Below are 332,127 nucleotides of genomic sequence, written 5' to 3' on the forward strand. Positions count from 1 at the left end.
AGCTCGAATCCGGCAGGCATCGCTCCACGATGATGTGGTACATGCGACTCTACGGCATTATGATCTGCCAGCACATGGACGCTTGGTATGTGAGCCAAAAAGATGAATGGGACAAAATGAAATCCACGATTCTCCCTTCAGCAGCCTAATTTTAAAAAAGCCCGGTTGGAAAATTGGTGGAGTCTGGCCTTTTTTGAAACTGGTTTTCATCTTCCATATTTTCCAGCGCCATTTCATAACTATTCTGGCATCACCACTGGAATCCCCCATCTAATTCCGAGAGGCTATGAAGATAGTATATTCTATGGCTGGAGTCTATTATTCGTAACGGTTATGCGCTCATTCTTTAATAAATAGATACTAATCTAGTACCACTGCAATACGGTATACATATAAATATATTACATAACGTATCTCATGATAGATGCTATGAATGAAGGTTAGGAGGGGTGAGCAGCGATACAAATATGATGTTGGTGACAAGGTCAACACGTCGTTTTTGAAGGAATGCTTGAAACTACTAAAAATGAAATTATCGGAGGGATTTTTTTATGAGTTATAGTTGTAACTATCAATTCGTTGCTGGCGCTAGTGATCGTAATAGAAACAAGAGCTGCGATAGCAAAAGTCAAGATTTTTTACGCAGTTTGGTAGGCAAAGTTGTGAAAATCAACCGCGGAGGACCGAACTCACTGCTAGGCAAACTGCTTGCCGTAAAAAGCGACTATCTTGTATTAAAAACTAGAGAAGGCATCGTATATATTGCTACCAGCCATGTAAAAAGCATTACTGAATTCGGCGGCGACAAAAGCGGTGGTAATAAAAGTGGCGGCAACAAAAGCGGCGGAAACAAAAGCGGGAAAAACTGCAGCCGCGGTCACCGTGAGCCGACATTAGTCGATGCAAACAACTTCAACGATGTCATTTGCGCTTTCAATCAACAATTCGTTCAAATCAACTCGGGCGGACCGGAGAAAGTAGAAGGCTTTATCGCCCAAGTAAATAAAGATTCGATTTTATTGGTATCTGGCAACGAAGCTATTCAAATTCAGAAGGATCATATTAAAACGATTAAAGCTGCAGGCAGTAAATCAGGCGGCAACAAAAATGACAACAAAAACGACAACAAAAACGACAACAAAAACGACAACAAAAATGACAATAAAAACGACAACAGAACCGGCGGCAACAAAAGCAACAAAAACAACAAAAGCAGATCGCAAGGCAACCGCAGCGGCGGCAGAAACCGTGCAAATGCGGCTTCTGTAAAAGCTGCTCCAAAAACAGCTCGCCGTTCCGTGAAATAAGACTGCTGATTTGCCAGGCAAAGGTCTTGACCTTTGCCTGGTTCCACTATCTACCGGATGAAAGGAGGTTGATCGCATGAAAAACCGTCATCCGCTGCTGGATCGGCAGGTCGAATTAGAGATTTCAGGAAAAGCGGCACCAATACGAGGGAAGTTGATCGAGTTTGGTCAAGATATTTTAGTGCTGCACAACGGAACTCAATTTTTGTATATTCCGCTTATCCACTTACAGCAGCTTCGCGTCTCTACGCGGGAAGAAGAAGAAAATATTGAAATACCTGAACTGCCATTTGAGCCTTATAACGAGCCAATCTCTTATCGCAAAATACTAATGAATGCCAAGGGCATGTTCTCTGAAATTTATATTACCGGGAATCAGTCCATACACGGTTATTTAACTACCATTATGAATGACTTTTTTGTCTTCTATTCACCTGTCTATCATACCGTCATCGTATCTCTTCACCATATGAAGTATTTGATTCCCTATAATCCGAACGTAACACCGTATACGTTAACGCCAGAGCAATTTCCTCTTAGACCCTCCCCGATAACATTAGCAAGAACCCTCGATCAACAGCTGCGCAAACTAGTCGGTGAATTCGTCGTGCTTGATTTAGGCGAAAATTCAAATAAGATCGGTGTATTGAAAAGCGTCGATCAGAGTATGATCGAGCTTGCGAATGCAAGCGGAAACGCTGTTTTCTTACACTTTGACCATGTGAAAACCGTGCATATCCCCTAATTCAATCAGACTGTGCTTTCAGCCATAAAGGCTTGAGCATAGTTTTTTTTTACAAAATTTTGTCGAAAAAAAGAATCTTCCATGCATTTTGATGATCAGTTCTGGAAATATTAATTTGCAAGGTAACAATGTGAGTGGTATGAAAGTGATGTGATTGGCATGAAAGTGAAACCTTTTGGTATTTTGGCATCTTTTATGATAATTGTTTTGTCAGTCGGGCTTGTAAATCATGTCCTGATTGTCCCTATGTTGTTTTTTGCCGCAAAGCGCGATGCATGGATATGTGTGATTATCGGGCTTATGCTTGTGCTCCCATGGGCATTAATTCCACTATGCGGCATATTAAACCGGATGAATGGAATGCCTCTTGATAAGTGGCTGATGGGGCGATTTCCACGATTTTTGTCATGGTTTCTTATGGGCGTTTTTTTGCTTATGCAGTTGGCCCTTGCTTTTGAAACGCTAATTACGATGGTCTCTTGGACGGCCACAACCTATTTGCCCAATACCCCTTCGCTTGTGGTTTGCGTTGTATTTCTAGGTCTATGCCTATTTGCATCAGTCTCAGGCCTCCGCACGATTGCATACGTGAGCTGCATCCTGCTGCCGATCGTTGTGCTGTTAGGCGATTTTGTCATGTCTGCGAACATGCCGCACAAAGATTATCATTTTTTATTGCCGATACTCGAGAATGGACCTGCTCCTTTGGTTACAGGAGTGTTATATACGCTTACCTCTTCCAGCGAGTTGTTTGTATTTATGCTTATTCAGCATCATATAAAAGGAAAAATCAAGCGCTGGCCTCTCTTTTGGCTTGTGTTGCTTTTGTCAATGCTGACAATAGGGCCGGTTATGGGAGCGATAGCAGAATTTGGACCTGTCGAAGCAGAGAAGATGCGTTATCCAGCATTTTCGCAATGGCGGCTGGTGTCCATCGGAAAATATTTCGAGCATGTTGATTTTTTTGCGATCTTCCAATGGATGTCAGGCGCGCTTATCCGGCTAGCGCTTTGCATTCACATTTTATCTGAATTTGGACCCTTGCGACAATTGAAAAGAAAATGGATTTCACCGACACTGCTTGGCGTGATCATTCTCGTTGTTTCTTACGTTGGCGTTAACCATATGCTTGAGTTTAGACATTATATGGTCGCCTTTTTTACGTATACAGGAATAATCATAATGTCCCTTACCAGTATGATTTGGATTGTGACCCTATTTCAGAAGAAGCAAGGGAATAAAAGTAGAACAGCAATTATCGGCTCCGAGGAGGCAGAACAGTAATGATTCATGAGGAACGGAATGAGCAGCATGGTAAAAATGATTGGAATGACATACCGATAGATCAGCTCAGGAACGAATTGCAGGAGTGTAATGATGTCATTGAATATAGGCTTACACTTGATGTTCATGGGCCGATGGAAGTCATTATGTTTTATTGTGAAGGGCTGATCGACAACCAACAGATGCAGCTCGGATTGCTGCCGCAGCTCGAGAAATGGGCGGAACAGCTTCGTTTGCTTCCAGGAGCCGAAGAAGGTGACGTACATAAGCCAAGCATGTTATTCAGCAGAGTGCAATGTGGACATAATGGCAGTAATTTATATGCTAGACTGTTTGCGGGCAGCGTCATCTTATCGTTAGAAAATCTTAATGGTTTATTTGAATTCGATATTTCCAGCCAACCTGGAAGGACTCCGGAAGAGTCGACGATGGAGGTCTCGATCAGAGGTCCGCGCGACGGCTTTGTCGAGAATTTGTCAACGAATGTAGCTTTAGTTCGCAAGCGTCTCAGAACGCCTGATTTGCATGTGCAATATTTTAGGATCGGCAGAGAATCCCAGACAGAAGTTGCTCTTATGTATATGAAGGGACTAGCGAAGCACGAGCTTGTATTGGAAGCGAAAAGACGCCTCGATAATATTGATATTCCTGCTGTAGTTGGAGGTAGTCAATTAGAAGAGCTATTATCCGACCGTCGGCTAGCTTTGTTTCCGCTAGTTGAATATGTCGGGCGGCCTGATTATGTCGTGCAATCGCTGCTGCAAGGAAAGGTTGCGATCCTGCTTGATGATTCTCCATCAGCCATTATTGCTCCAGGCAGTTTATTGCTGCTGATCAAATCGCCAGAGGATGCTCATTTACCGTATTATTATGTTTCGCTGGAACGTTTGTTAAGGCTGATCGGACTTGTTTGTGCAATCAGCCTGCCGGGTTTATGGATTGCACTGTCGGCCTTCAACACAGATCAAATTCCGTTTACACTGCTTGCCACTGTAACTATATCTCGAATTGGCCTGCCATTGTCGTCTACGATGGAGATGTTTATTATGCTGACGATGTTCGAGCTCTTCCGCGAAGCGGGAGTCAGGCTTCCAAGGGCAGTCGGGCAAACCGTATCGGTAGTAGGCGGGTTAATCGTAGGCGATGCGGCTATCCGTGCGGGCTTGACTTCTCCGACTATGCTCGTCATTGCTGCGGTGACAGCGGTATCCACCTTTACTCTGGTCAATCAGTCATTAAGCGGCTCGGTTAGCGTCATTCGCTACCTGGTGCTTATTTTATCGTCGATTCTAGGAATATTTGGTTTCTTTGTCGGAATGTTTGCCGTTCTCATCTACCTGTGCACGCTAGAATCATTTGGACATCCTTATTTAGAGCCGTTAGCGCCGCTGCGCTTCAAGAAGCTGATACCAGCGCTTATGCAAAAGCCATGGAAGCTTAAGAGCAACAGGGGGAACAAATGAGATATAAAGCTGCGCAGGTTAACATTTGGAGAAAAAGGGCTGCATTGATTTGCATTTTATTTGGGTCCATGCTGCTTCAAGGCTGCTGGGATGAAATCAATTTACAGGATACTAGCTACATCTCCGCTCTCGGTATCGACTATAAAGATGGGAAGTATGAAATCTATGCACAAACGATGAAATTTGGGCTCATAGCGAAGACAGAATCGCAGCAGCGTGACCCTAATCCAGTATGGATCGGCAAAGGCAAGGGCGATTCTATTTTGCTGGCGATAAACAATATTACGAAATCCAGCCAATCCATTTTAAGCTTGGACCATCTAAAAACGGTCGTTGTGCACGCCAGAGCGCTGGAAAGGATGGATGACATCATGGACGGCTTGAATCGCCAACGGGCTTCGCGGTATACGTCTTTGATATATGGGACTAGAGCACCGATCCAGAAGATTTTTACGACAGATACCTTTTATGACCAATCTCCTCTTAATAGTGTCATGTATTTGCCGCAGCCTCTTGATGGCCAAAGGAGTTTTATTCGTCCTTCCTCTCTGCAGACGGCGGTGCAGTCATTGAAGGAGCCAGCGATGGTGACTACGATCGCCGCATTGACGGCCAATGACCATTATTGGAAACGAAAGAAAATACCGCTGAAAATTCAAATAATTGAGGGATTATTCGCATTTAAGGAGCTTAACTATGTTGGCTATCTCTCGGAAAAAGAAGCTGCCGGCTTGCGATGGGTCAATCCCGAATTCAAGCATTTCATAATGAAAGCAGAAGGTAAGCATGGGAACGCGGCGATTTCCGTCAGCTCCTCAAAAAGCCAATTGCGTACGAGCTTCAAAGAGGGTTCGCCAAGCTTTGTTTTAAAGGTAAAGTTGTCAGGGGCGGTAGCAGAAATTTTGAAAAGCATAAATGAGGAGGAGATTGTTGCTTCAATAGAAGCGAGGGTCAAGCTTCAGCTTGAGAATACGTATCGTAAGGGATTAACGAAGGGAATGGATTTGTTTAAGTTGGAGCATCAATTGTATCGTTACCATCAGGCGTACTGGAAGGAAGCGTGCAAAGGAAAGGAATGGCATCCTACGCCCGATCAGCTGAAAATTGAGGTTACATTTAATTTGATTCATTCCGGTAATTTCACGTTGAATGAAGACACATAAATAAAGGAAAATTAGCTCATAATACGTTTGGCACGAAAAAAATGGAATAGCATGTGCTTACGAACCTAGTTTAGAGGAGGAAGACCTAAGATGCAGCCAATTACGGCAAAAGAGCTTGAGTACATCGCTGACTCAATGTCTAACGAGGATCTATTGATTAAACAATGCGCAGCAGTAATCGCTACGGGCACTACACCGGGGATTGTAAACCTATGCACGCAAATGCTGCATACCCACCAACAGCATTACGACTCATTATTGCATGCTATTTCGCATCATCAGCAAATAGCTCCAACACAGCCGCAGCAATAAACGCCAATCGCAACGACAATAATGATTAGGAGGTAAGTCGCTATGTATCAGCAGCAAAAGCAATCGATTTTGACCGAGGAAGATTTGGCAGGTACGATTCTAAGTGATTTAAAAAGAGTTGTGCGTGAGTACGCGACAGCGGCAACGGAGTCAACCTGTCCGGATATTCGTCAATTGTTCACGAAATTAACGGACAGCACCTTGGCCCTGCAAGGCCAGCTGTTCGAGGCGATGAAGCAAGCGAATATGTACAATACATCGTCGCCGGCGCTTCGCCAAGAGCTGGACAAGCAAATGAAGGAGTATCAGCAAACGAAGCAAAAGACGGCTCAGTTTTTGCAGCAAACGCTAGGCCAGCAGCAAACACAATCGATGTATACGCCGAATGCGCAACAGCAATCCGGCCAGCATCAGCAAAGCAATCAACAATATTACATGTAAAGACCCTTCGGGGTCTTTTTTTATAAGGAAATTGGAGGATTTGCCTTTCAGGCTTTGATTGCACGGGATTCAAAAAAGTTGTAAAATATTCTTTATAATCGCACTCGTACTGGAAGGAGTTATACAATGACCGAATTACAGTTGAAAGTGCTGGAGCTGCTGAAGGAAGACGCGCGAAGGAATGCGGAGCTGATCGCCACGATGCTTGCCGCACCAATAGAGGATGTAAAGCAAGCGATAGCGAGGCTTGAGGATGACCATATTATCGTAAAGTATGCGACAGTCGTGAACTCGAGCAAGCTTGACGATGAGAAGGTAACGGCACTTATCGAAGTACAAATTACACCAGAGCGCGGTCGCGGATTCGAAGGAATCGCCGAGCGCATTTATTTATATCCAGAGGTAAAATCCGTCTACCTGATGTCGGGAGCATATGATCTATTGGTCGAGGTTGAAGGCAAAAACTTAAAAGAGGTTGCCTCTTTTGTATCGAACACCTTATCGCCGATCGACAAGGTATTATCGACCAAAACCAATTTTATTTTGAAAAAATACAAACAAGACGGCATTATCTTCGAGGAGCGCGAAGGTGATCATCGGTTGATGGTTTCGCCGTGAAAAAAGGGTGACGGCAATGATTAAAGATGAACGTAAACAACCCTCCACAGCTGTGCAGAATCAATCGATGGCTGATTATTTGTCCCCGCTCGTGCGCGGCATTAAACCGTCGGGAATCCGTCGGTTTTTTGATTTGGTCAGTACGCGCAAGGATGTTATTACGCTTGGCGTAGGCGAACCCGACTTTGTTACGCCATGGCATGTTCGGGAAGCAGCGGTACACGCGATTGAGATAGGCAAGACGCAGTATACGTCCAATGCCGGCATGCCGGAGCTGCGCGAAGCGATCGGCCAATATTTGAATGACCAATTTGCTGTGCAGTATGATCCCGCGAATGAAATTTTGGTGACGGTCGGCGGAAGTGAAGCGATCGACCTTGCGCTTCGCGCATTGATTGCGCCAGGGGATGAAATATTGATTCCGGAGCCTTGTTATATTTCTTATTCTCCGATTACGGCGCTTACCGGCGGCAAGCCGGTTGGCATCGAGACATACGCGAAGGATGCTTTCAAGCTGAAGGCGGAGTCGCTTCAAGCTGTCATCACGCCGCGGTCCAAAGTACTTATTCTTTGTTATCCAAGCAATCCGACTGGCGGTACGATGAGCTATGAGGATTGGCTGCCTATTACGAAACTTGTGGAAGAGCACGATCTCATCGTCATTTCGGATGAAATTTATGCAGAGCTTTCTTACGGCGAGAAGCATGTCAGCTTTGCGGCAATGCCCGGCATGAAGGATCGAACGATACTCGTTAGCGGCTTTTCGAAGGCATTCGCGATGACAGGCTGGCGGATGGGGTATGCCTGCGGTCATCCCGATCTTATGGAAGCGATGCTGAAAATTCACCAATATACCGTCATGTGCGCGCCGATTATGGCGCAGTATGCCGCTCTTGAAGCGCTTCGGCACGGATTGGAAGAGAAGGACCGTATGGTTGAGGCTTACAATCAGCGGCGCCGCCTCGTTGTGAAGGGATTCCGCGACATCGGTCTCGAATGCCATGAGCCGCAGGGCGCATTCTATGCTTTTCCATCGATCGTATCGACAGGCCTTACGAGCGAGCAATTCGCGCAGCGGCTGCTGGATGAAGCGAATGTTGCGGCGGTGCCTGGCGACGTATTTGGTCTTGGCGGCGAAGGACATCTTCGCTGTTCTTATGCGACCTCTGTTACGAACCTGACCGAAGCGTTAGATCGAATAGGGAATTTTGTCCACCGCTTGAAGCAAGGGTAAGTAAGTACACTTTAACGATCAGCAGGTCAGGAGTATATCCGGCCTGCTGTTTGCATGAATAAGAGCATCAGGTGGAAGAGGAGGCCGAAGAGGATGAAGTTATATACGAGAACAGGTGATAGCGGTCAGACGTCCTTGATTGGGGGACGCGTGCGCAAGGATGACGTTCGCGTTGAGGCGTACGGAACGATTGATGAATTAAACGGCTTCGTCGGGTATGCGGCCGCAGAGGCGGCTAAGCATGAGGAGCTGGCGGAAATGGCCGGCTGGCTGATCGATATCATGCAGGAGCTATTTGACTGCGGCTCAGATCTAGCCTATGCCGTAGAGGGAGCGCCGCTCAAAATAGGATCGGAGCCTGCTGCCAGACTGGAAGGCTGGATCGATCAATATACGGCGGAGGCGCCGGAAATTACGCGATTTATTTTGCCGGGGGGCAGCTCCGTGTCTGCGCTGCTGCATATATGCAGAACGGTATGCCGCCGTGCGGAGCGCCGCGTCGTCACACTGGCTGCAGAGCATGCCATTAATGCTGAGGTGCAAACCTATTTAAACCGTCTGTCCGACTTCTTCTTCGCTGCTGCTAGAGCAGCAAATGCGAAACTTGGCGTGCCGGATACCGAATATGTACGAAGCGCGGAAGTGTTTCGAAAGCCCAAAAAATGATGGGAACGCTAGAAAAGCTCTATTATCCGCCACTGGTGGCCATCGTTAGTGAAGCGGAGCATGGAAAGCAGGTACGAACGGTGCTGGAGCGGCAGCTCGGCGTATCCCGCAAGCTGCTGTCGCAAGTAAAGCTGACGGAGCATGGGCTTACCGTTAACGAAGTACGTGCTTATACGACGGCACCGGTCGCGGCAGGCGATATTATTCGCGTACGGATGGAGCGGGAAGTATCCGAGGATATTTTGCCGCAGCCTATTTCGATACAAATCGTATTTGAGGATAACGATCTGCTTATTATCAACAAGCCGGCAGGCATGATCGTTCATCCGACGCATGGTCATTACACGGGTACGCTGGCCAACGGCGTCGTTTATCATTGGCAGCAGAAGGGAGAGCGGGTGCGCTTTCGTCCCGTACACCGTCTGGATGAAGAAACATCAGGCTTAGTCGCCGTCGCAAAAACGTCTTACGTGCATCAGCAGCTGTCCGAGCAGATGCAGGCGAACGGCTTCCTGAAGCTATATCGCGCTTATGTGTACGGGAGCCCGGCACCAGCCAAAGGAACTGTTGACGCTCCGATTGACCGGGACCCAGACCAGCCCCATATCCGTATCGTAACGCCGGAGGGGTATCCGTCCGTTACGCATTACGAGACGATATCGAGCTTCGGTTCTGCAGAGGGCAGCATACGAGCGACTGCCGTGCGCCTAAAGCTGGAAACGGGGCGAACGCATCAAATTCGCGTGCACATGAAGCATCTCGGCTGTCCATTAATCGGAGATAAGATGTATGGACCCGAGATTGGCGCAGTAGAGGATTGGGAGACGGCAGCCAGCCGTCAAGCGCTGCATGCCGAAATACTCGGCTTCACTCATCCGATCACGAAGCAGTGGGTGGAATGGCAGGCAGCATTGCCTCCGGAGCTTGTGCGCTTGGAGCAGGCGCTATCTGAATAAACAAGAAATGGTATAAGCACATTGGAGGATTTCATGGTATGGTGAAACAAAACGTATTAACGATTATTCAATATCCTAAATGCAGCACCTGCAAGGCTGCGGTTAAGTCGCTCCAAAGCAAAGGGAATGTCGTTCAATCCCGTGATATTGTTGAACAAACGCCTACTGCCGAGGAGTTGAAGGTGCTTGTGGCGAATAGCGGCTTAGAGCTGAAAAAGTTTTTTAACACATCAGGTGACGTATATAGAGAGCTTGGCTTGAAGGACAAGCTGGCCGGCATGTCTGAGGATGAGAAATATGCGCTGCTAGCGTCGAGCGGAATGCTGATCAAGCGTCCGATCGTAACGGATGGCAAGAAGGTAACGGTAGGCTATAAGGAAGAGCAGTACGCTGAGGCTTGGAACAACTAAAAAAGGGTGAATGGACTTATGTCGCAAACCAAATGGCGATCAGATAGGCTCTCGAAGCTTGGCTCTTCCATCTTTGCTGAAGTGGCGGCATGGAAGCTGGCTGCGGTGGAAAGCGGCCTCGATATCATTGATCTGGGCATCGGCAGTCCGGATCAGCCGCCGACGCCTGCCGTACGACTTGCGCTTAGCGATGCAGCGCTGCGCTCCGATATGTATGCTTATCCAGCAACGAGAAGCGGACTGCCCTTTCGTCAGCATGCCGCTGCTTGGATGAAGCATCGCTTTAATGTTGAGCTGGATGCGGCGAGCGAGATCGTGACGCTGCTAGGATCACAGGACGGGCTTGCTCATCTTGCAATGGCGCTTTGCGATCCTGGCGACATGGCGTTGCTGCCTAATCCCGGTTATCCGATATACGCCGCATCCTTGGCGCTTGCGGGCGTGGAATCTAAGCTAATGCCGCTCCGTGAGGAGAATGGATATATGCCAGATCTCGAAGCTATTCCGGATGCGGATTGGGATCGCGCAACATTTATTTTACTGAATTATCCTAATAATCCGATATCAACTGTAGCTGATTTAGCGTTTTTCGAGCGGCTGCTGGATAAAGCACGCCGGCATGGCGTACTGGTCGTGCATGATTTGGCTTACTCCGAAATGGGGTTTGACGGCTGCGAGCCGCCAAGCATTTTGGAGGTGCCGGGCGCAATCGAGCAAGCTGTTGAATTCCACTCCTTATCCAAAAGCTTTAATATGGCTGGGTGCAGAATCGGCTTTCTGGCTGGGAATAAGACGGCGGTTGGTGCTCTCCGCGAGCTAAAGGCAAACATCGACTATGGCGTATTTGATCCTATTCAAGAGGCGGGCATAATAGCGCTGCAAGAGGCGATATCAAATACGGAGATGCCTAAAGCAGGCAAGCTTTATGAGAAGCGAAGGAACATATTCCTGGATGCGCTTCGGACAGAGGGCTGGGACGTTGCAGCTCCGAAAGCGACCATGTTCGTATGGGCGCAGCTTCCTCCCATGCAGTGGACGATGGACGAGCCATGGACTTCAAGGCGAATTTCCCAGGAAATGCTTAAGGCGACCGGCGTGGTCGTCGTTCCGGGCGAAGCGTTCGGCTCCGAGGGCGAAGGTTATGTGCGAATCGCGCTCGTTGAAAGCGAGGAGCGATTGCAGGAAGCGGCTGAACGTATTGGAAGGTTCATTCGCGGGCAATAACGATAGAAATGAGATTAATAGTTTAGAGAGGAGTTTTAATTGATGAGTGAACAACGCTTGCTATTGGTAGACGGTATGGCGATATTGTTTCGTGCTTATTTTGCTACTTCGTTCGGAGGCAGCGTACGCAAAACGAGCGCTGGCGTACCCGTAAATGCTGTACATGGCTTTGTACGATATTTCATGGATGCGATCAATACGTTTAATCCGACGCATGTTGTTTGCTGCTGGGATATGGGCAGCACAACTTTTCGCACGGAGCAGTATGACGGCTACAAATCGAATCGTCCGGCCGCACCGGAAGATCTGATTCCACAGTTCGATTTGGTGAAGGAGGTTGTCGCCAGCTTCGACGTGCCGAATATTGGCATTGCGGGCTATGAGGCGGATGACTGCATCGGAACGCTTGCTGCTGCGCTTAAGGATCAAGCGCAAATTTTTGTCGTGACAGGCGATCATGATATGCTTCAGCTGGTGGACGACCGGGTTTCGGTTGCCATCATGAAGAAGGGGATCGGGAACTATATGGTGTATACGCCAGAGACGTTGATGGAGGAACGCCAGCTTACCCCCGTTCAAATTATTGACATCAAAGGTCTGATGGGTGATACAGCGGACAATTACCCGGGCGTAAAAGGAATTGGCGAGAAAACGGCTCATAAGCTTATTCAAGAGCATGGCTCCATCGATGGTTTGCTTGCTAACTTAGAGGCGGTGTCCAAATCGATAAGGGTAAAAATCGAAGCCGATCTTGATATGCTTCATCTTTCCCGCGATTTGGCAACGATTCGCTGCGATGTGCCGGTGTCGGCCGAGCTGGATGGCTGCTGCTGGGCGTATAAGCGCGAAAGCGTATTGGTGAAGTTTGAAGAGCTGGAATTTAAAAGCTTGATATCGCTTATTGGATAAGCGAGAGTGATCTCCTTATGCGGTAAAATGCCGGAATAGGGAGATCTTTTTATGATTACAATTAATATCAAATGAGCTTACAGCTCATGGTCATTTATTTTGTTACAATAATGGTTTTTGGAGTAGGTTTTGGAAATGAATGAAACGGTATTTAGCGCCCTTGCCGAGCCAAACCGGCTTCAAATTGTCGAGCTTTTGCGCAGCGGCACTTTCACTGTTGGGGAAATTGCCGATCGACTCGGGCTTAATCAGCCGCAAACATCGAAGCATCTTCGCGTCCTGCATGAATCGGGGCTTGTTGAGGTGCAGCCAAGCGCCAATCGGCGATATTACAAGCTGCGGCATCAGCCGCTCATTGAATTGGATGACTGGCTTGAATCATTCCGCCGCATCTGGAACGAGAGGTTCGATAATCTGGACGATTATTTGCGAAAGCTGCAAGGGCAGGAACAGGAATAGGAAGACAACAACTAATGACGCAGAATGACGGTTCTCACGATGCGCATGAAAAACACCGATATCCGGTGTTTTTTATTTTTTCTGTAAAGGATTTTTAAGGAAAAAAACTGGAATTGTATTGACCTGTTCTTTTTAAAGAACTACAATAGCTATATTGTCTGTTATAACGCCTTACATTTTGGTTGAAGTTCTAAGCTTATCGTTAGGATCTAAACTGGCCGAAGGAGAATCTTATGATTGGGGAACGGATTAAAAGTCTACGGGAAAAAAAGGGCTATTCGATAACGAAGCTTGCCGACCTAGCAGGCGTATCCAAGTCCTACTTAAGCTACATTGAACGCAATATGCAGAATAACCCATCTCTTCAGGTAATGGCAAAAATAGCAGCTCCTTTGGATTCTAACATTGAATATTTGCTTGGAGAAGAGCATTTACCAAAAATTCATGAGGCTGAAATGCTGGATGAGGAATGGCGTTCCATTATTAAAGACGCGGTTGATGAGGGCATGAGCAAAGGTGATTTCCAAGCTTTAAAGGATTTAATCCGATCGAACATGTGGAAGGAAAGCATTGCGGAGACGAGTGTATACTCGAGCGAGAAAAAGAAAACATCAAATATTATCATTCTTCATATCGATAACTGAAGGCGAACGAAAAAAAGGAAAACGTGTATTGACATGTTCTATATAAAGAACTAATATTGTGTTATCGTTCTTTATAACAAACATATTAAGCAGGTGTGCGAATGGATGGAAAGCGGTTAGAGGATCAACCAGCATTGCGAAACGAGAATGACAGAGTAAAGGTCAAAGAGATCAATCTTAAAGCTTTATTCTCTACGGTTAGAAAGCGTTTATGGATGGTTGTACTAATCACGGTGATCGTTACCGTACTCGCAGGGCTTTATAACTCTAGACCGGAAACGCCTATGTATACCGCATCCGCGAGAGTCATTGTTTCTGCTTCGCCAGAAATGATGGGTACGGCAAAGGTGATGTTTCGCGAGCCTATCGTCCTGAACAAGGTCATAGAAAAGCTAGAGCTTAATCGTTCTGTCTCGCAGTTAAGAAGTCAAATCAGAGTGGATAGTGTGGAAGGCTCGCTTTTAACGCTCATATCGGTTGTGGACAGCGATTCAAAGCTTGCGGCTGAAATTGCCAATGCCAGCGTTGAAGCATACCGGCAAGTAGCAGCAGCTACGCTGGGCATATCGAACATCCAGCTGTTAACGATGGCGGAAGAAAATCCTTACTCTATTAATGTGAAGAGCAACACGCTGCTGATCGCAGGATTTATATTAGGTCTTGTTTTCAGCATTGGCTTAGTCTTTCTGCTTGATTCTCTTGATGATTCTATCAAGTCGGAACGAGAGATTGAAGAGCTGCTCGGCTTAACGATGCTAGGTCAAGTAACCAAAATGAAGCGAAAAGATTATGCCAGACATTTGAAGAAACAAAAAAGCATTGTTGCGCGGGGTGAGACCATTGGTTCGTGAACGGCAAAAGGCGTCAAAGTCTTATGTAAATAGAAGCTTGCTTGCTTATATTAATCCTCATGGCTCTATTTCAGAGCAGTATCGAACCATACGGAACAATATTCACTATGCTTCAAACGGCAGCAAGATTCAATCGCTGCTTGTCACTTCCCCCTCAGAGGGAGAAGGAAAATCGACTACGACCGTCAACCTCGCTGTATGCATGGCGCAGCGCGGCGACCGCGTGCTCATTATCGACGCGAATTTCAGAAATCCGATCATCAACAAAATTTTTAATGTACAAACTTCTCCAGGGCTGTCGAACGTCTTGGGCCAGCAGCTCGAAATTCGCGAGGCCATCTACAATACCGAGGTAGAAGGATTGGATATTTTGCCGAGCGGCCAGCGCCTCTATAATTCGACAGAGCTGCTGGATTCTCATCTTATGATCGATGTGATGCAATACGCATCCGAGCAATACGATATGGTGCTGCTCGATTGTCCGCCTGTCCTCGGTGTACCGGATACGAACGCGCTTGTAGGCAAATGCGATGGGGTGCTCTTGCTGCTTCAGAGCGGTAAAACACAGCAAGAGCATGCCATTGAAGCAAAACGTGCTTTGATGTTCGCAAAAGCGAATATTCTAGGCGTCATACTTAACAAAAAGAGCGTTTGATGATCGCAATCGGATAGCGCTTTTTTTACGGGACGACTGTTCTTTATAAAGCACAGTGTTGTTTTCATAAGGACAGTCACACTCGGTAATGTCTCCTCACCGTTATCAATGGAGGCACTCGGCCATGCTGTGGGTTACGAAAACCTTAGACGCGAGTCGTCAAGAGTGTGGTGTGAGGAGGGGTTGAATGCCCTGGATTCTGCATTAGAGTATTCAACTAAACGGTTTTGTACAAAGCCTTTTAGTTAAACACTCTAAAGGAGTGTCACAGCAACTTTCTCGAATATTGGCGAGAGCTAACGATTATTAGCATCAACTTTATTTGATGTATGACAGGAAAGGGTGAAATGGCTTTGACGTACCGACAAAGATTGTCATTATTGATTTTAATCGACTCCATGATCGTGTTTACCGCCATCTTTTTTAGCCGATTTTTACTTAGCGCTTCGCTTGATGTGGTAACGACACCGATTGTGATCAGCTCGATCACGCTCTTATTGAGTCATCATTTCTTCTCCTTCTATTACAAGCTGTATAAGAAGGCATGGGAATATGCAAGCGTCGGGGAGCTGCTGATCATTTCGAAGTCGGTCTCCTTCTCCATTCTTGCAGCGGCCGTCATTCAGCAGCTGGTGATGGGGGATGTGTTTATGCGTCTGCTCGCCGTTACTTGGATGATTCATATGATGCTGATCGGAGGCTCAAGGCTCTGCTGGCGAATCTTTCGAGGCAGCTACAATAAGCATGCCGGCCTGCGAAAGCGCACATTGATCGTTGGAGCAGGCTCAGCGGGTACGATGCTTGCTCGGCAGCTGCTAAGCAACAGCGACACGGAGCTCATCCCGATGGGTTTCATAGACGACGATGTCAACAAGCATAATCTCGATATTATGGGATTGCCTGTGCTAGGCGGCGTTGCGAGCATTGCCAAGATAGCGACCTTGCATGACATCAACAATATAGTAATTGCGATCCCGTCACTAAGCAAAAAACAGCTTAACACGATCTTTAGCGAATGCGCGAAAACGAAAGCAAAGACGCAAATTATACCGATGCTTGAGGATTTGGCTACGGGGAGAATATCGGTCAGCCAATTTCGTGATGTACAGGTCGAGGATTTATTAGGCCGCGAGCCTGTAGAGCTGGATATCGAAAGTATCTCGGGTTATGTCACCCAGAAGGTCGTGATGGTAACGGGAGCGGGCGGATCGATTGGCTCGGAGGTATGCAGGCAGATTTCTAGGTTTCTGCCAGAGAAGCTTATTTTGCTTGGACACGGGGAGAACAGCATCTATTCCATTGAGATGGAGCTGAGGGAGCTCTACGGGCACACCAACATCGAATTTGTGACCGAAATCGCAGACCTGCAGGATGCGAATAAAATGATGGCGGTCATGCAGGCTCATCGTCCTCAGGTCGTTTATCATGCGGCTGCACATAAGCATGTGCCGTTAATGGAGAGAAATCCAGAGGAAGCGTTCAAAAATAACGTGATGGGCACATTGAATGCAGCAAGAGCGGCCAGCCAGGCTCGCGTCGATACGTTTGTCATGATTTCTACCGATAAGGCGGTCAATCCGACAAGCGTTATGGGGGCGACGAAAAGAATTGCGGAAATGGTCATACAGCATTTGGACCGGTTCAGCACGACCAAATTTGTAGCGGTTCGCTTCGGCAACGTTTTGGGCAGCCGAGGCAGCGTTATTCCGCTGTTTAAGAAGCAAATCGAGAAGGGCGGGCCCGTAACGGTCACGCATCCTGACATGGTTCGCTATTTTATGACGATACCGGAGGCATCGCGATTGGTTATCCAAGCCGGCGCGCTGGCTAGGGGCGGCGAAATATTCGTTCTCGACATGGGAGATCCGGTCAAAATAACCGATCTTGCGCAAAATGTCATTCGAATGTCGGGGTACACGGTCGAGGAGATCGGCATTCAGTACACGGGCATTAGACCGGGAGAGAAGCTCTTTGAGGAAATGCTCAAGGACAATGAAATGAACGAGAAGCAGGTATATCCGAAAATTTATATTGGCAAATCGTTTGAGATTTATTTTGAGCAAATTGAAGAAATGATTGCGATTCACGACAGTATGAGCAAAGCGGAACTACGGGTTAGACTGCTCGATCTTGCGAACAACATCGTAGAGCTTCCAGAATTTGCTTCAGTAACAGGCTAAAATGACGAAGGAGTTGCTAAATGCTATGAAGGTTAGAAAAGCCATTATTCCAGCCGCGGGACTCGGAACTAGATTTCTCCCTGCAACTAAAGCAATGCCGAAGGAAATGCTGCCGATTGTCGATAAGCCTACCATTCAGTACATCGTCGAGGAAGCGATCGAATCGGGCATTGAAGATATTATTATCGTGACCGGCAAAGGAAAACGAGCGATTGAGGATCATTTTGACAATTCGATTGAGCTTGAGCAAATTTTAGAGGCTAAGCATAAATACGAATTGCTGAGCGAGGTTCGCAAGTCGGCTGATATGGTGGATATTCATTATATTCGCCAGAAGGAGCCAAAGGGTCTAGGGCATGCCATCTGGTGCGCTCGCAAGTTCATCGGAGATGAGCCGTTTGCCGTGCTGCTGGGCGATGATATCATCTCGGCGGAGAAGCCTTGCATCAAGCAGATGATTGAGAAATATGAGCAATATCGCACCTCGATCATCGGCGTTCAACGTGTAGCGGAAGAGGCGGTTTCCCGTTACGGGATCGTTGATGGAGCACGGATGGAGGATTCCTTCCACCGAGTTAGGCATTTGGTTGAGAAGCCTGCCAGAGAAGCGGCGCCATCGAATATGGCGATTATGGGACGATACATATTAAGCCCTGCGATTTTTGACATTTTGGGCAATCAAACCCCTGGCGCGGGCGGCGAAATACAGTTGACTGATGCGATTGCGGCTTTAAATTTATCCGAAGCGGTTTATGCCTACGAGTTCGAAGGCAAGCGTTATGATGTTGGCGAGAAAATGGGCTTTATCCAGACGACGATCGAATTCGCGCTTCAACGTGAGGATCTGCGCTACGAGCTGTTAAACTATCTGTCTCAAATGGTTGAACAAGAAGCTGCTAGAAAATAATTCTAGTATAGGATGGTAAACTTATGCCGAATAAAATATTATTTTGCGCTACCGTTGATTATCACTTTAAGGCTTTTCACCTGCCTATTATGGAATGGTTCAAGCAGCAGGGATGGGAGGTTCATGTCGCCGCAAAGGGCGAGCTGAACCTCCCTTTTGTTGACAAGAAGTTTAATTTGGCGATTGAGCGATCTCCCTTGCGATTGAACAATATCAAGGCTCATCAAGAGCTGAAGGCCATTATTAAGCAGCAGAATTATAAAATGATTCATTGTCATACGCCGATGGGCGGCGTGCTTGCTAGGCTTGCTGCATCGAGTGTTAGAAAACAAGGCACAAAAATCATTTATACGGCGCATGGTTTCCATTTCTGCAAAGGAGCCTCGCTCCTGAACTGGATGCTCTATTATCCGATTGAGAAGAGTTTGTCTCGTTTAACGGACTGTCTCATTACGATTAATAATGAGGATTATGCGCTTGCCGTCTCCAAGGGCTTCAAAGCGAAGCAAATTGCGAAGGTTCATGGCGTCGGCGTAAATACAATTCAATATAAGCCTATTCAAAAAATCGATAAATGGCGGCTAAGGCAGGAGCTTGATTTTCGCACGGATGATTTTCTTCTCTTCTATGCAGCTGAATTCAACAAAAATAAAAACCATCAGCTATTGATCCATGCGCTTGCTGCGATCAAAGAGCAGATGCCTCATACGAGGCTGCTGCTTGCTGGAACGGGGCAGCTGCTTGAAACGTGCAAAGAGCTGGCGCATCGGCTTGGCGTTGGCTCCATGGTGCATTTTCTAGGCTATCGGAGCGATATCGAAAGTCTGCTGCCGATGTGCGATGCCGCTGTTGCATCCAGCCTGCGCGAAGGGCTGCCGGTCAATATTATGGAGGCGATGGCTTGCGGGCTGCCGATTGTGGCAACGGCGAATAGAGGTCACTCTGAGCTTGTTCGCGATGGCGAGAACGGGTATGTGGTTGCGCCTCATGACACGGAACTATTTGCAAAAAGGCTGAAGCAGCTAAGCGAGTCGATTGAGCTAAGGCAGTTAATGGGCATGCAGAGCATGCATCTTGTGCAGAAGTACAGCTTAATCCAGGTCAAGCAGGAGCTAAGCGAAATTTACAAGTCGTTTATGGTGGGGGAACAAAATGAATCCCAAAGTCAGTATCGTCGTGCCTATATATAATATGGAAGACTATTTGGACCGATGCCTTCAAAGCTTGCTCAGACAAAGTCTGAGAGAGATCGAGATCATTGCGGTTAATGACGGTTCACGCGATTACAGCTTGGAGCTGTTGTACAAATACGCCCGCCAAGATTCGCGAATTACGATCATTGATAAAGCGAACGGCGGCGTATCCGCAGCTAGAAACGATGGCGTATTGGCGGCAAGAGGACAGTACATCGGTTTTGTTGATCCTGACGATTGGGTTCACGAGAGTATGTATGAGCAGCTGTACCTTGCGGCTGCCCAGGAAGACAGCGATATCGCGATGTGCACTTATGTCCGTGAGTTTGAGACGCATTCGAAGGAAAAACGATTCGATATGCTAGACAAGCAAACATATCGCTCTGATGAGGTTCAAGCGAAGATGCTTAGGCGTCTTGTCGGTCCACTGAAAGGAGAATTAGCTAGTCCTGAAAATTTGGATGCATGGGGTACGGTCTGGTCCAAGCTTTACCGGGCTGAACTGCTTAAGGATCATGGGCTGAAGTTTATGGATCTCGATATCATCGGCAGCAATGAGGATACGTTGTTTAACATTCATGCCTTTTATTATGCCCAATCGTTCGTTTTCCTTAATCGGCCGCTCTACCATTATTGGCGTTCGAATACAGAGTCGATTACATCCACGTATAATCCTGCTCTGCCCTATAAATTCGATCGGCTCTATGCCGCTATTCAATCGTTTATAACAGAAAAGCAGCTGGACGAGGAGTATAGAACAGCATTCAACAATCGGATTTGCATGAATGTATTAGGGCTCGGTCTTAATATTATGAGTGAGGGAAAGGCCGCTTCCTTTGGGAAGAAGCTTAAGGCACTGCGTAAGCTGCTGCATGGCGATAAGATCAATCAGTCTTTTAAACAGTTCGATACAAGCTACAGTCCTTTCATATGGAAGGCTTTTTTTGTATGCGCAAAAATAAAATTTTCGCTCGCCATTTACTTCATGCTGACTGCGATCAATTGGATGCGAAAAAGGAATACGGGGAGGATTGCAGTTGAAACCGGTTCGAATCTTGCAAGTGGCAACGGTCATGAATCGCGGCGGATTAGAAACCATGCTGATGAATTACTACCGTCAAATGGATCGAAGCAAAATTCAGTTTGATTTTATCGTTCATCGCGCGGAGGAAGGTCATTATGATCAAGAAATTATCGCATTAGGCGGGAAAATTTATCGTTTGCCGCAAATTAAGCCAGGGAATTACTCGCCTTATTTTAAGCAGCTGGACTTATTTTTTAAAGAGCATCCTTATTATCAGGTAGTGCATGCCCATATTAATGAAAACAGCAGCTTCATCCTAAAGGCTGCCAAGAAAGCAGGCGTTCCTTGCCGAATTATGCATAGCCATTTAAGCGATCTCGGGCTCGACATCAAGCTGCCCTTCCGCATGTATGCAAGGCTTGCGATAAAGGATAATCCGAGCAGCTACTTTGCCTGTTCGAAAAGCGCAGGCAAATGGCTGTTCGGCAAGCGTATATCAGATTCCGGCCAAGTGATTGTGCTTAATAATGCGGTTGATGTAAAGCAGTTCTCTTTTAATTCGAGCACTCGTGATGCCATTAGAGCCGAGCTCTCCGCAGGAGATCGCTTGGTCATCGGCCACATTGGACGATTTAATGAACAGAAAAACCATGATTTTTTGATCGATATTTTTAAAGCTGTTCATGACAGGGAGCCGAACGCGATGCTGGTCCTTGCAGGGGAAGGACATCTTCGGCCATTGATTGAGAAGAAAATAGAAAGATTAGGGTTATCAGAACATGTAAAGCTGCTTGGCGTTCGAAATGATGTAGCGGATCTGCTGCAAGGAATCGATATTTTTCTGTTTCCTTCCTTATTTGAAGGCTTGCCGGTTGTACTGATTGAAGCTCAGGCAGCCGGTCTTAGATGCGTCATTTCCGATACGATTACGAAGGAGACCGACGTTACTGGCAGGCTTCACTTCAATAGCTTAAAGCAATCTGCCGAACATTGGGCCGAGCAAATTTTGAGTACGTCCCGCGAGCATGCCGATACAGCAGAGCTATTAAGAAAGAACGGATACGATACGTCCACTATGGCGAAATGGCTGTCTGACTATTATATGAATCACATGTCCAAATCCGCTTTTGGGTAAAGGGGGGAATAATATGTTGAAGCCGATGTTGACTGTGTTTACACCTACCTATAACCGGGCCTACACGCTTCATCTTTGCTATGAGAGCCTGAAACGTCAAAGCAACAAGAGCTTTGTATGGCTCATCATTGACGATGGCTCTACGGATCAAACGAGGGAGCTTGTCGCAAGCTGGATAGCGGAGAATCTTATATCCATCCGCTATCATTATCAAGAAAATCAGGGGATGCATGGCGCGCATAATGCTGCTTATGAACGAATCGAAACGGAGCTTAATGTTTGCATCGATTCGGATGATTACATGGCAGACGACGCCGTAGAGAAAATAACGAGGTTTTGGCAAACGGCAGGAAATGACCGTTTTGCAGGCATTGTCGGGCTGGACGTGAACCAGAATTACGAGGTTATCGGCACCAGAATGCCTGAGCGATTGGAATCTTCAACGCTGACGGATCTATACGCCCTGCATCATGTGAAAGGCGACAAAAAGCTCGTTTACCGTTCAGAAATAACGAGAAAATATCCGCCGTATCCGATATTTTCCGGTGAGAAGTACTGTCCGTTATCCTACAAATACATCCTTATCGATCAGGATTATCCGCTGCTTATTATGAATGAGGTGCTGTGCATCGTTGAATATCGGCAGGATGGATCAAGCTTGAATATGATTAATCAGTACAAAAAAAATCCGCGCGGCTTCTCCTTCTTTCGCAAAGCGGCGATGGCTTATGCGCCGTCATGGAAAGGCAGAATCCGCGAGGCCATTCATTATGTTTCCAGCAGCTTGATCATTCGCAACAAACACTTTTTGAGGGAATCGCCTCGCAAATGGGTGACGCTGCTCGCCATTCCGTTTGGCGTTTTGCTTTACTTTTACATTCAGAACACGAATAAAGCGACGGTAGTGAAGCAAAATCATTGAGGCGGCAGTTTCAAAATGATCTTATAGGAAGGGACGAATAAAATGTCGATACTGTGGATGACGCTGGTTTTCGTATTCTCAGTCTCTCTAGCGGCCAGATACTTTTCAGTACCAGCAGGGATCGCCCCTTCGCCGATCATACCGAACAGATTTCTCGCTATTGTAGCTGCACTTACGCTCGCATTGGTATCCGGGCTGCGATCGAATATTGGAGATACCTATCTGTATATGCACAGCTATACATTAGAAGATTTCACTTGGGAGTCTATCAAGGGCAGCAATGATATCGGCTTTAATATTTTGCAAATGCTGTTGAAGCAGATTTCGAATGATCCGCAAATTCTGATACTAACGACAGGCATTGTGACCAATCTGCTTATCGTTATGGTGCTGTTTAAATATACGAGATTGTTTGAGCTTAGCATCTTCTTATACATAACAACGGGTACGTACACCATTTCAATGAACGGCATGAGGCAGTTTCTGGCAGCTGCAATCGTAATGACGGCGACAAAGTTTCTATTAGAGGGCAAGTGGAAGCCATACATACTCATCGTTGTACTCGCTTCATTCATTCATCAAAGCTCGTTGATTATGATTCCGATTTACTTTATCGTGCGCCGAAAAGCATGGACGAGATCGACCGCTATGCTCCTTGGACTTGCCGTTCTTATTGTCGTGGGCTTTAACGAATTTTCCGAGCTGCTATTCACAGCGATTAAGGATACCCAGTACAGCAATTATGCATCGTTTGATGAAGGCGGGGCCAACATCCTTAGAGCAATCGTCTGGATTATTCCGATTGTGATCGCCTATTTTGGCAGAGAAAAATTGAGAAGCCTATTTCCGAAGTCCGATATTATCGTGAATGTCTCGCTGGTAGGCGTTGTGTTGATGATAATCGCTACGCAAAATTGGATTTTCGCAAGAATGGCTATTTATTTCAATTTATATCAGCTTATTTTAATCGCATGGTTGATCAAAGTGTTTCGCGAGAAGGATCAGAAGCTTATCTATATCGTGATTTTAGTGTTTTATTTCTTATTTTATTTCTATGAAAGCGTCATTGCCCTCGGACTGGATTACAAAAGTGATTATATTAAATGGCCGTTTTAGGAGTGATGTAAATGAATGCTTCAAGTAAAATCCCTCGTATCGTTCATTATTGCTGGTTCGGACGGGGCGAGAAGCCAAGGAAGATTGAAAAGTGCATGCGCAGCTGGCAAAAGCATTTAGGCGATTACGAAGTGATGGAGTGGAACGAGGACAGCTTCGATATTTTGTCCAATCGCTATGTGAAGGAGGCCTATGAGGCAAAAAAATATGCTTTCGTCAGCGATTATGTTCGTTTATATGCGCTTTACAAGCATGGAGGCATTTATTTGGATACGGATGTTGAGGTCATTAAGCCGCTGAGTCCGCTCCTTCAGCATGAAGCGTTCTCTGGCTTTGAGGATCAGACCTTTCTGCAATCCGGAACGATGGGAGCGGAAAAGGGGCATCCGTGGATTAAAGAGCTGCTTGATGATTACGGCAGCCGCAACTTCCTGCGTCCGGACGGCTCGCTTGATATGACGACCAATACGGCGGTCATTACCGAAATTTGCAGCCGGCATGGCCTCAAGCTGAATGGTGAATATCAAGTGCTGCGCAATGGCGTTACCTTCTATCCACGAACATATTTTAGCCCTTATGACTATATTAACGGAGGAAATTACATCACGAATGACAGCTATAGCATTCATCACTTTGCCCAGTCTTGGCTTCCTGCCCATGTTCGCCTTAGAGGAGACGTAAAGAGAGTTGTAAGCCGGGTTGTCGGTCCCAAGATGATCTCAAGGATGAGACAGCTGCTGTCATCGAACGAATAAGCTCATAGTTTGAAATTAGGAGTCCATACCGATGATAAAACGATTGTTTGATCTAATTGTTTCTAGTATTTTGCTGCTGGTGTTGTCTCCTGTCATTGCTGCGACCGCAATATTGGTTAGGATTAAGCTTGGCTCGCCAATCGTATTTAAGCAGCAGCGTCCTGGCAAGCACGGCGTTCCCTTTTATGTTTATAAATTTCGAACGATGACGTCGGAGAAGGATAGCCTGGGGCAGCTGCTGCCCGATCACCTCAGGCTTACTGCCTTCGGAAGCCTCATGCGCAAATTCAGCCTGGATGAGCTTCTTCAGCTGATTAACGTCATCAAAGGCGAGTTGAGCCTCATTGGCCCCCGCCCGCTGCTTATGGAGTATTTGCCGCTTTACAATGAAGAGCAAGCGAAGCGGCATCTGGTCAAGCCGGGCATAACGGGCTGGGCGCAGATTCACGGCAGAAACGATGTCTCGTGGGAAGAACGATTTGAGCGTGACGTATGGTATGTGGAAAATCAAAGCTTGGCGCTGGATTTAAAGATTCTGCTGCTGACGGTGAAGAAGGTTATTCGGTCCGAGGGCGTATCGAATGCCAATCATGTGACGATGCCTATGTTTCAAGGAACGACAAGCCATAGTGAAGGATAAAGCCATTTCTCAAGCAGCGAATCTGCTTGGGGGGTGGCTTTTTATTTTCAAAAAAAGGATAAAGGATGTGTAGCATAGTGTCGGCAAATGAAATGAAAAAAATATATTTATCCCCTCCTCATATGAGCGGGAAGGAGAGAAATTATATCGATGAAGCGTTTGAATCCAACTGGATAGCTCCGCTTGGTCCGAATATAGACGCTTTCGAGAAGCAGCTGGCAGACTATGTCGGCACTGCGGATGCGGTAGCGGTCAGCTCTGGAACGGCAGCTATCCATCTATCGCTGCAGCTGCTTGGCGCAGGTGCAGGGGATACCGTATTTTGCTCAAGCTTTACGTTTGTGGCGAGCGCGAATCCAATTCGTTATTGCGGGGCAGAGCCCGTCTTCATTGATTCCGAGCCGGATACGTGGAATATGTCGCCAGAGGCGCTCCAGCAAGCCCTTGAGGATGCGAATCGACAGGGGAAGCTGCCCAAAGCAGTAATCGTCGTTCATCTGTACGGGCAAGTATCGAAGATGGACGAAATAAGGAGTCTTTGCGAGCAATATGAGGTGCCTGTCGTTGAGGATGCTGCGGAATCGCTGGGGTCCACCTATAAGGGCAAGCAAAGCGGCTCCTTTGGCAAGTTTGGCATCTACTCGTTTAACGGGAACAAAATCATTACGACCTCGGGCGGCGGGATGCTCGTATCAGATGATGTAGAGCTTCTGCGCAAGGCGCGCTTTCTTGCGACGCAAGCCCGGGATGCGGCCGCACATTATCAGCACAGCAGCATGGGCTTCAATTATCGGATGAGCAATCTGCTAGCCGGTGTTGGCAGAGCGCAATTAGAGGTTTTGGATGAACGGGTAGCCGCAAGAAGAGCGGTATATGAAAACTATGCTGGAGCGTTCTCGAATCGCGCGGGCATCAGCTTTATGCCTGAGTTAGCCGGTACAAACTCCAATCGATGGTTGACAGCGATCGTCATCGACGAGCATGAGATGGATACGACGACCTTGGAGCTGCTGGATGCCTTGACGGCTGCCAACATTGAGGCCCGTCCGCTATGGAAGCCGCTGCATTTGCAGCCGCTCTTTGAAGGCTGCAGGTTCTACGCCCACGAAGGCGGCGAGTCCGTATGCGAGCGTTTGTTCCAAAGCGGCATTTGTTTGCCGTCAGGTTCGAGCATGACTTCCTTGGATCAGGTAAGAGTCGTGGATTGCATGAATAGCGTCTTCGATCGAGCAGCGGTGAAAACCGTTCAATCGGCATAGACGCCCAGGGCTACAGGTAACGCTCGCCCTTCTCTCTTGCACGAATGACTTTCGCTGGCGTGCCGTATGCGACCTGATAAGACGGAATATCGGTTAAGACGGTAGAGCCCGCGCCAATAACGGTATGCTCGCCAATCGTTTTGCCGTGAATAATATTCGCGCCAATCGAAATAACGGAATGGTCGCCAATGCTGACGCCGCCTCCTGTACCTGCCTTTGGAGCCAGCGTGACGAAGCTGCCGAGCGAGGAATCATGATCGACCGTTGCTTGGGAATAGAGAACGCAGTGCTCGCCAATCGTTGTATCGCTATTTACGACGCAGCCTGCCATAATGACGGATCCAGTTCCGATCTGAGCGCCCCTTGCAATAGAGGCTGAAGGGTGGATGGCTGTAATAAAGGCAAAGCGCGGATGGATGTCAGAGATCATTGCAGCTAGTCTAGATCGAAACCAGTTATCTCCGATTGCAACGATGCCGCCGCTTACGGAATCCAGGTTAGCTGCAAGCCAGCCTTTATCGCCTAAAACCTCGTAGCCATAAATGATAGTACCTGCCGGTCGATTGTCATCCAGCAAGCCTGCGATTCGATATAAGCCCGTTTTCTCAATCGTATCAATGACGGCCTTCGCATGACCGCCAGCACCATATACAATAATGTTTTGCATCAGCTTTCATCCTCCTAATTCTTTAAATCATGGCAATGGACTCTTCCATTCTATCAGATGCATATCCTTTTTTGTAAAAGTATAGTGAACATATGCAATGATGATTGACAGAAATTAGGGAAGGTGATAATCTGTACTTGTGTTCGTTTTATAGAACAAAATAAGTATTTTGTTCGTTATTGGCTAATTAGTATGAAGGAGATATTCATGAATAACAACGTCACTCTCCATAATGAAGATCTCTCTGGCGAATTGCGATTAATGCTTGCCTTTCTCTCGTCAGACGATGAGGCTGATCTGTCCTTTGATTATCAGGAGCTGCTGCAAAACGCGGATTGGGACCGATTTATCGAGCTAGCTAGGCATCATCGGGTATTTCCTACTGTCAATCGCAAGCTTCAGGAGCTGAAATCAGCGGATGTCCCGATATTTGTCACCCAAATGTTTCAACGTGACTATTATCGCAATACGCTGCAGATGCTTACGCTCAGTGGAGAGATGGAGCAGCTCGCCAAGGAATTTTCTGAGCGCGGATTGCGTTCGCTGTTTTTGAAGGGACCGGTCATAGCTGCCGATTTGTATGGAGATGTATCGCTGCGCACTTCTTGTGACCTCGATCTCCTCATTCCGCTCAAGGAGCTGGAGCATGCAGAAGCGCTACTAGTATCCCTTGGGTACGTGAAGGATGAATATATCGTTTCGGTACTGAATGATTGGAAGTGGAGACATCATCATACGACCTTTGTGCATCCGAAAAAAGGAATTAAGGTTGAGCTTCACTGGCGTTTGAATCCAGCTCCGTCAAAGGAGCCAAGCTTTAATGATCTTTGGAGCCGCAAGCGCAAGAGCGCATTGATCAACCGTCCGATTTATTACCTGGGAAGAGAAGATTTGTTTATGTTCCTGGTATCCCACGGAGCTCGGCACGGCTGGTCAAGGCTTCGCTGGCTGCTTGACATCAAGCAGCTCGTTAATCAGAAGCTGGATTGGCCGAAGCTTGTTAAGCTGCTTCGGAAGCATAGCTATTCCCATATTGGCGGGCAGGCACTGCTGCTCGCAGCACGCTTGTTGTCGCTGCCGCTTCGCAATGAGATGAAGCCGCTGCTTGCGGGCAGGAAAGCGCACTGGCTCGCGGAGGATGCCATGTTCTATATTTATCGGCTGGTCAATTTGCACTCCCCGCCGATACCGGAAGAAGTAAGCCGCTACCATAAACGGTATCTCTTCACCCTGCTGACGGTACTGCAAAAAATACAGTTTATAGCAAGCTTTATGTTCCCTTATCCGGAGGATGCGGAGACTCTTCCGCTTCCTAAGGCGCTGCATGTCTTGTATTTTCCGCTTCGTCCGTTGTTATGGGGATGGAGGAAGATGAAAACCAATGCTGCAGCTTCCAAAGATTGATTTTTTAAGTAAGGAGAAAACGATGAAAAAATGGCTTATTGCTTCCTATGATATGGAGGTCGGAGGTGTCGAGCGAAGCCTTGCTGGCATGCTGGATGAGCTCCATTATGATTCTTGTCATGTCGAATTAATGCTGTATCGGCATAAGGGAGATTTCATGACGCTTCTAAATGATAAGGCGAGGCTTCTCGATGAGATTCCGCAATATGCCAGTTTCAGAAAGGGCATTGGAAGCCTATTGCTATCGAAGCAGCTGCATTTAGGCATTGCTCGCCTGTTATCTAAAATTCATGCGCGTATCATAGGCCGTATGAAGGAAGTACAAGAATCGGGTTATATTCAGCAGCAGCTCATGTGGAAGTATGCTCTGCCTTTCCTTCCGAAGTCAACGGCTGAATATGATGTGGCGATCAGCTATCTATGGCCTCATTATTTTGTAGCAGACAAAGTGAAAGCCAACAAGAAATGTGCATGGATACATACTGATTTTTCTACAGTACATACCCTTCGTATGATGGACTTAAAGATGTGGAATAAATTTGACCATATTATCGCTGTTTCCGATGCGTGCAGAGAATCATTTTTAGACAAGTATCCTACTTTAAGAAATAAGACGATCGTAATCGAGAACATGATGTCGCCCGAGTTCATTAGAACGATGGCATCCGAGAAGCTGGCTGTTAACCCAATGGATTCGGATACGCGCTTTAAGCTGCTCACAGTAGGCAGACTGTCTCATGCGAAAGGAATCGATAATGCCGTTAAAGCGCTCAAGCTGCTTGTCGATCAAGGCTATGACGATATCGTCTGGTACGTTGTTGGCTACGGCGGAGATGAAGCGATGATTCAAAGCCTGATTGCGGAATATAAACTGGAGGATCGTTTTATTCTGCTTGGCAAGCAAATCAATCCGTATCCCTATATTGAAGCTTGCGATGTATATGTGCAGCCTTCCAGATACGAAGGGAAAGCAGTGACGGTTACGGAAGCAAAAATATTAGGAAAGCCAATTGTCATAACGAATTATTCGACTGCCAGCAGCCAAGTCCTTAATGAGATTGACGGTGTTATTTCCGAATTATCCGTTGAGGGGATTGCGGAGGGGATAGCAAGGCTCTATCAAGATCCGGAGCTTAGGGAGCGGCTATCCAGAAACTGCGCAGAAGTCGATTATGGAAATGGCCATGAGCTCGATAAGCTTTATAGCCTGTTTCAGCCCTTTGAGAGGAGCATCGCAAAGTGAGTATGAAGCTAAGTGTGATTATTCCAGTCTACAATGCTGAGCCTTATATTAAACGTTGCATAGACTCTCTCTTGAAGCAGACTATAGAAGATTGCGAGCTTATTTTTGTAAACGACGGCTCGACAGACAATAGCAAGGAAATCATTGAAGGCTATCGGAAAAATATTGCCCGGATCATTCTCATTAATCAAGACAACAAGGGAGTCAGCCTGGCTAGAAATGCTGGCTTGGCGGCCGCTGCTGGAGAGTATGTCGGCTTCGTTGACGCAGACGATGATATTGAGCCGGATATGTATGAAAGGCTCTACGCTGCGGCTAAATCTGGAGATTGCGATGTTGTGATCTCAAACTTTGAAAGTGAGCTTAATGGGCATCATCTGATTACGAAATATCCATTCCCCGTTGATGCCGTTCTTGGCGCTGCCGATATTCAAAAACAAATATTGCCCTTCTTCTTGAAGAGCGAGCAATTAAACACTGCCTGCAACAAAATATACCGGAACGCACTCATTCAAGAGCATGAAATTGTATTTCCAGCAAAGGTTGCGCTTGGCGAGGATGGGATATTTAATATTTATTTCTTTAGCCATGCAAGGAAGCTGATATATATCGATTACACCGGCTACCATTACCGCGAGACAGCCGAGAGTGCGACTAGAAATGCTGCAGCGAAAGATTATTTCGGTCGTGCGGTCGAGGTATACGCGGCAGAGCTTCCATCCTGTTACTTGAACGTCATGAACGGAGCAAGCATCCAGCAATTGAAAGCGATAAAGCTGATTCACAGCGTAATGGCCTACATCCATATTTATCTGGAGCCTTCATCTAATATGCGATTCGCAGACAAGATTCATTATGTGAAACGAATGGTTTTGCATCAGGATGTAAGGGAAGCTTTGCCTGTCTACGTTAACGAAATGAATGGAGAATTAGGTCATTACCAAAAAACATTATTATTTCTGATTGCTCAAAAATCATGGCTGGGCATTTATTTATTGACAGCATACAGCAGATTCAGAAATAGAAAAGCGCGGGGGATAATGATATGAAAATAATGATGTTTGCTCATAATGGCAGCTTGAATAGAGGCTGTGAAGCGATCGTTCGCTCTTCCACAGCGATTCTAAAGGAGCGGATAAAGGACGCCAAGGTGTATCTAGCATCTGATCAGCCGGAAACCGATCAAGTGATCGGCAAGCTGGACGGCATATACGATGGATCTAAACTAGAAATAAAAAAATATTCGTATGACTGGTTCCTCTCTTCATTAAAGGTAAAGCTGTACCAGGATGAATCCTATGCGCTTGGGAAGATTCACCACAATATTATAAAAAATATTAAAGATATGGATGTTTGTTTATCGATCGGCGGAGACAACTATTGCTATGGCGAGCAGCCAGGCTGGTATGAAATTGATAGGCGAGTAAAGGAGCAGGGCAAGAAGCTTGTCTTGTGGGGCTGCTCCATCGGGGAAGAAGATATGTCGGAGAGAAAGCTGGAGGATTTAAAGCTCTTTGATCTCATTTTATCCCGTGAATCGCTGACCTACAATATGCTTGTTGGAAGGGGACTCAAGAACGTCAAGCTATGTGCTGACCCCGCATTCACGATGGAAAAAGAAGAGCTGGATTTGCCAAAGGGCTGGCAGGAGGGGAATACAGTAGGACTTAACTTCAGTCCGCTTGTGTGGAAACGAAATAAACAGTCACAGGCTGCGATTGATGAGCTGATTCGGCATATTTTGGAGAAAACCGATATGACGATTGCTTTAACTCCACACGTTATTATAGATGGAAACAATGATTATGAAGTGTTGAAAAGCTATTACGAGACATATAAGCATACGGGAAGAGTTATCCTATTACCGGATCATTTAACAGCGATTCAGTATAAAGGCTATATCGCGAGGATGAGGTTCTTTATTGGCGCTCGTACGCACGCTACCATTGCCGCATACTCGAACTACGTACCGACTATGGTGCTTGGGTACAGCGTGAAGTCCAAGGGAATAGCAAAAGATATTTTTGGCGAAGAAAAGCTGGTGCTTGGTATCGAGCAAATATCGAACAGCGTCCTCTTGACCCAGAAGTTCGACGAAATGGTTCGAGAAGAGGAAGCGCTCATTAAGAAGCTCAAGCAGGAAATTCCAGGCATTCAGAAGATGTCTTATAAAGCGGTCGATTATTTATGCGGTCTGGCCTGAGGTGAGCATGAAAAAAAACTTATTATTTGTTATTCCAAGTCTTTCAGCTGGCGGTGCAGAGCGAAGCTTGATCAATTTGATTACCCAAATTGACTTTAATCGCTACAATGTTGACCTGTTTATGTTTAGCCACAAAGGCATATTTATGGACTTGGTGCCTGAGCATGTTCGGATTTTGCCATTATCTGAAAGCTATCATCGTTTTATTAAGCCTCTTTTGCCTTCGGTATCACAGTTTCTGCGCAAGCGAAATACGAGACTTGCCTTTAGCCGTATCATGTTCAGCTACAAAAGCAGGCTGTCAAAAAGCGTTAGTGTCAATGAGCAGGAAGGGTGGAAGTATATCGCTCGTTCCATGGACGTCATTGATAAGAAATACGACGTGGCTATCGGTTTTTTGGAAAAAACGTCGATATACTTTTGCGCGGAGAAGGTCGATGCCGTCAAAAAGATAGGGTGGGTTCATAACGATTATGACAAGCTGGGCATGAATCCTTATTTCGATCAGGCGTATTTTGCAAAGATGGATCATATTGTTACGGTCTCTGAGGAATGCGGTCATATTTTAAAACAAAGATTTCCTAATCAACAAACGAAAGTTGAAGTCATTCATAATATTGTATCGCCAAAGCTGATCAATCAGCTCGCAGATCTGGTTCAGGAAGATGTCTATGACCGCAAGAGCGGCGAAATCGTTATTTTGTCGATTGGCCGTTTGCATACGCAGAAAGGATTTGAGCTGTCGATAAAAGCCTGCAAAATTTTGCTGGACAGAGGCTTCAACTTTCAGTGGAATATTATTGGCGAAGGGGAAGAAAGGGAGAATCTAACACAGCTGATTGCAATGGAAGGGCTGGAACAAAATATTAAGCTGCTTGGTTTGAAAGCAAATCCGTACCCCTATCTTAAACAGGCGGACATCTATGTGCAAACGTCTTGGTTTGAAGGAAAAGCGATTGCGATTGACGAGGCCAAAATATTATCGAAGCCTATTGTCATTACCAATTTCAGCACAGCAAAGGACCAAATTAAGGATGGAGTCGAGGGACTAATCGTTGATTTGAATGTCGACGCCATTGCAGCAGGCATTTCGAAGCTGATCGAAGACGAAGAAGCGCGTTCAAGGTTGACGCAATATTTATCCGGTCTCCATCTAGGTACGGAAGAAGAGATTCATAAGGTGTATAAAATTTTTGGATAGGTGGAAATGCCTTGAAAATGAAACTGCTGTTTGTCATGAATAATCTAAACTGCGGCGGTGCCGAGAAGTCGCTTCTCTCGCTATTGCAAACGATCGATTACGCTAGATTTGAAGTGGATCTCTATTTGTTCAAGCACGAAGGGATTTTTTTGAGCAAAGTTCCGAGCGCTGTAAACCTGCTGGAAGAGCCCGTTCATTACCGCTATTTCGATATGTCTATGAAATTGGCGATTATGGATTGCTTAAAAAAGGGGAAAATCGACTTAGCCTTGGCAAGGCTGAGAGCGGGATACATCTTTTTTACAGAAAAGAATCCAGCAAGATGCGAGCAAAGAGTGTGGAAATATTTATCTAAAACGTTGCCGATGCTTCATAAAAGATATGATGCGGCAATTGGGTTTCTGGAGAAAAATCCGGTCTATTTCAGCATCGAGAAGGCAAACGCAGCCAAAAAAATCGGGTTTATCCACAATGATTACGACAAGCTGCGGATGGATCCATATTTGGATGCTCCTTACTTTGCGCAGCTGGATCATCTCGTCACAGTCTCGGACGGCTGCGGAGAAGTATTAATACAAAGGTTCCCACAGCATAGTGGAAAGGTAAAAGTTATCCACAACATTGTTTCGCCTGCCATGATTCATGATATGTCAGAAGAGGATACGGATTTTGCACCGATTAATGGGATTAAAATCGTTTCTATCGGGCGTTTGAATTATCAGAAAGGCTTTGAGATGGCTATAGAGGCTTGCAAGGTTTTGGTGGATAAAGGGTATAACGTGAAATGGTATGTCATAGGCGAAGGGGAAGATCGGAGTAAGCTGGAGCAGCTCATTGTGCAGCATCAGCTCGCTAGTCACTTTCACTTGTTGGGAATCAAGGAAAATCCATACCCCTATATGAAAGAGGCGGATCTTTATGTTCAATCCTCGCGCTTTGAGGGGAAATCCATCGCTATTGATGAAGCGAAGATTTTGAATAAACCGATTATCGTTACGAATTTCAGTACGGCAAAGGATCAAATCGTACATAACCAAAACGGATTAATCGTTGACATGAACGCAGAAGCACTAGCTGACGGAATAAAGCTGTTGATCGATGACGAGAAGCTGAGAGATTCTTTGGTGAGACAGCTCTCCAAGGAACACTATGGAACCGAGATGGAAATTGAAAAGCTGTATGCATTGATCTAAAGGTTTATGAAGGAGTGAATACGTTGTTAGAGATTGCAGCAGCTATTTTTTTGGCGATAACCGTTATTATTATTTGTATTGATATTATGCCGATCAGCAGAGATTGGGTGAGTAGAATTCACATCGGAAGATACAGAAACAAACAAGAATGGAATCAATCCATTACGCATATCGGCGCTAATTGGCTTAATCATACACCCAAAGTTAAAGTAACGGATAATGTGAGATTGGTAGCCATCGACATGCTGAAAGGCAATTATTCGAAAAGCGTGATTCAGCATTGGCAGGAGGCTTCCCTTTTACTCGGACTGAGCGAGTGTTTGAAGAACGGTTCGGATAAAGGAATGACAAGCAAGATCGAACGGTTTCTCCATACAAAATTTGATGCAAATGGTCAATGGAGAGAGCAGCCTGCTTATATTGATTCCGGCATACTTGCCTACGGCGTGATGAAGCTGGAAGGGATAGACATCGAGAAATATAAGCCGGCCCTCGACAGCACATGGGCGCTCATTCAGGCGCATATTGGAGAGGACGGAACGGTTCAGTATCGCAAATTTATGAAAAATTACCGCTATGTCGATACGATTGGCTTTATATGTCCATTCCTCGTTGCTTATGGATTAAAGTATAACAAGCCGGAATGCGTGCAGTTAGCTGTCAAGCAGCTGGAGCAATATGAGAAGCACGGCATGTTAGGTGACCATTGCATACCAAGCCATGCTTATCACATGGAGAATACTTTGCCGTTAGGCTTATTCGGCTGGGGGCGAGGGCTGGGCTGGCTGGCAATCGGGCTTAGCGATGCTTGGCGCGAACTGCCGGATTCGCATGAATCGAAGCCGAAGCTGGAGCGCTTTATGAAAAAATTCGCGCGAGCGATTCTAAATTTTCAAAGGCCTGAAGGCAATTGGAACTGGACCGTAACTCGAAATGAGACAAGAGCGGATTCTTCTACAACAGCTACGTTAGGCTGGTTTTTGCTGCAAGCCTCCCAGATCGATGAGCTGGCTGAAGAATGCGCCGAAGGGGCGGACCGTGCGGTCCAATATCTCATGAAGGTGACCAGAAGAAACGGTGCAGTCGATTTCTCACAAGGGGATACCAAGGATATAGGCGTATATTCCATGTTATTTAATATTCTTCCTTTTACACAGGGATTCTGTATTCGTATTGCCAATCATTCAAAGGTATTAGGAAGGTAATAGGATGTGTGTCGATGCTGAACAAACTAATATCATTTACAAGAGCAAGAATACGCAAATGGATAACAGAGGAAATATGGATTCAAGATTATGTGAAAATGGGCATGAAGATTGGTCGAAATTGCTCAATCCAGCCTGGAGTTATTTTTGATTACTCTCATTGCTGGTTGATTAGTATAGGTAATAATGTGACAATAGCTCCTCATGCCTATATATTAGCTCATGATGCTAGCAGCAAGCCGTTCACGGGCTATACGAAAATTGGCTGTGTCAACATAGAGGACGATGTGTTTATTGGTGCAAGAGCAATTATTATGCCAGGCGTTTCAATTGGCAGTGGTTCCATTATTGCAGCAGGAAGCGTTGTTACTAAATCTGTTCCCAAAGGTGTTATTGTTGGAGGCAATCCTGCCAAAGAGATTTGCAGCATTGAGGAGTATATGGAGAAAGCTCGAGCGTTGCTCGAAGAGCATCACAAGTATGACGAAAGCTATACCATAAATGGCAATATTACTGAGAAGCAAAAAAATGAGATGTCCAAAGATTTGCTTGGAACAATGGGATTTGTCAGATAGGGGATTCGCATGAGGGTAAAAAGTTCACTATTGAATATTACTGTCGGACTAGGGAATCAGCTCGTCATTACCATTTTAAGCTTCGTATCGAGGACCGTATTTATCAATAGCTTAGGTATGGAGTATTTAGGTATTAATGGGCTATTCACCAGCATTCTAGCCATGCTTACGCTAGCAGAGGCCGGAATTGGCTCCAGCATCATTTATAACCTCTATAAGCCTGTCGCTGATAATGATCGTCCTAAAATATTTGCTTTAATGGAGCTGTACAAAAAAGCTTATCTCGTTATAGCTGGAGTCGTGCTTCTTCTCGGCTTAGCGCTTATGCCTTTCTTGCATTTCTTCATTAAGGAAACAAGTGTAGAAAATCTTAATTTGATTTATATGCTTTTTCTTATTAATACAGCGGCTCCTTATTTGTTTGTTTACAAGCATTCCTTTTTGAATGTAAACCAGAAAAATTACATCGTAACCGCCGTATTTTCCATATCGGCCATCGTCTCGACCTGCATGAAAATTGCGATTTTATATTACACGGAAAATTATATATTATATCTTGTGGTAGAAAGCGCACTCTCCATCCTAACATCCATTATTTTAGTCTTAATAGTAGATAAGCTGTATCCATACTTAAAGCAGAAGGTTAAAGCCAATCTGGACCCCGAAACCAAAGCCAATTTTATTAAAAATATGAAAGCGATCATTCTTCAAAATGTCGGCAATTACTTTATTTTTGGTGTGGACAGCATCCTTATCTCTTCATTTGTAAGCATCACGGCCGTCGGCCTCTATTCCAATTACAAAATGCTGATCGATATATGCCGAACGCTGCTGAACCAGGTGTTCTCGAACATGTATCACAGCTTAGGAAATTTGGTGGCCAAGGAAAGCTCCGATGCCGTTTATCGAATATTCAAAGTGACTTACCTGATGAACTTTTGGTTATATTCGCTTCTCTCCATTGGCCTTTATTTATTGATTGAGCCGCTCATAACGATTTGGATTGGCCCAGCATATATGATGACCAATGCCGTGCTGCTGGTGCTGGTTCTATCCTTCTATGAAAGAGGAATGCGAAATTCATTAAGCGCGGTAAAAACAACAGCCGGGATCTTTCATGAGGATCGTTATGCGCCGTTATTCCAAGCTGTCGTCAATATCGGAGTATCACTGCTTCTTGTCCATTATATGGGAATAGCCGGTATATTCATTGGCACATTAGTTAGCGCATTAGCGGTTCCTTTCTGGTATACGCCGCTGCTTGTGTATCGTAAAGTGTTTCATCAGCCTTTAAGGCATTATTATACGGCTTACATCCTATACACCGCTCTTGGAATTATCGCTTGTAGTGTTGTGGCCGCTGTTAATCAGTTCCTGCCTTCAACCCATTTATTATGGCTTTCACTTAAAGGCATCATTTGTCTCGTACTCGTAAATGGGATATATATTTTGGTTTTCCATCGAACGGAGCAATTCAAATATTTGCTAGGAATTGTGCTAAATCTATTAAACAAACTGCCAAGCGCAGGAACAATCCTAAGGAAGACTATGAAACGCCGTCATAGACTGGAGGCTGGCCGCAACGAGTAACCTTTTACTGACAAGCTACATACGATGAAGTAAAAGGATGGTGAAGGCTATGAATCTACATGGGTCTTACCGAATAGAACTAGCTCGATTCAATATTAGCAACACGGGCATGAATGCAGCAGAGACGACCAAAGGAATTAATGATGCTATCGATTGGGCAAAATCTGAAGGCTTTATCCATGTCATACTACCAGCGGGGAGCTATACGGTCGGACTCGATCCAAGTTCTCTCGTAGCTATCAACATGAAGAGCGGCATTCATTTGGAGCTGGAGCAGGGCTGCGTCATTAAGCTGGAGGGTAATTCCTCCCCGAATTACACCATTATTGAAATGAGAGGGATCAATAATGCAAAAGTATCAGGAGGCAAGCTGGTAGGCGACAAAAAGGAGCATATATACGAGATTGAGGTGAAGTTTGTCAGAGGCGGCGTAAATGCTGACGGTACGCTGAATAATAACCCGAACTGGATACGCAGCGAGGTCATTGATCGTTATGCAAACCCAGGTCTTCTTGCAAGCTTCAGACTATGGAGCATTCCGGGGGTGGGTGCAGCTGGCTATCAATTCTATCAATATAAAGATACTATTTCAAATGCTGCGCTAGTTGGATCTCGGACGAACGGCGTTTTTGCACCTGCCGGCGCAGGTGGAAGAGGATGGTTCCTTAATGAAAATAAGGATTTGAGTAAAAACAATAAAATGATATTTGCTATACAGCTAACATCGCCTTTAACCGATAGTCAAATTGCTGATATTCGGGCCAAGGTAGATAGTTCATTTTATACGCATGAAAGCGGTTATGGAATTGGATCGTTTGGTTCCAATCAAATCGAAATCGGACAAATGGAAATTTCGGATTGTACAGGAGATGGAATTTTAACCGGTTATGAGAAGTATTTGCTTGATCCCGCCTTATATACACAGGACCAAATGGGTCAAAATGTTCTTATTCATGATTGTCATATCCATCATTGCAGAAGACAAGGCATTTCCATCTGCGCGTCAAACGATACCCATATTTTCAGAAATAAAATTCATCATATCGGGTATGCAGACGACGGAGTCACGACGAATTTTAGAAACGGTACGCCGCCTATGTTCGGCATCGATATCGAATCCATGTATAGTGAGACCAATATTCCGTACAAAAGAGCGGATCGTCCTAACGGGCTGGAGCTGAACTACCGCATTCATATTGAAGATAATTATATTTATAATAACGTGCGCGGCCATTTCGTTAATGCAGACGGCACCAATGTCTTATTGGACGGAAATACCTTTGAAGGCTCTAACATTGGCGGAGTGAGCTCGAATCCGAATTTTCCGAATGTCAAATATGTTAATAATTCATTTCATGGATGCGAGCTATGGGTACAAGGCGATAACTTCGTGAACGGGGCCGTTATTCGAAATGGGAATTTAAAGCTGCTGGATGTAAGGGGAGCAGTCGTTCGGGATTGTCAGGTCAAGGATGGCTCGGTATATGGCTCAAGCATTTATGGCTATTTTGGATCGCCTGCCGTAAATGTTGCTGCTGGCACCTTCACGTTTAAAACGGCGCATGGCGCGGGCAATGGAGCACAAGTATCGTTTGAGCAATGGATCGGTAAGGTTCCGACTGGAATCAGCGTCGATAAGATGTATTACACCGTAAACGTTACTTCACTCGGCTTTCAGGTTTCCGAGACGCTGGGAGGCGCGCCGGCAATCATTGCAGATGCAGGGACACCAGGATTTAATGTCAGCCGATATAATTACGGAAGATGCTATTTGGCAGATATAACAGTAGAGCGGGATTGGCGCCCGAATAACACGCTCGCACCGAACTTTAATCTGCTCGCTGCAGGTGCTGTATTAGAAAATATAACGGTAAAAAACTACGATCTGTCGATATTGGTTCCACAAGATTATGCAGGCCGCCCGACCATTGTAAATGGATTGACGATCATTGAAGGCTCCGCTAGATTTGAAGGCAGTCATGTTAGCAATAGTGAGTTTATACGGGCTAAAACTCCGCTTTTGGGCAATACCGATATTCAGCTTGGCTCAAATGATGCGAAGTATTCGAGGCAGGTTACTTTGCGCAACGGGCTGTTTCATAATCTAGGAATCGTAATGGACGGGAATTCACTTGTAACGGGATCTACCTTTATAAATGCCTCTGTTGGAAAAGCTGACAATACGAAAAAGGCAATTATCTCGAGCTCCTACTTTGAAAATAGTAAACTCAACTTCAACTGGCTGCGTCATAATCAATCGGCAATCGTCGCGAAGTCTGTATTTAGAGGAGTAACCGTAACCGGAACGGCACCATATATCCGGTTAGAGGATAATACGGATTTAGGGAGCGCCTAATTCTAGAAGCTGAAGAAGAAAATACTTCCCTGCAGTTTGTTCGTCTTGCAGGGAATTTATTTGATAGCATGTTCTTAATAAAGAATTGTACGTTCCTTATAATGAATATTTGGAGGAGATAATGAAATGGCAATTTTAATTACTGGCGGTGCAGGTTATATCGGAAGTCATACATGCATAGAGCTTCTTGAAGCGGGATATGAGGTCGTTATCGTCGATAATCTGTCCAACAGCAGCCACATCTCATTAAACAGAGTCGCAGAAATAACGAACAAAACGTTCACGTTTTACAAAATGGACCTCATGGATCGCGGCGGGCTGGAGGGTGTATTCGCCAGGCATTCGATAGAAGCGGTCATTCACTTTGCAGGTCTTAAGGCTGTTGGCGAATCGGTTCAATTGCCATTGTCCTATTACCATACAAATATTACAAGCACCTTAATCCTATGTGAAGTCATGAAAAAATTCGGGGTGCATAAACTAGTATTTAGCTCCTCTGCAACGGTGTACGGCTTGCCGGAGCAGGTTCCTATTGCAGAAGCCTCGCCGCTAGGTGCGACGAATCCTTACGGCAGAACAAAGCTTATGCTGGAGCAAATTTTACAAGATTTAGCAGTGTCGAATGAGGAATGGGGCATTTCGATCCTGCGGTACTTTAATCCGGTGGGCGCCCACATTAGCGGAAGGATTGGTGAGAATCCGAATGGCACTCCAAACAATCTGATGCCTTACATCACGCAGGTAGCAGTTGGGAAGCTTGCGCAAGTGAACGTTTTTGGAAGTGATTATCCTACTGTAGACGGCACTGGCGTAAGGGATTATATCCATGTCGTCGATTTGGCGCTGGGACATGTGCAGGCACTGAAAAAAATGATGACTAAATCAGGCGTAGATATTTTCAATCTTGGCACCGGCCGCGGCTATAGCGTGCTGGAGATGATTGCTGCATTCGAGAAGGTATCCGGGCGCAGCATTCCGTATACAATTGTAGACCGCAGACCAGGCGATATTGCGATTTGCTATGCGGATACGCATAAGGCAAACGAGGAACTGGATTGGGCTGCTATTCGCGGCATTGAAGAGATGTGCAGAGATTCTTGGCGGTGGCAATATGCGAATCCGAACGGTTTTGAAGTAGAGCCTTATTTGATGTCTGAGCTGGCAGCGGCTTCGTACATAGAAGCGGCGCAATAGGGAAAATTGCCATTTTCAAAGCTAGCTGATCAAACCTAGCTGATCAAACCTAGCTGATCAAACCTAGCGGAGTATAGTACATAAATTCTATGTCATTTTACATTGCTTGAAAACATTCGACAAAAAATGTATTTATCTATCATTTTAGTAAGACATGAAGCGACAGCATGCGCATAATTGGTGATTTATAATACAGCTATAAGTGAATGACAAGCATAGGGAGACGTTGAAATGCGTTTAGTATCTGGGCACCTTAAACGCATGGAGTCAGTGGTGCAACCGTCCCAAAATGAATGGGGGACATGGGGAAATGGTACTTATAAATTCCGATGACAATCAGGACTTGGATATGGAGTGGGTAGCATTAATCATGAGTGCACGTTCTTTGGGGTTCAGTAAGGAAGATGTGAGGAAGGTGCTGCTAGCCCTAGAGGAAAGCAAGAAGGATGATATTCAGGAAACAGCTGTATAAAAGCGGAAAAAGCGCTATTCGCGCTTAATTTTCCATTTATTAAATTCTAGAAACTCTTTAAACTGATCCTTGCTTACGCCAGAGGCCATTGCCTCTCTAACTAAGTCAGCCCATTCATTGTCAAGGTGATCGGGGGTGCGATCCGTTTTTTCGTTGTTATTGAGAAATTCTTCAACGGTTACGTTTAAAACCGCGCCTACCTTTTCAAGAAATTGAATCGAAGGATTTTGCTGGAGCCCTCGTTCAATGGAGCTTAAGTAAGATTTTGCGACGCCCGCCCGTTGAGATAACTCTGTTAGGGAAAGGCCTTTTCTCTTGCGCAGCATCTGAATACGTTCTCCGATCATAAGAAACTCCTCCGTTATCACATCGTTGTAGACAATTACTATTATAACGAAAAAATGTTAGTAGCGATAGCTAGTAACCTTTAACATGATTTATTTTTTATTTCCTATTATATTATCCACTTATTATCATGAATAAGTGGATATTTTTGGTTGAATAACAGCTTGATTTAGTTCTATAACAAGTAGTGTTGGACGTAAAATGATGGCGAAGCGATAAATCGACAAGTTGTTTTCAATAGAGAACAAAACCTTGCGATTATTTGCAATATATCGTTGAAATATTGGTTGACAAAGGTAAATATCAGGTGTAATATGCAGTTATGTTCTTTATTAAGAACTTTAAATTCAACAAATGATTTTCGAAAATCGTTCTTTATATCGAACAATTTTGATATCTAGCCGGAGGAATCGATGAGCGCCATCGCAGCCATATTTCTAACTGATCAAGGAAGTCATGCATGGAGGCAAGGCGGCTCCTTAATGGAAGCTTTATCTCAGTATCCTTGCGATTCGGCTCAGGCCTGGCATGAGGATCATATATTTCTAGGCTGCCATAACCAGTGGATTACTCCTGAGTCGGTGGGCGAGCGCAATCCATATGTTGATTCCGAAAGAGGGCTGGTCATAACCGCGGATGCGATCATTGACAATCGGGGAGAGCTGTTTGGCCTGCTGCAGGTAGAACAGCATCGACGGAGCCGGATGTCGGATAGCGAGCTGATTTTGCTTGCTTACGACAAATGGGGCGAACATGCGCCTGCATACTTGGCTGGCGACTTTGCATTTATGATTTGGGATCGCCGCAATCACAAGCTGTTTGGCGCTAGAGATTTCTCGGGCGGCCGCACCTTGTATTATCACAGGAATGCGGAACGGTTCGCCTTTTGCACAACGATTGAGCCGCTGCTTGCGCTGTCTGGAACGGAGCACTTGCTGAATGAAGATTGGCTAGCCGAGTTTCTAGCTATCGTGGGCATGGTAGACGCGGCAGATGCTTCCACAACAATCTACCGCAATATCGAGCAGCTTCCGCCTTCTCATAGTATTACGATCAAGGATGAGCGGATAGTCCTAGCAAGATATTATCAGTTTAGACCTTGTGAGCGCGTTCGATTCAAAACGGATGATCAATATGTAGAGGCGTTCCAAGAGGTGTTCGAGCAAGCCGTTACGTCAAGGCTGAGGACGCATCGCCAAGTAGGCGCACAACTCAGCGGCGGACTAGATTCCGGCTCGATCGTAAGCTTCGCTTCAAGGGCGCTGCGCAAGCAAGATAAAAGGCTGCATACGTTCAGCTATGTTCCGACTTCCGATTTTATCGATTACACAGCCGAATATATGATGCCGAATGAAAGGCCGCTTATTGAATCAACTGTCGAGCATGTCGGAGGGATTGAGGATCACTACCTCGATTTCCAAGGGAGAGATTCCTACTCCGAGATCGACGGATTTCTAAATATTATGGAAATGCCTTATAAGTTTTTTGAGAATTCCTTCTGGATGAGAGGCATGTTCGAGCAGGCAGAGAAGCAGGGAGTAGGCGTGCTTCTAAATGGAGGCAGAGGCAATTTATCGATCTCATGGGGATCGGCCATTCCTTATTACGCAACGCTGCTCAAAAAAATGAAATGGATCAGGCTGCTGCGGGAAATGCGTCAGTACAGCCTTAATATCGGCTCTGGCCGAGCGCATGTATTCTCTAACGTCAGCCGAGCGGCATTTCCGCTTATTGAACAGCTGCGGCCTTCCCAGGATACGTACCATTATCCAATGGTGATCAATCCCGAATTTGCGAGGAGGACCGATGTATTTAATCGGCTTGGCGAGCATGGCATCGATCAATCCGGATGGTTTGCGGCCAAGGATGTGTACGAGGAAAGAAAAATCCATTTCGATGAAGTATTTCACTGGAACGCAGGCAATACGCTCTCAACGAAGCTGTCGCTTAGACATGGTCTCTGGAAGCGCGACCCGACAAATGATGCAAGGGTCATTCGGTTTTGCTTGTCTCTGCCGGAGAGCCAGTACGTCCAGAATGGGATGGATCGCGCTCTAATCAGGCGTGCTACCGATAAGCTGCTGCCTGATCAGGTGAGGCTTAATCAGCGCACGCATGGAGTACAAGGAGCAGATTGGGTTCATCGCATGCTTCCCAGATGGCAAGCCTTTAAGGATGAGCTGCGGCAAATGAGCGAAGATCGCTTATTTATGGAGTTTGTTGATGGCAAGGTAATCCGATCGGCATTGTCGAGGCTTGAGGAAGGCGCACAGCCGAGGCATGCGGTTGATCCGAATTATAGATTATTAATGCGCAGCCTTATCGTATTTCGCTTTTTGAAAAAATTCGATTGAAGGGAGGTGACAAGATATGCAAACGAAAAAACAATGGAATAAACCTGAGCTAGAGGTCCTTCATGTACATATGACTGCGGCTTCCACGACAAATGGTCCATTCACAGACGAGGCTTACGTACCTGGCCAAAATTCTGAAAAGCCGCGTTTTACTAGCTAAGGCATTATGGATTCGATTGGTGAAGGAAGCCCTTATACATAAGGTGTATAAGGGCTTTCTAGCTTTTATCAACAGATTAATGGAGTGAGGACATTGGCGGCAACGAAGACGAAAATGGCATACAGCGCATTTGGGCTTGCGATTGAAAGCGAGCTGCCATTGCCTGAGCTAACCCCAATCAACAACATCGTTGAGCATTTCGATTTGGAGATTATTATCGATAGCTGTTTGAAAGATATCGTTCCACTCGAGCCTTACGACTTTGTGGTGGAGGAACGCAACGTTACGGTTTATATGCCGGAAGCAGCGTTATTTCGGATAGAAGATGGCAATCGGATCACCATTTCTCCTGCTGAGGGAGCCGATGAGGATCTGATCCGGTTATACGTGCTTGGCACCTGTATAGGTGCAGTACTTCTGCAGCGCGGCATTTATCCTTTGCATGGGAGTGCTATCGCGATTAATGGCAAAGCTTATGCATTTGTAGGCCATTCAGGCGCGGGCAAATCAACGTTAGCGTCGGCGCTCATAAACCGCGGCTACCCTCTGCTTAGCGATGATGTTATTGCGGTGTCACCTTTCTCTTCGGAACAAGCTCCGCACGTAATACCGGCATACCCCCAGCAGAAGCTTTGGCAGCAAAGCCTAGACGCCTTCGGCGTAAATAATGAGGAGCTTCGTGCCATTTACGGCAGGGAAAATAAATATTGTATCCCGGTTGAGGCAGACTTCTGCAGCAGCCCTATGCCGCTGGGAGGCGTGTTCGAGCTTGTGAAGTCGGAATCGGATGCAGATGCAGATGCAGATGAGGTTGGCATTCATCCTATTCAGAAGCTAGAGCGTCTGGATATTTTGTTCCAGCATACCTATCGGCAGTTTTTGGTGCAGCGGATGGGACTTACGCGGTGGCATTTTACACATTCAGCCTCGCTCGCTTCTCAACTGCCAGTCTATCGTTTAGAAAGACCAGCTGCAGGCTTTACGGCACCACAGCTCGTAGAGCTCATATTAAAAACGATACAATCGGAGGAATAACCTATGACAAAAAGCCAAGCCATTACGATTCAAGCTATATTGATGGAACAACTTGTCGTTCAAGATCATAACAATATTGTAAGCGATATGGGCGGAGAGAAGGTCATCTTGAGCATTGAGAATGGAAAATACTATAATCTTGGCGTTATGGGAAGCCAGATTTGGGATTTGATTAAGCAGCCTGTTATGATATCGCAGGTAATAGAGGGGCTCCTTCAGCAATTTGATGTGGAGAAGGAAATGTGCGAGGAGCAGGTGCTGTCCTTTCTTACCCATCTGTTAGAAGAGCGGCTTATTCTTATTAATGAATAGTAGGCGGTGAGCCTATGGGAAAAATGTTGAGATTGAAAGCTTTGCTTTCTTTGGATTTCAAAACCGTCCTTCTATTAATTGAAGCAACCCTGCTCCTCGGCTGGGCTAGAATTCGAATTATCCACCAGCCATTCTCGAAGATTGCGCCAACGCTGGGGCAATATATGAAAGAAACGGAGAGCGAGACTTCTGCAGAGCGCAGACGATCTCTTGTCCATATACGCCACGCCATTCAAATTGCAAGCAGCCATACGCCTTGGGACAGCAAATGCTTGGCTCGTGCGCTAGCCGGCATGAAGATGCTGGAGAGACGAGGCATCAGCAGTACGTTATATCTCGGAACGGCGAAGGACGAGGCGGGGAAGCTGATTGCGCACGCCTGGCTGCGAAGCGGCTCCTTGTACGTTACAGGCGCGGAAGAGATGGATCGATTTGCGGTAACCGGCATTTTTGCCAAAGTAGTCCATTATTAAATACGGAAAGTGATGAAGCGATGAATCATCTATTATATTTCTCAAGAAAGCTGCATGCCTACGGCGGGAAGGTGCTCTATATCAATCTCACCTTGATGATGCTCGTTGGTCTTCTGGATGGCGCAGGCATTCTATTACTAGCTCCGCTGCTTGGTGTAATTGGCATTGTAGATATTCCGCTGGCTTCAATCCCCGGTCTTCATTTGTTATCAACGCTGCAAGAGCTTCCTAAAGAAAGAGCGCTATTTATTATTTTAGCCCTATTCATTCTGCTTGTTGCCGCGCAAGGCATAATTGGACGCAATTTAAGCTTAAGGGAAATTAGAATCCATACGGGCTTTGTGAATCAAATACGATTAGAAGTTTATAAGGCGCTGCTGCAAGTGAATTGGGGCTTCTTTATGAAGAGAAGGAAGACGGATCTCATTAATTCGTTAACCGGCGAGCTTGCTCGCGTCACAAACGGAGCCTTTCTTTTTTTGCAGCTGATCGCCTCTGTTGCCTTTACGATCATTCAAATCGGATTAGCGTTATTTTTATCGGTCAAAATGACCTTGTTCGTCTTATGCTGCGGACTCGCTGTAGCATTCCTCTCAAGAAGATATATTAAGCAATCCAGAGTAATAGGCACAGCCACGACTGAGCTGGCGCAAAGCTATTTATCCGGCATTACCGATCACTTTAACGGCATGAAGGATATAAAAAGCAATTTGCTTGAATCGTCCCGCTATCGCTGGCTGCTGGATTGGTCCGAGAAGATCGCGCATGAACGGTATGAAAATTCGAAGGTGCGAAGTAATTCGCAGCTCCTTTACAAGCTGTTTTCAGCTATAATGATCGCTGTTTTTGTTTTTGGTTCAGTGATGCTCTTTAAGAACCAAGGCGGCTATTTGCTGCTTATAATGGTTATTTTCTCACGGCTTTGGCCACGCTTTACAGGAATACAAGCGAATATGGAGCAAGTTGCTTCATCGCTGCCGGCCTTCAAAGCGTTAATGGAGCTCCAGGAGGATTGCAATGCGGCTAAGGAATTAATGGACGTGGATGAGCTGGGCGGAGAGCATATTTTACCGCTTAAGCTTAAGGAGCAGCTGGAATGCCGGCAGGTCTATTTCCGTTATGATCAGCAGCAGCCTGACTTTACGCTCGAAGCGATTAATTTGCAGATTGCTGCGGGCAGCATGACCGCGATTGTAGGCCAATCAGGCGCTGGCAAAAGCACGCTGATCGATTTGATGATGGGACTTATGAAGCCGGAGCTCGGCCAAGTGCTCATTGACGGCAAGGCATTATCGGGTGCAGAGCTATTGTCGCTAAGAAGATCGATCAGCTATGTTCCGCAGGAGCCGTTTCTCTTTCATGGAACGATTAGAGATAATTTGCTCATGATTGATCCGCTTGCAAGCGAAGCGCAAATGTGGGAAGCGATGGAGTTCTCCTCAGCCGCTGAATTTACTCGCAAGCTCCCGCAAGGCTTGGATACGGTCATCGGTGATCGTGGCATACGATTGTCAGGCGGTGAGCGGCAAAGGCTCGTTTTGGCTAGAGCGATTTTAAGAAAGCCGTCCATTCTTATTCTCGATGAAGCGACCAGCGCGCTGGACAGCTTAAACGAGGCCAAGATTCAAGAGGCAATCGAGCGGTTGAAAGGCAGGATGACGGTCATTGTCATTGCCCACCGGCTGACAACCATTCGGAATGCGGATCAGGTTATCGTACTGGACAATGGGAAAATCGTGCAGGCAGGTCATTTCCTCATGCTTTCCGAGGACAAGAAGGGACTGTTCAGCAGCCTGCTGGGCAATCAGCTCCAAGTAGCTTTATAGCAGCATCTTTTATATACTTAGTATTGCAGCGCAAAAATATCACTACTTAAAGTAAGTAGAATGACCGATCAGGAGGGCGCATTTGGCTATTATACTAACATTGGCAGCATTCGTGCTTCTCTTATATCTGCTCCTTATCTTCCCAACTCAGTGGCTCAAAGTCGAAAAGGTCACCCATTCCATCGGTATCAACAAACGCATATTGCAAATTAGTGATTTGCATGTAGACCGGCTTCGCATAAGCGCGAAGCGCATTCGGGAAGAGATTGAGGCGGCTAAGCCGGACTTTGTATTTCTCACTGGCGATTATACCTCCAAAGAACGTTACCTCCCGCGCGTGGGCTATTATCTTAAAGTGATTGCGGGAAGCGGCATCCCTGTTTATGCGGTGCTTGGCAATCATGATTATGAGCTCCCGCGCCTAAAGCGGCTGCTTGATCTGTTTGAGGCGCATGGCATTCTCGTACTCCGGAATGAAAACATTGTGCTTGATGATTTTCAGCTTGTCGGCATTGATGATGATTGCACGCATCACAGCCGCATCCGTCCTTCCTTCAAGGGGATCGACAGAAGCAAGCCAACTATTGTTATCACGCATGACCCGAATGTGCTGCTTATTATTAAGCGTCCCTACGATTATTTAATGGCCGGTCATCTGCATGGCAAGCAGCTGAACGTGCCGTTCTTTTTTGCGTTAAAGCCCAAAGGCCCGCTTTCCGTTAAAGGGATATATAAAGGGCTGCATACCGATCAGAACGGAGCCTATTATATTTCAAAAGGCATCGGGCAAGCTGGCATTAATGCCCGCTTTATGGTTCGAAGCGAAATCACGATTCATGATCTGTGAGCAGGAATGACCAGCTATTCGAGGCTGCTGCTGCGGCTAGCCACCCGGAAAGCGGCCGGTGGAATGCCCTTGGCTTCGGCAAACGCTCTGGAGAAATAATGAACCGACGAGTAGCCGCATTGCTCAGCAATGGTTTTGATTGGAATAGCCGTTTGCGACAGAAGCTGCTCAGCAGCGCGTATTCGCTCATGTCTAACGAGCATGGAGAACGATTCATGCACGCTTTGGGAGAACAGCCTGGACAAATGCCGCTCCGAAACGTTGATATAGCGGGCAACCTCTGACAAAGTAAGAGCGCCTCCTAGATTATCGCGTATATACAGCTTGGCTCGGCTTATGAGAATAGCTGCATTGGAAGCGGGCAAAATGGTTTCTGAGCTGCGGTTCTTTCCGCCTACGATCGTAGGAAACGTAAGAATTAAGACGTGTGCCAGCTGCTGAAGCACCGCAATCGGCACGGCGAAGCATTCGTCGCTTGGAACGAGCAAAGAGCGCCAAATTTCCGCAGTCGGGGAATGCTGCTGGTTCTCCATCCAAATTGGCCCGGTGTTTAAGGCGTGATTATAAAAGTCGAATTCATCCGGCTTCGACAGCTTCTCATCAAGCTCAAAGGCTGCATACAATAAATCCAATTGGTCTACATTCCGAATTTGATGGCGTATATTAGGACGCGAGCAAAAAAGAACACCTTCATGCAAAGGATAAGCGATTTGCCCCTCCTCATAAATCCCCGTTCCGCCAGCCACGTAACAAACCTCAAAAAAGGAATGCTTATGTACAGCGTTTGCGGCTAGATTCTGCACCGACCCCCAGTAATAGACATGAATGGTTAAGCTCTCGCCCTGCAGCAAGCGAGCGTAGCGATTAAGTCGTACTTCGCTTTTAGGCCAATTGTACATATGAAACATCAGCTCCTATGGCGTAATTGTGCAAAAAGTTGTCGTCGGCAGGCAAATACGAAATCACTATATCCTATCTATAATTAAACCATATTCAAACTAATTATAGGATAAGGAGAATGAGCATGATCGTCAACGATGACGTGAAATTTTACAAAGAAAATGGTTACCTGCTTGTAAGAGGCGTATTTAATGAGCAAGAGGTGCTGGAAATGAGAGCGGCAGTCGAGCGGATCATCCAGCGAGCGGCAGCTGCCCAAGGCGAACAAAACCATGCATGGCAAGGCGATTTCCTGCCGCCTGAGCAGCTTAAGAAGCTTGTGCTGAAAGGATTCCATGATGTGCATTACCATGATGCTGCCTTCACACGTGCCGTCATACATCCGAATATGGTAGCAGCGCTGAATGGAATCATCGGCCCCAATGTACAGCTCCACCACTCCAAAATGCTTGTAAAACCGCCAGCGAATGGCGCAGCATTCCCGATGCATCAGGATTACCCTTACTTTCCGCATCGCGATCATTCTATGCTGGCCGCAAGCGTTCATCTTGATGATGCGGACGAGCAGAACGGCTGCTTAGCTGTCATTCCTGGCTCACATCTGCAGGGGCCGCTGCCGCATGTGGGCAAGCATTACCTAAATCATAAGGAGCATCCGATCTCCTCAGGAACACCATGTCCGGCTAAAGCAGGAGATGTATTGTTCTTCAACTATTTGACCATTCATGGCTCGGATGTGAACCGAAGCGAAAGAACGCGCAGAAATATTTTGTTCCAATACCGTGATGCAGCTGATATTCCGACGGAGAATACCCATTTCGATTGGGGCATGGGCCTCATGGTGAGCGGCGAGAACAAAGATTTCAATAACGTAAAGCCGAATTATAAAATAGTGGAAGCTTAAAAGTGGAATTGGAATGAGCATGCGCTTGTTGTTCCCTGCCTTTTTGAGATTAATAAATATTAATAGAGACGCCTATCAACCAGCTATTGCTGGAGTGGTAGGGCGTCTTTTTTTGATGTGCTGGCCATAGCAATGAATAGATCAATTTTATCGGAGTATATTGTAGTATCTCGAAGTAATTCAAATAATAGGAATATTCCAATGATTGTTTTGAAAAAAATGATATTGACACGAATTAATTAACGATGATATATTGTTCCAAGTAAAGCGCAGTAATTTTATCGGAATTATTTATTATTAATTTCAAAGTTCATATGTGCTGTACAATTATAAGATTAGACAGAGAGGACGGTTGTTTTATAATGGAAAATAATTTATTGACAGCGTTTGAAACAAACTGGATTACGCTGGTTGTTTCGGCTGTGCTGCTTGGGGGACTTTACTTCTTGGCCAAGAAACGGGTTGGGTTCGGAACAAGGGTGCTAATTGCGCTTGGACTTGGCCTTGTAGCTGGTATTATTTTTAACAACTTCAAGCTGGACACTGAGGGCGTAGGCACAATCGGTTCCATTTATATCAATCTAATTCGCATGATCGTAATTCCACTCGTGTTTGTTCTCGTTATCAACAGCATCATCTCCATTACGAATATTGAGTTTTTACGCAAGCTTAGCGTAAAGACGATCGGCTGGTTTTTAGCGACAACAGGGGTAGCGGCCATTATCGGACTTCTTGTGGCATCGGCCATTAACCCAGGAGCAGGATTTGAATTAACAAAGCCTGAGAATTTTGAGGCTCGCGAGGTTCCAAGCTTCTTCAAAGTTATTTTAGATCAAGTGCCATCCAATCCAATTAGCGATGCTGCGGACGGTAAAGTAGTACCTATACTTATTTTTGCCCTATTTATTGCCATTGCCATTGTTAAGGTTGGAGCGAAAAATCCAGATTCGGTGCAGCCGTTCAAAGCATTCATTCAATCGGCGACAGTCATTATGCACCAAGTTGTTAAATTTGTTCTTCGCTTCACGCCATATGGCGTATACGCGTTGATTGCGGTTATGGCTGCAAGATACGGCTGGGAAACGCTTGAGCCGCTTGCGATGCTTATTGCAGTAAGCTATATTGCGCTAATTATTCATTTTATATTCGTATTCGGCGGCTTGGTATCGTTCGTTGCGAAGGTTAATCCATTGAAATTTTTTAGAAAAGCTTATCCAACCGTAGCGGTAGCCTTTACGACGCGGAGCAGCTTTGCTACGCTGCCAATCAACCTTGAGGTCATTACGAAACGACTTCGCGTGTCTCCAAAAATCGCCAGCTTCGTAGCTCCGCTAGGCGCGACGATGAACTTTAACGGCTGCGGCGGCGTATGGCCGGCTGTCGTATCGGTATTCGTATCTCAAGTATATGGCATTTCGCTCTCTGCAACGGATTATGTCCTTATCGTTCTCGTGAGTGTCATCTCCTCGATCGGTGTTGCAGGCGTGCCTGGTCCGGCGTCGATCTCTACGACTGTTGTCTTGACTGCAGTAGGACTTCCGCTTGAAGGTATTGCGCTTGTTGTAGCTGTAGAATCCTTGATCGATATGGGCCGTACAGCTGTTAACGCAACAGGAACTACTGTTACGGCGCTCCTTGTAGCGAACTCCGAAGGAGAATTCGATCGTGAAGCGTTTAATCGCGACGAAGAGGATGACCTGGAGCTTAACCCAGCATCATAAAAGAATGATATGTGGGATGGAGCAGTGTGCGATAATTGCTTATTCCAATCAAGCTTTGCAATGAAAAAAAAGCCCTTGGCTTTGCATGCATAATGCATGCAAAGCCAAGGGCTTAGCTTGTTGTGTTTACGGTTCGTCATGCACCTCAGGAAAAGTGTGGCCATACTCGTCCTCTCCTGGATAGTCACGCGGCAAATCAGCATGAAGCTCTCGATTCTCATAGTCGAAGCGGTTTGGCGGCCGCTGGTCAATACGCCATGGGGTGCTCTTGCCTAAAGATTCCATCCGCAGGTCAGAGCCATAAGGACCATCCGGGAATTCCTCCGGTATTAGATCGTTACGCTGCGATTCTACTGTTGATACATCTGTATACGGCTGGCGATTCTCATGAATAAACCGATCCATCAGTAAACTCCTCCTGAAATGGTATTGTATTACCATTTCAGTGTACCCTGATTAATCGGTAAAATGCACCGTTCCGACAACAAAGTATAAGAATTGAGCGAGCTCAGCAGCTTCTTCCTCCGTCAGCTTAAACGTATATTCAAGATAGCCCTCTTCTTCCAAGTCATCAGGGCCGATTATGGCTGTTTTACCGAATTGCAAATCGGTAACCAGCTTTTTGCCGTAGAAACGGCTGGTAGATGTGATGGCAAGATCAAAGCGTTTCAAGCTTGGTCCGATAAATGTCACATATCTTGTAGATGTTTCTTCAGTTGAATCGGACATAAAATCAAAATCTGGCAACAGCATGTTGTATAGCCTCCACTCCGTTATTACAATCATTATACAACAACAAAATACTTGTAATAAAGAAATCATTATGATAGCATGAAAGCAATCGAATCATTGAACGTGAGAGGAAAGCACCTCCTTTGCCATAGGCAGAGGAGGTGCTTTTTTTTGTTTTCTGGCACTCCTCGGCCGTTCAATACATTCGCAATTTATCTACTTTATTGGAGGATTGAGGCAAACATGCAAATCGTTTTTATGAACACGTTCGAGAAGCCTGGCAATGATCATCATATCGTGAGTGCGCAGCTTTCTATATGCGAGCGTCAAGGCATATGGGCAGTATTATGGGTGGAGGGAGAAGAGGCCAGCGGCAACCCGCAAACCTGGTTTGAAGGCATATCGTGGGAGGAAATGATCATAGCCTTTCGGCATGGCATCGCAAGGGTTATGGGTGAAGGGTATACACCGCTCATAGACGGCATGCTGGATGATCGCCGCGCTTCGTCAGGAAGCTTCGGAATGATGCTGCAATGCTATGGCGAGCTGCATGCCAATCAAGAGCTCTTTCAAGCGCTTCGCGAATGGCGCCGTTCCAAAGCGGCGGCAGAGAAACGGTCTGCTTATCTTGTTGCAACCAATCGAATATTGTGGATGATCAGTGCTTTTGTACCGAAGACTGCGGAGGAGCTCGCACAAATACCTGGCTGGGGAAGCTCCAAGCACGCCTCCTATAGTCTAGAAGTGCTTGAGATCACGAATGAAGCTAATCGCGAAACGGAATTTCCACTGCAATGGGTGGAGGAGAAGCTGGATTACTCGGCGTACACGCAGTGGCTTTACAAACAAAAGGAAACCAAATATAAAGCTCAGATGGACCGGCAGCAAGCCAAAAAACATATTCTGACAACCGCCCAGGATGGCGGTACACTTGAGCAGTTGGGCGCAGAGCTGGAGCTGTCAAGGCGCGAGCTGATGGACCGGATTGAGCAGCTCGAGCTGGAGGGCTATAATCTTGACTCGTTAATTACGAGGGCGCTTATTGAGGTGCCGGAAGATGAGCAGCAGCTCGTTTGGGAGGCGCTTACGCAAGTAGGTGATAAGTACTTGAAGCCGGTGCTGCAGCAGGTATACGGATCATCGGAAGCTTCTCAGCTTAATAAGCCAGTCGATGTTTTGTATGAACGGCTGCGGTTGATCAGACTTCGTTATCGCAGAAGCCAGACAAGTAAAGCCGTATAAGTTGGAAAAAGGAATAGGAGGCTCCTTTATGCAACTAAGGAGCCTTCGTAATGCCGGGCTGATCAGCCCAAACCGTATCCGCATAGCCGATCGCGGCACCTGAATCGCAAGCTAAGCCAGTCTCATAGGAGCGGTTGCCGATTAAAGCGATAGCTTCCTCACGCAGCTGCCGGACATGGATGCGATCTTCCTTCGTATGCTGAGGTCTCTCATGAGCCCTTAACCATATAAGGATGGCGCTTATGACTTCAAGCGCTTCGGACATGGCATTATCCCATAGCGTCCATACACTCATATGGTGATAGGTGCTGCCATCTACCGGATCAAGCCAAGGCTGCTCCCCTTCATTTAGTACATCAAAAGGCTGCGCGCCTCTTTTGTACACGAATGGCTCAATTTGACCGAAGGTCAGCCTTTGTCGAATGCCTGTCGGATCATGGAACAATCGCTGCGCCGCCGTAAAATCACGGTTGGCTTGGTTCCAATCCTCGCGGCGAATATGCGGAGCCAGCTCCGCGTAATAGGCTGCGGCAACGGATTCGAAGGCGTCTACAATCGGCGGGGGAAAGGCACCCTTCGTATCGATATGCTTCCATACAGCGTTTTTCCACGTATCAACGCCCCATAGCTTCTTTGCGATTACGGTATCCATCATAATTTCAAATCGCTGATGATCCCATTTGCGAAAGCCTGATTTGCTGAATACGTAAGGATGCAGGTTCCGGTCTAGAATGTGATGCAGGGCAAAGCCAAGCATGTATAGGATGGAGGAATCAGGATGTTTAGGGCAGGCTGTTCGGCCATTGACACAATCCAACATTTCTACGAGCACAGGGCCGCAATTTTGATTATGCATTTCTGTTCCGAGGCGATTAAGAGCTAAGCTGCGCTGCCACGGGAAAAAACGATGGTAAAATAAAAAATCAGGACCTTGGCAGCCCATATTAAATATGTTTTTTTGCTCAACGGCTTGCAGAAGCTCGCTTTCGCCAAGCTTTTCTAGTACTAGCTGTCCAAATATAAAATGAGCCCATACGTTAGGCATAGAAGAGCCACCTCCATTCCTACCATCATTCTACAATTTTCAATAAAAAAATATAGTTCTTTAGATGTATATTGTTTATTTATAGTATACTTGTCCTAGTTAATTAAGTATAATGAAAATTAAATTAGACAAAGCGCGAATTTTGTCGAAAAGGAGCGTATCTTCATTATGAAGGCAGAGTACATAAATCCGTTTCTTGAATCTGCAAAAATCGTGATAGAGCAAGTCGTTCAAATACGTCCTGCGACCGGAGAACTAGGCCTCAAGGATATCAAGTTTGTAGAGAACTATATTTGGATTCAAATTGGACTCAACGGACAGATGAACGGAGACATTGTATTCGGGCTTAGCGAAGAGGTAGCGATGAAAATGGTTTCTGCGATGATGGGCGGATACGTTATTTCTGAAATCGACGAAATCGTGAAGAGTGCTATTTCTGAGCTTGGCAACATGATCAGCGGAAATGCGAGTACGATGCTGTTTAATCAAGGGGTGAGAGTCGATATTACGCCTCCTAAGGTTATCCAGTCTGCTCAATCAGCGGGCTTTTCCGCGCAGAAGGCGCTAACGATTCCGCTTATTATGGAAGGCATCGGAGAGCTTGACATCCAAGTATTAATCGCATCTTAAGCACAGAAATGGCTCCTTAGGGAGCTTTTTTTGCGTCTGTAGTACCAATCAAGTAAAATTGTAAATGGGTGATGTTGGATGTTAAAGGACAAAGTGATTTTTGTTTCAGGTGCTTCAAGCGGAATCGGAGCGTTAACCGCAATAAGGCTGGCTGAACGCGGGGCGATCCCTGTGCTGACGGGACGCAACGCCCAGAAGCTTAAAGAGATTTCCAGCGCAATTAAGGGCAAGCATTCCTGCTATCAGATGGATGTGACCGATAATGAGCAGGTCATGAAGACGGTAGAAGCCGTCATTGCGGAATACGGAAAAATAGATGTACTGCTGAACAATGCGGGTTACGGCCAATTCGAGTATTTTATGGACATGAATGTGGAAAGCTTTGAGAAAATGATGGATACGAACTACATGGGAATCGTTCGCTGTACAAAGGCTGTCATTCCACATATGGTGAAGCAAGGCAGTGGACAAATTGTAAATATAGCTTCCTTGGCTGGGAAAATAGGCACCGCTAAGTCGACCAGCTATACCGCTACGAAGCATGCCGTGCTCGGCTTTACGAATTCGCTTCGGATGGAGCTGCGGGAGCATGGGATTCAGGTGTCGGCAGTTAATCCGGGGCCGATCGATACGCCTTTTTTCTCGCTGGCTGATCCTTCCGGCTCTTACTTAAAAAATGTAAATTGGTTTATGATGAAGCCAGAATATGTCGTCAAACGAATTGTTCGTCTGATTGAGCGGAGGAAGGCTGAGCTGGACCTCCCCAAAACGGCTGCTGTCGGTATAAAGCTTTATCAATTGCTGCCCCGAACAATCGACCTGCTATTCGGCGGCTTGATCAATCGAAAATAAAGGCTTGAATGAGAGAGGATTAAAGAATGAGCAAGTATACTTGGAATGAGATAGGCATTAATGAGCTGCTGGCGAATAAGCTTGCGGCAAACGGAATAGTTGAGCCAACCGATGTACAGGCGGAGACGATACCGATTCTGCTTGGAGGCAGCAATGTTTCTGCAAGATCGCAGACGGGCACCGGCAAGACTCTTGCTTACTTGCTGCCGCTGCTTCAGAAGCTGAATTCGCATTCGAACGCGATACAGGCGGTTATTTTGGCGCCGACGCAAGAGCTGGCCATGCAAATCGTCCGCGTAGCTGAAGCGTATGCCGAGCCGATCAACATACGCGTTCAGCAGTTGATTGGGGGAGCGGCGCTGAAACGTCAGGTAGAGAAGCTGAAGCTTCGCCCTCAGCTTGTTATCGGAACGCCCGGACGCATACATGAGCTTCTTAAGCTGCGCAAGCTTAGGCTGAATGACGTCAATAACGTCGTTATTGACGAAGCGGATCAGGTGTTCCAGCTCGGCTCGACGAAAGAGGTCGAAATTATTTTGCACAGCGTGGGGAAAGATCGGCAAATCGCATTTTTCTCCGCGACGTATCCGGAGCAAATGGCCCGCTTCGAAGGACGCTGGATGAAAAACCCGGAACGCATCCAAATTACGCCGGAGCACCGCGTTTCGCAGACGATCGACAATTATTATATCGTCAGCGATAAACGGGACAAGACCGATACGGCAAGGCGTCTTATACGTTTGCTGAACCCGGCATCCGCGCTGCTCTTCCTCAATGATACCGACAACATTTCGAACTGGGAATCGAAGCTTAGCTATGAGGGCTTCACCGTTGAAGCGTTGTATGGCGATGCCGATAAGCAGCGCCGCGCAGCAACGCTGGCACGCTTTCGCGATGGGCGCTGCCAGCTTCTGCTTGCGACGGATGTTGCGGCCCGCGGCCTTGATATCGAAGGGCTGACGCTCGTTATTCATCTTGATCCGGCGGCAGATGCAGACCATTATGTGCACCGTGCGGGTCGTACCGGCCGGATGGGACGAGCTGGTACGGTCGTGTCGATCGTGACGCCGCAGGAGCTGTTTATTATGGAGAAATTCCGGAAGCAGCTCGGCATAGAATTGTCGGAGAGGACGATGTTTAGAGGAAAGCTTCTGACTGAGGAAGAGCTTAGAGAGGCTACGCGCCCATTTGCGGCTCGTCATGAAGCGAAGCTGGCCGAACGCTCGGAAGTACAGCAGGCGAAACGATCGAGCGAGCGCAAGGAGGCTCCTTCTGCAGTGCAGGAAGCGAAGCCTGAAGCGGCAATTAAAGGCATCGCCGCCGCTCCAAAGCCAAAGCCAGCAGCTAAGCCCGTTCCCAAGAAGGTGGAGCGCAAGCGCGAAGGCAAAAACAAAGGCGCGCCAAAATGGTTGAAAGCGAAACGAGAAGCAGAGAAGGAACAATAAAATAATTTATTTTTGACAGCCACCCTCTTAAATCGATTAGCCTTACCCGAAACATATGGGCGAAGGTAAAAAATGCGGCAAAACCCGCAATCGAAAAAAGGAGTGTGGCTTTCTTAATGAAACAAACAATGTGGAAAAAGACAGCAATTTCCTCGCTTGCGCTGCTAATGCTTGCAGGCGGAGCAACATCAGCTTTTGCAGATGGCGGCAAAGGTAAGGGGCATGGCGGAGATCGTGATGATGATAAAGGCCGTCATGAGGACAAGCATGATAAGAATGATAAGAAAGATAAGAAAGATAAGAAAGATAAAGATGATGATATTAAAGTAACATGGAAGTTCGAAGATGAAGATGACCTGAAATGGGCACTGGAATACATTATGCGACTGGCATCGAAGGGTGTATTTACAGGCTATGAGGATGGCACGTTTAAGCCGAATCAAAAAATCAGCCGCATTGAAACATTGACTGCAGCTGTAAGATTGATGGGTCTTCGCGCTCAAGCCGAGTCGGCAGAGGAAATGAATTCGGACCTGCAATTCAAGGACGCCGACAAAATTGAAAGAAAATATCCTTGGGCTGTCGGTTATGTAGCTGTCGCTCTGGAGAATGATTTGTTCTCGGAAACGGAAACGGAAGTAAAACCGGAGGCAAACGCAACAAGATTGTGGTCGACGATTCTTCTAGTTAAAGCGCTTAAATTGGAGGATGAAGCGAAGGCTCTCAATAATACGAAGCTGGACTTCAAGGATGCGAAAGAAATTCCTGCAGGTTCCGTCGGTTATGTAGCCCTTGCTCTTAAGAAAGGGATCATTACCGGCTACGAGGACAAGCATGGCAAAACATTCCGTCCAAACCAACCGGTTTCCCGTGCAGAGCTGGCAGCGCTGCTTGATCGAACGGATACGGAAATGCCGGATCATGACGCGCAGGCGATTACAGGCAAGCTGAAGGCAGCTCCTGCGAATGGCAGCCTGACGGTAGTAAAAGCCGACAATACGGAAACGGCTCTTGCAATTGATTCGAATGTATTCATTTTCCGCGATGACAAGAAGGCGCCCCTCAGCACATTGCGCGCAGGCGATGAAGTGCTGGTACGCACGTACCTTAATAAAGTGGTCTTCATTGAGGTTACGAAATCGGCTCCTGTCGATACATCCTTCTCTGAGCTTGGATATATTAATACACTAACGTTCAACCCGCAAGCGAAGCTTGCGACGATCTCGATCTCCCGCGTCGAAAACTCACAAACCTTTACTCTCATTTATAACGTTGATGCTAACGTTGAGCTTATCGGTGAAGCTTCGCTGCTGAAGGCTGGTCAGTATGTACAGGTGAAGGGCGATAATAACATTGCTAAATCGATTGAATTCAAATAATTACGAGATGAAAGAGGCATCACCACTTACGGTGATGTCTTTTTTTTGATATTAAGCGAATTATTCGGTATGCTGTTTACTAGCAAAAACTAAATTGTAATGTTGAAGGTGATAGGATGGAACCTATTTTACAGGTAAATGGTTTAACTGGCGGCTATAGCCCCAAAAGACCTGTGCTGCACGATATCTCCTTTGAGGTGAAGGCTGGAGAAATGGTAGGCCTTATCGGTCTGAACGGCGCAGGCAAAAGTACGACGATCAAGCATATCCTTGGCTTAATGAAGCCGCAGATCGGCGAGGTAAAGGTTGATGGCGTTACGCTGGAGCAAGAAACGGACCGTTATCGCGGCGCATTTGCTTACGTGCCGGAGACGCCGGTGCTGTTCGATGAGTTGACGGTAGAGGAGCATTTGCGCCTAACCGGTATGGCATATAGTGTACAGGATGATCAGTATGAAGCACGGGAAGATGAGCTGCTGAAGCAGTTTCAAATGATGCCTAAGCGCAAAGCATTTGCCTCACACTTATCCAAAGGCATGAAGCAGAAGGTTATGATTATGAATGCGCTGCTTGCGGAGCCGCCTCTATACATCATTGATGAGCCGTTTCTAGGGCTTGACCCGCTTGGCATTCGCTCCCTTCTTGAGCGTCTAGTCGAAGTAAAGCGAAAGGGCGCTGCCATTCTTATGAGCTCGCATATTTTATCCACAGTCGAAACGTATTGCGACCGGTTTATCGTCATGCATCACGGTAAAATAGTTGCTTTAGGCACGCTGGAGGACGTCAGGCAAGCTGCTGGGATGGATCTGCGCGGCGGTTCCTTGGAGGATGCCTTCTACAAGCTTGTCACTGGAGGCCAAGCCTAATGACCTCTGATCCTAAGCTTGAGAAGATGTGGCAGCAAAGGGCAAAAGCGTTCCGCGAGGAAACGCTGCCTTATTTTCGCTATATGGGGCAGAGCGGCTTCCCGGCTTTTATGTCCTTGCTCGTCATCTCATCTGCTATTGGCTACATAAACTTGATTCGCCATATGCCGGCGAACTTTCCCTTTGCCGCCGTCGGCGTTATTGCTTTAACGCTTGTTTTATGCTGGAGTCCGCTTCGCACTTGGCTTGCATTAGGCGATACCGTATTTCTAATGCCGCGCGAAGCGCAGATGGGAGACTACTTACGACGCTCGTTCCGCTATACTACAAGGGCGTGTTTCGTACTCGCAGCACTCGTGTTCCTTCTTTACATGCCGATTTATAATCAAGGTCCTGCCATAAGCGGAGGCTGGCTGCTTGCCGTTATTGCAGCAGCGCTGAAGTTTGGCAATGTGTGGGGGGCATGGAAAGAGCGGCAAATGACTTGGCCAAGCATGAGACGACTTATGCGCGCGCTGCGCTGGATTGCGACAGCCATCCTGCTTACGGCATGGCTCACTTGTCCCGTATGGCAAGCCGCACTATTTACTTTGCTCGTTGTCGCTCTTTACCGCTTGCTTTATCGTCTGCCCAGCAAACATCGTTTTCCTTGGGAGAGGCTGATTGATGAGGAAGCAAGGACGCGCAAGCGCTATTATGTTTTTTTTGGACTATTCATTGACGTACCGACCCTTCCGTCGAGTATTTCAAAAAGATCCTATTTGACATGGATACTTCGCCTAATACGCTATTCGAATCGAAATACGTTTGTTTATCTCTATACGGCATCCATGTTTCGGACGGAGATGGGCGGAATTATTTTGCGTCTACTCTTTCTCGGCTGCTTGATCACGTATTGGTTTGCCGAGGCTGTATCGCTTTCCGGCTACGGCAGTGTTATCACTTTTATTATTTTTATGGGCTTGATCGCCGTTCAGCTTGGCGGTCTGCGCCATATCCATCGCCATTCGGTTTGGAAGCATGTATATCCACTGCCGGAGAAGCAGCGAACCCTGCAATATTTAAAGGTTGACCGTATGGCTATGCTAATTTGTACGGCGGTGCTTTGGGTATTTGTTGCTTTGCCGCTAGTCATCTCGGGCGTTTATGTGCCGGCGCTCGCAGCGGCGGGTTTGGCGATTGGGTATTTGGCTATTCGGCCATCTCGATTGCGCAAGAAGCTCAGCATGGACGAAGACGAGGATTAAAGATAGAAAAACCCCCTACGGCAGCATCGTCCGAGAGACAAGCTGCTTTAGGGGGTTTTTGAGTTTGAAGGAAGCTATGAGATTGTCGCCGGAGGACGGCGCCAGCCTGTTATCCCTTTTGAGCGATCACTTCATTAACAGATTTGAAAATCGTATCGAAAAGCTCTTCGAGGTTCTCTTCCTCGATGCAGGAGAAGGCAACGCGCAGGTCAGTTTCGCCTAGCGCAATCGTACCGATGCCATACTGGTTCAGCAAATGAACGCGTACCGCCTCAGCAGTCACATCGCTCAGCTTCAGGCACATGAAGTAGCCGGAATTGAACGGATAGTAGCCCCATACATCGCCATAACGGCCGCTGTCGAGCAAAGATTTGACGCGGTTAGCGCGACGCTTCATAATATCGTACTTCTCTGCTTTTTGAGCTTCGAACTCAGGCGAAGTCAATGCGCGCAGTACGAATGTTTGCGATGGATGAGGACCGCTGGAAATCGTCGCGCGAATAATGCCAGTCGTTTTTTGCTCAAGCGCAGTCAAAACGGATGCCGATGCTGAAGCGTATGTGATAAAGCCGACGCGGAAGCCCCATACGTACTCTTCCTTCGTTGCGCCGTCCACCTTCACGGCAAGAACGCGCGGGTGAAGGTCGGCAAGCTTGGAGAATAGAGATTCCTGCAAGGAATCCTCGAAGAACAAGCCAAAATAAGCGTCGTCGGTTACCACGACAACATTGATTCCGGCTTCTGCCGCATCGCGAATCGCAGCGATAATTTCATCGCCCTCCTGCGGTCCTGGCGTATAGCCTGTCGGGTTGTTCGGGAAGTTCAGCACGACGATCGCTTTCCCTTTTTCCTTCTGAGCGAGCAATGCCTCGCGCAGGCCAGCGCTGTTGAAGCGAGTTTGGTCATTATAGAGCGGGTATTCTACAATTTCCGCTCCGCGGCGGATACCGAAAGTAAGCTCGTAGTTTTCCCAGTTTTTGTTTGGAATAATGACAGCATCGCCTGCATCTGCGAACAAATCGGCAACGATGCTAAGGCCATGCGTCAGTGCGTTAGTAACAACGGGATTGCCGAAGCTCTTGGAGGCAAGGGAAGGGTTATCCTTAATCATCTTCGTACGCCAAGCAGCACGAAGCTCGGGCTTGCCGCCAGGCGGCGCATATTCATATATATCTTTCGGATTGTAGGCAGAGAGCGTATCCTGGATGACCTTAAGGTGCATCGGCTGTCCGCCTTCTGTTGCAATACCGATAGTAGCATTAAATTTGGTTGCTTTTGTTTTCGCTTCGGCGGACTGACTGAGTATGCCCTCTTTTGGGAAATAAATCGCTTTGCCTAAGGCTGACAACATCGCATAGACGTTTGGACTCTCCGATTTCAACGTCTCGTTTAACTGCTGAGCAAGTGGGTTCATGGACTTTATTCCATCCTTCCGAAATCATTCATTTAAAATGAGTATAATTAGGCGTTAGCCGTTTACGCTTGTCGGGTGCTATTATAACATTTTTTTTAAGCTGCAAACCAATCTCAAAGCAAATTTTTTCGTAATTTTAGGGCAGCTTGTACAAAAGTTTGGTGCTGTTGTATGATAACGGCATAGATTAGCACAGGAGGTTGCCCTATGCTGCACATTTCGCCTGATTCGTTCATCCTGTTACCTGCGTTTGCCAAAATCGTATGCGAGCCGGGCTGGAGATGGGCGAGACGCGAGAAGCCGATGGCCAATTTTGATTTATTTTACGTATGGAGCGGTGAGGGGGAAGTTGAAGTCAATGGCACCCTTTATCAGGTTGGACCGGGGAGCTGCTTCCTGTTCCGACCAAACGATTACACAAGCGCTACACATAACCCGCAGAAGCCGCTCGTATTATCCTATATTCATTTTGCCATCAACGAAGCGATCGATGCGGTACCGAATCGTTATAGACAATTTAGCGATACTGTCGATTTTGAATATATGCTTTCGCGCTATGTGAGGCTGTTCCTTGTACAGACTTATGCGGCGGAGGAGGAAGCGCAGCTTGTTCTAAAGCAGCTGATGATTCATTTGCTGAGAGAGGATAAGCAGCTGCCGGTGGAGAAGAAGGTAAGCAATCAACTGACCGAGGCCATTCACGAGGTAGCCAACTTTGTTCGGCAAAACCCGAGTATTGCGCATCGGGTAGAGGATTTGGCGATGCGAGCACAGCTCTCGCCCCGTTATTTTTCGATGAAGTTCAAGGAGCTGATCGGGATGTCGGTGCAAACGTATATGATTCGTACGAGAATTGAGCGAGCGCAGCATTTGCTCATGCATGCAGGCATGAACGTAACGGAAGTAGCGGACGCGCTCGGCTATCGCGATATTTTTTTCTTCAGCCGGCAATTCAAGCAGTATACGGGCCGCAGCCCGTCAGAGATTCGGTAGGCATATTTGCAAAGGAAAAACGGCATGGCGTTGCAGGAAGTTCACTCCTGCAGCGCCATTTTTTCATGATAAGTCTATTTTCTAGATCTATAACCGATGGCGTAGCGTTGTAATCGCTCTGCTGCTCATTCTAATCGTCTTGAAGGGAGCCAAGTCGTTCGCCCATTCGCACTTTCATGCCCAGCAGGCCATTTTCGCGAGGCGTAAACGTTCCATCCTCCAGCAGCAGCACGACAGTCGAGCCGAATTCGAAGTAGGCGAGCTCCTCGCCTTTTGCCATATCGGGCTTCAGCGGCTGTACGTATTGAATGCTGCTCACATTCATCGCGCCGACTTTAACGACAGCTGTTTCCCCTGCGGAATGCTGCATATAGGTAATCAGCCGCTCGTTGCGGCTAAGCACTCTGCGCATATGGCGCAGGCCAAAGTCGTTTACGGGATAAACTCTGCCAAGAACATGCTCGCGTTCCACAATCCGTCCGCTAATTGGCGTATGTATGCGATGATAATCCGTTGGACTTAAATACAGGACGATATAATAGCCGTTCATATAGTTAGCCGTTCGCGGAGAACGGTTGAGCAGTTCGTCTATCGTGTAGTCCTGACCTTTTACATTGACGATCGTGCCGCTGCTTATCGGTCCGGCACCGGTGATAAGCGCATCTACGGGGCTTATGAGAGAATCTGCTCCTGCGTGCACCTCCCGAAGCCCGGGCTTCAGCCGACGAGTGAAAAATTCATTCAATGTCATATATTGGGAAAGAGGCTTCTCTGCTTCCTCGATCTTAATGCCGTATGTCTTGGCGAAACGGGAAATAAAAGGGCGGCTGGCAGCCGATTGCGCGAATTTTCCGGTTATGCTGGATATCCATTTGCGCGAGCTTAATTCTGTCATCGAACGAAGCAGCCATTTTGTCATACGTGAACCGTCACGTCCTTTCCTGCAAGGGGCAATTAGTCCTGATACCCACCACACAGTGTGACATATTCGGTTCTAATTTTCAATATGCAGCCGAATTCCTTTTGTAGGCTTGTATCCAAATAACGACGGCTGCAACCGCCAAGACGGCCGCGCCGATCAGTGCTGTGAGCGCAACCTCAGACTGCTGGCCCTGCTTCACGGCAATCGCAATAAATGACCAGATAAATACGAGAAGGATCGCAGCATCTCGATATTTAAAGCCGATAGCGAGGGCGAGCAGGCTTGCAACCGCCAGCATGACAACCGTCCAAACGATGTCGGAAAGCGAGAAGCCGTTCCACTTAACGGCATATAAAGCAACAGAGATGTTCACAATAGTTGCCGTGCAAATCCAGCCAAGGTATATGCTGAATGGAAGCCGCACAAAAAAGCGTTCGCCCCGGGCAGGTGCAGACTTATCTCTCCCAACTGCGGTATAAATGGCAATTAGCGATAGGAGCAGGCCAAGCATGACGAACACGCTTGCCGTCAGTTTCTCATAGTGCCAGACGAAAATCCAAGCGATATTAAGAATACAGCTGATTAGAAACCACGGACCTATGCTTTGCATAGCTTTGCTGTTAGCCGATTGCGGCCTGAACGGATAGACGATGAATCCGATTAGAAGCAAATAAATAATCGACCAAATCGAGAACGCATAAGGCGCAGGCGTGATCAGCACCGGATACTTGGCAGACAGCTCTCCTGTCGTTATGCCGTTAATTGGGAGCCACTGCGCAAGACCATTCACCGCAAGGACGGCGGCGAGGCCAATGACGTTCAACCATCTAAAGCTATTTTTCATAAGACACCACTCCATCCATCATTTAAATAGATTCCATCTGTTATTATATGTAAACAAGTTGCTCGCTATTTATTCACATCTGCTGTTTTTCATAAGCTGAGATTAGGTTTAAGCCGTCAGAAAATGACCGAACCTAACAATAGAGGTGAAGGTGTGTGATGATAATGATTGGAGCAGCGCTGGCAATAGGAGCAGCCTTAATTGCAGGGGTAAGCCGAATGAGTGGAGCAGCGAGCCGAATTATAGACGGAATAGCAGTCGTCGCCGCTTTTTTATTTTTTGTTATTGCAGCAGATGCTGTGATGGAGACGCTTGCGCATGGCACTGTATTTATGACAGAGGTGCATCGCGTGCTTGAGAACCCAGCATTTCTGGCAAGCGGTGCTTATCTCGGACCTTATGCGATCGGGAGAATAGCCATGCTGCCGGCTTATCTGTTTAGCCGAAGCTAATCTCGGGAATGCGTGTATGAGAAAAAAAGGCTTGCAGCCGCAAGCCTTGTAACGTATTTTAGCTGTTCCATTCTCGCAAACGCTGCAGCAGCAAGCCATCGGAGCTATCATTGGTGCCTCGAACGAACGGTTTCATAAAGTAAGATATATAGTCGCCATATGCTTTTATCCCATCGTCCGAAAGCTCATCTACCCAGTGGGCGCCTTTTGGCACCTCTCCGAGCAGCAAGGAACAAATGCCGCCATAGAGGCCGCATGCAACTTGAAAATACGTTGCGTTCGTTCCATACGCCTCAAAAATCTCTTTATTTTCCATTACGTTAAATAAATAGCGCTCGTGATCATCGTAAACCAGCAGCACGCCAACCAAGTCCGAGCCTTCCAGCTCCGCGTCCCTTGGATCAAGCAACTGATGCTTCCAATCCCACAGCTCATCCGCATCGTTCAAGTGACTATGCAAAATATCGGTCGTCACTTCATTGACCTTGTAAATGAATCCAAGCTCGAATGGGAAGCGCTCGCCAAGCGACAGCACCTCTTCATGCGGCATAAGACAGCCCTCGAAGCTCGTGAGACCTAGTCTTACAAGGAAGGTTTGCTCATAGACTTGCCTGTACAGAAATAAAGGCATGTGGTTGGTGACATACATCGGATAGTTTAAAATCGCTTCATCTAAATAACATTCGGGCGACCAAGTGCTGTAAACCGTATTAGGCTGCAGCATCGTCCGATCGGCATAAAAGCTGTTGTCTGTTTCTACAATGTAGCAAGCGAGCGGAAGCTTGTCAGGCTGCTCCTGCATGAGCGAAATCGCAAACCATTGAACGACCCCCGGATTCATGCCTGACCCTATGATCGCTTTGAGGCTGGTGAAGCTGCTTCTGCTTTCTTTGAATCTTGCATAACGCTCGATGAGCGTGAATCCTTCGAGCTCGTTGCGGCGATCCACCTCCGCGCTCTCAAGCGCGGTGTTCACATATGCAATAGCAAGCTCATTGCAGCATTCCAGCATGGCTATCGTATCTGCCCAAGAAGCGTCAATGACGAGAACAGAAGCAGTATCTGCCAAATGCTGCTTGAATCTTTCCGTATCCTGCAAATCGAATTGATGGAGCACGAGATGACTAGCCAGCTGCGGACAATAGGTGATGTAATCGGTATCCAGCTGCAGAGGCTTTGCGTCGATACAATGGATCTTGCTGCTCGCAAGAGCTGAGTGAAGCGGAGCATTCGTATCTTGAAGCACCTGCTCCAAAAGAGCCAGAACTGCTTTGCCGACCCCTCCGCCGCTTCCAAGCAGTGTTATAACCAAACGTTCATTTGTCATTTATCTATCATCTCCTTTCCGTTAATGTCAGCTTACGCAGATCAGAGCTTGTTTGTTTGTAGCATTTATTCCGTGCGAAACGTCCAAGCTATTTGCACCGCCGCAAGGATAGATGTCTATATGCGAATGTCCAGAGAGATTCGTTTATCAGCACATTGCCACTCTTCAAGCTTGCGATGCTTTCCCTTATTCCAGTATGATAAGAGCAGACTTTGAAGGGGGATTGCAATGATGAGCGAGCTTAAGCTTCGAGTGCCTGAGGCTGTAATATTTGATATGGATGGAACGTTGTTTGAAACGGATACGCTGCTTGTGCCGGTTCATCACCGCGTGTTCGAGACGCTTCGGGAGGAACGGCTTTATGAGCATGAGACACCGCCCGTCGAGCGCTTGCTTAGCTGCTTAGGCATGCTGCTGGAGGACATATGGCGCCAGGTTATGCCGGATAGTACGGAAGCTGCGCGGAAGCGCGCCGATGAATTGCTGCTTCAATACGAGCTTGAGGGCTTGGAGCGTGGTGAAGGCGAGCTCTACCCCTACGTCGAGCAGACGCTGCGCGGGCTGAAGGATCGCGGGGTGAAGCTGTTCGTTGCAAGCAACGGGCTGGAGGAATATGTGAAGGGTGTGGCACGTCATAGAGGTATTGCCGAGCTGTTTGACGGTTTGTACAGCGCGGGAGAATACGCAACGGCAAGCAAGGTTGATCTAGTGGCGCGACTGCTGAAGGATCATGGCGTTAAAACGGCTTGGATGGTCGGTGACCGCTCATCGGATGTCGAGGCTGGAAAGGGCAACGGGCTGCAAACGATCGGTTGCGCATATGCGACGTACGGACGCAAAGCAGAGCTTGACGAAGCAGATGTGCTGATTGCCGATTTCCGTGAGCTCACTCGTTTGCTGGATCAATAGAGGAAAGGACTTCCGTTTTCAAAGCGATCTGATTGAGCGATAATCATCGGAATTTGCTGCTTAGAGCGGAAGACAGAGGAGAGTATTCGTGAATCAAACGTTATGGAATACCGATCTTATTGTATCTCCCGATCAATTGAAGGAGCTTGTCGGAGAGCCTCACGAAGCGGTTGTCAAAAAATCCGTTTCGCAAATGGAGGAGCATGTCCGTCACTTCTTATCCTTATCCCCCTTGTTTTTCTTATCCTCGTCGGATGCCGCAGGTCGCTGCGATACGTCGCCTCGCGGCGGCGATGCCGGATTTGTGAAGCCGCTCGACGATTTTCGTCTAATCTATCCAGAGCGGCCGGGCAATCGGAGAATCGACTCCTTGCTGAATATGCTGGAAAATCCGCAAGTCGGCATGCTCTTTGTCATTTCCGGGATGCAGGAGGTGCTGCGCATCAACGGGCGCACAACGCTAACGACAAATGCCGAGCTTATCGACCAGATGGAATGGAGCGGCAAAACGCCTGCGCTCGCAGTCGTTGTAGAAGTACAGGAATGCTTCATCCATTGTCCGCGGGCTCTCAAAGAGTCAAGCGTATGGGACACTGAAAAATGGCCCAAAGCGGAGGAGCTGCCTTCTACAAGCGACATGTTCAAGGCTCATTTGCGCATGAACGGCTACGAATCAAAGTAACGGGCATTAAGCTGCCGCATTCGGGTTCTAATGAGAGAAAGAAAAAAAACCTGCAAGGCTGCACGCGCGAGTGCGCTGCTCCTTTGGCAGGTGAATGCATGCATATCATTGCTTTTCCTTCGATCCATCTTGCATTGCTGTAATTGCTATAAATGGACTAGGCGCGGCTTCTGTATTATGGTCGTTGTTTCTTACGAATCGGAGCGTCGGTTTGCCTGTAGGTCCTCTGTGCATGGATACCGCAGACATGCCAAGGCGGAAGCAGAGCGCCATGCTGGCTGTATTGTCAGTTGCTACGTTGCAGGTAAGCTTGCCGAGGCGCGCAATCATCGCTTTTACGATAGCGCTCCCGATTCCAAGGCTCCTTGCTTCGGGATGAACGACGACCATGCAGGCTCCCTCGCCGCCGTTTTCTGCAAAGCCAAAGCCGGCGATGCGGCTGCTGTGCTTAACGACCACAGCAACTGCACCAAACGTCCCATCGTGAGTTTCTCTAAGCAGGGAACTGTCCAGCTTGCGAAGCGCATGAATAGTAGAGACAGCCAGCCGCTTATCCCCGAAACGAATGGCAAAGCCGATAAGTCGTTTTTGCTCCATTAACCAAACGTCTGGTGTAAGCAGCTCCAGCTCCAATTTACGCGCCTCCCGCTTTTTCCGTTTTCATTCTAGCCAGATAAGCTCCGTAATGAAAAATGCGCTCCAACGATTTTTGACGAATATGGGGTTCATCGAATTTCATTGGTTTTGAATTTGCTTCAAAAAACCACATATTTCCTAGGCTGTCTATACCTAAATCCATCGACATCTCACCCAAGAGCTGCCCTGAGGCGCGCTCGATTTGTTTAGCAATAAGCACAGCGGTGTTTTTTGCTTTTATTAACAGCTTACGCGCCTGCTCCTCATTAAATGAATGGACAAGCAGCTTCTCAGGGTCCTCGATCATGCCGCCTCTTGGCACATGGGTAGTAATGCTTGAGACGCCGGCTATCCGTGCGCCAATTCCTGTAATATCCCACTGTCCGCGCTGGTTTTTTTGCACGAGCGCGCGAAGGTCAAATCTTCGTTCGTTGAAGGAAGCCAAGTCAATGCCCTGCTGGGCAATGTAGGCTTCCCCTCCGCTTTGCTTCTGGATACGGCTCCACAGCTTATTGATCGATGAGCATTGATAGGTGGCGCTCTTTTTGTTTTCTTGTATTTTTAAGAGATAGGGCTGCGTGGTTTCGGCTTCTACATTAATCGTCATGATGCCCTTGCCGGCTTTCCCGCTCTCAGGCTTTAAATAAAGATAAGAATGCTTGCGCATCATTCGGCCAAGACCCGTTACCGTAATCAGCTTGCGAGTCGTCGGAATATAGGGTTTGGTCGATTTAGAGAGCCGCAGCCATTCGAAGAGATCCCATTTGTTGAAGAAGGACGGATTAAAGAGCTTCACATGCGGATGCTTATGGCATGCATCGATCTTTTGCCTGACGGCAGGCAGCTCTTCATCTTCCCTCTGCGGGATCCGATTATAAATAATGTCGGGGAAAGGAAGCAGACGCTGCTGCCAGCTGTCATTTTCTGCATTGAATACGAAGCCTTTTAAGCTGTTTCTTGTCAGCAGCAGATTCTTTACCGTCAATACATAGACAATAAACCCCATGGATTGACCGGTTCGAATCAAATCGGCGAAGTTGCTGCGGTTGCCTCGGAAGAGCTGAACATCATCATCTATCGTTAAAATAGCCAATACTGTCCTGCCAGCTCGCATTCCTCTTATTTCATATTCTTCTGAATGCTTGCTGTCCATCAGCTGTTACCTCCTTCGCCATGAAAACGGCTAAGGTACATGCAGTGCTCAAAAATGTAAGATATCGATGCCCGACCCTCCGAGCGAAGCGCAGGATGCTTGAAAATCGACCGGCCTGGCTTAGCATTGGCTTCAAACATCCATATTTCCCCATCTTTATCGATACCAATATCGAGTCCCAGCTCGCCTAATCGATGCGGATAATTCCGTTCGATAGCCTCTGATAGCTTAATGGCCGTTTGTTTCGCTTTTTCAAGGACGACACCCGACTGATCGCCGAACGTTTTCTCAAGCGCCTGCTCCGGCGTCATAAGCGAGCCGCCGTTTTTCACATGCGTCGTTACGCTCCCGCGGCCTGCTTTCTTTGCGCCAATGCCGGCTGGTACCCATTCATTTTTGCCGTTCTTATGCATATGAAAGCGGAAATCGAGCGGACAGCCATCGATTTCCACGAGCCTGATCCCCTGTTGGACGACATAGTGGCTTAAGTTATGGCCATGCTTCGTTTGCAGCATTCGCATCAAGCTGTTGAAGGTCGAGAAGCGAAGCAGCACGTTTTGGCCGCCTTTGCGGTAGCGTGCGAAATAACCGCGCTTTGGATGATAGGTCAGCCTATATATCCCTATTCCAAGGCTGCCTGCGGTTGGTTTGAAATAAATAAACTGATGCTGTTCGAGCATTTCCTTTATTTGTTCCATGGTTGGGCCGGAAGCGGAATCCGGCAGATGAACGAGCGCTTCAGGATCTTTATCCAGAAGCTTGTAAACGTCGGCCTTATTGAAAAAGCTCCAGTTGAAAAAAGGGATTTTCCGGCGTACGAAGCGCTCGCGGAGCGCATTAATCGATGCGGAGGTTTCAGTCTTGCGGTTCGGAAGCCGGTTGTATACGACATCCGGAAGCGGTACGATCTTGCGGTACCAGCTGCCCTGCGAATCAAGGAAATAGCCGTTGACGGTATCCTGCTGCCAATTGATATCATGCGGAGTGAAGCCGAAAAGGTAGGCTTTGTGCTCCCCTGTGCGGATAATCTGCTTAATGAAATTGGTTCGCCCGCCAAACGGATTGCTCTCCGAGCGAACGCCATTATCGCTTAGTATGCCGACAAGCGGTCCAAGTTGAACCTCATTGTCGCCGGTGTTAAGCACATATACATTTCCGGATTTCGGCACTTTAATCGATTGCCGTATTCCTGACGACAAGTACAAATGATTGCCTGGCCGGTTCAGCTGCTTGATTTCAGCTGTAATCACTTCTTTGCCCAGCTTGAGGTGTACCGACTTTTTGCCTGAAAGCTTCAGATGCTTTAGCAGAGGGCTGGACAAATATACGATATTATTAGACTGCTGTGAGAAATGTACGTTACAAGTTGTCAAACTCATCGATGAACCTCCTGAACGTTGAAAGGCCGTATTTGGTTGTCTGATCTTTTTAATCGGTGACGGCCGTTTGTGGATTCATTGGCTGCAAAGAACGGAGACAGGCGCTTAGACAGCAAGCGTGCATACAAGAGCGGCCTTTCGATAGACAGCCGCGCTGCCTCTAGATCATTGGTGATTCGAAAGGAAGATCGGCCTGGCTTCGAGTTTGCTTCAATCAGCCAAATGCGGCCGCTAGGCTCAATGCCGTAATCTAATCCAAGCTCGGCAAATCTGCCAAATTTGCTTTCAAGACATTCCGCTGTTTGCTTGCTTATTGTATGGATCTGCTCTAGCAAACGTTCGGCTTTTTGCTGGCCAAATTTGGCAGTAATCAGCTGAGCAGCCGGGAGGGCGTCGCCGCCGCCGTGCAGATTGGATGTCAGAGATCCCGCTTGCCCGGTACGGACGACGACTCCGGTCAGCGACCATTTTCCTGTGTGATCCTTCTGCATAAGTGTTCTTACGTCAAAAGGCTTGCCGTCCTCATCGCTAAGCGCAAGATAAGGCTGGATTAAATAGGGCGAGCGGTTAATAAAGCGGGCTATCCATTGCTCTAATTCACTGTCATTTGTAAATGTCATTGAAAAAGATCGGTTTTGGCGGGTTCGCCCTTTCACCTTCGCTGCTTGCCCGTATGGGCTGCGCCTAATATGCAAAATACCTCTGCCCTGCATGCCAGCCGATGGCTTTAGTACAATGCCGCCTGGATGACGATCCGTCATCATTTTAACCTGCTCCGCGGATCGATAGGGGGCAGTTGCAGGCAAATGCTTCGCCAGCAAAGGATCTGCCTTAAGCGCGTCATGGACGTCAAGCTTTGCTGGGAGGGTTCCGTTAAGCATCAGACAGGGCTTCTTCCGCGATATGAAATTCAGCAATCTTTGGCAGCGGGTCCGCTGGTTGGCTTCGGTGAAGAAGCATCGATCATAGATGATGTCCGGTAATGGAACCAGCTGCCTCACCCACCGATTTTGCTCATAGCTATAGCCGTAAAGCAGCTCCGTTTGCGGCTGCAAGCCTTCTTCCGAGAATACATAGACATGAATGCCATGCGGCTTGCCTGCCATGCTGAGCGCTCGGTAGAAGCGGGACTCCGGCAGCACCGGTTCCGATTCATCATCCAAGGGCTGACGGTTGATCGATGCGACGACGATTCCGAGGGTAACCATTCGAGCCTGCATAGGCGCCTCCGTTAAAAGCCCGATAAAAATCGGGAATATTGGATCATCATACGTACGGATGGACGGATTTTGTTCTCATGAAGCGGCGTGTTGTCGTTTTTGGACGGCTTTGAATTCACTTCTAGAAGCCATACGCGGCCGCTTGTATCAAGCGCCAAATCAATGCCAAGCTCGCCAAAATGCGCTGGAATTTGTGCGTCAACACCTCGCGCGATATTTAGCGCCGCCTGCTGGAGCCGGTGCACGGCTTCATTCCTGCTCATACCGGATTGCAAATTCGATTTGGCAACAGCCTCTAGCGCTGTGCTGAGCGTTCCGCCGCGGGCAAGGTTGGAAACGAAATGATCGCTGCCAGCTGTGCGGGCGACAATGGATGTAAGGGTCCATTTGCCGCTTGCATTTTTTTGGACGAGGGCGCGAAAGTCAACGGGCCGCTTCTGGATTTCGATAAGCTGCAGCCCTTGCTGCACTTGATATTTAACGGTTTTCATTTTTGCTGAAATGCTCGCGAAAAGCTTAACCAAGCTCGTGTGCTGCTGCCTGCGCGTGCCGCCTGCGGTTGCGAACATCGCTTGATAATTGTTCGTATCCAGGCGAGTTATGCGGATGATCCCTTTGCCTAAGCTTCCGCGTACCGGTTTTAGAAAAACGCTGCTGTAGCGTGAGCACATGGACTTTAGCATCGTATAGTTGCGGAGCAAATGTGATTCGGGCAAATACCGCGCGAGCGATTCATCATTTTTCAGCGCATCAAAAACCTCGACCTTATCCAAAAACTTTTCGTTGAAAACGGTCGTATCATGCTGTAGTTTTACTTCTTTCATAAAATGTTGTACGCTGGGTCTGTTCTCAAGCTTTCTAGACGTCAAGCGGTTATTGACGACGTCGGGAATAGGCATTTTGACCCGCTGCCAACCATCTGAATAGATCCAGCCGTCAACGGTATCAAGACTCGTGCCGATCTGGCTAGGGGTGAAGAAATAAACGAATACGCCTTGCGCCGTACTGGCTTCAACGAGCTCCTTGCAAAACATGGTAATGGACCCAAAGGGCTTATCGGGCGTATGCGGATAATCGCGGCTGACAAGCACACCGATTAGCGGCCCGAGCACAAGCGTGGAGGTGCCGACCTTGTATTGCAGCCTGATGGGCGTCCCATTTGCAATTCCCATTTGTCTCGCTAAGCTTTGGCTGATTCTCATGCCATCGTATTTTGCGACAGGAATAACCTTCACATGATGCCGGAAGGCACCGAATTTTAATTGGATGTGCTGGCCATGTGGAATCTTCCATTGCTTTACATAGGTTTCGCCAAGCATGAGCGTATCTTCCGGAAGCATGCCGGAGCTGATCACCTGTACGGCTACTTTAGATTTGAGCATCATAAATCTCCTTCCAAGCAGGAGGATGACTTTAAGAGGTCGGCAACTAGGTTTTTTACACGAATTACTTCATCATATGAGGACATCTACCCCTTTGTGAATCACAAAAGGATATGTGGCTTGTGTAGTTTTCATGAGCTTTTCCATCAGGGGCTTGGCTCATGCATTATTTACGCGTTATGATTAGTCAAAACTTACACCATCACAATTAATGAATGGAGAGAGATTGATGAATATTTATGACAAGGCATATGAATTAGCGAAGGCGTTGAAGGAAAGCGAGGAAGCGATGCTGCTGAAGGCGGCGAAGGAGGTCGCTGAGGCAGATCCTGCCGCAAAGGAGATGCTTGATGATTTTCGCGAGCGTCAAAACTTTTTGCAGCAAAAAATGATGGCTGGCGAAGAGCCGTCTGCTGAGGATATGGAGAAAATGAATAAGCTCTACGAGGTGATCACGCTTAACCCGTTGATCGGCAAGCTGCTTGAGGCGGAGCGCCGCTTTGCGGTTGTGTTCGAGGATGTCAATCGAATCATGTCCGATGTGCTGAAATCTATCGTAGATTAATAAGAGACATATCCCCTGTCCACTTCTCATAGAATGGTAATGCGGACAAGATATTGAGCCGCTTACGACCCTATGGAGGAGCTGAATGGAATGTTTTCCGGAAAAGGCCGTCATGTGCTGTATTTGCTTATAGCGCTTGCAATGCTCGTATATGCGCTTCCGCGTCTTGAGCTGAGCGCGCCGTGGAGCTTGATGAGTGTATTTGGACTCGTATGGATTTTGTTTGCGTTAGTCATCGTAACGGCGCATGTCAATGCGCTGGTGATGAATGACGAGAAGCGCAGGGAGCTGGCCCGCATTAAGAAGGCGAAGGCGCTGCTGTGGGAGCAGAAGCTGCTGCAAAAGGCCACAAGAAAAGCGCGTGGTTAGCTTTTTGGACAGTCAATTGCCCTGTTCTCCAGATGAAGAAGATCCGCCGATATCTATATCGGCGGATCTTCTTTGTGTATATAAATCGCTAATTACATATCCTTAAATTGCACAAGCTGCTTGACAAATTTATATACAGCTTCCTGCTCCTTTAAGGTAAGGCCGTTTATTTGATGGACAATTTTGGTCGCATAGCCTTCGTCAGCAGGCTCTTCCGCGGCGTCTGGAATAGAAATGACATTCACAATCTTCTCAAGCGGTGTTTGCAGCGCAAGCGCGATTTTGCTGAGCACATCAATTGTCGGATTTTTTTCCCCGCGTTCAACTTGTCCCATATAGGAAGCATTAATATCAGCGCGGAAAGCAAGCTGCTCTTGGCTTAGCCCTCTTTTTTTGCGCAGCAGACGAATGTTTTCTCCTACTAGCCCTGCAATCTCACTCATACCGTCACCTCAGCCTAACGATAAAACTTTACTTGCCTATCAACAACACTCTATAGAGTATATTAGGAATAGTGACTATAATCATTGACGAATAGATGGGCTTTTTACTATAATTGTGTAAAAAAGTATCATTCTATCGACATGATTGCCTATAAAGGATCAATTTACCAATTCCATTAAAAATGATAGGATATAAATGGGAAGAAACGTTACGCGAGGAGGATTGCAAGTGGTTGATGAATTCGAGTTTTTCAGAAAAGTTCGCGCTTATTATAATAACGTTCCCTTCCTTGTTCGATTCACTTTTCGCTTGTCTCAACGAGTTAAAAAGGCAATAACTGCCCGCGGTTCATTCAGCTGTCGCGTAAATCCGCATACACAGATCGTTGAATACGTGCTTGAGCTAAAATCAGATTCTATTTCTAGACCATACAGCGAGCATAGCTCGTTTTTGTTTTCTAGCATTTATGAAGAGATTCCAGCGCAAGTCATTGAACTCAATCAATTCCTCATTTTGGCGCTTCGTTATCCGATTCCGATTGATTATGATTGGCAGGCATTTATTATGTCTGGCGCAGAGGATGCCATTAACTTGCAAACGATACAGCACTTATTCAAGAAATGGAAGCTGAAGGGGAAAACGGGACAATTCATAGACGCCAAGCTGAAGGTAGAGCAGGTGCTGCTGCAATGGCAGCTATGAGGTGAAGTGAATCGGGACGAGCATGACTTGTTCTTCACTTTCTCCTATAATAGGGAGAAAGGATTGCAAGTTGGACGGAGGTTGCAGAGTGGCTCCAATCGGACCGGGAAATGAAACAAGCACGAAGCATGAACAGATTTTGAATTATATTCAAAGCCTTAAGATTGGAACGAAAATTTCGGTACGCGCTATTGCGAAATCGCTTGGCGTCAGCGAGGGTACGGCCTATAAAGCTTTTAAGGAAGCGGAAAGCTCGGGGCTTGTCAGCACGAGGGAGCGGATCGGTACGGTTCGAATCGACCGCAAGCGCAGGGAAGCGCTTGACCAGCTCACCTTCGGCGAGGTTGCCGAAATCGTGGAAGGAAAGCTGTTTGGAGGGGCGGCAGGTCTCGATAAAACGCTGCATAAATTCGTTATTGGCGCGATGGAGCTCGACGCGATGCTTCGTTATATCGACGAAGGCAGCCTGTTGATCGTAGGCAACCGAATCGACGCGTATCGCTGTGCGCTGGAGGAGGGAGCCGGCGTTCTTATTACCGGCGGCTTCGAGCCGGGCGCGGAAGTGATCAGGCTCGCTGATGAGCGTGTTCTGCCGATTATTACCTCCAGGCATGATACGTTTACGGTAGCCTCGATGATCAACCGTGCCATGTACGATCGGCTGATTAAACGGAAAATTATGCTGATCGAAGATATCGTCACATTCAGTCGACCGGCCGACGTTCTGCGAATCGGGCATACTATTTCCGATTTCCATAAGCTGTCTCTCGCTACCGGCTATTCACGTTTTCCCGTTGTGGATGAGAGAAGCAAGGTTGTCGGCATGATGACTGCTAAGGATGCGATCGGAACGCCAGTGGATAGCGAAGTAGATAAAGTAATGACCAAGCAGCCGATTACGGCGGCACCGAACATTACGGTCACTTCGGCCGCTCATACGATGGCCGCGGAAGGCATTGATTTGCTGCCTATCGTTGATAGGCACCGCAAGCTGCTAGGTGTCGTAACGAGGCAGGAAGTGCTTGATGCTATGCGATTTGCCGGCAAGCAGCCGGAATCGGGAGAAACGTTTGAGGACTTGATGTGGACGGGCTTTATGGCTACAGCAAACGTCAATGGAGTTGGTCCTGATGAGCTGGGCATAGCCTACAAGGGGAGGATAACGCCGCAAATGTCAGGTGCGCTCGGGATGGTATCAGAGGGGCTTCTCGCCACGCTTATGACACAAGCAGCGCGAAAAATGATTCGAGAGACCGCTAAGCGCGATTACTTGCTGGAGAGTATGACGATTTATTATGTTCGGCCCGTTCAAATAGATAGTGAGATAACGATCATACCGAAGGCGCTGGAGATGAGCCGGAAGTTTACGAAGCTGGAAATCGAGGTTAAGGATACGAAAGGATTGGCCGCCAAGGCGATGCTGACGGCCCAGATGATTGACCCGTATTAAACGGTTGACTTAGCTTCTTGGCGAGCTGTAGATGCTGAGATTGCGAAGGCCGGCGAACAGATTGAATACGCCAAGCACTAGGAATATGGCGCCAATGACGATGCGAAGCGTGGATTCGCCGGACAGAAACAGCTGAACCAACGCGATGAACAGCAGCATGATACCCATGCTAATATTCATTCTTGCTGAGAAGATTGCCCGTGTTCTTGTATCGGAGGAACGGCGGGATTTAAAGCTGAACACGACCGAGAACACTAGTGAAATAAGGATGCCCGGCATGAGCAGCCATTGCAGAAGTTGATCCATGAGAAAGTAGCTCCTTTAAGTTATGTAGTTGCAGCATCGATTTCGCAAATAGACAGGCTCTATTGTACCACGAAATGAGGCTGCGTGCTTAGGAAGGAGGCTTCGTGTAGTCTCGAACCTTGATCCATACATGAAGGACATTTTCGACGACGAGGATCGTCTTCACCTCAATGGTGTAATCTTTGTTGAACACATCCATATAGACTTTCTTATCAAGGAGCTTTCGGGCAAATTTGGCATCGGAATCGATGACAAAAATACTCTGGCCGAGGAATCCCTGAAGATCTTTCTTTATACGTTTAAGAAGCTCGGCTTCTGTCACTTGGTCGAGAGCAGGCCTGCCGGAATTTTGTCCGGCTTCTTTCTCGATGCGCGGCAGTATGCTTTTAATAACGGTATGCTGATTTTTGAATTCTTTTAAAAGTCGAATATCCTGCTCATACTGCTCCAGCTTCACCTCAAGCTCGCTCTTCAAAATAATTAGTGACTGGAACTCCGCCAAATAAAGAGAATTATAGACGATAGCTCCGATTATCATCCCAAGTATCAACACTCCAACCATTTGCATGCCTCTCACAAAACGCCCAAACGGCGGTACGCGCATCGCTTAAACGGCTCCCTTGCATATGAGACGGACCAGCTCCGTACCTAAGTGGGCGCCAAGAAAAGCGATGAGAATAAAGCTGATTTGCTGCGCCGCCGGATTCAAGTACCCCTCCATAATGTTGCTTTCTATGACGCGAACGGGGTCGATCGATCCGCCGACAGCGGCTACAATTGCCCATATTTTCAGTCTTGCTGCCGTATCCAGCATCGTAGTCGCCGGTGGCAGCAGCATGAATACAGATCCCACTCCCGCGAGCGTCGAGCCCCCAAGGACGACGCCAAGTGCAATAAAGAAATCAAGTCCCGCTTTGGACAAATAGTAGCTCATACGCTTACCTCCTAAAAATATAGTGAAGCGAAGAAGCATCCGAGAGCTTGTGATGAAGGTTGACGGATGCAAGGCTGGTTATGCTTTCGCTTGTACGCTCTGCTACCATTCTATGGGCGTGTCCTGTGCGATTATGATAAAATAGACGTAACTTATTTGGTCTACGCGGAAAGGAACGGTTGCGATGAGCGGACATAACGAACAATCTTTCGTGCATTTGCACGTCCATAGCGAATATAGCCTGCTTGACGGCGCCGCTAGAATCCGTGACCTTACGGCAAGAGCCTCTGAGCTTGGCATGAAGGCGCTTGCGCTGACCGATCATGGCGTCATGTACGGAGCTATCCCTTTTTACCGGGCATGCAAAGCCCAAGGCATTAAGCCGATTATCGGCTGCGAGCTATATATGACGAGCGGATCACGTTTTGAGAAAGGGACGCGCAAGGAAAATCCGATTTATCATTTGATCGTGCTCGCCAAAAACGAGACCGGATATCGGAACCTGATGAAGCTTAGCTCTATCGCTCATTTGGAAGGCTTTCATTACAAGCCGCGGGTCGATATGGAGGTGCTGAGCGACCATTCAGAGGGATTAATCTGCTTAAGCGCTTGCCTCGGCGGCGAAGTGTCCCAGCATTTGCTGCATGATAGATTCGATGATGCAGAAGCTAGCGCTTTGCGTTACAAAGCGATTTTCGGAGACGATTTTTATTTGGAGCTGCAGGATCATGGTTTGCTGGACCAGAAGAAGGCAGCGGCCGAAATGATAAAGCTCGCCAGCAAGACGGGCATTAAGCTTGCGGCAACAAATGACGTGCATTACCTTCGCGCGGAGGATGCTGCCGTTCAAGATGTGCTGCTGTGCATCGGAACGGGCAAAACGACTGAGGATACCGATCGGCTGCGGATGCTGACGGATCAGATGTATTTGAAGAGCGCAGACGAGATGGCGCTTTTGTATCGGCATGTACCGGAAGCGCTGGCGAATACGAGTGAAATTGCGGACAAATGCGAACTGGAGCTGACGCTTGGCCGCGCCGCGCTGCCCATTTTCAGGCCGGTACCGGCTGGTATGAGCTCTTCAGATTATTTAATGACGCTGTGCCGTGACGGCCTGACTGCAAGATACGCCGGACTTCCCGAATGGGCGGCCGATGCCGAATACAAGCAGAAGGCAGAGCAGCGGCTCGAGTATGAGCTTTCCGTTATCGATAAAATGAGGTTCAGCGATTACTTTTTGATCGTTTGGGATTTTGTTCGCTTCGCCCATGAGCGCGGCATACGCACAGGTCCCGGAAGGGGTTCATCCGCGGGAAGCTTGGTTGCGTACACGCTTCGTATAACAGATGTTGATCCGCTCAAATACAAGCTTTTGTTCGAGCGTTTCCTTAACCCGGAGCGGATCTCTATGCCCGATATCGATATTGACTTCAATGACGAGCGCCGCGATGAGGTTATCGCTTACGTTGCCGCCAAATACGGCGATGAGCATGTCGCGCAAATCATTACATTCGGGACGATGGCAGCCAAGGCTGCCGTACGGGATGTCGGTCGGGCGATGAACGTACCGTTTCAAGATGTGGACCGTGCTGCGAAGCTTATTCCGAATCAGCTGGGCATTACGCTCGAGGAAGCGCTTCGCATCAGCAGCGAGCTGCGCGAGGCAAGCGATCGCCAGCCGAAAACGGCGGAAATGCTCAAGATGGCATTGAAGGTAGAAGGCATGCCGCGTCATGCCTCCACGCATGCTGCGGGGGTCGTTATTTCGCAAGAACCGCTGACCCACTATACACCCATACAGGCCGGCAGCGAACGGATTCCGCTAACGCAATACTCCATGGAGCATCTAGAAGCGATTGGGCTGCTCAAAATGGATTTTCTCGGCTTGCGGACGCTTTCGATATTAGAGCGGGCACTGAAGGCTGTGAAGGAGCAACATGGCAAATCGATTGATTTTCATACGATTCGCGACGATGATCCGGCAACCTACACGATGCTCAGCCGGGGCGATACGACCGGCATATTCCAGCTTGAATCCGCCGGCGTACGGCGCGTCCTGAAGGATTTGAAGCCAACGGAATTCGAGGATATCGTGTCGGTGCTGGCATTATATCGTCCAGGCCCGATGGAGTTTATTCCGAAATATATTCAAGGCAAGCATGGGGACGTTACCGTTGAATATCCGCATCCATCTCTGGAGCCAATTTTGTCGGATACGTACGGCATCATCGTCTATCAGGAGCAAATTATGCAAATCGCTTCTCTTATGGCGGGCTTCTCGCTAGGCGAAGCGGACCTGCTGCGGCGCGCTGTATCTAAGAAGAAGCGCGAGGTGCTAGATGAGGAGCGGACGCATTTTGTGAAGGGGAGCCTTGAGCAAGGTTATTCCGATACGGATGCGAATCATGTTTACGATATGATCGTGCGGTTTGCCGATTACGGCTTCCCGCGGGCGCATGCGGCGGCCTATGGCGTGCTTGCGTTCCAGACGGCCTGGCTAAAGGCAAACTATCCGGTAGAGTTTATGGCTTCGATGCTCGCCTCCGTGACTGGCAACCAGCGGAAGACGGCTGAATACGTGGATGAATGCCGCCGTATGGGCATTGCCGTGCTGCCGCCAGACGTGAATGAAAGCGGGGTGTCATTCACGCCAGTTGGCAAAGCCGTGCGCTTCGGGCTTGCGGCGATCAAAAACGTCGGCACGCAGGCGATTGAAGCGCTCCAGAAGGAGAGAGGAGAACAGCCATTTGAGAGCCTGCTCGATCTATGCAGACGCGTAGATTTGCGAGTCGTGAACAAGCGGGTATTGGAGTCGCTGATACAAGCGGGAGCTTTGGATTCCTTGCCCGGTCATCGCGCTCAGCTGCTAGGCGCCCTTGAGGAATCCGTTGAGGCAGCTGTCAAATGGCGCAAGGAGCGCGAGGAGCTGCAAATCGAAATGTTCGGCCTCGACGAGGTACAAAACTGGGATGTCGAGCTTCCGGATATTCGTCCTTACACGACGAGTCAACAGCTGGATTTTGAACGTGATCTGCTGGGACTTTATTTATCTGGACATCCGCTCGATGCGGTTGACCAGCAGCTTGAAACGCTTGGGCTGGACCGCTTGGTCGAGCTGAGCGATGCAAAGGATGGGACGATCGCCATCGTAGGCGTCATGATCGTGTCGCTTAAGCCCTTCACGAATAAAAAGGGGCTTTCGATGGGTTTCTTGGAGCTTGAGGATCGTATTATGCGCGTGGAAGCCGTAGTGTTTCCGACGATATGGAAACGAATCGGAAGCAAGCTTGAGAAGGGCGGCTTAGCGATCATACAGGCAACCGTTCAACAGCAGGATGATGATTATAAGCTGCTTGTCGAGGACTGCGTGCCGATAGGCGATGCGGACGTGGATCTTGCGGAGCAGGTAAGACGGCTGCAAAAGCAGGCGCAAGCCCGCGCTGCACGCACGAATGGCGGCAGCACGGGTGCAGGCGGGGGAGCTGCCCAAAATCGCACTCAGACAGGCCAACGATATCAGGCCCAGCGGCCGACTGAGGCTGTACGCCAACAAGCCTATCAGAAAAAGGCGCCTTCACAAAAAATCGCGGTTAGCTCGGACAGGCCGCGCGAAAATGATGAGGCCCGTTCGGCGCAAGCTGATCGCAAGCCGCAGCGCGTTTATATCAAAATCACATCAGCGAATGAAGAGCCCGCGGTGCTTGAGAAGCTCAAAGGGCTGCTTGCAGCACATTCCGGTCAGCTCGCTACCGTTCTGTTCTATGTACAAGGCCAGAAATCGATCGCGCTGAGCGACAGCTATCGCGTCAAGCCTTCACCGAAGCTCATAGCATCTGTCGAGCAGTTGCTGGGGGAAGGCGCGATCGTGGTGAGATAGCGAAATGATTCAAAAGAAGGCCAACTGCTCTATGCTTGCAAATATGCAAGAGATAAAAGCGATATAAGCGTTTTTAATAGGAAAAATAATGATTGATGCAGTGAGATTCTGCAAAATATTCATAGGTAAGATGCTGGTTCTTTCTCTTAAATTAAACAGCTTTATGACTAGGAACTTCTCTCCTCCCGTAAAATCTCGCAAACAAATGTACTTCGTATGCACGTCAAGGCTTGTACGCGCATATGTTTAGAGATACAAGTGACGATGGCAAAGAAGCTCGCAGTTTAGCGAGCTTTGGCTTAGGACAATGCCATCTGCTCACGCAAATGTTTCCAAGATTTACGTACAAGCAGTTACGGGAGGGATGGGTCCTATGACAGGAATTGAGAATTGGCTCTTAAAACGCGGGGTATCGATCGACGACGTAACCGAAATCGTATATACGCTGCAGCGTCCCTATAACGGTGATTTGACGATGGAAGAATGTGAGGAAAGCGTAAGGGCGGTGCTCGCTAAACGCGAGGTGCAATATGTCATGTATACCGGCATTGCGCTCGATGAATTAGCCGAGCGCAGATTGCTTCCGGAACCGCTGCAATCGATCATGGAAACCGATGAGTCGCTCTACGGTGTCGACGAGACGCTGGCGCTAGGCATAACGAATGTTTACGGCATGATTGGATTGACGAGCTTCGGATATTTAGATAAAGTAAAACCCGGCATTATTCGTCAATTGAATATAAAAGGCGAACGCATTCATGTGTTTCTGGATGACTTGGTAGCTGGTTTGGCCGCTGCAGCATCGGCACGAATTGCGCATCAGGACCCGAAAGCGATCCGATATGATTTGCCGGATTCCCCATGACTATGGTATCATTGTGACATCATATGGCCTGTTACCGGGATAGCTATGCTTAGTAAGTGAACTTTGCGGTAGCAAAGTTTTCAGGAGGTACCATGATGTGGACGGTCATTTATATCGCACCAACAGCAAAAATCGCAGATAACATCAAGAAGCGGCTAACGGAGGAAGGGTTTTTGGTGAAAATCCGCTCTGTCAATCTGTCCAAACAGCAATACGAGATACTAGTTCCGTCTGGCGAGTTGGAGGAAGTTCAAGAAGTCTTCAACTCCATTATGCGGCCATTATGATGGACTGCTCTATACTATTGCGCCTTGAGAGGTGTCACACGTGCAAATAAAGGACTTATTTACGAAGAAGAAATATGCGACTATACCTTCGGAACCCCGCAAGCGGGAAGTTCCGGAGGGCTTGATGAATAAGTGCTCCAAATGCGGCACGATTCAGTACAGCAAAGAGCTCGAAAAGAATTTAAAAGTATGCTCTTCCTGCGGCCATCATCATCGGCTAAGCGCATGGGAGCGTATAGCATTGACGCTGGATGAAGGACATTTGTTAGAATACGATGCGAATATGGAATCCGTCGATCCGCTAACCTTCCCTGGTTATGCCAGCAAGCTTGAGCAGCAGAGGAGCAAGTCGAGCCTTCGCGAAGCTGTTGTAACGGGAGAAGGAACGATCGGCGGTTTTCCGGTTGTCGTTGCTGTGATGAGCTTTGATTTCTTCACCGGCAGTATGGGATCCGTTGTTGGAGAGAAGATTACTAGAGCAATCGAAGCGGCTCATGCGAAGCAGCTGCCGCTTCTTATTTTCTCTACTTCTGGCGGCGCCCGGATGCAGGAAAGTATTTTAAGCTTGATGCAAATGGCCAAAACGAGCGCAGCGCTTTCGAAATTTCAAGGCGCAGGCGGTTTGTTTATTTCGATTTTCACCGATCCTACTACAGGCGGGGTTTCGGCAAGCTTTGCGAGCTTGGGCGATTACAATTTGGCCGAGCCTGGCGCGTTGATCGGCTTTGCCGGTCGGATTGTCATCGAACAAACGATTCGCCAGAAGCTGCCGGATGACTTCCAGACAGCCGAGTTTAATTTGCAGCACGGCCAGTTGGATAAAGTCGTACACCGCAAAGATATGAAGCCTACGTTAGCAAAGCTGCTCGATATGCATTGCGTAAGGGAGGAAACATCCTATGGCGGGTGAGCTGCCTTTTGAAAAACCGCTGAACGATTTGCGGCAGAAGGTTACCGAGCTGAAGACCTTGAGCGTGGAGAAGGGAATTGACTTCTCCGAGGAAATTTTGGGACTGGAGCAAAAATGCAAACAGCTTGAAGAAGAGCTGTACAGCGAGCTGTCTCCGGCTCAAAAAATGCATATGGCGCGCCACCATCAGCGTCCGACTTCGCTTGACTACATTCAAACCGTATTTACAGATTATATGGAGCTTCACGGGGATCGTCTGTTTGCGGACGATCTTGCCATTGTTGGAGGACTTGCCAAGCTTAACGGCGTTCCAGTTACTGTAATCGGACATCAGCGGGGCAAGGATACACGCGAGAACATCGCTCGCTTCTTTGGAAGCCCTCATCCTGAAGGCTTCCGCAAAGCTTTGCGGCTTATGGTGCAAGCGAACAAGTTCAAACGGCCTATTATTACCTTTATTGATACGAAGGGTGCTTATCCGGGCAAAACTGCTGAGGAGCGTGGACAATCGGAAGCGATTGCGCGCAATCTGCGGGAAATGGCCGGCTTCGGCGTGCCTATCATTTGTATCGTTATCGGTGAAGGCGGAAGCGGCGGTGCATTGGCATTAGGCGTCGGCAACCGTGTACTTATGTTGGAAAATGCAATTTATAGCGCCATTTCGCCAAACGGAGCAGCATCGATATTGTGGAAGGATGCCTCTAGGGCGGATCAAGCTGCTGAAGCTATGAAAATTACGGCTAAAGATTTGCTTGAATTTGGCGTAATCGAAGACATCGTTGCTGAACCGCAGGGAGGCGCTCATAAGGATTGGGCGTTCCAAGCGGAGCAAATCAAGGAAAAGCTATGGCTGCATCTACAAGAGCTAATGCAAATGAGCGCTGAGCAGCTGATTGAGGATCGCTATAATAAATTCCGTAAGGTCGGCAAGTTCAAAATGGTTGAGGAACCGCTCGAAGCGCCTAGTGCGCCAGTTGACTCCAAAATTGGAGAAGCAGCCGATGCAGCGGATCAATCTCGCGAGCAAACGCCGGAAGCGACTTCGACGATTCAGTAAATTATATGTAAAATTGATTTTTTCACTGTACAAGCAGTGGGGTGTCATGTCAGTATAGTATAGAATTCAGGCAATATACGGAGGAAACTTACATGCGTAAAACTAAAATCGTTTGTACCATCGGTCCATCCAGCGAATCGTTGGAAAACACAAAGAAACTAATTAAAGCAGGCATGAACGTTGCCCGTCTTAACTTCTCTCACGGAGATTTCGAAGAGCATGGCAATCGTATCAAAAATATCCGCATTGCGAATGCCGAGCTTGGCACTTCAGTAGCGGTTCTGCTTGATACGAAAGGTCCAGAGATTCGTCTTGGCAAGCTGAAGGAAGAGCCTATTGAATTGAATCAAGGCGATACCATTACGCTTACGACGGAAGACATTTTGGGTGATCGCAATCGTGTTCCAATTACGTACAACAACCTTCCAAACGATGTAACAATCGGTTCGACTATTTTGATCGACGACGGCTTGATCGGATTGACGGTAGAAGAGGTTCATGGAACTGAAATCGTATGCCGTATCGTAAATAGCGGTCCAATTAAAAGCAAAAAAGGCGTTAACGTGCCAGGCGTAAAAATTTCGCTTCCTGGTATTACAGAGAAGGATGCGAATGATATCGTATTCGGTATCGAGATGGGCGTAGATTTCATAGCAGCTTCTTTCGTGCGTAAAGCAAGCGACGTGCTTGAAATCCGTGAGCTTCTTGAGCGCCACAATGCGGGTCATATCCAAATCATCTCCAAAATCGAAAACCAAGAAGGCGTAGACAACCTTGATGAAATTCTTGAGGTTTCTGACGGCCTAATGGTAGCGCGTGGCGATCTCGGCGTTGAAATTCCAGCTGAAGAGGTTCCGCTCGTACAAAAAAACATGATTAAAAAAGGCAACCGCGTAGGCAAGCCAGTTATTACGGCTACACAAATGTTGGATTCCATGCAGCGCAACCCGCGTCCGACTCGTGCAGAAGCGAGTGACGTTGCAAATGCAATTTTCGACGGTACGGATGCAATCATGCTATCCGGCGAAACGGCTGCAGGAAGATACCCAACGGAATCGGTACAAACGATGGCACGTATCGCAGAGCGCGCGGAAGCGGCTTTGGAATACCGTGAAATTTTCACTAAACAAGCCAATGCACAACAAACTTCGGTTACAGAAGCGATCAGCCAAGCTGTTGCCAACTCTGCTCTTGATCTAGGTGCAAAAGCGATTATTACTTCCACACAAAGCGGCTTTACAGCGCGCATGGTATCGAAGTACAAGCCTAAGGCTCCAATCATCGCGGTAACGACAGATGAGAAGGTGTTGCGTCGTCTATCTCTCATTTGGGGTGTATTCGCCGTGCTTGGTCCTGATGCGGATACAACGGATGAAATGTTCGAAAACGCGGTAAAAGGCGGCATGAGCACAGGCTTCCTAAGCCTTGGCGATACAGTTGTCATTACAGCAGGCGTTCCTGTAGGCCGCGCCGGCACAACAAACCTAATCAAAATTCATCATATTGGTGAGCTTTTGGCACAAGGACAAGGCATCGGCAGCCAAACGGCTATCGGCAAAATCGTTGTCGCTCGTACACCAGAGGAAGCTATCGCGAAAACGACCGAAGGCTCTATCTTGGTTACGATCTCCACCGACAAAGAATATATGCCTGCATTTGAGAAGGCTGCTGCCGTTATTACGGAGCAAGGCGGCATTACCAGCCATGCTGCAGTAGTAGGCCTTAACCTTGGAATTCCTGTTATTCTTGGAATTGCAAATGCAACAGATTTGCTTGAGGATGGCATGGAAGTAACCATCTATGGCGAAACTGGCGTTATCTATCACGGCCAATCGAAAGTACTGTAATTAGAGCAGCTGCTTTCTCAATAACTATAGGGTACGAAAGCTGAAGCGAGGGTGTTTGCACCCTCGCTTTTTGCTAATTACATATGTTTTATGTAAGCTTATTGTAAATGGGTTAGGGAGGTTCAGTTATGCTTTCAGCTTCCGGTTGGTTCATGCACCCCATACGCGTTCGTTATCAGGAAACCGATCAAATGGGTGTTGTTTTTCATGGGAATTATGTTACATGGTTTGAAATTGGACGTACAGAATGGATAAGAAATGCTGGCTACAGCTACAAAGCGATAGAGGAACGCGGCCTGCTGCTGCCTGTTGTGGATTTGCAATGCCGCTATGTGCTGCCTGCTCGTTATGATGATATGGTTCTCGTATGTACACGAGTAGCAGACTACTCGCCTGTACGGCTTTCCTTTGAGTCTCAAATTAGAAGGGTAGCGGCTTCCGACTTTCATGCCTCTGAATTTGAAGCAGGCAAACCATTGCCCGGAGAGCTATTAGTCGAAGGCGGCACCAAACATGTATGGGTTAATGCAGATTGGCAGCCGGCACGCTTAAACAAGGTGATGCCAGAGCTCTACGAGCTGCTGCTTACGAAGTAAGTTTGCTTCGCAAACAAGGCGTATGCTTACGAAGTAAGTTTGCTTCGCAAACAAGGCGTATGCTTACGAAGTAAGTTTGCTTCACAAACAAGGCGTATGCTTACGAAGTAAGTTTGCTTCGCAAACTTTTAGGAGGTCAAAATCATGTATAAATGGCTATTGGCTGTCTTTATCATTGTACCGATCGTTGAGCTTTTAGGAATTTTTCAAGTAGGCAGCTGGATTGGCGGCTGGTATACCTTTTTTATACTGATTATTATGGGACTGGCAGGTGCTTATTTAGCTCGTGCAGAAGGGCGAAAAGTATGGGGAGAGGCTCAGCGTCAAATGCAGGCGGGGCAAATTCCCGGACAGTCGCTCTTGGACGGTTTATGCGTGCTGGCAGGGGGATTATTGCTGCTTATGCCAGGATTTATTTCCGACATCTTGGGCGTTACGCTGCTTATTCCGGCAACACGTTCCTTTTACAGGCAAATGATGCTGCACTGGATTGAAAAAAGATTAAGAAACGGCAATTTTAAGATCGGAAAATTCTAATATTTACGTTACCTTTACAAAAGGTTAACATGGCAATAATAGTCATGCTTCATAATAAAATAGATATTTGTCGTTTCTTGTCACTTTTTTTATAGAGTGATCAGCGCTGTCGCGTATTAATCTTACAAAGCAGTATTGATCTGCAAACAGAAGCGTACACATTAGAAGCGTGATTATTTCGCATAATTACTCAGGGGGCGTGAGAAATGACCAAGCTTTTGTCAAACTATGTAAACCGTGACTTAAGTTGGATCGAATTCAACCGAAGAGTTCTTCAAGAGGCTCAGGATCTCAACAATCCATTGCTTGAAAGGGTTAAGTTCTTGGCGATTGTATCCAGCAATCTGGATGAATTCATGAGTGTGCGGGTTGCGGGCATACAAATGCAGATGAGAGCCGGCCTGTCGAAAATCGATTTTACAGGTTATACGCCGTCCGGTCTGTGGAAAAGGCTGATAAAGCGAGCAACGCAAATGGTTCACGATCAGTACCGCACCTACAGGGAAGTATTTCGTTCCTTAAGCCGTGAAGGGATCTTTATTCGTTCGATCGATGAGCTGAATGTAACACAGACCAAGGCGGTCTCGGACTATTTTCACGAAATTGTATTTCCTGTACTTACGCCTATGGCTGTCGATCAGAGTAGACCATTTCCGCTCGTGCACACGAAAGAATTGTATTTAGCCGTGCTGCTTAGACAAGAGGAGGACCCGTCTGAGGAGGAGCCTTTTTTTGCAATTGTGCAGGTGCCGTCCATTTTGCCAAGATTTGTTCCCGTTCCAGGAAGAATCAACAGCAAGAAGACGGAATTTGTTCTTCTTGAGGATTTGATCGAAAAATTCATTGATACATTATTTAATGGCTATATCCCATTCTCTGTAAATCCGTTCCGGTTGACACGCGATGCCGATATAACGCTAAACGAGGAGGATGCAGATGATCTGCTCGAGGAAATCGAGAAGGAGCTGCGCCGCCGTCGTTGGGGTATTCCCGTAAGGCTTGAGGTGGCAAAGGGCATGCATCCTTATGCGCTCGAAATGCTGACGGAAGAGCTGGAGATTGAAGATAATTTATTTGAAATTGACGGACCGCTTGATCTAAGCTTTCTAATGAAATTTGCAGGTGCCGTACCTGGAAATGACAATTTGCGATATGAGAAGCTGGAGCCCGTTTACCCAAGAGAATTTGATGAAACAGATGATATGTTCGAGGTTATCCGTCAACGCGACGTGTTGATGTACCATCCGTACGAATCATTTGATGCTGTTAATGATTTTGTGTTGCAGGCGGCTTACGATCCAGACGTGCTGGCTATCAAAATGACGTTATACCGCGTCAGCGGCCAATCTGCGCTCGTCCAAGCGCTGGCTAAGGCAGGAGAAGCAGGCAAGCAGGTAACGGTCGTTGTGGAGCTTAAGGCTCGGTTTGACGAGGAGAGGAATATCGCTTGGGCGCGCCAGCTGGAGAAGGCGGGTTGCCATGTTGTTTATGGCTTGGTCGGCTTAAAGACGCATGCCAAAATTTTGCTCGTCGTTCGGCGAGAGCAAGGGACGCTTCACCGCTATGTACATGTCGGTACGGGCAACTACAACGACAGTACAGCTACCTTGTATACGGATATTGGACTGTTCACGTCACATCCTATAATCGGTGGGGACGCATCGGCTTTGTTCAACGAAGTAACGGGATACTCAACGCCTTATGAGTGGAAGGCCTTTGGCGTTGCTCCATCGGATTTGAAGGAGAAGCTGTACCGTCTCATTGACCGGGAGAGAGAGAATGCGTTAGCAGGGAAGCCGGCGCGCATTATCGCCAAAATGAACTCCTTATCGAATCAGGAAATGATCGATAAGCTGTACGATGCATCTCAAGCCGGCGTGAAGATTGTGCTTATCGTCCGCGGAGTATGCTGCTTGCGGCCAGGTGTTCCGGGACGCAGTGAAAATATTCAGGTCATCAGCATCGTTGACCGCTTCCTCGAGCATTCGAGAATTATGTATTTTTATAATGACGGGGAAGAGGAAGTTTACTTGTCGAGCGCAGACTGGATGACTCGCAATTTAACGCGGCGGATCGAGCTGATATGTCCTGTATTTGATGAGACGCTCAGACAAATTCTTATCAAGATGCTGGAGCTTAATATCAATGACAATGTAAAGGCTCGCGAACTGCAGTCGAACGGTACTTATGAACACATTTCCAGTGAAGATAAGCAGCCGTTCCGCAGTCAATTCGAGGCAAAGGTTATATCGTTGTGGAAGGGACATGCATAGCTGTATAGTCAAGTACTGGCAATACGCTCCACAGCTTCTTGAATTCAGAGCTCAGCTCCTCGACCTCGCGGCGCTCGACATCCAGCATGCCTCGAGGTTGAATGGGCCGCAGCAGCAGCTGGCTGCCGGATAATTGGACGTTCAGCTGCGCGATTGCCTGCGTCTCCGTTCGATCGAGTGCTGTAGAGAGCTGAAGCAATGCACCAAGCTTATAAATAATATCAAGGTCGGTCTCGTTAAGCAGCTCCTTATATTCGGATATGTGCTGACGAGCCCGGCCTTTGCTTTTGTAAGAAGCGATAGCTGCTGTCATAATCATCTCCCTGTGGCTAAGCCCATTCAGCTGGGAGTTGATGATGAGGTAGAAGGAGTGTCTCGCATATTCGTAATAATCGATGGAGGCACCGATACGAAACAGCTGCGACGCCGTATCAAGCAGCACCCTCGTTTGCGGCGGCAGAGGATGTACATAATTCAGCACATCGAAGAGCTCTAGCGATATCCGGTTGACCTGCTGCACATGCTGCTTCGGCGCTGCCGGATGCAGAGCGCTCAAATTTTTAAGACTAAAATTAAGCACATCATCTTGCTTGGGATGATTCGGGAAGCGTGTCGCATGGAATAATCCATCACGCAGACCTGCCCCGCAAATTCGGTAATATGCCGACTTAGTTGCCCGAAACAAAACGCGCAAAATAGCAACGCCAGGCACTACGACATCAGCGCGGTCTTTGGACAAGCCTGGCAGCTTGCGCCTTTTGTCTAGCGGCAGCTTGCGCATTTGATGAAACAGTTCATCGACCTGATCGCTTGTTGCCGGATAGTTATGCGTTTGCGGGAACGGGTATTTATAAGCGAATTGATGCATTTTGCCGAGTGCGCGCACGGTACCGCCTACTCCGACAAGAGGCAGTCCAGCTGTTTCCCCAATCCAAGGCTCATTACGAACAGCTTCTGATACAAGCAGCTCAAGCGCCTTCAATTCCTCATCCTGAAGCAGCCCTTTTGATCCGAAGCGCTTGTTAAGGCTTACGCAGCCAAAAGGAAAGGATACGGAACGAACGAGCGCGCGATTGCGAAACAAAGAAAGCTCCGTGCTTCCGCCGCCGATATCGATTAAAAAACCGTCCCGAATATTAATCGAATTAATCATGCCGAGAAAGCCGTAGGAAGCCTCGTCCTCTCCGGATAGCAATTCGATGGTTAGACCCGTTGCTGTTTTTATGCGATCGAGTATTGCTGTGCGGTTTTTGGCGTTTCGAATAGCAGCTGTTGCGACCGCGCGAATGTGGCTTGTATGATTATGTGTGCAAATCATGGTAAAATGATTAAGTGTGTCGATTAGCTCCTCGATTGCTGTCCCCGGCAGATCGCCGTTTTCATCAATTTGTTCGCTTAGTCTGGCAGGCCGTTTACTGCTATCAGCAACTCGATGAGCACCATTTGCAGTCCTTTCGTATACGACGAGCCGGACGGAGTTGGAGCCTATGTCGATAATTCCAATGCGTTGTTCTGTCATGTAGCGCCTCCAATGCGGCAAATTTTGCTCAGAAAGTTCTCTTTGTGACATTTTACCACTATATTCGTTTCTGTTAAAATAGTTTATGCTGCGGCTAAAAATAGAGCGAATAGGGAAAAATGCAGCTGGAGCATACGATACGATGTGGTGAGAGACTAATCGAAAAAAATATTAATGATGTCGATAAAGCATTTTTATGTCTCTATTTGTTCACTTCACCGCCGAAATCATTTATGATTAAAGGCGATGGTACAAATAACGAACCCTTTTTATTGTTAACAAACGATATCCAAGTTAAAGGAGAGAGAACGATGACAGCAACTAAAGGTCTGGAAGGAATTGTTGCCGCGGCGTCGTCCATCAGCTCAATTATTGATGGCGTACTGACATACCGAGGTATCGATATTGACGATCTCGCAGAAAACGCTACCTTTGAAGAGGTCGCATATCTTCTATGGTACGGTAAATTACCTAATCGTTCCGAGCTTGATGGACTGCAAAAGCAGTTGGATCAATATGCAGCCGTTCCTCAAGGCGTGCTTGATCAAATTAAACTATATCCAAACGACACAAACTCGATGGCTGCACTGCGCACAGCGGTATCAAGCCTGGCATTGTACGACAGCTCCGCTAACGATATGACTCCTGAAGCGAATCAACTGAAAGCAATCAAATTGCAGGCGCAGCTGCCTACGATTATTGCTGCTTTTGCACGTATTCGTCAAGGGAAAGAACCGGTAGCGCCAAAGCAAGGCGTATCAATCGCTTATAATTTCCTATACATGCTTACAGGGAACGAGCCTGCTGAAGTAGCTGTTAAAGCACTTGATCAAGCGCTCGTTCTTCATGCTGACCACGAATTGAATGCATCGACTTTTGCTGCACGCGTTACGGTAGCTACATTGTCTGACATTTATTCGGGCGTAACTTCCGCGATCGGCGCTTTGAAAGGTCCACTTCACGGCGGCGCTAACGAAGCGGTTATGGTTATGCTGGAAGAAATCGGTTCAGCAGCTAACGTTGAGAGCTTCATTAACAACGCTCTTGCGAACAAAGTTAAGATCATGGGCTTTGGTCACCGCGTTTACAAAAACGGCGATCCACGCGCAAAACATTTGCAAAAAATGTCACGCGAGCTCGGCAAGCTGACAGGCAATATGGAGCTTTACGAAATGTCTGTCAAAATCGAAGAATTGGTAACGGGACAAAAGGGCTTGAAGCCAAATGTTGACTTCTACTCCGCATCCGTATACACGACGCTTGAAATTCCACGCGACCTGTTTACGCCAATTTTTGCGATCAGCCGTGTATCAGGTTGGAGCGCGCATATCCTTGAGCAATACCAAGATAACCGCTTGATTCGTCCGCGTGCAGATTATGTAGGTCCAGTTAACGCGAAATACATTCCGATTGAACAGCGTTAATCGCTAAATTAAGTTACAATGGATGGAGAGGGCAGACGCGAACGGGCTGTTCGCTCTTCTCCTTCATTGTGAAATATAACTAATACATACCTGCACAACGGTAGGTACCATTCTAAGGAGGATTTTATTCATGGCTCAGTTCGAAAAATTCGCGCTTCCAACAGAAGGCGAGCAAATCACAATAGACAACGGTGTACTAAACGTACCTAACAATCCTATCATTCCTTTCATCGAAGGCGACGGCACAGGCCGCGACATCTGGAAAGCTTCGAAACGCGCACTTGATGCAGCGGTAGAGAAAGCTTACAACGGCGAGAAAAAAATTGCTTGGTACGAAGTATTTGCCGGCGAGAAAGCATTCAACGAATACGGCGAGTGGCTGCCTGCTGATACACTTACAGCAATTCGTGAGTATATCGTTGCAATTAAAGGTCCTTTGACGACGCCTATCGGCGGCGGTATCCGTTCTTTGAACGTTGCTCTTCGTCAAGAGCTTGATCTATACACTTGCCTGCGTCCAGTTCGTTACTTCACTGGCGTTCCATCCCCTGTAAAACGTCCTGAGCTTGTTGACATGGTTATCTTCCGTGAAAACACAGAGGACATCTACGCGGGTATTGAGTACCAAGAAGGTTCCGCAGAAGTGAAAAAAGTAATCGAGTTCCTTCAAAATGAAATGGGAGCCAACAAAATCCGCTTCCCAGAAACTTCCGGTATCGGCATCAAGCCAGTATCCAAAGAAGGCTCGCAACGTCTTGTTCGCGCAGCGATCGAGTATGCAATCAAGCACGGCAAGAAATCCGTTACGCTTGTACACAAAGGCAACATCATGAAATACACAGAAGGCGCGTTCAAAAACTGGGGCTACGAAGTGGCAGAGCAAGAATTCGCTAACGAGACTTTCACATGGGGCGAATACGATCGCATTAAAGAAGCTCAAGGCACTGACGCTGCTAACCAAGCACAAAAAGATGCAGAAGCTGCTGGCAAGCTGATCATTAAAGACGCAATCGCAGACATCGCTTTGCAACAAGTTCTTACACGTCCAACTGACTTCGATGTTATCGCAACATTGAACTTGAACGGTGACTACTTGTCCGATGCACTAGCTGCACAAGTTGGCGGTATCGGTATCGCTCCAGGCGCTAACATCAACTACTTGACTGGTCATGCAATCTTCGAAGCAACACACGGTACAGCTCCTAAATACGCTGACCTTGATGTAGTAAACCCGGGTTCCGTAATCCTTTCCGGCGTAATGCTTCTTGAGCACCTAGGCTGGCAAGAAGCGGCAGACCTTATCTATAAAGGTATGGAAGCTTCCATTAACAACAAAACCGTTACTTATGACTTCGCACGCTTGATGGAAGGCGCAACAGAAGTAAAATGTTCCGCTTTCGCAGACGAAATCATTAAAAATATGTAGTCTTATCTTCCATTGTATAAGGGAACCGTTTGATCCCCATAATCTTAGTATGGTTTGCGTTTTATCTATTTCTGGTTTGTGTGTAAGGTTTGGGTGGAATGGCGTCCCGCAGGTCTTGGAATCACGTCCCGCAGGGGCAGATTCCCCTCCACGCACAATCGTAAAGCGTGTCCAGCAGGGACGAAAGCGATCCATGCTCCAAAGTAGCACAAACGCACCGGTTTTTCTCTTACTTTAGTCCAATTAGCGGGTGTCCAGAGGCGCAGCGCCTTGGGGTCCTCCCTTGGACGGGAGGATTTAGGTGGGTTCGAAAACGCACTTTGGAGTGTTGGCTCCCTAAAAAAAAGGGGGTCAAAGGGGTCTCCCCTTAAATTAAGCAATGTGACGGGAGGATTTACACAAGATGGCTATTAAACGCAAAAAAATTACAGTCGTTGGAGCCGGTTTTACAGGCGCTACTACAGCGCTTATGCTTGCTCAAAAAGAGCTAGGCGATGTTGTTCTTGTTGATATTGCACCTCTTGAAAACCCAACTAAAGGTAAAGCGCTCGATATGCTTGAAGCAACTCCAGTACTTGGAGTGGACGCTAACATCATCGGTACTTCAAACTATGAAGATACAATAGAATCCGATGTTGTCATCATCACAGCTGGTATCGCTCGTAAACCGGGCATGAGCCGCGACGACCTTGTCAGCACAAACGCTGGCATCGTAAAATCCGTTTGCGAAAACATCAAAGCGACTAGCCCTAACGCTTATGTCATCATCCTGAGCAACCCGGTTGATGCTATGACTTACGCGGCATTCCAGACGCTTGGTTTCCCTAAAAACCGCGTAATCGGCCAATCCGGCGTTCTTGATACAGCTCGCTACTGCACTTTTATTGCACAAGAGCTTAACGTATCTGTTGAAGACGTTCGCGGCTTCGTGCTTGGCGGACATGGCGACGATATGGTTCCACTCGTTCGTTACTCGAACGTTGGAGGCATTCCAATCGAGAAGCTTATCTCTGCTGAACGCATTGAAGCAATCGTACAACGCGCTCGCGTTGGCGGCGGCGAAATCGTTAACCTGCTTGGCAACGGCAGCGCGTACTATGCGCCTGCAGCTTCTCTCGTGCAAATGACTGAAGCGATCCTTAAAGACAAAAAACGGATCATTCCGGTTATCGCTTTGCTTGAAGGCGAATACGGCTATGACAACCTGTTCATGGGCGTTCCAACAATCATTGGCGGCGATGGCATCGAGAAAGTGCTTGAGCTTGATTTGACAGCTGAAGAGAAGGCTGCTCTTGATAAATCTGCTCAATCCGTTCGCAACGTCATTCAAGTAGTAACAGGCCAATAAGCGAGCTTACTCGCTGATTATAAAAGAATGCGTTTGGGAGGACCCTGACAGAATGCTGCCAGGGTCCTCTTGTTTATTTTTACAGAGGAGGGACGAAGATTGATCGAACAAGCGAGGCAAGCTTTAAAACGAGTATACGGCTATGACTCCTTTCGCAAAGGACAAGAGGATATTATAGCGGGAATATTGAACGGACGAGACACGCTGGCTATTTTGCCGACAGGCGGAGGGAAGTCGATCTGTTATCAAATCCCTTCAATGCTGCTGCCAGGTACGTCGCTTGTTATATCCCCGCTCATCTCGCTCATGAAGGATCAGGTTGATGCACTGAGGCGTGTAGGGGTGTCGGCAGCGTTTCTGAACAGCTCGCTTGGTGCAGCCGAATACCGGGAAGTTATGCGCAGTAGCATGCAGGGTGAGTATAAGCTGCTTTACGTTGCGCCTGAGCGGCTGGATGCGCCGATGTTTCAATCATTATCCGAGCAGCTGCAAATTCCGCTCATCGCTATAGACGAGGCCCACTGCGTATCCCAGTGGGGACATGACTTTAGGCCAAGCTATCGCCAGCTTGCTGGCTGGATAGCAAGAATGAAGGATCGGCCGCTTGTTGCAGCCTTTACGGCTACGGCAACGAATGAGGTAGCGCTCGACATTTCAGAAATGCTCAAGCTTCGAGATCCTAGCGTTTTTGTAACCGGCTTTGCAAGGCCAAATCTATCGCTTTCCGTCGTTACGGGCGTGGATAAGAAGAAATTTCTTGAGAGCTATGTGGCTGAGCGCAAGGAGCAATCGGGCATTATATATGCTGCTACTAGAAAAGAAGTCGAGAACGTATATGAGCAGCTTACCCGCAGAGGCATTTTGGCGGGTAAATATCACGGCGGACTCTCCGATACGGAGCGCGCCGATACGCAGGAGAAGTTTAGATTTGATGAGATTCGCGTCATGGTTGCGACGAACGCTTTTGGCATGGGCATCGATAAGCCCAACGTCCGGTACGTGCTGCATTGGCAAATGACCAGCGATATTGAATCGTATTACCAAGAGGCGGGCCGTGCCGGAAGGGATGGAGAGGAAAGCGAGTGTATCCTCTTGTTCGAGCCAGCCGATATGCAGGTTCAGCGCTTCCTGATTGAGCAGGGCACTGGCGATACGGATCGCAAATCGATTCAGCTATCCAAGCTGCATACGATGATGAATTATAGCCGAACGCAGCGCTGCCTGCAGCAGTTTATCGTTGATTATTTTGGAGAAACTGGCGTAGAGGCTTGCGGCAAATGCAGCAGCTGCCTCGATAAGAGCGAGCCGGTTAACCGGACGGAGGAAGCGAAGATGGCGCTCTCCTGCGTCGGACGAATGAAAGGCCGCTTCGGCGTAACGATGGCAGCCAAGGTGCTGAAGGGCTCTCGCGACAAGCGTTTGCTTGAATTCGGTCTGGACCGCTTGTCCACGTACGGACTTATGCGGCATTTGCCCGAGAAGGAAATTGTGGATTGGCTTTATTGGCTCGTATCGGAAGGCTATTTGAAGCTTAGCGAGGGACAATATCCAGTCGTCTCTTTAACGGCGAGCGCGCTTCCGGTTCTTGAAGGCCGCGAATCGATTATGCAAAGAGTTCGAGCGACTGTCCGGCAAGCGGCGTCAGCCGATTACGCGAACGCTTCCCCGCTATTCGATGCGCTTAAGCAATGGCGCAAAGAGAAAGCAGCCGTGGAAGGCGTGCCGCCGTTCATGTTATTTTTTGACGCGACGCTTCGGGAAATTGCGAATGTACAGCCGCAGACGGTAGATCAGCTGCTAGGCGTGAAGGGGATTGGATCAGCGAAGGCTGAGAAATACGGAGAGGACTTGCTCTCCATAATTCAATCGTTTGGAGGCGAGGGTGCCTCGTCTGGAACGAGCTCTGCAGCTCCTAAAGCTGCGCCTAAAGCGACGGTCTCTTCTACTAAAAGAGCGGCGGGAGACGAGGAGCCGAGCTATTTGACTACGCTTGCGCGGTTTCAAGCCGGCATGGAGCCGGATGATATTGCGAAGGAGCGCGGTTTAAGCAGAGTAACGGTTGAGGGGCATTTAATTCGCTGCGCCGACGAGGGCGAGGAGATCGATTGGAGCCGCATCATACCTGCTGAATACGAGCAGCTGATCGTTGATGCGATTGGAGAGCTTGGGAATGAGAAGCTTCGGCCGATTAAAGACGCTTTGCCTGAGGAAGTCACTTATTTCGCCATTCATGGCGTGATGAGCAAATATGGATTTAAGGCTTAAGCTATAAACCAACGTATTGATAGCGTAGTCATTTGAAAAAAATCTCGTTTCTGATAAACTATTTGTTAGATACAATTTTGGCAATAGCGGGTCGTTGATTACGCTTTACCAAAACAGGAGGAGTTAATAATGTTTAAAGTAATGTTGTTTTTGCATGTGCTAGGGGCAGCAGGGATGGGATTTTATATCGTGCTCCCAATCATGGTTGGAAGAGCATCCAAGCTAGCCGGAGTTGGACAAGGCGGTCTAGCGGACGGTTTGCTGTCAGCTAATCGCATCGCCCAGTATTTCCTGATGCTGCAGCTGTTGACAGGCGGTTACTTGATGTCGCAGGCTGACTATACCGTAACATGGATGGTTATTATTATCGTTCTATTCCTGGCAATTGCCGCACTTGGCGGGATTATTTCCAAACCGCTTAAGCTCGTCGTTGCTTCCATTAATGACGGCAAAAGCGCAACGGCGCATATTAACAAAGCACGCGTTATGAGCATCATCGTGTTGTTGCTTTATATCGCTATCATTTACTTCATGAAATTTCCGATGTATGATGGCCAATAAAAAATCGTAGATTATATTTCGCTGTAGGGGGATTGCAACGTGCATGAAACATCGCCGCAAATTGTAACGTTTGGCGAATCAATGGCTCTGTTTATGCCGCAGGAGCATAAGTCTATCGAACGTGCTGCGACGCTTGAACAGAGCTTCGGCGGAGCGGAAAGCAATGTCGCAATTGGACTTGCGCGACTTGGTTCCTCTGTAGGCTGGTTTGGAGCACTAGGCGATGATCCGTTCGGCAAAATTATTTTGAAAACGCTGCGCGGCGAAGGCGTGGACGTATCCCGGGCTCAGCTTAGCGCAGATGCGCCGACGGGCATGATGTTCCGCGAGCATGTAGCGGGCAGATTAGCCGTCCATTACTTCAGAAAGCATTCGGCTGCCAGTCGCATGATTCCTGAGCAGCTTGACGAAAATTACATTCGCGGAGCAAAGCTGCTTCATGTCACTGGCATTACTGCAGCGCTCAGCGAGGATTGCCGCAGGACGCTTCGCCGTGCAGTCGACATCGCAAAAGACGCTGGCGTGCTCGTCAGCTTTGATCCAAATTTGCGCCTAAAGCTGTGGTCCATCGAGGAAGCACGAGAAACGCTTTTGCCGCTTGCAGCGGATGCGGATTATTTTTTGCCGGGCTGGGATGAGCTTAAGCTATTGTACGATACAGATGACTATGAGCATGTCAAAGGCGAGCTTTCGAAATTGAAGGCAGTCTCCATTATTAAAGGCAGAGGCGATACAACAGTTGTATTGAACAACGGCCAAGAGGAAAGCTTGCCATTCTATCCGGCTGAGCAGGTTGTGGATACGGTTGGTGCGGGAGATGGTTTCTGTGCGGGCTTTTTGGCTGGCATCATGAAAGGATTGTCTCCTGTTGAAGCAGTCCGTCTTGCCAGCATCAACGGATCGCTGGTTGTACAAATGAGAGGCGACTGGGAAGCATTGCCGGAGTGGGATGTCGTCGAGCAGCGGATGTCCGCTAAAGTGTGGGTGGAGCGCTGACAATGGCTGATTTGAACGGGTCCAAAGGGCAGCGCCGCCGAGAGGCAGTACTGCAGCTGCTGAAGCAGCAGGGACGAGTAACGATAACGGAGATGGTCGAGCGCTTCGGCTGCTCTGAAGCGACTGCGCGTCGCGATTTGGAGCAAATGGAGGCTGATTATCCGGTAATTCGCACCATTGGCGGAGCGATGTACGATGGGATGAATTCCGTTCGAGATCTGCCTTTTGCCGAGAAGGAAGGGCTGTCGATTTTGGAGAAGGAGCGAATCGCCGAGCTAGCTGCTTCATTAATCTACGAAGGCGATGTCATCGCGCTCTCCGGCGGTACAACTAACTTCTTAATCGCGAAGCTCTTAAAATCCCGCAAAGGCATAACGGTCGTAACCAATGCGGTTAACATTGCGATGGAGCTGGCGGGTAGCGATATTCAGGTTGTCGTAACCGGAGGCATTATGCGCCATAACAGCTTTGAGCTATGCGGACCGCTGGGCGAGGGCATGGTTGCCCATTTGCATATTGGGAAAATGTTCATCGGCGTTGATGGTATTTCAGCCTCAGGCGGCATCACGACCTACTCAGAGCAAGAGGCGCAAATCGCCAAAGCACTCATAAAACGTTCGCAGGCAGCGTATGCCGTATTCGATCATACGAAGACAGGCCGTACCTCGCTCTTCTCCATCGCTTCCTTAACGGAGCTTCGCGGCGTCATTACCGATGTTCCCCTTACAGATGAGCTTGAAGCTGCGGTTGAACTGCACGGCATTTCCGTTCATGTGACGGGATAGCGCGAATTATAAAAGGCAGGACTATTTCATAAGAGTTACGTTTTATGGGCGGATCCCCAATTAAAATGCGAAAGAGCCTCCAAAACCACTGAACAAGTGGGGTTGGAGGCTTTTTTATAGGATGGTTCATGCTTGGGAGTGGGGGGATATGCTTAAAAATTTTAAAGAGACTTTTTAGGATCGCTCTCTGGATTATTCGTATCAGAAACAACCTAAAGTCAGCTTTAAGCACGCATTTGCGCTTACGGCCAACAAATCCAGACTAGTAGTAGAAGGATTGCGAATGAAAAAAATACCCTGGCGGCCATTTAATGACCTCCAAGGTATACGTTAAGCTGCAGTATTACTGCGCTTCATAAACGGAGCGGCCCTGCACCCAGGTCTGCTTGACGTTCAGATTCGCATCGGTCCATACAAGGTCTGCTTGCTTGCCGCTTGCTATGGAGCCTGTACGGTCGCTGATGCCGAGCTGCTTCGCTGCATTGCCGCTGGCAAGTCGGCTGACCTCTGCGATCGTTAAGCTGGAGTTTTCAAGAATAAAGCGAACAGCGCCGATCATCGTGAGGCAGCTCCCTGCGAGAGCGTTGCCTTCAAGCAAGCGCGCTTCGCCGTCCTTCACGATTACGGCTAAACCGCCCAAACTGTATTCACCGTCTGACATGCCGGCTGCAGCCATCGCATCGGTGATGAGGATGACCTTATCCTGTGGCTTCGCTGCAAGAACGAGCCGGATCGCTGCCGGATGCACATGAATGCCGTCAGCGATGAGCTCGGCTGCAATCCGGTCATCGGTAAGTACGGCGCCAAGCGTTCCGGGCTCGCGATGATGAAGGCCGCGCATCGCATTAAACGTATGAACCGCCTGTGATAGACCGGCATTCGCTGCAGCAATTACTTCATCATAGACAGCATCGGTATGACCGCATGCTGTATTGATGCCTTGCTCAGCCAGCCAAGCTATCGTCTCGATAGCGCCGTTTTTCTCTGGTGCTAGCGTAAGCTGACGGATGAGCTCGGGCCATTTTGCATGCCATTGCTTCATCCATTCAAGCTGAGGATCTTTAATGAAGATTGGATTTTGCGCACCAGGCCATTTTTCACTAATGAAGGGACCTTCCAAATGAACGCCGTACAAAGCTGCATAAGGCATTTCGCTGCTGCTGTAGTCCGAAACAGCTTGCAATACATCCTCTATTGCGTCCTTTGCTGCGGTCATTGTTGTAGCCAGCATGCCCGTCGTTCCTTGCGAGGCATGAAATTTAGTAATCGTGTTAAAGCTTTCGCGGCTCGCGTCCATAAAATCAGCGCCGAAGCCGCCGTGTACGTGAACGTCAATAAAGCCTGGCAGCAGAAAGCCGCCTTGACCATCTATTGTAGGAAGCTCTTTTTTCACTGCTCCTGCTGATTCCTTGTCGTCCTCCGAAATGACCTGAGCTATTTTACCATCTTGAACGACGACGCTTCCGGTAATGACTCGGTCCTCTAGTACGATATTCACATTGTGAATGAGCCAGTTAGCAGAGCTTGCTGTCATTTAATCCAACATCCTTCCAGCCTCGCGATCGAGCAGTACGATTACGCGTGCATGTGTTTGCAGCAATGAGGCTGGCACGTTTGTGGTGATTGGTCCAGTCAATGCTTCTTTAACGATACTTGCTTTGTCCGCCCCGCGAACAGCCAAAACGATTGTGTTTGCTTTCAATATCGAGCCTACGCCCATTGTAATTGCATATTTAGGCACTTCGTCCATAGAAGCGAAGAAGCGCGCATTCGCTTCAAGAGTTTCCTGCTTCAGCTGCACAGCGTGAGTGCCGCCCGATAGATTGACATCAGGCTCGTTAAAGCCGATATGTCCGTTATGGCCAAGACCAAGCAGTTGGATATCTACCGGCTGTGCCTCAAGCATAGCATCATAACGAGCAGTTTCCGCATCAAGTTTCTCTGCCATGCCGTTAGGCAAATGGGTTTGATCCGCAGGGATATCGATATGAGCAAATAAATGCTTATTCATATAATAAGCATAGCTTTGATCGTTTTCAGCCGTCAGGCCGACATACTCATCCAGATTGAACGTCGTTACATCCTTGAAGCTAACCTTTTTTTGATTGTATGCCTCTACTATTTTGTCATAAATTCCGATAGGTGTCGATCCTGTTGCTAGACCAAGCACTGCGTTAGGCTTCTCGTTTACGATGTTGATGAAAAGACTTGCTGCGTAAGCATCCAATTCCTGTTGTGAATCAAATTTTATAATTTCCATTTGACTGCCTCCTTGATGGATTCGTTACTTTTATTTTATATGAGTTTCGATCGTTTAACAATATAAAATGATTGTAAAAATCAAATTTATGATTGCAAAAATCATTAATTTGAGGGATAGAGCATTGCAGAATGGCTAAGGATAGTTGAGAGAAATATGACCTTCTTTATAATGCCACACTTGCCGAAGGTACTATTTTATTCCGATGTCCGAGAGATGACAGAATTTAGGAAGGCAAATGAAAACACTTTATTCATAAATATAAAAATTCCATTTTAAGGATAAGGTGTATATTTATGAGCGTTATGTATCAAAGTCGTGGAGCAAGGAGCATGAATCAGAAAATTATGCTATGCTAGTAGGTAGTCGTTTTACACCATTGCACGGAGCTAAGGCACATAATAATTGATGAAGATAGAGAAGCGGAACGTGAGCTGCGCTGCCATAAAAGGCGCTAGCCGTTAGCGCTTGGGAGGAACAAGCATGACAGTAGATCAGCAAGCCGCAACCGCGAAGCGCAAAGGGGAGCATATACGCATTTGCTTGCAGGAGCAAGTAAACAGCGTTGGCATTGAAACGGGCTTGGAGCAATATCGCTTTAAGCATAATGCGCTGCCCGAAGTTTCCTTCAGCGAGGTGAGGCTGGATACGGAATGGTTTGGCAAAAAACTCGGTGCTCCGCTGCTCGTCAGCTCCATGACGGGGGGAACGGATGAAGCGGGCGCAATCAATCGACGTTTGGCTGTGGTGGCGGAGGCAAGAGGCTGGGCAATCGGTCTTGGCTCGATGCGCGCCGCAATTGAAAATGAGCAGCTTGCTGCTTCTTTCTCCATACGCAAGGATGCCCCTACCGTACCTGTTATCGCCAATATTGGCGCGGTTCAGCTTAATTATGGGTTCGGAATTGATTCCTGCCGCAAAGCGGTTGAAATTGCGGAAGCGGACGCGCTCGTCCTGCATCTTAATTGCATGCAGGAGGTGTTCCAGCCTGAGGGAGATACGGATTTTCGCAATCTGCTTCAATCGATTGAGCAGGTTTGCCAATCATTGCATGTGCCGGTTGGCGTAAAAGAGGTCGGTTGGGGGATCGATGCCGATACTGCAGAAGCGCTCGCTGGGGCAGGGGTTGCGTTCATTGATGCAGCTGGAGCTGGAGGCACCTCTTGGAGTCAGGTCGAGAAGTTTCGCTCGCAAGACGAGCTGAGAAGGCAGGCAGCCGAGGCGTTCACGGATTGGGGAATACCAACAGCCGAGAGTGTCATGGAGATTCGCATGCGGCTGCCGCATGCGAATATTATTGCTAGCGGCGGCCTACGGACCGGTGTTGACGCAGCGAAGGCGATAGCGCTTGGCGCTGATCTGGCCGGATTTGGGCGAGTGCTGCTTCCGCAAGCGGCAAACGGCACGAATCAGGTGTCGCAGGAGCAACTGCTTCAGCAATTCGAGCGTATTGAGTTTGAACTCCGGACGGCGATGTTCGGCATTGGGGCAGGCTCGATCAACGAGCTGCGCCAAACGAATCGACTGGTTCGCAAATAGAACAAGAGAGGGGTATCTTCAAGGTCCAATAGGACCTCGGAGATACCCCTTTGCCATGTGCATGCCTTCTTCACAGCTTTATTTGATAAGCCCTGTGCCTTCTATTTTAATATTCGTTCGAACGTTGAATTTAGCATTCGGATAAATCGATTTCCATTCCTCCCAAGCTCCCTTTCCGGGATGGGTAGCGCGATACCGAAGGCCAAACCCCATAGGATCAACGCCAGCCTTTTGAATTTTTCGCAAGAGGGCAACGCAGGTTTTGGCATATTCCTGATTCAGATGTTTTTCGATTGGCGCCCATTGTTCCTCATAGAGGTCCTTAGGCGCTTCCTCGAACACAACCTTCATTTTGACATCCATCGTAATCGTATCCTCGCCGTCGTGGTTGCCAATATGAAAATTGGAATGAATTTCAGTGAGGGCAACAACAAGATCCATTCCTTCAAACATGCCATGCATGGAAGACTTGGTGAAATTGCTGGAAAGCTGATTGTAAAGCTGTGACTCCTTGGGAGAGAGTATAAGCTTGATCCTTTTCTTATTAAGAAGAGCCGTACGATTGATAACAAAGCTTTCACTTTTATCTTTGGCGATAACAGGCATCAGTGGGTCAAGTCCTTCCTCAGTGGCACGCCTAGAAAAGTCTGATAAAGATTCTACATAAGTGTAGGAAGATTCTGTTCCGTCAGCTCCAAAGCTCAGAAATAACGTATTTCCTGGATAGCGCTCGGAGACCGGCTCCACATTAAGCAGGCTCTCAGCATCCGGCTTGCCAATGGCGATGTCGGCTACGCTTTGTATATCTCTCCTTCTCGTCATCCACTCCAGAAGGTTTTGATAGTCTTTACGTGCCAGCTTCTCGCCGATTAGAAATACTTTGCAATGCCCGAAATCGATCTCTTTGTCGACATAGGCTTTCAGCATCCGCACACCCTCAGCAATGCTTTCGGTATCAATCGTTTCGATTTGCGTTTTGGAAGCGCCTGGCTCGATTTTTGGAGAGGGCACAGCTAGCTGAAGCGTAAGGCGATAAGGTTTTTTTTCATTATCGGATAGGTCGATGCCGAGCGCAACGACAAAGAAGCGTTTGTCGATGTCTTTAAAGCCGCAGCCGCTAAAGAGCAAAGCAAAAATACCGATAATCAGAAAGGTTCGTGGCCATTTGTTCATGCTGTTTTTGACCTCCTGCTCAGCACGAATATCCATAGTACAGTCAGGATTTCAGCAATCATACGAATAATGAGCCAATACGTTGTAAGGAACAGGTTCATTTTTTCGTTCGTCAATACAAGATAGAGTATAGAAAGCACCGCAAAAATGCTGATAATTACATAGTTGGATGTTGGTGTTTTGGGACTGTCGATTTCCGGTTTGTTGTTTTTGAAGCAGACTTTAATAAATTCCATCGCTTGATGCCAGCCGGCCATTGTATAGACAAGCGTCAAATTCAAAAAAACAATTAAGAAAAGAAACAACACACGCTCAATAAACCCATACTGCATAAGCATAGAGTCGGCGGTAATGCTCCAGATATAAATATATTGGTTTACGCCTTCCGTACCGTGAAAACCGATCGGGACAAAAAAAGTAATAAGCAAAATCAGAGTACCGAAGAGCGGATAAACCCAGCGGAATTTAAAGCGGAAATTTGGCGGAAAGAGCCTATTAAATAAGGATAGATTAATATATCCGGTGAAAATATAAGTTGCTGCTGCAACTGACGTCAAGGTGGGCATTTCGGTTACATAATTGGCTACGACTCGAATCGCATCCCAGTTTAATTGCGGACTCCTTACTGCTTTGAACAAAATAAATATAATAATCGGAGCATTGACGATTAAGCCAATCTCCATGACAAACATGACGGAGAGCGTCGAGCGAGTGGCCGCGTAGCCGCATGCAAGGATCAGCATCACCAAAATGACAATCGTATTCGCGTCAGGGTTGAAAAAACGATTGATAAGGATGGCGTAAGCGACGACAACGATTGTTGACCCCATCCACCACATCATCGCAAAAAAAACCATTGAGATGACGACGAGCCAATGCGGGCAATGCAGCTTTAATATATCAGGCAAGCCCTTGCCGGGATACCTTGCCATAGCGCTCGTGTACATATAGACCAGTATCGTGCCAATAACAATGCCTACAAGAATGGAAGATACAGCGCCGTTATAACGGGCCTTAATTAAAATATGCGGAACGAACAGCATTAAGTTGATGAAGCTGACTAGTGTGAAGTTGTAAAAGACATACCGATTCACTTTAATCCCACCTGCCCGACATCGCCTTCTAACGGCCTTAATTTTCCGAATATACGCATATACGGTTTTCCGAAGCTTCTAAGATTGCAAAGATAAGTGAGATAGACAAACATGCCGACAGCGACTCCTGAAATGCCAAAAAAAATGGAGACGAGTATTAACGGATATTTTAAAAAACGGACTGCAAACGACAGTGAATTAACAGGAATAACGAAATTGGATATCGCAACGAACGACGTCACGATGATCATGATGCTGCTTACAAGTCCAGCTTGCTGTGCAGCTTGTCCGAGAATAAGCCCGCCAACAGTGGTGGCTGTAGAGCCAATGTAACGCGGCAAGCGGATACTGGCCTCAATAAGCGTCTCGATCATGAAGAGCATAATAAACACTTCAACAAACGAGGGGTAAGGAACGGCAGAGCGGCTGCCTGCAATCGAGAAGGCTAACTGAACGCGAAACAGCTCCGGGTTGTAGGATACGACCGAAATATAGAGAGCGGGAAGCGTGATCGTAAGTACAATGGAGGCGTACCTTAGAAATATAAGAAAACGAGTCATCCAATAAGCATCGTAGTCATCCTCCATCGCATGCATGAAATCGAAGAAGGTCGCGGGTAAAATGATCGCGAACATATTTCCTTTTAGAAGAATCACAATTTTGCCTTTGGATAACGCTTTTGTTATACGGTCAGGCCGTTCTGTGATTAGAAGAGTCGGAAACAAATGCTTCCGTTTGCCGACGAGAAGCTTCTCCAAATCCCCGGCAGCTTGAAGCATTTCAACATTAATCGTCGTTAATTTCGAACGGACATTTTCAAGCACAGTAGGATCGACACGGCGCTGATCATACAAGGCAAACACGGGCGTTTTGGACAAAGATCCGATCGTATACTCCTCCACGGACAGTTCCGGAGAAGGATACATGCTGCGCACGAGGTTAAGGGAAATATTTATATTTTCGCTGAGCGCAAGCTGCGGTCCTTGAATGGCGCTCTCTACCTGTGTTTGCGGGTTCTCAATGCTGATGATACGGACGACTTCCAACGAGTAAATGGCTTGATTTGCCTCGATCAAGACGTTTCCGCGCAGCAGAAGATCCTGCCATTTGGCGACATCCTCGATCTGCAGGTAATCGGGGTTCGTGTCCAACTGTTTTTGGAAAGAGTAGCTTTCTCTTGTAAAAGGGACGATGATAAAATCGTTAACTTTCTTTTCTTCGCATAGAGGGGCGATATAAGCGATTTCGATGGTCATTTCGCTATTTTGTAACGTTTCGAGCTTGATATCGACTGCTTCGGCGAACAATAAGCGAATACGTTCAATCATGCCGATTCCCCCTTCGTTAAGCTGACAATGCATGGACTAAGCAATTGGATAAGCTTCCATAGTTTGTGCAAAAATCCAAAAACCATGCTTGGCGGGAACTGTTTTGCGGGCTGGGTGGAATTCAAGTACAATTAATCCATTATAAGCATGGGATTAGCGTGCTCATTACGAAGGAGAACAAGACATGAAACCATGGTATGAACAAAGCTTTGGCTCCGATTATATGCTCGTTTACAAACATCGAAACTACGAAAACGCGAATAAAGAGGTTCGAAAAATGATTGCATGGCTGAAGCTGCAGGAGGGTGCTGACGTACTGGACATTGGCTGTGGAACGGGCCGGCATGCACTAGCGCTAGCTGACTTTGGTTACACAGTAACAGGCGTGGATCTATCTCCTACTTTGCTGGAAGAGGCTGATCGTCACGATGAGAATAGCATGGTTAAGTGGGTGCAGGGAGATATGCGCGAACTGCCGTTCGAGGAAAGCTGCTTCGATGCAACGGTCAATTTATTTACTTCCTTCGGTTATTTCAGTGCTGAAGAGGACAATATCAACGTGCTGCGGCATATTCGGCGAGTGCTGCGTCAAGATGGCTCGTTTCTAATTGATTTTCTCAATCCTACTTACGTGGAGAAAACGTTAGTGCCCCAATCTGAACGGGTAGACGAGGAGTGCGGCTTGCATATTCAGGAGATTCGCTCCATTCGTGATGGGTGGGTGCAGAAAGAGATTACGATATTCGATCCGCAGTCGAAGGAGGAGCCGCGTCAGTATTTGGAGAGAGTAAGGCTGTACGATCTCAGTTGGTTCGATCAGCATCTTGCGGCTTGCGGCCTCGCGCTAGAACAGCTTTACGGGAATTACAATGGCTCGACCTACGATCAGGCAGCCTCACCGCGCATAATTATGGCAGGAAGGGCGAGATGACGATGGCAGAGCGAAATGGCGAGTTGACGATGGCAGAGCGAAATGGCGAGTTGACGATGACAGGGCGAAATGGCAGGACAAGCTTAACGGACCGATCCGTACATACGGCAATGTGGCATGAGGGCTGGCTGCAGGTCAAGGTGCCGGTCCCCTTTTCGCTGAAATGGGTGAATAGCTATCTAATTCCTGAAGAACAAGGCTACACGCTTGTTGACCCTGGCCTGCGAACGAATGAAGCCATCGAGGTGTGGACCGATGTCATGGAGCAATATGGCCTGCAGTGGCAAAATATTACGCGCATTGTGCTGACGCATCAGCATCCCGATCATTACGGGTTGGCTGGTTATGTGCAAGAAAGAAGCGGGGCGCCCGTATTCATGACGCGCGAGGCTCATAGCTACGCGAGAAGGCTATGGGGTGAGAACTGCGATTTTTCCGAGCATCTGCTATCACTGTATGCGGAGCACGGAATGCCGGCTGAACTAAGGGCGGCTATTGCGGAAAATCTTGATACATTCGTGAGCATGGTATCGCCGCAGCCGAAGGTAACTTATTTCGAGTCTGGAAGCCAGATGATGATCGGCGGCTTAAGCTGGCTTTTAATCGATGCGCCTGGACATGCGAGGGGGCAGGTCTGCTTCTATCAGAAGGAACGGCAGTGGATGCTGTGCGGCGATCAGGTGCTGCCGCATATTACCCCGAATGTAAGCGTTGTGCCGGGAGAGGAAGGCGATCCTTTAGCGGATTTTTTGAATAGCTTGCAAGAGCTGGGGACGTTTGAGGTCAAACTCGCTTTTCCCGGGCATCGTGATCCTTTTACCGATTTTAAAGGCAGAATTGCAGAACTGCAGCAGCATCACACACGCAGGCTAGACAAGATGGCGGCTATGCTGGAAGAAGAGCCCCTCACCGCCTATGGCATGTGCGAAGCTCTATTCGGCAGCAGGCTCAGCGGCAATGCCCATCAATTGCGATTCGCGATGTCGGAGACGCTAGCTCATTTGGTTTATTTGGAGCGAAAGGCTAGAATCGTTTCAACGGTCATCGATGGCGTTTATCGTTATTCCGCGCTCACGACGTAACGATCGCGGAAGATTGGGTCGAAGTCGAGATTTATGAATAGCCGATCCTTTTCCTATATGTGATAAGTATCGTTATAAAAGAGCATACTCTTACAGGACAACTCTGTGAGATGTGCTCTTTTCTTGTCCTATAGGGCAAATTGGGTAAACATAATGGGTCATGTTATCATATTAATGATGATTTAATGAAGATATCGAAATATATATTGCGACATAAATAAATATATGTTACATATTAAATAACGGAAATGACTTGAACATGTATGCTAATGAACTATTCCGTCATATGAGACCAAAGGGAGATTGGATTATGGAGAGAGAATTGGCATTAGAGCTGGTAAGGGTAACGGAATTGGCGGCGCTAGCTTCTGCTCCATGGATGGGAAGAGGCGATAAGAATAGTGCGGATGGAGCAGCAACGTCGGCGATGCGATATATGTTTGATTCAGTGTCCATTCGGGGAACGGTTGTCATTGGCGAAGGCGAAATGGATGAAGCGCCAATGCTCTACATTGGAGAAGAGGTAGGCAGCTTGAACGGTCCAGAGGTTGACGTTGCGGTTGATCCGCTTGAGGGAACGGAAATTGTTGCAAAAGGATTAAACAATGCAATGTCGGTACTCGCGGTCGCAGGGAAAGGACAACTGCTGCATGCTCCGGATATGTACATGGAGAAGCTGGCATTTGGTCCTGCATTAGTTGGCAAGCTGTCGATTACGGACCCAATGGACGTGACGCTTCGCAAGGCGGCAGATGCCTTAAATAAGAAGGTGTCGGATTTGACCGTTATGATTTTGGATCGCACGCGACATGAGTCAATCGTAAAGGTGCTGCGCAAGGTGGGCGTTCGCATTAAGTTTTTGTCGGATGGGGACGTTGCGGGCGCGATGGCGCCAGCCTTTCCCGAGGCGGGCATCGATCTATACGTAGGCTCGGGCGGAGCACCTGAGGGTGTGATTGCTGCGGCTGCGTTAAAATGTCTTGGCGGAGAACTGCAGGGGCGATTGATGCCGGCAGACGGCAACGAATACAATCGCTGCGTCCAAATGGGAATAGACGATCCGTACCGCGTGCTGACGATGGAGGATATGATCGGAACAGGCGATGTTTATTTTGCGGCAACGGGCGTAACGCCAGGCGAGTTTTTGGGCGGGGTGCAGTATTTTCCGGATCAAAGGGCCGAGACGCATTCCATCGTCATGCGGGCAAAGACCAAAACGATACGCTTCGTCCGCGCGCTGCATTATTTGCCGAACAAGACGTTTCTGAATACTACTAAATAAAAAAAGGGGAGCTGCTCCTTGAGGCTGAAAATCAATAAGGAGCAGCGCCCTTTCGTTCATATGCTCAACATTCTAATTGCTAGCTCTTGAAATCTTTTGCGATTGTGAGACTAGCATAGGGAGTAACAGGAATTTCTCCTGTTAAATTCTCTATAATGGAGCTAATTTACTGTTTAACAGGAAAATCTCCCGTTAATCTGAGCACATTCACCATAATTGGTTGAAATGTGGAGAATTAACGGGAGATTTTCCATCTAAATGGGGATAAACACTGTATGCAGTAAAATTAGCTGGAGGTTTTCCAGCAAAACCAACAAAACCAGCAAAACCTGGAAAACCTGGAAAACCTGGAAAACCTGCTGAAGAGCGCTGGCGCAAACTGTTATGTTATAAAAAGTCAGAGTGTATCTCCATTGCGTTTCAAGAACATACAGCAGCTAGTTGCCGCCTGGTATGAACTTTTTCAGCCAGGTTCCGAAGCTTGCCGGATTGCGGGACTGGATCAGGACAACGCCTTCACCACGGAAGCGGCATACAAGTCCTTCGCCGCTCGTAATGCTTGACAGCCAGCCCTTCGATGCCTTCTCAATCTTATAATTCATGTAGCCAGGCCAAGCGACCAAGTGGCCGTTATCGACAATGACCTCTTCGCCTGCGCTCAGGTTTAGTGCATGGATCGCGCCATATGAGGAGAGAAACACGGTGCCTCTGCCGCTGATTTCTACGATAAAGAAGCCCTCGCCAGACAAGAGCCCCTTGCCTAGATTTTGCATTTTTGTGTTGACCTCTATTCCGCTGGTGCCAGCCAAGAAGCCGTCCTTCTGAACATATAGCTTATAAGAGCCATCGAGCTCGATCGCTTCTATATCGCCTAGTGAAGGCGGAGCCAAATGAACTTCACCTTGCCCACGATTCGCCGTCATCTCTTGAAAAAAGAACGTTTCCCCGCTCAGCATTCTTCCGAGACCGCGCATGAAACCACCGTCAGTAGTACCCTTTAGGTCGATGCTTGGCGACATGGAAACCATTGCACCCATTTCGGCTTTAACGCTCTCGCCCGGATTCAGCTTCACTCGCAACATGGCAAAGGAGCCTTTATAAAAAATATCGTAATTCATAAGTTATCCTCCTAAAGGTTTTGCGTTAGCAAAATCCTGCATCGCAAGAGTAGACCTAAAGGTTTTGCGTTAGCAAAATCCTGCATCGTAAGAGTAGACCTAAAGGTTTTGCGTAAGCATAAACCAAGTTCGTAATTGGCACTAAAGTGCTGCATCAGCAAAACTCTACATCGTAAAGGTACACGTAAAAGTTTTGCATGAGCAAAATCTGCTTCCAAGTCTATTTCTAAAATTATCATAAGACTATAAATATCCTAGTTCATAAGTGGATCTAGGGTTTACGTAAGCAAAACCCTAGATCCAGGTACTACTAAAGGTTTTGCGCTGGCAAAACCCTTCTCCAAATAATGCTATGTTTTGTTTTTGTCCTAATCGAGCGGAGGCTGGGTAACGCCTTCTCTCTCCGCTTGTCTGCGATGAGCCATTCGGCTGGCTGCAGAGGCAGCAATAGCGCCGACGATATCGTCGAGGAACGTATGTATCTCGCCGCTGGTCTTGTCATTCAGCCTAACCAGAATGCCAGGCTTTAGCTTATCGACGTAACCGAAATTCGTAAAGCCGATGCTTCCATAAACATTGACAATCGACAGCGCCAAAATTTCATCACAGCCATAAAGGCTCTCGTCATGCTTGATCATATCCTGCAGCGGTGCCATCAGCTTGCCTTCCTCGGCGAGGATATCGAGCTGAATGCCGGTCAATACAGCATTTTGCACCTCGCGCTTTGACAGGACGGCATCTACGTGAACAATGCAATCCTCAGGCGTCAAACCGGGGAAATAGTCCTTTTGCAGAAAATGCACAAGCTCGGCGATTGCGAGCTTTGTTACTCCGCGCTTAATGAGCCATTCGTCTGTAGCATCAGCCACTTTGCGGCTATTGAGGCTATAAATTTCGGGATTGGACATGTTTTTGTTCCCCCTTAGGATTTTATGGACAAAACTGGTCTAAATCAGGGAAGGGCTCGTATACATAGTACTACAAATAAGGTGTTGTACAAAGCCGCCAGGCAAAACTTGATTAGGGAGGAAAGGTCAATATGATTCAAAAAAGATGGATTAGGGGTGCTGTACTTTCTGGAGTTTTGGTTCTGCCCATACTAACTGCAGGCTGCGGCCTGTTCCCGCAAGAGACAAGCAAGTCAATCGATCCGCCGCAGATCGATGTGAAGGATGGGGTAGAGGGCGCAGAAACTGGACAGGCAGTAGGTGTTGGCGAAGAATCGCAAATGACTGTTTATCTCGAAGACCGCAATGGCTATCTGGCGCCAATCTCTCTCCAAACAACGATTGGAGCCAATGAGGCAGCGGGACAGAAAGCGCTTGAAATGATGGTGGAGAACGGCGCCTACGCGAACCAGCTGCCAGAGGATTTCCGAGCGGTTATTCCGCAAGGCACGCAAATTAAGTCCTACAAAATCGATAAAGAACAAAAGCTTGCTATCGTCGACTTTTCCGAGCCTTTCACAGGCTACAACCCGCAAGACGAGCGGACAATCGTAGAGGCCATCACATGGACGCTGACAGCTATGCCTGGAATCGAAGGGGTTGAAATCTGGTATGAAGGCGCGAAGCTGCCGGAAATGCCAGGCGACGGCTACCCGCTTGACGATACGCTGACGCGGGCAGTTGGCATCAATATCGAGGCTGCTGAAGGCGTGAACTACGCGCAATCCACACCGGTTACGCTGTACTTCTCGGCTCAAACCTTAAACGAAGAACAATATTACGTACCGGTAACCCGCTTGGTTGCTCGCTCTGCGTCTCCTACGCAAGCAGCGCTTGAGCAGCTTATCTCAGGTCCGCTTGACAAAAAAGAGCTGACCAGCGTTATTTTGCCCGATGTTCAAGTGAAGAACGTTGTTCTTGAGGGCGATGTCGCCACTGTAGATTTGCAGGATGAGGCGTATCAGGAAGGGCAGAAGCTTCCGACTGAAATGCTTCAAGCGCTTGTCCTGTCCGTCACCGAAAATTCGAAAGCTACAACCGTCCAAATCAAAGTGAACGGCGAATCCAACGTCGTGGACATGGCTGACAAATCCTACAGCGAGCCAGTAGGCAGACCGCATCATGTCAATGCCATTAAATCTTAATCAATCATCGGCTTGTACGAAGAGGCTGCGCCAAAGGAAATTCCTTTGAGCAGCCTCTTTTTTCTTTTTCAAGCCTAGCGGATGCAATTCGTTGCCCACTTTGTTAAAATAAGAAGGATTGTAGGAAGGATCAATTGGCTGCAACGAACATAAGTTTTTTTAAGCGAAACATACAACGCATCACTCAGGAGGAAATTAGCATGAGAAACGACGGTCGGCAACCGAACCAGCTTCGGCCGGTAACCATAACGACAGGTGTCAATAAATACGCTGAGGGCTCGGTCCTTATCGAGGTAGGAGATACGAAGGTCATTTGTACGGCAAGCCTCGAGGATCGTGTTCCTCCTTTCATGAAAGGGCAGGGCAAGGGCTGGATCACAGCCGAATACGCGATGCTTCCGCGAGCTACCCATTCGCGCAATATTCGCGAAGCGGCAAAGGGCAAATTAACCGGACGGACGATGGAAATTCAACGGTTGATTGGCCGTGCCTTGCGCTCGGTCGTTGATTTACAGGCGCTCGGCGAGCGGACGATTACGCTTGATTGCGACGTTATTCAAGCTGATGGCGGTACGCGTACGACGTCGATTACCGGGGCGTTCATCGCGCTTGCGATTGCGATCAATAAGCTGTCCGAGAGAGTGCAGTTCGCCAAATACCCGATCACTGATTTTCTGGCATCGGTAAGCGTAGGCGTCATTCAGGAGCGGGCTTTGCTCGACCTGAACTATGAAGAGGATTCCAAGGCAAAGGTTGATATGAACGTTGTTATGACGGGCAGCGGCAAATTTGTTGAGGTGCAGGGCACGGGCGAGGAAGCGCCTTTTTCAAGGGAAGAGCTTAATCAGTTGCTGGCATTAGGGGAAGAGGGCATCGCGGAGCTGATCAGCAAGCAGCGTGATGTGCTTGGACCTTTGGCGGCTCGAATCGGAGGCTAACGGGCATGACGAAGCATTCGATTTTATCCCATGAGGTTATTGTCGTTGCAACCAAAAATGCAGGCAAAGTGAAGGAGTTCGCGCACGCGCTCCAGAAGCTAGGCAAGGAGACGGCAAGCCTGCTGGACTATCCGCAAATTCCAGATATCGTTGAAGACGGCGAGACGTTCGCTGCGAATGCGAGGATCAAAGCGAAGACGACGGGCGATGCGCTGGGCGTTCCCGTGCTGGCTGATGATTCTGGACTACGCGTCTTCGCGCTTGGCGGAGATCCGGGCGTCTATTCGGCTCGCTACGCGGGTGAAGATGCGACGGACAGCGACAACAATGCGAAGCTGATTCAGGAGCTGGCACGCTTGCAGCAAAATAACGAGCTAACGGATTTAGGCAAGCTGCCCGATGGCTCGCAGCTGCTGAGCAAGGCGCAATTCGTTTGCGCATTATCGCTGTACGATCCGGCAACCGGCGAGTTTGTGGAAGCAGAAGGTACCGTAGACGGCGTGATTACGGATATTCCACATGGCTCCGGCGGCTTTGGGTATGATCCGTTATTTTGGCTTCCAAGCTTAAACCGCGGAATGGCTGAGCTGACGAAGGAAGAGAAGCAGCAGATCAGTCATCGCGGCGAAGCGCTCAGGCAGCTGCTTCCGCTGATTGCGCAAGGTAACCTTTAAGCAAAATAAAGCAACCCCATCTATAGCGAGCCGATTTCGGCGCTAGCAGATGGGGTTGTTTTTTTACCTTATATCAGCCAATTACGATTTTGTACTGCTTCAACCATAAATTCACTTGATACAAATAAGCGAACAGCTGCGGACCGGACATAAGCTGGCCGAACCAAGGAATGTTCGATTTTGCTGAATCCGACTCTGCAAGCTCCCTGACTTTTTTCACATTGATCAGAGGAAGAAGCGGTGAGGTTGGATCGTTCAGCACATCTAGCAGCAGCCCTTTGACGGCAGCTAAATAATTCGGGTTATGCGTTTTGGGATAGGGGCTTTTTTTGCGAGTCAGCACATCATCGGGAAGAACGCCGCGCAGCGCTTTGCGTAAAATGCCTTTTTCCCGGTCGCCGGATGTTTTGATCTCCCATGGAATGTTCCACACATACTCCACAAGGCGATGATCGCAGAAGGGGACTCGAACCTCCAGCCCGGCTGCCATGCTCATCCGATCCTTGCGGTCAAGCAGCGTAGGCATGAAGCGCGTAATGTTCAAATAAGACATTTGCCGCATTTTGCGGAGCTGCTCGGACTCGCCATCAAGATGGGGTACTTCGGCTATGGCCTGCGCATAACGGTCGCCAATGTAATCAAGCGGCTTGATCCAAGCGGCTACGTCGGGGGCAAGCAGATCGGCGCGCATGGCGGAAGCAAGCGACCATGGGAACGTATTTGCATTCAGCGCCTCCTCGCGATGGAACCAAGGATAGCCGCCAAAAATTTCATCGGCCGCTTCGCCTGAGATGGCTACGGTAGCGTCCTTCTTGATTTCATGGCAGAACAGCAGCAAGGACGCATCGACATCAGCCATGCCGGGCAGATCGCGGGCGAAGGTAGCTGCTCTCAAAGCGCCAACGAGCTCCGGCGTATCGAACTGTATCGGATGATGGATCGTGCCAAGATGCGTCGTCATTCTCTCAATCCACGGAGCATCGCTGTTAGGCTGGAAGGCATGCGCCTTAAAATGCTTGTCGTTGTCGGTATAATCGACGGAGTACGTATGGACATTGCCCTGCCCGTTGTCATTGTAATAATTGACGGCAAGCGTCGTCAGTGCGCTGGAATCGAGTCCGCCGGAGAGCAGGGTGCATACCGGAACGTCAGATACGAGCTGGCGCTCAACCGTATCCTTGAGCAGCTCTCCCACATGCTCTGCGGTTGCTGTGACATCATGCTCATGGGGACTGCTTTCAAGCTGCCAGTACGTAACCGTCTTAATGCCAGCGTGATTGACCGTCATGCAGCGGCCTGGCCTGAGCTCGCTAATTTGCTTATATACGCCTTGACCAGGCGTGCGTGCCGGTCCAAGGATGAAAATTTCCGCAAGTCCCTCTGCGCCGACCTCCGGCTTCACCGCCGGGTGGGCCAAAATACATTTTTGCTCCGATCCAAAAATAAATAAACCGTCCTGCGTGCTGTAGAAGAGCGGCTTAACGCCAAGCCGGTCACGAGCGAGGAACAGCTCCTGTTCTGCTGCATTCCATATCGCAAATGCGAATATTCCATTAAACCTCTCCACACAAGCCTTGCCCCACTCCATATAAGCGACCAGCAGCACTTCCGTGTCGCAGCTTGTCGTAAACGTTCTGCCTCTGCTTTCCAATTCCTTGCGGAGCTCAAGCGCATTATACAATTCGCCGTTATAGACGACGACATATTTGTCATCACCGGTATGGCGGATCATCGGCTGTGCGCCGTTCTCCGGGTCAATAACGGATAAACGCCGATGGCCTAAAGCGCAATGCGCTGATATCCACGTGCCGGAAGCGTCGGGACCGCGCGGTGCAAGGGTGTCGGTCATCTTCTCTAAGCTTTCACTTTGCTTAGTCAGATCACGGTTCCAATCGATCCAGCCGGTAATTCCACACATCGATCTCATTCCTCTCTTTTGCTGGTCTCAAAGTAGCGATAATATCAGTTATATGCGGAAAAAGGGATAAAATGTCTGTCCGGCGGGGGATGCTAGAGGTGGCTGTAAAAGTTAATGAGGCAGGAAGGAGCATGCGATTAATGGCTGACAATGAAGCAAGGAGCGAGGAGCGCAAGCCATATTACGTTTCGGTTCAAGCGGGTCAAATATTAGAGGACCCGGAGGCTGCAGCATATGAGCTTGAGATTATAGTGAACGAGGAAGAGCATACGCGGCTAAGAGAGCTGATGGACGAGCTGTCCAGCATGGATGAAGCGGAGATGTTTCATTTCACCCGTCATCCTTTCGGTACGGCGAGCAACAGTGAAATTAACGAAGGTTATGACGCATTGATTCAACGCATTTATAAGCAGTTGTACGAGTATGGTACGGATGCGACGAAAAGGCATATCGAGTCGATGCAACTGCTATAAGTTTGATCACCGAAAGATAAGGGTGCCTAGAGCGAGGCTGCTGCTGGGCATCCTTTTTTTGCTGTCCTCCAAAGGCAATAGGCCTTGGGGGGGAGTCCCCTCTTTAGTATAGTCTTAATATGGTCTTAATATAGGAGAATATTCTATTAAATTGTCGGAATAAATGATATACTTCTACAAAAAATAGTGGAGGGTTTTCGTTTTGCAAAAGTTGGTTTTTTTCGTCGGCGTAGCAGGAACAGGCAAAACAACAGTAGCTAGAAAGCTAGCGGATCGCATTCCAGCAGCTTTTCTAGATCGCGATACAATAGGCGGTAGATTTGTAGAGGCGATTTTGGAGCAGAATGGTCTTGATAAGAGAGATCGGGATTCCGATTATTATAAAAAACATTTGCGCAATTTGGAATACGATACGGCGAAGGATGTCTGCATTGAGAACCTTGCAGCAGGGCAAAACGTATTTATGATTTCTCCTTTTACGGCCGAGCTGAAAAACAAGCAATGGATCGAGGATGTGCTCGCAGCAGCCGGGCTCACGAAGCTGGACGTGGACGTGAAAGTCGTTGTCGTCACGCTGCTCGACATGGAGCTGCAAAAGAACCGCATCGTAGGCCGTCAAACCGAGCGCGACCTGTGGAAGCTCAACAATTGGAGCGACTTTGAGAAGCGGATTGAATTTGTGCCTCAGATTAACTGGGACATTCCAAGCTCCTCGGTTCTCGTATATGATAACAGCGATGAGCTTACGGATGAGAAAGCAGAGCAATTATTCCATTTTGTAAATGAGAAGCAGGCGACCTTATCGGTTTAATGCTTTCCTAATAAAAATAGCAGAGCGGCTTCATGCGGTTAATTACCGGTGAAGCCGCCTTTTTTGTGCATACCAATCGCGATCAATTAGCTTCAAAATAAGCTTTTAAGTGCTGGATGAGAGCCCTTGCAGCCGCTTTGGGCTCGCGTGATTTGTGAGTAATGAAGCCATGCGTAAGCGTTAATTCCCGCTCATAGGGCAGTGAAAGAAGCGTGCCTGCGTCGACCTCCTTGGCGATATTGGATTCGGGCACGAAGGCAATTCCCATGCCGCAGCCGACGGTTTGCTTGATCAGCTCGACGCTCGGAAAGAACAATTGGTCGGAAAGCTCCACATCGACGCCTCGCAGCACATCGCGGCCGTATGAGTGGTAGATGCACTGCTCTCCAAAGCTGATAAAAGCGGAGTCGTACAGCGACCGCCAGCCTTGCTGCTCGAACCGCTCGCGAACGGAAGGGGCGCAGACCAGTGCCAGCTTCTCTTCAAGGAGGGGCGTAAATAGCAGGTCATCTCGTTCCGGTGCCATTGGGACGATTCCGAGGTCGGCGCGATGGCTCGCTACCTGATCGGTTACATCATGCATAAGACCTGGCGTCAAATGCAGCTTGATCTTCGTAAATTGCTTGAGGAAGCCAGTTAGAAAAAGCGGCATATGCGACACCGCAAACGACTCAAGGGCGCCTAACCGCACGATGCCGGTGGGACTGTCCGATTCCACGAGCGCATCCTGCAGCGACTGCCCCAGCTGGATGAATTGGTAGGCAAAGGGCGCGAGCTGCAACCCGGTCTCCGTCGGCTCGACGCCGCGCGGCAATCGGTGAAACAGCTTTTTCCCGCTAGTCAGCTCCAAATGCCGAATATGCGAGGTTACCGTCGATTGCACATAACCAAGACGATCCGCTGCCCGGCTGAAGCTTTTTTCCTCCAGCACAGCGGTAAACGTAATGAAAAAACGTCCTTCCCATGATTCAAGCATATCGCCAGCCTCCTTAGATATCGAAAAATGAAATACATATCATCGAAAACATTCAATATTCAAATAGATAGCGCTATGATAGCATAATATTTAACAAAACGAAACGAGGTGTAGGAATGCTGAGGAAAATAAGCTGGAAGCCTTTGGCTGCTGCTATAGGAGGAACGGCTGCGATAGCATTATTGCTGCTAATGGGCGATGCGGCTTCTGTAACGCTGCTGATGGCACCATTTGGCGCAAGCTGCGTTATTGCTTTCGTATTGCCGGAGAGTCCACTTGCGAAGCCCAAGAGCATTGTAGGAGGACATCTCATTAGCACGGGAGTAGGTCTAGCCATGCTTCAATTATTTGGGACGTCCACTTGGTCTCTCGCGCTCTCCGTAGGTCTTTCCATCCTTCTGATGCAATATACGAGAACGGTTCATCCACCCGCTGGCGCTGATCCGCTTGTCGTTATGCTGAGCGGTGCAAGCTGGTCGTTTTTGGTCACGCCGGTCTTGCTGGGAGCGGTCATCATCGCAATAGCCGCCTATGTTTACCGCAGGATGCTGGCATCCAAGCCTGCCGCGGCAAGGCAATGAAAAGAAGGCTGCTCCAATCGGTTTATACCGGGAGCAGCCTTGTATGGTTTAAACCTAATTCTTTGCAGCAAAAAACCCTTTTTATTTATATTATTATTTGAAGAGGTATTTATAATATGCTGGGAATTCTCGTATTATTGAGTAAATATCTCTAAACTCAAAGATTTTGGCATGTGCTGAATACACTTCTTTAATATCCATTTTTCTAAACACTAATTTTGTCCTAGATACATGAAAATATTGAGTAATAACCATAACGGAGTCTAATTCTAATTCATTTATAATCTTGCTGGTATTTTGGGCGGTCATATATGAGTTGTACCCATTATTATCCTCTATAATTTTATCTTCCGGTATCCCTTTATCTATTAAGTAAGATTTCATAACCTTTGCCTCATCGAAACCTTCCTTACCAATACCACCACTTACAATGATAAAAGTAAAATAGCTCCCATCATAAAGTTCTACGGACTTATCTAGTCTTGCTTTTAACCGCTCAGAAGGCTGTCCATTAGCTTCTACTTTATTTCCTAATACTACAGCTACGTCAACAGGTTTTAATTCATCTTTCAACCCATCTATTATTACGAAAGTAGTGTGAATGATAAACCAGATGAAAAGACTTGCTGCTAATATTAAAAATCGTTTAATGAAAACAAAGTTCAATCTGTCACCTGCATTCTCTCATTTTTTATTCATAATCCTTCCTAAATATTATCACACTTGGGCACATGAACATTCCACGCAGACATACCATTACTCTCCTTAAAATTGGAATCAATCGCTAAATTCATCCGATATCCTTTAATTCCTATGACGTTGAGTGGTTGAGATATCCTACCCGTTCAATAAGAATTACAAGTAATATGTGTACTAAATAAAGTAAAATTGACAATGGAAAGTTCCATTATAGTTTGATACCCTAAGCCTTCATATACGCGAACAGCATTACGCCTAGATAGACATCTGGTGAAAGTTTTTTACCGAGGTGTGTCAATTCACTTGTCAGGAGCTTAGCTAATCCTCTTCCTCTGTAATCTAACCTGGTAACGATGTTCCCAAGCTCTACAAGCTGAGAGTCATAAAAATGGTAGCCGCCCACAGCTATGAAATCTTCCCCTTCCTTAATTCCAAGAAAAGGACAATTCTCTAACTCACTCCTAGTAAAAAACTTCATTTCACCACTATGTAAAAAATCAATCAACTCGGAATATTCGTTTTCACTAATTTTTTTTGCAATGTGAGATTCAAGGAGCTTCGATTCATTCTGATGCTTCATAGTTAAAAAACGCTGAGGAATCCCTTTGATGAGACCGAAGGATTGAAAAAGTTTAAGGTCCCGTTGACAGAGTATCGTGCCACAAACAGCATTTTCGTCAAGTTTGATAGTTTCTCTTGTAAAAGCAATTAGTTCTGGAAAAAAGATGTCCAGCTCTTCAACTCGGAAGAAAGAAAAGGCAGGAAAGGAAAGTTCGCCAAGATAAGCTAATACGGCTGTAAGTTGGCTATTAATAAATTGACAAATATATAGAGCCTTCTCCTTGCGTTGAGTTAAATAACTATAAAAAAGCAAATTCTGGTCTGCATTAATGTGGGGCAATAACTCAAAAATTGTATCGTGAGTAAGCAATCGATGGGAAAACAATTTAGACACCTCTCAATCTATATATTTCTATTTTAATGAATAAGGTGAATAGACTTAAAGGGTATTTATACGATATTTTACATTTTCTTATTGAACTGCCCGTTAGCTCAACGCGGCTGCCCATTCATGCCGGCAGCCGCGTAGTTTTTTGATATATTAAAAAGTGACGGGAACCTCCACCAAATCTTGAATGCTGCCGTCGCGGGCGCTGCGTGTGTACACCATTATTGTACCGTTTTGTGTAGTGGGAGATTGATCAAACTGGAGCTGTACGTCGAATACTCCAAAGGCTGGAGCGCCTTGTGCAGCCGTTGCAGCCCGTTCTTCCGTAATGATACGCCCCATCGCGTCGCGAATTTGGTAATTTATCGTCGCTTCGAACGCTCTAGCGCTACCCGTCAAATGCTGTCCGGGAGCAATCCTCGTTCCGGGCAAAGGCTCTAACACTACGATATTCGTCGAGGACGGAAGCGGGACGACCAAACGGAAACCGGGATAAATGACATCAAGTGATAAACCCTGGCGGTTTCGATTGGCTCGAATTAATTCGCTCATCGGTGTTCCGAAACGGCGGGAGATCCTGTACAGAGTGTCTCCCTGCTCTACTTCGTATACGAAGGCAGCAATATAAAGCAGCTGTGCGACTCGGAGAATGTCCGGATGCTCTATTTGGTTGAGTCCGGCCAACATATCAACGCCTACAGAGAAACGTTCGGCGATCCTAAATAGTGTATCTCCCTGCTGAACCTGATATAAAACAGAGCTTTGCTCCGCCATACCTGGCAATCTCGCTACCAGCACTTGACCGGGAAAGATTCGGTCGGGGTCTGTAATAGGTGGATATAACGCATTAATCTGCACTAGCGACTGTACGTTGGTGCCCAATTGTTCAGCAATCGTATACAAGGTGTCACCCGGACGAACAGTATACAGCAAGTGGGTCCCTGATGAAATCGGCATGGGAACGCAGCTCCTCTTCAAGTAGGTTTATACCCATCATATGCCGTATTCGTCTGCTAACGTGATTATTGTTGAAGCTATAGCAGCACCGAAAGCAAAATCAACAATATGTACAGTACATTCGGGGTTCAAACCGTTGCGCAACAAGAAGAGTTAGGACTGATATTAACTGTGTGGAATTGGGATCATCCAGTACAAGGTAGAGTAACGAAGATGGACTGGGGAATAAATCCGCTTGTGTGTAAAATAAGTGTGAAAAAAATCAAAACCTATCGTATTCACTCGAACCTCATCACAAAAGAAAAAACCGAAATCACCCTGAAATATCAAGGTAGCATCGGTTAATGTATATTATTTAATTGATATAAGTTGATCTTAATGGCGTCCCGGAAGAGATTCGAACTCCCGACCGACGCCTTAGAAGGGCGTTGCTCTATCCAGCTGAGCTACCGGGACACAAGCAATAATATACCACAGGCATTGATATTATTGCAAGCACATTTTTAATATCATCGGTAATTTATTCTAATATTTGCTTTATGCATCGCCTTGATGCTACATTTGTTTTTTCTTTTGTTCGTACATGGTATAATCGTACGCAAGATTGAACGAATGAACAAACGGTATGACCATAAGGCGGTGTTATCATTACAACTCCCAATGACACACAAGGCGATAACAAGGATAACGTTTATTTGTTCCCTAGCATGCTGGACCATTATCAGGTACAGTTAACCCGTATGCTGGAAGCGGAACAATACGGGGAGGCCAAGGAGTTGCTGCGCTTTTTGCTGCAATGCCAGGGCGAGGATGCGCGCCATTATGAAGAGTGGGACAGTCTTCTGACATGGCTCGACATGGCTTTTCCTGAAGACGGAATCGGTGACGCAGGCACAGGCTACGTGATGGCCAATCGGGAAAAGGAAGAGGACGAGGCGACCATGCGTGAGCAGCTTCTGAACCCTCCCGACCAGGATGAGGCTTATGTAAACCAAGTGCTTTACATCATGCAAAATCATCCGATGATCGATCAGCAGATACTTGCCCTTGAACGCGCCGCCTATATTCAATCCCCGGACATGGACGAATCTATCAAGAAATGGCTGGCAACCGAGCAGGTGCACCCGGTCGTTCAATTTAAGGCCCTTCAATGCTTGCGCAAGCGAGGAGCGAGCGGATTGCTTACTTTGGATAGATTGGGAGAAGCTGTGGAGTTCGAACTTGAGGTTACGCCACTCTCCATGGACGATTTTCCGTCGCCGGTAATTCGGATTTTAGAGCGGACGGAGCAGGTAGCCGAGGTTGATGATCCAACTTTGCCGCATTTTGCCAGAGAGCTTTGGAAGGAAAGTTTGCAATTTTTGTATGGTACGGCTGCTTATCATTGGATGCTGAGAGAAGACGAGGATACGGTCGATTATTTCGCAGCTGCGCTGCATTTGACACTGCTCCTTACCGTATACGGCTCGGCGAACGATGACGATATTCGTGATACATACGGCATTACCGAAGGATTAAGATTCCGTTATGAGCAAGCGTGCAAGGCGTTGCGGCAGGTAGCAGTGCTTCAGCAATCCGGGGAAGATGAACCAGAGTCTTGATAATCTGGCCCAGCTTGTTTATAATAGAATGGTTTATGAAACGTGACTACTACTGATGCATGAGCATTTTCGGAGGGGAAGGCATAAAATGAAAGCAACTTGGGAAAAAATAGACAAGAACATCGTATCGATCGACGTGGAGGTTGAAGCGGAGAAGGTATCTGATGCTCTTGATCAAGCGTTCAAAAAAGTGGTTCAAAAAGTAAACGTACCTGGATTCCGTAAAGGTAAAGTGCCGCGCGGCATTTTCGAATCCCGCTTTGGAATTGAAAGCCTGTACCAGGATGCAATTGACATCCTGCTGCCAGATGCTTATTCTGATGCAGTAAAAGAACATAATCTTGAGCCGGTTGACCGTCCTGAGATCGATGTTGAGCAATTCGCAAAAGGAGATACATTCAAATTCAAAGCAAAAGTTATCGTTAAGCCTGAAGTTACGCTTGGCGAATACAAAGGCTTGGAAGTTGAAGCGGTAGCTTCTGAAGTTGCGGAAGAGGAAGTTGCAGCTGAGCTTGAGCGTTTGCAACAGCGTCATGCTGAGCTTTCTGTTGTTGAAGAAGGCGCTGCAGAGAACGGTGACATCACGGTACTTGACTTCGACGGTTATGTAGACGGCGAAGCATTCGAAGGCGGAGCAGGCGAGCGTTATTCGCTTGAGCTTGGTTCTAATTCCTTCATTCCTGGCTTCGAAGATCAAGTTGTCGGCATGCAAATCGGCGACTTCAAGGACGTTGAAGTAACGTTCCCTGAGAGCTACCACGCTGAGCACCTTGCAGGCAAGCCTGCTGTGTTCAAAGTGAAATTGCATGAAATCAAACGCAAAAGCCTTCCAGCTCTTGACGATGAGTTTGCTAAAGACGTCAGCGAGTTTGATACTCTTGAAGAGTACAAGCAGGACCTGGTAGGCAAACTGAAAGAGCGTAAAGACCAAGAAGCCGAGCAAGCTCGTGAAACGGCTGTTATTGAGAAAGCTACAGCAGCGGCGGACGTTGAAATTCCTGAGCCGATGATTGTTACTGAAACAGATTACATGATTAGGGATTTCGAAAACCGACTTAAAGCGCAAGGAATGGACATGGAGCTTTACTTCCAGTTCTCCGGCCAAAGCGAATCCGTTCTTCGTGATCAAATGAAAAGCGATGCTGAGAAGCGCGTTCGCAACAACCTTGTACTCGATGCTATCGCTAAAGCAGAAGGTATTGCTGCAAACGAAGAGGACTTGAACGAAGAGTTGGAAAAGCTGTCCAAAGCATATAACCGTCCTTCCGAGGAGCTACGCACAATTTTCACGCAAAACGGTAATATTAACAGCCTTCAAGAAGACATCTCGCTGCGTAAAACGATCAAGTTCTTGCTTGAAAACAGCAAAGCGGTTTAATTTATCACATAAGCTAAACTAAATAACGGTTTGTCTCAGGATAAGGCACGTCATTGGTACGTGCCTTATTTTGACCCTACATATGAAAATGTGCTTGCCCTGGAGGCTAATCTCCGTACATATCGAACGGCCGTCGTCGTATACTGTATAGTATTGGAAAAATGACATCAATACGATGACGTGTTACAATAAGTAAGTAACCAAAGTCATAAACGAAAAGAGGTTGGTCGCATGAATCTAGTACCGATCGTAGTCGAACAAACAAATCGCGGGGAACGTTCTTACGATATTTACTCCCGTTTGCTGAAGGACCGTATTATTTTCCTTGGGAGCGCAATCGATGATGATGTAGCAAACTCCATCATTGCACAGCTGCTGTTTCTGGCGGCCGACGATCCAGAGAAAGACATTCATCTGTACATTAACTCTCCCGGCGGCTCAGTGACTGCGGGTATGGGTATATTTGATACGATGCAATATATTAAGCCTGAGGTGTCCACGATTTGCATGGGCATGGCAGCAAGCATGGGCTCGCTTCTTCTGACAGCGGGCGCGAAGGGCAAGCGTTTTGCGCTTCCTAACGCAGAGGTAATGATTCACCAGCCGCTTGGCGGCGTTCGCGGTCAAGCTTCTGATATCAAAATCCATGCGGATTGGATTTTGAAAACAAAGCAAAAGCTGAATCAAATTTATGTAGATCGCACCGGACAGCCTTATGAGAAAATCGACCGCGATACCGACCGTGACAATTTCATGAGCGCGGAAGAGGCTCTTGCCTACGGTTTGATTGACAAGGTGATTACAGCACCGGTATCGACGATTTAATCAAAGGGGTGATTACATGTTTAAATTCAACGACGAAAAAGGCCAGTTGAAATGTTCATTCTGCGGCAAATCGCAGGATCAAGTACGTAAATTGGTTGCCGGTCCCGGCGTCTATATATGCGATGAGTGTATCGAGCTGTGTACCGAAATTGTTGAGGAAGAACTCGGCAATGAGGAAGAGCTTGATCTTAAGGATATTCCGAAACCGAAAGACATCCGGGCTATTCTGGATTCTTATGTCATCGGTCAAGAGTTTGCCAAAAAATCGTTGTCTGTAGCGGTATACAACCATTACAAACGGATCAATTCCGGCAGTAAAATCGAAGACGTAGAATTGCAGAAGAGTAACATTTTGCTGCTGGGTCCTACGGGCTCCGGTAAAACGCTGCTTGCTCAAACGATGGCGAAAATTTTGAACGTTCCTTTTGCGATTGCTGATGCAACCTCGCTTACTGAAGCAGGTTATGTTGGTGAGGACGTTGAGAACATTTTGCTCAAGCTCATACAGGCTGCAGACTATGATGTGGAAAAAGCGGAACGCGGAATCATTTATATCGATGAGATCGATAAAGTGGCTCGCAAATCGGAAAACCCATCGATTACGCGCGACGTGTCGGGCGAAGGCGTTCAACAAGCGCTTCTTAAAATATTGGAGGGTACGGTTGCATCCGTTCCGCCGCAGGGTGGACGCAAGCATCCGCATCAAGAGTTTATTCAAATCGATACGACAAACATTTTGTTCATTTGCGGCGGCGCGTTCGACGGGCTGGAGTCTTTGATCAAACGTCGTATCGGCAAAAAGGTTATCGGCTTCAGTTCCACTGGCGAATTGCAGAAGGATCTTAAAGCTGGCGAATACTTAACGATGGTATTGCCGGAGGATCTGCTCAAATTCGGACTTATTCCGGAGTTTGTTGGCCGTCTGCCAATCATCTCAACGCTTGAGCCGCTTGATGAGCCGGCACTCGTTCGGATTTTGTCCGAACCGAAGAACGCGCTTGTGAAGCAGTATCAGAAGCTGCTTGAGATGGACAACGTGAAGCTCGATTTCGAGCCGGCTGCACTTGATGCCATCGCGAAGGAAGCGATCAAGCGCAACACAGGCGCTCGCGGCTTGCGGGCGATTATCGAGAGCATTATGCTTGAAGTCATGTACGAGGTGCCATCACGCGATGACCTAAGTACTTGCCTCATCACGGAACAAACCGTTCAAGAAAAAATTATGCCGGAGCTTACGGCTAAGAAGACCAAGAAGAAAGAAGAGAGCGCGTAATCAAGCGTTCGAATAGAAGAAGCTAAGTTTACACTTATAGCTTAGCTTATATTTCACCGCGAAACGAGCTTTAGCCGCCGATTGACGGCTAAAGTCGTTTACGCTCGACTACCGACATTGTTTCCACCCAGCCGCGCGGTTTTTTGCCGCCAGTCAAAGGGTGGACTTTGCCGTTCATGGGAGAGATAAGCTTATGTACTTACGTCAAGATACGGTACCGGTTAAAGTCGGCAATCTAACGATTGGCGGCAGCAACGAGGTTATTATTCAGAGCATGTGTACCACTAAGACTGCTGACGTAGAAGCGACTGTTGCTGAAATATTGGGGCTTGAGGAAGCTGGGTGCCAGCTTGTCCGGGTTACCGTCAATAACAAGGAAGCTGCAGAAGCGATCAAAGAAATTAAGAAACGCATTCATATCCCGCTTGTTGCGGACATTCATTTTGATTATCGTTTGGCACTGCTTGCTATCGAGAACGGCATCGACAAGGTTCGGATTAATCCGGGCAACATCGGTCGCCGGGAACGGATTGAGGCGGTTGTTAAGGCATGTAAGGAAAAAGGTATTCCGATTCGGATAGGCGTTAATGCGGGTTCCCTGGAAAATCATTTGCTTGAGAAGTACGGTTATCCGACTCCGGAAGCGATGGTTGAGAGCGCCCTTTTCCATATCGGCATTTTGGAGGAGCTTGATTTCCACGATATTATCGTGTCGCTCAAGGCGTCCGATGTACCGATGGCGATTGCTGCTTACTCCATGGCCGCTAAAGTGATCAAATATCCGCTTCACCTTGGCATTACGGAAGCTGGCACACTGCATACGGGCACGATTAAGAGCTCGGCAGGTATCGGTGCACTGCTTGCGCTCGGTATTGGCAATACGCTAAGGATCAGCCTCAGCGCCGATACGGTAGAAGAGGTTAAGGTCGCTCGCGAGCTGCTCAAAACCTTTGGACTTATTACGAATGCTGCTACTCTTGTATCCTGCCCGACCTGCGGCCGATTGGATATTGATCTATTCTCAATCGCCAATGAAGTAGAGGACTATATTTCAAAAATTAAAGTACCGATAAAGGTGTCTGTGCTGGGCTGTGCGGTTAATGGCCCTGGAGAGGCTCGAGAAGCGGATATTGGCATCGCAGGAGCTAGAGGCGAAGGCATGCTTTTCCGTTATGGAGAGCTGATTCGCAAGGTGCCTGAAGCTGAGCTGCTCAGCGAGTTAAAGAAGGAAATCGACGAAATCGTACGCGTGTTTGAAGCTACTGGCGAAATTCCAGGCCGGAAGCATCATGCGCCGGCATAACTCTGATCAAGAGGCTTATTTACGTCATTTATTGACGTGAATAAGCCTCTTTTTTTTGTTCAAAGGCCAGCTGCTTTCTTCCCTTGCTAATAAAGATGCATATTTTACGGGAAATAAGGAAAAATATTGGTTACAGCTTGCGAGGAGCAAAGGAGGGGGGGACGGACTTGGAGCGTATTACGCTGAATCAGCTAGGGTCCATGATCGTAATGTTTTTAATCGGCAGCTCCTCTTTGTTCTTTCTGGCTAATGCTAATCGAAAACGCCGGTGCTGGATGAAGGCATCACGAAGGTTTGGGATGAAGCCTTCCCAGAGCTGATTTCCTTTCCTTTTGGTGAAATGGTTTTATTTTTGATGTTTTGGAGATATACGGAAAATAAAAATGACATGGTAAGCATGACGATTAAATGCAATCTATTTTCAGGCTTGTTTATTACGCTGACGAACTTGCTCATTTTTTCTGTATCAGGCAATCTTGCCGGAAAGTTAGCCGTTCCTCTCATGCAGGTGACCAACCTTATTGAATTTGTCCAATTTTTGGAGCGAATTGACCCTTTTGTAGCTTTGCTGCTCTTTACAGGCGTATTTATCAAGTTGACCGCCTATTATTTCGGAGCTGTGCTGGCTTTGTCATATTTGATAAAGCTGCACAGGATATACGTTATTCTTTCTGTCGGAGCAGTCATTTTTTTTTGGCTCTTTTGTATTCCGAAACTATATGGAGCATATATGGTTTGGCTTTGGGTGATTTTATTTTGTTTCGAATGAGCGACGTATTCGTATGTACGGCATCAAGTAAACCCTTCCTTAGGCCCGCGAACAACGGTTTGCGTGCTCGGTTTCCTCAAGCAGCGATCGGTGCGGTACTTATCGCCGCGTTGTGGCTAGGCATTAAGCCGCTACTGAAAAAAGGAATGCACCGAGAATATATGCTGTATGCGTCGATGGTTGTTTGGACGGTCTATTTATTTGCATCTGAGCATGATGGTTGGCAGCCAATGACGCTCGTTGCGCTAATAGCCTTTCTGTTATCGCCTATCGACCGTTTTCTAAACATAATGAGTTGGCTGAGCTAATAATGAGTATCGCGAAAAATAACTGCATTAACGGTTATTACCACTTCGTAGGGGCAATACTATCAAATACGCATGCTTATTACGGATAGGTTGCTTATTTGAATATAAGCTTACAACTAAGACGGCATCAGCCGTTTGCGCTTGAGAGGAGCGGATTGCTAATGAGTTTAAGTGTTGTATTGATGTTGATTCAAGTGTTTTTTGCGGTCGTAATTGGCTTGTATTTCTGGAACTTGCTGCGCAATCAGAAGACGAACCGCTCGGCCGTTGACCGAGAATCGCGCAAGGAGATGGACAAGCTGCGGAAGCTAAGGAGCGTTTCCCTTACGAAGCCTCTAGCTGAGAAGACAAGGCCGCAAGCGATGCAGGATATCGTAGGGCAGCGTGACGGCCTGCGTGCCTTAAAGGCGGCGCTGTGCAGCGCTAACCCGCAGCATGTCATTATATATGGACCGCCGGGTGTCGGGAAGACAGCTGCGGCCCGCGTCGTGCTGGAGGAAGCGAAAAAAAATCCTTCCTCGCCGTTTTTGCCGGAGGCGAAATTTACAGAGATCGATGCGACGACCGCTCGTTTTGACGAGCGTGGAATAGCCGATCCGCTCATTGGCTCCGTGCATGACCCGATTTACCAAGGGGCAGGTGCGATGGGGGTTGCCGGCATTCCACAGCCTAAGCCAGGTGCTGTGACGAAGGCGCATGGCGGAATTTTGTTTATTGACGAAATAGGTGAATTGCATCCGGTTCAAATGAATAAATTGTTAAAAGTGCTGGAAGACCGTAAAGTATTTCTGGAGAGCGCTTATTATAATTCGGAGGATTCGAATATACCGGTGTATATTCATGATATTTTTCAAAATGGACTGCCTGCCGATTTCCGTCTAGTCGGCGCGACAACGCGCTCGCCGCAGGAGATTCCACCTGCTATCCGTTCCCGCTGCATGGAAGTGTTTTTCCGTCCGCTGCTTGCCGATGAAATTGCTTTGGTAGCCGAAAACGCGGTCAAAAAAATCGGCTTCCCGCCTTGTCCTGAAGCGATTGATGTCGTGAAGCGGTACGCGACAAACGGACGCGAAGCGGTTAATGTTATTCAGCTTGCTGCGGGTGTCGCTTTATCTGAGAAGCGAGACAGTATTTCTGCGGGTGATATTGAATGGGTCGTCAATAGCAGCCAAATTCCGCCGCGTCCTGACCGCAAGGTGCCTGAGGCGCCGCAAATCGGCTTCGTAAACGGTCTTGCCGTGTATGGACCGAACATGGGAACGCTGCTTGAAATCGAAGTTAGCGCGATCCCTGCGGCTGCCGGCAAGGGGCAGTTCACGATTACCGGTGTCGTTGATGAGGAGGAGCTTGGCGGCGGCTCGCGGACGCTTAGAAGAAAAAGCATGGCAAAAGGCTCAGTGGAAAATGTCATTACCGTATTGCGCCGAATCGGCTTGAATCCGCAGGATTTTGACCTGCATATCAACTTTCCCGGCGGCACGCCAATTGACGGACCTTCTGCCGGAATTGCAATGGCAACGGCCATTACGTCAGCGATTAAAGGCATTCCGATCGATAACAAGCTGGCGATGACCGGCGAGGTTGGCATCCATGGCAACGTGAAGCCTGTTGGCGGCGTGTTGGCTAAGGTTGAGGCTGCTTTCCAAGCAGGTGCAAAAACAGTTATTATCCCAAGGGAGAACTGGCAGGCGATTTTTGCTGATTTGGAAGGGCTTAAGGTCATTCCGGTTGAAAAGGTGGAAGAAGTGTTTAAGTATGTATTCCCGGATGTCGAGGTGTCCCCTGCTCGGGTGGATGCTCCGCTCGGAACAGATCTTTTTATCGCTTCTTCCGTTCCTTATTTGCAGGCTGATTCCGTAGAATGATAAACTAGGTTAGACGTTAACATTTGGAGGTGCTGGTGTGGGACCTAGTAAATCGAAAGGTCGTCGGCTGCCCTTGCTTCCGCTAAGAGGGCTACTCGTTTATCCCAGCATGGTGCTGCACCTTGATGTGGGAAGGGACAAATCGGTTCGTGCGTTAGAATGCGCGATGGTCGAAGATCATATGATATTGCTTTGTTCACAGTCTGAAGTGAACATTGAGGAGCCGACGGAGGAAGATATTTATAAAGTCGGCACCATCGCGAAGGTAAGGCAGATGCTTAAGCTGCCCAACGGGACCATTCGCGTGCTCGTGGAAGGCGTTACGCGCGCGGAAATTTTGGACTATTTGCCGAATGACGAGTTTTATGAGGTATCGGTTCGAGAATTGCCGGAGCAGGAAACGGATGATCCAGAAGTGGATGCCCTTATGCGCTCCGTATTAAATCAATTCGAGCACTATATTTCGTTGTCGAAGAAGGTTACGCCAGAGACGTACGCGGCCGTATCCGACATCGATGATCCTGGCCGGCTTGCAGATGTCATTACAAGCCATTTATCGCTTAAGATCAAGGATAAGCAGGACATTCTTGAAACGGTCGATGTTGGCGAGCGCCTCGAAAGGCTGCTTGATATTTTGAACAACGAGCGCGAGGTGCTTGAGCTCGAGCGCAAAATAAACCAACGCGTCAAGAAGCAAATGGAGAAGACGCAGAAGGAATATTATTTGCGCGAGCAGATGAAGGCGATCCAGAAGGAGCTTGGCGAGAAGGAAGGCCGTGCAGGCGAGGTAGAGGAGCTGCGGTCGCAGCTGGCTGAATCTGGCGTGCCGGAGCTGGTGAAGGAGAAGATCGAGAAGGAAATCGATCGGCTCGAGAAGATGCCGTCTACCTCTGCGGAAGGCGGCGTTATCCGCAATTATATCGATTGGCTGCTTTCCTTGCCTTGGAATAAGACGACGGATGATGATCTAAGCCTTAGCAAAGCAGAAGCTATTCTGAATGATGACCATTACGGTCTAGAGAAGCCAAAGGAGCGGGTGCTCGAGTATTTGGCGGTGCAGCAGCTTGTTAAGCAATTGAAGGGTCCAATCCTTTGCTTAGTTGGTCCTCCAGGCGTTGGTAAAACTTCGCTTGCCCGTTCCATCGCCAAGTCGCTTGGACGCAAATTCGTACGCATCTCGCTCGGCGGCGTGCGTGATGAAGCGGAGATTCGCGGTCATCGCCGTACTTATGTAGGCGCGATGCCGGGAAGAATCATTCAAGGCATGAAGACGGCAGGCTCGCTTAATCCTGTATTCCTGCTCGATGAAATTGACAAGATGGCGATGGACTTCCGCGGCGATCCGGCTTCTGCGCTTCTAGAGGTGCTTGATCCGGAGCAAAACAATACGTTCAGCGACCACTTTGTCGAGGTTCCGTTCAATCTGTCCAATGTCATGTTCGTGACAACGGCCAATGCGATGCACAACATTCCCCGTCCGCTGCTGGATCGGATGGAAGTGTTGTACATTCCGGGTTATACGGAGCTTGAGAAGCTGCAGATCGGGAATCGTTATTTGCTGCCGAAGCAGAAGAAGGAGCATGGCCTAACCGAGGAGCAGCTAGTTATCTCGGAAGAAGTGCTGCTGCAGCTTGTACGGGAGTATACGCGGGAATCCGGCGTTCGGAATTTGGAGCAGCAAATCGCGGCGGTATGCCGGAAGGCAGCGAAGCATTTTGTATCCAAGGAGCAGGAGGAAACGCCTGAGCCGCTTGAAGTTACGAGCGATCTGCTTAAGGAGTGGCTTGGACCTGCCAAATTCCGTTATGGCCTCGCCGAGAGCGAGAACCAGATCGGTGCGGTTACGGGTCTGGCGTGGACAGAGGTTGGCGGAGATACGCTTGTCATCGAGGTTACGGTAATGCCGGGTAGCGGAAAGCTAACGTTAACTGGTAAACTAGGTGATGTCATGAAAGAATCCGCGCAAGCCGCGTTCAGCTATACGCGCTCGAAAGCGATCGAGCTGGGCATAGACCCAAGCTTCCATGAGAAAAACGATATTCATATCCATATCCCAGAGGGAGCCATTCCTAAGGATGGTCCATCTGCGGGCATTACCATTGCAACAGCGCTTATTTCGGCTCTTACGAATCGTTATGTGAACAAGGAAGTAGCGATGACAGGCGAAATAACGCTCAGAGGCCGTGTGCTTCCGATTGGCGGTTTGAAAGAAAAATCGCTTGCCGCGCATCGTGCAGGCATTCGCAAGGTGCTGTTGCCGAAAGAAAATGAACGGGATCTACGGGATATTCCCGATAGCGTGCGCAATGATATGCAATTTTTTCCTGTCAGTCATATGGATGAAGTGCTGCAGCATGCGTTGCTTCCGATTCAAACGGAGGAGAAGGCAGGTACATCGATTTTATGAAAATTACACAAGCTCAGTTCGTCATCAGTGCAGTAAAACCCCATCAATACCCAGAGGACGCCTTGCCAGAGATTGCTCTGGCAGGGCGTTCGAATGTCGGAAAATCATCATTGATCAACAAGCTGATTTTACGCAAAAACTTAGCCCGTACGAGCTCGCAGCCGGGCAAGACGCAGCAGCTCAACTACTACCGGGTCAATGATCTGATCTATTTGGTCGATTTTCCGGGCTATGGCTATGCAAAGGTATCTAAGACACAGCGCGTGCAATTTGGCGAAATGATCGAACGCTATATTCGCGATCGCGAGCCGCTTAAGCTGCAGCTGCTCGTCATCGATATCCGTCACGAGCCTTCGCAGCAGGATCAGCAAATGTACAAATGGCTGAAGCATTATGAGATTCCAACCTGCATCGTTGCAACGAAGGCGGATAAAATTCCAAAGTCAAAATGGGACAAGCATATCAAGATGATCAAAAAGACGCTGGAAGCAGATCCGCGCGATTCCATCGTCTTATTTTCCTCAGAATTAGGCCTTGGACGCGAGCAGCTTTGGGATATTATTAACGAAGCGATTGCAACATAAGGTAGCAAGTGCAGCAAGTTATGATATAAAGCAGAGGATACAGTGAAAAAGTCGGCATTCCTCGTGAATTCTACCGTTATTTTGTGGAATATGCGAGAATATCGGGGATGGACCGCAGGAATAAAATATTTGGATCACGTATAATATACTTAAGCAACAAGAGCAGAGTACAAAGACCAAACCGTGCAAGTTCAAAGAATTGAGGAGATTTTTATGGCTAAGCGGCTAGCCACAGAGTATGTTAATGCCAAACTGCAATTGACGAATGAAGAGATGGCTGAGTTTATCCGTTTATTTGAAGAGCAGCAAATTCGCCTTCAGGTGCTAGTGCTCGATAATGGAAATCAGGAACTCGTTCTCGAAGATGTAGCAGGGAGGGAAGAAGTCCGACTGACATTTGAACGTCAACAAGACTATTATGTATGCGTACTATCTTGCCGTCTTGTTCAACCGAGGCTGACCAATGCCATGCGAAAAGCAGTATCTGCTTTCCGCGGGAACGCGATCGTCAACCGAATCTACAGTCATTATACGATGATCTATCATTATAAGAATGGTTCCGTTCACCAAATTGTCGAAAGCTCTAAGACCGGCGACCGTGTCGTATTCGAATTTAAGGATACGCTAGGTCAATTAGAGCGGGTGTTCCGCAGTCGTCTGATTGAACGTGAGATTGGCCTTCTGGGCAGCGCAGTCAATGAGTTGCTTGATCTTCGCAACCAAACGATGGACGCGAATGAAATTAGCAAGATCGATGAGCGATTGACCGAGTTGACTCGCAAGCTCTTCGCGTTAGAAGCATAATGGAGCAATTTAAGAAGGAATAGGGGAGCCGCTGCTGCGGCTTCTCTTTTTTTTTCCTAATATTACACGAGTGTAGAGAGCAACATTTTTCACTCTTTTGCAGTTTGTAACAGGGTATAGCGATTTGGAGGACACTAAGATACTAGACATAAAGAGGAGATGAACCATGTTAAACCAAACGAAACGATTCAAACAATTCGCAGTCGGCTTTTCCTTTGCGATTGCCTTATCATTGACAGCTTGCAGCAATAATGAATCGAACAGTGATCCCACTCCGCCTCCAGCAACGTTGGCTCCTGTCGAACAGCCAAGTACAGAGCCAAGCATAGAACCTATTGCTGAACCAAGTACAAAGCCGTCCCAGCAGCCAAGTGAATCGGCAGGAACGGAGAATGGCGAAGCAGACAGCGGGACACAAACCGGTGTGCTGATCGGTTCGATATATGATCTGGCCAAGGAAGGGAAGGTCGCAGGCAGCGACTACGCTGCGCACGTCGCGCTTTATGATGATATTGAGAAGAAGTGGGGCAAGGCTGACGTAAGTGACTCTGCTGGGAAAGGCATGTATGCGACTTATGAGGACAAAGGCATTACCTTTGGCTACAACAAGGGCATGATTGTTTTTGATGTAAGATCATATGCGGACGAGCTTCATGTGATTACGTTAAAGGACCTTGAGATTGCTCTTGGCAGTGCGGATGAGACGGCGGTTAACGGTGCGGATGAAATTTACACATATCAAGTGAATAAGCAGTATCAGCTAAAATTTATAATTGCGAAAGAAACAGGAAAGGTAGATCATATCTCCGTACTGAGTCCTAAGGATGCTAAAAATAATATGGCGGGGTAATTGGAGCTGTTGTAGCGGGATAAGCTTACCTGTCATACATTGAAAACGGGGCTGGGGTATATGCTTTTCCAGAACGCAAAAAAAAAAGTATTGCAATTATTTCGGATAGATGTTATTTTTATTCTCGTTGAAAAGATTTATTGAAGATAATAATAGGAACCAGGATTCACTCAGGACATAGTTATGTTGCGAGAGATTTATCCCTCGAGAAGTGAATGACGTAGGTCCTAGCGGATGAAATTTTTCAAACATTTTATTCCTAGGAAGGGGGAACCGGAAGATGGAATACTCAACTTTCGGAAGACACGTTGCTGTTGATACTTGGGGTGTAGACTTTGATCTACTGAACAGCGCTGAATTTTTGCAATCACACATGGTAGAGGCTGCTGAAGCATGTGGTGCTACTGTATTGTCAGTTCAAGCAAAACAATTCGATCCTCAAGGCGCAACTGTACTCGTGATGCTGTCGGAGAGTCACCTCTCGATTCATACGTATCCAGAGAGAGGCTTTGCCGCGCTAGACTGTTATACCTGTGGTGAAACTGTAGATCCTCAGCTTGCGATCGATTACATGCTCGCTGTGTTGAAGCCAAAAGCGACTTATGCGAAGAAGCTTGTACGCGGTATGGGCGAACTGCAAGTGGAAGAACCGAAAATGAAACAAACTGAGCTCGTCTAAGAGCTTTAAAACTTATCGATCATAGTGAAATAACCATGGATGGAATCCATGGTTATTTCTTTGCATGAAAAGGGAATAATGAGGGTGTACTTTTCAAATATTATTCATAAATGAACATTATCTGAATGTCCAACTATGCTATAATTATCGTTAACATCAAGGCAAAGACGCACTAGAGAAGGAGGCAGGTGACCGCGCATGCACATTATCGCAGTAGGACTGAATTATCGAACGGCTCCCGTAGAAGTAAGAGAACAGTTTGCTTTCGCGGAACGGGATTTGCCGGAGGCATTGATACAGCTCATTCAGACACAAAGCATAATGGAATGTGTCATAGTAGCGACCTGCAATCGTACGGAGCTATACGCAGTTGTAGATAGGCACCATCTATGTGGACATTACATTCGCAGCTTTATGGAAAAGTGGTTTAAATTGCCTAGACAGCAATTTACGAACCATTTATATATGTATGAGGACGAGAAAGCGATCGATCATTTGTTCCGGGTTACAAGCGGGCTGGATTCGATGGTTATTGGCGAAACTCAAATATTGGGACAAGTGAAAAACGCATTTATGCTTGCACAGCAGCAGAAAACGACAGGTACCGTATTCAACATGCTGTTTAAGCAAGCCGTTACAATGGCCAAGCGTGCTCATTCCGAGACGACGATTGGCGAATCGGCTGTTTCCGTCAGCTACGCTGCGGTGGAGCTGGGAAAACGGATTTTTGGCCAATTTAACAAAAAAACGGTAATGGTTATCGGCGCTGGCGAGACGAGCGAGCTTACGGCTAAGCACTTATATGCAAATGGCGCTGACCGCGTTGTGGTGGTGAACCGGACTTATGAGCGGGCAGCAAAGCTGGCGGATAAGTTTAACGGCTCCGCATGGTCAATGGAAGAGGCGGCCGATAAGCTGCATGAAGCGGACATTATCATTAGCTCGACAGGATCGGACGGGTATGTGCTGACACGTCAGCAGGTTGCTTCAGCGATGCAGCGTCGCAAGGCAAAGCCGCTGTTCATGATCGATATTGCGGTTCCGCGTGATTTGGACCCATCGATTGCGGCGGTCGAGAACGTGTTCTTGTACGATATTGATGACTTGGAGGGCATTGTGGAAAGTAATCTGGAGCATCGCCGCCAAGAAGCAGCCAAAATCGAAGCTATGATCGCTGAAGAGATCGACCTGTTTGAGCAATGGTATAAAACGCTTGGCGTCGTTCCGCTTATTAGATCGCTGCAAACGAAAGCAGCGGGCATTCATGAGGAAACGATGAACAGCTTGACGAATAAACTGCCTGATCTTGGCGAGCATGAGCTCAAAGTAATCCGCAAGCTAACGAAGAGCATCGTTAACCAGATGATGCAGGACCCGATTTTGCGTATCAAAGAAATGGCCGGCGAGAAACGAGCAGATGAAGCGATGGATATGTTCGTCAAGCTGTTCGCGCTCGAGGATGAGCTTACCAAAACGCGTCAAGCTGAGCTTGAAGCAGCAACAGCTGCTGTCGCTGCAGAAAAAAAGAAAATCGTTCAACCCCATGCAGCCGCGGCGGTATTAGCACCTATTACAAGATAGATGGCCGCAATGTGGAGGAACTATGGTGACGCAAAACTTTTTATTTGATGCGATACTTTATATTTACGCCCTGAGCCTCCTGTTTTATTTCTCCGACTTCATTAACGCAAGTCGGAGAGCGAAACGGATGGGTACAGGGCTGCTTATTTTTGTTTGGGTATTGCAGACTGGTTATTTGGTTGCTCGCATCATGTCCCATTTGCAAATGACCGATATATCGACGTTTGAATATTGGCTATGTTTTTCATGGTTGCTCGTCACCATATCGTTAGTCATCAACCGATTTATAAAGATTGATTTTGTCGTATTTTTCGTAAATGTAATTGGCTTTGCTGTTTTAGCGCTCAATCTCTATAGCAGCCCTGGAAACGGTGAATCGCTAGAGGTTTGGAAAACGACAAGAGAGCTATTATATATTCATATTAGTCTTATACTGTGCGCTTATGCGGCGCTGACGCTTGGTGCTTTGTTCGCTGGCATGTATATGTTCTTGCATAATCAATTGAAACGAAAAAGGTGGACGAACTTCGTCCGCAGACTGCCGAGCTTAGATACGATTGAGCGGTATGGAGATCGAGCCGTTATTATCGGCGTTCCGCTGCTTGCGATGTCGCTTGCCATTGCGGTTACTTCGTTGCTTGTCGAAGGACGACCTGGGCTGCTGCTGGATTGGAAAGTGCTGTCTTCATTTGGAACATTGATTATGTATGTGATTTATGTGTATCAGAGAGCGATGCTGAGAAGGCCTGGGCTGCAATTAGCCCGTTTGTATATATTTTCGTTTGGCTTGCTGCTTTTGAATTTATTTTCTAATTACTTTTCTTCCTTTCACTAGTGAAGGAACGAGGCAGCAGGGAGGAAAAGCCTAAATGAATGGATATTATCCGGTCGTCTTGCAGCTAAAAGGCAAACGCTGCGTTGTAATTGGAGGCGGGAGCATCGCGCAGCGTAAGCTGCTTGGGCTTCTGGAAGCGGGAGCGGACGAGGTGTGGGTCATTAGCCCATCGTTCACTCCGAGAATCGAAAGCCTAGCCGCAGAAGGGAAGATCGTCACCTTTCAGCGCGAGTACAGCGAAGCTGACCTGCGGGGGGCATGGCTTGTTTTTGCGGCAACCAATGACAGCCTTGTGAATGCAGAGGTAGCAGCTGCCGGGGAGCAGCTCGGCGTTCTCGTAAATGCAGCGGATGAATCAAGGAGCAGCTCATTTATCTCTCCCTCAGTTGTGAGAAGAGGCGATTTATTGCTGGCTGTTACGGCTTCGGGCGCAAGTCCCGCATTATCGCAGCAGATCAAGCAGGAGCTGGAAGCGCAGTTTGGGCCGCAGTATGAAGAAATAACGATCCGGCTTCGGCGTTTGCGGGAGCTTGTGCGAAGCAGGATATTGGATGAGCAGGACAGGCAGACCGTTTTGAAGCTTGCAGCCGAGGAGGCTGTGCAGCAAAGGAGAAACAGCATTGACATCGATGAATGGCTGGAGAGCTTGCTTCATCGGATAGACAGGGGGCTTACATAATGGCAGCGGAAAATGCAGGAAAACGAGTCATCGTTGTAGGAACAAGGCAAAGCGCACTCGCTTTAACGCAGACGGGTCAAGTGATCGAGGAGCTGAAGCGCATCAGCGAGAAGCATGGCTTCAATTATACGTTTGAAGTGAAAAAAATAGTGACAAAGGGCGACCGTATTCTGGATGTCACATTGTCCAAGGTAGGCGGCAAGGGACTATTCGTAAAAGAAATTGAGCAAGCGCTCGTTGACGGCGTTATCGACATGGCTGTTCATAGCATGAAGGATATGCCTTACTCGCTTCCGGAAGGTCTGATTAACGGCGCTATTCCGAAGCGTATAGATCCAAGGGATTGCCTCGTCATGCGTGAAGGAGGCAGCTTGGATGATTTGCCTCTTGGCGCCCGAGTGGGTACTAGCAGCCTGCGCCGCTCCAGCCAGCTCAAAAATGCGAGACCGGATCTTCAGCTCGAATCCATTCGCGGCAACATCGATTCCCGAATTCGCAAATTGGAAACGGAAGGCTTTGACGCTGTTGTGCTTGCTGCTGCAGGCCTTACGCGCATGGGCTGGCAGGATCGCATTTCCTCGAATATTCCTGTGGATGTGTGTCTGCCTGCTGTAGGACAAGGAGCGCTAGGCATCGAATGCCGCGAGGATGACGAGCAAATACGGGAATTGCTGTCTCTGATCAATGACAATGAGACGGAGCTGACCGTACGCGCGGAGCGCAGCTTTTTGGGTACACTGAACGGAGGCTGCCAAGTGCCAATTGGCGCTTATTGCGTACTCGGCGAAGAAGACGGCGGCCAAAACGGCAAGCGCCAGCTCGTTATGACGGGAATGGTCGGTTCGCCAGACGGCACAACACTGCTGAAGGAAATGAAGCAGGGGACGGACCCCGAGCAGCTTGGACGGGATGTAGCAGCTGCACTCATCGAACGGGGTGCAGACCGCATTTTAGCTGAAATTGGGGAGTGACAGACTTGGACAAGGGGAAGGTTTATTTGGTTGGCGCCGGACCGGGAGATCCGAAGCTGATTACTGTACGTGGACTGGAATGCTTAGAGGAATGTGACGTTGTCGTTTACGATCGTTTGGCCAGCCCGAGACTTCTTCGGCATTTGAAGCCGGGGACAGAGAGAATATACGTCGGCAAGCTGCCGGACCGCCATACGATGAAGCAGGAGGAAATCAATCAGCTGCTTGTTGATTTGGCGCTGCAAGGCAAGACGGTTACGCGTCTGAAGGGCGGCGATCCTACGATTTTTGGACGTGTTGGCGAAGAGGCGGAGCTGCTCTATGACAACGGAATAGAGTTCGAAATCATACCCGGCATTACTTCGGCCATTGCCGTACCTGCTTATGCAGGCATTCCAGTCACGCACCGTGATTTAGCCTCATCTTTATCCATCATTACGGGTCATGAAAGTCCGGACAAGCTTGATCGCTCCATTCATTGGGATAAAGTAACGAATGCAACGGGCACCCTTATTTTTCTTATGGGCGTTGCCAAGATTGGATATATAGCCGATCAGCTTATCAAGCACGGCAAACCGCCTGAAACGCCGGTTGCGCTCATTCGATGGGGGACGAGAGTCGAGCAGCGTACCGTCGTCGGCACGCTCGAGACGATCGAGAAGATCGTTAAAGAGGCGAACTTCCAGCCTCCGGCCGTAATCGTCGTCGGCGAGGTGGTGCTGCAGCGCGAGAAGCTGAAATGGTACGAGAATAAGCCGCTGTTCGGCATGCGGGTGCTTGTTACGCGAGCTAGATCCCAAGCAAGCGAGCTTGCGGATCAGATTGAATTGCTAGGCGGAGAGCCTTGCGAATTTCCTGTCATTGAGACGATTGAGCCTTCCGAGACGGCTGCTATTGATAAGCTGCGCGAGCAGCTTGAGCAAGCGGAGCAGTATCAATGGCTTATGTTTACAAGCGTAAATGGGGTAGAATATTTTTTTGGCTGGCTTCGTAAATTCCGAATTGATATGAGAAGATTTTTTGGCGCCAAAATCGCAGCGGTCGGTCCTAAGACGGCAGAGGCGCTCGTAAAGCGAGGCTTAGTGGTAGAGGAGCTGCCTGCGAAGTTCCATGCGGAAGGACTGCTGGAGCAGCTCTCTCCGCAGCTAATAGCTGGCGAGCGCGTGCTGCTGCCGCGAGGCGATCTTGCGCGGGAAGTACTGCCGCGCGAGCTGAAGGCTATGGGGCTGCTGCCAACGGAAATAGATGTGTACGAGACGGTGCTTGCGGATCAGCAGGACGAGCTGACGCTTGAATGGATTCGCGAGAAGGAGATTCATTTGATCACGTTCACGAGCTCGTCAACCGTGACGAACCTGCTGGAAGTATTAAGGCGCAAAGGTGTGCCAAATCCAGTGGAACTGCTGTCGGATATTCCGATTGCGAGCATTGGTCCGATTACAACGAAGACGGCAATTGATGCGGGCTTGAAGGTCGCCATTGAGCCGGAGGATTCGACGCTGGCCGGCTTGCTTCAGGCCATTGCCGATTATAAGCAAAGCAACAAGCAACCACAGTGAGGAAGGAATGATTAGCTATGATTTTTCCACAAGTTAGAAATCGCAGATTGCGCAGAACGGCCGCTCTTCGGAGCATGGTAAGGGAAACGGTTCTAAGCGTAAATGATTTTATATATCCGATCTTCGTTACACATGGCCAAAATGTAAGAAATGAAATTCCGTCGATGCCGGGTATCTATCATTTATCCATGGATCTTCTGGAGCAAGAAATTCGCGAGGTCGTTTCGCTGGGCATCAAGTCGGTGCTTTTATTCGGAATTCCTGAGACTAAGGATGCGATCGGTACTTCGGCATATGACGCGAACGGTATCGTACAGCAGGCAATTCGAGCCGTTAAGGAATGGGCGCCAGAGCTTGTTGTCATTGCAGATACCTGCCTATGCCAATTCACCGATCACGGTCATTGCGGCGTCGTGCATGTCCATGAGGGTACAGGCGTTTCAGAGATCGATAACGATTCCTCCTTGGATTTGCTTGTACAAACGGCTGTGTCGCAAGCGGAGGCAGGAGCAGACGTTATCGCGCCGTCAAATATGATGGACGGCTTCGTCCTTGCCATTCGCGAAGGGCTGGACGATGCTGGCTATAGCGATATTCCTATCCTTTCGTACTCCGTGAAATTTGCCTCTGCCTATTACGGCCCATTCCGTGATGCGGTTCATTCCGCGCCGCAATTCGGTGACCGGAAGACTTATCAAATGGACCCTGCAAATGTACGCGAGGCGCTGCGCGAAGCGGAATCGGACATTGCCGAGGGCGCTGATATGCTTATGGTGAAGCCAGCGCTTGCTTATCTAGACATTCTCCGCTTGCTGAAGGATAAGTACAACCTGCCGGTAGCTGCGTATAACGTAAGCGCCGAATACTCGATGGTGAAGGCTGCTGCTGCCAATGGTTGGATTAATGAGCAAGCGATCGTGCTTGAAACCTTAACGGGAATGAAGCGCGCAGGCGCTGATCTTATTATCACGTACCACGCAAAGGATGCGGCTCGTTGGTTAAGAGGAGAGGGGTAAGCAGATGAGTGATCAGTCGAACGTTAGAAATGACGCACGCTCGGTAGCTGCTTTCGCGAGAGCAAAGCAGGTCATACCAGGCGGAGTGAACAGTCCGGTTAGAGCGTTCAAATCGGTTGGCTTAAATCCTGTATATATGGAGCGGGGAGAAGGCAGCCGCATTTATGATATCGACGGCAACAGCTATATTGATTACGTAGCTTCATGGGGCCCGCTCATTATGGGACATGCCCATCCCGAGGTCATTGAGGCGATTAAGCGGACGGCGGAGAAAGGGACGAGCTTTGGCGCCCCAACCGAGCTGGAAACGTTGATGGCGGAGCTTGTCTGCGAGCGCGTTCCTTCGGTTGATATCGTCCGCATGGTGAACTCCGGTACGGAAGCGACGATGAGCGCCTTGCGCCTTGCACGGGGATACACGAAGCGCAACAAAATTTTGAAATTCGAGGGCTCGTACCATGGCCATGCCGACAGCTTGCTGATCAAAGCAGGCTCTGGCGTAGCTACGCTTGGCTTGCCTGACAGCCCAGGCGTGCCTGAGCATGTGGCCACACACACCATTACGGTGCCTTATAACGATATTGAATCCGTGAAGCTTGCGTTCGAGAAGTTCGGCGAGGAAATCGCATGCGTCATCGTTGAGCCGGTTGCCGGCAATATGGGTGTCGTACCGCCGCTTCCAGGGTTTTTGCAAGGACTTCGCGATGTGACGACGCAGTACGGCACTGTCCTTATTTTTGACGAGGTGATGACGGGCTTCCGCGTGGGCTACAGCTGTGCGCAGGGGCTTTATGACATCAAGCCGGATCTTACATGCTTCGGCAAAGTCATCGGCGGCGGACTGCCAGTTGGCGCATATGGCGGCAAGCGAGAGCTCATGGAGCTGATTGCGCCAAGCGGACCGATTTATCAAGCTGGAACGCTGTCAGGCAATCCGCTTGCAATGGCCGCAGGCTACACGACACTGAAGCTGCTTACGCCGGAGGTTTATGAGCAGCTCGAGCGCCAAGCTGTCAGACTGCAGCTGGGCTTTGAAGCGAATGCCCGCAAACACGGTATCGCAAGCACGATCAACCGGGTAGGGTCAATGGTTTGTCCTTTCTTTACAGATAACTTTGTCATTAACTACGAAACCGCCAAAACATCCGATCTGGAACGGTTCAAGAAATATTTTGCGTCGATGCTTGATTTAGGAGTAAGTGTGGCACCTTCCCAGTTTGAGGGAATGTTCGTCTCCGCGGTTCATACGAATGAGGATATTGACGCAACAATCGAAGCGCATGATATTGCGTTTAGCCGTCTGTAGGAGGAAAATATGATGATCAATGGGCAAGTAAAGCGGAACGGGCAGTGGCTGGAGCTGGATTGGCAAGCTTTAGGCGTTGGGTCCGCTTCCGCAGCCGTTGATCCCGATTCGGAAAAAGATCCGGCCAATACGCCGGAGCTTGCACAGCCGCGGGCTGGCAGCCATCCGCATGTCGTGCGGCAGTGGCTGCTGGCCCGTTCTTTTTTTCCGCAGAAGTGGATCAACAGGCTATTTTCAATTGGCGGCATCCAGTGGAACGGGGATAAGCTTCAGCTGTTGGCTTTTCCGGCTATTGACCCGAAGGAGGATTCGCTTTATCGCAAAGCTACTATGCCGTCCCATTTGGAGGCGCCTGCCGTTATTTACGAGGATGATTTTTGCTTGGTGCTCCACAAGCCTGCGGGAATGGCCGTGCATGAAGCGTTTGCTGGGCAAACCGGCACGCTTGATGAGGCAGCGGCTAGACATTTACTGAGCCAGGGTGATCCGCTCACCGTCCGGCACATCCATAGACTCGATGATGATACTTCGGGTCCTGTGCTTTATGCCAAAAATGATTTGGCTCAGTGGGAGCTGGATGAGGCTATGCGCGCCAAGGCGATAGACAGGCATTATATTGCAGTTGTGCATGGACGATTGGCCAAGCCGTCCGGAACGATCAATCTTCCAATTGGGAAGGACCGCCACACCAAAGCGAAACGGCGCGTATCAGTGAGCGGCGAGCAAGCGATTACACACTACGAGACGATTGATGCAAGCTCGCAGCTGTCGCTTCTTCGTGTGAAGCTGGAGACTGGCAGAACCCATCAAATACGCGTTCATCTGAGCTATATCGGCCATTCGCTCGTAGGGGACGGCTTGTACGGAGGCGATGCGCGTATGCTTGGGCATCAAGCGCTTCATGGGGAAAAGCTAGTTTTTCCTCATCCTTGGACCGATTCGCCCGTTGAAGCGGTCGCCCCTTGGCCGCAGTGGCTCGTACAGCTTTCGGAAAACATACATTCCCGTTCAAAAAGATAGTCATGCTCCTGCCTAACATCCCATATAGATAAGTAGTGAATGTAACGTTAGCCCAAGCATTCAGTATGAGAGGGGAGGACTTAGGCGTGTCGGATCAAACGAACGGATTACGCTTTGACGTGTATGAGCGCGTCCATTTGCCCGATGATGTAGCGGCAATTGACGAGCTGGAGGAGATTGAGCTTGTTCCCCGTATCCAGGTCATCGATCAGGGGGATCACGCCGTACTTCGAGGGCAGCTGCTTCTGAGCGGAATTTATAGGAGTCAAAATGATTCCGAAAATTCGTTGACGCTTGAGCACTGGATACCCGTCGAAATAACGCTGCCGATGAATCGCATATCTCGGCTGGACGATATTTCGATTGAAATCGATAATTTTGATGTCGACTTATTGTCTGCCCGCACATTAAACATTACAGGTGTCCTTTCTCTAAGAGGCATTTCCGCTCAGCCTGTACAGGAGCAAGAGGAACTCTGGCGGGAAGAGCCGTTCACGGTTGTCCATCAGAGGGAAGCTTTCGAGGAACGCGCCATTGAGTTTTTAAACAGCCAATATCCTGCAAACGAGCAGCCGTACATACCGGAGCAAAATGATTTTGCTGCGCAAGAGGAGTTCTCATTCCAGCAGCGGCCGGAAGTGTCGGATGGATCGGATGACTCGATTGCATCGAATGAAACGAATGAATCGGAGCCTGCGGTTTTGATCTCATCGGCATCGTATGATACCGGATGGTCGTCCTCGCAGCTGTTCCCAAGCTCAGCGCAGCAAGCAGAAGTACCGGAGGAATTCCAAGAGGACGAGCGGGAAATCACGTTATCCTCCCAGCAAACGAGTCATGAGGGCTGGCTCGCGAATTCCGAATCATATGCGAATTTCCCAACTAGCGCTGAGCAGGAGCAATCGCCGTTCCTGAGCGCGCAGCCTGCTTTAGAGCAGGAACGCAGTGAGTTTGAAGCACAGGAGCCGCCTTTTATCATTCCAGATGCACTGCCGCAGCAGAGGCAAGATCCCGAGCAGGAAAAACCGGAGCTGCGCATCGCGGTCGGAGGCAAGCAGCCACAGCCTCAGGATGGAAGCGGATCGCCGCCTGATGTGGGCATTCTTACGCTGCTTCAGACTAGCAGGCGAGAGCAAGCAGCCCGTCAGGCAGCTGAGGAGGTTGTCGCTCAGCAGCGAGCGGATGAGGTTGCAAGAGTACAAGCGTCGGGCGATGAGATCGAATGGAAAAACTTATTTCTCGGCAAACGTTCGGAGGATACGGAGTTCCGTAAGATTCGGATGTGCATCGTGCAGAGGGATGAGACGCTTGAGGTTATTGCCTCGCGTTACAGCTTGAACCCAAGAGAAATTATCATTTATAACCGCTTGGATGATTCCAGCGTGACCGAAGGACAACTAATCTACATTCCATGATGGTTAATTATTACACAAAAGCCCCTATTGCTCATTATTTTGAGCAACAGGGGCTTTTGTTATGCGAGTTTGGTTGACTCAGAGGTACAACAAAGGTATGATTAAACATATATGCGTTATAACGACGTTGAAGGGGAATAGTACGCAGCAAAGCCTTCAGAGAGTGGAACCGTTACGCTGAGAGGTTCTGCAGGAAGTGACTGCTACGAGTCGCCCCGGAGTTGCCTGAGTCAAGCTAGAGCAACCTGTGCTCTACCGAAGTCAGGCCGGCCGCAGCCGTTATCTGTTTGAGTGTCATGCGGATTTTGTTCGCATGGAACAAAGGTGGTACCACGGAAGCTAAACCTTTCGTCCTTTATGATAAGGGCGGAAGGTTTTTTTGTTTTTGTAGATCGATTTATGGAGGATGGAACGAATGTCAGAAAATCAAACGACAACTGCAATGCCGACAACCTATGATCCGAAGGCAGCCGAGCAGAAATGGTACGATTACTGGATGCAGGGCCAATTTTTCGAGGCAGGCAAACGCCCGGACGCAAAGCCGTATACAATTGTTATCCCGCCTCCAAACGTGACTGGAATGCTTCATATCGGGCATGCGTTGGATTTTACGCTGCAGGATATTTTGATCAGAACGAAACGTATGCAGGGCTACGATGCGCTTTGGCTCCCAGGGTCGGACCATGCGGGTATTGCAACTCAGACAAGAGTAGAGCAAAAGCTGCGCGAGCAAGGGATCTCCCGCTACGACCTGGGACGGGAAGCTTTCCTCGAGAAGGTATGGGAGTGGAAGGAAGAGTATGCGAATACCATTCGCGAGCAATGGGCGAAAATGGGTCTTTCTCTTGATTATTCGAGAGAGCGGTTCACGCTCGATGAAGGGCTATCCAAAGCTGTTCGCGAAGTATTTGTCCGTCTCTATGAGAAGGGGCTTATCTACCGCGGCAAAAAAATCATTAACTGGGATCCAGCCGCACGCACAGCGCTATCCGATATCGAGGTAGAGCATAAAGAAGTTAACGGTCATTTGTACCATTTGCAATATCCGCTCAAGGACGGCTCCGGCTTCATAACGGTAGCAACGACTCGTCCAGAGACGATGCTGGGCGATTCAGCGGTAGCTGTTCATCCCGAGGATGATCGCTATAAGCATCTGATCGGTCAACTGATTGTGCTTCCGATTGTCGGCCGCGAAATTCCGATCATTGCGGATGAATACGTGGATAAGGAGTTTGGGTCAGGCGCTGTGAAAATAACGCCGGCGCATGATCCGAACGACTTCGAGGTTGGCGAGCGTCACAGCCTGCCGCAAATTATCGTCATGGACGAGACAGGCACGATGAATGCTGAAGCAGGTCCTTATCAAGGCCTCGATCGCTTCGACTGCCGCAAACAGCTAGTGAAGGATTTGCAAGAGCAAGGCGTTTGCATTCAAATAGAGGATCATGTTCATCAAGTAGGGCATAGCGAGCGCAGCGGCGCTGTTGTAGAGCCATACCTGTCTACGCAATGGTTCGTTGCGATGAAGCCGCTTGCTGAAGCGGCAATTGCTGCGCAGAAGGCAGGCAAAGGCGTTAACTTCGTGCCGGAGCGGTTCGAGAAAATTTATTTGCATTGGATCGAGAACATACGCGACTGGTGTATTTCCAGACAGCTTTGGTGGGGCCACCGGATTCCGGCATGGTATGACGAGGCGACAGGCGAGATGCATGTATCCCGCGAGGATATGGCGGGAGACAACCTGAGCCAAGACAACGATGTTCTCGATACTTGGTTCAGCTCCGCGCTATGGCCGTTCTCAACGCTCGGCTGGCCGGATCAAACCGAGGACCTGAAGCGTTTTTATCCGACGGACGTGCTCGTTACGGGCTACGATATCATTTACTTCTGGGTTGCGCGGATGATCTTTACGGCGCTTGAGTTTACGGAGCAGTCACCATTTAAGGATGTACTGATCCATGGCCTTGTTCGCGACTCCGAAGGACAAAAAATGTCCAAGTCGAAGGGCAACGGTGTCGATCCGCTTGAAGTGATTGAGAAATACGGCGCAGATGCTATGCGTTATATGATCTCTACTAGCAGCACGCCTGGACAGGATTTGCGCTTCCGCTTTGAGAAGGTAGAGCAGGCACGCAACTTCGCGAACAAAATTTGGAATGCATCGCGCTTTGCGCTTATGAATTTGGAAGGCGTGGAAGCGAAGGACATCGATATTACCGTTAGCTTGGGTACGGCGGATCGCTGGATTTTGCACCGCTTAAATGAAACGGTTCGCGATGTAACCCGTCTAATCGACAGCTACGAGTTCGGTGAAACCGGACGTTTATTAAATAACTTCATTTGGGATGATCTATGCGACTGGTACATCGAGTTCGCAAAGCTTAGCCTATACAATACGGATGAAGCAGCGAAAAAGGCTACGCAATCCGTACTGGCTTATGTGCTGGACCGGACGCAGCGTCTGATCCACCCATTCATGCCATATATCAGCGAAGAGATCTGGCAGCATTTGCCGCATGAGGGCGAGACGATTACTCTTGCCGATTGGCCGGTATATGACACAGCGCTTGAAGCGCCTGAAGCTGTCAAAGAGATGGAGCTGCTCATGGAAATGATTCGTGCGGTACGCAATATCCGTGCGGAAGTAAACGTGCCGATGAGCAAAAAGATCGAAATGCTGATCAAGCCGTCAGGCGAGGCGGAAGCAGCGATCTTATCGCGCAACGAAGAATTCATCAAACGATTCTGCGGCACGTCCATGCTTGAAACGGGCTTGCATATCAGCGCGCCTGACAAAGCAATGACGGCTATCATAACCGGAGCTGAGCTTTATTTGCCGCTTGCTGGCTTGATCGATATCGCGCAGGAAATTGCAAGGCTGGAGAAAGAACATCAGCATTTAACTACCGAGGTGGAGCGGGTTGAGAAGAAGCTCGGCAATGAGGGCTTCGTAGCGAAAGCGCCAGCTAAGGTTATTGACGAGGAACGCGCTAAAATGAACGATTATGCAGACAAACGCGATAAGGTGCTGGCTAGAATTGCGGAATTGCGCGGATAACGCTGCAAAAACGGAAGAAGGTTCGAATAGAATGACAGAGCATAATGTTGAGCAGCGGCGCGGAGAGCCGCTGCAATCCTATATAGAAGCGGTAGACTGGATTACAGGGCTCATTCCATTCGGCATTCGCCCCGGTCTTGACCGAGTCGAGAAGCTGATGGAGATGCTGGACAATCCGCATCGCAGATTGAAGTTTATTCATATTGCCGGAACGAATGGCAAAGGGTCAACTTCCGCTTATTTAACAAGCGTATTGCTTCGCGCCGGATATGATATAGGAACCTTTACATCGCCGTATATAACGAAATTTACGAATCGGTTTCAATATAACGGCGTCGATATCGAAGAAGAGACGCTTCTAAAGCTGGCAAATGATCTCAAGCCTCATGTCGAAGCAATCGCAGAGACAGAGCTTGGATCGCCGACGATGTTTGAGGTATCTACAGCGCTTGCCATTCTTTTTTACGCAAAGGTTACTTATCCCGATTATGTCGTTTGGGAGACCGGGCTTGGCGGAAGGCTTGACGTAACGAATATCGTACATCCGGTCGTTTCTGTCATTACGAATATCGGCCATGATCATATGGACCGTCTTGGCGACACGATCGCTGCCGTCGCAAGCGAGAAGGCAGGCATTATTAAAGCAGGCATTCCGGTTGTCAGTGCGGTAACGCAGCCTGAAGCGATTGAAGTTATTAAAAGAGTTGCGGCTGAGAAGCAGAGCACACTTTACTTACTCGGTGAGCAATTCCACGAAACGGCACTTTCGGTTCGCGAGGATGAGCAATCCTTCTCCTTTACGAATTTGTTCCGGAGCATCGAACCACTTACGATCACGCTTAATGGGGCACATCAACGCACGAATGCGGCTGTCGCGGTCATGACGCTTGAGGTGCTGCGCCAATACAATGCACTTGTGGTCGAGGACGACGTTTTGGCGGAAGGGCTGCGGGCTGCAGCTTGGCCGGGACGTCTGGAGATGGTTTCACAGGAGCCACGGATTTTAATTGATGGCGCACACAATCCGGAAGGCGCGGAGTCGCTTGCAGATGCATTAAAAACCATCTATAAGTATGATCGTTTACATCTTATGATGGGTATGCTGGAGAATAAGAATCATCAGGATGTTCTTAAGCATATACTACCAATAGTGGATACGATTATTGTGACCGAGCCTGATTTTCGGATGAAAAAAGAAGCTCCCGCTTTGGCTGAATTAGTACAAGAAATGCGGGAACAACAGCCTGATAAGTATTCTTTCGAGCTGGTAGTCGAACAGAATTGGCAACATGCATTACAAAAACTACAACAGTTAACCGGGGAAACAGACCTTGGGGTCGTGACAGGTACGCTTTATTTAATAGCTGACGTTCGCTCCCGCATCTTGTATAACTCGGATTCTGAAAAAGGTTGGTGAACCGTCTTTGAATACGGCAGAACACGTTCATTTCATCGGAATCGGCGGTTACGGAATGAGTGCCATTGCCCGCGTCATGCTGGAAATGGGCTATAAGGTGACTGGATCCGATGTCGCGCGTCAAGAATTAACAGAGAAGCTTGCTGCAAATGGTGCCAGCATTTATATCGGTCATCAGCCGGAGAATGTAAAGGGAGCGGATCTGGTCGTTTACTCGACGGCGCTTTCTAAGGATAATGTGGAACGGAAGGCAGCAGAGGAGCTGAACATTCCGGTTTTGCATCGTTCGCAAATGTTGGCAAGATTGATGAACGCAGGCAAAGGAATTGCAGTCGCCGGCGCTCATGGCAAGACGACGACCTCTTCCATGATCGCGCTTGTTATGGAAAATTGCGACGCGGACCCTACCTATATTATCGGCGGCGAGATCGTTAATGTAGGCACCAACGCCAAAGCGGGTAAAGGCGAGTATGTCGTTGCGGAAGCGGATGAGAGTGACGGGTCGTTCCTGCACTATCACCCAACGCTAGCTATCGTAACGAATATCGAGCCGGATCATCTTGAAAACTATGACGGCGATTTCGGCAAGCTGAAGGCTGCCTACGTACAATTTTTGCAGCAGGTGAAAGACGGCGGGAAGGCAATTGTTTGCGCGGATGACGAGACGGTTAACGAACTGATACCGCAGGTGTATAAGGGCAATATCGATTCATCGCAGCTTGTCACCTATGGCATTGACGGCGAGGCAGACTATAAAGCTCATAATATCGTGCTTGGAGACCGCAAGGTATCCTTCACGATGACGCATAACGGAGAAGCGCTTGGAAATGTGGAGCTTTCTGTTCCTGGGCTTCATAATGTTTATAACGCTATGGCAACCGTCATTACTTGCCTTGAAGCGGGCTTGTCCTTCGACAAAATCGCGGTAGCGATTCAATCCTTTAGAGGCGCTAAACGTCGCTTCCAAGTGCTTGGTGAAGTCAATGATATATTGGTTATCGACGACTATGCCCATCATCCTACGGAGATCAGAGCGACGATCAGCGCAGCCAAAGCGACGGGCAAACGCATTATTGCGGTATTCCAGCCGCAGCGCTACACGCGGACGTTTTTCTTGTTCGAGCAGTTTAGCCGCGCGTTTCCCGAGGCTGACCAGGTGATTATAACTGATATCTATTCACCAGCTGGCGAGCTTGAAATCGAGGGAGTAAACTCGCATAAGCTGGTTGAGTTGATCAAGAGCAACAGCAACGCGAACACCAAGTATTTTCCAACGAAAGAGGAAGTGCTTGAATACTTGACGGCAAGGGTTGCCCCAGGCGATCTTGTCATAACGATGGGTGCAGGCGACATTTGGAAGGTAGCGGATTCGCTGGCCAAATCGTTGAAAGCAGCCCACTAGGCGCAAATGCCCGTTGGTTCCATATTTGGAATCAACGGGCATTTTGTATTTTTGCGTATGGTGTGCGAAACGCAGCTCACAAACGCCATCCCACTAACCGAGTTAGTCGCGAAAAATGGTCCGAGAAGTTTACAAACGATCTGCGTGCTCTGCAAGGTCACAGACAGTGCTCCAACACAAACGCATCCTCAATCGTTATGTTAATTAGCTCGGTCCGCCGAGCCAACAAACAACGAATAGACGAGTCGACTTCTACACTATTTTTGAACGCGGATGCTCCTGTTAGATTTTGTTCCTCGTATAGAGCTAGTGCCCAAATTTCTATTGCATTTTGTGCAATGTAAGATCCTATTAATGCCTATTCGCATTGCTACGTTGCAGTTTCAGCAGCAGAATCCGGAAATATCCCTCGATACTCCATCCAGGAAGCTATTTCTGCTGTATTTACTGCAGCGTAGCATTGTATTCCAGCTATCATGTCAGGATTCTATTGCACAAAGTGCAATGTACGAAAGTGCAACTGTGTTGTAGAGCTAAAGCGCTTATATAAAGTGTATAGATGTAAGTTGTTTCACTCTTCGTGTCCCGCAGGGACGAAAGCGATCCACAACAAACCCAGTTATTAAGCGTCCCTCAAGCTCCCACGTTAGTCCAATTGCGGGTGTCAAGGGGATGCTACCCTTGGGGTCCTCCCTTGGAAGGGAGGGTTTGGGTAGGTTCGAAAAGCTACAGCCCCGGTCTAAATCTCTTAAAAGTCTCATAGATTATTACTAGAAGAACGGGACAAGGAGTGGATGATATGAATCAAAAAAACCGAATCACCTATCGTTTTGACCGCAATGGACAGTCTATTAACAATGAAAAGCGCAGCACTGACGAGCACTATGAGGCTCCATCGAATAGCGCTTCCTCCCAAACGAACGATTATCATGCCAATAAACCGGCTAAAAAGAACGTTATACCGCTTTATCCGTACACGGAGCAGCAAGCCAGCAGCGAGATCAACCCTTGGAACAACCCGTTCCAAGAAGATATAAGCGCTTTGGAGCAGCTAATAAGAGATTCGGATACGAAGCCTGTTCCAACTGCACCTACACAAGTGCCCTCCTTGAAGAAGGAAAAGCCAAAAGCGTCAAAGCCGGTTGTCGTGATGGCTCCAATACAGGAGGACGACAATGATGTTGACATGGAGGAGAGCCATTTTAAAACGGAGACTGTTCACGAGGCTATTCATCCTTACGAGGACGAGCTCGTATATGACGAGCCTAGAAGAAATAAGCAGCAATATACGCGATTGAAACGCAAGGAAGGAACGCCATCTTGGTTTAATGTGTTTTTGTCGGTTGCGGCAGCGCTCGCTACGGGAGCGTTGTTCGGTTATTTGCTGTTGTCATTGTTTACAGGAGTAAGCATTTGGCCTGGAGGATCAGACGAAGCCCCGCAAACGCTGCCAGTAACCGGCAATGAGATAACCGGCGATGCAAGCGGAGGCAAAGCAGGGAATGCAACCAATAAAGGGGAAGGCACACTGCCGTCAACCGACAATAACTCGGCTGCTAAACCAGATCCGAATGCGGCGATGGTTAGCCTTGAAGGTCTGGATCAAACGTATTTTATGCTGCAGTTTGGCGTTTTCAGCAATACGGAGGGCAAGGACGCTGCACTGGCTCAGCTGACGGAGAAGGGACTTGCTGGCGCGGCGCTGACAAGCGCTGCTGATTACCGCGTATATGCTGGAATGGGCGGTGATCGAGTCAAGGCACAGACGATCCGCGGGCAGATGGCTGACCTGGATCTGTACATCAAGGAAGTAAGTTTAACGGCTCCTAGTAAATTGCCTTTTAAAGGTGAGCAAGCTGCCGCGCAAACTTTCTTCACGAAGACGGGAGAAATCGTCCAAATGCTGGATGAATTGACAATAGCGCAGCTGGAGCAGCCTTCATTGTCTCCGCTTAGCGAAGCTGCGGCAGCATCCTGGCAGACCGAGCATCAAAAATGGACTAAAAATGCAGCAACGATGCGAATAGGTATAGAGGATGCGGCAGGGAAAACCTACCTCGATAAGGTCATTCAAGCGATCAATACGGCGGCAAAATCGATGGTTGAGTACGATAAAAAGCCTTCTCGCGCCTATTTATGGTCGACGCAAACGCAGCTTATGAAGGCGATCATTTCCCAAAAAGAATGGTTTGAGTCCATCAGCGCATTGTAAACGAATAGGTTCATGCGTATAATGGACGTAGATGTCATTTCATGGCGAGAGGCGTTGAAAGATGAAGAAAAACGGCTGGTTTCTTCTCATTTTTATCATAATTGGCTTGCTAGCCGGCGCGTTGGTGTCGAGGTGGCTGGCACCAGTCTCAGGCATCTCTTTTTTGACGAAACCGATTGAAGCAACATGGTCTCCAGCTATCGATCTATATGTGCTTAGCTTCAACCTATCGCTGCATCTTCAAATTAGTATGTTCAGTTTGATTGGAGCTGCTCTCGCGATTTGGCTGTACCGCAAAATGTAGATCGAGGAAGCAAGTATTAAGGAGACAAGTACGAAGGAGCGCAGCAATTATTTTATGGAATCTAAACTATCACGCAACGAAGCGATAAGCCAGCTTGTGCTGGCCTCTTCGTCACCGCGCCGGAAGGAACTGGTCGCATCGCTGGACCTTTCTTTGCCGGTTTATATTTTGTCTACAGATACGGATGAAACGATTGAGGCCAGCTGGTCGCCGGAGCAAGTTGTAGAACAGCTCAGCCTGCGCAAAGCGAATGCTGCTTTGAACCTGCTGCAACAAAAGCAAGCAGTCGAGGCGTCTCTAATTATTGGCGCTGACACCATTGTTGTCCTTGAAGGCGATGTGCTGGGCAAGCCAGTTGACGATGATGAGGCGAAGGCTATGCTGAGAAGGCTCCAGGGGCGTGCCCATGAGGTTTATACAGGCATCGCCTGCGTGCTCTCGTCGAGTGGGGAAGCGCAGATTGCACACCGTATGACCAAAGTGAAGATGAAGCCGCTGAGCGAGGAGCAGATTGCAAGGTACGTCGCTACCGGCGAGCCGCGAGACAAAGCAGGCTCTTACGGCATTCAAGGCTTAGGATCAACGCTTGTTGACGAAATCGAGGGCTGTTACTTCAATGTTGTCGGTTTACCGCTGTCTCTGCTATCGGACATGCTGGCTTCTTATGACATTGCTGTTTTTTAAGCATGGTCGCAAAATATTCGATCGGATTATTTTTCAAAAATTAGGCAGGATATGATTGAACCTTATTTTTTAAAAAAAGGCGGGTTTGGGACATGGAATCGCAGCAATCTATGATTTTGCGTGAAATCCCCCATGAGGAACGTCCAAGAGAGCGCATGATGAAATATGGGGCAGAAGCACTTAGCCATGCTGAATTGCTTGCTATACTGCTGCGAACAGGCACACAGCGGCAATCCGCTGTGCATCTGGCGGGCACAATACTCAAGCAATGCGGCAGTTTGCGTAATTTAATGGACATGAGCATGGAAGAGTTGACGGCTATTCGAGGAATAGGCCCCGCCAAAGCGCTGCAGCTTCGCGCAGGCATCGAGCTAGGGCGACGAATTACTCGCAGCAGGCTCGGCGATATTGTTACCGTTCAGAGGCCGCAGGATGCCGCGGACTATGTGATGGAGGAGCTCCGGTATTTGAAGAAGGAGCACTTCGTATGTTTGTTTTTGAACACCAAAAATCATATTATTGCCCGCGAAACTTTATCGGTAGGAACACTTAACGCGTCGCTGGTACATCCTCGCGAAGTATTTCGTGCAGCCATTCAGCGCAGCAGCGCATCTATTATCTGTGTTCATAATCACCCTAGCGGCGATCCCACCCCAAGCCCAGAGGACATTGCATTAACGAAGCGTTTGGCAGAAGCCGGACAGCTAGTCGGAATAGAATTGCTGGACCATTTAGTTATCGGAGACGGACGGTTCGTTAGTTTGAAGGAACAAGGCTATATGTAATATAATAAAGTGATCGGCAATTAGAAGGGAGCAACAACATGTTTGGTGGTTTTTCGAAAGATTTGGGTATTGACTTGGGAACAGCGAATACGCTTGTATTCGTCAAAGGAAAAGGGATTGTAGTAAGGGAGCCGTCTGTGGTGGCCCTTCGTACGGATACAAAAACAATCGAAGCAGTTGGCGAGCAAGCCAAAAAAATGATCGGTAGAACGCCAGGCAACATTCGTGCTGTTCGTCCCATGAAGGATGGCGTTATCGCCGATTTCGAAACGACGGCAACGATGATCAAATATTTTATTCGCCAAGCGCAAAAGCAGCGCTCGTTATTCCCGCGCCATCCTAATGTTATGGTTTGCGTGCCTTCTGGCATTACAGCGGTTGAGAAACGCGCGGTAGAGGATGCGACAAAGCAAGCAGGAGCTCGCGAAGCTTATACGATTGAAGAACCGTTTGCAGCGGCTATTGGCGCTGATTTGCCCGTTTGGGAGCCAACAGGCAGCATGGTTGTGGATATCGGCGGCGGAACGACGGAGGTTGCAGTCATCTCGCTGGGCGGCATCGTTACCGCGCGCTCTATTCGAGTAGCTGGCGATGAAATGGACGAAGCGGTTATCCAGTATATAAAGCGTCAATATAATCTCATGATTGGCGAGCGGACAGCGGAGCAGCTGAAGATGGAAATCGGATCAGCGCTTCCTTTTGATAAACCAGAAACGATTGAAATTCGCGGACGCGATCTTGTATCGGGCTTGCCTAAGACGCTTGCGATCACTTCTGACGAAATTACGGAAGCATTAGCTGACACGGTTAATGCGATTGTTGACGCCGTTAAAGTAACGCTGGAGAAATGCCCGCCGGAGCTTTCTGCCGATATTATGGATCGGGGAATCGTCCTCACAGGCGGCGGCGCATTGCTTCGCAACTTGGACAAGCTGCTGCAGCGCGAGACTGGCATGCCGGTCATTGTTGCGGATAACCCGCTTGATTGCGTGGCGATCGGCACAGGCCGCTCATTGGACAATATTCATTTGTTCAAAGCAAGAAGTTCATCTCGTTCAAGACGCTAGAAATCGTTTATTGGGAAAACGGATATGAAATGGGCAGGTGATCGAGCTGTTAAAGCTGATGCGAAATAAGCGTATGTTTATGCTTATGATCGGGTTTATTTTGTTTATAGCGGTCATCGGCTTTTCACTGAGTGATCGCAAGGAATTGTCTTGGCCGGAGAAGTTTCTAAAGGATACAACAGCATACGTGCAGCAATGGTTTTACAAGCCCGCTGGTTCTATAGCGGGCTTCTTTGAGGATATTAGCAATCTTCGCACGATCTATGAGGAGAATGAGCAGCTCCGCATTACAGCGGCTGCTTATGCTCGGGATAAGATCAAATACAACTTTATCGAGAATGAAAATAAAAGGTATAAGGAAGAGCTTAAGTTCACGCAGCAGCAGAAGGAAATGTATAATTATAATTATTTAATCGCTCAGGTTATATCCGTCAGCAATGATGCCAACAATCGGACGCTAACGATTAATTTGGGATCCAAAAGCGGCATTAAGCCGAATATGGCAGTAACGACCGTAGATGGTCTGGTTGGACTTGTAAGCTCGGTGACGCCTTACACGGCAGCAGTAACGCCGATTACAGAGCTGGATGAGGCATCGCCAACCTTCAATTCCATCGCCGTTACGATAATGGGGCGAGAGGATGACTCATTCGGTATTTTAAGCAGTTACAACAAAGAAACGTCCAGAGCGGTCATGTCGAAAATCGCGGAGACCGATAAGATGGAATTTCAGGATACGGTCATTACATCTGGAAATGGCAATGTTTATCCAAGAGGACTCGTAGTCGGTACGGTAGAATCGAAGCAGCTTGGCGATTTTGGGCTTACCTATACGGCATCGGTTGAGCTCTCAGCCAAATTCGACCATTTGACTGAGGTGTTTGTCGTTCAAGTTCCTGAATTGGAGGATGCCAAGCAATGAGCATGAACCGAATCATCCTGCTTATGGTTCTTCTGTTCATCTTGGAGGGAGCCCTAATGCCATGGATCATTCCTGCTGGCTTCGGCCATCGGATCATTCCTCACTTCGTATTTGTAATCGTCATCTATTCAGGACTCTACAGCAGACGACATTTAGCGCTCTTGCTCGGAGCAAGCTTTGGCATGCTGCAGGATGTTGTCTATTTTGGCCATTTGCTTGGTATAAATGCTTTCGTTATGGGGTTGATGGGTTATTTTACGGGCGTTCTGCTGGAACGCCGCCGTTCAACGATCATGATGGCGATATCAGTTATCGGCTTTGCGTGCATCTTATATGACAGCGTCATTTATTTTATTTATAAAGTGTTTCGAATTACGAACGAGAGCTACGCATGGGCACTTATCGATCACATCCTTCCTAGTTTATTTCTTCAGCTGGTGTTTGCCCTCGCATGCTACGTGCCTGCCAGAAAGCTGTTTGAAGGCCAGTCTAAAGTGAAATCGGAAAAGGATGAGGAATAAAATAATGGCACAGGCAGGAATTTGTTAGGGGGAGCAAGAATCCATTAGGTTGGGGAGGGACGAACTTGACCGATAAGCAGCATATTATAATTAAGGGCGTAAAAGAAGGTCTCGTGTTCCTTCTCGACGATAAATGTGAATTTGCGACGCTGCTGGATGAACTGCAGTACAAGCTGGAAAAAACGCATCAGCAGCTGCTCGCAGGACCGCTTGTTCACGTTCAGGTGAAGCTGGGCTCGAGGCAAGTAACGGATGACGACAAGGATCGTATCAAAAATGTCATAAGGTCGCAGGGGAACTTAATGGTACAGTCCGTTGAATCCGAAGCGCCTAAGATCGATTCACAGCAAGGGCAGCAGCCTAACATGCAAGTGCTCACGTCAATTATTCGTTCAGGTCAAACCTATGAGCATGATGGCGATTTACTTTTAATCGGCGATTTGAATCCAGGCGGTACTTTATTATGCACGGGCGATATATATGTGCTTGGAGCTTTGCGCGGGACAGCACATGCGGGAATAGGCGGGCGGACCGATGTAATCATTGCGACTTCGCTCATGCGGCCTACACAGCTTCGCATTGCTGATGTGATCAGCAGACCGCCAGAGGAATGGATGACCGGCGATGCATCAATGGAATTCGCCTTCTTAAGCGAAGGCCGAATGCAAATCGATAAGCTAGCGCAATTATTCCGCATACGGCATAATCCTATAATGTTTAAAGGAGTGTAGAACATGGGAGAAGCGATTGTTGTGACATCAGGTAAAGGGGGCGTCGGTAAGACGACCACCTCGGCGAACCTGGGTACCGCGCTAGCTTTGCTTGGCAAGAAGGTATGCATGGTTGATACAGATATTGGACTACGCAATCTAGACGTGGTCATGGGATTGGAAAATCGGATCATTTATGATTTGGTAGACGTTGCCGAAGGGCGCTGCCGTTTGAATCAAGCGCTCGTGAAGGACAAGCGCTTCGATGAGCTGTATATGCTCCCTGCTGCACAGACGAAGGATAAGGATTCCGTTACGCCTGAGCAGGTTCGCAATATGATTTTGGAACTCAAGAAAGAGCATGACTACGTTATTATAGACTGCCCTGCAGGAATCGAGCATGGCTTTCGCAACGCGATTGCGGGCGCTGACCGAGCTATCGTCATTACGACACCGGAGAATGCGGCTGTGCGTGATGCTGACCGTGTCATTGGTTTGCTTGAGCAGGAGAAAATCCCAAGCAAGCTTATCATAAATCGCATTCGTCAAAATATGATGAAAAATGGCGAGATGCTCGATATCGACGAAATTTGCCAAGTTCTAGCTGTTGATCTCGTTGGGATCGTGCCTGATGATGAAAAAGTAATTTCTGCTGCAAACAGCGGAGAGCCGACGGTTATGAATCCGGCTTCGCGCGCCGCTATCGCCTACCGAAACATTGCGCGCCGCATTCTCGGCGACATGGTTCCGCTCATGCTTCTCGATGAGAAGGCGGGAGCATTCAAGCGTTTCCGCAAGTTCCTTGGAATAGGATGATTACAACTTGCTTAACAAATTAAAAAAGCTGGACTGGGGAATTTTAATTATTCTAGTATTCCTCATGATTATCAGCACAATTGTTATCCATAGCGCTACTGCAAATTTTCCGAAGTACGCTGGGTCTGATACGAAACAGCTCATCTATTACGGTCTTGGTTTCTTTATCGCTATCGCAGCTACCTTGTTCGATTATAGAATTGTGCTGAAAAGCTGGTATGTACTATACGGCATAGGCGTTGCGATGCTGATTCTCGTTTATTTTTTTGGCGCGGTCATCAATGGCGCGAGAGGCTGGTTCCAGTTAGGAAGCAACATGTCGTTTCAACCGGCTGAAATCGTCAAAATCATACTCATCATCGGAATCGCCCATTTAATGGGACGACGCCAAGGGGATCGGTTGACGCTTACGCAAGATTTGCTTCCTATTGCCGCATTCGCTTTTTTGCCTTTCATGCTCGTTATGATTCAGCCTGATCTGGGAAATGCAATTATTTACCTTGTTATCGTGCTAGGCATGCTGTGGATCGGGAATGTGAAGTACACTCATGTCGTTACTGGACTTGGAGTTGTTGTTCTAGGATTGGTTTTGTTCGTTTCATTATTCAATACATTCAATCAGGAAATCTATGATTACTTGAAAGATCATGAAATGGGACACTGGCACAAGCGGATCAATACGTTTATCAACCCGGAGGAAGCAACGGCAAATGATAGGCATCAATCGGAAAATGCGCAAATTGCCATTGGCTCCGGCGGCTTAAACGGCGATGGATATATGCAAGGCGATATGAAAAATCGCGGCTTTATCCCATATCCTTACTCTGACTCGATTTTTGTCGTCATAGGCGAGGAGTTTGGCTTCCAAGGAGCGGCCATCCTGCTGCTGCTGTATTTCCTGCTCATCTATCGCATGATCATCATAGCCTTCAAATGCTATGATTTGCGAGCCTCATTTATCGTAATCGGAATTGTGTCCATGTATGTGTTCCAGGTGTTCCAAAACATCGGAATGATGATTGGAATTATGCCAATAACAGGAATTACGCTTCCATTTATCAGCTATGGAGGAACGTCTCTCCTGCTCAATATGCTGTCTATCGGACTCGTATTCAGCATTAAAGCGCATCAAGAAAAATATGAGCTGGCCGATTAAAGGCAAAGCGAGCGATAAGCTGCTTCTAGGACGAAAGTCATCCGAATGAGGGTGGCTTTTTTTTTGGTGAAAATCATCCTCGCATACTTGTCTCATCCTCCACATATTCATGTATAAAAGAACAAGCTGTCGCAGCGACGATGGAAGCGGGGGAGGAGCAGGAGATGCAAATGAAGGATAAGGAAAAGCAGGTCAAACAGCAGAAGACGAAAAGCTTGCTAAATCGGCAATCGACGGCAGATTCAATTAATGACAGTGATCACGCAGCGCATGTCCCTTATAACCATGAATATTTTTATCATGACGATAGGGAGGAAATAGAGCTTGATCCTGAGGTCGTGTGGAAAACCAATCCAAACCCTTGGGCAGGCTGGAATGAGGACAAGGGCTTTGGCAATAAGAGAAGCTATGTCAAAGGACCTGGTCTTACCGATAAAATAGATCCGCGGTACGTACGGAACAGGCATCCTTTTCGCAGAGAGCTGAAATGGAAGTTTGTCATCGCTTTATTGTTGTTTGGGACGATATGGGCGATGTTCCGATATGATACGGAGTATACCCTTAAGGGACAAGCATTGGTGAAGCAGGCGCTTACCGATGAGATCGATTTTGCCGCTGCCGCCGCTTGGTATAAGGAAACTTTCGCTGGCGCTCCTTCTTTTATCCCTATATTTGAGGACAAGACATCAGATGCAATCGGCGCGGACGGCACCGTCAAGCTGCCCGTCGTGGCGCCTCTGCAAGGAGGCTCGCTAGTGCGTACCTTTGCAGAGCTGCTGAACGGCATAGAGCTGGCTGGGAAATCAGAAGAGCAGGTCGTAGCTGCGGAGACGGGCAGAGTACTGCTGTTAACGGATCAGAACGAGAAAGGCTCGACGGTCATCATACAGCATGCGAATAAGCGCGTGACGATCTATGGGCTGCTTGGGAAGACAGACGTGCAGGTGAATGACTGGGTTGAAGCGGGTGATCCGATTGGCAATCTGCTGAAGGCGGAAGGCACTCAGCCGAGCTTGCTTTATTTTGCGGTGAAGCAGAACGAGCTGTACATCGATCCTGTGGGTGTGATACCGATTGATTAAATGGAAGGGCATTGTATGGTCGATCCATCCGCTCTTTGTCATCATCATGCTTGGGTCGGTCATGACGGGCTATTTTGCCGAACTGTTTACTTTGTTTTTGCTCGTGCTGGTGCATGAGATCGGCCATGTTGTCATGGCGCTTAGCTTCGGCTGGACCGTTCGAGAAGTTAAGCTGCTTCCCTTTGGCGGGGTAGTGGAGGTAGAGGAAGCCGGCGGCGTTCCTGCAAAAGAGGAAGCTGTCGTAGCTATAGCGGGTCCTTTGCAAAATGTATGGATGGGGCTTGCTGCATGGGGCTGCGGACAGCTTGGACTATGGGACCAAGGGTGGGCGGAGTATGTGTGGAAGGCGAATCTGATGATCGGTTTATTCAACCTTTTGCCTATTCATCCGCTTGACGGCGGCAAGCTGCTGCAGGCCGCTTTAAGCTATACCGTCAATTACTACAAAATGCTCGTCTGGTCAGCCCGCATCAGCTTGTTATTTAGCGTAATCATGCTCATTGGCTCCCTGCTTCCTTTGCTTGTCTATAAGGACGGCATTCAGCTCAATCTCCTTATCGTCGGCTTATTTCTCTTGATGACCAATTGGACGTACTATCGAAACGTTCCCTTTTTATTTTATCGCTTTCTGATGTATCGCGACCGTATATCGGTGCAAGCGATGACGAGGGGGCATATTGCGAGTCCGATTATCGTCAATGGAAGGCAGTCGATTCTCTCCGTTGCCAGACTGTTCCGAAGGGAGCGATACCATCTCATTTATATGGTAGAGGCATCCAGCAATGAGGTTAAAGTGCTGCCGGAGCAGAAAATTGTCGAAGGCTGCTTGTCGGAAAATAATCCCAATCGTGCAGTGTCGGAACTTTTCAGTTAAAATAGATGAAAAGCGTACTGGCAGGTGATTATTCAGGAATGAAGCAAATGCTGATGCACGTAGACGGTGAGATGTTGCAAACAGCCGTGCTGGAGGATGGCCGCTTAGTTGAATTTTTTATGGAGAAAACAAAAGCAAGCAGTTTGGTTGGCAATGTCTATAAAGGTCGTGTCGTGAATGTTCTGCCTGGTATGCAGGCGGCATTCATTGATGTCGGACTATCCAAAAATGCTTTTTTGTATATTGATGAGCTGCTTCATCCTCATTTGGAAAAACAGCCCGCACAAAAGCCGCAAATTCAGGAGCTGATCAAACCGGGTCAGGAGCTTCTCGTTCAGGTGATGAAGGAGCCGCTTGGGGGCAAGGGCGCCCGCGTGACGACACACTTTACGCTGCCTGGCCGCTGGCTCGTCTATATGCCGAATGCCGATTATGTCGGCGTTTCCAAAAAAATCGGCACGGAGGGCGAGCGTATGCGCTTGCGCGGCATCGGCGAAAAGCTGAGGGAGCAGGAGGAAGGCATTATTTTGCGCACCGCGGCTGGAGGGGAAAGCGAGTGTTCCTTATGTGCCGACGCGGCGCAGCTGCGCGAAATTTGGCATGGCATTAAAGAACGGAGCATAGAGGCTCATGCGCCGTACGAGCTGCACCGAGAGGCTGGACTTATGAGGCGTGCCATTCGCGACACGCTGACGATAGACATGGATGAAATATGGATCGATGACGAAGCTAGGTTTGAGGAAGTATCAGCGCTGCTTGAGGAGATGACCCCTCAGCTTCGCGAGCGTTTGAAGCCGTATAAGCAGAAGAAAGGGCAATCTCTATTCGATGCTTACCTTGTGTCAGAGCAAGTAACGCGTGCATTCGAGCGCAAGATCCTGCTTGTCAGCGGAGGTTATCTCATTTGGGAAGAGACGGAGGCGCTCACGGTCATCGATGTGAACACGGGTAAGTTTACGGGAACCTCCGGTTTAGAAGATACCGTATTTCGCACGAATATGGAAGCGGCTGACGAGATTGCGAGATTGCTTAGAGTAAGAGATGTCGGCGGCATTATTATTATTGATTTTATCGATATGGAGCAGGAAGAGCATCGCGAGCATGTCATGCAAAGACTGACAGAGAAATGCCGCAACGATCAAACGAAATGTACGATCCTGGGCTGGACTAAGCTAGGGTTGATTGAGATGACACGAAAAAAAGCGCGTGAGAACGCCGTCCGCCAACTAACGGAGCGCTGCGAGAGCTGCGGAGCGCATAACAAACGGAGCGAAACACTGAAATAGTTTATTTTTTCTTCGTAGAGGAATTGATATAGCTTGCATAGTGTGGTACACTCTTTGGGTGTGTGTCTCGTACCTCGTGAGGAATGAGACGTACAAGTACCGCTCCGATTGGGTACATAAGCGTTTGCGGCGCAAGCTGCAGGCCACCTGAATTAGGCGAGTCTTCGAAAATAAGGAGGTGCACCAACAATGTTTGCAATCATCGTAACAGGCGGAAAGCAATACAAAGTTCAGGAAGGCGATGTTATCTACATCGAAAAACTGGATTCTGAAGCAGGCGAGAGCGTAACGTTTGATCGTGTTTTGGCGGTTTCTAAAGGTGACGGTCTTGTAACTGGAACTCCGGTTGTTTCCGGCGCTACAGTAACAGGCAAAGTCGAGAAACAAGGCAAAGGCCAAAAAATCATCGTTTACAAATACAAAGCCAAAAAGAACTATCGTCGTAAGCAAGGTCATCGTCAACCGTTCACAAAAGTAACAATCGAGAAAATCCAAGCGTAAGAGGAATTTCTATGATAACCGTTACATTTGTACGGAGAGCCGCTGACAGACGTATCGTATCATTTGCAGTCGAAGGACATGCTAAATATGCGAAGCCCGGCAAAGATATCGTTTGCGCGGGCGTATCGGCCATTTCGGTCGGTACCGTCAACGCGATCGAAGCTTTAGCAGGAGAAGAGCTCCCCGCTAAGATGAAGAACGGCTGGCTGTCGTCGGACATTCCGACGCTTGCAGACGAGGCTTCAGACGGCCGGATGCAGCTGCTGCTGGAATCGATGGCGGTTATGCTTGACACTATCGCAAAATCATACGGCAAGCATGTCGTTATTCATGAACTTCTTAATGCGTAGCCTTTCGAAGTGGGTTTGCTTAAAACCCTTAATGTTCATGCTTCCAAGTAGGTTTGCTTCACAAACCTTTGAGAAGGAGGGAATAACTATGTTGAAACTGAATCTTCAGCTTTTCGCTTCGAAGAAAGGTGTTGGTTCCACAAAGAACGGACGTGACTCGCAGTCGAAGCGCCTTGGCGCTAAACGTGCTGACGGTCAAACCGTATCCGCTGGAAGCATTTTGTTTCGCCAACGCGGAACAAAAATTCACCCAGGTACTAACGTAGGCATCGGGAAAGACGATACGCTTTATGCAAAAGTAGAAGGCGTAGTGAAGTTCGAACGTTGGGGACGCGATCGCAAAAAAGTGAGCGTATATCCAGCTGTTCAAGCTCCGGTAGCTGCAGCAGTAGAAGCTTAATACAACCTTATATATGCACCAAGACCCGGCCTGCATCGCTTGGCCGGGTCTTTTTTATGTCAAAGCTGGTGACCGTAGGACGGTGCGTGCTATACTGGATAAGCTAGGAAATACGAAGAAAGTAGGTTTAATCGATGGGACGCTTAACAATGGCGAAATATTACGCGGCGGCAACGATTTTATTGCCGAGTGCCGCAGTACTTATTTGGCCCGCTAAAGTGTGGTTAACTGCTGTCTTTCTCGTTTGGCTTATAGCTGTTGCGACTTACTTTGTACGAACGGAACGGAAAGAGCATGCGGAGCGGACTGCGCGAACGATTCAATCGCTGCAAAATTCTGCTATACGGACACTCAATCATCACCGTCATGACTGGATGAACGATTTGCAAGTCGTGTTTGGCTACATTCGGCTAAAAAAGCTGGATAAAGCGGCTGAGTATGTGGAGAAAATAAGTGAGCGGATGATTATGGAGAGCAGCATATCCAAGCTGGGCGTACCATCCTTGATTAGTTATATTCAATCGTTTCGTACGATATCCAACTCGCTGGAGCTGCAAATCGTTATTAAAGGCGATATTCACTTAAACGAAATTACGGCGGATGCCGATCAAATAGCCGAAACGCTCATTCATACGATAAACGCATATCGGTTTGCGGCGAAGCCTGGCTATGGTCATGCAGCCGTTCTTACGCTGGAGCTGTCAAGGGATGAGGAAGCGCTCTATGCAGCCTTTTATTATGATGGCGAGCTAATGAACGAGCAGCAATGGAAGCAAAAAATACAACAGCAGTTGGAAGGCGCGCCAATGCAGCCGATCAACTTCGAGCAGCCGTATGCAAAGGTGCTGCTGAGGGCGGAAATGCGCGCATGAACGGGGGCACAACATGTTTGTCGACAAAGCGAAAATATTTGTAAAAGGCGGCGACGGAGGCGATGGTATCGTTTCGTTTCGCCGTGAGAAATACGTAGAGCAAGGCGGTCCAGCAGGCGGCGACGGCGGACGCGGCGGCGACTTGATTTTCCAAGTGGACGAAGGGCTCCGCACATTGATGGATTTCCGCTATCAGAAGCATTTCAAGGCTAATCGCGGAGAGCGTGGAAAAGTAAAGAGCATGCACGGAGCGGGTGCGGAGGATACGATCGTACGCATTCCGCCGGGCACGGTAATCGTTGATGATGATACACAGGAAATCATTGCAGATATGACGCGCCACGGACAGCAGATTGTCATCGCAAAAGGCGGCAGAGGCGGCAGAGGCAACATCCGCTTCGCAACGCAGAACAACCCTGCTCCGTACATTTCGGAGAACGGCGAGGAAGGGCAAGAGCGCTGGGTTGTGCTTGAGCTTAAAGTTATGGCGGATATTGGGCTAGTAGGCTTTCCTAGCGTAGGTAAGTCGACCTTGCTTTCTGTCGTTTCAGGAGCTAAGCCCAAAATTGGCGCTTATCACTTCACGACGATTACGCCAAATCTCGGCGTTGTAGACGTTGGGGATGGCCGAAGCTTCGTAATGGCCGATTTGCCGGGCTTGATTGAAGGCGCGCATGAGGGTGTTGGGCTTGGGCATGAGTTTCTTCGCCACGTTGAACGGACACGGGTTATTATCCATGTTATCGATATGTCCGCTTCCGAAGGACGCGATCCTTTTGAAGACTGGGTGAAGATCAACGAAGAGCTGGTACTCTACAATGAGAAGCTTGCCGATCGTCCACAAATCATCGCTGCAAACAAAATGGACATGCCGGATTCCGAGGAGCAGCTTGAGCTGTTCAAGCAGCAGCTTGCAGAAGTGAGCGGTGACCGCAATTACGAAATTTTACCTATTTCCTCGCTCACGAAGCAGGGAATACAGGAGCTTCTGTACAAGGCGGCCGATGTGCTTGATACGGTATCCGAGCAGGTTGAGATCGAAGACGTGAAGGACGTAGCTGAGCGTAAGGTTTACACTTATGAGAAACGGGAAGAGACGACCTTCACCATCCATAAGGAAGATGAAGTTTACGTGATCGTCAGCGAAGGAATCGATAAATATATGAAGCGGATGAATTTGACCTCCTACGATGCGGTTATGCGCTTTGCACGTACGATGCGCAAAATGGGAGTCGATGCCGAGCTTCGTAAAATGGGCGCAAAAGATGGCGATATGGTACAAATCGGCGACTTCGCGTTTGAATTCTTCGAGGGCAGCGATTACAATCCAAACGGCTAGATCACAAATGCAGGAATGAAGACGGCGAAAGCCGTCTTTTCTTATTTTGCCTATTGCCCCAAACGGTATATTTCGTTATAATGTCCACTATAGGTGAACAATTGTCTTTTTGAGGAGGACGAATAGTGAGTAAACGCTATTATGTCGTTCGGGAGGACATTTTACCGGAAGCGATAATGAAGACGATACAAGTAAAAGAGATGCTTAACCGAGGCGAAGCGGCGACCGTTCATGAAGCGGTTGAGCGCGCTGGGCTTAGTCGAAGCGCTTTTTATAAGTATAAAGATGGCGTATATGCACTCAATGAGCTGGAGCGTGAACGCATAGCGACGATCGCCATGGATTTGGAGCATCGCTCGGGCGTGCTCTCGAACGTGCTCAGCACGGTGGCAGGCTTGGAAGGCAATGTTCTGACCATGAATCAGACCATTCCGCTTCAAGGGTTGGCTAACGTCGTCATCTCAGTCGATATTTCGCAGCTTTCCGGGGAACTGTCATCGCTGGTCGAAATACTTCGCAGCCTGCCTGGCGTGCGCAAAGCGTCGGTCATCGGACAAGGATAACAGAATAGATAATGGAGGGTATATATGAAGCCGATTAGAGTTGGATTATTAGGTCTTGGAACAGTAGGTACAGGTGTCGTTCGCATCGTTGAAGGGCATCAGGAGGATTTGGCAAGCCAAGTTGGATCTCCAATCGTCATTGAAAAGGTGCTCGTTCAGAACAAGAGCAAAGTACGCAATATTTCAATCGATCCAGATAAGCTTACAGAGAATGCCTGGGATATTATCCGTCATCCCAACATTGACGTGATCGTTGAGGTTATGGGCGGAATCGGGTTAACGAAGGAATATATTTTGGAGGCGCTATCCCTTGGCAAGCATGTCGTAACGGCCAATAAGGATTTGATGGCGCTGCATGGTCCTGAAATATTGGCGAAAGCGCAAGAGAACCGCTGCGATGTGATGTATGAAGCAAGCGTTGCAGGCGGTATCCCGATTATCCGTACGCTCGTTGAAGGCTTCTCCTCCGACCGTATCAATAAAATTATGGGTATCGTGAACGGAACAACAAACTTTATTTTGACAAAAATGAGCCAAGAGGGCGCTTCTTACCTAGATGTGCTGAAGGAAGCTCAGGAGCTTGGCTATGCGGAATCCGATCCGACATCGGATGTCGAGGGTCTTGATGCGGCTCGCAAAATGACGATTCTTGCTACAATCGGCTTCCGCGCCAACGTAGCGCTTGAGGATGTTACGGTTCAAGGAATCTCTTCGATAACCAAAGAGGATATATTATATGCGAAGCGTCTTGGCTATATAGTGAAGCTGCTTGGCATCGCAGAGCGTCAGGATGATCTTATCAGCATTAGCGTACAGCCAACGATGGTAAAGCATACGCATCCGATTGCGTCGGTTAACGGCGTATTTAACGCGGTATATGTTTACGGCGAAGCGGTTGGCGAAACAATGTTTTATGGTGCAGGCGCAGGCGAGCTTCCGACAGCGACCTCTATCGTATCCGATTTAGTTGCCGTAGTGAAGAACCTGAAGCTTGGCGTTAACGGCATGCAGGGAAGCCTTGCTTACAAAGAGAAGAAGCTGAAGACTGACGAGCAAATCTCTTCTAAATATTTCTTGCTGCTTAAAGTAGCGGATCGCGCTGGCGTACTTGCGCGCATTACGCAAGTATTCGCAGACTTTGAAGTGAGCTTGGAGTCTGTGCTGCAGCAGCCGACTCCGTCGAAGCCGGAAGTTGAAATTATTATCATTACACATGATGCGAATAAAGCAGCTATGCAGAGAGTACTTGAAACATTCGAGACGCTGGATGTCGTTCACGAAGTGAAGAGCGTCTACCGCGTAGAAGGGTAATCTAAGATGAATAATCGTAGAGTCATAGTCAAAATACCGGCAAGCACGGCCAATTTAGGACCAGGCTTCGATACGCTCGGAATGGCGCTCTCCCTGTATGCATGGGTTGAGATGAGTATCTCGAATCAAACGGAATTTCAATTTTACGGCGATCAGATGAAGGGTTTGCCGAAAGATAAATCAAATTTGGTTTATAAGGTTGCTCAGCTAGTATTCAAGGAGGCGGGCGCCCACGTACCGGAGCTCTCGATCTCGATGCACAGCAATATCCCGCTTACGCGCGGACTCGGCAGCAGCGCGTCGGCTATTGTAGGCGCGCTGGTTGCCGCTAATGCTTTGATCGGCAGTCCGCTCACAAACGACAAGCTGTTCCAAATGGCTACGGCATTGGAGGGGCATCCTGACAATGTGGGCGCATCATTGTTCGGAGGCATCATCGCTTCCGCTTGGGATGGCGAGCGGGCTGATTACATACGCATTGAGCCGCATGAGAGCCTCTCTACGCTCGTTGCGATACCGGCCTTTCAGCTTTCGACGGAGAAAGCGCGTCATGCGCTGCCTTCGCAGGTCAGCATGGCTGACGCTGTGTTCAACGTCGGCCGCAGCTCGCTGCTCGTCGCGGCGCTTGCCAGCGGGGAGCTTGGCATGATCCGTCATGCCATGAAGGATCGGCTGCACCAGCCTTACCGTGCAGCGCTCATTCCCGGCATGACGACGATTTTGGAGCGCGCGGTTGAACATGGCGCGCTTGGCGTTGCGCTGAGCGGGGCAGGACCGACGCTCATTGCCTTTGTTGACGAGAAGGCGAATAGCGAGCCGCTCGAGCAATTTTTGCTTGAAACGTTAAAGCAGGAGGGCATTGAGGCGAAGACGCTTAGGCTGCCGCCATGCGTGCAAGGTCCGCAAGTTACGGTTGAGGATATTTCGAAGCAGCCTGCTATCCCTCTTCCTGATAGAATCAAAGGAGAAATGTAGCTATGAAGACGATAGCCGTTTTACCAGCCGGCTCCGTATCGGATGAGGCAGCTAGACATTTTTTTCATGAGGAAGAAATTAATTGGAAGCATCACCGGCTTATTTCCGATGTGTTCTTATCTACGGTTAATGGCATAAGCGATTACAGCATCATTCCGATCGAGAATACCATTGAAGGCTCCGTGAGCTTGCATATGGATTGGCTCGTGCATGAGGTAGATATTCCGATTCAAGCGGAGTGGGTATACCCCTCTATTCAAAATTTGATCGGACGAGAGTCGGAGCTGCTGGGCGATAACGGAGAAATAGATTACTCGCGTATTACGAAGGTTATCAGCCACCCCGTTGCGATTGCACAGTGTTTGCAGTTTTTGCGCACGCATTTGCCGCATGCCGTTACAGAGCATGTAAGCAGTACAGCTGAAGGCGTAAGAATCGTGCAAAATAACCCGAATGCCGGATGGGCGGCTATCGGCACCAAGACAGCGGCTGCAAATGAGAAGCTGGATGTGCTCGAGAGCGAGATTACCGACCACGATAACAATTACACTCGTTTTTTGCTGGTTGGATCGGAGCCATACACGGCTCGCCAATCCGATCAGATCAAAACGAGCATTTTAATTACGCTTCCTGAAGACTATCCGGGTGCGCTCCACCAGGTGCTTTCCGCTTTTGCATGGCGCAAAATCAACTTATCCCGCATCGAGTCGCGTCCGACGAAGAAAAAGCTCGGCAATTACTATTTCTTTATTGATATCGAAATGGCGCTTGATACGGTGCTGCTGCCTTCAGCCATTCAAGAAATCGAGGCTATCGGCTGTCAGGTACGTGTTCTGGGAAGCTATCCTAGCTTTTCGGAATTTAAGAAATGATCAGCGAAGCGTAATACACGGAAAAGGGAACCATTAAGGCGCATTTGCCTCTGAGTTATAGAAAAAGCGTCTCTGTTGTCGGCATAAAAGTGCTCGATTAATCGATGGCGTTCAAGCAAGCCGAATTCACTCTTAGGGTGGGCTCGGCTTTTTTACTATTTTTTTTGTGAAAGAGGAGACACCTGCCCATGTTCTGCATAGGATGTAAGGATTGATAATAGGCATTAGTGTGCCATGTTATTCAGAACGTGACAGGAGGTTAACAGCGAGTGAAAATCCATATTGTGAAAAAGGGCGAATCCTTATACTTTATCGGCCAAAAGTATAACGTATCGCTGGAAGAGATTTTGAAGCTTAATCCGGGCATTTCGAATCCGGACGCCATTGATGTAGGCATGAAGCTGAAAATTCCGTCAAGCCATGCAGGAGGACCAGGAGGCGGAATGGACATTATGCACCAGCATATCGTAAAGCAAGGAGATACGCTTTGGAAGCTGTCAAAAGCTTGGGGAGTGCCGCTTGCAGACATGATTAAAGCGAATCCACAGCTTAAAAATCCGAATGTGCTGCTTACTGGTGAAATTGTAAACATACCTAAGGTAGGCCATTCGACGCAGGAAGTCCCTGGTCATAGCGGAGGACACGTAGCAGCGCAAAATACCGGCGGCATGAATGCTCTTCATCCAACCTCTATCATGCAGGGCGTTCAAGGCTGGGTAGGTAAGCTATCGACGGCTCCTATTTTAGGGAAAACGCCTACAGGTCCAATCACGGGCAAGACGCCGACCGCTCCTATTGCACCGGTTGCTCCAGTCGCGCCGGCACCAGCAGCACCAGCACCAGCACCAGTGGCACCTGTTCAAGAGAAAAAGCCTACGGCACCTATCGTGAAGCCGGTAGCGCCAGCGCCTCTTCCTGCTCCTAAAGCGGCAGCAGTTGAACCGGCGAAAAAGGCACTCCCGATCGAGAAGCCTGTAGAGAAAAAGCTGAAACCGATCCACTCCGAATATAAGCCTAATGTTGACTTGTTCAAGCAATATGGCATTCCGGCAACTGAAGCATTGTCCTTGTATGATCTGCCTAAAGCGCCTGAGATGGTATCCCCTGCTGCGCAGCAGCCTCAATTTGGCGGTTACGGCTATAGCCAGCCAATGGTTAATCCGGCGCAAATGGGGCATGGCTACGGTCACCCAATGGTTAGTCCTGCACAGATGGGTCACGGTTACGGTCAACCAATGGTGATGGGAGAACAAACCGGACACGGCCATGGCTACGGCAACTGGCAGCAGCCTGTCCCATTTGAAAATACGGTAAGTCCGCTAAGTGAAGGCAACGATGCGCCATTTGATTGTCCACCAGGAACCGTATTTGTCGGAAGCTATCCATCGCCTTCAACGCTGCCGATGAGCGGAGGACCAGGATGGGGTTACGGTCAACCGATGGTAAGCCCTCTTCAAGAGGGTAAACATGAAAATAGCCAGATGCTCGCAGGAACTTCAGCGTCTCCAAACCAAGGCTTTGTAGCTCCGATGGCGGTTCAGCCGAACCAAGGGATAATGCCATTATCGGCACATCCGAACCAAGGAGTATCGCCTTTATCGGCACAGCCGAATCAAGGAATAATGCCATTGTCGGCACAGCCGAACCAAGGGATTATGCCATTAGCGGCGCTGCCGAACCAAGGAATAATGCCGATGTCGGCGCAGCCGAACCAAGGGATAATGCCGTTGTCGGCACAGCCGAATCAAGGAATAATGCCGTTGTCGGCGCAGCCGAACCAAGGAATAATGCCGTTTTCGGCACAGCCGAACCAAGGGATAATGCCGTTGTCGGCACAGCCGAACCAAGGTTGGGTTTCGCCGTTAGCCTCTCAACCAAATCAAGGCTGGGTATCTCCAGCCAGCATGCAGCCGGAGTATGGCTACGGTTATGGTCATGGCGCAGTGTCGCCAGCGAATATGCAGCCTGACTACGGATATGGCTATGGAAATGCTGCGCCATATATGCAATACCCAAATTGGCCGCAAACAGCCGGTGTTGGCAATGTGAATCAAGGTGACTGCGGCTGCAAGGGAGATCGGTCAGATCAACATGCAGCAAAGCAAGCGGATACTGAAGCACCAAAAGCAGTAAAAGCAGCTGTGCCGCGGAAAAACAGCAAAAAGGCGGTTATCCGGACAGTAGCGTCTCGCCCAAATAAAAATAAACGTGGCAATCAGCCATGGATCAATCGTTAAGATTTAGAAATGAAATTAAGCGCACCAGAAGCCGTTAGGCTTTGGTGCGCTTTTTGCTTTTTTTGACTCAGGAGGTGGGATAGAAGGATACTTTGAATATTTAAGTAACATTGGCGCATACTATCAAAAAATATAATGAAGGGGTCTTCCCCATGATAGAATTCAGCCTTTGGAAAAACTTGAAGAAGCGTCTTCGCAACAAGCGCCGTCCGATGTGGTCGCTAGGCGCAATCCTGTTTAGTTTATTTGCAGGTTCACTTGCCTTAGATACCGAAAACGCATTAGCAGCGCCAAAACTAGCTGAGCATCAAAGCAGCATCGTTAATACACTTAAGAGTCAAGATGGGCCGATTTCTGTCAAGCTGCACCAGATTTATGTGTGCGGTGAGGAGTCGAAGCCGCTTGGCCGGATGATGAGCAAGCAAATCATAGAGCTCTTGCAGGCTCATCCGGAATGGAAAGCTGTGCTCGATAAGGAGCAAAGCACGGTTTATTTTGAACAAACTATCGAGGACATGTCTGAGTATTGCAAGGCCAACGCTTATATGGGAGTAGATAAGAAGGGCAATCTTACGCTCTTTGACGGTGTTCCCAAAAAGGAAAAAGTCGTTCGTACCTTCTTTCAGCTGGATGTTCGTTATATGGAAAGCAGTCTGCCGCAGGATAAGCTGGATCAGCTTGCGAAGGGGATTCGGATCAGCGACATGGATGAATACAACAGCGTTTTGTCCACCTATAGCGACTTTGCAATTGAGCAAAATCAAAAAGTTATGAAGCCTGCTTATTAGCAGGTTGGCCGTAAAAAGAGATCGCACGCTATTGTGCGATCTCTTTTCGATTTAAGCCTATCAGTTGAAATATCAAACGCGCGTTCTCATTCAGGCCAACTTTTGCTATAATGGATGAAGCAACTTTCAGAGAGTATGCTGATAGCAAGTTTTGCCTGCAAAACTTTTAGCTTATGCTTACGATGCAAGTTTTGCTTCACAAAACTTTAAGCTTAGGCTTACGATGCAAGTTTTACCCTGTAAAACTTTAAGCTTATGCTTACGATGCAAGTTTTGCCTTGCAAAACTTTAGGTTTATGCTTACGATGCAAGTTTTACTTCACAAAACTTTTTAGGAGATGGCCGTTTGCGCGTTCTTGGAATTGACCCTGGTTATGCAATCGTTGGATTTGGCTTCATAGATAAGATCGGACACAAGCTTACGCCCGTGCAATACGGAGCAATTCAGACGGAAGCCCATACGCCCCCCGAGCAGCGATTGCTGCAGGTTTACGAGTCCGCGGGTGCATTGATGGATAAATATAAACCAGATACCGTTGGCGTTGAGAAGTTGTTTTTTAACCGGAACGTAACGACGGCTTTTGATGTGGCGCAGGCTAGAGGCGCTATTATTTTGGCGGCTGCGCAGCGGGGATTGCCAATTGGCGAATATACACCGCTTCAGGTGAAGCAGGCTGTCGTCGGGTACGGGAAAGCGGAGAAGAAGCAGGTGCAGGAAATGGTCAAAATGTTTCTGAAGCTCTCGGCGGTGCCCAAGCCGGATGACGTCGCCGATGCGCTTGCAGTAGCCATCTGCCATGCTCATTCCGTCGTACTGACCCAGAAAATTAATGAGGTGAATCGTTCGTGATCGATTTTTTAAGAGGCATTGTCGTCCATTTGGACTCCGAGTATATCGTTCTGGACGTAAGAGATACAGGCTACCGCGTATTCACACCTAATCCTTATGCATTTGCCAAAAAGGAAGAGCCAGTCACCGTTTATATTCACCATAACGTCCGCGAGGACGCTATTTTGTTGTTCGGCTTCGAGACGAGGGAGGAGCAGACCTTGTTCCGCAAGCTGCTCGAAGTATCGGGGATAGGCCCGCGCGTCGCTTTAGGCATTTTGTCGGGCGGCAGGCCGGATGCGGTCATTGCCGCGATACAGCAGGAAAATATAGCGTTCCTTATCAAGCTTCCCGGCATTGGGAAGAAAACCGCGCAGCGGATGATTCTTGATTTGAAGGACAAGCTGATCGGCGCCGGACTCGACGGCGGTTTATTGACGGCAGCAGGCGTAGCGCTGGATCTTACGTCGAGCAGACATTCGGGACAAGGTGCAGGCACCGCTTGGCAGGAGGCGCGTGAAGGCCTTGCCGCGCTCGGCTACACGGCTGCGGAGCTGGATATAGCATGGAATGGGCTTCAAAACAGCGTAACGGCGGAGGAAACGGTCGATTCCTTGATGAAGCGGGCTTTGCAGCAGTTGTTTAAAGGCTAACGGAGGGAGATGAACACAAATGGATGATAGAATCATTTCCGCCAACCTAATGATGGAAGATCAAGCGGTGGAGCTTAGTTTGCGTCCCCGCTATTTGGCCGAGTATATCGGGCAATCGAAAGCCAAGGAAAACCTGAAAATTTATATTGAAGCGGCAAAATTGCGCAAGGAATCACTTGACCACGTTCTTCTGTATGGACCGCCTGGGCTTGGCAAGACGACGCTTTCGAATATTATCGCCAACGAGCTGGGAGTCAGTCTTCGCACGACATCCGGGCCGGCAATTGAACGGCCGGGGGATTTGGCTGCGCTGCTGACGAACCTGCAGGAGGGCGACGTTCTTTTCATTGATGAGATTCATCGTCTGCATCGCACGGTAGAGGAAGTATTGTATCCGGCGATGGAAGACTTTGCGCTTGATATAATGATCGGCAAAGGTCCAAGCGCACGTTCGGTAAGACTGGATTTGCCGCCGTTCACTTTAATAGGCGCAACGACTAGAGCAGGCTTATTGTCTGCGCCGCTTCGCGATCGCTTCGGCGTTGTCAGCCGATTAGAGTTTTACACGGTGGATGAGCTTGCTTTTATCGTCGGTAGAACAGCGGAGATTTTGAATGTCAGCATCGTAGGGGAAGCTGCTTCGGAGATTGCGATGCGTTCACGCGGAACTCCGCGTATTGCCAACCGGCTGCTCAAGCGGGTGCGTGATTTTGCTCAGGTTCGCGGTGATGGCGTCATTACGTATGACATCGCACAATCTGCTCTTGAGCTGCTGCAGGTCGATCCGATGGGCCTCGACAATATCGATTTCAAAATGCTGCAAGCCATGATGACCACTTTTGCCGGCAGGCCAGTCGGACTTGATACCATTGCAGCGACAATCGGTGAAGAAAGCCAAACGATAGAAGACGTGTACGAGCCTTATCTCATGCAAATCGGCTTTTTGCAGCGCACGCCGCGCGGACGGATTGCTACCGATAATGCTTATCGGCATTTAGGGCTTCCAATCCCCGGGAGGTAGATGTCTATGAGCCTCACCGAAAATGGCGCGCCAGATAGGCTATATGTTATTTATGACGGACAGTGCAACCTTTGCCTCGCTTCCGTTGCGAAGCTGAAGGAGCTGAATGCTAGGGCGGATCTGCATTATGTGCAGATTCAGCAATTGGAAGCAGAAGGACAGGCGCAGCAGCTTATCCCCCATATTGGTCCGCTCAAGTATGCGGAGCTGTACGAAAAAATACATGTTGCTGATGAGCAAGGCCAGCTGTTCGCTGGTGCGGACGGAGTCGTTCGTATTTTGAGAACGGTTAAGGGCTTGCGCTGGCTGTCTGCTTTTTATCGAATACCCGGAATGAAACGAGCGGCTGATCGAATTTATCGATTTATTGCAAGTAGAAGATATGAATGGTTTGGCAAAACAGAGCAAAGCTGTACGATTAATGGGTGCGAGTTACCGCAAAGCAGAGGGGGAGAATAACAAGCATGACGATTAAATCATCCTTCAAGCGTTACATCATTATGGCTGTTGCGGTTCTTTTGCTCGCTTCAGCTTGGACGGGATCACCTTCACAGGCGGCGGTGCCGAAGCTGGATAATATCCGCGTAGCCTTATTTATGCAATTGCCTGGGAAATATGTCGATACGACTGCAGCAGCGACTTTCTCGTCGGTTGGCGGTATGAGCATTGGCGTAAGACAGCCGGATGGCATTCATGATTGGTTCAATGTCGATGGGACTGCTTCGGCTCAGTTTACAGCTGACAGCTTTAAAGTAAAAGTATTTGAATCATCAAATTTTGGCTCAGCGCTAGCCGTGCACAAAAGGCTGAAAGCTTTAAAGGGAGCAGCCTTCCTGACATCGCTATCCAAGAACGGAGCTATCGTCTATCAAGTAATCGAAGGTACATATAAGACTGTGTCAGAGGCAACAACGGCACAAACGAAATGGAATGGCGACGGCGAGCTTTCTAAGCTGACTAACGGCTTTAAGACGATTCTGCAAGGTCCGCTTCATCTGGAAACCGGACCGCTAGCCAGCAAGGAGGCTGCACAGGCTGCTGCAAGCGGCTTTGGGGCAGTAGGCTTGGATGCGTTCGTAGCCGTTCGCTCGGCGCAGGCTGGCGCGGCAAAATACTCGGTAATGGTAGGAGCTGCCTTGAGCGATGCGGAACTGCAAATCGTAAAGGCTGCTGCTGCAAAGGCAGCAGGCGGAGGAGCATTGAAGCAAGCAGATTCAAAGGCTGCTTATTTGCTGGTAAGAAATGATCATTCCGTCAGCGCTCTAGCTCAGAGCAGCTCAGAGCTATATATGTTTGCAGGAAGCGATGCGAAAATATCGGTATCTCCAGCTGGCTCTGACCCGATCAAGCTGACGGAGAGAAGCAATCGCAGCTATCGAGGCATGTTTGAGCTCAGCATCCTTAATGGAAGCATGGCTGTTATAAACGAGCTGCCCTTCGAGCAATATTTATATTCGGTTGTTGGCGTTGAAATGTACCCTACTTGGCCAGCCGAAGCTTTAAAGGCGCAAGCTGTGGCAGCACGCTCATTTGCATTAAATAAAGGCTTTGGCTTTCAAATCGCACATGTCGTAGATACGACCTTAAGCCAAGCTTACTATGGCGTAGGCTCAGAGCGTCCAACAACTATAGCAGCCGTTGATGAGACGGCAGGCGAAGTCGCGTTGTACAATGGGAAGGTCATCGAAGCATTGTTCTCAGCGAATGGCGGAGGAATGACGGCAGATGCCAAAGAAATATGGAACAATGCGGTCCCTTACCTGCAAGCAGCGAAGAGCCCGGATACTTCGTCAGAAGCTGGCTTATATAACTGGTATAGAGTTGTGCTCCTAAGCGGAGCAATTGGCTATATTCGTGAGGATTTGCTTGATGTGACCGGACAATCGACTGCTGCCGGCAGCCTCATCATGCAAGTAAATACGAATGGCACAAAGGTGCGCAAGCATCCGCTCATTCAAGACAGCATACCTGTCATTGCACAGGCTGACAGCGGAACACAGGTTGTCGTCCTGGACAAAAGCGTAGAATCCAATTCAATGACATGGGTACGCGGTCCTTACACCGCTCAAGAAATGCTGACGGTTATTAATGCGAAGGCGAAAGGCGCTGTTTCCGGTCCGCTAAAAACGTTGGAAGTGAGCCAGCGCGGCGCTTCAGGACGTGCAACGGAAGTTTTGGCAAATGGACAAAAGGTCGCTGTAACCTATCCCATTGATTTCCGGGGCGCGTTAGGCGTGCAAGGCTCGCTGCCAAGTACGCTATTCCAAATCGAGGAAACGGCTAAAGTAACTTTGCTCGGAGCAAGCTCTGCAACGCGCAATAAACCTGCGGATACTGCGCCAATCTATGCAATCAGCGCCGGCGGAAAGATGTCAGAAGCGGCAGATGCCAATTTGTTTATTCTTGATGGAAGCGGGCATATGCGGGCAGCAACGAAGGAGCCTTCCTTCCGGTTTGTAGGGTCTGGCAACGGTCATGGCGTCGGTTTATCGCAGTACGGCGCTTTAAGCCTAGCGCAGCAAGGGTATGACTATCAATATATTTTGAAATACTATTACAAAGATGTAACCATCGCTAAGGAATGATTGAATCGATATGAACGTAGAATGGTTTGATTTTGAATTGCCGGAGCGCTTAATTGCGCAGACGCCTCTATTGGACAGAACGGCCTCGAGACTGCTTGCCCTTAATAAGCAGACAGGGGAGATCACGCACAACAAATTTACCGATTTGGAAAATTATGTCCAAGCGGGAGATGTGCTCGTATTAAATGATACTAGAGTTATTCCGGCACGCTTGACAGGCATAAAGAGTGACACGGGAGCTAAGATTGAGCTGCTGCTGCTGAAGCAGCTCGAAGGCGATAGCTGGGAGGCTCTTGGCAAGCCGGCTAAACGCTTAAAGGTAGGTACTGCGCTTTCCTTCGGAGACGATGGAGAAGGCAATTCGCTGCTGCGTGCTGTTATCGAGCAGGAAGGCGAGATGGGCGGAAGAACGATACGGTTCGAGTACGAAGGCATCTTCCAAGAGCTGCTGGACCGTCTGGGCGAAATGCCCTTGCCGCCTTATATTAAGGAACGGCTTGAGGAAAGAGAACGATATCAGACCGTTTACTCGAAGCATGCCGGCTCTGCTGCTGCGCCGACTGCTGGTTTGCATTTTACGGATGAATTTCTTGAGAAGCTTCAAGCTAAGGGAGTTAAGTTAGCGTATGTTACACTTCACGTAGGACTTGGCACTTTCCGTCCGATGTCTGTAGAGCTTGTTGAGGATCACGAGATGCATGCGGAGTATTATGAGCTAAATGAGCAAAATGCCGCAATAATTAATGAAGCCAAACAGCGCGGAGCACGTATTATTGCGGTAGGAACAACCTCTTCGAGAACACTCGAGACGGTAGCGGCTCGTTTTGAGGGACATCCTATTGAAGCTTGCAGCGGTTGGACGTCGATTTTTATTTTTCCGGGCTATGAGTTTAAGCTTGTTAATGCACTTCTCACCAATTTTCATTTGCCGAAGTCAACGCTTGTTATGCTCGTAAGCGCACTGGCTGGACGTGATGCTGTTATGAAAGCCTATGAGGAAGCGATAGCGCATGATTATCGTTTTTTCAGCTTTGGCGATGCTATGTTTATTTACTAATTAGGAATAGGAAGCGTGAATTGTGGCTGTAAAATATGAATTAATCAAACAATGCAAGCAATCAGGCGCTCGGCTTGGGCGGGTCCATACTCCCCATGGCATCATCGAGACGCCAACCTTTATGCCGGTAGGCACGCAAGCTACCGTCAAAACAATGAGCCCGGAAGAGCTTAAAGTGATGGATGCTCATATTATTTTGAGCAATACGTATCATTTGTTCCTGAGACCAGGTCATGAGATCGTTCGGAATGCGGGCGGACTTCATAAATTTATGAACTGGGATCGTCCAATTCTAACCGATAGCGGCGGATTTCAGGTGTTCAGCCTAAGCGAAATGCGCAAAATTACGGAAGAGGGCGTTCATTTCCGCTCCCATCTGAACGGCGACAAGAAGTTTCTCTCGCCTGAGGTGGCAATGGAGATTCAAAACGCGCTCGGATCGGATATTATGATGGCATTTGATGAATGCCCGCCTTTCCCAGCTGAGCATGAATATGTGAAGAAGTCGCTAGAGCGGACGACAAGATGGGCAGAGCGCTGCCTCAAAGCGCATGCAAGACCTCATGATCAAGGGCTGTTCGCAATTGTTCAAGGGGGGATGTACAAAGATTTGCGCATTCAAAGCGCTAACGATTTGACTTCCATGGATTTCCCGGGGTATGCTATTGGTGGACTGAGTGTAGGCGAGCCTAAGCATCTTATGTATGATGTACTCGATTATACGGTTCCCATTTTGCCAGCGAATAAACCACGTTATCTAATGGGAGTCGGCTCACCGGACGCACTAATTGAAGGCGCTATCCGCGGCATCGATATGTTCGATTGCGTTCTGCCTACTCGAATTGCCCGGAATGGGACAACGATGACGAGCCAAGGCAGACTTGTGATTAGAAATGCGAAATACGCCGAAGATTTTGGTCCATTAGATCCCGAGTGCTCCTGCTATACATGCACGAACTACTCGCGGGCTTATATCCGGCATTTAATTAAAGCCGATGAGACCTTCGGCATGAGGCTGACCACGTATCACAATTTGCATTTCTTGCTACAACTCATGCGGGACGTTCGGCAAGCGATTATGGAAGACCGGCTGCTTGATTTCCGGGATTCCTTCTTCACGAGCTATGGCCTGTTCGATAATGAGAAAGGGTTTTGAAAGGGGGGATTTCGATGGTAGCAGCAGATGCAGCAGGTTCAAGTAATATTCTAGGAATGATTTGGCCGTTTGTGCTTATGTTTGCGGTGTTTTATTTCTTACTTATCCGTCCGCAGCAGAAGAAACAGAAGCAACGTACTTCCATGCTTAACCAATTGAAAAAAGGCGATAAAATTTCAACAATTGGTGGTTTGCACGGTACGGTTGTGGAGCTCAGCGATGATACGGTTGTACTTCGTGTAAACGATACAACAAAAATGACGTTTGAGCGCAGCGCAATCAACACGATCATTAACTCAGCACCAGCAGTAACGGAGTAATATACTTCACCAAAGAACGGCTGACATGCATGCATGTCAGCCGTTCTTTGTATTATTTTCGTAAACAAGCGTTGTTCCCTATTTCTTCATATTAACTCCGATCATACCGCCAAAAGCGCCTGCTAGGAGAGTTGCCCCTAAGAGAAGTGCGCTATGGAGCGACAACGAAGCATTTGAGGCAAGAAAACTAACAATGATGACGATAGCGCCGTACAATAAGCCAAGCAATGCGCCGTTGTACCAGCCCTTGCTCTCAGATCGCCGGCCAGAGGTAAAGCCGCCCGCAAGCGATGCAAAGCCATGAACAATTAATGCATTTGTAGGCAAGCTGCTTTCTTTCAAACCGGTAAAATGCAAAAGCAGCGAGAGCAGCAAAGCGCCAACTGCTAACCAAATAATGGAGAAAAGCACTCCGGCGAGTAAAGGTGAAGCAATTAATGGCGGTTTAGGAGCTTGTTTAACCGAACTCATCAAAATCCCCCCAACAAAAGGTACGTATTACTTAACCATATGGTCAAGCTTAGTGGAATAGTACAACTAATACGCGGACTTATAACTATTTATCGGGAATGGGCTAGCCATTGCCATATATTCGTGTAAGCTGACTCAGTATGATGTCTATAGGCGTAGGTCAGAATAGCTGTACGGACAAACGCAGCTGACATCAGCTCGTATGACAAAATCGAGGAGGCGGTTTCCGGTGGAATTTTGGAGCCTGTTGATCCGGACGGTGATCATCTATTTCGTCGTGTTTTTGATCATGCGGTTTATGGGAAAACGAGAAATCGGAAAGCTATCGGTATTCGATCTGGTTATTTCAGTTATGATCGCGGAAATTGCCGTCCTCGTAATCGAGGATATGGAACGTTCGATGTGGAGCGGCATTATGCCAATGGTTGTCTTGATGCTCATTCAAGTGATCAGTGCATTTATGACGATGAAAAGCAGAAAGCTTAGGCTGTTGTTTGATGGCAAGCCAAGCGTCATTATTGACAAGGGCAAATTAAATAGCGACGTTATGCGAAAGCAGCGCTACAATCTGGATGATCTAATGCTTCAACTGAGGGAGAACAAAATCAGTGCTGTATCGGATGTCGAATTCGCCATCTTGGAAACAAGCGGCAAGCTGTCTGTCATTCCGAGAGAAAATTCCGATGCTTCTGAAAACAATAATAATGACGATCATGATGAAGATAAATGGGATCAAAAGCTGGTAAGTTTCAATCAAAAGAGCATCATTCCACCGAAATATCGATTCGAAATTTTGCCCGTGCCGCTAATTATGGATGGCAAAGTACAAGACGGAAATTTAGAAAAGCTGGAGAAAACAAGATTTTGGCTGAAAAATGTTCTGCAGGAGAAAGGCGTTACCGATTTCAAGGACGTATTCTTTTGCACGATTGACCATAAGGGGAAGTTGTTTGTCGATAGGTATGATCAAAAAAAGCGCTAAAGAGAGGGCTGCCCTTTCTTTAACGCTTTTTTCAGCATAACCTTGCTTATTTAAACCAATCTCCGAATAAAGGAATACGCTTCATGTCATGGCGATCAATGATTTTCATCAATACCATAAGCAGCAAATACACAATTACGCTTGCTGCGCATGCAAGAATCAGATTGATCCACTCTGCTGGCAGCGGCTGCCGATTCATCGTAAACCGTGCTGCTGCCCCCATGATGACCATCGCTGCGCCTACCTTTACAAAATCTATAATTTTCATGTGAAAGCCGATAAATCGTAGAACGCTAATGCCATGCAAAACCGTGACGAGCACGATGTTCACATTTATGGCGATTAACGCTCCGTATATGCCGAAGTCGGGATCTGATGCTAGCTGCACGATAAGAACCAGCTTGACGACGGCACCGATCAACGTGTTGATTAAGGCAGTACCTGGTTTGTTGAGCGCTTGAAGCGCGGCTTGGAGGGGCGCTTGTAAATAAATAAATATGCCGACTGGAGCTATGAGCTGAAGCATCGGCGCAATTTCCGTGTGATTGTAAAGAATGCGGCAGATCGGCTCAGCGAATAATGTCATGATGACAACGAAGGGAGCGCCCGAAACAAGGGCAAGCCTCAACGATTGGTGAAGCCTCTTGTGAATCAAAGCGTTATCGCCATTTGCTGCAGCTTCCGAAAGAGAAGGGACCAGCGATACGGCAAGGGAATAAGTTAAAGCAGTCGGCAAAAGCAGGAGCGGTACGATCATCCCCTGTAGAGCGCCGTATTGCGCGGTGGCGATGCCTGTAGCGATACCGGCAGCTGCCAAGCTTCGCGCGGTAAGAATAGATTCAAGCAAATAGGAGAAGGAGCCAACCATACGGCTTCCCGTTACCGGAATCGACAAGCCAAGCAGCCTGCGCAGTACGGGCTCTTTTTTGGCTGTGGATGGATTAAGGTGGTTTGAAGCTTCATTCATTCGTGATTTGTCGCGGTAATATTTCCAGAGAAGCACGGCTAAGCCGCCGATCTCTCCGACAACAGCGCCCAGCATAGCGCCCGCAGCCGCCCATTCGAGTCCAAGAGGAAGCAGCATATAAGCAAAAGAGAGCGATGCGATGATGCGAAGGATCGTTTCAACCGTTTGGGATACCGCGGTAGGTATCATGTTTTGTTTGCCTTGAAAGTATCCACGGTAAACCGAGGAAATGCCTATAATAAGCAGAAGAGGAGTCATAACCATATATGTACGGTATACGCGTGCATCCGGCAGTACATGCTTCATGATCCACGGGGCGCATAGCAGCATTACGGCTGTCATCAAAATACCAAGCGTGGTAACAAGTGCCATCGCCGTTCGGAAAATGTATTTTACGCGTGCGGAGTCGCCCTGTGATTCGGCTTCCGCAATCCATTTCGCAACGGCTAGCGGTATGCCGCCCGTAATGATTGTGAGCATAACGGTCAGAAACGGATAGCTGAGCTGGTATAAGCCGACGCCTTCTGCTCCAATTATGCGTGGAAGCGCGATGCGCGGCACGAAGCCAAGCAGGCGGTTAATAATGCCAGCGGCAAGCAAAATCATGGCTCCCTTAATAAAGGTTTGTTTGGTTTGCTTCGTCATAATAAGATTACCCTCTTCTCTATCGTGGAATAGCTGGTTAGCTTCTGCCTCGGCTTAAGACGAAGCTATGAGACAGGCCGGTACTATCATCTTTATGCGCGGCATGTCCGATTCGATGTCATTCATTTTGCCAATTACGATATATTCGGGCAGGAATATGGCAAAGACGCATCGAATAAATGGGTTAGACAAGCTTTTAGGAGGCGCAGCATGGCAGACGAAGAGTTAAGCCGTATGATCGAGGAGCTATGCAACAGCAAGGCGGAGGAATTTCAATTGATTGGCTATGAGCATGTGACAGGCCAAGAGGTTTGGGAATGCGTCAGCGAGAAATATAATAAAACGGGACAACCCGAGCTTCACGAATTAGTGAATGATATTTTATCTCTTAAGGTTATGAAATTCATGAATTTCATGACGATAAGCGCATACAAAGGGACCCAATTTTAAAACATGGGTTTCTTTTTTTTTTGACTCGATTTTGCCGCGTCTGTATAATAGGCATATTGAGATCATAAGGGGGATTTAGACGTATGTTCGGGAAGAGAATTATTGCCTTCCTTGCGATCGTAGTCATTATGTTTGGCGTTATCGCTTGGACAAGCCCATCGCTAGTAAAAGACGTAAGGCTAGGCCTTGATTTAAAAGGCGGATTTGAGGTTTTGTACGAAGCTTCGCCACTTGAAGGCGGACAGGCGGTTACGCCTGAGTCACTGAAAGAAACAGCAAGAAGTCTGGAAAAAAGGATTGACGAGCTTGGTATTGTCGAGCCTGAAATTACGACTGAAGGTTCCAACCGCATTCGTCTGAGACTAGCAGGAGTTGAGAATGAAAGCGAAGTAAGAGATATTCTTGCTAAGCCTATCAACCTGACGTTCCGTGGTCCTGACAACAAAATCGAGCTTGATGGCAGTGATTTTAAGCCAAACGGCGCGGGGATCGGTTACGATAACTTAAGCAAGCCGTTCGTTACGATCGAGCTTAAGGATGCCCAAAAATTCGAAGAAATTACGACTCGCTTGTCGGGCCAATATTTAGCTATTTACCTCGATGACAAAGAGCTGTCCAGACCGAACGTTAATTTTCCGATTTCCGGCGGATCTGCTCAGATCTCTGGTGATTACACGATAGATGAAGCAAATGAGCTTGCTGATATGATCAACCTGGGCTCATTGCCGCTCAAGCTAACTGAAAAATATACCCAATCCGTAGGCGCTAAGCTTGGCCTTGCGTCCTTGAAGGATACAGTTGTAGCGGGCATTATCGGTACGGTCATTATTTTGGTATTCCTAATCATCCTGTTCCGTATTCCAGGCGTTGTTGCCGGCATTACGGTCATTACGTATACGTGGCTCTTGATCGTTGTATTCAATCTAATGAATGCTACCTTGACCTTGCCTGGTATAGCGGCCTTTGTACTTGGTATCGGTATGGCGGTCGATGCGAATATCATTATGTACGAACGGATAAAAGAAGAGATTCGCAGCGGCAAAAGCTTGCTGTCCTCGCTTAAGTCAGGCTCGAAAAGCTCGTTCCGTACGATTATGGATGCCAACATTACGAATATTATCGCGAGTGCTGTCCTTTACTTCATCGGCAATGGCGCGATTCGCGGCTTTGCTCTGACGATGATCTTCAGTATTCTAGTAAGTATGCTCACGAATATTTTCTTGTCGAGATTGTTGATTATGCTGCTCATTAAGAGCAATCTGTTTACAAAACCAAGCTATTACGGCGTGAAGGAGGCAGAAATCCGTGAACTTTAATACAAAAATACGTTATGACTTTATTGGGAACCGCAACAAGTTCTTTCTGTTCTCAATCACGTTAACGGTGCTAGGCATTTTGTCATTGCTTTTCTTTAGTCTCAATTTCGGCGTTGATTTCAAGGCTGGAACGAATATGGATATATTGGTAGGCAAGGAAATTACGCAGCAGGATGCCAAAGAAATTATTGTGAAAGCAGGAATCGAGGGCATTACGCCTACGGTTGGCGGTACAGGGAACGAACGTGTTTCCGCTCGTTTTGATGAAGTGCTTACACAAGCCAAAATCGTTGAAATTCAAGAAGGCTTTAAAGCGAAATACGGCGACCAAGTATCAGCAGAGGTTAACGTCGTATCGCCAGATATGGCACAGGAGCTTGGAATCAAAACGATTTGGGCGATTCTTATCGCAAGCGTAGCGATCATGATCTATGTCATGTTCCGCTTTGAATGGCGGTTTGCCCTGGCTGCGAACATCGCGATTTTGTATGATGCGTTTGTCGTAGTCGCACTATTTTCGATTTTCCGACTGGAAGTGGATCTTCCGTTTATCGCGGCGGTGCTGACGACGATCGGTTACTCCATCAATGATAAAATCGTTATTTTTGACCGGATTCGCGAAAATCTTCGCTTCGGTCAGTTCAAAAACCGCGATCAGCTTGCAGAGATGGTTAACGCAAGTATTTGGCAAACGATGGCGCGTAATATTTATACGGTATTAGCGGTGCTGGTCGTTGCGGTTTGCTTGTTCATTTTCGGAAGCGAATCAATCAAGCTGTTCGCGCTTGCGAAAATTATCGGTCTTACAAGCGGAGCATACTCATCGATTTGTATCGCGAGCCCGCTGTGGCTTCTTCTTAAAGGGAAGCAAAAGCCGAAGGTCGCTGTTAAACCGACAGTGTAATAGGAGAGCATTCCATGCTTACGAAGTGGTTTTGCTAACGCAAAACCTAAGCACATGCTTACGAAGTAGGTTTTGCTAACGCAAAACCTAAGCACACGCTTACGAAGTGGTTTTGCTAACGCAAAACCTAAGCACACGCTTACGAAGTGGTTTTGCTAACGCAAAACCTTTAGGAGGTACAAATGTCAACCACACAGCGATATGCAAAAGCAGAGTCCGCAAGCTGGGCCAGCTTATGGGGAAACATGCTGCTGGCACTATTTAAAGGCGTAATAGGTTGGTTGTCAGGAAGCAAGGCACTGCTTGCGGATGCATTTCGAACGGCAGCCGAGGTTGCCGCGGGTGTTATTGCAATATCAGGTTTACGAGCAAGCCGGCAGCGCAAAATGGAAAAGCCAAATGCGCCATCGGAAGCTGAGGATACGAGGGGAGAAGCCGCGACTACGATTTTGCTGTCAGTCGTGCTGCTCATCATTGGGCTCGAAATCGGTATATCCGCAATCCGGGATATTTCCAATGGCGTGACAAGCGCGCCTCACTGGGGCGCGGTCGGGGCGATTGCTCTGTCTTTAATTGTTCAGCAGCTGTTTTTCCCTCCAAAGGAGCGCTTGACCGGCCTTTATTGCTCGGCGGCTGCTTTGGTAGGAACAAGCGGTGCCATCATCGGCAAAATGCTGTCGATTCCGGTTCTATACTATTTTGATCCAGCTGCTGCGATCGTCATTGCTGTCATCGTCTTAATCAACGGTTATAGAATGGCTACCGTCTTCATTCGCAAGGACGGCAATGGCAGCGTCTCGGATGAAAATCCTGATGAGCTGATGCAGCTGGTCCAGCGCGTTGAAGGAGTCGTCACCGTTCAATCGATGCGAGCGAGAGAACATGGACATTATGTCATAGCAGAAATGGTCATAAGCGTTAATCCGCGTATTTCTGTTCTTGAGGGTCATGAGATTGCGAAACGGGTAAAGCAGCTCGTTATGAAACGTTTTATACATGTAACGGATGTTTCGATTTATGTTGAGCCTTATGATCCTGGTTATCCGTACAAGTCCAATCATGATCCGAATCAGGAGCAGATGCCGACACTGCTGCAATAAGAACTGCCAACAGCAGGAGAGGGGAAGCAACATGATTCAAAGGAAAACAAGATGGGCTGTAGCGCCATGGTCTTTAACCGATGAGGATAAAGCGAAAAGTTTAGCTTCTAGTCTTCGCGTGCCGCCGCTTGTTGCAAGGCTGCTCGTGCAGCGCGGCTACGAAGACGTCGAAGCAGCGGAACGTTTTTTGCGAGGCGGGCTGGAGCATTTCCATGATCCTTATTTATTGCTAGGAATGAAGGCTGCTGTCGAACGGATTAAAAGGGCTGCTGTGAGCAATGAGAAAATTCGGATTTATGGCGATTATGATGCGGACGGCGTCTCAAGCACTTCATTACTGGTACATTTATTTCGCTCTCTGCAATATAATTTTGACTACTATATTCCTCATCGTGCGTTGGAAGGTTATGGACTGAACAAAAAAGCGATCGAGCTTGCGGCTGAGGAAGGAATCGGTTTAATCGTTACGGTCGATACAGGCATAAGCGCTGTTCAAGAAATTGAATATGCGAAGCAGCTTGGCATCGACGTCGTCGTAACCGATCACCATGAGCCTCCAGAGGAAATCCCGCAAGCGAGCGCAGTCGTTAATCCGAAGCAGGAGGGATGCGGTTACCCGTTTAAAGGGCTTGCAGGCGTTGGCGTCGCATTCAAATTGGCGCATGCCTTGCTTGAGCGGCCGCCGCTGGAGTGGGCTGACATCGTCTGCCTCGGAACGATTGCCGATTTAATGCCGCTTAAGGACGAGAATCGAATTCTAGTGAGGTATGGTCTTGAGAGGCTGCGCAGCCATACAAGCGTAGGCTTCCGGGCTTTAGCGGAGGCAGGCGGCATCGAGCTGGAAGGTCTAACCGCAACAAGCGTAGCTTTCGGAATGGCGCCTCGCGTCAATGCCGCCGGCAGGCTGGATCATGCGAAGCGGGCGGTTGAGCTGCTCACGACCGAGGATTACGACAATGCGATCTTGGCTGCAATCGGGCTGGACAGCTTAAATAAGGAACGACAGCGCGTTGTAGAGAGTATCGTGAAGGAAGCGGAGCAGCAGTGGCAGACAAAGGTTGCGGAGGCTGAAGCGGCTGGGGCTGATTCGCCGTCCGTTATCGTGCTGGCAGGCGAAGGCTGGAATGTGGGCGTCATCGGTATCGTAGCATCGAAGCTGCTTGAACGAAATTATAAGCCGGTTATTATTCTTGGCATAGATGAGCAGACAGGGATGTGTAAAGGCTCTGCGCGTTCTATAGAGGGCTATGACCTTCATGCGGCGCTTACAGCCTGCGACGAGCTGCTCGATCATTACGGCGGTCATCAGGCTGCTGCGGGCATGAGCCTCCATCGCGATCGATTGGCTGCGCTCGAAGAACGGCTTGGCGCACTCGCTTCCGAATGGCTAAGCGCTGATGATTGGATTCCAAAAACATCGGTTGATCTCGTATGCTCGGTAAACGAAGCAACGCTTGAGACGATTACTGAGCTTTCGCAGCTGGAGCCTTTCGGGATGGGCAATCCTTCCCCTAGGCTGTTATTCCATCGGACTGAGCTTGCAGATCGGCGTACAATCGGCAAGGAATCGAAGCACTTGAAGCTGTCGCTAGGCAGCGGACGCCGCGCATTGGATGGTATTGGCTTCAGCATGGGCATGCTGGCGGATCAATTAAAGCCGGGCAGCAAGATCGATGTGGTCGGCGAGCTGTCCGTCAACGTTTGGAATGGACAGCGCAAGCCGCAGCTTCAACTGCATGATGTCCACTTTGATCCGGCAGCGGCGGATTTCCCGGAGCGCGAGCATTTCGGGAAAGTCTACCAGCTGCTAAAGAAGCTTGGGCAGGCGCCGCTGGAAGGATTAAACGCTCGCTTATCGGAGCAATGCGGTTTATCCTTAGAGACGGTGGAGCTCATTCTGGGTGTGTTCGAGGAGCTGCAGTTCATTGAACGCGAGAATGGACAAATGATTGCAGCCGCGTCGCCGCAAAAACGAGATTTATCAGCTTCAGCCAGGTATAGAGAGGCTAAACAGCAATTTGAAGCTTCACAACTATCTGTATAGCGTATAAAATTTAAAACAAATTAGTTGAAATGGAAAGGGTTGACCTCTTGTGTCCAACACGCAATATAACTTCAAAGATTACATCCGGGTAATTCCAGATTTCCCGCTTCCAGGAATCCGATTCAAAGATATTACAACGCTTCTGAAAGACGGCGGAGCTTACCGCGCTGCCATTGAAGAAATGCGCGTCGCTGTTCAGGACATGAAAATCGACATCATTGCTGGACCTGAAGCGCGCGGCTTTGTAGTTGGCGCTCCGCTGGCATTAGCGCTTGGCGTAGGCTTTGCTCCAATCCGCAAGAGCGGCAAGCTTCCAGGCGAGACGATTACGGCTGCTTACGATTTGGAATATGGCAAGGATCAGCTCGCAATGCATAAGGATGCTATAACGCCAGGCCAACGCGTATTGATTGCTGATGATTTGCTGGCAACTGGCGGTACGATTGCTACTTCGATTAATTTGATTCGCCAGCTTGGCGGCGAAGTGGTTGGTGCGGCATTCCTAATCGAGCTTTCGTATCTTACGGGTCGCGAGAAGCTAGAGGGAATCGACGTATTCTCGCTAATGACTTACTAAGAAAATGAAGCGGTAAAAACCATCTCTAAATACGCCGCCTGTTCCCTCAATCGCGAGGGCAGGCGGTTTTATTTTATTACAGAAACTCTCCAGTAGTTGACGTGGTGCTGCTATAACAGGCATAATATTATAAAAACTCGGAAAACGCATGAATGGGATCCGCCAGGAGTGTAAACAGAAAGGGACGTTTCATGGGCATTGAGCATTTACTCGAGAAGGCATCCGCCTATATGAAAGAGCAGGACCTTATACGCATCCAGGAAGCCTATGACTTTGCGGAACAAGCCCATCACGGACAAGTGAGGAAATCGGGAGAGCCGTATATCCTGCACCCCGTAGCGGTTGCAGATATACTTGTTGATATGCAAATGGACGTGCTGTCGATTATTGCGGCATTGCTTCATGATGTCGTTGAGGATACGACAGTGGATTTGCAGACGGTGCGCGCGAAATTTGGCGAAACCTGTGCGATGCTGGTAGACGGTCTGACAAAGCTCGAAAAAATTCAATTTCGTTCCAAAGAAGAGCAGCAAAACGAAAATTACCGTAAAATGTTTGTCGCGATGGCTCAGGACATTCGAGTTATTCTCATTAAATTAGCGGATCGCCTGCATAATATGCGCACGCTCAAGTTTCAATCGGAAGAAGCGCAGCGGCGTATCGCATACGAGACATTGGAAATATTTTGCCCCATTGCGCATCGTCTTGGTATATCGGCGATCAAGTGGGAAATGGAAGATATAGCGCTTCGTTTTTTGAATCCTCAGCAATATTATCGCATTGCCAATCTGATGAAGAAGAAGCGCGCGGAACGCGAGCAATTTATTGATGATGTCATCTCCCGTATAACGGAGAAGCTTGATGAAATGGGCATCGAAGGAGATATTTCCGGACGCCCTAAGCATTTGTACAGCATTTACAAAAAAATGACCGACAGGAACAAGCAATTTACGGAAATTTATGATCTGCTTGCGATTCGTATTATCGTCGACAACATCAAAGATTGCTATGCGACGCTGGGCATTATTCATACGCTATGGAAACCGATGCCAGGTCGTTTTAAAGACTATATCGCGATGCCGAAGGCGAACATGTATCAATCGCTGCATACGACCGTTATAGGGCCGAATGGAGAGCCTACCGAGGTGCAGATTCGAACTTGGGAAATGCACCGGACGTCGGAATACGGAATCGCGGCTCATTGGGCCTACAAAGAAGGGTCACTTGTACCTGGAGGCAACTTTGAGGACAAAATGTCATGGTTCCGCGAAATATTGGAGCTTCAGCATGAAGCGCGCGACGCATCTGAATTTATGGAATCGCTCAAAATGGACTTTTTTGCCGATCTCGTATTTGTATTTACGCCTAGCGGTGAAGTGATTGAGCTGCCTGCCGGCTCCGTGCCGCTTGATTTTGCATATCGCATTCACACGGAGGTCGGAAACCGGACGATTGGCGCAAAGCTGAACGGGCGGATCGTTCCGCTTGACCATAAGCTGAAGACCGGAGACATCGTCGAGATTTTAACGTCAAAGCATTCGTATGGGCCAAGTCAGGATTGGGTGAAAATCGCACAGTCCTCGCATGCCCGCAGCAAGATCAGGCAATGGTTCAAGAAGGAGCGGCGCGAGGAAAATGTAGCGAAGGGCAAGGATTTGCTTGAGCGCGAGCTGAAGCGGCTTGGCCTTGAGCCGTCTGCTTGGCTGCAGGACGATAAGCTGCAGGAGGCTGCGGCGAAGTTTGCTTTTAACGATATTGAAGATATGATGTCGGCCATCGGCTTTGGCGGCATTACAGCAGCGCAAATTTGCACGAAGCTTACCGAGAAGATGCGCAAGGAGGCCGAGCTGGCAAGCCAGCTGGAGCTGACGAGCGAAGTGAAGGAGATTAAGTCTCCGGGCAATCGGAAGTCTAGGCCTAACCAAGGCGTGACGGTAAGAGGGATCGACAATTTGCTTGTCAGGTTCGCTCGCTGCTGCAATCCTGTTCCAGGCGATCCGATTATTGGCTACATTACGCGCGGCCGCGGAGTCTCCGTCCACCGGATGGATTGTCAGAACATTCCGTTCGGTGATCAAGGCGAAGAGGGAGATCGCGTCATAGAGGTCGAGTGGGAAGAATCCATTGAGGCCAATTACAGCGTTGATATCGAGATTACCGGCAGCGATCGCAGAGGGCTACTGAATGAAGTGCTGCAGGCGGTGTCGGAGAGCAAAACGAACATTTCAGCCGTAACCGGTCGGACGGTTAAAAATAAAATGGCGCTTATTCATATAACGGTGCTTATCCGCAACATTGAGCATCTCAATGCCGTCGTAGAGAAAATAAAACGCGTTCAGGAGATCTATTCTGTTCAGCGTATTATGCAATAGACGTTTGGCCCATGCTGTGAATGGGTGAAGCAAATATCGGAGGTTTAAGCGGTGAAGGTTGTTTTACAGCGCAGCAAGCAGGCAAAGGTCGTCATTGAGGGCGAAGCAGTCGGCGCAATTGATTTTGGCCTCGTTCTGCTAATCGGCTTGACGCATGAGGACACGGAGGCAGACGTCAAGTGGATGGCGGACAAGGTTGCTAATCTTCGTATTTTCGAGGACGAGTCAGGCAAAATGAACCATTCGGTTACGGATATCGGCGGACAGGTGCTGTCGGTTTCGCAGTTTACGCTTTATGGCGATTGCCGCAAAGGCAGGCGGCCGAACTTTATGGCGGCAGCAAGGCCTGAGCAAGCGGAACAGCTGTACGATGCGTTCAACGAAAACCTGCGTTCTTTGGGCCTCGTCGTTGCGACAGGCCGCTTCGGTGCGATGATGGACGTGGAGCTTGTCAACTCAGGTCCTGTTACGATTATTTTGGAGAGCGGCGCTTAAGAATTCAATCGTGGGAAACAATAGACATGAGGCTTTGCGGAAGGAGCAATTCAACCCATCGCGAGCAGAATGCCCTATTGGAGGAATCCCACTTATGCATCAATCACGCAAGGAGCAAGGCATCGAGAGAATCTCCCGGAGGCTCCTGCATCCGGACCGAAGAGAAGCCAAGGTGTTTGCCGAGCTAGAGGATGATATTGAAGCGGCAGAAGAATGGGCTGGCTTCCCGCAGCAGCCGCGCCGCGATCATTCGGGCCTTTTATAGATGGATTAGATAGCCGTCCGAGCTAACTGCTAGGGCGGTTTTCTATGCTGACCGTAAAAACGCTTTCGAAATTGTAATATTTCTGTAATCAATCTCTAACTTCTTTTTAACATCATTAACCTATACTAGAACTCGACCCCCTTTTTAAAAATATATTTTACTTTTGGACCTACAAACACGTTTTGTAGGTTTTTTTCTGCCCATTTGTATTTGGGCTGCGTTCGATAGAGATCGATCTTGACTTTAATCGCTCTCAGAGGTAATATTAATTTTTAGTATGACTAGCATGAACGGCTGAATCCATCCGAACAGGATGTGCACGTTTAGCGGTTGAACATAACGATTCAAGGATGGGACAAAGTAATTCTACGCGCTATACCCAGAGAGGGATGTCACTTGGCTGCAAGCATCCTTATAACGGCAGAATGAACAGACTTCCCGGAGAACAGACGGTGAACGGCAGATAGGAGCAGGCAATGGCCTGTGACAGAAGCAAAGTAGCTGGCCTGCGGATGACGGACGTTAACCGTCTTGGAGCGAGCCGAACGCATGTGATGCAGGCTCGAAATGTGGGTGGTACCACGGGAGATTCACTCTCGTCCCTTTTGGCGCAAGCTATGAGGAACGGGAGTTTTTTTGTGTTTTCCGAACTTTAAACGGCTGTATAAGCGGGCAGGAGGGGTTATTCAATGGCATTTCAGAAAATGCCGGGCACGCAGGATATTTTGCCTGGCGCAGTAGAGAGATGGCAGTATGTCGAGCAGAAAGCGCGCGATATTTGCCAGCGTTACAACTTTCGCGAAATTCGCACGCCGATCTTTGAATCGACGGAGCTGTTTCAGCGCGGTGTAGGTGAAACGACCGATATCGTGGAGAAAGAGATGTACACCTTCACAGACCGCGGCAACCGCAGCCTAACGCTGCGCCCGGAAGGGACCGCAGGCGTTGTAAGGTCGTATGTGGAAAACAAGCTGTACGGCGAGCCAGATGTGTCTAAGCTGTATTACATCGGTCCGATGTTCCGGTATGAGCGTCCGCAGGCAGGTCGCTATCGCCAGCTGCACCAATTTGGCGTAGAGGCAATCGGCTCGGTTGATCCTGCTATCGACGCAGAGGTTATCGCGCTTGGTTATACGTTCTACACGGAGGTAGGCCTGAAGGGCGTACGCGTTGAGATCAATTCGGTTGGTACGCCAGCTGTCCGCGCGGTATTCCGCGAGCGGCTGCTTGGTTTCCTTGAGCCGAAGCGCGAGCTGCTATGCAAGGATTGCCAATCGCGCATGGACCGCAATCCGCTGCGCGTGCTTGACTGCAAGGTTGATCAGGAGCATTTTACTGACGCGCCGTCGATTTTGGACAGCTTGGATGAGGAATGCCAGATTCATTTTGACAAAGTTAAAATGTATTTAAGCGATATGGGCATCCCATATGAGCTCAATCACAGGCTCGTTCGCGGACTCGACTACTATACCCATACGGCCTTCGAATACAAGGCTGAGGGCATCGGTACGATCGATACCGTCGGCGGCGGCGGCAGGTATAACGGTCTTGTATCGGATATCGGCGGACCGGATCAGCCGGGAGTCGGTCTTGGCCTTGGCCTTGAGAGAACGATCCTGCTGCTTCAGCACCAGGAAACGGAGCTTCCGGCTATCAATCAGGTCGATGTTTATGTCGTTGCGCTTGGCGAAGCGGCAGAGCGTGAGGTGACGAAGCTTGTTTACCAGCTTAGACAGCGCGGCATTCGTGCAGAACGCGATTATCTAGGCCGCAAGATGAAGGCGCAGATGAAGTCGGCAGATCGCCTTCAGGCGCGTTACACAGCTATTCTCGGCGATGATGAGCTTGAGCGCAGAGAAATTTCACTTAAAGATATGGCCAAAGGCGAGCAGCGAGTCGTAGCATTAGATAAGCTAGCTGATGAAATTAGCGGTTAAGCTTCACCAAATAACAATCTAACTAAATGAGGAGCATGATTATTATGTTGTTAAAAACACATCACTGCGGCCGTTTAACGAAAGCGGACGTTGGTCAAACTGTCATTCTGAACGGCTGGGTACAGCGTCGTCGCGACCTTGGCGGCGTACTATTTATCGATTTGCGCGACCGTTCGGGCATCGTTCAAACGGTTTTCAATCCGGATTTCTCTGGCGATGCATTGGCGATTGCTGACCGTGCCCGCAACGAATTCGTTCTTGCGATTCAAGGTACAGTCGTTGAGCGCGATGCAGAAACGTACAACGCGAACCTTGCAACTGGTGAAATTGAAGTGCGCGTTACCAAAATCGAAGTGATGAACGCTGCAAAAACGCCTCCATTCCCAATTGAAGACGGCGTAGAAGTAGATGAGTCGCTTCGTTTGAAATATCGTTACCTGGATCTGCGTCGTCCAGAAATGCAAAAAACATTGTTCCTGCGCTCGAAAGCGGCTAAAGTTTTCCGCGACTTCCTAGACGGAGAAGGCTTCATCGATGTAGAAACGCCGATTCTTACAAAAAGCACGCCGGAAGGCGCGCGTGATTACTTGGTGCCGAGCCGCGTACACGAAGGCGAGTTTTTTGCCTTGCCGCAATCGCCGCAAATTTTCAAGCAGCTCTTGATGGTTGGCGGTATCGAGCGTTACTACCAAATCGCACGCTGCTTCCGCGATGAGGATCTTCGTGCAGACCGTCAACCGGAATTCACGCAAGTCGACATCGAGACTTCCTTCCTGTCGCAGGATCAATTGCTTGCCATGATGGAAGAGCTGACGGCTAAGCTTCTAAAAGAAACGGTTGGCGTAGAGCTTGAGCTTCCATTCCAACGCATCACCTATGCAGATGCGATGAACAAATACGGCTCCGACAAACCGGATCTGCGTTTCGGCCTGGAAATTGAAGATATCACTGATATCGTATCAAGCAGCGATGTAAAAGTATTCGCGAGCGTAGCAGCTGGCGGCGGCGTTGTAAAAGCATTGAACGCTAAAGGGTGTGCAAGCTGGAGCCGCAAGGAGCTTGACGACTTGCAGCCATTCGCTGCCCGTTACGGCGGTAAAGGCCTTGCATGGATTACGGTTAAGGAAGGGGAATGGCGCGGTCCGATCGTGAAATTCCTTAAACCGGAAGAGATTGCCGCTCTTACAGAGCGCCTGCAAGTAGAAGAGGGCGATTTGCTGACTTTCTCTGCGGACAAGAAAAAAGTAGTTGCAGACGTGCTTGGCAACCTTCGCTCGAAGCTGGGCAAAGATCTTGGTCTTATCGACGAATCGAAATTTAAATTTGCATGGGTAGTTGATTTCCCGCTTCTCGGCTGGGATGAGGATGCGAAGCGTTATGTTGCCGAACATCATCCGTTCACGCGTCCGAATGAAGACGATCTGCACTTCTTCGATACAGATCCGGGACAAATCCGTGCGCAAGCGTACGATCTTGTTCTGAACGGCTACGAGGTAGGCGGCGGCTCCATGCGTATCTACAAGCGTGAAGTACAGGAGCAAATGTTCAAAGCGCTTGGCTTCAGCATGGAAGAGGCGCAAGAGAAATTCGGCTTCCTGCTTGATGCATTTGAATACGGTACGCCTCCACATGGCGGTATTGCTTTCGGCTTTGACCGTCTGGTTATGCTTCTTACCGGTCGCACGAACCTGCGTGAAACGATTGCATTCCCGAAAACGGCAAGCGCGACCGATTTGCTTTGCGATGCGCCGTCCGAGGTCGAGCTTTCACAGCTTGAGCAGCTTCATATCCGCACGGTGCTTAAACCGAAGCAGCCGGTTGCCGCAGCAGCTGCAGCTTCTACGGAAACAAACGAAAAATAAGCGAATTGCGCTAAGGAGGCGGCAGCCGGATGCTTCATCAATTTTCACGGACAGAGCTGGCGATTGGGCCAGAGGGGCTTGCGCTTATGAAGGGGAGCACGGTTGCCGTGCTCGGCATCGGCGGCGTTGGCGGCATAGCTGCTGAGGCGCTTGCGCGGACAGGAGTAGGCCGCATAATTCTCGTAGATAAGGACGTTGTCGATATTACGAACGTCAATCGTCAGATTCATGCGCTCACGACTACCGTTGGTCAGCCAAAAGCGGAGCTTATGCGCGACCGGATTAAGCTTATTAATCCCGAATGCGACGTCGTAGCTTTGCGGATGTTCTATACGGAAGAAACGTTTGAGCAGTTTTTCGAATATCCGCTCGACTATGTCGTCGATGCATCCGATACGATTTCGTATAAGATACATTTGATCAAGCAATGCTTGGAACGCAAAATCCCGATCATTTCGAGCATGGGTGCAGCAAATAAAATGGACCCGACAAAGTTCCAGGTTGTTGACATTTCGAAGACGCATACCGACCCGTTGGCTCGTGTGATCCGCACGAAGCTTCGCAAGGAAGGCATCAAGCGCGGGGTTAAGGTCGTATTCTCGACCGAAACTCCGATGAAGCCGCGTGAGGATGTCACGAAGAAGATCGTTCCTGAGAATGCGCCTGAGATTCGCAAGGCTAAGCAGCCGCCGGCAAGCAATGCGTTTGTTCCGCCGGTTGCTGGTCTGATCATGGTCAGCGTCGTCGTAAACGACCTGCTTGTTGCAGGCGGAGTTGAGCTGTGAATGAAGCGCTTGTCAAAAAGCTGAGATTAACGCCGGAGATGAAGGCGCTTGTGCATAAGGCGCCTTCTGAACATTACTTGACTGTGCTAGGTTTGAATGCAGATGCTACAGTTGCCGAGACGGATACCCAGTATGATTTTGTCCTTTCTTTGTGAAGTGGATTACCGATGCGAAGCGCGAGGAAACGCGTGCGAATCGGGTAGCTGCTACAGTCGATAAGCTAGCGAGAGGCCTCAAATCTCCATTCGACAAATAAGGAACAACAAGCAGCCGTGCTGCAGAAAAAGCTTATGCGCTTTTTCTGTGGTACGGCTGTTTTGCGCTCTAGCTGCAGCCTGCAAAAGCGCGTATCTGGCGAACAAATGTGCTTGTATGCTATGATCGATGTAACAGATTGCAGAAGGTTGGGAAGCGGAAATGGATTTATTTTCTTATCAACAGGAGGCTGAAATGCCGCGTGCAAGGCTGCTGGCAGACCGCATGCGGCCTCAGACGCTGGACGAATATATTGGACAAGAGCATATTGTAGGAACGGGCAAGCTGCTGCGCAGAGCCATTGAAGGCGACCAGGTATCGTCTATTTTGCTATATGGTCCTCCAGGCTGCGGAAAAACGACGCTGGCTCATATTATATCGCTGCGTACGGCAGGCGATTTCGTGAAGCTGAACGCGGTCGATGCTTCGGTTAAGGATGTCCGCGAGGTCATTGATCAGGCTCGCACGAATAAAGCGATGTACGGCAAGAAGACGATTCTTTTCTTGGATGAGGTGCACCGCTTCAATACAGCGAGGCAGGATGCTTTGCTGCCGGCTGTCGAGCAGGGCATTATAATCTTTATCGGGGCGACAACGGAAAATCCGTTCCACCATGTAAATGGCGCCTTGCTGTCCCGCTCGACCTTATTTCAATTGGAACCACTTGGCGAGGCGCATGCCTATGAAGCGATGCGAAGGGCGCTTTCCGATCGGGAGCGTGGACTCGGATTTATGGATCTGCGAGCCGATGAGGATGCCCTGCACCATATTGCTGCTATGTCGGGCGGCGACATTCGCCGCGCGCTCAACGCGCTTGAGCTGGCAGCGGTCACAACGCCATCGGAGCAGGACGGATCGGTTAACTTAACGCTTGAGGTTGCGCAGGAATCGATTCGCAAGCCATCGATCCGCGCCGACCTGTCGACGCAATATGATGTGCTTTCGGCCTTTCATAAGTGCGTTCGCGGTTCAAGCGACGCGGCGCTCTTTTGGTTTCTGTACGCAGTCGAGAAGCTGGGCATGGACCCGATGACCTTTATCCGCAGGCTGATCGTCGCTTGCAGCGAGGATATTGGGCTCGCGAATCCGCAAGCGATGATTCAAGCGGTAACCGCGATGGATGCCTATCACAAGATTGGCTGGCCAGAGGCGAAGTACAACATTTCACAGGCGATTCTATTTGCGGTAGAGAGTCCTAAATCGAACGCAACGGCTATTGCAATCAGCAATGCGGAGGCGGCTATTGAGCGGGCAGGAGGAGCGGAGGTGCCGCTTCATCTGCGGGATACGCATTATAAGGGAGCGCAGCAGCTTGGTCATGAGGGGTACAAATATCCTCATGACTATCCGAATCATTATGTAGCGCAGCAGTATTTGCCTGAGAGACTAGGCGGAATGACCTTTTACAAGGCTACTGAGCAAGGAATGGAAGATAAAATCAAGCAAAACCAGCAAAAGCGCAAAGGCAAGTGATCGGGTTTCTGGAGCAATAAACACTCATCGGGATACACAAAAAAGGGACATTCCTAAATAAATAGGAAGTGTCCCTTTTTACATGCCATATGAGATTTAAGCAATTGAAAACATAAGTCCGAAATAACCGAATACAGCTGTCAAAATACCCATCAAGAAAGCAGGGATAAGCTTATTCGTGCGATACATCCAGACTAAGCCTCCAGCCATCAGCGCAGCTGCGGCGAGCATGAGTATGCTCTCGAAATGCAGCGTAAATTTTAAAGCGATGTCAGGGCTAAAGCTGCCTTTGTAGATCGATGTGAATAACGGTGACGGAGAGACGGTTTGCAGCGTCTCTTTCACCTTATGAGGCGGCGTTTGCTGTCCTAGGATGCCAGTTGCCGCGAGTACGAGCAGCGCGATGATGCTTTCCGCTTTTAGCCATCTTCTTGGGTTGAAGCCAGCGTCGCTTTTTGCTATTTTTTTGTATCCGAAGCCGTTCGTGTAGGCAAATAGCAGCAATGGCACAATCAATAGATGCTTGATAAGGAGCATTTGCCCATAGGGCAGCATCCAAGCGTTCACATACTCGGGAGTCGTGAATGACATGAGCACGATGCCCGCTAGAAGCGTTACAAGAACACAGATAATCGCGACCGGCGAAAACCAGCGCAGAAACGCATGCCAATTCGCATTATCCGTGGAAAACCAGCTTATGACGAATAAGATGCCGATCCATACGCTTACGGCAAGGAAGTGGGCGGAATGGGTAACTAATCCTCTAAAGCCGTAAAGCGAAGATGCATGACCTGCATACCCTAACCATACGATTAGCAAAAAAGTGACAAACAAAGCAACCTTAGGCATATGCTTGTCTCCCCGAAACGCCTTGAGCCCGAGCAGAAACGCTAGTCCCACAGAACCGATCGCTGTCCACACCCATGCCTTGCCGGTATTGATATCGAGCAAAATGCTTTTGAGAATCGAGCCGTATGTCATATCAAAGTCTTTGGCAAAAACGAGTGCGAGCTTATGGATGGGAACATATGACAAAATGGGAATCGCTATCGCGCATGCGAGCAGCAATCCGTTCGGTACCTGAAGGGAGGGCCTTCTGTCCTCCGGCACAAGCCGCAGCACCAGGGTTCCCGTCAGAATAGCGAAGCAAATGTATAGAAGGCCTTCGCTGATATAAATCATTATTTGCGCCTCCGCATGAACAATACGAGTGCGGCAACCACTATTATCGCTCCAATAATGATAGCGGGCGTATAATTAGTACCTTCGTTATCCGTTGTTGGCTCACTTGAATTCACGGCATTGTCTGCATCTGGAGAAGCAGTCGGCGCAGCCGTCTCAGCAGGCGCTTCGGCCGTAGCTCCCGGTTCACCTGAAGGCTCCTCCGTCACGACTGGCGCTTCGACCGTAAACGCGTAATCGCCTTCCACAGAGTGGCCGTCTGCCCCGATGATGGTCCATTTTACGGTGTAGATGCCGTTTGGCAGAGAGGCTGGCAAAGCACCGCTCATCGTCACTCCGCTGACTTCGACCTTATCTTTCTCCATTTCCTCGCCAGCGGCATTCACTATTTTAAAATTGCTTAGCTTCTCGATCTTGGTGTTGAAGGTAAGCTCTATAAGCTCTGGAGAGATGTTAACCGTCGCACCCTGCGCAGGCACCGCGGTTTCTAGTTTGGAATGGGCAAGAGCAACGCCGGGGACAAGCCACAGAGCTGCCAGGCATATAAGCAAAATCCGTTTCATTTGTAATCCTCCTACTGGTTTTTTATCTAATCTGTTACTCAAGCTTTTTGCATTATAACAGATACGGCGAAGCGTCAGCTTAACATTAAATGAGCATTTCGTAGCGGCTTTATGAACATTTGTTGAAGTCTGCTATGCCGGCTGATTAAATAACACGAGTCGAGACGAGAATCCGCGTATTAAGGCTAGCCTATGGCGAATACATATAATTACAGTCAGTAGAACGGATTAACCTTGCGGTATTACCGTTTGACGCGGCGGCTTGGCAACTTGGAGAGCTCTTACATTACACAAAGATCGCCGTATCTTTGTTCCAAAGGGAGGTGTACCTGTCATCGCATGGCAATTGCCCCTAATGCGAAGGACAGGATATCGTTGAATGGACCCATTACCGGTTAGTTTGTCCCTGGCGCTAATTTTGTTTTTGGTTTTTCTGAACGGTTTTTTTGTAGCGGCCGAGTTTGCAATGGTGAAGGTGCGAGGGAGCCGAATTGATACGCTCGCTTCCGAAGGGCATTCGCGGGCCAAGCATGCCTCACTTTTGACGGGTAATTTGGATGCCTATTTGTCCGCCTGTCAGCTTGGCATTACGCTTGCATCGCTTGGGCTTGGATGGATTGGCGAGCCGGCCGTAGCCAAACTAATCGTGCCGATTTTTAGCTATATCGGCATACGCCATGAGGTATTTATTCATACATTCTCCTTCATCCTCGCTTTTTCCTTCATTACAATGCTGCACATCGTATTAGGGGAGTTGGCGCCTAAGACGGTAGCTATCCGCAAAGCTGAAAGGATTACGCTGTTAACGGCGATTCCGCTCATCTACTTTTACAAGATCATGTACCCGTGCATTTGGGTGCTTAACGGCATGGCCAATCAGCTTCTGAAGCGAATTGGCATAGAACCGGCGACCGAGAAGGATGCCGCGCATACCGAGGATGAAATTCGTATTTTGATGAAGGAAAGCCACAAGAATGGACTCATTGACAATACGGAGCTTACGCTCGTAGATAATATTTTCGATTTTACCGAAACGAATGCACGCGAAATTATGATCCCCCGCACGGAAATGATTTGCTTAAATACGAGTCATTCGCTTGAAGAGAACAAGAGGCTTGCACTGGAGCAAATGCTGACCCGGTACCCGGTTTGCGAGAATGACAAGGATAATATTATTGGCTTCGTTCATATCAAGGACCTGCTCAAGGATACGACGCATAGCCTGCAAGATATAAAACAAATTACGAGGCCGATTACGACCGTGCCCGAGTCGATGCAAATTAGCATGCTGCTGAAGCTGATGCAAAAGCGAAAGTCTCAAATCGCGATATTGATCGACGAGTATGGCGGCACTTCAGGCTTGGTAACGCTAGAGGACATCATGGAGGAAATCGTTGGCGAAATCCAAGACGAATTTGACGAGGAACGCGAGCATCTTGAAAAAAAGGACGATGGCACTTACTCGGTCAGTGGACTCATGCTTATCGAGGAGGTGAACAGCTTCTTCGGTCTTGATATCGAAACGGATGATTACGACACGATCGGCGGCTGGATCTATTCGAAGATTGAAATTCCTCCGGTTAACAACCAGCGCGTGAAGTATGCGGAGCAATTCGAGTTCATCATTGAAGAGACAGATCATCTGCGTATTTCACGGCTTATCATTCGCAAGATCGGTGAACGAGCGGGAGGGCTGAATGATCAGCATTTTGGTTAAAAGTTTTGAAAAAAAACAGACTGCTCAGACGCATCGAAAATCTTGCGTTTGAGCAGCCTTGTTTTGTCAAAAGCTTGTTATGCCTGCTTAGCGAGTGCTGATGCAGCGTCAATCTTTTGAACGGTTTCAATCGTACCGCCGCCAAGACAAGCCTGACCGTCATAGAGGACGACCGCTTGACCAGGCGTGACCGCTTTCTGCGGCTTATCGAATACGATATTTGCCGTGCCATCCAAATTGTACGTTACGCTGACGCCCTGATCCGGCTGGCGATAGCGGAATTTGGCTGTGCAGCGGATCGTTCCGGCTTCGGTTACCGGTACAATCCAGTTCATGCCGCTAGCCGTCAGGCTCTCGGAGTAGAGACTTGGATGCTGCTCGCCCTGTACGACGTATAAAATGTTGCTCTCCAAATCCTTGTCGGCTACGAACCATGGCTCGCCGTTGCCTGAGCCGCCGATGCCGAGTCCTTGGCGCTGTCCAAGCGTGTAATACATGAGGCCGTCGTGACGGCCCTTCTTCTCGCCGCTTTGGATATCGATCATATCGCCTGCTTGCGCGGGCAAATAGCCGCTGAGGAACGTCTTGAAGTTGCGCTCCCCGATAAAGCATACGCCGGTGCTGTCTTTCTTCTTAGCGGTATATAGACCAGCCTCCTCGGCAATGCGGCGTACCTCAGGCTTCGGAATATGACCGATCGGGAACATCGCTTTCGCCAGCTGCTTCTGATTAAGGGCGCTTAGGAAATAGGTTTGATCCTTGTTCGAATCCACCCCGCGAAGCAGCCTCGTAACGCCGTCTTCCGTACGCTCCACTTGTGCATAATGGCCTGTTGCCAAATAATCGGCGCCAAGCTCCATGGCACGCTGCAGGAAGTCGCCAAACTTGATTTCACGATTGCACATGACATCTGGATTTGGCGTACGGCCGCGCTTGTATTCATCCAAAAAATAAGTGAATACTTTATCAAAATATTGCCGTTCAAAGTTAACGGTATAGTAGGGTATGCCGATTTGTTCACATACGCGGCGAACGTCTTCCGAATCCTCTTCCGCCGTGCAGTGGCCGAATTCATCAGTATCGTCCCAGTTTTTCATAAAGATGCCGACAACGTCATAGCCTTGCTGCTTCAGCAGCAGCGCAGTGACGGAGGAATCGACGCCGCCTGACATGCCGACGACCACTCTTGTCGAAGCTTTTGGTTTTTCCATCGTAAACACCACCTTGCTTGAATCAAACATATTCTATTGTAACATAGGCAGAAAACTTTTTCATGAAGATGTCAACCTTTTTTCACACGATGGTCGTTTGATATGTTAACATATAAGGGAACTGGGAATACAATGATTTAAGAGCCTACTGATCAGACACATTCATTAACAGCCCATAAAACAAATAAAAGAGGTGCCATTTTGAAAATATCGACGAAAGGCCGTTATGGCTTAACCATTATGATGGAGCTTGCGGCTAAATTTGGTGAAGGCCCGACTTCGCTCAAGAGCATTGCAGAGAGAAATCAGCTTTCCGAGCACTATTTGGAGCAGTTAGTAGCACCTTTGCGTAATGCAGGACTTGTGAAAAGCATACGAGGCGCTTATGGCGGCTATATTTTATCCAAAGATCCAGAGACGATTACTTCAGGGGATATCATCCGTATTCTTGAAGGGCCTATCTCGCCTGTAGACTTTACCGAAGAGGATGATCCGGCTAAACGTCAATTATGGCTGCGCATTCGCGACAGCATTGCAGAGGTGCTTGATTCGACGACGCTTGCTGATCTGATCAACTTTGAAGATGAAGGCAAGCCTGACAGCTATATGTTCTATATTTAAAATGATGCGAAGGAAGGGCGGTCTGATCGCCCTTTCCATCCCACTCTAGCAATAGCTGTTTGGATATAGTCCTCCGATTATTTAACAGCATAAGTCCACTGAAGTGGACCCTTCAACCTATCCCCTGAGGATGCACTTGCTTCGTTTCTTACTACCTTCTTTAATGCGTGTCAATAGCGGTTGTGCTATACTCTAGTACATGAAAACACATACTTGTTCAATATTTAAAGGAAGATGACCTATGAAAATACATTATTTTGATCACGCCGCCACGACGCCTATGCATCCAAGCGTCGCAAGCATCATGCTTGAGCTCATGCAGGGACCTGGAGGCAATTCATCCAGCATGCATGCTCTCGGACGAGCTGCGAAACAGCAGCTTAACCGCGCGCGCGATTCCATTTCTGCTGCCCTTGGCTGCAAGCCGGCGGAGCTATTGTTTACTTCCGGTGGAACGGAAAGCGACAATGCTGCTTTGATCGGCGCCGCAAGAGCGCAGCGCAAGCGCGGCAAATCACATATTATAACTTCAGCGGGCGAGCATCACGCCGTTCTTCATACATGCGAATGGCTTGCCAAAGAAGAAGGCTTCTCATTAACAGTATTGCCTTTAGACCGCGATGGACGTACATCTCCAGAGCTCGTTCAAGCGGCTATCACGCCGGAAACGGGACTTATCAGCATTATGCATGGAAATAACGAGGTGGGCACCTTGCAGCCTATCGAAGAAATCGGGCAAATCGCGAAGGCGAGCGGCGCGATTTTTCATGTTGATGCCATTCAATCGTTGGGCACGATTAAATACAATCTAAATGAGCTGCCAGTCGATTTGATGAGCTTCTCCGCGCATAAGATCAATGGTCCGCAAGGTGTCGGAGCGCTTTATGTCGCAAATGGGACGCTGCTCGAAGCGATTCAGCATGGCGGATCACAAGAGAGAAAGCGCCGTGCAGGCACTGAAAATATCGCCGGAATCGCTGGTTTTGCAGCAGCTATTGACATTTGTGTGAACGAGCGGGAAAATAAGCAACCTTTTATGGACAAGCTTCGTAAGAGATGGATAGAACTGCTGCAAACGCATGTAGAAGCACCAATCGTGATAAATGGCAGCGAGCATCATTATTTGCCGCATATCGTCAATATCAGCTTTATCGGCGTCGATACAGAAACGATGCTGATGAATTTGGATATGGAAGGCATCGCTGCAGCAAGCGGTTCAGCTTGCACATCCGGCGCGCTTGAGCGCTCGCATGTTCTTCGGGCTATGGATTTGCCGGAGGAACAAATTCAATCTGCTGTAAGATTTAGCTTCGGTTTGGGGAATACTTTAGAGGAATTAGAAGATGCCGCACAAAAAGTTGGAACAATCGTGAGGCGTATTCGTAATAACTACTAGGAGGACTCCGACTAAGCGTGATTAAACTTCAACAGCTTATTGGGCTTCCCGTTATCGTTATCCATTCCGGCAAGCTGGTCGGCACCGTCAAGGATGCTTGGTTCGATGAGCATTGGCAGTTGAAGGGGCTAATCCTCGATTGTGCCAAGTGGTTTGCTTCATCTGTGAAAGTAGTGGAGTGGTCACACGTATTATCCTGTGGGGATGACACCGTTATTATTTCAAGTGAAGCTGCGATCACGAGGATGAAGTCGAAGCAATTGCTGCGTTCATTTTACACAGGATTAGTGAAATTAAAGGATTTGCCAGTTGTTACTGTTCAAGGTATGCAGCTTGGCCGTGTATCGGATGTTTATTTTTACCCAAATCAGGGTACACAAATAGTAGGCTACGAGCTTACGGACGGTTTTGTTTCGGATCTGATGGAAGGGCGCAAATGGCTGAAGGTGCCGAGTGATCCGGATTGTGTGTTGCTCGGGGAAGACGCGATTATTGTTCCTGCTGTCAGTGAAGCGGAATTGGAGCCTGTCGCAGCTTCCAATTTCAGAGGATAGGGAGAAATGAAAGATGATGAGATGTCCGAATTGCAATTCGAAAGATATCGGAAAGATTGGTTCCCACCAGTTCTATTGCTGGGGGTGCTTCATTGAATTGACGGTTAACGGCGACAAAATGTCGGTTTACCAAGTGGAAGAGGATGGCACGTTAAGCTCGCTCGACGACTTGTTCTTTGAAGAGGAAATACCGCAAATTCACGTCAACTGATGTGCTTTGTCATAAAAATAAAAATATAAAGAGACGGTCTTCGGCCGTCTTTTTTTTGCTATTCAAGGATGATTTTCACCCCATGTACATATACTGAATTAGTTCCGCTTGTCCAGCCTATGGAGAGCCGGAATAAGAATGCTCGGGGGTGAGGACGGTGGAGCGTTTCACAAAGAGCCGTCTGTTTGTATGGCTTATATATCTGATTTTAGGCTTGATCGCCATTTTTCTCTTGCTGCTTATAAAGCCGCTCATCGTGAGCGTATACATTTTTTTGAAGGCTGTCCTTGCGCCATTCATTATCGCGATGATCATTTCCTATGTGCTGAACCCGATCGTTACGATGCTGCATGATCGAAAGGTGCCTAGAACGATCGCCGTATTGCTGATCTATGCAGTCTTCTGTGCGGTCATTACCGTGCTGCTTGTTAATTTGATACCGATGTTTATCGAGCAGGTGCAGGAGTTGAACCGTCATGTGCCGGAGCTGTCGATGCGTGCCCAAAACATCGTTACAGACATAAACAATACTTCTTTTTTACCGGAAAGCATTCGCAGCGGTGTCAATAAATCGCTCATTAACATCGAGAAGAAGCTGTCGGAGAGCTTGTTTAATTTTGTGAACAATATCGGCTCGATGGTCAATGCGCTGTTCATTGCGTTCATCATACCGTTTCTCGCTTTCTATATTTTAAAGGACTTCGACGTATTTGAACGAACGGTCATTACGTACGTACCGAAGTCGCATCGCAAAAACACAGTCAGGCTGCTGAAAGATATCGATACCGCTCTTGGCAGCTATATCCGCGGTCAGTTTTTGGTTTGTGTTATTGTTGGCGTTCTTGCGTATCTCGGTTATATGTTAGTGGGGATGCCGTATGCTTTGCTGCTTGCGAGTATTGTCGCCATAACGAATGTCATTCCTTATTTGGGACCATTCTTTGGAGCAGCACCCGCTATTCTGATGGCATCAACCGTTTCACTCAAGCTGGTTATACTTGTGGCGATCATTAACACGTTATGCCAAATTCTCGAAGGGAATGTCATTTCGCCGCAGGTTGTCGGCCGAACGCTCCATATGCATCCCTTGTCGATTATTTTTGCTTTGCTCGTCGGAGGAGAAATTGCGGGTATTGTCGGGATGATTTTAGCCGTTCCTATATTCGCAGCCTGCAAAGTGATCATTCAGCATATGTTCGCGTATTATGTGCGAAGAAAGATTATTTGACAGGCGGAAAGCGTGTGGCTATAATTTTAAAATAATCGTGTCATTTATATGTGGATAAAGCGTTGACGAATTGAAGTAAGCCAATGCCCGTTAACCAGAGAGAAAGCTTCTTCGCTATTGCTTCTAGATGAAGCTTGTGGCGATGGTTGAGAGAGCTTTTATAACGAAGGGTGGCCGAAAGCTCTTTTCGGAGTGTGAATGAACTTCACCGGTTGGACCCGTTAATGTCTAATGAAGGCGATTGCTTATGCTGCATGCAGCAGAGCAATAACCAGGGTGGTACCGCGAATCTATTCGTCCCTGTCTATGACAGGGGCGTTTTTGTGTTTTATCATTTAAAGGGGGCTCATACTAATGAAAGCTAGTGAAATCCGGGCAAAATGGCTTGCTTTTTTTGAAAGCAAAGGCCATAAAATCGAACCAAGCGCATCGCTCGTACCGCATAACGATCCGTCCTTGCTTTGGATCAATGCAGGCATGGCACCGCTGAAAGCATATTTCGACGGTCGCGTCATACCTGAAAACCCGCGGATTACGAATTCGCAAAAATGTATCCGCACAAACGATATTGAGAACGTGGGGAAAACACGCCGTCACCACACCTTTTTTGAAATGCTGGGCAACTTCTCAATCGGAGACTATTTCAAGGAAGAAGCGATTACTTGGGCTTGGGAGTTTCTGACTGAGCCGCAATGGATCGGCTTTGATCCGAACCGATTGTCGGTAACGGTGTATCCAGAGGACGAAGAAGCTTTCGCATTCTGGAACACAAAAATCGGCCTTCCTGCAGAACGTATCTACAAGCTGGAGGAAAACTTTTGGGATATCGGCGAGGGCCCTTGCGGACCTTGTACGGAAATCTTTTATGACCGCGGCGACAAGTATGGCGATCTGTCTGATCCTGAGTGCTGGCCAGGCGGGGAAAATGAGCGTTTCCTAGAAGTATGGAACGTCGTGTTCTCGCAATTCAACCATAACAAGGACGGCAGCTATACGCCGCTTCCAATCAAAAACATTGATACAGGCGCGGGACTTGAGCGTTTTGCTTCGATTTTGCAGGATGTGGATTCAAACTTCGATACGGATTTGTTCCGCCCGATCATCGACCGTACCTGCCAGATTGCAAAGGTAAGTTATAAAGCGAACGAAGACCATGATATTGCGCTTAAGGTCATCGCTGACCATATTCGTACCGTTGCTTTCGCAGTAGGCGATGGCGTAATGCCGTCTAACGAAGGCCGCGGCTACATTATTCGCCGATTGCTTCGCCGTGCTGTTCGTTATGGAAAAACGATCGGCATCGACCGTCCTTTCCTGCATGAGCTTACTTCTGTCGTCGGCGAGGTAATGGGCGTATACTATCCGGAGGTAGTGGCTAAACGCGAATTCATCGAGCGCGTAATTCGCACGGAGGAAGAGCGATTCCATGAGACATTATCTGACGGTTTGACTATGCTGTCCGAGCTGGTAGCAGCTGCTACAAAAGCAGGCAACAAAGAAATCAATGGCGACGATGCATTCCGCCTATATGATACGTACGGCTTCCCGTTTGATTTGACGGAAGACTTTGCTTCGGAGAACGGTATGACGGTTGACCGTGCCGGCTTCGATGCAGCGATGGAAGCTCAGCGCGAGCGCGCTCGCTCAGCTCGTCAAGATACGGGCAGCATGAAGGTTCAAGGCGGCCCGCTTGGCGATTTTACGGTTAAAAGTGATTTTGTTGGCTATAATGTACTGGTAACTGAGTCTCAAATCCTTGCAATCGTACAAGATGATGTGCTCGTTGATGCCGCAGCTGAAGGCAGTAAAGTAGTCGTCATTCTTGATCGCACGCCTTTCTATGCGGAAAGCGGCGGACAGATCGGCGACAAAGGAACAATTACAGGCAATGGCTTTGCCCTTCAGGTCGAAGATGTGACAAAGGCGCCTCATGGCCAGAACGTACACCATGCAATCGTAACGTCAGGCACCGTGCGCACTGGCGAAACAGCAAAGGCGACCGTTACAAGCGCAGTGCGTGATGATGTTATCAAAAACCATACCGCTACGCATTTGCTTCATAAGGCGCTCAAAGAGGTGCTTGGCGATCACGTCAACCAAGCGGGCTCCCTTGTAGAGGCAGATCGGCTTCGTTTCGACTTCTCGCATTTTGGCAGCATAACAGCCGAAGAGCTGGTTGAGATCGAGCGCCGTGTCAATGAGCAAATCTGGTTGGGCATTGCTGTATCGATCGAACTGAAATCGTTGAATGAAGCAAAAGAAATGGGCGCTATGGCATTGTTCGGCGAGAAGTACGGCGATGTTGTACGCGTCGTACAGGTTGGCAGCTACAGCTTAGAGCTATGCGGCGGCTGTCACGTAGGCAATACTTCGCAAATTGGACTATTCAAGCTGCTCAGCGAGAGCGGCATTGGATCTGGCGTGCGAAGAATTGAAGCAGTAACGGGCAAACATGCGTATAACTATTTGGAAGGCCAGCTCGAGCTGCTTAGGCAATCGGCTTCTCTTCTGAAATCGAACACTATCGATGTACCTAAACGAATCGAAGCTTTGTTCGGGCAAGTGAAAGAACTCTCTCGTGACAACGAATCGCTGCAAGCGAAGCTAAGCCGAATCGAAGCGGGCTCGCTCGAGCAAACTGCAAAAACAGTCGATGGCATTACAGTGTTGTGCGCGAAAGTAAATGCTCCTTCCATGGACGCGCTTCGCGGCATCGTCGATGAGCTGAAGCTGAAACTTCCGTCAAGCGTAATTGTTCTGGGAGCTATCGCGGATGACAAGGTGAATCTGGCAGCTGCGGTTTCGGCGGACCTTATTAAGAAAGGTTTCCATGCTGGAAAAATCGTAAAAGAAGCTGCTGTACACTGCGGCGGCAGCGGCGGCGGACGCCCGGATATGGCGCAAGCAGGCGGAAAAGATACTTCCAAGCTGGATGAAGCATTGAATCTTGCGGAAGAACTAGTTCTTAATCAAACAAATGTGATATGATATAAATGTATATCCGATTAGAAAGCGGTTTGGAAAGCGAGGTGCTGGCGATGAGTTCCATGGACAATACAATGAAATTTAACGTGAAGGCGGAGGGGGTTGAATCTTCTCAAGACATTCTGCTATCGGTGCATGAAGCGCTTCTAGAGAAAGAGTATAATCCGATTAACCAGATCGTTGGGTACTTGCTGTCCGGAGATCCCGCGTATATTCCGCGGCATAACAACGCCAGAAGTTTAATTCGCAAGAAAGAACGAGACGAATTAATTGAAGAGCTTGTCCGGTTTTATCTAAACCACAAGAAACAATAACAAATTAGGCAGGAGCCGGACAAGACATGAGATTGATGGGATTGGATTACGGTGACCGCAACATTGGAGTTGCAGTCAGCGACGCCTTTCGTTGGACCGCTCAGGGGACCGGTGTCATAGAACGCAGACGCGATGGAAGCGAATTTGACCGCATTGCCGACCTGGTTAAGGAGCATGAGGTTAGTGAGATCGTTGTCGGCCTGCCAAAAAATATGAACGGTACCATCGGTCCACGTGGCGAAATTTGTATGGAATTCGCAGAACAGATTAAGCAGAAACTAAACATACCTGTTCACCTTTGGGATGAAAGGCTGACAACGGTAGCTGCCGAACGAACGCTAATAGAAGCGGACGTCAGCCGGAAGAAGCGAAAGCTTGTAATAGACAAAATGGCGGCAACGCTTATTTTGCAAAATTATCTCGATTCTAAAGCGAAAAGGTGAGGGTAAACATGACAAAAGAAGATCTGGAATTCGAAGAGCCGGAAATTATTTATATCCCGGATGAAGAAGGCAATGAAGAGGAATTCGAAGTCATCATGAAGTTTGAAGTTGATGGTTCCGATCAGAAATATATGATGGTTGTGCCTCTTGCAGGTGAAAATGACGAGGAAGATGAAGTATACGCTTTCCGTTATGAAGAAGAAGGCGATGACCTGAAGCTTTACACCATCGAAGACGAAGAAGAATGGAACATGGTCGAGGAAACGTTCAATACTCTCCTTGGCGAGATGGAGGAAGAGAACTAATGTCTGGCACACAGCAGGAAGGGCCAAAGAAGCTCAATAGCTTGAGAACTGCTTTTGGCAATGAAATAGAATTGGAAGCAGATGACGGCAGCGTAGAAGTCTACGATATCAAAGCTGAATTTCAGCTGGGAGATCGTATTTATGCAGCCCTGCAATCGGATCCGATGCGTGGCGAGGAAGATGTAGAGCTTTTCCGCGTTATCCAAGTTGACGGTGAGCCGCAGCTGGAGAACATCGAGGATGATGAAGAGTGGGAAGCAGCTTCAGAGGCGTATGACGATTTGTTGTTTGCCACTGACGAGCGTCCTTAAGGATCAGAAGCATATATGCTTGAAGCAAGAGAGCGGCTTATAACCGCTCTTTTGTTCCATGTTCAGGGACTATTGTAAAAGAACGGCATTGAGCAATCGTTTTTTGGTTAGGAAGCTGAGCCGCCAGCGTATGGTCTCAGCGTTTTTGCCTGCGCATCACTAATTAGGAAAATTTAGGAATATAAAGAGGGGGTTCAAGGTTGGACAAGTCATCACAGCAGCTTGAGCATCGTGACCAGCAATCATCATCCGGTCCGAAGCGCAGCCGCATAACGTTATGGGTTATTTTAAGCTTGCTTGGCATTATTATTATTGGTGCGGGCAGCGCTGCTTTCTACGTATGGAACAGCTTGCAGCCAACGAAGGATGGCGATGTGCAGAAGCTGGAAATTCCGAAAGGAACGTCAGCGAATGAGGTTGCAGAATTGCTTGAACAGCAAGGGATCATCAAGAACTCATTTATTTTTAAATATTACTTGAAGCTGAATGACCAGGGAGCTCGCTTTCAAGCGGGTGTATATGAGCTTAACCCGGGAATGGACAACGATGCGATCATCGCGAAGCTGAATGCCGGTGAGACGGTAGCTGCGGAAACGATTCGCTTCACGATACCTGAAGGCTTTACCGTGCTGCAAATTGCTGACAAGCTTGCGGCGGAGAAGCTGATTGATAAGGAAAAGTTTATGGGGCTTATTGCCTCGCAAAAAACGTGGGGAGATGCGGAAGCAGTTCGCTCTATCCCAGAATCAGATAAGCTCCACAAGCGTTTAGAAGGGTATCTTTTCCCTGAGACGTATGAAATGAAGAAGGAAAGCAAGGAAGAGGACATTATCAAGCGGATGGTATCGGAGCTTGACAGGAAGCTGGGCGAGCTTCCAGAAGGCTGGATGGATGTGCTTGAAGAGAAAAAAATGTCATTCCATGAGCTTTTGACTATTGCCTCGTTAGTGGAACGCGAGGTAGTTGTTGATGAGGAAAGAGCACTCGTGGCAGGCGTTATCTATAACCGCATCGCAGATGGCATGAAGCTCCAAATCGATGCGACAGTACAATATTCACTTGATAAGCCGAAGGAAAGACTTTATGAGAAGGATTTGCTTGTAGAGAGTCCTTATAATACGTATAAAGTGGAAGGGCTGCCGCCGGGGCCTATCGCGAGCCCAAGCCTTGATTCGATTCAAGCGGCGCTGTACCCGGAGGAAACGGAATATTTCTTTTATGTGACGAAAAAAGACGGAACCCAATCTCATATGTTCGCAAAAACATACAAGGAGCATTTGAGAAATATCGAGAAGAGCAATCAAACGGCTGGGTAGGACAACTATATAAGCTGGACAGCTAATTACAGTTCTTGAGGAGGATTACAGCAATGACGTACAAGCCGGAATTGTTAGCTACCGCCGCATCGTTAGAGGAGCTTGAGAGGCTCATTGCAGCAGGTGCGGATGCTTTTGTCGTCGGCGAAGCACGTTACGGTATGCGTTTGGCAGGTGAGTTCGATACGGAAATGATTGCTCAAGCGGTAAAGATAGCGAAGCCTCATGGCGTTCGGATTTATGCGGCTCTTAATAATCTGATCGATAATGATGTGGCGGACAATTTAAATTCGTATGTGTCTTCGATTGCCGAAGCAGGGGTTGATGCCATTGTGTTCGGCGATCCCGCTGTTCTGATGGCGGCACGAGTCCATGCGCCGGGAATAGCTTTGCACTGGAATGCGGAGATGACTTCAACCAACTATGTTACCGCTAATTATTGGGGTCGCAGAGGCGCTGCAAGGTATGTGCTGGCACGGGAGCTGAATATGGAGCAGGTTATCGAGACGGCTTCAAGCACGGACCTCGAAGTACAGGTTCAGGTGCATGGCATGACGAACATCTATCATTCCAAGCGCTCGCTGGTAGGCAGCTATATGGATCATCAGTCGGAAGCGGATCGGCTGCCTGTGAAGGATAAGGATCGCGGTCTGTACGTAATGGAAGCAGAACGGCAGGATGAACGGTATCCGATCTATGAAGATGCTAACGGGACTCACATTATGAGCTCTGATGATATTTGCATGGTTGAGAATCTGCATGAGCTGCTTGAGGCTGGAGTGAGCAGCTTGAAAATAGAAGGCTTAATGAAGTCAATCGAATACAATGAAATTGTCGTGCGAGCATATCGGCAGGCGATTGATGCTTATATGGCTGACCCGGCAGGTTATGTGTTTCAAGAAGAGTGGTTGGATGCGATTAAACAGGCTCAAGACCCGAATCGCGAGCTGAGCTATGGCTTCTTTTACAAAGAGCAAGTGTACTAATAGATATTAAAGAGCTTACGAAGAGAGTTTTGCTTCGCAAAACTAGTGAATGCTTACGAAGAGAGTTTTGCTTCGCAAAACTAAGTGAATGCTTACAAAGAGAGTTTTGCTTCGCAAAACTAAGTGAATGCTTACGAAGAGAGTTTTGCTTCGCAAAACTTTAGGAGGTGCACATAAATGACGACAATCGAGAAGACGACGCCGCGCTACCAAGGAAAGCGGAATCGGCTGGACAAGCCGGAGCTGCTCGCTCCAGCGGGCAATTTGGAGAAGCTGAAATTCGCCATCCATTATGGAGCTGACGCGGTATACATCGGCGGGCAAAAGTACGGCTTGCGTTCCAATGCGGATAACTTTAGCTTCGAGGAAATGAAGGAAGGCGTAGAATTCGCGAATCGTTATGGCGCAAAGGTATTTGTCGCAACCAATATTTATGCGCATAATGAGGATGTTGAAGGACTAGAGGATTATTTGCGAGCGCTGGAAGAAGCCGGTATATCGGCTATCATTGCTGCTGATCCTGCTATCATTGAAACGGCGCAGCACGTAGCGCCTAAGCTTGAGGTCCATTTGAGCACGCAGCAATCGACCCTCAATTGGCAGGCCGTGCAATTTTGGAAGGATGAAGGCTTGCCGCGCGTCGTGCTTGCCCGTGAAACAAGCTTTAAAGATATCGCTGAAATCAAGAAGCATGTTGATATTGAAATCGAAGCTTTCATCCATGGGGCGATGTGCTCATCGTTCTCAGGACGGTGCGTGCTTTCGAACCATTTTACGGATCGAGACTCTAACCGTGGGGGCTGCTGCCAGTCTTGCCGCTGGAAATATGATCTGTTTGTTGATGATATGCCGATGTACTCCGAGGATGAAGATAAGTTTACGATGGGCTCAAAGGATCTATGCATGATCGAATATTTGCCGGAGCTCATTGAGGTTGGCGTCGACAGCTTCAAGATCGAAGGCAGAATGAAAAGCATTCATTATGTTGCGACGGTCGTTAACGTGTACCGACAAGCGATAGATGCTTATTTTGCCGATCCGGAGCATTTTGAGTTGAAGCGGGAATGGGTAGAAGAGATCAATAAGGCTGCGAATCGACCGCTTAATACAGGATTTTTCCTTGATACACCAGGAGCAGAGGATCATATCTATGAGCCGGAGGAAAAAGCGGCCCCTTACGATTTTGCTGGTGTTGTGCTAGATTACGATGCGAAAACGGGAATTGCTACTGTTCAGCAGCGCAATCATTTTAAGCTAGGCCAAGAAATCGAGTTCGTTGGTCCAGGCGGTACTTTCTTCAAGCAAACGATAACCGAAATTACCGATGCCGATGGTTCAGCACTTGAAGCGGCGAGGCATCCTTTGCAGCATATTCGAATACGTACGCTTAAGCCGGTTAAGACGATGGATATGATGCGGAAGAAAATTGTTAAAAAGTAAGAAACATGAAAAACGGAGAGTCTTATTTTACCATTAAAATAAGATTCTTTTTTTTTTATTTTATTATTATAAAACGGCAGGATGCTGTCGATATAAATAATATATTGTAAATACATATTCCGGCAAGATTAGCTACCAACAAATGAACTATTTATTCCATTTCCATACTCTCAATTCTTAAGGTGGTGTCTTTTCAAATGAAAAATGAAGAAGAACAAAAAGAGAAGAAGTTCATGAAGAAAAAGATCAAAGCAGACCAAACTAGCTCAAATCAGACAAAAACAGATAAAGCATTGAAAGCGCAATCAGGAATAAAGGCGATCTCTCAAGCAGCGAAGTTGGCATCAAGTTCTTTGAAGGGAACAAAATTGTCAAATCCGCTTAAATCAGTCGGCACGACGCTATTTTTAATTATTTTTTGCAGCATTATTGCTTGCGTCTTGACTGTAGGTCTAATGGCTTATTCCAAGTCGAAATCGATCATTGAGAATAAGGTATCGGACGCAAGCTTTGAAACGATCAAGCAAGTATCGAATAATTTGGACGTTATTTATACGACATATGAGGATTTATCGCTGCAGATCTTAATCGATAAGAGCTTTCATGAGTTTGTTCGGAAAATGACTGATAGTACGGAAGGATATGCAAAATTTGAAGCTTCGCGTAATTTAGGCGACAAAATGCAAAGTTATTTAATGGGCAACAGCACAATTGTTTCGATGATGCTTTTGCCAGTCAATCCGAAGCTGGATGTCATAACCGCTGGTGCGGCCAACAACAGCAACGCAGATAGATTGATGAAGACAGCTTGGTTCATGGAAACGGTAAAAAAAGCGGGTAAAGCGCATTGGATTCCGCCTCAGCCAGAAGGACTGGCAAACGCTACCGGCGTTCCTACCATCGGGATAAGCCGTCTCATTAAGGATACGACGACTAGTGAAGCCTCTTACGTATTGCTGATGGAAATACCGGTAGAATCCATTTCGGATCGTTACAGCGATGTCATCCTGGGCAAGGACAGCCAAATTGAGATTCTAGACGCGAACAACAATTATATTACGAATGCAGATCCAGGCATGATCGGCAAGGCGGTTAACATCACGCTTCCGAAAGAAGGTGACAAGGCGCATGAAGACTCCGTGAAAATGACGAATACTAATGGAGTGGATGTGCTTGCTGCTTACAAAACCTTTGAATCGATGGATTGGAAGATTGTCGGTACAGTACCGGTCAAAGAGCTTGTAAAAGATGCTAAAGCGATTCAGAATTTGACTTGGATTACAGTGTTCGTCGCTGCGCTGATTGCTATTGCGATCGGAATTCTCGTTATTTTGACGGTGGCTAAGCCGCTTGTGAAGCTTCGCAACTTGATGACTGAGGGTGCTAGCGGCAACCTGACCGTTCGTTCGGATATAAACAATCGTCAGGATGAGATCGGTGAGCTTGGCAAAAGCTTTAACCTGATGATGACGCAAATTACAGCATTAGCCGTTCAAACGACGCGTTCTGCAGAGGAAGTGTTATTGACAGCAACGGAGCTAAGCGACGCTTCTAGAAAAACCGCCCTTTCCGCCAAGGAAATTGCGGTCGCTACGGAGGAGATTGCAGGCGGAGCTACAAGCCTTGCAGTTGAAGCCGAGAGGGGCACGGATTTGACTGGAAACATCGACGTGCAGATGAAAAAAGTAATTGATGCCAATGAGCAGATGGTCCGCTCCGCGCAAGAGGTCGGGAAGGCGAGTGAGCAAGGAACGGCTTATATGGGCGTTCTCATCCAGAAAACTGGCATGACAGAAGAAATGACGCGATCCATGGTTGAGAAGGTTGATGCATTGAAGGAAAGCACGGGCTCCATTGTCAAAATTTTGGACGTGCTCAACAACTTAACGAAGCAAACGAATATTTTGTCGCTCAACGCTACAATTGAAGCCGCTCGTGCAGGTGCTGCAGGCAAAGGCTTCATGGTCGTGGCCGATGAGATTCGCAAGCTTGCCGATCAATCCCGTCAGTCAATCGATGTTGTCGGACAAATTACCGAGAAAATCAGAGGCGAGATCGATGAGACTGTACATGTCTTGTCAGATGCATATCCATTGTTCCAAGAGCAGATTGGTTCAGTAAAAGAAGCTAATCAAATTTTCTTAACAGTATCTGGTCAAATGGGGCAGCTCGCTCAGAAGCTGGAGCTCGTTACAGATTCAATCGGCCAGCTGGACGAGACGCAAGCGGTTTTGTCGGAAGCCATGACAAACGTAAGCGCGGTAGCAGAGGAGTCGTCCGCAACCTCCGAGGAAGTGGCATCTCTCAGCACAGAGCAGCTAAGTATCAGCGATGGCATGGTACGTCTATCCGAGAAGCTGGATACGGTATCGCGTGAGCTCAAGGATTCCCTTGCTCAGTTTAAGATCGAATAGCAAGAGATTACCTTAAACGGAAGAAGAGTCGTTCAGGCATTTACTGCTGAACGACTCTTTTTTCATACAGAATTTGTGCTTGACGTTTGGAGGGAGGTGCATGAAGGAAATAATAAGTTTATATCGCATGCAGCAGCCTATGGGCTTACGCTGCAAACAAAAGGAGATCCGTCATTATGGTGAATGGTGATGTTTAAACGCATATGGCTGGCTGCATGCTTGATCAGCGTTTTCATGCTTATTTATATGGGTCGTCTTGCTTGGCTGCAGCTCATGCCGGGAAGCTCTTCGGCGGCTGTTCTTACGCCGCAGGCTAGCCGTGGCGGGTGGCAGAGGCTTTCGGTTCTGCAGCGTCAACGCAATTTGGTGCTTGATACTGGACGAGGTGATTTCTATGACCGCCAAGGAGCGCCAATAACAGGAGAAACATATTCCGCTGTCGCTTTATTCCCCGTGAGGAAAGATTTGCGAGGACAGCCGAAGGACTTAAGCGAGCTCAGCCGTTTATTAGGCGTGAGCGAACAGCTATTGCAGCAAAAGTGGGATGCTGTGCGAGAGCCTGTGTTTTGGGAAGAAGAAGGGCAGCCAATGCGTCTATCTGCTGCCCAAACAAAGCGGATTAAAGAGCTTAGCCTAAATGGCATACGCGTGCTTCCCTATCGGAATCGATATTTGCCGCAGTTTGATGCTAAGCATGTAATTGGCTTTACGAGCCAGCATCCGGAGTGGCTGCAAGCGGAGCATGCAAAGGAGCTTGCGAGCGGGAAAAGAAAGCTGGCGGAGCAGGTTGGCGGCTCTGGGCTCGAGAAATCGTTAGACAAGCTGCTCCACGGCGTGGGAGCGACGTCTGTCTCTTATTTTATAGACGGGCAAAACGCGCCTATGCACGGGCTTGATATGCGCATTACGCAGCCGGGCAACCAATACTATCCGCTGAAGGCGATAACGACGATCGATTTGAAGCTGCAAAATGAGATAGAGGACTATGTGGATGAACAGGGTATGAAGGAGGGGGCGATCGTGGTGCTAGATGCGAGCAATGCGGATATAGTCGCCATGGTATCACGTCCTCAGCTAAAGCCTGGACAGTTCCAAAGCTCGGATGGCTCTGAGTGGACTAATCATGCGCTTAAGGCTGTAGCACCCGGCTCCGTATTCAAGCTCGTTACAGAGGCAGCTGCCTTGGAGGCAGGTGTGGCGACGCAGCATGAAACGTTTACTTGCAACGGGGAATACGGTAAATACGGCTTGTCCTGCTGGAAGGAGGGCGGCCATGGACGCCTGACCCTTCAAGAGGGGCTGGCACAATCATGCAATATTGCGTTTGCTACAATTGCAGAACGGCTTAAGGCGTCCGAGCTGCAACAAGTCGCAGATGCGCTGGGTGTTGGCAGGCAGGCGGGCTGGCATCGTGACAAAGCGTTTGGACCCTTCTCAGGTCCCCTGCGCCTGCTGGAGGAAGAAGAGCGCGGACAGCTGTTTGCAGCTGCGGGGAGCACCGTGAATGTTGAGGGTGAAAGGGAAGGACTGGTTGGGGAGCAGTACAGGAAGAGCGGGAGTGATGTGAGCGGGTACAGCATGGAGAGCGAGAAGAGCGGGAACCGCTTGGGGAGTGAGAAGAGCGGGAAGAGCGGGGACCGCTTGGGGAGTGAGGTGAGCGGGTACAGCACGAAGACCGAGAAAAGCGGGAACCGCTTGGGGAGTGAGGTGAGCGGATACAGTACGGAGACCGAGAAAAGCGGGTACCGCTTGAGGAGTGAGGTAAGCGGATACAGTACGGAGACCGAGAAAAGCGGGCACCGCTTGAGGAGTGAGGTAAGCGGATACAGTACGGAGACCGAGAAAAGCGGGCACCGCTTGGGGAGTGAGAAGAGTGAGAAGAGTGAGAAGAGTGAGAAGAGCGAGAAGAGCGAGAAGAGTGAGAAGCGAAGCGGGAAGATGGAAGCTGCGCAGAAGGCGCGGGAACAGGCCGCGATGCTTGCGGCTGTCGATGGCGGCGTGCTCGCGCAGAGCGGAATTGGGCAGCGTGATGTAAGGATGTCGCCGCTTCAGGCGGCAAATCTGATTGTAACGCTGCTGAACGATGGGCGCGTGATGGAGCCGCGCCTCGTAAGTGAAATCCGCTATGCCAACGGCCAGCGGATGGTAAAGCTGCCCGCGCAGCGTGCGCAAGCCATACGTGGCCGGATCAAGCCGGCCACTGCATATGCGCTGCGGCGCGGCATGGAGGCGGTCGTCGACCACGGAACCGGTCGCTCGATCCGCCAAGGGCTGTGGGCGGTAGCCGGGAAATCCGGCACCGCCGAAACGACTCGGGCCGGAAACGCCCGCAACCACCAGTGGTTTGCAGGCTACGGCCCGGTCAAAAAGCCTCGCTACGCAATAGCCGTGCTCGTCGAAAACAAGCCGCCTGGCAGCTCGCATCAGGCGACAAAGCTTTTCCGCGGCGTCATGGATATCGCCGCCCGGATTTCCAGCCAAGAAGGAAGCTAGTTCGGAGTACCGTTCCAGCTTCCTTGCTCAAAGACGAACCTCAATATATAAGTTACTCGGCTACATTGCAGTTAATACAACTGAAACCTGACATGACTTTGCTATTTGTTGATTAGATTGCAGTTATGCAATAGAAATCAATCAAAATCTCCTCAGAAGAGATGAATAAGTCGATTCTGATGTACTAACTGCAGTGTAGAAAGTCAACCGAGTCGAATCAGTCCATTCCATTGCAGAAACTGCAACGTAGACAGAGAAGTGAAGCTCAACGAACTGTTCCAGTGCTGAAACAGCACTTTAAACAGTCAACCGAATCAAATCAGTCTAATCCATTGAAGACCGGAAGTGCCGCACAAACCCACACAAACCACCGAGTCGCATCAATGGTTCGTAGCAAGCAATCTGCAACAAAAAAGCCTAGCTCATCAGCGGTCATTTCGCGCTGAAACAGCTTGGCTCTTTAGTTAAATAATCGTTCATCTCGATGCATCACTTATCTCAAAATATCACTTATTTCAAAGCATCACTTATCTCAAAAGTATCACTTATCTCAAAATAACCTTATCTTAAAGTCCTTATCTTAACGTTATCTCTCTCCATCACCATCTTCATTCTTTCCCCTTCTCCTCATCACGCTTCAAGGTATCAACATACGACCCGGTAGAGGGGCTGTCGAATTCGCCAAGCGGAGCATGAATCCAGCGGTGGAAATAGCCTTGGTCGTACAGCGCCTTGAGTAGGATCATCAGAATCGGAGATAAAATGACGCCGGCAACGCCGAACAGCGATAGCGAAATGATCATGAAGGCAAGCATCGTGAAAGCAGATACACCTAAGGAATCGCCCGTAATCTTTGGTTCAAGAATTTGACGGGTAAGCACGACGAAAAGAAACAGGGCGGATAACCAGATCGCTAATGTGATTTTGCCGACGATGATCAAATAAATAATCCATGGTATGAAGATCGTGCCAACGCCGAGCAGCGGCAGGATGTCGAAGATGGCAGATACGACGGCTATGACGAAAGCATTTTCTACTCTTAGCAAAATAAGCGCGATCAGGATGACGATAAAGGTGATGCTGATCATTTTTGCCTGCGCTTTAATGTAGAGCGCAATGCCTTTGAATACATTGTTGCGAAGGAAGAAGAAGGCTGTTTTAAACGTATTTGGCGTTTTGTCCTCCGCGGTTTGCTTCCATGTCGTAATTTCGATGCTTAAGAAATAAGCTAGTATAATACCGACTATAAAATTAAAGACAAAGGTGGAGATAGACGAGACGTAGACGATTAGGTTTTTAAATACGTTTTGTCCAAATTTCGCAAAAGTGGATGAAGCCCCCTCGATTAAATCTTTGGAGCGCTGCACCAAATCAAGATCATCGGGTATCGTGCCTAGTCGCTTCTGTGCTTCTTCGGTAATATTGGCAATTTGAGTAACGAGAATTTCTTGATATTTCGGGATGTTCGAATACAGTTCCTGACCTTGCTTCGTGATCAGATAAGCGGCACCTGAGAAGGCACCCAGTATAACGAGCGTAAACAGCAAAATGGAAATGCCGGATGCGATTGATTTTTTCATGCCAAGCTTGTTTAACCGCCTTGCCAGCGGCTCGATACATAAAAAGATAAGAAAAGAAAAAAATATTGGAGTTGCGATGCGGTACAAGTAACTGAAGGAATACATTATTAAATAGACGGTTAAAGCAATGAGTGCGATGTCGAAAGCGGTTCGCCAATACTTTTTGTAAAAGGGCAGCATAATAATACTCCTTCTTTTTCCATATTCATATTTCCATAAAGATTGTACTATAGTTTTTAAAAAGCTGCCTATTTTTTATTGCGATATGCTACAATTAAAGCTACTGTTGTTGTTTTGTACCGCTATCCATTCGTCGACTAAATCATGTAACGGTGGGGAAAACAAAATGGAAAATTTGCTGTTATGGGGATTATACGTCGCAACCTTCTATGCGTTTCTTCCAGGACTTATTAGCCGTACATTTGGCTTTCGCGTTTTTAAGAAGGGCTGTGTAGAAAAGGAAATTTCCCTTACGTTTGATGATGGGCCAGATCCGGTTTATACGCCGAAGCTGCTCGATCTTCTCGCCCGCTATGATGCGAAGGCGACCTTCTTTATTGTTGGTTCGCATGCTGAAGGACAGGAAGAATTGCTGCGCCGGATGAAGGAAGAGGGCCATAACCTAGGCATTCATAATTACGTTCATAAATCGAATTGGCTGATGCGGCCTCGAACGGTCAAACGTCAAATCGAGCGTACCATTGACCTCATTGAAAATGCAACGGGTGTGCGTTCGGCTTATTATCGGCCGCCTTGGGGAATCGTAAACGTATTTGATTATGCGAATTTAGGTTATTTGCAAATTATTTTATGGTCGGCTATGTTCGGCGATTGGCGGATTCGGCTTGGTTCGGATAAGCTGAAGAAGCGGATGCTGAAGAAGCTAAGACCCGGTGAAGTTATGCTCCTGCATGATTGCGGCATGACGCTTGGAGCAGATAAAGATGCTCCCCAAAATATGCTTATCGCCCTTGAAGCCTATTTAGAGGAAGGCACAAGGCGCGGCTATCGATTTGTAGGAATAGAGGAAATGATGAAGCTGACTGACGAAGCGAGAACGGTAAGCTCCTCCATTTGGAAAAAAGCGCTGATATCGCTTTGGCTGCTGTGGGAGAGGGCGTTTCACGTTATTTTCCGTCTCAAAACGGTGGGCGATGTTAAGGATGCCGCTTTTCATTATCGCGTGACAACTTACCATGGTGAAAACATTGAGCTGGCAGAAGGCGGACGCGTGGAGAAGGGCGACCGCATTGCCGAATTGCATTTTGACAACAAAAAGCTTTCTTCAATCGCAGCGACCTCCAAATCGCCGGTAGCTACAGGTATCCGGATGCTTCGCGAAGTGGAGCAGGCGCTTCCGCTGCTTGCCAATCAGCTGGCGGAAGATCACGAGGCGAACGACATTAAAGCAGTCTATGGCGTGACGATGATCCATCGCGGGGCTGATCGGCTCGGTTTTGAAATATTCCAGCTTCCAGAGGGCTGGTTCGCCAAATCAACACGCATTTATTTGCGCATTCTGATTAGAGTGCTTACGAATACGGAGAAATCAGCAAAGGGCAAGAAAAGAAGAGAAACGATTTCACCTCGCATGCTGCTGATGCCGGTCAATACGATCAGGCGTTATACGACGGTACAGTTGAACAAGATGCAAGAGGAAGCAGAGCGACTAAGCGATGCTGTAGAGAGAAGAATAAGCGCGGCAGCCGACGAAGCTGCGCAGCTAGGTACGAAAACAACAGCTATCTAAATTAGTGATGAAAAAAACAGCCATTCAAGGGATTATCCTTGAATGGCTGTTCTGCTATATGGAGGTTAATAGCCGTAATTACATTTTCATTACGCCGCCAGTGCTGGCGGAAGTAACGAGGTGAGCGTAGCGCGCTAGGTAGCCGCGTTTGATCTTAAGCTCGAAGCCTTTCCATTCGGAACGGCGTTTCGCGAACTCTTCGTCGCTGATTAGAAGATCCATCGTACGGTTGTTCATATCGATCTCGATGATGTCGCCGTCTTGTACGAATGCGATAGGTCCGCCTTCAGCTGCTTCTGGTGAAGCGTGGCCGATGCTTATGCCGCGAGATGCGCCAGAGAAGCGTCCGTCAGTTACAAGTGCAACCTTCGCGCCTAAACCCATACCTACGATTTGCGAGGTAGGAGCTAGCATTTCCGGCATGCCAGGGCCGCCGCGCGGTCCTTCGTAACGGATGACTACGACATGGCCTTCTTTGATTTTGCCATTCGCGATGCCGTGAAGCGCATCATCCTGTGAATCAAAGCAAATTGCCGGGCCTTTGTGATAGCCGCCAACCGATTTGTCGACTGCACCTGTCTTGATGATTGCGCCGTTAGGAGCAAGGTTGCCGAACAATACCGCAAGGCCGCCACGCTCTGTATGAGGGTTGTCGATCGTCCGAATAACATCTGTATCTTGAATTTCGCAGCCGATTACGTTCTCGCGAAGCGTCTTGCCCGTAACCGTCAAGCAGTCGCCATGCAAAGCGCCTTCCTTCTTGAAGAGCTCGTTAAGAACAGCGCTTACGCCGCCTGCATTGTGAACATCTTCAATGTGGTAATCCGATGCCGGAGCGATCTTAGCAAGATGCGGTACGCGCTCAGCCACTTCGTTGATGCGCTCGATCGGATACTCGATGCCGGCTTCATGCGCAATAGCCAATGTGTGAAGCACGGTATTCGTCGATCCGCCCATCGCCATATCAAGCGCGAATGCGTTGTCGATCGTATCTTTTGTAACGATATCGCGCGGCTTGATGCCAAGCTCAATGATTTTCATCAATTGGCGAGCTGCGTCTTTAACGAACTCTTTACGCTCTGGGGCTACAGCTAGGATCGTGCCGTTACCAGGCAATGCAAGTCCAAGACCTTCCGCCAAGCAGTTCATGGAGTTAGCTGTAAACATACCCGAACATGAGCCGCAAGTAGGACAGCCAAATTGTTCAAGCTCCATCAATTGATCGTCGTTGATTTTGCCCGCTTGGTGAGCGCCAACGCCTTCAAATACGCTCGAGAGCGAGATGGAACGGCCATCGGAGGTTTTGCCCGCTTTCATAGGTCCGCCGCTTACAAGCATAGTCGGGATGTTGACGCGAAGCGCGCCCATGATCATGCCTGGCGTAATTTTGTCGCAGTTTGGAATACAGACCATACCGTCGAACCAGTGCGCATTTACGACGGTTTCGATCGAATCCGCAATGATCTCACGGCTGGCAAGGGAGTATCGCATGCCGATGTGACCCATAGCAATACCGTCATCCACGCCGATCGTATTAAATTCGAACGGAACGCCGCCAGCTTCGCGGATTGCTTCCTTAACGAGCTTGCCGAACTCCTGTAGATGAACGTGACCAGGAATAATATCAATATACGAGTTGCAAACCGCGATAAACGGCTTGTCGAAATCTTCTTCTTTAACGCCTGCGGCGCGAAGCAAGCTCCGGTGCGGTGCGCGGTCGAATCCTTTTTTGATCATGTCAGAACGCATTCTTTTGGCCGCCATGTAAGTGCCCCCTATGTGCTTATTAAAATATCAATACTCTCGATTTTATCACAATGGACAAGCGTTGGCTATAACGGGAGCAGGCAATGGCTTATCTGCCAAACGTTAAAAAAACATTAAGAAACACTTAAACATTGTGAATTTGCGCCAACCGTCGGGACATGTCGAAGGATATTCATGTATAGTAGGCTCATCGGACACAATGAGAATAACAGTATAGAGATCGAGGAGGACATCGATGATGGAAAGAAGAGTATTAATTGTAGATGACGAGCGGGAAATTGCTGATCTCATTGAAATATATTTGAAGAACGAGGGCTTTGCGACGGAGAAGGCATATGACGGTGAGCAGGCTCTGCTTGCATATGAGAAAAATCCGTTTGATTTGGTCATTTTGGACATTATGATGCCGAACATGGATGGGCTGGAGGCGACAAGGCGTTTGAGGCGGGACCAATCGGTTCCTATTCTGATGCTTAGTGCGAAAGCGGAGGATATGGATAAAATAATGGGACTGATGACTGGTGCTGACGATTACATGATCAAGCCCTTTAATCCGCTTGAGCTTATCGCACGTGTCCGCTCCTTGCTTCGCCGATCCTATCAGTATAGCGGTAAAGCGGAAGGCAGCGGCACTTCCCGTTCGGATAAGGAGCTGCGTCTTGGACCGCTTCGCATCGATAAGCTGAGCCATACCGCTGAGGTTGAAGGAAGATCGCTTCATTTGACCTCCACTGAGTTTGGCATTTTGTTTTTGCTGGCGGGACAGCCGGGCAGAGTGTTTAGCGCGGAGGATATATTCCAGCAGGTATGGAAAGAAAAATATTTTGATTCCAATAATACGGTGATGGTTCATATCAGCAAGCTCAGGGATAAGCTCGAGAAGGAGCTGGGCGATAAAATGATCGTTACGGTGTGGGGGGTAGGCTATAAAATTGAAGGATAATCTCGCTAGAAAAATAGTTGGACGCTCGCTGCTCCATTTGTTCGGAAGCGTATTGCTTTCGATTATTACGATTTACATCTTAATGAATATCAGTATGTGGCTTGCGGACAATGTAAGTCTAGTACGCGATATCGTTCGTATCGTTTTATCTATATTTGACAGCAGTTATGTTTTTATTGGAACAGGCTTTCTCTTGTTTTTTTTCTATTTCATTCTTTTACAGTGGAGCTTGTTTCAATATCTTAGCCAATTGAATAGGACGGTTAAACGGATTGCCGATGGGACTTTTGACTTGGATTATAAAATAGAAGTTCGCAAACGCAGCATTTTTGGTCCTATGGCAGCTAACGTAAACAGCTTAACTGATCGCCTTCATCATGCGCTTGAAGAGGAGCGAAAGGCCGAGCAGACAAAAAATGAATTAATAACGAATGTCTCTCATGACCTTCGCACGCCCCTTACGTCCGTGCTTGGTTATTTGGGGCTCATAGAACAGGATCGCTATAGAGATGAAGTAGAGCTGCGCCATTATGTTCAAATTGCTTATGATAAATCAAAGCGTTTGAATGTATTGATAAATGATTTGTTTGAATATACGAGAATGCGGTACGATTCGGCAGAGCTCAAGGTGAAAAATTTCAATTTAATCGAAATGCTGGGACAAATGCTGGTACAATTCCATTTGCCTCTTCAGGAAGCGGGTATGGAGAGCAAGCTGGATGCGAAGGAGACGTTCGTCATGGTCAAAGGGGACGCCGCAAAGCTTGTTCGCGTATTTGAAAATTTGATCGCTAATGCAATGAACTACGGCAAAGAAGGCAAACGTCTGTTAGTAACGGTTCATACGGAGGAAAAGGATGCTGTCGTTGAGGTTATCAATTACGGCGAACCGATTCCGACCTCCGATCTGCCGTATATTTTTGATCGTTTCTACCGGGTGGACAAATCGCGCACGCAGTGGTCTGGTGGATCGGGGCTTGGTCTTGCGATAGCAAAAAGCATCATTCAAAAGCATGGCGGCACAATCTCGGTAACGAGCGACATCGAACAAACTGCTTTTCGGGTAACCTTGCCTATCATTAAATAATATTTAAGGTTTTCTTATGATTTGGTTACGGTCTCCTTAAGCTCCAGCTTCTATACTTTGTCGTATGGAATTGAAAGCGGAAGGGGATCGTTTGCGATGTACGAAAGATCATTTGGGAGAAAGTAAAATTCGTGGTTTGACAAGCTTGATCGGTCATATCCAAAGCAAGTTAGGTATCCAGGCAGGATAATAGACGAACATGAATGGCAGGCTAATACTTAGAGCTTATCGAATTTAGTTGATTATTCCTACCCGTTTAATAGTGTAAGCATGATGTTAAATCTAGGAGAAGCGCAGGGCGCCTTTTCTGGATTTTTTTATTTTATGTCACAATATGTGACGTGAGAAGATTTACTTACTATTATTTGCTGTCTATAATGAAATGATTACGGGTAGAGAGGTGACAACATGCAGTTGACTGAACGTGAAAAAGAAAAGCTGCTCATTACAATCGCTGCGGATTTGGCGAGACGACGGATGAACCGCGGCGTGAAGCTTAATTATCCAGAAAGTGTTGCGCTCATCACCTCTGAAATTATGGAAGGCGCGCGCGACGGGATGACGGTTGCGCAATTAATGGAATTCGGAACGCAAATATTGAAGCCGGAGCAGGTCATGCCCGGCATTCCGGAAATGATACATGAGGTACAGGTAGAAGCGACTTTCCCAGATGGGACGAAGCTCGTCACCATCCATTACCCGATTTCGGGTTAAGTTGACAAACGGCAATAAGGGCAGCATATCGATGAGGGTCCCATTCATGTTAGAGCGAGAACTTAGGAGAGAGGAGCGTTTGGCAGGATGATACCAGGACAATATCGCACAGCCGCTGGTGAAATTGAGTTAAACGCAGGACGCCTAACGAAGCAGTTAATCGTAGTCAATACAGGAGACAGACCTGTTCAAGTAGGCTCTCATTTTCATTTTTTTGAAGTCAACCGTGCGCTGAAGTTTGATCGCGAGGCAGCGTTTGGCATGCGGCTTCACATTGCCGCTGGTACAGCGGTGCGATTCGAGCCAGGCGAGGAGAAGCCTGTGACTGTTGTAGAGCTTGGCGGCGCGAAGCTATCCTATGGATTGAACGGCTTAAGCCAAGGGAAAGCCGAGTCAGGCGCTATGCCTGATGCAGTGCGAGTCCGACTCGCGGCTTGGGAGGGTGAAGGCGGATGACGAAGATGGATCGACGAAGCTATGCGGCTATGTTCGGACCTACTGCCGGAGATGCAATTCGCCTAGCAGATACGGAGCTATGGGCACAGATCGAGCATGACTATACCGTTTACGGTGACGAATGCAAGTTCGGCGGCGGCAAGGTCATTCGTGACGGCATGGGGCAATCAAGCGGTGCCATGCGTGATGAGGGCGTGCTGGATACGCTTATTACAAATGCGGTTATTATCGATCATTCCGGCATTGTGAAAGCGGATATCGGCATTAAAGATGGATTTATTGTCGGCATCGGGAAGGCGGGCAATCCAGACATTATGGATGGCGTTCATCCGAACATGATCGTTGGCGCGAGCACAGAGGTCATCGCAGGAGAAGGCAAAATCGTAACGGCAGGGGCCATTGATGCGCATATTCATTTTATTTGCCCACAGCAAATCGAGACGGCGCTATCCTCCGGCGTAACCACGATGATCGGCGGAGGTACCGGTCCTGCAACGGGTACGAATGCCACGACGGTTACACCGGGTGCATGGCATATGAGACGGATGCTGGAGGCGGCTGAGCATTTTCCGATGAATATCGGTTTTACAGGCAAAGGAAATGCTTCATTCACTGCTCCGCTCATCGAGCAAATCGAAGCGGGTGCGATTGGGCTGAAGCTGCATGAGGATTGGGGCACGACGCCAGCGGCCATCGATGCCTGCTTGCAGGCGGCGGATCAGTACGACATTCAGGTCGCGATCCATACCGATACGTTGAATGAAGCGGGCTTTGTAGAGGATACGCTCGCCGCGATCGGCGGGAGAACGATTCATACTTATCATACAGAAGGTGCGGGCGGCGGCCATGCGCCTGACATTATCATTGCGGCAGGCGAGCTTAACGTGCTACCTTCTTCGACGAACCCGACGCGTCCTTTTACGATCAACACGATCGAAGAGCATCTGGATATGCTGATGGTTTGCCATCATTTGGACAGCAGCATACCGGAGGATGTTGCATTCGCCGATTCGCGGATTAGGCCGGAGACGATTGCCGCAGAGGATATTTTGCATGATATGGGCGTGTTCAGCATGATCAGCTCCGATTCGCAGGCGATGGGCCGCGTCGGGGAGGTCATTATTCGGACATGGCAAACCGCTGATAAAATGAAAAAGCAACGGGGACCGTTAACGCCGGACAACGAGCAGCATGATAATTTCCGCATTAAGCGCTACATTGCAAAATATACGATTAATCCGGCGATCACTCATGGCATCTCCCATTTGGTCGGCTCGCTGGAAGCGGGCAAGTACGCTGATCTCGTCATTTGGAATCCGATGTTTTTTGGAGTTAAGCCGGATCTAGTCTTAAAGGGCGGCAGCATCGCGTTTGCCCAAATGGGCGACCCGAACGCCTCGATCCCGACGCCGCAGCCGGTATTTGGCCGTCCCATGTTCGCTTCCTTCGGGAAGCTGGTGTACAGCAGCTCGATTACGTTCGTCTCTCAGGCAGCGTATGACCGCGGCATCGCCAAGGAGCTGGGGCTTCAGAAACGGATTGAGCCGGTGAAGGGCTGCCGCACGGTCACGAAGAAGGATATGGTCCATAACGATGCAACGCCAAAACTAGAGGTGGATGCAGAAACGTATCATGTGCTTGTGGATGGCGAGCATGTAACCTGCGAGCCGGCAGAGGTGCTGCCGATGGCGCAGCGCTATTTCTTATTTTAGCGGATGATTAGTGCCTCAGAGGATGGGAGGGGCAAACGATAATGAAGGAACATATTAGATGGCTGGCCATGCAGCAACTGCTCGATTCGGCTTTGCCGATCGGAGGCTTCTCGCATTCGTTTGGACTCGAGACGATGGTGCAGGACGGCAGGATAAACAACTCCGGCCAGCTTTATGCTTATGCGTCCGCTATGCTTATGCAAAGCTGGGCAAGCTCCGATGCGATGATCATCAAGGCGGTTTACCGGGATGCGCCGCAAGCGGATTGGGAGCGTCTATGGTCAGTTGAACGGATGGTTCATTTGCAAAGAGTGGCATCGGAAACCCGCAGCGGCGTGGAGAAAATGGGGCGGCGGCTGCTGCAGCTTGCTTCAGCCATACATCCGCAGTTGGACTTTTCGCCACTGACGGAGGCGATGCGCGCCGGCAAATGCTTCGCCTCCCATCCGCTTGCGCATGGCTATGCCTGCTGGCAACTGGGCGTATCGGAAGAACAGGCGATACAAGGCTACTTTTATACATGCATCGTAACCTGTATCAACAGCGCTCTGCGGCTAATGTCAATGGGACAGACAGAGGGGCAATCATTAATTGCAAGGCTGACTCCCTTGACGGAGGAAGCGTTGGAGATTGCGAGGGAGCTTGCGCCGGAGGAGGCGTATTCCAATATGCCGATGGCGGAGCTCTCGATGATGCGTCATGAACGTTTGTATTCGCGATTATTTATGTCTTAACTATATAAATTGGAGGAATGACAAATGTGCCAAGGACAAGGACATACGCATCAAGAATGGGAAAGCAAAGCGATCGATAGCTCAAGACCGATTCGAATCGGTATTGGCGGACCGGTAGGCTCCGGCAAGACAGCGCTTGTTGAACGCCTCACGCGCGAGCTTCACACGAAATTCAGCGTGGCAGTTATTACGAACGATATTTATACGAAGGAAGATGCTCGTATTCTGTTCAACACAGGCGTTCTGCCTGAAGAGCGCATTATCGGCGTAGAGACGGGCGGCTGCCCGCATACGGCTATTCGCGAGGATGCTTCGATGAATTTTGAAGCCATTGAGGAGCTGGAGCAGCGGTTTGACCATTTGGATCTGATCTTTATCGAGAGCGGCGGCGATAACCTGGCGGCGGCCTTCAGCCCGGAGCTTGTTGATCGCTTTATCTATATCATCGACGTTGCCCAAGGGGAGAAAATTCCGCGCAAGGGCGGTCCCGGCATTATGCGCTCGGATTTGCTCGTCATTAATAAGATCGATCTGGCGCCTTACGTAGGCGCAAGCCTTGAAGTGTTGGAGGCGGATACGCTGAAGATGCGCGGCGACCGTCCATTCGTATTCTCGAATCTGTTCGGCGGAGACGGCGTGGATGAGATCGTAAGCTGGCTGACCCATGAGATTGCACATGCGCGCGGTACAGAGCATTCGCATGTCATCCAGTTAACGAGCATTCCTGCTGAGCACCGTCACTCCGCGTCCTAATGGAACGGGCGCAAGCTGCCGAAACGACAAGGCTGCATGAGTGTTCTTCGGATATTAGAACATCCGTGCTGCGCGCTTCCTTTGCAAGTTCGCGGGGGCAAACGATCATCGAGAAAAAATACCACACCGCGCCAATGAAAATAGCGAAAGCTTTTCCACTGGAAGGGCAGCTTGGCGTTATCGTCATGGACGTATCGCCCGGCCTGCTGGACGGCGACAGATATGAAATGGAATGGACGGCTAAGACTGCTGCCCATGTCATGATTACGAACCAATCGTATACGAAGGTGCATCCGAGCACACCGAGCAGAGGCTCCTCCATGATGCAGACGTTTACCCTTGATGAGGGTGCAGTTGTTGAGCATATGCTTGAGCCGGTTATGCTGTATAAGGACGCTGCGTTTCGGAATGAGTCGATCGTTCGCTTGAAGGAGGGCTCGGTGTGGATGCAAGCCGATGTGCTTTGTCCCGGCCGAACTCTCCGCGGCGAGCGCTTCGATTATCGTTCATACCATAATTCGCTTACGGTTCATTACGGAGGGAAACTCATTTTCTCGCAGCGTCAGCGGATCAAGCCGGTAAGGCAAGCGATCTCGGCTCCTGGCTGCTGGGATGAGATGACCCACATGGCTACCTTCTATTTGTTCTCTGATCTTGTGAACAAAGCACATCTGGAGCAGCTGCAGGAGAAGCTGGATAGCTTCGAGGCACCAGTTGGCCGCAAGGTGCTTGCAGGAGCGTCGATGACGCATCGGTTCGGGGTAGCGGTATCCGCCGCATCTACGGCTGCTTGGCCGCTGCAGCAGCTTATGCAGGAGCTTTGGCAGACGGCTCGCAAAGGGCTGCTGGGCAAGCCTCCGCTTCGTTTTTTGCAGGGATAAGGAAGGGGACTTAGCAAAATTAGGTCTGTCAACTTCAGTTGGCGGGCTTTTTTTTATTGCTGCAAGCCATCAAAAACAAATATTTAGCGACAGTATTAGTTAATCTTATAAATGAACGTTATAATATAGAGAGCTGAAATATTAGAAATAGGAGACAGGTTGGTGATCGATTGGAAGCTTCAAGTGCGGAAAGGCTGGATTTAATGAGACGTCTGGACGAATCCTTTCGTCAGGTGCGTCGACAAATTAATGCAGAATGGAACACCTATAACGTACACGGGTTAGGCATGTCACATGGCAGGATGCTTACGATTTTATCGCAATCAGGCCCGCAAAAGGCATCGGCCTTGGCGGAGCAGCTGCTTATTACAAGCGGAGGCGTTACCGGGATTGCCGATCGGCTGATTGAGCTGGGCTATGTGAAGCGGGAGCGGGGCGAGAAGGATCGGCGCGTGGTCATGCTGGATATTACAGAATCTGGTCTGGAAATCGTCAAGCTTATTGAAACGGTTCGGCTCAAGATCATGCATAGGCTGTTTGATGGGATGTCGATAGCGAATATGGAGCAGGGTTTACATATCTTTGAACATATGAGTAAAAATATGGAATCTGATGTTGCGAATTCATGACTAATTACATAATTTGTTTTTTAATCCGTGTAAATCTAGTGTAAAATAAACTAGAAATTTGTCGAATGGAAATAGGTTGACAAATTCCGATAAAACAACTAGGATTAGAGGGGAATAATACATTTACGTTTAGGGGAGATTTCGATGAAGAAGGCACTTGCTTTAGCGGTATCGTTATTTCTAATGGTTGCGATTGTGGCAGCTTGCGGATCTAATAAAAACGATGGAGGAAACGCAGCGAATAACAGCGCAGCGACAAATAATGCAGCTGGCGATAAAGCTGAAAAGAAAAAAATCGCGCTCGTGCTTCCAGAGAAAATTGGCGTTAACAAGTTTTTCGTATTGATGGATGAAGGCTTTAAAAAAGCAGGCGATGAATTCGGCGCTGAAGTAAAAACGATCGAATCTACTGACCCAGCCGCTTTTGAACAAAATCTTCGAGCAACGGTTGCTGAAGACTATGACCTTATCATCACGGCAACGTTCCAAGCAGAGGATGCTCTTAAAAAAGTAGCTGCTGAAAATCCGGACAAGCCTTTTGCAATCATTGATACAGTTGTTGATCTCCCGAACGTTCGCAGCGTTAACTTCCGCGAGCATGAAGCTTCCTACCTGATGGGAGCACTTGCTGGCCTTGCAACTAAAACAAACATCGTTGGCGCTGTTGTCGCAATGGACGCGCCACTGCTTAGCAAATATACTTCCGGCTTCGAGCAAGGCTTGAAAAGCACGAATCCTGATGCGCAATTCCTTGTCAACTATGTAGGCAGCTTCAATGATCCGGTTAAAGGCAAGGAGCTTGCATTGCTTCAACAATCCAAAGGCGCAGACTACATCGCAGGTATGGCGGCTGTCGGCGACAACGGCGTATTCGAAGCAGCGAAGGAGAAAGGATTCTTCACATCCGGCCAAGATACAGACCGTACCGATGAAGATCCAGAGCATATCGTTCTATCGCAATTGAAGGGTACCGACGCCGTAGCTTATGAAACGGTAAAAACGTTCGTAGAAGGAAACTTCGCATACGGCGTTGCCGATTACGGCTTGAAAGAAGACGGCGTAGGCCTTACATTCGTAACGAGAGACAGCAAATCAGCTCTTAGCCCGTTCATCGGCCAAGAGAACGTTGATAAAGTAAAAGCTATCGCTGAAGATATTAAATCTGGTAAAATCGTTGTTGTAAATCCGCTAGCCCAATAGGTTGACATGCCGGCTGCCTATGCAGCCGGCTTGCTTGTTGATTGGAAGCTTCCTCCATTTTGGAGGAAGTGGTTTTTTTTTGTTTATACGGCTATGAAAGGAGAGGGCGTTTGGATGTTGCTGCAAATGGATAGCATAACCAAGTCATATGGTAGCGTAACCGCAAATAGCGGTGTGCAGTTTTCGCTGCAAAGAGGAGAAATTCATGCCTTGGTCGGTGAGAATGGTGCAGGAAAAACGACGCTGATGCGCATTTTATACGGCATGGAAAGCCCGACTATCGGCGAGATTCGTCTGGATGGCAAGCCGGTTTCCTTTGCAAGCCCAGCTGATGCGATCAATCATAAAATTGGGATGGTACACCAGCATTTTATGTTGTTCCCGACGTTTACGATCGCAGAAAATATTGTGATCGGACGTGAACCCTCCAAGGGAGTCGGCTTCGATCGGAAAGCTGCTGCCGCGGAAACCGAAAGGCTTGGGAAGCTTTACGGAATGCCTGTCGATCCGTGGAGGAAGGTTGCGGATTGCTCCTTGGGCATGCAGCAGCGCGTTGAAATTTTAAAGGTGCTCTATCAGGGAGCAGAAATTATTATATTGGACGAGCCGACAGGTGTTTTAACGCCGCTTGAGGTGAAAGAGCTGCTGATCGCGATCAAAGGTTTAGCCGCGCAAGGAAAGAGCTTCGTATTAATCAGCCATAAGCTGCAGGAAATTATGGAAGTTGCGGACCGGGTAACGGTGCTGCGAGACGGCAAGGTCACAGGGACGCTTGACGCCAAGGACACGAGTGCGGAAGATCTGTCGCGGCTTATGGTTGGCCGAGACTTAGTACATATATCGCGTAATGAGGCTGACAGCGGTAAGCCTGTGCTGGAAGTATCAAACGTGTCGATGAAGGGTACGAAGACGAAGCCGCTGCTGAGCGACGTCAGCCTTCATGTCAATGAAGGAGAAATCGTTGGCATCGCCGGCATCTCAGGCAACGGCCAATCGGAGCTTATACAAACGATTTCAGGTCTATTGAAGCCGGATGACGGAACGATCAAGCTGCTTGGACAAGACGTGACGGGTGCGCCGGTTGGGGCTATTCGCGAGCGCGGACTTGCCCATATTCCCGAGGACCGCTATCAATGGGGCGTTGCGAAGGATGCGACAGTTGCCGAGAACGGATTAATGGGACATACAGGCAGGCATCAGAAATATGGCGTCTTGAACGGTACGAGCATAAGGCAAATGATCAGCGAATGGGTGACAAGATTCGGAATCAAGACAGGCTCTCTGTCTACGAAGGCTCAGTTTTTGTCAGGCGGGAATCTGCAGAAGCTTATCGTTGCCCGTGAGCTTGCACAGAAAACTCCGTTTCTAATAGCGGCAGAACCGACGCGGGGCGTCGATGTTGGCGCGATGGAAATTATTCATGGCGAGCTTCTAAAGAAGCGGGATGAGCGAGGGGCGATATTGCTCATTTCCTCGGAGTTGACGGAAATACTGAAACTGTCGGATCGCATCTTGATCATGTTCGAGGGGAAAATCGTTGGCGAGCTGGATGCAGACACGGCAACAGAGGAGCAAATTAGTTTGTTAATGGCGGGAGGAAGAGCAGTTGGATAAGCTGTTACAATATGGACGTTCGCTGCTGCAGCCGCTGCTCGCTGTTATCGTTGGCCTTGCAGCAGGCGCGATCGCCATCGCAATCGTCGGAGGCTCCGTCATGGAGACGTATGCGGAAATGTGGAAGGGCGCCTTCGGCAGCTTTTACTTTTTTGCGAATACGTTAAGCCGGGCTACGCCTATTATTTTGATCGGACTTGGCGTAGCCCTTGCCTTTCGTGCTGGATTTTTTAATATGGGCTCGGAAGGGCAGATGGTGCTTGGGGCGCTAAGTGCAGCTGTAACTGCTATTTATTTGCCTGGACCTGGATGGTTTAAGCTTGTAGCTGCTATTATTGCCGGTATTATTTCCGGGGGAATATGGTCGGCCTTTGCTGGCTGGCTGGATGCGAGATTTCGCATGAATTTGCTTATCACAACATTATTGCTCAATTATATTGCTACGTTATTTGCGGGCTACATCGTATCGTATCCGCTCAAGGACCGGACTGGCTCTGCGGCAATGGCGCAAACGGTTATGCTTGACCAGAGCGTGTGGCTGCCAAAGCTGTTTAAAGGGATGAGCCTTCATGCGGGCTTTATTATTGCCGCAGCCTGTGCGGTGCTGCTCTTTCTGTTTATGCGCTACACGGTAAAGGGCTATGAAATTAGAATGCTGGGCGGCAATCCACTATTCGCAAGCTATGGGGGCGTGCAGCGCGGCAAAATGATGCTGCTGAGCATGTTCGTCAGCGGCGGCTTTGCCGGACTTGCCGGCTCTGTCGAAGTACTTGGCACGCAATATCGTTATTTAGATGGCGCATTAACATCACCGGGATACGCTTGGTCAGGCATCATGGCAACACTGCTTGCCGGGTCACATCCGCTTGGTACGGCGTTCGCGGCTATATTGCTTGCCGCGCTGCAAACAGGCGGCATGGGCATGGAGCGCAACACTGAAGTGCCGCTAGAGGTGTCCAGCATCATTCAAGCGGTGCTCATTTTGTTCGTATCGGCCAAAATCACTTATTCGTTCATTAAACGCAAGAAGGCGAGGTCATAGTATGGATTTTTTATTGGATGTCTCGCTATATGCCTCGACGCTTCGCATGGTCACGCCTATTCTTCTAGCAGCACTTGGCGGCGCTATATGCGCTCGAGTCGGATTGTTTAACGTTGGCTTAGAGGGCTTGGTGCTGATTGGAGCATTCTCTGCAATCGTGGGCAACCACTTTACGGGCAATGTTTTTGCCGCGGTGCTGTTTGCGATATTATGCTCGCTCGTATTTTCAATATTGTTTGGCTATATGAGCATCCATCTCAAGGCCAATGTCATCGTTGTCGGTATTGCGCTCAATTTTCTGGCGCTAGGACTGACGACCTTCTCGCTGCGTGCGATCTTTGATGTTAAAGGGGCATATTACAATAAGGATATGATAGGGCTTCCGAAATGGGATATTCCGGTGCTCAAGGATATTCCTTGGCTCGGAGATGTATTTTCTGGCCATTCGCCGCTCGTCTATTTATCTATTGTGCTCGTTATTGCGCTGCAGTGGTTTTTGTTCAAAACGGTCACTGGCTTCCGGTTGCTGGCAGCAGGCGAGAATCCGACTGCGGCAAAGAGCCTTGGTATTAAAGTATCTCGTCTCCAATATGGTGCAGTACTAATGTGCGGCGTGTTATGCGGACTTGCCGGAGCTCAGCTGTCGCTTGGCAATGTAACGATGTTTACTGAGGGGATGACCTCGGGAAGAGGCTTCATCGCTCTCGTTGCAACGATGCTCGGCCAGTCCAATCCGCTTGGCGTTGCGGCATCAAGCTTGTTGTTTGGCTTTATGGACGCGCTTAGCATTAGGCTGCAGGGCTTTGCCTTGCCGACTCATTTTACGATGATGCTGCCTTACATCGTGACGATTGCCGCTATGCTCTTCTTTAAAGATAAAGGCTATATGCAGGAAGCTCGCAAATCGAATGAAAGCTCACGCTAATTTGATATTGAATATGGAGGTAATCACGATGCACAAAAAAGCAGATCGTCTGAAAAAAGTAACTGCGATTAGACAAGCGGAGGTTTCTCCTGAGCTTGCCGATCGTGTACCGCCAGGCCAGACGCTAACGGAACGGTTTCCTATTTTGCATGAGGGGGACGTGCCTCGTTACGATATTAGCAAATGGTCGCTTCGGGTGTTTGGTGAAGTCGAGGAGGAGCGCTCATTCAGCTTCGAGGAGCTTCTCGCACTGCCTCAAACCAAAATCTCTTGCGACATTCACTGCGTTACGCGCTGGTCGAAGCTGGACACAGAGTGGGAAGGGATTAAGTTCAAGGACCTTTTGCCTCTGCTTGGCGCAAAGGCGGATGCGAAATATGTGATGATTCATGCGGACGAGGATTATGATACCAATCTGCCGCTTGAAGATTTGCTTCACGAGAACATATTGCTCGCGCATCGCTACGATGGGGAGCCATTGACCGACAAGCATGGCTGGCCGATGCGCCTGCTCGTTCCGCATTTATATTTCTGGAAGAGCGCGAAGTGGATTACGGGCATTGAATTTATGAAAGAGGATCGCGAAGGGTTCTGGGAGCGCAACGGCTTTCACAACTACGCGGATCCGTTTAAGGAACAGCGCTTCAGCAGCGACGAAAACTCGATGCCTGAGGACGAATGGATGAAGAAGGAGTTTGATTAATAAGATGCTGCCAATACTACAAGTCAATCCAGAAGATTTGCCGGCTATTGCAATCGTATGCGGCGATCCGCGCCGTGCAGAGACGATTTCACAGAAGCTTGCAAATGTAAAAGAGCTCGCATTCGCCCGTGAATACCGGACGTTCGTGGGCGAGTACGAAGGCGTGCAGCTTGCGGTAGTGAGCCACGGAGTTGGCTCGCCGGGAGCGGCTGTCTGCTTTGAGGAGCTCATTCGCGGTGGCGTGAAGACGCTCATTCGTGTAGGAACCGCCGGCTCTTATTCGGCAGATCATCCTGCGGGAAGCCTTGTCGTCAGTACGGCGGCAGTCCGTGCGGAAGGACTTACGCATCAGCTCGTTCCTGCCGGCTTCCCGGCCGTTGCAGACAGTGAGGTTACGGCGGCGCTGTACGAAGCGGCGCTTGAGAGCGAAGGCATCGTGAAGAAGGGCATTACGGTAACGCTTGATGTGTTCTTCAATGGTGTTGTGGAAATTCCACACCGTCAATATAAGCAAGCTAGCGTCCTTGCCGTAGAGATGGAAATTGCCGCATTGTATGTCATAGCTTCGCTGCGCGGAGCGCGTGCAGGCGCGATTTTGGCGCTCGATGGATATGCAGATTCCGATTTGGCGGGCGAGTACGATCCGCATACCGACGTAGTGGCGAAGGCCGTTGAGCGGGAAATCAATACGGCGCTGAAAGCTATTGTTAAGCTTGCATCTGTGTAACTATTATTTGTTGCTGAGCTAGGAGGGAGACATTTCGTGGGCGGAACGCTGTTCAAAAGAGAGTGGTTGAATGGGGATTTGCATCCGCATGTGTTCGCTTATTATTTTAAGCAGTGGGCAGATTATTCTATGTCCTTTCACACGCATGATTCGATTGAAATTATGTATGTCATTTCCGGGTCTTGCGGCATCGAGGTTGAAGCGACGGAGGCTGCCGCTGCCTGCGAGATGACACTTAAAAAGGGCGAATTTATCATTCTAGATGCAAATGTTTCCCATCGCCTTATCGTTGACGAGCGCGGGCCGTGCCGGATGCTAAACGTCGAATTTGATTTTAGGGAGCGCCTGGCGGCGTTCCCTTCTATGCGTCAGCTTTCTTTGGAGGACGAATTTGTGGCCAAATTGATCACAGAGCCGTCCTCTTATTTGTTGCTGCGTGATCCAAGCGAGGTCTATCAGGTGGTTAAGAGCTTGGTACTCGAGCTTGACAGCCGCGGCAAAAACATTAATTTGAAGGCGGAGCTGTTGTTTGCGCAGCTGATCTTGGCGATTGCACGCTTGCACGGCGAGTCTGGAACACAGGGGATCAACACCGTAGAGCTCTATATGAAGCAAACCATTGCTTACATGCATCACAACTATGATAGAGACATTCAAGTAAAGGACATTGCAGCGGCAGTCAGCCTGCATCCAGGCTATTTGCACCGAATATTCAGCGCGCACTACGGCAAGACATTAACTGGCTATTTGACCGAGCTGCGGATGGAGAAGGCTAAAATGCTGCTGCGTGAGACGGATGTTGCGATTGCGGACATTTGTGACTATGTAGGCGTCGGGAGCCGGCAATATTTTCACGCGATGTTCAAAAAATATTCGGGGATGACACCGATTGCTTACAGGAACGCGGTGGATACGCAAATTTTGGATAGCAGAGGTTTGAAGCCGGAATCATAAAAGTGACGATTTCTGACAGCAGGACCGGGATGCCGCGAACAAAAATGCCGGTGAATCGGACAAAGGGAAGGAGCGCGTCTAGCGCGCATATTTTAGCTCTGTCGCTTCGAGCCTTGTGCCGGGCGGGCTCCAAGCAGGCGGACCAAACTTTTTGAGATAACCCAGTGTATTTATGTAGCTGTCAACCGTTTGCTCATCGTTCATTTTTTTGAAAATTTCCCAGCAGGCAATCACGTCATTCAGCGCGCGGTGGCCGCCAATTAACGGAATGCCATAGCGATCCGACATGTCCTTGAGCGTATGCGGATAGACATGTCTGGTACGGCTAATCGTCAGCGTATCGATAAAGCTGTTCGAAAATGATCTGCCTGCTATTCGAAGCAAGGAATGATGCAGGAAGCCGAGATCGAAGGCGGCGTTATGAGCAATCAAGATGTTGTCGCCCAGCATGCGGTTCAATATACGGAATGCGGTATCCTCGTCCATGCCGGTAGCAGTCATATCGTCGGTGATGCCGGTCAGCTCCGTTATTTTCGCGGAAAGCTTGCCGTCATATCGGACTAGCGTGCTGAACTCACTGGCGATTTCGCCATTGACGCAGCGAATAGCTGCCATTTCTATAACCCGGTCCTTCTTCGGATCGAGGCCGCTCGTTTCAAAATCAATAACAGTATAAGAATAATTAGTCATAGTAGATTCACCACTTTTTTTTGTAATAAGGTACTATAAGGTACTATCGTTTATGAAATAATTCGACAAAAAAGATAAATAACCTTTTATTGCGCAAACGAAACAACCCATTACCAGAGCTTATTAAGCCGGTAATGGGTTGTTTGTGTTTTAGCGGGAACATCTGAACCTTTTAGTGGTTGTTGCCGGATCCGTTGCTTTTTTTATCAGAACTTTTTGTAGTCGTGTTTTTGGTCGCGTGACCTTGCTGCTTCGCCATGGCAGGTTCCCCCCTTTCGAAGTAATGGATGTATTTTGTGACTAGAGGGGAGCTGTCTATTCAAGGATAGGCAAAATTTAAATCTTTTATTTGAAAGTGTTCGAAAGATCATATTTAAATAGAGGAGTTCGTATTTTAATATATAAAATTTAACAGAAACTTACCCCCTAAACATCAAAAAGTCCCCCTGTTCAATCATGTTACTTATCCCTCAAAATATTTAATATACCCATAAATGTAAACGCAATCATTGTAAATTCAACTCGGGGGTGAATGTTGATTTGCTGCTTCGCTTTTGTATGAGACTGCAGTATTTAAACGTTGAAGAAGACGGAATGTTTTTCAAATTTGAGAGGAGAGATTGATGAATGAATAAGAAGAAGGCGATGAAGAAAGCTTCCACACTTGTGATGCTGACGGCGATGCTTCTTTCGATGGCTGGCCTGCTTATGCCGGCTGCCTCGACGGTTGTTTCCGCAGCGGAAGGGGCGGCGAATAATTCGTATAAAGTAATCGGGTATTTTCCAGCATGGGGCGCTTATGGGCGCGGTTATAATGTGACGGATATCGATGCTTCCAAACTGACTCATATCAATTATGCTTTTGCCGATATTTGCTGGAATGGCTCTCATGGAAATTCTGATCCAACTAGTCCTAATCCGACTACTTGGGCTTGTCAGGATGAAGCGGGAGCGATCAATGTTCCGAATGGAACGATTGTGCTTGGAGACCCAAGACTATCATTACATAGCCGTTGGGTCACATATTAAACTTGAGATCCACGATTTCAACAGGAATAACCGTATTAGGCGCGCCTTTTCCTCTTTCAACCGGAGTATTAACCACGATCTCTTTGAACACCTCTTGCACAAACGCTTTCTTCGATGCCTCATCTTCGATTTCATACCACAGATTGCGGAAGTCCACGATTAAGCGAGTAATCTCTTCCCTAGAATAATGACTGATGATAGTAGCTGCGGCTTCTAACTTACCGCGCAGTAACTCCTCCTTGGCCCGTTCAGTGTCCATATGTCCTTTAAGCTCATCTAAAGTGATTACATCGGCTGCAAAGGCTTCTTGCCACTTCTTACGCCGTCCTGCAATGGCTTCTAGCTCACGTTTAACCTGTACTTGATCAAATGACTCTTTGGGTTTCTCGTCAATCTTAATAAGCGTAGTAAGTGATTTACTACCTGGAGATATTTCAGCTAAGAACGCCTCTTCAACCAAGCTCTCTTTGAGTTGGGGCAGGGTGCATATTCCGAGATTTGCTTTACCGAGGCAGAGATATGAGCGATCCGTATATCCACTTTTTTTGCGTTTTGTTGCTCTGCCGACTAAAGTATGACCGCAACGACCACAGCGCAATGCTCCGGTGAAGTGAAAACCTGAGTGTACTTTTTCTCTTCTCACGTAACGCCTTGTACGGGCTTCAGTGACACGTTCATACAATTCCTCAGATATAATCCCCTCATGTTCTCCATCGACTATGATTTCGTTGTGAGTACGTTGTCCACTCGATTTGCGATAATTCCATCGATTTTTTCCGCAGTATACCGGATTAGTTAGAATGTCGCGGATACTGGTTGGTGTCCATAATGTGCCGCGATGGGGAACGGCCGGCGGTTGATTGAATTGTTTCGCAATTACCCGGTTACTCATTGGTCTGAGATATAGGTCGTATATCCTTTTAATTACTTCAGCTTCAGCCGCATTTATATGCAGCTTGCCATCAATTAAATCATATCCATACGGCGCGCGCGCGCCGTTGCGAAGACCTTTCCTTCCACGTTCCTCCATGACAAAGAAGACGCGCTCAGCGGTCGTCTCACGCTCTAATTGACCTAGACTGATAGCTAACTCCAATTGGAATCGACCCATCGCAGAGGTGGTGTCTATGTTCTCTGTAGCTGATCGGATACCGACATTCTTTGCTTCCAGCATCTCCATGATCTTTTGGAAGTCCCGAGAACGACGAGAGAACCGGTCTAGTCGCCAAAATACAATTACATCACATTTTTGGATATTAGTAATCATACTTTGGAAAGCTGGCCGCTTGGTATTCTTAGCCGAATATCCTTCATCGACGAACATTTCGATAATATCATAACCCCATTCCGCGCATCTGCGCCGCAATAGTGCCTCTTGTGCAGTAATGGAGAAACCTTCTTTTACTTGCTCATCGTCAGATACACGTATGTATAAGTATGCTCTCATGTTGTACCTCCTAATAAAGAAGACCTACTACCTATCTACAGTTTACATCAATACGATTCGATTTACATCGACTAAAATTCTTACAATTGGGTATTACTACCCTAAACAAGGGGGTGAGTATATGTCAATTCCGGCATTCGGCAAAGATGGAGAAATGCGCAACATCGAAGTAAACGAGGTGTTTTGTATCTATAAGGACGAAGAGACGAGGAAAATCATCGTTAAGTCAGCAAGCGGAGAGTTTTATCTTCCTTCGACAATTGGGCAGGTAAACGACTTAATGTCCCGGTTCGGGTTCTTTCAAATCGACAAAAACAAAATCATAAACATAGCCCAGATAAAGGACTATGTTGACGGAAATGTCACGGTGGACGGATCAATTTATTCCGTATCACGTAGGAAACGAGCTGAATTAGAAGCGATTATCGGCGCTAAATGAGAACCGTTCGCGTAACACGAATGGTAAAAATCGTTCGACAGCATTCGACAGCTTTCGTAGATTTATGGGATTACAATGAAGACAAATAAAACTGGTAGCGATTGTTAATTTTTGGGACTCACAATGGCAGCGGTACATAGGGTATTGAAATTGATTTTTCACTACTCGAAATCGTGTACTCGTCTCGGGAAGTAGCCACGCTACTTCTGCTGCCATTCCCATAGGTAAATATCGTCAATTTGACATTTGAGGTATTTTGCCATAAGCGCGGCTGTTCGTAAGTTCATAATACCTCTCATGTTACAATAATCGGATATTTTTTGCGCTCCTTTACCGGATATATCGGCCAGCCATTGCTGGTCTTTTCCGATTCGGAGAAGCAATTCAGGGATTCGGCAGCGGACGGGTACAAGCTCCATATCCGTGCCACCTTATAATTTTATAAAAAACTTGCCCTTGTATACGAACACTCGTTCGTATAAAATGTTCGTATACTAACTTAGAACGGGACGGTGTTGAATTAATGGACAGTATAACTAAATACCTGGCTACCATATCTGATCCACTTAAACTACAAGAAGTGATAAACAAATTAAAGTCAGCTAATGATCCATCATTCAGTGAAATTATATCTACCTTAGAACATCGCATGCTTTTGATTTCATTCTTCGCTTTCTAATAATATCTTTAAGGCCATCTTTTTATTTTCTGGTAAGTTATTTATTTGTTCCGCCAATTTAATGGTGTTTTCTTCGTACTGTTCAATTTTGCTATTTCCATTTGGTTCGTATAAATCAATAAAAGTATTCAGCATACTCATTTTTTCTTTCATCTCTAATCCCTCGTATACACTATGTATATCTGCATTATTCATTAGTTCTATCAGTTCACTTATCTCCTTATCTTCAGCGCCTTCCTTTCGTTTGTTCGCAATAATAAGATTTCTAATTTCTTCATCACTCATTGACTTGAAAAAGTATGAGTATACATTCCACAATAACTTATCCAAATCTGAGGAATCTACATTACTATGTCCTGCCTTATACATTAACTCTTCGTAATCAACGCCTAATGGTTTTGCTAGTTTATTCAATATTTCAGGTGAAGGAACACCTCGCGCTCCCCTTTCAACTTGTGAAATGTAAGAATGTGATACCCCTGAGTAAAGATCAAGTTGTCTAATAGTTAATTTTTTATTCTTGCGTAATCTCCTTAAATACTCCCCAAATTCAATTGGTTTCAATTGTAACCACCTCATAAAATAGTATAAACACAATAGTGGAATTATAAATAAAACAATCTAAAAAAGTGGTTGCAATTGCATCCATAATGGTATACTATGTGTACATAAGTGTTAGCACATTTGTAACCAAGGAGGTGATAAAAATGAAAATCATTCTAAAAGATTCAGGTGTTTTCAAAAAAATATTGATTAAAAATGGTTTTACACAAAGGAGTTTCGGTAGAGAAATAAAAATATCTGGACCTTATGCATGCCAAATATCCAATGGTACAAGGAATCCTGGGCCGGATATTGCAAAAAGGATCTGCGATATCTTGAATGTCGGTTTTGATGAAATTTTTTTTATTGAAAATGGTTGCAAAAGTGAACAATCGGCTTAACTACACCATTTTAATCCATATTCAAAACTAAATAAAGGAGTGATTGGAAATGACGGAATTGAAAGTGATTGAACGAAATAAACAGCGCGTGCTAACTAGTGCGCATTTAGCGGAGGTATTCGGCACTGATTTGAAAAGGATAAATTATAACTTCAATTACAACAAATCAAGATACCAAGAAGACGAACATTACTTTGTTCTTACTGGTGACGAGAGAAAAGACTTTGTATACGAGCATGAAATTCATGCTTCCTTAAAAACTGCTCACACTTTGTATCTCTGGACTGAAAAAGGCGCTTTCCTACATGCGAAATCACTAAACACAGATCAAGCCTGGGAAGCGTACACGAAATTGGTTGATGATTATTTTAAAAAAATTGAACAGTTGAAACAAGCGCAGTCGGAAATTTCCGGTCTTAGTCCACAACTCCAATTCATGATCATGATGGAGCAAAAACACAACGTCCTTGAAGCAAAGCAGCAGCAGTTAGAAGAAAAGTTCAAAGGGATGGACGAGGTTAAAGAGGCAGTCGAAACAATCACAGATAATATGACTGCAATTCCCGATCACACTAAAGTTGTTTCCACAGTGAATGAATACGCTCGTTGGACTAGGCTTGGTCATAACGAAGTGTACAACAAAGTATATGACTTCCTAAAAAGCGCGCACGGGATCGATGTAAAGCAGCGTGTGGAAAACGAAAGAGCTAAGATCCAAGATGCTTATAACCAAAAAACGGGCAAGTGGTATTCCGAATCCACATTAAAATCCAAAGTTAACGGAATTGATGTAATGGTTCGTATCGGCTGCTTGGAAAAGTTCAACTCAATCCTAGTTGGGTTGCTGGCTAAAGAAAAAGCAAAAAGCAATCTCAGATTAGTCCAATAGCAGCCTAAGGGAGGGTCAAACAATGACCAACGCACAAAGAAAGCTCATAGCAGATGCAATAAGCCGTCACTTAATCCCAGCGCTACAGCGACAAGGAAAGAAAGCTAAAGGCGCGTGAACCACTCTCTATACGCTTCTCAGCAAGCCTTAAAAGCCTACAGAGAAGCAGCATACCACGAACGATTGAACATCATGACGCGATACTTTGAAGAGGAGTTGCCGATTGTGGTGGAGGAAATGAAAAAGAATTGGAAGGTGAACGGGAATGACAATATCACGCCAAGAAATCGAAAAAAACATTAATTCAATAAAGAGTTGGCTTGATACTGTTGATGTTGAACACGGTGGAAATCAAACCTCAATCGACTTTGCTTTAGAGGAATTGGATGAACTCGAAGAAATGCTAAACGAGGTGGCCTAACCATGCAAGACCCTAACATAACTCGCGCCGAAAGAACTGGCTACGCAAAGCCTTTGAGAAACGTATCGCAAAACTCTCTATCAGCAATGAAGGATAACAAAAAGGAACTATCAATCAGCGAATTTAGGAAAGCGAGGTTTGGGAAATGAGAATCGTCGAAAAGCCTAGTCAATCACCACGCATCTACAATCCAAGAGATAACGAGTACTGGCTAACCGAGCAAGGTAAGAAAAACGTATCGTTTGAGTCAATGTTGATGGGAAAAGGCGGAATTCGAGTATGAGTGACATTGTGATTTACAAAATAGAAGAGTCCAGCAGCCGAACAATGGGGTTCCCAACATTGGAAGAACTCTTCCTACACAAAGACGATGCAGTGCAGAGGTTCGATGAAATGTTGGAGCAATACCGCAATTTTGAAAATCTTAATAACGAAAGCGAGGAACCGATTCAGGTCAAAGATAATCATGATTCTTTATCAGCAAGAGTTGTGAAAGAGGCTTGGGTACATGTGTTTGAATCATTTGAAACCGACTGCGGAGAAGAATGGGTTCATGGCTCGATTAGGTTGATTATTACAGAACTCGATGTTAAAGGCGGTTTTAGAACGTGACCAGCAATTTAATTCTCTCAAAATACGATTCTGACGCAGACGTTTACCTTCAATACGAGTTCATTGGCGAATTTATCAAGTTTGAGCGCGGATACAAGAAAGCACAAACACAGGTTCCGCTTACTAAATGGACGCACACGCTGGGCGAACTCGGAAAGAGCAAAGAACGGTACATCGCTCACCTCAAATCTAAGGGATTCAAGGAGGAAAAATCGCATGACGTACATTCCAAACCAAGAAAAGCCGTCTGAGATTGACGTAATGTGGGGAGCCATTCAAAAGCTACGCCGTTGTGAGTTTAGTGGCAAATGGGACGCTGAAGGCCTTGTAAGGTGGCTTAAAACGGAACTGTTGCCCATGGAGGAAGCGTTGGAGCGATTGGACGAGCATTTCGAACAGATGCATCCTGGAGCTGAGTATGAGGCGGAGATAGTGGCGCAGGAAGGCCAGAGAGAACTTGTGTGGGTCTCTAAACAGATCATTGATAGGGAGAGTGGGGCCGCGTGAGTACTGAAAACAAGTTAACAGTCAACCACGACTTGTTTATATCCATTGGATTAAAAGTCCCAGTAAACCCAGAAACGTTTAGGAAGGAAATCGACACACTCCTGTTTGAGAACATTGGATTTATGCAAAGTTGGGGAGTTCATACCAGCCACGAATTTATGACGCTTTGTGATGATTTAATGAAAGAAAGAAATGAACTGCGAAAGGCGCTGAAAGAGATTGCGAATTACACGAATCCTACTGGAGAAGATGGCAGAGAAATGGCAGAAATCGCTCGATCTGCACTAGGAACGGAGCAACCAAATGAATGAACGATACCTTCCAGACGGCGACAAATACGAGGAACTAAAGGATGACGGCGAATTGTTACGCCGAGAGGAGAAGGCGAGATATGAGCGAGAAGTACATGAGCGAGAGAACTTTGGGCTTCCTTTTACTTTCTAAGAACTGGGAACACAGAAAGAATGGTAAGAGGATTAAAAAACTCATGTTGCTCAACCTCCATGAACGCATGCCAGCACAAAAGAAAAAGGAGCTGCGTCAACAGCTCCAGTAAGGCAAATATGAAAGTTTCTAACCCAATAATACACGACTAGGAGACTGATTTCAATGTCACTTAAATTATATGAGCTATCTGAATCGCTAAACCAAGTCGCTTACATGATGGAGGAAGAAGGCGTAGAAGGGCTGGAAGGCGTGTTAGAGACAATCGACCTATCGTTCCAACAAAAGGCTGAGGGGATCATTAAACTCTCACATAGCAAGATTACAGAGGCCGAGGCTATCGAAAATGAGATCAAGCGCCTTAAACTTCGCTCGGACAAGCTTCGGAAGGACGGAGAATGGCTTCACGGCTACGTTGAGCGCGAGATGATGAGGACTAATACGCCTGAAATCAAGTCATCATTGTTCAAAATCAAAATTGGAACGAATCCGCCGCGCGTGGAGATTACGAATCAAGCATTGCTGCCAAAGCAGTATGTGCGTACTTCATTGGTTGTGGCGCCGGACAAGTTGTTGATTAAAGAAGAATTGCAAAAAGGAAAAGTGATTCCTGGCGCTGAGCTTCGGCAAGATAAGAAATTAAAGGTCAAGTAGGAGGGTCTGGCATGAGCAAAGCAGCTCTTTACAAGAAGATAGTCGCGGTCATGCAAGATGTGGGCCAACTCCAAAAGGATGGCGACATTGAGGATAAGAACGGCAAAAAGATGTATTCATACCTGTCGGAAGAGCAGACAACAGGCAGTTTACAACGAGCTTTCATCACGCATGGCCTTGTGATGTTCCCAATAAATGTTGAATCAGAAATAGTCGTGTTGGAGTCGTTTGCATATGACAAAAAGACCATTACACCTCTTACGAAGGTAATTGTCACTTACAAGATTTGCGACTCAGAAACTGGTGAATCTGAGGAAATTCAAACGATCGGTTACGGATCTGACTCCCAAGACAAAGGAAGCAACAAAGCTATGACAGGCGCCTTTAAATACGCACAGCGTCAAACGTTCATGATCTCAACTGGAGACGATGGTGACCATGTTGCGAGCGCGAAACTCGACGAAGATCGCAGACAGAAAGCTGAGAAGGCGAAGGCAAAAGCGACAGAAGAACAAGAACAAGATATTCCACCTGTCACTCTCAAAGCAAAGTACGAATTATTCAAAGGTAGCTCGGATGGATTCGACGCATGGGTAGTTGGTCAGCAAGAGAAAAAGCGTAATTACCGCGAGATGGAGCACATTTTGCAAGAAGGACTAAACAAGAAAAAGGAGAGTGCCTAAATGTTGAATCGCGTAATTTTGATAGGAAGACTGACTAAGGATCCAGATATGCGGTATACCCCTGCAGGGGTAGCCGTTACCCAGTTCACATTAGCATGTGACCGTCCAGTAGGGCAGGGCAAGGAGAAGGAAGCGGATTTTATCCCAATTGTAGCATGGAGGCAGCTTGCAGAAACATGCGCTCAGTATCTTCGTAAAGGTCGCCTCACAGCAATAGAGGGCCGAATTCAGGTACGCAACTATGAAAATAACGAGGGCAAACGAGTGTATGTGACTGAAGTAATTGCTGACAATGTGAAATTCCTCGAATCAAACAAAGACGGCTCGCAGCGTGCTGATAAACCTAATACGGAACGCGATCCCTTCCAAGACAATGGCGCTCCAATAGATATATCTGAAGATGATCTTCCATTCTGAGGAGTGAGATAAATGGAAATAGCACAAGTAACCCAAGAGGTATATACCGCATCTAAGCGGCTAGAGAAGGCTGCTAACGAGCTGTACAAGCTGGGGGAAGCTAAGGCTTCCTCTGAGCAAGTATATCGCGTAAAGCTCGCTCAAGAGATCCTAAAGCTAAAGTCAGAAAGTATGGCGGTAGGCATGATCGCGGACGTAGCAAAAGGCAATGTAGGGGATTTCCTCTTCAAACGTGATTATGACGAGGTTCGCTTTAAGGCAGCGCTTGAATCGGTTGACGCAATCAAGAGCCAACTAAGCGCGCTGCAATCCATTTTAAAGTACCAGGTAGACGTATGAATCTATCGAATCAACCAGTTCGCGCAATCTCCAAAGCATCCCAAACAGCAAAGACGCGCGTAAAGCTCACACAACGCCAAATGGGCGACATTAGCGCCAAGGTAGATAAACAGTTGAAGGAACGCTCAGAAGGCGTGTGCGAGCTTTGTAGCTCGGCTAGAGCCACAGAGAGGGCTCACATTACCTCACGCAAGCATTTAACTCACAAGACTACCGTCGAGGACTTGCTTCACGCATGCTCGCCTTGTCATCGATGGCTTGATGGAGATCCGGCAGGCATTCGCTATAAACGTAAATTAAGAGGGATTGACCTATAAACCTATTGGAGGGATTGGAATGACTGATCCGGATTGTATAGGGTGCTTCTACAACCGCCCGATGATGGCTTGGGGTGATAAGGTGCAGGCATGTTGGTACACATATGATAACAAAGGCAAATACCTCTACGGTGATAACGGCTGCAGTGGTTATGAGCCATTAGAAAAGCAACTACAACTCGAATTGGAGGACTCAAAATGAAAGCGAAAATAACTGTAACAATCACAAGAATTATCGATCTTGATGCTGAGTGTTACGAAAAATCTACAACTATGGAAGAACGATTGAATGAGGAAACCCACTACGCTAAAGAACTTTTTCATGAATGGACAGATTCGGAAAGTGCAATCTGGGAGACGAAAGGCGAACTGCTTAAGGAGGAAACCAAATGATTGAAGCTATAAAAGAAGCGTTGGAAAAACGAACTTCAGGAGAATGGACTATCGTTCCTGATAAGTTTTTCGCAAACGCATTAGGCATTTCAGGAAATGGTTTTTATATATGCGGCGGTTTAATCGAAAGAGATGCGAACCTAATCGCCAACACTCCTACCTATATAAGCTACCTCCTTGATGAACTGGAGAAGGCAAACAAAGAGGTAAAACGACTAGCGCAGTGGATTTGCCCTGATTGTGGTTTCGCAATGTCGGCAGATCATACCGATGCTGACAGTGACGAATATTCTTGCCCTCTTTGTCAATTGATAAAGGTTGGAGAGGAACACACCGCCATGAAGGAAGCGCTGGAATGGTATGCGGATAGCGAAAATTGGTGGTGGAGTAAGACAGAAAATGATGGAGGCAAACGCGCCCGTTCCGTCCTCTCCACTCTCTCAAAGCCTGATCCGAAGGAGACTGAAGAGAATGAGTGATTACCCTAAAGAGATGGTTGTCGAGTATGTGCCCCAAAGTGGATCTATGGAGATCGTAGAGGAGTGGTCAAATAACGCCTGCTTAGGCTATGCAATTAAAGCATTGAAAGCTATGGGAACGAGTGAAAATGAAATACAGAAGATTGTGTACGCCATACGAGCAAATTTTGATTGGGTTTCCGTCGACGAAGCTGCTGAGATCTACAACAAATCGAGTTACTAGGGGGATATAGAGAATGAGTGAAATGATCAATAAAGCATCGTTTTTGATATGGCTTGATAACGTAGCTGACAACCAGCACTTTGGCGCTATTTATTCAAAGGTAAGAGAAGTTTATAAAGAAGTTCAATCCGGCCGATTTGATGTGCATATAGGAGAAGGAATCAGCGCTGAAACGCATGAGAAAATCGGGAAAAGAGTAGTAGAGATTAGGGCTGAAGCTGCTGGAAAGGAACGTGACGAGCTGCGGCAGCGCGTTGCGGAACTGGAAGAACGCGAGTTTAACTATTATCCAATCTTAATTTTTGAACTAGAGTCAGAACGCGACGATCTTCGGAAGCGTGTGGAATTGCTAGAAGGCTACTTAACCAAACTGAGAGAGAACACGCCATACGGAATGTATCAGGAGCAGATAACAAATATCCTTAATGAAAGTCATGCAATAGGAGCCAACAAATGAAACACCCTAACGAAACAGGTGAGGTCCAGTACTGCGAAGTAACGCTGCGTGACACTGTAAAGGAACATGTCAAAGCTATGATTCTACTCATTAAGAATTGGGATGCCCAGCGATGGTACGAAAGATACGGAAACAATGATTCGAAACACTGGGAGGAATAGAGATGAAATTGAAGACGTGCCCATTTTGCGGCAGAGAAGCAGAAAGAAAAGGAAACAAGAGGTACAGAAAAGGATATCTAGCAGGCGTAGGATGTGTAAGTCAACGGTGTCCAGCGAAGATAGAACAAGCTTCGTTGAGAACAGTTGAAGAAGCTTATAAATACGCAGAGAGCGTATGGAATGATCGCAATGAAACAGCTAGGAAAATTGACGATTGGGGCGAGGACTACGGACCTGTGTTGTGGTGGTCATTCCCAATTGAAGAACCACCGTATTGCGGCACGCCACTTGACTCTGATTGGCCTGATTATCATACACACTGGACGCCGATCGTAACGCCTGTTCTATATGAGGACTAATCCTTTTTAGCATCAGGAACAAACTCCAGCAGAGGGCGATTACTCGCCCTTCTCTGATATACCTTTTGACCAATCTTTCAGAATCTTATTGATCATGGAGCTCACAGTACGATCGTCCTTCTCAGCTTCCTGCTGAATGACCTCATGTACTTCTAAATCTATGGTTATCGATATTTTAGCTTTATTAGCTTGACGTACCATTCATATCACCTCGATAGGACATTATACCACCGAGTAGGATAAAATATTCAAAGTATCTTGCAAAGTAGGATAAAGTAGGATACAGTAGAAATAAGAAAACAAGCGTAACTAACAAGGGAAGGATGAGCGATATGGAAACAAAAACTAAGTATTACTATCACGAGTGGTCGAGCGTGGATGATGCCGTTTTGACAGAGATTATGTCCTCTCCTGTGAGGAAAAAAGTTCTGGATCGATTCAACGAAGCGTCTGAACGACTTCATCGAACCGCTAAGTCGTGTCAGAACCGATGGTATGACATTCGTAGTAAGCAGGAACAGGCGGTGTAGCTTGTGGCTTACATCGGTTTGGATCGAGGTATTATTGACCATTGGATTTATCAAGACGCTGAATATTTCAAAGTATGGTTCGAGATGCTGTACCGAGCTAGGTTTGCACAAGAGCCTCATACAGAGCTTGTTGATGGTGAAATAGTAGTCGTCAATTATGGCGAATTTATTTTTGGTCGGATCAAATGGAGTGCGCGTTTAAAAGTTAGTGAGCAACGGTTGAGGACTCTTATAAAGAAGCTAAAAGCAGAAGGAATGATAGAGGTCGTTTCAGAGCATCGCAAGTGCACTCTATATGCTATTAAAAATTACGCAAAATTCAACCAGCAGAGCAACCAGCAACCAGATCAGTCACAGCAAGGGATTGAGGGTTCTGCCAACCAGCAGAGCAACCAACCATCAACCAGCAGCCAACCAGCAGCTAACCAGCAGCTAACCACGAAAGAAGAACTTAAGAACTTAAGAACTTATTCTTCTTCTGTTGTATCTGATAATAACGAGCCTAAAACTGCAATGGACGCATATATCTTTTCGTTCAAAAAAATACAGTACAACGGTCACATTGGAAATTACGTTATGGACCTTTTTGACAGAGGTTACGACGATTCATTTGTGCGAGAAGTATTTATGCAAATGGGCGAGAACGGCGTGACCGATCCGAACGTGCTGTACATGAAAAAAGTTGCTGAGGATTGGATCGTCAAAGGAATTAAAAACAGAGCAGAAGCTGCTAAACATAAAGAAGCTCAGAAGGAAGGTGTAAAAAATGGAACAACTCAATCCAATTTACGGAAAGGACATGACGAGTTTAGCCGAGGCGATCAAAGAGGCAAAGTTTCAGGAAATACTTCAACGCGGAATGGAATGGAGCAAGGAGAATCCAAAGTCTACACAGGAAAATGGGACGATGTCGATATATCGCTGCCAGCTGTGCAAGGATGAAGGCGGTCATTTCGTTAAGGCTCCTGTAGTGCAGACGGTTCATGGATCATCTGTTGAGGTCATAATGGATCACTGGAAAGTTTGCGAATGCATTGAGAGGGCAAAGGTCGAAAAAATCATGCGGTTAAGTCAGATAACCAGCAAGTTACGTAAAATGACTTTCGGAAGTTTCAACGCAAACGATTTGCCACCTTCGATTGTCGCCGCTTACAAAAAGGCGGTGATCTATTACAAGAAATTTGCCGAGATTAGAAAAACGCCGAATAACGGAATCATCCTCATGGGTCGCCCCGGCTGTGGTAAAACACACTTGCTTATGGCGATCACGAACGGACTTATGGATCAAGGGCAAGAGGTTCTATATGTTCCATGGGTGGAAACGATGGAAGCAGTAAAGGATGACATGAGCAAAACGGACGTAAACAATAAACGGTTTGAGAAGATGCAGACCGTAGACCTTCTGTATATCGACGACCTATTCAAACCACCGACTAAACCAAGCGATTACGAAGTTAAAAAGCTATTCCAAATTATCAACTATCGCTATCAGGAGCGTAAGCCAATCATGATATCGACTGAGCGAACAAGAGATTACTTGCTGGACTTGGACGAGGGTTTAGGCAGCCGCATCAACGAAATGTGCAAAGAGTTCCGCGTGGAGATACAGGGCGGTCGGGAGCTTAATTATAGATTACGAGAAGAAGCTTGATAATTAGGAGATGATTACGGATATGAGGAAATCTTATTTGACCGAATATAAAGCAATTTTGCCAGGTAACAACGTTAAGGAGGGTGTACACACCTCTTATGGTGAAGATGAATTGATGGCAGCAAAGAAGGCAGACGAATACCTTCGCATGACGTTTGAAAAAGCGATTATCCAACTGGGTGATACGGTGGAAGTATAGAGTCGAGTGAATAGGAGGAAGCGTAATGACTTTAACAAGAGAGCAAGTGTTGGTGATGGGTGCCGGGAGAGAAATGGAACATTTGGTGGCTGTGAAAATTTTGGGATGGGGAATCAGTAGTACTCAGAAATATCCAGGTCAACCATTACTGATAAAATCTATCCAACCTCCTAGCAATGGAGATGGAATAAATCCAAGGAATCACGAAGGAGAACAATTGGATTTCGGTATGTGTCACAGCGATGCGAAAGGTTATTCAACTGATATTGCAGCGGCTTGGGAAGTGATACAAAAGATGAACGAAATGGATTATTGGGTGACCATTGAAGAGAGTGCTAAAACTGCTGGGGATTCAGTATTCGATGTGTCTTTCGGAAAAGAAGGGGTCAAATGGGTTGCAAACGACTACTTGTGTAATGCCATCTGCCGCGCCGCGCTACTGACGACTATTGGGGAGGAAACGTAATTGCAGAAGGTCGACGACTACGAGCTATACGAAAAAGACTATGCCGAATTTATACGCAGAGGGATGGAGGCTTTCGGTATGGAGGATCACCCGGGGCGAGATGGATATAAAAAACCGAAACAAAAATAAAACCAAAATTAGAGGAGCGATATACATGGCAATTGAAGCACATCGTTGTAATCAAAAGGACTGTAAGGGGTTTGTAGTATTCGAAAATGCTGACTTTGATTTTAAGGATATACGAGTTGACGATAAATACGGGTGTTATGCATTTTGGCGGCCACATTGCAGCGAATGCGGTAAGGAGTTCCTAGTGATTCCGCATTATATCGTGATAGATGTAAAAGACAAAGAATTAGCAGACTTCGATGTACTAGATTCAGCATGCATGACAGCATTCGAGAAAAGACAACGGGATCTCAAGTTTAATCATGAAACCAACCCACACATGCGAATCATGATGTTTCTGATAGAACGAGGTTATACCTATGCCGTGTCAGATGTAATCGCAGAATACTCAAAATATCAAGAAGAACCGTGTTATTTAAGTCACTCGATGAAAGATTGTATTGCGAATTTAGAAAATGACATCAAACAACTCCTAGAAGCAGTTTAAAGGCCGAAGGCCATCATATCGACAGAATAATCCCAGCAACGCGGGGGCCGTACAGGGTCTTATAGGGTTGTATAGGATTTCAATAGTCAGAAGATTAGGACAAAGGAGAGATACTGAATGACATTCGATTTTTGCCAATGTGAAGATTGCGGCCAACATTTTGCAGTAGCTGCCGGAGAATACGAAGAGCCAACTTGCCAATGCGGTTGTTCGAACACCAAATACATCGGCACAAAGACGATTGAGATCGGAGGGATTAACCTTGCCGCGTACAAACCCAAAATACAGGCCATTGCAGAAGGACACATTCCGTACGATTGACGAAAAGGTAGCAGCAAAAATATCAAAGCAATACGAAGGTGATTGCCTTGGTTATTTCAAGACCGCATGGACCGTATACGTTGCAATTGTCAGGATCGGCGAGCGTTACGAATTCTGCTGGATGGACGAGTGTTACATAACACCAACCGGTTACAACAGTTGGGGCGCTCAAAAGGTTGATTATTTCCGAAAGGATGGAAAAGGATGGGACAACTATTTTGAGCATGCATGGTCATGGATCGGCCAAGATGCGATCGACGAGTATTTTGATTGGGTAGCCGCGCATGAGGAGATTATTTATGCGGAAGAGCACAAGCCAGTTGCTGAACCAGTCAAGATACAACCAAAGCTGAAGGATGTAAAAAATAAGACGAAGCTGCAAACAGTTGACGATAGACAGATGGACTTATTCGAATTCGTTGGTTAAACAAAGAGAGGATGATCCCCCATGAGAGATATAAAACACCACAAACTAAACGCACTACCCCTCACAAAGAGTAGGAAGCCGGCAACGCCGAAAGCAAGGAGCAAGAAGTCGATGAGGAGCTACTACACCGGGGGAGGGAACGATGCGTCATGAAATATAAAGTGTGGCACATAGAGCGAAAAGAATGGATACAAGATCCATGGGACCTGTATGTCGATCCAGACGGTGATATTTGGAAAATTGAAGAACGCGGAAGTTATGACAGATATATGAGCAAGACTTGCATGACGGAAAAGGTGATAGTAGTTCGTTACACAGGCCTGAAAGACCGCAACGGAGTGGAGACAGCACATAAAGATATCGTTGAGTACCAAGGGACAAATTATTTAATCGAGTGGTGGGAAGAAGACACGGGTTTTTATCTTGCGGATCTGAATCATTTAAACGATCTAGAAAGTGAATACCACCTAAAGGGTCAGTGCATCAGAGAAAGTGAAATCATAGGGAACGCGTTCGAACACCCTCACCTTTTACCCAAGGAGGAAGAACCAACATGAGCATACGACGAATCATTGTTGACATAATTCCTATGGGTGCGGTAAGGGTCACACAACGCAGCAAATGGTCCAATGCTTACTCCCAGCGATACCAAACATACAAAAGGCAGATCGGATGGGCAGTGAGGGAACACATTAAGACAGCCATAGATGCCCCTGTAAGCGTCAAAATGCGATTTTACTACCCAATACCTCAGTCGTGGTCGAAAGCGGATAAGGCGGCGGCTAGGGCTGGTAAAAAGCGACCTATCGTCAAGCCTGATATTGATAATTGCGTAAAAGGTTGCTTTGATGCGTTGAACGGAATCGCTTGGAAAGATGATAACCGAGTGGTAGAGGAGTCCAGCAGCAAGTGGTATAGCGATCAGCCGAGGATTGAAATCGAGATTGAGGAGTGGAGCGCATGAGCTACGACCTTCATAATCGGGACAGAGTTAAAACGAGAAAAGAACATAAGTGCGAGGGTTGCTTTGAAGTGATCCCAAAAGGAACTGAAACGAATCACTGCAAAGGTAAATATCAAGGCGATTGGTACAACTACCACATGTGCGACCCATGCATCGAGTACATGGATAACAAAGAAGGTTGGGATGATGGTTTTATTCCAGGCGAAGTAGGCGACTTGAGGAATGAGCATGAAAAGGAGTTGAGCGCATGAACAAAACAGACCTCATAACCGAAAGGGACACCTTACAAAGCAAACTGGACTGGCTCGGGGTACGTTCAACAGGTTCTGAGAGGATCGAAAAGCGCATTCGAGAGATTGATAGGGAGATGGGACAGTCACACACGTTGTATAAGCCGCCTGAGAGAGTCGTAGGGCGATTTTAATAGACTCGATGAATAAACACTGGTTGTAAAATAAACAGCGCTCTATGAGGCGCACAGAAGGTGAGAGGTTGATATGGAATTATACATTGGTGAGAACATCAGGCTTACATCAGATCCTATGAACGTTATGCTGCAAGAACAAAAGTGGAGCAAGCCAACTGCAGCAAAGCCAATATCGGTTGAACGTTGGGAAACGGTAGGGTACTACGCAAATATTGGTCAAGCTTGCATGGCATTGCTGAATAAGAGCATCAAAGAGTCCGAATCAACGCAGATTCATGATTTGTTGGGAGAAATAACAGCGGTTCAACATCGGATCATGAATGCGATAAGCGAGTGGAACAAACCTGAGCCAACCGCCATTCCAACCGAACAGGAGGCATAATCAATGGCTAAATACGGCGAAAGGTTACGACCAAGGCGTAAAGCTCGCGGACTCTCGCAGAATCAACTAGCAGAACTAGTAGGCTGTACAGGAAGATCCATAAGCAACTATGAGCGTCATGGTGAAGCGCCGGAGTCGTATATAGGGAATCGGATCGTTGAGGTATTGGGGGGGTTTTGAGAATGAAGAGGAGGCGTACATCGGATGAATGGGATACAAGGAAAAATCGGTGCCGATATCCAAGGTTTCGGAGGACATTTAGAATGCCAGCAATGCGGAAATACTGAGCCGCTCAGGAACACGGGGAAACGATTAGCTGAAGGTTGGCCGAAGTGCTGCGGATATACCATGCGGTGGTTGACGCAACGCGAACTAGACGAGCAAGCTGCGAAGTAATTCAGTGAATATCAAACGTACCTGAAAGGAGTAAAAATAAGTGTCGGATGTGATTGATAAAATCAGGAATGAATTACTATCAAAAATCGCAGTAATTGACAAACGCATTGAACGCAGGAGTGGAGCTACTTACTTTGATGAAACAAAGAAAATAGAGCTTCTTCATGGCGAAGCATTAGCTTATGAAAAGGTATTAAAAATGTTGGAGAATTACTAAACAGTTCGACGAAACTCTTATACAACATTTTGAATAAGGCGGTGTACATGTATGAAGGAGTTAATCCAGAAGCAAATCGTGGATTTGGAAACGGATCAAAACAAAATTGAAATAAAAATACGGAAAGTATCAGACAAGATTTCAAATGGTTCAGCAAGCGATAAAGATTTTGAGAATTTACATGAGCTAAATATCCAAAGGCGAGAAAGAAAGTATGCAATTTTTAACCTATATCAAATTCTTGGCCAAGTATCTGAAGATCGCACTGAACATTAGGGGGCTTTCAGCAATGAATGGATTGTTTGATCGTCTGACAGCGGAAGTGGACAACATTAAATATCTAGTGTTTCCAAAACTCGAAAACCAAGCCAAGAATGCTAGAGATCGAGGAGATATTGAAATTTTAAAGGAGACTATTCGGGAGCAGAAAATGTACAATGATCGTTTATCTGAAATTGTCTTATTGCTTGAAAAGATGACTAATGATCTTCAGTGAATATTGAGGAACATGGAGGTGGGAAACATGGAATTGCTCATTTGTGAACATAAGGGATGCATAAACGATTTGAGTAGTTGGGACAAAGAGGATTTGGGAGGTGGCGCTTTACAAATCCAATGCCCAGAATGTGGAGCTACGCACGAATTGTACATGTCCTCGAATGACGTGTGGTATATCAAGTTACTGCCTGACAATGGGTGACGGACAGGTTTGAATACGCAAATACATGGGAGGGTTATTTACAGTGGAATCAATAAATTTATACGAGATCAGTTATCCATCAGAAATGTTCGGGGATCATCCGGCATACACGATTCTAAAAACGGCTGAAACAGCAGGGAAAGCGAAGTATGACGAATACATTGCTGTGACGGATTGTTGGGATATCTCATTCATCGAGTTTTGCAAACATATTCGGGTACGCAAGATCGGACAATCTGCACCACTTCCCAATTCTACTCCTTTCAAATCTCCCGAGCGCATTGAACTTGTAAACCGATTGATCCGTGAGATCGGTGACCGTGGACGTCAATTCCTGTATTCCAAGAAACATGACAGGTACGCAGCGTTCCACTGGGCGAATGGATGGCTTTGGTACACTGATGATTACACCGGTATACCCATGCTGATGGAGAACGGTAAGGATGGCAAGACCAGAGAGCAAAAGCAAGCCTTCTCGCATGGAGGAACGCTTTGGGGATTAATCAACGACTTTAGAGATTATATATTCGGTGATGATGATGCGAACCACAATAATGGGTATGGCGGCTTGTACTGCCAACATTGGGGATATCCCGTTGAAGACGTAGAAACTATAAGGCGAATAGCTATGCAACTTGGATATCTGAAACAGCCTACAGTTAAGAACGCAGTCTGAATATTGAGATGTATCGGAGGCAAAAGAGTGAGGGACCCGCCTGACCATGACATGGCATAATGAAATATTATGAGAATGAGTAAAATAGCTGAAATACCGCGTGTATACTGGGTTTATCGCTTTTAATGGGCATGGTCTTATGTTATAATTATTACTATAAAATACAATTTCGGGAGGTTCACATGAGCCAATTAGAACAGGATATCCAAGCACAGGCAGATGTAGTAAGTCAACTTGATCCAAGGACGGCGAAACATGAAGAAGAACAAGCGAAACTGGATGCGCTCCGTGCGGAATTGGCTGCACAGACAGCGCAAAGTGAGCTATTCGGCGAATTCGAAAATATCACCATCGAGGGAATGACGTTTACGCTTCGCGAATTGTGCTTGGGAGAAACGCAGTATCAAATGCTTTCGACGTGGCTGCAATTGCGTGAAGGTGATCGGGCTCAGAAGCAGGCGACTATTGATGCGAGCTACAAATCGCAAATCGAATCGCTTGAAGATCAAGTAACGGAGCTCGAGCAATATCGCAAACGCGCACTTGAATACAGCGATAAACTGGCTGATATGGAATTACGCCGCGATGCAGCCGCAAGAGAGTTGGAAAACGCAAAAGAGGAAATTAGCCGTTTAACATCCGACAATGTCTCGATGCGTACAGAGCTGGAGTCGCAAAACAAACCGACGGCAACAAACCTTAATACGAACCTGGCAGAGATCGCGAAACAACTGCATGCTGCTAAGCCGGCCATTTATAACAAACAATGGGAAGATGATCTACGGAAATTGAACTACCGCGCTAACCTCGCTGAGACTGGCGACGAAATTATTATTCCAAGGTTGGAGATCGGCAAATATCGCGAGTTAAGCGAAGAGGATGCTGCGCGATTTCGCCAAGAGCTTGAAGCTCAGAAAGCTGCCGAAGCTGCTGCAGCCGCTATACAGGATTTGGCATTGGTCGCTCCCCCATTAGTGACTCCCAGTGAGGGTGAAGGGGCAACCGGTGGATTGGTTGAATACGGAGCTGTACGCGAAGGCGATGCGCCGGTTACTCGGGCAGAGTTCGAAGAGCTCAAGCAAGAAGTAGCGCAGATGAAACAGTCGAAACTGGCGGTGGCGTAATGGAATCGCAGGAAATTAAGAAAGAGGAGACAATATACATCGTTTCACCTCAAGCATATGCGATGTTGGAGGAAGAAGAGAGCAAGAAAGACATGTATAAAAAACTCGTTGCCAACTGCAATTGGAATGGAAAATAGATAATTTAATCACACAAGGGCGCTCCGATCGGGGCGCTCAACAAGTAGGTGAGGGAATGTTAGACGAGCCAAAATGCAATGTATGCAAAGAGAAGAAGTGCGGAGGGTGCAAGAAACCATTCTTCGCGGGATACAGACCGCAATATTATTTCAAGATACCTGAGAAGCCAGGAGTCACAATTTACTTACGGAGATAACACAAAATAAACTAATCAAGGGGCTGATTAGGATGCAAAACTTATTCAACGAGCTATGCATGGAGTTAGAGATATTAAGGGGCAGAGAGTCGGATTTAGTAAGACAAGCGGAGATCGCACAGAAGCATTGCTATAACAGCCGTGTAGACCGCAATACTTATCTGCCATTGGATGTAGCGCTTTACAATTATGACGAAGCCATGGAAAAACTGGAGGCCGTGAGAGCGTATATCGACGAGAAGGTGGAACTGTATCGTAAGATCAAGAATCTGCTGGAGAATACGAGTGAGCTGCCGGCAAGAGTGGCGTATATGCGTGATATCGAACGCTTGCCACTTACGGAGATCGCCAAGCGCACTAATTACGCATACGGATATATCAGGATTGTCAGCGCAAAAGCACCGCGGCTCAAACTAGCATAACTAACATTATTATAACAATATTGCGAAATGAACCATGCTATAATAGTAACGTGGATACCTCGCCGTTACGGGTAAAGCGTACGGTTACTCGCCCCGATGGCGAGGTTCCGATTAACACAAAATTGATCGTGGTGCCGGAAGAGAGACGGAACGCTGCGGGATGACCGCGCAAGCAGCAATTTGAGGATTGCTATTCATGGATGTAAGGTCCATGACCACGAACACATCCACATACCCGAGTAATTGGAGGAAGATAACACTCAGGGCGCTTCCGTCCATCATGAGCCTGTGATGAGAGTCGTACGGATTAATGTATTTAAGGCAACCTTTGCGGGGGCTTAGGATAAACCGCATTATATGGATTGTTACTCAAGAGGCCGAAGAGGGCGCTTTGCTAAAGCGTTAGTCCCGAAAGGGAGCGTAGGTTCGAATCCTACACAATCCGTTTAGACTGGTGATAAGCGTGGATGCGCTGCACATATACTTCGAACAATCTAATGCCATGGATTGAGCGATCACACGAGAGGAGCCGAAAGGCTTCTTTTTCGTTATAGGGAGATGATTAATTGAAATCCAATACATTGCTAAACATTATGGATGCGCTAAACATCATAACGATAACGATATTGGTAACAACGATACTGTTGAAATAGGGAGATAGAGACATGATCATAAGTGAACGTGAGTTGAAAAAGCTTAAAATTCATTATGATGGTGTGCACTTCACACAGTTCTACTTATTCGGATTGTTTCCAGGTAAACTGTGGGTCGGTTACGACAATAGAAAATCACTGAGGAAATGGTGTAGGTACTTATTTTCGATTAGATATCATGTGTAAGGAGATGAAACGATGAAAGTATTCTTTGATACAGAGTTCACTGGACTGCATCAGAACACAACGTTGATCAGTATTGGATTGATCACCGAAAGCGGAGACACATTTTACGCCGAGCTTGATGATTATGATCGATCACAAGTAGATGATTGGCTTAAAGAGAACGTGATATCCAAGCTTGTAATGGAAACAGGCGATTATAGAGGATTGAGTCGGGAGATTAACGAAAAATCTATTGAGGAATGTAATCATGTAGCGTTGATTGATTATGAGCAAAAAGATATTGGCGAACTACTGAGACGATGGTTAACTCGATATGAATCGATAGAAATATGGTCGGACTGCCTATCATACGATTGGGTGCTATTCAATCAGTTATTCGGTCATGCATTTAACATTCCGAAGAACGTCTACTATATCCCGTTCGACATTTGCACATTGATGAAAGTCAGAGGCGTCGATCCTGATATTAACCGCGAAGATTTCGCAGGCATTGAGGGAGAAAAACACAACGCATTACACGATGCGAAAGTGATAAAGGCTTGCTACGAGAAACTAATGAGTATGTAGTGACCGACCTTGACGCAATCACTATATGGGCTGTAGTAAATCTAATCCTATGGCAGATGGCTATGCAAACATTTTTTGGTGGGGAGGATGATGACGAGTGAGTATCTACGATAGATTGAAACACAAGTACAATGACGGAAAAAAAGATGCGACAGCGTTTCTGATGATGTGTATTAATTACGGCGTGATTGTGCCATCCGGGGAATACAAGACGAGTAAAACTATCAATATTTGAACTATTAACTTTTTAGCGGAGAGGATGATGATTGATGGCAGTAGGTAAATATGATACACACGTTAAGCCCAAGCTACTGCTGATAGAGGCATGGGCGAGAAATGGATTAACACTTGAAGATATAGCAAAGAATCTTGGAATAGCAAAGTCAACATTGTGTGAATATCAGAAGGAACATTCGGACTTATCGGACGCCTTAAAAAACGGGCGAGAAGTAATTGACGTCATGGTCGAGAATGCGCTCCTTAAAGCTGCGCTCGGTTACGATTACACCGAGGAAGAGTTAAATAAAATGACGGGCGATCCGATAGAGCTTCGAAAGGTCGCTCATCCGAATACAACGGCTCTCATATTCTGGCTGAAGAATCGCAAGCCTAAAGAGTGGAGAGATAAGCAAGAGCTTGAACATAGCGGAGAGGTCAATTTTGTCGTTAACCGTAAGAAGGTGATGCCAGATGCCAGCGATTAATATCGACATAGCAATCGACGAGATTATGAATACATGGGGCCATCCACTTATAGACAATAAGAGTCGTTACCTTGTACTTTATGGCGGTGCTGGTAGTGGGAAGAGTGTAACAGCAGCGCAAAAGATGATTATCCGCATGCTAGAGGAAAAGGGGCACAAATTCCTCGTTGTAAGGAAAGTAGCGAATACGATTAGAAACTCGGTGTTTTCCCTATTACGAGGAACGATTTCAGATTGGGGGATGTCCGAGCTATTCAAGATTAATAAAAGCGACATGGACATTACCTGCGTAAACGGCAATCAGATTATATTTGCCGGGCTTGATGATGTTGAAAAGCTAAAATCGATTCATGGCATAACAGGCATGTGGTTGGAAGAAGCTTCAGAGATATTACAGGAAGACTTCCAGCAGCTTGACTTACGGTTACGTGGACAGACGAGAAATTATAAACAAATCATGATCAGCTTTAATCCAATTAGCATCACACATTGGCTTAAGGCTGTTTTTTTTGATGGAAAGAAAGCGAATAGTACAGTCATCCATACCACCTATAAAGACAATGCCTTCATAGACGACGAATACAAGGGAACGCTTGAGTCATTGAAAGAACAAGATCCTTATTATTACACCGTGTATGCGCTTGGAGAATGGGGCGTGCTGGGTAAGACGGTATTCAACGCACAAATAGTCACTGAACGAATTGTGTGGCTTAAAGCGAATCAGAAGGCGTTCAAACGAGGTCGATTCATTTACGATTATGTGAACGAGCAAATTGCAATAGATAGTATTAAGCTTATGCCGGACGAGAATGGACCACTCACCATTTATGAGGAGCCACAAAAAGATTACCCGTATGTAATTGGCGGGGACATAGCCGAGGGCGGCTTCGACTTCTCGATTGGACAGGTCAGGAACAACATTACCTGGAATCAAGCAGCTGTATGGCGGGATAGAGTGGATACTGACCTCTATGCAAAGCAAATGTTTTGTTTAGGACACTATTACAACAAGGCTTTAATCGGGATCGAAACAAATTTCGATACTCACCCACACAAAGAGTTGGAACGATTACGGTATCCGAAGCAATACATGCGCGAAACGGTAGATAAATTCACTTACAGCGTGCAACAAAAGTTTGGATTCGTTACTACCAAAATCACAAGACCTATCATCATCGCATCTTACGTGCAGCTGGTACGAGAACATATCGAACTATTCAACGACATTCCCACCTTAGAGGAAATGTTGGTATTTGTGCGTGATGAGAAGGGGAAGCCAACCGCGCAAGATGGTCAACATGACGACTTGATCCTAGCGGATGCGATATGTCAGGAAATTAGGACGCAGCAGACTACAGCACTACCTAAGTCGCAGCCAAGCCTAAAGGATTTACCACCGGACTTGCAAGAAGATTACCGAAAAGCATCGCCGGATATGAAGCAGTATATGCTGAATAAGTGGGGAATAAAGGCGGGATGATTGCATGGGACTCATAAAGGATGTGATGGAACGAGTGAAAAAGAGCTATAAGCAAGCAGTGAAGTCAGATAAACTCTCTAAATGGCAGAACCGGTTAGAAGCTGCCAAGAGTGGTCAAAAACTATCGGAGATGGATAAGCGAGAATACCTGTACTTAGGTGATCGGACGGTTGATAAGAACGTTAACGCCACGACAACGCCGTCCAAGAAAGCGAACAACATCTACAATATCATTTACGAGTTCACCGAGTCACAGATTAACAATCAGATTCCGATGCCAACGGTCAAAAGCAAGCGTGAAGGCTTTGAACAAGATGCGCAAATGATATCTGATTCCATTGCCAGCGATTTGAAAGAGTCGGATATCGAATCTATTAATGATCGTAACGAGCGCATAACGCCGATACAGGGCTTTTCACTGATTGAGGTGGCTTGGAATCCGAATTTCAAACACCACCTGTACAGGGGCGAAATAGAGCTAATCGGACGGCATCCGAAACAACTGGTCACTCAGCCAAAAGTATACAACTTGCAGAAGATGGATTATTTTTTCATCCTGTCTGATGTGACACAAGACTATGTTAAGCGGCGGTACAAAAAGGATATGACAGGCGAGGAAGAACAGTACCCCGAAAATACACGTTTGTACGATACAGATCAAGCTGCTTCAGGCGCTGTGACACAAAGGTCGGCAGGCGCGGAGGAAGAAGAGCCACTTACAGAGATCGTTTGCTGGTACAAGGACGATGATGGTGACATAGGAAAATATGTGTTTATAAATGACACTGAGCTTGAGGATTTACCTAAGTTTTTCTATCGTCGCCTTAATGGTCAAATTTTGAAAGAAGAAACGCTCGATAGAGATATTGTGAAACGAGACGGAACCGTAATTGCTCGAATGGGCGAAAAGGTTCCTTTTTTCATTCCCCAAAGGTATCCGGTTAGCGTGAGGATCAACGTGCCGCGAAACTTTGCATTTGGTGGACAGTCTGACCTGGATGTGATTCGTGACCAGCAGGATTCAATAAAGCGTGTCGTACACAAGATGGAGGAAAAGTTGGTTAAGGGTGGCACAATCATCAAAGCCCTTGATACGCACAACACTTTCGACATAAACGACACGATCTACCAGATTGTAAGAGGAACGGCGCCGGAACTGGCTATGATCGAGACGCTAGACCTCACAGCAGACATTAGCAAAGACATCCAGTTCGTTCAGGAACAGTACAGAGTCGCTCAATCCATGCTAGGCATAACGAACAGTTACCAAGGCAAGGAAGACCCTACAGCGCAGTCAGGCAAGGCCAAGCAGATACAGGTACAGCAAGCGAGTGGGCGCATGCAGTCCAAGCAATTCAATAAAGCGATCCATTTCAAAGAATTATTCGAGATCATTTTCGAATTCAAAGTCGCATTTTATGACGAGATTCGCCCATATCTGGCAACGGATGAATCAGGCGGCGACTTGTTCGGAGAGTTTGACAAGTATCTGTTGTTGCAGCGAGACCGCAGAGGCAACCTGTATTGGAATATGGATTTCTTGTTTGGGACCGACGGGGCCTACGGGCTTCCAAAAGACCCGATGTTCCTTTATGAACAAACGATGGCATTGTTCGGCGCCCAAGCGATGGACTTACAACAATTATGGACCGTACTTGAAAGCTTGCAATTCCCGAATGCGAGCAAGATTAAAGAGCAGTGGGATAAAAAGATGGATCAGCAGGAACAAATGCAGCAGATGGAACAAATCATCCAGCAATTGCAACAACAGCTAGAACAGGCTGGTGGCGAGAATGAACAACTGCAAGGCGCGCTTGAACAAACGAGCCAAGCAAATATGCAAGCTGAAGCAGAAGCCGCCAATGCTGCTAACGAATCTCAGCGCATTCAGTTTGAACAACAACAAGCGATGGAAGACAAGGCTGCGCAGAGGGAATTGGAATCCGCAAAGCTGGTGATTGAACAACAGAAGGTGCAGGCTATGGCGAATCGAGGTACAGGGAATGGCTAATATTGTGAAGTTCAAAACGCCTCAAGACAATGTTGTCGAAGCATTGGAGAAACTGTTGGATTATGCAAGGAACGGCGAAATAAGAGGATTCATTTTTGCTGCCAAATGTCCTGACGGCAATATTGCAACATCGTGGAGTGAGGTAGATGTTGGAACGCGAGCAGAGCTTAACGCACATTTGCAAATAGATACAATATATGACGTTATGGCGGCCAATATGGATCGTCTAGTCGAATACGTATAACAGGCCATTCCTAGTCGTAGGGTGGCCTTTTCTCTTGCCATTTTGGGCATATCTCAACGAAAGGTGGTGATTGACATGAGTAAAGGTGGCGGCGGTGGCTACAAGGTTCCAAACTCTTCGAGTGGAACAGTAAAATCACCAAACAGCATCATCAAGAATCAAAAATCGCCTAAGAAAACAACGGGCGGCGATCTACGCAGCAAGTAAAAAAATTCGCGGGGCAGACCGTAGCAACAACTGCAAAGGAGAATGTAATGATGCAAAACATAAGCAGCAAAATGGAAAAGGTCGCTGAATTTCCACTGAAACTCAACCTTCAACTATTCGGGGAGGATGACGGGACGCCAAGCTTGGAAGATTCGCCAGAATTTGAAGCGGATGCGCGAGAGTTTAACGCAAAGATGGATAAATACACAAGCACTCGCGCCAGTGAGGATACCACTGATACAACTAACGCTGATACAGCAGATGCGGACAAAGCCGAAAAACCGGAGGTCGTCGAACCGGAGAAGCCAAAGCAGGATTCGGAGACAAATAAAGCATTTCAAGAGATGCGGAAGCAGCTTGAAGCTGAGAAAGCTAGAGCCGCAGAAATTGAAGCAAAGGCGAAGAAAGCTGACGAGCTTATAGCGCAGCAATACGGCGACAGAGGTATATTCACTGTCGAGCAATACGAAGCAGCGCTACAGAGAGAACGCGAGGAAGAAAACGCGCGGCGATATGAGGAGTCTGGCCTTACTGCTGAAGAAATCGAAGCGATCCGCAATTACAAAGCTACCCAACAGCAAGTACAGCAGTTCACTCAAGAACGCACGCAAGCGCAGGCTGTTGACCAGTGGAACCAATTGTATACGGCGTATCCCGAGCTAGTAGAAAGTTCGAAGGCAGCTGATGCGGGCGCAAGTCCTGATTGGTACACTCCTGAAATGCAAGCCGAGATTGCTAGAGGAGCATCACCACTTGCCGCATACCGTAACGCCCACTTTGAAACGATCCTGAATGGACGTTTACAAAATGCGCAAGCTGTAGCTAAGCAAGAAGCGCTCGACAAGCTGAATAGTAAGGAACATTTGGCTCCTAACGCTACAACAGGCGGCGAGGTAGACCATGTTGAGATTGATGAACAAACCATGCGCATGTACCGCGCCTTGAATAAAGGCAAAACAGACGCACAAATACGAGCTTGGCATAAAAAACACGCAAATTAGGAGGGTTTTACATGGCAAACGCACCGGGCTTTCGCCCAATTATGCGCCCAGGTATGGGTGAGCTACCATTCGAATACTTACAAATGACTGACGGTGAAGCCTCTGCTCTAGGCGAATCCCTTGTTCAAACAAGCGGAAAGCTGACAAAAGGCGGGGCAACGGCTACACCTCAGTTTATTGCAGCTAAGACAGCTGCAGCAGCTACGCCGGGAGCTATTATTCCTGTATGGCGCGTGGATGAGCTTCAGGAGTGGACCACTCAATCAACGGCTACCGTAGCCGTAACGCTTGAAGGGGCTAAAGTAACAATCCATACTGACGGCCTACTGGTTACAGCAACAACAGCAAGTGGAGTATTTGAAATTTCAGAAACGGACGGCGCGACAACGACATCTAACGTACGCGGACGTTTCCGTCGATAAGGGGTGGGCATAGGTGATATTCTCTAAAGCAGCAGGACTCAATGATTCAGTATTTGGAAAGTCGCAAGAGCCTATCCGCATGATGCTCACTGATCAGAAGGAAGCATTCGAAGCAGAATCGGTCATCGATAAAATTTTCTGCATGGACGAAACGAGCAATTTTGCTGAGAAGTACACCTATGAAACCTCACTTGGTGATTTTGAGGCGGTTGGTGAACAAGGGGCCTACCCTGAATCCTCATTCCAAGAAGGTCATTCGGTAGTTGTAGAGCCGGACGAGTGGAAATTGCAGTTCAGCGTCACTCAAACAATGGTCGAAGACGCGAAAATGGGTAAAGTGAAGCAGAAAGCATATGGATTCATGAAGTCGTACCACCGCGGCCGTGAAAAATTCGGACTTGGGATCCTGAACGCTGGGACTGCTACGACGATGGTATTCGGTAACAATAACAAAGTGTTCGATATCAAAGGCGCTGATAGCCTTGCGTTGTTTGCAACGAATCATCCGTCCAAAACAGGCGGTTACACTACGCAATCCAACTATATTGCTAACCCGTTTTCTTATGACGCGCTTTGCCTTGCAGAGGAAGCAATGCAATACATCCGGGACGATGACGGCAACATCATGGACATTTCGCCAGATACCATCATTATTCCGTCAAAATCTCGTATTAAGAAGCTTGTATTTGATGCTATTGGAGCTGAAGAAGGCGCACCGAACACGGCGAACAACTCTTTCAACTTCCAGTATGGCCGCTGGAACGTCATTATGTCCCCTTATCTCAACAACGCGGCTGGAATTACTGCCGGCACTGACACCTGGTACCTTGCTGATGCGAAATGGATGGAAATGTACGAGGGTCTTGTGTTCTTGGATCGCATCCCCCTTAACGTACGTTCATACGTTGATGAAAAAACGGATGCAAACATCATCAAGGGCCGCAGCCGCTGGATTGCAAAACCAAACCGTTGGAATGGTATCTTGAAAGCTGACCCGGGACTATCAGGAACATTGCTATCATAGTATCAAGGCACTCGAAAGGGTGCCTATTTTATTTTAGGCGGTGAAAAAAATGCCAAAACCAACCGTGTCGGGATACACGAATATGAATTTAGATGGATTAGCAACGCTTCAAACGGGCGTATTGACTGCTCAGACGCTTGCAGGTGGAGATGTGACCTTAACGCCTGCCCAAATCGTTAACGGTCGTATTGAGGTAACAACAGGCCATGCAAGCAATGCCTTTGTCATTCCTGTAACTGATTACGCAGGGAAAGTCATTGTGCTGGCCAACAACCACGCAACACTAGCTGCAAACATTAAAGTGGCTGGCGGTACTGCCGTGCCAGTGGCTGCGACAAAAACGGCCATTCTGCAAGTTAATGGCGCAGGGACTGAAATTTTGAGAGTGACGGCTGATGCGTAGGGGGCGAAATGCTCCCTTTTTTTATTTATAAGGAGGGTTATTATGCTTCCACCTATTGAATTACTTGAACAACAGGTTAGTCGTATTGATCAACAATTGATGATGTACCTGATTATCGAACAAAGAGAAACGAATCGACTTCTGCGAGAGCTGAAGGAACCGACAAAGCATGCAGATGAAGAAATAAAGCGGCCTGAGTTGATGAAACGAATGGCGGCTCTCTCTAACAAGCCGCAGGGATGGAATAAATGGAGCAATGAACAGATCGTTGAGCATTTGAAAGGAGTGTCGTAATGGGTGGGAGAGTAGTCGTTGAGCCATATACAAGAGCTGCAGCAGTAACGCCTAACAATTCAACAATAATTGCAGCCACGCGCGGATTAATGGCAGCAGCAACGGGGGATATTTCAGTTGTTTTCCCTGATAGCAGCACGGCAACATTCGTAAGCGTTGTAGCTGGTCATGTATACCCAATATCAGTCATTAAAGTTATGGCGACAGGTACAACAGCAACTAATATAACGGCTTTGTACTAGGTGATATTATGGCGATCACACTTGAGCAAATACGTTTTATAGTTGAACGCGACATTCAAGATCCCTTAGAAAATGAAAGCATAGTCAATTGGGCGAATATTGCCCAGAACGAATTCATGCTTCGAATATTCATTCCTGGCACAACCACTTTAGTAGTTGACACAACAACATTGACATATACAACACTACCAACAACGATCAGGAAATTTAGGAGAATAAGGCGGCAAAGCGACTTGGATAGCGGAATTAATCGTCCGTATTATCCGGTTTATACCTATTACAACGGATCGTTTGAAGTTCCGGTAGCTTTCCAATCTTCTGACACGCTATTGATTGATTACTATGCGAATTTGAAATTTTTCACGGATATAACTGACACAATAGACATTGAAGATCGTTTTTATCCATTGTATTCAAGTTACATTAAGGCGATGTATTATCAGTTACCTTCAACAGTCGACAAAATTGGCATTGAACGAGCTAATTTGAAGTATTCAGAGAGCTTCAGCCAACATGAGGTAGCAAAGAAACAAGTAGCAGACTATTACGTTATTGAAAAGGGCATAGAAAAGCCCGCTGAAAGTGGGTGGTGACATGTTCGTCATAACATTCAGCCATATCGTAAATGGCGAACGTGTACCGCTTATTGAGGATGGTCGAGCGGTCACTATGAACATTCAAGCAGATAGCAAGAGCGCTGCAATGTACGATCCTGAAGTAACAACATTTTGCACAAATAAGGGCAATGATTGCCGAGTAAGGGGCGTGATGTAATGGGCGCATTTAATTTCTCAGTCGGTGAGCTAACCTCACAAATCAAAGCAATGGGCCGCATGAATCTAGCCCATCTCGGCAATAGCGCAGCGCAAGATACCTATATTCGCTATTACATGACGCTTGCGATGTGGAAATACGTCTCACTCGCCTTTGTTGTGCGAACATCTGATGCATTGACGGTATCCGCTAACGGATATGTCACCTTCAAACGTGGAGGAAATGACATTGAAGACCTTTACGAGCAGCTTCGAATCCTTATTTCCACCGATGCAGGAACCGAATTAACAAAACGGACATCCTTTCCAGCACCGTCAGGCTGGTGGAGAGAGTCGGCAAATTCGCTGATCCACATAAAAGGCCCTGGGACATACGTCATGCAGTACAAAGGGTATCCAACTAAAGCTACCTCTGACGCTCAGATACTAGAGTGGCCGGCAACCTCTTACGATTTGCTGATGTTTGAGACGATTGGAAAAATCAAGGAGAGCTTGAACGACATTGAGGGCGCGAATGGTGCCTATTCCGTTGCGGATAAGTTAATCCCGATCCTTGTCAAAGCGAATGCCGATGCACAAGGCGTTACAGGTGGTCGCCCACCTTCACAAAACGAAGTTCAGTATTACCGGAGGTAGACTATGGCCTATAAACAATACGCTGAATTGGAAACACCTTCGTATGCAGGAGCTAATACGGCTTTGCAGTTCTCTCTTATACCGCGGTCTCAGTCTCCACGCATGCAGAACGCATATATGGACCTGGATGGAGATATTTCACAGCGTCCGGGAACGGTTCCGGTTACAACTTCGGCTCTACCATCACCCATACAAAATTTAACGATCTACAAGGCATCTCCTAGCTCGTCCTTAGCAGAAGAGATATATGCCGCCAGTGGAACAACAATGTACAAATACAACGGCACTACGGCGCTCACACCTTTAACCATGACAGCACCGCTGAATCGTCCTGATATTTACACAGTAGATTTTACTAACCGCCTATTGGTCACTCGGATGCTCATAGCCGATGGTGCAGCACTCAAGCAATGCGATGGTGCGGCGGTGACGCTTGTTACTCCGGCAGCTAATGATGCGAGTCCGGCACCGGCTAACGCTCTAGCGGCGGTCAATACTAAGGGTATTAACTTCATATGGGAGTATACAGGCCATGTGTTCATGAGTCCAGGAACTAATGAGCTATTCTACTCCAAACGGTTTGAGTTCGATTACGTGCCAGAGGTGCAGTACTTCCTCTTAGTGAAAGATAACGATTATATCAACGGCAACGGTGTTTCCTTTGACGATGTATGTTTAGTTCCGATGCGCAGGGGATGGAACATCATTACAGGGGAAACGTTCGATAACTTCAAGGCAGATCGTTATCTGAACACTGAGTATGGCGTAATTGCTCCAAGATCGATCAAAAAGGTGACATATCCTGATGGGACGCAGGCTATTTTGTTCCTTTCTGATAATGAAGTACATGAAATATTCACGGCATTAGCGGACGGTGGAGGAAGGCAGTACGCCACTCGGTCCATCATGCAAGGCAAGATCAACTTTCAAGATTTAGGGCTGACTGAAGCAGAGAAAGCGGCAGCGGTGGCAGAGTTTCACCCTGAGAAGCAGCTGTATTTGCTATCATTCCAAAAGGCTGGCGTGAATTACACCTACGTTTACGACACCCGTACGAGAGAATGGTACACGGATTGGTTGACATTTAACGTTAAAGCCTATGCTTCACTCAATGGAACGCTATACTTTGGAGGCAGTACGGGACACCTTCACAAGTTCGCAGATGACCTGTACAGCGATTTTAACGAATCGACCAAGGCAACAGGTACACCAGTGCATTTCAAACGCTATACGGCGGCTATGTCGCTTGAGTTTAGTGGTTATGCATCGATGTGGGACGCATATATCGTGGAATCGAAGCAACATATGGTACCAGCGACACTAGACATAACCTTCATATTTTCTGATGTGACAGATGTGATGCAGAAAATAATCAAGAACCAAGCAATGATAGAAGATATTTCAAGTTGGGACGTTGCGAAGTATGTAAACATAGATTTTACCGATTTGGTGAATGAGCCGGACGAAATACTATTCGATTACTCTCGACTTTCCAAGTACGTGCAAGTCCTTTGGGAAAATCCAAGGAACGAGCCGGTAAAGATATTCAAGGACAAATTTAAAGGGAGGGTTAGCGGAAAATGACATTAGCCCCGACAGATCGCACGAATTTAAATAACCTATCACCCAATCTCGTACCGAATCAGGTCGCTGTATCGGCATTGCGTCTTGCGGTATTCCAAGAGATTTACGAATACCTTGACGCAATTATTAACGATCTAAACAACGCACAGGGAGCCGGATCCGTAACCTCTGCTAAACTGGCAGACGGTAGTGTCATAACAGCTAAACTCGCTGATGGTGCTGTTACAGGCCCTAAAATACTTGATGGTGCCATTGTGGAGATGAAGCTCGCTAACGGCGCAGTTACTACAGTAAAACTTGCTGATCTAGGCGTTACGACTGCTAAATTGGCTAATTTTGCGGTGACAAGCTCTAAAATTGCTAATGGAGCTGTTGGTGCAAATCAACTCGATCCAACGCTCCTAACCGACTTTGGTGACATAGCAGTACAAGCAGAGTTTGATAGGCGTGCTGTAAATGTTATGAAGTTTGGGGCAACAGGAAATGGGACTAATAATGATACAACATCGATACAATCAGCTATAAATGCTGTTAGCGCATCAGGTGGTGGAATTGTGTGTTTGCCTCCTGGAAACTACAAAATAACAGAATCATTAAAGTATAAATCCTATGTTTCAATCATTGGCGCTGGGTACACTGCAACAAAAATCACGAACACAGGTACCGGATACGCCTTTGAATCGGCTGATCCAACAAACTACACCATGTATCCTCAAATAATTGGTTTACGAGTGTCGGGATCAACAGGAAATGCCGGAGGTCTCAAGACCGAAAAAACCCAAGAAGGGGTATTTGATATCGAGTTTGGCCAAGTTCCGAATGCCAGTATACTTGTATATTCCAATAGCTACTACAACAAATTCATATGTAGAAGCATTGGTACGGCATCAACTACTCACGGCATTAAATTTGATGCAGATATTGCAGGTAATGCCCCAAATGCAAATATCGTGGATACTAAGACGGTCATTACAGGCGGTCAAAACGGCATCGAAATTGTTAAGGGTGACACTATCGTTGTTAATGCGGGAGTAATGATCGCGGACACTTCGGGACGCTGGATTAAAAATGCAGGTACAAGCTGCCATTTCACACATATTCGGATGGAGAATGCCGGAGCTACAGGCGGAGGGTTTGAACATGTGACAGGATCAAGAAAGAACATGACCCTTGGTTGCACCATGGCAGGAGGCGTTGTAGCAGATCATTTTATTGATGCTGGAACAGATAATAATCGTTGGGGAGACTCGGAATCGGGAAATATGGTGAATCTGATACGTCGATTGACCATGAATCCCGCAGACAACTCAATTGACGGTCTTAAAATGTTCCCTACAGGTGGATTCGGCGGGGACATGCTTGCGGTTTATTCAGACTCAACTTTAGCGACCAAGATTGCCGGAATTAGTTTTAAAGGGGACATGCTCCACCGTCAAGCAATATTTACACCAACTGCGAACGGACAGATTTTCAATAACAGTATATACATCGATTCAGCGGACTTTATGGCGAAATATCGGAACAATGACGGGAATCTTAGAACTTTAATTCGAGAAGTGGCTGTACCAGCTACCGCGGCAAGTACAGGCGCTAAAGGTGATTTCGCATATGACGCTTCACACTTATATGTTTGTCATGCAACCAATACATGGAAACGAGTTGCTATAGCGACTTGGTAGGGGGTAATTATGGCTATTAAAAAAGATTTTACATTAGATTCGGGATTAGTCCTAAATCAGGCGTATATCAGAGTTCAAGGTATTAACGGAAACAAAAACATTGTGACTGTTAGCTTGGAAGTGTTTGTGTCTGAAACGCTATGCGGTGATGGCAAAGCACCTGTCGCGCATATGAACTACACATTCACACCAAGTGAAGACGAAAACGCACTACGTTGGGATAAACAAGCATATGAATACATCAAGACACTTCCTGTGTTTGCGGGTGCAATAGATGCATGATGAATAAGAGAAAAGAGAGTTAGCTCCTAATGAGCTAACTCTCTTTTTCTTCTGGCTTATAGTATTTTCCTAAAACGAATAAGAGAATCATGAAACCAAAAACGGCGATCCTTTGCCTAGTTGATCCTCCCTCATATGCAACACCGAGTGTACCGGCATGAACGAAAATAGGTATTAAGAAGAGGAATGTTTTCTTACGCAAGTCTTTATAGAAGATCCATTTCATAAAAAACTTGAACAAGAAATAGCCAAAGAGTAATGCGAAAAAGGAATCTATTTCAATAATTGAATATGGTGTAATTGTACCTGATACGTAAGTTCCCCAAGGAAATGGAGCGAAAAACATGTGAATGAATCCAAGAAGGGTGGAAGAGATAATTCCAATACCCAAATTTTTATTCAAAAAAAGTTGAGTATTCGATGTTAAGTCAAAAAAAATCGGTGTTCTGATTAGGTAAATGATTACGAATACGGGCACCGTTATGTTAAATAATTTTTTCCTAAATGAAATTTGTTTCCAATGGTTAATCAGAAAATCAAAGTAAATAGCTGCCATAAAGGCAAATCCTGTGTAGACTCGCGAGGCAAGAATAAATGCTAAAACGATTGCAACTGAAATGGTTATTTTTCTATGCTTCTTGTATAAATAAATCGCTAGGACTGACAAGTAGAGTATTAGACTGTCCTTCAGCACATTACTTGTGAAGACTGTCATTGTAAAAGATAGAACATAAAAGAGTGTTGCTGTGTACGCGACTTTATTACCAAATTCTAAAGCTATCTTATAGAACAACACGATGCTGGCAGTGAAAAATAATATATTAACTAAGTAGAAAGCGTATGTAGTATCAAAAAAGACATTTACAACGTACATGACATAATAAAAAGTGAGTTGTGAACTTCTAGCAATTTGAGTCATTTCGACGGGATCTAGAAAAACTGATGGTGTTTTTTTTATTTCTGCAAAACGATCTAAATATCCAAAGCTATCCGGAAAGTGGCTCGTTATGGTTGAGTAAAGATGATAGGAATAAAGCATTTTTATAGTGGTTATTGCGGTAATTATACCTGACAATAACTTAGGAACTTTTGAGTTCCATATAACCATCATCGATGCAGCGTAAAACATGACGAATGCAGCAATATTGGAAATATGTATAGACCAATCTTGGATAACGACCAGTATAATCATTAATGCTGTAAATAAACAAAAGATTGCTGGTTTTAAGTAGTTTGGGCGCGGTCTTATTAGTGATAATTCCATTATTAAGATACCTCCTAATTAATTCAAAATGTAGTATATCATAAAATTTTATGTTTGAGGGACTTAAGTCGTAATACGAACAAACTATGTAATTAAGGGTGTAGAAACGATGAACTGGATTTTCTACCACTACCATCGAATCATGAAACAAATACACAAACGCCCGGGAGCATGGCAGACTCGGGCCTTTTCACGTCACATTATCAAAATGAAGTATTACGAAGGGAGAATGAACAATGGCAGTAATGAGCGCAGCAGCCGTAGCGGCAGAGCTCCAACGCAAGAAGAGTCTCGGAATAGCCCCAACAAGTTCAGCTAACCAAGCGCAATACAACGCTATAAAGCCCATGAGTGCAGCGCAAGCAAGTGCAGGAGTAGCCAAACCGGCAGGATCGGGCAATGCTGTAAAAACACCAAGCGGAGGCTATGTGCCTACTAGCACGGGAAGCCCCGTTACCAAACCTACTGGTAATAGCTTTGTATCAGCAGGCCAAGCAGCGGCAGGAGCAAAACCAACTGTAACTCCACTCGGAGGCATCCCAAAGTATAACGAGGCTTCAACGACTAATTACGGCGGTTCCGGCAATGCGTTGAATGAAATCCTCTACAGCAAAAAGCAGTATGACGCAGGAAACAAAGGTTGGGCTTCTAACAACGCACAACAGCACTACGGCGCCTTATCAGCAGATGAAGCTACCGCCGTTAAGGGAATGGACACGCAGCAGCTTATTGATTACATCAACAACAAAGGGCAGCCGAACACAAACGCACTTGTAACGCCTTCGGGGGGCTATGTGCCGAGTGATGCGGTAACAAACGTACAAAGCTCAGGTCAATTACAGCAGCAGGCTACGGACGCTACAGCGCTTGAGAGAGCGGCATTGTTGAATGCGATCAATACGCAAATGGGCGCGCTGAAAAACAACGCTGAGTACTCGAATCAGCTCATCAAGGACAATCGAGTATTAGAAGACCAAGCACTGCTAAGAAATAAAAATCCATTCAGCGGCGCGACAAATTACCAATTAGCACAGGTGCAGCGCGGCAGGTCAATTGATGATACTTCTCGCGCATCTCAACTCGACAATACACTTAACTCGTTATCTACGGAAATTGCGAACTTTGACAAGCTTACGCCGGAGCGCCAAAGAGCGATTTATCAAGAATTGTTAGCTGCTGAGCGTGACTTTGGGCTTAATGTTGGCCAGTTAACTGGAAACTTTGGCGGCCAGCGCACGCTTCAAGGATCGGCACAAGATTGGGGCCAACTGATGGATGTAGCAAATCAAACTGGTAACCTCCCAAACGTTGGTAGTGCGTCCGGGGCGAATGGTGCAGCAAGCAACAATGTAGGTATGAATGCATTGGCTGGACTATCGGGCGCACGCACTCTCGCAGGTCAGCAGATGGATTTAGCTAATAAGCAAAGTAACTGGGATGCTTATCAAGACATAGTAACTCAAACAGGCAATTTAGGCGCTGGTCCTCTATCTAATTGGAGCAACCTCGTTAAAAATGCCAATGCTGGTGAGCAAACGCTACAAGGTCAGCAAGTGGCTAGTAGCCTTGTGAGTGAGCAACAGTCTCGAGAACTTGCAACTCGTAACGCAGCATTGCAAGAGTGGTCCACAACAGGGACTGCAACACCAGCAGTATCTTCTATCCTTGGCGTACCAGTTGGAACACCTACTTCAGACCAATCATACCGTCAAGCTTCGTTAACACTGGATCAAGATAAATTCACTTACTCGCAAATGGCTGATGCAGCTAAAGCCGGAACTGCTCAAACTATATCAGCTGCTACAGCTGGCGACATGCTCTCACAAGCTTTGCAGAAGGTAGTCGGCATAGATGATGAGGGCAAGCAAAAATATGGTGTAGTAAGCGATCCTACAAGGCGCGAGGAAGCCTTCGTTAATATGATCAATACAACAGGGCTACGAGGTTCAGACGTTGTCACAGCGCTAACTAAGGCCGGCTATGCGATCAATGAGATTAACGCCTTGCAAAAAGAGTATCCCGAGGTTTTTCAGTAACCAGCGTATCCAATAAAGCAGCACCTGCCCAGTACGCTGGTATGATCGATGGGGCTAATAGTAAATACGGATTGCCTGACGGTTTGCTAAATGCTATTGCTTCAGCAGAGTCGGGATTTAATCCTAACGCAAAGAATGGAAAAAGTGGTGCATCCGGTATGTTCCAGTTCATGCCAGCGACCGCAAAAGGTTATGGCATTGATCCCTTCAAACCTGACCAAGCGGCAGATGCAGCAGGCAAGATGATGAGCGGTTTACTCGCAAAGTATGATGGTGACTTATCAAAAGCTCTAGCCGGTTACAATTGGGGTGGAGGAAACGTTGATAAGGCCGTTAAGCAATACGGAAATAATTGGCTAGCTTATGCTCCAGATGAAACAAAGAAATACATTCAGAAGATTATGGGGTGATCTGTTTGGCTAAGAAGGAAGAAAAAAAGAGAATCACAGCACCAAAACCAACATACACGCCCATAGATTCATCATTAAATGCTACTTATACGGCTCCATCTTTCAAATCATCGTCGAATATCGTCGTTAGTCCGCAAGATTTGTCACCAGTACAAGCGCAATCATCACAGCCCCTTCAAGTTCGAGGGGCTTTATCTCGTAATCAACCGCAGCCTAAACCAGTAGAAAATCCGTTTCCGCTATTGCCAACGGTATTTGAGAGTCAGCAAGCAGCTAATAACCTATTCCAGCCGCAGCAACAAATGCCAACATCTCTCCCAAGCGCAAGCGATCAACTAAAGACAGCAACAACCGCATTCACGCCACAGAGTGTAAATCCTGATTTGCGGCCAATGTTAGGGCCTCCAAAACCTACTATACAAAGCAATTTTGATAAGGAAATAGCTGAAAACAGGGAGAAGGTAGCAGGAAATCCTGTCCTAAGCGTGCTGAATAGATTGCGAGAACCAATAGTGGCTGTACAGAAAGTAACAGAAAAACCAGCGAAACTTGCAGAGCAATTTTACACGCCTGCGATGGGACCAACAGCGCTGTTAGGTGTGTCTAAGTTTATAGGGACTGGTTTATCGCAAGTCGCCCCTGTTCTTGGAAACAGTGCAAAAGCAGCGCCTACAATTGTTAGAGAAGTAATTAAAGAAGGTCTGACTGGCGCACTTGCTGGAGCTGGACAATCATTAGCTTACAATCCACGCGGAGGACTCACCGAAGCTGCTAACCAAGCGAAATGGGGAGCTTTATTTGGTGGTGCTGGGGCAGGGTTAATTACTGGTGTTATAAAAGGCGCAGGAGCGGTAGCAACTAAGTATGGTGAGGAAGCATTAGGAAATTTGCTCGGCGCATCTAAAGCGATCCAACGAGCAGGTGATAGCCCTACAAATGGACCATTAAAGTTTGCAGACAACGAAACCTACGTCAACAAGGTCATGAGCGACATCAAGCCTGTCGTATTCGAACGAATGACACCGCCGCTCGAGAATCCAAATGAGCTAGCGAAATGGCTTAAACCTCATATTGGAGATGTATCTCTTAATGATATGCGTAAGCTCTCATACGAGGATATGCGGCAGTTGGCTTCTGAAGTGCAGAATGGTATGGACATGTTCACGATTGCGAAGCAAGCGGCCAAGGAGCGCGGCTATGACCTAGATAGCTTGCTGAGTGGCAAAACGCCAAGTGTCAGCAAAGAGGTTGACCGCTTACGCATGGGTAACATTGCGGGCGCTATTGATGCCCCTATTAAAGTAAGATTCGCATTGTCTGATGGCACTCCAAAGCCTGCAGGACAAACAATCACAACACCAGACATTCCTATTTCAGAAGTGTCACCTTCGTCGCCTGTAAGAATGAATGATGATGTTATAGATGCAACACCAGTTAACGCGCAGATCGATACACCAGCACTAGTGAGAGCAACACGCACGCCGACACAGGAGCGCGGATTTGTAAGTACTTTGCGACAATCTGATAGTGTTGACCCTGGCGTAAAAGAAGGGTTAGAGCAATCCGCTGATCGGAATTATAAGAAAATAACCAATCTAGGAACCTTGAAAAGAGCTAACGACCGCATTGAACAACATGGAGTTGATCAGACAGAGGCGCAATTGCTAGGTAAAACTAAATTCAAGGCAGATGACGTTGCAACTGGGATGAGACTAATCCAGCAGCTTCAAGATGCTGGGCAGGTTGAACGTGCCGTTAACATAGCTGAAAAGGTATCAAAACAATTAACGGAAGCAGGTCAAGCCGTTCAAGCTGCATCAATCTGGAACCGGTTGTCACCTGAAGGAGCACTATTGGCCGCACAACGTAAAGTATCACGTATTAACGAGAACCTATTTCGCGGTCAAGCGGAGGTTAAGATATCCGCGACTCAAGCACAAGGCATTACTGACGCAGCAGGAGCTATACAAGCAGCTGGCGGCAGCCGCGAACGTGCAGGAACTGTTGTGGAAATCATGGAGCGCGTGCGTAAAGGTGAATCGATCAGCGCTGCTGAGAAGCAAACCGTAGCTGATTTCGTTGCAGATGCTAAAAGATTTCTAAAGCCATCAGATATCCGAGCACCACGTACTGCATCGGTTCCTAAAGAAATGGGAGATGTTCGTGTTCGTGATAGGGTATCGACTTTTTTTGAATCTCAAGAAAAAGCAGCATTAGAACGTATCAGAGGGCGCAGAGGTCAAGCGAACGCACTGCCTCTAGACGAGTGGGCTGATTATGCCATTGTCGGCGCTACAAAATTAGGTAGAAGTGCAATCAAATTTTCTGATTGGTCCGAGCAAATGGTTCGTGATCTTGGAGAAAATGTACGTCCTTATCTTCGGGAAATCTTCCAGAAGTCGCAGGAATTACGTAATCAGAGCGCTAAAAAAATCAATGACGAGGTAATTAGCAAGGCAGAACGTGTTGCAGAGGGCTTTATCAAGCAAAAAGGGGATCAACTGACGCCGGCAGATGTTGATTTCATTCGCAACATGGCTCAAAAGGTTTCGTCCTTGGCAGATAAGGAGCGCCGCGTAGCTTCCCAGGACCTTCAAGCGCTTATGAGTTCGTTCGAAAAGGTTGGCGTAGGGAGAAAATTATCTGCAGCACAATACATCGCAATGCTTCTCAATCCTCTGACGCAAATCAGAAACGTTGTAGGGAACGAGATGATGTACCGGTTGGAGAGAATGACAAAGCTAATTGGAACACCAATCGATTTCGCAGCATCGAAAATCACTGGCGGGCCGAGAACAATCAGCTTTAAAAGTGGTCCGACAGTATGGGACAACTTCTTTAAGCCTGCTAAAGACTATTGGAGCAGTCTAGGAGAAGGTTTATCTGCCGGATGGCGCGGTGTTAGCCCGGAAGGATTGACGTCTAAGTACGAGATTCAAGGTCAGGCATTCCGCAGCAAATATAATCCTATGACTTACCTAGAGAAGTCGCTAGGCGCCGCTCTACAGGGCTTTGACTATGCAGCCTATACAAGGGCGACAAATCAACGCATCAGCGAAATGGCGTATCTGGACGCGCTTAACCAAGGCATTAAGGGTGCCGATGCAATTCGTAACCATATGCAAACGTATATGACGAACATTGACGATGCTACACACAACATTGCTAAAGAGTACGGGAAATTTGCGACACTTCAAGATGATTCTTTACTAGCACAAAAGATCATGGGATTCCGTAGAGGGGCTAACAGACTTTCAACCGGTTCCCCTGAGTTCGGCGCCGGATCATTGATTGTGCCATTTGCTAAAACTCCAGCAAACCTGTTCCTACGAGGTTTGGATTATTCACCCGTTGGCATCCTTAAGGCATTGAAACAGACACATGAGGTGCTTCGCAATCCGAATACCGACCTCACTAGAGCTGACGTAATCAATTCTGTTACTCGCGCTCTGATGGGCACAGGAATGGGAGCTATAGCGTATTGGTTGACTGATAAAGGCGCTCTATTCGGTCAATCGAATAAGGACCCAGAAGTTCGCAAACTGATGCAAGGTACGGGCATTAAGGATTTTCAAATAAATGGATCAGCACTCACACGCATGCTAGGAGCGATTGGAACGGGCGGTGACGCAGATCAAGCGGCCAAACTTCAGCCGGGCGATACGCTATGGGCTTATCAATGGGCGCAACCTAGCTCAATGCCAATGGCGATTGGATCAAACATCTACCAAAGCGTGAAGGACAAGCAAGGATTTGCGCAGACAGCGGCAGAGGCGGCATTGTCCGGCGCCAGCACACTGTTGGATTCATCTCTGCTATCCGGCATTCGTGAGGCTTTCCAAATCCCTGCTGGGGAAAACAATGCCTTCAAAGCTGTTGCTCTTAATTTAATCAAACAAGCTCCTAGTCAGTTCGTTCCGAGTTTGGCGAGACAGTTTAATACGCTGTTTGATGACAAAGTAAGAGAAACATATTCAACGGATACACTCGGTAAAATAACCAACTCAGCTGAGTCGCAAATACCAGGATTAGCGCAGCAAATGCCGCAACGCGTGGACACGCTAGGACAGCCACTGACGAAGCCGAACAGCTTTTTTGATGTATTTATCTCTCCTGCTGCAAGAAGCCAATACAGGCCATCTGCCGAGGCTCAATTGGTCGTGGATTTGCTAAATGAAACAGGAGACAAAAACCTTGCTCCACGATCTGTTGCCAAATATGTGAGCGGTAAAGATGCTGTCACAGGTCTTCAAAGAAAAGTCGATCTTACACCAGCGCAGTTCGTTGAATTACAGACGATCGTCGGAAGAGAAACGGCTGAAAGGCTTAAGAAAATTAATCCTGACCTTCCTACTGATAAGAAAATCGAGAAAGTTCTTGCAGCCTTTGATGCAGCTGGTAAAATAGGGAGAAATAAACTTAAGCAGGACGTTGGATTGAAAAAGACAAAGTGAGGTGATAAGTTGAGAGCAATCACCAAAGATATGAGCGTGAAAGAAGCTAGACTATGGATACACGAAAAGAAAAAACGAATCAACAGTATGCCCATAGACGAGTTAAATGAGTTCAATCAGGAATTGAAATCCATCAACGAGGAATGGTCAAACAGATGGGAAGTGCGATTGTTCAAGGTATTTGATAACATATTCGTCTTAATAGGGGTAGTCCTCATAGTCTTGGGCGGCTTATCATTCCACTTAATGAACTAATTGACATATAATTAGCAATTTATTATACTAATCTCATATCCGGAAGCACCGGTCAAGAGAGTCATGGGGAAGCACCCTATGGCTCTTTTTGTGTTCAACATGTGAAAAATCAATTCCATGTGCAGTTTTTAGCACTATGAAACTATCATTTCAATTGCACAAAATCGACCGAGTGAAAAAACCTTATTTAATAAGGGGTTTGGCGGTTTTTATATCCTAAAATACCGCGAAAGTAGATAAGTCGGTCCGAGTAAAAATAGCAGGTTACAAGTCTAATTATGGAGGTGGTGCGATTGATTGAATTTCATGAAGACGAATACTACTATTCACCATTGAGCGACGAGGTGCTACGCCTTATCGCTCTTTTTGTTGATCGAGACACTTACGACAAACTGTTATACAGAGGTCATGCCTATGTTCGATTGGATGCTGCATGCATCGGAACTATTCATCCGTTACGGTCTGAGCCCGACGACAGCGATTATGTTTTTGATTTATTTTCTGAAGCAGCGCAAAGTCCGGCGCCGGTTGCGAAAGTATCTGCCTTGGCTCATAGCGGATGAGGACGGAGAAGTTAAATCCTACGTGACTAATCAAGCGCGCATTGAGTCTAAGCTCGATGCGATCATGAGGAAAGAGGGCATTGTATGGTCTGGACCCGAAAGCCCAATGATACCTATTCCGACGAGCTCAAAGCGGTCATACAAATTATCATGGGGAGTGGTACTAATGAAAGAATACCTAAAAAAGCTCGGAAGAACGAAGTTTCAAGCCCTTCTGGCATCGTTAATCGTGAACGGAGTTAGCGCCTATTTGTTTTTGTCCGGCACTCTGGACATTGACGGTCAGCTCAACACATGGATGCCGATCATCAACCTTACAGTAGGTACGATTTCAACATGGGTTTATATCATGGTTGAGGGCGGTATCGACAAAGCCAGAGTAGAAAAGGAGCCTGCAAATGACAACTCAATGGACTTTACCCAAGATTCTGCCCAATAGCCTGGCTAATGTTCCTATCATTGACCTGCGCGATCAGATACCGGTTAACCCTAAAGGGAGTTGGACGGACATAAATCCACCTAGGAACGTCGATGCACTCACAGATATAGTTATGCATCATGACGCATTGTCCAAGGCTTCAACAGCCAAATACAGCGACATACAGCTGATACAGAACATTGCAAATTCGCATATCCGGCTAACGAAGAACCGCGCCGCTGGAGATGGAGGATTCCCCTATCATCTGTTCGTCCGGAATGGAACGGTGTATATTTGTAACGATCTGACAACCTTCACATATGGCGTTGCTTCTAATAATGGTTATACCGTTCATATATCTGTATCAGGCAATTACGCTGCAAATGACGTGCTAAACGATGCAGACCGCAGCGCCTTATATGTGGCTTACTATATCGCCAAAGGCAGCATGCCAGCTTTCAAGGCTCTAAAATCGCATGGAGAGATCACGCCAACCGCATGCCCGGGATATAGCATGGACAAGGTGCGCGCGGATATTGCTGGTATTGATCTAAGCATGGAGCTTAATGAAAACTTGCAGGGCCAGCTTCTGAATGCTGCAGCACTTGAAATCAGAGTTAAAGACCTTTATCAGAAAGCTTTAACTCCCGGTAGGAATCAACCTGAAGCAATTAGAAAGCTGTCGAGGGTAGCGGATATTATGCGTGCAGAAGAGCTCCTTTAGTGGAGCTCTTTTTTTATTTGTTTTAATTGATATCATGATATCAATATGGTAAAATAAGTATGAGGTGATAATATGAAATCAATACCTGCATACTTACCAGAAGAATTATATGAGGAACTTCGCAAATTAGCTTATGATAAGAAGACAAGCATGGCCGAAGAAATCAGGAAAGCTGTAGAAAAACATGTGAAGGAGAGTGAACCAAATGCATAAATGCGATAAAATGCCTTCACACATACCTAGCGATCTTTCATTTATTAAACATTATTATTGCAATGATGAGAAAAAGACCATCTATTATTGCCATTATTGCGGCATCAAAATGGATGTAGAAGTGACAGAGGAGGAAGTTAAATGAGCAAAATTGATGAAGCCCGTAAGCTGCTTGGTGACGAATATGTCATCGTACCTATCGAGCAATGGAATAAAGATGTAGAGGATTATACAAGACTAAGAGAAGAAATCGAACGACTAAAAGAGATTAACAGTTCAACAATTTACGATCTGACCCTAATGGAAACTAAATTAGATAATGCTAGGCAGCTTATTGCGTCGTATGAAGATAAGTCTATTATTGAGGAGGAAGGTAAATGAAAACAATGAATGATCTTTACAAGTTAAGTATGACCGACCCCGTAGTTAATGGGTATATAAAATTGGTAGAGAGTAAAAAAATGAATATCGAAGACGCTTTAATCGGGATGGTATTTACACTAAGAGATCAAAAGAACGAAGTTACTGATAAATACATTAACCATCTTCAAAACTGCACTATGCCCAGCGCAGGTATATTGAAGAAGGATTAAAATGAAACAGAAGCCACTCCCCCAATTCAATTCACTTGAAGAAGCGAAAGCCTATTTCGAGAAGTATGGCAAGCTTGAATACTTCGGCCGCGGCGGTCACATGTATGAATACTGCATCTACAACTATAAAGTAAAAGATGGCCGACTGCTGAAAATCAATATTTACAATAACGGCAAGGTAGAGGAACGGATTATGCCACCTCTGCCACCGAATACGATGTAATCCCCAATTATCCACAGGTTGGGGATATTTTTTTGCTTCATTCTGATATGTAGTGAAAGTCATGGAGACCCATGGATCGATGCGCAAAAGGCTTTTGCAGGAGATACATGGGATAAGCCGGTAAAAGGAAATATAGGCCAGCTTATCAAGCTCAAGCAAGCGAACCCGCATCTAAGAACGATTATTTCCATCGGGGGCTGGTCATGGTCGAATCGTTTCTCGGACGTCGCCGCAAGCTCCGCAACTCGGGTAGTGTTTGCGAAGTCCGCCGTCGACTTTATTCGTCATTATCAATTCGATGGCGTTGATCTTGATTGGGAGTATCCGGTAGGAGGTGGCTTGGCTGGCAACAGCGCAAGGCCGCAAGACAAAAGCAACTATACGCTGCTCCTGCAGGAGGTCCGCAAGCAGCTGGATGCGGCTGAGCTCGTTGACGGCAAGACCTATGAGCTAACGATCGCTTCAGGTGCATCGCCGTCTTATGTAAGCAATACAGAGCTTGCAAAAATAGCGGCTGCGGTCGATTGGATTAACATCATGACTTATGATTTCAATGGCGGCTGGAGCACCAAGAGCGCGCATAACGCGCCTCTATATACCGATTCTGCAGCTGTGCAAGCCGGCATTCCTAACGCGAGTACTTTTAATGCCGCGATGGGCGTGCAGGGACATTTGGATGCTGGCGTCCCAGCAAGCAAGCTTGTTATGGGCGTTCCTTTCTATGGTCGCGGCTGGAGCGGCTGCGCGGCAGGTCCAAACGGCGATGGCCAATATCAGGCTTGCGCCGGTTCGCCGCCAGCAGGAACATGGGAAGCTGGCGTTTTCGATTATGGCGATTTGGCGGCTAAATATATTAACAAAAACGGATTTGTGCGTTATTGGAATAACGTTGCGAAAGTGCCTTACTTATACAACGCTTCCTCCAAAGTTTTTATCAGCTATGATGACTATGAATCGTTAGGCTACAAAATCGATTATTTAAAAACAAAAGGTTTAGCGGGCGGCATGTTCTGGGAGCTTTCCTCCGATTGTCGCGTTAGCAGCAACTATAGCTGCAGCGGAAGTAAGCTGTTAGATAAACTTGCAGGAGATTTAAATAACGGAGGCACACCAGGCGGCGGAAATCCAACCGACCCTGCTGATACGACAGCTCCTTCCACTCCTGCTAATTTGACATCCACGGCAAAAACGACAACAAGCGTGACGCTTAGCTGGTCGGCAGCTACGGACAATAAAGGCGTGACTGGGTATCAGGTGTATAACGGCACAACACTCGCTGCGACCGTTGCCGGCACATCAGCAACGATTAGCGGATTAACTGCTGGAACAGCCTATTCGTTTACCGTCAAAGCAAAGGATGCGGCAGGCAATTTGTCGGCAGCGAGCTCGGTATTGACGGTCACGACAGAAGCGGCACCTTCGAGCTCTTGTCCTGCTGCGGAGTGGGCGGCAGCTACCGCCTATAACGGTGGTAAACAAGTAAAGTATAACGGAGTGGTTTACGAGGCAAAATGGTGGACGCAAGGTGATCGTCCTGATCAGTCAGGCGCATGGGGTGTTTGGAAAGTAATCGGGCCTTGCGGCGGTACAACTGTACCTGCCGATACGACAGCTCCGAGCAAGCCTGCTGGATTAGCGGTTTCTGGACAAACGTCCTCATCTGTATCGTTAAGCTGGAGCGCATCAACAGATAATATTGGCGTGATTGGCTATGAAATATTAAATGGAACGACACTTATCGCTCAGTCTACAGCTTCGTCCGTTGTTATTAGCAGCCTAACGGCAGGAGCGACGTATAGCTTCACTGTAAAAGCAAAGGACGCAGCCGGCAATCGCTCGGTAGCAAGCTCGCAAGTGTCGGTGACGCTAACCTCAGGCAGCGGGGGCGGCTCCGGAGGTACTGGCGCTTCAGTCTGGAGTGCGGGTGTTTCCTATAATGTCGGAGATTTGGTTAGCTATAACGGTGTGACGTATAAATGCTTGCAAGCACATAAAGCGCTAGTTGGCTGGGAACCATCTGCTGTACTGGCGCTATGGCAAGCGCAGGCTTAGTCGAGCTATGGCCAGCGCAAGCGCAGTAGATTAGCTTGCGGCTATCGTAGATAAACGGTTACTCGTGGGAGTGACATGCAGCAGGTGATTCTGAAAAAATGAAAAAGCGTCTCCAAAACCACTATGCAAGTGTGGGATTGGAGGCGTTTTTTTAGGATGATCTATGCCGTTAAGTAGGGTGATGTATCCTAAATGACTTTTGAGTTTTACAGTTCAGGTTTGACGTATGAGCCACCACGTATTTCGTCGATATGCACGTATTTGCTCGTACAGCTAACAAACCATGTGTTTTGGTAAGCTGTAAGCGCATATATGTGCTTACAGTTCAGATTTGGCGTATGAGCCACCACATATTTTGTCGATAAGCACGTATTTGTTCTTAAAGCTAACAAATTATGTGTTTTGATGAGCTTTAAGCGCACATATGCGCTTATTGCTTGGATTTGGCGTATGAGCCACCACGTATTTCGTCGATAAGCACGTATTTGCTCTTACAGCTAACAAATCATGTGTTTTGATGAGCTTTAAGCGCACATATGCGCTTAAAGCTCGGATTTGGCGTATGAGCCACGACAAATTACGTTCGTAAGTATAAAAAAGGGAGGTGTCCAATACGCGAAGTATCGACTATTGGAATAGCTGTTTCTTCGTTTATGCGATTCCATAATTATGATTTCAGCTGCGTTTTTAAGTATGCCTTCACTTCGTCCGAGCCGATCATTTTTTGATGCTTGCCTGTTACGGTATGTGCGAATAATAGCAGCTTGTCGTTTACATCGAAATAGTCCACGTTCAAATAGAAATCCTTTGTCCCCGAAATCGGCTGTTTACTATTTTTATCCTCGTTTGCTGCTAGCATGACCTTTGTCAAATGTTTCGCATCAATGGAATAGCCTTCATCCGCTCTTATATCATCCCGCGAAAAGCCTTCTTTATGGAGTAAAGCAGAAAAGCTGAATGAGGTAAAGACGATTGCAATAAATCCAGCAGCCAGCAATAAAAGGACGACTAGCCTAATTTTTAATTTCATAAGCGCCTCCGATAAATCCATCTGTGTTTGAATATATGTTAATATTTGTTAGTTTAAATCCTTTTAACTGCTATGTCTACCATTTTCAAGTTGAGTCGACAAGTCTAATCATGCGAACGATGGACAAAAACAATGAATAAGGTTACTAGGTCGCTCCATATGCGAGGATAACGGTTATTTTGAAGGAGAGAGCGCTTTCTTGAGCCAAGGTTAATAGGTATCCATGTGATAAACTAATTAAAAAGCTAGGTTAATTAGTTGAGAACCAACGGGGGATGCAGCATATGCAGACGGAGACCAGATTTTGGAGCAGATTTAATCGATTCAAAGGTTCGCCGATTCCGCCAGAAAGCAGGCTCGGCAAGGATGCTGTAACTGCTTTAACGATTCATTGCTGCTTTCAATTCGGCGCATCGATGTCAGGTTTGTTTCTTAACTTATATTTGTGGAGGCTAACACAGGATTTAACAGTAAACGGGATTTATAACATCGTCGTTTTCTTGCTGACGCCGCCTGCGTTCGCGCTTGGAGGCTGGATTGCCAAGAAGCGTGACCGAATGGTGACATACCGGCTGGGCATCGTCATGATCGCCATTTTTTACTTAATGGTCGTTATTTCACAGGAGCTAGTTGCCCAATATTACATATGGTTTGCTATCTTTAACGGCGTTGCTGCCGGTCTATATTGGACCGGATACTTAGTCATACAATATGATGTCTCGACGGAAGCGAACCGGATTCGGTTTCTGGCGATCAATATGATCTTCTTTAATGCGTCGGGGCTTGCAGGTCCAGCGCTTGCCGGTTTTATTATTCATCGAAGCGAGGGGCTGCACGGTTATGTTGTTATTTTTACACTCGCCTTCATCATGTTCCTAATAGCTGCGTTCGTCAGCTTCCGCATTCCGATGGTGCCGTCTCACCATAAAGCCTATTATTTAAAGTTTATGGGTCTTGTGATGAATAAAAACCGGCGCTGGCTCAAGGCGTTGTTCAGCTTCTTTGTGCTCGGGCTGTTCCAGGGCATCATGTTGTTTCTTCCCAATATTATGCTGTATCAAACGGTTGGCCGCGAGGATTGGGTAGGCTACATGGGCGTTTTCTTCTCATCGCTGACCGTTGCGACAGGATATGTCATTTCTCGGAAAGCGCAAAAGGAGCAAGTACGCAAATATGTGCTGCTATCAACGACAGGCGTTGCGATAGGCTCCGCATTGCTGCTCTTCCAGGTTGCATTTTGGTCAGTCGCCGTATTTATGATTTTGTTCTCGATCTGCAATCCGCTCGCGGTCAATACGCTTACCTCGTATTACTATCGTCTCATTGGAACGCTGCCGCTCAAAGGACAGCTTCGCGTTGAATCGGTTGTCATGAGGGAGCTGTTCTTGAATGTAGGGAGGGTAATTTCAATAAGCGTCCTTATATTACTTGCTTCGGATTTGGCTTCGATATGGATGCCGGTGGTGCTGTTCACTACAGCAGTGCTTCAGTATATTTCGGTCATGTTGATAAAAGAGAAGCAGTATGCCGAGCAGTAATAAGGTTAGGCATATCTCAATAACTATACGAATGTGGGACTGTCCAGTCAGGTCTAAACGGATCTGGGCAGTCTCTTTTCTTTTTGGCTATGTTAAACCTTAATGTTGTTTTTAGCCCTAAAGAAAACCGCCCTTTGAAAAGGCGGTTAATTTAACTAACGTTCGAGGGAGCTTAATGACAACCAACTCCAAATTGGCGACCTGATCTATGTTGATTATTCTGCTCTCGTTACCTGTTTATATATTATGGTTTTTCATATTTGTCAGTTATTCTCCAGCTTCCATTTTTCAGTTTTACCTTTAATTGCATTGGAACTTTTGATGAACCATATTTGACTTCCATTGTGTTTTTGTCTAATCCTTTGTATGTATATTTAATCCAAATGGTACCTGAGTAGAAAAAGTGTAATCCAAATCCCATATTCGTTGAGTAAACGATTATATCATCTTGGCTTGATGAACTTGATGGGTATATTTCTTTTCTATGAAACTTATTTAATGCTGATCCAGTCACTTGTTTATGCACTATTTGATTGTACTTCTCTGGATGAAGATATATTGTTCTCAATGTTGCTTTGACACTGGCTAACATCCAAATATTGAATGCAAAATATATCACAATAAAGAAAAGACCTATCAGAGTCATCAATTTTTTATTTTTCATCATTTCCTCCCCTAACAAAGTTGGTTATTGTATATACGCATATTTATTTTTTGTTTTGCGTCATCCTGTCCGTTTGTTCAGCAAGAAAAAGCCGTTCGTCGAAGATTATTGTTTGTCTCATTTACAGTAAACAGGCACGACGCGACCAACATATTTTTCTTATTCGACGTTGTGTTCTCATATTCCTAGCTGTCTAGATAACGGAACCAAGCCAAATAATGTTGCAGATACTTCGTTTCAACGCCGTTAAAGCGGTCAATCCAGCGTTTCAGACGGCTATGGTAGCTGTTCACGTTCTGAATGTGGTAAACGCCTTTCACACGCTGTTTCCCGTCGGACTTGAAGCGGTAGTGACTAACCCTTTCGAGTTGGCATAGGAACTAAATGCTCCCCAAGAATCAGTGCAGAGTACGTTCGAATCTGATAAATGACCGCCAATCGCTTCATCCAATTTCATAGTCCGAATACGACCACGTCCAAGAACGCCAGAGAAAGTCATCTTATGGCAAGTCGCGGGCGACCAATACGCATATTTGGTCGTTGCTGATACCTCGATATTTAGCTTTACCGCCGCGTTTACGAGCCTTGCGCTCGGTGATGTTTCTTTTCCCTTTCTCAGAGTACAAGAAATAGGTCTCGTCCATTTCGACGATACCATGAAATGATTCGGTTGGAATTTTTTTCAAAGCAGCAAGAATCTTATGCCTCCAATAAAACAGGGTTACATGCGTCTCCTCATCATGCAACATCTCAGCACACTTTCTAAGTGAAAAACCCTCAATCATACATTCAATGAACCGAACCCAAAGATGAGGTTTTCTGGACCGTTGAATTGGGGTGTTTGTCAGGTCGTTGAAGGTTTGACGGCAGGCTTTACAGCGGTAATTAAAGCAAAAAAAAGGAATGGATTCGCTTCAAAGGTTGATTGTGGATGCATGATCGATTGGAGAAGCTATCACGACGCGTGATAGCTTCTTCCTGTCATGGAAGCGCAATTCCATTGTCTCGATACCTAACTAGGTATATAATTTATTTAATGTCAACAGGATATGGAAATAGCCTATCTACTATATAGGTTTAAGGCCTGCGTGGAAAGCAAGCGATGAATGGATAAAGGAATGGAAAGGAAGCGTGTTTGGATGAAATATGATGATGATGTAAAGAAACGACTGAAGCGTATCGAAGGACAAGCTCGAGGCGTTCTGAACATGATGGAAGAGGAGCAGCACTGCAAGGACGTGGTTAGTCAGCTATCCGCCATTCGAAGCGCGGCAGATAAAGCAATTGCCTATATCGTAGCGGTAAACTTGGAGAAATGTATTCTTGAGGAAATAGCAGCGGGCAAAGATACCGAAAAAGTCGTCAAAGAAGCGATGAAATTGCTGATAAAGAGCCGTTAAAATATAAGGTTTTGTTCAAATGCAGATGGATGGAGCGATGTTTGGATGAAAAAGAGAATAGTCGTAACCGGCGGCAGCGGGAAAGCAGGCAAATGGATCATTAAAGATTTGATTGAGCACGGATACGAGGTGCTGAATTTGGATTGGAAGCTGCCTGAAGAGCGTTTATGCCAGACGCTAATTGTAGATCTGAACGATTTGGGTCAGGTGCACAATGCTTTATCGCAATTTAGCATCAGGGACAGGCAGCCCGTTGAGGCAGTGATTCATTTTGCAGCGATACCGGAAGCATTTATTTATCCGAACGACGTCACCTTCCGCAATAATGTGATGAACACCTACAATATTTTGGAGGCTGCCGCTAATTTGAGCATCAGCAAGGTGGTGCTGGCATCCAGTGAGTCGTCCTACGGGATCGTATTCGCGAATCAGTTTTTTGCGCCGAACTATTTGCCAATCGATGAAAGCCATCCGCAATTGTCCGAGGATAGCTACGGTTTATCCAAAATGGTAAATGAAATGACGGGAGAAGCGTTCCATAGAAGAACAGGCATGCAGGTCATTTCATTCCGCCTTGGCAATATACTTGAACCGAAGGATTACCCGAGAGTGAGACAGACCTTTGAAACACCGGAAGAGCGCGTTCGCATACTTTGGAGCTATATCGATGTAAGGGACATGGCAGCAGCCTGCAGATTAGCGGTGGAGAAGGATGGTCTAGGCGCTCAGGCGATTATACTCGCTGCGGACGACACTTCGACCCATCTGCCAAGCGAAGAGCTGATTCATCAATTCATTCCTGAGCTTGCGAAGCATGCCGAGCAATTGCCTGGACGAACCAGCTTTCTGTCGAACGCCAAGCTGAAAGAGTTGCTAGGCTGGCAACAGCAGCATTTCTTCATGGAGCAATAAAGCGTTGCGATGCTATATTTGCTTAAATAAGCCAACTCAGCCCCAAGCGGGCCGCTTTAACCCGACGCTAGCGCTAGCCGCTGTTTTCGGGTTTTTTCTATTTTTGCTCCACTCTCCCTATGTTAAGGAAATCTTTAAGAATTCTTTAGTGTTATATTACGTTTGCTTTAGGCGTCTTCCTTATACTGAATACGATGTGGCGCCTATGAGCGCCTAGACAGAACATAAGGAGATGCAGTAATGACGACTAAAGCGCCAGTTATCGATATAAGGCAAATATCCAAAATATATGGAAGCAAGAAAGAGAATCAGGTGTATGCCTTGAACAATATTTCTTTCACGATGCAGGAAGGGGAATTTATTGGCATCATGGGCGCGTCCGGTTCAGGCAAAACGACGCTGCTGAACGTCATTTCAACGCTCGATAACCCGACGGAGGGGACGATCGCCATTGCCGATACCGATATTACGCGTATGAAGGCCCATGAGCTGTCTGACTTTCGGGCGCAGCGGCTAGGATTTATTTTTCAAGATTTTAATCTGCTCGACAATTTGACGGTTTTCGAAAATATCGCGCTGCCCCTATCTTTGCAGAACATGCCTGCGAGCGAGATCCGCAGCCGGGTTCAGCACGTGATGGAAAGTCTCGGCATTATGGCTATAGCGGAGCAATATCCGGCGATGGTCTCCGGTGGACAAAGGCAGAGAACGGCGGCAGCGCGCGCGATCGTCCATGAACCAGCGCTGCTGCTCGGCGATGAGCCAACGGGAGCGCTCGATTTGAAAAATGCGGTCGGTTTGCTGGAGACGATGAAAAGGCTAAATGAGGAGCAGCAAATTTCGATTCTGATGGTGACGCATGATGCGTTCAGCGCGAGCTACTGCGGCAGAATTCTGTTCATACAGGATGGAGAGCTGGTGAAGGAGCTGTATCGCTCGGGCAGCAGGGAGTCCTTTTACAAGCAAATTCTTGATATGCTCGGCGATTATGGCGCGTCGGCTGCTGCAGCGGAAGCAGTGCAGTGGCATGGATCGGGAAGGCAGTGAGATGACATCATGTTAATGAAATTAGCATTATCCGGTATGAAAAGCAAATACAAGGATTATATCGTGCTGCTCGCAGGGCTCGTCATGTCGATCTCTATCTTTTATATGTTTCAGACAATGGCATGGAACCGCAGCTTCACTGAGGAGAACGCCATTATTAATTCGATACAGCTGGTCTATATTCTAGGCTCGGTGCTGCTCTCGTCGATTACGTTTTTTTACATTCTGTATGCGAACGGATTTTTGCTTTCGCTGCGCCAGCGTGAATTTGGACTTTATTTGGTGCTCGGAGCGAGAAAAAGCAAAATACGATTGCTTATGTTTATCGAGACAATCGCGCTTGGCCTTATCTCGCTCGTTGCCGGTCTTGCGCTTGGATTCGGGTTGTCCGCGCTCGTCGGACAGCTGATTGCAAGGCAGCTTAATGCGAACTTATCCGGCTATCACGCGGTGTACATGCCAGCTGTTTTGTTTACGGCATTGTTCTTCGTCATCCTGTTCGGCTTGTCTGCATTATGGAACCAGCTGAAGCTAGCCCGGTTGCAGGTGCTGCAGCTTGTGCACGGCAGTGTTCAAGCGGATCGGATGTGGCAGAGCAGTTGGTGGAAGGTACTGCTTGCTATTGTAGGACTCATCGCTTTAGGACTCGGCTATTTTTCTCTGACCTTCATGGAGCAGCTGCGGGAAATTGGTCTGTACACAGCGACGCTCATGACGCCGCTCGGCACCTATCTGTTGTTCATGACATTGCTCCCGCCTCTAGTAGCAAAATGGAAAAAGAGCAACAACACGCGCGGAATAAAGGCATTCACATACGGACAGCTATCTTTCCGAATCAACGGCCTAACGAAGCTGCTGGCGACAGTTGCGATGCTGATCGCGCTTGGCGCAGGAGCAATATCCGGAGGAATGGCTTTCGTAAACGATGCCAAAATTAAAGGCGAGAGCTATAGCGTATATGACGCGATTGTTCATGATCCAACAGCTGAAATGGAGGCTGTACTTGCTAAAATTCCGTTCACGGAGCGGTTAGAATACCATTATAAAATCGAGAATGAGCTAATCTATTTCGCCAAAGAAGATCTCGAAAGCCACCGTCCATTTGCAAATTTGACGAGCAATCAGAAATACGGTGATACTTTGAATCGGATTACAGATATTCTTCCGACAGGTACAGACGATAGGGCGACGCCTCACAGCCAGGAGTGGCAAGATTTCTTTTCGCGGATTACTCCGGACCAGTCTTTAAGCTACAGGATTGCCGATGAGCAATCCTTGCAGAAGCTTCAATCAATAGAAAAGGTTATCGTCATCGGAAAGACGAGCGATTTTTTGGCAAACCGCTCCTCATGGGAAGCGCTCGACCGGCTTAACATCGATAAAAACAAAGATGATTACATGTCATGGAGCAAGTACCAATATTACCAGTATGCTCTTGGCAATGCGACCGGCACCCTCTTCATGGGCTTCTTCCTAGGCATAGCTTTCCTCGCTATGATGGCAAGCTGCTTGATGTTTAAAATTTTGTCAGGCGCCGCCAAAGACGTGCAGCGTTACGAGATGTTGAGCAAGCTGGGAGTAAGGCGGGAGAAGCTGTCACGCTCGATTTATCATGAGCTGTTCCTCGTGTTTCTGTTCCCCGGGATCGCAGGTCTCTTGCATGTACTGGTCGGGATGAACCTATTCTCATTCATTTTGGCCGAGCCGTACTATCGCATCTGGATTCCAATCGCATTATTTGCTGCTATATATTCGGGTTACTATCTCTTAACAGTGAGGTTGTATCGGAATATTGTACTGCCGGGACGGAGCAAGGCAGCAAGATCAGAATCAACGAGCAGCCTAGGCGCATAGCCTGGGCTGTTTTTTTGCTTATGGTGCAGGTAAAGTAGACCCGGGGGAAGACGGAAATTTGGGCTGCGTTCAATGCCTATCATCATCAACGTTTGAACGCTGGCTGGATCATCGGTTTTGCTTTATTGAATGTGCTGGGTTAAAAAAGACAGCTTGTACGTCAGTTGACAGCTAGAAATAAATGACTTATTCTATTGTTGACTGAACGAGTCAATCTAAAACTTTCATTTAAATTCATGCACTATTCTATGTACAATTCCATGCAAAAGTTTATAAACTGATCTACGCACTGATCCATGCTGCCTTCATTGAAATGGTTTCGTTCGGCTTGTTATTGACTGAATGAATCAATCAAAAGTTCAAAGGAGCGATGAACATGACCAGTATTCAAAAAAGAGAAAAGGCAATTGTAATAGGAGGAAGCATAGCTGGCTTAATGACGGCAAGAGTGCTCTCTGAATATTTCGAGGACGTGCTCATTATCGACAAGGATGAATTTCCTGAGCAGCCCGTGGATCGCGCGGGTGTACCGCATGGGTTTCATCCCCATCGCTTCACAGCTCGTGGTAAGATGATCACAGAGCAGCTTTTTCCCGACTATGAGGAGGATTTAAGAAAGCTTGGATCTCCCTCTTCCCTGAATAAGACTGCTCATATTATGACTCAATATGGAACGGTAGCCGGGCCTTACGATAGAGATGATATCAAATTTAGCCGGGCAGCGCTCGAGTGGGTCATTCACAGACGTGTAAAAGCAATCTCCAATGTGCGGTTTCTGCCAAAGCATGATGTGCTTAGGCTCATTACAACTACGGATCAAGCTGCCGTTATTGGAGTAGAGATCCGAAATCGCGGAGAAGCCGCTGGAAACGGGAATGAAATTCTTACGGATCTCGTGGTGGATGCAAGCGGCCGAGCTTCCAAGCTGACGCAATGGCTGGAGGAGCTAGGCTACGAGGTGCCTGCAGCTGACATCATGAAAGCTTCTATTGGCTATAGCACAAGGCGTTACAAGTTGCCTGCCCATAGGGCTCATTTGTCCGAGGAATGGGATGTCATTAACATCATGGGTCAACCGTCTAATGGGACGTTTACAGGCGTTTTTTCCTTTATCGAAAATGAAGTGGCTGAAATCGTGTTATATCGTCCAGGCGGACAATATCCGCCAACGATGGCAGAACAATTCGACGAGGCGGTTGCTGCGCTTCCATCTCCATTAATCGGAGAGATCTTGCAAGAGCTTGAGCCGATTACGCCGCTGCGCGGCTTTCACGTCAATGAGCTGTATCGCCGACATTACGAGCAAATGGAAAAATGGCCTTCTGGATTGTTAGTGATAGGCGATGCCTATTGTATTTATGATCCCATCTTTGGCCAAGGAATGACGGTTGTGGCGATCGAAGCGGATTTACTGGACGCCCATCTGCAAGAGCAATTGATTAACCCAAAAGCCCATTTCGAGCAAAGGCTGCTCAGGAAGATGCAAGAAACGGTGATTACACCTACATGGTGGTTAAATTGCTCGGCTGTATTGGAGTGGGAAGGTGTTGTATATGAGGCTGCTTCCGAGCCGCTTAAAGGGATTGCTTTTGGCAGGAGGTTTATGGATCTAGTGCTGAAAGAGGGAACAGGGAATCAAAATTATCAGCTCTTCGGCATGTACTGGGCAGTGAATACGCTATCGGTATCGCTGCGAGAGCTGTATAATTTGGATATGGTCAGCACGGTGCTTCATGCTTCAGACGAAGGTCGGCAATTACTCGCAGAGCTTTTGGAAGAGCATGGTTTGCCGCTTGAGGAAGTGCTCGATAAGATTATACCTCAGTAAGGAGTGAAGGATGAATTGGCGCCTTTAAACGATGAACAGCTTCATCATATTCGTGATGAACGTAAGGAGCAGATAATGGGCGCAGCCCTAAAGGTCTTTTCCCGGAGGGGCATTATTGGTACGAAGATGAGCATGATCGCAGCGGAAGCAGGCATTAGCCATGGCTTGCTTTACCATTACTTTAAGTCAAAAGAAGAGCTCTTCATTACGCTTGTCGAACATGCCATGATCGCGGCACAGGATGCGATGCGGAATGTGTACGATTATTCGGGCTCGCCGATCGACAAGATCAAGTCTTTAACCGAAGATATGCTTGATGAAAGCGGCACGGATTATTTTATGCTGATTCATCAGGCGAGAACGTCAGAGGGTGTACCAGAGAAGGTAAAGCAGCTTATCGAAGACTATTCAATGAAGGCGGCTGTTAATCAATTGCTGCCATTGTTCCAAGAGGGACAGGCGGGTGGTCAGATTATCGCGGGCGATCTCGAGGAAATGATTTCTTCTTACCTGTCAGTTGTCAATGGACTAATGGTACTTAATGTACAAGAGATCGGCGGCTATCAGATCCCGAAGGTTCATATACTGCTCAGAATGATTTCACCGAATTAATCGATGAGAATTTGCTTGAGCATCGTTAGCCTATGCAATAGGCTGAGACAAAACGAAGAGGATCGCTAATCCGCCTTAGGGCGAAGGAGCGATCCTCTTTTATTTAGCTGATGCTACAGTCGTTTTCGCTTATAGAAAACGATGAATACGCAGGAAAGAAGCAGAATAATAAGCGTGATTCCGACAGTAGCAGCTTCCTTAGGGCTGCCTTGTGGCTGAGCGGCTTGCGTGCCTGGACCGCCGGGACCGCCGAACCCGCCACCGCCCATGCCGCCTCCGAACCCACCGCCTTGACCATCAGGCGGCTGGCCGCCGAATCCGCCCTGCTGGTTAGGCATTTGCCCGTTTGGAGCAACTGCTCCAGCATCTCCTTGCGGCGTCTGCTCGTCAGCTTCGCCTTCGGCAGCCAACACAACAGCTGCAGTGTCATTGTTCGTTAGCGCTGCTTGATCATTAGCAGCTGCACTGCCTTTGTCATTCGCATTCTCATCGCCAGCTGCAGCTGCTGGAGGTGCTGCATTTTGTCCGGCGGCATTGTTTTGTCCGGCATTCGGCTGGACATTTTGACGATTGCCGCCACGTCCGCCGCCCATACCGCCGAAGCCTCCACCGCCTCTACCCATACCGCCGCCGCTGCCGGAACCGTCGCCAGAAGATGCAATCGTACCTTCAAGCTGTTTTGCGATATTTTCCGTTTGCGTTGTATTTAGCGAGAGCACCGAGGCGATGCCGCTCTCATACTCGTCATAGGTGTAGAAAGAGGATGGATCAGCTTTTACATAAGTTGAAATCATGTCGCGGATTTCCTGCACACGTGCTGCAATTACGTCCTTAGACAAGTAGCCCTCAATCGCTTTCGCAATAATCTCATGATACGCTTCCTTATATTCATCGACCGCTAGCAGCTTAGCCACTAAAGGACGATCCGCCAAAGTGCCGGTAGTCGGCTCATCGATCAATAGCCCAGATCCTCCTAACCCTCCGAAGGCCATATTATAATCCCATGGCAGCACGTTAAATACACCGTCATCCTCGTACAAATAATAATTATGCTTATTTTGGCCTAAGTAGCTGTCCATGTTGCTTGTAAGCACATTTAATGCGATAAACCCTAAAGCTTCATCGACGTTTAGCACACGCTCAATGTCTGTTCCGTTGTTCAGCTCATCCAGCATGTCGAGCAAAATATCGTCATTGGATTTTTCGGATTTCAGGTCGAGCCCCGTGTAGGATTCGATTGTATCAAGCCAGTTCAGCTCGCTTCCCGTACCGCCGTTCGCTTTGTAAAGCGCACCGTACGCATTGTCAAAATTCCGCTCCAGATAAGTATCCCCAATTTGCTCGACAGCTAAATAAAAGCCCCAAAGCTCATCATTTACATACACATTTACGTATGAATATTTTGGAGTAGGAAGTCCCATATCCTCCGCCAGCTCATAGGAAAGAAACTCTCTCATATAGGAAGCATCACTGTAATTATTGTTTAAATTGATTTTTGTTATTCCTTCTAGCGTCTGATTTACATATTCATCAAAAGATATTTTGAAGCTGTACCTGTCAGAATCGGTCATATTGACGACGCTTCTTAGGCTGAGATTTCCTTTCGCGCGTATGCCGACATTTTCAAAGGTTCGCCCATTATATTCAACGGACGCTTCCTTGTATTCCTCAGCGCTGGCATTATCCAGCAGGTTTTGGAACTCGGCTTCATCAATCGTAATTTTGACATCAACGACCTTATCCTTCGGAAAAACTGTTTCATCAAGCTTTTGCTCATCCGCTGATTTATCGCTTGCACTCGCCGTTTTGCCCGAGTTAGCGAGGCTGAAGGACGTACCGCCCACGGCACATCCCGTCAAGCCGATAATCAGGAGAATGGAGCAAAAGCCTAATAAAAAACTATGAGCTTTCGCCTTCACTTAAACACCTCCCGATTATTAGGACACATAATCCCCGCTATAGCTAATAAGCACCGCATTGCGAACGCCTGCCAGCTCCGTCAATTGGTTAACGAAAAGTCCGGTTTCGTCGCGCAGACGAATTTCAAGCGTCATTTCAATGTTGCCTTGCGTCACTGTTTTTTGCTTCACGTTGTAACGCTTTACGAGCGTTCCGACTTGTTTATGAACGAGTTGCTCGGTCGCATCGCTATCGCAGTTAACGACTAGCAGGTACGGCGTTTCGACAGATCCGCCCTTGACGAAGAAGAAGAGAATGAGACCAACGACGACGGAGCCGATTACCGCTAGCGTAAAGAAGCCTGCGCCTGTAACGATACCTGCAACTGCAGCCCAGAATAGGAAGATGAGGTCGGTTGGGTCTTTAATTGGCGTTCTGAAACGTACGATGGATAGCGCGCCGACCATACCGAGCGAGAGTACGAGATTCGAATTAATCGCGATAATGACGACAGCCGTGATCATGGTCATGCCAATAAGCGATACGTTAAAGCTTTTCGAATATAGCACGCCGCTAAAGATTCGTTTATAGAGCAAGTAAATGAAGAAGCCAAGCAGAAAAGCAACACCTAGCGTAATCAATATTTTTGAAAGACTGATGTCTGAATCGAAGTTTTCCATCACTGAATTTTTTAATATGTCGGTAAAATTGGTCGTAGTCTCAGCCTCTGCGGCCGCGGATGTCGTTGTTTCCATTTTAATAATCCTCCCAAGTGTTGAATTTCAGATGTTTGCGGCAAATGACGTATTTCGAAGCCGATTGCCGGTTTAAGCCTTCTAGCTGCAAAGCGATTTTGATATAAGCTGGAATGTACGCATCGTACTTGACCTCGAGTATGATCAGGTCATTATCCAGGGCACGGATCGGCTCAACGCTTTTGTCAAAAATATCGATGGCATGCAGTCCAGTTCGCAGCTCCTTATCAAACGTGATCCGTACATTGCCGTTATCGCATATATAAGGCTCGCGGACATAATCGACGATGACCTTCGGCCTCAGCAGATTATGGCTCATTTCGTTATGGATTTCGTTCAAAAGCGGCTTGTTCGACTCTTTAAGGACATCGTAGTCGCCGGTCATCAGCTTATCGTACATATCCCTGGTGAGCGGTTCCTTCACTTTGGCGATATAGTCTTTGAATTTAATTTTTTTCTCAAAATGAATGATGTTGTCTTGGCCGTTATAAATGCGGATGCGATACTTGACCCGGTCCCGTACACCGCCAAGCTTTTCGTGCAGCGCCTTGTTGTTAATATCATCGAAGTACAAGCTTCGGATGTGATACTCGCCAGTTGGTCCGACATGCTTGTCTTGTTCCATTAGCTCTTTCAGCCGCTGGCGTATAATGAAGTATTGATGATAATTAATGAAAAATTTGAGCTCGTTGCGATAGGTTAAGTTTTTGTTCATTTCACACCTCTTTTCTTGTTCAGCGCCCCTTGCTGCTTACAAATGTTATTGTACGGGCCTTTACTTATTCTTAACTTAAGGCCGGCTGAAAGATTGCTGAATGCGCCGAATGAGAGGTTTTTGATAAGATAGAATAAAGATCATGTAAAGATGAAGGAGGGAACAAGCCTTGAGAATACGCAAGGATTTGCTGGTCGTGCTCGCATGCTGCGCGCTGCTTATTGCAGGCATTGCCGCAGCGGAGTGGCTGAAGATCGAAAAGTCGGAAAAACCGGTCGCCATCGTAACGACTTTCAAGGGTGATCCGATGACCAGCCGCGCCTTTACTTGGCACAGCACGAATCAAGAGGCGCCAGCAATCGTTCAGCTAATGAAGGAAGATGCCTCTACGGACTGGAATGACGAGCGTGTTATGACCTTTACAGGCACGACTTCGACGATTGATATAGGAGGCGGAAGTGAACAAGCCGTCCATAAAGCGGAGGCAGACGGACTCGAGCCGGGAACGGCCTATCGTTACCGGGTGGGAAGCGGGGAAGCGAAGGGCTGGAGCGATGCAGCCGTATTTGAGACGGAGCCGAAGGAGCCGGGTACGTTCAGCTTCATTAACGTGACGGACTCGCAAGGTGTGACCGAGCAGGATTTTGAGCTATGGGGAAATACGTTGGACAAGGCGTTTGCGACATTTCCGAGGGCAGCAATCATCGTCCATAACGGCGATCTGACGGAGGAGCCGGAGGATGAGCAGGCGTGGACCCATTTATTCGGAAAAGCAAGCAGGTGGGTAACGCAGATCCCCTTTATGCCGGCTGCCGGCAATCATGATGAGATGGATGGACAAGCTGAACGCTTCGTGTCCCATTTTCATTTGCCGGACAATGGCGCGGAGGGTTCAATTACAGGCACCAGCTACTCCTTTGATTACGGCCTAGTCCATTTTGTCTTTTTGAATTCCGAATCGAACATCAAAGAGCAGACGAAGTGGCTGAGCAGCGATCTCGAGAGCACGAATAAGCCTTGGAAATTCGTTGCGGTGCATCAAGGGCCCTATGGCGGCAATACGTATAAAAAAGTGAAGGATTGGACGAAGCTGTTCGATGAATTTAAGGTTGATTTGGTGCTGCAGGGCCATAATCATGAATATTCGAGGTCTTATCCGCTGCGCAATGGACAAATTGTCGGCGACGGCGAAGCTGCGGTTCAAAATCGCGAGGGAACGGTCTATGTCGTGACGAATACGTCAGGGCAGAAGTTTAACGAGAAGAAAGAGGACCAATTCTATCACAAGGTCCATTTTCAAAAGGGGAAGCAAATGTTTGCGGGTATTTCCATTAGCGGAGAATCGTTAACCAATCAGGCGTACGATGTGGATGGTAAAAAGCTGGACGAGTTTGTGCTGCAGCACTGAAACAGGCCTAATAGGTGTAATAAAAAGCAGGCGTTAATCGTCCCATGATAGGGACGGTTAACGTCTGCTTTCATTAAAGATGATTACAGCGACAGGTCTGTCGGTATCATAACTCGAAAGGTTGTCCCTTCGTTTGGCTGACTAGTTGCCTCAATCATTCCCCGATGGGCATCGACGATTGACTTAGTTATAGCAAGACCAAGCCCGGCACCGCCATTTTTGCGCGTTCTGGACGACTCGCTGCGATAAAATCGCTCAAACAAATGCGGTAGATGCTCAACTTGAATGCCAATGCCATTATCGGCAACGGTTATTTCGGCTTGATTGTTATGCTGTGTAAGCGAGATGCTGATCTTGCCCGATTTCGAATCGGTATGCTGCACCGCATTAAGAAATAAATTGAGCACCACTTGCTTGAGCTTATCGGCATGGAAGCGGCCGCTCACATGAGGCGTGAGTTCGAGCCTTACTTCGCGGCTGCCGGCAATCAATTGCAATTGCGGCTCCATTTCAAGGAGCAGCTCATCCAGTTGCGTATCGGCAAGCTGAAGCTGCGGGTCTTGATCGAGCTTCGCAAGCGCGAGCAGATCCTCGACGAGCTTATTAATGCGCTTTGATTCGAGCTGCATGCTGGTTAGCGCAAGGTGGAGCTGCTCCGGATTTGCTGCAGCCCCGCGGAGCAGCACCTCAAGAAATCCGTGAATGGACGTCAGCGGCGTCCGAAGCTCATGCGAGGCGTCGGCAATGAAGCGGCGCATTTTTTCCGTTGTTTTCCGCTGGGTTTCAAAGGAGATATCCAATCGCTCGAGCATGCCGTTGAACGCTTCCGACAACCGGTCAATCTCCTCCTGTCCATGGCTTGCAGGTATGCGCTTCGTCAAGCTTCCCGCATCGGTATGCTGGGCGGCGAGCACGACACGGGACAATGGCCTAAGCGTGCGGCGAAGCAGCGGCAAATAGAGAGCAAGCCCGGCAGCAAGCGCTAGAGCTGACAATCCCGTGAATATAGCGAGCTGGGTCATGAGCAGCTGCTTCAGTGACTCCGTTTCCATGCTTACTTGAATGATGCCTTCAGCTTTGCCGGGAGGACCAGCAAGGCGAAAGACGACAATCTGCTCCTTCCCCTGCGCATTGTCGACGATTTGGTAGTCGACCTGCTTACGAGCCTGAAGCTGATTTGAAATTTGTTCGTATTGTTCCTCGGATAGAAGCGGCGCGCTGACGGTCGTATCCTTCGACACATCGGTGATCGTGCCGTCTTGTCTGAACAGTACGATGGATAAGCCGGGCTGATAAAACATCGGCGAGTCCCGGTGGTTTCTTTGCGGGCGATCGGAAAGGCCGTTATCTGCCGGAGCATTGCCTTGTTCAGGGCGCTCGCTGTCCATTCCTTCATTAGGAGCGGCTCCATCCCTAAACCAATCCATCGGCATCGCCATCACTTGAGCGTTTAAGGATTCGGCTTTATTTTTGAAAACAAAGTCCTTCATGATGACATATTGGAGTACGCCGATAAGCAGCAGCAAGACAGCGAGTATAAGGAGGGAGCGATTTAATAGCTGGTAACGGAGCGACCCGGGGGCGAAAAGCCGAACGATTGCGCTTGTTCTCAGCCTGTTCATGGCAAGTCCATCCGATAGCCTGCGCCCCGAAGCGTTCGAATGAGCCGATGCTCCTTATCGTTCAATTTGTCGCGGAGCGAGCGAATGTACACCTCAACGATGTTCTCTTCCCCGCCGAATTGATAGCCCCATACCTTGTCCAGAATGAGCGATTTGCTAAGCACGACGCCATTGTTCAAAAGGATGAACCGCAGCAGCTCGTATTCGGTAGGCGACAGCTCAAGCACCTGCTCCAAGTAAACAAGCTCCTTGCGCCTGTCATCAAGACGAAACGGCCCATAGAAGGCTTCGCCAAGCAGATAGGGAAACTGGTTGCGAAGCCTTGCCCCGATGCGCGCGAGCAGCTCGCTGAAGCTGAACGGCTTAACGAGATAATCGTCTGCGCCGAGCGTCAAGCCTTTGACGCGATCCTCGACCTCATCCTTTGCCGTCAGCATGATGACGGCGATATTGTCGCCAGCCGCCCGAAGCGCATGACAGACCTCAAACCCGTTCATCCCTGGCATCATGATGTCTAAGATGACGACATGAGGCTTGAAAGCGGCAGCCTCCTGTAACGCGGTTTCTCCGTCGTAGGCAATTCGAATGTCAAAGCCTTCATTCACAAGTCCAAGCTCCAGAAACTGCACGATGTTCGGTTCGTCATCCACAAGCAATATTTTAATCCCTTCAAAGGATGTCATGTCTAATTCCCCTTTCACGGTATACCACTCTATTATCGTCCTTTTGAGCAAAAGATGCACCTGTTTGCACGGCCCTTCAGTAAACTTTCAGCCCTGTCGCCTAAACAGCTTTTTATATAGAAAGCATCGAGTGTAACACCAGTTGATCAAAATTGATTTTGAAAAAAAAATAACGGCATGTACACTAGTAAAACGGCCTATTCCTAGTGCGTTACTTAAAGTAACATGTTATTAACGAAAATCATTGACTATTAGGAGTTCATTTGATATTTTATTGACTAATAGAAACCAATTATTGAATGATGATAAAAAGGAGTGTTGGATATGGATAAGATTTTGGCGGCAAGAGGCGGGGAGCTTCGGTGCAAGGGCTGGAGGCAGGAAGCGCTTCTGCGCATGCTCGAGAATGTTCTTGAAAATGGCGAGAATCAGAAGGAGCTAACTGTGTATGCTGCGCTTGGGAAAGCGGCCCGCAATTGGGATTCCTATCATGCCATTGTCAGCACGCTCAAATCGCTGGAGGAAGAAGAGACCCTTGTCATTCAATCGGGGAAGCCGATTGGCATCATGCGTACGCATAAATATGCGCCGATCGTTGTCATGGCGAATTGCAATATGGTGGGCAAATGGGCAACAAGCGAAAATTTCTATAAATATCAGGAGCAAGGCTTGATCATTTGGGGCGGATTGACTGCAGCCGCGTGGCAATATATCGGCTCCCAAGGGGTAATTCAAGGGACTTATGAAATTTTTCAATCAATCGCTAGAATGCATTACGGCGGCAGTCTTGCCGGCAAATTCATATTGACTGCGGGCCTCGGCGGAATGGGCGGAGCGCAGCCGCTTGCGGGAACGATGGCTGGCGCGGTCATTTTATGCGTGGAAGTGTCCGAGGCTAGAATCGATAAACGGATCGAAGTCGGTTATTTGCAAAGGAAAACCGAAAGTCTGGATGAGGCGCTTGAGTGGATTGAGGAGGCTTGCAGGGCGAAAGTGAGCTTATCCGTCGGTCTGCTTGGAAACGCAGCCGATATTTATCCGGAATTGATCCGCAGAGGAATCCGGCCGGATGTTGTGACTGACCAAACCTCAGCGCATGATCTGATGTACGGCTATATACCGTCTGGCTATAGCTTGGAGAAGGCAGCTGAGCTGCGCAAGACGGCGCCAGATAAGCTTCAAGCGGACGCAGGCGCGTCAATTGCTGCCGAAGTGGAAGCGATGCTGGAGTTTCAGCGCAGAGGAGCAGTCGTTTTTGACAATGGCAACAATATTCGCTCGCAAGCGCAGCAGTACGGAGTAAAGGATGCATTCGATATCGCTGTGTTTACGGAAGCCTTCCTAAGGCCGCTGTTCGCACGGGCGATCGGACCGTTCCGCTGGGTCGCGCTAAGCGGCGATGCCAACGATATTAGAAAGATCGATCAATATATATTGGAGCAGTTTAGCGACAACGAGGTGGTCGTGAACTGGATTCGCCTAGCGAACGAGTACGTCCCTGTCGAAGGACTGCCAGCACGTATCGGCTGGTTCGGCCATGGAGACCGAACGAAGCTGGCATTAGCAGTAAATGCGATGGTGAAGGCGGGCGAGCTTAGCGGACCAATTGCTTTCTCTCGCGACCATTTGGACGCAGGTGCGATGACGCATCCGAATATTATGACCGAAAATATGAAGGACGGCAGCGATGCGATATCCGATTGGCCGCTGCTGAATGCGATGATTAACTGTTCTTCCATGGCCGATCTTGTCGCGATCCATTCGGGCGGCGGCGGCTACAGCGGCTATATGACCAGCGCAGGCGTAACGCTCGTTGCGGATGGTACAGCCGATGCGGAGCTCAGACTGAAGACGACGCTCGACAATGACACGGGGCTTGGCGTTTTGCGCTATGCTGATGCTGGCTATGAGGAATCATTGGATGAAGTGAGCAAAAAAGGCATACGCAGAATCGAAACGAAACGAGAGGGGAATTCATCTTGCGGGAATTAACGATAGAGGATGTAAGAGCGGCAGTAAGGGGGGGAGCGGTATTTGCAGCAGGCGGCGGCGGCTGGGTCGACCATGGACTTGAGATCGGCGGTGCGGCGGTTGGGATCGCGAAGCCTAAGCTAGTTTCCGTTGACGAGCTTCCAGACGATGCGATTATTGTAACGGCGACTGCGATTGGGGCGCCTGCCGGCAATGAGTGGGAAATGTGGGGCATTGATTATATCAAGGCAGTTAAGCTGCTGATGGACAATTACGATGGCAAGGTTGTAGGGGTAATGACTCCGCAAAACGGCATGTCGAGTACGATTAACGGCTGGCTGCCGGCTGCAGCGCTCGGTCTCGTCGTCGTTGATGCGACTGGCGATATTCGCGCGCATCCAACCGGCAAGATGGGCTCGATGGGGCTTGCTTCGCGCACCGACTATGAGACGATTCAGGTTGTCGTCGGCGGCAGAAGGGATACGGGCTCTTATCTCGAGCTGGTCGTCAAAGGCACGCCTGCCAAAACGTCTAACATTTTGCGGACGGCATCCGATATGTCAGGCGGCTTCATTGCCTCGGCGCGCCACCCGATTCCGGCATCTTATGTGAAAGAGCACGCCGCGATCGGCGGCATCTCGATAGCGCTTGAGCTTGGGTACGCAATGATTGAGGCAGAGGCCATTGGAGCTGAAGCGATAATGGAAACGGTGTGCCAAAAAACAAACGGCCGAATGATCGGCAGAGGTATCGTGCTGAAGAAGGACGTACATTATTCAGGCGCCTTCGATATTGGCACGATTACGATGGAAGACGGTGCAGGCGGTCAGCTTACGCTGCATGTTATGAACGAATATATGGCGGTAGATGATGCGGATGGCAATCGCTTGACGACTTATCCGGATGTCATTACGACATTTGAAACGGCTACCGGACTGCCAATCAGCGTGGGCGGCGTGAAGGAAGGCATGGAGGTGTCGCTTCTTGCAATCGACAAGCAGCATGTTCCGCTTAGCTCCAGCGTGAAGGACCCGACTGTATACCCAGAGGTAGAGAAGGCGCTTGGCATACCGCTTGCCGAGTACGGCTTGAAGGGCATTTTGTAATTCGTACATTCCTAATTGATTGCGACTATAAGAAGGTGTCTTTCATGAATGACAAAATAGATGATGCTGGACTATATAGTCAGCAGATACCGAACGAACGAGTAGTTACGCTCGATGGACATTCCCTCTCTCTTCATGAGCTTGAGCAAATAGCGGTTGACGGTTATCGGGTTGAGCTATCGGAGGAAGCCATGAAACGGGTAGAGGACGCGCATCGATTGATTCATGAGCTTGCCGCTGAAGGCGTTCCGATCTACGGGCTTAACCGCGGGGTCGGGCAGAACAAGGATCGCGAAATTACTGCCGAGATGTATGAAGCCTTTAACCGAAATCTCATCTATTCGCATTCCGCTGCTGTAGAGCCTGCTGCCTCCGAGCAGCAGGTGAGGGCGGTGCTAGTCGCCCGTCTGAATACGCTGCTTATGGGCTGCACGGGCGTACAGCCGGCGATTGTGCTCATGTATCGGGATTTGCTCAATGCGTGCATTCATCCGATCTTGCCGCTCCGCGGTTCCATAGGCGCTGGCGATATTTCGGTGTTGTCCCATATCGGCTTAGCTATTATCGGCGAAGGAAGTGTCACATACGAAGGGCAAGTCGTAGCTGCTAAGACAGCATTGCAGGCTGCGGGATTCGTTCCGGTGAAGCTAGGGCCAAAGGATGCGCTAGCGATAGTAAGCTCCAATGCGTTGTCCGCAGGAACAGGAGCTTTAACGGCTGCCGCGGCTTTAAGGCTGCTGGAGACAGCCGACGCCGTGTTTGCTTTATCGCTCGAAGCGCTGCAAGGCTGCACAAGTCCGTTTGATGAGGCTTTGTTCGCAGTAAGGCCATTCGAGGGGAGCGCTGAAAGCGCTGCTAATGTCAGAAGCTGCTTGCGCGGCGGAGCGCTTGTGAGCATGGATCAAAGCGATAAGATTCAAGATCCGCTTAGCTTTCGCAGTGCTTGCCAAGTGCATGGCGCGGCCCGTGATGCGCTTGATCATGCCTTGAAGCTGCTGAAGATTCAATTGAACAGCTCTGATGATAATCCATGTGTCCTTATTGAGGAGAGAAGAGTCGTTCCTTCCTCTAACTTCGACGTGACCACATGGACAGTAGCGTTTGAGATGGTTGGCATTGCATTAAGCCATTTATCGAAAATATCATGCTACCGCTCGATTAAGCTCGGCACGCCTTCTTTCACTGGTCTGGAGCGGTTTCTTGCCCCGAATTCAGAGACAATCGCCTTCGGTACGCTTCAGAAAACCTATACGTCGCTTGACGCGGAAATTCGTTTGTTGACTAATCCGGTATCAGTCGATTATTTCTCGCTTTCCGGCGATATGGAGGATCATGCGAACAATACGCCGCTCGTTATACGCAAGACGGCAGATATTATCGAACGTTTAACCTACATACTCGGAATAGAAGCGCTGCACGCCGCCCAAGCGATAGACTTGCGGGGATCTCAAGCCGAATTAGGCCGAGGCTCGGCTGCTGTTTATGCGCAAATTCGCGGTATTGTCCCTGCTTTGACAGCGGATCGGCCGCTCACTCCCGACATAGGCACCGTGTATGAGCTCATCCGCAGAGGGATTCGCATAGAAGGAGGGGTGCTATGAGCAAGTTCTATGATCTTGTTGTAATCGGAAACATCGTGCTTCCGGAGGGTGTAAGATATGATTCGGCAATCGGTATTAAGGACGGCCGAATCGTTACCATAGGCCAGATAGAGGAAGCCGATCGGTCAGCCGCAAAAGTCGTTCACGCAGAAGGCAGCTTCGTGCTGCCTGGTGCAGTCGACGCACACGTCCATTGCTACAGCTCATTGGATGAGGGGTTCCATACAGCCAGCAAGTCTGCAGCAGCGGGAGGCGTAACGACCATTATAGAAATGCCTTACGATGCGACGGGGATGATCTGTACGCTGGAAGCGTTCGAGCAAAAAAAGCAGCAGCTTGAGCAGCAATCAATTGTTGATATGGCGATGCTCGTTACGATCCATAAGGAAGAAGGCTACGAGCATATCCGCCAGCTTGCGCAAGCGGGTGCCTGCGGATTCAAGGTGTCGATGTTCAATACCGACTCCTTTCGGTTTCCGCGCATCGATGACGGCCAGCTGCTCGACTCGTTTGCAGTCATTGCTGAAACGGGCTGTCCGGTAGGCGTACATGCGGAAAACGATGAAATTGTGCATAGGTATATCGACAAATACCGCTCAGAGGGACTCGATCCACGTGCGCATGGCTGGAGCAGGCCGAAGGTAAGCGAATCGGTGGCCGCTTTGACGGCAATGGAGCTTGCTTATGAAACAGGCGTTAAATTGCATTTATATCATTGCACCTATCCGCGAATTTTTCAGCTGGCTGACTATTTCCGCTCGCTTGGAGCTAAGATCACCGCTGAAACATGCACGCATTATTTGACGCTAAGCGAGGATGACATGCCCCGTCTGAAGGCGAAGGGGAAGATCAATCCGCCGCTGCGCACGAAGCAGGATAAGGACGGCTTATGGGATTTAGCGAAAAAAGGAGCAATCGATATGATCACATCCGATCACGCCCCGTGGCTTATCGCTCGCAAATCGGATGCTGATATTTTCAATAACGCTTCCGGCGCGCCCGGAGTGGAGCATCTGCTTCCTATTATATATAGCGAAGGGTTTGCCAAGGGCAAGCTCGCGCTGACGGACTTGGTTAGGCTGCTATGCCAGAGGCCTGCTGACGTCTTTGGGCTAGGCCATCGCAAAGGAAGGCTGTCGGAGGGCTATGACGCTGATCTTGTCATCATCGATCCATCCGTTTCTTGGACGCTGGATGAACGCGAGCTGCATTCCAGCGCAGGCTGGAGCGCTTATAACGGCATGGAGCTGCAAGGAAAAGTGTCGCACACTATCGTTAGAGGAACGGTTGTATATGAAGACGGAGCTGTGGTCGGCGAAGCGGGTCATGGGAAATTCATAAGAGCCGAGCATGCCGTTTAAGCCATTAACTAAGAAAGGAGAGGAAGGGATGGAGAGCCTTATTCATCAACTGGTACCTAGTGCGGCCCGGCTTCAGGCTAATGTCGAACAGCTGTCTACATATCGCGACATGTCCAAGCCGGGCTGGACAAGGCGCCCGTTTACTTCGGATTATGATGACGGAAGGCGATGGCTTTCCGAGCTCATGAAGGAATCAGGGCTGGCAGTCTCTATTGACGCAGCTTCCAACTTGATTGGAAGCTTGCCTGGAAGCGACCTCACGCTGCCCCCTATTATGATTGGTTCCCATACCGATACCGTTACGGGCGGCGGCCGCTTTGACGGGACGATCGGCGTGCTTGCCGGCATCGAAATTGCGCGACTGCTGCAGGAATCAGGCAAGCAGCTTCGCCACTCCCTTCAAATTGTGGACTTCACGGCAGAGGAGCCGAGCGAGTTCGGCATCTCGACGGCAGGCAGCCGGGGGATGGTCGGCAATTTGACGGAGGCAATGCTGGAGCTTCAAGATGACAGCGGCCTCAAGCTTGGCGATGCGATTAACAGGCAGGGCGGAGATGTGGGCCAGCTGGTCAAGCAATCGAGAAAGCCAGGTGATGTTGCGCTTTATCTGGAGCTGCATATCGAGCAAGGGCCCGTACTAGAGCAATCGGGGCATCGCCTTGGCGCTGTGCTTGGCATAGTAGGGATTCAACGTTCCCGCGTCAAGATAACAGGTGCGCCGAACCATGCGGGTACGACGCCAATGTCGCTTCGGAGCGACGCGTTGGCAGGCTTTTGTGAAATCGGGGCTGCCTTTGAACGTCATTGCCTGAGCTATGCGAAGGATGCGGTAGGTACGATCGGCAAAGTGACGAATGAGCCCAACGCTTCAAATGTCGTGCCGGGACTTGTTCGATTTGACCTTGAAATTCGTTCGCTTGACCGAACGATATCGGACGCGTTATATGCCGCCTTTGCAGTGGAAGCATCTGAAATTGCAGCCAGGCGCGGACTGCGCTTGTCGCTTGAGACGTTGTCGAAATCAAATGCGGTCATCGTTAAGGAACAAGTGCTGAAACTGGTGCTTCAAGCATGCGCTTCGGCAGCACCGGCGATCACTTTGGCAAGCGGAGCGGGACATGATGCCAATCAGCTCGCTGCCATTGCGCCGATTGGGATGATTTTTGTTCCGAGCAAAGGCGGCCGAAGCCATTGTCCGGAGGAATGGACCGATTATGAGGATGTTGCGGCAGGTACGCAGGCTTTGGCCGCGGCTTTGCTGCTGGCTGATGCTGCAGATTTAAGCGGGTGGCGGAATGGTTGAGCCTGGAAGTGCGTATATCAACGGCGGACGGCTGTGGGAAACGATTCAGGAGCTTGGCAAAATCGGAGCAGACCCAAATGGCGGTGTGACGCGGCTCTCGCTCAGCAACGCGGAATTAATAGCGAGACAATTTATTATTCGATTGATGGAGGAAGCGGGACTCGCCGTCAGACAAGACGAAGCGGGCAATCTTATCGGACGGCTGGAGGGCGAGCGGCAAGGCGCAGGAGCGATTGCGACCGGCTCGCACATTGACACGGTCATTCATGCTGGCTTATTCGACGGTGCGCTGGGCGTGCTTGGCGGCATTGAGGCGCTTCGATCCATCAAGGAGCAAGGCGTGAAACATGATAGGCCTTTAGAGGTCATTTGCTTTACGGACGAAGAGGGGGTTCGCTTTGGCGCCGGCTATATGGGCAGCCGGGCGATGGCAGGCGCTTGGAACGAGAATTGGCTGGAGCTGGCCGATTCTGCCGGCACTACGCTTCGAGAAGCGATGGAATACGCTGATCTGAATCCGGATCATGCAGCCCATGCCAGCCGCAGCCGGGATGCAGTCAAAGCGTATGTTGAGCTGCATATTGAGCAAGGCCGCGTGCTGGAGGAGTTGGGTGAAGCCGTAGCGATAGCGACGGCTATTTATGGTCACAGCTGGCTTGAGGTGAGCATGCGCGGACGGGCTGATCATGCGGGAACAACGCCTATGAAGCTGCGCCAAGACCCGCTCATCGCAGCAGCCGAGGCGCTGCTTGCGATTGAGCAAATTGCGATTAAGCGGGGCGGGGTCGCAACGGCAGGTACGTTGAAGCTTGCTCCTGGAGCTGTCAACGTCATACCAGGCGAGGTCATCTTCACCGTCGATATGCGGCATGAAGCAGCGGAACAGCTTCGGCAAATGGAGCTTGCGATTGCGTCTGCACTTGAACGCTCAGCCGAAGCGAGAGGCTTAACCGTATCCATCCGTACGATTGACGGCGCCCAGCCTGTGCAATCTTCGAAGCGCATTGTGGAAGCCATTGCAAATAGCTGCGCGAGTGTGGGTTTGACTGACACTTATATGGTTTGCGGTGCGGGTCATGATACGGTGGCCATGAATGAGCTGACAGATATCGGCCTGATTCTGGTTCGTTCCCGAGATGGGATCAGCCATCATCCGCTTGAATGGAGCAGCCCGGATGACTGCGAAGCAGGCGCAAATGTGCTGCTGAACACGCTAATTCTGCTTGCAAACGATATAAATAAATAAATCCGATTGACATAATAGGATATATCGAATAATAATAATGGTAACACATTATTAGTATATGATAATTAAATTGGAAAGGAGGAGGGGAAATAGATGGTGGATGCTTTCCTCGGTGCCTACGAATATGTGATAACCAATAGCGACAGGTTTCTGGAAGCAGTCAAGGTTCATTTGACCATCAGCCTCTACGCTCTCCTTATCGCGATCGTCATATGCGTTCCGCTTGGCTTACTGTGCGCGAAGAAAGAGTGGTTGACCGGGCCGATTATGGGTCTGTTCAACTCCTTGCGAGTCATTCCCAGCCTGGCTGTACTTATCATTATTTTGCCGATAATGGGGACAGGGTTCGCACCTGCGCTTATTGCGTTAACGCTGCTCGCTTGCCCGCCGATTCTGATCAATACCTACATGGGCTTTAGAGGGATTGAGCCGGCTATCATTGAAGCCGCATCAGGCCTTGGAATGGGCGAGCGGATGATTTTACGCAAAATCGAGCTGCCGCTGGCGGTTCCCCTGCTGCTGTCTGGAATTAAGACAGCGGCCGTAGAAGTAATCGCGAGTGCGACATTAGCAGCATTTATCGGAGGCGGCGGGCTTGGAACGTTCATCATTAATGGCCTCGGCATGTACAATTTCTCTTTGCTGCTTGTCGGAGCGCTGCCTGTGGCGCTGCTGGCGATTTTATCGGAAATTAGCTTTGCAGGAATTGAAAGAGCGGCAACCAAATACCAGCGTTTATAATGGAAGGGGTTTATTCAAATGAAAAAGAGATTAGTAGCTTTGGCAGGGTTGATCATTAGTACGGTGCTCGTTATTAGCGCATGCTCATCGAGCGGCGGTTCAGGCAAGACAGAAGTGAAGGTAGGCTCCAAAAACTTTACGGAATCATTGATCTTAGGTGAAATGTACGCATTGGCACTCGAAAATGAAGGCTATAAAGTGGATCGCAAGCTTAATCTCGGCGGTACACTTGTTGCGCATGAGGCGCTCAAGAAGGGCGATATCGACTTTTATCCGGAATATACAGGTACTGGCCTGATCAACGTGTTGGAATTGCCGCCTAATTCCGATGCGAAGACGGTATACGATGAAGTAGCCAAAGGCTACAAAGAGAAATTTGATCTGATCTGGCTTGAGCCAACGGACGCAAATGACTCGCAAGGTCTTGTAACTACGAAGAAAATTGCTGAAAAATATAATCTCTACAAAATTTCCGATCTTGTAAAGCTTGCTCCTGAGCTTAACCTGGCTGCTGTACCGGAATTTGAGGAACGCGAGGACGGCTTGAAGGGCTTGAACGCATTCTATGGCAAAATGGATTTCAAAAGCATCAAGCTGTTTGATTACGGCATCAAATACCGCGTAACGCTGGATGGCGAAGCGGATGTAACGGTTGGCTTTACGACGGACGGCGACTTGACGAACCCTGATCTTGTGCTTCTGGAAGATGACAAGAAGTTCTGGCCCCCATACTTCGTAGCTCCTGTCATTCGCGGCGAGCTTAACGAGAAAGACCCGGAAATCGCGAAGGTTCTGAACAACGTGTCCGCTAAGCTCGATAACGCGACGGTACAAAAGCTGAACGCGCAAGTCGATATCGACAAAAAAGAATACGCAGATGTTGCGAAAGCATTTTTGGAAGAGCAGGGCTTGATTAAAAAATAATTCAAATTTTGAAGCAGTGGGGTTTCTCCATATCAGGGGAAACCCCCTTCCTACAGGAGTTGATAAGCATGAGCAAAGAAGCAATCGTATTCAAGCAGGTGTCCAAAACTTTCCCAAAGGCAGCGAAGCCTTCTGTAAATGAGACAAGCCTCGTTATTCCGCAAGGCTCCTTTGTCACGATACTAGGTGCATCGGGCTGCGGAAAAACGACTTTGCTGAAAATGGTCAACCGCATTATTGAGCCAACCGCAGGCACCATCTCGGTATTCGGCAGCGATATTAGGAGCTTGCCCGTAACGGAGCTGCGGCAAAGCATCGGTTATGTGATCCAGCAGGTAGGGCTATTCCCGCATCTGACGATTGAGCAGAATATTGCGACCGTCCCTAACATATTAGGCTGGGAGCGCCAGAGGACTGCTGAGCGAATCGACTATCTAATGGAGCTCGTGCATCTGCCTGAAAATTATAAAAAGCGGTATCCGCGCCAGCTCTCCGGCGGTCAGCAGCAGCGTGTCGGCATTGCAAGGGCGATGGCAGGCGATCCAGCCATACTGCTAATGGATGAGCCGTTTGGTGCGATTGATGCGATTACGCGGACGAAGCTACAGGATGATTTTAAACAAATTCAACGCGATCTTGGTAAAACGGTGCTGTTTGTGACACATGACGTGGACGAGGCGATGAAGCTTGGAGATCGTATGATTGTTATGAATGAAGGTACGATTCAGCAGTATGATACCCCGCTTGCAATCATGTCTAATCCTAGCAATTCATTCGTGTCGCGCTTGATTCAATCCGACAATTTATTTCAGCAGCTGCATCTTATGCGAGCGGAGGAGCGGATGATCGAGCTTGCGGATCGTGTTGTAGGCGACGAAATCCCCCGCGTTCAACGGAATGAGAGCTTAAAAACGGTGCTTCAAATTCTTCTGCAGCAAAATGTGCCGTATGTGGCTGTGGAAAACAGCGAGCATGAGCTGGTAGGCCGGATCACGCTTGAGCAGTTAAAGCTGCAGAATGGCAGGTGACGCTAGATGCTGGACTATTTTAGCCGCCATTATGATGATTTGTTGACCTCATTGCTTGAGCATATTTATCTCACTTTTATTTCTCTGCTCATCGCGCTGCTGATCGCGCTTCCGCTTGGCTATTGGCTCGCAAGGCATCGTCGGATTTCCGTTCCTGTATTGTCCGTACTAGGCATTATTTATGCTATTCCAAGCCTTGGCATGTTCGCTTTGCTCATTCCGCTCGTTGGGCTAGGAAGCAAGCCGGCTATTATCGCATTAGTCGTGTATAGTCAGCTCATCCTGGTGCGGAACGTCATTTCAGGTTTTCAATCCATCGAGCCGTCTATTATCGAGGCAGCCAAAGGCATGGGGTTTGGCGCTTGGAGGATGTTCATCAAGATCGAGCTGCCGCTTGCGCTGCCGGTTATTATTGGCGGAGTCCGCATCGCTTCGGTATCCGTTATTGGCATAGCAACGATTGCGGCTTGGATCAATGCCGGCGGATTAGGCGGTATTTTATTCGAAGGCTTATATCAAAATTCTGTTCCGAAAATGGTATGGGGGACGCTGCTCGTTTCGCTGCTGGCTCTATCCACGAATACATTTCTGCTTAGGCTCGAAAAAACAACAATGCGAAGAGCACGCGGAGAACAGCGGGTGTGATATACTGTATCTCATACGTGCAACTATTATTGCTTATATTTCGAGGTGTAAACATGAATGGGACTCAAACATTAGGACGTGCTATCGATATATTGTTTGTACTAGCTGAGTCGGGTGCTACTCTTACAGTCAGCGAGATTGCTGAGAAGGTGGGTATCCCGGACAGCACGGCATATCGTTTTATTCAAACGCTTATAAAGAACGGCTTCGTTGAGCGCAAGGGCAGAGGACAAATTGGGTTAGGACTGCGAATATTCGATTTGGCTAGAAGCTTATCGCAGCAAATTGAGAAAGAGCTTCTTACGATAGCTAGGCCGGTGATGGAGGAGCTTACCGCTCTCACGAACGAAACGACGGTGCTATTCGTGCGTTCAGGCTCCAAAGCGATTTGCATTGAAAATGTGACGAGCAAAAGGCTGATCAGGCTCTCTATCGAAAATGGCCGAGTATTGCCGCTTAACTCCGGCGCATCTGGAAAAACGCTGCTCGCTTTTGAAAATGACAAAATCATTGAAGAGATGTGCAAGCATTTTGCGGAAGATGACAGCAAGCCTACGCTGCTGCAGGAGCTGCAGAGCATAAGGAAAGCAGGCTATAGCTTTACTTTAGGAGAGGTCGATACGGATGCTTTTGCGATTGCGGCTCCGATATTTGATCCACAGCAGCGCATCGTAGCAAGCTTATCGGCAGCGGGACCTATACATAGGCTCAACGAGAAGGAGATTCCGATTGTGATTCAGAACGTAAAAGCGGCTGCATCACAAATATCGTGCAAGCTAGGCGGATTAGCGTAATCATTTTCCAATAGGACGTTTTAAAAGAGCAGCGGAGCGCAATAGGCGATCCGTTTTTTTGTTGTTAAACAATTTGGAATAAAAATAAAAAGATGGGGATAGTAAGGTGGTGCTTTTAAAAATGAAAAGGATGGTGTATTTTGTATGCAACAAAATGAGAAAACGGCATCAGGTGCAAAAAGAAATACGATCGTGGGGCTTGCAGCAAGATACATAGGCGCTGTATTGCTAGCCGTGACATTGATGTTCAGCATGCCTCAAACTGGGCATGCAATTGGCAAAAATGCGAAGGGACCGGATGTTTACGTCATCCAAGGCATGCTGAAATCACTAGGCAGTTATTCTGGCCCCATCGATGGCTATTATGGCGCATCTACTGTACGCGGCGTAAAATATTTTCAGAAAAAGCATGGGCTGAAGGCGACTGGCTCTGTGGATGTTAAAACACTAAAATCAATCACTTACTCATATTCAGAATTGAAGGCTTCGATGAAGGCTCGCAGTAAAGCGAAGTCGAACATGAAAGCAAGATCAATTGGCAATGGAGCAGGAGCTGGTGGCGGAGCTGGTGGTGGCGCAGGCGGCGGAGCTGGTGGTGGCGCAGGCGGCGGAGCTGGTGGTGGCGCAGGCGGCGGAGCTGGTGGTGGCGCAGGCGGCGGAGCTGGTGGTGGCGCAGGCGGTGGAGCTGGCGGTGGCGCAGGCGGCGGAGCTGGTGGCGGCACAGGCGGCGGAGCTGGTGGTGGTGCAGGTGGCGGCGTAGGCGGCGGCGCAGGTGGCGGTGCAGGCGGCGGCGTAGGCGAGAACCAAGGCAAAGGCGGCGGAATTGGCGGCGGAGCAGGCGAGAACCAAGGCAAAGGCGGCGGGCTTGGCGGCGACGCAGGCGAAAACCAAGGCAAAGGCGGCGGAATTGGCGGCGGCGCAGGCGAGAACCAAGGCAAAGGCGGCGGGTTTGGCGGCGGCGCAGGCGAGAATCAAGGCAAAGGCGGCGGGTTTGGCGGCGGTGCAGGCGAGAACCAAGGCAAAGGCGGCGGGTTTGGCGGCGGAGCAGGCGAGAACCAAGGCAAAGGCGGCGGGTTTGGCGGCGGTGCAGGCGAGAACCAAGGCAAAGGCGGCAACATGGGTGGAGGCCATGGCGGGAATCACAACCATGGCGGCAATGGCAGTCTAGGCGGCGGTAACAACCAAGCTCCTGGAGGTGGACAATCGGGCAACCAAAGAAAAGGCGGCAGTCAATCCGAGAACCAAGCGCCTAACAGCAGTCAGCAATAAGCGAATAACACATTGGATGTATAGACGAAGAGGACCGCTAAGAAAGAGGTCCTTTTTGTTTTGCCGCTTTCGTTAATTTGGCTGACCGTTGCTCAAAATGCAATGTAGCACAAAGAGCAGAGCATAGAGCAGAGCATAGAGCAGAGCATAGAGCAGAACATAGAGCGTGGCTTACGTTGCACAAAGTACAACAGAAACCTGACATGACACCTCTAATCAGCAGCTACGTTGCACAAAGTACAGCAGAAATAGCCTCAAAGCGGAATATAGGGTGGTGTTCGGTGATTCTGCTGCACTAAATACAACGTAGCTCCGAGCGTGTGGCTTTTTAGCGATTGTCACATTAGAGTGTTCCATATGTTGGGTTTATTGGACTTTTGGTGGAAAATGTTATATGATTCTATCGACTAAATTGATAGAGTAATAGCTTTACTCTAATAGGGAGAGGGATGTATTGAAGTTACGGGGAAAAACGACGATGCTTATTGGAGTCCTGATGCTGTTCATGATCGGAACGTCTTTGCAAGCGTTTGCTTATGATGCGCAATTGAAACTATATCGCGATGTGCCGGAGAAGGATTGGGCAGCGGAATCGATTTACCGGTTAGTCGCTCTTGGTGTCGTATCCGGTTATGAGGACGGTACTTACCGGCCTAATGCAGAGCTAACGAGAGAGGCATTCGTTAAGCTGCTGGTAGAATCGGTTAATCCGGTAATAGAGAATGAGAAGACTGTGCTACTTTCGGATGTGGCGAAGGAGCGTTGGTCGTACGGATCGATTAAGCTTGCTTATGACGCGGGATGGCTGGACTTGCTTGTCAAAGACGGCAAATTTAATCCAAGTCAAAGCATCAAGCGGGAGGAAGTAGCGGCATTAACCGCCTTCGCGCTGCTGCAGGGCAAAACCGCAGAGGAGAAAAAGCAATGGCTCGAAGTAGACTGGCTTCCGGCACGCGAGCAAGCTGCCTTTGGCGATGTGGGGCAAATTGACCAAAAGCTCGCTCCTTATGTGCTGAGAACATACTCCGACGCTATTATGAAAGGCGACGATAAAGGCTTATTCCTTCCGAAAAAGTCGTTAACGCGCCGCGAGGCAGCGTCGATTATCGATCGGATGACCGGCTTTCAGACTGCCAGCCATCAGCTTGACGTATCCGCCTTTTATGCGACATCTGGACCATACAAGAAGCATGAGCGTTTCGCTTCCGCGGATGAAATCATCTTCGACTGGGCGAAGCTGGACTATCAAGGCGCAGGCAAGGCATCGGTAGCCCTAACTCCGCCAGCCGATTGGGAGCAGGCCATTACTGCGGCAGAGAACAGTAAGTCTACAAAAACACTAATGATTTTTGCAAATACAACGTTTCAAAAGCTTGGCGATTTTGTAATGGATGCTGAAGCTCGCCAAGCGTTTGCTGTTTCAGTCGGGGAGGCCATCGCCAATTCTTCGTACGGATTTGAGCGAGTTGCTATCGACTTTGAGGGCCTTGTTCCAGCTGCCTATAAAGAGCCGCTTAATGAGCTGCTTCGCGCAATCAAGGCCGAGCTTGGAGATGCTGAGCTAACGGTTGTCGTGCCGCCTTCCTATTATTATGCTGGCTATGACTACAAGCAGATCGGCGAGCTTGCCGATCAAGTCGTCCTGATGGCTTATGAATTTACGCATGAACAAAGCGGACTGCCGTCTGCTCCGCTTACGCTGGTAGGCGACGCTGCGCGGGATGCGCTTAAGTATATTCCGGCGGATAAGCTGATGCTTGGCATATCGAAGCAGGCAAACCAATGGACCACGGGCACGGATGGCAAAGTAGAATTTTTTCGATCGCCGGCCATTACCGCAGTTGAAAGCCGGATCGCGGCACCGGACACAACATCGGTCATGCAACTGCCATACTTTTTGAACAAGGTGACTTTTACAGATACAAGAGGGTCGCACCTGATGTGGTACGAGAACGTACAGAGCATTAGGGCAAAAATGCGTTTAGCGAAGGAGCTAGGACTGCGCGGGGTTGCCCTGTGGCAGATCAACCAGCTGACGGATGAAGATTGGGCGATGATTTCTACGTTTAACAAATAGAATAAGGCTGTCCCAAAAGTAGTAAGCTCGCTGGAGAGATAGCTGGCTTTGAATGGAATGTTGGAAGACATGGAAAAATAGCGGTACAGGGGGCTATTCCTGTACCGCTATTTTTCTATTCAGGTCTAAGGTTGCTTGCTTCATGAGAATGTGGGCAAGTGAAAGTCTCCCGAAGCCACGAAGCAGGAAGCAGGAAGCAGGAAGCGGCGGAATCCCCGGAATCCCCGGAATCCCCGGTTCTTCTGAAGTCTCGGGTTCAATCTTTCATGGGGCTGAGCCCTCTTGAGTCAGCATGAACGGGAAAAACTCCTGTTATTTCAAGTGTTTTTTGGCAAAAAACAGGTTTAGATGGATTTTCTCCCGTTAATTTCACGCTTTTGACCCTATTTCGGTGAAAGTGCTCCTTTTAACCTGAATTACGAAAGTACCATCACATAAAAATATAAAAAAGTGCCCCGATCTTTGGTAGAATGGTGTTTGCGAAGACAACATCACCCAAAGAGAGGAGCAACCATAAGATGAAGTCT

Annotated in this window: 338 protein-coding genes, 2 tRNA genes, 2 pseudogenes, 1 riboswitch and 2 other annotated features; of the genes and pseudogenes, 288 read left to right on the plus strand and 54 right to left on the minus strand. The window is 47.8% G+C overall.

Translation table 11 applies throughout. The features are described 5' to 3' along the window. Positions 1–551: 551 nt before the first annotated feature. The 28 genes from AC1TPC_RS07805 (at position 552) to AC1TPC_RS07940 (ending at position 26,472) form a co-directional block, all read left to right on the plus strand. Positions 552–1,307 carry a hypothetical protein gene (locus AC1TPC_RS07805; RefSeq protein ID WP_482066304.1) on the plus strand — a complete coding sequence of 252 codons (756 nt, stop codon included), beginning with the start codon at positions 552–554 and terminating at the stop codon, positions 1,305–1,307. A gap of 76 nt (positions 1,308–1,383) precedes the next feature. Further along, positions 1,384–2,052: a DUF2642 domain-containing protein gene (locus AC1TPC_RS07810; RefSeq protein WP_482066305.1), complete on the plus strand. Its 669-nt coding sequence runs from the start codon at positions 1,384–1,386 to the stop codon at positions 2,050–2,052. Positions 2,053–2,211: 159 nt separating this feature from the next. Then, entirely contained in the window at positions 2,212–3,336 is a 1,125-nt protein-coding gene (locus AC1TPC_RS07815; protein WP_482066306.1) for a GerAB/ArcD/ProY family transporter, read from the plus strand. Continuing rightward, positions 3,336–4,799: a spore germination protein gene (locus AC1TPC_RS07820; protein ID WP_482066307.1), complete on the plus strand. Its 1,464-nt coding sequence runs from the start codon at positions 3,336–3,338 to the stop codon at positions 4,797–4,799. Before AC1TPC_RS07815 ends, AC1TPC_RS07820 begins: the two co-directional genes overlap by 1 nt. After that, positions 4,796–5,962: a Ger(x)C family spore germination protein gene (locus AC1TPC_RS07825; RefSeq protein WP_482066308.1), complete on the plus strand. Its 1,167-nt coding sequence runs from the start codon at positions 4,796–4,798 to the stop codon at positions 5,960–5,962. The genes AC1TPC_RS07820 and AC1TPC_RS07825 overlap by 4 nt, the downstream gene beginning before the upstream one ends. A gap of 90 nt (positions 5,963–6,052) precedes the next feature. Continuing rightward, the gene (locus tag AC1TPC_RS07830) at positions 6,053–6,274 is read left to right on the plus strand and encodes a hypothetical protein (protein ID WP_482066309.1); all 222 of its coding nucleotides are present in this window, start codon (positions 6,053–6,055) and stop codon (positions 6,272–6,274) included. 42 nt (positions 6,275–6,316) lie between these two features. Next, positions 6,317–6,715, plus strand: a complete 399-nt coding sequence (locus AC1TPC_RS07835; protein WP_482066310.1) for a spore coat protein — start codon at positions 6,317–6,319, stop codon at positions 6,713–6,715. 126 nt (positions 6,716–6,841) lie between these two features. After that, entirely contained in the window at positions 6,842–7,333 is a 492-nt protein-coding gene (locus tag AC1TPC_RS07840) for an Lrp/AsnC family transcriptional regulator (protein ID WP_482066311.1), read from the plus strand. A 16-nt stretch (positions 7,334–7,349) separates the two neighbouring features. Beyond that, on the plus strand, positions 7,350–8,567 hold the full coding sequence (locus AC1TPC_RS07845) for an aminotransferase class I/II-fold pyridoxal phosphate-dependent enzyme (RefSeq protein ID WP_482066312.1): 1,218 nt from the start codon (positions 7,350–7,352) through the stop codon (positions 8,565–8,567). Between the two features lie 93 nt (positions 8,568–8,660). Beyond that, a complete protein-coding gene (locus tag AC1TPC_RS07850; protein ID WP_482066313.1) occupies positions 8,661–9,233 on the plus strand; it encodes a cob(I)yrinic acid a,c-diamide adenosyltransferase in 573 nt (190 codons plus the stop codon). Next, positions 9,230–10,189 carry an RluA family pseudouridine synthase gene (locus AC1TPC_RS07855; protein ID WP_482066314.1) on the plus strand — a complete coding sequence of 320 codons (960 nt, stop codon included), beginning with the start codon at positions 9,230–9,232 and terminating at the stop codon, positions 10,187–10,189. The genes AC1TPC_RS07850 and AC1TPC_RS07855 overlap by 4 nt, the downstream gene beginning before the upstream one ends. Positions 10,190–10,227: 38 nt before the next feature. Next, on the plus strand, positions 10,228–10,599 hold the full coding sequence (locus AC1TPC_RS07860) for an arsenate reductase family protein (protein WP_482066315.1): 372 nt from the start codon (positions 10,228–10,230) through the stop codon (positions 10,597–10,599). A gap of 18 nt (positions 10,600–10,617) precedes the next feature. Next, the gene (locus AC1TPC_RS07865; RefSeq protein WP_482066316.1) at positions 10,618–11,823 is read left to right on the plus strand and encodes an aminotransferase class I/II-fold pyridoxal phosphate-dependent enzyme; all 1,206 of its coding nucleotides are present in this window, start codon (positions 10,618–10,620) and stop codon (positions 11,821–11,823) included. Positions 11,824–11,865: 42 nt separating this feature from the next. Then, positions 11,866–12,732, plus strand: a complete 867-nt coding sequence (locus AC1TPC_RS07870; protein WP_482066317.1) for a 5'-3' exonuclease — start codon at positions 11,866–11,868, stop codon at positions 12,730–12,732. Positions 12,733–12,867: 135 nt separating this feature from the next. Next, complete coding sequence (locus tag AC1TPC_RS07875) at positions 12,868–13,191, plus strand: ArsR/SmtB family transcription factor (protein ID WP_482066318.1); 324 nt, start codon at positions 12,868–12,870, stop codon at positions 13,189–13,191. A gap of 233 nt (positions 13,192–13,424) precedes the next feature. Beyond that, positions 13,425–13,835 carry a helix-turn-helix domain-containing protein gene (locus tag AC1TPC_RS07880; RefSeq protein WP_482066319.1) on the plus strand — a complete coding sequence of 137 codons (411 nt, stop codon included), beginning with the start codon at positions 13,425–13,427 and terminating at the stop codon, positions 13,833–13,835. 101 nt (positions 13,836–13,936) lie between these two features. Further along, the gene (locus AC1TPC_RS07885) at positions 13,937–14,686 is read left to right on the plus strand and encodes a YveK family protein (RefSeq protein WP_482066320.1); all 750 of its coding nucleotides are present in this window, start codon (positions 13,937–13,939) and stop codon (positions 14,684–14,686) included. Continuing rightward, complete coding sequence (locus AC1TPC_RS07890) at positions 14,676–15,341, plus strand: CpsD/CapB family tyrosine-protein kinase (RefSeq protein WP_482066321.1); 666 nt, start codon at positions 14,676–14,678, stop codon at positions 15,339–15,341. The genes AC1TPC_RS07885 and AC1TPC_RS07890 overlap by 11 nt, the downstream gene beginning before the upstream one ends. Before the next feature lie 353 nt (positions 15,342–15,694). After that, entirely contained in the window at positions 15,695–17,521 is a 1,827-nt protein-coding gene (locus AC1TPC_RS07895) for a polysaccharide biosynthesis protein (RefSeq protein WP_482066322.1), read from the plus strand. A 25-nt stretch (positions 17,522–17,546) separates the two neighbouring features. Beyond that, positions 17,547–18,428, plus strand: a complete 882-nt coding sequence (galU, locus tag AC1TPC_RS07900) for a UTP--glucose-1-phosphate uridylyltransferase GalU (RefSeq protein WP_482066323.1) — start codon at positions 17,547–17,549, stop codon at positions 18,426–18,428. Between the two features lie 23 nt (positions 18,429–18,451). Then, a complete protein-coding gene (locus AC1TPC_RS07905; protein ID WP_482066324.1) occupies positions 18,452–19,618 on the plus strand; it encodes a glycosyltransferase family 4 protein in 1,167 nt (388 codons plus the stop codon). After that, positions 19,581–20,768, plus strand: coding sequence for a glycosyltransferase (locus AC1TPC_RS07910; RefSeq protein WP_482066325.1), 1,188 nt, complete (start codon positions 19,581–19,583; stop codon positions 20,766–20,768). The genes AC1TPC_RS07905 and AC1TPC_RS07910 overlap by 38 nt, the downstream gene beginning before the upstream one ends. Then, positions 20,659–21,780, plus strand: a complete 1,122-nt coding sequence (locus tag AC1TPC_RS07915; RefSeq protein ID WP_482066326.1) for a glycosyltransferase family 1 protein — start codon at positions 20,659–20,661, stop codon at positions 21,778–21,780. Before AC1TPC_RS07910 ends, AC1TPC_RS07915 begins: the two co-directional genes overlap by 110 nt. Positions 21,781–21,796: 16 nt before the next feature. Further along, complete coding sequence (locus AC1TPC_RS07920) at positions 21,797–22,702, plus strand: glycosyltransferase family 2 protein (RefSeq protein ID WP_482066618.1); 906 nt, start codon at positions 21,797–21,799, stop codon at positions 22,700–22,702. A gap of 42 nt (positions 22,703–22,744) precedes the next feature. Beyond that, positions 22,745–23,818, plus strand: a complete 1,074-nt coding sequence (locus AC1TPC_RS07925; protein WP_482066327.1) for an EpsG family protein — start codon at positions 22,745–22,747, stop codon at positions 23,816–23,818. Positions 23,819–23,829: 11 nt separating this feature from the next. Then, a complete protein-coding gene (locus tag AC1TPC_RS07930; protein WP_482066328.1) occupies positions 23,830–24,573 on the plus strand; it encodes a glycosyltransferase in 744 nt (247 codons plus the stop codon). Positions 24,574–24,607: 34 nt separating this feature from the next. Continuing rightward, positions 24,608–25,213 carry a sugar transferase gene (locus tag AC1TPC_RS07935; RefSeq protein WP_482066619.1) on the plus strand — a complete coding sequence of 202 codons (606 nt, stop codon included), beginning with the start codon at positions 24,608–24,610 and terminating at the stop codon, positions 25,211–25,213. 74 nt (positions 25,214–25,287) lie between these two features. Then, on the plus strand, positions 25,288–26,472 hold the full coding sequence (locus AC1TPC_RS07940) for an aminotransferase class I/II-fold pyridoxal phosphate-dependent enzyme (RefSeq protein ID WP_482066620.1): 1,185 nt from the start codon (positions 25,288–25,290) through the stop codon (positions 26,470–26,472). Positions 26,473–26,482: 10 nt separating this feature from the next. Here AC1TPC_RS07940 and AC1TPC_RS07945 read toward each other — a convergent pair whose 3' ends face one another. Beyond that, the gene (locus AC1TPC_RS07945) at positions 26,483–27,139 is read right to left on the minus strand and encodes an acetyltransferase (protein WP_482066329.1); all 657 of its coding nucleotides are present in this window, start codon (positions 27,137–27,139) and stop codon (positions 26,483–26,485) included. Positions 27,140–27,346: 207 nt separating this feature from the next. On the opposite strand from AC1TPC_RS07945, the gene AC1TPC_RS07950 reads away from it, so the two are divergent. The 12 genes from AC1TPC_RS07950 (at position 27,347) to AC1TPC_RS08005 (ending at position 41,775) form a co-directional block, all read left to right on the plus strand. Beyond that, the gene (locus AC1TPC_RS07950; protein WP_482066330.1) at positions 27,347–28,543 is read left to right on the plus strand and encodes a nucleotidyltransferase domain-containing protein; all 1,197 of its coding nucleotides are present in this window, start codon (positions 27,347–27,349) and stop codon (positions 28,541–28,543) included. A gap of 22 nt (positions 28,544–28,565) precedes the next feature. After that, positions 28,566–29,786 (plus strand): glycosyltransferase, encoded by a 1,221-nt coding sequence (locus AC1TPC_RS07955; RefSeq protein WP_482066331.1) that lies wholly within the window; start codon positions 28,566–28,568, stop codon positions 29,784–29,786. A gap of 2 nt (positions 29,787–29,788) precedes the next feature. Next, positions 29,789–30,835, plus strand: coding sequence for a glycosyltransferase (locus AC1TPC_RS07960; RefSeq protein ID WP_482066621.1), 1,047 nt, complete (start codon positions 29,789–29,791; stop codon positions 30,833–30,835). Continuing rightward, positions 30,832–31,989, plus strand: a complete 1,158-nt coding sequence (locus AC1TPC_RS07965; RefSeq protein ID WP_482066332.1) for a polysaccharide pyruvyl transferase family protein — start codon at positions 30,832–30,834, stop codon at positions 31,987–31,989. The genes AC1TPC_RS07960 and AC1TPC_RS07965 overlap by 4 nt, the downstream gene beginning before the upstream one ends. 7 nt (positions 31,990–31,996) lie before the next feature. Beyond that, a complete protein-coding gene (locus tag AC1TPC_RS07970) occupies positions 31,997–33,190 on the plus strand; it encodes a glycosyltransferase (protein ID WP_482066333.1) in 1,194 nt (397 codons plus the stop codon). An 11-nt stretch (positions 33,191–33,201) separates the two neighbouring features. After that, positions 33,202–34,383, plus strand: coding sequence for a glycosyltransferase (locus AC1TPC_RS07975; protein WP_482066334.1), 1,182 nt, complete (start codon positions 33,202–33,204; stop codon positions 34,381–34,383). A 23-nt stretch (positions 34,384–34,406) separates the two neighbouring features. After that, complete coding sequence (locus AC1TPC_RS07980) at positions 34,407–35,588, plus strand: glycoside hydrolase family 88 protein (RefSeq protein WP_482066335.1); 1,182 nt, start codon at positions 34,407–34,409, stop codon at positions 35,586–35,588. Positions 35,589–35,602: 14 nt separating this feature from the next. Then, positions 35,603–36,163, plus strand: coding sequence for an acyltransferase (locus tag AC1TPC_RS07985; RefSeq protein WP_482066336.1), 561 nt, complete (start codon positions 35,603–35,605; stop codon positions 36,161–36,163). A gap of 9 nt (positions 36,164–36,172) precedes the next feature. Next, on the plus strand, positions 36,173–37,753 hold the full coding sequence (locus AC1TPC_RS07990; RefSeq protein ID WP_482066337.1) for a lipopolysaccharide biosynthesis protein: 1,581 nt from the start codon (positions 36,173–36,175) through the stop codon (positions 37,751–37,753). Positions 37,754–37,802: 49 nt separating this feature from the next. Further along, the gene (locus AC1TPC_RS07995) at positions 37,803–40,109 is read left to right on the plus strand and encodes a right-handed parallel beta-helix repeat-containing protein (RefSeq protein WP_482066338.1); all 2,307 of its coding nucleotides are present in this window, start codon (positions 37,803–37,805) and stop codon (positions 40,107–40,109) included. Between the two features lie 126 nt (positions 40,110–40,235). Then, positions 40,236–41,303: a UDP-glucose 4-epimerase GalE gene (gene galE, locus AC1TPC_RS08000; RefSeq protein WP_482066339.1), complete on the plus strand. Its 1,068-nt coding sequence runs from the start codon at positions 40,236–40,238 to the stop codon at positions 41,301–41,303. Positions 41,304–41,515: 212 nt separating this feature from the next. Continuing rightward, positions 41,516–41,597, plus strand: a riboswitch (cyclic di-GMP riboswitch). 16 nt (positions 41,598–41,613) lie between these two features. Continuing rightward, on the plus strand, positions 41,614–41,775 hold the full coding sequence (locus tag AC1TPC_RS08005; protein WP_482066340.1) for an anti-repressor SinI family protein: 162 nt from the start codon (positions 41,614–41,616) through the stop codon (positions 41,773–41,775). A 14-nt stretch (positions 41,776–41,789) separates the two neighbouring features. On the opposite strand, the gene AC1TPC_RS08010 is transcribed toward AC1TPC_RS08005, so the two are convergent. Continuing rightward, positions 41,790–42,122, minus strand: coding sequence for a helix-turn-helix domain-containing protein (locus AC1TPC_RS08010; protein ID WP_482066341.1), 333 nt, complete (start codon positions 42,120–42,122; stop codon positions 41,790–41,792). Positions 42,123–42,533: 411 nt separating this feature from the next. Here AC1TPC_RS08010 and AC1TPC_RS08015 point away from each other — a divergent pair, with 411 nt between their 5' ends. The 7 genes from AC1TPC_RS08015 to AC1TPC_RS08045 all read left to right on the plus strand — a co-directional run bounded on the left by AC1TPC_RS08015 (position 42,534) and on the right by AC1TPC_RS08045 (position 49,127). Continuing rightward, the gene (locus AC1TPC_RS08015; RefSeq protein ID WP_482066342.1) at positions 42,534–44,474 is read left to right on the plus strand and encodes a lasso peptide isopeptide bond-forming cyclase; all 1,941 of its coding nucleotides are present in this window, start codon (positions 42,534–42,536) and stop codon (positions 44,472–44,474) included. Positions 44,475–44,490: 16 nt separating this feature from the next. Next, positions 44,491–44,634, plus strand: a complete 144-nt coding sequence (locus AC1TPC_RS08020; protein ID WP_482066343.1) for a paeninodin family lasso peptide — start codon at positions 44,491–44,493, stop codon at positions 44,632–44,634. A 93-nt stretch (positions 44,635–44,727) separates the two neighbouring features. Next, positions 44,728–45,669 (plus strand): aldolase, encoded by a 942-nt coding sequence (locus AC1TPC_RS08025; protein WP_482066344.1) that lies wholly within the window; start codon positions 44,728–44,730, stop codon positions 45,667–45,669. 3 nt (positions 45,670–45,672) lie between these two features. Beyond that, positions 45,673–45,981: a lasso peptide biosynthesis PqqD family chaperone gene (locus AC1TPC_RS08030; protein WP_482066345.1), complete on the plus strand. Its 309-nt coding sequence runs from the start codon at positions 45,673–45,675 to the stop codon at positions 45,979–45,981. A 14-nt stretch (positions 45,982–45,995) separates the two neighbouring features. Continuing rightward, positions 45,996–46,454, plus strand: a complete 459-nt coding sequence (locus AC1TPC_RS08035; protein ID WP_482066346.1) for a lasso peptide biosynthesis B2 protein — start codon at positions 45,996–45,998, stop codon at positions 46,452–46,454. 20 nt (positions 46,455–46,474) lie between these two features. Continuing rightward, the gene (locus tag AC1TPC_RS08040) at positions 46,475–48,280 is read left to right on the plus strand and encodes an ABC transporter ATP-binding protein (protein ID WP_482066347.1); all 1,806 of its coding nucleotides are present in this window, start codon (positions 46,475–46,477) and stop codon (positions 48,278–48,280) included. Between the two features lie 82 nt (positions 48,281–48,362). Then, complete coding sequence (locus tag AC1TPC_RS08045) at positions 48,363–49,127, plus strand: metallophosphoesterase (protein WP_482066348.1); 765 nt, start codon at positions 48,363–48,365, stop codon at positions 49,125–49,127. A gap of 14 nt (positions 49,128–49,141) precedes the next feature. Here AC1TPC_RS08045 and AC1TPC_RS08050 read toward each other — a convergent pair whose 3' ends face one another. After that, a complete protein-coding gene (locus AC1TPC_RS08050; protein ID WP_482066349.1) occupies positions 49,142–50,026 on the minus strand; it encodes an AraC family transcriptional regulator in 885 nt (294 codons plus the stop codon). Between the two features lie 125 nt (positions 50,027–50,151). On the opposite strand from AC1TPC_RS08050, the gene AC1TPC_RS08055 reads away from it, so the two are divergent. Further along, the gene (locus AC1TPC_RS08055) at positions 50,152–50,931 is read left to right on the plus strand and encodes a phytanoyl-CoA dioxygenase family protein (RefSeq protein ID WP_482066350.1); all 780 of its coding nucleotides are present in this window, start codon (positions 50,152–50,154) and stop codon (positions 50,929–50,931) included. 362 nt (positions 50,932–51,293) lie between these two features. Further along, positions 51,294–52,652: a dicarboxylate/amino acid:cation symporter gene (locus AC1TPC_RS08060; RefSeq protein ID WP_482066351.1), complete on the plus strand. Its 1,359-nt coding sequence runs from the start codon at positions 51,294–51,296 to the stop codon at positions 52,650–52,652. Positions 52,653–52,778: 126 nt separating this feature from the next. Here AC1TPC_RS08060 and AC1TPC_RS08065 read toward each other — a convergent pair whose 3' ends face one another. Next, entirely contained in the window at positions 52,779–53,057 is a 279-nt protein-coding gene (locus AC1TPC_RS08065; protein ID WP_482066352.1) for a hypothetical protein, read from the minus strand. A gap of 51 nt (positions 53,058–53,108) precedes the next feature. After that, on the minus strand, positions 53,109–53,405 hold the full coding sequence (locus AC1TPC_RS08070) for a DUF3055 domain-containing protein (protein ID WP_482066353.1): 297 nt from the start codon (positions 53,403–53,405) through the stop codon (positions 53,109–53,111). A gap of 222 nt (positions 53,406–53,627) precedes the next feature. On the opposite strand from AC1TPC_RS08070, the gene AC1TPC_RS08075 reads away from it, so the two are divergent. After that, a complete protein-coding gene (locus AC1TPC_RS08075) occupies positions 53,628–54,626 on the plus strand; it encodes an HRDC domain-containing protein (protein ID WP_482066354.1) in 999 nt (332 codons plus the stop codon). Between the two features lie 34 nt (positions 54,627–54,660). On the opposite strand, the gene AC1TPC_RS08080 is transcribed toward AC1TPC_RS08075, so the two are convergent. Continuing rightward, positions 54,661–55,671 carry a zinc dependent phospholipase C family protein gene (locus tag AC1TPC_RS08080; protein ID WP_482066355.1) on the minus strand — a complete coding sequence of 337 codons (1,011 nt, stop codon included), beginning with the start codon at positions 55,669–55,671 and terminating at the stop codon, positions 54,661–54,663. A gap of 168 nt (positions 55,672–55,839) precedes the next feature. Between AC1TPC_RS08080 and AC1TPC_RS08085 the strand changes: the two genes are divergently transcribed. From AC1TPC_RS08085 to AC1TPC_RS08110, 6 genes are all read left to right on the plus strand, one after another. After that, complete coding sequence (locus AC1TPC_RS08085; RefSeq protein WP_053374694.1) at positions 55,840–56,301, plus strand: chemotaxis protein CheX; 462 nt, start codon at positions 55,840–55,842, stop codon at positions 56,299–56,301. 78 nt (positions 56,302–56,379) lie between these two features. Next, positions 56,380–57,153 (plus strand): SDR family NAD(P)-dependent oxidoreductase, encoded by a 774-nt coding sequence (locus tag AC1TPC_RS08090; RefSeq protein ID WP_482066356.1) that lies wholly within the window; start codon positions 56,380–56,382, stop codon positions 57,151–57,153. 26 nt (positions 57,154–57,179) lie between these two features. After that, the gene (locus AC1TPC_RS08095) at positions 57,180–58,598 is read left to right on the plus strand and encodes a DEAD/DEAH box helicase (protein WP_482066357.1); all 1,419 of its coding nucleotides are present in this window, start codon (positions 57,180–57,182) and stop codon (positions 58,596–58,598) included. 116 nt (positions 58,599–58,714) lie between these two features. Beyond that, entirely contained in the window at positions 58,715–59,977 is a 1,263-nt protein-coding gene (locus AC1TPC_RS08100) for an S-layer homology domain-containing protein (protein ID WP_482066358.1), read from the plus strand. Between the two features lie 116 nt (positions 59,978–60,093). After that, positions 60,094–60,843, plus strand: a complete 750-nt coding sequence (locus AC1TPC_RS08105) for an ABC transporter ATP-binding protein (RefSeq protein WP_482066359.1) — start codon at positions 60,094–60,096, stop codon at positions 60,841–60,843. Then, positions 60,843–62,090 (plus strand): ABC transporter permease, encoded by a 1,248-nt coding sequence (locus AC1TPC_RS08110; RefSeq protein ID WP_482066360.1) that lies wholly within the window; start codon positions 60,843–60,845, stop codon positions 62,088–62,090. Before AC1TPC_RS08105 ends, AC1TPC_RS08110 begins: the two co-directional genes overlap by 1 nt. A 109-nt stretch (positions 62,091–62,199) precedes the next feature. On the opposite strand, the gene AC1TPC_RS08115 is transcribed toward AC1TPC_RS08110, so the two are convergent. After that, complete coding sequence (locus AC1TPC_RS08115) at positions 62,200–63,504, minus strand: aminotransferase class I/II-fold pyridoxal phosphate-dependent enzyme (protein WP_482066361.1); 1,305 nt, start codon at positions 63,502–63,504, stop codon at positions 62,200–62,202. 207 nt (positions 63,505–63,711) lie between these two features. Here AC1TPC_RS08115 and AC1TPC_RS08120 point away from each other — a divergent pair, with 207 nt between their 5' ends. Then, entirely contained in the window at positions 63,712–64,497 is a 786-nt protein-coding gene (locus AC1TPC_RS08120; RefSeq protein WP_482066362.1) for a helix-turn-helix domain-containing protein, read from the plus strand. A 130-nt stretch (positions 64,498–64,627) separates the two neighbouring features. Here the strand turns inward: AC1TPC_RS08120 and asd are convergent, their stop codons facing one another. Next, on the minus strand, positions 64,628–65,416 hold the full coding sequence (gene asd, locus AC1TPC_RS08125) for an archaetidylserine decarboxylase (RefSeq protein ID WP_482066363.1): 789 nt from the start codon (positions 65,414–65,416) through the stop codon (positions 64,628–64,630). Between the two features lie 82 nt (positions 65,417–65,498). Then, positions 65,499–66,263, minus strand: coding sequence for a tryptophan-rich sensory protein (locus AC1TPC_RS08130; protein ID WP_482066364.1), 765 nt, complete (start codon positions 66,261–66,263; stop codon positions 65,499–65,501). 155 nt (positions 66,264–66,418) lie between these two features. Here AC1TPC_RS08130 and AC1TPC_RS08135 point away from each other — a divergent pair, with 155 nt between their 5' ends. Then, the gene (locus AC1TPC_RS08135) at positions 66,419–66,715 is read left to right on the plus strand and encodes a hypothetical protein (protein WP_482066365.1); all 297 of its coding nucleotides are present in this window, start codon (positions 66,419–66,421) and stop codon (positions 66,713–66,715) included. A 58-nt stretch (positions 66,716–66,773) separates the two neighbouring features. Here the strand turns inward: AC1TPC_RS08135 and AC1TPC_RS08140 are convergent, their stop codons facing one another. Next, positions 66,774–68,042 (minus strand): Rossmann-fold NAD(P)-binding domain-containing protein, encoded by a 1,269-nt coding sequence (locus AC1TPC_RS08140; RefSeq protein ID WP_482066366.1) that lies wholly within the window; start codon positions 68,040–68,042, stop codon positions 66,774–66,776. 228 nt (positions 68,043–68,270) lie between these two features. Here AC1TPC_RS08140 and AC1TPC_RS08145 point away from each other — a divergent pair, with 228 nt between their 5' ends. After that, positions 68,271–68,951: an HAD family hydrolase gene (locus tag AC1TPC_RS08145; protein ID WP_482066367.1), complete on the plus strand. Its 681-nt coding sequence runs from the start codon at positions 68,271–68,273 to the stop codon at positions 68,949–68,951. Between the two features lie 88 nt (positions 68,952–69,039). Next, the gene (locus AC1TPC_RS08150) at positions 69,040–69,633 is read left to right on the plus strand and encodes an MSMEG_1061 family FMN-dependent PPOX-type flavoprotein (protein WP_482066368.1); all 594 of its coding nucleotides are present in this window, start codon (positions 69,040–69,042) and stop codon (positions 69,631–69,633) included. Positions 69,634–69,738: 105 nt separating this feature from the next. Here AC1TPC_RS08150 and AC1TPC_RS08155 read toward each other — a convergent pair whose 3' ends face one another. The 5 genes from AC1TPC_RS08155 to AC1TPC_RS08175 are packed head-to-tail and all read right to left on the minus strand — an operon-like array spanning position 69,739 to position 75,403. Beyond that, positions 69,739–70,266, minus strand: a complete 528-nt coding sequence (locus AC1TPC_RS08155; RefSeq protein WP_482066369.1) for a GNAT family N-acetyltransferase — start codon at positions 70,264–70,266, stop codon at positions 69,739–69,741. Position 70,267: 1 nt separating this feature from the next. Next, the gene (locus AC1TPC_RS08160; RefSeq protein ID WP_482066370.1) at positions 70,268–71,422 is read right to left on the minus strand and encodes a YheC/YheD family endospore coat-associated protein; all 1,155 of its coding nucleotides are present in this window, start codon (positions 71,420–71,422) and stop codon (positions 70,268–70,270) included. Further along, the gene (locus AC1TPC_RS08165) at positions 71,422–72,801 is read right to left on the minus strand and encodes a YheC/YheD family endospore coat-associated protein (protein WP_482066371.1); all 1,380 of its coding nucleotides are present in this window, start codon (positions 72,799–72,801) and stop codon (positions 71,422–71,424) included. Before AC1TPC_RS08165 ends, AC1TPC_RS08160 begins: the two co-directional genes overlap by 1 nt. Further along, entirely contained in the window at positions 72,798–74,021 is a 1,224-nt protein-coding gene (locus AC1TPC_RS08170) for a YheC/YheD family endospore coat-associated protein (protein ID WP_482066372.1), read from the minus strand. Before AC1TPC_RS08170 ends, AC1TPC_RS08165 begins: the two co-directional genes overlap by 4 nt. Before the next feature lie 11 nt (positions 74,022–74,032). Next, positions 74,033–75,403, minus strand: a complete 1,371-nt coding sequence (locus tag AC1TPC_RS08175; protein WP_482066622.1) for a YheC/YheD family endospore coat-associated protein — start codon at positions 75,401–75,403, stop codon at positions 74,033–74,035. Positions 75,404–75,632: 229 nt separating this feature from the next. On the opposite strand from AC1TPC_RS08175, the gene AC1TPC_RS08180 reads away from it, so the two are divergent. Further along, entirely contained in the window at positions 75,633–75,968 is a 336-nt protein-coding gene (locus AC1TPC_RS08180; RefSeq protein WP_482066373.1) for a YlbF family regulator, read from the plus strand. A 90-nt stretch (positions 75,969–76,058) separates the two neighbouring features. Further along, complete coding sequence (locus AC1TPC_RS08185; RefSeq protein ID WP_169087006.1) at positions 76,059–76,337, plus strand: hypothetical protein; 279 nt, start codon at positions 76,059–76,061, stop codon at positions 76,335–76,337. Positions 76,338–76,429: 92 nt separating this feature from the next. Here the strand turns inward: AC1TPC_RS08185 and AC1TPC_RS08190 are convergent, their stop codons facing one another. Continuing rightward, entirely contained in the window at positions 76,430–76,780 is a 351-nt protein-coding gene (locus tag AC1TPC_RS08190) for a helix-turn-helix domain-containing protein (RefSeq protein ID WP_482066374.1), read from the minus strand. A 229-nt stretch (positions 76,781–77,009) separates the two neighbouring features. On the opposite strand from AC1TPC_RS08190, the gene AC1TPC_RS08195 reads away from it, so the two are divergent. Then, a complete protein-coding gene (locus AC1TPC_RS08195; RefSeq protein WP_482066375.1) occupies positions 77,010–77,483 on the plus strand; it encodes a hypothetical protein in 474 nt (157 codons plus the stop codon). A gap of 88 nt (positions 77,484–77,571) precedes the next feature. Then, positions 77,572–78,933 (plus strand): DRTGG domain-containing protein, encoded by a 1,362-nt coding sequence (locus AC1TPC_RS08200; protein ID WP_482066376.1) that lies wholly within the window; start codon positions 77,572–77,574, stop codon positions 78,931–78,933. Between the two features lie 9 nt (positions 78,934–78,942). On the opposite strand, the gene AC1TPC_RS08205 is transcribed toward AC1TPC_RS08200, so the two are convergent. From AC1TPC_RS08205 to AC1TPC_RS08215, 3 genes are all read right to left on the minus strand, one after another. Next, positions 78,943–79,239, minus strand: coding sequence for a YtpI family protein (locus tag AC1TPC_RS08205; RefSeq protein ID WP_482066377.1), 297 nt, complete (start codon positions 79,237–79,239; stop codon positions 78,943–78,945). 88 nt (positions 79,240–79,327) lie between these two features. Next, complete coding sequence (locus tag AC1TPC_RS08210; protein ID WP_482066378.1) at positions 79,328–79,801, minus strand: sporulation membrane protein YtrI; 474 nt, start codon at positions 79,799–79,801, stop codon at positions 79,328–79,330. Between the two features lie 45 nt (positions 79,802–79,846). Then, positions 79,847–80,173 carry a YtrH family sporulation protein gene (locus AC1TPC_RS08215; protein WP_482066379.1) on the minus strand — a complete coding sequence of 109 codons (327 nt, stop codon included), beginning with the start codon at positions 80,171–80,173 and terminating at the stop codon, positions 79,847–79,849. A 184-nt stretch (positions 80,174–80,357) separates the two neighbouring features. On the opposite strand from AC1TPC_RS08215, the gene AC1TPC_RS08220 reads away from it, so the two are divergent. The 9 genes from AC1TPC_RS08220 (at position 80,358) to ppk1 (ending at position 92,422) form a co-directional block, all read left to right on the plus strand. After that, positions 80,358–84,050 (plus strand): DNA polymerase III subunit alpha, encoded by a 3,693-nt coding sequence (locus AC1TPC_RS08220; RefSeq protein WP_482066380.1) that lies wholly within the window; start codon positions 80,358–80,360, stop codon positions 84,048–84,050. 373 nt (positions 84,051–84,423) lie between these two features. Beyond that, on the plus strand, positions 84,424–84,915 hold the full coding sequence (locus AC1TPC_RS08225; protein WP_482066381.1) for a phosphatidylglycerophosphatase A family protein: 492 nt from the start codon (positions 84,424–84,426) through the stop codon (positions 84,913–84,915). A 95-nt stretch (positions 84,916–85,010) separates the two neighbouring features. Further along, a complete protein-coding gene (locus AC1TPC_RS08230) occupies positions 85,011–85,202 on the plus strand; it encodes a hypothetical protein (RefSeq protein WP_053374720.1) in 192 nt (63 codons plus the stop codon). A 40-nt stretch (positions 85,203–85,242) separates the two neighbouring features. Continuing rightward, on the plus strand, positions 85,243–86,112 hold the full coding sequence (gene accD, locus AC1TPC_RS08235; protein ID WP_482066382.1) for an acetyl-CoA carboxylase, carboxyltransferase subunit beta: 870 nt from the start codon (positions 85,243–85,245) through the stop codon (positions 86,110–86,112). After that, a complete protein-coding gene (locus tag AC1TPC_RS08240) occupies positions 86,102–87,169 on the plus strand; it encodes an acetyl-CoA carboxylase carboxyltransferase subunit alpha (RefSeq protein ID WP_482066383.1) in 1,068 nt (355 codons plus the stop codon). Before accD ends, AC1TPC_RS08240 begins: the two co-directional genes overlap by 11 nt. 92 nt (positions 87,170–87,261) lie before the next feature. Beyond that, positions 87,262–89,016, plus strand: a complete 1,755-nt coding sequence (pyk, locus tag AC1TPC_RS08245; protein ID WP_482066384.1) for a pyruvate kinase — start codon at positions 87,262–87,264, stop codon at positions 89,014–89,016. Between the two features lie 128 nt (positions 89,017–89,144). Continuing rightward, positions 89,145–89,612: an acyl-CoA thioesterase gene (locus AC1TPC_RS08250; RefSeq protein ID WP_482066385.1), complete on the plus strand. Its 468-nt coding sequence runs from the start codon at positions 89,145–89,147 to the stop codon at positions 89,610–89,612. A 144-nt stretch (positions 89,613–89,756) separates the two neighbouring features. Then, positions 89,757–90,149, plus strand: coding sequence for an FxsA family protein (locus AC1TPC_RS08255; RefSeq protein WP_482066386.1), 393 nt, complete (start codon positions 89,757–89,759; stop codon positions 90,147–90,149). A 206-nt stretch (positions 90,150–90,355) separates the two neighbouring features. Beyond that, positions 90,356–92,422, plus strand: a complete 2,067-nt coding sequence (gene ppk1 / locus AC1TPC_RS08260; RefSeq protein ID WP_482066387.1) for a polyphosphate kinase 1 — start codon at positions 90,356–90,358, stop codon at positions 92,420–92,422. Here ppk1 and AC1TPC_RS08265 read toward each other — a convergent pair. Then, the gene (locus AC1TPC_RS08265) at positions 92,394–93,941 is read right to left on the minus strand and encodes a Ppx/GppA phosphatase family protein (RefSeq protein ID WP_482066388.1); all 1,548 of its coding nucleotides are present in this window, start codon (positions 93,939–93,941) and stop codon (positions 92,394–92,396) included. The two genes, ppk1 and AC1TPC_RS08265, sit on opposite strands and share 29 nt — an antisense overlap. Before the next feature lie 311 nt (positions 93,942–94,252). Between AC1TPC_RS08265 and citZ the strand changes: the two genes are divergently transcribed. The 7 genes from citZ (at position 94,253) to AC1TPC_RS08300 (ending at position 102,746) form a co-directional block, all read left to right on the plus strand. Beyond that, the gene (gene citZ / locus AC1TPC_RS08270; protein WP_482066389.1) at positions 94,253–95,365 is read left to right on the plus strand and encodes a citrate synthase; all 1,113 of its coding nucleotides are present in this window, start codon (positions 94,253–94,255) and stop codon (positions 95,363–95,365) included. Between the two features lie 130 nt (positions 95,366–95,495). Beyond that, complete coding sequence (gene icd / locus AC1TPC_RS08275; protein WP_482066390.1) at positions 95,496–96,791, plus strand: NADP-dependent isocitrate dehydrogenase; 1,296 nt, start codon at positions 95,496–95,498, stop codon at positions 96,789–96,791. 403 nt (positions 96,792–97,194) lie between these two features. Further along, a complete protein-coding gene (gene mdh / locus AC1TPC_RS08280; protein WP_482066391.1) occupies positions 97,195–98,139 on the plus strand; it encodes a malate dehydrogenase in 945 nt (314 codons plus the stop codon). Positions 98,140–98,238: 99 nt separating this feature from the next. Further along, positions 98,239–100,404, plus strand: coding sequence for a DNA helicase RecQ (gene recQ / locus AC1TPC_RS08285; RefSeq protein ID WP_482066392.1), 2,166 nt, complete (start codon positions 98,239–98,241; stop codon positions 100,402–100,404). Positions 100,405–100,533: 129 nt separating this feature from the next. After that, positions 100,534–100,965: a hypothetical protein gene (locus AC1TPC_RS08290; RefSeq protein ID WP_482066393.1), complete on the plus strand. Its 432-nt coding sequence runs from the start codon at positions 100,534–100,536 to the stop codon at positions 100,963–100,965. Between the two features lie 39 nt (positions 100,966–101,004). After that, on the plus strand, positions 101,005–101,961 hold the full coding sequence (locus AC1TPC_RS08295) for a sugar kinase (RefSeq protein WP_482066394.1): 957 nt from the start codon (positions 101,005–101,007) through the stop codon (positions 101,959–101,961). A gap of 2 nt (positions 101,962–101,963) precedes the next feature. After that, on the plus strand, positions 101,964–102,746 hold the full coding sequence (locus AC1TPC_RS08300) for a DeoR/GlpR family DNA-binding transcription regulator (RefSeq protein ID WP_482066395.1): 783 nt from the start codon (positions 101,964–101,966) through the stop codon (positions 102,744–102,746). A 343-nt stretch (positions 102,747–103,089) separates the two neighbouring features. On the opposite strand, the gene nagA is transcribed toward AC1TPC_RS08300, so the two are convergent. Continuing rightward, on the minus strand, positions 103,090–104,280 hold the full coding sequence (gene nagA, locus AC1TPC_RS08305; RefSeq protein WP_482066396.1) for an N-acetylglucosamine-6-phosphate deacetylase: 1,191 nt from the start codon (positions 104,278–104,280) through the stop codon (positions 103,090–103,092). Beyond that, positions 104,281–105,006 (minus strand): glucosamine-6-phosphate deaminase, encoded by a 726-nt coding sequence (gene nagB / locus AC1TPC_RS08310; protein ID WP_482066397.1) that lies wholly within the window; start codon positions 105,004–105,006, stop codon positions 104,281–104,283. It abuts the gene before it with no gap. Between the two features lie 483 nt (positions 105,007–105,489). Between nagB and fni the strand changes: the two genes are divergently transcribed. Next, positions 105,490–106,545 (plus strand): type 2 isopentenyl-diphosphate Delta-isomerase, encoded by a 1,056-nt coding sequence (fni, locus tag AC1TPC_RS08315; RefSeq protein ID WP_482066398.1) that lies wholly within the window; start codon positions 105,490–105,492, stop codon positions 106,543–106,545. Between the two features lie 78 nt (positions 106,546–106,623). Here the strand turns inward: fni and AC1TPC_RS08320 are convergent, their stop codons facing one another. Genes AC1TPC_RS08320 through AC1TPC_RS08330 form a run of 3 tightly spaced genes read right to left on the minus strand, consistent with a single transcriptional unit; the run spans position 106,624 to position 110,140 of the window. After that, positions 106,624–107,718 (minus strand): Ger(x)C family spore germination protein, encoded by a 1,095-nt coding sequence (locus AC1TPC_RS08320; protein WP_482066399.1) that lies wholly within the window; start codon positions 107,716–107,718, stop codon positions 106,624–106,626. After that, entirely contained in the window at positions 107,715–108,812 is a 1,098-nt protein-coding gene (locus AC1TPC_RS08325; RefSeq protein ID WP_482066400.1) for a GerAB/ArcD/ProY family transporter, read from the minus strand. Before AC1TPC_RS08325 ends, AC1TPC_RS08320 begins: the two co-directional genes overlap by 4 nt. Beyond that, complete coding sequence (locus AC1TPC_RS08330) at positions 108,809–110,140, minus strand: spore germination protein (protein WP_482066401.1); 1,332 nt, start codon at positions 110,138–110,140, stop codon at positions 108,809–108,811. Before AC1TPC_RS08330 ends, AC1TPC_RS08325 begins: the two co-directional genes overlap by 4 nt. A gap of 184 nt (positions 110,141–110,324) precedes the next feature. On the opposite strand from AC1TPC_RS08330, the gene AC1TPC_RS08335 reads away from it, so the two are divergent. From AC1TPC_RS08335 to glpX, 3 genes are all read left to right on the plus strand, one after another. After that, positions 110,325–111,071 carry a class I SAM-dependent methyltransferase gene (locus AC1TPC_RS08335; protein ID WP_482066402.1) on the plus strand — a complete coding sequence of 249 codons (747 nt, stop codon included), beginning with the start codon at positions 110,325–110,327 and terminating at the stop codon, positions 111,069–111,071. Further along, a complete protein-coding gene (locus AC1TPC_RS08340; RefSeq protein WP_482066403.1) occupies positions 111,068–112,153 on the plus strand; it encodes an MBL fold metallo-hydrolase in 1,086 nt (361 codons plus the stop codon). The genes AC1TPC_RS08335 and AC1TPC_RS08340 overlap by 4 nt, the downstream gene beginning before the upstream one ends. A gap of 310 nt (positions 112,154–112,463) precedes the next feature. After that, entirely contained in the window at positions 112,464–113,435 is a 972-nt protein-coding gene (gene glpX / locus AC1TPC_RS08345) for a class II fructose-bisphosphatase (protein ID WP_482066404.1), read from the plus strand. Positions 113,436–113,872: 437 nt separating this feature from the next. Here glpX and AC1TPC_RS08350 read toward each other — a convergent pair whose 3' ends face one another. Both AC1TPC_RS08350 and AC1TPC_RS08355 read right to left on the minus strand, forming a co-directional pair. Next, positions 113,873–114,553, minus strand: a complete 681-nt coding sequence (locus AC1TPC_RS08350; RefSeq protein ID WP_482066405.1) for a TIGR00266 family protein — start codon at positions 114,551–114,553, stop codon at positions 113,873–113,875. 368 nt (positions 114,554–114,921) lie between these two features. Continuing rightward, positions 114,922–115,461, minus strand: coding sequence for a phosphatidylglycerophosphatase A family protein (locus AC1TPC_RS08355; RefSeq protein WP_482066406.1), 540 nt, complete (start codon positions 115,459–115,461; stop codon positions 114,922–114,924). 131 nt (positions 115,462–115,592) lie between these two features. Here AC1TPC_RS08355 and AC1TPC_RS08360 point away from each other — a divergent pair, with 131 nt between their 5' ends. The 3 genes from AC1TPC_RS08360 to rdgB all read left to right on the plus strand — a co-directional run bounded on the left by AC1TPC_RS08360 (position 115,593) and on the right by rdgB (position 118,257). After that, positions 115,593–116,645 carry a GerMN domain-containing protein gene (locus AC1TPC_RS08360; protein WP_482066407.1) on the plus strand — a complete coding sequence of 351 codons (1,053 nt, stop codon included), beginning with the start codon at positions 115,593–115,595 and terminating at the stop codon, positions 116,643–116,645. A gap of 200 nt (positions 116,646–116,845) precedes the next feature. Further along, on the plus strand, positions 116,846–117,583 hold the full coding sequence (gene rph / locus AC1TPC_RS08365; RefSeq protein WP_482066408.1) for a ribonuclease PH: 738 nt from the start codon (positions 116,846–116,848) through the stop codon (positions 117,581–117,583). A gap of 5 nt (positions 117,584–117,588) precedes the next feature. Further along, the gene (gene rdgB / locus AC1TPC_RS08370; RefSeq protein ID WP_482066409.1) at positions 117,589–118,257 is read left to right on the plus strand and encodes an RdgB/HAM1 family non-canonical purine NTP pyrophosphatase; all 669 of its coding nucleotides are present in this window, start codon (positions 117,589–117,591) and stop codon (positions 118,255–118,257) included. 73 nt (positions 118,258–118,330) lie between these two features. On the opposite strand, the gene asnB is transcribed toward rdgB, so the two are convergent. Further along, a complete protein-coding gene (gene asnB, locus AC1TPC_RS08375; RefSeq protein WP_482066410.1) occupies positions 118,331–120,175 on the minus strand; it encodes an asparagine synthase (glutamine-hydrolyzing) in 1,845 nt (614 codons plus the stop codon). 140 nt (positions 120,176–120,315) lie between these two features. Between asnB and AC1TPC_RS08380 the strand changes: the two genes are divergently transcribed. Beyond that, entirely contained in the window at positions 120,316–120,648 is a 333-nt protein-coding gene (locus AC1TPC_RS08380; protein ID WP_482066411.1) for a hypothetical protein, read from the plus strand. Positions 120,649–120,850: 202 nt separating this feature from the next. Continuing rightward, positions 120,851–121,459 (plus strand): P-loop nucleotide/nucleoside kinase family protein, encoded by a 609-nt coding sequence (locus tag AC1TPC_RS08385; RefSeq protein ID WP_482066412.1) that lies wholly within the window; start codon positions 120,851–120,853, stop codon positions 121,457–121,459. A gap of 82 nt (positions 121,460–121,541) precedes the next feature. On the opposite strand, the gene AC1TPC_RS08390 is transcribed toward AC1TPC_RS08385, so the two are convergent. Further along, a complete protein-coding gene (locus tag AC1TPC_RS08390) occupies positions 121,542–122,435 on the minus strand; it encodes a LysR family transcriptional regulator (protein ID WP_482066413.1) in 894 nt (297 codons plus the stop codon). 116 nt (positions 122,436–122,551) lie between these two features. On the opposite strand from AC1TPC_RS08390, the gene AC1TPC_RS08395 reads away from it, so the two are divergent. After that, positions 122,552–123,016, plus strand: a complete 465-nt coding sequence (locus AC1TPC_RS08395; protein ID WP_482066414.1) for an HPP family protein — start codon at positions 122,552–122,554, stop codon at positions 123,014–123,016. 93 nt (positions 123,017–123,109) lie between these two features. Here the strand turns inward: AC1TPC_RS08395 and AC1TPC_RS08400 are convergent, their stop codons facing one another. The 4 genes from AC1TPC_RS08400 to AC1TPC_RS08415 all read right to left on the minus strand — a co-directional run bounded on the left by AC1TPC_RS08400 (position 123,110) and on the right by AC1TPC_RS08415 (position 126,077). Beyond that, a complete protein-coding gene (locus AC1TPC_RS08400; RefSeq protein WP_482066415.1) occupies positions 123,110–123,682 on the minus strand; it encodes a YdcF family protein in 573 nt (190 codons plus the stop codon). A 256-nt stretch (positions 123,683–123,938) separates the two neighbouring features. Next, positions 123,939–124,661 (minus strand): GNAT family N-acetyltransferase, encoded by a 723-nt coding sequence (locus AC1TPC_RS08405; protein ID WP_482066416.1) that lies wholly within the window; start codon positions 124,659–124,661, stop codon positions 123,939–123,941. A 156-nt stretch (positions 124,662–124,817) separates the two neighbouring features. After that, the gene (locus AC1TPC_RS08410) at positions 124,818–125,621 is read right to left on the minus strand and encodes a LysM peptidoglycan-binding domain-containing protein (RefSeq protein ID WP_482066417.1); all 804 of its coding nucleotides are present in this window, start codon (positions 125,619–125,621) and stop codon (positions 124,818–124,820) included. A gap of 379 nt (positions 125,622–126,000) precedes the next feature. Further along, positions 126,001–126,077 (minus strand) — tRNA-Arg (locus tag AC1TPC_RS08415). Between the two features lie 239 nt (positions 126,078–126,316). Here AC1TPC_RS08415 and AC1TPC_RS08420 point away from each other — a divergent pair. From AC1TPC_RS08420 to yajC, 57 genes are all read left to right on the plus strand, one after another. Beyond that, positions 126,317–127,222 (plus strand): hypothetical protein, encoded by a 906-nt coding sequence (locus AC1TPC_RS08420; RefSeq protein ID WP_482066418.1) that lies wholly within the window; start codon positions 126,317–126,319, stop codon positions 127,220–127,222. Between the two features lie 88 nt (positions 127,223–127,310). Next, positions 127,311–128,600: a trigger factor gene (gene tig / locus AC1TPC_RS08425; protein WP_482066419.1), complete on the plus strand. Its 1,290-nt coding sequence runs from the start codon at positions 127,311–127,313 to the stop codon at positions 128,598–128,600. A gap of 231 nt (positions 128,601–128,831) precedes the next feature. Further along, complete coding sequence (gene clpP / locus AC1TPC_RS08430) at positions 128,832–129,425, plus strand: ATP-dependent Clp endopeptidase proteolytic subunit ClpP (protein WP_053374767.1); 594 nt, start codon at positions 128,832–128,834, stop codon at positions 129,423–129,425. Between the two features lie 16 nt (positions 129,426–129,441). Next, positions 129,442–130,698 carry an ATP-dependent protease ATP-binding subunit ClpX gene (clpX, locus tag AC1TPC_RS08435; RefSeq protein ID WP_053374768.1) on the plus strand — a complete coding sequence of 419 codons (1,257 nt, stop codon included), beginning with the start codon at positions 129,442–129,444 and terminating at the stop codon, positions 130,696–130,698. Between the two features lie 193 nt (positions 130,699–130,891). Next, entirely contained in the window at positions 130,892–132,001 is a 1,110-nt protein-coding gene (gene ispG / locus AC1TPC_RS08440) for a flavodoxin-dependent (E)-4-hydroxy-3-methylbut-2-enyl-diphosphate synthase (RefSeq protein WP_482066420.1), read from the plus strand. A gap of 268 nt (positions 132,002–132,269) precedes the next feature. Further along, positions 132,270–132,770, plus strand: a complete 501-nt coding sequence (locus tag AC1TPC_RS08445) for a GerAB/ArcD/ProY family transporter (protein WP_482066421.1) — start codon at positions 132,270–132,272, stop codon at positions 132,768–132,770. After that, complete coding sequence (locus tag AC1TPC_RS08450) at positions 132,737–133,078, plus strand: hypothetical protein (protein ID WP_482066624.1); 342 nt, start codon at positions 132,737–132,739, stop codon at positions 133,076–133,078. The genes AC1TPC_RS08445 and AC1TPC_RS08450 overlap by 34 nt, the downstream gene beginning before the upstream one ends. A gap of 161 nt (positions 133,079–133,239) precedes the next feature. After that, a complete protein-coding gene (gene lonB, locus AC1TPC_RS08455) occupies positions 133,240–134,943 on the plus strand; it encodes an ATP-dependent protease LonB (protein WP_482066422.1) in 1,704 nt (567 codons plus the stop codon). A gap of 37 nt (positions 134,944–134,980) precedes the next feature. After that, on the plus strand, positions 134,981–137,350 hold the full coding sequence (gene lon / locus AC1TPC_RS08460) for an endopeptidase La (RefSeq protein ID WP_482066423.1): 2,370 nt from the start codon (positions 134,981–134,983) through the stop codon (positions 137,348–137,350). Then, entirely contained in the window at positions 137,347–137,934 is a 588-nt protein-coding gene (yihA, locus tag AC1TPC_RS08465) for a ribosome biogenesis GTP-binding protein YihA/YsxC (protein WP_482066424.1), read from the plus strand. The genes lon and yihA overlap by 4 nt, the downstream gene beginning before the upstream one ends. 213 nt (positions 137,935–138,147) lie before the next feature. Next, on the plus strand, positions 138,148–138,738 hold the full coding sequence (locus AC1TPC_RS08470; protein ID WP_482066425.1) for a non-ribosomal peptide synthetase module: 591 nt from the start codon (positions 138,148–138,150) through the stop codon (positions 138,736–138,738). Between the two features lie 166 nt (positions 138,739–138,904). After that, complete coding sequence (locus AC1TPC_RS08475; RefSeq protein WP_482066426.1) at positions 138,905–139,588, plus strand: DUF4309 domain-containing protein; 684 nt, start codon at positions 138,905–138,907, stop codon at positions 139,586–139,588. 280 nt (positions 139,589–139,868) lie between these two features. Continuing rightward, positions 139,869–140,267 carry an adenosylmethionine decarboxylase gene (speD, locus tag AC1TPC_RS08480; protein ID WP_053374775.1) on the plus strand — a complete coding sequence of 133 codons (399 nt, stop codon included), beginning with the start codon at positions 139,869–139,871 and terminating at the stop codon, positions 140,265–140,267. Positions 140,268–140,465: 198 nt separating this feature from the next. Continuing rightward, the gene (gene hemA, locus AC1TPC_RS08485) at positions 140,466–141,848 is read left to right on the plus strand and encodes a glutamyl-tRNA reductase (RefSeq protein WP_482066427.1); all 1,383 of its coding nucleotides are present in this window, start codon (positions 140,466–140,468) and stop codon (positions 141,846–141,848) included. Between the two features lie 22 nt (positions 141,849–141,870). Then, on the plus strand, positions 141,871–142,683 hold the full coding sequence (locus tag AC1TPC_RS08490; protein WP_482066428.1) for a cytochrome C assembly family protein: 813 nt from the start codon (positions 141,871–141,873) through the stop codon (positions 142,681–142,683). Between the two features lie 34 nt (positions 142,684–142,717). After that, positions 142,718–143,362, plus strand: coding sequence for a precorrin-2 dehydrogenase/sirohydrochlorin ferrochelatase family protein (locus AC1TPC_RS08495; RefSeq protein ID WP_482066429.1), 645 nt, complete (start codon positions 142,718–142,720; stop codon positions 143,360–143,362). Beyond that, positions 143,362–144,333, plus strand: a complete 972-nt coding sequence (gene hemC / locus AC1TPC_RS08500) for a hydroxymethylbilane synthase (RefSeq protein WP_482066430.1) — start codon at positions 143,362–143,364, stop codon at positions 144,331–144,333. Before AC1TPC_RS08495 ends, hemC begins: the two co-directional genes overlap by 1 nt. Positions 144,334–144,338: 5 nt before the next feature. Then, complete coding sequence (gene cobA / locus AC1TPC_RS08505; RefSeq protein ID WP_482066431.1) at positions 144,339–145,892, plus strand: uroporphyrinogen-III C-methyltransferase; 1,554 nt, start codon at positions 144,339–144,341, stop codon at positions 145,890–145,892. Between the two features lie 17 nt (positions 145,893–145,909). Beyond that, a complete protein-coding gene (gene hemB, locus AC1TPC_RS08510; protein ID WP_482066432.1) occupies positions 145,910–146,908 on the plus strand; it encodes a porphobilinogen synthase in 999 nt (332 codons plus the stop codon). Positions 146,909–146,912: 4 nt separating this feature from the next. After that, a complete protein-coding gene (gene hemL, locus AC1TPC_RS08515) occupies positions 146,913–148,214 on the plus strand; it encodes a glutamate-1-semialdehyde 2,1-aminomutase (protein ID WP_482066433.1) in 1,302 nt (433 codons plus the stop codon). A gap of 9 nt (positions 148,215–148,223) precedes the next feature. Beyond that, complete coding sequence (locus AC1TPC_RS08520; protein ID WP_482066434.1) at positions 148,224–149,234, plus strand: RluA family pseudouridine synthase; 1,011 nt, start codon at positions 148,224–148,226, stop codon at positions 149,232–149,234. Between the two features lie 86 nt (positions 149,235–149,320). Next, complete coding sequence (locus AC1TPC_RS08525; RefSeq protein ID WP_482066435.1) at positions 149,321–150,649, plus strand: LysM peptidoglycan-binding domain-containing protein; 1,329 nt, start codon at positions 149,321–149,323, stop codon at positions 150,647–150,649. Positions 150,650–150,767: 118 nt separating this feature from the next. Continuing rightward, positions 150,768–151,008, plus strand: a binding site (T-box leader). 56 nt (positions 151,009–151,064) lie between these two features. Beyond that, on the plus strand, positions 151,065–153,707 hold the full coding sequence (locus tag AC1TPC_RS08530) for a valine--tRNA ligase (protein WP_482066436.1): 2,643 nt from the start codon (positions 151,065–151,067) through the stop codon (positions 153,705–153,707). Positions 153,708–153,738: 31 nt separating this feature from the next. Beyond that, positions 153,739–155,124 (plus strand): bifunctional folylpolyglutamate synthase/dihydrofolate synthase, encoded by a 1,386-nt coding sequence (locus AC1TPC_RS08535; RefSeq protein WP_482066437.1) that lies wholly within the window; start codon positions 153,739–153,741, stop codon positions 155,122–155,124. 7 nt (positions 155,125–155,131) lie between these two features. Continuing rightward, on the plus strand, positions 155,132–156,526 hold the full coding sequence (gene murC, locus AC1TPC_RS08540) for a UDP-N-acetylmuramate--L-alanine ligase (protein ID WP_482066438.1): 1,395 nt from the start codon (positions 155,132–155,134) through the stop codon (positions 156,524–156,526). Positions 156,527–157,325: 799 nt separating this feature from the next. Continuing rightward, entirely contained in the window at positions 157,326–158,738 is a 1,413-nt protein-coding gene (locus AC1TPC_RS08545) for an SPOR domain-containing protein (protein WP_482066439.1), read from the plus strand. Between the two features lie 61 nt (positions 158,739–158,799). Then, positions 158,800–159,042 (plus strand): DUF4321 domain-containing protein, encoded by a 243-nt coding sequence (locus AC1TPC_RS08550; RefSeq protein ID WP_169082749.1) that lies wholly within the window; start codon positions 158,800–158,802, stop codon positions 159,040–159,042. Positions 159,043–159,096: 54 nt separating this feature from the next. Next, positions 159,097–159,726: a Maf family protein gene (locus AC1TPC_RS08555; protein WP_482066440.1), complete on the plus strand. Its 630-nt coding sequence runs from the start codon at positions 159,097–159,099 to the stop codon at positions 159,724–159,726. A 92-nt stretch (positions 159,727–159,818) separates the two neighbouring features. Further along, positions 159,819–160,511, plus strand: a complete 693-nt coding sequence (gene radC / locus AC1TPC_RS08560) for a RadC family protein (protein ID WP_482066441.1) — start codon at positions 159,819–159,821, stop codon at positions 160,509–160,511. 38 nt (positions 160,512–160,549) lie between these two features. Continuing rightward, positions 160,550–161,578 carry a rod shape-determining protein gene (locus AC1TPC_RS08565; RefSeq protein WP_482066442.1) on the plus strand — a complete coding sequence of 343 codons (1,029 nt, stop codon included), beginning with the start codon at positions 160,550–160,552 and terminating at the stop codon, positions 161,576–161,578. Between the two features lie 37 nt (positions 161,579–161,615). Next, complete coding sequence (gene mreC, locus AC1TPC_RS08570; RefSeq protein WP_482066443.1) at positions 161,616–162,500, plus strand: rod shape-determining protein MreC; 885 nt, start codon at positions 161,616–161,618, stop codon at positions 162,498–162,500. Beyond that, a complete protein-coding gene (gene mreD / locus AC1TPC_RS08575; protein ID WP_482066444.1) occupies positions 162,497–163,021 on the plus strand; it encodes a rod shape-determining protein MreD in 525 nt (174 codons plus the stop codon). The genes mreC and mreD overlap by 4 nt, the downstream gene beginning before the upstream one ends. 65 nt (positions 163,022–163,086) lie before the next feature. Next, positions 163,087–163,752 (plus strand): septum site-determining protein MinC, encoded by a 666-nt coding sequence (locus AC1TPC_RS08580; RefSeq protein WP_482066445.1) that lies wholly within the window; start codon positions 163,087–163,089, stop codon positions 163,750–163,752. 3 nt (positions 163,753–163,755) lie between these two features. Further along, positions 163,756–164,547 (plus strand): septum site-determining protein MinD, encoded by a 792-nt coding sequence (gene minD, locus AC1TPC_RS08585; protein ID WP_169082743.1) that lies wholly within the window; start codon positions 163,756–163,758, stop codon positions 164,545–164,547. Between the two features lie 7 nt (positions 164,548–164,554). Beyond that, positions 164,555–165,703: an FtsW/RodA/SpoVE family cell cycle protein gene (locus AC1TPC_RS08590; RefSeq protein ID WP_482066446.1), complete on the plus strand. Its 1,149-nt coding sequence runs from the start codon at positions 164,555–164,557 to the stop codon at positions 165,701–165,703. A 164-nt stretch (positions 165,704–165,867) separates the two neighbouring features. Further along, a complete protein-coding gene (locus tag AC1TPC_RS08595) occupies positions 165,868–166,785 on the plus strand; it encodes a peptidoglycan DD-metalloendopeptidase family protein (RefSeq protein ID WP_482066447.1) in 918 nt (305 codons plus the stop codon). Beyond that, positions 166,778–167,659 carry a M50 family metallopeptidase gene (locus AC1TPC_RS08600; RefSeq protein ID WP_482066448.1) on the plus strand — a complete coding sequence of 294 codons (882 nt, stop codon included), beginning with the start codon at positions 166,778–166,780 and terminating at the stop codon, positions 167,657–167,659. The genes AC1TPC_RS08595 and AC1TPC_RS08600 overlap by 8 nt, the downstream gene beginning before the upstream one ends. Positions 167,660–167,697: 38 nt before the next feature. After that, positions 167,698–168,945, plus strand: coding sequence for an Rne/Rng family ribonuclease (locus AC1TPC_RS08605; protein ID WP_482066449.1), 1,248 nt, complete (start codon positions 167,698–167,700; stop codon positions 168,943–168,945). Between the two features lie 84 nt (positions 168,946–169,029). Further along, positions 169,030–169,119: a sequence feature (ribosomal protein L21 leader region), on the plus strand. A gap of 15 nt (positions 169,120–169,134) precedes the next feature. Continuing rightward, positions 169,135–169,446, plus strand: a complete 312-nt coding sequence (rplU, locus tag AC1TPC_RS08610; protein WP_053374798.1) for a 50S ribosomal protein L21 — start codon at positions 169,135–169,137, stop codon at positions 169,444–169,446. A gap of 11 nt (positions 169,447–169,457) precedes the next feature. Beyond that, entirely contained in the window at positions 169,458–169,796 is a 339-nt protein-coding gene (locus AC1TPC_RS08615) for a ribosomal-processing cysteine protease Prp (RefSeq protein WP_308998526.1), read from the plus strand. 88 nt (positions 169,797–169,884) lie between these two features. Continuing rightward, positions 169,885–170,196: a 50S ribosomal protein L27 gene (gene rpmA / locus AC1TPC_RS08620; protein ID WP_056629028.1), complete on the plus strand. Its 312-nt coding sequence runs from the start codon at positions 169,885–169,887 to the stop codon at positions 170,194–170,196. 134 nt (positions 170,197–170,330) lie between these two features. After that, a complete protein-coding gene (locus AC1TPC_RS08625) occupies positions 170,331–171,068 on the plus strand; it encodes a Spo0B domain-containing protein (RefSeq protein WP_482066450.1) in 738 nt (245 codons plus the stop codon). Positions 171,069–171,081: 13 nt separating this feature from the next. Further along, the gene (gene obgE / locus AC1TPC_RS08630) at positions 171,082–172,407 is read left to right on the plus strand and encodes a GTPase ObgE (RefSeq protein ID WP_482066451.1); all 1,326 of its coding nucleotides are present in this window, start codon (positions 171,082–171,084) and stop codon (positions 172,405–172,407) included. A 125-nt stretch (positions 172,408–172,532) separates the two neighbouring features. After that, complete coding sequence (locus AC1TPC_RS08635; RefSeq protein ID WP_482066452.1) at positions 172,533–172,970, plus strand: ACT domain-containing protein; 438 nt, start codon at positions 172,533–172,535, stop codon at positions 172,968–172,970. Between the two features lie 24 nt (positions 172,971–172,994). Beyond that, on the plus strand, positions 172,995–174,281 hold the full coding sequence (locus AC1TPC_RS08640) for a homoserine dehydrogenase (RefSeq protein WP_482066453.1): 1,287 nt from the start codon (positions 172,995–172,997) through the stop codon (positions 174,279–174,281). 6 nt (positions 174,282–174,287) lie between these two features. Next, complete coding sequence (thrB, locus tag AC1TPC_RS08645; RefSeq protein WP_482066454.1) at positions 174,288–175,256, plus strand: homoserine kinase; 969 nt, start codon at positions 174,288–174,290, stop codon at positions 175,254–175,256. A 2-nt stretch (positions 175,257–175,258) separates the two neighbouring features. Further along, positions 175,259–176,128, plus strand: coding sequence for a prephenate dehydratase (gene pheA, locus AC1TPC_RS08650; RefSeq protein WP_482066455.1), 870 nt, complete (start codon positions 175,259–175,261; stop codon positions 176,126–176,128). Positions 176,129–176,397: 269 nt separating this feature from the next. After that, complete coding sequence (locus AC1TPC_RS08655; RefSeq protein ID WP_482066456.1) at positions 176,398–178,365, plus strand: LysM peptidoglycan-binding domain-containing protein; 1,968 nt, start codon at positions 176,398–176,400, stop codon at positions 178,363–178,365. A 152-nt stretch (positions 178,366–178,517) separates the two neighbouring features. After that, positions 178,518–179,153, plus strand: coding sequence for a BofC C-terminal domain-containing protein (locus AC1TPC_RS08660; protein ID WP_482066457.1), 636 nt, complete (start codon positions 178,518–178,520; stop codon positions 179,151–179,153). 346 nt (positions 179,154–179,499) lie between these two features. Further along, the gene (ruvC, locus tag AC1TPC_RS08665; RefSeq protein WP_482066458.1) at positions 179,500–180,003 is read left to right on the plus strand and encodes a crossover junction endodeoxyribonuclease RuvC; all 504 of its coding nucleotides are present in this window, start codon (positions 179,500–179,502) and stop codon (positions 180,001–180,003) included. Next, entirely contained in the window at positions 180,000–180,635 is a 636-nt protein-coding gene (gene ruvA / locus AC1TPC_RS08670; RefSeq protein WP_482066459.1) for a Holliday junction branch migration protein RuvA, read from the plus strand. The genes ruvC and ruvA overlap by 4 nt, the downstream gene beginning before the upstream one ends. 19 nt (positions 180,636–180,654) lie before the next feature. After that, entirely contained in the window at positions 180,655–181,656 is a 1,002-nt protein-coding gene (gene ruvB, locus AC1TPC_RS08675; protein WP_482066460.1) for a Holliday junction branch migration DNA helicase RuvB, read from the plus strand. A gap of 6 nt (positions 181,657–181,662) precedes the next feature. After that, the gene (locus AC1TPC_RS08680) at positions 181,663–182,115 is read left to right on the plus strand and encodes a thiol-disulfide oxidoreductase DCC family protein (protein ID WP_482066461.1); all 453 of its coding nucleotides are present in this window, start codon (positions 181,663–181,665) and stop codon (positions 182,113–182,115) included. 5 nt (positions 182,116–182,120) lie between these two features. Next, positions 182,121–184,241, plus strand: coding sequence for a SpoIID/LytB domain-containing protein (locus tag AC1TPC_RS08685; protein ID WP_482066462.1), 2,121 nt, complete (start codon positions 182,121–182,123; stop codon positions 184,239–184,241). A 10-nt stretch (positions 184,242–184,251) separates the two neighbouring features. After that, on the plus strand, positions 184,252–185,298 hold the full coding sequence (gene queA, locus AC1TPC_RS08690; RefSeq protein ID WP_482066463.1) for a tRNA preQ1(34) S-adenosylmethionine ribosyltransferase-isomerase QueA: 1,047 nt from the start codon (positions 184,252–184,254) through the stop codon (positions 185,296–185,298). Between the two features lie 22 nt (positions 185,299–185,320). After that, positions 185,321–186,454 (plus strand): tRNA guanosine(34) transglycosylase Tgt, encoded by a 1,134-nt coding sequence (gene tgt, locus AC1TPC_RS08695; protein ID WP_482066464.1) that lies wholly within the window; start codon positions 185,321–185,323, stop codon positions 186,452–186,454. A gap of 14 nt (positions 186,455–186,468) precedes the next feature. After that, entirely contained in the window at positions 186,469–186,774 is a 306-nt protein-coding gene (gene yajC / locus AC1TPC_RS08700; protein WP_482066465.1) for a preprotein translocase subunit YajC, read from the plus strand. 78 nt (positions 186,775–186,852) lie between these two features. Here the strand turns inward: yajC and AC1TPC_RS08705 are convergent, their stop codons facing one another. Then, positions 186,853–187,245, minus strand: coding sequence for a TIGR04086 family membrane protein (locus tag AC1TPC_RS08705; protein WP_482066466.1), 393 nt, complete (start codon positions 187,243–187,245; stop codon positions 186,853–186,855). 229 nt (positions 187,246–187,474) lie between these two features. Between AC1TPC_RS08705 and AC1TPC_RS08710 the strand changes: the two genes are divergently transcribed. Then, positions 187,475–188,227, plus strand: a complete 753-nt coding sequence (locus AC1TPC_RS08710; RefSeq protein WP_482066467.1) for a YetF domain-containing protein — start codon at positions 187,475–187,477, stop codon at positions 188,225–188,227. Between the two features lie 46 nt (positions 188,228–188,273). Here AC1TPC_RS08710 and spoVB read toward each other — a convergent pair whose 3' ends face one another. After that, entirely contained in the window at positions 188,274–189,839 is a 1,566-nt protein-coding gene (gene spoVB, locus AC1TPC_RS08715; RefSeq protein ID WP_482066468.1) for a stage V sporulation protein B, read from the minus strand. A gap of 210 nt (positions 189,840–190,049) precedes the next feature. Between spoVB and AC1TPC_RS08720 the strand changes: the two genes are divergently transcribed. From AC1TPC_RS08720 to AC1TPC_RS08790, 15 genes are all read left to right on the plus strand, one after another. Further along, entirely contained in the window at positions 190,050–190,289 is a 240-nt protein-coding gene (locus tag AC1TPC_RS08720; RefSeq protein ID WP_169082722.1) for a post-transcriptional regulator, read from the plus strand. Positions 190,290–190,372: 83 nt separating this feature from the next. Further along, complete coding sequence (gene secD, locus AC1TPC_RS08725) at positions 190,373–191,605, plus strand: protein translocase subunit SecD (protein ID WP_482066469.1); 1,233 nt, start codon at positions 190,373–190,375, stop codon at positions 191,603–191,605. Beyond that, entirely contained in the window at positions 191,595–192,509 is a 915-nt protein-coding gene (gene secF, locus AC1TPC_RS08730) for a protein translocase subunit SecF (protein ID WP_482066470.1), read from the plus strand. Before secD ends, secF begins: the two co-directional genes overlap by 11 nt. A gap of 182 nt (positions 192,510–192,691) precedes the next feature. Next, positions 192,692–193,609 carry a cation diffusion facilitator family transporter gene (locus AC1TPC_RS08735; RefSeq protein ID WP_482066471.1) on the plus strand — a complete coding sequence of 306 codons (918 nt, stop codon included), beginning with the start codon at positions 192,692–192,694 and terminating at the stop codon, positions 193,607–193,609. A gap of 31 nt (positions 193,610–193,640) precedes the next feature. Then, positions 193,641–195,653 (plus strand): single-stranded-DNA-specific exonuclease RecJ, encoded by a 2,013-nt coding sequence (gene recJ / locus AC1TPC_RS08740; RefSeq protein ID WP_482066472.1) that lies wholly within the window; start codon positions 193,641–193,643, stop codon positions 195,651–195,653. 49 nt (positions 195,654–195,702) lie between these two features. After that, positions 195,703–196,230: an adenine phosphoribosyltransferase gene (locus AC1TPC_RS08745; RefSeq protein WP_482066473.1), complete on the plus strand. Its 528-nt coding sequence runs from the start codon at positions 195,703–195,705 to the stop codon at positions 196,228–196,230. Between the two features lie 191 nt (positions 196,231–196,421). Next, entirely contained in the window at positions 196,422–198,602 is a 2,181-nt protein-coding gene (locus AC1TPC_RS08750; RefSeq protein ID WP_482066474.1) for a RelA/SpoT family protein, read from the plus strand. A gap of 51 nt (positions 198,603–198,653) precedes the next feature. After that, positions 198,654–199,097: a D-aminoacyl-tRNA deacylase gene (gene dtd / locus AC1TPC_RS08755; RefSeq protein ID WP_482066475.1), complete on the plus strand. Its 444-nt coding sequence runs from the start codon at positions 198,654–198,656 to the stop codon at positions 199,095–199,097. 94 nt (positions 199,098–199,191) lie between these two features. Further along, the gene (locus AC1TPC_RS08760) at positions 199,192–199,362 is read left to right on the plus strand and encodes a hypothetical protein (protein ID WP_482066476.1); all 171 of its coding nucleotides are present in this window, start codon (positions 199,192–199,194) and stop codon (positions 199,360–199,362) included. A gap of 689 nt (positions 199,363–200,051) precedes the next feature. After that, positions 200,052–201,299: a histidine--tRNA ligase gene (gene hisS / locus AC1TPC_RS08765; protein WP_482066477.1), complete on the plus strand. Its 1,248-nt coding sequence runs from the start codon at positions 200,052–200,054 to the stop codon at positions 201,297–201,299. Positions 201,300–201,343: 44 nt separating this feature from the next. Continuing rightward, the gene (gene aspS, locus AC1TPC_RS08770) at positions 201,344–203,161 is read left to right on the plus strand and encodes an aspartate--tRNA ligase (RefSeq protein WP_482066478.1); all 1,818 of its coding nucleotides are present in this window, start codon (positions 201,344–201,346) and stop codon (positions 203,159–203,161) included. A 29-nt stretch (positions 203,162–203,190) separates the two neighbouring features. Further along, positions 203,191–203,946 carry a tRNA threonylcarbamoyladenosine dehydratase gene (locus AC1TPC_RS08775; protein ID WP_482066479.1) on the plus strand — a complete coding sequence of 252 codons (756 nt, stop codon included), beginning with the start codon at positions 203,191–203,193 and terminating at the stop codon, positions 203,944–203,946. Beyond that, positions 203,943–204,101, plus strand: a complete 159-nt coding sequence (locus AC1TPC_RS08780; protein ID WP_482066480.1) for a hypothetical protein — start codon at positions 203,943–203,945, stop codon at positions 204,099–204,101. The genes AC1TPC_RS08775 and AC1TPC_RS08780 overlap by 4 nt, the downstream gene beginning before the upstream one ends. Continuing rightward, positions 204,098–204,202: a YdeI/OmpD-associated family protein gene (locus AC1TPC_RS08785; protein ID WP_482066481.1), complete on the plus strand. Its 105-nt coding sequence runs from the start codon at positions 204,098–204,100 to the stop codon at positions 204,200–204,202. The genes AC1TPC_RS08780 and AC1TPC_RS08785 overlap by 4 nt, the downstream gene beginning before the upstream one ends. Before the next feature lie 161 nt (positions 204,203–204,363). Beyond that, complete coding sequence (locus AC1TPC_RS08790) at positions 204,364–205,674, plus strand: replication-associated recombination protein A (protein WP_482066482.1); 1,311 nt, start codon at positions 204,364–204,366, stop codon at positions 205,672–205,674. Between the two features lie 96 nt (positions 205,675–205,770). Here the strand turns inward: AC1TPC_RS08790 and AC1TPC_RS08795 are convergent, their stop codons facing one another. Further along, positions 205,771–206,856 carry a copper resistance D family protein gene (locus AC1TPC_RS08795; RefSeq protein ID WP_482066483.1) on the minus strand — a complete coding sequence of 362 codons (1,086 nt, stop codon included), beginning with the start codon at positions 206,854–206,856 and terminating at the stop codon, positions 205,771–205,773. Beyond that, on the minus strand, positions 206,856–207,419 hold the full coding sequence (locus tag AC1TPC_RS08800) for a copper resistance CopC family protein (protein WP_482066484.1): 564 nt from the start codon (positions 207,417–207,419) through the stop codon (positions 206,856–206,858). Before AC1TPC_RS08800 ends, AC1TPC_RS08795 begins: the two co-directional genes overlap by 1 nt. 379 nt (positions 207,420–207,798) lie before the next feature. Between AC1TPC_RS08800 and AC1TPC_RS08805 the strand changes: the two genes are divergently transcribed. After that, positions 207,799–209,136, plus strand: coding sequence for a hemolysin family protein (locus AC1TPC_RS08805; RefSeq protein ID WP_482066485.1), 1,338 nt, complete (start codon positions 207,799–207,801; stop codon positions 209,134–209,136). 77 nt (positions 209,137–209,213) lie between these two features. On the opposite strand, the gene mnmA is transcribed toward AC1TPC_RS08805, so the two are convergent. After that, entirely contained in the window at positions 209,214–210,347 is a 1,134-nt protein-coding gene (gene mnmA / locus AC1TPC_RS08810) for a tRNA 2-thiouridine(34) synthase MnmA (protein ID WP_482066486.1), read from the minus strand. 201 nt (positions 210,348–210,548) lie between these two features. Between mnmA and cymR the strand changes: the two genes are divergently transcribed. The 15 genes from cymR to AC1TPC_RS08885 all read left to right on the plus strand — a co-directional run bounded on the left by cymR (position 210,549) and on the right by AC1TPC_RS08885 (position 227,364). Continuing rightward, a complete protein-coding gene (gene cymR / locus AC1TPC_RS08815) occupies positions 210,549–210,968 on the plus strand; it encodes a cysteine metabolism transcriptional regulator CymR (RefSeq protein ID WP_053374835.1) in 420 nt (139 codons plus the stop codon). Between the two features lie 241 nt (positions 210,969–211,209). Next, on the plus strand, positions 211,210–212,364 hold the full coding sequence (locus AC1TPC_RS08820; RefSeq protein WP_482066487.1) for a cysteine desulfurase family protein: 1,155 nt from the start codon (positions 211,210–211,212) through the stop codon (positions 212,362–212,364). Between the two features lie 17 nt (positions 212,365–212,381). Next, positions 212,382–212,918 carry a PRC-barrel domain-containing protein gene (locus AC1TPC_RS08825; protein WP_482066488.1) on the plus strand — a complete coding sequence of 179 codons (537 nt, stop codon included), beginning with the start codon at positions 212,382–212,384 and terminating at the stop codon, positions 212,916–212,918. A 13-nt stretch (positions 212,919–212,931) separates the two neighbouring features. After that, on the plus strand, positions 212,932–213,129 hold the full coding sequence (locus AC1TPC_RS08830) for a hypothetical protein (RefSeq protein WP_053374838.1): 198 nt from the start codon (positions 212,932–212,934) through the stop codon (positions 213,127–213,129). A 157-nt stretch (positions 213,130–213,286) separates the two neighbouring features. After that, entirely contained in the window at positions 213,287–214,357 is a 1,071-nt protein-coding gene (locus tag AC1TPC_RS08835) for an AI-2E family transporter (protein ID WP_482066489.1), read from the plus strand. Between the two features lie 354 nt (positions 214,358–214,711). Beyond that, positions 214,712–217,345 (plus strand): alanine--tRNA ligase, encoded by a 2,634-nt coding sequence (gene alaS, locus AC1TPC_RS08840; RefSeq protein WP_482066490.1) that lies wholly within the window; start codon positions 214,712–214,714, stop codon positions 217,343–217,345. A gap of 50 nt (positions 217,346–217,395) precedes the next feature. Beyond that, positions 217,396–217,656 carry an IreB family regulatory phosphoprotein gene (locus tag AC1TPC_RS08845; protein WP_053377682.1) on the plus strand — a complete coding sequence of 87 codons (261 nt, stop codon included), beginning with the start codon at positions 217,396–217,398 and terminating at the stop codon, positions 217,654–217,656. Positions 217,657–217,682: 26 nt separating this feature from the next. Next, a complete protein-coding gene (gene ruvX, locus AC1TPC_RS08850) occupies positions 217,683–218,099 on the plus strand; it encodes a Holliday junction resolvase RuvX (RefSeq protein ID WP_139990931.1) in 417 nt (138 codons plus the stop codon). Between the two features lie 8 nt (positions 218,100–218,107). Next, positions 218,108–218,404, plus strand: coding sequence for a DUF1292 domain-containing protein (locus AC1TPC_RS08855; RefSeq protein WP_169082700.1), 297 nt, complete (start codon positions 218,108–218,110; stop codon positions 218,402–218,404). Beyond that, positions 218,404–218,715 carry a DUF1292 domain-containing protein gene (locus AC1TPC_RS08860; protein ID WP_482066491.1) on the plus strand — a complete coding sequence of 104 codons (312 nt, stop codon included), beginning with the start codon at positions 218,404–218,406 and terminating at the stop codon, positions 218,713–218,715. The genes AC1TPC_RS08855 and AC1TPC_RS08860 overlap by 1 nt, the downstream gene beginning before the upstream one ends. Positions 218,716–218,915: 200 nt before the next feature. Beyond that, positions 218,916–220,031 (plus strand): endolytic transglycosylase MltG, encoded by a 1,116-nt coding sequence (gene mltG, locus AC1TPC_RS08865; protein ID WP_482066492.1) that lies wholly within the window; start codon positions 218,916–218,918, stop codon positions 220,029–220,031. 53 nt (positions 220,032–220,084) lie between these two features. Further along, positions 220,085–221,017: a peptidase U32 family protein gene (locus tag AC1TPC_RS08870; protein WP_482066493.1), complete on the plus strand. Its 933-nt coding sequence runs from the start codon at positions 220,085–220,087 to the stop codon at positions 221,015–221,017. A gap of 177 nt (positions 221,018–221,194) precedes the next feature. Further along, positions 221,195–222,457: a peptidase U32 family protein gene (locus AC1TPC_RS08875; RefSeq protein ID WP_482066494.1), complete on the plus strand. Its 1,263-nt coding sequence runs from the start codon at positions 221,195–221,197 to the stop codon at positions 222,455–222,457. Between the two features lie 197 nt (positions 222,458–222,654). Then, positions 222,655–224,871 carry a methyl-accepting chemotaxis protein gene (locus tag AC1TPC_RS08880; protein WP_482066495.1) on the plus strand — a complete coding sequence of 739 codons (2,217 nt, stop codon included), beginning with the start codon at positions 222,655–222,657 and terminating at the stop codon, positions 224,869–224,871. Between the two features lie 189 nt (positions 224,872–225,060). Beyond that, the gene (locus AC1TPC_RS08885; protein WP_482066496.1) at positions 225,061–227,364 is read left to right on the plus strand and encodes a peptidoglycan D,D-transpeptidase FtsI family protein; all 2,304 of its coding nucleotides are present in this window, start codon (positions 225,061–225,063) and stop codon (positions 227,362–227,364) included. Positions 227,365–227,972: 608 nt separating this feature from the next. On the opposite strand, the gene ytvI is transcribed toward AC1TPC_RS08885, so the two are convergent. Beyond that, the gene (gene ytvI / locus AC1TPC_RS08890) at positions 227,973–229,124 is read right to left on the minus strand and encodes a sporulation integral membrane protein YtvI (protein WP_482066497.1); all 1,152 of its coding nucleotides are present in this window, start codon (positions 229,122–229,124) and stop codon (positions 227,973–227,975) included. Positions 229,125–229,290: 166 nt separating this feature from the next. Here ytvI and AC1TPC_RS08895 point away from each other — a divergent pair, with 166 nt between their 5' ends. After that, positions 229,291–230,694, plus strand: coding sequence for a polysaccharide deacetylase family protein (locus AC1TPC_RS08895; protein ID WP_482066498.1), 1,404 nt, complete (start codon positions 229,291–229,293; stop codon positions 230,692–230,694). Between the two features lie 78 nt (positions 230,695–230,772). Here the strand turns inward: AC1TPC_RS08895 and ilvD are convergent, their stop codons facing one another. After that, the gene (ilvD, locus tag AC1TPC_RS08900; protein WP_482066499.1) at positions 230,773–232,458 is read right to left on the minus strand and encodes a dihydroxy-acid dehydratase; all 1,686 of its coding nucleotides are present in this window, start codon (positions 232,456–232,458) and stop codon (positions 230,773–230,775) included. Positions 232,459–232,699: 241 nt separating this feature from the next. Here ilvD and AC1TPC_RS08905 point away from each other — a divergent pair, with 241 nt between their 5' ends. The 16 genes from AC1TPC_RS08905 (at position 232,700) to AC1TPC_RS08980 (ending at position 247,535) form a co-directional block, all read left to right on the plus strand. Next, positions 232,700–233,404, plus strand: coding sequence for a response regulator transcription factor (locus AC1TPC_RS08905; protein ID WP_482066623.1), 705 nt, complete (start codon positions 232,700–232,702; stop codon positions 233,402–233,404). Next, on the plus strand, positions 233,394–234,491 hold the full coding sequence (locus AC1TPC_RS08910; RefSeq protein ID WP_482066500.1) for a sensor histidine kinase: 1,098 nt from the start codon (positions 233,394–233,396) through the stop codon (positions 234,489–234,491). The genes AC1TPC_RS08905 and AC1TPC_RS08910 overlap by 11 nt, the downstream gene beginning before the upstream one ends. 408 nt (positions 234,492–234,899) lie before the next feature. After that, on the plus strand, positions 234,900–235,205 hold the full coding sequence (locus tag AC1TPC_RS08915; RefSeq protein WP_482066501.1) for an urease subunit gamma: 306 nt from the start codon (positions 234,900–234,902) through the stop codon (positions 235,203–235,205). An 87-nt stretch (positions 235,206–235,292) separates the two neighbouring features. Then, positions 235,293–235,661, plus strand: a complete 369-nt coding sequence (locus AC1TPC_RS08920) for an urease subunit beta (RefSeq protein WP_482066502.1) — start codon at positions 235,293–235,295, stop codon at positions 235,659–235,661. Beyond that, positions 235,658–237,373, plus strand: coding sequence for an urease subunit alpha (gene ureC / locus AC1TPC_RS08925; protein ID WP_482066503.1), 1,716 nt, complete (start codon positions 235,658–235,660; stop codon positions 237,371–237,373). The genes AC1TPC_RS08920 and ureC overlap by 4 nt, the downstream gene beginning before the upstream one ends. A gap of 41 nt (positions 237,374–237,414) precedes the next feature. After that, positions 237,415–238,107: an urease accessory protein UreF gene (locus AC1TPC_RS08930; protein ID WP_482066504.1), complete on the plus strand. Its 693-nt coding sequence runs from the start codon at positions 237,415–237,417 to the stop codon at positions 238,105–238,107. A gap of 24 nt (positions 238,108–238,131) precedes the next feature. Further along, complete coding sequence (gene ureG, locus AC1TPC_RS08935) at positions 238,132–238,860, plus strand: urease accessory protein UreG (protein WP_482066505.1); 729 nt, start codon at positions 238,132–238,134, stop codon at positions 238,858–238,860. Beyond that, positions 238,860–239,741: an urease accessory protein UreD gene (locus AC1TPC_RS08940; RefSeq protein WP_482066506.1), complete on the plus strand. Its 882-nt coding sequence runs from the start codon at positions 238,860–238,862 to the stop codon at positions 239,739–239,741. Before ureG ends, AC1TPC_RS08940 begins: the two co-directional genes overlap by 1 nt. Before the next feature lie 170 nt (positions 239,742–239,911). Then, a complete protein-coding gene (locus AC1TPC_RS08945; RefSeq protein WP_482066507.1) occupies positions 239,912–240,370 on the plus strand; it encodes a MarR family winged helix-turn-helix transcriptional regulator in 459 nt (152 codons plus the stop codon). 144 nt (positions 240,371–240,514) lie between these two features. After that, entirely contained in the window at positions 240,515–241,570 is a 1,056-nt protein-coding gene (locus tag AC1TPC_RS08950; RefSeq protein ID WP_482066508.1) for a BMP family lipoprotein, read from the plus strand. Positions 241,571–241,684: 114 nt separating this feature from the next. Then, positions 241,685–243,184, plus strand: a complete 1,500-nt coding sequence (locus AC1TPC_RS08955; RefSeq protein WP_482066509.1) for an ABC transporter ATP-binding protein — start codon at positions 241,685–241,687, stop codon at positions 243,182–243,184. Then, positions 243,177–244,226, plus strand: coding sequence for an ABC transporter permease (locus tag AC1TPC_RS08960; protein WP_482066510.1), 1,050 nt, complete (start codon positions 243,177–243,179; stop codon positions 244,224–244,226). The genes AC1TPC_RS08955 and AC1TPC_RS08960 overlap by 8 nt, the downstream gene beginning before the upstream one ends. Position 244,227: 1 nt before the next feature. Further along, positions 244,228–245,151, plus strand: coding sequence for an ABC transporter permease (locus AC1TPC_RS08965; RefSeq protein ID WP_482066511.1), 924 nt, complete (start codon positions 244,228–244,230; stop codon positions 245,149–245,151). 28 nt (positions 245,152–245,179) lie between these two features. Continuing rightward, positions 245,180–245,854 (plus strand): sulfite oxidase-like oxidoreductase, encoded by a 675-nt coding sequence (locus AC1TPC_RS08970; RefSeq protein WP_482066512.1) that lies wholly within the window; start codon positions 245,180–245,182, stop codon positions 245,852–245,854. A 4-nt stretch (positions 245,855–245,858) separates the two neighbouring features. After that, positions 245,859–246,581: a nucleoside phosphorylase gene (locus tag AC1TPC_RS08975; RefSeq protein ID WP_482066513.1), complete on the plus strand. Its 723-nt coding sequence runs from the start codon at positions 245,859–245,861 to the stop codon at positions 246,579–246,581. Positions 246,582–246,617: 36 nt separating this feature from the next. Beyond that, a complete protein-coding gene (locus AC1TPC_RS08980; protein WP_482066514.1) occupies positions 246,618–247,535 on the plus strand; it encodes a helix-turn-helix domain-containing protein in 918 nt (305 codons plus the stop codon). A 78-nt stretch (positions 247,536–247,613) separates the two neighbouring features. Here the strand turns inward: AC1TPC_RS08980 and AC1TPC_RS08985 are convergent, their stop codons facing one another. Then, positions 247,614–248,225, minus strand: a complete 612-nt coding sequence (locus AC1TPC_RS08985) for a 3'-5' exonuclease (protein ID WP_482066515.1) — start codon at positions 248,223–248,225, stop codon at positions 247,614–247,616. Positions 248,226–248,933: 708 nt separating this feature from the next. Here AC1TPC_RS08985 and AC1TPC_RS08990 point away from each other — a divergent pair. Then, positions 248,934–249,218, plus strand: a pseudogene (locus AC1TPC_RS08990) (glycosyl hydrolase family 18 protein); the annotation flags it as partial. Between the two features lie 25 nt (positions 249,219–249,243). Here AC1TPC_RS08990 and AC1TPC_RS08995 read toward each other — a convergent pair. Next, the gene (locus AC1TPC_RS08995; protein WP_482066516.1) at positions 249,244–250,701 is read right to left on the minus strand and encodes a recombinase family protein; all 1,458 of its coding nucleotides are present in this window, start codon (positions 250,699–250,701) and stop codon (positions 249,244–249,246) included. Between the two features lie 121 nt (positions 250,702–250,822). Here AC1TPC_RS08995 and AC1TPC_RS09000 point away from each other — a divergent pair, with 121 nt between their 5' ends. Beyond that, on the plus strand, positions 250,823–251,140 hold the full coding sequence (locus tag AC1TPC_RS09000; protein WP_482066517.1) for a LytTR family DNA-binding domain-containing protein: 318 nt from the start codon (positions 250,823–250,825) through the stop codon (positions 251,138–251,140). 200 nt (positions 251,141–251,340) lie between these two features. Here the strand turns inward: AC1TPC_RS09000 and AC1TPC_RS09005 are convergent, their stop codons facing one another. Together AC1TPC_RS09005 and AC1TPC_RS09010 are read right to left on the minus strand one after the other, a co-directional pair. Next, complete coding sequence (locus AC1TPC_RS09005; RefSeq protein WP_482066518.1) at positions 251,341–251,559, minus strand: helix-turn-helix transcriptional regulator; 219 nt, start codon at positions 251,557–251,559, stop codon at positions 251,341–251,343. A 242-nt stretch (positions 251,560–251,801) separates the two neighbouring features. Beyond that, on the minus strand, positions 251,802–252,383 hold the full coding sequence (locus AC1TPC_RS09010) for a helix-turn-helix domain-containing protein (RefSeq protein ID WP_482066519.1): 582 nt from the start codon (positions 252,381–252,383) through the stop codon (positions 251,802–251,804). A gap of 143 nt (positions 252,384–252,526) precedes the next feature. On the opposite strand from AC1TPC_RS09010, the gene AC1TPC_RS09015 reads away from it, so the two are divergent. The 19 genes from AC1TPC_RS09015 (at position 252,527) to AC1TPC_RS09105 (ending at position 260,118) form a co-directional block, all read left to right on the plus strand. Beyond that, positions 252,527–252,763: a helix-turn-helix transcriptional regulator gene (locus AC1TPC_RS09015; RefSeq protein WP_482066520.1), complete on the plus strand. Its 237-nt coding sequence runs from the start codon at positions 252,527–252,529 to the stop codon at positions 252,761–252,763. Positions 252,764–252,812: 49 nt separating this feature from the next. Next, positions 252,813–253,652 (plus strand): ORF6N domain-containing protein, encoded by an 840-nt coding sequence (locus tag AC1TPC_RS09020; protein WP_482066521.1) that lies wholly within the window; start codon positions 252,813–252,815, stop codon positions 253,650–253,652. Positions 253,653–253,917: 265 nt separating this feature from the next. Next, positions 253,918–254,073 carry a hypothetical protein gene (locus AC1TPC_RS09025; RefSeq protein ID WP_482066522.1) on the plus strand — a complete coding sequence of 52 codons (156 nt, stop codon included), beginning with the start codon at positions 253,918–253,920 and terminating at the stop codon, positions 254,071–254,073. A gap of 279 nt (positions 254,074–254,352) precedes the next feature. Beyond that, complete coding sequence (locus tag AC1TPC_RS09030) at positions 254,353–254,685, plus strand: hypothetical protein (protein WP_482066523.1); 333 nt, start codon at positions 254,353–254,355, stop codon at positions 254,683–254,685. Beyond that, complete coding sequence (locus tag AC1TPC_RS09035) at positions 254,682–254,936, plus strand: hypothetical protein (RefSeq protein WP_482066524.1); 255 nt, start codon at positions 254,682–254,684, stop codon at positions 254,934–254,936. Before AC1TPC_RS09030 ends, AC1TPC_RS09035 begins: the two co-directional genes overlap by 4 nt. Continuing rightward, positions 254,902–255,192, plus strand: a complete 291-nt coding sequence (locus AC1TPC_RS09040; RefSeq protein WP_482066525.1) for a hypothetical protein — start codon at positions 254,902–254,904, stop codon at positions 255,190–255,192. The genes AC1TPC_RS09035 and AC1TPC_RS09040 overlap by 35 nt, the downstream gene beginning before the upstream one ends. After that, positions 255,189–255,503 carry a hypothetical protein gene (locus tag AC1TPC_RS09045; protein WP_482066526.1) on the plus strand — a complete coding sequence of 105 codons (315 nt, stop codon included), beginning with the start codon at positions 255,189–255,191 and terminating at the stop codon, positions 255,501–255,503. The genes AC1TPC_RS09040 and AC1TPC_RS09045 overlap by 4 nt, the downstream gene beginning before the upstream one ends. Next, on the plus strand, positions 255,496–255,636 hold the full coding sequence (locus AC1TPC_RS09050) for a hypothetical protein (RefSeq protein ID WP_482066527.1): 141 nt from the start codon (positions 255,496–255,498) through the stop codon (positions 255,634–255,636). Before AC1TPC_RS09045 ends, AC1TPC_RS09050 begins: the two co-directional genes overlap by 8 nt. A 165-nt stretch (positions 255,637–255,801) precedes the next feature. Next, positions 255,802–256,290, plus strand: coding sequence for a siphovirus Gp157 family protein (locus AC1TPC_RS09055; protein WP_482066528.1), 489 nt, complete (start codon positions 255,802–255,804; stop codon positions 256,288–256,290). Positions 256,291–256,301: 11 nt separating this feature from the next. Next, positions 256,302–256,973, plus strand: coding sequence for an ERF family protein (locus tag AC1TPC_RS09060; protein ID WP_482066529.1), 672 nt, complete (start codon positions 256,302–256,304; stop codon positions 256,971–256,973). Continuing rightward, a complete protein-coding gene (gene ssb / locus AC1TPC_RS09065; RefSeq protein ID WP_482066530.1) occupies positions 256,974–257,390 on the plus strand; it encodes a single-stranded DNA-binding protein in 417 nt (138 codons plus the stop codon). A 12-nt stretch (positions 257,391–257,402) separates the two neighbouring features. Next, positions 257,403–257,729, plus strand: coding sequence for a hypothetical protein (locus tag AC1TPC_RS09070; protein WP_482066531.1), 327 nt, complete (start codon positions 257,403–257,405; stop codon positions 257,727–257,729). Beyond that, positions 257,726–258,046: a hypothetical protein gene (locus AC1TPC_RS09075; protein ID WP_482066532.1), complete on the plus strand. Its 321-nt coding sequence runs from the start codon at positions 257,726–257,728 to the stop codon at positions 258,044–258,046. Before AC1TPC_RS09070 ends, AC1TPC_RS09075 begins: the two co-directional genes overlap by 4 nt. Before the next feature lie 19 nt (positions 258,047–258,065). Continuing rightward, positions 258,066–258,248, plus strand: coding sequence for a hypothetical protein (locus tag AC1TPC_RS09080; protein ID WP_482066533.1), 183 nt, complete (start codon positions 258,066–258,068; stop codon positions 258,246–258,248). After that, a complete protein-coding gene (locus tag AC1TPC_RS09085; protein WP_482066534.1) occupies positions 258,245–258,439 on the plus strand; it encodes a hypothetical protein in 195 nt (64 codons plus the stop codon). The genes AC1TPC_RS09080 and AC1TPC_RS09085 overlap by 4 nt, the downstream gene beginning before the upstream one ends. Beyond that, entirely contained in the window at positions 258,436–258,918 is a 483-nt protein-coding gene (locus AC1TPC_RS09090; protein WP_482066535.1) for an ead/Ea22-like family protein, read from the plus strand. Before AC1TPC_RS09085 ends, AC1TPC_RS09090 begins: the two co-directional genes overlap by 4 nt. Beyond that, a complete protein-coding gene (locus AC1TPC_RS09095) occupies positions 258,911–259,141 on the plus strand; it encodes a hypothetical protein (RefSeq protein WP_482066536.1) in 231 nt (76 codons plus the stop codon). The genes AC1TPC_RS09090 and AC1TPC_RS09095 overlap by 8 nt, the downstream gene beginning before the upstream one ends. Before the next feature lie 13 nt (positions 259,142–259,154). After that, positions 259,155–259,598 carry a hypothetical protein gene (locus AC1TPC_RS09100; RefSeq protein ID WP_482066537.1) on the plus strand — a complete coding sequence of 148 codons (444 nt, stop codon included), beginning with the start codon at positions 259,155–259,157 and terminating at the stop codon, positions 259,596–259,598. A 163-nt stretch (positions 259,599–259,761) separates the two neighbouring features. Then, positions 259,762–260,118, plus strand: coding sequence for a Lar family restriction alleviation protein (locus AC1TPC_RS09105; protein ID WP_482066538.1), 357 nt, complete (start codon positions 259,762–259,764; stop codon positions 260,116–260,118). A 39-nt stretch (positions 260,119–260,157) separates the two neighbouring features. Here the strand turns inward: AC1TPC_RS09105 and AC1TPC_RS09110 are convergent, their stop codons facing one another. Further along, a complete protein-coding gene (locus tag AC1TPC_RS09110; RefSeq protein ID WP_482066539.1) occupies positions 260,158–260,319 on the minus strand; it encodes a hypothetical protein in 162 nt (53 codons plus the stop codon). A gap of 332 nt (positions 260,320–260,651) precedes the next feature. On the opposite strand from AC1TPC_RS09110, the gene AC1TPC_RS09115 reads away from it, so the two are divergent. The 39 genes from AC1TPC_RS09115 (at position 260,652) to AC1TPC_RS09305 (ending at position 284,362) form a co-directional block, all read left to right on the plus strand. After that, on the plus strand, positions 260,652–261,590 hold the full coding sequence (locus AC1TPC_RS09115) for a hypothetical protein (RefSeq protein ID WP_482066540.1): 939 nt from the start codon (positions 260,652–260,654) through the stop codon (positions 261,588–261,590). Then, the gene (locus tag AC1TPC_RS09120; protein WP_482066541.1) at positions 261,508–262,299 is read left to right on the plus strand and encodes a DnaA ATPase domain-containing protein; all 792 of its coding nucleotides are present in this window, start codon (positions 261,508–261,510) and stop codon (positions 262,297–262,299) included. The genes AC1TPC_RS09115 and AC1TPC_RS09120 overlap by 83 nt, the downstream gene beginning before the upstream one ends. A gap of 22 nt (positions 262,300–262,321) precedes the next feature. Then, a complete protein-coding gene (locus tag AC1TPC_RS09125; RefSeq protein WP_482066542.1) occupies positions 262,322–262,498 on the plus strand; it encodes a hypothetical protein in 177 nt (58 codons plus the stop codon). 25 nt (positions 262,499–262,523) lie between these two features. Then, positions 262,524–262,964: a BC1872 family protein gene (locus tag AC1TPC_RS09130; RefSeq protein ID WP_482066543.1), complete on the plus strand. Its 441-nt coding sequence runs from the start codon at positions 262,524–262,526 to the stop codon at positions 262,962–262,964. After that, positions 262,965–263,093: a hypothetical protein gene (locus AC1TPC_RS09135; RefSeq protein WP_482066544.1), complete on the plus strand. Its 129-nt coding sequence runs from the start codon at positions 262,965–262,967 to the stop codon at positions 263,091–263,093. A gap of 25 nt (positions 263,094–263,118) precedes the next feature. Further along, positions 263,119–263,580, plus strand: coding sequence for a hypothetical protein (locus AC1TPC_RS09140; protein WP_482066545.1), 462 nt, complete (start codon positions 263,119–263,121; stop codon positions 263,578–263,580). Between the two features lie 262 nt (positions 263,581–263,842). Beyond that, positions 263,843–264,328 (plus strand): hypothetical protein, encoded by a 486-nt coding sequence (locus tag AC1TPC_RS09145; protein WP_482066546.1) that lies wholly within the window; start codon positions 263,843–263,845, stop codon positions 264,326–264,328. Between the two features lie 149 nt (positions 264,329–264,477). Continuing rightward, positions 264,478–264,885 (plus strand): YopX family protein, encoded by a 408-nt coding sequence (locus AC1TPC_RS09150; protein WP_482066547.1) that lies wholly within the window; start codon positions 264,478–264,480, stop codon positions 264,883–264,885. Continuing rightward, positions 264,882–265,292 (plus strand): RusA family crossover junction endodeoxyribonuclease, encoded by a 411-nt coding sequence (locus tag AC1TPC_RS09155; protein WP_482066548.1) that lies wholly within the window; start codon positions 264,882–264,884, stop codon positions 265,290–265,292. Before AC1TPC_RS09150 ends, AC1TPC_RS09155 begins: the two co-directional genes overlap by 4 nt. After that, on the plus strand, positions 265,289–265,543 hold the full coding sequence (locus AC1TPC_RS09160) for a hypothetical protein (RefSeq protein WP_482066549.1): 255 nt from the start codon (positions 265,289–265,291) through the stop codon (positions 265,541–265,543). The genes AC1TPC_RS09155 and AC1TPC_RS09160 overlap by 4 nt, the downstream gene beginning before the upstream one ends. Before the next feature lie 246 nt (positions 265,544–265,789). Next, positions 265,790–266,101 (plus strand): hypothetical protein, encoded by a 312-nt coding sequence (locus AC1TPC_RS09165; protein WP_482066550.1) that lies wholly within the window; start codon positions 265,790–265,792, stop codon positions 266,099–266,101. 3 nt (positions 266,102–266,104) lie between these two features. Further along, entirely contained in the window at positions 266,105–266,281 is a 177-nt protein-coding gene (locus tag AC1TPC_RS09170) for a helix-turn-helix domain-containing protein (protein ID WP_482066551.1), read from the plus strand. Positions 266,282–266,305: 24 nt separating this feature from the next. Beyond that, positions 266,306–266,497 carry a hypothetical protein gene (locus AC1TPC_RS09175; protein WP_482066552.1) on the plus strand — a complete coding sequence of 64 codons (192 nt, stop codon included), beginning with the start codon at positions 266,306–266,308 and terminating at the stop codon, positions 266,495–266,497. Positions 266,498–266,537: 40 nt separating this feature from the next. Further along, on the plus strand, positions 266,538–266,714 hold the full coding sequence (locus AC1TPC_RS09180; protein WP_482066553.1) for a hypothetical protein: 177 nt from the start codon (positions 266,538–266,540) through the stop codon (positions 266,712–266,714). Between the two features lie 51 nt (positions 266,715–266,765). Continuing rightward, positions 266,766–266,990: a hypothetical protein gene (locus AC1TPC_RS09185; RefSeq protein ID WP_482066554.1), complete on the plus strand. Its 225-nt coding sequence runs from the start codon at positions 266,766–266,768 to the stop codon at positions 266,988–266,990. Positions 266,991–267,003: 13 nt separating this feature from the next. Then, the gene (locus tag AC1TPC_RS09190) at positions 267,004–267,210 is read left to right on the plus strand and encodes a hypothetical protein (protein ID WP_482066555.1); all 207 of its coding nucleotides are present in this window, start codon (positions 267,004–267,006) and stop codon (positions 267,208–267,210) included. Positions 267,211–267,457: 247 nt separating this feature from the next. Beyond that, positions 267,458–268,090 (plus strand): hypothetical protein, encoded by a 633-nt coding sequence (locus tag AC1TPC_RS09195; protein WP_482066556.1) that lies wholly within the window; start codon positions 267,458–267,460, stop codon positions 268,088–268,090. Positions 268,091–268,272: 182 nt separating this feature from the next. Continuing rightward, positions 268,273–269,214, plus strand: coding sequence for a hypothetical protein (locus AC1TPC_RS09200; protein ID WP_482066557.1), 942 nt, complete (start codon positions 268,273–268,275; stop codon positions 269,212–269,214). Next, positions 269,214–269,351 carry a hypothetical protein gene (locus AC1TPC_RS09205; RefSeq protein ID WP_482066558.1) on the plus strand — a complete coding sequence of 46 codons (138 nt, stop codon included), beginning with the start codon at positions 269,214–269,216 and terminating at the stop codon, positions 269,349–269,351. The genes AC1TPC_RS09200 and AC1TPC_RS09205 overlap by 1 nt, the downstream gene beginning before the upstream one ends. A gap of 229 nt (positions 269,352–269,580) precedes the next feature. Further along, positions 269,581–269,970 carry a hypothetical protein gene (locus tag AC1TPC_RS09210; RefSeq protein WP_482066559.1) on the plus strand — a complete coding sequence of 130 codons (390 nt, stop codon included), beginning with the start codon at positions 269,581–269,583 and terminating at the stop codon, positions 269,968–269,970. Between the two features lie 359 nt (positions 269,971–270,329). Continuing rightward, positions 270,330–270,415: transfer RNA gene (locus AC1TPC_RS09215), tRNA-Ser, on the plus strand. Between the two features lie 406 nt (positions 270,416–270,821). Then, positions 270,822–271,376 (plus strand): 3'-5' exoribonuclease domain-containing protein, encoded by a 555-nt coding sequence (locus AC1TPC_RS09220; RefSeq protein ID WP_482066560.1) that lies wholly within the window; start codon positions 270,822–270,824, stop codon positions 271,374–271,376. A gap of 269 nt (positions 271,377–271,645) precedes the next feature. Continuing rightward, positions 271,646–272,080 carry a helix-turn-helix domain-containing protein gene (locus tag AC1TPC_RS09225; RefSeq protein WP_482066561.1) on the plus strand — a complete coding sequence of 145 codons (435 nt, stop codon included), beginning with the start codon at positions 271,646–271,648 and terminating at the stop codon, positions 272,078–272,080. Then, a complete protein-coding gene (locus tag AC1TPC_RS09230) occupies positions 272,067–273,560 on the plus strand; it encodes a PBSX family phage terminase large subunit (protein WP_482066562.1) in 1,494 nt (497 codons plus the stop codon). The genes AC1TPC_RS09225 and AC1TPC_RS09230 overlap by 14 nt, the downstream gene beginning before the upstream one ends. A 4-nt stretch (positions 273,561–273,564) precedes the next feature. Continuing rightward, positions 273,565–275,571 carry a hypothetical protein gene (locus AC1TPC_RS09235; RefSeq protein ID WP_482066563.1) on the plus strand — a complete coding sequence of 669 codons (2,007 nt, stop codon included), beginning with the start codon at positions 273,565–273,567 and terminating at the stop codon, positions 275,569–275,571. After that, positions 275,564–275,815: a hypothetical protein gene (locus AC1TPC_RS09240; protein ID WP_482066564.1), complete on the plus strand. Its 252-nt coding sequence runs from the start codon at positions 275,564–275,566 to the stop codon at positions 275,813–275,815. Before AC1TPC_RS09235 ends, AC1TPC_RS09240 begins: the two co-directional genes overlap by 8 nt. Positions 275,816–275,890: 75 nt before the next feature. Next, positions 275,891–276,022 (plus strand): hypothetical protein, encoded by a 132-nt coding sequence (locus tag AC1TPC_RS09245; RefSeq protein WP_482066565.1) that lies wholly within the window; start codon positions 275,891–275,893, stop codon positions 276,020–276,022. A 47-nt stretch (positions 276,023–276,069) separates the two neighbouring features. Beyond that, the gene (locus AC1TPC_RS09250) at positions 276,070–277,023 is read left to right on the plus strand and encodes a hypothetical protein (protein WP_482066566.1); all 954 of its coding nucleotides are present in this window, start codon (positions 276,070–276,072) and stop codon (positions 277,021–277,023) included. An 11-nt stretch (positions 277,024–277,034) separates the two neighbouring features. Beyond that, on the plus strand, positions 277,035–277,445 hold the full coding sequence (locus tag AC1TPC_RS09255; RefSeq protein WP_482066567.1) for a hypothetical protein: 411 nt from the start codon (positions 277,035–277,037) through the stop codon (positions 277,443–277,445). A 13-nt stretch (positions 277,446–277,458) separates the two neighbouring features. Continuing rightward, entirely contained in the window at positions 277,459–278,469 is a 1,011-nt protein-coding gene (locus tag AC1TPC_RS09260; protein WP_482066568.1) for a phage major capsid protein, read from the plus strand. 49 nt (positions 278,470–278,518) lie between these two features. Continuing rightward, positions 278,519–278,872, plus strand: coding sequence for a hypothetical protein (locus AC1TPC_RS09265; RefSeq protein ID WP_482066569.1), 354 nt, complete (start codon positions 278,519–278,521; stop codon positions 278,870–278,872). Positions 278,873–278,914: 42 nt separating this feature from the next. Beyond that, entirely contained in the window at positions 278,915–279,166 is a 252-nt protein-coding gene (locus AC1TPC_RS09270) for a hypothetical protein (RefSeq protein ID WP_482066570.1), read from the plus strand. Then, positions 279,166–279,408 carry a spike base protein, RCAP_Rcc01079 family gene (locus AC1TPC_RS09275; protein ID WP_482066571.1) on the plus strand — a complete coding sequence of 81 codons (243 nt, stop codon included), beginning with the start codon at positions 279,166–279,168 and terminating at the stop codon, positions 279,406–279,408. The genes AC1TPC_RS09270 and AC1TPC_RS09275 overlap by 1 nt, the downstream gene beginning before the upstream one ends. A gap of 8 nt (positions 279,409–279,416) precedes the next feature. Further along, the gene (locus AC1TPC_RS09280; protein WP_482066572.1) at positions 279,417–280,001 is read left to right on the plus strand and encodes a phage adaptor protein; all 585 of its coding nucleotides are present in this window, start codon (positions 279,417–279,419) and stop codon (positions 279,999–280,001) included. A gap of 1 nt (position 280,002) precedes the next feature. After that, positions 280,003–280,182, plus strand: a complete 180-nt coding sequence (locus AC1TPC_RS09285; RefSeq protein WP_482066573.1) for a hypothetical protein — start codon at positions 280,003–280,005, stop codon at positions 280,180–280,182. Continuing rightward, on the plus strand, positions 280,182–280,817 hold the full coding sequence (locus AC1TPC_RS09290) for a hypothetical protein (RefSeq protein ID WP_482066574.1): 636 nt from the start codon (positions 280,182–280,184) through the stop codon (positions 280,815–280,817). Before AC1TPC_RS09285 ends, AC1TPC_RS09290 begins: the two co-directional genes overlap by 1 nt. A gap of 3 nt (positions 280,818–280,820) precedes the next feature. Further along, entirely contained in the window at positions 280,821–282,401 is a 1,581-nt protein-coding gene (locus AC1TPC_RS09295) for a hypothetical protein (protein ID WP_482066575.1), read from the plus strand. Next, complete coding sequence (locus AC1TPC_RS09300) at positions 282,398–284,080, plus strand: glycosyl hydrolase family 28-related protein (RefSeq protein ID WP_482066576.1); 1,683 nt, start codon at positions 282,398–282,400, stop codon at positions 284,078–284,080. The genes AC1TPC_RS09295 and AC1TPC_RS09300 overlap by 4 nt, the downstream gene beginning before the upstream one ends. A gap of 9 nt (positions 284,081–284,089) precedes the next feature. Next, on the plus strand, positions 284,090–284,362 hold the full coding sequence (locus tag AC1TPC_RS09305) for a hypothetical protein (protein ID WP_482066577.1): 273 nt from the start codon (positions 284,090–284,092) through the stop codon (positions 284,360–284,362). A gap of 34 nt (positions 284,363–284,396) precedes the next feature. On the opposite strand, the gene AC1TPC_RS09310 is transcribed toward AC1TPC_RS09305, so the two are convergent. After that, a complete protein-coding gene (locus AC1TPC_RS09310; protein WP_482066578.1) occupies positions 284,397–285,626 on the minus strand; it encodes a hypothetical protein in 1,230 nt (409 codons plus the stop codon). 236 nt (positions 285,627–285,862) lie between these two features. Here AC1TPC_RS09310 and AC1TPC_RS09315 point away from each other — a divergent pair, with 236 nt between their 5' ends. The 11 genes from AC1TPC_RS09315 to AC1TPC_RS09365 all read left to right on the plus strand — a co-directional run bounded on the left by AC1TPC_RS09315 (position 285,863) and on the right by AC1TPC_RS09365 (position 297,567). Then, the gene (locus AC1TPC_RS09315) at positions 285,863–287,662 is read left to right on the plus strand and encodes a hypothetical protein (RefSeq protein WP_482066579.1); all 1,800 of its coding nucleotides are present in this window, start codon (positions 285,863–285,865) and stop codon (positions 287,660–287,662) included. Between the two features lie 41 nt (positions 287,663–287,703). Then, positions 287,704–288,072: a lytic transglycosylase domain-containing protein gene (locus AC1TPC_RS09320; RefSeq protein WP_482066580.1), complete on the plus strand. Its 369-nt coding sequence runs from the start codon at positions 287,704–287,706 to the stop codon at positions 288,070–288,072. Between the two features lie 5 nt (positions 288,073–288,077). Continuing rightward, a complete protein-coding gene (locus AC1TPC_RS09325; protein ID WP_482066581.1) occupies positions 288,078–292,526 on the plus strand; it encodes a hypothetical protein in 4,449 nt (1,482 codons plus the stop codon). Between the two features lie 548 nt (positions 292,527–293,074). Continuing rightward, complete coding sequence (locus tag AC1TPC_RS09330; RefSeq protein ID WP_482066582.1) at positions 293,075–293,344, plus strand: hypothetical protein; 270 nt, start codon at positions 293,075–293,077, stop codon at positions 293,342–293,344. Positions 293,345–293,510: 166 nt separating this feature from the next. After that, positions 293,511–293,783 (plus strand): hypothetical protein, encoded by a 273-nt coding sequence (locus AC1TPC_RS09335; RefSeq protein ID WP_482066583.1) that lies wholly within the window; start codon positions 293,511–293,513, stop codon positions 293,781–293,783. Beyond that, on the plus strand, positions 293,743–294,486 hold the full coding sequence (locus AC1TPC_RS09340; protein WP_482066584.1) for a peptidoglycan recognition protein family protein: 744 nt from the start codon (positions 293,743–293,745) through the stop codon (positions 294,484–294,486). Before AC1TPC_RS09335 ends, AC1TPC_RS09340 begins: the two co-directional genes overlap by 41 nt. A 72-nt stretch (positions 294,487–294,558) precedes the next feature. Beyond that, positions 294,559–294,699, plus strand: a complete 141-nt coding sequence (locus tag AC1TPC_RS09345) for a ribbon-helix-helix protein, CopG family (RefSeq protein ID WP_482066585.1) — start codon at positions 294,559–294,561, stop codon at positions 294,697–294,699. Positions 294,700–294,840: 141 nt separating this feature from the next. Continuing rightward, positions 294,841–295,080, plus strand: coding sequence for a hypothetical protein (locus tag AC1TPC_RS09350; protein ID WP_482066586.1), 240 nt, complete (start codon positions 294,841–294,843; stop codon positions 295,078–295,080). Continuing rightward, complete coding sequence (locus AC1TPC_RS09355) at positions 295,077–295,292, plus strand: hypothetical protein (RefSeq protein ID WP_482066587.1); 216 nt, start codon at positions 295,077–295,079, stop codon at positions 295,290–295,292. The genes AC1TPC_RS09350 and AC1TPC_RS09355 overlap by 4 nt, the downstream gene beginning before the upstream one ends. 1 nt (position 295,293) lies before the next feature. Beyond that, entirely contained in the window at positions 295,294–295,515 is a 222-nt protein-coding gene (locus AC1TPC_RS09360; RefSeq protein ID WP_482066588.1) for a hypothetical protein, read from the plus strand. A gap of 18 nt (positions 295,516–295,533) precedes the next feature. Then, positions 295,534–297,567 carry a glycosyl hydrolase family 18 protein gene (locus tag AC1TPC_RS09365; protein WP_482066589.1) on the plus strand — a complete coding sequence of 678 codons (2,034 nt, stop codon included), beginning with the start codon at positions 295,534–295,536 and terminating at the stop codon, positions 297,565–297,567. Positions 297,568–298,234: 667 nt separating this feature from the next. On the opposite strand, the gene AC1TPC_RS09370 is transcribed toward AC1TPC_RS09365, so the two are convergent. Next, positions 298,235–298,597, minus strand: coding sequence for a hypothetical protein (locus tag AC1TPC_RS09370; RefSeq protein WP_482066590.1), 363 nt, complete (start codon positions 298,595–298,597; stop codon positions 298,235–298,237). Positions 298,598–298,881: 284 nt separating this feature from the next. Between AC1TPC_RS09370 and AC1TPC_RS09375 the strand changes: the two genes are divergently transcribed. Next, positions 298,882–300,135: an MFS transporter gene (locus tag AC1TPC_RS09375; protein ID WP_482066591.1), complete on the plus strand. Its 1,254-nt coding sequence runs from the start codon at positions 298,882–298,884 to the stop codon at positions 300,133–300,135. Between the two features lie 244 nt (positions 300,136–300,379). Here AC1TPC_RS09375 and AC1TPC_RS09380 read toward each other — a convergent pair whose 3' ends face one another. Together AC1TPC_RS09380 and AC1TPC_RS09385 are read right to left on the minus strand one after the other, a co-directional pair. Beyond that, positions 300,380–300,802: a hypothetical protein gene (locus tag AC1TPC_RS09380; RefSeq protein WP_482066592.1), complete on the minus strand. Its 423-nt coding sequence runs from the start codon at positions 300,800–300,802 to the stop codon at positions 300,380–300,382. 74 nt (positions 300,803–300,876) lie between these two features. Then, positions 300,877–301,683, minus strand: a pseudogene (locus tag AC1TPC_RS09385) (IS1595 family transposase); the annotation flags it as partial. 255 nt (positions 301,684–301,938) lie between these two features. Here AC1TPC_RS09385 and AC1TPC_RS09390 point away from each other — a divergent pair. The 6 genes from AC1TPC_RS09390 to AC1TPC_RS09415 all read left to right on the plus strand — a co-directional run bounded on the left by AC1TPC_RS09390 (position 301,939) and on the right by AC1TPC_RS09415 (position 308,452). After that, complete coding sequence (locus AC1TPC_RS09390; RefSeq protein WP_482066593.1) at positions 301,939–302,199, plus strand: metal-sensitive transcriptional regulator; 261 nt, start codon at positions 301,939–301,941, stop codon at positions 302,197–302,199. A gap of 45 nt (positions 302,200–302,244) precedes the next feature. After that, positions 302,245–303,111 (plus strand): NAD-dependent epimerase/dehydratase family protein, encoded by an 867-nt coding sequence (locus AC1TPC_RS09395; protein WP_482066594.1) that lies wholly within the window; start codon positions 302,245–302,247, stop codon positions 303,109–303,111. 240 nt (positions 303,112–303,351) lie between these two features. Beyond that, on the plus strand, positions 303,352–304,158 hold the full coding sequence (locus AC1TPC_RS09400; protein WP_482066595.1) for an ABC transporter ATP-binding protein: 807 nt from the start codon (positions 303,352–303,354) through the stop codon (positions 304,156–304,158). A gap of 9 nt (positions 304,159–304,167) precedes the next feature. Next, positions 304,168–306,012, plus strand: coding sequence for an FtsX-like permease family protein (locus AC1TPC_RS09405; RefSeq protein ID WP_482066596.1), 1,845 nt, complete (start codon positions 304,168–304,170; stop codon positions 306,010–306,012). A gap of 376 nt (positions 306,013–306,388) precedes the next feature. Beyond that, positions 306,389–307,840, plus strand: a complete 1,452-nt coding sequence (locus AC1TPC_RS09410) for an NAD(P)/FAD-dependent oxidoreductase (protein WP_482066597.1) — start codon at positions 306,389–306,391, stop codon at positions 307,838–307,840. A 15-nt stretch (positions 307,841–307,855) separates the two neighbouring features. Next, positions 307,856–308,452 (plus strand): TetR/AcrR family transcriptional regulator, encoded by a 597-nt coding sequence (locus tag AC1TPC_RS09415; protein ID WP_482066598.1) that lies wholly within the window; start codon positions 307,856–307,858, stop codon positions 308,450–308,452. 113 nt (positions 308,453–308,565) lie between these two features. Here the strand turns inward: AC1TPC_RS09415 and AC1TPC_RS09420 are convergent, their stop codons facing one another. Genes AC1TPC_RS09420 through AC1TPC_RS09430 form a run of 3 tightly spaced genes read right to left on the minus strand, consistent with a single transcriptional unit; the run spans position 308,566 to position 311,821 of the window. Further along, on the minus strand, positions 308,566–310,371 hold the full coding sequence (locus AC1TPC_RS09420; protein ID WP_482066599.1) for a CotH kinase family protein: 1,806 nt from the start codon (positions 310,369–310,371) through the stop codon (positions 308,566–308,568). Between the two features lie 18 nt (positions 310,372–310,389). Then, the gene (locus tag AC1TPC_RS09425; protein WP_482066600.1) at positions 310,390–311,106 is read right to left on the minus strand and encodes a DUF4956 domain-containing protein; all 717 of its coding nucleotides are present in this window, start codon (positions 311,104–311,106) and stop codon (positions 310,390–310,392) included. Between the two features lies 1 nt (position 311,107). Beyond that, on the minus strand, positions 311,108–311,821 hold the full coding sequence (locus AC1TPC_RS09430; RefSeq protein ID WP_482066601.1) for a polyphosphate polymerase domain-containing protein: 714 nt from the start codon (positions 311,819–311,821) through the stop codon (positions 311,108–311,110). A 169-nt stretch (positions 311,822–311,990) separates the two neighbouring features. On the opposite strand from AC1TPC_RS09430, the gene AC1TPC_RS09435 reads away from it, so the two are divergent. Then, a complete protein-coding gene (locus AC1TPC_RS09435) occupies positions 311,991–313,229 on the plus strand; it encodes a purple acid phosphatase family protein (RefSeq protein ID WP_482066602.1) in 1,239 nt (412 codons plus the stop codon). Between the two features lie 83 nt (positions 313,230–313,312). Here the strand turns inward: AC1TPC_RS09435 and AC1TPC_RS09440 are convergent, their stop codons facing one another. Then, a complete protein-coding gene (locus AC1TPC_RS09440) occupies positions 313,313–314,851 on the minus strand; it encodes a sensor histidine kinase (protein WP_482066603.1) in 1,539 nt (512 codons plus the stop codon). Beyond that, positions 314,848–315,534, minus strand: a complete 687-nt coding sequence (locus AC1TPC_RS09445) for a response regulator transcription factor (protein WP_482066604.1) — start codon at positions 315,532–315,534, stop codon at positions 314,848–314,850. The genes AC1TPC_RS09440 and AC1TPC_RS09445 overlap by 4 nt, the downstream gene beginning before the upstream one ends. A 324-nt stretch (positions 315,535–315,858) precedes the next feature. On the opposite strand from AC1TPC_RS09445, the gene AC1TPC_RS09450 reads away from it, so the two are divergent. The 13 genes from AC1TPC_RS09450 (at position 315,859) to AC1TPC_RS09510 (ending at position 331,600) form a co-directional block, all read left to right on the plus strand. Continuing rightward, positions 315,859–317,526, plus strand: coding sequence for a urocanate hydratase (locus AC1TPC_RS09450; RefSeq protein WP_482066605.1), 1,668 nt, complete (start codon positions 315,859–315,861; stop codon positions 317,524–317,526). Next, positions 317,514–318,611: a DUF917 domain-containing protein gene (locus AC1TPC_RS09455; protein ID WP_482066606.1), complete on the plus strand. Its 1,098-nt coding sequence runs from the start codon at positions 317,514–317,516 to the stop codon at positions 318,609–318,611. Before AC1TPC_RS09450 ends, AC1TPC_RS09455 begins: the two co-directional genes overlap by 13 nt. Positions 318,612–318,655: 44 nt before the next feature. Continuing rightward, positions 318,656–320,212 carry an HAL/PAL/TAL family ammonia-lyase gene (locus AC1TPC_RS09460; protein ID WP_482066607.1) on the plus strand — a complete coding sequence of 519 codons (1,557 nt, stop codon included), beginning with the start codon at positions 318,656–318,658 and terminating at the stop codon, positions 320,210–320,212. Continuing rightward, positions 320,209–321,573, plus strand: a complete 1,365-nt coding sequence (locus AC1TPC_RS09465; protein WP_482066608.1) for a dihydroorotase — start codon at positions 320,209–320,211, stop codon at positions 321,571–321,573. Before AC1TPC_RS09460 ends, AC1TPC_RS09465 begins: the two co-directional genes overlap by 4 nt. Before the next feature lie 28 nt (positions 321,574–321,601). After that, on the plus strand, positions 321,602–322,876 hold the full coding sequence (locus AC1TPC_RS09470; protein WP_482066609.1) for an allantoate amidohydrolase: 1,275 nt from the start codon (positions 321,602–321,604) through the stop codon (positions 322,874–322,876). Then, positions 322,869–324,122, plus strand: a complete 1,254-nt coding sequence (locus tag AC1TPC_RS09475; RefSeq protein ID WP_482066610.1) for an allantoate amidohydrolase — start codon at positions 322,869–322,871, stop codon at positions 324,120–324,122. Before AC1TPC_RS09470 ends, AC1TPC_RS09475 begins: the two co-directional genes overlap by 8 nt. 93 nt (positions 324,123–324,215) lie before the next feature. Then, positions 324,216–324,863, plus strand: a complete 648-nt coding sequence (locus AC1TPC_RS09480) for an ABC transporter permease (protein ID WP_482066611.1) — start codon at positions 324,216–324,218, stop codon at positions 324,861–324,863. Positions 324,864–324,881: 18 nt separating this feature from the next. Continuing rightward, a complete protein-coding gene (locus tag AC1TPC_RS09485) occupies positions 324,882–325,787 on the plus strand; it encodes a glycine betaine ABC transporter substrate-binding protein (protein ID WP_482066612.1) in 906 nt (301 codons plus the stop codon). A gap of 68 nt (positions 325,788–325,855) precedes the next feature. Continuing rightward, on the plus strand, positions 325,856–326,815 hold the full coding sequence (locus AC1TPC_RS09490) for an ABC transporter ATP-binding protein (protein WP_482066613.1): 960 nt from the start codon (positions 325,856–325,858) through the stop codon (positions 326,813–326,815). A gap of 6 nt (positions 326,816–326,821) precedes the next feature. Continuing rightward, positions 326,822–327,460, plus strand: coding sequence for an ABC transporter permease (locus tag AC1TPC_RS09495; protein ID WP_482066614.1), 639 nt, complete (start codon positions 326,822–326,824; stop codon positions 327,458–327,460). A 53-nt stretch (positions 327,461–327,513) separates the two neighbouring features. Continuing rightward, complete coding sequence (locus tag AC1TPC_RS09500; protein WP_482066615.1) at positions 327,514–328,254, plus strand: IclR family transcriptional regulator; 741 nt, start codon at positions 327,514–327,516, stop codon at positions 328,252–328,254. 144 nt (positions 328,255–328,398) lie between these two features. Next, positions 328,399–329,523: a peptidoglycan-binding domain-containing protein gene (locus AC1TPC_RS09505; protein WP_482066616.1), complete on the plus strand. Its 1,125-nt coding sequence runs from the start codon at positions 328,399–328,401 to the stop codon at positions 329,521–329,523. 454 nt (positions 329,524–329,977) lie between these two features. After that, positions 329,978–331,600, plus strand: a complete 1,623-nt coding sequence (locus tag AC1TPC_RS09510; protein ID WP_482066617.1) for an S-layer homology domain-containing protein — start codon at positions 329,978–329,980, stop codon at positions 331,598–331,600. Positions 331,601–332,127 lie beyond the last annotated feature (527 nt).

This window comes from Paenibacillus sp. Y280 (genome assembly GCF_056786335.1).

Bases quoted from the DNA above. Each gene is read 5' to 3' on its own strand.
- AC1TPC_RS09440 (WP_482066603.1), bottom strand. From the start codon at position 314,851: ATGAACAGGCTGAGAACAAGCGCAATCGTTCGGCTTTTCGCCCCCGGG.
- AC1TPC_RS07955 (WP_482066331.1), top strand. From the start codon at position 28,566: ATGAAAAAATGGCTTATTGCTTCCTATGATATGGAGGTCGGAGGTGTC.
- AC1TPC_RS09375 (WP_482066591.1), top strand. From the start codon at position 298,882: ATGCAGACGGAGACCAGATTTTGGAGCAGATTTAATCGATTCAAAGGT.
- hemL (WP_482066433.1), top strand. From the start codon at position 146,913: ATGAGTGATCAGTCGAACGTTAGAAATGACGCACGCTCGGTAGCTGCT.
- AC1TPC_RS08530 (WP_482066436.1), top strand. From the start codon at position 151,065: ATGTCAGAAAATCAAACGACAACTGCAATGCCGACAACCTATGATCCG.
- mreD (WP_482066444.1), top strand. From the start codon at position 162,497: ATGAGCATGAACCGAATCATCCTGCTTATGGTTCTTCTGTTCATCTTG.
- radC (WP_482066441.1), top strand. From the start codon at position 159,819: ATGGAATCGCAGCAATCTATGATTTTGCGTGAAATCCCCCATGAGGAA.
- AC1TPC_RS07840 (WP_482066311.1), top strand. From the start codon at position 6,842: ATGACCGAATTACAGTTGAAAGTGCTGGAGCTGCTGAAGGAAGACGCG.
- AC1TPC_RS09175 (WP_482066552.1), top strand. From the start codon at position 266,306: ATGAATGGGATACAAGGAAAAATCGGTGCCGATATCCAAGGTTTCGGA.
- AC1TPC_RS08875 (WP_482066494.1), top strand. From the start codon at position 221,195: ATGACGACAATCGAGAAGACGACGCCGCGCTACCAAGGAAAGCGGAAT.
- AC1TPC_RS08830 (WP_053374838.1), top strand. From the start codon at position 212,932: ATGATGAGATGTCCGAATTGCAATTCGAAAGATATCGGAAAGATTGGT.
- AC1TPC_RS08920 (WP_482066502.1), top strand. From the start codon at position 235,293: ATGATACCAGGACAATATCGCACAGCCGCTGGTGAAATTGAGTTAAAC.
- AC1TPC_RS08750 (WP_482066474.1), top strand. From the start codon at position 196,422: ATGGGCATTGAGCATTTACTCGAGAAGGCATCCGCCTATATGAAAGAG.
- obgE (WP_482066451.1), top strand. From the start codon at position 171,082: ATGTTTGTCGACAAAGCGAAAATATTTGTAAAAGGCGGCGACGGAGGC.
- AC1TPC_RS09085 (WP_482066534.1), top strand. From the start codon at position 258,245: ATGAAAGCGAAAATAACTGTAACAATCACAAGAATTATCGATCTTGAT.
- asd (WP_482066363.1), bottom strand. From the start codon at position 65,416: ATGACAAAATGGCTGCTTCGTTCGATGACAGAATTAAGCTCGCGCAAA.
- AC1TPC_RS09285 (WP_482066573.1), top strand. From the start codon at position 280,003: ATGTTCGTCATAACATTCAGCCATATCGTAAATGGCGAACGTGTACCG.
- AC1TPC_RS08720 (WP_169082722.1), top strand. From the start codon at position 190,050: ATGGCAGACGAAGAGTTAAGCCGTATGATCGAGGAGCTATGCAACAGC.
- AC1TPC_RS09310 (WP_482066578.1), bottom strand. From the start codon at position 285,626: ATGGAATTATCACTAATAAGACCGCGCCCAAACTACTTAAAACCAGCA.
- icd (WP_482066390.1), top strand. From the start codon at position 95,496: ATGGCTCAGTTCGAAAAATTCGCGCTTCCAACAGAAGGCGAGCAAATC.
- AC1TPC_RS08955 (WP_482066509.1), top strand. From the start codon at position 241,685: ATGTTGCTGCAAATGGATAGCATAACCAAGTCATATGGTAGCGTAACC.
- yihA (WP_482066424.1), top strand. From the start codon at position 137,347: ATGAAAATTACACAAGCTCAGTTCGTCATCAGTGCAGTAAAACCCCAT.
- AC1TPC_RS09300 (WP_482066576.1), top strand. From the start codon at position 282,398: ATGACATTAGCCCCGACAGATCGCACGAATTTAAATAACCTATCACCC.
- clpP (WP_053374767.1), top strand. From the start codon at position 128,832: ATGAATCTAGTACCGATCGTAGTCGAACAAACAAATCGCGGGGAACGT.
- AC1TPC_RS07950 (WP_482066330.1), top strand. From the start codon at position 27,347: ATGAATAACAACGTCACTCTCCATAATGAAGATCTCTCTGGCGAATTG.
- AC1TPC_RS09340 (WP_482066584.1), top strand. From the start codon at position 293,743: ATGACAACTCAATGGACTTTACCCAAGATTCTGCCCAATAGCCTGGCT.
- AC1TPC_RS09240 (WP_482066564.1), top strand. From the start codon at position 275,564: ATGGCTAATATTGTGAAGTTCAAAACGCCTCAAGACAATGTTGTCGAA.
- AC1TPC_RS09090 (WP_482066535.1), top strand. From the start codon at position 258,436: ATGATTGAAGCTATAAAAGAAGCGTTGGAAAAACGAACTTCAGGAGAA.
- AC1TPC_RS09450 (WP_482066605.1), top strand. From the start codon at position 315,859: ATGGATAAGATTTTGGCGGCAAGAGGCGGGGAGCTTCGGTGCAAGGGC.
- citZ (WP_482066389.1), top strand. From the start codon at position 94,253: ATGACAGCAACTAAAGGTCTGGAAGGAATTGTTGCCGCGGCGTCGTCC.
- AC1TPC_RS08240 (WP_482066383.1), top strand. From the start codon at position 86,102: ATGGCGGGTGAGCTGCCTTTTGAAAAACCGCTGAACGATTTGCGGCAG.
- AC1TPC_RS08100 (WP_482066358.1), top strand. From the start codon at position 58,715: ATGAAACAAACAATGTGGAAAAAGACAGCAATTTCCTCGCTTGCGCTG.
- nagA (WP_482066396.1), bottom strand. From the start codon at position 104,280: ATGACAGCAAGCTCTGCTAACTGGCTCATTCACAATGTGAATATCGTA.
- AC1TPC_RS08965 (WP_482066511.1), top strand. From the start codon at position 244,228: ATGGATTTTTTATTGGATGTCTCGCTATATGCCTCGACGCTTCGCATG.
- AC1TPC_RS07810 (WP_482066305.1), top strand. From the start codon at position 1,384: ATGAAAAACCGTCATCCGCTGCTGGATCGGCAGGTCGAATTAGAGATT.
- AC1TPC_RS09210 (WP_482066559.1), top strand. From the start codon at position 269,581: ATGCAAAACTTATTCAACGAGCTATGCATGGAGTTAGAGATATTAAGG.
- AC1TPC_RS09400 (WP_482066595.1), top strand. From the start codon at position 303,352: ATGACGACTAAAGCGCCAGTTATCGATATAAGGCAAATATCCAAAATA.
- AC1TPC_RS09020 (WP_482066521.1), top strand. From the start codon at position 252,813: ATGACGGAATTGAAAGTGATTGAACGAAATAAACAGCGCGTGCTAACT.
- AC1TPC_RS09360 (WP_482066588.1), top strand. From the start codon at position 295,294: ATGAAACAGAAGCCACTCCCCCAATTCAATTCACTTGAAGAAGCGAAA.
- AC1TPC_RS09230 (WP_482066562.1), top strand. From the start codon at position 272,067: ATGCCAGCGATTAATATCGACATAGCAATCGACGAGATTATGAATACA.
- AC1TPC_RS08605 (WP_482066449.1), top strand. From the start codon at position 167,698: ATGAAGCAAATGCTGATGCACGTAGACGGTGAGATGTTGCAAACAGCC.
- AC1TPC_RS08130 (WP_482066364.1), bottom strand. From the start codon at position 66,263: ATGAAAAATAGCTTTAGATGGTTGAACGTCATTGGCCTCGCCGCCGTC.
- AC1TPC_RS08160 (WP_482066370.1), bottom strand. From the start codon at position 71,422: ATGGACAGCAAGCATTCAGAAGAATATGAAATAAGAGGAATGCGAGCT.
- AC1TPC_RS08005 (WP_482066340.1), top strand. From the start codon at position 41,614: ATGGTACTTATAAATTCCGATGACAATCAGGACTTGGATATGGAGTGG.
- AC1TPC_RS08410 (WP_482066417.1), bottom strand. From the start codon at position 125,621: ATGCCGATTTCATCAGGGACCCACTTGCTGTATACTGTTCGTCCGGGT.
- AC1TPC_RS09105 (WP_482066538.1), top strand. From the start codon at position 259,762: ATGAAATTGAAGACGTGCCCATTTTGCGGCAGAGAAGCAGAAAGAAAA.
- AC1TPC_RS08265 (WP_482066388.1), bottom strand. From the start codon at position 93,941: ATGACAGAACAACGCATTGGAATTATCGACATAGGCTCCAACTCCGTC.
- AC1TPC_RS09165 (WP_482066550.1), top strand. From the start codon at position 265,790: ATGGAATTATACATTGGTGAGAACATCAGGCTTACATCAGATCCTATG.
- AC1TPC_RS09410 (WP_482066597.1), top strand. From the start codon at position 306,389: ATGACCAGTATTCAAAAAAGAGAAAAGGCAATTGTAATAGGAGGAAGC.
- AC1TPC_RS09430 (WP_482066601.1), bottom strand. From the start codon at position 311,821: ATGAACAAAAACTTAACCTATCGCAACGAGCTCAAATTTTTCATTAAT.
- pyk (WP_482066384.1), top strand. From the start codon at position 87,262: ATGCGTAAAACTAAAATCGTTTGTACCATCGGTCCATCCAGCGAATCG.
- AC1TPC_RS08795 (WP_482066483.1), bottom strand. From the start codon at position 206,856: ATGATTTATATCAGCGAAGGCCTTCTATACATTTGCTTCGCTATTCTG.
- AC1TPC_RS08080 (WP_482066355.1), bottom strand. From the start codon at position 55,671: ATGCCTAACGTATGGGCTCATTTTATATTTGGACAGCTAGTACTAGAA.
- rplU (WP_053374798.1), top strand. From the start codon at position 169,135: ATGTTTGCAATCATCGTAACAGGCGGAAAGCAATACAAAGTTCAGGAA.
- AC1TPC_RS07960 (WP_482066621.1), top strand. From the start codon at position 29,789: ATGAAGCTAAGTGTGATTATTCCAGTCTACAATGCTGAGCCTTATATT.
- AC1TPC_RS08120 (WP_482066362.1), top strand. From the start codon at position 63,712: ATGCTGCACATTTCGCCTGATTCGTTCATCCTGTTACCTGCGTTTGCC.
- AC1TPC_RS08070 (WP_482066353.1), bottom strand. From the start codon at position 53,405: ATGCTGTTGCCAGATTTTGATTTTATGTCCGATTCAACTGAAGAAACA.
- AC1TPC_RS07860 (WP_482066315.1), top strand. From the start codon at position 10,228: ATGGTGAAACAAAACGTATTAACGATTATTCAATATCCTAAATGCAGC.
- AC1TPC_RS08075 (WP_482066354.1), top strand. From the start codon at position 53,628: ATGCAAATCGTTTTTATGAACACGTTCGAGAAGCCTGGCAATGATCAT.
- AC1TPC_RS08475 (WP_482066426.1), top strand. From the start codon at position 138,905: ATGTTAAACCAAACGAAACGATTCAAACAATTCGCAGTCGGCTTTTCC.
- AC1TPC_RS08020 (WP_482066343.1), top strand. From the start codon at position 44,491: ATGCAAACGAAAAAACAATGGAATAAACCTGAGCTAGAGGTCCTTCAT.
- AC1TPC_RS07825 (WP_482066308.1), top strand. From the start codon at position 4,796: ATGAGATATAAAGCTGCGCAGGTTAACATTTGGAGAAAAAGGGCTGCA.
- AC1TPC_RS08015 (WP_482066342.1), top strand. From the start codon at position 42,534: ATGAGCGCCATCGCAGCCATATTTCTAACTGATCAAGGAAGTCATGCA.
- AC1TPC_RS08170 (WP_482066372.1), bottom strand. From the start codon at position 74,021: ATGCAGGCTCGAATGGTTACCCTCGGAATCGTCGTCGCATCGATCAAC.
- fni (WP_482066398.1), top strand. From the start codon at position 105,490: ATGACAGTAGATCAGCAAGCCGCAACCGCGAAGCGCAAAGGGGAGCAT.
- AC1TPC_RS08790 (WP_482066482.1), top strand. From the start codon at position 204,364: ATGGATTTATTTTCTTATCAACAGGAGGCTGAAATGCCGCGTGCAAGG.
- AC1TPC_RS08775 (WP_482066479.1), top strand. From the start codon at position 203,191: ATGCTTCATCAATTTTCACGGACAGAGCTGGCGATTGGGCCAGAGGGG.
- AC1TPC_RS07865 (WP_482066316.1), top strand. From the start codon at position 10,618: ATGTCGCAAACCAAATGGCGATCAGATAGGCTCTCGAAGCTTGGCTCT.
- AC1TPC_RS07990 (WP_482066337.1), top strand. From the start codon at position 36,173: ATGAGGGTAAAAAGTTCACTATTGAATATTACTGTCGGACTAGGGAAT.
- queA (WP_482066463.1), top strand. From the start codon at position 184,252: ATGAACGTAGAATGGTTTGATTTTGAATTGCCGGAGCGCTTAATTGCG.
- AC1TPC_RS09490 (WP_482066613.1), top strand. From the start codon at position 325,856: ATGAGCAAAGAAGCAATCGTATTCAAGCAGGTGTCCAAAACTTTCCCA.
- AC1TPC_RS09405 (WP_482066596.1), top strand. From the start codon at position 304,168: ATGTTAATGAAATTAGCATTATCCGGTATGAAAAGCAAATACAAGGAT.
- AC1TPC_RS08975 (WP_482066513.1), top strand. From the start codon at position 245,859: ATGCTGCCAATACTACAAGTCAATCCAGAAGATTTGCCGGCTATTGCA.
- AC1TPC_RS08855 (WP_169082700.1), top strand. From the start codon at position 218,108: ATGACAAAAGAAGATCTGGAATTCGAAGAGCCGGAAATTATTTATATC.
- AC1TPC_RS08660 (WP_482066457.1), top strand. From the start codon at position 178,518: ATGATAGAATTCAGCCTTTGGAAAAACTTGAAGAAGCGTCTTCGCAAC.
- AC1TPC_RS08175 (WP_482066622.1), bottom strand. From the start codon at position 75,403: ATGCTCAAATCTAAAGTAGCCGTACAGGTGATCAGCTCCGGCATGCTT.
- AC1TPC_RS09160 (WP_482066549.1), top strand. From the start codon at position 265,289: ATGAGCTACGACCTTCATAATCGGGACAGAGTTAAAACGAGAAAAGAA.
- AC1TPC_RS08555 (WP_482066440.1), top strand. From the start codon at position 159,097: ATGGAATCTAAACTATCACGCAACGAAGCGATAAGCCAGCTTGTGCTG.
- AC1TPC_RS08220 (WP_482066380.1), top strand. From the start codon at position 80,358: ATGAGCGGACATAACGAACAATCTTTCGTGCATTTGCACGTCCATAGC.
- AC1TPC_RS08145 (WP_482066367.1), top strand. From the start codon at position 68,271: ATGATGAGCGAGCTTAAGCTTCGAGTGCCTGAGGCTGTAATATTTGAT.
- AC1TPC_RS09500 (WP_482066615.1), top strand. From the start codon at position 327,514: ATGAATGGGACTCAAACATTAGGACGTGCTATCGATATATTGTTTGTA.
- AC1TPC_RS08335 (WP_482066402.1), top strand. From the start codon at position 110,325: ATGAAACCATGGTATGAACAAAGCTTTGGCTCCGATTATATGCTCGTT.
- AC1TPC_RS07970 (WP_482066333.1), top strand. From the start codon at position 31,997: ATGAAAAAAAACTTATTATTTGTTATTCCAAGTCTTTCAGCTGGCGGT.
- AC1TPC_RS08040 (WP_482066347.1), top strand. From the start codon at position 46,475: ATGAATCATCTATTATATTTCTCAAGAAAGCTGCATGCCTACGGCGGG.
- mnmA (WP_482066486.1), bottom strand. From the start codon at position 210,347: ATGGAAAAACCAAAAGCTTCGACAAGAGTGGTCGTCGGCATGTCAGGC.
- AC1TPC_RS08625 (WP_482066450.1), top strand. From the start codon at position 170,331: ATGGGACGCTTAACAATGGCGAAATATTACGCGGCGGCAACGATTTTA.
- AC1TPC_RS07845 (WP_482066312.1), top strand. From the start codon at position 7,350: ATGATTAAAGATGAACGTAAACAACCCTCCACAGCTGTGCAGAATCAA.
- AC1TPC_RS08340 (WP_482066403.1), top strand. From the start codon at position 111,068: ATGACGATGGCAGAGCGAAATGGCGAGTTGACGATGGCAGAGCGAAAT.
- AC1TPC_RS08215 (WP_482066379.1), bottom strand. From the start codon at position 80,173: ATGAGCTACTATTTGTCCAAAGCGGGACTTGATTTCTTTATTGCACTT.
- minD (WP_169082743.1), top strand. From the start codon at position 163,756: ATGGGAGAAGCGATTGTTGTGACATCAGGTAAAGGGGGCGTCGGTAAG.
- AC1TPC_RS08985 (WP_482066515.1), bottom strand. From the start codon at position 248,225: ATGACTAATTATTCTTATACTGTTATTGATTTTGAAACGAGCGGCCTC.
- AC1TPC_RS09380 (WP_482066592.1), bottom strand. From the start codon at position 300,802: ATGATGAAAAATAAAAAATTGATGACTCTGATAGGTCTTTTCTTTATT.
- AC1TPC_RS07885 (WP_482066320.1), top strand. From the start codon at position 13,937: ATGGATGGAAAGCGGTTAGAGGATCAACCAGCATTGCGAAACGAGAAT.
- AC1TPC_RS09000 (WP_482066517.1), top strand. From the start codon at position 250,823: ATGTCAATTCCGGCATTCGGCAAAGATGGAGAAATGCGCAACATCGAA.
- AC1TPC_RS09445 (WP_482066604.1), bottom strand. From the start codon at position 315,534: ATGACATCCTTTGAAGGGATTAAAATATTGCTTGTGGATGACGAACCG.
- AC1TPC_RS08535 (WP_482066437.1), top strand. From the start codon at position 153,739: ATGACAGAGCATAATGTTGAGCAGCGGCGCGGAGAGCCGCTGCAATCC.
- AC1TPC_RS08685 (WP_482066462.1), top strand. From the start codon at position 182,121: ATGACGATTAAATCATCCTTCAAGCGTTACATCATTATGGCTGTTGCG.
- AC1TPC_RS09335 (WP_482066583.1), top strand. From the start codon at position 293,511: ATGAAAGAATACCTAAAAAAGCTCGGAAGAACGAAGTTTCAAGCCCTT.
- speD (WP_053374775.1), top strand. From the start codon at position 139,869: ATGGAATACTCAACTTTCGGAAGACACGTTGCTGTTGATACTTGGGGT.
- AC1TPC_RS08800 (WP_482066484.1), bottom strand. From the start codon at position 207,419: ATGAAACGGATTTTGCTTATATGCCTGGCAGCTCTGTGGCTTGTCCCC.
- AC1TPC_RS09345 (WP_482066585.1), top strand. From the start codon at position 294,559: ATGAAATCAATACCTGCATACTTACCAGAAGAATTATATGAGGAACTT.
- AC1TPC_RS08495 (WP_482066429.1), top strand. From the start codon at position 142,718: ATGAATGGATATTATCCGGTCGTCTTGCAGCTAAAAGGCAAACGCTGC.
- AC1TPC_RS09205 (WP_482066558.1), top strand. From the start codon at position 269,214: ATGGAATCGCAGGAAATTAAGAAAGAGGAGACAATATACATCGTTTCA.
- AC1TPC_RS07995 (WP_482066338.1), top strand. From the start codon at position 37,803: ATGAATCTACATGGGTCTTACCGAATAGAACTAGCTCGATTCAATATT.
- AC1TPC_RS09070 (WP_482066531.1), top strand. From the start codon at position 257,403: ATGGAAATAGCACAAGTAACCCAAGAGGTATATACCGCATCTAAGCGG.
- AC1TPC_RS07830 (WP_482066309.1), top strand. From the start codon at position 6,053: ATGCAGCCAATTACGGCAAAAGAGCTTGAGTACATCGCTGACTCAATG.
- AC1TPC_RS08035 (WP_482066346.1), top strand. From the start codon at position 45,996: ATGGGAAAAATGTTGAGATTGAAAGCTTTGCTTTCTTTGGATTTCAAA.
- AC1TPC_RS09370 (WP_482066590.1), bottom strand. From the start codon at position 298,597: ATGAAATTAAAAATTAGGCTAGTCGTCCTTTTATTGCTGGCTGCTGGA.
- AC1TPC_RS08010 (WP_482066341.1), bottom strand. From the start codon at position 42,122: ATGATCGGAGAACGTATTCAGATGCTGCGCAAGAGAAAAGGCCTTTCC.
- AC1TPC_RS08320 (WP_482066399.1), bottom strand. From the start codon at position 107,718: ATGAACAAATGGCCACGAACCTTTCTGATTATCGGTATTTTTGCTTTG.
- AC1TPC_RS08085 (WP_053374694.1), top strand. From the start codon at position 55,840: ATGAAGGCAGAGTACATAAATCCGTTTCTTGAATCTGCAAAAATCGTG.
- AC1TPC_RS08395 (WP_482066414.1), top strand. From the start codon at position 122,552: ATGCTGAGGAAAATAAGCTGGAAGCCTTTGGCTGCTGCTATAGGAGGA.
- AC1TPC_RS09200 (WP_482066557.1), top strand. From the start codon at position 268,273: ATGAGCCAATTAGAACAGGATATCCAAGCACAGGCAGATGTAGTAAGT.
- AC1TPC_RS08640 (WP_482066453.1), top strand. From the start codon at position 172,995: ATGAAGCCGATTAGAGTTGGATTATTAGGTCTTGGAACAGTAGGTACA.
- ureC (WP_482066503.1), top strand. From the start codon at position 235,658: ATGACGAAGATGGATCGACGAAGCTATGCGGCTATGTTCGGACCTACT.
- secD (WP_482066469.1), top strand. From the start codon at position 190,373: ATGTTCGGGAAGAGAATTATTGCCTTCCTTGCGATCGTAGTCATTATG.
- AC1TPC_RS08185 (WP_169087006.1), top strand. From the start codon at position 76,059: ATGTTTTCCGGAAAAGGCCGTCATGTGCTGTATTTGCTTATAGCGCTT.
- mdh (WP_482066391.1), top strand. From the start codon at position 97,195: ATGGCTATTAAACGCAAAAAAATTACAGTCGTTGGAGCCGGTTTTACA.
- nagB (WP_482066397.1), bottom strand. From the start codon at position 105,006: ATGGAAATTATAAAATTTGATTCACAACAGGAATTGGATGCTTACGCA.
- AC1TPC_RS08225 (WP_482066381.1), top strand. From the start codon at position 84,424: ATGACAGGAATTGAGAATTGGCTCTTAAAACGCGGGGTATCGATCGAC.
- AC1TPC_RS08595 (WP_482066447.1), top strand. From the start codon at position 165,868: ATGCAAATGAAGGATAAGGAAAAGCAGGTCAAACAGCAGAAGACGAAA.
- AC1TPC_RS09280 (WP_482066572.1), top strand. From the start codon at position 279,417: ATGGCGATCACACTTGAGCAAATACGTTTTATAGTTGAACGCGACATT.
- AC1TPC_RS09060 (WP_482066529.1), top strand. From the start codon at position 256,302: ATGAGCAAAGCAGCTCTTTACAAGAAGATAGTCGCGGTCATGCAAGAT.
- AC1TPC_RS08065 (WP_482066352.1), bottom strand. From the start codon at position 53,057: ATGGATCGGTTTATTCATGAGAATCGCCAGCCGTATACAGATGTATCA.
- AC1TPC_RS07850 (WP_482066313.1), top strand. From the start codon at position 8,661: ATGAAGTTATATACGAGAACAGGTGATAGCGGTCAGACGTCCTTGATT.
- AC1TPC_RS07820 (WP_482066307.1), top strand. From the start codon at position 3,336: ATGATTCATGAGGAACGGAATGAGCAGCATGGTAAAAATGATTGGAAT.
- AC1TPC_RS07875 (WP_482066318.1), top strand. From the start codon at position 12,868: ATGAATGAAACGGTATTTAGCGCCCTTGCCGAGCCAAACCGGCTTCAA.
- AC1TPC_RS09290 (WP_482066574.1), top strand. From the start codon at position 280,182: ATGGGCGCATTTAATTTCTCAGTCGGTGAGCTAACCTCACAAATCAAA.
- AC1TPC_RS09170 (WP_482066551.1), top strand. From the start codon at position 266,105: ATGGCTAAATACGGCGAAAGGTTACGACCAAGGCGTAAAGCTCGCGGA.
- AC1TPC_RS09130 (WP_482066543.1), top strand. From the start codon at position 262,524: ATGACTTTAACAAGAGAGCAAGTGTTGGTGATGGGTGCCGGGAGAGAA.
- AC1TPC_RS09080 (WP_482066533.1), top strand. From the start codon at position 258,066: ATGACTGATCCGGATTGTATAGGGTGCTTCTACAACCGCCCGATGATG.
- AC1TPC_RS09225 (WP_482066561.1), top strand. From the start codon at position 271,646: ATGGCAGTAGGTAAATATGATACACACGTTAAGCCCAAGCTACTGCTG.
- pheA (WP_482066455.1), top strand. From the start codon at position 175,259: ATGAAGACGATAGCCGTTTTACCAGCCGGCTCCGTATCGGATGAGGCA.
- rpmA (WP_056629028.1), top strand. From the start codon at position 169,885: ATGTTGAAACTGAATCTTCAGCTTTTCGCTTCGAAGAAAGGTGTTGGT.
- AC1TPC_RS08470 (WP_482066425.1), top strand. From the start codon at position 138,148: ATGGCTAAGCGGCTAGCCACAGAGTATGTTAATGCCAAACTGCAATTG.
- AC1TPC_RS07870 (WP_482066317.1), top strand. From the start codon at position 11,866: ATGAGTGAACAACGCTTGCTATTGGTAGACGGTATGGCGATATTGTTT.
- AC1TPC_RS07805 (WP_482066304.1), top strand. From the start codon at position 552: ATGAGTTATAGTTGTAACTATCAATTCGTTGCTGGCGCTAGTGATCGT.
- ispG (WP_482066420.1), top strand. From the start codon at position 130,892: ATGTACTTACGTCAAGATACGGTACCGGTTAAAGTCGGCAATCTAACG.
- AC1TPC_RS09460 (WP_482066607.1), top strand. From the start codon at position 318,656: ATGAATGACAAAATAGATGATGCTGGACTATATAGTCAGCAGATACCG.
- tig (WP_482066419.1), top strand. From the start codon at position 127,311: ATGAAAGCAACTTGGGAAAAAATAGACAAGAACATCGTATCGATCGAC.
- AC1TPC_RS09470 (WP_482066609.1), top strand. From the start codon at position 321,602: ATGGAGAGCCTTATTCATCAACTGGTACCTAGTGCGGCCCGGCTTCAG.
- AC1TPC_RS08360 (WP_482066407.1), top strand. From the start codon at position 115,593: ATGATTCAAAAAAGATGGATTAGGGGTGCTGTACTTTCTGGAGTTTTG.
- AC1TPC_RS08115 (WP_482066361.1), bottom strand. From the start codon at position 63,504: ATGAACCCACTTGCTCAGCAGTTAAACGAGACGTTGAAATCGGAGAGT.
- AC1TPC_RS09320 (WP_482066580.1), top strand. From the start codon at position 287,704: ATGATCGATGGGGCTAATAGTAAATACGGATTGCCTGACGGTTTGCTA.
- AC1TPC_RS09235 (WP_482066563.1), top strand. From the start codon at position 273,565: ATGGGACTCATAAAGGATGTGATGGAACGAGTGAAAAAGAGCTATAAG.
- AC1TPC_RS08390 (WP_482066413.1), bottom strand. From the start codon at position 122,435: ATGCTTGAATCATGGGAAGGACGTTTTTTCATTACGTTTACCGCTGTG.
- AC1TPC_RS07965 (WP_482066332.1), top strand. From the start codon at position 30,832: ATGAAAATAATGATGTTTGCTCATAATGGCAGCTTGAATAGAGGCTGT.
- AC1TPC_RS08705 (WP_482066466.1), bottom strand. From the start codon at position 187,245: ATGAGTTCGGTTAAACAAGCTCCTAAACCGCCATTAATTGCTTCACCT.
- AC1TPC_RS08895 (WP_482066498.1), top strand. From the start codon at position 229,291: ATGGAAAATTTGCTGTTATGGGGATTATACGTCGCAACCTTCTATGCG.
- AC1TPC_RS08180 (WP_482066373.1), top strand. From the start codon at position 75,633: ATGAATATTTATGACAAGGCATATGAATTAGCGAAGGCGTTGAAGGAA.
- AC1TPC_RS08230 (WP_053374720.1), top strand. From the start codon at position 85,011: ATGTGGACGGTCATTTATATCGCACCAACAGCAAAAATCGCAGATAAC.
- AC1TPC_RS08205 (WP_482066377.1), bottom strand. From the start codon at position 79,239: ATGGATCAACTTCTGCAATGGCTGCTCATGCCGGGCATCCTTATTTCA.
- AC1TPC_RS08380 (WP_482066411.1), top strand. From the start codon at position 120,316: ATGGCTGACAATGAAGCAAGGAGCGAGGAGCGCAAGCCATATTACGTT.
- AC1TPC_RS09480 (WP_482066611.1), top strand. From the start codon at position 324,216: ATGGTGGATGCTTTCCTCGGTGCCTACGAATATGTGATAACCAATAGC.
- AC1TPC_RS08355 (WP_482066406.1), bottom strand. From the start codon at position 115,461: ATGTCCAATCCCGAAATTTATAGCCTCAATAGCCGCAAAGTGGCTGAT.
- AC1TPC_RS07835 (WP_482066310.1), top strand. From the start codon at position 6,317: ATGTATCAGCAGCAAAAGCAATCGATTTTGACCGAGGAAGATTTGGCA.
- ruvB (WP_482066460.1), top strand. From the start codon at position 180,655: ATGGATGATAGAATCATTTCCGCCAACCTAATGATGGAAGATCAAGCG.
- AC1TPC_RS09305 (WP_482066577.1), top strand. From the start codon at position 284,090: ATGGCTATTAAAAAAGATTTTACATTAGATTCGGGATTAGTCCTAAAT.
- hemA (WP_482066427.1), top strand. From the start codon at position 140,466: ATGCACATTATCGCAGTAGGACTGAATTATCGAACGGCTCCCGTAGAA.
- AC1TPC_RS09095 (WP_482066536.1), top strand. From the start codon at position 258,911: ATGAGTGATTACCCTAAAGAGATGGTTGTCGAGTATGTGCCCCAAAGT.
- AC1TPC_RS09015 (WP_482066520.1), top strand. From the start codon at position 252,527: ATGAAAATCATTCTAAAAGATTCAGGTGTTTTCAAAAAAATATTGATT.
- AC1TPC_RS08805 (WP_482066485.1), top strand. From the start codon at position 207,799: ATGGACCCATTACCGGTTAGTTTGTCCCTGGCGCTAATTTTGTTTTTG.
- AC1TPC_RS08940 (WP_482066506.1), top strand. From the start codon at position 238,860: ATGGAACGGGCGCAAGCTGCCGAAACGACAAGGCTGCATGAGTGTTCT.
- AC1TPC_RS09465 (WP_482066608.1), top strand. From the start codon at position 320,209: ATGAGCAAGTTCTATGATCTTGTTGTAATCGGAAACATCGTGCTTCCG.
- AC1TPC_RS08050 (WP_482066349.1), bottom strand. From the start codon at position 50,026: ATGTACAATTGGCCTAAAAGCGAAGTACGACTTAATCGCTACGCTCGC.
- AC1TPC_RS08290 (WP_482066393.1), top strand. From the start codon at position 100,534: ATGTTTAAAGTAATGTTGTTTTTGCATGTGCTAGGGGCAGCAGGGATG.
- AC1TPC_RS07815 (WP_482066306.1), top strand. From the start codon at position 2,212: ATGAAAGTGAAACCTTTTGGTATTTTGGCATCTTTTATGATAATTGTT.
- AC1TPC_RS08255 (WP_482066386.1), top strand. From the start codon at position 89,757: ATGTATAAATGGCTATTGGCTGTCTTTATCATTGTACCGATCGTTGAG.
- yajC (WP_482066465.1), top strand. From the start codon at position 186,469: ATGGTAGCAGCAGATGCAGCAGGTTCAAGTAATATTCTAGGAATGATT.
- AC1TPC_RS08190 (WP_482066374.1), bottom strand. From the start codon at position 76,780: ATGAGTGAGATTGCAGGGCTAGTAGGAGAAAACATTCGTCTGCTGCGC.
- AC1TPC_RS08870 (WP_482066493.1), top strand. From the start codon at position 220,085: ATGACGTACAAGCCGGAATTGTTAGCTACCGCCGCATCGTTAGAGGAG.
- AC1TPC_RS09055 (WP_482066528.1), top strand. From the start codon at position 255,802: ATGTCACTTAAATTATATGAGCTATCTGAATCGCTAAACCAAGTCGCT.
- AC1TPC_RS09495 (WP_482066614.1), top strand. From the start codon at position 326,822: ATGCTGGACTATTTTAGCCGCCATTATGATGATTTGTTGACCTCATTG.
- AC1TPC_RS08905 (WP_482066623.1), top strand. From the start codon at position 232,700: ATGGAAAGAAGAGTATTAATTGTAGATGACGAGCGGGAAATTGCTGAT.
- AC1TPC_RS09295 (WP_482066575.1), top strand. From the start codon at position 280,821: ATGGCCTATAAACAATACGCTGAATTGGAAACACCTTCGTATGCAGGA.
- AC1TPC_RS09190 (WP_482066555.1), top strand. From the start codon at position 267,004: ATGAATGGATTGTTTGATCGTCTGACAGCGGAAGTGGACAACATTAAA.
- AC1TPC_RS09140 (WP_482066545.1), top strand. From the start codon at position 263,119: ATGGCAATTGAAGCACATCGTTGTAATCAAAAGGACTGTAAGGGGTTT.
- AC1TPC_RS08735 (WP_482066471.1), top strand. From the start codon at position 192,692: ATGTCAACCACACAGCGATATGCAAAAGCAGAGTCCGCAAGCTGGGCC.
- AC1TPC_RS07910 (WP_482066325.1), top strand. From the start codon at position 19,581: ATGAATCCCAAAGTCAGTATCGTCGTGCCTATATATAATATGGAAGAC.
- AC1TPC_RS08490 (WP_482066428.1), top strand. From the start codon at position 141,871: ATGGTGACGCAAAACTTTTTATTTGATGCGATACTTTATATTTACGCC.
- AC1TPC_RS08915 (WP_482066501.1), top strand. From the start codon at position 234,900: ATGCAGTTGACTGAACGTGAAAAAGAAAAGCTGCTCATTACAATCGCT.
- AC1TPC_RS09155 (WP_482066548.1), top strand. From the start codon at position 264,882: ATGAGCATACGACGAATCATTGTTGACATAATTCCTATGGGTGCGGTA.
- rdgB (WP_482066409.1), top strand. From the start codon at position 117,589: ATGACGAAGCATTCGATTTTATCCCATGAGGTTATTGTCGTTGCAACC.
- AC1TPC_RS09350 (WP_482066586.1), top strand. From the start codon at position 294,841: ATGAGCAAAATTGATGAAGCCCGTAAGCTGCTTGGTGACGAATATGTC.
- aspS (WP_482066478.1), top strand. From the start codon at position 201,344: ATGTTGTTAAAAACACATCACTGCGGCCGTTTAACGAAAGCGGACGTT.
- AC1TPC_RS08165 (WP_482066371.1), bottom strand. From the start codon at position 72,801: ATGAGTTTGACAACTTGTAACGTACATTTCTCACAGCAGTCTAATAAT.
- AC1TPC_RS09030 (WP_482066523.1), top strand. From the start codon at position 254,353: ATGAGTGACATTGTGATTTACAAAATAGAAGAGTCCAGCAGCCGAACA.
- AC1TPC_RS09265 (WP_482066569.1), top strand. From the start codon at position 278,519: ATGCCAAAACCAACCGTGTCGGGATACACGAATATGAATTTAGATGGA.
- AC1TPC_RS08950 (WP_482066508.1), top strand. From the start codon at position 240,515: ATGAAGAAGGCACTTGCTTTAGCGGTATCGTTATTTCTAATGGTTGCG.
- ssb (WP_482066530.1), top strand. From the start codon at position 256,974: ATGTTGAATCGCGTAATTTTGATAGGAAGACTGACTAAGGATCCAGAT.
- AC1TPC_RS08615 (WP_308998526.1), top strand. From the start codon at position 169,458: ATGATAACCGTTACATTTGTACGGAGAGCCGCTGACAGACGTATCGTA.
- AC1TPC_RS09185 (WP_482066554.1), top strand. From the start codon at position 266,766: ATGAAGGAGTTAATCCAGAAGCAAATCGTGGATTTGGAAACGGATCAA.
- alaS (WP_482066490.1), top strand. From the start codon at position 214,712: ATGAAAGCTAGTGAAATCCGGGCAAAATGGCTTGCTTTTTTTGAAAGC.
- AC1TPC_RS07855 (WP_482066314.1), top strand. From the start codon at position 9,230: ATGATGGGAACGCTAGAAAAGCTCTATTATCCGCCACTGGTGGCCATC.
- AC1TPC_RS08880 (WP_482066495.1), top strand. From the start codon at position 222,655: ATGAAAAATGAAGAAGAACAAAAAGAGAAGAAGTTCATGAAGAAAAAG.
- AC1TPC_RS07880 (WP_482066319.1), top strand. From the start codon at position 13,425: ATGATTGGGGAACGGATTAAAAGTCTACGGGAAAAAAAGGGCTATTCG.
- AC1TPC_RS08550 (WP_169082749.1), top strand. From the start codon at position 158,800: ATGAAGAAAAACGGCTGGTTTCTTCTCATTTTTATCATAATTGGCTTG.
- rph (WP_482066408.1), top strand. From the start codon at position 116,846: ATGAGAAACGACGGTCGGCAACCGAACCAGCTTCGGCCGGTAACCATA.
- AC1TPC_RS07905 (WP_482066324.1), top strand. From the start codon at position 18,452: ATGCCGAATAAAATATTATTTTGCGCTACCGTTGATTATCACTTTAAG.
- AC1TPC_RS09125 (WP_482066542.1), top strand. From the start codon at position 262,322: ATGAGGAAATCTTATTTGACCGAATATAAAGCAATTTTGCCAGGTAAC.
- AC1TPC_RS07930 (WP_482066328.1), top strand. From the start codon at position 23,830: ATGAATGCTTCAAGTAAAATCCCTCGTATCGTTCATTATTGCTGGTTC.
- AC1TPC_RS08565 (WP_482066442.1), top strand. From the start codon at position 160,550: ATGTTTGGTGGTTTTTCGAAAGATTTGGGTATTGACTTGGGAACAGCG.
- AC1TPC_RS09485 (WP_482066612.1), top strand. From the start codon at position 324,882: ATGAAAAAGAGATTAGTAGCTTTGGCAGGGTTGATCATTAGTACGGTG.
- AC1TPC_RS09245 (WP_482066565.1), top strand. From the start codon at position 275,891: ATGAGTAAAGGTGGCGGCGGTGGCTACAAGGTTCCAAACTCTTCGAGT.
- AC1TPC_RS08845 (WP_053377682.1), top strand. From the start codon at position 217,396: ATGAGTTCCATGGACAATACAATGAAATTTAACGTGAAGGCGGAGGGG.
- AC1TPC_RS08330 (WP_482066401.1), bottom strand. From the start codon at position 110,140: ATGATTGAACGTATTCGCTTATTGTTCGCCGAAGCAGTCGATATCAAG.
- AC1TPC_RS08095 (WP_482066357.1), top strand. From the start codon at position 57,180: ATGAGCAAGTATACTTGGAATGAGATAGGCATTAATGAGCTGCTGGCG.
- AC1TPC_RS09425 (WP_482066600.1), bottom strand. From the start codon at position 311,106: ATGGAAACAACGACATCCGCGGCCGCAGAGGCTGAGACTACGACCAAT.
- AC1TPC_RS09050 (WP_482066527.1), top strand. From the start codon at position 255,496: ATGAATGAACGATACCTTCCAGACGGCGACAAATACGAGGAACTAAAG.
- AC1TPC_RS09315 (WP_482066579.1), top strand. From the start codon at position 285,863: ATGGCAGTAATGAGCGCAGCAGCCGTAGCGGCAGAGCTCCAACGCAAG.
- hemB (WP_482066432.1), top strand. From the start codon at position 145,910: ATGATTTTTCCACAAGTTAGAAATCGCAGATTGCGCAGAACGGCCGCT.
- AC1TPC_RS08520 (WP_482066434.1), top strand. From the start codon at position 148,224: ATGATGATCAATGGGCAAGTAAAGCGGAACGGGCAGTGGCTGGAGCTG.
- AC1TPC_RS08250 (WP_482066385.1), top strand. From the start codon at position 89,145: ATGCTTTCAGCTTCCGGTTGGTTCATGCACCCCATACGCGTTCGTTAT.
- AC1TPC_RS09395 (WP_482066594.1), top strand. From the start codon at position 302,245: ATGAAAAAGAGAATAGTCGTAACCGGCGGCAGCGGGAAAGCAGGCAAA.
- AC1TPC_RS08055 (WP_482066350.1), top strand. From the start codon at position 50,152: ATGATCGTCAACGATGACGTGAAATTTTACAAAGAAAATGGTTACCTG.
- AC1TPC_RS08820 (WP_482066487.1), top strand. From the start codon at position 211,210: ATGAAAATACATTATTTTGATCACGCCGCCACGACGCCTATGCATCCA.
- spoVB (WP_482066468.1), bottom strand. From the start codon at position 189,839: ATGACGAAGCAAACCAAACAAACCTTTATTAAGGGAGCCATGATTTTG.
- AC1TPC_RS08970 (WP_482066512.1), top strand. From the start codon at position 245,180: ATGCACAAAAAAGCAGATCGTCTGAAAAAAGTAACTGCGATTAGACAA.
- ureG (WP_482066505.1), top strand. From the start codon at position 238,132: ATGTGCCAAGGACAAGGACATACGCATCAAGAATGGGAAAGCAAAGCG.
- AC1TPC_RS08995 (WP_482066516.1), bottom strand. From the start codon at position 250,701: ATGAGAGCATACTTATACATACGTGTATCTGACGATGAGCAAGTAAAA.
- AC1TPC_RS08090 (WP_482066356.1), top strand. From the start codon at position 56,380: ATGTTAAAGGACAAAGTGATTTTTGTTTCAGGTGCTTCAAGCGGAATC.
- AC1TPC_RS08350 (WP_482066405.1), bottom strand. From the start codon at position 114,553: ATGAATTACGATATTTTTTATAAAGGCTCCTTTGCCATGTTGCGAGTG.
- AC1TPC_RS08060 (WP_482066351.1), top strand. From the start codon at position 51,294: ATGGAAAATAATTTATTGACAGCGTTTGAAACAAACTGGATTACGCTG.
- galU (WP_482066323.1), top strand. From the start codon at position 17,547: ATGAAGGTTAGAAAAGCCATTATTCCAGCCGCGGGACTCGGAACTAGA.
- lonB (WP_482066422.1), top strand. From the start codon at position 133,240: ATGAGTTTAAGTGTTGTATTGATGTTGATTCAAGTGTTTTTTGCGGTC.
- AC1TPC_RS09475 (WP_482066610.1), top strand. From the start codon at position 322,869: ATGGTTGAGCCTGGAAGTGCGTATATCAACGGCGGACGGCTGTGGGAA.
- AC1TPC_RS09250 (WP_482066566.1), top strand. From the start codon at position 276,070: ATGATGCAAAACATAAGCAGCAAAATGGAAAAGGTCGCTGAATTTCCA.
- AC1TPC_RS09005 (WP_482066518.1), bottom strand. From the start codon at position 251,559: ATGGAGCTTGTACCCGTCCGCTGCCGAATCCCTGAATTGCTTCTCCGA.
- AC1TPC_RS08110 (WP_482066360.1), top strand. From the start codon at position 60,843: ATGACCTCTGATCCTAAGCTTGAGAAGATGTGGCAGCAAAGGGCAAAA.
- AC1TPC_RS08680 (WP_482066461.1), top strand. From the start codon at position 181,663: ATGAGCCTCACCGAAAATGGCGCGCCAGATAGGCTATATGTTATTTAT.
- glpX (WP_482066404.1), top strand. From the start codon at position 112,464: ATGGAGAGAGAATTGGCATTAGAGCTGGTAAGGGTAACGGAATTGGCG.
- AC1TPC_RS08300 (WP_482066395.1), top strand. From the start codon at position 101,964: ATGGCTGATTTGAACGGGTCCAAAGGGCAGCGCCGCCGAGAGGCAGTA.
- AC1TPC_RS09390 (WP_482066593.1), top strand. From the start codon at position 301,939: ATGAAATATGATGATGATGTAAAGAAACGACTGAAGCGTATCGAAGGA.
- AC1TPC_RS09100 (WP_482066537.1), top strand. From the start codon at position 259,155: ATGAGTGAAATGATCAATAAAGCATCGTTTTTGATATGGCTTGATAAC.
- AC1TPC_RS09220 (WP_482066560.1), top strand. From the start codon at position 270,822: ATGAAAGTATTCTTTGATACAGAGTTCACTGGACTGCATCAGAACACA.
- clpX (WP_053374768.1), top strand. From the start codon at position 129,442: ATGTTTAAATTCAACGACGAAAAAGGCCAGTTGAAATGTTCATTCTGC.
- ruvX (WP_139990931.1), top strand. From the start codon at position 217,683: ATGAGATTGATGGGATTGGATTACGGTGACCGCAACATTGGAGTTGCA.
- AC1TPC_RS08140 (WP_482066366.1), bottom strand. From the start codon at position 68,042: ATGACAAATGAACGTTTGGTTATAACACTGCTTGGAAGCGGCGGAGGG.
- ilvD (WP_482066499.1), bottom strand. From the start codon at position 232,458: ATGGCGGCCAAAAGAATGCGTTCTGACATGATCAAAAAAGGATTCGAC.
- recJ (WP_482066472.1), top strand. From the start codon at position 193,641: ATGATTCAAAGGAAAACAAGATGGGCTGTAGCGCCATGGTCTTTAACC.
- AC1TPC_RS08210 (WP_482066378.1), bottom strand. From the start codon at position 79,801: ATGGTTGGAGTGTTGATACTTGGGATGATAATCGGAGCTATCGTCTAT.
- AC1TPC_RS09355 (WP_482066587.1), top strand. From the start codon at position 295,077: ATGAAAACAATGAATGATCTTTACAAGTTAAGTATGACCGACCCCGTA.
- AC1TPC_RS08030 (WP_482066345.1), top strand. From the start codon at position 45,673: ATGACAAAAAGCCAAGCCATTACGATTCAAGCTATATTGATGGAACAA.
- AC1TPC_RS09120 (WP_482066541.1), top strand. From the start codon at position 261,508: ATGGAATGGAGCAAGGAGAATCCAAAGTCTACACAGGAAAATGGGACG.
- AC1TPC_RS09270 (WP_482066570.1), top strand. From the start codon at position 278,915: ATGCTTCCACCTATTGAATTACTTGAACAACAGGTTAGTCGTATTGAT.
- AC1TPC_RS08105 (WP_482066359.1), top strand. From the start codon at position 60,094: ATGGAACCTATTTTACAGGTAAATGGTTTAACTGGCGGCTATAGCCCC.
- AC1TPC_RS09040 (WP_482066525.1), top strand. From the start codon at position 254,902: ATGACGTACATTCCAAACCAAGAAAAGCCGTCTGAGATTGACGTAATG.
- AC1TPC_RS09150 (WP_482066547.1), top strand. From the start codon at position 264,478: ATGAAATATAAAGTGTGGCACATAGAGCGAAAAGAATGGATACAAGAT.
- AC1TPC_RS09110 (WP_482066539.1), bottom strand. From the start codon at position 260,319: ATGGTACGTCAAGCTAATAAAGCTAAAATATCGATAACCATAGATTTA.
- ppk1 (WP_482066387.1), top strand. From the start codon at position 90,356: ATGACCAAGCTTTTGTCAAACTATGTAAACCGTGACTTAAGTTGGATC.
- AC1TPC_RS08885 (WP_482066496.1), top strand. From the start codon at position 225,061: ATGTTTAAACGCATATGGCTGGCTGCATGCTTGATCAGCGTTTTCATG.
- AC1TPC_RS09075 (WP_482066532.1), top strand. From the start codon at position 257,726: ATGAATCTATCGAATCAACCAGTTCGCGCAATCTCCAAAGCATCCCAA.
- AC1TPC_RS08545 (WP_482066439.1), top strand. From the start codon at position 157,326: ATGAATCAAAAAAACCGAATCACCTATCGTTTTGACCGCAATGGACAG.
- AC1TPC_RS08760 (WP_482066476.1), top strand. From the start codon at position 199,192: ATGCATCAATCACGCAAGGAGCAAGGCATCGAGAGAATCTCCCGGAGG.
- ytvI (WP_482066497.1), bottom strand. From the start codon at position 229,124: ATGCTGCCCTTTTACAAAAAGTATTGGCGAACCGCTTTCGACATCGCA.
- AC1TPC_RS07945 (WP_482066329.1), bottom strand. From the start codon at position 27,139: ATGCAAAACATTATTGTATATGGTGCTGGCGGTCATGCGAAGGCCGTC.
- AC1TPC_RS08930 (WP_482066504.1), top strand. From the start codon at position 237,415: ATGAAGGAACATATTAGATGGCTGGCCATGCAGCAACTGCTCGATTCG.
- AC1TPC_RS09025 (WP_482066522.1), top strand. From the start codon at position 253,918: ATGACAATATCACGCCAAGAAATCGAAAAAAACATTAATTCAATAAAG.
- AC1TPC_RS09505 (WP_482066616.1), top strand. From the start codon at position 328,399: ATGCAACAAAATGAGAAAACGGCATCAGGTGCAAAAAGAAATACGATC.
- AC1TPC_RS07925 (WP_482066327.1), top strand. From the start codon at position 22,745: ATGTCGATACTGTGGATGACGCTGGTTTTCGTATTCTCAGTCTCTCTA.
- AC1TPC_RS08860 (WP_482066491.1), top strand. From the start codon at position 218,404: ATGTCTGGCACACAGCAGGAAGGGCCAAAGAAGCTCAATAGCTTGAGA.
- galE (WP_482066339.1), top strand. From the start codon at position 40,236: ATGGCAATTTTAATTACTGGCGGTGCAGGTTATATCGGAAGTCATACA.
- AC1TPC_RS09255 (WP_482066567.1), top strand. From the start codon at position 277,035: ATGGCAAACGCACCGGGCTTTCGCCCAATTATGCGCCCAGGTATGGGT.
- hemC (WP_482066430.1), top strand. From the start codon at position 143,362: ATGGCAGCGGAAAATGCAGGAAAACGAGTCATCGTTGTAGGAACAAGG.
- AC1TPC_RS09275 (WP_482066571.1), top strand. From the start codon at position 279,166: ATGGGTGGGAGAGTAGTCGTTGAGCCATATACAAGAGCTGCAGCAGTA.
- thrB (WP_482066454.1), top strand. From the start codon at position 174,288: ATGAATAATCGTAGAGTCATAGTCAAAATACCGGCAAGCACGGCCAAT.
- AC1TPC_RS07985 (WP_482066336.1), top strand. From the start codon at position 35,603: ATGCTGAACAAACTAATATCATTTACAAGAGCAAGAATACGCAAATGG.
- hisS (WP_482066477.1), top strand. From the start codon at position 200,052: ATGGCATTTCAGAAAATGCCGGGCACGCAGGATATTTTGCCTGGCGCA.
- asnB (WP_482066410.1), bottom strand. From the start codon at position 120,175: ATGTGTGGAATTACCGGCTGGATCGATTGGAACCGTGATCTGACTAAG.